Here is a 461373-nt window from a genome sequence, read left to right on the forward strand (position 1 = left end):
AAGGATCTTCCGACATTAAGAAACCGAAGCATTAAGCCAAAATATCAAAAATCTCTAATCAATGGCCAAACGGAAATATCTCTTCACAACCAATTATTGAGAACGGATGCAAAGGCAAGACAATATTAATTCATCATGGCGGTATCGTGAAAGGACCCGGAACTTAGTTTCCGGGTTTAAATTTTAAAAAAATCATTTTAGGTGTATAAAACCTTTCAATGAAGTCATAATAAATAATGATTTCACAAGGAAAAAGCGACATGAACACAGGGGGGATTACCGATGGACAAAATCGCTGAAAAAGCTAATACTGATACTCCACCGAAAAACTCTTGAAAGGTACAGCAGTAGTCCACAATTGATTATGGATGAAGCACCTTTTAGAGAGTAGTTTCATGTCGGAATTTGTGAAATTCAGTAAATGAATTCACAAGGATAAACGGCATGAACACAGGGGGGATTACCGATGGACAAAACCATTGAAAAAGCCGATTCAGAAACTCCACCTAAAACTCTTGAAGGTGAAAAAGCAGTCCATTGATCAACCAAAATAGAAAAGCTTAGCCACCTTAGAGAGTTGATTGTTTTATGTCGCCATTTGTGAAATCTGGGCCCGGATTAGTTTCCGGGTTCTATTTTTTTTTTTTGAGCGTTTTTTCTCTCAGAAAGCTTTCTCCAAAAGGAAAAATACGACCTCAGACGGATAAGATATTATTTCTCTGGCCGGTTTTATCAATGAAGGAATCTTTTTAGAATGGGGGTATATGAAAAAGGAGAAAGCCGGAATGGAGAAAGTTTATTTATTGTTTACAGATACGGGCACCCTTTTTACGAGAATCATCAAACTATATACGAAAAGAGTTTACAATCATGCTTCGATTGCATTTGATTCCGACTTTATGGAAGTATACAGTTTTGGAAGAAAATATCCGAATAATCCGTTTATCGGAGGGTTTGTAAAAGAAGATTTGCGCAATGAACTTTTTCTTAGAAGCAGAGGGGCTATTTACAGCTTTTGGGCAACCCAAGAAGAAATAGTCCGTATGAAAACCATTATTAATGCCATTGAAGCAAATCATGAAAAATATAAATACAATTTAACCGGATTAATTACATACGTTTTTAATAAACCTTTGCATAGGAAATATGCATATTTTTGCTCTCAATTTGTAGCCCACGTATTAAAAGAAGGAGCGAATGTGGATTTACCTAAGCCTATTTCCCTCATTTCTCCATATGATTTGCAGTGTTTAAGCCATTTGCAGTTAGAATACGAAGGGCCTTTATATTATTTATTAAGAGACCAATTGGACGAGTTCTGCCATTGAAATATGAGGAAAAGAATGTGTTCGCACCTTTGCATGAAATAGAAAATCTGTAGCAAACTAAGCCTAGCAAACGAATGTTTGAGAGGTGCAGCAATGGAAAACATCAATCAAATTCCAAAGGATGAAGGAATCGACCATAGTTTAACTCTGTTAAAAGAAGGTTATGAATATATTTTAAATCGAAGGAAAAATTTACAAACGGATATTTTCGAAACAAGGATTTTGGGTAGAAAAGCCATTTGTTTAGGAGGAAAAGAGGCAGCCCGATTATTTTATGATGAAACAAAATTTCAACGACAAGATGCGGTGCCAAACCGATTGATTGAAACATTGTTTGGAAAAAATAGTGTTCAGACCCTTGATGGAGAAGCCCATCAACATCGAAAGAAAATGTTTTTAAATGCCTTGACGGAAGAAAAGGTAGCTAATTTCTTAGATATTGCAAAAATTGAATGGGAAAAGGCGTTGGATAAATGGTCCAAAAAAGAGGAAATTATTTTTTATGAAGAAGTCAAAACGCTGTTGTGCAAAGCAGCTTTTAAATGGATTGGATACCCTATTTATGAAGAAAATGCAGATGTCTTTATGAATGAATTGGGAGCGATGTTTGAATCTTCGGCTGCTATTGGAATAGAGCATTGGATGGGGAGAATTAAAAGAAATCAAATGGAGAAAAAGATGGAGCAATTAGTAGAACGAATCCGCTCCAATAAAGTTCAAGTCCACCCCGATTCCATCTTGCACCAATTCGTCTTTTATAAAGACCTCGACGGAAGGCAGTTGGATGCTGAAACGGCTGCCGTTGAAATCATTAATATAGTGCAGCCTGTAGTGGCTATTTCCATCTATATTAATTTTCTTGTCATGGCATTGGCCCATTTCCCTCATGAAAGAGTAAAATTGAAACAGCATCCGGATTATGCGCATTTCTTTATTCAAGAAGTGAGACGTTTTTATCCTTTTCTCCCATTTGTTGCGGCAAGGGCAAAAAGCAGTTTCACTTGGAATGGATACGCCATTCAAGAAGGAACATTGGTGTTATTAGACATCTATGGAACGAATCATGATCCGAATCTATGGAATAATCCCGATGAATTTCAACCGGAACGTTTTGCCAAATGGAAAGATGATCGTTTCAGTTTGATTCCGCAGGGAGGGGGAAATGTCAAAACAACCCACCGTTGTCCAGGCGAGCAGCTAACTATTGAAATGATGAATTTAGCTTTGGCCTATTTGTTAAATAAAATGGATTATGAAGTGCCGGAACAGGATTTGTATATAACAAAGGATGACATTCCAAGCATTCCAAAAAGCAAAGTCATTTTGAGAAATGTCAAAAGACAAAAGGAAAGCATTCATTAAATTTCAAAGGGGCTGCCTAGAAAATGGATATAGGCAGCCTGATGTTTTTTAAGGTATTAAAAAGCCCGGCATTAAATATTTCTTGAAATAATAGCCATCCTGCAAAATTTATGCTTGTCCAAAAAGCACAGGAATATAATGAATAATATCCATCGGCGTGACTCCAAAATTGGATGTTTGTTTCCCTAATTCCTCAGCGGCAATGGCATGATAATAGCTTGCACTTAATAAGGCTTTAACGGAATCTTTTTGTTGGGAAACAAAGGATGCAATCAATCCTGTCAGCACATCTCCGCTTCCACCTTTTCCAAGTGCATCATTTCCATAGGGATTAATCCATAGTTCTCCTTGAGGCGTTGCAATAATGGAGCGATGACCCTTCAACAATAAATAAACGCCATAAGCAGTTGCAAACTGTTTTGCAACATCCAAACGATTGGCTTCAATTTCCCGGACAGTTTTTCCGGTTAAAGTGGCCATTTCCCCGGGGTGGGGCGTTAAAATGATATCTCCTTCATAATGCTGCAATTCTCCTAAATGATTTTTTAGAAAATACAATCCATCAGCATCTACAATCAATGTTTGGGTTGTAAGCTTTTCGAGCAAAGTTCGAATCATTGCATCCCCATTACATTCCCTGCCTAGTCCTGGACCAAAAACAACCGTTTTGTATTTGGAAAAGTCAATGGTTTCAAGGGCTTTGCTATCAATTGACCCTTTCACATCTGAAAGTGGGAAGAAGAGACTTTCATGGCAAGTTCCAGCAGCATGCGAATAAATGGTTTCAGGTATGGCAAGGGTGACAAGACCAATCCCCGAATGAAAAGCCGCCTTAGCAGTATAGATGGGTGCCCCGATGTAATATTTGGAACCGCCAATGACTAAACAGTGGCCGAAAGTTCCTTTATGGCCGTGTTTTTCTCGTTTTGGCAGCGAAGCCTTAGCCTTTTCTCCATCTATCAATTTAGGCAGTTGAAGTTGAAGGATTTCTACAATGGATTCGGGAACAGAAATATTTGCAACTTTCCATACCCCAATTACTTTTGGTCCATCTCCAACAAAAAATCCGATTTTTGGCATAGCAAAAGTGATGGTTTTCTTTGCTTGAATAGCTATATTTCCTATCTCCCCTGTATTGCTGTTAAGGCCAGAAGGAACATCCACGCTGATGACATCTTTATTGGACTCATTTACCGCTTCAATAATTTTGTCGAAGGGGGAACGTACACCGCCGGAAACGCCTGTCCCCAGCATGGCATCCACAATCACATCCGCTTTTTGAATATAAGCGAAAATGTCTTCTTCTCCTTCTTGATAACGGTAGAGCGGCAACTGGCGGTTTTTATACACTTGATAATGAACAAGAGCATCGCCTTTCAGCTTTTCTTCTTTTCCAATAAAGCAAAGCTTTGTTTCATATCCTAAGTCGATTAAGCGTCTTGCAATGACGAATCCATCGCCGCCGTTATTTCCTTGCCCAGAGATCACTAACACGCGAGTATGGTGAGGATAATCATTTATGATTTCTTGAACAACAGCATTCCCTGCATTTTCCATTAATACAACGCCGGGCAATCCCAGTTGTTCCATTGTATATCGATCAAGGGTTTGCATGGATTTTTGGTCGGCAACATACATAAAAACCCCTCCTTTACATAAGATATTTTTGAAAATCTTTTCCTTTACTTAATTCTACAATAATCCGTTTTGTCGCAAGTGTGAAACTTCTGGGAAAAAAAAGAAGTCTAATGTTGATAGGTTTGACTAACAGAAGGAAGAACTTCATAATGAAAGAGTTAATGTGAAATTTAAAATACATAAGGAGCAGTAAAAATGGAAACATGGATTCAGAGAATCATGGAGGATTTTGGATATATAGGCGTCTTCTTATTAATTATGTTAGAAAACTTGTTTCCTCCAATTCCCTCAGAGGTCATTTTAACCTTTGGCGGCTTTATGACGACTTTTACGGATTTAACGGTTACGGGAGTCATTATTGCTTCAACCCTTGGATCGGTGGCGGGAGGAATTATTTTATACGGCATTGGTTTGCTGTTGGATGTGGAGCGTCTTGTCAAAATCGTTGATAAATACGGGCGCATTTTAAGATTAACGAGAAAAGATGTTTATAAAGCGGATGCTTGGTTTGACCATTACGGCTTTTGGACAGTCTTTTTCGGCCGATTTGTACCGGTCATCCGCAGTTTAATCTCCATTCCGGCCGGTATGAGCAATATGAAGTTTTGGCTGTTCCTTTTATTGACGACGTTGGGAACTTTGATTTGGAATACGGTGTTGGTGCATGTTGGGGCTGCCCTTGGAGATAATTGGACAAAAATTGTAGAAGTGATGGATGTTTATTCGCATATTGCATATGTTGTGATTGTCATTGCTTTTTTACTATTTGTGATATGGTACGTCCGGAAAAAGCAGTTTTTAAAAAAATAAAGATCATGTTATAGAGGCTGGGACATAAACAAAAAATGAAAGGGGCAGTTGAAAGAGTTTTGATAAAAAATTGAACTAACGAAAAATTGATTGGCGTGACGGGGCAAGTTTCTGTCGCGCACGCTTAGTCGCAAAGCGGAGCAAGCTCAAGGAAGTAAATTCAAAGCTTTCCTGCAACAATCCCTCTCGAGACCACGAGGAGCGAAGGAATGAATCAGAGGAAGGCCTGCGGAAAGCGTCCCCGGAACGGAAATCAATTTTGATAACATATCAAAAAAGAGGCTGGGACAAAACTAGCTTCTAGATAGGAAAAAGGAGAATTTGAGCCAACTCAAATTCTCCTTTTTCCATTTATCCCCATAACAATTAATAGACTTCATTCTACGAAAACAAAAATACCAAAAAGACTTGGACATCTTGGGGGAACGGAACAGTTATTCCAAAACAGATCAAGATGCGACGTTCATGCGAATGAAAGACGACTATATGAAAAACGGTCAATTGAAAGCTGGATACAATGTACAAATCGCAACAGAAGGTCAATACGCACTAGCTTATAACAAACAATTAATAGACTTCATTCTACGAAAACAAAAATACCAAAAAGACTTGGACATCTTGGGGGAACGGAACAGTTATTCCAAAACAGATCAAGATGCGACATTCATGCGAATGAAAGACGACTATATGAAAAACGGTCAATTGAAAGCTGGATACAATGTACAAATCGCAACAGAAGGTCAATACGCACTAGCTTATAGCATAAATGAAAAGAAATCAGCGGTCGACCGTCCATGGAAACGTAAGTTTCTAGGATTTAGCTTTACCTATCATAAAGAGCCAAAGGTTCGTATCGCAAAAGAAAGCCTTAAACGAATGAAGAATAAAGTTCGTGAAATCACATCACGCAAGATGCCCTACCCGATGGAATACCGCATTCAGAAACTGAATCAATATCTAATGGGATGGTGTGGATATTTTGCGTTAGCAGACACCAAATCTATATTCCTTGAATTAGACAAATGGATTCGTAGAAGACTTCGAATGTGCCTATGGAAGAACTGGAAGAAACCGAAAACAAAGATACGCAACCTTATTCAACTTGGCGTACCACAATGGCAAGCGTATGAATGGGGAAATACTCGGAAGGGTTATTGGCGTATTTCAAATAGTCCAATATTACACAGAACCCTTGGTAACTCCTATTGGAGAAACCAAGGGCTGAAAAGTCTTGAAGCTCGTTATGAAAACTTGCGTCAATGATCTTAATTGAACCGCCGTATACGGAACCGTACGTACGGTGGTGTGAGAGGACGGGAGTTAATCGCTCCCTCCTACTCGATACATTATTTGACGTTTACAAGTTTTGTAAATTTTTCTTTATCTAATAAAGTACCTACAAGGAATTCGCCAAATTCGCCAAAGCGGGCGGAAGCTTCATCAAATCGCATTTCATATACAATTTTCTTAAATTGCAGCATATCGTCGGAGAAGAGTGTTACGCCCCATTCATGGTCGTCTAAACCAGTGGAGCCTGTAATTATTTGTTTCACTTTGCCTGCATATTTGCGGCCGATTTCGCCATGAGAGCGCATTAATTTGCGGCGTTCATCCATTGGCAACATATACCAGTTGTCATCTAATAGACGGCGTTTGTCCATTGGATAGAAACAAATATATTTTGTTCGTGGGAGTTCCGGATATAAACGGGAACGAACATATGGGTTTTGATATGGATCTTCGTCAGAATCGCCTAAATAGTTGGAAAGTTCCACAACAGAGAAATAAGTATATGTTGGAATCGTATAATCAGCAATTTTTAATTTATTAAATTCATTTTCTAATTCTTGGATTTCTTCAGGCGTTTCGCGAAGAATCATTAACATAAAGTCCGCTTTTTGTCCGATTGTAGAATAAAAAGCATGGGAGCCAGTTTTTGCTTGGTGAACTTCCTCTAATTTATCAAGGTATTCGTAGAATTCATCTAATGCTGCTTGACGTTCTTCTTCAGGGAGCAATTTCCAAGAAGTCCAGTCGATAGCGCGATAATCATGTAGGCAGTACCAGCCGTCTAAAGTAAATGCTGCTTCGCTCATTACATAAACACTCCTTCGAATTGATAATCATTCACAGTTATCATCTTAGCATAAATTATAAAATATTCCTTCGAATAATGCTTCAAAATAATGAACCTTTCATAAATTCGTCCACTTTTATTCACAATTGATTTTGTGTATCCTAAAACTATAGTTTGCACGTTAATCATTTTGTGAGGAGTATAAGGAATGCATTCAATGTTAAAGCAAAAAACGTGGCGTTTCATCGATCAATCCATGTCCTGTCATCGAACTCCCCTGGAATCTTTCGCAATGGATGATACGCTTTGTCATTTAGTCGGTCAAGGTTTGTCCGCACCTGTTGTCCGCACTTGGGTTCACCATCCATATGTTGTGTTGGGTATTCAAGATCATCGTATGCCTTTTATTCAAGAGGGTATTGAGATGTTAAAAAAAGCTCATTATGAAGCCATTGTAAGAAATTCCGGCGGGCTTGCCGTTGTGCTGGACAAAGGAATTTTAAATATTTCCATCGTACTTTCTGAAGCGCCTGGTTCTATTAGTATTCATACTGGGTATGAAGTGATGCTGCAATTTGTGAAACTCTTATTTCCAGAAGCAGCTGAAGAGATTCAAGCTTATGAGATTGTCGGTTCTTATTGCCCGGGTTCCTATGATTTGAGCATCGGAGGAAAGAAATTTGCTGGAATCTCTCAGCGCAGATTGCGAAACGGTGTGGCTGTACAGATTTATTTATGTATTGAGGGAAGTGGAAGCGAGCGGGCGGAATTAATTAAAGAATTGTATGAAACGAGTTTAAAAGGGAAAGAGACAAAATTTCAGTATCCGAAAATTCAACCGGACGTGATGGCAAGTTTAAGTGAGTTGTTAAATCGTCCGATTACCGTTCAAGAAACAGTCATTCAAGTTCAGCAACTGCTCGCTTCGCTGTCTGAAAAAGTATTGTTCCAACCGCTTGAAGGCGACGAATTAGAATTATATTCTTTTTATTTAAAAAGAGTGTTGGAGCGGAATGAAAAAATGCTTGGAAAAAATACGTAGATGAGCTTTAATTCGGCACATCTACGTTTTCTATGCTAGATTGTTGCTGCTGGGATTGGATGTGTGAGTAATCAGCAACTAAATTGCCGTTTTTCTCCATTTTAAATACTGGTGCAATGCGTGGTTCTTCATCTTCCAATGCAACTAGCCTGCGAGCGCGGTTCATAATTTGAACAAATTGCTCATAGTCTTCGCGGATTTGTTTATTTTCAGCGCGCCATTTTTCCACTTCTTTTTCTAATTCTTTTATTTTTTCAGTAGCAGAGTTGGCAATTTGGCGCCATTTTGTGGCTTCGGTGTCAGTGCCGCCTTGAGATTGCAAACGCAATAAATAAGCAATAACAATATCTAAATTCATATCAGATAAGGAAATAGGCTTTGATTCTTCGTTTGAGTTAGGAAGCAAATAAACGCCTGGAGAACGTCTTCTGCCGTTCATTCCTAATAATTTCATGCGCTCTTTGCGGATTCTTTTTGCTTCTTCTAATTCTTTTTCATAGCGTTTGCGGACAACTGCATTCCAGCGAAAACCGCAAGCTGCCGGAGTTCGATTTAATTTGTCTCCCGCTTCTTCAAAGGCATTCAGCTGAGTGCTTCCTTCTTTGACGTGTCTTAAAACCGCTTCTGCAAGCAGTTCATCATTTTCTTTTAACCATGCATCTTGTCTTAATTTTGCCATCGTGTAACCTCCTGTTATTAATGTAGTAGTTTCTTATTGTCAAAACATATCCTGTCCAACAAGTTCCAATTTTATTCATTTTTCTGAATAAATTTTTATATGAATTTATGAAAAAGAAGAAATTCAGCCCTTTGATGGATATTTGTCCTTTTCACTTGAATGCAAGTGTTGGTATAGTCTAAAATATCTTTTAGGCTAAAAAGGAAATCACAAGTTTTTTGAATTTGAATAATAGAAAGGATTGTTGACCTTATGGCGGCAAACGAATTTAGAGTTTGTGATGAATGTCAAGCCGTCAATTTAAAAACGCTCATTCCAAAATTGAAAAAATTAGATCCCGATGCAACAATTGTGATTGGTTGCCAATCTTATTGCGGACCTGGTCGCAAAAAGACTTTTACTTTTGTGAATGGAAGACCCGTCAATGCATTAACGGAAGAAGAATTAATGGAAAAAGTAAAAGCCAAATTAAAAATCGATTAAAAACAAGCTACTTTCTATCATGGTAGAAGGTAGCTTGTTTTATTTTTTAGATTTTAGGAAACTCTATTTGCAAAACTTCCGGGAATCGCGGCACCGAACAAAGAAACGTGTAAAAAAAATAAAAAATTCTTTATAATAAATAGTAAGAATTGGAAGAAACGAGGTGCAGTCTATTGAAAGAATATGCTAAGCAAAAACTGCCGGAAGAAAAAGTGTTTAAAGATCCCGTGCACCGATATGTTCATGTTCGAGATCAAGTGATTTGGGATTTAATTGGCACTAAAGAATTTCAGCGTTTACGCAGAATTCGCCAGCTAGGCACGACGTATCTTGTATTTCATGGTGCAGAACATAGCCGATTCAATCATTCATTAGGGGTATATGAAGTTGTTCGACGTATCGTTGACGATGTATTTCATGGAAGACCTGATTGGAATGAGGATGAACGTCTTCTTGTGTTATGTGCAGCCCTGCTTCATGATTTAGGCCACGGTCCATTTTCCCATGCTTTCGAAAATGTTTTTAAAACGGACCATGAATATTTTACAAGACAAATTTTATTGGGAGATACTGAAGTCAATGCGGTGTTAAAACGAGTATCAGATGATTTTCCGGAGAAAGTGGCGCAAGTGATTGAAAAAACCTATGAAAATCAACTTGTGGTAAGTCTTATTTCCAGCCAAATTGATGCGGACCGGATGGATTATTTGCAAAGAGATGCCTACTATACAGGCGTCAGCTACGGCCACTTTGATATGGAAAGAATTCTTCGCGTCATGCGTCCAAGAAAAGGCAAAGTGGTCATCAAAGCAAGCGGCATGCATGCGGTGGAAGATTATATTATGTCCCGTTATCAAATGTATTTGCAAGTTTATTTTCACCCGGTGTCTCGAAGTGCAGAAGTATTATTAAACAATATTTTGAAACGGACAAAGCATTTGTATGAGCAAGGCTATCAATTTGCAGTGGAGCCGATTCATTTTAAGTCTTTTTTTGAAAACAAGATTACAGTGGAAGATTACTTGGAGCTGGATGAGTATTTATTAGTTACCTATTTCAAAATGTGGATGAAAGAAAAAGATCCGATTTTAAGTGATTTAAGTATGAGATTCATCACTCGTAAATTGTTTAATTATATTAATCTCAACCCGGAGGAAGAGCCAGAGCGCTTTGAAAAATTAAAAGAATTATTCCAGCAAGCTGGTGTAGATACAGAATACTATATTTATCATGATTGCACATCGGACTTGCCTTATGATTACTATGAACCAGATAAAGAAACAAATCGTTTTCCAATCTTTTTAGAAATGCCTAATGGCGACATCCGCGAGCTGTCTCAAGAATCTTTTATTGTTGATGCCATTGCTGGGCGAATGAAAAAGGACCATAAAGTGTATTATCCAAAAGAACTATTAATGGAACCTGCATTAGATTCAAATATAAAACAAGAAATCGAAAAACTGTTAATATGACTGGAATGATGCAGTCTGATTCGTATTTCTTATGAGAAAAACGGATAAAGGAGAAACATTCCATATCAAATTCTTATAATATTCGGCAAAAATTATATTATAATAGACTGTGACTACTTCAGAGAAAGGAAAAGCAACATGAGGCTCTTTCTTAAACTTTGTATGCTCTTGTTTCCCCTGATTTTAATTGCCCCGACATTCGGGGAAGCAGCAAGCAGCGTTAGTTTTGCCGTTCCATTGAGCGACAACGTCAAAGTTTACGACAACCGAACCGGTTCCTTAGTGCCTGTTGCAACGATGAAAAAAAATCAGCCCCTTGTCATTGATCAAGAATATGGACAAGATTGGTTTCAGGTGAAATTCGGAAACGGCTATGGTTACATTAATAAAAACGACGTTTACCGCTCTGTAACTTGGACAGAGCGAAACGTCAATAAGAATGTCAAAAATTCCAATATGACGGTGCTTATTAATCAAGATGTGGAAGTATTTGATAATACTTCTGGAAAATTGAAACCGATGATCACCATCCATGCAGGCATTCGCTATCCAATTATTGGTGATTACAGCAAGAACTTTTGGAAAGTGGACGTTGGTGGAAGAATCGGCTATATGCCAAAATTCAAAACAAGCATTGACTATGGCATACCGATTTTAATGTACCATCATATTTTAAAGCCGGAAGAAAAGGCAAGTTCAGCTTTTGCCAATGCTAATACAACAGTGACAACGGTCGAATTTAATGCGCAAATGCAATGGCTGAAAAACAATGGATACCAAACGATTTCTCTTTACGATCTGGAAAGATATATGAAGCACCAAGTGAATCTTCCTGCAAAAGCGGTGGTGATTACTTTTGATGATGGCATCACAAGCACGAGGGAATATGCGTATCCGGTATTAAAAGAGAACGGATTTACGGCGGAGCAATTTATCATTACGAGTCGAATTCCTGCGTCAAAAGAGCCTTTCCAATGGGATACTTTAAGATTTTTAAGCAAACAAGATATGGATGAGATGAGCGATATTTTTCGCTACGGAAGCCATACCCACGACTTACATAGTTTAGTTGGGTCAAAAGCGAAGGGCTTGACGATTTCTGAATACGATTTATATAGTGATTTAGTAATGAGCAGAAATATTTTAGGAACGTATTATTTTGCGTACCCATTTGGCCAATATAATCAAAATTATATCAATGCGGTGAAAAAAGCAGGCTTCCGAATGGCCGTTTCAACAAGAGGCGGTAAAGTAAATTTAGGAGAAAATCTATACACATTAGAGCGTTTAGGCATAGAACCGGGGTTATCGTTGGATCAATTTGCAAGGAAAGTAGGGAACTATAAGTAAAGGGTGACGAATAGTCACCCTTTACTTGTGTAAAATTAGATGCATCCTTATTTATCGGAAGCACGAACACCGCCAGTGGCATAATGATTTTTTGGCATTTCTTCGATTATAATTGTAACTGCTTCCGGTTTTGCTTGAATTGTTTCAACGAGCGCTTCAGTCACTTTTTCTACCATCGCTTTTTTCTGTTCATCTGTGCGTCCTTCTAACATTTTGATTGTAACTACTGGCATGCCTGAACCTCCTAATGGATAAATTTAGAGTATAATTATTATAATAGGTTTAAATGGAGGGGATGACAATATGACAAATCAAGAAAAACCAAAACAAAAAATGTCTTTTACCATCATCAAAAACGACCCGACGGATGGTCATAAAGGTTTTGGCATTGGCACAGTTTCACTGGAGAATGTTACTCCGGTTTTCATTGACATAGAAGAAAAACAAGCTTTTATAGACATGGGGGCTATGCATGCCAAAAGCGCAGTGGAAAAGGGCGTAAAATTCACAACGAACCGGGAAGATTCTGCAGGCGGAAAAACATACTGGCTTGTATGGGTGACGGTTGATATTAAAGAAGAGGGTCCATACTATGCGGGGGTTGCGGCTTGCGAAATGGTGGTAAATAAAGAAAAGCGAAGAGGCTATAAAATTTTAGCGGACCATGTAAATAAAATGGACAAATCATTGAAACATAAAATTGTAGTAAGCCATATGGATACTGAATCGAAGAAAGTGTTGGCAGAATTCCTTCAAAACCACGATCAAGCCATGTGGGAACGAAGCAGCCAACAATTGAAAGATGAATTAACTATATATGAATAATGTGTCTATTTGTCAATGGATTTGCCGAAAAAATTGAGCATTTGTGTCAGAAATGTGACGAAAAGTTGTAATATTTATTCCTTGGTTGAAACCGTTCTAAAAAAAAAGTACACTGAAGTTATAATGATTAATAGTATAACTAGGACATTTTGTAGATAGAGTTTATGCTATGTGGTATTTGAAAAATCCCAAGCCAAATGCTTCATAAAAACTCTATTTACAAAAGCTTTCTCTTTCTAAGGGGAAGCTTTAATTTTTTGCAATAAAGAAGGTGCTGGCAAAGGCCAACACCCTTTTTATTTTATTGGAGCCATTGCTTGAATGATTCAAACGGAAATAATTCGAAGAAACCGTTCCAAGTATCTTCGTTAAAGAAGTCCAAATCTGTACATTTCTTTGTCGGAATATCTTCTTCTTTTAAATACATCAAGCGTTGTTTCGGGCATGCATCTGTCGCCAGTTTGCCCGTCTCAATATCGATGAGCACCCCTTTTACGCCATCTGGCACTTCAAAAGATTCATTCGGTTTATCTTTATGAACAGCCTCCATAAAATCAATCCACACTTGTTTATGGGCTGACATATCCGAGGAAGTGGACAGCGTTTTTCCTTGGTCATAACCGTTCCAAACGCCTGCAGTAAGCGAAGGGCTATAGCCGATGAGCCATTGATCTGAAACGGTTGTTCCTGATTTTGCGGCATACGTATGCGTCATCCGTGGACGTAAGGAAACACCAGTTGCTGGTGAATAGTCGCTGAATACCGGGTCGAAAATACCTGTCATCATTTGCGTTAAAATAAACGCATCTTGTTTCGAAACAATCTGTTCTTTCGGAGGTTCTTCGTATTCATAAACGATTTTGCCTTCCTCATCTTGTATGGACAAAATGGTCGTTGGTTTGCGGTACTCTCCTTGTGCCGCAATGATATTGAAGGCATTTGTTAAAGCATATAGCGTATTTTCCACCGTTCCGAGAGCCATGGAAGGATTATCTTTATCGGTAAAGCGCAAATTGAATCGCTTTGACATTTCCCGGAATTTATCATATCCGATTTGTTCCAGTGTTTTCACCGCATAAATGTTATCAGAGATAGCAATGGCTTGAGCCATGGACATATCCCCATCCGCAAATTTACCATTGACGTTTTGAGGTTTATACGTTGCTCGGCCATTATCATAAGTGAAAATCGTTTCGCCCACATCCAAAAAAGTAAGGGGCGTGAAACCATTTTCTAATGCTGCCGCATAAAGAAACGGCTTAATGGCAGAACCTGGCTGGCGAAAAGCTTGGGTTACACGGTTATAGGAACTTTCCCGGTAGTCGCGTCCTCCCACAAGAGCTGTTACTTGTCCAGTTTTTACATCCATGCTAACAAGCCCTATTTGCAAATCGTTATCCGGCATATTTTTCTCAATCGCTTCTTCCGCTGCTTTTTGATGGGCTGGATTTAAAGTCGTCTTAATGATCCAACCTCCTGAGCGGAAATTCAAGTTTTTCTTTTCTAAAATTTCCGCTGCTTCTTGCCAAGCTGCATCGATGAAGTACGGAGCGGCTTTTGATGCGGTCCATTGATCATTTTTCAATACAATCTTTTGAGATAAGGCCCGTTCCTTTTCTTCTTTAGAAATTTTATTTTGCTCTTCCATTAAGGACAAGATTAAATGCTTGCGATTGATGGCTTTTTCATAATTATTAATTGGTGAGTAAATGCTTGGCCCTTTCGGAATGCCCGCAAGCAATGCAGATTCCGCCAAAGTCAAGTCGCTTGCGGATTTGCCAAAGTAATATTTGCTGGCCGCTTCAACCCCGTACATGCCATGGCCGTAGTTGACGGTGTTCAAGTATGCTTCTAGTATTTCATCTTTAGAATAAAAGATTTCCAATCGATAAGCATAAAGAGCTTCTGTTAATTTTCTTGACCACGTTTTATCTAAAGTCAAATATAGATTTCTAGCGAGTTGTTGAGTGATGGTGCTGGCCCCTTGCGCTTTGCTTCGGGTTTTTAAATCGGTTAAAAGGGCGCTGGCAATCCGCGGAAAATCGAATCCGTGATGTTGATAAAAATCTTTATCTTCCACAGCAATAGTCGCTTCAATTAAATAAGGTGAAATTTCATCAAGCTCTTTCCAATAGCGGCGTTGATCTGTGAAATGGTCACCAATTTGATTGCCGTTGCGATCTAGGAAAACGGATGCTTTCGGTATCGTAAGCGGTGGAGCTCCGGCAATTTGCGCATATAATCTCAAGCTTCCCAAAGCTACAACTATTGCAAAAAGAAGGGCAATCGAATAAAAAGCGATTCGTTTTTTGCGTTTTTGCCGTCTCATTTTTCGATGAAAACTCCGTCGATCCATCCATTTCACCTCATTTCTTCCAATTACCCATAGTATGTACTGGAAATTTACTGTTTAATCGAAAATCGATATTAAAAAAACTGTTGCACTTTGTCTAAAAACGTCTATACTTTTTTTGTATGAAATTGATTCAAATGGGAAAGTTTTTTCTGTGTCAAACAGCGGTTTTGAATCTAAAAGTGTTTACGAAAATTGTCGAAAAAAGTTCCGGATTCCTTTGAATTCGAAATTTTTAGCTTTATGTATCATAACAATAGAGTAGGTGATTCGAATGCGTTTTGATGAAACATATTCAGGCAATGTGTTTATAAAAAGCCATCCAAATTACGAAGAATCCAAGGCCGTCCTTTACGGCATGCCAATGGATTGGACAGTCAGCTTCCGTCCAGGCTCCCGATTTGGCCCTGCAAGAATTCGAGAAGTGTCTGTAGGATTAGAAGAGTACAGCCCTTATTTAGACCGGGAATTGGATGATGTGAAATTTTTCGATGCCGGAGATATTCCGCTGCCATTTGGGAATGCTCAAAAATCTTTAGAGGAAATTGAAAAGTATGTAAGGAAAGTATTAGCAGATGGCAAAATTCCAGTCGGCATGGGTGGAGAACATCTAGTAACATGGGGTGTCGTAAGAGCGATTTATGAAAAATATCCGGATGTGGCAGTGCTTCACTTTGATGCCCATACGGATTTGCGCACTGATTATGAAGGGGAACCGTTAAGCCACGCAACGCCGATTCGCAAAATTGCGGAAATGATTGGGCCAAGCAATGTATATTCGTTTGGTATTCGTTCCGGCCTCAAAGAAGAGTTTGAATGGGCGAAGGAAAACGGCATGTTTATTGCGAAGTTTGAAGTGCTTGAGCCTTTAAAAGAAGTGCTTCCTACATTGAAAGGACGCAATGTTTATATTACAACAGATATCGACGTGCTCGATCCTGCCTTTGCTCCTGGCACTGGCACAGTAGATTGCGGAGGCATTACATCCAAAGAACTTCTAGCAGCCATCCATGAAATTGCAAGAAGCGAAGTAAATGTTGTTGGCTTTGATTTAGTGGAAGTGGCTCCTGTTTACGATCACTCTGAGATGACTGTAAACACCGCTTCTAAATTGCTAAGAGAAATGATTCTTGGTTGGGTTAAATAATATAAATTAAATTGAGGCTGGGACATAAACAAAAAATTAAAGGGGTAGTTGAAAGGGTTTTGATAAATATTTGATATAACTAAAAATTGATTGAAGTGACGGGGCGACTCCTGCGGGAACAGCCCGTGTCTCGAGACACCGCAGGAGCGAAGCAATGAGCTCCGAGGAGGCTCGAGCCGGGCCCGCGGAAAGCGTCCCCGGAACGGAAATCAATTTTAATAACATATCAAAAAAACATCATTTTCTCCTTGGAGAAAATGATGTTTTTTTAGATTTGTCCCAACCTCTAATTTTTTTGGTGATTGTATGTTCTTTTTGATGAAATAAGGAAATTTGTTTTCGCTGCAGTAATTTAAAATGAAACAAGAATAAAGTCGAGATGCTTCAGCAAATGAAAATATAAAAATTGAAATATACGAACCAGATTTGTGATGATGTAAAATAAATTTGATAGAAAAGGAGGAGATCTATGTCAAATAGTCAAGAAAAAACAATAAAAGAACAAGCTTTACAAATTGGGAATCGTAAAAAATTATTCTTGCGAAAGAATGGATAGATAGCAAAGAAGCCCAACAAAAAAGAAGAATAGCACAGAGAAGCATTTATTTATGTGATTTAGGAGAAAACATTGGTTCAGAACAAAATAATGAGCGTAAAAAAATAGACCTGTTTTAGTAATGTCTAACAATATTATGAATTCTGGTGATCCTAATGTTCTCATTGCTCCCTTAACTTCAAAACTTGAAGTGAAAATAAATAAACAAGACAATAAACCGATTTTAAAAAATGGACGACCCATTCCGCGCTTCAATTCTCATTATTTTCTTTTCAAACAGAAATATTCATTTTTAGACAGTGATTCAGCTGTTATGACAGAAGCGTTGAGAAGTGTTAGTAAAATAAGATTAACTAAGCGATTGGGAGAAATATCAGAAGAAGATGATAAAAAGGTTTTAGCAAAATTAAAACGGGCAACTCAATGATCTTAGTTTCTAAAATATAAAGTTGACAAGTTTGAACAAGAAAATTTAATTGTAATTAAATAAAAATTACGATGCCCTACCTTTGTCGTAGGCTTTTCACACGTTGTTTTAACGTGGTTATCGACGTCCTACCTTTATAGTAGGCATATGAAAAAGGAGAGCGTTAAAATCGTTCTCTTTTTTTGGTTTAATTCGAGTATTTTATAGAAAAATGAACATCTTATATAATACAACGTTCCGCCACGTTGCGGACATTTCGCCTTTATAGGCCTAGTAGGAAGCCATTCACTTGTGTGGATGGCTTCTTGCTTTTTTTAAAATTACCATTCCTAAACATACGCTCGTCGCTTTGATTTGTCCAAAAGTGAAACATTATTTTTCGTTATATTGCATTGTACAAAATAGATAGAAAGCAGTTTAAAATGAAGATGAAGCCTTGATATGATTGAATTTTTATTAGTTCTCTTGAAATTCTTTGCAAGGCGATAATATAATAAATAAGTTAAGTATACATAAGGAGTGCCCGCAGGAAATGAGTGTTGAAAAAAACGTAAAAATCAAAGTTATTTCGACTATCCGTCCCATTGAAGGGGAAGAGGAAACCTACGAACTGTGGCTTCAAGGAGTTTGGTTAAAAAAGAACGAGAAAATGTATTTGCGCTATGAAGAATTTTTGGAAGACCAAAGGATTCGGACAACAGTGAAAATGAACAATGACAATGCACTCATTTTGCGCAGTGGAGCTGTCAAAATGCGGCTTCCTTTTAGCTTAGAAAGCAAACAAAATGGCCATTACGACACAATTTATGGAACATTGCCTTTGCAAACGAAAACTCATCGGTTGGGGTTTGAACATACAGAAGAAAATAATATCAGTGGCAGATTTAATGTGCAGTATGATTTAATTGTTAGTGGACAATCAGTCGGACATTATACTTTGGAAATACAATACACGGAGGGACAAGCATGAATGCAGTAGAACAATTGCAGGAAAAATTGAGAAACTTGTTAAAAGCGGCTGTTGAGAAAGCTCAAATTTTAGAAGAGGGCGCAGAGTTTCAAGTGCAGATCGAAGTACCAAAAGATCAAACAAAAGGCGACTTTGCAACAAACTTGGCTATGCAGCTGACGAAACTTGCAAAAAAACCGCCTCGTCAAATTGCAGAAGCGATTGTCGAGAATCTTGAAACAGAAGGCACGGAAATTGAAAAAGTAGAAATTGCAGGACCTGGCTTTATTAACATCTTTGTGCGCAAAGATTTCCTTGCGGACATCGTAAAAGCAGTATTTGAACAAGGCGAAAATTACGGTCGCTCAAATGCTGGAGGAGGCGAAAAAATTCAAGTGGAGTTTGTTTCGGCAAATCCTACTGGTGACCTTCACTTAGGACATGCCCGCGGTGCTGCATTCGGCGACTCCCTGTGCAACATTTTAGATTTTGCAGGTTACGATGTTACTCGAGAATATTACATTAATGATGCGGGAAATCAAATTAACAACTTGGCATATTCTCTAGAAGCGCGCTACAAACAAGCATTGGGCCTAGATGCGGAAATGCCAGAAGATGGCTACTATGGCCAAGACATTATTGATATTGCCAAAACACTTGCTGACCAATACGGAGATTCTATTTTGGAAAAATCGGATGAAGAACGCTTCAACTTCTTCCGTGAAAAAGGACTCGCTTTGGAGCTTGAAAAATTGAAAAAAGACTTGGAAAACTTCCGCGTTCGCTTTGATGTATGGTACTCTGAAACGTCCTTATATAAGAGCGGAAAAATCGACAAAGCCTTAGATAAATTAAGAGCGAACGGCCACATCTATGAGAAAGACGGAGCGACTTGGTTCCGCTCTACAACATTCGGCGATGACAAAGACCGCGTGTTGATTAAATCAGATGGTTCATATACTTACTTGACACCGGACATTGCTTACCACGAAGACAAAATTCAGCGAGGCTTCGACAAACTCATCAACGTATGGGGAGCAGACCACCATGGCTACATTCCGCGCATGAAAGCGGCCATCGAAGCTCTTGGCTATGACCGCGACAAATTGGAAGTGGAAGTCATCCAAATGGTGCAGCTTTATAAAAACGGCGAAAAATACAAAATGAGCAAACGTACAGGAAATGCCGTAACGATGCGTGAACTAGTAGAAGAAGTAGGCCTTGATGCTGTGCGCTACTACTTTGTAAAAACAGCTTGCGATTCCCATATGGACTTTGACTTAGACCTTGCCGTGGCGGAGTCCAATGAAAACCCGGTATATTATGTCCAATATGCCCATGCACGTATTTGCTCCATTTTACGTGCTGCAGAAGAACAAGGTTTCCATCCATCTTTAGAAAACTTGCATTTATTAACGGATGAAAAATCTGAAGAAGTGCTGAAAAAAGTTGGCACATTCCCGCAAGTTGTGGCAGAAGCGGCAAAATATCGAACGCCTCACCGCATTGCAAATTACATTCAAGAACTGGCGGCATCGTTCCATAGCTTCTACAATGCCGAAAAAGTATTGAATCCGGACAACAAAGAATTGACAGAAGCGCGCCTTGCCTTAATTCAAGCCGTTCGAATCACCCTTGCTAATGCTTTAAGATTAATAGGCGTATCTGCACCTGAAAAAATGTAAAATTTCAGATCCACCAGCCTCATTAGTTGGGGCTGGTTTTTATATAACTCTTATTGGAATTATAAGAATTTTATTGACAAAGAAATCACGATTCAGTACAATGATAGTCAATTCCAACCTATTAAGTTGGTATTAGGTTAAAAGAAAAGGCGATTTTCCTTGCGAAAGGACAAAAATTCGTTCTTTCGCGAAAAATAATTCCCATAAATAAACTTATGTTATTGACTATTAAAGTCGAAAAATGTAGAATCATGTCATATTATAAATAGAAGTATTTTTATAGGATTAATTTTTCTTTTTGAAAGGTAGTGAAAATTTCCGTGAAAGAACTATTTATCAAAACGGAAGAACAACGGAAATGGTTGGAAAAATTGAAAACATTGGAGCTGCCTATTAAAGAACGCGCCCAAGTAAACGATGAACAATCGCTTTTCCCCCATGACGATATAAACAAATTGCGTGAAATTGGTTATACAAAAGTGACGCTCCCAAAAGAATATGGCGGTGATGGATTCAACATTTATGATGCCATCTTACTGCAAGAAACCTTGGGCAGTTATGATGGAAGCACAGCCCTTTCCATCGGTTGGACGCTGCTTACGGTTGGGGATGTTTACGAATCGAAAAGTTGGCCAAAAGAAAAACTGGATGAATTTGCGGAAGCTGTGGCAAAAGGGGCTATCATCAACAAAATTGTCAGTGAAGTCATTACAGGAAGCCCAATCCGCGGAGGACGTCCAGGAACGAGCGCTGTGAAAAAGGGCAATAAGTGGGTCATCAACGGCCGCAAAGCCTATGCCACATGTTCGCCCGAATTGGATTATTTTTTGGTCACTGCATGGATTCCTGAGATTGAAAGCACCGGAAATTTCTTAATTCATAAGGATGCGAAAGGATTATCCATCGAAGAAACATGGGATACCGTTGCCATGAAAGCGACAGGAAGCCATGATTTGGTGTTGAATAATGTGGAAGTGGCTGAATCCGACTTGGTGGAAATCCCTAATTACCAAACGGGCTTTAAATTAAACGGCTGGTTGTTGATTATTCCGGCAACCTATCTCGGAATCGCCCAGGCAGCCCGCGACTATGCGGTGGAATTTGCCAACCAACATTCGCCAAACAGCATTCAAGGAACCATTGCTACATTGCCGAATGTGCAATCACTTATCGGGGAAATTGATTTGCTTCTTGCACAAGCACGCTTCACTCTTTACGGAGCAGCCCAAAGCTATATCGAATTAATCAACAAAAGAAATCTTGATGCAAAAGAAGCCGACAACATTGTTAATGCGGTGAATGTAGCAAAATATACCGTGACGAATAACGCCCTATCCATTGTCGATAAAGCGATGAGAGTTGTAGGCGCAAAAAGCTTGCAGCGCAACAATCCGTTGCAACGTTATTATCGAGATGTTCGCGCAGGTCTTCATAATCCGCCGATGGATGATTTGACAATAAAAAAATTGGCGGAAGCAGCATTAAAATTATAAATTTATTCAAATTTAGGAGGCGTCAACAATGAAATTTAAAAAATTATTGAAATTAGGGGCTATCGGTTTACTTGCAGCTTCCCTGGCTGCTTGCGGAGGAGAAGATACTTCTACTTCAGAAAATAAAAATGCAGAAGAATCCGGCTCAGATGTAAAAAAAGTAAAAGTAGCCTATGCAATTTCCTGGAAGCCGATTACGTACCAAGATGAAAAAGGCAATCCGGCAGGTTATGAATTGGATATGTTGAGACTGGTGGATGAAAAATTAGAAGACTATGAATTTGAATATATTGGAACAACAGATGACGATCTGCTCATCGGGGTGGAACAAGGAAAATATGACTTAGGTGTAAAAAACATTTTCTATACGGATGAAAGAGCCGAAAAATACATTTTCCCTAAAGAATTTACAGGACTCAGCAGCGTTGGTTTATTGTTGAAAAAAGAAAATGCCCATATTAAAGATTTATCTGATTTTGCGGCTGCCGGGTTAGAGCTTGCGCCAATCGCTGCTAATAACGCGCAATATACAGTGGTGGCAAAATACAATGAAGAACATCCAGACAACCAAGTGAAATTGGTGGCAGGCGATACGTTTGCAGTAGATATTGTGCAATGGGTGAACGAAGGCCGTGCGGATGGAGGAATTGCTTTAGAACCAGTGATCGAAAAACAAATTAACGATCCAGAAGGTCCATACCATAATTTGAAAGATGAATTAGTTTATAACGAATTTACAGTAATTAAAACTTGGACGCTATTTAACAAAAACCAACAAGAATTGGCAGATGCTTTTGATGAGGCGGTAAAAGAAATTAAACAAACGGATGCACTCAATAAATTGATGGTAAAACATTATGGCCGTGACTTATTTGAAGTGTTGAAAAAAGTGGAAGCTGAGTCTAAATAACTCATGATGGGCTGTTGGGTAGATTACCTTACAGCCTTATTTTTTAAGTAGATAGGGGTGAAAGGATGTTTTTTGAAAAGTACTTTGATATCGATTATTTATGGGGAGCTTTTCCACAACTCTTGCCCTACTTGAAAATTACTTTTGCGGTGGCTGGGCTTGCCGTAGTATTTGGCACATTGCTCGGTTTAGTTCTGGCATTTATGAAAATGGGGAAAAGCAAAATATTGCAGATTGTTGCCCATAGTTATACAACGGTTATGCGCTGTACTCCCTCCATCGTGCTATTGTTCCTTGTTTACTACGGCGTTCCTTTCTTATCGGAAGCATTGTTTCACATTCATTTGCAGGATATCTATACAGGGGTTTTCGTTGTGATTGCGTTTTCCCTTCAATTCGCAGCAATGATGTCGGAAGTGATTCGTTCAGCCATCCAGTCCATTAATAAAGGACAGTTTGAAGCGGCAGTGAGCGTGGGATTAACGCCTTGGCAAGCGTATAGACGCATCATTTTCCCTCAAGCAATTGTTGTAGCCCTTCCAAACTTCGGGAATGGCCTCATTGCCATCTTACAAGAAGGGGCATTGGCGTATACTATCGGGTTTATCGATATTGTGGGGAAAGCGAATCTCATCATTTCCAGCAATTTCAACTCTCATGCGTTGGAAATTTATATTGCTTTAGCCATCATTTATTGGGTGATTTCAATTGTCATTGAAAGAGTGTTTGATCTTTTGGAAAAAGCGTTCAGCAAAGGTTCGCGTTCAATTAAAGCATCGTAGGAGGTGGAGAGTAGATGCTGGATATGGAATTTCTTGTCGATACATTTTTTGTTGCATTATCCGGTGTGCCTGTCGCATTGCTTGTAACCGTGGTTTCCTTATTGATTGCATTGCCGATCGGTTTCTTATTCGCATTGACAAGAATCAATAAGATTCCCGTGTTGAATCAGCTGGCTAAAATTTATGTTTCGTTCGTTCGAGGCACGCCAGTGATTATACAAATCTTTGTTTTATACAGCTTTATTCCGATTGTTTTAAATATGACCTTTGAAAAATACGACATCAATTATGAAGTGTATAAAATTCATCCAATCTGGTATGCATTTGTGATTTTTGCTTTCAATAAATCAGCGGTATTAATAGAAGTGTTCCGCTCCGCTTTATCGACGGTGGAAAAGGGGCAATTGGAAGCGGCTTATTCCGTGGGGCTCACAACTGCTCAAGCATATCGGAGAATTATCATTCCTCAGGCTCTTGTCTCTGCATTGCCGAATCTGGCGACAACCACAGTGAACTTGATTAAAGCGACATCCTTAGGGTATGCCATTTCCTTGCAAGAGATTACGTTAAAGGCAAAGGTGGCGGCCAACTTTGGCTACAACTATTTGGAAGCCTATATTGATATTTTCATGGTTTATCTAATTCTTTGTATTGCCGTTGAACAATTATTCAAGTATTTAGAGAAACGATTGAGCCGATATAAAATGGCAAGCGTTTAAAGGAGGCATAATATGCTGGAAATTAGAGGAATCCATAAATCCTTTGGAAAAAATGAGATTTTAAAAGGTGTTGATTTAACAATAAATAAAGGAGACGTGGTTGTCATCCTTGGCCCGAGCGGTTCTGGGAAAACGACGCTGCTTAGATGCATCAACTTTTTGGAACGAGCAGACCAAGGTACGGCAAGATATGGGGATTTGGAAGTGGATTTAAAACATGCGACGAAAAAAGAAGTGCAAGAGGTGCGGAAAAAAACGGCCTTTGTTTTCCAAAACTACAATTTGTTCAATAATAAAACAGCCATTGAAAATGTCATGGAAGGGTTGGTCGTTGCCCGCAAAGTGCCGAAACAAAAAGCACGGGAAATTGCGAAAAACGCCTTGGATAAAGTGGGCTTATCCGATAAATACGACTATTATCCAAGCCAGCTTTCAGGAGGGCAGCAGCAGCGGGTCGGAATCGCCCGTGCCGTTGCGTTAAACCCGGACATTATCTTATTTGACGAGCCCACTTCCGCCCTTGACCCGGAACTTGTTGGAGAGGTATTGAATACAATGAAGGAAATTGCAAAAGAAGGTACGACGATGCTTGTTGTGACTCACGAAATGGGCTTTGCCAAAGATGTGGCGAACAAGGTGATTTTCATGGACGGCGGAGTGATTGTGGAAGAAGGGTCGCCTCATGACATCTTTGTTGCGCCGAAAGAAGCTAGAACAAAACAATTCTTGCGTCGCGTATTGCCAGGTTCCTTCGATTATGAAATCTAAATGATTTAAACGCTCTCAATACAAAGTTTTGAGGGCGTTTTTTCTCTTTTTTCGCTTTCGTTCTATGTTTTATTATAGAATTCGTTATAATATAAAATATTGAACATTTTGAAACCTTATGCTGCGAGGAGGACTTCTCGCTGTCGCAGGATTTTTTATTTATTCAAGGGTTCATTGGAGGAATTATGAAAACTTTAAATAGATTGAAGCAGGCAGAGGATGTGGGATGAAGAAAAAGCTATTTCTCGCTTATAGTTCCACTTTTCTTTTCTTATTAATCAGCGTGTGGCTTGGATTATCCATTGGTTCTGTGGATATCCCATTTTCTGCATTATGGGACAAAGAAGCAAATCCAAGAGCCTACAGCATTTTATGGAATATCCGTATGCCGCGCGTGGTGCTTGCCGGGCTTGTTGGTGCGTCTCTTGCCATTGCAGGGGCGGCTTTTCAAGGGTTGTTAAGAAATCCGTTGGCGGACCCATATACGATTGGCGTTTCATCGGGCGCATCTGTCGGGGCCATCTCCACCATTTTTTTCGGCGTCTCCATTCCGATGCTTGGCTCTTATACACTTGCTATGTTTGGCATTCTCGGCGCTTTTATCACATTGATTTTCGTCCTTTCTTTTGCGCGGCTGGTGGATAAAACATTAAAAATGGAAACGCTGATTTTAACGGGCGTCATTTTCAGCGCTTTTTTATCCTCTTGCATTTCCTTGTTGACTGCATTGTCCCATGAAGAGTTAAAGGCGGTTGTCAACTGGCTTCTTGGCAGTGTGGCGATGCGTGGATGGTCCTATGTGTATGTATTGATTCCATTCTTAATCATTGGCTCATTGATTTTATGGTTTAACCGAAGAGAATTGAACGTGATGATGTATGGGGATGAACGGGCAACTTCATTAGGGGTGAATGTCGTCCGCAGAAAGTATGCCGTGTTGATTGGAGGCTCTGTGTTGACAGGAGCGGCTGTGAGCGTTTCAGGAACAATTGGGTTTGTCGGTTTAGTGGTGCCGCATATCACTCGGCTAGTTTGGGGAACGGATCACCGCCACTTGTTACCGCTGTCCTTTTTAAAAGGAGCAACTTTATTAATTATTTGCGATTTAGTATCCCGTACCATTGTGGCGCCCCAAGAATTGCCGATTGGCGTCATAACAGCGTTTATCGGTGCGCCGGTATTTGCTTATATTTTCTTTAAACAGCGTCGGAAAAAGTAAGGGGGGATGCGGGTGCTGAAAGTTGAACATATTTTTGGCGGCTATCACCAAACGCCGATTATTCATGATATTTCCTTTCAAGTGGGTAAAGGGGAATTTCTTGGCATTTTAGGTCCGAATGGGTGCGGGAAGTCCACTTTGCTTAAAATGATTAGCGGCATTTTAAATCCCACTTCAGGAACTGTTTTCATTGATGGTGTGCCGATTGAAAAACATTCGCCCAAGGAGCTGGCCAAAAAAATGACGGTGTTGCCGCAAATTCAAAGCAATGCCTTTTCCACAACCGTCCGGGAAACAGTGGAAATTGGAAGATACCCACACCAAACTGGATTTTTTTCCAGCTGGTCGGAAGAAGACGAAAAAGCGGTTGTCAAAGCGATGGAACTGACGGATGTAAGAAAATATCAAAATACCAATTTGGAGTTTTTATCAGGCGGGGAAAGGCAAAGGGTGTTCATTGCCCAAGCGTTGGCCCAATCTTCAGAGCTTCTTCTATTGGATGAGCCGACAAACCATTTAGACATTGCCCATCAAAAGCAAATATTGGATATGCTTCGCCAAGAAGTAACAGAGCATGGGATGACGGTTGTCGCAGTTTTCCATGATATTAATTTAGCATCCCTCTATTGCGATCGTTTATTGTTGATGGAAGCAGGCAGGGTGAAGGCGTATGGCGAACCCCATGAGGTGATTATTGACCGTCAAATTATGGAAGTATATGATGCGCGGATTTCCACGCAAGCCCATCCGGAGCAGCCGAAGCCGCAAATGGCCATTTTGCCGGATTTTGAGGTGCCTGAAAAGGAAACAATGGTTTCTTTATCCAATATAAAAAAAGGCGAAGATTATATCGCCTTTATAGCGGATTTTCCTTTAAAAGTGTTGTCATCTGCTGTGCACAATGCAGGGATGGGCTGGTATCGAGCATTTATCAATCGGACGGTTCCGCCAGAATATGATATAGAAAACGTTCAAAACGAATTTTTGCAATATCTTGTTCATCAAGGTTTCTCACCAACGAATACAGTAGGGATGATGACGGCGGTTGATACCAAAAAAGCAGTTATCAGGGAGTACCAAGCCTCTTTTGGAAGCCTCATTGTGATTGTAACAGCGGGCGTCGGCAATGCCATTGATGTTTCTCTTGCTTACGAACGGAAGGCTTTTCAACCCATCGGCACGATTAACACATGGGTCATCATCAATGGGAAATTGTCTGATGAAGCTTTTGTTCAAGGGATGATGACTGCAACAGAAGCTAAATCCAAAGCTCTTCAATCAGAAAATGTGATGGATAAACTAACCAATACGATTGCCACTGGAACGCCGACGGACAGCCTGCTTGTTGCTGCCACGCAACAGGGGGAATATATGCAATATGCCGGCCCAATTACGGAAGTAGGAAAAATGATTGCCAAAGGGGTTTATGAAGCAACGGTAGAAGCCATTCAAATATATAAAAGGGAGATGGAATGATGAAAATTTACACTAAAACAGGAGATCAAGGGAAAACAAGTTTAATTGGAGGCCGTGTTTCGAAAGATCATCTCCGGGTTGAAGCGTACGGCACCATTGATGAGCTGAATTCCTTTATTGGAAAAGCCGCAACGGAATTAGAGCCAAATACTTTTCAAGATATTTTAGCGGACCTTGAAAAGATTCAACATGAACTTTTTGACTGCGGCACGGATTTAGCGAATGTCATGAAAGAAAGAAAATATAAGCTGCAGGAAGCTTCTGTAGAGGCATTGGAGAAACGCATCGACGCTCTTTCTGAAGAATTGCCGCCTTTAAAGCGTTTTATTTTGCCAGGAGGATCGCCGGCTGCTGCAACCCTTCATATTGCCCGTACGATTACTAGACGGGCAGAGCGCCAAGTAGTGAAAATGATGAATGAGGAAGAAGTGCCAGGAGTCATTCAAAAATATTTAAACCGTTTATCGGATTATTTCTTTGTAGCCGCCCGCGCTGTCAACTTCCGGTTAAACGTGAAAGATGTGGAATACATTCGGGGCGGAGATGTGTTCAGATAAGTTATCAAAGAGGCTGGGACATAAACAAAAAATGATAGGGGTAGCTGAAAGAGTTTTGATAAAAAATTGATTGAAGTGACGGGGCGACTCCTGCGACGAGCCCTCTCGAGACCACAAGGAGCGAAGGAATGACTCAGAGGAGAGTCTAGCCGGGCCCGCGGAAAGCGTCCCCGGAACGGAAATCAATTTTAATAACATCATTTTCTCCTTGGAGAAAATGATGTTTTTTTAGTTTTGTCCCAATTAATCATATATAAAAAATATAAATTTTATAGTATGATAATTTTCAAACAGCAAAAAATTTAGAAATTTTCGAATCGTTGTTGACTGAATGCTCATTCATAATTTAAAATGAGCATATAAACGGAGAATGTAAGTTGGTACGTTCAAGCAAGACTAATTCTTAGGGGGAGTAGAAATGAGTGGTCTATTGCTGGTGAACTTGATACTGTTCATCGCCGTCGTTTTGTATGCTGTTTCTTTGTTTGCTTATACAGTGATAACGAGATTGGAATATATTAAACTCGGAAAAAAGGAAGACTTGAATTTAAGTTTTAAAGAACGCTTCGAAAATTTCTGGGTCAATGTGCTTGGACAAAATAAGCTGTTCAAAGATCGTAAAAGCGGTGTGATGCACCTTATTTTGTTTTATGCATTCTTTATTATTCAGTTAGGATTAATTGAATTAATTATTAAAGGCTATGTTCCAGGATATACATTTCCTTTAGGCAGTTTTCATGAGTTCTTTACTTTCATGCAAGAGTGGACAATGTTTTTGATGTTATGCGCTCTGATTTATGCTGCTTACCGCCGCTACGGCGAGAAGCTCGAACGCTTGCAATGGAAGCGGGATAAGAAAGCAGCTTTCGTCTATATTGCATTGATTACATTATGCGTTTCCATTTTCCTTGCTTTAGGTTTTGAAACAATCGCTCATGAAAATGAACCGAACTTTGTAATTGCACCGTTTTCCGGTTTTATTGCATTGATTTTCGGCGGCTTGAGCCCGGATGTAGCCAATGTGCTCTTTTATGTGTTCTGGTGGGTGCATATGCTTGCTGTATTCACATTCTTGGTATTCGTGCCGCAATCCAAACAGTTCCATGAAGTGTTCGTTACAATTGGTGCCTTCTTTAAAAGAGCTGGAAAAGCTGGACGCCTTCGCAAAATTGACTTTGATGCGGAAGAAGAAGCTGAATCTTTCGGGGTTGGAAAAATTCAAGATTTTACCCGCACTCAATTATTAGATTTATATTCTTGCGTTGAATGTGGCCGCTGTACAAATATGTGTCCAGCATCTGGTACTGGGAAAATGCTTTCCCCAATGGATTTAATCATTAAATTGCGCGATCATTTAACTTATACAGGGGCGGTAGTGACAAAGAAAAAGCCATGGGTGCCTACATTTGTTTGGAATCAAACAAAAGGAAATCAATTGGCCATGGCAGCTGGTGCAGAAGGAGCAAATATTGAGGAAATTTATTCACCTTCATTAATCGGCGATGTCATTACAGAAGAGGAAATTTGGGCTTGTACAACTTGCCGCAACTGTGAAGATCAATGCCCAGTGATGAACGAGCATGTGGATAAAATTATCGATTTGCGCCGTTATTTAACAATGACAGAAGGACGTATCAATCCAGATGCTCAACGCGCTTTAAACAATATCGAACGCCAAGGAAATCCATGGGGGCTAAACCGCAAAGAAAAAGAAAATTGGCGCGATCTTGACCCAACTGTTCATATTCCGACAGTTAAAGAAGCCACTAAATCTGGCGAAGGATTTGAATATTTATTCTGGGTTGGTTCCATGGGTTCATTTGATAACCGTTCCCAAAAAATTGCGTTATCTTTTGCTCGTTTATTGAATGCAGCAGGTGTGAAATTTGCGATTTTAGGAAATAAAGAGAAAAACTCTGGAGACACGCCGCGACGTCTTGGTAACGAGTTTTTATTCCAAGAATTGGCGCAAGAAAACATCAGTGAATTTGAAAAATATGATGTGAAAAAGATTGTCACAATCGACCCGCACGCATATAACATTTTCAAAAACGAGTACAAAGATTTCGGATGGGAAGGAGAAGTGTACCACCATACGGAATTATTGTACAAGTTGATACAAGAAGGAAGATTAGTATTGAACCATCGTGTAGATGAAACAATCGTCTTCCATGATTCCTGCTATTTAGGACGATACAATAACGTATACGATGCTCCTCGGGAAATTTTAAAATCGATTCCTGGAGTTCAGTTAGTTGAAATGGAACGCAATCGCGAAAATGCCATGTGCTGCGGTGCCGGTGGTGGACTCATGTGGATGGAAGATCGCGTGGGTACTCGTATCAACGTTGCCCGTACAGAGCAGGCTCTCGCGACAAATGCATCTATCATTTCAGCAGGTTGTCCTTACTGCTTAACAATGCTTACAGATGGTACAAAAGCAAAAGAAGTAGAAGATCAAATCAAAACATACGATGTGTGTGAATTGTTAGAACGCTCTGTTTTTGGCGAAAGAGTGAAAGAGGAAGCGGCAGAAGAAGCTGCTACAGTAGAGGAAGAAACAGTGGAATTGCAATAAATATTATTAGAGTGGATGAGGGAAATACTGAATTTTCCCATCCCCTTTTTTCTTTTGATTGAATTAGTACGAAACCTGTTCAATTTAGTTCGTTTTCTTCTTCCTTTGGTGCGTATATTACCCCAATTAGTGCGTTTGCAACTTTCTTTAGTGCGGATAAGGTACTAATTTGTTCGGATACGGATACCATTAGTGCGAATACCATCCCCTTTTGTGCGGATAAAAGGACCATTGCAAGAATATTATTCTACTATATTAAATTGTTTGAAAAATAAGAAAAATAGAATTGCTAATCTTCTATAATTTCAGTAAAATAGAATAGGAGGCAACAAAAGGAGTTCTAAATGACTCCGTTTTTTCTTATATTTATACCGAGCGAGCGTTCACTCGATTAATTGCTGAATTACCATTTTATCTTAAAGCTGGAGAAATGCACGTTTAACAAAGGGGTGGGAGTTTGAAAACAGTCATTTTAGAAGGGGCAAGAACGCCTTTTGGAAAGTTCGGAGGCGCTCTATCATCGCTTTCTGCTTCAGATCTTGGCGGCATTGCCATTAAAGAAGCGTTAAAAAGGGCAAATGTTCAACCAGATCAAGTAGATGAAGTCATTATGGGAACGGTTCTTCAAGCGGGGCAAGGGCAAATTCCTTCAAGACAGGCAGCGCATAAAGCAGGAATTCCATGGTCTGTCAAAACTGAAACAATTAACAAAGTGTGCGCTTCAGGAATGAGAAGTGTAACACTTGCAGACCAGTTAATCCGCCTTGGAGAAGAAGAAGTGATTGTTGCTGGCGGCATGGAATCTATGTCCAATGCGCCATATTACTTAACTAATGCACGATGGGGGCTCAGAATGGGCGATTCAACGGTCATTGATGGCATGATTTATGATGGATTGTCTTGTTCCTTCCATCCGGAAAAAGTGCATATGGGGACATATGGAAACGGAACAGCGAAGGAATTTAGCATTTCAAGGGAAGAGCAAGATGCTTGGGCGCTCAGAAGCCACAAGCGGGCTATTCAAGCCATTGATGAAGGTAAACTAGCTGAAGAAATTGTTCCAGTCGAAGTACGTACTCGCAAAGAGATAATCATTGTTAAAGAAGATGAAGCACCTCGCAGAGATACATCATTGGAATCGCTAGCAAAGTTGAAACCCGCTTTTGACAAGGACGGTACCATTACAGCAGGAAACGCACCTGGAGTAAATGATGGCGCTTGTGCCCTTGTTTTAATGAGCGAAAAGAGGGCAAAAGAAGAAGGACGCACGCCGCTTGCTTATGTGCTAGCTCATGCGGAAGTGGCCGTTGAACCAGAAAACTTCCCGCAAACACCGGGGCTTGTCATTCGTGAAATCTTGAACAAAGCGAACAAATCCATTGATGAAATTGACTTAATCGAAATCAATGAAGCATTTGCAGCGGTAGCCCTTGTCAGCAACCAAATTGCAGGGCTTGATTCGGAAAAAGTCAATGTCAATGGAGGAGCGGTGGCACTGGGCCATCCAATCGGCGCTTCAGGGGCGAGAATTATCTTAACCCTTTGCTATGAATTAAAGCGTCGTGGCGGCGGAATTGGAATCGCTTCCATTTGCTCCGGCGGCGGTCAAGGGGATGCCATCATGGTAGAAGTGCCAAAACAATAATCACAATAAATGGGGGATTCAAAATGGCTATTCAAAAGGTAATGGTTGTTGGTGCTGGGCAAATGGGCTCTGGCATTGCACAAGTTTGCGCGACAGCAGGTTTTGAAGTGAAACTGAACGATATTAAAGAAGAATTTTTTGAAAGAGGTCTTTCCACAGTTACAAAAAACTTGTCCCGCGATGTAGAAAAGGGGCGCAAAACGGAAGAAGAAAAAGAAGCAATTCTTAATCGCATTACAAAGTCCCTTAGTTTAGAAGATGCTCATGATGTGGACATTGTCATTGAAGCGGCGATAGAAAACATGGAAATCAAGCAATCGATTTTTAAACAGCTGGATGAAATTGCACCAGAACATGCCATCCTAGCGACGAATACTTCATCTCTTCCAATTACGGAAATTGCAGCTGTGACAAAACGCCCTGAAAAAGTCATTGGCATGCACTTCATGAACCCGGTTCCGGTTATGAAACTTGTGGAAGTCATTCGGGGTCTTGCTACAACAGATGAAGTATTTAAAACAGTAGAACAAATGGCGATTGATCTTGGCAAAACCCCAGTGGAAGTAAACGATTTCCCAGGATTTGTATCAAACCGAGTGCTCCTTCCAATGATTAACGAAGCAATATATGCGTTGTATGAAGGGGTTGCCACAAAAGAAGCCATTGATACGGTTATGAAACTTGGAATGAACCATCCAATGGGGCCGCTGCAACTTGCAGATTTCATCGGTTTAGATACATGCCTATACATTATGGAAATCTTGCATGAAGGATTAGGAGATGACAAATATCGTCCGTGCCCACTGCTTCGAAAATATGTGGCAGCTGGCTGGCTAGGCAAGAAAACAGGACGCGGCTTCTACACTTATGAATAAGGAGTGGAAGCGGATGAACTTACATTTCACCGAAGAACAACTGATGATGCGAGACATGGTGAGGGATTTTGCGCAAAAAGAAATTGCACCGTTTATTGAAAGAATGGAAGCCGGCGAGTTTCCAAGGCCTATCTTAAATAAAATGGCAGAGTTAGGACTGATGGGCATTACCGTTCCGGAAGCGTATGGAGGATCTGGAATGGATTTTACATCCTACATCATTGCCATTAACGAGCTTTCAAAAGTAAGCGCAGTCATCGGCGTCATTTTGTCAGTGCATACATCCGTCGGCACAAATCCAATTTTGTACTTTGGAACGGAAGAGCAAAAGAAAAAATACGTTCCAAAGCTGGCGAAGGGTGAATATTTAGGCGCCTTCTGCTTGACGGAACCATCGGCGGGAAGCGATGCGGCTTCTTTGAAAACAAGGGCTGTGAAAAAAGGAGACCGCTATATCATCAACGGTTCGAAAATCTTCATCACAAATGGTGGAGAAGCTGATGTTTATATCGTTTTTGCTAAAACAGACCCATCAAAAGACTCCCATGGAATTACAGCATTTATTGTGGAAAAAAATACGCCGGGCCTCATCATTGGAAAAGACGAAAAGAAAATGGGGCTGCATGGTTCGAGAACGGTGGAGATTACTTTTGAAAATATGGAAGTGCCGGAAGAAAACCGACTTGGTGAAGAGGGAGAAGGTTTTAAAATCGCAATGGCCAACTTGGATGTGGGCCGCATCGGAATTGCTGCTCAAGCCCTTGGAATTGCGGAAGGGGCTTTAGATGCTGCGGTGAAGTATGCAATTGAGCGTCATCAATTTGGAAAGCCAATTATTGCTAACCAAGGGATAGCTTTCAAACTTGCAGATATGGCGACGTCGGTGGAAGCAGCAAGACTGCTAGTTTACCGTGCTGCGGATTTGCGTTCAAGAGGGCTTTCTTGCAGCAAAGAAGCATCGATGGCGAAATTGTTCGCATCTCAAACAGCGAGGGAAGTGGCCATTGAAGCCGTGCAAGTCTTCGGGGGATATGGCTATACAAAAGACTATCCAGTAGAACGCTACTTCCGCGATGCTAAGATTACAGAAATCTATGAAGGTACAAGCGAGATCCAAAGATTGGTCATCAGCAAACATTTGTAGACACAATGAAGTAAGGAGGACTTATCATGAATTTCCAATTATCTGAAGAACATCAACAACTGCGGGAAATGGTAAGAGATTTTGCGGAAAATGAAGTAGCACCAACAGCAAAAGAACGGGATGAAGAAGCTCGTTTTGATAGAGAAATCTGGGATAAAATGGCTGAACTTGGCTTGACAGGGATTCCATGGCCAGAAGAATATGGCGGTGCAGGATTCGACTATTTAGCTTATGTCATCGCCGTAGAAGAATTATCCCGCGTATGCGCATCCACAGGTGTAACTTTATCTGCTCATACATCTCTTGCAGGCTGGCCTGTTTATAAATTCGGTACGGAAGAACAAAAACAAAAATATCTTCGCCCAATGGCTGAAGGGAAAAAAATCGGGGCTTACTGCTTAACAGAGCCTGGTTCTGGCAGTGATGCGGGCGCGATGAAAACGACAGCTGTTTTGGATGGAAATGAATACGTGATCAACGGTTCAAAAATCTTCATTACAAACGGCGGTATTGCAGACATCTATATCGTGTTTGCATTGACAAATCCGGAAGAAAAAACAAGAGGGGTTAGCGCCTTCATCGTTGAATCCAGCTTTCCAGGTTTCCAAGTAGGGAAAAAAGAAGATAAAATGGGCATCCGTTCATCACCTACTGCAGAAATTATTTTTGACAACTGCCGAGTGCCGAAAGAAAACTTGCTTGGCGAAGAAGGGCAAGGCTTTAAAATTGCCATGCAAACATTAGACGGCGGACGCAACGGAATTGCTGCCCAAGCAGTTGGTATTGCCCAAGGAGCCTTAGATGCAGCAGTCGAATACGCGAAAAACCGCGAACAATTTGGAAAACCAATTGCAGCAAATCAAGGGGTATCCTTCAAACTGGCGGATATGGCTACAGCTGTGGAAGCTTCCAGATTGCTTACTTACCAAGCGGCTTGGCTGGAATCCAATGGCTTACCTTATGGAAAAGCAAGCGCAATGGCGAAATTGATGGCGGGAGATACAGCCATGAAAGTGACGACAGATGCTGTGCAAATCTTCGGCGGATACGGCTACACGAAAGAGTATCCTGTAGAACGCTTCATGCGCGATGCTAAAATCACTCAAATCTATGAAGGAACGCAAGAGATTCAAAGAGTTGTAATCTCTCGCATGTTGTTAAAGTAGCTTATGAGCAAAAAGGAAAAAATTGTCGTACAAACTTCCGTTAAAGATGAATGCCTTATTGAATTAAGACGCCAGCAAATTATCGAGGCGAGCGTGAAATTATTAAAAGAAAAAGGCTTTCATCGCGCGACGACAAGGGAAATTGCCAAAGCTGCTGGTTTTAGTATTGGAACATTATATGAATACATTCGGACAAAAGAAGATGTGCTCTATTTAGTTTGCGACCACATATATAATAAAGTCACGGAATGTTTAGAAGAAATTTCCACAAAAAATGGAACAATTGAAGAGTTGGAAGAAGCCATCCGTCAATATTTCTTGTTGATTGACCGAATGGTGGATGAATTCACCGTCATGTATCAAGAAACGAAATCATTCCCGAAAGAAGCAATGCAATATGTTTTAAGAAAAGAGTTAGAGATGGTTTCGCTGTTTGAGGAAATTTTGCGCAATGTTGTAAAATCGGGAGAAATTCAACTGACGGATGAAGAAATTTATTTAGCAGCAAACCATCTGGTGATTCAAGGCCAAAGCTGGGCATTCCGAAAATGGGCATACCATAAGAAATATACAATTGAAGAATTTATTGCATTGCAGACGAGATTATTCTTAAAAGGCATTCTGCATTTCCGGGAAAAATAGGAAAAAACACCGCTAATTGCATACGACTATTTCGTTGCATGGCGGTGTTTTTATCACACATTTAGGGAGATGTTGTTCATTTTTCAACGGAAGGGGTAATCATATGGTTCAAGTTCGAACAGAGGAAAAACGTTCAAAGACGGAAATCAAACGTCAAAAGACAGAGGTGTATCATCCAAAAAATCACGTTCGTTTTGTGACGGCATCAAGCCTTTTTGACGGCCACGATGTTTCTATCAACATCATCCGTAGACTTCTCCAAGCAAGCGGAGCAGAAGTGATTCATCTAGGGCATAACCGTTCTGTGGAAGAAGTGGTGAATGCGGCGATTCAGGAAGATGTGCAAGCTGTTGCAGTGTCATCTTATCAAGGTGGACACATGGAATACTTCAAATATATGTATGATTTACTGAAGGAAAAAGGAGCACCCCACATTAAAATCTACGGCGGCGGTGGAGGGGTGATTTTGCCGCGGGAAATTAAAGAGCTCCATGAATACGGCATTGCGGGAATTTTCTCCCCTGAAGACGGCATGCGCCTCGGCTTGCAAGGCATGGTGAATGAAAAACTAAAGGGTGCTGACTTTTCAAGACTGACAGGAAACTATGTAGAAAAGCTGAATCAATTGTCAACAGACCGCCCGGAAATTTTAGCAAACTTAATTACGGCGGCTGAAATCGGCGGCGACCCGGAAATTGAAGAGATGTTGAAACTCGCCCGGGAAAGAAGTAAAGGCACACCGGTTGTCGGCATCACGGGTACAGGGGGAGCCGGAAAATCTTCTTTAACTGATGAATTGGTGCGCAGATTCTTGAGAGAGTTCCCTGATAAACGAATTGCTATCATTTCCGTTGACCCGACGAAACAAAAAACGGGCGGGGCGTTGCTTGGCGACCGTATCCGCATGAACGCTATTTTCGATAAAAGGGTGTACATGAGAAGCTTGGCAACACGAGGATCCCGTTCGGAACTATCTGCTGCCATTGGCGATATTTTAGATGTGGTCAAGGCGGCCGGTTTTGACTTAATCCTTGTGGAAACAAGCGGAATTGGCCAAGGGGATGCGGAAATTATAAAATATACAGACCTTTCCATGTATGTTATGACGAGCGAATTCGGAGCACCATCCCAGTTGGAAAAAATTGATATGATTGATTTTGCAGACTTAATTGCCATCAACAAATTTGAGAAAAAAGGTTCTGAAGATGCTCTTCGCCAAGTGCAAAAACAATATCAGCGGGCCCATGAATTGTTTGATCAGAAATTAGATGATATGCCTGTTTACGGCACGATTGCCAGCCAATTCAACGACAAAGGTACAAATGCTTTATTTGCCGCCCTTATCAATAAAATCAATGAAAAATTCGGCTATAATTGGAAAACTTCTTATGAAATTGTATCAAAAACAGAAAAACAAGACGTCATCATTCCAAATGACCGTCGTTTCTATCTGAGAGAAATTGTTGAAACGGTCCGCAACTACCATAAAAAAGTGGAACAGCAAGCAAAACTTGCGACAAGACTTTACCAAATTGAAGGCACAATCAACGAATTGAAAGAAAAACATCCGGATGAAGCGCTCATCAAGTCTTTGGAGGCGCTAGCTGAAGGCATCAAAAACGAACTGACGCCGGAATCAAAACGAATCTTAGAAAATTGGGAGAAATTAAAAGAAGCCTACTCTGGGGATGAAATGGTCACAAAAGTGCGGGATAAAGAAATTCGGACTTTACTGACAACGACGTCATTATCCGGAACAAAAATTCCGAAAGTGGCATTGCCGAAATTTAAAGACTACGGTGAAATTTTGCGTTGGGTATGTAAAGAAAACGTACCTGGTTATTTCCCATATACAGCAGGTGTATTCCCATTCAAACGCCAAGGGGAAGATCCGAAGCGGCAATTTGCGGGAGAAGGAACACCGGAACGCACAAACAAACGATTCCACTATTTATCCAAAGATGACCCAGCCAAACGCTTATCAACTGCTTTCGACTCTGTCACATTATACGGTGAAGATCCAAATGAGCGTCCGGACATCTTCGGGAAAATTGGCGAATCTGGTGTGAGCGTTTGCACATTAGATGATATGAAAAAACTATTTGAAGGTTTTGATTTATGCGACCCATCCACTTCCGTATCAATGACTATCAACGGCCCTGCGCCAATTCTTTTGGCGATGTTTATGAACACAGCCATCGACCAGCAAGTGAAGAAAAAAGAAAAAGAATTAGGGCGCATTTTGACAGTAGAAGAATTTACGGAAGTGAAGGAAAAAACATTGCAAGTTGTCCGCGGAACAGTGCAAGCGGATATTCTAAAAGAGGACCAAGGCCAAAACACTTGCATCTTCTCGACGGAATTTGCCCTTCGCATGATGGGAGATATTCAAGAATACTTTATTAAACATAAAGTGCGGAATTACTATTCTGTATCCATCTCCGGCTATCATATTGCAGAAGCTGGAGCCAACCCGATTACGCAACTGGCCTTTACTCTTGCGAATGGCTTTACGTATGTCGAATATTATTTAAGCCGCGGCATGCATATTGACGATTTTGCACCTAACTTGTCCTTCTTCTTCTCAAACGGCCTTGACCCTGAATATACGGTAATCGGACGGGTAGCCCGACGCATTTGGGCGATTGTGATGCGGGACAAATACGGTGCAAATGAACGCAGCCAGAAGCTTAAATACCATATTCAAACATCCGGCCGCAGCTTGCATGCCCAAGAAATTGCATTCAATGATATTCGTACAACGCTTCAAGCTTTAATGGCATTGCAAGACAACTGCAACTCGCTTCATACAAACGCTTATGATGAAGCCATTACAACGCCGACGGAAGAATCCGTAAGAAGAGCGATGGCCATCCAAATGATTATTACAAAAGAGCTGGGTTTATCGAAAAATGAAAACCCATTGCAAGGTTCTTTCATCATCGAAGAGTTGACAGATTTAGTGGAACAAAAAGTGCTGGAAGAATTTGAACGGCTCAACGACCGCGGAGGCGTTCTTGGCGCGATGGAAACGCAGTATCAGCGAGGAAAAATTCAAGAAGAATCCATGTACTATGAACAATTGAAACATTCCGGCGAACTGCCAATCATCGGTGTGAATACGTATATTAACCCAAATGCTTCCATCGAAGAGATCGATAAATTAGAAGTAGCCAGAGCAACAAATGAAGAAAAAGAGCAGCAAATTCGAAATTTACGAGCTTTCCAAGAAAAACACAAAGAGGAATGCGAAAAAGCGCTCAAACGTCTTCAAGAAGTGGCACTATCTGGCGGCAATATTTTTGAAGAGTTGATGGAAACTGTCAAAGTGGCAAGTCTAGGCCAAATTACAAAAGCTTTATATGAAGTGGGCGGCCAATATCGAAGAAATATGTAAAGTGGAAGCAGGAATTTTTTACAAAATCCAAAAGAACAATTAAAATATAAAAAGTAAAGTTTTTGTCTATAATGAAAAGAGGAACGTTCGAAAAGGCTAGGTTTCGAACGCTTCCTCTTCTTATACATATACAGGTAAAATTTTGATGAATTATCATTTTTATAAAAAAACTTTGCAAAATTCTATCATCCATGGAGGAAAATTAGCTATAATGTTTTTTACAAGAAGTGGAGGGTTGCAATTGAAACAATACACACATTATTTAGTCATTTTAGCTTGTCTCATTGCAACCTTCTTTTTGTATAATAAACAATTAGGAGCGATTCCGCTGCTAATTTTATCAGGATATTTATTTTTTTTGGCATTTAGAGAATTTTATAAAATAAAAAACAACAAATGAATCTAGCATAGTATACAATTATATGTATATAATGGATAGCATGTGTAATGTATGTAAAAGAAAGGGCGTGCACGAGTTGAAGATTCGTGAAATGACAAAAGAGCAAATAGCAGAAGAATCGTTAATTGACTTAGCTTATGCAATTTTGGAAGAGAAAAAAACAGCCGTTCCATTTTTTGATTTGCTTGAAGAAATCAAGCAGTTAAAAGGATTTTCAGAAGAAGAAGTAAAGGATGTATTAGTGCAATTCTTTACAGATTTAAATGTGGATGGCCGTTTCTTATTAAATCACGAAAATATGTGGGGGCTTCGTGAATGGTATAAAATCGAAACAGTTGAGGAAGAAACAGCTCCTACAATTAAAACGCGCAGACGCAGAACGAGACTTGCTTACTTTGATGATGAAGAAGAAATCATCGATGAAGAGGATATTGTATTTGAAGAAGAACTTGAAGAGTTCTTGGATGAAGATGAAGAAGACCTTGACTTTGATGATGAAATTGTAGATAAATTTGAGGATGATTTAGACGATATCGATGTTGACCTTCCTGAAGATATTCCAGATGTAGATGATGATTTGCTAGAAGAAGATGAGGAATTCTTAATGGACGACGATGATGTAATTGAAGTAGATGAGGAAAATGAGGAAGAAGAAGAGTAATAATTTTCTGTAAAAATGTATTTTTGTTTAAATCTCTTGACTAATTTTTCGCTTCCGTTTAATCTTTTATTTGGGCTCCTTCAAAAGGAGAATGAACGTGATAGATTCACGCTCCCCCTGCGAACGTGCAGGAGGAGCGTTTTTTATTTTTTAACCCGCAAGGAAGCTTATGTTCATTGCAACTTGTTTCTAAAATGCCATAAACTTTCTGATTCAATGTTTAGCCTTTTTCCTTTTGGGAATGTTGCTTGTAGGCAAAGATAATATAGAAAAGGATTTTGAACGAACATGCAGCAATGATTACAATGAGCTTCTTCATTTGATAAAATGTGGAAATATTTTGAGGAGGAATCTTACAAATGACAAAGTATATTTTTGTAACGGGTGGAGTAGTGTCTTCCTTGGGAAAAGGGATTGTAGCAGCATCTCTTGGACGGTTGTTAAAAAATCGCGGTTTGCAAGTAACGATTCAAAAATTTGATCCATATTTGAATATAGATCCCGGTACAATGAGCCCTTACCAGCATGGGGAAGTATTCGTAACAGATGATGGTGCTGAAGCAGACTTGGACTTAGGCCACTATGAACGATTCATCGATATTAATTTAGGAAAACATTCAACTGTAACGTCCGGAAAAATTTATCAAACAGTTCTTGCGAAAGAACGCCGCGGCGACTACAACGGAAAAACGGTGCAAGTTATTCCGCATGTGACAAATGAAATTAAAGAACGCATTCAGCGTGCTGGAAGAGAAACAAATGCCGACATCGTCATTACAGAAGTGGGCGGAACTGTAGGGGATATTGAAGGTCTTCCATTTTTAGAAGCAATTCGCCAAATGAAATCCGATTTAGGTCCAAATAATGTGATGTATATCCATTGTACGTTGATCCCTTATATCCGAGCATCAGGCGAATTAAAAACGAAGCCAACGCAACATTCTGTTAAAGAATTGCGTTCATTAGGCATTCAGCCAAATATTATCGTGGTGCGTACAGAATTGCCTGTTTTCGATGACATGAAAGAAAAATTAGCGTTGTTCTGCGATGTTTCTCCTCGCAACATCATTGAATCCCGTGATGTAGAACACTTATATGAAGTGCCATTAAATCTGCATGCACAAGATTTTGATGATATCGTACTTGAACATTTCGGCATTGAAGCTCCTGAAGCGGATATGTCTGATTGGCAAGAGCTTGTGCATAAAGTGAAAAGCTTGAAATACAAAACACGTATTGCCCTTGTTGGTAAATATGTGGAATTGCAAGATGCCTATATTTCAGTCGTTGAAGCGATGAAACATGCGGGATACGTGTATGATTCCGATATTTGCATTGATTGGATTAACGCAGAAGAAATTACAGAAGAAAATGTCCATGAAAAATTGAAAGACGCCGACGGAATTTTGGTGCCTGGCGGATTTGGAAACCGCGGTACGGAAGGAAAAATTACAGCCATTAAATATGCCCGTGAAAACGACATTCCATTCCTTGGCATTTGCTTAGGTATGCAATTGATGGCAATCGAATTTGCCCGCAATGTTCTTGGCTTAAAAGGCGCCCACACAACAGAAATTGATAAAGACACATCATATCCAATTATTGATTTACTGCCAGACCAAAAAGAAAACATGGATTTAGGCGGCACATTGCGCTTAGGATTATATCCATGCAAACTATTGGAAGGTTCTCGAGCTGAGCAAGCTTATCAAGATGAATTAATTTATGAACGCCATCGCCACCGCTATGAATTCAACAACGAATTCCGTGAAGCGATGGAAGCGGAAGGCCTTGTGTTCTCAGGGACAAGCCCTGATAACCGCTTAGTGGAAATCATCGAATTGCCGGAGAAAAAATTCTTCATCGGATGCCAATTCCATCCAGAATTTGTTTCTCGTCCGCAACGTCCACAACCGCTATTCCGAGAATTTATTGGAACAGCATTTAAATATCGTAAAAATCAATAATGTCCTAACATAAAAAAGTCCGGGCTGTCAGGAAAGGAAGCCCGGACTTTTTGTGTGCAGATGAGATAAAAAAAGAGCGAAGTTTAAACTGTTTACTCTAGGTTTGTCATAAAAATTATAATTCATCTTCCAACATTTCATCATAAACAATTTTAATGGCTTCATAAATAAATAGTGCGGCGTGGAGATGAGGCACCACAATCCGTTCACCTAATTTCGTCGGATGGGGAATCAATCCACCTCGTATTTGCATGGAAATATAAGTATAAGCCAAATTGCTCAACTCATTTTCGTCACTGGCAGCATCACTGGCCACAACAGCAAAAGGGATAAACTCATCATATAATTTTTTCGCCAGTTGAAGGGCTTCTGGATTTTGGGCGCTTTTTGTGAAGATTAAAACCCGATCGGCTTCATGAATGTCCACATCCGGCGACCATTTGGAAAGTTTCGCAAATGGCTCTTCGCTATATAAAGCATAAAATTCAACTGCCTGGAGTTCATCAAAGCATGCAAAAAAAACATTCCCTTCTCCAATACCGGCTTGTGCCAGAAGCCTTGCTGTTTGTTCAATGGAATCTTCTTCATTTTGGATAATTTTTTGATATAACCCATTTAATTGGGTTGCAAGGATTTTTGACATATTTCCACCTCAAACCAATTATAAATGGCAGCCCTTTGAAATGCAAAAATAGAGGAAAACATAAAAACTGCTTGATGGCATGATTTTTCTGCATCAGGATGTGAAATACAAAATAGAATAACGATTGCCCATATTTTACATAGAATGTAAAAAATATGTTTATTATAATGAAAATAAGGGAATTAAAATGGGGGATTGGAAAAAAGCATATTGAATTTGAGGAGAAAAATTGTGAAGAAAATACTGATTGTGGATGATCAAAAAGGAATCCGTATACTGCTCGATGAAATTTTTACATCGGAAGGAGTGAAAACGTATTTAGCATCCAATGGAAAAGAGGCGCTGAAAATTTTAGAAGAGACGAAAATGGATGGCGTGCTTCTGGACATGAAACTGCCAGGAATGGATGGAAAAGAAGTGTTAAAAAAGATGAAAGCTCTATATTCTGATATGCCGGTATTTATGATGACGGCATATGATGAAGGAGAAATGCGCGTACAAGAAAATAGCTGCCATGCAGATTATTATTTTCCAAAACCTTTTAATGTGCATGAATTAAAAAATACGGTTCTCGAATTATTAGAAAAACGACTCTGATTAATATACCGTTCCGTACTATTTGGAACGGTAATTTTATTGTTCTTATATTTTTCATAATGGAGTACAGAGAAGGAGATTCCCATTCCGCAAGTTGCATCCTTCACGAAACCAGAGTTCAAAAAAGGCCTGCCATCCGCAACTTCTTAACATTTCCCTCTATACTTGTGAGTAATTCTTGAATTTGGTACTATTATTACGGAAAAAGTTATTAAATTAACCATCCTGAGGAGGATTTGAATAATGCCATTAGTATCGATGAAAGAAATGCTGATTAAAGCGAAAGAAGGAAAATATGCGGTTGGTCAATTTAATATTAACAATTTAGAATTCACACAAGCCATTTTGCAAGCGGCTGAAGAAGAAAAATCCCCTGTCATCCTTGGTGTTTCTGAAGGCGCTGGTAAATATATGGGCGGTTTTATTGCTGTTTACCACATGGTAAAAGGTTTAATGGAAAGCTACAACATTACCGTTCCTGTTGCCATCCACTTAGACCACGGTTCCAGCTTCGAAAAATGTAAAGAAGCCGTTGACGCCGGTTTCACTTCTGTCATGATCGATGCATCCCACAAACCATTTGAAGAAAACGTAGAAATAACAAAAAAAGTAGTTGAATATGCACATGCCAAAGGGGTATCTGTTGAAGCAGAACTTGGTATTGTAGGCGGACAAGAAGACGATGTAGTAGGCCACGGCATCATTTATGCGGATCCGCAAGAATGTAAACAACTAGCTGAACTCACTGGCATTGACTGCTTAGCTCCAGCATTAGGTTCTGTTCACGGTCCTTACAAAGGTGAACCAAAACTAGGTTTTAAAGAAATGGAAGAAATCTCGAATTTAACAAACCTTCCACTTGTTCTTCACGGCGGAACAGGAATCCCAACAAAAGACATTCAACGTGCCATTTCATTAGGAACAGCAAAAATCAATGTAAACACAGAAAACCAAATTGCTGCAACAAAAGTGGTTCGTGAAATTCTTGAAAAAGATCCAACACTTTATGACCCACGTAAATATCTAGGACCTGCTCGCGAAGCAATCAAAGAAACAGTTATTGGAAAAATCCGCGAATTCGGAAGCTCCAACAAAGCCTTCGAATAATGGTTGAAATGCGCAAACCATAGCGGAAAAATAGTCCGAAATAATGGTTTATTTTTTATCTATAAATGTCTAGTATAGACTTTAAACAAACGAAAAGTTCACTTCGAAATAGTAACAAAGAGAAGTGTCGAATGTGCGACCTTCTCTTCATTTTTCATAACAATAGGGGAGGGCTATTATGAAATTTTTTATTGATACAGCAAACTTCGATGAAATTAAAGAAGCGTATTCATGGGGGATTCTTTCAGGCGTAACCACGAATCCTTCATTAGTGGCAAAAGAGGAAGGAATCTCTTTCCATGACCGTCTTCGCGAAATAGCAGAACTAGTTGACGGCTCTGTCAGCGGAGAAGTAATTTCCCTTGATGCAGAAGGAATGATTCGCGAAGGTCTTGAACTCGCACAAATTGCACCAAACATTACAATCAAATTGCCAATGACGCCAGAAGGATTAAAAGCATGCAAATATTTCTCTGAAAAAGGTATTCAAACAAACGTCACGTTAATTTTCAGCGCTAACCAAGCCCTTCTAGCAGCTCGTGCCGGCGCAACGTACGTTTCTCCCTTCGTTGGTCGATTAGATGATATCGGACAAAACGGCGTTGAATTAATTGCCCAAATTGCAGAAATCTTTGATATTCATCAAATTGAAACAGAAATTATTGCGGCATCCATTCGCCATCCGCAGCACGTGGTTGACGTTGCTTTAGCTGGTGCAGATATTGCCACAGTGCCATTTAAAGTGCTTAAACAAATGTTCCATCATCCATTAACGGATAAAGGAATCGAAACATTTTTAGCCGATTGGGAAAAACGCAAAAACCAATAAAAATAGCCAAACATGGTTTAGTTTCTTAAAAGAACTGAAAAGAATAAAGATAAGATAAGATAAATTGCTAGCAAATTTGCCGGGCAAAAATAAACTATTGTTAATGAATGTGTTTTTTGAATGCGTATTGCAGTGGAAAAATGACCATAATAAAGGAAACTTTCCAATCATGAGGGAGAACGCGTATGGATGTATATAAAATTATTGGCGGAAATCGTCTAAAAGGAACAGTCAAAGTCAGTGGAGCAAAAAATAGTGCCGTTGCGTTAATACCCGCATCCATCCTAGCAAACTCTCCAGTGACCATCGGCGGCATTCCCGAAATTTCAGACGCTTTTACGTTAAAAATATTACTTGAGGAAATCGGTGGAGAAGTCGTTTTCGAAGATGGAAAAATGACGATAGATCCAAGAAATATGACGCCGATTCCGTTGCCAAATGGCAATGTAAAAAAACTTCGTGCCTCTTATTACCTCATGGGTGCAATGCTTGGCCGATTTAAAAAGGCGGTCATTGGGCTTCCAGGGGGATGCTTTTTAGGTCCGCGCCCAATTGATCAACATATTAAAGGATTCGAAGCTTTAGGGGCAAAAGTAACAAATGAACACGGTGCTATTTATTTAAGAGCGGAAGAGTTGACCGGCGCAAAAATTTACTTGGACGTTGCGAGTGTAGGTGCAACCATCAACATCATGCTTGCGGCTGTCCGTGCAAAAGGGAAAACAATCATCGAGAATGCGGCGAAAGAACCGGAAATTATTGACGTGGCTACACTTCTCACAAATATGGGGGCGAACATTAAAGGGGCTGGAACAAGCGTTATTCGGATAGAAGGTGTTGAAGAACTTCACGGTACAAAGCATGTCATTATTCCTGATCGCATTGAAGCAGCAACGTTTATGATTTATGCAGCTGCATTAGGAGATGGCGTTACCGTAGACAACATTATTCCGCTCCATTTAGAAGCAGTAACTGCAAAATTGCGTGAAATGGGCGTTAAAGTGGAAGAAGGGGAAGAAAGTATCTTCATCCCAAAAACGGATATTTTGCAAGCGGTTGACGTGAAAACTCTGGTCTATCCAGGATTCCCCACAGATGTTCAACAACCCCTCTCCGTATTGATGACACAAGCTATTGGTGCCTCAAAAATTACGGAAACCATCTACACATCTCGCTTTAAGCATATTGACGAATTAAGGCGCATGAATGCGAATGCAAGAGTGGAAGGAAATACCGCCATCATTCAAGGTCCAACCAAGTTGCATGGCTCCAAGGTGACAGCAACCGATCTTCGGGCAGGTGCTGCGTTGGTGCTTGCTGGTCTCTTAGCTGAAGGGGAAACGGAAATTCATGATATCTATCATATTGAAAGAGGCTACAGCCACTTTGTAGAAAAATTGCAAAGTCTCGGAGCCAATATTCGAAAAGAATCGATTACAGTCAGCACGGTGGAAAGGGCTGAGTAATAGCTCATTATATGATAAAATGACATTTGGAAATTGAAGTCTCGGTAATTGTAGTAGGAGGACTAAATAAAATGGAACGTAGTTTAACGATGGAAATAGTGCGTGTAACGGAAGCAGCAGCAATCGCATCTGCCAAATGGATGGGCCGCGGTTTAAAAAATGAAGCAGACGAAGCGGCAACTTCAGCAATGAGAGCTTTATTTGATACAATCCCAATGCACGGAAGAGTGGTTATTGGCGAAGGGGAAATGGATGAGGCGCCAATGTTATATATTGGCGAAGAACTTGGCCTTCGCAATGGAGGTCCTGAAGTGGATATCGCTGTAGATCCGCTGGAAGGTACAAATATTGTGGCAAAAGGCGGCAATGGAGCCATCACTGTTGTGGCCATTGCAGACCGAGGCAATTTATTGCATGCGCCGGATATGTATATGGAAAAAATTGCAGTGGGTCCTGAAAGCAAAGGAAAAGTTGACATCAATGCATCCGTTACGGAAAATTTAAAAGCAGTAGCAAAAGCTAAAAATAAATCTGTTTCTGATGTCGTGGCAATCATTCTTGACAGACCGCGCCATCAACATATCGTGGATGAAATTCGTGCGGCAGGAGCGCGCATCAAATTCATTCAAGATGGGGACGTTAGTGCAGCAATCAGCACAGCATTTGATGAAACAGGCATCGATATCATGTTTGGTACAGGAGGCGCTCCAGAAGGGGTCATTGCCGCAGCAGCATTGAAATGTTTAGGTGGAGATTTCCAAGGAAGACTTGTTCCGCAAAACGACGAGGAATTACAACGCTGCATCAGCATGGGTCTCGATGTTTCAAAAGTATTATATTTAGATGACCTCGTCAAAGGGGACGATGCGATTTTTGCTGCAACAGCCGTAACGGATACTGAATTATTAAAAGGCGTTCAATATAAAGGAGAATACTGCTTAACCAACTCGCTTGTCATGCGTGCCAAAACAGGCACAGTCCGCTTTATCGAAGGCCGCCACAACATGGTGAAAAAACCAAATTACGTAAAATAATAAATGCTACTCATTTGAGATGTCTGATAGTATATTAAATATATATCAGGCATCTTCTTCATCCTTCTTCATTCCACCAATGACTTTCCAACAACTCGATAAAAAAATAAAAAGACTGGAGTAATGCTATGTCTCTCACGATTGCTCAATTAGAAAACATGACGTTGAAGGAATTATATAATCTTGCAAGAGAATACAAAATTTCCTACTATAGCAAATTAACAAAAAAAGAATTAATCTTTGCAATATTGAAATCACGTTCAGAATTAGAAGGCTATTTCTTTATGGAAGGGATTCTCGAAATCGTCAATTCAGAAGGTTTTGGCTTCCTTCGACCTATCAACTATTCGCCTTCCAAAGAAGACATTTATATTTCAGCTTCGCAAATTCGACGTTTTGACCTTCGAAATGGCGATAAAGTTTCTGGTAAAGTACGCCCACCAAAAGAAAATGAAAGGTATTATGGATTGCTTCAAGTAGACGCAGTAAACGGAGAAGATCCGGAAATTGCGAAAGAACGCGTTCACTTCCCAGCTTTAACTCCAATCTATCCTAATCGACAAATCAAACTTGAAACAACACCTGATAAATTATCCACAAGAATTATAGACTTAGTGGCGCCGATTGGGTTTGGACAACGTGGGTTAATTGTAGCACCGCCTAAAGCAGGTAAAACAACGTTATTAAAAGAAATTGCCAATGCTATCACAACAAATTATCCTCAAGCAGAACTCATCGTGTTATTAATTGATGAACGTCCAGAAGAAGTAACGGATATTGAACGTTCCGTGAAAGCCGATGTGGTAAGTTCTACCTTTGATGAAGTGCCTGAAAATCACGTAAAAGTGGCGGAGTTGGTATTGGAACGCGCCCGACGTCTAGTGGAACATAAACGCGATGTCATTATCTTAATGGATTCCATTACGAGACTGGCAAGGGCTTATAACTTAGTCATTCCACCAAGCGGAAGAACTCTATCCGGTGGAATTGACCCAGCGGCATTTCATCGTCCTAAACGATTCTTTGGTTCGGCTCGAAACATTGAAGAAGGCGGCAGCTTGACGATTTTAGCGACAGCGCTGATCGATACAGGTTCCCGCATGGATGAGGTTATTTATGAAGAATTTAAAGGAACGGGAAACATGGAGTTACATTTAGACCGCAACTTGGCAGAACGCCGGATTTTCCCAGCATTGGATATTCGCCGTTCTGGTACACGAAAAGAAGAATTATTAATTCCGCAAGATCAATTAGAAAAACTTTGGGCAATTCGAAAAACCTTCACTGACGCTCCTGATTTTACAGAACGTTTCTTGAAAAAACTTCGCTCAACAGAATCCAACGAAGAATTTTTTGAAATCTTAAATGAAGAAATGAAAAAAGTAAAAGGCAAAGGATTGCTTTAACGCTTCAATGATTTGCTTTATACTTTAACTTGAATGTTTAAAAATTGTATGTTATTATGATTCAGTATGTTACGTGTGCATATGTAACTGGCATATTCGGGTTATGTAAGGCACAGTACGAATAAATAACTCTGTTCCAGAAAAATGGTTCAGGGCGGGAGGTAAACGAATATGAAACAAGGAATTCATCCAGAATATCATACTGCAACAGTAACATGCTCTTGCGGTAACACATTCCAAACTGGTTCAGTGAAAAAAGACATTCGCGTTGAGGTTTGCAACGAATGTCATCCATTCTACACTGGCCGTCAAAAATTCGCGACTGCAGCTGGTCGTGTGGATCGTTTCAACAAAAAATACGGTCTCAAATAAGAAGTATGAAATGCCTGCCAACAATCTGGCAGGCATTTTTTTAAGGAAAAGAACCAATAATTAATGGCAAAAATGAGGGAGAACAATGGCTCAATTATTTTTTAAATATGGAGCAATGAACAGCGGAAAATCCTTTGAAATTTTGAAAGTTGCACATAATTATGAAGAGCAAAATAAACCAGTTTTAATGTTTACTTCCGGCATTGATGATCGAGATGAGGTCGGATATGTTTCAAGCCGCATCGGCATGCGCCGCAAAGCCATTCCTGTTTATGAGGATACGAACATTTTTGAGATCGTGAAAAATTATCCTGAACAATTGTATTGTGTACTAGTGGATGAAGTGCAATTTTTAAAAAAACATCATGTGCTGCAATTAACGCAAATTGTGGATGCATTGGACATCCCGGTAATGGGGTTTGGATTAAAAAATGATTTTCGAAACGAGCTGTTTGAAGGAAGCAAATATATGCTTCTCTATTCGGATAAAATTGAAGAAATGAAAACGATTTGCTGGTTCTGCCATAAAAAAGCAACAATGAATTTACGGATTGATGAAAACGGAAAACCAGTTTACACCGGAGAACAAATTCAAATCGGCGGAAACGATACATATTATCCCGTTTGCCGAAAATGCCACGCCAATCCTCCTTTGTGAGAGTATTAGATAGGGGAGAATCTGCACCAATGGGGAAAGCAAAAGCGAGAAATGAAGAAGTATCCGCACTAATTGGATTTGTATCCGCCCGAAATGAGGAGGCAACCGCACGAAACGTGGCAGTATCCGCACGAAATGAGGAGACAAACGCCCGAATTGGAGTGGTATCCGCACCAAATGGAGTAGTAAACGCACGAAATAGAGCAGTATCCGCCCGAAATGAGGAGGCAACCGCACGAAATAGAGCAGTATCCGCACAAAATGAGGAAGCAAACGCACAAAATGAGGAGGCAACCGCACGAAACAATGCAGTATCCGCACTAAATAAGGGAGCAAACGCACAAATGAGGTAGCATCCGCACAAAATAAATTACCATCCAGACAATTCGAGGGAAATTTTAGCCCAAGCCCAAACTAAATCAACCAGTAGCACAACCTTTTCATTTTCTTTATACTAATAAAGTCAATGAATTTACGAAACATTAAACCTTTTATATAAATCGAACTACAAACGAGGTGAACGTCATGTTTGATAAACTCCAAGCTGTAGAAGAACGCTATGAACGATTAAACGAATTGCTGAGCGATCCTGAAATCGTCAACGATGCGAAGAAACTCCGCCAATATTCAAAAGAACAGGCAGATATTCAAGAAACGGTAGAAGTATATCGGGAATACAAAAAAACAAAAGAAGAATTTGAAGATGCCAAACAAATGCTGGAGGAAAAACTGGATCCAGAAATGCATGAACTCGTAAAAGAAGAGTTCAACACATTAAAAAATAAAATTCAAGAACTGGAACAAAAACTAAAAATTCTTCTTCTTCCGAAAGATCCTAACGACGACAAAAACGTAATCATGGAAATTCGCGGTGCAGCAGGTGGGGATGAAGCCAATATTTTCGCAGGTGACCTATTCCGCATGTATACGCGCTATGCAGAATCGCAAGGATGGAAAGTGGAAGTATTGGAAGCTTCTCCAAGCTCCAGCGGCGGATACAAAGAAATTATTTTCATGATCAACGGCAATGGCGCTTATTCTAAATTCAAATTCGAAAACGGAGCTCACCGCGTACAACGGGTGCCGCAAACTGAATCCCAAGGGCGCATCCACACATCCACAGCGACAGTGGCTGTTCTTCCAGAAGTGGAAGAAGTAGAAATCGAAATTAATGAAAAAGATATCCGCGTTGATACTTTCGCTGCATCCGGAGCCGGTGGACAACACGTTAATACGACCATGTCTGCTGTCCGCATGACCCATATTCCAACGGGGATTGTCGTGTCCATGCAAGATGAACGTTCCCAAATTAAAAACCGCGAAAAAGCATTAAGAGTCCTTCGTGCGCGTGTGGCGGACCACTACAACCGCGAAAAGCAAAAAGAATTGGATGCTGCAAGAAAATCTGCTGTTGGTACAGGAGACCGTTCAGAGCGCATCCGCACCTACAACTATCCGCAAAACCGCGTCACTGACCATCGAATCGGCTTAACGATTCAAAAACTGGACCAAGTCATGGAAGGGAAGCTTGATGAAATCATCGACGCACTTATCATGGAAGATCAAGCTTCCAAATTGGCGAGATTAAATGAAGAAGCATAATACAGTGGTGGAGGCCCTCAATTGGGCTTCTTCTTTTTTAACGGAACATGGTCGTGACGCCAATGCAGCAAGAATTTTAATGCAGCATCTTTACAAAACAAACTATACAGGGTTGATGATGCACATTCATGAAGAAATGCCGGAAGAGAAGCGACTCACCTTTCAACAAATGGTAGAGGAACATGCAAAAGGCAGGCCAGTCCAGTACATTACAGGGACTGAAGAATTTTATGGAAGAACCTTTATGGTGGATGAATCCGTCCTCATTCCTCGCCCGGAAACAGAAGAATTAATTCTTGGCGCAATGACAAGAATGAAGAAATGGTTTGGTGAAAAGAAAGAGTTAAAACTCGCCGATATCGGTACAGGAAGTGGCATTATTGGGATTACGATGAAGCTGGAATGGCCAAATGCAAAAGTGGTGGCAACGGATATTTCGGAAGCGGCACTCAACATGGCAAAACGAAATGCAGAACATTTGCATGCAGACATCGATTTTCGATTAGGGGATTTAACAGATCCGATTGCAAATGAAAAATGGGATGTCATTTTATCCAATCCTCCCTATATCGCCCATCATGAGGCAAAAGAAATGTCTGATGTCGTGTTGGAACATGAACCCCATCTTGCCCTATTTGCAGAAGATGACGGATTGCAATGTTATAAACGATTGGCTCAAACTTTGCCTAACCTATTAAATCAGCCTGCGCTGATTGGCGTAGAAATCGGCTACAATCAAGGGGAAGCAGTGGCAGAACTGTTCAAATCAAGCTTTCCACAAGCGCAAATTGAAATAGTGAAAGATATAAATCAAAAAAATAGATTTGTTTTTTGTATAATCGATGTATAAAAATTTCCCTGCCTGTCCATGATGATGACAGGGAGGGAAATACAATGTTAAATGATTACGAGATTATGAGAAACGAAAAAGACCGAATTCATCCAATCATCAGCATTCTTAAATTGATTGCATCCGCTCTTGCAGTATATTGTTTTCTACTAATGGTTCCAGATTTAGTTGATCAAATCTATGAAGCTCGGGAAAAGATGGTAGATGATTCTTTAAAAATCCGTGTCATTGCAAACAGCAACACAAAAGCCGATCAAGCGTTCAAAAATGAAATGGTGGCTAGCCTTGAACCGATTTTCTCAGAAATTCAGTACAATGAAATCCATCAAGAAGAAAATGATGAAGCCTTTGCCAAATTGGCCACTTATATTGGGCAGCACTATTCTGATCGTGATGTGAAAATCAATATCGGCGAACATTTAATGCCGCCAAAATGGGATGGACACACTTTCTATCCACAAGCTTATTACCATTCGTTAGTGTTGACAATTGGCGCAGGGCGTGGGGATAACTTCTGGTGCAGCATTTTTTCCAATTTATGTGAACGTCCGAGCGACAAAAACAAAGAGAAAACGGAAAAAGAAGAGAAAGAAGAAGTGCGGTTTATCGTGTGGGAATGGTTGAAAAAATGGTTTAGTTAAAGTTATCCACTGAAATGGGTACCCATTCGAGTAAATTCTACAAATTTTCCACTATATTCAGAAAAGTTATACACATTTTGCACAAAATTATCCACAAAATGTGGATAATATTTCAGAAATTCAGTTTTATCAGGAGATGACATACATGAAAACAGTCCTACTTACTGTGGATAAAAAAGTGGATAAAGAAAAAATTTATGCACAAGCTGTGGATATTTTAAATCAAGGGGAAGTTGTTGCTTTTCCAACTGAAACGGTGTACGGATTAGGAGCAGTAGCAACAAACGAAGAAGCGGTAAAGAAAATATATAAAGCAAAGGGACGTCCTTCTGATAATCCTCTCATTGTACATATTGGAACGATGGAAGAAGTTCCGAATTATGTGGAAGAAATTCCAGAAAATGCGAAAAAATTAATGGAACGCTTTTGGCCAGGTCCCTTGACGCTCATTATGAAAGCCAAAAGGGGAGTGCTTGCAACAAGCGTCACAGCAGGTTTATCAACAGTAGGGATTCGCATGCCGGACCATGAAGTGGCGCTTGAGCTTTTAAGGGCATTGAAAAAACCGCTTGCAGCTCCCAGCGCCAATCGAAGCGGGAAGCCAAGCCCCACAAAAGCAGCCCACGTATATGAAGATTTAAAAGGACGCATTCCTTTAATATTGGATGGCGGAACAACTGGGATTGGCATCGAATCGACGGTTTTGGATGTGACGGTAAATCCCCCGGTGATTTTGCGTCCGGGCGGCATTACTAAAGAAATGTTGGAAGACGAAATCGGCGAAGTGTTGGAACCGACGCCGAAAGAACAAGAGCTGGAATCCACTCCGAAAGCCCCGGGCATGAAATACACCCATTATGCTCCAGAAGCGCCGGTGTATTTAATTGAAAAAAATCATGAGAAAATCAAACAGACAATCGCCAAGTTGAAAAAGGAAGGCCATCGGGTTGCGCTGCTTGCCCCGTCCAATTATTCTGCAACATCCGCAGATTACTTTTTCCCCTTTGGCGATGAAGAAGATCAAAAGCAAATGGCTGCCAAACTATATGATTCACTCCGCGCATGCGACAAAACCGATGCTACCATTATTTTAGCTACAACCACTTCTTCAGAAGGCGTCGGCGCAGCAATAATGAATCGTCTTTTTAAAGCGGCAGGAGGGAAATTTATAGAAGTGCCAGGTACTGAATAGTGCTGGCGCTTTCCCTCATAATATTCCGTTCTTCAAAATCATAAAATAAAGTGCCTACCTTAAAATGAAAAGAGGACGATAATTGCAAGAAATCATTTCTGGACTCATCGTGTCATTGGATGTGGCAGCACTTTATTTGTTGATTCCGAATGTAACAAGCCGCTTTTTTCTTTCCATGTGGACAGCCATTCTCCATATGATTTTTCCCATTATCGGATTTACAGTAGGCAATTGGATGCTGCATCTTTTAGCGCAATGGTCGAATATTGTATCCAGCTGCCTTTTATTTTTTATTGGATTGCAATTTATTGTATCTTCAAAAAATCCCTATTTTTCAATTCCGATTGGATTATTAGCCATTACTTCGAGTTTAGACACCTTTTCAGTAAGTATTTCTTTTGGTATGCTTAATTTACAAAAATATTATTTTATTGCAAGTGCAGGAATATGGGCTTTTATCCTATCATATACAGCATTATATTTGGCGAAATCGGGCATTTCGATAAAAAGCACGCCATTAAAATGGATTGCGGGCATATCTTTAATTACAATAAGTGTATATACTTTATGGGAACAGTAATAAGAAAGAGTGAGAGGGTATCATGAATATTTATTTTGTTTGTACTGGAAACACATGCAGAAGTCCAATGGCAGAAGCAATTTTGAAACACAAGAATATAAAAGGCATCGAAGTAAAATCAGCGGGCATTTTCGCATTAGAGGGAGGGAAAATGTCGGAACATTCAAAAACTGTCTTGGAGCAAGAAAATATTGATTTTCAACATACCACAAGACAAGTGAATGAATCGGATATTGAATGGGCGGACTTAATTTTAACTATGACAAGCGCCCATCGAGATATGATTTTACAATTATACGAAAAAGCGAAAGGAAAAACATATACGCTTAAAGAATATGTTACACCATATAGTTCATTAGACGTTTCTGACCCATATGGAGGCGATTTGAACACATATAAAAATACCTATGAAGAATTAAATAGATTAATCGATGAATTAGTTAAGAAAATCACTGGAGGTGATCCAATTAATGAAGAAAACATTTAGCATCCGAAAGAAACTTGTACTATTCGTCAGCATATTGGCAGTAATTACCTACTCTACAAGTTTCGTTTTCATTCGATTTTTGCACCCATACTTTTTCTCTAAATTTTTCCCGAATGAACTGCTCTTTGAAATTATTACATACTTGTTAGGCATTACATGGTCCGGCATTTTGGCTGCCATTTTCAGCGTTGTGCTTACAAAACCGCTTGAAAAGTTGGAAAGAACAGCAACAAGGGTGGCAGAAGGAAAGATTGGAAAAGATGTGGAAATGCCCAAAACCCATGATGAAATCCGTTCAGTGGCAGAAGCGTTTCAACTGATGCTCCAAAACTTGCGTCAAATGGTTGAGCGCATCGATGTTAACTTCCAAAAAACAAATCAAACGATTATTGAATTATCGGAGCAAACATCCAGAGCAACGAGAAAAGCAGAGGCAATTGCCCAAACCGTGGGTCAAATTTCAACGGGGGCGGAAGCATCTGCTATTGCGGTGCAAGAAACAGTGGAAGCAATTGAAGATGTGCGTCAACTAGCAGCAGAGGTAAATGAAAAAGCATTGAATTCAAGAGAAGAATCCTTGCAAATGCTTGAAAACTTAAAAGTAACCTCCAGTGCTTTTAATAACTTGATTAATAGTATTCAACAAATTACGTATGGGAATGAAAGAGCGCTGGACAGCATTCATCAATTAGAAAAAAATGCTGAGCAAATCGGAAATATTATCAGCCTTGTTGGTGACATTGCCGCCCAAACAAATTTGCTTGCATTAAACGCCTCCATCGAAGCTGCTAGAGCAGGAGAACATGGAAAAGGATTTGCAGTAGTTGCAGAAGAAGTACGCAATCTTGCCGATGAAAGTGCAAGGGCTGTACAAGGCATTACAGAATTAATCAAAACGATGCAGGAAAACGTGAATGTCGTTGTGAACCAAATGAAAGAACAAGTAGCCTTTGCGAAAAATGAATCGACGAAAATTACAGAAGCTACTGCCATTGTGGAAGAAATGGCAAGCAAAGTCCGCGGCATGGCAGATACAGTCATTCAAATTTCTCAATTGATTGAAAAGCAAATGGTCAATATTGAAACTACTGCTCATCAATCCCAAGAAGTAGCAGCGATTGCGGAAGAAACATCTGCTGGTGCAACGGAAGTAAAAGGTTCTACAGATGAACAAGCGGCAAGCTTAGAGGAAATTGAAAGACTATCAGAAGAATTAAAACATCAATCCGAGCAGCTATATAAATTCATTCAACAGTTTGATCGTTCCAACTAGTGATTTTCATTTGTCATTTCTAAAGGGGATGGAGAAATGAGAAAATACAAAGGGGTTATGGCATCCGTTTTAACTGTCGGGCTCGTGATGGGGCTCAGTGCATGCAGTGGGGATGCCGATAAAGCTGCTGATAAGAAAGAAACCCAGGAAGACACAATCAATAAAGCTTTAGCAGCAGAAGGAGAAAAAATAGCAAAATCGAGTTGCGCCGGTTGCCATGGAGTAGATTTGAAAGGAGATCTCGGACCAAATTTACATAATCTCTCCTTGTCAAGAGAAGAGATTATAGAGATTTTGATAAAAGGACGAAAAACAATGCCGCCAGGAAGTGCAAATGGCAAGGAAGAAGAAGTGGCCGAGTATTTAATGACGCTAAAGTAAAATACATAATAAACTCGAACGGAACAATGCCTCGTTCGGGTTTTTTATTTTGAAGAGAAATGGGGATTTGACAAAAAAAGTAGTACAAACCAATGACTGGTCTGTACTACTAGAGGTGGTTAGTGGGTTGGACTGGGATTATTAATTCCAATCAAAGCTTATTATTCGGTAATTTTAAACATTGCACGGATGGCAGGAATGCCTGTGCCCGGGTGATCATCTCGATACGTTAACATGGGTCTTAAATAATAAGTCGGTTGGATTTGTTGACCTTTATAAATGGAAGGATATATATCAATGAATTGGTAACCCGGTTCGCCTGTTGCTTTTAATTTTAGATGGATCATTCCTTGGCTGTTGAAACCGCAAATGTATCCGATATAGCTGTTATTGTATAAAACAGCCAATGCGTTATCGAATTCTGTCCATCCCGAACCTTTAATAGTAATGACAAATTCTGTGCCCACTGGTCCGGATGAAGGCGAAATAGATACAATCGAAGGCAAAATTCTTAAATACGTTTGCCCATAAACTTCATCTCCCACTTTTACATCGATTAAGTGAGGAAGCCCGCCTAAATCATCTGGAATAGCAAACTCATAAACTAAGTTTCCATTGTCATCTGTTGTTGCTTCACCCAAATCGAAAACCTCTGGCCCATATCCTTCCGCAGTGACGCGTGTGCCGACCATTGTATGCCAATCGAAAGTTACTTTTTCGTTTTTCGGTAAACCGGAAGCTGTTAATACAACTTTTTCGCCGACAGTGCCTTCTGAACGGTCAAGAGTTACGGTTACGCCATCTTTATTTTGCGGTTCTGGCATCTTAATTCCGCCGCCTGCTGGTTCAGGAGCTTCTTCCACATAAGACGCCGTTGTGACAGGCTCATCGGAAGTGATTTCGAATGTAAAATAATGGGTATCGATGTAGTTAATTGCGGAGCTGCTTCGGCTTAAGTATGGGAATCCCATAGCACCACTTTCAACAGTAATGCTGTGAAGTCCTTTTTTTCCTACTGCACGGAATACGGCTTCTGCTTTACCGTTTGTTGTAATCGCTGTAATCATACCTGTGTATTTATTATCCCAGTTGACATGCCATAAACTACCAAACATTTTCCAGCTTAACCCTTCACCCTTGACAGTGACTTCTGTTCCAGGAGGGCCGGATGTTGGACTCATCGTAAACACGGTTTCTACAAAGAAGTTGGCTTTTGCGACCACTTCATCTTCCTGATAAATCAGAATATCGTGGTCATCCCCAAAGCCATCTGGAATGGAAAAGGTTCCTTCCCATTTTCCGTCTCCGTCAGCTGTGCCTTCAGCAACCACTTTTTCCACTGGTTTAAAAGCTGTACCGATGAAAGAATAATTATCTTCTATTTGGTAAGAACCGATCATGTCGACCCAAACAACTTTTAATGGTTGATTCGGCTTTAAAGAATCTAAAGTTATAGTCACTTCATCGCCAATCCGTCCGCTGCTTTTACTTAGCGAAACATTGCCGATTAAATTCATTTGTTTTTCTTCTGAATTTTTTTCAGTAGTGTCTTCTGTATTTTTAGTATTTTCTTCAGTCTTTTCAGATTCTTGGCTAGAATCCGTACATCCTGCTATGAAGATTGCGGCAAAAAGTAGGAAGGTCATGAGGCGTAGGCGATGGATCATGAAGTTGTTTCCTCACCTTCGCTAGATGCGGATTCTTTGGATGCTTGTTCTTGAGCAGCTTGAGATAATCTTGCTTCTTCGCCTTTTTCAAGAATTGTCAACTTCGATAAAGAAACGTCAAATGGTTGATACGTAAATTCTTTGCCATCTACTTCTGCCACAATCTTATAATCTAATGTACCAGTAGGGAAGTCATCTGGAATTGTCCAGCTCACTGTGTAAAGCAATGTACCTTCTTCTCCGTGTGGTCCAATCTTCATTTCATATTCATCTCCAGTGGCTAAAACCACTTTCACTTTTGCATCTTCTACTGTTTGGTTCGTCTCTTGATCCACTACATTTGCTCGGAACACGATTGTATGACCCCGTTCGAAGCGACTATCTACTACGCATACAGCATCCGCTTGAAGATGGGAATTAATTGTGTCGCCCAATACAACGATAGATGCTTCTTCAGTTGCAGTTGTTGTTTCTGTGTCATCTTCCTTTGTGGAATCGTTTCCATTACAGCCCGCAACAAGCAATCCTGCAAACAACAACCCTGCCAACAAATGCCTTTTTCTTTTTTTCACCACTTATAATCCTCCTTTGTTCCTTTTACTTTCTTCCTATTAAATTTTTAAAATTTCTGAATTTACTTAATATTATAACTTTCACCAATTCAGAAAAAAAGAGTGTTTTAGAAAAAATACCTAAAACAAAAATGTTGCCGAAGTTGTGTTTTAAAGAAAATGAAAAGGAATGAAAAAATTCCGAATAATGATGCTAGAAAACGAAAAAAATATTTATCCTTCTCTCAAAATATGAACATTTTTATTAAATCCAGAAAAAATATTCGTATTTTGATAAAAAGCCGGTTTAAAAATATAGGAAAATCCGTGTTCATCTTTTATAATTAGTGGTACACTGTTGTTATCAAAATGCTTTGAGGAGGTAAACAAGTGAAAGTAGCCATTTCATCAGACCATGGCGGCAATAATTTACGTAAAGAAATCATGGCTTTGTTGGATGAATTGAATATTGAATATGAAGATTTTGGTCCGAAAACAGACGATTCCGTCGACTATCCGGACTATGCGCTTCCGGTGGCGGAAGGGGTAGCAAACGGAAAATTTGACCGCGGCATTTTAATTTGCGGAACTGGCATCGGGATGTCCATTGCAGCGAATAAAGTAAAAGGTGTTCGCTGTGCGTTGGTTCACGATGTTTTTAGTGCAAAAGCTACGAGATGTCATAACGATTCCAATGTTTTGGCAATGGGAGAGAGAGTCATTGGTCCGGGTTTAGCACGGGAAATCGTGAAAACATGGTTGAATACAGATTTTGAAGGCGGCCGCCACGAACGCCGCGTGAAAAAAATTGCGGAACTTGAAGGGTGAGTTTCTTATGGTTCTTGAAACCATTCAAAATCAATTGTCGCAGTTGCTTTCGGAATTTGAAGAACAAGTGGAGCTATTGCCGGGGCAACTTTTTGTGGTCGGCTGTTCGACATCGGAAATCAAAGGTTCAAAAATTGGAACAGCTGGTTCAATGGAGATTGCGAAAGTGTTATACGAAGAATTGAACGCCTTCGCAAAAAGGCATGGAGTGTATCTTGTTTTCCAAGGATGCGAGCATATCAACCGCGCATTGACTTTGGAACAGGAAGCAGCCGAGAAATATGGTCTTGAGCCGGTATCGGTGATTCCTGTTCAAAATGCAGGCGGTTCTATGTCTGCATATGCCTATCGAAAATTGAAAAAACCTGTGGTGGTTGAAAATATTCGGGCTCATGCGGGAATTGATATTGGACAAACGTTGATTGGCATGCATTTAAAAGAGGTGGCTGTTCCTGTCCGCACATCTGTCCGTCAAATTGGCGAAGCAATTGTATCTGCGGCAAAAACCCGACCAAAACTTATTGGAGGCAGCCGCGCAGTTTATGAACTCGAAAAAGGAACATCCTGCCAGTAATTATATACGTTAACCAGCAGAAGTTTATGCAAATTATAAGGGAATCTTTCTTACTTGAAAATATAAAAATAGTAGGAGGAACTTTGATGGCTTACGAAAAACTTGCAGCCCAAGACAAGGCTGTACTTGAAGCAATTTTAAATGAAAAGAAACGTCAACAAGAAAACATTGAATTAATTGCATCCGAAAATATCGTTTCAGAAGCGGTAATGGAAGCGCAAGGATCTGTGTTAACAAATAAATATGCAGAAGGTTACCCAGGAAAACGTTACTATGGCGGCTGTGAACACGTCGACGTAGTAGAAGAGATCGCTCGTGAACGGGCAAAAGAACTCTTTGGTGCAAAATTTGCAAATGTTCAACCGCATTCCGGCGCTCAAGCAAACATGGCGGTTTATTTCTCTGTATTGCAACCAGGAGACACAGTATTGGGAATGAATTTATCCCATGGCGGTCACTTAACCCATGGTTCGCCAGTCAACTTCTCCGGGATTCAATACAATTTCGTTGAATATGGCGTAACAAAAGATACGAATGTGATTGACTATGATGATGTTCGTGCGAAAGCATTGGAACATAAACCAAAACTAATCGTGGCAGGCGCTTCTAGTTATCCTAGAGAGATTGATTTCAAAAAATTCCGCGAAATCGCTGATGAAGTGGGCGCTTACTTCATGGTGGATATGGCGCATATCGCAGGTCTTGTGGCTGCTGGCGAACATCCATCTCCAGTTCCATATGCGCATTTCACAACAACAACGACGCACAAAACATTGCGCGGCCCTCGCGGCGGTTTAGTGCTCACTAACGACGAAGAATTGGCGAAAAAAATTGACAAATCCGTGTTCCCTGGCATTCAAGGCGGTCCATTAATGCACGTGATTGCCGCAAAAGCAGTGGCATTTGGCGAAGCATTGAAACCGGAATTCAAAGAATACGCAAAGCAAATTAAGAAAAATGCTCAAGTACTTGCGGAAACATTGATTTCTGAAGGTCTGCAAATCGTATCCGGCGGAACAGACAACCACTTATTGCTTGTAAATGTAAAATCTGTCGGCCTTACTGGAAAAGCAGCAGAAAAATTATTGGATGAAGTAAAAATCACTGTAAACAAAAACTCCATCCCATTTGATGAAGAAAAACCATTTGTGACATCCGGCATCCGCATTGGTACACCAGCCATTACAACTCGCGGCTTTAAAGAAGAAGATGCGAAAGAAGTCGGCTTAATCATTGCAAAAGTATTGAAAAATCCAGAAGATCAAGCAGTTAAAGAAGAAGCTCTTGCCCGCGTTAAAGTATTGACTGACAAATATCCGATTTATGAAGATTTAGTGGTAGGAAAATAATCGATTTGCCTCGCTCAAGTGGATTGAGCGGGGTTTTTTTATTTGGCTCAGCGGTTTAGTATGAATAATCAAATAGCAGAGATATCAGCTATTCAGAACGAAACAACAAAATGAAATAAAAATTTGAATAATTCATAAAAATATAAGCAAAATTCACGAAAAAACCTTCCCGTTCCAACTTCCGAAAAAAAGAAAATGACAACTATGTAAATGATTTGTTTATTTATTTTCTAAAGCATGGTTTTTTGTTATACTAGTTTGGATAATGTGGAACCATAATCCCACTCTAAGTCCGAATAGACATCATAATTTTAAATCGAAGTTAGGAGCGAACTACATGAGTAGAGTATATGTATTTGACCATCCATTAATCCAACATAAGTTGACGTATATCCGCGATAAAAACACAGGAACAAAAGAATTCCGTGAACTTGTTGATGAAGTGGCTACACTAATGGCCTTTGAAATTACTCGCGATTTGCCCACAGAAGAAATTGAAATCGAAACGCCGATTACTAAAGCTAAAACAAGAGTGCTTGCAGGGAAGAAAATCGCTCTTGTTCCAATTTTGCGTGCGGGAATCGGAATGGTTGACGGCGTATTAAAACTGATTCCTGCTGCGAAAGTGGGACATATCGGTTTATACCGCGATCCGGAAACATTAAAACCGGTGGAATATTATGTTAAACTTCCGCAAGACGTGCAAGAGCGTGAATTTATCGTAGTTGACCCAATGCTTGCAACAGGCGGTTCCGCAGTAGAAGCCATCAATGCATTGAAAAAACGGGGAGCAAACAACATTAAATTCATGTGCTTAATTGCAGCTCCAGAAGGCGTTGAAGTTCTGCAAAAAGCCCATCCAGATGTAGACATTTTCATCGCAGCCCTTGATGAAAAATTAAACGAACATGGCTACATCGTTCCTGGTTTAGGGGATGCAGGCGACCGCCTATTCGGCACGAAATAATATTTAGAGAAAAAGCGTCCTTCATTTTGAAGGGCGTTTTCCACTATTCAAACGTCTTATAAACTACAGCACTCATTGCCCATACAGGAAGGGAGAATCATTCATTGCAAAAAATTAAAGTGATGACTATATTTGGTACAAGACCTGAAGCGATTAAAATGGCGCCAGTTGTGTTGGAACTCCAAAAGCATCCAGACGAAATCGAATCGATTGTCACAGTCACAGCACAGCATCGCCAAATGCTTGACCAAGTTCTCGAAACATTCAATATTACGCCTGATTACGACTTAAATATTATGAAAGACCGGCAAACATTAATCGATGTAACGGTCAACGCCCTTCAAGGTTTGGACAAAGTCATGAAGGAAGCAAAGCCAGACATCGTATTGGTGCATGGCGATACAACAACGACATTTGTAGGAAGCCTTGCCGCGTTCTACAATCAAATTGCCATTGGACACGTCGAAGCGGGCTTGAGAACGCACAACAAATACTCACCTTATCCGGAAGAAATGAATCGCCAGTTGACAGGGGTTATGGCAGACCTTCACTTTGCGCCGACTGAACAATCGCGCCAAAACTTACTGAAAGAAAATAAAAATCCAGATACGATTTTTGTGACAGGCAATACAGCCATTGATGCACTAAAAACAACGGTGAAAGAACAGTATTCACACCCGATTCTAGAGAAAATCGGAAGCGACCGCATGATTCTTTTAACAGCCCATCGCCGTGAAAACTTGGGCGAACCGATGCGCCATATGTTCCGTGCCATCAAGCGTCTTTTGCAAGAACACGATGATGTACAAGTAATTTATCCAGTGCATTTAAATCCAGCAGTAAGAGAAGTAGCTAATGAAATTTTAGGAAATGATCCGAGAATTCATTTGATTGAACCGCTTGAAGTATTTGATTTCCATAATTTCGCTGCCCGATCATATATGATTTTGACAGATTCGGGAGGCGTACAGGAAGAAGCGCCGTCTTTAGGAAAACCAGTGCTTGTACTAAGGGATACAACAGAGCGGCCTGAAGGGATTGCTGCAGGTACCTTGAAACTTGCGGGAACAAACGAAGAAAACATTTATCGTTTGGCGAAGGAATTATTGGAGGACGAAGAAGCTTACAATCAAATGGCAAAAGCGTCCAATCCATATGGAGATGGTTTTGCATCAAGACGGATAGTAGATGCACTTCTTACGTATTTCTACGAAAAGAAACGTTAATCAAAATCTATTCATAATTATAGGGATATAAAAATGCAAAAAATCATTGTAACAAATATCACTGCCTGCTAAAACCAATTTTCTGTAGTAAATTTGTCGATATTTTGACAAGATAATTTCGGTGTGAAGTTTTTCACTAAAACGCATTGACATCAAAATTTCCCTATTGTATGCTTACAAAGTGTATGAATATTAAAGGGTTTCGTTCAGAAAATGATACTCAAACCCTTGTAATATCAAGTTTCTACTACCAATACGGTGGGAACGTAGAATGCAATTTTGGGAACGTGGAAGAGTCTGAATACAAGAGCTGAATTAGGGGAAAAATATATCACCGTAAAAAATTTTTGCCCTCATGTGAAAACTAAAAGTAATAACCCCATTCTACACCATGTTTCCATGGTACGGCAAATAATGGATTCAGGAGATTATACCAATGTTGGATTTGCACCGAACTTTTGATAAGCAGAAAAAAGCTTTATTTTTTTTGCTTGCCCTATGTGTATTGGGATGGTTCTTTACACCATATCCAACGATTTTTTCCGGGATAGGGATCGGTGCGATTTTTGGTACTTACAACTTTTGGATTCTTGTTCGACGAATGGACAAGTTTGACCGTTCCTATCGTGATGGAAAACGTTCAGTTTCACTTGGTTCGGGTTTGCGCTTTGCATCTGCAGTCGCTGCAGTCGCAATACCTATCTCGTTGCCCAACTACTTCAATGTTGTTAGCTCAGTTATTGGGTTAATGATACCTTATATCTTCCTCTTTATTGAGGCCTTATATAGTTTAATGAAAACTAGAAAATAGGTCCATTTGAAAGTGAGGTGAGTGCAAAAAATGGAACACGGAGCACCGGAAGTTACTCTGCATTTGGGAGATATTCCAATCACATTTAATTTAGCCACAGTTTTAACTTTATTAGTTACTGCGACAATTGTATTTATCATCGCGTTCATCTCTACAAGAAATCTACAGCTAAAACCAACAGGTATGCAAAACTTCATGGAATGGGTAATGGACTTTGTAAAGAACATTATCAAAAGCAACATGGACTGGAAAACAGGTGGGCGTTTCCACGTATTAGGTATTACGCTCATTATGTTTATCGCCGTTGCGAACATGCTAGGTTTACCATTCTCTGGCATTGTAATTCATGGAAATTTATGGTGGAAATCACCAACAGCAGATCCTGTTGTGACACTAACACTAGCTTCAATGGTAACAGTGCTTGCAACATTCTATGGCATTAAATTACATGGTACAGGACATTATTTCAAAACATTTGTCCAACCAAAATCATTCTTATTACCATTAAAAATCATAGAAGAATTCGCAAACACATTAACTCTCGGTTTGCGTCTCTATGGTAACATCTATGCAGGTGAAATTCTTTTAGGCTTGCTTGCTGGACTAGCTAGTTCATCAATCTTAGGCTTTATTGGTGCCATTATCCCAACAATGGCATGGCTAGGATTCTCAATCTTTATCGGCTTTATCCAAGCCTTTGTATTTACAATGTTAACAATGGTTTATTTATCACACAAAGTGAGCAAAGACCATTAATTTATAAATTCATAGTGTTATACACATTATGAGTATTTTTATGAAAAAAATAAAAAATTATTCCAAGGAGGAAATATAAAATGGGTCTTTTAGCAGCAGCAATTGCAATCGGTTTAGCAGCACTAGGTGCAGGTATTGGTAACGGTTTAATCGTATCTCGTACAGTAGAAGGAATTGCACGTCAACCAGAAGCACGTGGGGTTCTTCAAACTACAATGTTCATCGGGGTAGCGTTAGTTGAGGCCTTACCAATCATCGCAGTAGTTGTTGCGTTCATCGTAATGAACCGATAATTGGTTCCATGTGGCGAAGGATGATTTACATAAAAAAACTTCGCCATTCCTTTTATTTTCAATGTTTAAGGAAGACATTTTTTTAGAAGAATGACTGGTAGAAAATGAAAAGGTTTTAAATATAAATGGCTCTCTTCAAATTTCAATTAGAAATGGACTGAAGAAGGGCAAGTAAAATGGAATTTGAAGCTCTTGAAGGGAGTGAAACAATCGTGAATTTAGAATATTTAGTATTAGGTTCTACAGCAGAAGCAGTTAACCTTGGAGATATTCTTGCGACACTGGTAATCTTCCTCGTTTTAATGGCATTGTTAAAGAAATTTGCTTGGGGTCCATTAATGGGCATCATGCAACAACGCGAGGAATTAGTTGCAAGTGAAATTGAAGCGGCTGAAACTGCTCGCAAAGAAGCAGCAAAAACTTTAGAAGAGCAAAAAGCCCTTTTAAAAGAAGCTCGTACAGAAGCGCAAAAAATTATTGAAAGCGCTAAAAAACAAGCAGAAGCACAACGCGACGAAATCGTGGAAGCAGCTCGCCAAGAAGCAAATCGCTTGAAAGAATCTGCTGTTCGTGAAATCGAAACAGAAAAAGAAAAAGCGATCGCTTCATTGCGTGAAGAAGTGGTTTCCCTTTCTGTTCTTGCGGCATCCAAAGTGCTTGAAAAAGAAATTTCTGAAGAAGCTAACAGCGCATTAATTAAAGAAACGATTGCTAAGGCAGGCGAAGCGAAATGAGTAACTATTCTGTAGCGAAACGCTATGCCGAGGCATTGTTTGCTGTGGCACAAGAGCAAAATATTGTAAATCAAGTGAATCAAGAACTTCAAGAAATCGCCCAAGTGATCAAAGAAAATCGCGATTTCCTTGCATTGCTTACAAATCCGAAGTTTTCTTCAGAAAAGAAAAAAGAAATGGTTTCGGAGCTATTTAAAGAAGCCAATCCGATTTTATTAAACACACTAAAACTTTTAGTGGATAAAAAACGAATGAATGAATTAAAACATATTGCAGAAGCATTTAAAGCGTTGGCAGCAGACGCTCAAGGCACTGCGGAAGCTACAGTTTATTCAACTCGCGAATTAACGGAAGAAGAGAAAAAAGACATCTCAACTTCTTTTGCGAAACTTGTTGACAAAGAGACTCTGAACATTACAAATGTAATTGAACCATCCGTGATTGGTGGCGTTCGTGTTCAAATTGGCAACATCATTTTCGATAACACTGTAGCAAGCAAATTAGAAAGTCTCAGACGCACGTTAGTCGTTAATAATTAGAAAAGTGAGAGGTGACATTCATGAGCATCAAGGCTGAAGAAATCAGCGCTCTGTTAAGAAAGCAGATTGAAAACTACCAATCTGAATTAGAAGTTAACGAAGTTGGTACTGTAATCACTGTTGGTGACGGTATCGCACGCGCTCATGGCCTCGACAACTGTATGGCAGGAGAACTTGTTGAGTTCGAAAATGGTGTAATGGGTATGGCTCAAAACCTAGAAGAAGGCAACGTCGGTATCGTTATTCTAGGTAACTACCTTGGCATCAAAGAAGGCGATACAGTTCGTCGCACAGGTCGTATTATGGAAGTTCCAGTCGGCGAAGAATTAATTGGTCGTGTCGTAAACCCACTTGGTATGCCAGTGGATGGAAAAGGACCTATCAATACAACAAAAACTCGTCCAGTAGAAAGCCCAGCTTTCGGCGTTATGGCTCGTAAATCCGTTCATGAACCATTACAAACTGGTATCAAAGCCATTGACGCATTAGTGCCAATCGGACGTGGTCAACGTGAGTTAATCATCGGTGACCGTCAAACAGGTAAAACATCAATTGCAATCGACACAATCTTGAACCAAGCTGACCAAAATATGATTTGTATCTATGTAGCAATCGGTCAGAAAGAATCTACAGTTCGTACAGTTGTTGAAACACTTCGCAAACACGGTGCGTTAGATTACTCCATCGTTGTAACAGCATCAGCTTCTCAACCAGCACCACTATTATACTTAGCTCCATATGCTGGGGTTTCAATGGCTGAATACTTCATGTTACAAGGTAAACACGTGTTAATCGTGTACGATGATTTATCTAAACAAGCAGCAGCTTACCGTGAGCTTTCATTGCTATTACGTCGTCCACCAGGTCGTGAAGCTTACCCAGGTGACGTATTCTACTTGCACAGCCGTCTACTTGAACGCGCTGCAAAATTAAGCGACGCAATGGGTGCAGGTTCAATCACAGCACTTCCATTCGTTGAAACACAAGCAGGGGATATTTCTGCATACATCCCAACAAACGTAATCTCTATCACAGACGGACAAATCTTCTTACAATCTGACCTATTCCACTCAGGTGTACGTCCAGCGATCAACGCCGGTTTATCCGTATCCCGCGTTGGTGGTGCTGCGCAAATCAAAGCGATGAAAAAAGTTGCCGGTACACTTCGCCTTGACTTGGCTGCGTACCGTGAACTTGAAGCATTCGCTCAATTCGGTTCAGATTTGGATAAAGCAACACTTCAAAAACTTGAACGTGGTAAACGTACAGTTGAAGTATTGAAACAAGACTTGAACAAACCAATTAAAGTAGAATATCAAGTTATGATTATCTACGCTCTAACTCGCGGTTACTTAGACGATATTCCAGTAAAAGATATCCGTCGCTTCGAAAACGAGTTATACAGCTGGTTAGATGTAAACCACACTCACATTTTAGAGCATATTCGTACTACGAAAGATCTTCCATCTGACGAAGATATGCATGCAGCTCTTACTGAATTCAAAAAACAATTTGCTAAATCAGAAGAATGATTCTTTCAGCTTTGCTGCTGAAAGATCTTCTGATGATGAGTAGCACGAATGATGACTAAAATGAAAAGGTGGTGAAATACCAGTGGCAAGAAGTTTGCGCGATATTAAAAATCGAATCAACTCAACGCGTAAAACAGGGCACATTACAAAAGCGATGCAAATGGTGTCTGCTGCGAAACGGACAAAAGCGGAAGAAAACGCCAAAGCTTACGTTCCTTACATGGACAAAGTACAGGACGTGGTTGCATCCATCGCTAGCGGCTCATCTGATGTCACACATCCAATGCTAGTCGCACGCCCTGTGAAGAAGACGGGTTATATCATTATCGGTTCTGACCGCGGTTTAGCTGGACCATATAACTCAAACGTGATTCGTGAATTGGCACGTGTAGTCGAAGAACGTCATAAATCCAATGACGAGTTTGTGATTTTCACAATTGGTCGTGTACCTACAGAATACTTTAAAAAACGTGGGTATAACGTAATTGATAGCGTTGTCGGCCTTCCTGACCAACCATCATTCTCCCAAATTAAACAAATCGCTCGTAAAGCTGTTGGTATGTTCGCTGATGGTACATATGATGAACTTTATATGTACTACAACCACTATGTGAGCGTCATTTCACAAGTCGTAACAGAGAAAAAAGTATTGCCGATTACGGATTTAGCACCAGCAACTGAAGGGCTTCAAGCAACTTATGAGTTCGAACCAAATCCGGAAGCTATTTTGGAAGTTCTCTTGCCTCAATATGCTGAAAGCTTAATTTACGGTGCGTTGCTTGATGCGAAAGCAAGTGAACATGCGGCTCGTATGACAGCTATGAAAACGGCGACAGATAATGCGAATGAACTTGTTAAAACACTTACACTCGAATACAACCGTGCTCGTCAAGCATCAATCACTCAAGAAATTACAGAAATTGTCAGCGGAGCAGAAGCCATCCAATAGGCTAGCTCCTTGTTACGTATAAATGTACGATAGGAGGGTACACAGGAATGAACAAAGGACATGTTGTTCAGGTAATGGGTCCGGTTGTAGACGTACGATTCCCAAACGGCCAATTACCAAATATCTACGATGCTCTAAAAGTTAACATCAATCGTCCTGGTGAAGATACTGTTACTTTGACATTAGAAGTAGCATTACACCTTGGTGACGACACTGTCCGTACAATTGCCATGGCCTCAACAGACGGTCTTCAACGTGGCGCGGAAGTAACAAATACAGGTGCACCTATCTCTGTTCCTGTTGGTGAAGTAACACTTGGACGTGTATTTAACGTTTTAGGTGAACCAATTGACGAAAAAGATGATATCTCAGCGGAAGCTCGCCGTGATCCAATTCACCGTGAAGCACCTAAATTTGAAGAACTTTCAACAAAAGTAGAAATCCTTGAAACAGGTATCAAAGTAGTTGACTTATTAGCACCTTATATCAAAGGTGGTAAAGTAGGTCTATTCGGTGGTGCCGGAGTAGGTAAAACAGTATTAATCCAAGAATTGATTCACAACATCGCCCAAGAACACGGTGGTATTTCTGTATTCGCTGGTGTAGGTGAACGTACTCGTGAAGGTAACGACTTGTACCATGAAATGAGCGATTCCGGAGTTATCAGCAAAACTGCCATGGTATTCGGACAAATGAACGAACCACCTGGTGCTCGTATGCGCGTTGCCCTAACTGGTTTGACAATGGCAGAATATTTCCGTGATGAACAAGGACAAGACGTGCTACTATTCATCGATAACATCTTCCGCTTCACACAAGCAGGTTCGGAAGTATCAGCCCTACTTGGTCGTATGCCATCAGCCGTTGGTTACCAACCAACACTTGCTACAGAAATGGGTAACTTGCAAGAACGTATCACATCTACAAACAAAGGATCTATTACGTCTATCCAAGCGATTTACGTACCAGCCGACGACTATACTGACCCGGCTCCAGCTACAACATTTGCTCACTTAGACTCTACTACAAACCTTGAACGTAAATTATCTGAGATGGGTATTTACCCAGCGGTGGACCCACTAGCATCTACTTCTCGTGCATTAGCACCTGAAATCGTTGGTGAAGAACACTATCAAGTAGCTCGCGGCGTACAACAAACATTACAACGTTACCGTGAATTGCAAGACATCATCGCGATCTTAGGTATGGATGAATTATCTGAAGAAGATAAGAAAACAGTTGAACGTGCTCGTCGTATTCAATTCTTCTTATCTCAAAACTTCCACGTTGCGGAACAATTCACTGGTCAACCAGGTTCTTATGTTCCTGTTAAAGATACAGTACGCAGCTTTAAAGAAATTCTTGAAGGTAAATATGACCATTTACCAGAAGATGCATTCCGTCTTGTGGGAAGCATTGAAGACGTAATCGAAAAAGCTAAAGCAATGGGCGTAGAGGTATAATGTTACGGACGGAGGAGGAAAAAATATGAAGACAGTTCAAGTCAATATTGTCACTCCGGACGGCCCAGTATACGATTCAGAAATCGCAATGGTCATTGCAAAAACTGTTTCTGGAGATATCGGTATCCTTCCAGGTCATATTCCTTTAGTGGCGCCGCTTCAAATTAGTGCGGTAAAACTAAAGCTTGCAGACGGTTCGCAAAAAGTAGTAGCCGTTAGCGGTGGCTTTATTGAAGTTCGTCCAGATAAAATTTCAATTCTCGCTCCTTCTGCTGAAGTGGCTGAGAACATTGATCTCGCTCGTGCTCAAGCAGCGAAGAAAAGAGCGGAAGAACGTCTTCAAAGCAAGTCCGATGATATTGATTTCAAACGGGCTGAATTAGCTTTGAAACGTGCAATCAATCGCATCAACGTTTATGAGGGCAGAGTTTAAGAAATTAGCGGGCAGTACAACTGTCCGCTTTTTCTATCATTTATAGTGGAAGGATTTTACTAGAAATGTTTTCGAAATATTTCACATAATGGAAAGTTTGTATATTTTTTATTAAAATAAAGGAGGCGCGCATTATGGATGTTTATCAAACTATGGGTGTACAAGCTGCGATCGGGATTTTTTCACATATTCTTTTTATAGTCATTGCTTTTTATGCGCTGCAGGCTGTTCGAATAGAAGTAGTTTTTAAAAAAGGGAAAACTTTTCAAATCCAGCTCATGTATATCTTGCTAAGCATTGTTTTGGGATACACAGTATCAAATTTCTTTCTAGATTTTACAGGTTTATCTCAACGATTGCCGTATATCTTTTCAAAGTAGTTCATCGTTCTTAGGTTATGTCCATTAGCAGCAAAGAAGAATTTGTACATCACCTCAATAGTTATATGGTTTGTAAGGGCAAATGACAAATTTAGTTTCTTTTGTCGTTACAACACATATATCTTGTTATTTCCTGGGCAATCCTGTAGATATTTGCAACAATAAAGACATTGAAATATGAAAAAGTTAGTAATTTTAGACGTTTCTTTACAATTCACCATAATTCCCCATTCTGCGTAATATATAATTGTAGATGAATGTTGAAAAATATTTGAAATTAGTATTTTTAGTCACTTGTAAATTTGAGGTTAAAGCATTACTATTGATATGGTTTGCTTTTTTAGTGGCTAATTGCTGAAGACATCTTTGGATAATGGATTCGGAGGGACGATTTGTGGAGAAGATGATTGTTACAGGAGGCCGAAGATTACAAGGAAAAGTTAAAATAGAAGGGGCTAAAAATGCTGTATTACCTATTTTAACTGCTTCTTTGTTAGCTTCTAAGAATGCCAGTATAATAAAAGACGTCCCAAATTTAGCGGATGTTCATACAATAAATGCAGTATTAAAAAGTTTAAATACGGAAGTACAATATGACGTTGAAAATAAGGAAATTCGTATAAATGCGGAAAAACCTTTATTGAGTGAAGCACCCTTTGATTATGTCAGTAAAATGCGCGCCTCCATTTTAGTAATGGGATCGCTGCTGGCACGCAATGGTTATGCACGTGTTGCAATGCCGGGTGGTTGTGCAATTGGTTCTCGGCCAATTGAGCTGCATTTAAAAGGTTTTGAAGCAATGGGCGCAAAAATTTCCACTGGCCATGGATATGTGGAAGCAAAAGTCCAAGACCGTTTAAAGGGAGCAAACATCTATTTAGATTTTCCAAGCGTTGGCGCAACAGAAAATATTATGACAGCTGCAGCGCTTGCAGAAGGAACGACAGTCATTGAAAATGCAGCAAAAGAGCCGGAAATTGTAGATTTGGCGAATTTCATTAATAAAATGGGCGGTCGTGTCACGGGGGCAGGAACGGACACAATCCGCATTGATGGTGTAAAAGAATTGCATGGTGCCACACATCATGTCATACCCGACCGGATTGAAGCAGGGACATTTATGGTCGCAGCAGCAATTACACGCGGAGATGTTTTAATCGAAAATGTGATTCCGGAACATTTGACGGCATTAATGGCAAAAATGCGTGAAATGGGCGTGGAAATTACGGAAGAAGGAAATGGAATTCGAGTTCGTGCAAACGATCCATTGAAAGCTGTTGATGTGAAAACGATGCCATATCCAGGTTTCCCTACAGATATGCAGGCGCAAATGATGGCATTGATGTTGACGGCACAAGGAACGAGTATTATTACAGAAACGGTATTTGAAAATCGGTTTATGCATGCGGAAGAGTTCCGCCGCATGAATGCAGCATTGAAAATTGAAGGCCGTTCAGCGTTTGTGGAAGGACCTGTGAAATTGCAAGGTGCAGAAGTGGCAGCAACCGATTTGCGAGCAGCAGCAGCGTTAATTTTGGCTGGCTTAGCAACTGAAGGGGTCACTCGTGTAACGAAATTGCATCATCTAGATCGGGGATACGTAGACTTTGAGAAGAAATTGCGTGCACTTGGGGCGAATATTGAACGTGTTTCTAGCGATGAGGAAGTAGTTTCAGAGAAATTGAATGTTGCTAAAGAAACTACATTGAACGTGTAATAAGAGGAAATCTTGGCAACTTGATTTTTCATCAAAGTGGAATTGCTCTATTTTCTACTGTACCATATGATAGGTGCGTTTGAATTATTCATTCACAAAACGACAAAATCTTGCTTTCAGGGTTTTGTCGTTTTTTTGTGTAAGAAGAGATGGATTTAGGATCGGATGAAGGGGAAAATCGCCAACTTCGAGGATCTAATCACCAAGGCGAAAAAATTGAGATCCTCAAGCATCGATAATCGCCAGAGAGAAAGAAATAATCGCCAAAACTAGAAACATTATCGCCAGAGCCAAAAAACGCCTTCCAAGAGCATCGATAATCGCAAAGAAGCAATCATATGTGCCAATCTGAAACCTCAAAACCTCAAACTAAAAAAACGGCTCAAAAAAAGATATATTTCCCCGGTTCCAATCATAAGTAATATGTATGAAACAAATAAAAAATCACAAAAACATAGCAGCCATTTTTTCAATTACATTATTTATCTCGATTCTATTTTTCTTCCCGTTTTTCTTCAAAAATTCCGAGAAAACTTTGAAGGAAGTTTCGGGGCCATTAGTGACTATGGAAGATTGCAATATTTTCATCCGCATTACCGGCCAAGAAGATTCTATTCCTCTTGAAGAATACGTCGTTGGAGTAGTTGCCGCTGAAATGCCGGCAAGCTTTCATTTAGAAGCCTTGAAAGCTCAAGCCATTGCCGCAAGAACATACGTATTAAAATCCACCAATTATGGCCAAACGCCAATTGAACCAACTGTGTTAAGACAAGTATTTTATGATGAGGATACGCGAAAATCCAATTGGCAAGCCACCTTTGAAGAAAATGAGGGAAAAATCAGGGAAGCCGTAGAAAGTACGAAAGGAGAAGTGCTGAAATATAACGGAGAACTGATTACTGCCATGTTTCATTCCATGAGCAACGGCCGGACGGAAAGCTCCAAAAATTATAGCGGCGTCGATTTACCTTATCTCCAATCTGTTGTCAGTGCGGATTTTCAAACAGAAAATTACGTTGTGAAAAAAAAATGGACATTGGATGAATGGAACCGCCTACTCAAAGTTAATATGACGCTTGATGATATCAAAAAAATCCGTACAAAACTTAATAACACTGGGAGGGTAGAAAAAGTTAATTTTGGCACGAAAGAGTGGACAGGGCGTGAATTTCGAGATTTGCTTGATTTGCGTTCAACGGATTTTACGATTGCAGTCGTCAATAACAAAATTGAAATTACGACAGAAGGCTACGGACACGGTGTCGGGATGAGCCAATATGGAGCGGATGCAATGGCAAAGCAAGGAAGAACCGCCCATCAAATCCTTGCCCATTATTACAAAGACACAACGATTGAAAAAATGATGTGCACAAAATAATTCTTACACCACACAAATCGTACGTTTGAAAAAATATGATGCAAAAAATAGTGAAAATTTCCAAAAAAGTTGTTTAGAAATTCCAAAACTTGTTCATCCTTCATATTGAGGTGATGAACAAATGAGAGAAGACCAAAACAAACAAAATAACACTTCTCAAAAACTAAAAAAATGGCAACAACAACCTTGGTTTTGGCCGGCAATATATGGGGGCATGGCAGCAGTACTCATTGGGTTAATTGTTACTTATTCTGTAATCACAAGCGAAGATAAGAGCGAAACGGTGAATGAACCAGTAGTACAGGAAGAAGAATCTCCAATCATTGAAACCAATGCGCAAACGGAAACACTCAAATATCCATTCGCCGAAAATCAACTTGAAAATGCAAAAGTATTACAAGATTTCTATGACATCAACGCAGATGCTGAAACTCGTGAAAATGCACTTCTTGTATTCGATCAAACATTCACAACATCATCCGGAATTTCAATTTCCATCAACAACGAACCGTTTGAAGTACTCGCTGCAATGAGCGGTGAAGTAAAAGAAGTGAAACTAGATGCGTTCACTGGCAACAAGATTGTCATCGCCCACCCGAACGGAATGGAAACACACTATAGCTCCGTGGCGGACATCCTTGTCAAAGAAGGCGATAAAGTAGAACAAGGACAACCGATTGCAACATCTACAGAAAATGATTGGAATCCAACTGCCGGCATCCATCTTCACTTTGAAGTATTAGAAGACGGTAAAAACGTCAACCCAAGAAATTATTTAAGCTTCTAACAAATGAAAGCGCAGCCTGAATGGAAAAATCCCGACTTTTCAGGCTGCGCTTTTGACTTTCCTAGGAAAAAAAGTTCTGAAAATGTTGGAAGATACATATGGTGAATAAACGTTAAATCGCTGATTGCAAACGTCAATGAAATAAATGTATCAGAAAAACATCGAAATAGATTGTTTATTGTAGGCAAAACTGCACTTCTTAGATCCGAGAGAAAGGAAGAGAACGTGCACGAGCACATTAGGCACCGTTGTGTACAACTGGGAAAGCTGCTTGTGGAGACGGGCGAGACGGTTAGAGTCCTTGCGAAGATGACAGGATATTCCAAGAGTACGGTGCACAAAGACTTAACAGAGCGCTTACAATTAGTGAATGAAGAATTAGCGAAAGAAGTGAGAGAAATATTAGCCTACCACAAATCCGTTCGTCATTTGCGAGGGGGAGAGGCGACACGTAGAAAGTGGCAGTCCCAAAAAAAACAGTGAAAAGGCATTTGGTTTGGCTTTGTCCCAAAGTCAGGCTGAATGCTTTTTCATTTCCTTCCTGTGAAAAAGTTTGTGAAGCTGCCTAGAAAGTAGCAAAATCATCGATTCGTTACATTGATAGAAAGAATGTTTGAAAAATTGTCAAAGGAACATAGAAGAGGGATTTTGAATGAGTTGTAGAATAATGTTGAAAGACGCTAAAAACTCCGATAATTAAGATGTAAATAAAACTTTATTATGATAAAATATTCTAGATAAAATGTATAAATTATGAACGTAGTAGTAATGGAGTCGCAACATTTCGGAAGGAGAAATTAGATTATTATGTTTTCAAAGGATATAGGGATCGACTTAGGAACAGCTAATGTACTGATTTATGTGAAGGGAAAGGGCATTGTACTGAACGAACCTTCTGTGGTGGCAATCGACAAGAAAACGAATAAAGTGCTTGCTGTTGGCGAGGAAGCAAGACAAATGGTAGGGCGTACACCGGGAAACATTGTCGCCATTCGTCCTTTGAAGGATGGAGTCATTGCAGATTTTGATTTAACAGAAGCCATGTTAAGACACTTCCTTAACAAACTTGATGTGAAAGGGTTTTTCTCTAAACCTCGCATCTTAATTTGCTGTCCGACAAACATTACAAGCGTTGAAAAGAAAGCGATTCGCGAAGCAGCTGAAAAATCAGGAGGCAAAAAAGTCTATATTGAAGAAGAACCAAAAGTGGCTGCCATCGGTGCAGGCATGGACATTTTCCAACCAAGCGGCAACATGGTTGTCGATATCGGCGGCGGTACGACAGATATTGCAGTGCTTTCCATGGGGGATATTGTAACAAGTGAATCAATTAAAGTTGCAGGAGATACATTCGACAATGATATTCTTCAATACATTAAGAAGGAATATAAACTGCTTATTGGTGAACGTACAGCCGAAGCGATCAAAATCAATATCGGAACGGTATTCCCTGGCAGCCGGAATGAAGAAATGGAAATCCGCGGCCGCGACATGGTCACAGGGCTCCCTCGCACGATTACAATTCATTCATCCGAAATTGAAAAAGCATTGCATGAATCTGTCCATCTCATCGTTCAATCTGCGAAAAACGTATTAGAAAAAACGCCGCCAGAACTTTCTGCAGACATTATTGACCGAGGCGTCATCTTAACAGGCGGTGGCGCATTGCTTCACGGCATTGATCAGCTGCTCATGCAAGAATTAAAAGTGCCAGTCTTTATAGCTGAAAATCCAATGGACTGCGTAGCGCTTGGTACAGGCATCATGCTAGACAACATTGACCGTTCACCTGGCTCAAAATTCTAAAATGCCTTAAGTCGCCTCTAACATCATAAGAAAATTAAAAAAACGATAATCGAATTGCGACAATTTGCCGATATCAATGGAAGAGGTATTTTCCAAATTGGAGGGGGAAACGGCGTGTTTAAAGGAATTTATACAGCAGCGTCCGGCATGCTAGCTCAACAAAGAAAAACAGAAATATTGACAAACAATATGGCAAACGCCAATACACCAGGATATAAAGCAGAACAGACAACGATTCGTTCATTCCCGGAAATGCTTTTGTCTGCAATTGATGATACAAATGTTCCGACTAAAAAAGGATTAAACTTAAATCTCATTCAACCCATCGGAAATCTTTCTACAGGCATCTATTTGCAAGAAACAATGCCGAACTTCGCTCAAGGGGATATATACGAAACGGAATATACTACCAATCTTGCTTTAGTGAACGGCAATCTTCCAGCAGGCAGCAGCATCTTCTTCCGCTTGGCTCATCCGGATGGCGGTGAAGCCTATACTCGAAACGGGAATTTCACTTTAGATGGACAAGGCTATTTAGTCAATGCAGACGGTTACTATGTTTTATCTGAAACAGGCAATCGCATCCAGCTTCCAAATGAAGATTTCCAAGTTGCAGACAACGGTGCCGTATATGTCAACAATCAACAAGTGGCGACAATTGGTGTAGCTTATGCCCAAAACGCCTATCAATTAATTAAACAAGATAACGGACTGTTCCGCACGCAAGACGGTGGGGCTCTGCCATCTGCCTATGCTCAAAACGGAATCACTTTTGCAATGAAACAAAAATATTTAGAAGGCTCTAACGTGGATGCTGCCCAATCGATGACGCAATTGCTAACGGCATATCGTGCATTCGAAGCGAACCAAAAAGTGATCCAAGCCTATGATAAGAGCATGGAAAAAGCAGTAAATGAAATTGGAAAAGTATAAGAAAGGAGGGCTAATGAATGCTACGAACGATGCTCACAGCAACAAACTCATTAAACCAAATACAAAAGCAAATTGACACAATAAGCAATAACATTGCCAATGTCGATACAATCGGTTATAAAGCAAAAGAAGCCCGTTTTTCGGAAATGCTTTACCAAGAATATGTCAACACTCGAAAAGATACTGCAGCGAGGCTCACCCCTGAAGGCATCCGCTATGGCGTTGGCGCGAGAGTTTCGCAAATCCAAACAAACAATGCCCAAGGATCTTTGAAAACGACGGATCGGGATTTAGACTTTGCATTCACAAAAGAACGCCAATATTTCAATATTCTCATGCCGAATGAAAACGGCGAAATCAATATGGTCTACTCCCGCCAAGGCAACTTCTATGTATCGCCAATTAACGATGAACAAGTGATGCTTGTCACAGCGGAAGGCTATGCAGTAGCTGATAGCAACGGCAACCCAATTGTATTGAACGACAACGTAAAAAGTTTTACATTAAGAGAAAACGGCTCATTGGTTGTTAATTATAATGACGACACAGAAGAAACTTTCCAATTGGGAGTAACAGAAATCCAATTGCCGCAAGTAATGGAGGCAGTTTCTGGCCCTTATCTTGCATTACCTGCAAATTTTGATGAATTAGGTTATGATGAAAATGATATTCTAACAAACTTAGTGGGAATTGTCCGGGAAAACATTGGCCTTGAAAATCAAAAATTAGAAATGTCGAACGTGAATCTTTCTAAAGAAATGACAAACTTAATTCAAGCCCAGCGTACTTATCAATTTAATGCCCGTGCCATTACAATTGCCGATCAAATGATGGGGCTCATTAACGGAATTCGCTAATAATTGACCAAAAACTTTGGCTAACTAATGTTTTGACGTATCGACAACATTCATTCATGGCAAACAGAACAGGACCATTCGTTTACTAAAAAATCTTTGCAAACAAGGAGAACAGAAAATGGCAAACGAACTAAAAAGCGGCTCCACTCTGCCTCAAAAAAGATCAAGACGCCGAGAAAATGAGAAACAGAAGCGGTTCAAGTGGATGAATGACATACATAAAAAAGAGAGCCCACAAAATAACGACAAAGAAAGTAGAAATTTCAAAATATATCGCACCCGCAAGATTCCCATTTGGCTAAGAATCGTGATTGTGCTGATTCTAATGTTTTTTGCGTCCATATGTGGACTGATGATCGGATATGGTGTAATTGGCGAAGGCGCCCCAATGGATGCATTGAAATGGGAAACATACCAACATATTCTCGATCTCATTAACGGAAAAGAATAGCGTATGCACCACAAATTTTCGTGGAAAGATGAAAGTAATGGATTCACTCCTTCCTAAGGATGTCATATCCAAGGCTGCCGCTTTTTTCGTTTGCTTTATTTTGAAATGAGGGGGAAATATCATGTTAAATGCTGAACAAATTCAAGCCATTTTGCCGCATCGTTATCCTTTTTTGCTAGTTGACCGCATCATCGAAATCGAAGAAGGGAAAAAAGCAGTAGGCATCAAAAATGTGTCTATTAACGAACCATTCTTCAACGGCCATTTCCCAGGCTATCCAGTGATGCCGGGGGTATTAATTGTGGAAGCATTGGCGCAAGTTGGCGGAGTGGCATTATTGAATTCTGAGGAATTTAAGGGAAGATTAGCCTTTTTAACAGGAATTGACAACGCCCGCTTTAAACGTCAAGTCGTTCCAGGTGATCAGTTGAAATTGGAAGTGGAGTTTGTGAAATTGCGCGGCACGATGGGGAAAGGCCACGGCGTTGCGACAGTGAACGGCGAACTTGTCGCAGAAGCAGACATTTTATTTGCAATCGGCCCGGAAGCTCCAAAAACAAAATAGGTTTCGTTCCGTTTATGCACCTCCTTCTTCCTAGAGACGAAGCCGAAAATGAATAATTCGAACAGAACTGTATACCCTTAAATGGTAAATAGGTTTGAAAAAAGATAGTAAAAGAGATAAAATGTAACAGTTGACTTTATTATTTTTCATAGATAGAGTATAAGCACCCTTGGCTTTTTTATTATAGGAGGTTTAATAATAAAATGTATAAACAGCTATCTTCGGGCGTAAAAATCAGCATTACACGTTCCATTTCAACCGCTTTTGAAAATTATTTGGCGAGCATTGGCTGGGATGAAGATCGCTTCTCGATGGAAGAGTTTATGAAAAGATGGCAAGAATATTTCTTAGAAAATGCAGCATGGTTTGAAAAAGTGCCGCAAGAAGTGTTATTGAGCCCTGAATTCCACGAAGAAATCGCTCAAAAAATCGATGAAGTCATTGCCAAAATTTTGAATGAAAAACCGACGAAAAAACAGATTGAATCCATCGAAAAAATGCAGAAACAGCTCGGCACAAATTATACCTATGGCTGTAAGGCAGAAGCAAATTATGTTGAACAATTGTTGAAAGAGCGATTGAAAGAAAAGGAATGCTGACAGACTCGATCAAATAAATGGAAAAAGTTCTAAAATCGATAATGGATAGTTCCCTCCTTTTTCGCACAAATTAAAATCAGTCACTGACGAGGTGACGATTCGCGAAGAAAGGGGGGATTTTTTATGAAGCCGTTCTTCTATGCGTTATTGTTAGGGTCTATTTTATTAGTGGGCTGTAATAATAACGATGACGACAACGCCATTAACGATGTAGACAATGGCGTGGAAAAAGGCGTAGAAGATGTAGGTGAAGGTATTGAAGAAGGCGTGAATGATGTCGGAGAGGGCATAGACGAAGCTCTTGACAATGACGTCAATAATAACGATCGACAAAACCCAGGATTGCGTAATGATGTCATGCCAGACGATAAAGGTGTAAATGGCGATGAACGCGGCAACCAAGAAGATGTAATCGAGGACGCTAAAGACATCCGCGACGAAGATACGAAAGATGAATAATCCATTTAAGGGGCTATCTGATTTAGATAGCTCCTTTATTTAAAGGAACTCTCCTTACATACATCTGCCCTTGGAACTGGGCGAAAAATAGAGCAATTTAGTAGGTTCAAAAAACTATACTTGGAGCATTGGTTTGGGTCGAAAATTCCCCCTCGGAGCAACAGCCGCCCCCTGCAATGCTGGGTCGAAAAATTTATCCTCGGCGCATCGGTCGCCCCCTGCAAAGCTGGGTCGAAAAATTTATGCTCGGCGCATCGGTCGCCCCCTGCAATGCTAGGTCGAAAAATTTATCCTCGGCGCATCGGTCGCCCTAAGCAATGCTGGGTCGAAAAATTTATCTTCGGCGCATTCGCCCTAAGCAATGCTGGGTCGAAAAATTTATGCTCGGCGCATCGGTCGCCCTATGCAATGCCGGGTCGAAAAATTTATGCTCGGCGCATCGGTCGCCCTATGCAATTCTTGGACTAAATAAATTTATCCTCTCAAGGACGGCCGCTCCTTCATACCTTTTCGAAATTCGTGCAATAATTCCTCTTTCGTCAAATTTTTCTCAAGCAAGGATTGCAGCAACTGTTCAGCATATTTTAAACGCACCGCTCGAATATGCCCCTTTAATAAGATTGAAAGCCGATTGCCGATTTCTTCAATGGTTAGCACTTTGACTGTAAATGGGGCAGGTTCATTATCCATTGAAGTAATGGTCACTCGCACATCAAAAAACTCCTGGGTATCCAAAAAATTTTTAAAATGCTGCTTGTATTGCTGCTCCACTAGCAATTCTAATATCCAAGTTTTTTCCTTATTTTCTTGATTAATCGTAATACCGTCAATCAGAGGAACATCTACACCATCTTGTTCAATTTGAAAGGAAATCATTTTGAAGGTTTTCATGCATCTCCCTCCTAAAACGGAACTATGTTTTCAGTATAACATGAGGAATTTCTACTTCATGTATAAAAAAATTAAAAATTGCAAAATTTTTGTTTTGAGCGTTTTTGAAAAAGGCGTTCCAAAGCTGTTATCAACGTAGTTTTGCATGATTTTGGGAACATTTATTCTGTTTGAAAATATAAAAATCAAATGAAAAATAAGGGAATATCACGAATTTCCAATTTTGATAGCAACAATCAAAATAGATAAGATGTAGAAAAGGAGGTGAATGAATGAATCATGTCGGACTAGTCGGGCGATTAACAAAAGATCCGGTTCTTCGGGCGTTTGGAGATAATCGAGTTGCTACGAGCTTTATCGTAGCTGTTAATCGCAATTACCGCAATAGTCAGGGGGATGTGGATACGGATTTCGTTACATGCACAGCATGGGGGAAACTGGCAGAACGCATCGTCCAATATTGCGGCAAAGGATCACTTATCGGAATCAACGGTCGATTGCAATCCCGCTCCTATATGGCAAAAGAAAATGTGAGAGTATTTACAACGGAAGTCGTCACCGATGATGTCCGATTTTATTCACTCAAGCCACCAAGTAAGCAGGTGGAAATAGAAAAGGATTTCGTCCTTCCTGAAACAGAAGAAGGACTACCCATTGCACAAGGGTCTTCCATTTAAGAATGGCTGATGAATTTGGGAATGGTTTAGGGAAAATATGGAGGTTAGAAGAAGCAAAGGATTTCGGGTAAACATTAGTGGTTGGAAAATGTGTACGGAAGGTAAATGAAGAAAATTTGTTGGAGCATTTAAATGAAATGAATGGGGAGAATGGCTAAAAAATTGAAACAGGGGGTGAGAAGAAAACTGCTGGTTTGTGACCGCCCAGCAGTTCAGAAAAAGGATACAGAATTATTAATTGGAATACAATTGAATATCGTGAACCTACATATGAATAACTTGGTTGAAAATGAAGTGAGGCTACAAACGAATAAACGAGGAAATCAGAATACACCTATCCTAACTTCCTCCTATAGTTAGTTCTAGGCTGTCTAGAGAGCAAGGCTTTCTCGACAGCCTTTTTTTGTGGAGTGAATGAATGGATATGAGAGGGATAGACGAATAACTCGGCTGCTTCTTCTGTTGGGGATAATGCTTCATTTTGTACGTATATAACCTCAATTAGTTAGTATATTAATTTATTTAGTGCGTATGCAACTTCATTTGGTGCGGATACTGCCTCGTTTCGGGCGTTTGCTACTCCATTTGGTGCGGATACTGCCCGGTTTCGTGCGTTTGCCTCCTCCATTCGTGCGGATACTGCCACGATTCGTGCGTTTACTTCCTCATTTCGTGCGGATACTGCATGGTTTCGTGCGTTTACTTCTTCATTTCGTGCGGATACTGCATGGTTTCGTGCGTTTGCCTTCTTATTTAGTGAGGATACTGCTCGGTTTCGTGCGTTTACCTCCTTATTTCGTGCGGATACTGCATGGTTTCGTGCGTTAGCCTCCTCATTTGGTGCAGATACTGCTTGGTTTCGTGCGTTTACTTCCTCATTTCGTGCGGATACTGCCTCGTTTCGTGCGTTTACTTCCTCATTTCGTGCGGATACTGCATTGTTTCGTGCGTTTGCCTCCTCCATTCGTGCGGATACTGCATGGTTTCGTGCGTTTGCTTCCTCATTTGGTGCGGATACTGCCCCGATTCGTGCGTTTACTTCCTCATTTGGTGCGGATACTGCTCCATTTCGTGCGTTTACTTCCATATTTCGTGCGTTTACCTCCTCCATTCGTGCGGATACTGCCATGATTCGTGCGTTAGCCTCCTCATTTGGAGCTGATACTGCTCCATTTCGTGCGTTTACTGTAAATTATCACTTTATTTCGGAACAAAAGAGCCATTTTTTTGCACATTCCTTCAGAAAGCCCTCTCCCCTTTTCTGAAAGAATGTGCTAAATTTTTTGTGAATTATTTCATAGGGGGATGGAAGATCTGTGATCTTGATTCATGATTTTGGAGTCGATCTCGAAACCTATCATGAATTAGGAAAAAACAATGACTTTCCTATGGTGGAGGAGTGCCCACATTGTCATGCGAAGCATTCCCTTCATCGCCATGGTTTTTATGAACGGAATGCCATCACCGCAGAAAAGGAATATCGTCTCTTGATCTGCCGTTTTCGTTGTTCGATTTGTTTCCAAACGGTGTCCATCCTCCCTCACTTTCTTCTCCCATACTTTCAACATACGACTCGTACCATCGTTCAATGGCTCCATGATGTGCTTCATCAAACCGGCACAAATCCATCAAAAAGACAACTCATTTCTTTCTATCTCCGACGATTTATCCAAACAATTTCATGGATTTATATGTATTTTGCTTCGGTGAAGAAATCTTTCGGTTGGGAGCGAGATACCCAACAACAAGCTTGTCGATCGATCGGGAAAATCCAACAATGGGGAGAGGAACGGTTTGTCAAAGAGTCGTGGGGGTATTTGTCGACCTACTTTATGGCACATTGTTTTGGACGATAAGGAAGCGCATCTAGGTGTTGAGGTCGTCCCACATACCTTTTGCCTCGACAGGTGGAAAAGAAGAATTTATCATCAAAGGTGAAATGGATAGCCGGCTGTCCTTCGAAATGAAAAAGGAGGATGGAAACGATGGACGAACACATGAGAGAACAAATTGCCTTATTCCGATTCGGATTGATTGCCCCACTTTTGAATGAACAAGTAGATCCGAAGAGCTACCTCACTGAGATGGCTAATCGCATTCATGAAATGCCGTATTACGGAGAGAAACGGATCGCTGCGAAAACGATTCAAGACTGGTACTTGCGTTATCGGAAAATGGGATTTGAGGGATTAAAACCGAAGAAGCGCTCGGATCGTGGACATTCCCGAAAGCTGTCTCCAGAAGATGAGGATTATATTCTAGCGATGAGAAAAAAATTTCCCCAAGTGCCAGTGACGGTTTTTTACCAACAACTGGTACACCAAGGGGAAATCAACGTTGTCAATCACTTATGACAGAGATTGGTAGCACTATTGTGCGGGAAGAAGCAAAATTCATACCAGCTACCATGAAGCGTGTTCAGCATATTGAACACGCCTATGAGTGCAGGTCCTGTAAAAAAGATTTGAACAAAAACTCACAAATCAAACGCGGGAAAGCACCACAACCTGCCATTCAGCGAAGCATTGCAGGACCAACGGTCTTAGCAAAACTTATTTATGACAAGTTTGTCCTTTATTTACCCTTATATCGGCAAATAAAGGAATGGCATCGTTATGGGCTCTTGACAAATGACAAGAATCTTTCCAACTGGGTGATTCGCACAGCAGAAGATTGGCTTCTTCCATTATATAATCGGATGAAAGAAAAGCTCATGAAAAAATCCATCCTCCATGTCGATGAAACCTATGCCCAAGTTTTGAATCGCTCTGATGGGAAGCCAGCCCAGTCTAAGGCTTACAACTGGGTATTCCGTAGCGTAGGATCTCAAGGTCCAGCAATTGTTCTGTTCCATAGTGCTTTATCCCGAAGTCGGGAAATTTTGACTGACTTTATGAAAGGCTTTAAAGGGACGATTATCTGCGATGGATATTCTGCATACCATGATGTGCCAAATATTCATTTTGCCAACTGCTGGGCTCATGTTCGTCGATACTGGTTAAAAGCCGAAAGTAAAAATGGACAGATTGGTGTCGATTATTGTGATTGACTTTACCGCCTAGAACGGAAATTTAAGAAACTTCGGCCGAGCGAACGGAGAAAAGCTAGACAAAAAGAGTCCAAACCTATCGTTGAGGCATTTTTCAAATGGATTGATGAATCTCCTTTCTATGGGAAGAATGCCCTTGCCAAAGCTGCGGAATATACATTGAAGCACGCCGAAGGTTTAAAAGCTTTTCTGTATGATGGACGCATTGAAATGGACAACAACCCAGCTGAAAATGCGATTCGGCCGAATGTCATTGGACGAAAAAACTGGCTGTTTTCCGTGAGTGAATCGGGAGCCGATGCAAACGCCATCTGTTTAAGCTTGGCTGAAACGGCAAAAGCGAATGGAATTGATTTTTATCAATACTTAGTGAAAGTATTGTCGGAACTCCCAAGTTTACCAATCCATCAACAGCCAGAAATATTAGATCGCTATTTGCCATGGTCGAAAACAATTTGTGAATCATGTGCAATGGCAAAATAGCCCTTAATCCGAAAAAATATTGGATTGAAGGGCTATTCGTCGTGCGTACCAGAGGGTGCGCATTTTTTTATTTATCTCACATATTTCGGGCTTACTTGCGACGTAAGCCCGAATTCAAATGACGCATATCAATCGATCGTACCTCCCTGTAAGATAGAGTTATCGATTACAGAGGAGGTATTTTTGTTTGGCAGTTGAAAAATTAAATATCGTCCCTGTCAATTTGGAATCCGATTCTGATTCAACTCCACCCTCAACGAGTCGTGGTCCTCTCTAACCTGTATGCGTTATTCAAGCAACAAATTTTAAAATCTCCTTTTACCCCGGTGTAAAACCTCACATCATTCAAATGGTCATCAAGGAGTTTAATAGAAGTGATTCATGATTTTACTAAGTGTAAAAATATCTACATCATTTGTGGTCGTACGTATATTTTCAGCATCCGATTATACAGAGTTTTCTATTAACTATGTGGAATGTAAATCCTTATATTTTTAATATCAATGTTCGTCAGCGAACTGTTGTGTAATGCAAAATAAAAGTGCAGAGTATTGCCATACACTTGGCGTTGGGACTTTACATGGAGTGGCGAGCATGATAGCCTCGTTCAGGCAAAAGCCAGCCCTTGATATTGCTGGCTTCGAGGCTTTTTAATCATGCATGCAGAGGCTCCATGTCAAGTTGCAACACTATGCATTTGCAATTGCACAACTGTGTACTCTTTCATTGCAAAACACAACAATCAATGCCTCGCATAGGCAACTGCTGGGACAATGCTTGCATCGAGAGTTTCTTTTGCAAATTGAAAGCTGAATTACCCGCTTTTTCAGTACCAGAAACGAAAACAGAAATGATTCAAGCTGTATCAGAATATATCTTGTATTATAACGAAATTCGGCCCCAATTAAAACTAAAAATGAGTCCGATAAAATATCGCAAATTAAAAATAGCCTAGGATGAACAGAGCGTTTTTTCCCTTCCATTTTTGAAGCAACCAACCATGGAGTTTTCACTCTATATCCTGAGTAATCTGTCAAAGGCTCTTTTCACTTTGACTCATTACTTACGATATAGAATCATCCATCCATGGTGGTTGTATCAAAAAAATGTGCCTTTTTCGCACTAAAAAATAATACTGAATAGGAAAAAGAGAAAGAATGTAATTCATCAATCGAATGAAGGCAAGATTACTCAAATAAAAATGGACGCTTTTTTTATTGTCCACTTGACAGGTAATAAGTCAACCAACTTGTGCGTTTGATAACCCCTTTGGTGCGGATAGAATCCAAATTCGTGCATATAGAGACCCTTTTCGTGCAGATGGAATCCCAATTGGTGCGTATAGATCCTTTTTTTTGAGCAGAAGAAAATGATTCCCTCTTTTATGCGAATACAAGCTAATATTTGAAGAAAATCCCACACAATATTTTCATCAAATCCGCTTTCCTCTTTGGATACAAATACACATTGAATTTACATTGGAGAATGTGGTAAAATATGGTTATTAGCATCGTTATCAAAGGAGGAAAAGGGTTGGACTGGAATGATTTCATTTTAGCATTGGGAATTGCGGCAGCTGGATATTTTATTGGGGAAGGTTTAAAGAATTTCAAAAGACCCGATGTTCTGGATTCATTGGATGATGACGATTACGAACTGATCAATGAACGGGACGTGCATTATTTTATGGGGATTTCCAAAGAAGATGCAAAATCATTGATCCAGGAACATCCTGACATTCCGCATATTTTGATTAATGGCAAAGTGTATTATCCAAAGGCCCAATTGCGTGAATGGTTAATGAATCTAGGGATGGAACAACAAAAATAATTTTGAATGATTCAACCAAGCCCGGCATGATGAAAAATTTAAAATAGAAAGAAAGGCTGTATGTGCAGTGAATGATTGGATGACGAAAGTAAAGAATAAAAAATTTATCGCATCCTTCAGCGGGGGAAAGGACAGTACGCTTGCTTTATATAAAGCCATGCAAGCGGGAGAACCGGTTGGACTGATCGGGATGCTGGATGAAACGGATCACTTCTCCTACTCCCACCGATTGTCACCTGAATTTTTGGAAGCGCAAGCCCGTGCCATAGGCTGTCCCATCTTTACACGCGCCGCCAGCTGGACAACCTATGAAGAAAAGTTCATCCAGCTATTGGAGGAGGCAAAGGAAAAAGGGGCGGAAGTGCTCGTAACCGGCGATGTGGACGTACCTGACCACGGTTCCTGGCACGAAAACGTCGCGAATAAGGTGGGGCTTAATTTATGTATGCCCCTTTGGCACAGAGAGCGTCGAGAAATTGTCGAGGGATTTGTTGATTCTGGTTTTGTGGCCATGGTGACAACAGTGAATTTATCAATGGGTATGCGCATGGATGACTTGGGAAGAATATTGACCCGTGATTACATAGAGGAGCTTGTGGAACGGTCCATCGATCCATGCGGGGAAGCAGGGGAATTTCATACAACGGTGTTGGATGGTCCGATTTTTTCGGCGCCGATTCAAGTGGAAAAGTTGGACATCATTCGCAAAGATGCATATGTCTTTTTGCCGTTGAAATTGAAATAGTAATAAATATCGCATGTTTAATGCAGTTAGCAATGTCCCTGAACTTTTCGGTTATCCAAAGGGCGCTACATTTCGGTGCATCGAATTATTGCCATTTATTCACAACATAAAACCATTCCCACCTGCGGAAACGAGCATGAAAAAATATGCAAGTTACTAAATTTAATAAGATCCGATTTGCTCGTTTATGGCGAAAAATGGACATTCTCTGGTGTTTATGGGCATCGGAATAAGGGAATTTCAATAGAAAGGAAGCATTTTGCCCAAATAATCAATTGAATATTTTACCTATACTTGAGAAATCTAAGATATGTGGATGAATAACGGTTTTTATTGGAGGTAGCGCTATTGAATCTCGCAGATGTGTTGATTATTGTCGGTTCGGTAATCATATGCTTCATCTTCATAGTTTTTATCGTCAGTGGATTATATTTGTATTTTATTGACCGCAGCCAAAAGCAACATCCGGTGTTGCGCAATTATCCGGTTATCGGCAGGGCGCGGTACTTATTTGAAACAATCGGCCCCGAATTGCGCCAATATTTATTCGATCATGATACAGAAGGGAAGCCCTTTTCCCGATTTGAATATCAAACCATTGTGAAGTCTGCCAAATATAAACGGGATGTGATTGGATTTGGATCATTGCGGGATTTCGAGAAACCCGGTTTTTATATCCGCAATTCCATGTTTCCGAAACTGACGGAAGAATTGAAAATGGATGAAGAAACAACGGTGAAGACGAAAAGATACATCCTTTTGAATGAGCCGTTGTTTGGACAGCGAAAAGAAAAGTTCGAGGACCACGAATCCAAGGCCTTTCTCTTGCAAGATGAAGATGCAATCGTCATTGGGGAAAACACAAGGCATCCATTCATCGTCAAAGGGCAAATCGGCATGTCCGGTATGAGTTACGGTGCCTTGGGCAAAAATGCAATTACTGCGTTATCCGAGGGGTTGGGAATAGCAAAAGGGACATGGATGAACACCGGAGAAGGCGGGCTTTCTGAATATCATCTGAAAGGCAATGTGGATATCATTATGCAAATTGGTCCCGGTTTATTTGGCGTACGGGATAAAGAAGGGAATTTCAACTGGGATGCATTGATGGAAAAAAGCCAAATTCCGCAGATCAAAGCCTTTGAACTGAAATTGGCGCAAGGGGCGAAAACGCGCGGTGGCCACATCGATGCTGAAAAAGTGACGGAGGAAATTGCAAGAATCCGCATGGTGGAGCCGTTTACATCCATTGACAGCCCGAACCGGTTCAAAGAGTTTGATGATTTTCATTCTTTATTCAATTTTATGGAACAAATCCGGGAGAAAACGGGGAAGCCGGTTGGAATGAAGGTCGTAATTGGAAGTCCTCATGAAGCGGAAGAATTGGCAAAGGCCATGAAAGAAACTGGGAAAGGTCCAGATTTTATTACGGTTGATGGTGGGGAAGGCGGTACAGGTGCGACTTATCAAGAATTAGCTGATAGCGTTGGATTGCCAATTAAGTCTGCCTTGCCGTTATTGCATACTTCGCTAGTGAAACATGGCGTGCGGGACCAAGTGAAAATTATTGCATCAGGCAAATTGTTTTCCGCAGACCGAATTGCCATTGCTCTAGCCATGGGAGCGGATCTTGTTAATATTGCCCGCGGATTTATGATTACGGTAGGTTGCATTCAAGCATTAAAATGCCATTCCAATGCTTGCCCTGTTGGTGTTGCAACAACGGATCCGGATTTGCAAAGAGCACTGGTTATTGATGAAAAGAAATACCGCACGGCCAACTATGTTATTACATTGAGGGAAGGATTGTTTCGCATTGCTGCTGCATGCGGCATTGATTCCCCAGTTCACTTTAAACCAGAACATGTAGTTTATAAAGATGAGAAAGGAAGAGCCTTTCCATTAGAAGAGATGTATGAATCATTATTGAAAAGTTGAGTTATAAAGGGATAGATGCAATAAAGGGGCATCTATCTTTTTGTATGTATTAAGTAGATGAAGTTTAATGGATGTGGAAGGAATCTTAACAATTGGTTCGGATACAGCATCAATTCGTGCGGAAGCTACTTCAATTCGTGCGGATACCACTCCAATTTGTGCGGATACCCCCCAATTCGTTCGGATGCCACTTCAATTCGTGCGGATACCACCCTAATTCGTGCGGATATCCCCCAATTCGTGCGGATGCCCCCTCAAGTCGTGCGGAAGCTACTTCAATTCGTGCGGATACCACCCCAATTCGTGCGGATACTACCTCAATTCGAGCGGATACCCCCCCAATTCGTGCGGATGCCACCCCAATTCGTGCGGATACTACTTCAATTCGTGCGGATGCCACCCCAATTCGTGCGGATACCACCTCAATTCGTGCGGATACTACCTCAATTCGTGCGGATACTACCTCAATTCGTGCGGATACCACCTCAATTCGTGCGGATACTACCTCAATTCGTGCGGAAGCTACTTCATTTCGTGCGGATACCACCCCAATTCGTGCGGAAGCTACTTCATTTCGTGCGGATACCACTCCAATTCGTGCGGAAGCTACTTCAATTCGTGCGGATACCACCTCAATTCGTGCGGAAGCTACTTCATTTCGTGCGGATGCCCCCTCAATTCGTGCGGAAGCTACTTCAATTCGTGCGGATACCACCCCAATTCGTGCGGATACCACCCCAATTCGTGCGGATACCACCTCAATTCGTGCGGATACCACCTCAATTCGTGCGGATGCTACTTCAATTCGTGCGGATACTACCTCAATTCGTGCGGATACCCCCCCAATTCGTGCGGATACTACTTCAATTCGTGCGGATGCTACTTCAATTCGTGCGGATGCTACTTCAATTCGTGCGGATGCTACTTCAATTCGTGCGGATACCACCCCAATTCGTGCGGATGCCACTTCAATTCGTGCGGATACCACCTCAATTCGTGCGGATGCCACTTCAATTCGTGCGGATGCCACTTCAATTCGTGCGGATGCTACCTCAATTCGTGCGGATACCACCCAACTGCTGGGCTCATGTTCGTCGCTATTGGTTAAAAGCTGATAGTAAAAATGGGCGGATTGGTGTAGATTATTGTGATCGACTTTACCGCCTAGAACGGAAATTTAAGAAACTTCGACCGAGTGAACGGAGAAAAGCTAGACAAAAGGAGTCCAAACCAATTGTCGAGGCATTTTTCAAATGGATTGAAGAATCTCCTTTCTATGGGAAGAATGCCCTTGCAAAAGCTGCGGAGTATACATTGAAGCACGCCGAAGGCTTAAAAGCTTTTCTGTATGATGGACGCATTGAAATGGACAACAACCCAGCTGAAAATGCGATTCGGCCGAATGTCATCGGACGAAAAAACTGGCTGTTTTCCGTGAGTGAATCGGGAGCCGATGCAAATGCCATCTGTTTAAGCTTGGCTGAAACGGCAAAAGCTAATGGAATTGATTTTTATCAATACTTAGTGAAAGTATTGTCGGAACTCCCAAGTTTACCAATCCATCAACAGCCAGAAATATTAGATCGCTATTTGCCATGGTCGAAAACAATTCGTGAATCATGTGCAATGGCAAAATAGCCCTCAATCCGAAAAAACTTGGGATTGAAGGGCTATTCATCGTGCGTACCAGAAGGGTGCGCATTTTTTTATTTATCTCACATATTTCGGGCTTACAGCGGAAAGCGTCCCCGGAACGGAAATCAATTTTAATAACATATCAAAAAAACATCATTTTCTCCAAAGAGAAAATGATGTTTCAGCTTGTAGACAAAGTCCCTAACTAGTGGCCAAATCTACAGGCTTTTTTTGTATAATAGGGATAGAATTCTTGGTTAACGGGGGAGGGTAGTGTATTTGGGGAATGTTGGCAAGTGGTTTTTTGTTTTATAGGACCTGCATAAATTAATTGCCAAACGTTACATTTTTAGTTTGCCATAAACACTATCGGTAGGCGGGAACATATCGACATATATAATTATAACGCCAACTACTAGATTTGTAATTGGCGTTATAATTATTATGACTTTAGTTTTGCTTTTAACTCTTTTATTTTTGATTCTATTGTTGATATTACTTTTTTAAATTCCTCATCACTCTTACCTGTAGGATCATCCAACCCCCAATCTTCCCTGTGTTTACATGGAAGGTAAGGGCATTCCACATTACACCCCATTGTAATAACAATATCTACTGGAGGTATTTCATCAAGCAACTTTGAATATTGAGTTTTCTCCATATCTATATCATAAAGCTCTTTCATTAGGCGCACAGCATCTTGGTTAATTTGAGGTTTTGTTTCTGTGCCAGCAGAGTAGCTTTCAAATACATCTCCTGCAAAGTGCTTACCAAGTGCCTCGGCTATTTGGCTTCGACATGAATTATGAACACATATAAATGCGACCTTTAGTTTATTGCTCATTAAACATTACCTCCTTTCTAGCTTTTTCTGGAAACCAGTGCCTTGTATTATTCGCTATCTTTACTAATATCAACATAACAGGCACTTCTGTTAGAACCCCTACAATGGTAGCAAGTGCAACTGGGCTTTGTGTTCCAAACAATGCAATCGCAACGGCAACTGCCAGTTCAAAAAAGTTAGAGGCACCAATCATACCAGCAGGCGCTGCTATCTCATGAGGTAGTTTTATAACCTTGCTTGCTAGATATGCAATGAAAAAGATTAGGAAAGTCTGAATAATTAATGGTATAGCAATTAAAACAATATGAAGTGGATTATTCAGAATTACATCGCCCTGGAATGAAAAGATTATTATTAATGTTAGCAATAGACCTATGGTAGTGATATTCCCAAACTTCGGTATAAAACTCTTTTCAAAGTAATCGAGTCCTCGCTTTTTTGTGATGTAATTACGGGTAATTATACCACCAGCCAGCGGGATAACAACAAACAATACTACAGATAAAACAAGAGTGTCCCAGGGTATGGTTACACCGCCCACACCTAGAAGAAACGCAACTATAGGCGTGAAAGCTATGAGAATTATAAGATCATTTGTTGCCACTTGCACGACGGTATAAGCCGCGTTGCCTTTGGTCAAATAACTCCATACAAATACCATCGCTGTACACGGTGCAGCTCCAAGAAGTATTGCTCCCGCAAGATAGTCTTGTGCCAATTCTGCCGGAATTAGAGATTTGAAAATTACAAAGAAAAACAGCCATGCAATGCCGAACATAGTAAATGGCTTTATCAACCAGTTGGTTATCCATGTAACAAAAAGCCCCTTAGGATTTTTACCTACATTTCTTATGCTTTGAAAATCTACTTTTAACATCATTGGATATATCATAAGCCAGATTAAAATAGCCATAGGTATTGAAACATTTGCATATTCAAAACGCCCTAAAAACGCTGGGATTCCGGGTAAAAACTTTCCAATCAATACACCTGCAAACATACATAAAATAACCCATACAGTTAAGTACTTTTCAAAAAATCCAATTCCACTATTACGTTCCTTACTCATGTAAATCAATCCTCCTTTCTTTCTAAGCTATCGAAAAATGTAATTAAGTTTTGTGGGATTTGTTGGATAGCTTTTGGTTTTTACAATTTCACCATCTAAAAGTGTTACAGGAAGAATATCTGCTCCTTCCTTTTGTAGAATTTCACTTATAACTTTATTGGAGAAAAAATCCTGAGGTTCACTTGACAAACCATGCCTTTTTATAATAATCCTTTTTCTTTAAGCGAATTAATAACAGTTGTTACTCTTAACAGCTCTGGGTCATTAGATGGTCCACAAACTCCTGTCGAGCAACACATTGCTGGGTCAAAAATCTCAATATTTTTCATTACTAAATCCTCCTTAACAACACTGATTATCAGATTTTTTATTTTTGCTCTTTTTACAAATACAATCTTCTTTATCGTTTGTTATGCATGTAAAGAAAGCTATAACCTCATCCGTTTTTTCTCTGTTTAATGTATATCTCATCCAAGCCCCATCACGTACTGCATTTACAAGACCGCTTTCAGATAATATCTTCATATGATAACTAAGAGTGGATTGAGAAATACTGAATTCTTCTAATATATCGCATGCGCACATTTCTCCACACGATAGCATATCTATAATCTTTAACCGTGTTTCATCTGACATAGCCTTAATTGCAGGAACATAATCTGCATATGAATGTTTCATAAAATTACCTCCTATATATTCATATGTATCAATGACATCGAATATTCTCGATATCTTATAACAAGAATATCAGGCATATCGATAGTTATCAATATGGTTTTATAATAAGTTAACGACAAAAAGCGCCGACTAAGATGCCACTGCACCTCAATCGGCGGTCAAATTCGTTTTATTTTTCTATATCAATTTCTATACCAGATTTAAATTCAATAGTTAGTTTATCATCATAGACCGTTATTTTCTCTATAAGTCTCCTTACTAGTTGCTCATCATACTCCTCAAGGAGGATGGATTGTTCATTAATGAATTTTTCCATATCTTCTAGCCTTTGCTTGGAGCCCTTTTTGCCAGCTTCTTCTGCTAAAGCCTTATGCCTTTCCTCTCTGAGCCTGTAAATCTCATCGGCTATATCGTTATAATCTTCTTTGGAATTGGCCAGCCTCAAAAGGTCTTTTTGTAATTCCTCTAGCTTTTTATCTATCTCGGAAACAATATTATTGTCCGTTTCACTTATCACTGTTTCTATATTTTCCTTTAAGATAGTTAAAAAGCCATCCTTTTGCCCTATTAGTTTATTAATTGCATCAACCGTAGCAAGGCCTATCATATCCTCCAGCACGGTTCGGGAATGACAAGTTAACCCTGTATTCTCAAGTCTACTGACGCATCTCCAAACAATCGATTTTTTACCTCGGTTATTCCAATGAACTCTACGGTATATTTCGCCACACTCTCCACAGAAGATAATTTGTGAAAATACATGATTTGAACTAAAGTTTCTTTTCTTTCCGCTAGTACTTATATGTCCTCTACTTCTACGGACTAACTCTTCTTGTACCTGCATGAAAATTTCACGCGGGATAATGGCTTCATGGTTATTCTCTACATAATACTGAGGTACGATTCCGTTATTCACAACCCTCTTTTTTGTAAGAAAATCTACCGTATAAGTTTTTTGGAGCAGTGCATCACCAATGTATTTTTCATTGCTTAATATTTTCCTTATAGTACTGGTATGCCACCTTTTTTTCCCCGCTCCCGTAAGTATGCCATCAGCTTCAAGTCCTTTTTTGATTTTATCCATACTTGAGCCTTCAAGATACTCTCGGTAAATCCTTTTGACTATTTCAGCTTCCTCCGGCACAATTACTAATCGCTTATTTTCATCTTTGGTATATCCTAAAAACCTAGAACAATTGACCATTACCTCTCCCTGTTGGTATCGGTATTGATAGCCAAGTTTTACATTCTGGCTTAATGACTGGCTCTCTTGTTGCGCTAAGGATGCCATAATGGTAAGCATAATTTCACCTTTGGCATCCAGTGTATTGATATTTTCTTTCTCAAAATATACCGCAACGTTTTTATCTTTAAGTTTTCTGATGTATTGTAGACAGTCCAAGGTATTTCTAGCAAATCGGCTTATTGATTTGGTAATAACCATATCAATTTTCCCAGCCATGCACTCATCAATCATTCGATTAAATTCGTCGCGATTTTTTGTATTTGTGCCGCTGATACCATCATCAGCAAAGATCCCTGCAAATTCCCACTCTAAATCAGAAGTATTTTACTTATGACATATCTAATACTTTATTGACTTCATCTAGGATTATCTCTTGAACTGTTTTTACTCCTCCATGAATGATATTAATGTTAAGTTCTTTTAAATTATTTAGTATATTTTCTAAAAGTTTTTTACCTTTTATCCGCTTAATGTATTCTCCATATTTGAATTTAGATAGTGTTTCTAATGGAATTGTATTATACATAATATTAAAAATTATAGATTTCTCAATCATTAATTTAGTCTGAACATCATCAATAAAAGTGTCTTTTAATAATAAAAAATATCTAAACGTCACATCATGTCTAATATATGGAGTAAAACCTAATGCCAAAGAGGTTAGTAAGATTTCCAATGTTTGTGCAACATATGAATACGTTGCTATGTTAAATACATCAATATTAGATAAATCTTGAAATTGGGGATATTCTTTTTTATATCTTTCACAACGTTGTTCTAAGGTCATTTGAGAGTCTGTGGAGTCAATGTATACTAGATTGTTCAAAATAAATTCGTCGATCTTACTTTCGATGTCTGATATCGTTCTAAATTTCTCATAAAATTCCTGTTTTCCACTTACTTTAGTATTAAGTATGCTTGAAATAAAAATCCAATAAAACTTATTTATAAAATCTTCGTTTTTAGTTTCATATTTCAATAACATTGATTTAATCGGTAGAATATGGATTGTGTTTTCAATATTATTTAACAGATTTAACGTATCATGAAAAGCGGTTTTAAAAATTCTTATAGTATTTTTATCTACAAACTTATCATCTGGTATCCTAAAAAAAGGTTCCATTTTCAATATAGGGTCTGGAACTACATGGTAATCTCCAAATAATTTGAAATAATAATGTTCAAAATCATCTATATCTAAATATATAGCACCCGATAACAATAAACTTTCAATTGAATTAGGACGCCTATCATTTTCAAAAACCAACAAACTTAATCTTTTAAGCCAAAAAATTTTGACCTCATCTATTATTTTTAAAATAGTATTTGAATCTAAATCTTCTTTCAACACAAATGGCTGATACTTTATTAATAAATCACTATATTCTTTCTGAATCTTGTTTAATACAGGACTGTTAAATTCCATAGTTTAACTCCTTATATTTTTGTTTATACCAATCTGGAAAATCATATTGACTTGCTAACAATTCTATGTGCTTTCTAAAAACTTTCTCTGTATCATAAATAACGCTCGGTAACTTTTGATAATTCTCTATATCAGGTATCGAATGGTATTTATGGAGTGGGTTGTCACAAAATATCATTGAACTTTCTCGTATTGCTCCCCAAAAGCCATGAACATAGTTGTTATCATATTCATAATAAATTTCATATAATTCCTTTTCATCTACTATTTCAAACTTCTTTTTAATAGATTGTGTATCAAAGTATCGAACATCTATATCTAAAAACTCCTCAAACATAGGTTCATTTACAAGTGCATTTAATATTGGTATTTCAATATGGCTATTTTCATCAACAATTGAACTTTCTCTTGCTCTTAACAAAACATGTTTATATTTTCCTACTCCATAAAGTTGATAATCTAAAAAAATACTTGAATTTGTATTTTCATTCATTAACAAATACTTCATCATAATGTAAACTTCTAAAATAGTTCTAAAAGCATGTCGCCCTAAAATAGAGTTTTCCAATTTTTTATCAATTAGTTCTTCAAATATTTTTGTCATATATACTGTTGATCCTAGTAGTACATTAAATTTTGCATCTTCTAATAAATTTTTTTTATTCTCTAACAGTAATTGTTCTAATACTTTTTTAGTATCATCAATGAATAAATTTACATCTGAAATTTGCTCACGAAACTCTATATACATGGGTTTACAATCAGTTAGCATTCCTAACTCACTCCAAAAATAGGAAATGTAACTGTCGTTCTTTTCTTCAAAGTCTAACCCCTCTAAAGATCTTATAGATGATCTGTATAATCTCATTCTTTCATCTTCATGTTCAATTAGGCTATAATTTTTGATAGCCTCCACCCCATTAAGACCTTCGAACAAATTTATTTTCCCTATATATAATGGTAAACAAATAATAAGATATCGAAGATCAGTAGTTGTATTAGATTGTGGATTATTAAACTCTTTAACAGCCTCCCTGATTATTGATAACCTATACTCCACAGTTTGCTCTCTAACGTAAAAGTATTTGTTAAACAGTTCATACTTATCACCTCGAAATAAAATTGTGAGAGGAGATAAAACAGCTGGCTCGACAAAACGATTGATTATATCATAAATTTCCCTTTGTTCTTGTTCCTTAGCATTTGTTATTTGAGATATTTTTGGTTTATAAATATCTATATCTAATCTTGATAATAAATATAGGATTCTTTGTCCAATTTCTAATCCTTCTTTTCTACCGTAATGGAGTAGTATTAATCCCAACCATAGATACTCTGGTAATCTTTCTTTAGTCCAAGAGTTTAATGCTAATTTATCTCCAAGTATTGAATTCATAGGAGTAATAATTTTCCCTTTAATATATTTATGGTCAGACAATCTACTTCGCCCTTTTGTTTCCAACAGATTTACCTCCTGTTTCAATCTATTTTTGTATTAATAATTGTTTAACAGAACTTACTCCATTAAAGAAAGAGAGAGCAGAGTTTTGCCAACAACAAAAAAGAGAAATTGAACAACATATTATAAATTTTCTTCTAAAACGGACCAATCCCTACCTTGTGAGAGGTCAACTTGGAACTCTTCAAGGAATAGTTTTAAGACATATTCTGCATTATCTGGCCCGCCAATATACCAATGTTCAGGAGAGAGAGCAACAGTAATGACATCCCATGAATACATTTCTCTCAGGAAACGCAAGTCCCTTCGTATTTCCTCTGTATCCTTTAAAATGTAGCAAGTATGTCCAGATTCAGTTTTACTTTGGAACGCAAAGAAGTCCAAATCCAGGTCTAAGATTAAGGAATGTCCTTCTGTATATGAGTTCATGAGATTCATCTCCTTAGCAAACTCTAGCATCTCTATTGAATCCCAATGAATCCCCCAAAGTTTCTCTATCCGTTTTTTGGGGAGATGTTTTTGCAGGTAAAGTGAGTGAGACTCTTGATCGAATAACCCATCTTGATCTTCTGGAGAAACATAAACTATTGTTTGGATTGTTTCTCTTGCAAAACCAGCCCATATGAAGTTATCTATTCCTACAATTGTTTCATTCCCTAATTTACTTTCCGTTAGAGATGACAGTTCCTTTAATCCCTTAGCTTGTAACAGCCCTGGAACCATTGCTCCATCGTTTGCAGCATCGAGGTGCTGGTCAACATGAAATAGCGTTGCATTGTTTTGAATCCACCCCTTGTCACGAGCTAAATCCCATGCAACAAATGCCCAATTATGGTGTTTCATTAGAAAAATTTTTTGCTCTGGAAACACAACTTTCCATTTATCGTCCTCTCTCCAAGTCACTTTTGTTTTCACACTCCTCTTCTCCTTTAATCTTTACCTATATTATTCAGCTAAATATAAAGAAACCTTTCTTTAAATAATCTGCTCTCGTTCAACAAAGGTTTTTTTACTCCTTTTTAAACTATTTATTCCTAATCACACCGCTTGACACGCTTGTAAGTATCAATAAGAAACACCCATCAAATCAAGGAGTCCCCTATGATTCAATTCTATCTTTTTTCTTCTTCGCCATGTTCTTTAACTTCTAAATTTATTTATCTGACAAATGGATCAGACAGTTTCAATCGCCATCACCCCACACATAATTCCCCATATCTTATATTTTGTGTAACTCGCTAAATAGATGAAAGGCTTGTTAATTTCTATCTTCTTTAGTGTTTTGTTTTTCAGTTAAACACTCAATTTATTAAGTGTACTTACAATAATGCTAGTAATAAATTGTCATTTCATAAAGGTTCTTATAGAAATTTGTTGAATATTGTATATTTAATTAAATGGCCCTTTAATTGAATAAAAGAAGCGATACCTCATTAAAGCATCGTACACGTTAACCATCCTCGAAGCGAGCCTCACCACAGATCATGGAAGTTAATTAGTTCTTCACTGGGAGTTCAATAAGGAAAAGAAAATTAAGATAATACACGTTACGCTTTAAATTAGCTTTTCATTTAATGATTTTTTGAGTTTATTAATACTTCAATAGGAAGAGGTTACCTCTTAGTACATCTATACTTGAAGGGGGTGGGGCGCAAAACGTTAGTAGCCGAAGGCTTGATATATGTTACTCCCCCTCGGAATTTTTTTATAAAAAATCCCTTATATAGGGTGATTTCAAAAATTCTAAAGTATTTTTTAGAAACTTTAAGGAGTTTACTAAATGTCTTTAATCATCCTCAATATTCTTTTTATTTGATAAAAATTTCTTTTTTCTTAAGCATGTTTTCTCCGCCAGTTATAAATAGCTCTTTAATTTGGACAAATCTACTAATATTGTAAAATATTTAAATTTAATGTAAATATTTTTCCTAATTCCCACTTATTTTTTTATATCTAATAAGCAGGAAATTATGTCAAAAATACCATACAAAAAAGGAATTGCAAAAATGATGCAGAAATAAATGGAAATAAAAGGGATGAATAGTTATGAAGGTAAATGGAGTAGAGGTAATAGAAATTGTCAAAACAAAAATACCGGAAGATAAAGTCTTTAAGGTAATCTACAAAGATAAAAAGATATTAAAGAAAACTATCAAAGCTGAGTTTCGAATGGTAAACAAACATAGGAAAATATGGGCCTATATAGTAAAAGATGAAAACTTCATGGATCTTCAAGAGGATTACATAAATATATTTAGCAAAATCCATGAAAAGATATATGAATACTTAATAAGGCACCATGGATATATTATCAGTCCATTGTGTTTAGCAATTAAAAAATCCAGTGTTTTGCAAGATTTAGAAAAAATGAAAAAGCAAGTACAAACTGATAGTTCAGGATGGTATTTCCTTCTTGAATAATCCCGCTTACGTTGACGTCCCATGTATTCACAATAACAGGTGGAACTATAGGGCTAGGTGGATATACAACTCAATTCTAATGCCTAAAGTAAACCAGAATATTATGGGAAGGACTCCAATCATGGAGCCCTATATTTACAGTAATAAAGTAAGCTGTTGAGGTTGTTCCGACTCTTGTACACCCATAATTCTAGCTAATTTCTTTGCAGATATCTTTCCTAATTCTTTAGGTTCAACTTTTTTTAGTCCTCCCCCATATTCTCGTCCCGCTTTAATAAATTGCTCATGTCCAATACTTTGTAGTGCATTAAAAACAGCTTCGTACAATAATGGATCGTTATTTAGCGCCTTCTTCAAGGAACCTTTTGGATACAATAATAAGAATACGTTAGTAGCGATAGCCTGGGATTTATTCCAGATAAATCTAAATGGATTTGAATCGCCTTCTCCCCTTCCCATATAAGTACATAAGAAGGGGGCTGGTTGCCTTTTCTCTTGGCTATACCATATCTTACGCTTACTTGTTAGATAACCGTTAGCAACTCCTAATTCCTTTCCCTTTTGCAGGTACTCCCAAAAATCAGGATATCTTTCTTGTATTATCTCTTCTGGAAGGTCACAATCAATCACAACTAAATTTTCGTTAAGTAATGGATATCCGTTTTCTCCGCTTTCGATAATGTCATTTTTAAGAATTCTAGGGGGTGGGAGAATCGGACGTAAGCATTCGAATGGAATTCCCTTTTGTACGGCGTCATCTTTACTTAGGATGAAGAACTCATTGTTTCCAGTTGCGATACCTCGTTTAATATCAAAGAACTCCGATAGAATTGAATAAGTCTGGTCTTCTTTGTTGTTTTCCTCGGTGGAGTTCGGTGTTAAAAATACTGTCCACTTATCAATCTTCTTCAACTCACCAATGCTTACGGTTTTAGTAATGAGTGGTTTCTTAGGGCTTCCACCAAAGGAGAAAGTTACCATATCTAAATCACAAGGAGTTTTCTTTTGGTACACTACCACCGACGATGTCACAAGTGCATCATCAAATCGTAAGTCTTTTGGGTCGTATTTATGAATATGAGTTACTGTAACTTTTTCTGTTAGATAACTTCTTATCACTCTTCCATAATTTACATCCATAAACTCGGAAGGTATTAACCAAGCAGCAATTGAATCATTTTCCAACCATTTATGGGAGAGCAGTATAAAGTAACAGTACAAGCCTGCCAATCCGCTTATGTTTAGATCCAATTGTTCCTTAACCGCATTCTTTAATAGCTCTTTGTAATCTTTATCCAAGTGATGATGCCTTACATAAGGTGGATTTGTAATAAGTAAGTTGAATAAGTCCTTTGAATTAACCTCCTGTGTAAAATCGCCATTTCTTATGTCGAGGTTCCATCCCCTCCAAAGGTTTTGAGAATAATTTACTATTTCTTCATCTTTTTCAATTCCGAGTGCAATTTCAACTTGCTCATTATCAATCTTTTGCAACAAAGCTGAATAAAAGGAACCTGTACCAATTGCAGGTTCAAGAAATCTTATGACTTCATCTTTCTTACCCATTTTTTTTCGAATAGTTAATACAAAATCGACAATTTCAGAAGCTAATCCTGGCGGAGTGGCGTATTGACCTAGCTTGTTTCTTTCGACCATACTCTTGGATTCATCAATCTTATGTTGTACGTTTAATCTTTCCTTTTCAATGTCATAGATGTTCATTATTACTACAACCCCAATTTATCCATATCTTCAATTCGATGTTCCCAAACCCAATCCAATCCCTCAGCTGCTTCATATCCTAAATATCCTGAATCAAAATATCCACACAGAAACAATATAAGTTTAATCTCCTTACCGTATGTAGCCTGTAACTGCCGTATTTTTGTGGCTTCTTCTTTTCTCCTTTTGTTAGTATTAGTGAAGTCGCCTGCTGATTTACACTCAATAAGAATTGGATATTCAACGTCTTTAGCGTTTTTCCTCTGAATAACTACATCAATGGGAATATTAACCTTTTTATCATTATCATTCTCTAATATGACAGGTATATTCATTCTAAAACTATACGTTCCCTTTTTCATCTCTGTAATAGGTTTATCACTCGGGTGAATCAACTTAACGTAACCACGTTTCTGAAGAAAATCATCAATCAATTTAAGTTGGCGTTGTTCTTGAGCATTTTTGATAATCGGGTCAGCTACCGAACCACAAAGACGGTCAGCTACAATGCTTGAAGCACGATAGCGTTCTTCATTATTGGGTTTTTTTCCCTCTGCAAGCCATGTAAATATATCTTTATCTAGTAATTTAATTATAACACCGCAAATTGCTGTTAAATTACGTTCTAATTCCTCTTTTTTCATTCTTTTCGGTAACTTTCCTTCTTCCAAAGTCTTGACAATAGAACCGTTTGCATACGCTAATCCAGTTAATCTGTCCCTTGCAATAGGCGGTGATGTACACATTCTAAGGACAGATACTATCGAAGGATGTTGTTTAATTTTTTCTGGACTTATGTTAGTCAGGTCTTCAAGAATTTTCAATCCTTGTTCAACCTGTTTTGTTGTTTCAATTCTGGTTACTCTGTATGCTTCTGGAGCAAATTCCATAAACCATTTATTGTATAGGTCAACAGATTGCGCCACATCTTTTTTCCAAAGAAATGGTTTATCAGCATTTATCAAGGTTATCCCTCTTTTTTCTATTCATTTGATATATCTATTATACCAAGAAACTATCAATAAAGGTACTTTGCATTCAGACAAAATCCAGATAGATTCATATAAGTACTCTCCTTTCAAAACTGTATTAGTACAGGATCCTTTTCGGTGCACCTGCTTATAATGAGGACGGTCTGGTTCGTCAGGGGACAAAAGTTTTTTACTGTTCGGGGGAAACAGCTATCTATAATGCGACATGTTCATTAAATTGTATGAAATGAGTATTCCAAGAGGTATATGACTTGTATTCCCAAATAGCCTTGTAAAATGAAACGAATCACTGCAATTCACTTTGACATGTTCACCTTTTTCATTTTGCGTTCCTGTTCTTCAAGGCGTTCGATGGTCCAACCATGATTGTTCGTGTAATCCTTTTTTCTTCATCATTCATCCACTCCTTTGATTTATCTGTTTAGAAGCAGTATAGACCAAGGATAGAGGTTGATTAAAAATGTCGAAATTTCAAGCTGAATTTATATAAATAAAGAATGCTGGAGAATTCTTCGATATTTGTTAAAGGCACATTTCCTACTACCTCATGGTACACTTCCGTGCAAGATTTGAGATCCGTTCTCCACCCTGGTCTCCCCCAACAGCCGATAAGCAGGTAAAAGCCTCTATAAATAAGTTTACATGGGTTAAATTCTGAAAATAATAAATAAATCACCATTCATTTTAAAAGAGGTGAATTTTATAAATGAAATTTATAAACAACCTGAAAGGACTTATACCTATTTATGATGCATATTCAAAGAAGCATATATACAATTTCCCAAACATTGGTAATAAACTTGAATACTCACTTTGCTATAAACTAAATGATGATGAGCGTCGAAGGATACCCAATAAAACAGCTGGAATTTATTTTTTAGGACTTAATTTTACTACTAGTAATTTAGATCCTTCCTTTTCACCAGCTTATGTAGGATCATCTGTAGATATTAGAGACAGATTAAGGGATTATACTATTATTTTACGTGGGAATAACAAAGTGCTGAATAAAAGTTATGAGCTTGCCTTGGAACATATCCCACAACAATATTGGACTTTTGTTTGGACTGCTTGCCCAGATTACCAAGATGTTGAAAAATATCTAATAAAAACACTCTGTACATTTAATGGGGTGTACCTTCTTAAAATAAATTTACAGGAAGTTATTCTAATGGAAGCATCTCATTCCAAATGTGGAAAAGATTCTATCTTGATTTTTAAATCTCTATGATTATATAAACAATCTTCTAGTGGCATATTTGGACATCCTATTAAGTTGAAATGTAGTGTTTAGTTTATTTCACTTTACAATTGATTGTCTCCAACCAGTAGAATTCACCATAAAAAGTGCAAATATGACAAAACGAGCAACTACCGTTCTTCTCATATGAAAATCGACTAAGAAAAGTGTGATTTGTAAATCAATTCCGTGCTACATAAAGAAGCAATTCGAAAATTGGTTATTTCTTTGTAGAACACATTGCAAATATTTCAGAAAAACAAGCAAAAATCTTTTTCATTTTAACCATCAATCCTCTAAATAGCGGTGTTAATATACTTTGGGCATTAATACTATCTGTAATTTGTGTTGTGTTCCACTTGATTGTTTTTGAATATTTAGCTCAAAAAAAGCATTTGAACCTAATGAAAAAAGATTCATGAATAAATAGCTAGAGGTTACTTTAACACTCAGTACATCTTCTATACCCGAAGGGGGTGGGGCGCAAAACGTTAGTAGCCGAAGACTTGATAAATGTTACTCCCCCTCGGAATTTTTTTATAAAAAAACCCTTATAAAGGGTTCATTCAAAAATTCTAGAGTATTATTTAGAAACTTTAAGAAGTTTACTAAAGGTGTTTAATCATCCTCAATCTTCACTTGTTTGATATAAACTTCTAATAAGCCGAAAATTATGTCAAAAATACCATACAAAAAAGGAGTTGCAAAAAAATATGTAGAAATAAATGGAAATAAAAAGGGGGGAATAGTCATGAAGATAAATGGAGTAGAGGTAATAGAAATCGTCAAAACAAAAATACCGGAAGATAAAATCTTTAAGATTATCTACGTAAGCGCCAAATATCCCACACCTTCTAACCATTTTGATGTTTTGTGATAATGAGATCAACATCAAAAGTTAGGAGGTTTTTATTTTTATGTCCTCAGATGAACGAAAACAATTGTGGCAACAACGAATTGAATCTTATCGATCTAGTGAAGAGTCAAGTGTAAAAGCTTGGTGCAAACAAAATCAAGTAGGTCACCAAAGTATGTATAAATGGATGAAAAGACTAGAGTTAGAGACAACTGAAACTTCACGGACTTCCCCTCAATGGCTAACTGTTGAAGTATCCCATCCGTTGGATGAAAAAAACTCCCCGCTCATCGTTAACATTGGGGAATTTTCCATCGAAGTAAAAGAAGGTTTCAATCCACTCCTTTTCAACGAAGTGGTTCAGGTGCTGAAAACACATGTTAAGTAAAACACCCATTCAACATGTTTATTTAGCAGCGGGGGCAACGGATTTACGCAAGTCGATTGATGGATTAACAGCCATTATTCAAATGAGCTTTCAGTTAAATCCTTTCTCTTCTAATCTCTTTGTTTTCTGTAATCGGAAACGAGATAAATTGAAAATTCTCCATTGGGATCACAATGGGTTTTGGTTGTACTATCGTCGTTTAGAGAAAGGTCTTTCAATGGCCTGATGAAAGAACTCCCGGCCCTTTGTGCATCACTCCCCGCCAATTCAGTTGGTTGCTCGATGGTCTTTCATTTGAACAAAAACAAGCACATGAACAAGTATCAGCTAAAATCATGGTTTAAAAGGAATTTGACATTGACCTGTCAATTCCTTTCCTTTATTCTTTAACTTATGAACAAACACAAACAAACCCATGAATCAACAATTGAAGAACTGCAAGCGAGAAATGCGGAACTCAAAAAACAAAATGAAGCCTTACAGGCTAAAATCAAATGGTTGGAAGAACAATTCCGCCTTAGCCAACATAAAAAATTTGGGGCTTCCAGTGAAAAAACGAATCCGGATCAACTCGAACTTCCTCTTTTTAATGAAGCTGAAATCACAGCGGATACAGAAGTGGAAGAACCTACACTTGAAACCATTACTTATAAACGGAAGAAGTCTGTAGGACAACGCGATGCGAAACTAGAGAACTTGCCGACGGAAACGATTCACTATCGTTTAGCCGAAGAAGAGCAGGTTTGTTTGTGTTGCGGTGGAACCGTACACGAAATGAGTACGGAAATACGAAGAGAAATCAAGATTATTCCTGCTCAAGTAAAAGTCGTTGAGCATGTTCAACATATTTACAGTTGCCGTCAATGTGAACGGGAAGGAATCGAGACACCGATTGTCACAGCCAAAATGCCAACACCAATTTATCCAAAAAGTTTGGCATCTGCATCGGCTATGGCCTATATCATGAACCAAAAATACGTGGAAGGAATGCCTCTTTATCGTCAAGAAAAGCAGTTGGAACGATTCGGTGTGTATTTATCACGCCAAACGCTCGCCAACTGGATGATTTATGGTGCAACCAATTGGCTTTCCATTCTATATAAACGGATGCATGAGCTATTACTCGAAAACGATATTCTACATGCGGATGAAACTACACTTCAAGTTCTAGCAGAACCTGGACGAAAAGCGGATTCGAAGTCTTATATGTGGATGTATCGAACAGGACGAGACGTACCGCCGATCATCTTATATGATTATCAAACGACTCGTCACAGTAAACATCCGAAGGCTTTTCTAAAAGGATTTAAGGGATATCTGCATGTAGATGAATATGCAGGATATCATGAATTAAAGGATGTCGAACTGGTAGGGTGTTGGGCACATGCAAGGCGAAAATTCGATGAAGCACTGAAGGCATTACCAGCCAATGTGGATAAAACATCATCAACCGCTGCAGAAGGAATTCAATTCTGTAATCAATTATTCCAGATTGAAAGACAAATCAGTGAAAAATTTGAGAACTGTACTCCCGAACAGCGCAAAGAATACCGTCTTGAACACAGTAAACCTGTGTTAGACGCTTTTTTGGCATGGCTAAAAACAAAACGCCCTCAAGTTCCCCCAAAAAGCAAATTGGGAGAGGCAATTACATATTGTATAAATCAATGGAGTAAGCTCATAGTGTTTTTAGAAGATGGTCGACTTGAAATCGATAATAATCGTGCAGAACGATCGATTAAACCATTCGTGATGGGCCGGAAGGCATGGCTATTTGCACAATCGATGAAAGGTGCATCAGCCAGCGCTATTATTTATAGCATTGTCGAAACAGCTAAAGAGAATCAATTAAATCCATTGAACTACTTAACCTATCTTTTCGAACAATTACCATTGATAGATCACAATGATGTAGAAGCCATCGATCAACTCCTTCCTTGGTCGAAGACAATTCCAGAAGAATGTCGGTAAACCCGAATTCAAACGACGCATTTCAACCAATCGCACCTCCCTGTAAGATAGAGTTATCCATTACAGAGGAGGTGTTTTTGTTTGGCAGTTGAAAAACTAAATATCGTACCTGTCAAATTGGAATCTGATTCCGATTCAACTTCAACCTCAACGAGTCGTGGTCCTCTCAGACCTGTATGTGTTATTCAAGCAACGGATTTGAAAATCTCCTTTTACCCCGGGGTAAAACCTCACATCATCCAAACGGTCATCAAGGAGTTGAATCGCAGTGATTCATGATTTTACTAAATGTAAAAATATCTATATTATCTGTGGACGAACGGATATGAGAAAAGGAATTGATGGTTTGGCAACGTTAATCCAAGATTCTTTCGAACTTGATCCATATAGTGACGCCATTTTCTTATTTTGTGGACGGAAGAAAGACCGGTATAAATGTTTATATTTTGATGGGGATGGCTTCGCCATGTTATACAAACGAATCGATAATGGCAAACTCCAATGGCCCAGAAACGAAGATGAGGTTCGAAATCTGACTCAACAGGAGCTTAGATGGTTACTGGAAGGGCTCTCGATTCAACAACCTAAAGCCATCCAAAAATCGAAAAAAGGTATCTCAGGGAAGACTCATTTAGCCACAGGACTAGGGAGAAAAGCTTGTGAACTAGGTTATGAGGTTCGTTTTTACCGTGTTGCCCACCTAGTTGAGGAATTAGAGCAAGCTTTACGTAACAACCGTTTATCAGCATTTAGAAAACGGATGGAGAAGGTTGATTTGGTCATTTTAGATGAAATGGGATACTTACCATTTAGTAAAGAAGGAGCTGAATTATTATTCCAAATTATATCGGAGTTTTATGAACAGAAAAGCGTAATTATTACATCTAACTTAGAATTTAGTCAATGGAACCGGATCTTTACAGATTCTCGTTTAACAGCAGCGTTAGTGGACAGGCTAATTCATCACGCCCATATCATCTCTTTTCATGGCGAGAGCTATAGACTGTCCCACGCATTGTCGAAAAGGAATGAAATGGGTGGCAAACCTCTGCATTTTTAATTGCATTTCTCTGCACTTTTCTATTGCAAAATACACGAGCGCTTTCTTATTCGATGATCAGCGGAAAAAGTGTGGGAAAGAAGAAGACTTGCCCTTGCATGGTTATGTGAAACAAAATATATTTCAGGCAGGAGAAGATTTATCAATTTGTAATGGAATATTTTTTAAAATCTGTTAAACTATTGTTGCCATTCTCCTCTTCATCATAAAGGGACAATCTAATGGTCTCGAAAAAAGAGCGAATTGTGAAAACGAAGCGTTTTCCAATTTGCTCTTTCATTTTTGTTAAAATTAAGACATTTCCTAATTATGGTAAAAATATTGGCTTTTTAGTTTATCTATGCCATAATTAAAAGCATGAAAAGGAAGGTACAATTGCGTTATTGAGTAGGTGTCAAAATGAACGTGATAGCACTTTATCAACAATGGAAAAATGAAGACTTGCCGAATTATTTAAAAGAAGAACTGGAGCAAATTGCAGAAAATTTTGCTGCGATTGAGGACAGGTTTTATCAATATTTATCCTTTGGGACAGCGGGGATGCGCGGTATCCTTGGTGCAGGTACGAATCGCATGAATATCTATACAATTCGTCGAGTTGCTGAAGGGCTAGCTTGTTATATCGATTCTCAAGGGGAATCAGCAAAACGCCGGGGAGTCGTCATCGCTTATGATACTCGTCATTATTCTTATGAATTTGCGCTGGAGACGGCTTGTGTTTTAGGGGCTCATGGAATTTCTTCTTATCTATATAAGGAACCGCGGCCAACACCACAATTGTCCTTTACTGTTCGAGCGTTACATGCCTTCGCAGGTGTTGTGATTACGGCGAGCCACAATCCAAAACAGTATAATGGTTTTAAAGTGTATGGCGAAGATGGGGCGCAGTTAGTTCCGTCAGCGGCGAAAACAATAGTGGATCATATGGAAAAAATTGAGGATATATTTGCGATTGAAGTGGCGTCTGAAGATAAATTAGAGAAGCAAGGTTTATTGCATTGGATTTTAGAAGAGTATGATGAAAAGTATTTGGCAAATTTATTGACGTTAAAGAATCGACAAGACTTAGCTCTTGGGTTAAGCATCGTGTATACCCCGTTGCACGGGACAGGTTTTGTACCAGTAACAAAGGGATTAGAGGCATTTGGATTTACAAATATTCATGTAGTAGAATCCCAGGCAACTCAAGATGGTTCGTTTCCAACAATTGCTTACCCGAATCCTGAAGAACCTGCTGCTTTTAAGCTAGCGACGGAGTTGGGCGAAACAGTTGGGGCAGATTTGTTATTGGCGACCGATCCAGATGCCGATCGCCTCGGTGTTGCTGTTTGGAACGGGGAGAAGTATGAACTTTTAACAGGAAATCAGCTTGGTGCTCTATTATTCCAATATTTATTAGAGACGAAGAGAGAGCAAGGTACTTTGCCGGAAAAAGGCGCGATGGTGAAGACGATTGTAACTTCAGAAATGGGTACTGCGATTGCGAAGAAATACAATGTAAAGACTTTTGACACATTAACTGGATTTAAGTACATGGCTGAAAAAATTGCGGAGTTTGAGAAAACGGGAGAATATACATTTATATTTGGATATGAAGAAAGTTACGGTTATTTGATTAAGCCATTTGCTCGCGATAAAGATGCCGTACAAGTAGCGATTCAGGTCGCTGAAATGGCAGCTCATTATGCTACGAAAGGAAAAAAATTGTCGCAAGTGTTGGAAGAATTATATGGGGAGTTTGGTTATTATCGTGAGGCTCTAGTGTCAAAAGTGTTTGAAGGAAAAGATGGACAAGAGAAAATGAAAGCCATTTTAGATAGGTTGCGTAAGGATTTACCAAAGGAAGTTGATGGCGTGCCGGTCGTAAGGGTGGAAGATTACTGGAAGAGTTTGGCATATTTGGTGGACGGCACAACTGAGCCATTAACTTTGCCTAAGGAAAATGTATTGAAGTTTGTGTTGGCAGATGACTCCTGGGTAACAATCCGTCCATCCGGAACTGAACCAAAATGTAAATTCTACTTTGGTGTGGTGAAAGAAAGCAGAGAAGCAGCGGAAGAATCGCTGGAATCCTTAGTGAGTGCTTGGCATCACTACTTGGCGAGATGAGACAGAAAGGTGTCTGAGTAAGACCCTATCACTAAACATTTTTATAAGGATAAAAACGGCATAAATTCTGATCACACAGTTTTTTCTTATAATTGGTCTACCTTCTTTTACACTTATGAATAGAATTTCCCTAATTATGAATAAAAGAATAAATGTAGTGTTCACTTGATATACGTAAGCGCCAAATATCCCACACCTTCTAACCCTTTTGATGTTTTGTGATCATGAGATCAACATCAAAAGTTAGGAGGTTTTTATTTTTATGTCCCCAGATGAACGAAAACAATTGTGGCAACAACGAATCGAATCTTATCGATCTAGTGGAGAGTCAAGTATAAAAGTAAACGTAAAATAACGCCCACGTGTTTTTTCGTGGGCGTTATTTTGCTACAAAAGGGATCTTTACTAAAGATAAATTACCTACATTCCCTGCTTATGAGAAGGAAGTAACATTCTCTGTTCCAACAGTCGAATCAGGAAATAAAACGATGAGAGTTAACTTCTCTGAAGCGGTATCAATGTCTCCTGCGTTTGTAACAGCTGCTGGAAGCAAATTCAAAATCGATGGACAAAGCTTATTAAATGATGGTTTTGCTTCAGCAACAGTTGTAGATCCTACGAATATGAATCCATATGCTCAATCTATTGATAACATTTAATGTACTTGATGGTGTTCTAGAAGAATTAGCAATTACTCCAAATGGTACAAGTTCTTAAGCCTTTCTCTAAGATTTTGATCCAATCAGAAAATCTTTTGGTCTAGCAAAATGCTTTACACAAACTTTTATCCATCATCTTGTTAAGAGAGAGATACACAAAATTAACCTTATCTTAATAATGTCTCTCTTGAAAAACACCATGTAGACGTGATACGATGCTATCGATTTTCGATATCGAAATTCGATCATGAAGGGGATCATGATGGAAAATAAAGTGTTGCGTAAATGGCTCCTTGGTTTTATTCACATACACATTTTACATCACGCTAAAGAAAGAACCCATATTTGGTTCATGGCTGTTAGAAGAACTGAAGAAACACGGCTATCAGATGAGCGCGGGAACCTTGTATCCTTTACTGAACAAGATGGAGTTAGCGAATCTATTAGAAAGAGAAGAAAAAACTGTTGAAGGGAAGATTAGAACAGATTACAGAACAACCGAAAATGGAAATGAGGTACTTATGAAAGCGAAAGAAAAAGCTTATGCGCTATTTAAAGAAATAAAGGATTAACGCGCTTAAACTTGGTGAGTTTGTTACATGTGGTACAGTACGTCATAGCAGTAACAAGATATTATATCATTAGGAGGAATAGGCGTTGAATCAAGAAATTAAGTTGCAACAGGAACAAAGAGGTTCTGTTTGGGAAGTGTTGAAAACAGCGACCCGGTTAGGATTGACTTCTTTCGGGGGGCCTATTGCTCATTTAGGATATTTTCGCGAGGAATATGTGAACCGGCGAAAATGGTTAGATGAAAAAACATATGCTGATTTGGTCGCGCTGTGTCAATTCTTACCGGGGCCGGCGAGCAGTCAGGTTGGAATAGGGATTGGATTTATGCGAGCGGGTTTTTGGGGGGCGATAGCCGCTTGGTTTGGATTTACCCTCCCTTCTGTCATTGCGCTTGTCTTGTTTGCCTACTTTTTAAAAGGTACTTCCTTTAGTGACGCTGGCTGGCTCCATGGATTACTGGTTGTGGCAGTTGCTGTCGTCGCTCAAGCTGTGTGGGGCATGGCAAAAAACTTTGCATCCGATCGTCCACGTGCCACCATTGCCATCGCAGCAGCGATTTTGACTTTGATTATTCCGAGTGTCTTTAGTCAAGTAGGAATCATCATAGGTGCTGGAATCCTAGGATGGTTTTTGTTCCGAAGCACGCCAGATTCAAAACCAGTTCCGATTTCGATCTCGATTCATAAAAAGACAGCCAGTATCTTGCTTATTTTATTTTTTGTTTTGTTAGGGGTACTTCCTATAATCCGACAGTTTACTGACTCGAATCTGATTGCGCTCTTTGATAGCTTCTATCGCTCTGGCGCCTTGGTATTCGGTGGAGGACATGTTGTCCTTCCATTATTACAAACAGAAGTGGTTCCTACAGGTTGGCTAACAGCTGAACAATTTTTAGCCGGTTACGGAGCAGCACAAGCAGTGCCCGGACCGTTGTTTACATTCGCATCGTACTTAGGAATGGCTAGTTTCGGATGGGAAGGAGCTGTAGTGGCGACTCTTGCAATCTTTCTACCTTCTTTTCTGTTAATCCTTGGAGCCCTTCCTTTTTGGAATTGGCTTCGTCATCATCCTCGTTTTCAAGCAGCACTGTACGGCATCAATGCAGCTGTTGTGGGAATTTTACTCGCAGCACTATATCATCCTGTATGGACGAAAGCGATTAAAAGTCCGCTCGATTTTTGCCTTGCTCTAGCCGCGTTTGGCTTATTAACGGTCTGGAAGTTTCCGCCTTGGATTGTCGTTGTATTTTCCGCCGTCGCAGGAGTTTTTCTTTCCTTTATTTCATCATAATATATCCACTAGCAAAGTCGGGTTCACAGGAACTCGGCTTTTATTCTTTAGTTTAATAAAAGAGAAAAGGAGCGTACAGATTGGTCGTGTATCAGATGTGCACCCCTTATTTTTTAGGCTTTTATCATTTCGTTCCTGATAAGACCATTCTCTAAGCTTATTTTGTTTAAACTGGAATTAGTTTTGGACAGTGTGAAAATTTAGCTAACGAGGAATATTAATGGAATAAAAACAAGGGAAAAACCTATTTTATTCAACGTAAAAATGTAGCTGCTACGTTAGCGATGCAAAAGTTGCTCGAAACAGTAATGGATTCTTGTTAGTCTAAGGGAAAGAGGAGGGAAGAGAGCGTACTTTTCTTCCAGTAATCAGGAGGGCTTGACCCTTTTCCCCAAACACTGCCATCGTATGAATTTCGCCAAGATCCACACCAGCCAAATGTCCCGGCTGATAGGTTTTCGCTTTCTGGCCACTTTCATACGTAACCGCTAAATACCAACCGTTATCGTAACAACATTCGATTGCTTTAATCGTTCCTTGAGGTAAATTCGAGGCATAGACGATAATCGGCTTTTCTCTCTTCCCGTTATGGATGCCCATCGATAAGGTAATTTTCCCATTTTCATGAATCGTGAAACCGTCTTTCGCCCATTTAGCGGTGACAGTTTTCAGTTGGTTAGATGAGGCAGAAGTAGAAGAACTCAGGAACACGTTTCCGTCTCCGCATACAAAGGAAGAGGACGAGTGGTTTCAACAAGCGATAGAGTATGATATGCTTAAGAACGACCTGCATGAGCCGAATGTTGAATAAGAAAATAAAAAAGAACCTGTAACGCTCTTTACCACACCGTTCAGATGTTTCTTGTCGACAAGCATTCATATTAATGACCCATGATGTTCACATCGCTGAGACGGCGGAAGAGGGAGCAATTACTAAAATGTGTTTGGCAAACGGCAAGCACTGTAGACTTAAATCTGCAGTGCTTTTGTATTTGGTTTCTATTGAATTTATCGCTATGATAACGTAAGAATACGGAGCGGTTGTAATAATTTTACGATAAAAGTGAAATCGTCCCCAACCGTTACACTTGATTGAAATCCATAAATTCTGCAAATTTAGTTTATAAAATAAACATATCGTCCAAAGGCATAAATAGAGAGAGCGTACCAATATTTATTTGACGGAACCCATATGCCATATCGCTCGGAATCAACGAAAAAGAGATCAAAAAACAGTTTTTCCTAAACGATATGGAAGTTAATGGACTGATAAGGAAGGGACAAAAATGAGAAAAATCTCGTTTAAATTAGGACTATTCTTTTTTCTATTTGTGTTAGGAATCGAAACGGTTTTGTTTGTGTCATTATATATTACGCTTGTTCATTCTAGAATTAATGAGGAATTTGAGCAGCTGTTGGCAAGAGGAAATAATCACCGCGATGTGTTAGAAAAAAATTACGACTCTTCTACGTTGGAACATGTCACCATGATGGAGTCGGAAGCGGTGACGGACGTTGTTATTACAGATGACAAGGGGAATATATTATATTTTTCGGATCATATTTTACCATTTGCCAAAAGAATAATAAAAAACGAAGTTAAAAACATTCCCCATGATGGTATGATTGTACAAAAAAATTGGCAAAAAGAGTCGCATATTTCAACAGTAAGCCCGATTCGGGTTGACGGCAAGATAAAAGGGTATGTCTATATGTTTCAAAATACAGCTTCCATTCAAAACATGATTTATAAGTTAAAGCATCATTTTATTATCGTTGGAATTCTTTCTGTATTTTTAACGATTATAACGATTGCTTTCTTATCAAGAGTGATTACGATTCCTCTCATTCGCATGAAACAGGCGACCGAAAAATTGAGCAAAGGTGATTTTTCTGTCCGTTTACAAGTAAAAGGAGAGGATGAATTAGCGCAATTAGGAAAATCTATTCAAACATTGGCAAGGGATTTAGAATACTTAAAAAAAGAAAGAAACGAATTTCTTGCCAGTATTTCTCATGAGCTTCGTACCCCTCTCACATATGTAAAAGGATATGCGGACATCGCCAGAAGACCAAACATTAAGGAAGAAGAGAGAGAGAAATATTTGACTATTATTTATGAAGAAGCAGAGCATATGCAAAAATTAGTAAAAGAACTTTTTGAATTAGCAAAAATGGATCAGCATTCCTTTCACATTCATCAGTCATCGACCAACTTATGTTCATTTTTAAGAAAAGTATACGAGAAAATGCACCCTGCTTTTCAGGCGAAAAACATGTCTCTTATATATCACTGTGATGGAAACATTACGGTCCATATAGACCAAAAACGTTTTGAGCAAGTGATGATGAATCTGTTAGATAATGCTTTAAAATATTCTGAGCAAGGTTCTACCGTCTCTATTGATGTAAGGACGGAGAAAAAGAACATCGTGATAATTGTTTCAGACGAAGGCAGAGGAATTCCTGAAGAGGATTTGCCGCATATTTTTGAACGGTTCTACCGGGTGGATAAATCAAGATCAAGAGCCAGCGGTGGAACGGGATTGGGCTTAGCGATAGCAAAAGAAATTATTGAAGCCCATGGAGGTTCTATTTATGCGGATAGTATCTACGGAAAAGGAACGAAAATGATGATTACATTACCGAAGGAATGAGGGAGCATGTATACGATATTACTTGTTGATGATGAAAAACGAATGTTAGATTTACTTGATCTTTATCTTTCGCCTAAAGGGTACCGTTGTGTAAAGTGTGAATCCGGTTTATCAGCAATACAGTACTTAGAAAATAACAAAGCGGATTTAGTGTTATTGGATATTATGATGCCGGAGGTGGATGGTTGGGAAACTTGTAAATGTATTAGAGAATTTTCCAATGTCCCTATTATTATGGTGACCGCAAGAGATCAAACATTGGATATCGTAAAAGGACTTAATATGGGAGCTGATGACTATATCACAAAACCATTTGACGAATCCGAACTGCTTGCCCGCATAGAGGCGGTTCTGCGCCGTTCAGCAGGGAAACAACCAAAAATTGAGTTTCAAGGTTTGGTGTGGGATGAAGCTCAACATAAGGTTCAATATAATAAACATGATCTTTTTCTGACACCTAAAGAGTTTGCCATATTGGGGCTTTTTCTGAAAAACCCAGGCAGAGTGTTTAGCAGAGAACAAATTATTCTATCACTATGGGGCTATAACGCAAATACAGAAGAGCGCACTATTGATTCTCATGTGAAAAATATTAGAGAAAAGCTGAGACAAGCTGGGTTTCCAATCGATCGATTTCTGCAAACTGTTTGGGGGGTGGGGTATAAATGGAAGGGATAAGATGGGAAGAGAATGAAAGAGCAAATGATTACACTACTCAACACCTATGAAAATGCTGCTTATCTCATCAGCATTGTGATAAATATTATAATTAGTATTTTAGGACTTGTACCAAGCGTTTTTCTCACAGCTGCCAATTTGGCCGTGTTCGGGTTTTGGAAAGGTACTTTTTTATCTTTTGCAGGGGAAGCAATCGGAGCGATTATTTCTTTTGTTTTATATCGTAAAGGATTTAGGAAACTTTCGGTAACGAAGTTGTTTTCCCACCCGAAAGTCAGACGTTTGCTTGAAGCAAAAGGTTTAGAAGCCTTTTTTCTTGTTCTATCTTTGCGCCTTTTCCCTTTTGTTCCGTCAGGAGTAGTGACCTTTGTTGCGGCGATCGGAAAAACATCCTTGCTTATCTTTATGATTGCTAGCTCAATAGGGAAAATACCTGCCTTACTTTTAGAAGCCTATTCGGTTTATCAATTAATGAATTGGACATGGCAAGGGAAAGTAATATTAACATTTTTGTCTGTTTTTTTATTTCTTTTTACTTGGAAGAAAATCAATCGAAAAAAGGCTCAAACCAACAAAACTTAGAGAGTTTATGTTTATGAAGAGTGACAAATATCATATCCAAAGAAGCAAACTCCATAAATTCTGCAAATCTTTCTGCTATAAAATGTACGATCGCTATTTCATACACAAAAAGGGGTTATCAGCAATGAAAAAAATGACGAAAGCTATGATGATTACATCGGCCATTCTTCTTCTAAGCGCTTGTTCATCATCCAATGAAAAAGAACAGTCCTTTATTACGAGCAAAGAACAAGCAAAATCCAACACATCTGTTACAAATAATCCTTTCTTTAAAGAAAAGAAAGAAGGAAAGTTCGAACATTTACATGGAATTGGTTATGCAGGCAACCAAAATGCGATTTACTTTGCTACACATGAAGGTTTACTTGTTTACCAAAATAATAAGTGGTATGAAACGACTTCCAATAAACATGATTATATGGGCTTTTCTGCAACAGACGATGGGTTTTATGCATCGGGACACCCAGAAGAAGGTTCATCTTTAGGAAATCCGCTTGGTCTTGTAAAAAGTCTTGATCATGGACAAACGTTGATGAACTTAGGGTTTTATAAAGAATCTGATTTTCATTATATGGCAGTAGGCTATAAAAGCCATACGATTTATGTCGTGAACCAAGAAGAAAACAAAAAGCTAGGACAAGGGTTATTTTACAGTAAAGACGACGGCAAAACGTGGTCGCCAAGTCAATTAAACGGCCTACCGCAAACTGCTGCAGGAACGATTGCTGCCCATCCAACGGAGGAAAATATGGTCGGAATTAGTACGCCCGAAGGAATTTTCGTTTCAAAAGATAATGGAAATACCTTTGAACGGTTTACTCGAAAAATCAATACAATGGCTTTTTTCTTCCAAGAAAAATCGATTTTATTTGCTGCTGTAGAAAACAATAAGCCTGTACTTATCAAACAATCATTCGATTCAAAGCAGGAGGAAGTTCTTTCTGTTCCTGCACTCGATGAAAAAGATCATATCATGTATATGGCTTCTAATCCGAAAAATGAAAAGGAAATGGTGATGGCCACCATGAATGGCGATATTTTCGTGACAACAAATAACGGTGAAAGCTGGACTCAAATAGCAGTAAAGGGGAAACTACTATAGGCTAATGACAAGGCGTGCGATTAGCATGTCTTTGTTATTTACCACTCCATATTTCTACAAAATCCACTGCTACAATATAGACATCAGATTAGAGGGGAAGGTGAGAGGAAGGATGTATTCATTTTTCAATCAAATAAGTAACCTTTTAAGTCAACCATTTCTAAATATTGCACATGATACAACCACTATCCCCATTTTATCAGCGTTTGTTCTTGGTATAGTAGGAGCGATGGCCCCGTGTCAACTCACCGCTAACTTAGGAGTAATCACGTTATACAGTAATCAGTCCTTGCAAAAAGGAATTGCGTGGAAAGAGTTGTTTCTTTATATTTTTGGTAAAATTATTGCCTTTTCCGGTTTGGGGATGATTGTCTGGCTTTTGGGGAATGAGATTCAAAGTACACTAACATTCTATTTTCCGTGGCTAAGAAAGCTGATCGGTCCCATTCTCATTCTTGTAGGTTTATACTTGTTAGGGCTTTTTAAAATGTATTGGAACCTAACCTTGTTCAAAATACCTGAGAGATTTTTAAAGAAAGGAAAAACAGGTTCTTTTTTAATGGGGTTCAGTTTTTCGTTAGCGTTTTGTCCAACGATGTTTGTGCTGTTTTTCGTGACTTTAATGCCTCTTGTGTATTCAACGTCTTATGGAGTGATATTGCCGGGCATCTTTGCCATCGGAACCTCTGTACCTGTTATTTTCTTCATCTTCATTCTATGGTACTTAGGATTTAGCGGTACTCTAATGAAAAAAGGAAAACAAGCAGGAAGGTTCGTTCAGAAGGCAGCTGGAATCGTGATAATCTTACTTGGCATATTAGACACCATCACTTATTGGTTTTAAAATTAGGAAAAGGAGGAAAGTGAACGGTGATGTTTGGAGATTTGGCCATGATGATTGGGATGATGTTATTCTGGGTTGTATTAATCGCCATTGGTTTTTATCTCTTACATCGTTTTATCAATGACCGCAAAGAAGAGTTATCTCCGATGGAAATATTAAAAGTGCGATTAGCCAAAGGAGAGATCACTTTAGACGAATTTGAACAACTATCCAAAAAGCTATAGTAAAATCTAGCCTCTTTTATTGTATCAAGCATCAGAAATGTGATTTACAATTGTCTCCCCCTATTTCAATTTTATATAGATGAAGGAAGTTGTTGATAAGAGTATTGTCAACAACTTCTTTTGTTTTTTTAGCTTTTCTGAACATAATAATCTCTTATATTGCAGAACGGAAAAGTCGAGAAGAAAACAGTAGGTGGGGGACGTCCAACACCCGGCTACTCTCTAACGGCAACTGGCGAAAAAGTGCCAGACGAACAAATCCAAGAATGGATCTCTGAGCTTGTGATGGGAGAAGGATTTGCCTACGGATATCGCAAGCTGACCATTCAGTTAAGAAGAGACCATCAGCTTGTGATCAGTAAGAAAAAAGTATATCGATTGTGTAAAGCGATGGATTTACTACGTCCGCAGCGAGAGAAACGGATTCCATATCCGAAGAAACTCGCTCGAAATCGCATTATTACAGGCTCGAATCAGTTATGGGAAATGGATGTGAAATATGGATATATCGAAGGAGAAGAACGCTTTTTCTTTGTTTTGTCGCTCATCGATGTGTATGACCGTTCGGTAATTGATTACCATATTGGGCTGAGTTGTTCAGGAAGCGATGCCGTAAAGACGCTTCAAAGAGCGTTATTCAAGCGTCAGCAATTTGAACAGGCAAATAAACCTGTGATTCGGACAGACAACGGCCCACAATTTATTTCTCATGCCTTTGAAGCTGCCTGTGAGCGATTTGGAATCGAACATGAACGGATTCCACCACGGACGCCGAATATGAATGCGCATATTGAAGCGTTTCATCGTTTACTGGAGGAGGAATGTCTAGGAAGAATGGCGTTTGACAGCTATGAAGAAGCTTATCAAGCCGTGATGGAGTACATGAAATTTTATAACGAGCGAAGGATTCATTCGAGTATTCTCGATCTTCCACCGCATAAATTTTACAAAAAAGCGCAAACGGAATCGTTAATCATCAAAGAAGTTCGCGTATAAGGCAAGAGGATTTTGTCTTCTTGCCAAGAAAAAACGAGAAATTTTGAGAATAACCTAAAATAAGATAGGATGTGTCCAAATTTAGGGGGTCAATCCGGTGCCTTTTCGTCTATGGTGAACGATAATGATGAAAAAAATAATGAATTTGATTCTGCGGAAGTCAAAGATGTAAACACTCATTCGCAAGAACTCCTTGAACAGCTGTTGGAGAGAAGAAGCAATTAGAAAATCAACTCATTAGCATGCAGGACGAGATGAATCTTGTTTATAGGAAAGTGGCTGAATTAACCACTGAAGTTCAAAAGCTGAAGGAAGAAAATGCTTTTTTTATCGATTTATATGAGCAAATAGATGAGATGTATCAAGAATTAAAAAAGAAAAATCAACAAGAAAGTAGTAATGAAACACTAAAAACAATGGAGCGCAAATTAAAGAAAGGTATGTCTGCTGAAGATTTTAAAATGATTGTTAAAGAAGTGATCAATGAATACGAAAGTGAAACAATAAACTTCATGCAGCAAGAAGGTGAGCCAATCAACGAAATATATCCATTGTTTTTCAATAAAGATGAGGAGTTAAGAAATGAGATTATTCATGATGAAGAATATAGTTGTCCATTGACTGGAAAGAAATACAAAAATTTAAAATCCATGCTCAAAAACACTATCCGAACCAAATTAGAACAAACCCTGAATCCAATTGACGGAACATCGTTCACTAACGGCTCGAGTCGTTAATCTTTTTTCTTTTTAAACAAATAAAGATTTGGAGTTAACAAACGAACTGAAACAAAATTTGTTTGCTTGCAATCTAGATCCGGAAGCAACAATCAAAGCCTATCGAGAAAAAGTTGTGGGTCCCTATCGCAAAAAGTTACCGGATTCTGTTGTTGCCTCAATGGAGGAACAATTGTCGGGGGCTTGTACAGTAGAAATTGCTGCTTTCGATGAATTTACCAACTTGTTAACCAACCTTGATACATCGAAACGAAAGAAACATTAAAACGTTTGTTTCCAAAAGCATAGCGACTAACGATCAATTAAGAAAAGGGGAAGAGAAATATGGTGATTACTGATCAAGCGAAACAAGCACTACAAGATATTTTAAAGAAACACGGTAAAGAAGGAGTTTGTCTTTATTCTGCAAACCACAGATCGGTTGGAGATTATTAATGGTATTCGGGTAGCGATGGATGAGAAAGTGGCTTCTATCATCGAGAGAGTTACACTTGATGTGGAAGAAACGGGAAAAGGCGTTCAATTCGTCTTATTAGGCTTAAATCAATGTTGTTAAAAAGTTGAATTGCTAATAGACCAAAGTAATGAGGACAAAAAAGTTGTTTAAACATAAATTAACGAAAGTAGATTTTAATAAGCTATAAAAACTTCGAAATTCATTTGACCCTGTACTATGGTACAGGGTTTATACTTTATCTAGGGGTGATAAGATGAAATATCGTATTGGTGAACTGGCTGACAAATGTAACGTTAATAAAGAAACCATTAGATATTACGAGAGAAAAGGCTTAATCAAAGAAACTTCACGAACAGATTCAGGGTATCGAATGTACTCGGAAGAGACTGTGAAGCGCATTGGTTTTATTAAACGTATGCAGGAACTAGGGTTTTCTCTAAGTGAAATTCATAAATTACTTGGTGTTGTTGATAAGGATGAGGTTCGATGTGCGGATATGTATAGCTTTGTTTCTCAAAAAATAGGTGAGGTTCAACAACGAATTAAAGATTTAAAGCGTATCGAAAATATGTTGAATAATTTAAAAGAAAGCTGTCCGAATGAAGAGCAACTACATGAATGTCCAATTATTGAATCTCTGATTGATGATTAAAGAAATGAGATATCAATGAAAAATAAGACATTTATAGTGATCGGAACACTTGTTACATTATTACGACTTGTAGTAACGAAAATAATGTAGAAACTACAGCGAATGGAAATAATACTAAAAGTGCTACCTTTACCATTACTGAAATGGATTGTTCAAGTTGTCCTGTGTTGTCAAAAGTGCTCTTGAACGTGTAGAAGGTGTAAAAACAGTGGAAGTAACCATTACAGAAGGTTCCCAAGGAACAGCTAAAGTTGTGTTTGATGCTTCAAAAACAGATGTAAAAACTTAAAAAAATACCGTCTTAGAATTAGGATATGGTGTTAAACAATAGGAGGTGTTTCATTTGTCAATTCGTAAATATCGTTTACAAGTGGAAGGTATGACATGTACTGGGTGTGAAAGGCACGTTGAAACAGCTCTAAACAGCATAGGAGCTAAAAATGTAGATGTAAATTTTCGCCGTGGAGAAGCTGTTTTCGAATTGCCAGAACATATAGGTATCGAGAAAGCCAAAGAAGCTGTGAATAAGGTTAATTATAAGGCAGGTGAAGCTGAAGTTATTCATCAACAAAAAAGCTCCGTTGTTGGTGATGATGAAGGTGATTATGATTATGACTTTATTGTCATTGGTTCTGGGGGAGGAGCTTTTTCTGCTGCTATTAAAGCAGTGGAATATGGGGCAAAAGTGGCGATGATTGAGCGTGGTACCATCGGTGGGACTTGTGTAAATATTGGATGTGTTCCATCAAAAACATTGCTACGTTCTGGAGAAATCAATCATTTAGCAAAAAACAATCCATTCCTTGGTTTAAATACTTCAGCTGGTTCGGTAGATTTGAAAAAACTAATGGAACAAAAAGATGAACTGGTGAGAGAATTACGTCAGCAAAAGTATGTTGATTTAATTGATGAATATGGGTTTGAACTAATACAGGGAGAAGCAAAATTTGTCAATGAAAAAACAATAGAAGTAAACGGGAATAAAAGAACAGCTAAACGCTTTTTAATCGCAACAGGAGCTTCCCCATTGATTCCTAATATTCCGGGATTAAAAGATGTTGACTACTTAACAAGCACTTCTTTGTTAGAGCTTAAAGAACTGCCAAAAAGTCTTGCTGTTATTGGTTCAGGATACATCGGATTGGAGTTAGGTCAGCTTTTTCACCATTTAGGAGTGGAAGTAACGTTAATGCAGCGTAGCCAAAGAATTCTTAAAGAATATGATCCTGAAATTTCAGAAGCTGTAGAAAAAGCATTAACAGAACAAGGCATTCATGTTATTACCGGTGCTACATTTGAGCGTGTAGAACAGAATGGAGATATGAAACAAATTCATGTTACTGTTCATGGTGAAAAGAAAATCATTGAAGCTGAGCAGCTACTTGTAGCTACGGGGCGCAAGCCAAATACGGAAGCACTAAATCTTCAAGCTGCAAACGTAGAAGTGGGTTCTCGCGGTGAAGTTAAAGTTGATGACTATTTACGAACCTCCAATCCTAGAATTTATGCTGCCGGAGATGTAACAATGGGACCGCAATTTGTTTATGTTGCTGCATACCAAGGTGGAATTGCTGCCGATAATGCAATCGGTGGCTTGGAGAGAAAAGTAAATCTTGATACTGTTCTGGCTGTTATATTTACTAGTCCATCGATTGCTACGGTAGGATTAACTGAGGAGCAAGCTAAAGAAAGAGGATACGAGGTGAGAACTTCTGTTTTACCACTTGATGCAGTTCCAAGAGCGCTTGTGAATCGCGAAACGACAGGTGTATTTAAACTTGTTGCTGATGCAAAAACATTAAAAGTGCTAGGTGTTCATATTGTTGCCGAAAATGCTGGTGATGTGATTTATGCAGCCACATTAGCTGTAAAATTTGGTCTAACGGTGGAAGATTTGCGGGAATGCCTTGCACCATATTTAACGATGGCAGAGGGATTGAAATTAGTTGCCTTAACATTTGATAAAGATGTTAAAAAATTATCTTGTTGTGCTAGTTAAAGCTCCTTTTCATAAACATATAGGATTTTTGATTATTCTAACTGTACTTGAGTAAATTTACAATGAAGCAGAAAAAGAGATACGAACCGATTCCTTGGTTAGAATAGAATGTACCATCAAATTCCCCAATCAAGGACAAGGAGGGAAGATGGAAAATTGGAAGGGAATTTTTTATGGGAACAGAAGCTCTCCAACTGATTGGAGAGACGTTTACTTGATAAACACTCCAAATTAAAACATTTTCATTAGCATCATTGTCGATTTCTATTAGAATCGAAACAGTATGATGGAAATCATATGAACAAAAGGAGTATATAAACATGGATTCAACTGTTTCAAAGAAAGTAACGATGATTTCATATATCATTAGCATTACATTCATTATCGCGATGATTACGGCTTCGGTGATGTTGAAAGATCACGAAATTATTTTGCCGGAAGTTGCGGCAATGGCGATTGCCATGTGGGTGTACCGAGAAGCAGGATGGATCAGGCAACCATCGAAAATTTTTCTTGCGCCGTCCATCACGGCAGTGATCGGTTTCGCAGTGAATCAACTACACATTTCTTATTTAGGAAAAGTAAGCCTTACCCTTATACTTTTAATGCTCTTTTTACGTATCATTCAATCAAATTTGGGACCGTCCATTGCAACGGGCTTACTGCCAGTGGTGACAAATGCAAATGAATGGTCATTTATTATATCCGTTTTTATTTTTACCTTTATATTGATGCTTGGAGTTCTCAAATTTGGATTGAATAAAGGACTTGAAAAGAAAGTGAAGATACAGTACAAGTACATGCTGGTATTCTTAGTGCTGATTTTCGTGTGGATGGGTTTATGCTGGCTTGCTGGCTACCCACTGGCAGTGATCCCGCCGATTCTCGTTGTTGTGTATGAGTCACTTCAGAAGCCGATGTACAACGGAAAAATGGCTTTTAAACAAGGGCTTGTATTGACCATATCTGCGACTGTCGGAACGCTGTTGTACTTTGCTATTGATTCGTGGATATTGGTCACCCTGTTAGATATGATTTTAATGCTTATTCTGTTACGTATTGTTGGCATCCGTGTCCCGGCTGTGTACGCCTTTCCACTGCTCCCGTTTGTCTTTCCTGATCATATCGTAGCCATGTTGCCGCTAGGTTCGTTGATTACATGTGTATTCTTGTTTACTTCGGTGTTAGCATATAAAAAGATGGAGATGAAGCGAAGTAGAAAGGTAATGCAAATGTAAAGGAGATAAAAGAATTCATGTACTCGAAGAGAGGACCTATTTTCTATTCTTCGTAGGCATCTCGTTTATCCGCATAAAAAGATTTGGTGACTAGGTTATAAAGTTAAACGTCATGTTTTAGGCTATCGGAACGGAAAACCACCGATAGCCTTTCTATTAGCGTTAAAACCTATTGAATTTATATAAATTTAATCAAAAATTATTCAATAAAAAATAATTGTAATTTATGTTGATAATTTGACTGTTATTTTGTACAGAACCCGTTACTTTAAAGAACGAGTTCCTTTTGTATCGATACAGATTTAAACAGAAAATAATTGAATAGATGTACGTTACTCTGATTCAAAATAGGAATAAAAAATTACACATAGAAAATCATACATTAAGTAAGATATCATTTGCATTTTATACCCAATACCGGTATAATGTATTCGAAGACAACTGTTATAAACAAATGAGGTGGTAGCAATGAATCAATATGAAGATGACAATATAAATGCCAAAATGGTTCCGCGAACCGAAGAAGAGATCGAAAGCATCGTCAAGCGCTTGAAGCGCATTGAAGGACAAGTGCGCGGTGTGCAAAAAATGGTGGAGGACAATCGTTATTGTATTGATATTTTAGTGCAAATTTCAGCGATCACGGCAGCGTTAAATAAAGTAGGATTGAACTTGCTAGAACGTCATGTTGGCCATTGTGTGTCGAAAGCGATTCGCGAAGGAAGCGGAGAAGAATCCATTCGCGAATTAATGGATGTCATTAAACAGTTCTCAAAGTGAAAGGAGTGGGAAGCATTATGAGTGAACAAAAGCATGTCACACTTAGAGTGACCGGCATGACATGTGCCGCGTGTGCCAATCGGATTGAGAAAGTATTAAATAAGATGGATGGAGTAGAAGCCAATGTCAATTTGGCAATGGAAAAAGCAACGATTAAATATGATCCATCGAAGCAAACGATCGCCGATATCGAAACGAAAATTGAGAATTTGGGGTATGGCGTTGCGACTGAAAAGGTGACGCTGGATATTGAGGGGATGACATGTGCGGCATGTGCGACACGGATTGAAAAAGGGTTAAATCGTATGGAAGGTGTTACGAGCGCTGCTGTAAACTTGGCGACAAACAGTGCCGTTGTAGAATACAATGAAGGCATTGCATCTGTCGAAGACATTTTAGAGAAAATCAAAAAGCTTGGGTACAAGGGGCAGATCCGAAACGAAGAACAAGAGCAGGCAGGCCGGAAAGAAGAACTGCTTAAGCAAAAACAACGGCAACTCGCCATTTCCATCATTTTATCACTGCCTTTGCTTTATACGATGATTGCTCATATGCCGTTTGATATAGGCTTACCGATGCCGCACCTATTGATGAATCCGTGGTTCCAGCTTCTTTTGGCTACACCCGTTCAGTTCTACATCGGCGGTCCCTTCTATGTAGGGGCGTACCGGGCATTACGAAACAAGAGTGCGAACATGGATGTACTAGTGGCGCTTGGAACATCGGCAGCTTACTTTTACAGCTTGTACGAAGCTTTCAAAACATTAGAAAATCCCGAATATATGCCAAGATTGTATTTTGAAACGAGTGCTGTGCTGATTACGCTTGTACTTGTCGGAAAATACTTTGAATCAGTAGCGAAAGGAAGAACAACAGAAGCCATCTCTAAACTGTTGAGCCTGCAGGCAAAAGAAGCTCTTGTCATCCGCGATGGGGAAGAAATAAAAGTTCCGCTCGAGGAAGTAGTGATTGGTGATACCATTCTCGTCAAGCCAGGAGAAAAAATCCCGGTAGACGGAACGGTCATCGCCGGAGTATCCTCCGTGGATGAATCAATGATTACCGGTGAATCCATTCCGGTTGATAAGAAGGAAGGCGATTCTGTCATCGGAGCAACCATTAATAAAAATGGTGTACTCACCATTCGGGCAGAAAAGGTAGGGAAAGATACCGCACTTGCCAATATCATTAAAATCGTAGAAGAGGCTCAAGGCTCGAAAGCGCCGATTCAGCGTATGGCTGATATCATTTCGGGTATTTTCGTACCGATTGTCGTAGGCATTGCTGTTGTTGCGTTCATCATATGGTACATCTTTGTTGCTCCGGGGGACTTGCCAAAGGCGCTTGAGGTGGCTATCGCGGTTCTCGTCATTGCATGTCCTTGCGCGCTCGGTCTGGCGACACCGACATCGATTATGGTCGGTACAGGCAAAGGGGCAGAAAAAGGGATCCTCTTTAAAGGAGGTGAGTACCTGGAGGGAACACATAAAGTTAATGCCGTGCTTCTGGATAAAACAGGAACAGTGACAAAAGGAAAACCGGAAGTAACAGATGTGCTTAAGTTCCGAGAAGACATGCTCGATTATGCCGTTTCCGCCGAGAGTGCTTCGGAACATCCGCTGGCTCATGCGATTGTCGAATATGGAAAGAAACAAGCGATTTTGGTTAAGCCGTTGGAGCATTTCTCCGCCATTACTGGTCACGGAATTGAAGCAGTCATTGATGGCAAAAATGTCCTTGTTGGAACACGAAAGCTGATGAAGGAACGCTCTGTAGAGCTTTCCATGCATGAAGATAAAATGGCAGAGCTTGAAAAGCAGGGGAAAACCGCTATGCTTGTTGCCATTGATGGGCAGCTTGCCGGCATCATTGCTGTCGCTGATACGGTAAAAGAAAGCTCAAAAGAAGCGATTCAAACATTAAAACAAATGGGCATCGAAGTGTACATGGTAACGGGAGACAACAAACGGACAGCAGAAGCCATTGCTAAGCAAGTGAATGTAGATCGCGTCTATGCAGAAGTGCTTCCTGAAGAAAAAGCGAATATTGTCGAAGAGCTGCAAAAACAAGGGAAGCGGGTGGCGATGGTCGGTGATGGAATTAATGACGCTCCGGCTTTGGCAAAAGCGGATATTGGTATGGCCATCGGCACAGGAGCGGATGTTGCTATCGAAACGGCCGATGTTACCTTGGTCGGTGGAGATTTAGCCCATATCCCGAAAGCGATTGAGTTAAGCCGCAAAACAATGAAAAACATTCGGCAAAACCTGTTCTGGGCTTTGTTCTATAATACGATTGGTATTCCGGTAGCCGCCGCTGGATTATTGGAACCTTGGGTTGCCGGAGCGGCCATGGCATTCAGTTCCGTATCAGTTGTGACAAACGCGCTTCGTTTGAAACGCGTGAAAATATAAAAATATAATTTAAGGAGGAATTGATAATGACTATTACATTACATGTACAAGGCATGACTTGCGGACACTGCAAAGCGGCAGTGACGAATGCCCTTAAAGAACTGGATGGGGTAAAACGTGTAGAAGTGCATCTGCAGGAAGGTACTGTCGATGTAGATTATGATGAAACAAAAGTAAATGTAGAAAAACTTAAAGAAGCGATTGAAGAGCAAGGATACGATGTCAAGTAATAGTAAAAACATACTAACATTAGTAGTACAGACCTAGGCCAAGGTTTGTGCTACTATTTTTTTATAGTAGAAGTGAAGGAAGGTTGAACAGCTCCTGGGACCAAATAGAGTCCGTATTAAAAACAGACCAACTTCACACCCTTATTTGAATCAGTTTAGTATGTTGGGTCCATAGAGACCGTGTATAAGAAAATGGAATCGATAAGGCAATGTGAAGAACTTCTATGTTTGGCTAAAAAGGAGAGGCAGAAAATATGAAACACGTAGTGGCATTTGATGTCAGTATGGGGAAAAGTACAATGGTCATTTACGACCGTTATCGTCAATGCGAATATGAGGGTGAAATAACCCATAACCGTTACTCTTTCGAGAAATTAAACGAAACCCTTATAACTTTAACACAAAAAGATGGACAGGCCCCTGATATTGTCTTTGAAGCAACAGGCGTATATTCAAAACCACTAGAACGATTCTTAGGTGATTAAGGTTATATGTATTATCGAGTGAATCCACTCGAAGCGAATATTCAAATGGCTTCCATGAGGAGACAAAAAACAGATAAAAGCGACGCTCATGAACTTGCGAAAACTCACTTTAGAGTTGAACGTGAACAAACTTATCAAGAAGAGGATTATTATAAACAAATGCGTGCAATGACGAGATATTATGATGAATTAAGTAGTGAAATGACGCATTTATATAGTCGTTTACATGCGATTCTACAATTGAGTTTTCCCGAGTTAGAAAAGCTATTCAGTAAACGTTCTGCTTTATTTTTGAATGTCGTTCAATTATACCCTCATCCGGATCATGTGTTAGTTTGTTCAAAAACAGTGATTCGTAATCGTTTAAAAGCCAACACAAGAAAAAACTTATCATTGGCACGTGCTGAAGAAAAAGGGATCGCTTTAATCGAAGCAGCAAAAGAAGCGTATCCAGCAATTTCAAAAGATGATATTCGCTGTGAACAAGTGCGGGATTATGCCAAACGGATTGCAGACTTGAAGGAGAAAAGAGATCAACTTGTCCAAAAGATGGTTAAATTATCGAAAGATAAACAAGAGTTTCGCTGCCATGAACTTAAAGAAAATGGCAAACTGGACATGGAAAAGACCATGTCCAGCCTAAATAAGACAAGAATCTTAGAAAATGATGAGCAAAAAAAGACAAACCCCAACTCAAATGAAACATTTGAGTTGGGGTTTGTCGACAGTCTGAAAGCATGTTTATACATGCTTTTATTATTATAGGGTGGCGTTATTTTATTGCTCTTCATTGTATGAATTTGTGATGATGCAAGTATTTAGCGGTAAACCGCAAGTAATTATCAAGTGTTTGAATAAAGTTCAGTTCATTTTATCGCTCAGATTCATTTAATGAATTTAAGTATCTCCGCAAACAATAACAAGAGGAGGAGGGCAAAATGAAATCAGCGGTCTTTTTAGATCGAGATGGCGTTATTAATGAAGTGCTTACAGAGAGAGTAAAATTCGTAAATAAACCAAAAGATCTTTACTTTTTACCGGGCGTACCGGAAGCTATTCGAAAACTAAATGAACATTTTGATTATATTTTCGTGGTGACGAACCAAGGAGGCGTTGGGCTTGGATTTATGAGAGAAATCCAGCTTCAAAAGGTTCATGAGCATATGGTGAATGAATTGAAAAAACAAGGGGCAATTATACATGATGTTGTCTATTGTCCACATAAACCGAAAGCTGGATGTGCCTGTCGCAAACCAGGTTCTAAAATGATTGAAGATTTGGCTGAAAAATATAACGTGGACCTGCCCAAATCTTACATGGTGGGGGATACGGATACAGATATCCTAGCAGGGAAAAATGCAGGTACAAAGACGGTTTTTATTGGAGACGAGGAACCTTTAGCCGATGCAACCTTTCCGAATTTATTGACTGCAGTCGATTGGATAATCAAGGATTCAAAATTGCATTAATATGAGAGATGCGAATATTTTATTGAAAGCTGCAAGTAAATGGGCGCATGTCGCAAGTATTTGATTAATTGCCAAACTACCTTCGCTCGATACCGCATGAATTTGTTCATCACATATCCTAAATGCGAAGAAAGTATAAACCGCCACTTACTTGCAAAAATAAAAAAGAAAAAAGGAACGATTCAAATGCAATTAAAACCTGGATGGAATTTCCATAACAGTTATGCAACATTACCACCCATTTTCTATACACAACTAAACCCTACACCAGTAGCATTTCCCAAGCTGGTTGTTTTCAATGAATCTCTTGCTGAAGAATTGAATTTGAATAGTGATGCACTGCAGACAGAAGAAGGGGTTGCTACATTTTCGGGTAACAAAATACCGGAAGGAGCGGAACCGCTCGCTCAAGCTTATGCAGGGCATCAATTCGGTTATTTCACTATGTTGGGCGATGGACGAGCCATTCTTTTGGGAGAGCATGTGAATACTCAGAATCAGCGCTTTGATATACAGCTAAAAGGTTCGGGGAGAACGCCATATTCCCGCGGCGGTGATGGACGAGCAGCTCTTGGACCAATGCTTCGAGAGTACATTATTAGTGAAGCGATGCATGCCCTTGGGATTCCTACAACGAGAAGTTTAGCCGTTATCACAACAGGGGAAACGGTCATTCGAGAACAACTGCTTCCAGGTGCTATTTTAACAAGAGTGGCTTCAAGCCATATCCGCGTTGGAACTTTTGAATTTGCACGAAAATTTGGTTCAAAAGAAGACTTACAAGCTCTTTGCGACTATACTATTGAAAGACATTATCCTCATCTTGCAAAAGAAAAGAATCCATATCTGCAATTATTAAAAGAAGTCATCGAAAAGCAAGCAGCACTTATTGCTAAGTGGCAACTCGTCGGCTTTGTCCATGGTGTGATGAATACTGATAACATGACCGTTAGCGGGGAGACCATTGATTACGGGCCATGCGCTTTTATGGATCTTTATCATCCTGAAACAGTTTTTAGTTCGATTGATACTTACGGCCGCTATGCTTATGGAAATCAACCCAAAATTGGAGGATGGAACTTAGCAAGGTTTGCCGAGGCACTTATTCCGCTGCTTGATGAAAATAAAGAGAAGGCGGTCAGACTGGCAAAAGAAGCCATAGAAACTTACCCAGACCTTTACGTATTTTATTATCTCGACGGTATGCGTAAAAAATTAGGGCTCCTTAATGAAGAAGCGGATGATGAAGCACTCATACAAGATTTACTTCAATTAATGGAAACATATAAACAAGATTATACAAATACGTTTAGAGCGTTAACTTTGCAAAAATTCGAAGAACCATTTTTCCAAACTCCAGAATTTCAAGATTGGTACCAACGTTATCAAGCTCGCTTAAAACGCCAAAATTCTATAGATATTATGCAAATGATGAAGCAACATAACCCTTCTGTGATTCCTCGAAACCACCGGGTAGAAGAAGCAATCGAAGCAGCGGTGGAGCGAGGAGACTTCACCGTTATGAAAAAATTGCTATCGATTATCACGAATCCTTATGCATATTCAGCGGAACAAGAGGAATACTGTACATTGCCTGAATATCCAGATGAACCGTATATTACCTATTGCGGTACGTAAAACTCGCAAAGAATGGAGGAACTCAAATGGAAAAAATCGAAGTTGGCGAAGTGTTTACCATCGGGGATGACGAACAAGAAGAGGAAGTTGAAGTTGTTGCAACGCTGACAGTAGATGGACAAGATTATGTCGCAGTTGCCTTTACAGATGATTTACATGAAGAGAATGAAGAGGATATCGAAGTCTTTTTCTTGAAAGTGGATGATGAGGGAGACTTCGACGTGATTGAATCCGATGAAGAATTCGATAAAGTGTCAGAAGCCTTTGATCAAATGATGGATGAAATGGATGAAGAGTAATATGTTTACGGGAGCAAGATTGGCTCTATAATATTTGGTGTTGGTGAGTAAAAACCAGCACCAATTTTTTTGAACAAAAAAATGAGACATGTGACAAACTCTGGTAAAATGTAATCGCCAAAACACATTTTCCAAAGGAGTTGCGTCACATGTCTCACCATCATTCTATACGAAACCTACTCAATATAAAAGACAAAAATATCACATTTGATGAAAATTTTTGTGCAGAAGAACTCATTAAAGGGGTCCAATCAAAAGTCTTTTATGGACAATTCACTTACCAACCAAAAGCTTGTTATGCTTGTGGACAGGTCTTCGATGATCAAATCATTAAACACGGTTTTAAAACGTCTCTCATTAAAATGCCTAGCATTTCAGGTTTTCATACCTATTTAAAATTGCGTAAACAGCGTTATTTCTGTAAACATTGTCATGCCACGTTTACTTGAAAAACGAGCGTCGTGGCGAAAAACTGTTGCATTTCCAACAATACAAAAGTATCAATTGCTTGAAACGCCAAAGATAAAATATCCGAAAAAGATATTGCGATGAAACATAATGTTTCTCATGCCACTGTCAGTCGTGTCATTGACAGCTTTTATAGCTACTATCAACCAAATGTTCACTACCTTCCAAAGCATTTGTGTTTTGACGAGTTTAAATCAGTGAAATCCGCAGCTGGAGCGATGTCCTTTATTTTCTGCGACTCTGAAACGGGGGAGATTGTGGATATCGTGGAGGACCGGAGATTACCTGTCCTCAAAGAGTATTTCTTACGGTATTCCAAGAAGGCGAGAGATGCGGTAAAAACGATTGTCATCGATATGTATAGCCCTTATATTTCCTTAATCCAAGAAGTTTTCCCTAAAGCGGAAATCGTACTCGACAAATTCCATATCCTCCAACTATTTAGCAGAGCTTTAAACAAAACGCGCATCAACGTCATGAATCGGGATAAAAAGAATTACAATAAATTAAAAAAATACTGGAAGCTCCTTCTGAAAGATCAAACAAAACTTGATTATAAGAACTATAAATATCATCGTTGCTTTAAAAAGCATATGTGTGAGGTGGAGATTCTCCACTATCTCATTGATTTAGATTCTGAATTAAAAGCGTCCTATGAGTTATACCAATACGTTCGCCATTGCATCAAAACCAAAGACTTTGAGCTCCTAAAGAAAACATTAGAGAATAAACAAAATATCGTTTCCAGCTATATGAAAACCGCCATCAAGACAATCAACAAATACATCAATTACGTCGAGAATACGCTAAAGTACGATTATAATAACGGCATTTTAGAGGGGAGTAATAACAAAATCAAAGTGATTAAACGCATTTCTTTCGGTTATCGATCCTTCTATCACTTTAGAAACCGAATATTCATTACCCAAAACTTAGCGAAAATAAAAACCGCTTAGGGGAACCTCGAATTTCCCCTAAGCCATCCGATTACATATTACCAAATAATGTCACTAGAATTTATTCACCAACACCATTTGACAAAGAACCACTTTCACAATTATTTTTTTCTTAAGCAGATTGAAAAGTTTTCACTAATCAATTGAAGAAGCTACTGTAAAAACATACTTATGTTATATCAAGAAAATAGACATGATAAACAGAGTGAAATAGCTGAACCTATGCAGCTACTTGTTTCTGATTAGCATAGTAAGTAGAAAATTTAGTTTTTCCTAAATCGAATAGACCAGTTAATCACAAAACAGGCCTCTACAAAAATGAAAACGCCAGCTTTCTTTATGCCATCAGAATCTGACTAGCTGAGAGAACTTATTCCAACAGGTGGGTAAAATAAAAACCGCTGCTTTAGCAACGGAAAATCCCACATTACTAAACACACGCTCGCCAATTTTTTAGCCCCAAAAAAAGCCCCAATTAGTCCCATATCAGAACATGATTTTGCATTATTTTACGTTTTTCTAAAAAAGAGAAATAACTAAAACCGTTGATAGTATTGGTTTTTTACAAATTGTATGTTATCCTTTACGTTTTTATATTATAATGATTCATTATAAATAGATAAAAGGATGTAGGTTCATGAAAATCGGAATCGTAGGCAATTACGGTAATGATAATAACGGGGACGAATCGATTTTGCTCAGCATCATTATGCAGCTTGAGCAAGTTTTTCATGTTTCCCGTGAAGATATCACTGTTTTCAGCAATAATACCCAACAAACAAGCGAACAATATGGGGTTAAAAGCTATCCATTATATTATAAAAGTAAAAATTTATATAAAACATTTTATCGGACGTATAAATCAAATAAAAAGTACGTTTCTCAATTTGATTTGCTGATTATTGGCGGCGGCGGCATTTTAATGGATTTTTATCGCCGTGAAGCCCATCTTTATAGCACCTATGCCTTGATGGCGCAACATGCTAAGGTACCGTATATCGTTTATGGCTGTGGTGCTGGTCCACTCGATACGATTACAGGCCGACTAATGATACGTTTTATGTGCAAGCATGCTTCCAATATTTCAGTGAGAGATTCGGAATCAAAAGAATTATTAAAACGAATCGGCGTGAAAAAAGAAATTAAAGTCATCGGTGACCCTGCCTTTACGTTATATCATCCAAAAGAAAGTTATAATGACGCTCCAAAAGAAGTAGCGGTTTCTTGTGTGCCGATGTTTAATGCGAACTACTGGCCCTATGGCGACGTCGATAAATATGAGAATTATGTGTCTGGGATGGCAAAAAATTTAGATCATTTAATTGAAAAAGAAAATGTCAATATTACTTTTTTTGCTACGAAATATCCTCAAGATGTATATGTGACGAAGGATATTCAAAAGAAAATGAAGCATCATTCGAGGACTAAAATTATCGACGAAAACTTAAAGCCTCAAAAATTATTGGAAATCGTCAGTCGGCACGATGCGGTCATCGGAACACGATTGCATTCTTTAATTATTGCGACTTGTTCGGCAACACCTGTAATTGGCATTTCCTATCATCCGAAAGTATCCAATTTCATGAGATTAACAGGCATCGAAAATCGCTGTCTTACCCTTGAAGAGATTCAAAAGGACGAAATGATTTTATCCCGCGCCTTTTGCGAACTTCGAAAGAATTGGAAAGAAGTTATAAGCGAAACGAAAACCATTGCACAAAAGGCCTACGAAGAAGCGAGCAAAGGCAAAGAATTGATGATGAAGGCAGTGAAGGACAAATGAAAAAAGTATTTGTAATCAGCAATATGTATCCTTCAAATGAACATCCGTCATTTGGCATTTTCGTAAAAAATCAAGTGGAAGCACTGCGAAACGAGAATATGGAAGTCGTGGTCGCTGCAAATCAGGATCCAAGAACGGGCAAGAAAAATACGTTATTGAAATATAGTAAATGGGCAAAAGAGGTCCTTGCAAAAGCATGGAAATATAAAAAGGAAATTTCCGTTACCCATGCACACTATGTGTTCCCATCCGGCGTTTTTTCATTCATGATGAAGAAATGGTTCCACATTCCATATGTGGTGACTGCCCATGGAGGCGATATTGAACGGATGGCGAAGAAAAGGGCCAGCATTCGCAATTGGACGGAGAAAATTTTGCGAGAAAGTAGCTTTGTCATTGCAGTAGGTCCGGTGCTTGCGGAACAAATTGAAAAAGAATATGGTATTCCACGAGATAAAATCCTTATCTGCAGCATGGGAGTGAATCGGGAACAATTTAAGCCTGGCGATAAAGAGGCGGCGAGAAAACAATTGGGATTGGATGACGATGCATTTATTTACTTGTTTGTTGGAAATGTGATTAAGCAAAAAGGAGTAGAAGAACTGCTAATCGCATTTCAACAAGTGAAAAAACAAACAAATCAAAAGGTTAAACTTGCCATCATCGGCTCTCAGCGGGATGTGAATTTTGTCAATAGTTTAAAACCATTGACAGATGAAGATGTCATGATGGTTGGACCGATGAAGCAAAAAGAACTGGTGACATGGTATCAAGCGAGCGATGTGTTTGTACTGCCTTCCCATTTAGAAGGGTTTGGATTAGTGGCGTTAGAGGCTATTGCAACGGGACTGCCTGTGATTGCTTCGAATGTTGGGGGATTGACGTACCTTTTGAAAGATGGTGCCGGCCATTTGGTGGAACCGAAAAATTCGAAGGCGCTTGCAGAGGAAATGCTCAATGCTCTGACGACACCTAAAGAACAATATGTCAATCAAAAAGCTTGTGAAAACATTTTGCATATCCATGATGCGGATGAAATTACGAAACGTGTCATTAGGCTGTATGAATCTGCGGCGAACGGAGGTTCAAGCCTATGAATAAGTTTTTAAAAATCGTTGGAGCAGTAGCAATCATTAACATTGCAGCGCGGCTTTTCGGATTTTTAAGGGAAATGGTCATCGGCTACCAATACGGTTTTTCCTTCGCAGCCGACAGCATTTTTACTGCCTATATGGTGCCGAATTTCTTATATCTAGTTGTGGGCGGCGCTTTTACGACAGCGGTGATTTCATTATATAACCGAAAGACGACCAATCAGGCGGAATTTGTGAAGCAGTCTTTCACGATTGTATTGACGTCCGGTATCGTCATGACGGCGATTTTGGTGTTGTTTGCCGATCCAATTATTAAGATGTTATACGAGAATAACGAAAATATTACACCGGCAGCGATTGAATTGACGAAGCATTTATTTTATTGGATGATGCCTTCATCAATTTTCCTAATTCTTGCATCGTATTACAGCGGTTTATTAAATGTTCATGATAAATTCCACTTATCCAGTTTCTCGATTTTAATTTACAATGTGGCGTTTATCGTCATTGCCGTTACTTTATCTTTCGTAATGGGGCCAATCGGTTATGGGATTAGTGCTTTAGCCAGTTCCATTATCATGATTTACTTTTTAATTGCTGGCTACCGCAAATTGAACACCTATCCAATCGGCATTTCTTTTAAGCGGGATATGACGACAAGGGATTTGTGGATTATGGTGGTGCCTGTCATGATCGGCGGAGGAACAGTCCAAATCTATGCCATGCTGCAGCGTTTCTTTGCCAACCTACTGGGATTTGGGGAAAGTGCCATTTCAGTTGTCAACTATGCATCTCGTTTAACCCAATTTCCACAAACCATTTTAATTACAGCAGTAACAACGGTGATTTATCCGATTTTAAGCCGGAAAGAAGCAGAGGATGACCACGAATCCATTAAAAAATTATATACAAGAGGTTTGCGTTATTTAGTATTGCTCATGGTTCCGGTTTCCATTTTCGCGTATTTTTACGCAGAGAATATCATTCAAGTTATTTTTGAGTACGGAAACTTTACAGAAGAGGGAACAAAATTAACAACGCCTGTGATGCAAATTTTTGTATTGTCCATGTTCTTCTTGGCGGCAAATACGTATATCACGCGCTTCTATTATGCAAAAGGCGATTCCCTTGCGCCGGTGATTTTCAGTATCATCAATGTATTTATCGTCAATATTGCAGTGATGTATTTCCTTGCTGATTTAACAGGAGTTGCTTCCATTGCTTGGGGTACATTGATCAGCTCTGTGGTGAATACGTTATTATTAATTGTATATGCACATTTTAAATACGGCTTGAAAGTGACTAGTGGCCAATCCGTTAAAGCGGGCTTACAGTTGTTTATTCCGCTTGTGTTAATCGGCGTTATTACTTACTTTTCTAGCAAATATCTGGTATTTAACCATAAATGGATTACCTTTATGGTTGGTCTTGTAATCTTTGGCGCAAGTACCCTTGGATTATTTATGATTTTTAAAATCCAGGAAGTTGGAGATTATATTCAGATGATGAAAAAGAAATTCTTTGGAAATCCTAAAGCATAAAAATGTTAAATGGGCTGTCCAGAAAGTCGAACACTTTCTGAACAGCCTTACTTCTTATAGGAATATTCTCTTAAAAACTTTCCCTGCGGTGGTCACAAAACGCGCCTCCTCGTCGCAATTGATCTGCGGCAAAAACTCTAGCTAAAGCCGCAATTTATCTGCGGCGAAACTCTAGCGACAGCCGCAAAGGGGGCAGCTCAAAATAACTTTTCAGACGCCCCCCATTTTTTATTAACAAACTGCTAAATAAGAAAATGAGCAAAAATATTGAAAATAGGAGGCGAAGCGGTTTATTATATTAATATAGATAATGGGTAATTATACTCTGATTTTCACAAAATTTAATAATACTATTCGATTAATATTACCTTCCAAGAATAAGTCGTTTTTTCTATTTTTACCAAATGTTTTGATAAAAATAGAAAAGTTATGATAAAACTAATTTCTACTAAATCTATTATAATTGAGCATTTTGCATATTTTTTGACCCAAGAGCCATAAGGATTTCAAAGACATAAAAAAGGACTTCACCCCTAAAATGTAGAATTTTTGAAGTGACATAATTGAGCATTTTGCATATTTTTTGACCCAAGAGCCATAAGGATTTCAAAGACATAAAAAAGGACTTCACCCCTAAAATGTAGAATTTTTGAAGTGACGAAACCACAAAAATTCAAAAGGAGGAAGTCACTTTGTATATTCTACAAGAAAGCCTATTTTCCTTTGAAGAACTGCAAAAATTAGAGTCAAAAGAGAAATTACCTATCTTTTTTAGCTCGCTTGATTTACGCCCTTATGCTAAACAGTTGAGAAGTTCTTCACCCCGAGGGGCTGACGGTCATTCCAGAGAAGGGATTCTAAGGGCTCTCATCGCTGCCCCACTCGAAGGCATCGACACCTTTACCGCCCTTCATCATCGATTGGATAAAGACCTTCGTTTCCGTTATCAATGCGGTTTATCGATTGATCGCCCCGCACCGTCTATCTCCACTCTCAGCCGGGTTTTTGCGGCACTTACCAAAAAAAAGCTGGCTGAAAAGATCTTCCTTGACTTGGTACAGTTAGCTCAGGAGGAAGGAATAATTGACGGCAGCCACCAGGCCATCGACAGTGCCGCCATTGATGCTTACGAAAAGAAGCAGCCTAAGAAGCGAAGTGAACAAACAGGCAACGCTAATTGGGGGGCAAAGTTTGATTCCTTCGGTAATAAAATTACTTGGTTTGGCTATAAGATGCATCTTTCCGTTGACACCAAAAGTGAATTACCAATGGCAATTGAAGTAACCCCTGCTCATATCAACGATGGGGATGTCGCACCACAATTAATTAAACAAGTAAAGAGTTGTACAAACTCTAAAATTGATTTCCTGATAATGGATGGTGGGTACGACCAGCTTAAAAACTACGAATCCACCAAGAACATCGGGGCTCAAGCTATTATTCCACTCAATTTGCGTAATGAAAAGGAGCCTCCCGAAGGAATTGCCTCCAATGGAACTCCACGCTGTTCGATGGGGTACGAAATGACTTATTGGGGCGCCAATAAGGATCAGCTCAAATTCAGATGTCCACACGCAACCGGAAAAGTGGATTGCCCATTAGGAATGGCAGCCTGTTCATCCTCCAACTATGGAATGGTAGTAAAAATTAACGTGAATAAGGATCTTCGCCGGTACTCTAATCCACACCGCGATTCCAAACGTTGGAAAGAACTTTACAATGAGCGAACCAGTGTAGAACGGTGCAATTCAAGAATGAAAAGTTATCTTACAGCGAACTCCCTGCATGTGTGGGGAATCGATAAAGTAAAAACTCATATTTACTTGAACGCCATCGTATTACTGGTTTCAGCTCTCGCAATGGCAAAAGAGAGTAAAAAGCAACAAACCGCTTAAAAAATTTTTAAAGCGAAAAATTCTGCAAGTACAGCCAAAAAAGGACAAACAGAATATTTGTAAACCAAAGATACAAAATACCCCAATTTATTTGGGTTTCTTTTAAAACTCTTTTTAATAAAAATCTAATTTTGCAAAACTCTCAATTAGTAAAACTATTAAATTTTAAACAAATAGCGTGGATGATCTATTTTCCACGAATTATGAAATAAACAATAAAAATGTGTTTTTTAATTTTCGCAATGTGTCGCATTCGTATTTGGCTAAATGTAAATTGAAAAACTGGTTTGTTCATTGAAATGGAGGTAATTAATTTGCCAAGGGGCCGAAAAGTGAACTCTAGCGGAGAAAAAAGTAAAAAGTTACTGCTAGAAAAGGCTATCGAGTTATTTTCTCAACGCGGTTATCATGAAACAAAAATTAGTGATATTGTAAAAGCCGCTAATCTCACACAACCAACTTTTTATTTATATTTTACGAATAAGGAATCTTTATATACTGATTTGTTATCGCAGTTTAATAACAGTGTAATAGACATTATTCATCGTGATTTAAACGATCATCATGATGGAAATGTAATTAGAAAAGTTGAAAATTGCATTTCCAATTTATTTAAATATTTCAAGGAAAATCAAAATTTAACAAAAATGGGATTTCATTCCGAAGTTTCAGAAGAAATTAAAAATTATTTTTCACAATTGCTTGAAGAACAATTCAATTTGGTGAAAAATCAGTATGGAGTGCATATAGACTCCAAGCTAATTGCTGATAGCCTCATAGGCAGTGTTGAAAGATTAGCATTTACCGCCTTGTTGGAAGAAGAAAAACAGCCAGAAGAATTAGCTTCAACAATTATCCAAATCTTCTTCCATGAGGTGTATGTATAATCCTTCATACTATAAGAAAAAGTTAGGCTTACTAGAAAGATATCATTTTTCTAGTAAGCCTAACTTTTAATTTATGTTTCATTATTTTTCTTGAATCACTCTAGCAGTCCAACGGGATAAATCGGCGCCTTCTGCATTTACTAATTTGCTTGGGAAAATGAATGTCCAAGGTTTTGTGGAGTTTGGCTGCACCGTTAAAACTGGATCCATTTTAAAGGAGCCTTTTGCTACTTGTTTTCCGTTGGCATCAATAATTTCCAAAGGCAATTGTTCGATATTAATCGCTTTGGAGTTTCCGTTGCGAATGAAAATGGATGCATGCAAACTATTATCTTCCTGCAATTTAATTTGCAAGCCTGTAAAGTTCACTTCATTTTTGCCGAGTTTTGGCAAGTCTTTTACTATTTTTGCGAGCAGTTCTTGTTGTTCTTTTGGCAATTGTTTTTTCCAAGATTCATCTAAATCTAATTGATGTTCTCTTAAAGAAGAGAGGTTAAAGGCGATTTTCCAGCCTTCCTCTGGGAGTTCATCGGTTTCCAAGCAGTCCTTTTCAAAAGTGAAAACCCAAGGACGTGCGCTTTCTGGCGGGATTTTTCCAAGTTGTTTAAAATCGAACCATTTTGCACCAAGGCGTTTATTATCTTTGTCTAACAAAATTAACTCTACTTCGCCAAGTTCAATTGTTTGAGGCAGGGAGGAACGGAAAAAGGCTTTTACGTTCCAATCTCCTGTAAAGAAATTTCGTTCAATGTTGATGGCGGCAAGGGATAATTGGTTTGGTTTTAACGGCTCTAATTCATTGGCCAAGAAACGAAAGACATATTCTTGTTCTTGGGGCACTTTCCAATCAGGATGGATGGATAATTTCGTTTTGACAAGCCCTTTATTTTTGGATTGCTTTGTATCTTTTACAAGTTCTTTTGAATCGATTGCGCTATCGGCACCGACTTTATCTGTTTTTTTGAAAAATGAGAAGATGCTCATATTTCTTCCACCTGCTCTTTCACTGTTAATGATTTCATAAAGTTAACAATTTCTTGTACTATATTGCGGCGTAGTTCTTGATAGTTTTTCTCAAATAATTCTAATCCTTCACGCTGGTAAATGCGCATTGGGTCTTCTTGTTGATACTGGCGCAAACCAATTCCTTCTTTTAAGTGGGTCATTTGTTCAAGGTGTTTTATCCAAATACTATCGATATAATTAAGCATTACTTGTGTTGAAACTTCAATTACCCGTTCGTTTTCTTTGAAGCTTTCAATGAATTCCAATAATTCATCAAGAGAAGGCTTTATTGCCTCTAAAATGCGTTTTACTTTTGGTTCATTGCGGTCAATGGTTACAGGAGTAAGGAATAGGGAATTGATTACTCTCTCTATCTCATCGTGTTTCCATTCGCTTACATCCAACTCTTCCGGTGCGTTATCGTGAACAGCAAATTCAACTGTGTCTACAACCATTTCTTTTAATAGTTTGATTGTATTGTCGCTTTCGAGCACTTTATCGCGAAGGCTGTAAATAACGCGACGTTGATCGTTAATGACATCATCCAGTTTTAAGTTGTATTCGCGCATGGAGAAGTAGGCGCCTTCCACAATCCGTTGTGTGCGGTCGATGAGTTCGTTAATTTCTTTATTCAAGATGCGGCCTTCTTCATCAACAACCATTTTCTTTTTGAATTTTTCCACGTCTTCTTTCGCGAAACGGCGGAACATATCGTCTTCAATCGACAGAATAAATCGGCTTTCCCCTGGGTCGCCTTGCCGTCCTGAACGACCTCTTAACTGGTTGTCGATCCGGCGGCTTTCATGTTTTTCTGTACCGATGACATATAAACCGCCAAGTTCTGCAACACCTTCGCCAAGAACGATGTCGGTACCACGTCCAGCCATATTGGTTGCCACGGTGATGCGTCCCTTTTGGCCAGCTTGGGAAATTAATTCCACTTCTTGTTCCACGGTTTTTGCGTTCAGCAACTGATAAGGAAGGCCCTCTTTATCTAAATATTTAGCGACTTCTTCAGATTGAAGAATAGAAGTTGTTCCAATTAAAATGGGCTGTCCTTTTTTGTGGCGTTCTTTTACTTCTTTCACTACATATTTGTATTTAGCATCTTTAGATTCAAAAATGATGTCCGGATGGTCAACGCGGATTTTTGGGCGGTTCGTTGGAATTTGGATAACCCGCATGCCGTAAACTTCTAAAAACTCTTTTTCTTGCGTTTTTGCTGTACCAGTCATTCCGGATAGAATCGGATACATGCGGAAATAGTTTTGGATGGTGATTTGAGCTTGGGCTTTATTTTCTTCTGTGATTGGAACGCCTTCTTTTGCTTCAATGGCTTGGTGCAAACCATCTGATAAAGAACGACCTTCCATAATCCGTCCTGTGAACATATCCACAAGCTGCACTTTGCCATCTTTTATGATGTAATCGACATTTTTTTCAAACATCACATGAGCTCGAACTGCTTGAATCACATAGTGATAGAGGGTTTGGTGTTCCAGGTCGTACAAATTGTCAACACCAAAGGCTTCCTCTACTTTTTCAATTCCTCGCTCAGTAAGCGTTGTTGCTTTTGTTTCATCATCAAATTCGTAATCGACATCTTTGACGAAACGTTTTGCCAAGATGGCAGCAATTCGATGCAATTCTTCATTGGCTTTCATTTTTCCTGCAATGATGAGTGGCGTTTTTGCTTCATCAATAAGAACGGAGTCCACTTCGTCAATGATGGCGAAGTGATATGGACGCTGCACTTTATCTTCAAGGTTACGAACCATATTGTCGCGCAAATAGTCAAAGCCAAATTCCGTACCTACGCCATAGGTAATATCTGCTTGATAGGCGCGTTTTTTATCAGCCGGGTCCATCATTGGCAAATTCAATCCAACTGTTAATCCTAAAAAGCGGTGAATTTGACCGATTAATTCATAGTCCCGTTTTGCTAAATAATCGTTTACGGTAATCACGTGCACGCCTTTTCCTTCAAGAGCTCGAACATAAGAAGGAAGGGAAGCAACCAACGTTTTCCCTTCTCCAGTAGCCATTTCCGAAATATTTCCTTCCGCAATCACCAGACCACCAATTAATTGCACGTCATAGTGCCGCATATTTAACACGCGCTTTGAGGCTTCACGTACAACGGCAAAGGCATCTGGGATAATGTCGTGAATTGTTGCACCGTTTTGCAATTGTTCTTTAAATTTATTTGTCATACTTCGAAGCTCGTCGTCCGACATAGCTTCATAAGTAGCTTCCAATTGATTAATTTGATTAACGATTTTATAGTAAGGTTTTAATTCTCTTTTACTTGTTTTTTCCTTATTTTTTAAGAAAGATAACATTTTAGTGATTGCGCTCCTTTTATCCTGTCTCATCTTGTAGACTCTTCACTTATTCTATCAAACTTTTGATTGGATGACTACTTCGCACCAAGGAAAAATAATGGGGTGGTGAAAATTAACAAATTATGTTTTGGATATAGAAAAGCAGGAATTTCAGTGGAAAACTGTTACATTAAGATTATCTCGGTTAGAATATGACAATTATTAAAATTCGATTACGTTTTTGAAACGTTGTGTTAGTACGTTTGGTTTCTTAATATCAATAGGATTGGATGCATCTTCATTTGGTGCGTTTGGCTTCTTAATAGGAGCGGATGCAGCCCATTTGGTACGTTTGGCTTCTTAATAGGAGCGGATGCAGCCCATTTGGTGCGTTTGGCTTCTTAATAGGAGCGGATGCAGCCCATTTGGTGCGTTTAACTTCTCAATAGGGGCGGATGGTACTGCATTTCGTGCGGATACCTTCTCAATTGGAGCAGATCCAAGCTCATTTTTATCATCCCATTTAGTTCGAATAAATCCTAACTTATTTTCTAGCACCGTATTTTTTCTCTACAAAAAAAAATGGCATTGGCTTCATCTACCAACACCATTTTAAATAATTAATTCTCTACTGTAATGTGCAAGTAAATACCATTGATAGGAGATTTTCCTTTCGAATCTTTTAACGTTGGATGAACAATGAGCATATATTCTGCTCCGGAAGTTAGTGGTTGTTTTGGCGTTATGTATAATTCATTTCCTTCCGCATGCAAATCAACTTCTATTTGATTTCCGCCTAAAGCAACTAAATCCACGTCGTCATCCTTTACTGTGCCGATTTTTCGGTTTAATGTCACTTTAAACGTTTTTGTTGTTGGAATATTCATTAAACTTTTCAACTCTTTATAATTCGCCAGTTGTTCTTTAATAGCATCATAATGTGCTTGATAAATAGGATCAGAAGAAGTTTCTATATTAGGTTTTACTCCGATTTTATTGATGGAGTTGCCTTTTGGACTTAAAAATTCGCCGATGGTTAATTTTAAATATCCATTATCTGAAAGTCCATAAAAGCCTTGCATTGTTCCTTTGCCGTAAGTATTTTCACCATATAAAACAGCCGCATTGTAGTCTTTCAAAGCAGCAGCGGTCATTTCAGAGGCGCTGGCGCTGTAACGGTTGATGAGCAGTTTTGTATTGCTGTCAAAAATCGGTTGGATATATTTTGGCAAACCAATAAGGAGAGCCCCATTTTCTGTTAATGTATATTTATTGTCCTCGTTATCATAGTATAAATAGTAATTTGTGTTATTTTCTTTCATTTTAACTTGATAAGCATAAGAAGCATCTTTAAATAAAGCAATTACTTCTTCAGCTGCATCTACATATCCGCCGCCGTTATTTTGCAAATCTAAGATGAAAGTAGTGGCTCCTTGATTCTTAAGTTTTGTATATTCGTTTTTGATTAAATCCGCTGCATCTTCTGAAAAGGATAGAAGATATATATAGCCTACATTTCCATAAAGCAATTTGCTTGTTGCAACAGGTATGGAAAACGGTTTGCGAGTAAGAATTTTCACGACCTTTTCGCCATTTGGTTTTAAAATTTCAAGAGTAACCCTAGTATTTTCATCGCCTAAAATCAATTTTTGTCCTTCTTCAAGAGATTTTCCTTTAAGAGAAATGGAGTCAACTTTTGTAATAATATCTCCTGGTTCGATGCCATTTTCCGCTGCACTGCCTTTTTCGATGACATTGGTTACTAAAAGCCCTTCTTCATGCAGCTGAATGACAACACCGATTCCAATTTGTTTCATGTTGACTGAATCAAGAAATTCTTGAAACTCATTATTAGAAAAATAGGCGGAATAGGGGTCTAACATTTCAATCAGTTCATCTATGGTGCGGGCACTATTGATATTTCCTTTAATTTCACCCACATATTCGCTTCGAATCATTTCTTTTGCTTCTTGGAGTGGAGAAGCAGCTTGTGTATCCCATGGAATTATGAAGAAAAAGAATAAAATTAGAAAATATAAATAGATTTTTTTCATTATGTCACCTCATCTTTCAATAAATCTATTATAACAATTTTAGGAAAATTAGAGAAAGAAAAATTGATTTGGTTGCAATAGAAAGAAAAAATGGTATTCCATTGCGAAATAAAAACTAAGTAAAAATTTCAACGAAGAGTGGCAAAGTTTGAAGAATTGTATGTATATGGATGGGGAAATACAGAGGATTCTCCGTTTATATAACATATGAAGAAAAAATTTTATTTAAAACAAAAAGACCTAAGCAGATGTGGCTCAGGTCTTTTTGTTTTAATGAGTTACCGTTTTTGCGGATTTTGTCATTAAATGAATCACCCAGCCAATGAGTGCACCGACAATTGCCGGAATCAGCCAGCCAAGACTTTGGTCATGTAATGGAAGGGTACCTACGATATTGGCATACCATTTAATTTCAAATCCAGCCCCACTGATGCCGTCATATAAGCTGACGAATGCAGTTGCAGCCAGTGCAAGAGTGTAAACGATTGGCGCACGGTTCCAAGCTTTGTCCATCATCACCATAAACATTAGCACGATGGAGATTGGATAGATGAATAATAAAACAGGCAATGTAATAGAAATTAATTTCGCTAAACCAAAGTTGGAAACGATGAATGAAAAAATCGTAAATACAATAGTAAAAGTTTTGTATGAGATTTTCGGAAATAATTTTGTGAAAAATGTTGCGTTGGCTGAAATTAATCCAACAGCTGTTGTTACACAGGCAAGGATGATAACAAGTGACAAAAAAATATTTCCGGCATTGCCGTACAACACTTTTGCCGATGCAGCAATCACGCTTCCTCCATTGTCAAAATATCCAGTGACGGTAGGACTTGTTACCCCAATCCAAGATAAAGAAATATAAACGAAAGAAAGTCCAAGGGCGGCAACCACCCCTGCAAAAATCGTAATAGATACTTGTTTTGCCCGATCTATAATGCCTTTTGCTTGAATAGATTGAACAATGACAATCCCAAATACAAGGGAAGCGAGTACGTCCATTGTTAAGTAGCCTTCAATAAATCCTTTCGAAAAGGCGTTATGGATATATTCGCCTTGTGCTGCTTGAATAGCCCCCATTGGCGTAATCACACTTTTAATAGCAAGCAATAAGATGACCATTAATAATGCTGGCGTTAATACTTTCCCGATGCGGTCAACAAGTTTTGTCGGGTTGATCGCTAAATATAAACAAAATGCAAAGAAAATGAACGATGTAATCAATAACGGCACCCAACTGTCGCTATTGGATAAATACGGAGCGATGCCGATTTGATATGTCACCGCTCCGGTACGAGGAATCGCAAAGAACGGCCCAATGGATAAATAAACAATAGATGTGAAAATAATGCCAAACCATGGATGAATGCGGCTGGAGATTTGCTGCAAGTCCCCTCCGTTTTTGGCAACAGCCACGATACCCATTAATGGCAAACCAACACCCGTAATAAGGAAACCGATGATGGCTGGAATGAAGTTTTCTCCAGCCTGCTGACCTAATAACGGTGGGAAGATAATATTTCCAGCTCCTAAGAAAAGAGCAAATAGCAAAAATCCGACTGCTAAATTATCTTTTACAAATTTTCTGAAATTGTTCATCGCTGTAAAATCTCCTTTAATTCAAAAGAAATGAAATTTTCAAAAAACTTATGTTTATTGATACTGTCGAATTTTATCATATATTGTCGAAAAGGACAAATAAGATTTTTATATTTTTTTAAAATGTTCGAAATCAATTATTCGATTAAATTTGAAATCAAGTTTTATATTTTTAGATTCCCACCGAAATAATTAATAAGAGAAAGAATTCGGGAGGGATCAGTATGCCTAAAGGAAAATCAAAATTGCTGGCTTTAAGTGCGTGTGTGTGTGCAAGTTTTATTTTTGCTCCCAATGCTTTGGCAGATACAGAAAGAACGAATGCAAAAGCAGCTCTTCAAATTGACACAAAGAATATAATAGTATCAAATAATGTGGTTGTAAATGATCATCGTTCCATGACAAGGAAAGAAACTTTGTCAAAAGCGCGGATGACAAAGGCGCAACCTTTAAAACAAACTGCGAATTCCATTGTTACATATCAAGTGAAACAAGGCGATACGTTAACAATAATTTCAAAACAATACAATGTATCGATTGATGATCTCATCAAGTGGAATCAATTAGCCTCTGCTGATTTGATTTATGTTGGGCAAACATTGAAAATCTATCCTTCATCTGCTGCAGTAGTTAACGAAAATCAAGCTGTGGAAACGGAAAAAACTGCAAGCGAAGCATCTGCAACAGACAAGGTGATTGAAAAGCAATTGGCAAAGGAACGAATGATTCAATCTGGAGTGAGTGAAAAAGGACATGCAATCTATCAAAATGTTTTAAATCTTGCTTATGAATTGATTGGGACTCCTTATGTGTACGGTGGAAATACACCAGAAGGGTTTGATTGTTCAGGGTTTGTCCGCTATGTATTTTTTAATGCGGGATTAAATATTGAACGAAAAAGCAGTGAAGATTATTTTATGAAGGATACAACAATAGTGGAAAATCCGGTGCCGGGGGATGTGGTATTCTTTAAAAATACGATTAAAGAAGGCATCTCTCATATGGGGATTTACATAGGAGACGGAAAGTTTATCCATGCAGGGACCGATGGAGTTGAAATTTCTAAATTGGACTATGATTATTGGAAAACGCGATTTGTGGCGTTTAAAAGATTTAATTTAATCAAGTAAGGAAATATAGGGGAGCTGAAATTCATTTGGAGGCTCCCCTTAGTAGTTGCTGTAACTACCGCAAATGCAAAGTTAAAAGAAGTGAAGGGGCGTCTGAAAAGTCATTTTGCGACGCCCCCTTTGCGGCTGTCGCACATGCTTTCGCCGCAGATAAATTGCGGCTTTTGCTAGAGTTTTTGCCGCAGATAAATGGCGACGAGGAGGCACGTTTTGTGACCACCGCAGGGAAAGTTTTTAAGGAATATTCCTATAAGAAGTAAGGCTGTTTCCGAAAGTGTTCGACTTTCTGGACACCCCTTTTTTATTTTATGTATGACTCTTTTTGGATGGGGAACATTAAAGATAAAAGGCACGTTTATAATTGTAGATGAGAAATGACATTTTATAGGAAATACTAGGTTTTTTTTTTTATTCATGCTATAATATCTTAGGTTTATTAAAGGAATTGGAATTCATTTTCTAAGGAGGATAGACATGGTTTACGTGTCTTTAGCAGTGGCGCTAATTGCGTCCATCATACTGACTCCTATTGTTAAACGACTAGCGTTTCACATAGGTGCAGTGGACGCACCGAATTATCGCAAAGTACACCAGAAAATAATGCCCCGTTTAGGTGGATTAGCAATATTTATATCATTTTTAATAGGACTAGCAATCCTACGACCTGAGAGTCCTCCGTATGAAAGTTCATTCATGCCGTTATCGATTGTTTTAGGAGCGTTAGTAATCGTCATTACTGGCATTTTAGATGATAAGTATGAAATTAGCGCAAAGGCAAAAATGTTGGGACAAATCATCGCTGCTTTGATCGTCATCTTATTAGGCGGTGTGCAAATCGACTTCATCAACTTGCCTTTTGATAACGGAATTTTAAATTTTGGATTTTTAAGTATCCCGTTAACATTGTTGTGGATTGTTGGTATTACGAATGCAGTAAACTTAATTGATGGTTTAGATGGACTAGCTGCAGGCGTGTCGACAATAGCATTGATTACTCTTGCTACGATGGCTTTTATTATGGGCAATATGTTCGTTCTTGCTGTTGCCGCAATATTAGCATGTAGTACAATTGGATTTTTATTCTTTAACTTTCATCCAGCGAAAATTTTCATGGGCGATACAGGAGCCCTATTCTTAGGATTTATGATTGCTGTTCTTTCCATGTTAGGTTTCAAAAACTTAACGTTAGTATCGTTCATTATTCCAGTTATTTTATTAGGGGTTCCCATTTCTGATACATTCTTCGCCATTGTACGCCGCGTGCGCAATAAGCAAAAATGGTCAGATCCGGATAAATCCCACTTACATCACTGTTTGATGAGAATGGGCTTTTCCCATCGCCAAACGGTATTGATTATTTACGGAATTGCAGCGATGTTCGGCGTTGCAGCCATCATCTTCTCCATGGCTAAACTTTGGGGAGCAATTCTATTGATCACAGTGATTTTAATCGCTATCGAATTATTTGTTGAAGTGGTTGGTTTGGCTGGGAAAAACTACAGACCGCTTATTAATTTAGTAAAGATGTTAAGTAAATAATTGAATAGAGGATCCGTGTTCTGTATGGGAATGGATGAGACGTAGACTGTTGCTTCTTAGGAAGCGGCAGTTTTTTATTTTGCTGGAATTGATGATAAACGTAGCGCTATCACCATGATATGAGGCTGTATCTGCGCTAAATTGGGGGGAGCAAATGCACTAATGAAGGAGTTCTGCGACAAATTACGAGAGCAGCCATTATATTGCTTGGTAAAGGAGCAAATGCACTAATGAAGGAGTTCTGCCCCAAATGAGGAGCAAACACCCAAAAGGAAGCCGTATCCGCACGAAAGGAGGCCGTATCCGCACAAAATGGAGGAGTAAACGCACAAAAGTGGGTGGTATCCGCACAAAAAGGAGGGGTAAACGCCCAAAAGAGAGGGGTATCCGCACAAAATGGAGGGATAAACGCCCAAAAGTGGGTGGTATCCGCACAAAAGAGAGGAGTAAACGCCCAAAAGGAGGCTGTATCCGCCCAAAAGGGAGGGGTAAACGCCCAAAAGTGGGTGGTATCCGCACAAAATGGAGGGATAAACGCACAAAATGGAGGAGTAAACGCACAAAAGAGAGGGGTATCCGCACAAAATGGAGGGGTAAACGCCCAAAAGTGGGTCGTATCCGCACGAAAGGGAGGGGTAAACGCACAAAAGAGAGGGGTATCCGCACAAAATGGAGGGATAAACGCACAAAATGGAGGAGTAAACGCACAAAAGTGGGTGGTATCCGCACAAAATGGAGGAGTAAATTCCCAAACAAAGCAGTATCCACCCTAAATATGAAAACAAACGCTCTAAATAAGATCCTACCCGTACAAATATCCCTAATATTTCCAATGAATAAATTTACATACGGTGGTTCAAAATGAAAATACTACTCCCCTTTCCAAAAAAAATACACTTTCAAGTCGACCTTGAGAGTGTATTTTTCAAATCCTTATTCTAAACTTGGTGAATAGGAAACATCTGTATCTTCTTCATCGTCGCTGCTGATTTCTGAGATGTTGGACTTTATTTTGCTTGGGATGAGTCCTAAATGGCTTTTCAAAATTTGTTTCGTTTCTTCTAAAGACTCTTCATCCAGCATATAATAATAAATTCCTGTTGACATATCGCCTGCACCCTGCAAAGTTAGGGAATCGATTTGTGGCATGCCGCCTGAGAAATAATAGAAGAATGATTTCATCTCATCAAACGTTAAATTCGTTTTCATGTTGTCGCCGATTGCCATAATCACATCATCATATTTTGTGATAGAGGATACCGAAAGTGCTTTCTTGGCAATAGCTTTAATAATATCCTGTTGGCGTTCACCGCGAGCAATATCTGTATCGTGCTTGCGAGTTCGAGCAAGGGCTAAAGCTTCTCTTCCATCTAAATGATGGTACCCAGGCTCTAAATAAATGGAGTAGCGGTCATTTTCATCTTTTTCATAAAAGGCATATGGAATGTTTACTTCCAAATCAATGCCGTCCAGTGCATCCACGACATCAATAAACGCATTAAAATTCATGCGTACATAATAATCAATAGGAATATCAAAAAGTTCTTCCACTGTTTCAATCGTCGCTGGAGTGCCTCCAAATGCATGGGCGTGGGTAATTTTATCTTTATATCCGACTTCCGGGATATAAACATAAGAGTCGCGTGGGATGCTGACTAATTTCACTGTTTTTTCTTCTCGGTTCAGTGTCATTAACATCAATGCATCAGAGCGGGAATGATCGGAACCTTGAGCCCGCACTTCGCTGTCATCCACACCGATGAACAAAATGGACACATTGTCGGTGATTGCTTCCGCTTTCGTCTCTCTTTTTGGAGAAGACTGTCTATTCTCAATTTCTTCATAAGACTGTTTTGCTGCAAATTCTGCTTTTTTTGTTAAATAAATTCCATAAGCAGATGCGCAAATGAGGAATGAAGCCGCCAAAATTGCAAATACTTTTAGTGCAAGTGTTAATTTCGACGAGCGTTTTTTTCTTTTAATTTTTCTACTCATTAAAAAACTCTCCTCTATCGTACATAGGAATGCTGATATTGTTAGGTTTATTATGGCTTCTGAAATAAGATTAAACACAGGTAAATCTTATGTGAAAATCAAAAATGTTCAATCCTTTTAATTATACAATAATGTCGAAAAACAGTAAATTTCAAAATTATAACAAAGACTTTTAAACAAAAAAATACAATTTTTTCTCTCCTTTAACTAGGAGATGACTTTTTCAATAAAAATTTTGTCGATGCAAGTAATTTTCGCTTGTCCGTTGGTTAATTCTGTCATCCATTCAGTAAACGCTCGTTCATCATCTTTTAGCACATGAATCATCAAATCCACATGATCAGAATATTGCATATCGGCCAAAGTATATATCGAATTTCGAACTTCATTTTCCACTTTTCCAAGCCACGTATAATCAATGGTTACTTTCATGACATGGTGCAGTCTTCTTTCCACTACTTGAGCAGCGGCGATCCCTTCTGATGTTGCTTTGCTATATGCACGAACAAGGCCGCCAGCCCCCAACTTAATGCCTCCAAAGTAGCGTGTCACAACAACAACCGTATCTTGAAGTCCTTGTTTTTTAAGTACCTCTAACATAGGAACGCCTGCAGTGCCGCTTGGTTCCCCATCATCATTGGCTTTTTGAATTTGATTATGCTCGCCAATCATATAACATGAGCAGTTGTGAGTGGCGTTGTAATGCATCTTTTTTATTTTATTGATAAATTCAATTGCTTCTTCTTCTGTTTCCGCTCTGTCAACATAGGCGATGAAACGGGATTTGGAAATGACGATTTCTTTTTCTCCATAACCTTTTACAGTTTTATAGTCCTTTCGCATCATTAAAACTCCTTTAATTTCCAAAAAAACGATATACTTGTAATAAAATTTTTTCTTAAATCTTCTTTGAAAAATGATATAATAATGATAAAATGGTATACCCATAAATTACTAAAGAAATTTATATAACAATATTATATTATACCAATTGGGTTGGGGACAAATTATGTATTTAGATGAAAAAAACAAAATTGACTTCCAATCAATTGATTTTATTTTTAATCGAATGATTGAGAGTATTACCAGTTCGAAAAATGATATTTTTGTCATTTGCGAGCAAAGCCGCAGAACATACGAAGAAATGAAAATCGAATTGGAATCGATAAAACAAAAATTAAAAGTGATTATAAGCAACAGCGATTCTTTAGCGAGGCAAACGCAGCTAGCCAAGCATCGGCTAGTGGAAGTGAGCAAAAACTTCGAGAAATATTCAGAACAGCAAATCCGCGAAGCCTATGAAATGGCCCATAATTTACAAATGAAATTGTCGCTTTCTGAAACGGAAGAAAAAATCTTGCGGGAGAAACGCGATGACCTTGAACGTCGTCTAAAATCATTGTACGATACAATCCAACGGGCAGACCATATTGTAAATCAAGTAAATGTCGTGTTGAATTATTTAACATCTGATTTGAAAAACGTTGGGGCTGCTTTGGAAGAAGCCAAACTTAAACATGAATTTGGCATAAAAATCATTGCTGCCCAAGAAGAAGAAAGAAAAAAACTATCCCGAGAAATCCATGATGGTCCTGCCCAAATGATGGCAAATGTGTTGATGCGAGCAGATTTAATTGAAAAAATATACCGGGATCGTGGTATAGAAGAAGCGATGAAAGAAATTTCAGAGCTCAAGTCATCAGTGCGAGCAGCCTTGTCTGAGGTCCGAAGAATCATTTACGATTTGCGCCCTATGGCTTTAGATGATTTAGGAATTGTACCGACATTGAAAAAATATTTATCTACTGTCATGGATTATAATAAAGGCATAGATATACATTTTCAATCTTACAATAGTGAAACAAGATTACCTTCCAATTACGAAGTGGCTATCTTTCGCTTAGTGCAAGAATGTGTGAATAATGCTGTCAAACATGCAAACCCGACTGAAATTTGGGTAAGACTCGAGTGGAGTAAGAGCCATTTAAATGTTATTGTTAAAGATAACGGCCGCGGCTTTAACCTCGATGAAAAAAGGGAACAGTCATTTGGCATTATTGGCATGAGAGAACGAGTGGAAATTTTAGACGGTTCGATGGAGATTAAAACAAAAATTGGTAGTGGAACGATTGTTATGTTTAAAATTCCATATCCAAATAAATAAACCGAATTTAAAACAGTCAAACTGTTGAGGGGGAATGCATTGTGACAAAAATCATCATTATTGACGATCATCAATTGTTCCGTGAAGGAGTTAAGCGCATTTTGGAATTTGAAGAATCTTTTGAGGTTGTTGCTGAAGGCGACGATGGTAGCGACATCATTAGTTTATATAAAGAGCATATGCCAGATGTAGTGTTAATGGATATTAACATGCCAGGGAAAAATGGTGTAGAAGCAACAGCGGAGTTAATTAGAGAATTCCCGGATGCAAAGGTGATCATGCTTTCCATTCATGATGACGAATCCTATGTAACTCATGCATTGAAATCCGGTGCATTAGGGTACATGCTAAAAGAAATGGATGCCGATGAAATTGTAGAAGCAATCAAAGTAGTGGCTAACGGCGGTTCTTATTTGCATCCGAAAGTAACAAAAAACTTAGTGGCTGAGTTCCGCCGCTTAAGCGAACATGAAAATAAAGGAAGATTCCATCAAACAGAAATTCGCCGTCCATTCCACTTATTGACAAAACGCGAATGTGAAGTATTGCAATTGTTGACGGATGGACAATCCAACCGCGCAATTGGCGAAACATTGTTCATTTCTGAAAAAACAGTGAAAAACCACGTATCCAGCATTCTTCAAAAAATGAATGTCAACGACCGTACTCAAGCAGTTGTAACGGCCATTAAAAACGGTTGGGTCGAAGTAAGATAAGATTTTGATAGCAAACTACATAGAATGGCGTTTTCTAAACCGATTAACGATGAAAAGTCGTTAATCGGTTTTTTATGGGACATAGATTTATTGATTGCAACATTATTTGGAGATATTCGTCTTATACTCGGACTCTTCAATCTGAAGAAGATGGAGGAGCAAAAAAGAATGTAGATAGAAATGGCAATGAGACTTATGCTACAATATTGCGCGGGGAGGTAATTAGTGTAATGAAGAAATGGCTAATTCTAGTAGTAGCAGCAATATTTCTGCTAACTGCTTGTAAAGATACAGACGAATCGAAAAAAACTCCATCTGAATCTGAAGAAAATGCTGCGGAGCAATCTGATGATTCCGTAGGCTTTGAAATGGTTGGAGATCAATTTATGGAAGCAGAAAATATTCCAGCAGATGAAAAGGTGAAAATCCTCGCTGCCTTTGATGAATATATTAATTCCTTTAATGCCAGAGACATTGAACGCTACGGAAATGTCCTTTCCGAAAAAGCAACTGGTTTTGATTATGAGGAAGAAATTGAAGTAGTCAAGGAAACATTTAAAAATCATGATGTCACTTTAGTTCCGTCGGATGCAACCATTATTAAATACAGTGATAATGAAGCGCAAGTTGCTGCAAATATTGACTATCATGTAAAAGAACATGGTACCGATGCAACACTTAATCGAACAGTAAGACAAGTAACGATTTTTGTGAAAGAAAATGATGATTGGAAAATTACGCGAATTGTCGGTATGGAAAAAATGGATCAGTGATGCAAGAACGAATCATTCAATCAATGGATTGGATGATTTTTTTGTTTGTAATAGGGAGATGGGGTAGTGTTGAATAGGGAAACGAACTAAATCAGGGGGTAAACGAACTAAATGAGGAAATATCCGCACCAAAGGGAGGAGCAAACGCACCAAATGAGGTAGCATCCGCACCAAAGGGAGGAGCAAACGCACTAAATGAGGTAGTATCCGCACCAAAGGGAGGAGCAAACGCACCAAATGAGGTAGTATCCGCACCAAAGGGAGGAGCAAACGCACTAAATGAGGTAGTATCCGCACCAAAGGGAGGAGCAAACGCACCAAAGGGAGGAGTAAACGCACCAAATGAGGTAGCATCCGCACCAAAGGGAGGAGCAAACGCACCAAATGAGGTAGCATCCGCACCAAATGGAAGAGCAAACGCACCAAATGAGGTAGCATCCGCACCAAATGGAAGAGCAAACGCACCAAATGAGGTAGCATCCGCACCAAATGGAAGAGCAAACGCACCACGCACCAAAGGAGGTAGCATCCGCACCAAAGGGAGGAGCAAACGCACCAAATGAGGTAGCATCCGCACCAAAGGGAGGAGCAAACGCACCAAATGAGGTAGCATCCGCACCAAAGGGAGGAGCAAACGCACCAAAGGGAGGAGCAAACGCACCAAAGGGAGGGGTAAACGCACCAAAGGAGGTAGCATCCGCACCAAAGGAAGGGGTAAACGCACCAAATAAGGTAGCATCCGCACCAAAGGAAGGGGTAAACGCACCAAATATAAAGTCATCCACACAATGAGAATAAACAAGAATTTGATGGATTGAAGAGAACTATTTACTGGATTCTTAGAAAATTTAGTATTAACAAGTAGTAATGATTCCGGTATGATAAGAAATATAGGAGAGTGGACAAATGAGCATCGCAGTTGTAACCGATAGTACAGCTTATTTATCGCCCGAAGAACGTAAGAGGCATAATATTTATATGATTCCTTTAAGCGTCACATTGGATGACGGTGTATTTGAAGAGGAATTTGAAATTCAAGCAGAAGAATTTTATACAAAAGTGCGTGAAGCAAAAACATTTCCTAAAACTTCTCAGCCCTCCATTGGCAAATTCATCGAGTTATTTGAAATGTTAGCAAAAGACTATGATGAAGTTATTTGCATACATTTATCCAGCGGCATCAGCGGCACTTATCAAAGTGCTTTGCAAGCCGGAAACTTGGTGGAGGGTATTACGATACATGGCTTTGATAGCGAAATTTCCTGCGCACCCCAAGGATTTTATGCGTTGCAGGCAGCGAAAATGGCCAAAGAAGGAAAAACTTCTGCTGAGATTTTAGAGACTTTAGAAGAGTTAAAAAGGCAAATGAGGGCTTATTTTATTGTGGATGACTTGTCCCATTTGCAAAGAGGAGGAAGACTATCTTCAGCGGCAGCAATAGTAGGCGGATTGCTGCAAATTAAACCGATTCTTCATTTTGAAAATAAAGTCATCGTACCTTATGAAAAGATTCGCACAAAGAAAAAAGCCATGAACCGAGTGGAAGAGCTGCTCGCGCAAGATGCAGAAAAATATGAACGCATTTATGCTATGTTGATACATGCCAATCGTGAGCAGGAAGCGCGGGAATGGATGGCGAAATTGCAAGAAAAGTTTCCAAACGTGGAATTTTCTTTAAGCTATTTTGGCCCTGTGATTGGCACACATTTAGGAGAAGGTTCTTTAGGATTAGGGTGGGTGCCGGAAATCAAAAAATAAAAAACGTAGCCTCTACTGCTAGAGTAGAGGTTTTTTATTTGCATTGAAAAGGAGGCATTGTATGAAATATAAAGGAATCATCGCAGAGCCTGAAATGCGGGATTTCTTTGCCGGTAAAATATGTCCGCCAGAACACACGCCTTTTTCAAAAGAAAAAATCCATCAATATATTGAAAAATGCTTTTTGAAAATAACACCAGCCATATCAATAGAACAATCAATCTTCTCTAAGAAAAAATACATATGCAATCGATGCCTTAATGACAACCAAGAAGAATTTGTAGAATTTGACTGTGCCCGATGCGGAAAAGTCTGCGTTTATTGCAGGCATTGCATCAATATGGGGAGAATGACGAGTTGTACGGAGCTGCTTCTTTGGAATGGTCCGATGCCCAAATTTCCAAAACGCCACGATTTCAAATGGAATGGCACTTTTACAAAGCTGCAGCAAAAGGCTTCAAATGAATTGTTAGAAAGCATGAAAGAACGGAGAAACCATCTTCTTCATGCGGTGTGTGGTGCAGGAAAGACGGAGATTTTATTTCCCGCCGTTTTCCATTGTTTGCAGAAAGGTTTAAGAATTTGTATTGCCTCCCCAAGAACAGATGTTGTATTAGAGTTATTTCCCCGGTTTCAACAAGTTTTTCCGAATACTATTATTCACGCTTTGTATGGAGATGCACCAAAGCAAAAGGGACTTGCGCAGCTTGTCATCGCCACTACGCATCAGCTTTATCGCTTTGAGAAGGCCTTTGATGTTGTCATTGTGGATGAAGCCGATGCTTTTCCCTATACCTTTGATTTAACTTTGCAAAAAGCTGTTAGGAAGGCGAAAAGGCAAGGGGCTCCTGTTGCGCTTGTCACGGCCACGCCATCTGTTGCCCTTTTGTCGAAAGCGAAGAAAGAGGGATGGGGATACTCTTTTATTTCAAAAAGATATCATGGCCACCCGCTTCCTGTCCCACGCTTTGAGCCTCTTTGGTTTTACGAACGGCAAATCAACAAAGGGAGAATACCAAAAAAACTAGCCCAGTGGACGAAAATACGTATAGAGCGCAAGGAGCCGTTTTTTATTTTCTTTCCGACCGTTCAACTCATGCAACAGGCGGGACCATTATTTCAACAAATCCACCCTGATATATTAAGCGTCCATGCCAAAGATCCAGATAGAAAAGAAAAAGTCATGAAACTGCGGAATGAAGAAATACCTGGGTTATTAACAACTACAATTCTTGAGAGGGGCGTGACTATTCGAAATGTACAGGTGGCGGTTGTGGGAGCGGAGTCAAAAATCTTCACATCCAGCGCATTAATTCAAATCAGCGGGCGTGTTGGAAGAAATGCCAACTATCCAAAAGGGGATATCGTTTTTTTTCATCATGGAATCTCAGCCCAAATGGATGCGGCAAGAAATGAAATTCTAAGATTAAACTGGGAAGGAGGGCCAAATGAACCGCACGGAAATTAAAAATTGTTTGCTTTGCAATAAACCGCTGCACACTCAAATGGATTGGAAGCGGCTTTTCATCAGATCTTTTCCAAAAACCATTTGCCAAGAATGCGAAGAAAAATTTGAGCCGTATTCTCATGAACAAAAAGATGAAGTAGTTTCCTTATATCACTACAATAAGGCGATGCAAGATTTCTTGCACCGATATAAATTCATGCATGATGTGCTGCTTGCAAAAGTATTTTCTGAAAAAATCCACCATCACTTAAAAAACAGAAAAGAACTGATCGTACCTATTCCAATTCACCCGGAAAAATTAAAAGAACGCACCTTCTCCCACGTAGATGAATTGCTTAAGCAAGCGCAAATCCCTTTTGTTCATCTTCTTGAAAAAACGACGACAGAAACTCAAGGGGGAAAGACAAGGGAACAACGGCTAAAAACGCCCCAACTTTTTCGGTTAAAAGAAAATGTGCAAATCTACGGAAAAGAAATTCTTTTAGTAGATGACATTTATACAACCGGAACGACAATTCAGCATGCTAAAAAAGCGCTTATAGAAGGAGGGGCAAAATCAGTAAAAGCCTTTACCCTCATAAAAGTTGGAGGATTTCATAACTAAATTTTTTTAATATAAAATGTGAAAAATGAGTGAATATCATTTACAAAGCTAGTTACTTGATAATAGTATAACTTTATCAGAATATGACATTTTGCATCGTTCGTGTATAATCATATTAAAGTTTACGTTTTTTATTTGAGAGGGGGGCTATTTTTGGGTGAAGTCCGGACTTGTCCAAGCTGCGGCGAGTTTTTTAATTATGTCGGAGTAAGAGACGTTTGTTATAAATGCGCGCAAAAAGAAGAAGAAATGTATCAAATGGTTTATCGATTCTTAAGAAAAAGAGAAAATCGTGCGGCAACAGTGGAGCGGATTGTTGAGGCCACTGGTGTAGATAAGGAATTATTATATAAATGGGTTCGCAAAGGTCGCCTTCATCCTGCGGTTTTTCCGAACTTGGGCTACCCATGTGATAATTGCGGCCGTTTGACGACAACCGGAAAACTTTGCGAACGTTGTGCAAAAGAATTGAAAGATGATTTGCGCGCTTTTGAAGCGGCGAAAGAATTCAGGGAAAATATCCAGAAGAGCGAACGCGCTACATATTTATCGAATCAGGATAAAAAAGAGAAATGAATACACTGCAAGTTGCTCACATCACCATTGTTGGTATACGAATGATGGTGCTAAATGTGAGTTTTTTTTATTTTATTCATTTAACATTTTCTTGAACAGACCGAAATAATAGTTAGACAGGTTATGAAGGGGGCTAACTTGTGAAGATATATCCAATAAATACCAATTCGGTAAATCCGTATAACAAGACCTATCGGAACGTAAATGCTCCAAAAGCAAAGTCTTCAAATGTGGATAAAATCGAAATTTCAAATGTAGCGAAAGAGTTGCATGTAGTATCTGATTACAGCACTGAGCGCACAGAAAAAGTGCAAAGGCTAAAAAAGGAAATTCAGCTTGGCCAATATCAAGTAGATGCACGTAAAGTGGCAGAGGATATGTTGAATTTTTATCGTCTGAAATAATGGGAATCAATAAAAAGGAGTTCAAAACCATGTCCGTTCAACCGATTATATCGATTTTAGAAAAGCTTGAAAAAATGCATAAAAGTTTGCTGGAGCATGCGTATAGAAAGACGGAGCTTGTGAAAAACAATGACATGGAAGAACTGGATAAAATGTTAAAAATCGAACAATCCCATGTGGCTGCAATCGAACAATTGGAATCCCAGCGCCAACAGAAGGTCGTGGAATATTTTCAGTCAAAAGGCATCGAAGTGTCTAGTGTTCCAACGATTGCGGAGTTATTGGAAGCGGTGGAAGACGAAAAAGAGCGGCAAAAGTTAGCGGATGTTCGCAATCGATTATTGAAAGTAGTTGAAAATTTAAAAATTCAAAATGATTTGAATCAGCAGCTGATTTTCAATTCGCTGCAGCTTGTGAACATCACGCTGAATATGTTGCGCCCTCAGCCTGAAGAGTTCAATTATTCGGAGAAAACTGTACGCAGCGGTAATGTCTTGCGAAAGTCGATGTTCGATTCGCAGGTTTAGTTGATTAAAAAAATCATTCTTGCTTAGCGTGCAGTTAACAATACATAGAACATAGGAAATTATATGGAAGGTCTTGGCCCCCCTTCCTTATGATAAATCGATTTTGGGGAAGGTGTTTCATTCCTTCCTCGTTTTTTAATATCAACTTTGGATAAGGAGGAGACCCTATGCGCTCCACATTTATGGGTTTGGAAGCAAACAAAAGAGGTTTGTTCACACAACAAAGCGCTCTATATACAACGGGACATAACATAGCAAACGCCAATACGGAAGGTTACTCTAGACAAAGAGTGAATATGTCGCCAACATTAGGATATCCCGGAGCAGGCTTAAATGCGCCGATGACAGCTGGATACATTGGAACAGGTGTAAAAACGGACTCTGTGCAGCGGATTCGCAATGAATTCATCGACCGCCAATACCGCCAAGAAACAAATAAACTGGGCTATTGGGAATCAAAAGCTTCAGCAATTAATCAAATGGAAGATATCATGTTAGAACCTTCAGAATACGGGTTGGACGAAGCATTTCGCCTGTTTTGGAGCGCCCTTCAAGACGTGAGCGCCAATCCAGAAGATACAGCTGCTAGAAAAGCGGCAGTCCAACGAGCAATCCATTTAGCGGATTCATTTAACTATATTGATACGCAACTAAAACAAATTCAAGGAAACTTAGGGAACGAAATTAAAGTATCCGTTGAACAAATTAATTCATTATTAGAACAAATCGCTGACCTTAACAAAAAAATCCAAGCGGTAGAACCGAACGGCTATGTGCCAAACGATTTATACGATCAACGGGACTTATTAGTGGATCAATTAAACGAGTATTTGCCGGTTTCCATCGAACGAGTGCCATCAGGCGGAAATGCGTCGAAAGTGGCGGAGGGAAGCTACACAATTAAATTAAATCTCAATGGCCGGGAGATTGTTTTAGTTGAGGGAAGAAATCATGCTACTTTAAAAGCAATTGATGAGAAAGGTAAAGAAGTTGATGGAGATGTGGATGATATTGGTACAAATTCGTATAACCTATTCGATCACTTAGAAATAGTAGATGCAAAAGGTGACACACACAACGATATTCAACAAGATGATTTTGAAGAATTCAAAGGTAAGCTATTGTCTTTGATAGAATCGTACGGTTATAAAGACTATACAGATGGTGGAAAAGAAAAAGGTTATTATCCTGAAATGTTAAAGAACTTGGATAAATTAGCAAAAGCATTCGTAAAATCTTTTAATGCGGTTCATGAAAAAGGTTACAATCTTCATAAAGATACTAATAATACCGGAGTAAAGTTCTTTGAAGAGACTGGAATTACAGCAGCTACGATTAAAGTATGGGATGAAATAATAGCCGAACCTAGCTTAATTGCTGCCTCTGATGTCCCTAATGAAGAAGGCAACGGCAAATGGGCGCGAGTTTTGGCAAATTTACAGTCAATACCTATAGTAGATGAAGGTCCAGTTACTGGCACATCAGTAACATTGCCGGGCTCATTAGGTCTAGATGGCGCCACTTTCCAATCTTTCTACCAAGGTCTTATCAGCCAACTTGGTGTTGATGGACAGAAAGCAAACTTGCTGAAAACGAACACAGAAACAATTCGGTTAACAGTAGAAAACAATCGTGCTTCCATGAGTTCCGTATCTCTGGATGAAGAAATGACGGATATGATTCGCTTCCAGCAAGCATACAATGCCAACGCTCGCATGATTACAGTAATTGACGAAACGCTGGACAAAATTATTAACGGTATGGGTAGGGTAGGATTGTAATAGCTTGACGTCTTTCAAGGTTTGAGGAAAGGAGAAAGAATATGCGCGTAACACAATCGATGTTATCGAATAACATGCTCCGAAACTTAAGCAACAGTTATGCGAAAATCGGGAAATATCAAGACCAAATTACAACGGGCAGAAAATTTACTCGTCCATCAGAAGATCCTGTTGCAACGGTAAAAGGCATGTCCTATCGTACAGATCTAAATAAAACAGAACAATTTACCCGAAATTTGCAAACCGTCAACACTTGGTTGGATACAACAGATGATGCCCTTGATCAAGTTGGTAATGCACTTCAAAGGGTAAAGGAACTGATTGTTCAGGCTGCTAACGATACAAATACTCCAGATGATAGACAGAAAATTCAAGAAGAAATTAATCAAATTAAAAAACATTTAAGAGATTTAGCAAATACAAAAGTGTCCGATAAATATATATTTTCTGGGACAAACACTTTTACTCCTGTTTTTGATTCAAGTGGTAATGTAAATGAACATTCTGTGTCTATTGAAGTGTTTGACGGGATTACATTAAATGTAAATATCGCTGGAAAAACACTATTTGGGAATATCGATACATTTATGAATGATTTCTCAAAAACTCTTTTAGATCCAAATTCTTCAGGAGAGGACATTTCAAAAAAATTAGGGGATTTGGATAATCATATTTCAGCTGTATTAGCTGCCCGAGCTGACGTAGGTGCCCGTCAGAATCGGGTGGAGTTAATGACTAACCGATTATCCTCTCACGAAATCAATATTACAAAACGACTATCCGAAAATGAAGATGTTGATTATGCGGAAGCAATTACAAAAATGATTACATCAGAATCTATTCACCAAGCTGCTTTATCCGTAGGGGCAAAAATCATTCAACAAACGTTAGTAGATTTTATCCGATAAAAATAAACGATTAGCGTTTGAACAATCAGGTTCAAGCGCTTTTCTTGAAATGTAGGTGATTTTATGAAGTTTCCTCAAATTCAAATTCGCACATACGATATCATCATGGATTGGAAAGTTCAAGATCCTGTTCAAATCATTCAGCAGCCGAAAGCAGAACAGCATATTGAGCAGCCAGCTGCGATTGTAGAAATCCAATCGACCCCAGCGAAACTGCTTATTGATACAACTCAAGCCCGACGAGATATTGGTTTGATTGGACCGTTGGAATCGACAATGAATTATGCTCAAGAAGGAAAAAAAGCTGCACTTGAAGGCATGGCAAGACGGGCAAGTGAAGGGCGACAAATGATGGAGAATGCAGGAAAAGGTTTGGGGCGTCAAACGATTCGAAACATTGCAAAACAAAATCACGGACCAAAACTTCCGAAATACAATATTAAATTTGTTCCTTCCATCGGTTCAGTAAAAATCGATTATGTACCTGGTGATTTAAAAATAAATGCAATCCCACAAAAACCGAAAATTGACGTTCAAGTAAACAAACCAATACATGAATATACACCTGGAAAAATCACTGGAGAAGTACTACAATATCCAAGAGTGGAAATTGATGTAATTTTATAGATAGGAGATAGCTCAATGCAAATTCAAACAAAATTTTTAGGAGAAGTGGAAATCGAAGAAAAAGAAATCATTACGTTAACAAACGGACTATTAGGTTTAGAAGAATATACGAAATATGTACTCCTCCCATTAGAAAAAGATAGCCCATTGGCTTTTTTCCAATCAGTCGAAGAGCCACAAATTGGATTTGTCGTTGCCTATCCATTTGCTTTTAAAAAAGACTATGCATTTGATATTGGAGAAGATGATAAAGAGGAATTGCAAGTTGAAAAAGCAGAAGATCTCATTGCCTATTCCATTGTGACATTAAAAGAACCTTTTGAAGCGTCAACATTGAATTTGCTTGCTCCAATCGTAATCAATAGCGTAAAAAAATGCGGAAAACAAATTGTGTTGCAAGACAACGAAGCCTTTCCGCTGCGCTTCCCGATTGCTGAGCTAAAAGGAAGTGTAAAATAATGTTAGTCCTCTCAAGAAAACTCAATGAATCTATCATCATCGGCGAAAATATAGAAGTTAAAGTGCTCTCCATTGAAGGAGATCAAGTAAAATTGGGAATCGTGGCGCCCAAAAATATCAAAGTCCACCGCAGGGAAGTATATGAATCTATCCAAGAACAAAATAAAGCGGCATTAAATATTGATGCGAATTTAATTCAAAAATTAACAAAAAAGCGTTAAAAGAATTTAGGTTAAAAAATATGAGAGGAATTTTAAAAAAAATAAATAGAAAAAAGATTTAAAAAAACATATTAAACTTTTTTTCTTTCTTACGATATATAAAGTGTAAGGCTTAAGAATAAAGTGCTTGAGCCAATCCACATGGATGTGGAAAATCAAAATTTCAAGGAGGATTTCATAATGAGAATTCAACACAATATTTCAGCTTTAAACACACACCGTAACTTGTCAGCTAACAACAATGCAGCTGCAAAAAACCTTGAGAAATTATCTTCCGGTTACAAAATTAACCGCGCTGGCGATGATGCTGCAGGCTTAGCAATCTCTGAAAAAATGCGCGGACAAATCCGTGGTCTTAACATGGCATCTAAAAACGCTCAAGACGGTATTTCTTTAATCCAAACAGCTGAAGGTGCCCTAAACGAAACTCACGCTATCTTACAACGTATGCGTGAACTAGCAGTACAATCTGCAAACGACACAAATACTCAGGAAGACCGCGATCAATTACAAAAAGAAGTAGACGCTTTAATTAATGAAATTACTCGTATTTCAACTGACACTGAATTTAACACTCAAAGCTTATTAGACGGTACTTTCACTGGTAAAATTATTCACATCGGTGCTAATACTGGTCAAACATTAACTGTTACAATTGGAACAATGGGTGCGACTGCATTAGGTGTTGATGCTGTTGACATTAGTACACAAACTGGTGCTAACAGCGCTATCGCTCTTATCGATTCAGCAATCAAAGCAGTATCTAGCCAACGTGCTGACCTTGGTGCGATTCAAAACCGCCTAGAACATACAATTAACAACTTAGATACTACATCTGAAAACTTAACAGCTGCTGAATCTCGTATCCGCGATGTTGATATGGCGAAAGAAATGATGGAATTCACTAAAAACAACATCTTATTGCAAGCTGCTCAATCTATGCTTGCTCAAGCGAACCAACAACCACAAGGTGTGCTTCAATTATTACGATAATTTTTTCATTTTCATTTTATGGAAAGCAAAAAGCTGAAGCGAAATGCTTCGGCTTTTTTTTACAATGTATAGTCAATCAATTTTGTGGAAATGGTGAATGCCTTATGTATACTCTTATAAAAGAAAAAAATTCTAGAAATATTGAAGTAATCAAAATCAAAGATCATTATTCGAATCGTATGATTGCATTAAACTCTCAAGTTTCTCCTCAAAAAGAGATGGAGAAATTTGTGGGCAATTTACAAAACAATAAATGTTATTTTATAATTGGTTCCGGAAACGGTACATTATTACAATGTCTAAAGGATTTAAATTTAAAATCTAAAATCTATATATTAGAACCATTTAAAGAAATTGATTATCCTGACGATTTAAAAAAAGAGTTAGCAGAAAAAAATATTTATTTTTTTCAATTTGAAGGTATCAACTCTCTTTATATAAGTGATGCAATTAAAAATGCAATGGGAATGGAATGTGAAATCTTATTTCATCCAAATTACGATAAATTAGGAAAACAATTTTTGGAACCAATTATAAAAAAAATGGAAGAAGCTACGATAACTGCTGTCATTAATAAAAATACTGAAAAACATTTTAGATTTGATTGGTTAATTGAACCAATCTTAAATTTATCTTTAAGTAAAAATGGGAAAAATCTTTTGGAATTAAAGGAAAAATTCGAAAGTAGACCGTTTATTTTAGTAGCATCTGGTCCGTCATTAGTAGAAAACTTAAATTTTATACAAAAAAACAAAGATAAAGCCTACATAATTGCATCTGGATCAGCTGTAAATGGTTTAATCAATAATGGAATTACTCCGGATTTTGTTACGGTTATTGACTCTTCAATTATAAATTTTACTGCTCATTTTAAAAATACTAAATATTCAGGTCCAATTATTACAACCGGCACTACGAATCACTTAATTTTAAAACATCATAAAGGAGAATTATATTTTACAAATTTCAGTATTGATACAATTACATCTGAAGCAAGACCTGATTTATTATATATACCAGCAGTATCATCCGTTGCTATTTATTCCCTTTTATTAACTCATTTTTTGGGTGCAAGTGAAGTGTTTCTCGTTGGACAAGATTTAGCTTTAAAAGATGGAAAGTATTACGCTAAAGGTGTACATGAACATGAAGGAGCAAAAAACATAGGAAATATTATTGAAGTCGAGGGGAATATTAGTGGTAAAGTAAAAACTACCCTAAACCTTTCTTCAATGTTAGAAAATATTAATAATGCAGTTTCAAGTATTCAACAGAATAATAAAAATATAAAAATTTATAATTTATCAAAAATCGGAGCGAAAATTAATGGAGTTCCGTTTAAAGATAAAAATGAAATTATATTAAATGAAATAATCGATAAGTCCTGGATTCCACAAAATATCTATACAAAAGAAATTGATTATAGTTTATCTTTAGAGTACTACAATAAAATAACAAAATGTAAAGAAGAAGTGGATGATATTGCCCGTAAGATTGAAAAAATAAATAAAAAAGCTGTAACTTTAAAAGACTTGGAAAAGCTATTAAAGCTTATAAAAAAATTAAGAGAAAACGAAATGTTGGAAACGCATATTTTAAATATGATTTATTCTACTACGAAGTCCATTAACAATATGTTTGAATTTGGCTTTGAAAATAATTTTCAAACAAATGAAGAAAGAGTTGATATGTTAAATAAATTAACAACCTTTGTTAAAGTTGTTCAGCAATATTTAGAAGAGTTGATTCATCATAAAGATTGGCCAGATATGTTTAAGAAGGGTGAACAATAAATGGTAGATGTATTAGAAGTAATCGACAATTATAATGAATATTTGAAAAAAATTCCTAATGGAACCATCTATATTGCAGAATGTTTACGGGAAGAAAAGTTGCAAGAAGCATTTCAAACCATTAAAGATTTCTCTGAAGGTGTTATGTGGTTAGCTACTGTTTCAGACCTACTAAATCAAAGAAATATTGAAGTTACACTTGATATTGAACGAATTAATTCGTATTTAATAGAAGTAAACGAAGGATTAGAAAACCAAGATTATTTGCTTGTTGCAGATTTATTTGAATATGAAATAGCACCTTTTTTTGAAGAAGTACCTTTGATACAAGCAATTTCCTAATAAAAGATTTGAAGTAATGAACGGAGACTTATTATGGGTAAAAAAATTTTAGTTACTGGTGCTGATGGTTTTATCGGTTCGCATCTTACAGAGGAATTAGTAAAGAAAGGCTATAATGTTCGAGCATTTGTATATTATAACTCATTTAATTCATGGGGATGGCTTGACCATTCTCCAAAAGAAATAAAATCGCAATTAGATGTATTTGCTGGAGATATTCGTGATCCATATGGAGTAAAGGAGGCAATGAAAGGATGTACCCATGTACTTCATCTAGCCTCACTTATTGCAATTCCATATTCTTATCACTCTCCAGCTACTTATGTTGATACGAATATTAAAGGAACATTAAATGTGGTACAAGCTGCCCGGGAATTAGGTGTGGAAAAAGTTGTCCATACTTCCACAAGTGAAGTGTATGGAACCGCACAATATGTACCAATTGATGAAAATCATCCGTTGCAAGGGCAATCTCCATATTCCGCTTCAAAAATTGGGGCTGATCAAATAGCTTTATCATTTTATCGTTCCTTTGATACACCGGTTGCAGTTATTCGTCCTTTTAACACTTATGGACCGCGTCAATCAGCTCGTGCGGTAATTCCGACGATTATTACCCAATTGGCTAGTGGTAAAGATACAATAAAACTTGGCGCTATCAGCCCGACGAGAGATTTTAACTATGTAAAAGATACTGTCCAGGGATTTATTTCTATTATGAATTCACCCAATTCAATTGGCGAAGTGATTAATATTGGTTCAAACTATGAAATATCTATTGGTGAAACTGCTGAAATGATTGCCGATATAATGGGTATAGATTTAAAAATCGAAACGGATGAACAGCGTTTGCGCCCTGAAAAAAGCGAAGTAGAGCGATTATGGGCAGACAATAGGAAAGCTAAAGAATTGCTTGGCTGGGAGCCAAAATATGGCGGTAAAGAAGGCTTCCGTCGAGGATTAGAAGAAACGATTGAATGGTTTACTAATCCAAAAAACCTATCTCAATATAAGGCAGATGTTTATAATATATGAATGAACAATGGATTCAATTTGCAAATGAAATCAAAAAAATGTATGGAAAAGATGTTGTTCCTTTACATGAACCGACTTTTGATGAAAAAGAAATCGAATATGTGACAGAGTGTATTAAAACAGGTTGGGTCTCATCAGTTGGTTCTTATGTTACTCGATTTGAAGAAGAATTAGCGAAATTCGTTGGTGCAAAGCGGGCAGTTGCCGTTGTAAATGGTACTGCCGCTTTGCATATTGCGCTTAAAATTGTAGGGGTACAAGAAAATGATGAAGTCTTAATGCCATCATTGACATTTGTTGCGACTGCCAATGCAGCGTCTTATCTAGGAGCCATCCCACATTTTGTTGATGTTTCTTATGAAACTCTAGGAATGGACCCAATAAAATTGAATAAACATTTAGAAGAAATTGGTGTTTTGAGAAATGGACAACTCTACAATAAACAAACTGGCAGACGGATTGCAGCCGTTGTTCCAATGCATACCTTTGGGCATCCTGTAGATTTGGATGGACTACTCGAAGTATGCGATAAATTTAATTTAGTATTAGTAGAAGATGCGGCTGAATCATTAGGTTCTTATTATAAAGGAAAACATACAGGCACGTTTGGAAAAGTAGCCGCATTTAGTTTTAATGGGAATAAAATTGTTACAACTGGCGGTGGGGGAGCAATTGTAACCAATGATGATGCGTTGGCTGATTATGCGAAACATCTAACAACCACCGCTAAAATTCCTCATCGTTGGGAATATGTACATGACGAAATTGGCTATAACTATCGAATGCCGAATATCAATGCTGCGCTAGGATGTGCGCAACTTGAGAAAATAAAAGTTTTCTTACGAAAAAAGAAAGTATTAACAGAAAAATATGAACAATTAATATGTAATTTAGAAGGTGTACAACTTTTTAAGCAACCGTTGAACAGTGAGAGTAACTATTGGTTACAAACTTTAATTTTAGAAGATTCATTAAATCGAAATAAAGTACTCTCTTTTTTAAATGATAATGGTGTAATGAGTCGTCCCATTTGGCAGCCTCTTCATGAACTAAAAATGTATAAAAATAATCCGATGATGGAAATGAATACAACAATGCAATTAAAACAGAAAATTGTGAATATTCCAAGTGCACCAATATTATAAATACGGGAGCGAAATATGAAACGTAAAATTTGCGTAGTTACAGCTACTCGTGCTGAATATGGATTACTATGTAACTTAATGAAAAGGATACAAGAAGATGAAGAATTTGAATTACAAATAGTTGCTACCGGTATGCATTTGTCACCTGAATTTGGACTAACCTTCCATCAAATAGAAAAAGATGGGTTTTTTATTAATGAAAAAGTAGAAATTCTTATATCTTCTGATAGCCCTCAGGGAGTAGTAAAATCGATGGGCTTAGCAAATATTAGTTTTGCTGATGTGTTTGAAAGATTAAAACCGGATTTAATAATTATTTTAGGAGATCGTTTTGAAATGTTGTCGGTTGCCCAAACTGCTCTAATTATGCAAATTCCAATTGCTCATATACACGGGGGAGAATGTACATTCGGTGCTTATGATGATGCAATAAGACATTCAATAACAAAGATGGCAACATGGCATTTTACAAGTTGTGAAACCCATCGTAAACGCGTAATTCAACTTGGGGAGCATCCAAGTAGAGTTTGGAATGTAGGAGCTTTAGGTGTTGATAACATTATTAATTTAAAATTAATGAACAAAGAAGAACTTTTTTCTGAATTAAATTTAGATACGAACAAAGAACTTTTTTTAATAACCTATCATCCAGAAACGAATGGAGATATATCAGGGATTGGAGTATTACTCAAGGTGTTGGAACGTTATAAAGATAAAAATTTAGTTTTTACAAAATCCAATGCGGATAACGGGGGTAGATTTATTAATCAACAAATTTTTAAGTTTGTAGAGAAAAATAAAAATGCATATTTATTTGATTCGTTAGGGCAGCTACGTTATTTAAGTGCAATGAAATATGCAGAATTAGTGATTGGTAATTCTTCCAGTGCACTAATAGAAGCGCCATATTTACATACACCAAGTGTGAATATTGGGAATAGGCAGGCGGGAAGAGAACGTCCAAATTCTGTATTCGATTCAAAGCCGGAATATGAAATGTTACTACAAACTATAGATAAAGCATTACATTTTAAAGGACCTTATGAGCAAATATACGGTAATGGAAAAGCATCTTTAAAAATCATGGATATATTAAAAAGTATTGAAAATTTTTATATCGTTAAGGAGTTTTATGATAAATGAATAAAATTTATATTATTGCCGAAGCAGGAGTGAATCATAACGGTTCACTTGAAATTGCAAAAAAATTAGTGGATGTTGCCAAAATGGCTGGTGCAGATGCCGTAAAATTCCAAACCTTTAAAACTGAAAATCTTGTAACAAAAACCGCTCAACAAGCAAATTATCAAATTGAAAATTTAGGTGAAGCGACTTCTCAATTTGAAATGCTGAAACAATTGGAATTGAGCTTCGATGAATTTGCTCAGTTGCAAGAATATTGCAAGACTCAAAATATTGAATTTTTATCGACACCCTTTGATTTTGAGAGTGTCGATTTTCTTTTCGATGATTTGAAGATTTCAATTGCCAAAATACCTTCTGGAGAGTTAACAAATTTACCGCTTATTCATTATATTGCAACAAAGCAAAAGCCTATTATTTTATCCACCGGAATGGCGACAATAGATGAAATTCATGAAGCTTTGGCATTTATCGCATTTGGTTTTGCCAATCCAAAAGATTTTGTTTCATTGGAACGGGTCAATGAATTTTATAAAACACAAGAAGCAAAAAATATTTTGAAAACATATGTAACAATTTTGCATTGTACCACTGAATATCCAGCACCATTTGAAACTATCAATTTAAAGGCAATGGAGCAAATGGAAAAGGAATTTGAATTACCAGTGGGATTATCGGATCATTCGAAAGGAATATCGGTTCCGATTGCTGCAACAGCATTAGGTGCAAGAGTGATTGAAAAACATTTTACCCTTGATCGAACAATGGAAGGTCCAGATCATCTTGCTTCATTGGAGCCGGATGAATTAAAAGAAATGGTAAAAAGTATAAGAGAAGTAGAATTGGCATTAGGAACAGGAAAAAAAGAACCATCATTTATCGAGCTCGAAAACAGGAAAGCAGCTCGAAAAAGTTTAGTGGCTAAAAAATCAATTAAAGCTGGTGAAGTTTTTAATAAAGGCAATTTAACTATTAAACGACCTGGCAGCGGAATTCCTTCTAAATACTATTGGTCTTATATTGGAAAAGTTTCTAAAAAATCATATGAAAAGGACGATTTAATTGATGAATAAGCCCATAATCATGCTCGGAAATGGTGGTCATGCTTCTGTATTAACCGAGATATTATTAAGTCAAAATCGCAACATTATTGGTTTTACAGCCCCAAAAAAAGAAGAAAATCAGTTTGGCATACCTTATTTAGGAAACGATGAAATGATTTTAAAATATGATTCAAAAGAAGTGGAATTGGTATTAGGAATTGGCACTATTGGTGTATCTGATTTCAGACGTGAATTATTTGAATTACTTACAAATAAGCAATATACATTTGCAAGTGTTATACATCCATCTGCAATTCTTGCTCCATCCGTAAAGTTGGGACAAGGAGTGCAAATTATGGCAGGTGCAATTATTCAAACAAATACTATTATTGACGATAATACTATTGTAAACACAGGTTCAAAAATTGATCACGATTGTGAAATTGGTGCCCACGTACATTTAGCACCAGGAACGACTCTTTCTGGTGGAGTAAAAATAGGAAATGGAACCCATGTGGGAACAGGAGCTTCGATTATTCAAAATATTCGTATAGGAAATAATTGTTTGATTGGTGCTGGAGCAGTTGTTATTCATGATATTAACCATGGTGTAAAAGCGGTAGGTGTACCTGCAAAGGAAGTGAGATGAATGAAAGATTGGAAATCTATTCTTGTTCGAGAAGAAAATACATTATTAGAAACTATGCGCATTATAGATAAATCGTCTTTGCAATTCGCGGTGGTTGTGAATTCGGATGGAATGCTATTAGGAACCGTAACTGATGGTGATATACGTAGAAGTATATTAAGAGGAGATTCCTTAAATGTTAATATCACTAGAGTAATGAATCCTTCACCCATTACTGCTTTAGCTGGACAATCAAGAAATAAATATTTTCGAATAATGAAAACAAAAAAACTAAAGCAACTTCCCATCGTTGATAAAAACAATAGAATAATTGATATTTTATTCCTTGATAAAGCAGTTTCAATTAATGATAATTTAGTAGTATTGATGGTTGGCGGTTTAGGGACTAGATTAAGGCCTCTAACAAATGACATTCCTAAACCAATGTTGCAAGTTGGGGGGAAACCCATTTTAGAAACGATTATTGAGGGATTTAAACAGTATGGCTTCACTAATTTTATTTTAAGTGTCAACTATAAAAAAGAAGTGATTCAAAATTACTTTCAAAATGGTGAAGCATTCGATGTGAATATTTCATATATAGAAGAATCTAAAAGAATGGGTACTGCCGGTGCATTGTCATTATTACCTACAAAACCATTAAAACCGTTTTTTGTGATGAATGGAGATTTATTGACACAAGTAAATTTTGAACAGTTGATGCATTATCATATGGATAATCATTCTTTAGCAACGATGTGTGTGAGGGAATATGAATATCAAATTCCTTATGGGGCAATTGAAACAGACGGAGAAAAACTTGTATCTATAAAAGAAAAGCCGATACATAAAAGTTTTGTGAATGCTGGCATTTATGTTTTAAGTCCCGAAGCTTTAGATTACATACCGAAAAATCAATTTTATGATATGCCAGAGTTATTTCAAAAGTTATTGGGTGAAGAAAAGAAGACGACCGTGTTTCCAATAAGAGAATATTGGTTGGATATAGGTAAGATGGATGATTTTCGAAAGGCAGACTATGAATATAATGAGAGATTTTTAAAGGAAGAAAAAGAATGATTAAAACACTCATTGTTGGATATGGTTCAATAGGAAAAAGACATATACGAATTTTGAACGAAATGGGACATGATGTCTACATTGTATCTAGGCATTTAGAAAATAATAAAAAATGCTATAAAACAATTGAGTTAGCGTTAACTAGTCAAGAGTTTAATTATATAGTTATAGCGAATAAGACATTTGAACATTACGAGACTTTTAATAAAATCAACCAAAGTAACTTTAATGGAATATTATTAATAGAAAAGCCTATATTTTCAAAATTCTGTAATATCCAAAGACCTAAATTTACAACTTACATCGCTTATAATCTTAGGTTTCATCCTCTTATTCAGGAAACAAAAAGCTTAATTGAACATGAACAAGTTCTGAGTATTAATGCTTATGTTGGTCAATATTTGCCTTCTTGGAGGCCGGGAACAGATTATTCAAAAAGTTATTCTGCTTTTGCATCGCTCGGGGGAGGAGTTATTCGTGATTTAAGTCATGAACTCGATTATTTAAGTTATTTATTTGGTTCATGGAGAGAACTTACAGCATTTTGTGGAAAAATCAGTGATTTAAAAATTCAATCGGAAGATTATTGTCAAGTTATGTATAATACTGAAAATAATATAAAAATAACTTTAGAATTAAATTATTTAGATCGAATCGTTCAAAGATATTATACAATTCAAACGAATAATAAAACAATTAAAGTTGATTTGATTAATAATCAAATAAATATTAATGGAAATGTTATTCAATATCCGAAAATAGATAGAGATTATACATATTTAAAGCAACATGAACATATTCTTTCTAATTCGGAAATACCATGTACATTTGAAGAAGGCTTAAAAATTATTGAGATGATCGAAGCAATAGAACGCTCTTCAAAAGATAGGAAGTGGATAAAAAATGAATAGAATTTGTACAATTTGTGCTCGTGGCGGTTCAAAAGGTGTAAAAAATAAAAACCTTAGAGAATTATTAGGGAAACCATTAATCGCACATAGTATTTTACAAGCAAAAAAAAGTGGCCTATTTGATGTTATAGCTGTAAGCAGTGACGATGAACAAATTTTACAAGTATCATTAGATTATGGGGTAGATTATATCATTAAACGTCCTGAGGAATTAGCAAGTGATATAGCACCAAAATTACCAGCAATACAACATTGTGTGATGCAAGTGGAGAAGCTCAAAAATATAGAATTTGATATAATTGTTGACATTGATGCTACATCACCTTTGAGAACAATTGAAGATTTGAAAAATTCAATCGAAATGTTCGAATCTCATAAAGATGCAAAAAATTTAATAACAGCTACACCATCAAGAAGAAGTCCATATTTTAATTTAATAGAAGAAAAACAAGACGGATATGTGACTCTTTCTAAACCGCTTAAAAATAATATTGTTCGTAGGCAAGATGTTCCAAATAGCTATGATATGAATGCTTCAATTTATATTTGGAGAAGAGAAGAATTTTTTAATGCAAATTCTGTATTTACAAATAGAACAATTTTATACGTAATGCCTGAAGAACGTTCTTTTGATATTGATTCAGAACTAGATTTTGAGATAGTAAAAATGTTAGCAGAAAAAAGAGGGACGTTAGAATGAACTATTTTGAACTTTTTTCATTAAAAAATAAAAGTGCTATTGTAACTGGTGGTGCTGGGATAATCGGAAGTCATATATGCAAAGGCTTAGCGGATGCAGGCGCAAATGTTGCGATTGTAGATATTAATATTGAAAGAGCTCGTGAAATAGCAAAAGAAATAGAAAATAAATATAAAGTAAAGTCTATAGCAATTTATTGTGATATTACTTCTGAACAATCTGTAAAAGAAATGGTTCAAATTGTTGTTGAGACGTTTGGAGAAATTAATATATTACATAATAATGCAGCAGGAAAATCTAGTAATTTAGAAGCTTTTTTTGCACCTTTTGAAGAATATGAATTAAGCCAATGGAAAGAAATCATGGCTACCAATTTAGACAGTATGTTTCTTGTAGCAAAATATGTAGGAAGAGTAATGAAAGAGCAAGGTAAGGGAGGCTCTATCATTCAGACATCTTCAATTTATGGAATAAATGGTCCTGATAATAGAATATATGAGGGATCTTTTTATTTAAACAGAGAAATAAATACACCAGCAATCTATTCAGCCTCCAAAGCTGGAGTTATTGGACTAACAAAATATTTAGCTACTTATTGGGCGAAAGAGGGGATTCGCGTAAATTCAATTACTCCTGGTGGGGTTGAAAGCGGTCAAAATGAAATTTTTAAACAAAAATATTCCAATCGCATTCCATTGGGAAGAATGGCTAAAGCTGAGGAAATGGTTGGGGCTGTTATTTACTTAGCTTCTGATGCTTCAAGTTATGTTACTGGGCAGAATATTATAGTGGACGGCGGTTTAAGTGCTTGGTAATCTTATTCATAATGTGGCGAGTAGGAATGATATAAGTTACTAATAAAAACTTTATAATAACTATCTATTAGGAATTGACAAATCTAACAAAAGCGATTATACCTGTTGATTTTACCGGGCAGCCGGCAGATATGGATGCAATTATGGAGATTGCCAGAAAACATAATTTGCTTGTTATAGAAGACGGTGCCCACTCTCTTGGAGCAGAGTACAAGGGGAAAAAGGTTGGAACATTTGCTGATATGACAATGTTTAGTTTCCATCCTGTAAAGCCCATTACCACTGGAGAAGGTGGAATTATTGTCACAAACAACGAAGAATATTATGAAAAACTTTTGTTGTTTCGGAGCCACGGCATAACAAAAACACCTTACGCTTTAGAACAAGGCGATTGGTATTATGAAATGGTTGATCTTGGATTTAATTATCGAATGACGGATATTCAAGCTACTCTTGGCTTGTCTCAATTGAAAAAAATTGATGTTTTTTTAGCGCGAAGAAGAGAAATTGCGAAGATTTATAATGAAGCGTTCGCTAATGAACCTTTATTACAAATTCCTGAGCAGCTTGGAGGAACAAATTCTGGTTGGCATTTATATATGTTACAGCTTAGTGACAAACTGGATCGTAAAAAATATTCAATCAAATGCGTGAATTTAATATTGGTGTTCATGTTCATTATATTCCTGTGTATTGGCATCCGTATTATCAAAAATTAGGTTATTCAAAAGGGCTTTGCCCAGTGGCGGAAAGATGGTATGAGCATGCTTTAACGTTGCCGATTCATCCAGGTTTAGAAGATAGAGAAATTGATTTTAATTATTCATAGTTTATTGGAATTGATAAATACTTGATTTTAATGGATTTTTCGTTGTGAGTGAGAAACGATATTTAGTTTTTCAATCGTAAACAAAACACCTCCTCTGTAATCGATAACTCTATCTTACAGGGAGGTACGATCGATTGATATGCGTCATTTGAATTCGGGCTTACTTACAAGACACCACAAATTCTGTCCTAGTCCTCATAAACAAAATCCCTCCCTGTACCTTATCTACAGGGAGGGTAAATTTTTGGATTAATTAAATAAATTCAAAACCGCCCTTACCTTTTCGTTGGTGTTTTTAATTAATAATTGCTCACCTTGTTGGATGATTTGTTGTTTTACAAAATCCACCATTTCTGTTGCCATGTCAGGGTCGCGGAGTAGGGATTCGGATTTTTGAATGCTTTCTTGAACGCGACTTGCATTTTCATGTTTCATTGAAAGGCGATTGTAAGAGGCGCCTGTTTTGGCTAAATTTTTTGACACATATTCTAAGGCATTATCTATATCTTGAATGAGCTTATTTGCCTTCTCGCGGGTTTCTAAGCTGGCATTTTCAAGACCTAATTTTTTTGTACTCACATCAACTGTATCAATGGCAAGATTTTGATTGCTGTTGGCGCCTACGTGTATATAAAGCGGACGATTTTCTCCTAAAATTTTTTGCGTATTAAACTCCATATACTCAGCAGTTTTATCAATGGATTCCATTAACTGATCGACTTCTGTTTGAGCAAGGGAACGATCTTCATCCGTTAATGTATCGCTTGCAGCTTGCACTGCTAATTCTCTTGTGCGAAGCAAAATTTTATTCACACTTTGCAAGCCCTCATCCGTCACCTCTAATACCGAAAGCCCGTCCTGAATGTTTTGCTGGGCGCGAGATAATCCTCTAATTTGTGTGCGCATTGTTTCTGAAATCGAAAGCCCTGATGCATTCAATGATGCGCGAACAATTTTATCTCCACCAGAAAGTTTTTCCAATGTTTTTGTGATAGAAGATTCTGTTTTAGCAACTCGATTGCTTGCATATGTCATCCATGACTTATCTTGTATTCTCAAGCTTGTACCCTCCATCCATGAAATTTCAACTACATATTTTATATCGACAAAATCATTTTAATATTAAAATGGTTTTAAACCTTATTTATTTGGGGGTATGAGTTAATGCAAAAAAAATCAGCTCATCTTGCCTATCAAACTAGCAGTATTTCAACCCTTTCGCCAAGCGAAGTGACATTGCGATTATTGAAGCTTTGCCTGGGATGCCTGAAAGAATCCAAGCATATGATTGAAGTGAATGATATTGAAGGCCGCAACCGAAAACTAAAAAAAGCTCAAGACATTATTATGGAATTAATGAACTTGTTAGATCTCGAACAAGAGGCTTCAAAAGCATTGCTCACATTATATGAATATTTACATCATTCATTAGTAGAAGCAAATATCCATAAAGATATTTATAAAATTACTGAAGTGGAGAAACATTTGAAAAAACTTCAAAAAGCAATGGAGGAAGCAATTAAGTTAAAGCGAGCAAAAATGTCTTTCAATGACATTATTTAAACTTAATGTTTTTTGAAACTATATAAAAATTTTTTTCATTACCGATATTAACGGTAGAGTATATTTTGTGCGGTTTTTCAAAAAAGGAGGATATTTAGTCATGCGTATTTCATCTCAATCCGTCGTTGACAGTTCTTCTAGAAATGTGCCTCAAGATATATTTGTCGATAAAATGAAAAAAAATAATGAAATTGAGACCGAACAGGAAGAAAAACAAATCGAATTATCTAAATTTAACAGGGATAAGTTGAGTCAAGCTGTTGACTCATTGAATGAATTTTTGCAAATCAGTTATAAATCGTCCAAATTTGTTTTGCATGAAGAGTTGGATTGCTACTATATTCAGTTGGTCGATCAGGAAACAGATGAGGTTATAAAAGAAATTCCGCCAAAAAAACTGCTTGATGCTTTTTATGAAATGCAGAAATTAGTCGGCATGATTGTAGACGAAAAGATTTAATCTTTATAAGGAGGATTTTTACCATGGGTTCTACACTGCGTATTGGAGGATTAGCTTCAGGGTTAGATATTGATGAATTAGTTGAAAAGCTGATGTTTGCAGAACGTGCACCTTTAGATAAATTAGAACAACAAAAACAAACATATGAATGGACACGAGATGCGTATCGAAACGTGTACACGCAATTAACTACATTTGATACTTATATTGCAGATAATTTAGTTTTAAAAAGTTTTCTCACAAAAACTTCTACTTCTTCCAATTCGAGCTTGGTTGATGCAACAGCAACTGGTTCAGCATCTGGAACATTAACGATTGAAGGAGTTTCTCAATTAGCGGAAGCGGCTCGTGCTACGGGCAGTCAAGTGAATGCAATTGGTACAACTAAATTAAGAGATTTATTAGGTGAAAATATAAGTCAGAATTATATTGAAATTCGTGCGATTCAAAAAGATGGCACAATAGCTTCAACGGCTACAAAAATTGAGTTTACGCTGGATATGACGGTAGACGATTTTGTAAACAAAATTAACAAAAGCAATGCGGGCGTATCGGCTATATTTGAAAATGGTCGAATGTCCATTACTGCGAAAAATACAGGAGATGTTAAAGGCAGTGCTGAAATTGTCGTAGAATCTGGACAAGAAATTTTCCAAAAATTTGGATTTACTCTTTCGGGTACTGATTCAAAAGAGTTGGCCAATAACGGAAAAAATGCCATTTTCCAAGTGAACGGCATCGCTACAGAAAGATCATCTAATACTTTTAGTATCAATGGTTATAATGTTACTTTAAAAAGTACTTTTAACAGTATTCAAACAATTGCAGAAAAATTCAACGCAGCAAAAGCAGAATTAAATAATGCAAGAGTAAATAAAAATGATAAAGAACAACTGTACATTGACGCTCAAAATAGTTACTATAACGGAGCTGATACAACAAAAAGTTACACGGCTATACATAATACTGCATATTTAAATGCATTTGGCAATGATACTTTATCACTTTCAGAACAAGAAGTATTTAATAAACTTGGAAGTTCATTCTGGAAAACTATAACTGATGCAGAGATTAACGCCATTGTAGGTAAAACTTCTGTAGAGGAGATTAAAGATAGCGGCTTATTTGACAAATTAACTGATAAGCAAATTGAAGCTTTGATAGGTTTAGATGAAGCTACAATCAATAAATTTACTGAACATGCAAAATATCAAGTTTATGGTACAAAATTAAAGGATTTTGATGCAAATACCATTACTAAAATTAAAAGTTTTTCTTACGATAGTGACGAAGAATTAGAAGATATTCGAAAAAGAATTGATGAAGAGTTAGATGTTAGTGATGAAGTCAAAACTGCATTAAAATCTTTATCTAAAGAAGATTTGACAAATTTATTTGCAGCTTCAGAGGATACTTTATCACTTTATCAAAGAAAAGCGCAAGCGGATGATTTGAAATCAAAATATAATGCGCTTGGAGATTCATTCTTTAATGATTTAGAAAATGATGAAATTACAACAATTATCACAATTGATTTTTCACAAGAAGATGCCATTTCTTCTATTAAAGATATAGACGAAGATTTATACAATAAATTAAAAAATTTGTCTCCAAGTCAAGTTACAGCATTAGCTAGTTTATCAGAGGATAATTTGAACAAGTTTAAAAGTTTAGCTGAACAAAATATATCTAGAAGTGATTATCTAAAAGCAAAATCAGAATATGAGGCAGCGGAAACACGTTTGACAAATGCCCAAAATACTTTTAATACGGCATTAGCGGACGCGAAAAATGCGAATATTATTCTAGGAGACGGCGAAAACGCAACGATTGATACAAATTCTGATGCCTATAAAAATGCTTTAACATCTGATTCAGTGAAAATTACTTCCACAACTAATGTGGATGACATCGTTAGTAAAATTAAAGATTTTGTGAAAACCTATAATGGTTTAATTACTCAGCTCAATACGCTTTTAAAAGAAAAGAAAAACAGAGATTTTCCGCCATTAACGGATGCGCAGAAAAAAGAAATGGATGACGATGAAATTGAAAAATGGGAAGCAAAAGCAAAAACAGGCCTTTTGAGAAATGATTCGATTTTACAAAGCGCCCTCTCTAGTATGCGTGCTTTAGTATATGAAGCCAATCCTGCGGTTTCGAATTCCAAATACAATACGTTATACAGCATTGGAATCACGACTTCCAACTCTTACACTGATGGCGGTACATTGACAATCGATGAAAACAAATTACGTGCTGCGCTTGAAGACGATCCTGATGCAGTTGCAGCATTGTTTACGAATGCAGCTGGAAAAAAAGATGATACAATTATTGTAAACAATGAAGAAAAGAAAGTTGATACACGTGGATATTTAACAAAATTACGTGAAGTGTTGTCTAATACGAAGATTAAGATTGAGAAAAAAGCCGGTCGTTCTACTATGACTGAGAATTCGTATTCATTGGGTAAATCATTAATTGAGATTAAAGAGCGTATCGATGTATGGAAGAAAAAATTAGAATCAATTGAAAATCGTTATTGGAAACAATTCACGGCATTAGAAACGGCGGTAAGTAAATATAATTCTAATGCAAGTTTCTTTACACCACAAAATTAAGGAATTGATATAAAATGGATTTGACAAATGAATTATTACAAATTTCAGCAAAGCTTTATCAACTCCTGTCTTCTTCTATTCCAAAAGGTGAAGAAAGAAGTCAATATATAGATCGAATTAATTTTTTGCTAGATGAGCAGGGGAAAATCATTAATGCTCTCAAAGCGCAAAACTTTCAGTTGAACAAAGAAATCAAATCCCACGCCATGCTTATGGAGTTGAATCGAAGAATAGGGGAAAAATTGCAACTGGTAATGGAAGAAGTAAAAAAAGATCTAAGAGATATACAAAATACCAAAAAAAATGAGAAACATTATATGAATCCATATTCTAATGTTCAAGTTATGGACGGTATGTATTACGATCGAAAAAGTTAATACCTGCTTTTTAAATTCCTAAAAGGAGTGTCTATACATGACAGTGCAAAATGCGCTTAATAGTTATAAACAAAACAGCGTTACAACTGCCTCACCAGGTGAATTAACATTGATGCTATACAATGGATGTTTGAAATTTTTGGCAAAAGCTAAAAAAGCAATTGAAGAGAAAAACTTTGAAGAAAAAAATAAAAATATCCAAAAAGCACAAGCCATTATTAATGAATTAATGGTTACACTAAATATGGATTATGAAATTGCTAAACAAATGTATTCATTATATGAATATATGAATTATCGTTTAATTCAGGCAAATATTAAAAATGATATTGCCATCCTCGATGAAGTTTCAGGATTTGTAACAGAATTCCGCGATACATGGAAACAAGTAATTCAAATTAATCGACAGCAACAATATGGAAATAATCAACAATTATAAATTTGTTAGTGGTTTACCCACGAGATTTTTTAAGAATATGAACAAACTATAATATCGATAGATTAAGAAGAGGCTATTCGTCACTTTGAATATATTTAGCTATGCGCTTTGTTGTATAAAACTGAAATGATAGCTTAAAGGAAATAGTGAAACTTGAAATCGGCCACTGTGATCATCCCAGTGGCTTTTATTTTTTTAATAAAAATTTCGGAGGATTTTATGAGAATTTCACATAATATTTCAGCTTTGAATACATATAATTCACTCTCGAAAAACCAGTATTAGAAAAATTATCTTCTGGATACAAAATCAATCGAGCTGGAGATGATGCAGCAGGGATCGCCATATCCGAAAACATACGAGGGCAAATTCGCGGACTGAATATGGCAGGCAAAAATATTCAGAACGGCATTTCCCTAATTCAAACAGCTGAGAGAGCATTACAAGAGGTAAACAGCCTATTGCAGCGTCTAATGGTGCAAGCTGCAAATGATACGAATACAAATGAAGATTGCGAAATGATTCAACAAGAGGTAGAACAAATTTTAGAAGAAATTAATCGCATTTCTGATACTACACATTTTAATAATATTGCATTATTAAAAACAGATATTTTAACTGGTTATGGCAAACTAAAAATGGCAATTAATTTATGCAGGTCCTATAAAACAAAAAACCACTTGCAAAATCAACTTGAGCCGTTGCAGGTTTCGATTCTAAAGGTAACGCAGCTTCTTCAATACGGCCGACTCCATTGTCAATGCTTTATTGGAGGCCATTGAAAAGGTAACCTTGGTAAATTTCTCAATTTTAACAGAGGCCGTCATTGATCGGCTGATTCATCATTCTCATTTAATCATCTTCAATGGTGAAAGTCACCGATACAAAGACTCAATCTCTCAACGTTAACCATGGAATTTGGCAAGTGTATATATGCATTTTTAATTGCCAACTCATACACTTGCCAAAAACAAATATCGGAGTTATTTAAAAAACGTCAAACATTTTTGAAAAAAATAGTAGTTTTTTCTATTGATATTTTCTTTTTGCCAACGATATTTATAATTAAGAAAAGTTCAAGTAGATTGCTGATTGGGGGAATAATGATGATGAAATATAAACGCAACGATGCGTTTCGATTCGTTTTTAATCAACCATTAGATGCACAATTTTCTGTGCTTGTAAACGGACGTCGGATTGATAGTGAGATGCATCCATGTAAAATTATTGATATTGGTCCTCAGGGAATGAAAGTGTTTACGGACTTCGACATTTCCAAAATTTACAAACATCCCCCTGATTTATTGCAGCTCGAAATGCATTTTGTGTTGGATATTATCAAAATCCAGGCAATTGGTTACATTCGTTGGAGCCAATCTTATCGAACAGGCGTTTATTATGGGCTTCATTTTAGAAATCAACCGGCTGTCGAGGATTTGATTATCAGCGAAATGAAGCGCCGAAGAAGGAAAGAAGTAATTGATAAGAAACAAATGGAATTTTAGGGAATTTCGAAAAATTTGTCGAATTATTTAAATCATTACATAGTTTGTAGAAGGAATTTGCAAACTTATGTAGAATATAATTTACATAGGGTAAGTAAAGGAGGAGTTTACATGCTAAACTTTAACATTCGCGGTGAGAACATTGAAGTAACTCCAGCAATTCGAGAGTATGTTATCAACAAAGTTCAGAAAATTGAAAAATATTTCAATGAAGGAGTTAACGCTACTGCTAATGTAAACTTGAAAGTGTATAATGACAAAAAGTCAAAAGTGGAAGTAACGATTCCTTTAAAAAATTTAACGCTCCGTGCTGAAGAACGCCACGATGATATGTATGCAGGCATTGACTTGATTGTGGATAAACTGGAACGTCAAATCCGTAAACATAAAACAAAAGTCAACCGCAAAATTCGTGATCGTGAAGGTGTGGGTGTTTACTTCGCAAGTAGTTCAACACCAACGAACAATGAAAACAGCAAAGAAGAAGAGTTCGAAATTGTTCGTACAAAACAATTCGACTTAAAACCAATGGACGAAGATGAAGCCATTCTTCAAATGAACCTGCTCGGCCATGACTTCTACATCTATACTGATGCTGAAACAAACAGCACAAATATTGTTTATAGACGCAAAGATGGTAAGTACGGCTTAATTGAAACAAATTAATAACATCTCAAGCTCTCTGCAAGCGCATGCAGGGAGCTTTTTTAATTTTCGTGGAAGGCGAGAAAATGTAAAGAAGTTTCTAATTATCGGCTACTCGCTTTTCTTTGCTGTTCACTAAGTAAATGCTTGCACCCACCAAAAGCATGCCAAACAGCAAATTTTTCGTAATGGCTTCATCTAAAAAAATCGCACTGACGACCACTGAGATAATCGGCACTAAAAACGTATAGGAACCGACTTTGCTTGCTTCCCCTTCGTTCATCAATTTAAAATAAATCACTTGCCCCGCGGCCATCCCTGCTGTTCCGCCCCAAAGAATAGTGCTGATTAAGTCTACGTTCCATATAATCGAATGAACATCCTCCAAAAAGTACCCGGAAACAAGGAGCGTTCCCCCGCCGAGAATGAGCTGCATTACCACCATCCAATAAAAATCGATGCGGGCTTTGAGTTTTTTGACGAAAACGACTCCACTGGCCCAAGCAAGTGCTGTTGCAAGGGCAAGTATGATTCCAATGGCTGAAAGATGAATCATCAGCCCGTCAATGCTCACTAGTACAATCCCTGTAAATCCGAGTAGGAGGCCGAATATTTTGGCGATGGTCAAGTTTTCATTGAGCAGCCACCAGGATAAGATGCCAAGAATGACTGGCTGGATGTAAACAAGGACTGAAAATAATCCTCCTGGCAAGTACACCATGCCAACTGTTTGCAAGCCGAGGTAGAGAATGTTATTTAAAATCGCTGAGATAACGTAAAACTTCCAATGCTCTTTGAATCGGATGGCGTGGCGCAATTTCCATGCAAAAAGGAATAATAAGCTGCCTGCGATAAAGGAACGAATCCCTGAAAAGAGAAGTGGCGGCATAAATTGCACTCCATGTTTGTAGATAGGCCAGCTGACTCCCCAAATAATGATCAGCAATGCAAGAAGGATATAGGAAACGAGTTGTTTTTTGTTTTCCGTCAATGGGCAACCTTCTTCCACGGTAGACTAAAGTGTGCCCAATAGTATATGTGAGGATTGAGCAGGAGGTTCTTAAGCAATTGGAAGTTTGGCGCCCCCTTTTTTGGCTAGTCACTTCTTGAAAGCGGCTATGTCAACTTGGCAACCCCCTTTGCCCGCTTGTATGGCGTAACACTTCAGTGGATTGACTAATATCCTTAATCTGACCTTAAACAAATTATCTATTTTGAATATTTTCTTCCATGCCATCAACGATTTAAAATAAATTTATCATTCTACTTGGTATTCACAAAGGAGCAAGAATCATGACATTACGGAAAGCATGTACAGTAGCAGGTGCTGCTGCCCGCAGTGGTGCTGGCATTCAAGCGGATTTAAAAACCTTCCAAGAGCTTGGGGTGTACGGATTTACCGCCATCACGGCCATTAACGCAAAACATCCCAGCAAAGAACAAGGCCTCTTCATTCAACCTTTAGATGCCATTGAAGCGCAACTTCTCATCATGAACGAACAAAATGATATTGATGCGTTAAAAACAGGGATGCTTTTTTCAAAAGAAATCATTGAACTGGTGGCCAATTGGCTTGCATCCACTTCCATCCAAAACATCGTTGTCGATCCGGTGATGTTTGGAAAATTTGGCTCGCCGCTGCTTGATTTTGATGCGATGGAAACGCTCAAAACCAAACTGATTCCACAAGCAACCATTATTACACCTAACATGCCGGAAGCGACTTACTTGCTTGGAGGGCAGAAAATCAACTCCATTGAAGATTTGCAAGATGCAGCCAGAGACCTGATGCAGCTTGGTTCGAAATATGTACTTGTAAAAGGTGGACGGCTTCAAGGGCCAGCTGTTGACATATTATATGATGGAAATAAAATGTATAAATTAGAAGCCCCTCGAATTGATACTATTCACACAAATGGCGCAGGCTGCTCCTATTCAGCAGCCATCACAGCGGAATTGGCAAAAGGAAAGCCAATGGAAGAAGCGGTATTGAACGCTAAAAAATTTGTTACAGCAGGCATTAAACGCTTCATTCCATTCGAATATGCCCCTGGAATGATTGATCATCGCGCTTATAAGGTGTATGGAGAAGATGAAGTGCAATTTAACGAAATATAAATTTTAAAGGCAGTGTGTGTTGGGTTTGCCAGCATTCAACTGCTTTTCTTTTTTTAAAACCTCTCATTTTCGCCCTTCCAATTTATTGGCTTTTGCGCAATAATTAATAATGGATAATTTTGCAAATCTCCATACTCAAGGCGCTTATTTGCACCAATATTCCGCCAATGATAAAATGAAAGTTAAGACTGAATGGGAAGTGAAGATTTTCGATGGCAAATATTTTAAATAAATTTTTTGATATGAATAAAAAAGAATTGAAACGTCTAAATAAAATCGCTGATGAAGTGGATGCATTGGCTCCGCAAATGGAAAAACTTTCTGATGAAGAATTAAGAAATAAAACCGACGAATTTAGAGCCCGTTACCAAAACGGTGAAAGTTTAGATGACCTATTGCCGGAAGCGTTCGCCGTTTGTCGCGAAGCTTCACGAAGAGTGCTTGGCATGTACCCTTACCGCGTTCAAGTAATGGGGGCTGCGGTATTGCATGATGGGAACATTGCGGAAATGAAAACCGGGGAAGGGAAAACGTTGACTTCCACTATGGCTGTCTATTTGAATGCTCTTCCTGGTGAAGGGGTTCATGTAGTGACGGTCAATGAATATTTGGCGAAACGCGACGCCACTGAAATGGGCAAACTGTATGAATTTTTAGGTTTAACAGTTGGGTTGAATTTAAATAGTTTATCGAAAGAAGAAAAACGCGAAGCTTATTTAGCAGACATCACGTACAGCACGAATAATGAGCTGGGCTTTGATTATTTGCGTGACAACATGGTGCTTTATAAAGAAGATAAAGTGCAGCGTTCGCTTAACTTTGCCATTATCGACGAGGTGGACTCCATCTTAATCGATGAAGCGCGAACACCATTAATTATTTCAGGACATGCAGGGCGTTCAGCGCAACTTTATGTCCAAGCCAATGCTTTTGTCCGAACGCTTAAAAAAGATGAAGATTATACTTATGATGAAACGACAAAAACGGTTATGCTGACGGAAACCGGTATGACGAAAGCGGAAAAAGCGTTTGGCATTGACAACTTGTATGACTTGTCCCACGTGCGCCTGCTTCATGCTATCAACCAATCATTAAAAGCGCATGTTGCAATGCACCGGGATGTAGATTATGTTGTGCAAGATGGAGAAGTGATCATCGTTGACAGCTTCACAGGCCGTTTGATGAAAGGGCGGCGCTATTCCGATGGCCTCCATCAAGCAATTGAAGCAAAAGAAGGCGTGGAAATCCAAAATGAATCCATGACGCTTGCAACAATCACTTTCCAAAACTACTTCCGGATGTACAAAAAATTAGCTGGTATGACCGGTACAGCCAAAACGGAAGAAGAGGAATTCCGAAATATTTATAATATGAATGTTGTGGTCATTCCTACAAACAAACCGGTTGCCCGCATTGACAAACCGGATATCATCTATGCCACAATGAAAGGGAAATTTGAAGCGGTTGTGAAAGACATTGCGGAACGCCATGCGAAAGGACAGCCGGTGCTTGTTGGAACGGTGGCCATTGAAACGTCTGAAATCATTTCAGAGATGTTGAAGAAACATAAAATTCCGCATAATGTGTTAAATGCGAAAAACCACGAGCGTGAAGCGGAAATTATCGCCCAAGCCGGCCAAAAAGGTGCCGTAACTATTGCGACAAACATGGCTGGTCGTGGTACGGACATCAAGCTTGGCGAAGGAGTTAAAGAACTTGGGGGACTAGCGGTTATCGGTACAGAACGCCATGAATCCCGACGTATTGACAATCAGCTCCGCGGTCGTTCAGGACGCCAAGGAGACCCTGGGATTTCCCAATTCTATTTATCTCTTGAAGATGAGTTAATGCGCCGTTTCGGTTCCGACAGCATGAAAAACATGATGACTAAACTCGGCATGGACGATTCCCAGCCAATCCAGTCCCGTATGGTATCTAAAGCGGTGGAATCTGCCCAAAAACGAGTTGAAGGGAACAACTATGACGCCCGTAAACGTTTGTTGCAATATGATGAAGTATTGCGCCAACAACGGGAAGTCATTTATAAAGAACGGAATGCGGTTCTGGAATCTGAAAATATGCGCGAACTTGTGGAAACTATGATTCGCGAATCCATTGAGAATATGGTATATACCCATACTTCAGGAAATAAAGAAAATTGGAACTTCAAGGCGATGGAAGATTATATTAAAGCCAATCTCCTAGATGAAGGTGAGATTACAGCAAATGATTTACAAGGAAAATCGCCTGAAGAAATGATTGAGTTTATCTATAATAAAGTAATCGAACGCTACAACGAAAAAGAACAAGAATTGACGCCTGAACGTATGCGCGAGTTCGAAAAAGTCATCTTGCTTCGCTCCATCGATACGAAATGGATGGACCATATCGATGCGATGGATCAATTGCGCCAAGGAATTCACCTTCGCGCTTATGGCCAAACAGATCCATTGCGTGAATATGAGCAAGAAGGATTTGCCATGTTTGAAGAAATGGTTGCTGCTATCCGCGAAGATGTGACAAGATATGCAATGAAAGCCCAAATTCGTTACAATCTAGAGCGGGAAGAAGTGGCGAAAGGACAGGCAGTGAATCCGAAAGAAGACGGCGAAAAGCCAAAACGCCAGCCAATCCGCAAAAAACAAAACATTGGAAGAAATGACCCATGTCCATGCGGCAGCGGCAAGAAATATAAAAACTGCCACGGTGCAGTATCTTAAGATGTCTTGTGTTTGCATATCTTCTAGTGGGGAAGTTGTTTGCTGCGGCGGATTTCTTTCTCCCACAAGTGCTGTGCAAGATATTGTTTCCCAAAACCGTTGTCATCTCTATCGATGGCACGGTTTTGTTTCGTGATTTCTGAATGGTTGGTGAAGAATAGGGACCATTCATTCAAATCTAATGTAAATTGGAGGAGCTTTTATGGAATTATCAGATGTGAGAAATAAGTTGGAAACTACAGCCAAAAAATTGGCGGATTTTAGGGGGTCTCTTTGACTTAGAAAATAAAGAGGCTCGCATTCAAGAGTTGGAAGAAATTATGATGATGCCGGATTTCTGGGATGACCAAAATAAAGCCCAAAGCATCATTAATGAGGTCAATAGTATAAAATCTATTGTGAATGAATTAAAGGATTTAGCGGCTACCCAGGAAAACTTGGAAATGACGCTTGAGTTGCTGAAGGAAGAGCCGGATGAAGATTTGCAGGCAGAGCTAGTTCAGGAGTTAAAAGAGTTTGAAGAAAGACTTGAAAACTTTGAACTGCAGCTTTTATTAAGCGAGCCTTATGATAAAAACAACGCCATTTTAGAGCTTCACCCTGGAGCAGGCGGTACGGAATCTCAAGACTGGGCTTCCATGCTTCTTCGCATGTATACTCGTTGGGCAGATAAACACGGTTTCAAAGTGGAAACCCTTGATTATCTTCCTGGGGATGAAGCAGGGATTAAATCGGTAACATTGTTGATTAAAGGGCATAATGCATATGGCTACTTAAAGGCGGAAAAAGGGGTGCATCGTTTAGTGCGCATTTCGCCTTTTGATGCAAACGGCCGCCGCCATACTTCTTTCGTTTCTTGCGAGGTTATGCCTGAGTTTAATAATGAAATTGAAATCGAAATTCGCCAGGAAGATTTGAAAATTGATACGTACCGTTCGACAGGTGCAGGCGGCCAGCACGTAAACACAACTGATTCCGCTGTCCGCATTACGCACATTCCAACAGGCATTGTTGTTTCTTGCCAAGCGGAACGTTCGCAAATCAAAAACCGCGAAAAAGCAATGAATATGTTGAAAGCCAAATTGTATCAATTGGAAATTGAAAAGCAAGAGCAAGAACTTGCGGCTCTTCGCGGGGAGCAAAAGGAAATTGGTTGGGGCTCCCAAATCCGCTCCTATGTGTTCCATCCATATTCCATGGTAAAAGATCACCGCACCAACGTGGAAACTGGAAATGTGCAAGCGGTGATGGATGGCGAGATTGATATGTTTATTAATGCATATTTGCGTTCCCAAATTGCATCGAAAAAATAACGGATTATTGCGTGCAAAATCATGGTTGGTTTTGCACGTTTTTTTGTTTTAGGATGGGGGAGTTGGAGGTGGATGCGTAAAGGGGAAGTATCTTCGTAAGCCCGAAATATGTGAGATAAATAAAAAAATGCGCACCCTCTGGTACGCACGATGAATAGCCCTTCAATCCCAAGTTTTTTCGGATTGAGGGCTATTGTTGGAAAGAGCTTTACAACGAGAGGACAAGTGTAGAACGCTGTAATTCAAGAATGAAAAGCTACCTTACGGCGAACTCCCTACATGTATGGGGAATTGAAAAAGTAAAGACCCATATTTACCTGAACGCTATTGTATTACTTGTTTCAGCGCTAGCGATGGCAAAGGAAAATAAAGGGAAGAAAGCCGCTTAAAAAAATTCAATGTGAAAAATTCTGTAGGTATGCCCAAAAACAGGATTATTGTAATATTTTGTAAAATAACATGCTGGTAGCTATTTGTCGAGTGCTTTATTTTTTATACTTTTATCCAAAAAATCTAATTTTGCAAAATGCTCTATTGAAAAAATGAAAAACAGCCCATGAAATTTCATTCCAAAATTTCATGGGCTGTTTCCATTTTAGAGGGGGTTTTGTCCCAGCCTCACTATGACTATGGGTTCACAATCATAATATATATTTGAAATTATGTTTGGTACAGATTTAAAAAAAGAAAAGCCCTGTAGAGATTTTTCTCCACAGAGCCTTTCGAGATATTTTGATAAACTTTGGACGGTGACAGGCACCGATCCCATTTATTTTCTATTAAACTGCAATTCAATGGTTCCATCTAGTCTTCTTATGACCGTTACATTATATTCCTTGTAAAGAGCATAAACTAACAGCACTCCACCTACAGCAATCGCAGCATAAATAACACCAGTTGAAACACCAGCAGTTGCTGCGACTCCTGTTCCAGTCAAAGCAGAAACTACTAATGATCCACCGCCAGTAACTGGTGTAGTTGCTACACCAACTCCAACTGCCCCTGCTAGTGCAACTGCTGCTGTTTTACTTAACTTACTGATTTTTTCGGCTTTGTGCAACTTTTGAGCGAGTTCTCCAACAACAATAAATTCTTTAACCTTATTTTCTTTAGCTCTTTTTAATTCTTCTTTGGTTCTAACGATTAACATTCCTATCACCTATGTCCCATTAATATTACTATATAGAATAATTATACCATTTATTACATTATTTTATACTATTTAAATTATAAGGCTCTTCACCACAAAATGTACTTGACAATCAGGTTGTTTTCTGATCAAGGGTACAAAAAATGCGAAATTTCCTGTATGGTAAAGGTGACCAAACCATCAACCATGGAGGAAATTTCGCATGCAATCTCAGTTTATCAAAGATTTGATCACTTTACAAGGCTTTCTTATTCCCTCTGCTTAATTAAAAGCAAGAGGTAATTCTTTGATGCGAAGATAATTCACAAAAAACAATGGATATGAATTTCCTACTAACTTACGGATTATGAGGCGATATGGATGATCTTAGGCTAATGATGTTTTTATTTGGATAAATTTTTTTCTATACTAATCATGTCATTTTTTAGATTTTAGATTAGTAGTATCAGTATGTCTAAGTTTGATAGATCACTTACAATCAGCGTAAGGTTATTTGCCCCGGAACCTTCTCGCATGTCGTGTCCACTCATACGTACGCAAGACAGCGGCGACAGATGACGACAATCCTTAGTTAATGTTTTGCATATATGTAGGGAGAAGCCTAATTAATATGGTTATAAACTAAAAACGTCCAACAAATAACATTAACTAAAGGAGTTGAGATACATGAGTTTTTAGAACGGATGGATAAAGAATTAAAAAATTATATGGATTCTCTTATATCCATCTTGTATGAAACAAATCTAACAGCTACTGAAATAGCTAAACGTTCTGGACTTTCTACATCTCAGATTAGTCGTATATTAAGTGGTAAATGTCTCCCTAGATTTTCTTCTTTATGCAAAATATTTTCATCCCTAAATATTGATATTCGATTGTTTTTCAAGAATCCAAATTGGAGTTATTCTGAATTACTCAACGATAAGATTTCACTTATGACAGATGATGAAATTAAAAAACTGAGATGTTTGTTGTCACAAAATATTCGTTTAATTCAGTATAACAAAAAACGATTGAACCCTCATTTTACCCAAAGTCATTTATCTAAATTGATAGGGGGAGATGGTAGCACTAAATCACTTGAAAGAATTTTAAGAGGGAAGCATGATTTAAGCTTCGAGAAGTTGATTGCTATTTCCATAGCATTGAATGTAAATCCAGCGAAATTATTAACTGACACAAGGAGTGATTATAATATGATGGATATTAAAACATTCATCAAAAAATTGGAAGAAATCAAAGCAAAAGGTTACATTCGTACCTTGAGACGTGGAGATACAGGAGTAGGTCATACGTTAGAACAGGAACTTGGTTTGACTGAAAACAACATCTCTTTACCAGATTTAGGTGTAGCGGAACTTAAAGCGGCTAGACGCAACACTTCTTCAATGCTTACACTTTTCACTAAAGAACCTCTTTCTGATAAAGGTCGTAAACGTGACCGCTATTTATTAGAAACTTTTGCTTATGATAGCGATAAAGAAGACCGTATCAAAGAATTGTACACTACAATAAGCGCTTTGGATTATAATGCACAAGGTTTTAAATTAGAGGTTACAAATAAAGAAATTCGTCTCATTCATAAAGATATACCATTAGATGTTTACTGGACAGCAGAATTATTACAAAAAACATTCGAAGATAAACTTCCGGCATTAGTTTATGTTTATGCCGACCATATAGGAGAAGATGCAGACGAACATTTCCATTACACGGAAGCACGTTTACTGAAAGGATTTGATTTTAAAGGTTTTATGAAAGCTGTACAAGATGGTTATATTAAAGTCGATTTGCGTATGCACATGAAGAATAACGGCCGACCTCGAAACCATGGTACAGCTTTCAGAATCTTACGGAGTCATCTCCCGATTTGTTTTAAAGAACAGCAAATTTTAGTAAAACCATAGTCCAAACCATAGTCGTAACTTCCGCGAGTCGCTTTGCGATTGCGGAAGTTACGTGTGTTTATCCTTCTTTTCTTAGAATAAAAATCACTTCACCGTTCATTGTAGTAACTTTCTCACCGACCTTATTCGTCGGCGAATTCTCTTTAGGCATTTTTTTGTTTGGTATATTTCTTTCGAAGGTTAAGACGTGTCTCACTCCGTATTTTTGGAATAACTCAATTATTATTTGATGAGTTGGTATCTTTACTTTTTTTACTGTTCGATTACCAACTACCCAGCATTGATATGAGTTAGGTTTCATAACTCTTGCTATTTCTTTAAGTGCCTTATCCAAATCAATATAGAATTGCAGAACTTCTTTAGCACGTTTTTCATCTTCTATAGCAATTGATTCTATAGTTCTTTCTAACGTTTCAGAAGCTAAGCTATTTTTTAATTCTTTATCAACTTTTCCACCAAGAAGTAATGCATCAATTTTATTTATGTCTTTGACTAAAGATTCATCTTCCCCGATTTCATTAAAATCTAACCACTGTAAAGATAACCTTGAAAATTGCCCATAGGCAACCGTAGTCCTACTATCACCGTAAGGAGGAGATGTTATAAGTAAATCGAAACTGTTATCATCAATTCCTTCGAGATTCATGGCGTTTAAATCGAATATTTTTACCGCTGGTTGGTTTGTAGGGTTTTGTTCATTATATAATTCATAAAATTGCTGGTTCAATTCAATATTACGATTTAAAAACTTAATGAATACATCGAATACATTAGGATTCCAATCCGCTAATTTTTCTTCATCCATGCGATATAATTTAAATTCCGAATTTCTAGTGTTAGAAACATATCTCACAACTTCACTAAATACAGCCCAAAAGAATAACTTGATATCGTCATGTTGTATTTTTTTGATGTTATTTTTGATAATCTGTAGATAATCAATAACATATGGCTTAAACCAATAATCAATATTTTTAAATTCAGGTTTCTCTAAAACAAGGTCACCATTTTTATAGCTTAACTCATCATTACTTAAAGAAAAAATAAATTGTTCAGCAACTTCCGATAAATAAGTAGGGTTTAATGGAGTAGTCTTAACTTTCCCCAATAATCTAGCCAAAGGATTTAAATCCGTACCAAAAGAATCTAGACCATGTAAAACCCCTTCAACCAAAGTGGTTCCGGAACCCATAAAAGGGTCGAAAACAGATTTTATATTCGGTTGATTACTCAATATCATACGCATTAAATTTCTTGCTACTTGAGAAATCATCATGGCCGGATATGAATGATACCCGTGTGAAAATTCCTTGGTATTTTCATTTCGAAAATCCCAAAAATCCTCATCTTGTTCTAAAATATTTAAAAAGATTTGACGAATAGCTTCATCACGATTTTCTAACATGTTTCCTGTATTCATTACTTTCATAGCTTCACTCTCCATAAAAAGAAAAACTCTCTAGTTTAGAGTACCATAGTAAAGAAAAAAAGTAAAGTTTATTTTAATAAATTTAACTTTACTTTAATTTTATTCGTATATCCATATTTCTTCTATCTTTCTACCTACTGCTTTACTGATTCGGAAAGCTAAGTCTAACCTTGGTATAGATTGATTTTTAGCAATACTACTAATTGTAGGGGTTGAAACATTAACTTTTTCGGCTAGTTGCTTCTGAGTCATTCCGATTTCGTCTAATATTAGTTTTAACTGACACTTCATTTTAAACCACCTATAAACGGTAATTCATATATATGGGATATTTTTTATACACACTATCACTCTAACAGAAATTAGTGTACATAACTACATATTACTACTATCCAACACTATATTGCCATACGAATTATGATATCACAGAATGAAACAAATAAGATGCACCGCATCCCACCTCACAATCCATATCGCGCATGCCGCTACAAACACCGATAAGCAGACAATACACAAAACTTCAACGATTTAATATCCAAGTTGCGTACACGTTCCCCAACGAAAATGCTGTTCTTTTACCGCAAACTTCGACGTTGTTGCTCCTAGATGGAAACTAGCCGACCCGGTCCTGAGTTAAAGTTGATTCGCGTTGTGAGCAAATAATGAAAGTACGGATCGTACCTATATCGAAGATTTTATTAGCCGAACTAGAGGGGTGGCTGAAGTTTCGAGTAGGAATGAAAAAAAGAAACTTTATGTTGCAGCATCTCCATATGTCTTTTAAATTCTTACTAAGGGGCATTCAGCGAATGATCGAAAGCTACAGCCTGCCGAATAGAAAATTAACTCCACATATGTTCCGCCATACGTTTTGCAAGTGGATGCTAAAGGCGACGAACAACGATATCGAGAAAGTGCGGAGGCTTGCTGGTCACAGCAATATTGCCACGACGTCTCGATATTTAAAAGACAGCTATAGTGATTTGGCGGATGCTGTAGAGGCGTTGCCGAAGTTTTAATCTGAATCATTTCATTCCATAAGGGAGGAAACCGATCGATGATGGAGTCATTGCAAATCATTGACAGGTATTTTGGAGACAATGCGTTTTACATGCGTAGTATTGTCGGATCTCCATTGGCTAGCCGTTTCAAAGCCGCCGGATTGCGTTCCTTGGTACGATTTAGTTGATTGAAAATGAATCTTTTTTGTTCACTATGGGTTCAAATAACATGATCCATGTCCTCGTGGAGTTGAATCGGCGACTGAAGCAGAAACTGTTTATGATTACGGGTAATTTGGCTAGTTGAGCGTTAAGACTCAACTAGCACCACGGGTTAACGTGAATAAGGATCTTCGCCGGTACTCTAATCCACACCGCGATTCCAAACGTTGGAAAGAACTTTACAATGAGCGAACCAGTGTAGAACGGTGCAATTCAAGAATGAAAAGTTATCTTACAGCGAACTCCCTGCATGTGTGGGGAATCGATAAAGTAAAAACTCATATTTACTTGAACGCCATCGTATTACTGGTTTCAGCTCTCGCAATGGCAAAAGAGAGTAAAAAGCAACAAACCGCTTAAAAAATTTTTAAAGCGAAAAATTCTGCAAGTACGCCCAAAAAGGACAAACAGAATATTTGTAAACCAAAGATACAAAATACCCCAATTTATTTGGGTTTCTTTTAAAACTCTTTTTAATAAAAATCTAATTTTGCAAAATGCTCATACTATAAAAGTAAAATTATAGGCCTTCACCAAAATTGCGTAAGAGCCACTTTTATTTTGCCATACACAACTGCCGTCATTTGGGGTTATTTCCGATTTAATTCTGATTTTTACGCCTTTACAATTTGTAATCAACTAAGTAAGATAACTGTTATAATTGAATTCATTGTTCGAATCGCTGAATCCTTGTAAGGAGCGGGGGAACCACTTTTGTAACGTTTTGTTACTTGGGGTGAATCCTTGAAAAAGGAGGGGCTACTCTCATAGTCCTAATCCGACAGCTAACCTCGTAAGCGTTCTGGGAGGAGTGTATTTTTTTGACCACTGAGCACATCCTCAGTGGTTTTTTATGTATATCTAACTATGTATATAAAAGTACATAAAGACAGTGATGCTAAGAGGGTGGGAAAATGTAACCAGATACGTAAAGTGATGTTATCAAATTGATTTTAATAATACGTTCAAGAAGGAGTATTGAAAATGGCATATTTGAAACGGCTGTTAATCGGTTCACCAATGGAAACGAAACGGTTGAAACATGAAAAATTGCCAAAGTGGAAAGCGTTGGCGGTATTCTCTTCAGATGCCTTATCTTCCGTAGCTTATGCAACAGAAGAAATATTATTAGTACTAATGTTATTAGGAACCAGTGTCTTTTTTTATTCCTTGCCAATTGCTTTGGCGATTGTAGGACTGTTAGTCATTGTGACCTTATCATACAGACAAATCATTTATGCTTTTCCATCAGGCGGTGGAGCTTATGTAGTTGCTAGAGACCACTTAAGTACAAGAACAAGTTTAGTGGCAGGCGCAGCATTAATGATTGATTATGTTCTTACCGTTGCCGTTAGTATTAGCTCTGCGGTTGCAGCGCTTACTTCTGCCTTTCCAACCTTGCTTACTTGGAAAGTTGAAATAGCAATTGCTCTCGTATTAGTGCTTATGATTTTGAATTTACGTGGAATTACTGAATCAGCAACCGTATTTGCCTATCCAACCTATTTATTCATCATTTCCGTTCTTTTTCTTATTATTGTTGGTGGGTGGAAACTATTCAACGAAGGATGGCATGGGTTTAATTATGTCAATCATGCTTCCGCTGAGCATTTCTTCACAACGGGATACGGCGTGTTTATTTTATTGAGAGCTTTTTCGTCTGGATGTTCGGCAATGACTGGCGTAGAGGCCATTAGCAATGGAGTACCTTCGTTTAAACCTGACAGTTCCAAAAACGCTGTTATAACAATGGGATGGATGTCGTTATTGTTAGGAACGATGTTTTTAGGTATTACGATTTTAGCTGCAGGGTTCGGAGTAACTCCTTTAGAACATAAGACCGTTATTTCGCAAATTGGAAATCACGTTTTTGGCAATAGCGTGTTATTTTATATTTTCCAGATGATCACCATGTTAATTTTAGTATTGGCTGCGAATACAAGTTTTGCCGGGTTTCCACAGCTTGTTTCTATTATTGCTACTGACGGATACTTACCGAGAAGTCTAGCAGCACGTGGAGATCGTTTAGTGTTTTCAAATGGAATTATTCTTCTCAGCTTTTTAGCGATTGTTTTAATTATTGTGTTCCACGGTGAAACCCATTCGCTGATTCCGTTGTACGCAGTCGGCGTATTTCTTTCCTTTACCATCGGGCAATACGGAATGATTAAAAAAATATGGAAAGAAAAAACGAAACGTAATGTGGCCATATTATCAATCATTATAACTGGAACAACCGTTACAGGATTAGTAACGATTATTACTGTTATCGCGAAATTTACGCAAGGTGCATGGTTAGTCATCGTGGCTATTCCATTAATGGTTGTCTTGTTTTATAAAATTCATGCCCATTATGAAAAATTAGCTCAACAATTAAAATTGGATGAAAGTGATCGGACTATTAAGAAGGAACTCGTGGCTCCGAAAGTCATCATACCGATTTCAGGAGTTAGTAAAATAGTTGCCCAATCTGTTCAATATGCAAAAAGTATTTCAGATGATATCACAGCTATTACGATTGTTTTCACTGAAGAAGAGGAACATAAAATACGGGAAAAATGGCTAAAGTGGTATCCGGAAATCGAACTAAAAGTTATTTATTCGCCTTATCGGACCATTCTTTCTCCATTATTGGACTATATTAATGAAGTAGAAAAAGAAACAAAGGGAGCACCTGTTACGATACTAATGCCGCAATTTATCGTCAAAAAATGGTGGCATGCTTTACTTCATAACCAAACAGCAACCATTTTAAGATTCTTTTTAATTCTAAAAAAAGATATTGTCATCACGACACTTCCGTATCACTTAAAAGAATAACAAAACAGCTAATAGTGAATTTAACATGATCCTAAGAGAAATTCTTCCACTTTCGCCTTTAGCGCCTGTCATCAATCGAATGTTATCTAAACCGAAAATTCGTTAGGTGACAGGCACCCGTACTAAAATATAAAAGGACACTGAGGCGGAACATCCGGTTTCGGACATACTGTTAACCCTTCCAATTCGGAGCGAGGTTTACACTCTTTCCCTTCGATTTCAAGCTTCACTTTACTTACGGTTTGCACATTTTGGCATAGATCAACCAAAATTACAATGTCAATACATTTGAATCAATTTCATAAATCATAGTTTTTCTGAAGTATAGAGTACCCCTATACTAAAAACTTTGTTTTTTTTAAATTATGCAACTTGGTTTTGTTGCTGTAATAAAGCATTGATTCGATCAACTGCTAGTTTGCAGGTATTATAAATGAACGTCACCAGATTGAAATGCATTTTTGCTTTCTTTCCTGTACGATGACGGACATTGTTTAATTGAAAGTATTCCTTTAAATAAGCGTTAACGCGTTCGACTGCTGTACGTTCTTGATAAAGCTGTTTCCATCGTTCTGTCCCACGTGCTGGATAGGTAAATTTACGGATATCTATATCACATTTGATTTTGAAAACTTTTTGGCAAAGGGTGTCTTCTCGTAATGGGCAAGTTGCACATTCCTTTGGACGTGTGAATTTTAATGTATTGTACTTAGCGTCAAAGCTGTCATATTGGTAACGATGTTCACGCACACAGGTTGGACGAAAATGTTCATCGAATCCTATATATTCTCCTTCTCGGCGAACGTTGTAAGGAATCACGACTCGCATGGACTGTGATACGGCTTGACGGTAAATAGGTTCAACATCATAACCAGCATCAAATATAGCGATTGTAAATTGACCGTTTCCGAAGTGATGCGCAAAATCTAAAATAATCCGCAAAAAAATTGCACATTATTTCAGAAAACGAACCAAAATAATTTGAAAAAGTCAGCCTGAAATAATGTGAAAATTTACACGTTTACTTCCATATTTCGTGCGGATACTGCCCCGATTCGTGCGTTTACTTCCTCATTTGGTGCGGATACTGCCACGATTCGTGCGTTTGCCTCCTCCATTCGTGCGGATACTGCATGGTTTCGTGCGTTTACTTCTTCATTTCGTGCGGATACTGCATGGTTTCGTGCGTTTGCCTCCTCCATTCGTGCGGATACTGCCCCGATTCGTGCGTTTGCCTCCTCAATTGGTGCGGATACTGCCCCATTTCGTGCGTTTGCCTCCTCAATTGGTGCGGATACTGCCCCGATTCGTGCGTTTGCCTCCTCATTTGGTGCGGATACTGCATTGTTTTGTGCGTTTACTTCCTCATTTGGTGCGGATACTGCATTGTTTCGTGCGTTTACCTCCTCCATTCGTGCGGATACTGCATGGTTTCGTGCGTTTGCCTCCTCAATTCGTGCGGATACTGCCTCGTTTCGTGCGTTTGCCTCCTCCATTCGTGCGGATACTGCCACGATTCGTGCGTTTGCCTCCTCATTTGGTGCGGATACTGCATGGTTTCGTGCGTTTACCTCCTCATTTGGTGCGGATACAGCATGGATTCGTGCGTTTGCCTCCTCCATTCGTGCGGATACTGCATTGTTTCGTGCGTTTACTTCTTCATTTCGTGCGGATACTGCCCCAATTCGTGCGTTTACTTCCTCATTTGGTGCGGATACTGCTTGGTTTCGTGCGTTTGCCTCCTCCATTCGTGCGGATACTGCCCCGATTCGTGCGTTTGCCTCCTCAATTGGTGCGGATACTGCCCCGATTCGTGCGTTAGCCTCCTCAATTGGTGCGGATACTGCCCCGATTCGTGCGTTTGCCTCCTCATTTGGTGCGGATACTGCATTGTTTTGTGCGTTTACTTCCTCATTTGGTGCGGATACTGCATGGTTTCGTGCGTTAGCCTCCTTATTTAGTGAGGATACTGCTCGGTTTCGTGCGTTTACCTCCTCATTTCGTGCGGATACTAAATCAATTCGTGCGTTTACCTCCTCCATTCGTGCGGATACTGCCCCGATTCGTGCGTTTACTTCCTCATTTGGTGCGGATACTGCCGGTTTCGTGCGTTTGCTTCCTCCATTCGTGCGGATACTGCCCCGATTCGTGCGTTAGCCTCCTCAATTGGTGCGGATACTGCCGGTTTCGTGCGTTTGCTTCCTCCATTCGTGCGGATACTGCTCCATTTCGTGCGTTTGTTTCCACAATTCGTGCGGATACCTCCACCTTTCGTGCGTTTACCTCCTCAATTGGTGCGTATACGACCATATTTTGTGCGTATACCCTTCCCATTGGTGCGTATACAAACACGATTCGTGCGTTTGCTTCTACCTTCACTTTTTCCTGCTCCCTCAAATAGTAGGTTTCCCCCTCAGGATTCTTCCCAATAAGTACGTCTTCCACCACAATTGGCACAATCCCTAATTACTCCCTCATTTAAATAAAAAAAGCCCCCTGTTCCAAACAGGGTAGCTCATTATGATAAAGAAGTACCTATCTCTTAGGCACGCTCGCAGGAACATTCAATAATTCCATCAACTGTTCCTCATCCAGCTCCGTCAACCAGTTGCTCGATTGAATCAATTCTTCCGATAAAGCTGATTTCATCTCAAGCATTTGGTCCACTTTTTCTTCAATCGTGCCAATGGTGATAAACTTATGCACTTGCACAAATTGCTTTTGCCCAATGCGATAGGCTCGGTCCGTTGCCTGATTTTCCACAGCCGGATTCCACCAGCGATCTGCATGGAGCACATGACTTGCGGCCGTCAAATTCAAACCGGTTCCGCCAGCCTTCAGCGATAATAAGAACACCGGAAATTCCCCGGATTGAAAGGCTTCTACCAACTGGTCCCGCTGTTCTTTCCGCATGCTTCCTGTCAAAAATGGCACGTCCCAGCCATAAAGTTCAAAGAAGCAATGCTGCAATAATTGCCCCATCCCGATATACTGGGTGAAAATTAGACACTGCTCGCCGCCATCCACAATCTCCTTCGTAAGTTCCACAATTCGTTTCAACTTCACTGAACGCGCGAGCATACTATCTGCATCCCCAAACGGTTCCTTCAAATACAGCGCTGGATGATTGCACAACTGCTTCAACTTGCTCAGCATCTGCAAAATCTTTCCTTTCCGCTCAAAAGGAGAGAGTTTCTCCAAATCCGCCAAACTGTCTTGGATGAATCCTTCATACAGCGCGGCTTGTTCCTCCGTCAACGGGCAAAACTCTTTCGTCTCCTGCTTATCCGGCAAATTCAGCATTAAATCCGGATCATTTTTCGTTCGTCGCAGCAAAAACGGCCGGATTTTCGCCCGCAAAATCTCCTTATGCCGCTCCGAATCATCCCGTTCAATCGGTACAATAAACTCCTCTTGAAACTTCTTGAAACTTCCTAAATATCCCCGGTGGATGAAATCAAAAATCGCCCACAGCTCGGCCAATCGGTTTTCAATCGGCGTGCCTGTCAATGCAATATGATGGTCCCCTTGCAATCGGCGGATGGCCTTTGACTGCTGGGTGTGCATATTTTTAATATTTTGGGCTTCATCCAGCGTCACCACCGCCCAATCCACATCCTCTAAAAATTCCACATCCTGCGAAATCGTGCCATAAGTCGACAGCACCACTTGCGGCGCTTCCGCTTCTACGAACTGATGAAACGCTTCTCCCTTCAAACGCCCGGAAGCATAGTGGGTATGCACTTTCAAAGATGGGGCAAAGCGTTCAAGCTCCTTCTGCCAGTTCCCCAAAACGGAAGTCGGACAAACGATGAGCGACGGTTTCTTCTCTTGCCAAAACTCATACACATACAGCAAATAACTGATGAGCTGCACCGTTTTCCCAAGCCCCATATCATCGGCTAAAATCGCGCCAAAGCCTTGGGAGCGCATAAACACAAGCCACTCATAGCCTTGCTGCTGATAAGGACGCAATGTCGCTTTCAAAGATTCCGGCACTTTCACAGGAGGAAGCCCTTGCTTTTCTTGCAACTGATTTACATACGCCTGCAAAGAACGCTGCATTTCAAAGACAAAGAGCGGGTCGTCCCGTTCAGAATCCTCTTCATCCAACTCTGGTTCTAACAACTCTTCTGGAATCTCTCGGAACACGAATTCCTTTACCGTCCAATTTTCTTTTTCCGCCTTATCCATCAACGCCCGCACTTTCGCCATCCAATCGTTGTCCAAACGGAACCATTCATTACCAATCCGCACAAATTCCCGCTTCTCTTCGACGATTTTACGAAACTCTTCGGGGCTGATGGTTTCTCCCCCAATGGACAGCTCCCAGCGGAAAGATAAAATATCATCCAATCCTGCCATGGATTTGGTCGAACTGCTTTGCGCACTGACGCGGACCCGCATTTTTGATTTTTGCAATTCCTTAAGCCATGCAGGGAGAATCACTTCAAACCCTAAAGCCGTCAACTTGGCAAAGCCATCCCGCAGAAGCGTTCGTACCTCCGCATCGCTCAACGGCAAATGCAAAAACGCCTCTCCATCGACATAAAGCCCCAACAATTGCACCATTTGCTTTTGGATTTGGGCAATTTCCTCTGCATATTCCTTCCATTTTTCAGGAAGCGCCTCCTGAATAGGAAGGTTCCGCTTTCTTACGGCAGGCGTCCAATGTTTTGCAGAGGAAGGGGATAAAATCACGGTTTCCAAAAGCCATTCATCGTCAGACTCTTCCGGTTCATTCAAACGGAGGGCAACTTTCAGCCGGCCAATGGAACGCTCGTTTTGAAGGGGCCAGCCTCCTTCTTTAAAAAATGGAATCAGAGAAGATACATCGGAAATTTGCAAACCATGCTTCTTCAATTTTTGTTCAAGGGCCTTTTCCAAAAGCTCCTGCTGAAAATCGTCCTCCACCTGCACAGCTAATGTTTCATCTTCAATTTCCACTGCATCCCATAAGGAAGGGCTGTTCCACAAAGTTTGACCAGCTTTCAAACTCTCAAGAAGCTTCTGGTCTTCATCAGTCGCTCCTTCAAATTCAGCAAAAGGGTGTTTTCGCTTTGGCGATAACACTTCCAATAATTCCGCCGCAGTAACGATGAGTCCATCTCCATCTACGACTGCATGCAAGCCGAAAAAGTTGGGCTCATATTGGAAAAAGAAAATGGAAGCAAAGGTTTCAGCGGGAACCACTCTTCCATTGTTAAATGCCCGAACCGAATATAGCCCTTGCTGCAGCGGCTCAAAGACTAATTGATAAACTTGTGCAAAAGGATTCACGTGCAAATCTTTCATTGAACTAATGTTCCTTTCTTTGTTTCGAAAATTCCTTCCACCCAATAGCGCCATAAAACTTAATGGAACTATTCATTTGGAAAATACCTTCCACCCAATAGCGCCATAAAACTTAATGGAACTATTCATTTGGAAAATTCCTTCCACCCAATAGCGCCATAAAACTTAATGGAACTATTCATTTCGAAAATTCCTTCCATCCAATAGCGCCATAAAACTTAATGGAACTATTCATTTGGAAAATTCCTTCCACCCAATAGCACCATAAAACTTAATGGAACTATTCATTTGGAAAATACCTTCCACCCAATAGTGCTGTAAAACTTAATGGAACTATTCATTTGGAAAATACCTTCCACCCAATAGCGCCATAAAACTTAATGGAACTATTCATTTCGAAAATACCTTCCACCCAATAGCGCCATAAAACTTAATGGAACTATTCATTTGGAAAATACCTTCCACCCAATAGCGCCGCAAAATCTGATGGAACTATCCATTTTCAGCCAAAACAACGCCTACAAAATTTGGCAGCTATCTCTTTAGAATTTCTCCCTCAAAAATCAAATCAGCACTTATCAAATTTACGGCAGCAATTTTCCTTTCTCTATTTCTTCCTGCAAAGCGCGCAGCCGTTTAAATTGATCCCGAACTGCCGCAATATACGATTCCCAAAAACTCATTTTGCCCGCTTTTTTCGCAGCCGCTTTCATCTTTTTCCAAATGCGCACCGCCTGCTTATAGTTGTAGCGGGATTTACTTTTCACTTTCTCCATTGCATAAAAATGATAAAGGGGCAGGACGAGGTCAGGAGCTTCTTCCGCCACTTGCTTTAACCCGTTATATTCTAAATGTTCAATGGAAGTAGGGTACATTTGATGAAGCGCCACCCATTCCTCATAGCGCCCATGCTCCAATAAATAATCCGAATATTGATGAATTCCATCTTTTCCAAAAGCCGAATACAACAAAAGCTCTTCCTCTTCGGACAAAGCGGTTTGTTCATAGAATGAATGAATTAATGAAACTGCATTAGCGCGGTAAAAATGATTCACCTTTTGGATGAATTCCTTTAAATAGGGAAGAATCGCCCGCAATATCATCTCTGCTGCTTGCTCATTTTGCTTTCGGAAGGCAAACTTCACAAGGCCCAAATAAAGATACAAATGCTCAGGGCGAATCTGCTGGAGGTTTTCTTCCAAAGCAGCATCATTCTTCAAAATAATATAGAACAAATTCAAAATTTCCGGATATTTTAACTCCTGTTCCTGCAAATACACCAGTTCTTCCAAGGCCCGTTTTTTCTCCGTCAACACTTCATCCCAAAAGAGCAAATATACGTTCAATTTTTGATTGATAAACCCGTCTTGAGCAAACAGCAATTCCCGAAGCAGATGCTGCATTTTGTCCAAAAACGGATCCATTGCAAAAAGGCGGGATATGCCAAGAATGCTCTGGGTAATCTGTTGCATGGATTGAAAACGTTTATGAATAAAGTTTTCATATAAATGAGCATCCACATGATTTTGCATGAAAAACCGATGAGACAATCGGGTTAAAACGGCAAGTTCCATAAACAACTTGTAAATCGGCTGCCATTCCCGTTCAAAAGGCATTTGTTTATTTAACTTTTCCAACGCATTGTCCGCAATGTTGGAAAACAAAAAACTTGGAATTTCTACATCCTCATGAAAGTAGTATTGAAGCACTTCATCGGCCATTTTCAGCCAACTATCAGGAGTGCGGACGTTGGCGAGCGCCTCGAAATTAACGGTTTTCTTAGCCCTCCAGCTGCTCGCCCATTCTTGCACAGAATCGATATATTGATATAACGAAAGCAGCACGCTCACCTTATGACGGCACCAGCCATCCTGAGGGCATGAGCAGGAAATGGTGTCTCCTCGAAAATCCATGATCACTTCCGCTGTCCGCACATCCCTCACAGATGCGGTTAAAACGGAGAAAACTGAAACATATCGGTGGAAAACGACCGCCTGATTCCGAACAGCAAAAAGCGCCCGCCGAATAATTTCCTCATCTTCTGCTACCGATGGATGAAGTTCCCGTGCAACGATCTGTAATTTTTCGCGAATTAAGGATTCTTGTTCTCGCGCAACATTCGCAACTGATAACATGACAACATTCGCTCCTAAAAAAGTCTTATTTTTCATTATACCGCGACTCTTTATATTTGATAAGAGTGAACCTTTGAACATCTAAGAAAGAGAATTTTAAAAAACAGAACAAAATATTATGAATTTTTCGAAAAGATGTATAAAATGAAAGAAAATAGTATTAAAATTAGATGAAAGAAAAGGATGTTTCTTAAACGATTCCATTTTTTTACTTTTGTATAGAGGTTTTTCAAGACAGAAGAGGGCATATAAGGAAAGCCAAATTCGTATGATAGATTACAACCAAATAAAAATATCCGGTTCGTGAAAAATTATCTCTTTTAGGTATCAATGGCTGACTGTAAAGCATAAAATAAAAATTCCAATATGACGTCGTGAACGAATTTTTGATATTGGGAGAAGGGATATGATGGGGTCTGAAAAAAGCGAAATAGGAGGGATATCGATGATTCAAGTTCAGTATATGAAGCCGTTTTATTCAAAAGTTGCAGGTGATACACTGCGTCTCGTCTTTGCCTACCAATATTTTTCCATTATGAAAGACAATGAACTGTATCACTTTGTACCGATTGAAGGGAAAGAAATTATGGTCAACTTGAAAACAATGAAAATTGAAAATTTATCGGAAATTTTTGTCTTCCAACGGGGAAACCGTTTCCTTCGACTGCCGCTGTATCAGCTTCTCTTGATTTCGAATATTCATGAGCATTTAGCGCCGATTTTAGAGGAAGCATCCAACCGTTCGGAAATCATTAATCTCATTCCGCAAGAAGAAAATTCTGAAATTTCAGACCTTATCCGTTCATTGGAAGCGCAAAACTTAGACCGCCTCATCGATGAAGCCCTTTCCAGCCGTGATGAAGAACTGTTTTACAAATTGGCAGAAAAGAAGAAAAAAATGGAATAGAGTGCCGGTACTTTTGGTGCCAGGCACTTTTTAGGAAGTTAAAAAATAAATAATTCCCAAGGCAATCCCCGAACCAATCATCCCAAATACGACATCGCCAAAAGTCAACTCCTTTACAGCTTTCATGGCAATTCCTCCTTTTTAGAACCATCATTTCCTAAACTCTTGCTAAATAAACCATTCTATTCAATGTTGTTATTATATATTCAGATTTTTTCGGAAACATTCGCAGATATATAAATGTAAGAATAATAGATTTAGATTTTTCGAAAACTTCCGATATGAATTTTAAGGAATGAAATTTTCGTGCCCTTGAAAATAAAGAAAATCAATAGCTGTTCCCATCGGAAGGAGGGGTTGGGATTGCTTGGGCAATGGTCGGCAACCGGCATGAGGATTTTAAAAAACCTGAATCAAAACTGGATGTTGGCGAATAAGGCGTTGCTCAGAATTTCTTCTGGCTACCGCATTAACAGCGCGGCAGATGATGCGGCGGGTCTTGCCATCTCTGAAAAAATGCGGGCCCAAATTCGCGGTCTTGAAATGGCGGGGAAAAACATTCAGGATGGCATTTCCCTCGTCCAAACAGCAGAAGGGGCGCTCAATGAAACCCATGCCATCATCCAACGCATGCGGGAACTTGCCATTCAAGCGGCAAGCGATACGCTTACGGATGAGGATCGCCACTTGATCGATATGGAGTTCCAGCAGCTGAAGGAAGAAATCACAAGAATCTCTAAAGATACGGAATTCAACGCTCGCCCGCTATTGAACGGCGATTACGAAAACAATTCTTTAAGAATACAAGTAGGCGCCAATGCCGGACAATATATGGAAATCTATATTGGCAGGGCGAGCAGCGCAAGCCTTGGCATAGACGGGCTGGACATTTCAACGAGAGACAACGCGGATGCTGCAATTGGCGCATTGGATAAAGCCTTAAACCGAGTATCGACAGAACGTGCCCGCCTTGGCGCTTACCAAAACCGGATGGAACACGCCTATAACAATGTGATGAACACGGCGGAAAACTTAACGGCTGCCGAATCCCGCATTCGAGATGCAGACATCGCAAAAGAAATGATGAACTACACAAAAGCAAGCATTCTCGCCATGGCTGCCCAACACGTCCTCGCCCTTCATCTTCAACAAGCCCAATCCATCCTAATGCTGTTGAATGCGGGGAAGAAGGAGAGATATTAGGAGCAAAGTTAAGATGGGGCTGTTCAGAAAGTCGAACACTTTCTGAACAGCCTTACTTCTTATAGTAATATTCTCTTAAAAACTTTGCTCCTGCGGTGGTCACAAAACGCGCCTCCTCGTCGCAAAGGGGGCGTTTCAAAATGACTTTTCAGACGCCCCCTTTTTATTTTGATTAGAGGTGAGGCTTGTCATCTCCTGTTAACCAGCCTCTTACCCTTTTGAAAATACCGGGTTTTTCTTTTGAATCAGAGGGGAGGCTTGTTATCCCTTGTTAACCAGCCTCTTACACTTTTGAAAATACCGGGTTTTTCTTTTGAATCAGAAATGGCCATTCCTTCAAATTATTAATTTTTACCTAAAAAACCGCTCAAAAACAAAATTTCTGGAAAGCACTTCCATAAAACTGTTACATTTGCTAATTTATTTTCAGGAGGAAGAGAGGGTTATTTTACCCAGCGCACGAAATGCTGGGGTGAACGCACCAAAGAGAGGAGCAAACGCACTAAAGTGAGTAGTATCTGCACCAAATGAGATCACATCCGCACGAAATGAGGAGGCAACCGCACGAAACGAGGCAGTATCCGCACGAAAAGAGGAGGCAACCGCACGAAACGAGGCACTATCCGCACCAAATGAGAAGGCAACCGCACGAAATGGGGATGCATCCGCACGAATCGTGGCAGTAAACGCACGAAACGAGGCAGTATCCGCACGAAATGAGGAGGCAACCGCACGAATCGTGGCAGTATCCGCACGAAATGAGGAGGCAACCGCACGAAACGAGGCAGTATCCGCACGAAATGGAGTAATAAACGCACGAAATGGAGCAGTATCCGCACCAAATAAAAAACCCTCTCCACCAATTAAAAGCAACGCCCAAACTAAATTTAGAAAATTCTGACACACCGAAATAAAACCCTTCCCCAAAAACGTAGATAATGTGAAAATAATTCACAGTTTCCCACGAAAGATGTATACTAAGACACGTATGATAAATTTCAACTGAATCAACCAACGAATAAATCATCCCAAAACAATACACTCTAAAACAAAACGGGTAGTCGAGCATGGGGTGTCCACTATACTACAACCCCCACGATCTCATGACTCATACTCGTTTCGGAACAGTGAAAGGAAGTAACGATTATCATGACAAAAACAATGTGTGTGATCGGACTAGGTTATATTGGATTACCAACAGCGGTCACTTTCGCAAACCATGGGGTAAAAGTACACGGAGTAGACATCAACCCTAATGCCGTTCGAAGCATTCAAGAGAAAAAATTGCATATTGAAGAACCAGGCTTGCAAGAACGTCTGAATAAAGCAGTGGATGAAGGGTATTTAACAGCTTCTACAACACCAAAAGAAGCGGATGTATTCATTATTTCTGTACCTTCACCAATCAATCCGGACAAAACAGCCAATCTTGAATACGTTCGAGAAGCGACAAAATCCATCGTACCTTATTTAAGAAAAGGCAATCTCGTTATCTTAGAATCAACAGTACCGCCAAAAACAGTAGAACGGGTGATGATTCCGGAATTAATTCAATCAGGATTGGATATAGGAACAGAATTATTCGTAGCCCATTCACCTGAACGGGTGATTCCAGGCCGCATCTTTGAAGAATTGGTCAACAATGGCCGCATCATTGGCGGAATCAATAAAAAATCAGCAGAAATGACGAAAGAACTTTATCAACTTTTCGTGAAAGGTCCCATTCATTTAACAGATGCAACAACGGCAGAACTAGTGAAAGTCATGGAAAATACATACCGTGATGTCAACATTGCGTTCGCCAACGAGTTAGCGAAACTTGCTGAAGACCTTGATGTAAATATTTGGGAAGCGATTCATTATGCAAACTTCCACCCTCGCGTAAATATCCACTTCCCAGGTCCAGGCGTTGGTGGACACTGCATTGCCGTGGACCCATGGTTTTTAGTGGAACTTGGCGGTGAAAAGGCACAAATGATCCACCTTGCCCGAACAATCAATGACGGCATGCCGCTGTTCACAGCACAAAAAACGCAAAAAATCTTAAATGAAAATAACATTGCGGGCGGCAAAGTAGCAGTGCTCGGCCTTGCTTTCAAAGGAAACGTGGACGATATGCGCGAAAGCCCATCATTAGAAGTCATTCACGAACTTCAACAACTCGGGCTAGAAGTTGTTTCCTTCGACCCGCACATTAAAGAAAACAAACACCCGACGCAAACCCAAAACTTTGAAGAAGCTGTAAACGATGCGGATATGCTGCTTGTGTTGACAGACCATAAAGAATTTAAAGAATACAATCCACTTTCCATCACGCCGAAAAATAAAATCGTGCTGGATACGAAAAACTGCTTGGATCGCGAAAAATGGAAAGAAGCCGGATTCCAATTTTACTTGCTTGGAGATGCAAAAAATAAATAAGCATATAAAAAAAAGATGATAAAAACGGCATACTGTTTTTATCATCTTTTTTGTGTTAAATGAAGGAACGAACATACTATATGGGAAGTATCCGCACTAATTGAGGAAGCATCCGCCGAAACGAGTCAGTATCCGCACGAAATGAGGAGGCAACCGCACGAATCGTGGCAGTAAACGCACGAAATGAGGAGGTAAATGCACGAAATGGAGCAGTATCCGCACTAATTGAGGAAGCATCCGCCCGAAACGAGGCAGTATCCGCACAAAATGAGGAGATAAACGCACGAAATAGAGCAGTATCCGCCCAAAATGAGGAAGCAAACGCACGAATTGGAGCAGTATCCGCACAAAATGAGGAGGCAAACGCACGAATTGGAGCAGTATCCGCCCGAAATGAGGAGTCAACCGCACGAAATGGGGCAGTATCCGCCCGAAATGAGGAGTCAACCGCACAAAACGAGGCAGTATCCGCCCGAAATGAGGAGGTAAACGCCCGAATCGAGGCAGTATCCGCCCGAAATGAGGAGTCAACCGCACGAAATGGGGCAGTATCCGCCCGAAATGAGGAGTCAACCGCCCGAAACGAGGCAGTATCCGCACGAAATGGAGCAGTATCCGCACAAAAGGAGGAGGTAAACGCACGAAACGTGGCAGTATCCGCCCGAAATGAGGATGCATCCGCACAAAACAATGCAGTATCCGCACGAAATGAGGAGTTAAACGCACGAAATGAGGAGGCAACCGCACGAAAAGGATCAGTATCCGCCCGAAATGAGGAGTTAAACGCACGAAATGAGGCAGTATCCGCCCGAAACGAGGCAGTATCCGCCCGAAATGGGGATGCAACCGCCCGAAACGAGGCAGTATCCGCCCCAAATGAGGAGGTAAACGCACGAAACTAGGCAGTATCCGCACGAAATGGAGTAGTAAACGCACGAAATGGAGCAGTATCCGCACAAAAGGAGAAGGCAACCGCCCGAAACGAGGCAGTATCCGCCCGAAATGAGGAGATAAACGCACAAAACAATGCAGTATCCGCCCGAAATGAGGAGATAAACGCACAAAACAATGCAGTATCCGCCCGAAATGAGGAGGTAAACGCACGAATCGAGGCAGTATCCGCCCGAAATGAGGAGTCAACCGCACGAAATGGGGCAGTATCCGCCCGAAATGAGGAGTCAACCGCCCGAAACGAGGCAGTATCCGCACGAAATGAGAAGGCAAACGCCCGAAATGAGGCAGTATCCGCACAAAAGGAGAAGGCAACCGCCCGAAACGAGGCAGTATCCGCCCGAAATGAGGAGATAAACGCCCGAAACGAGGCAGTATCCGCCCGAAATGGGGATGCAACCGCCCGAAACGAGGCAGTATCCGCCCGAAATGGAGTAGTAACCGCCCGAAACGAGGCAGTACCCGCACGAAATAAAGAACCAAACGCACCAAAACAAAAAAACACTCACAATACAAATAATCCCCCTGCAAAACGGGGAGCTTTTTGATAAGATTATGAAGGGGAACCGGCCGAAGACATTTTCGTCCTTATAATAAAGTAACGCGCATGGGAAATCGCTCGTCAAAATGCCGCAAAGTAGCCATTTTGTCCTTATAATAAGCTAACTACTTTCCTTAGTTAGAAGTAAAACCACCTCCAAGTTTCATGGGGTTTCACTAACTAAAAACGTTGGACACAAAATTATATCCTTCCCCTTCCATGTCCTACATGAATGGGGTTTCGCTAACTAAAAACGTTGGACACAAAATTATATCCTTCCGCTTCCATGTCCTACATGAATGGGGGTTTCACTAACTAAAAACGTTGGACACAAAATCGCCAAGAAAATCGCACCACCCCCTTAGCGGCTGTCGCACATGCTTAGCTGCGGATAAACAACCGAGCAAGCGTTTTTTAATTCCGCAGCACAAAAGCTGTCGCACATGCTTAGCTGCGGATAAACAAAATCGCCAAGAAAATCGCAACAACCCCGATCAGAAGAACTCAATAAACTCGAAAACTTTCCTATTATAATATACAAATAATAAAATTGGATGGATGAACATGAAAGAAACAGTACTAGGCATAAAAGTAAACACTGAAAACTACGACGAACTCATTGAACAAATTTTTGAACGCATTAACACGAAACAAAAATCGCTCATTGTCGCAATCAACCCGGAAAAAATCATCAAAGCGAAAAAAGATCCGGCGCTGGCCAAACTTTTAAACGAAGCGGAATTTCAAATCCCAGATGGCATTGGAGTCATCCTTGCATCCAAAATCCAAAAAGGGCAAATCCGGTCGCGGGTGACGGGAGTAGACCTGATGATGCGCATTTGCGAAGAAGCGGCAAAACGACAAAAATCCATCTTCCTATACGGGGGAAAGCCGGGCATTGCCTTAACAGCCGCTGAAAAACTAAAACAGCTATACCCGGGCATTCAAATTGCCGGCGTGCAGCACGGCTACGAAAAAGACAACGAAAAAGTCGTTGAAAAAATCAACAACGCCAAACCGGACATTCTTTTCGTTGCCATGGGAAGCCCGAAACAAGAAAACTGGATCAACGCAAACCGCGATCGCCTTTACCCAACCATCTACCAAGGCGTGGGGGGAAGCTTTGACGTGCTTGCGGGGAACGTCAAACGGGCGCCGGTGGCTTTTCAAAAATTAGGGCTTGAATGGTTTTACCGCCTATTAAAAGAACCGAAGCGCATCAAACGCCAAATCAAATTGCCGCTGTTCCTAATCGAAGTCGCCCGCAGCACAAAACGCAAGTAGCAATACTTTCCTCCGTCGCTAGAATCTAGCCATACAAAAACATTTTGTAATCTTTGTAATAATTTTATTGTTAATTTTTTGCGAAGGTGATACACTGTAAGAGAAGAAGTAAGATTTCCTCTATTTTATATAGAGAAAAATACTTTTCCCTGCAAGAAACATGGTTGGTAGCCCAAAAAGAAGACCTCAGCAACACAATTGCTGGGGTCTTCTTTTTGCCCTCAACAAAAAACGATATAAAATTGTGAAAAAATTTCGAATTGCGTCATAAACCCTTATGCATGCCAATATACTATGTCGGAGTGAACTACCCGCCACCTACGCTTCGCTTAGAGGTGGGGGCTTCTCGGGTAATCCCATCTCATGATGGGAAATAGACCGAGCTATCCCTCTCGTTCCAAGAGTTCTTTTTACTATACTAACCCTAACAGCCGCAATCCTTCATGTTTGATATTGATAGAAGCGTTCCAATCACGGTCTGCCACAAAACCACAATCACAGCGAAATGTACGCTCAGAAAGAGATAGAGACTCCTTTACTCGACCGCAACATGAACAAGTTTTGGATGATGGAAAGCATTTATCTATTTTGATAAGCTTTTTCCCTTGCTCTTCTAACTTGTATTGGAGAAATGTTGTAAACATCCCCCATGCGTTATCAGTAACACTTTTACCAAAATGTAGGGCTTGTGACATTCCCTTCATGTTGAGGTCTTCGACAACAACACAATCGTACTTGCTTGCAAGATGATGGGACAATTTGTGTAAAAAGTCTCTTCGTTGGTTTGCAACCTTTTCATGTAAGTTCGCTACTTTCAGTCGCTGTTTGTGCCAACGATTAGAACCTTTCTTCCTGCGTGACAAAATACGTTGTTCCTTCGCTAATTTTTTCAATGTTTGTCGATAGAAACGAGGATAATTGGCTCTCTTACCCTCTTCACTATCGACATACAGACCATCCATAGCAAAATCTAATCCAACCACATGTTGAATGTTTACTGTAGTCGTTTCTTTCTCGTATTCTGTCAAAATCGAAATATCGTATTTGCCTGTCTTTGTTTTCGAAATAGTGCAAGATTTGATTTTGTAATCAGCAGGAATCTCTCTATGTTGCTTCATTTTAATCGGCTTTTTGAACTTTGGTAATTTGATATGACCATCTTCAATCTTAATATTTCCATTGACCATATTGGTTGTATAGGATTGCTTGTGTTTTTTACTTTTGAATTTAGGGAACTCTGCACGACCTTCAAAAAAGTTCTTATAAGCATTTTGTAAATGGATTTGTGCGTTGGCTAAAGCTAAAGAATCCACTTCTTTTAGGAATGGGAATTCATCTTTGTACTTTGCCGGTGTCGGAAACTTTTGTTCTTTAAGCTTCTCTTTGTCGTCTTTGAACTTTTCATATATTTCTTTACGTTCTGCCAACATCTTATTGTAGACAAAGCGAACACAACCAAACGTTTTTTCCAATAACTCTTTCTGTTCTTCATTTGGATATATGCGAAACTTGAAGGCTTTGTTTTGCTTAGTCATATCAAATCACCTTACTTTAACCACGAACACTAGTTCCCTTTTTTGTTTATTGTACCATAAGTTTTGGCTATCGCCAACCGACATTCATCTCCCACCTACTCATTGGGCTATCGCCCTTCACATTCCTTGAGGATGGGAGACTTCTGTCGGAAAAAGTTAAAAATCCATGGTCCTTCCAAAGAAAAACAACCTCCATACCAACCAACGATCTCCGCCAATTGAAGATCCTGCAACTTTTGCAAAATAGCAAAGTTGAACTTGGCGCTTCCGAGAAATATTAATAAACCTAGAAAAATTAGCATAGATTTTCTGAATATGGTTGTTTTTTGGAATCGATTTATGTAATAATATAAGAGGACTTAGTTATCCGCTGTTTACGAATGTTTCAATCTTGTAACATCGTAACTTAAATGTTACGAAAAAACGATTGACAAGCCATTCGTAGACTACTAAACTTTTACTTGTAATAGTTTAGAATGCCATATTTGGTTAGGATAACTAATTTAACTATGATTTAGAAGTAAAGAGGAGGAAATCTATTTATGGCTAACCAACCAAAGAAGTACAAAAAATTCGTAGCAACAGCTGCTACTGCTACATTGGTTGCTAGCGCAATCGTACCAGTTGCATCTGCTGCTAGCTTCTCTGATGTTGTAGTAGGTGGCTCACATTCTGAAGCAATCAACGCTTTGGCAGATCAAGGCATCATTAAAGGTTATGCAGACGGCACATTCAAACCAGGTGTGCAAATCAACCGCGGACAAACGGTTAAATTATTAGGCCGCTGGTTAGAATCACAAGGTTATGAAATCCCAGCTGATTGGAATTCTGTACAACGCTTCAGCGATGTTCCAGTAAACGCTGCTGACCAAGAATTAGTGAAATATGCTGCATTAGTTAAAGATGCTGGCGTATTCAACGGTTCTCAAGGCAAATTAAACGCTTCTCAACCAATGCAACGTCAACATATGGCAGTTGTATTAGTGCGTGCAATTAAAAACGTATTAGGCGAAGACCTTGTACAACAATACAAAGATGCTGGCTTCGTTTCTAGCATTGAAGACTTATACCAAGCATATGCAAACGAAAACCGCGAAGCAATCATCGCGTTAGAATATGCAGGTATTACAAAAGTTTCTGACGGCAACTTCCGTCCAACTCAAACAGTAACGCGCGGTCAATTCGCATCATTCTTATACCGCACAATCAACCTTGATACACTTAACGCAACAGTTGAATCAATTAAAGCAATTAACAACACAACTGTTGAAGTAGACTTCAAAGAAGCAATCGACAACGTGAACGCACTTAAATTCACAATCGATGGCTTACAAGTGAAAAACGCTGTTGTAAAACAAACTGACAAAACTGTAGTCGTATTAACAACAGCTCCACAAGAAGGCGGCAAAACTTACACAGTAAGCGAAAGCGGCAAAAAACTTGGTACATTCCAAGGTGTATCTGCTGTAATTCCTACTGGCATTTCAACAGTAGTTGCTTCTCAACAAGGTGTTATCGGTCAACAAGTAACTGTTTCGGCACAAGTAAAAGTTACTGAAGGCCAATCTAAAGCTGGAATCCCTGTAACATTTAACATTGTGAATAGTAATAGCAATGTTAACGATAAAATTGAAGTAGAAGCTTACACAGACGAAAACGGTGTAGCAACATACACTTATACTCGTTACTACAGCGGAACAGATAACGTAGTTGCATATGCAACAGATAAGTCATCCGTAAACGATAAAGCAAAAGTTTATTGGGATAATGCTCTTCAATTAACAATTTCAGATGTTACTACAGATTCTACATTAGCAAATGGTAAAAATAAAGTTTACCAAATTGAATCAAAAAATAACAAAAACGGCTATGTATTTGTTACTTTTGCAGAAAACTTAAATGTTGCACCTGATAAATTAGTGAAAACTGTAAATGCTCAAGGCGTTGCAACATATCTTCTTGACTCAAATGATAGAGTAACTGCAAATCGTGCAGACTATCCATACGAAGCAACTACTGGTGGAAAAGCAGTAATTGCAGTTAAACTTGATTCTAACGGTAAAGCTAATTTAGTTTTATCCGGAAAAAATGCTTCAGTTACACCTATCGTATTTGAAGGCGAATATGTTGGTAATAATATTACACCACAAGCTTATAAAGCTAAATACGATAAAACTGCATTACAAGCAAAAGGGTCTACTGTAACATTTGAATTAAAACATGAACTTGGTTTAACAGTAGAAGCTATTGGAAATGCTAATGCTGCAACTTATATTAACTCAACTGAAACTGGTGGACGTGACTATAAAGTTAAATATGTTGATAAAGAAGGTAAACCAGTTGCACAAGGTTCAAAAGTAAGAGTAGCAATTGATACTGAAGGAGTTACTGGTACTTTCCGTTTATTAGATGCTGATGGTAATGAAGTTACAGCATATTTAACTGATGGTAAAGTTAAATATTATGAATTAACAATTGGTAAAGATGGTGAAACTACATTTACAGTTACAAGTACACATGTAAATGATTATGTAACACCAGTTGTATTTGTAGATAATGGTAAAACAGCTCAAAAATTAGATGATCAAGATTTACAATCTAAATCTGAAACTACTTACTTTGTTGCTGATGTAACTTATAACGCAAAATTAAAAGTACTAGGTGCTGATGGCAAAGAAGCAAAACCTGTTTTGGCTAATAATAGTGACTATGTTGACTTTGTTTATGAATTAGTTGACCAAAACGGAAAACCTCGACGAGCTTCTAGTGCAACTGATGTTACATTTAATATTACTGCTGGAGCAGGAACAATTGTAACTGAAAATGGTGACGTTGCTCCTGGTAATAGTACATCAGTGACAAAAACTATTTCAGCATCATCAACAAAAGCAACAACAAGAGTTAAAGCAAAAGAAGCTTCTGTAGTTTCTGTTACAGCAACTGGTTCAACTGCTGGGGTTGTATTACCAACTACTGAACCAACATCTGCAACTGCTACATTCTTAAGCACTCAAGAGTTAGTTAATGGAACTGTTTATACAGGTACTGTTAGAGCTGTAGATAAAGCTAATAATAAAGTAACTTTATTAATTAATGGTAAAGAACATACTGTAAGTTATGAAAATGGAAATTACTACATTGGTGGAACAAATAAATCATTTGTAGATTTTGAAGAAGCATTGAGTTATGGAGATACTGTCAAATATGTACCAGGTACTACTCCGCACTTTGATATTACTGTCAATATAACTGATACTACTGCTCCTTCATTAAGTAGTGCAACTTATGCTTCAGCTCAACCAGCAAAAAGTAATAGTTATGCAACAGGAGATATTGAATTATCTGGCGGAGAAAAATTAACATTTACTGCTACTGAGTACAGTGAAGAACTTAATGGAACAAAAGTTGTGTTAGTAGATAATGTAGCTAGCTCTTCTACAACAGCTACTGTTGGCGTAGATGGTAATGGTAATACAGTAATTACAGTTGAACTTGCTGATAATGGTACTAATATAACTGCAACTTTCCAAGATGTAATCGATGCAGTAAATACAGTAACAACAATAACAAAAGTTAGTGCTTCTACATCAGATTCAACTTCAACTGTAGCAGATGTTGGAAATACTACACTTAACGGTGGTTCAGTTGCTGCTCCAGCTCAACCAGCAACAATCACTTTAGTATTTGACGAAGAAGTTGCTAATACTTCAGAAGTTGAGGCAAGTGTAACTGTTACTGGCAGTGCAACAGTACGTAGTCTTGATAACCCAACATTCAGCTGGAGTTCTGATAAGAAAACATTAACAATTATATTAGGTCCTGCTCATACTGTTCAAAAAGGTGATACAGTAACAGTAACTAATGTTAAAGATGCAGCTGGCAATGTAAAAGCAACTGATTCTCAATCTTTAAATTAATATTATTATTTAAGTATACAAAAAACCCTGTGGAGCAAGAACTCTTGGATCTATAATATTTGGTGTTGGTGAGTAAAAACCAGCACCAATTTTTGGCTCTATAATATTTGGTGTTGGTGAGTATAAACCAGCACCAATTTTTTTGAACAAAAAAAACATACTAAGATTGTAAACCCGAATTCAAACGACGCATTTCAACCAATCGCACCTCCCTGTAAGATAGAGTTATCGATTACAGAGGAGGTGTTTTGTAAGCCCGAATTCAAACGACGCATATCAATCGATCGTACCTCCCTGTAAGATAGAGTTATCGATTACAGAGGAGGTGTTTTTGTTTGGCAGTTGAAAAAAATGAGAAGGTATCCGCACTAAAGGGGGAAGTATCCGCACTAAATAGGGAAGCAAACGCACAAATAGGAGCCGTATCCGCACTAAATGAGAAGGTATCCGCACTAAAGGGGGAAGTATCCGCACTAAATAGGGAAGCAAACGCACAAATAGGAGCCGTATCCGCACCAAAGGGGGAAGTATCCGAACTAAATGAGAAGGTATCCGCACCAAAGGGGGAGGTAAACGAACTAAATGAGTAGGCAAACGCACCAAAGGAAGCCGTATTTGAACCAAATGAAGAGACACCCTACCAAATATAGCTGCATCCGCATCAAAATAAGGAGTTAAATCCACTCAATAAAGAAGCAACCACACTTATCCATACTAAAAGAAGTTACTTCACCCTGCCCGAAATTTCTTTTTATCCACAATTTGAAACCGTATTGAACCAAACGATTCTCATAATCTTTCAATAGAAAAAGGCTGTTTGAGAAATTGATAAAATTGCTCAAACAGCCATTTATTAAATTTGACACCCTCTTTTATGTACTTCATTCCTGCCCTAGCAATTGTTTAACACATCATTGCATTTTTTATAAAAGATGTTTTATAATAAGAATAGAACATTTGTTCCTATCTAAAGATTTCACTAGGAGGAATTTTTATGGCGCACATTCCGATTGAAGCTGTGCCGTATTTAGAATCAGCCATTTATTTGCCAATGCTGCTCATTGTTCTAGAAAAAGACTATGAGCTTATTGAAAAAGGGCCATTTAAGCTAAAGCGGCCATATGTCCACTTAATTGAAGAGGCAAAAAAGTTAGCTGAAAATGATTTGCAAAATACGAAATCCTATTTAAGAAAACATTCCTTGAAAGTTGTCCAAGGAGAAAGAGATGAATTATTTACTGAATATCATTTTTATTACCAGCAAATTTTTGAAGTTAGAAGATATTCCAACATCCGTTTGCGAAATCGTGTTGAAGAATTGTTGGATAGTTATTTAACAAGAGCGTTGAAAGCCCATTCAGTTTTTCAGAAACCCTAATTCCCGATGAATGGCTTCACGCTGCTTTAAAGCATATTTTAGAAGCATTGTAGCGCATACGTATTGTGTGCAAAAAGCTGTGTAATGGATTGGCAATTTGAATTCAACGTCATTTTTTAAAATGATCATCGTGCTGTCTTCGCATTTTTGGATGTTTATAATCGCATGTTGTGCAATCCAAATATTTTTGGAAGAAGAGGGTGATAAGATTGGCAAAAAGACATATGGCTGATCATAAGATAAGACGATTGGAACTTTGTGTTTCCCTTTTCCCAAAAACATTTTTGAAAAATCTGTTGCTGCTTTGTAAGAAGAGCCTAATTTTTTTAAAGTCTCATCCAAAAGTTTTAGAGGCTTTCTTTTAATGCAGAAAGTATCAAATTTGTCATAGACGCGTGAGTAAGCTTTTCCATCACACTCAATTGGTTCTATGACATATGTGTTTGGGGTAATGTAATACCAATCGAATTTCTTTAATTCATCCATAATTTTCACCCTTTCTTAAAAATTGGAAATTTAGTAGTCTTAATATCATAATAATAAGAATAAAATAGAAAATCAATACAAAATTTAGAAAATATTGAATTAACTGAAAAAAGGATTTTGAGCTCATTTTTTTGTTCAAAATCAAATTTTCAGCTCTCTTAAAACTAAATAAAGTAAAAAAATCTAAAATTATACTGCAAGAGTTTTATTTTTCTAAAAATATTGAAAATTCACCGCCGATTTTTTATAATAGAAAAAAGGAATCGGGGTGATATCGATGGATAAAAACAATTATTACGCAAACTTCTCTAGTGCGGCAGGTTCCAATCCAACAGTGAACGATTCTGAAAAATTGTTGAATGAAATTTACGTAGATTTATTCTTGAACCGATTACAAAGAATTTACCGGATTGAACAATTAAAGGATTTCATCGATCAGGCGTTGGATGAAAGAAATGAAGAAGCTTTTTATAAATATGCGAAAGAATTAAATGAATTGCAGGAGTCATTGAACTGAGCACCAATATCCATTGAGAAAAACCGCCTTTTGCACAGGTTTTATTGTGGAAAAAGGCGGTATTTTCATGTCTGGTTTCAGAATATACGTTCGCAAAATGAATGATATTTACTATTGGATATGTTAAAATATTTTTACGATATATTGGGAAAGGACGAGGAATATGGCTGATACTTTTGAATTGCATGCTCCGTATAAACCAAGCGGCGATCAGCCCAAAGCGATTGCACAACTTGTTCAAGGTATACGAGAAGGCAAAAAGCATCAAACATTGCTTGGAGCGACAGGAACAGGAAAAACATTCACCATTTCCAACGTCATTAAAGAAGTAAATAAACCGACGTTGGTCATTGCTCATAACAAGACGCTTGCTGGTCAATTATACAGCGAATTTAAACAGTTTTTTCCAAATAATGCGGTGGAATATTTTGTAAGCTATTACGATTATTATCAACCGGAAGCGTATGTGCCGCAATCGGATACATACATCGAAAAGGATGCCAGCATCAACGACGAAATCGATAAATTGCGCCACTCCGCCACAAGCGCCTTGTTTGAAAGAAGAGATGTCATCATTGTGGCATCTGTTTCCTGCATTTATGGTTTAGGGGATCCGGATGAATACCGCGAAATGGTGGTGTCTATCCGAAAAGGTATGGAAATTGAGCGAAATCAGTTGCTTCGCCGATTAGTGGACATCCAATATGAAAGAAATGATGTGAACTTCCAGCGGGGAACGTTCCGAGTGCGCGGCGATGTGGTAGAAATTTTCCCTGCTTCCCGGGATGAACATTGCATACGCGTTGAATTTTTCGGTGATGAAGTGGACCGCATTCGGGAAGTAGATGCATTGACTGGAGAAATCATTGGTGATCGAAATCATGTGGCTATTTATCCAGCTTCCCACTTCGTTACAAGAGAAGACAAAATGAAAAAAGCCATTGAAAATATCGAGAAAGAACTGGAAGAGCAGCTTGAAAAATTTCGGGCAGAAGGAAAGCTTTTGGAAGCGCAGCGGTTGGAACAGCGCACAAAGTACGACTTGGAAATGATGAGGGAAATGGGCTATTGCTCTGGCATCGAAAACTATTCCCGCCATTTGACATTGCGTGAGCCAGGGGCAACGCCTTATACATTACTTGACTATTTCCCAGATGATTTTTTAATGGTCATTGATGAAAGCCACGTTACATTGCCGCAAATTCGGGGCATGTATAACGGCGACCAAGCTCGAAAACAAGTGCTTGTGGACTATGGTTTCCGCTTGCCTTCAGCACTTGATAACCGGCCATTGAAATTTGAAGAGTTTGAACAGCATATTCATCAAGCCATCTATGTATCTGCTACACCGGGTCCATACGAGAAAGAACATTGTCCGGAAATGATTGAACAAATTATCCGCCCAACAGGACTTCTTGATCCAACAGTGGATGTGCGCCCAATTGAAGGACAAATTGATGATTTGGTGGATGCAATTCAAAAACGGACGAAGAAAAATGAACGGGTGCTTGTCACAACATTGACGAAAAAAATGGCGGAAGATCTAACGGATTATTTGAAAGAAATGGGTATTAAAGTCGCCTATCTTCACTCGGAAATTAAAACCCTTGAACGGATTGAAATCATCCGAGAATTGAGAAAGGGAACGTATGATGTGCTTGTCGGCATTAACTTGCTGCGGGAAGGACTGGATATTCCAGAAGTATCGCTCATTGCTATTTTAGATGCGGATAAAGAAGGATTTTTGCGTTCGGAAACTTCCTTAATCCAAACGATTGGACGTGCGGCCCGAAATGCGAATGGACACGTCATTATGTATGCCGACACTATCACGGAATCCATGAGAAAAGCGATTGAAGAAACGAAGCGCCGCCGCTCGATTCAAGAAGCATATAATAAAGAACATGGCATCGTGCCAAAAACAATACGAAAAGAAATTCCAGAATTAATTCGTGCAACTCATGCAGCAGAAGAGGAAGAAAAATATATCACAAAAGTAACAAAAGGCAAGAAGTTAACAAAATCTGAGTTAGAAAAATTAATTGAGTCGCTTGAAAAAGAAATGAAAGAAGCCGCCAAATCCCTCGATTTCGAAAGGGCGGCAGAGTTGAGGGATACAATATTTGAATTGAAAGCAGAGATGTGAAGGGATGATCCCGTGAATCCAAAATAGAAAGGTGACGACTGTGGAAAATAAACAAATCGTCGTGCGTGGTGCACGTTCCAATAATTTAAAGAATATTGATGTGACCATTCCCCGGGACAAGCTCGTCGTGTTGACGGGGCTTTCCGGTTCCGGGAAATCTTCTTTGGCCTTTGATACGATTTATGCGGAAGGGCAGCGGCGATATGTGGAATCTTTATCCAGCTATGCCCGCCAGTTTTTAGGGCAAATGGACAAGCCGGATGTGGATTCCATTGAAGGGTTGTCTCCTGCGATTTCCATTGACCAAAAAACGACAAGCCGCAACCCACGTTCTACTGTAGGAACAGTAACGGAAATTTACGACTATTTGCGTTTGCTGTTTGCCCGCATCGGGAAGCCGGTCTGCCCAACCCATGGAATTGAAATTACATCCCAAACCATTGAGCAAATGGTGGACCGCATTATGGAATATCCAGAGCGGACAAAAGTGCAGCTTTTAGCTCCCGTGATTTCCGGTAAGAAAGGTACCCATGTAAAGCTTTTGGAAGATTTGAAAAAACAAGGTTTTGTGCGCGTTCGCATCGATGGGGAACTGCGTGATTTGGATGACAATATTGAACTGGATAAAAATAAAAAGCACAATATCGAAGTGGTGGTAGACCGCATTATCATCAAGGAAGGCATTGAAGCACGGTTAAGCGATTCCCTTGAAACAGCGCTGAAACTGGCTGATGGACGAGCCATAGTTGATGTGATGGAGCATGAAGAATTGTTATTTAGCGAGCATCATGCTTGTCCAATTTGCGGCTTTTCCATTGGAGAACTGGAGCCGCGCATGTTCTCCTTCAACAGTCCGTTCGGGGCTTGTCCGGAGTGCGACGGCCTCGGATCCAAATTAAAAGTGGACATCGATTTAGTGATTCCTGATTGGCACAAAACTCTTGAAGAGCATGCCCTTGCCCCTTGGGAACCGACAAGCTCCCAATATTATCCACAGCTGTTGAAAGCGGTGTGCAACCATTACAATATTCCAATGGATGTGCCCGTTTCCCAATTATCGAAGGACCAATTAGACATTATTTTATATGGTTCGAAAGGAGAAAAAATTCATTTCTATTATGAAAATGAATTTGGCAGCGTCCATAATAAAGATATTGTCTTTGAAGGCGTCGTCCACAATATAGAACGCCGCTATCGGGATTCCACATCCGATTGGGTGCGGGAAACGATGGAGAAATTCATGACGGAGCAGAAATGTTCAACTTGTAAAGGGCAGCGGTTAAAACCTGAGAGTCTTGCAGTGAAGATTGATGGGAAAAATATTGCGGAAGTGACAGATTTATCCGTTGAGGAGTTATATAAATACTTTTTAAATCTTCAGTTATCAGAAAAGGACATGCAAATTGCTCGTCTAATTTTGAAAGAAATTAAAGAACGCCTTGAGTTTTTATTAAATGTCGGTTTGGAATATTTAACTTTGAGCCGAACAGCTGGAACATTATCTGGAGGAGAGGCTCAGCGCATTCGATTGGCCACCCAAATCGGCTCAAGGCTTACAGGGGTACTATATGTGCTGGATGAGCCTTCTATTGGTTTGCATCAGCGGGATAATGATAAGTTAATTCATACTTTGAAAAAAATGAGAGACATCGGCAATACATTGCTTGTTGTGGAACATGATGAAGATACGATGCTGGCGGCGGATTATTTAATCGACGTTGGTCCAGGAGCCGGTTCCCGCGGTGGAGAAATTGTGGCGGCAGGAACACCGGAAGAAGTGATGAAAAATGAAAAATCCATCACGGGGCAGTATTTGAGCGGCAAGAAATTCATTCCACTTCCACGGGAGCGACGAAACCCAGATGGTCGCAAAATTACCATAAAAGGCGCCGCAGAAAACAACTTGAAAAACATTAAAGTGGATATCCCATTAGGTATGTTTGTAGCGGTGACGGGGGTATCCGGGTCTGGAAAATCCACATTGGTCAATGAAATTTTATATAAAAAACTTGCCCATGAATTAAATGGAGCGCGAACGAAACCGGGAAAACATAAGGAAATTACAGGCCTCGAACATTTAGATAAAGTGATTGATATTGACCAATCGCCTATCGGACGCACGCCCCGCTCCAATCCAGCAACTTATACAGGGGTGTTTGATGACATTCGAGAAGTCTTTGCCCAAACGAACGAGGCGAAAGTGCGCGGCTATAAGAAAGGACGCTTCAGCTTCAACATTAAAGGCGGCCGTTGTGAAGCTTGCTCTGGTGATGGAATCATCAAAATTGAAATGCACTTTTTACCGGATGTGTACGTTCCATGTGAAGTCTGCCACGGAAAACGCTACAACCGCGAAACATTGGAAGTAAAATATAAAGGCAAAAACATTGCAGAAGTTTTGGATATGACCATTGAAGAGGCAACAGAGTTTTTCGAAAACATTCCAAAAATCCACCGAAAACTGCAAACTCTTGTGGACGTAGGGCTTGGCTATATGAAATTAGGGCAGCCTGCTACTACTTTATCCGGCGGGGAAGCGCAGCGAGTGAAGCTGGCTTCTGAGTTGCATCGCCGCTCAACAGGAAAATCCTTCTATATTTTGGACGAGCCAACGACAGGTCTCCATGTGGATGACATTGCAAGACTGCTTTCGGTGTTGCAACGCCTTGTGGATAATGGAGATACCGTATTGGTCATTGAGCATAATTTAGATGTGATTAAGACCGTAGATTATATTATCGATTTAGGCCCAGAAGGCGGAGACAAGGGAGGAACCGTCGTGGCAACCGGAACTCCTGAAGAGGTGGCCGAAAATGAAAATTCTTATACTGGCCGCTATTTGAAGCCGATTTTAGAGCGCGACCGCGAACGGATGGAAAAACTGTTGGCTCAAGCAGCAGATAAGTAAGAAAAATAGCAGCACGAATGACAGTGCTGCTTTTTTATTTTTTTTGGGCAATCTTGGCGAGAGAAAATTTCCTTTGGCGATTATTTATCCAAAATTGGCAATTATATATCAAGGTTAGGCAAATATCCATTCAGATTTGGCGATTATCACTTTTCGAAAAAATAAATTTTTAGCCATCACTTCAATAGAACAAAAAATTTCAAACTGACATGCTTTATTTTTATAAAATTGACACTTTTATAGATGTCAAGCTTCTGATAATGTTATGATAAATTTCATTACATTAAAGGGGAGACGGAATATGCAACATACACTTTCAAAGCAAAGAGCCAAAACTGTAGACTTAGTGGTTTCAGCAATGTTAATCGCACTCGTTTTTCTTTCCACCATGTTTTTAAATATAAAATTGCCTATTGCTTCAAATGGCGGTTTAGTTCATTTAGGAACGGCCATGCTATTTATTGTTTCGATTTTGTTTGGTCCAAAGAAAGGGGCTATTGCAGGAGCAGTGGGCATGGGGCTATTTGATATTGTTGGCGGGTGGCTTGTTTGGGCACCAATTACTATTATATCTAGAATTTTACAAGGATATATTGTAGGGAAAATAGCTTGGTCCAAAGGAAGCCGTGGAGAAAGTCTAGCGAAAAATATTTTTGGTATGATTGTATCCATTCCAGTGATGATTGGTGTTTATTATCTTGGGGAAGCAATCATGTTCTCAAGCTTCATCATTCCGTTAGCTTCCATACCTGGCGACCTTGTTCAAAATGTCATTGGGATGATTGTTGCTATCCCTGTGTGTCTCGTATTGAAAAAAATCCCTTACATCGCTTCATTTGCAAAATAAAAATCACTTTCCGGAAATGGTCGAAAGCTAGCCTTTCCGGATATTTTTTTATGAAATAGTCAAAAGTTGTTCATAATAAAGCGATGCAAATTTGATAAATCAGGAAACTTTTTGGGTAATTCTAACGTATATGAAGGTATAGAACATTGAGGGAGGCAGGAAATATGGATAATGAACGCAAACGAATTATTAAATTAGTCGAAGAAGGTGCCATCTCTGCAGAAGAAGCCTTAACATTACTTGAAGCATTGAATAAAAAGCAAAATTCAACTACGACTGAATTCCACTCCAATGCTGTTCCGTCGCCGCCAACGAATGAACAATCATCTCAACAAGAACAACAATCCAGTTCGAAAAAAACAACAGGCTTTGAAGATATTTTTGGGAAAAACTTCAACAGCAAAGAATTCAACAAAAAAATGGATGAATTGATGAATGAAGTAAAAGAAGATCTGACGGAATTTTCAAGAAGCATGATGGGCGTCATCGGGTCAGCTTTCAAAAAATTGAAAGAGTTTGATTTGGATTTTTCTCTCAGCAATGTAAAAGTCGAATTTGAAAAACACTATTCTTTCAACGGCGATGAAGTGAGAAGCATTCAAATTGAAATTCCAAATGGGAAAGTGGAAGCGGTGCGCTCTGACACCAATGAATTAAAAGTCGTAGCAAAAGTCAAAACAATTGCTATTGAAAATGATGAAGATAAAACGATTGCTGAATTTGAACGGGAATTTGTACGATTGAAGGATGGTAAATTAGAATTAAAATGCCCTTCTAAATTGACGCAAGTGAATGTGCAGTTATCCATTCCTGATAAGCAATATGATCTTGTCTTAATGAAGCTCCTAAACGGCGGCGTATCCATCGATGGATTGAATGCCAAACTTGTCAAACTTCGCACCTACAATGGTCCAATTAAATATGCAGTTGGCCAATTTGAAAATGCCGATGTGGAATCTGGCAATGGTCCAATTGAAATTGTGCATGTAAAAGGGGAAGATTTAGAAGTTCAAACGGTGAACGGCCGCATTTACGTTGATGGTGAACTAAGAGAAGTGGAAGCAGAATCCGCAAATGGAGCAGTGATTGTCACAACAAGTGATCAAAAGGCCCGCAAAGTGAAAGCTCAAACGGTTGCAGGAGCGGTTGAACTTTATGTGCCAAAAAATGTATCAATCAACGGTACTGCATCCACAAATGTTGGAAAAATTGATTTAGGATTGCAAGATGTGATGACTCGTAATGTGGAAGATCAATTCTTCGCTAAAACAGTGCATTTCGATAAATTTGTCGATAATGCGCCAGTCTTAAAATTAACCGGCGAATCCCGCACAGGCAGCATTATCATTCGATATACAACTTTGGGCGAGGAATCCTGATATTTTCAGGGTTCCTGGCCTTTTTTATTCATTAGCCCCAATTTTAGCCCCTCTTCTAGCTAGAAACGTAAAACGCAATGTTTCCCCAAACCAATTAACGTAATTCAAATTTGCGCTGGGTCCATTGAGGTTTAAATCTACCATTCAACACGATATTAAACTCGACTAAGAGGCTCCTCATGAAATGAATTACTTGCTTAACAAGTTATAAATTTTGCTTGCATATTAATAAAGAAAAGTAAACGGCACAATTTTTCCATAGAGTTTTGTCGCTTTTTTGCGCGAAATTATAAACAAAAAAACGACAAAAATATTTCATTTTCTAGCAGGATTTTACATATTTATCACTAATATAAAAATAGAACACGAAAGATTAGAATCTCTGTTCAAAAGAAAGAATTGCCAAAATTTTGTTTTTGGAATAATAAATAATTTACATTGTTGTAAAATTTAAGTGGGGCAATGAAAAGAAAATGTAAAATTACTAACGGTATAAAGTGCTATAATATTAATTGTTGAATTGACTATAGATAGAACTAAGGTGATTTATTTTGATACAAATGAAAGAGGTTTACAAAAAATACCCAAACGGTGTAGTGGCTGTAAACGGTATTTCTGTCGATATAAAGCAAGGTGAGTTTGTTTATGTCGTTGGACCCTCTGGAGCAGGGAAATCGACATTTATCAAATTGATGTATCGGGATGAGGTACCTACTTCAGGTGAAGTCATTATCAATGGAATCAATACTTCTAAATTAAAGAGGAAGGAAATACCTCATTTCAGAAGGACGTTAGGAGTTGTATTCCAAGATTTTAAGCTGCTTCCAAAGTTAACCGTATTTGAAAACGTTGCTTTTGCGATGGAAGTAATTGAAGAACATCCAAAAGTGATTCGTAAACGGGTGTTGGAAGTCTTAGAGTTAGTGGGATTAAAACACAAAATTCGCATGTTCCCAAATGAGTTGTCTGGGGGAGAACAGCAGCGGGTTTCGATTGCACGTTCCATTGTGAATATGCCGAAAGTGGTTATTGCGGACGAGCCAACAGGAAATTTGGACCCGGAAACTTCTTGGGAGATTATGAAAATCTTTGAAGAAATTAATGCAATGGGTACCACGGTTGTTATGGCAACTCATAACCGGGAAATTGTCAATCGAATCCGAAAACGGGTAATCACCATTGAAGGCGGCATGATTGTAAGGGATGTTTTTGGAGGTGACTATGGCTATGAAATATAGAACCCTCCAACGTCATTTTCGTGAAAGTTTAAAAAGTTTAACCCGAAACGCTTGGATGTCTTTTGCCTCTGTCAGTGCCGTGACGGTGACCCTCATATTAGTCGGCATTTTCGCACTGCTGATGATGAATTTAAATCACATTGCGGAAAATATCGAAAACGATGTAGAAATTCGCGTCTTAATCGATATTATTAATGATCCGGAAGAAATGAAAGTCGCTGAAGAAAAGCTGATGAAGCAGGTTAAAAGCTTGCCGGATGTAGCTGAAGTTAAATATTCTTCAAAAGAAGAAGAATTAAAGATTTTAATTGAAAACTATGGCGAGGATTTCAGCTTGTATGAACAAAGCAATCCTTTGAGAAATGTGTTGTATGTGAAGGCAAAAGACCCTGAGCAGACTGCGGCTTTGGCAAAGAAAATCGAGAAATTTGACAATACCTATGATGTCATTTATGGGGAAGAGAAAGTTGAAAATCTCTTTAATTTCTTAAATACGGGCCGCAATATTGGGCTGGTTTTAATTTTAGGTCTTTTATTTACAGCGATTTTCTTAATTTACAATACTATCCGCATCACCATTACTGCGCGCAAAGATGAAATTGAAATTATGAAACTCGTAGGAGCTACTAGCTCCTTTATTCGCATTCCTTTTTTATTTGAAGGTTTGTGGCTTGGGTTATTGGGGTCCATCATTCCAATGATTCTCGTTTCCGTCGTTTACTACAACGTGTACAACAAGTTGACGCCTAAAATTCAAGGAAAAATGCTGCAAATTTTAGAAGTAACCCCTCTAATCTATGAGGTGAATCTCATCATTTTAGCCCTTGGAATTTTCATTGGCGTTTGGGGCAGTTTCATGTCTGTACGTAAATTCCTTAGAGTCTATTAGAAACAAGGAGGAACCATTTGATGGGGAACTTTTTTAAGAACCACTTCAAATTGTTTTCGGCCATCGTCGCTGTACTGTTATTTATCCAAATACCAGTCACATATGCGGCGAGCTTGTCCGAATTAAAAAGTAAACAACAACAAGTGGAACAACAGAAAAAAGCAATAAATAGCCAAATCAATCAGAAAACGAATGCTATTAAAACGAATGAATCTAAACAACAGCAATTGTTGGCTCAAATTGATCAGCTCGTAAACCAAATTTCAAAAACAAACCAAGAAATCAAGCAGGTCGAAAAAGAAATTGCACAAACTAATGAAGAAATTACAGCTTTAGAAGAAAAAATTGCCGCATTGCAAAAGAAAATTGATGAGCGGAACGCATTGTTGGAAGAACGTGCGCGGGCACTTCAAGCGAATGGTTCTGTTTCGTTTTTAGATGTGTTGCTTGGTGCCAACAGTTTTGTTGACTTCATTGACCGTTTCTCTGCAGTCAATACATTAATTGAAGCGGATCGTCAAATCATTCGCGAACAAAAAGAAGACCAGCGAGTATTAGAAGAGCAGAAAGTTGAATTGGAAAATACGAAACAAAAACTAGTAGAAAAACAAAACAAACTGAAAGAATTAAAAGCGAATTTAGACGCACAGAAGCAAGAGAAAAATCGATTAATTGATGAACTGGAAAAAGAACAAGAAAAACTTTTAAGCGAGAAAAAATTATTAGAAAAACAATACTCTGAGTATCTTGAAATCAGCAAAGATTTGCAAGAACAAATTGCTGAGCTTCAAAGACAACAATTGAGCAAAGCGCAATCTGCTGGAAATTTACCAGTTTCCAATAGCGGATTTATGAAACCAACAAACGGTGTGTTAACGAGCGGCTATGGTTGGCGCAATCTCGGATATGGCCCTGAGTTTCACTATGGAATCGATTTAGCCAATAGTGTCGGAACGCCGATTGTAGCGTCTGCTGATGGTGTGGTTACATATGCTTCTTCATTAAGCACATATGGGAATGTGATTATGATTACGCATAATCTAAACGGTCAAATTTATACAACTGTATACGCCCATTTAAGTGCCTTTAATGTTGGGGTGGGCGATGTGGTTAAACAAGGCCAGCAAATTGGCGAAATGGGTATGACTGGACGGGTAACAGGTCCACACTTGCACTTTGAAGTACATATTGGTACATGGCAAGGACAAACTGCTGGTGTGCAAAACCCATTGCGTTATATTTCTTTATAATTCTGGAATGAGCTGTTTAGAAAGGATTGCTTTCTAAGCAGCTTTTTAATATGTGAAAAAATTTTTTCATACTTGCCACGGAATATCAAAATTTATTTTTTGGATTTTATGTTATTCTATGAAATAGAAGGTTTTAAAGTGGAGGGGTTAAATGAGCAGCAATACAAAAAAGGTGATGGGCGCGATTCTGGTCATTGCGTTAGTCGCAATTGCAGCAGGTTTGTTTATTCATGATCGATTGGAAGAAAATAAAAAAAATACCCTTGATGATGATATTTCAGGTTATGAAGTTGATGAAAATAGCCCTCAAAGTGTTGGATTAGGAGAGATAGCACCGGATTTTACGTTAAATACTTTAGATGGAAAAACTGTGACCCTTTCTGATTTAAGAGGAAAGAAAGTGATTTTGAATTTCTGGGCAACTTGGTGTCCGCCTTGCAAAGATGAAATGCCTCACTTCCAAGAATATTATGAGGAGTATGCAGAGGAAGATCATGTGGAAATCCTTGCGGTGAATTACACCATTAAAGATAAAATCGCCAGCGTTGAAAACTTTGTAAAAAGCTATGATTTAACGTTTCCGGTTTTATTGATGGAAGAAGAAGGAATTAATGAAACGTATAAAGTTTATACGATTCCATCCACATTTTTCATCAATACTAAGGGAAAAATTGAAAAACAAATTTTAGGGCCTTTAGATTTAGAAACATTACGGGATTATGTAACAGAATTAGAGTAAAAAAATCGCTCTTTTGCATGTGTTATTGCTCCTCTTTTCAACATACATTGAACGAAGAGGAGGATAGTGAGTGCGAAAGAGACGATTTTTTTTCATTTTAGCCATCATTTGCTTATTCCTTGCTTTCATTGTGTATTGGAAAAGCGCGATGAAACCGGAATCGGAAGTGAAAGGAAGCGATATCCCAGTTATTGACCAAACATTTCATTTGATTAAAGAAAAATCCGTTTATGATACAAAAGATGAGGAATTGATTGAAGGCGCATTAAGAGGAATGACGGAAGCGATTAAAGATCCATATAGCACCTACTATACAGAAAAAGAAGCGGCCATTCATCGTCAATCATTGGCAGGACAAAGGGTAGGGATTGGTATTGAAATAACGGAAAAGGATGGACGATTTATTGTTGTCTCCCCAGTGAAGTCTTCTCCGGCAGAAAAAGCAGGAATCCGTCCATATGATGAAATTGTGGAAGTGGATGGCGTCCGTTTAGAAGGCAAAACTCTTGGAGAATTGCTGCAATTAATCCAAGGAAACCCTGGTGAAAAAGTGACGCTGGTCATTTATCGGCCAAGCACAGACAGGCATATTAAAATCACTGTGGAACGGGCAGAAATTGATAATCAGACCGTTACAGGGAAAGTGATTCCGTTAGATGACTTGAAAATAGGCTATGTTTCCATTTCGATGTTTGGAGAGGAAACGTTGGAAGAATGGATTGAATCAACAAAACGGCTTTTATCGGAAAATGTAGATGGGATGATTATTGATTTAAGGGACAATCCTGGCGGGTATTTACATAGCGTCGCCGGTGTAGTAAGCAGCATTGGAAAAGAAGGAACGGTGTTTGCCTATATGCAAAATGCGCAAGGGATGATGGAAGCAATAAAAACGACAAAGCTGGATGTGGATGAAGAGTACGCAAAACAAATGAAAAAGATGCCGTTAGTAGTTCTTCAAAATGAGGGAAGTGCATCGGCAAGCGAAGTGATGGTAGGCGCAATGAAAAGTTGGAAACGCGCCATTGTGGTGGGAAGCAAGAGTTTTGGAAAAGGAACAGTGCAAGAAACGTACGATTTGAAAAATGGCGGAGAATTGAAATTATCTACGAATAAATGGCTCACGCCAGATCGGGAATGGATTCACGGAATAGGAATTGAATCGGATATTGAAGTAGAACAACATCCATTGTTCGCGATGGAAATTGTGCCGCTGCGGGGAGAGTTTGCAGAAGGAGACTATAGCGAAGAAATAGCTTATGTTCAGAAGGTGTTAAACGGTTTAGGATACAATTTGGAAAGAACGGATGGATTTTATGATGAAGAAACGGCAGAAGCAGTCGCCTCCTATCGAGAAAAATTTAAGTTGAAGAGGGGAAGACATATGGATGATGAATTCTTCGCAAGCATTCGCGAAAAAGTAGTTTTATTTAAAGAAGATATGGAACAGGATGTACAGCTGAAAATGGGATTAAATGTTATCATGCATAAAATTAAAGGGGACATTTAAAGAATTAAAGTAAAAAAGGCGGATGAGGAAGAGGATATTATGTTCAATTTGGGCATATATCCTCTTTTTATATTAGTTGAATAAGCCAAAGAGAAACTTCTTCAGCAATAGGGGATAATCGGGATTTGAGTCTATTGTTTTTGCGAATTTTGTTCTTTATTTAAATAAAAAACACCTACGAATACAATTAAGAAGCCGATAACTTTTATAGCTATAGTTTTAAAAGTTTTATTGAATACTGTTGTACTCATAAGCGTCCATCCTAAAGGAATGAATAAAATTCCTATGGTTGAATTTATTATTTTCATCAATTATTCACCTCAAATATAAACTCTATTAATGCATGTTCGGCAATTAGTGTTTATTTCCTTGTTAGTTCTAATCTAAAAAGTTCGTTTGGTGTATTTCTATTGAGTGTGTTTGCTTCTTCAATTCGTGCGTTTACTACTCCCTTTGGTGTGGATACTGCTCCATTTCGTGCGTTTGCTTCCTCCATTCGTGCGGATACTGCCTCGTTTCGTGCGGTTACTACTCCATTTCGTGCGGATACTGCCACGTTTCGTGCGATTGCTCCTCTCTTTTGTGCGGTTGCTTCCTCCATTCGTGCGGATACTGCATTGTTTTGTGCGTTTACCTCCTCCATTCGTGCGGATACTGCCTCGTTTCGTGCGTTTGCTTCCTCAATTCGTGCGGATACTGCCTCGTTTCGTGCGTTTGCTTCCTCAATTCGTGCGGATACTGCCTCGTTTCGTGCGTTTACTTTCTCATTTGGTGCGGATACTGCCTCGTTTCGTGCGGTTGCCTCCTCATTTGGTGCGGATACTGCATTGTTTTGTGCGTTTACCTCCTCCATTTCGTGCGGATACTGCTCCATTTCGTGCGTTTACTTTCTAATTTGGTGCGGATACAAACACGTTTCGTGCGTTTACCTCCTCATTTCGTGCGGATACTGCTCCATTTCGTGCGTTTACTTTCTCATTTGGTGCGGATACAAACACGTTTCGTGCGGTTGCCTCCTCATTTCGTGCGGATACTGCCACGTTTCGTGCGGTTACTACTCCATTTCGTGCGGATACTGCCTCGTTTCGTGCGTTTACTACTCCATTTCGTGCGGATACTGCCCCGTTTCGTGCGATTGCTCCTCTCTTTTGTGCGGTTGCTTCCTCATTTCGTGCGGATACTGCCTCATTTCGTGCGGTTGCTTCCTCATTTCGTGCGGATACTGCATTGTTTTGTGCGTTTACCTCCTCAATTCGTGCGGATACTGCCTCGTTTCGTGCGTTTATTCCTCCATTTCGTGCGGATACTACCCCGTTTCGTGCATTTGCTTCCTCATTTCGTGCGGATACTGCTCCGTTTCGTGCGTTTGCTTCCTTATTTCGTGCGGATACTGCCGCATTTATTTGTCATAATGGATTCTTTTATTGCATACATATGATAAAATAGGAAATTTTTTTAAATTCAAAGAGGTGTTTTGATGAACACATAAAATGTCCTTCCCAGATACATATTTTGCAAATGCTACAATCGAGAAGTTAGAAAATCCAAACCATGTCATCATTTCTTTGGGTAATCATGAGAATACCTTTGATTTGGATATTTCTGTTGCTATCAAATGGAGTGAATTTTGCCGTAAAGTCGACGGATGAATCATTTTTTTGATAAAATTTTTGGGAATCATTTCTGTTAATAAATTCCTAGTTTCCCTCTACGCAAATTTTTATTACTTTGCTAAAATGTACAATAGTTAGTAGGAAACGGCGGTGGGATGAGTGATAGAAGAGATTTTATTAGAATTCTTAAAAGCTATAGCTAGAATGTTTATGAACCCTCTATTGTATATGGCAATTATCATGGCAATTTTTCTTGGATATGTGCGTGTCAAAAGGGAAAGAAAGTTTTTCAAAACCCGGATTTTGTGGGGATGGACGGAATTGGTTGGGCTCATTAAAGAAGGGATTTGGTTTGCACTGATTATTTCTGTGCTCAGCCTGCTTGTTGGATTAACTCAATCTATAGAGTTGCTATTTTTCGTTGCAGCTTTTAGCATCTTTGGCTTGATTCTATATAATTTCCATCTTCTTTCCCCAATGGTCCTTATTGGGTTGAGTCTCGCATCTTTAATGGTGATGAATGAAGAGCATTGGTCATTTGAGATATTTGGATGGAAAATTCAAGGACTGGATGTGTTCGAAGGTGCGGCTGTTACATGCGCACTCATGGCTGGGATATTGCTAATTGCAGAAAGCCGTTTAATTAAAAAATATGGTGTGAATTACGCTTCGCCAATGATTGAGAAGTCTAAAAGGGGATTACATGGTGTTGCGTTTTTTACAAAGAAATTATGGCTGTTGCCCATTTTTTTCGTCGTTCCGGGACAAGCTATTGATGCGTATTTTCCTTGGTGGCCGCAATTTTCGCTAAATCATCAACAATTTGCGTTAGTTTTATTTCCATTTCTTATTGGATTTCAGCAAATAACGAGACGTTCTTTGCCGTTGGATGTGTATCCTAAGTTGTCAAGAGCGGTTTGGATTTTAGGAGGACTCGTTCTTATTGGGGGGCTGGTCGGTTATTTTTATCCAATTGCAGCGGTTGTAGCAGTATTTGCTGGAGCCATCATTCGCTTATTTATATCGTATATTTTTAAAGTGCGGGAACGACGTGATGTATATGCGGTTTCTGCTCGTCCAAATGGTGTGATGATTGCAGCGGTTTTACCAGAATCACCAGCGGAAAAAATGGGGCTGCAAGCGGGAGAAATTATCCGTAAAGTGAATGGCCGTGAAGTGCATAATGAATTGGAGTTGTATGAAGCACTTCAAATCAACGCCGCTTATTGCAAATTAGAAGTGTTGAATCATAAAAATGAAGTGCGGCTAACCCAGCATGAAGTGTATAGTAAAGACCATTACCGCATTGGATTGTTAATTATTGAGTAGAGATATGAAGGGTGCCTTTTTATAAAGTGAACATTCTTATTTAAGTAGTACGGCTTAATTCTCGGAAAGGGATTAGGCCATTTTTTTATTTTTAGAGGGAGTGGGGAGAAATAAGGATGAGGCAGTATCCGAACAAAAAAGGGAGGTAAACGCACGAAATGAGGCAAAATACACACCAATAAGGAAGAAGAGACATTAAATGAAGCCGTATCTTCCTCTCCCAATCGAATCCCATCCAAACCGCGCCAAATAAAAAGAGCGAATTTCCACCATTCGCCCTTACTATTTATCCACAATCAAAAGAAATTTCTTAAAACCGCTACCGTTAATACCCCTGCAACCACTGTTTTTGATAAACTTTTCGTCCATAGGGCAATGAAAAGAGTAGGCACGAAAGCAATCGTACTTTCCCAATGCAGCGTGACAAATTTTCCTTCCGTATTGAAAAGCGATTGAAAGACCAACGCACTCAAAATGCAAACAGGAATAAACTGAAGCCACCGCAGCACTACTTTCGGCAACTCAATATTTCGCACTAAAATAAAGGGAATGACCCGGGGAAGCCACGTAACAAATGCGCACCCTAAAATTAATAAAAACATCATGAAAGTTGTCGTCATTTTTCAGTAATCACCCCAATAGTCGCCACAATAATCGTCGTTATAAGCACCGCTAAGTGGCTAGGCATGAAATAAGAAAGAATATATAAAATTCCAAAGACACAACCAATTAATTTTATATAATGCATGAGCTTATTCTTGCTTGCATTGGCTAAATTAAGTACAAGCAGAGCAATAAACATTGCAACTAACGCATAGTCAAGCCCCCAACGTTCCGGATTTGGAATCCAGTTTCCAACGAGTCCCCCAACAACACAAGATGCAATCCATGTCAAATAGGCGGTTAAATTTAAGCCATCCATCCACCGGCCGCCCAGCTGTTTTTCTTTTCCGGCTTTTGTAACGGCAACGCCAAAAGTTTCATCCGTCAAAAGCGACCCAAATCCGACATTGCGCAATGCTGAATAGCGGGTAAAATACGGGGCCACTGTAAGGGACATAAGAAAATGCCTCAAGTTCACAATAAATGTTGTAATGATGATGACGGACATTGGCGCCCCTGCTACATACAAGCCGGCAAAAATGAATTGGGCACTTCCCGCGTACACAAGAGCCGACAGCAAAAAAATTTCCAGAATGGATAGATTCGAAGCGATTCCTACCACACCAAAGGCAAAGCCAATACTGATGTATCCCAGCAAAGTTGGAATGCAATCTTTCATTCCTTGTATAAAAGAATCTTCTGTCGCTGTTTTTGGAATATCCTTCACTTCTTTGATTTCCGTTGTCATACCATTCCCCCCCATCCCTTTGATATTGAAACTTTATGAACGTTCTTTCGTTATACTTCAATGACTAATAATTGTGTACTATAATGATGAAAAATTAGTTTAATTATTACCAATTAATGCTAATTATAGTTATAATAAAATCGTCAGAATATTCTTCTTTTGTTTAATATAGTATACATTTGTCTTTTAAAATAGACAATAGGGTGGAACAAAAATGGAACGAATGAATCGCAATATTGGTATGCAATTAAAAAAAATTCGGAAAGAGCGCAGTTTAAGTTTGGATGATGTGGCAAAAGCTACGGATGTAAGTAAGGCGCAGCTTGCCCAAATTGAAAAAGGGGAAGCGAATCCAACCGTTTCTACGCTATGGAAAATTGCAGCAGGATTAAAAATCTCCTTTTCTTCTCTTTTACAGCCGCCAAAAACCCTTTTCCAAAAATATAGCGTAGACCCTTCGACTTACGTTTCTGAAGAAGACGGAAAATATCGCGTGTACTCTATCATTCCTTATGAGCCTGAACGAGGATGGGAATTTTATAAAATCGAAATGGAACCTGGAGTCATTCATAAGAGCGAACCCCATACAGAAGGAGTAGAGGAAACCGTAACAGTAATTAAAGGAGAAGCGGTTGTTCAATGCGGTGAATTGAAAGATCATTTAGTGGAAGGCGAGACCCTTGTTTTCTCTGCCACTGAACCACATCAGTATGAAAATCCAACTGATGAAGTAACCATTTTACATTTAATTATTCAGTATCGATAGAGGTGGAACTTGTGAGCGAGTGGTTTACCGCTGAAAATATAGAAGCTTTAGAAGCGCAGTACAGAACCTTTGGACCGTTGATTGGGATCCTTTTCCCATTTTTAGAAGCATTTTTGCCGTTTCTACCTCTAGTAGTATTTGTTGTAGCAAATGCAAATTCCCATGGCTTATGGTTCGGGTTTTTATTTTCCTGGATAGGAACCGTATTAGGCTCTTATTCTGTCTTTCTGTTTGTCCGGAAATTTGGAAAAAGACCGAGAGTGCAAAAATTTATCAAATATGAGAAAATGCAAAAACTCATCCGCTGGGTGGATATGAAGGGGATAGCTCCGTTATTTATTCTGCTGTGTTTTCCATTCACTCCATCAGTGCTCGTCAATATTGTCGCAGGGCTATCCAACATAAAGAAAAAAGTGTATTTAGTTGTGTTGATGTCGGGAAAATTCGTCATGATTTTAACGATTAGCTTGCTGGGATACGATATTAGTGAGTTGATCCGAAGCCCGATTCGATTAATTTTTGCCGCTGTTGCCATCTTTTTGTTGTGGATGATTGGAAAACTGATTGAGAAATATTTAAATAATCGGGTAGAAAGGGAATTAAGAGAGGTATCTAAGTTAAGAAAACAAAAAAGGTTGAAAACAACTCATAAAAAATAATTCTGCAAAGGGGGCATCTGAAAAGTCATTCCAAGACGCCCTCTTTGCGGCTTTAGCTAGAGTTTTGCCGCAGATAAATTGCGACGAGGAGGCGCGTTTTGTGACCACCGCAGGGAAAGTGTTTAAGAGAATATTCCTATAAGAAGTAAGGTTGTTTCCGAAAGTGTTCGACTTTCTGGACAGCCTTTTTTATGTCTTCTGCGAAAAATAGATAAAAAAATATACTATAATGAAAATACGATTTTTCATTAAGAAGGAGGAGCAGTATGTCATTACGAATTATCAGCGGACGGGCAGGGACAGGGAAGACCACCTTTATCCATAAGGAAATTGTGGAGGAAGTTAAGGCTAATCCTTTTGGTTCACCTATTTTTTTAATTGTTCCCGACCAAATGTCCTTTTCAACGGAATATCAGTTAACGAATCATTATGGCATACAAGGATTAATCCGCGCGCAAGTGATGACGTTTAAACGATTGTCATGGCATATTTTGCAGGAAACTGGCGGCATTGCGAAAGATAAAGTAGATAAAATTGGATACCGGATGCTCTTAAGACGCTTGCTGGAAGAAAATAAAGATCAATTTTCTTTATTTCGCCAAGCTGCTGATAAGCGCGGATTTACAGAAGAAATTGAAAAGATGATTCGGGAATTTAATCAATTTAATATTGACAGCCAAACGTTGGAAGAAGCCATCAAAACATTTGAACAATCTGATGCTCCCCAAACGTTGATTGCCAAATCAAAAGACTTAAACATTATCCTCCAAAAGCTGGAAGAAATTTTAGGGGATCGTTATATAGAAGGAGACGGGCTTTATCCGTTTTTAATTCAGCAAATGAAAAACTCTGAAAAACTAAAAGATACCCATGTTTATATTGATGGATTTACATTTTTTACGGTACGGGAATTTGAAATTGTGAAACAGTTATTAACTTTAACAAAACGAGTAACCGTTGTTCTTCCTTTTGAAAATGAAAATGATAAAGACAATGAACAAGCGGTGTTTTATCGTGCTTCGTTGATGTACGACAAATTACGACAAGAAGCGGTAAAATTAGGAATCGAAGTGGAACCTCGGATACATATGCAAACCACATATCGCTATCAAAATTTTGATTTGCAGCATATTGAACAGGAGTTTCATCAACCGGTTCCTAAAAAGTTGAGAGCGGAAGGATTTGTTCAAATTATTGAAGGAGCCAATCGCCGCGCGGAAGTTCATGGCATTGCCCGGGAAATAAAAAGATTGGTGCAAGAAGAAGGCGTCCGCTATCGAGATATAGGAATCATGTATCGTCAAGCAGACGTATATGATCCGCTTATTTCGACGATTTTCGCGCAATATGACATTCCGGTATTTACCAATGAGAAGAAACCAATGCTTCATCATCCATTAATTGAATTCAGCCGTTCCATTTTAGAAGTGATTACTTCTAATTGGAAGTATGAACCGATTTTCCGCAGCGTCAAAACAGATTTATTTTTCCCATTGAATTCAGATGTGAAAGAAATGCGGGAGAAAGCGGATGTATTTGAAAACTTCGTCATCGCCCAAGGAATTTATGGGAATCGATGGATGCAGGATGAACGATGGATTTATAAAAAGTATCGCGGATTTGAGTTTGTGACAACGAAGCAAACGGATGAAGAACTTAAGGTGCAAGCAATTATCGATGAAATGAAAGAATATGTTCGGAAGCCTCTATTAAAATTCGAAAGAGAATTAAAGAAAGCGCGCAATGGAAAAGAAATTGCCTTCGCATTATTTTCGTGCATGGATGAATTGCAAGTGTTTGAAAAGCTGCAAGCCTTAAAAGAGAAAGAGATGGAAAAAGGACGGCTGGAAGAGGCGATGGAGCATGACCAGGCTTGGAACGAGTGGGTGAATGTTCTTGAGCAATTTGTTGTGATGTTTGGGGATCAGTCTTTACCCCTTGAGGATGCGGCAAAAATTTTAGATGAAGGGTACGATGCCCTTGCATTCTCTAAAATTCCGCCTGCCATTGATGAAGTGACGGTATCCCAATTGGAATTTTCCCGCTTTGACAATATGAAAGTGGTGTTCGTCATCGGCGTAAATGATGGCGTATATCCAATGCGGATTGACTATGAAGGGCTTATAAATGATATGGACAGGGAATGGTTTTCAAACATTGACATTGAATTGCTACCAACTTCGAAACACCGGTTAATGGAGGAAAACTTCTACATTTACCGTGCCTTTTCTTCCCCGACCCATCGATTATATGTAACCTATTCCGCCAGCGATGAGGAAAGCAAGGCGTTATTGCCATCGTTGTATGTTCAGCGATTGCACAATTTATTCGAAGTCAATGGTGAAAGCACTTTGCCTCATCATCGAATCTTTATTGACCCAATTGAAGAATGGGAGAAGTCGAAAATTTTATCTTACTTAAGACATCCAAGAACATCCCTTGCTTACTTAATGACCCAATTAAAACAGGCGGATGGCTTGAAATTGGATTCAGAATGGAAAGCGCTGAAAGCTTTTTATGAACAAAGCGGGGAATGGAAACCGGTACTTGAGCTTGTGATGAAGCCGCTTAAAGAAAAAAAACATTCTGAACCATTAAAACAGGCATTAACGGAAGAACTGTATGGGGACGAAATGACTTCCAGCGTGTCGCGGATTGAAAAATATTTCAGCTGTCCATTTGCCCATTTTGCAACCTATGGACTTCATTTGCAGGAGCGGCCGGAGTTTCGCTTAGAAACCTTTGAAATGGGAGATTTGTTCCATGAAGCGTTAAAATGGATTTCCATGGAAACGAACCGATTAAATTTGCCGTGGAATAAATTGACGAGGGAACAATGTGCGCACCTTGCCCGGGAAGCGGTGGAGCGCATTGTGCCGGCTTTTTCCCATCAAATTTTATTAAGCAGTTCCCGCTACCGCTATATACAGCGTAAACTGATGCGCATTATTGAGAGAACGATGATCGCCCTTTCCCAACATGCGAAAAGCTCCTTCTTTAAACCGATTGCGGTGGAGGCAGCTTTTGGTCCGAAAGAACAATTGCCGCCTCTCGAAATTCCTTTAAAAGGCGGCCGGAGAATGAAACTTAGAGGTCGCATTGACCGGATTGACCATGCAAAGGTGGGCGAAAAATCGTATTTGCGCGTTATTGACTATAAATCTTCTGGCAGAGATTTAGATTTGAATGAAGTATATTATGGCATTTCATTGCAATTATTGACCTATTTGGATGTGGCGGTGGAAAATTCGTTCATCTTATTGAAAGAATCCGCCTTGCCAGCGGGTGTTCTTTACGTTCATGTTCAAAATCCTCTATTAAAAGTGGAGAAAGAATTGAATGATTTAGAGTTTGAGGAAGAACGGCTGAAAATGTTCAAAATGAAAGGGTTGCTTGCAGAAGATCAAGAGGCTGTCATTGCCATGGATGAACGCTTAGAAGAAGATGGCAAGTCAATTATTATTCCTGCATCCTTTACGAAGAAGCAGGAGTTTGCCAAAACGTCAAAAGTTGTACCGCCGGATGCAATGCAAGATTTGCGCAAATTCGTCCGCAGAAAACATCAAGAAGCTGGGGAATCCATTTTAAGTGGAGATACATCTATTCGACCATTTAAATTAAAAGATAAAACAGCTTGCGATTATTGCCAGTTTAAGTCGGTTTGCCAATTTGATCCTGCAGAGGATGCGTACTTGCGTCTTGAGGTAGATAAAATGCCAAACGTGATTGAAAAAATTCGAAGGGAGTTGAAGGAAGATGAATCCGATTCCTATTAAACCAAAAGATGCCACATGGACAGACGAGCAATGGAAAGCGATTTGGGCAACAGGGCAGGATATTCTTGTTTCTGCGGCGGCTGGGTCAGGAAAAACGGCGGTGCTTATCAACCGGATGATCGAAAAGGTCATTGCGAAAGAAAATCCGATTAATGTGGACGAGCTGCTTGTGGTGACCTTTACAAACGCTGCTGCGGCAGAAATGCGCCATCGACTTGCAAAGGCACTGGAAAAGGAAATCGCAAAAGACCCGCACAATGCCCACTTGCGAAAGCAGCTGAGCCTTGTCAACAAAGCCCAAATTTCCACATTGCACTCCTTTTGCTTATCTATCGTTCGGCAATATGCCTATTTGATTGATATTGACCCGGGATTCCGCATTGCCAGTGAAGGGGAAGTTTCGCTTTTGCGGGATGATGTGTTAAAAGACGTCATGGAAGAAGCGTACAGCGCCGAAGATGAAGCAGAAGCCGCTCGCATTTACCGGTTAGTGGACAGCTTCACCTCCGACCGGGATGACCAGGAAATTGAAAAGTTGATAGAGCAATTATATGACAATGCGCGTGTTCATCCGGCACCGGAAAAATGGCTTCATTCCCTTGTGGAGCAATATCAGCTTTCTGAGGACGTAACGGTGGATGATTTACCTTTCATCAATTATGTGAAAAATTCCATTGCATTTCAGTTGGAAGAAGCTCGGTCGCACCTTTTAGCGGTGAGAAAGTATGCTTTAATGCCAGATGGGCCGCATGCCTACGGAGAAACAGTGGAATTGGATTTGGCCCTTATTCAAGAGGCATTGCGGCGCATCCGTTCTTCTTGGCAAGAAGCTTATGAATTTTTTGCTGTGTTAAAATGGGAAACCCTTGCGCGGATGCCGAAAGATTCCTGCGATGAAGAATTGAAAAAGAAAGCGCAAGAGAAACGGAATAAAGCAAAAGAAATTGTAAAAAAAATTCAAGAAACGTATTTTGTGCGGAAACCAGAGCGCCTGATTCAAGAAATCCGTCTGATGGCTCCAACGATTGAAACATTGGTGGAACTTACGCTGAAATTTGGCGAAAAGTTTAAACGGGCGAAATTGGAAAAAGGCATTTTAGATTTTTCAGACCTTGAACATTATGCCCTCGACATTTTAACGGTGGAAGAAAACGGAGAAATGAAACCCTCCCCTGTTGCTTTAGAATTCCAAGGGCGGTTTAAAGAAGTGCTTGTGGATGAATACCAAGATACGAATATGTTGCAAGAGACAATTTTACAGCTTGTAAAAAGCGGCGATGAAAGCAACGGGAATCTATTTATGGTAGGGGATGTGAAGCAGTCAATTTACCGCTTCCGTCTAGCGGAACCAATGCTCTTTTTGCATAAGTATTTAACTTTTGAAGAAGAGCCGAAAACAAGTGGGCTAAAAATTGATTTAAACGCCAATTTCCGCAGCAGGAAAGAAGTCCTTTATGGAACGAACTATATTTTCGAACAAGTGATGGGCGAAAAAGTAGGAGAAATTTCTTATGATGAGAAAGCCGCATTAAAACCGAGTGCGCCGTACAATGAATTAGATATGCCGGTGGAGTTGGCCATTATACATGAGGAACAGCCGGATGCTTCATCGGAAAATGAAGAAGATGAAGATTTCGATCAAATCATGGAAGAAGAAATGAAAAAATCTCAACAAGAAGCCCGCTTTATTATTCAACGCATCAAGGAGCTAATGGAATCGGGGGCGACTGTCTATGATACGAAACAAAAAGATCAAAAAAAGCGCATCCGTCCATTAAAGTACAGCGATATTGTCATCCTTATGCGATCTATGACATGGTCCGGCGATATTATTGAAGAATTTAAAAAGGCCAATATTCCGTTATATGCGGAAAGTTCCAAAGGCTATTTTGAAGCGTTGGAAGTCATGATCATGATGAATTTATTAAAAGTCATCGACAATCCATATCAAGACATTCCTTTGGCATCCGTTTTACGGGCTCCCTTTGTGGGACTGAAGGAAAATGAATTGGCACTCATTCGTTTAACCGACAAAAATGCGCCTTTTTATGAAGCGGTGAAAAAATTTGTGGAAAACGAGCAATCAGGGCTTGAAGCTGAAACGCAGGCAAAGCTTGAGAAGTTTTTGCAGCAGCTTGACGTATGGAGGGATTTGGCTCGCCGCGGCAGCCTTTCTGATTTAATTTGGAAAATTTATTTAGACACCCATTATTATGAAATGGTTGGAGCCATGTCAAACGGCAAACAGCGGCAAGCCAATTTGCGTGCGCTCCATGACCGGGCATTAACCTTTGAAAAATCTTCCTATCGTGGATTATTCCGATTTTTGCGTTTCATTGATCGAATGAAAGCGCGTGGGGAAGATTTAGGCGTCGCCAAGTCCATTGGGGAGAAGGATGATGTGGTGCGTTTAGTGACGATTCACTCCTCCAAAGGGCTTGAGTATCCAGTGGTGTTTGTGGCGGGACTAGGCAATCGTTTTAATTTAAGAGATTTTAATGAACCTTATTTATTTGACCAAAATTTTGGCCTTGCTGTAAAAGCCATCGATCCGGATAACCGAATCATGTACACTTCTTTGCCGTTTTTTGCCATCAAAGAAAAGAAAAAATTGGAATTAATTGCAGAGGAAATGCGGATTTTATATGTGGCGATGACTCGGGCGAAAGAACGGCTGATTCTCGTCGGTTCTGTGAAAGATTGGGAAAAAGCGATGCAAGCTTGGTGTGAAATGCAAAGTTTGCCTCCGGATGAAATGCTACCAGATTATGTGAGAGCACGGGCGAGAAGCTATCTTGATTGGATTGGTCCGGCCATCGCAAGACATAAAGTTTTTAAAGAATATAGTCATGGGGATTATGTACCGTTAGAACATCCATCCACATGGAAAATAATGGTTATTTCTAATGGGACATTCATGAAAAAATCCATTGATGAGGAAGAAACAGCAAACGAAGAAATGATGGAAGATGTGGATGAAACATTGCTGGAAGAATTGAATCGCCGCTTTACTTACGTCTATCCATTTGAACGGGCGACGAAGAAAAAATCAAAAACAAGCGTATCCGAAATGAAGCGAGTTGAAAATTTGCAGCATGAGGAAGAAGCGGAATATATAAGGATGATCATTAAAAATCGCAATAAATCCCTCGTTAAACGTCCGGCATTTATGCAGGAAAAACAAATTTCTGCAGCAGAAATCGGAACGGCGATGCATACTGTGATGCAGCATGTGCCGCAAAAAGGATTTGAAAATACAGAAGAAGCGCAGCATTTTCTTGATGAGCTTGTCGAAAAGCAATTAATCACAGAAGAAGAACGGAAAGCCATCGAACTCGAAAAACTGCTTCATTTCTTTCAAACACCGATTGGAAAACGATTTAGCAGTGCGAAACAATTGAATCGAGAACTGCCTTTTACCTTAAGTGTGAAGGATGCAGACGGCGATTCCCAAATCATTCAAGGGATTGTCGATTGCTTGATGCAAGATGAAGAAGGAAAATGGGTGCTTCTTGATTACAAAACAGATAAAATCTTGCCTTCTTTTGCGGAAGAAAAGGCATTGATTCAGGAAATGACTAAGCGCTACGGGGTGCAAATCCGCCTATATACAGAAGCGGTGGAGAAGATTTTGCAAATTCAAGTAGATGAAAAAGTTCTTTACTTGTTCGATGCAGGGAAAGCGGTGCCGTTACAGTCGTTAGGTTGAAACAAAATTTGGCGGTTTTTCTTGTAAGTACATTGGGAAAATGATAGTTTTATGGTATTTAGGAGGTCGAATGAAATGTTTCAACCAACGACTTTGAATGAAAGAATCCAAACGCTCGATATCATCCGGGGCGTGAGTTTGCTCGGCATTTTGCTTGTCAATATATTTGCCTTTTCCCTGCCCCTTCCTCATGTGCAGGATTTAAACAGTTGGTTTACGGATATTCATGACCAGTTGAATTATCAAAAGCTTGATATATATGTACAAGGCAGCTTTTATCCTTTGTTTTCAATGCTTTTTGGATATGGGTTGGCCATGCAGTACATGAAGGCACAGCAGCGAACAGGGGCGAAGTTTTATTCTTTCGCCGCAAAACGCCTTCTTATCCTCATGATGATCGGACTTATGCATGCTTTTCTTCTTTGGTGGGGCGACATCATTACACTGTACGCAGTTTTCGGATTATTTGTAATTTTATTGTTGCGGTTCTCAAGCGGCTTGCTTCTCTCCGTTGCATTGATTTTAAATGGATTTTTCCATGTCTTAATCATCTTGCTTTATGCAATGTCAGGGATTGCAACAAGTGAATATGAAACTTTTGTTGATATCAGTGCAATCGAAAATGCCATCACCGCTTACGGCGTTGGAACATGGACAGATGCATTTCTTCAACGTTTGCAAGATTTATCGGTGCAGATGTCTCCTGCCATGTGGGTGAGTGCAGTGTTTACAATCTTTCCTTATATGTTGGTTGGAGCGGCAGCGGCAAAGTGGCGTTTAGTAGAACGGGCGAAGGAATTAAAAGGGTTGTGGATTTTCCTTGCCGTATTTTGCATTGCCGTAGGGCTTTTCCTTAAAAGCTTCCCATTCCATGCAACTCGGACTTATTTATGGGAGTATATTCGTGTATATGTGGGAGGGCCGATGCTTGCTGTCGGATATGCATCCCTTATTGCCGTCCTCTGCCTCATCCCCTTTGTACCGAAATTATTAAGTCCAATTGCGAAAGCCGGCCGCATGTCTTTAACCCTATATATCATGCAGTCCATCATTTGTACGCTTTTATTTTACCATTATGGTTTTGGCCTTTACGGAAAAGTGGATGTAGTGATGGGGATTGTGATAGCCATCAGCATTTATATAGTTCAGGCCGCTTTTGCGGAAATATGGTTTATAAAGTTCCGCCAAGGTCCGCTGGAGTATATTGTCAAGCGGCTGGCTTATGGAAAAACATTAAAGAAAGTTGAGCCATAACTCTTTTTTTCATGTAATATTGTATTAATACTAGAATTACAATTTGTGAAAATGAAAAGGGGCTATTACTAATGAAAATTTTATCCTTCAAATTCAATCATCAAGTAAAATTCGGTCCAAAGGTAAAAAAAGAGGAAGCTGTTTGGGATGTGTTGGCGATTCAATCAGCTTTTCAAGTGTTCCCATCTTTCCCGCAAACGATTATTGAAGGAATTGCATTAGGGTATGATTTTGTTGAAAAGATTCGAAGATTAGTAGAAGTAGCGGAAAAATCCGATCAAGCGGAAAATTTCAAATTATCCTTTCATGAAGTAGAGTGGCTGGCACCAATTCCGAGAACGCCGAAAAATATTATTTGTGTAGCGAAAAACTATGATGAACATGCAAAGGAAATGGGAGGAGAAGCTGCGCCATCCGAATTAGTCATTTTCACAAAATCTCCGACGACAATTGCTGCTGCCAATCAAGTGCTGCCAATCCATGCAGACAAAACCAACTCCCTTGACTATGAAGGAGAACTAGCGGTTGTCATCGGGAAAACGGGAAAAAACATTCCTGTAAATTTAGCCTATGATTATATTTTCGGCTACACGATTGCCAATGATATTACAGCCCGCGATGTCCAAGATCGGCATCAGCAATATTTCTTAGGGAAAAGTTTAGATGCGACTTGCCCAATGGGACCTTATATCGTAACAAAAGACGAAATTCCAAATCCACAAAATTTAACCATTGTAACGAAAGTGAATGGGGAAGTTCGCCAAAACGGAAATACAGAAGATATGATGTTCCCGATTGACCGGTTGATTTCCATCATCTCTCATCATGTAACGTTGGAGCCTGGTGATGTGATTCTTACAGGTACGCCTAAAGGAGTTGGAAAAGGCATGAATCCTCCACAATTTTTAAAATCTGGCGATGAAGTGCGAATTTCCATTGAAGACATCGGCACATTAACAAACCGTTTTGAATAAAAATCAATAAACATGACTGATTAAGTGGACCCGCAAAAGATTTCCAAAAATGCGAAATACTTGCGGGTTCTTTTTTTTATATATTAAAATGAATTTTAAGTGATAAAAGCTACTATTATTGAATAAAAATCGATCCCATGGTAGCATGAACATTGAATATGAAGTGAGGTGGGAAATTATGGATTTTTTAACTAGTTCGACACATTTGCACATTACGGTTTGGTTGATTGGAATCATCTTATTTTTGATTGGAGCCATGAAGCCAAATAAAGGGTTACATATGGCATTGCGCTTATTTTATATCCTAATCATCATCACTGGCGGCGCTTTATTTATCGAAGCGATGGATTACGGACAAGGCATGAACTACGGTATTAAATTTTTATTGGGCCTTTTAGTTATTGGCATGATGGAAATGGTGTTAGTTAACCAATCCAAAGGAAAATCTACTACTGTTTTTTGGATTTTATTTGCCATTTTCCTATTTTTAACGCTGTTCTACGGATTCAAATTGCCAATGGGCATGAACTTCTTGGCGTAATGCAAGGATCGCAAAGTACACGGTTTTGTACTTTGCGTTTTTTATTGCATGATGGGAATAGAAATTTTTTCTGATTTCCTCTACAATGGTTTCAACTGAGAAGATGGAAAGGAAATGGGTCATGATATGGCAGTTTTTATGCTTGTCTTTGTTGGGGGATTAATGGTGCTTTTTCTTGTTTTTGCATTTTTACAAAAACCGATTCATCATTTGAAAGAGAATGAGTGGATGGATTTGGAAGAAAAGCAGGATGGGAAGGAAAAATGGTTGTAAAAGAGGGTTGTCACAATATTGTCAAAAATATTGGCGGATTTGACAAAAGTTTATTGATTTATTGATAGATGCGCCCACATTTTTGGTAAAATGTCGTTGATTGGTTCTAAAGGAGAGGGATTAATTTGAAGCTCAAAAAATGGATTCAAACAACAGCAATGGCTACATTATTATTTGCAAGCGTCATGACGCCTGTAGCAAGCGCTGAAGAATCGCGTTCAATTGCTGATGAAAGTATATACGATTTATTAGTGGACCGTTATTTTAATGGGACAAATAAAAACGATGACAGTTCCAAAACCAATCCGAAAGATTTGTCCCAATTTGCCGGTGGGGATTTCCAAGGAATAAAGGATAGATTTTCACAAATTCAAGATATGGGATTTACGATTTTATCCCTTGGCTCAATTTTTGCCACAGAAACTTATGATGGCTCTTCTGTAACAAGCTATCAAACAATTGAGCCAAACTTTGGAACGGAAGAAGAGTTTAAGGAATTAGTCGAATATGTAAAGGATCACGGCATGTCCGTGATGGTGGACTTTCCATTAACGAATGTCAGCGAAAATCACGAATGGGCAAAGGATGCATCTAAAGCTTCTTGGATTTTAAAAAGAGAAAATGGAAAAGTTCAATGGAATTTAAACAATAAAGATGTGCAACAAGCTTTAATCGATGCGGTCGTTGATTTTGTATCTGCCTATGACTTGGATGGCGTTCGTTTAACTAATATTGGTGGGGCGGATACGGAATTTTTAAATGACGTGATTGCCGCCATTAAATCCATTGATGATTCCATTTATGTCATTTCCAATAGCGAGAGCGATGCAAATTTTGATGCCAAATATTATGATGAAGTGAGCGACATTTTCCGCTATGCTTTCAAAAACGTGGATGAAGATACAGCGAATTTAATGAAATATTTTGATGCTTTTGCAAAGGGCGAAACAGATGTCCCTACACAAATTATGATTGACCATCTCAATACAGACCGATTTTTATATACAGCGGAAATTTATCCGCCAACCCGTTTGAAAATGGTGCTGGGGGCGTCTTTATTGCTTCCTGGTGTTCCGGTGATGTCATATGCAACGGAAATTGCGGTAAACGGCCAAAAAGGTCCGGAAGCCCATCAACTTTATAATTTTAAAACGGATACAGAATTGAAAGATTATATAGGAAATATTTTAACATTAAGAAACGAATCGGAAACTCTTCGCAACGGCGAGTTTAAAATGATTCAAAACGAAGATGGATTAATTGTATTCCAACGCAAATCCGATAAAGAAAATTGGATTATTATTGCCAACAATACAAGCAAACGTCAAAAAATTGAAATTCCGAAAGAACTAGTGGGAGAAAACAAAGAGATTCGCGGAACGCTGGAAGGTGAAATTTTCCGCGAAGGCGATGACGGCGTCTTCCGAATTATTCAAGACCGGGAAACTGTTGAAATGTATCAAGTCATAGATGAACAAGGCATCAACATTTCCTATATGATTGCATTGGCACTAGTGTATATTATTTTCATTGCCTTTGTTATAGCTTTAATTAAACGCGGAAAACGCAAACACAAAAATCAATCTCAATAATGGTAATGCAGCGAAACCGAATAATTAGGGTTTCGCTGTTTTTTTATTTTTCCATTTTGAATGTAAGATAGTTAATGTTTTTTATCATCCATTCATACACTTCATTAAAATCAACTGCAAGGAAAGGAGACTCTCCCAAATGGATTTGTTGACTGTTCGAAATTTGCATGTCGGATTCCGTATCAACGATGAGTTTTATGATGCAGTAGATGGAGTTTCCTTTACATTAAAAAACAATGAAATACTTGCCATTGTCGGGGAGTCAGGTTGCGGGAAAAGCACCCTTGCAACTTCTATCATCGGACTTCATCATGAGAGAAATGTGCGGGTAACGGGAGAAATCCTTTTCAAGGAGCGCAATCTTCTGGAATGTACCGAAGAGGAAATGAACGAGATTCGCGGTGCTGAAATCGCGATGATTTTCCAAGATCCTTTATCCGCCTTAAATCCTTTGATGCGGATCGGGGAACAAATTGAAGAAGCGTTGATCTATCACACTGACTTCACAAAAGAGGAGCGGGAAGAGAGAGTTTTACAGTTGCTAAAACAGGTCGGCATCTCAAGAGCTGAACAGGTGGCAAGGCAATTTCCTCATCAGTTGTCAGGGGGAATGAGGCAGCGGGTGATAATTGCCATGGCCATCTCATGCAAACCGAAAATCATTATTGCCGATGAACCGACGACTGCTTTAGATGTAACGATACAGGCGCAAATTTTAGATTTGATGAAAGAACTGCAAGCTGAAACAGGTGCAGGCATTATATTAATCACCCATGATTTAGGGGTCGTGGCAGAAATGGCCGACCGGGTATTGGTCATGTATGCAGGTGAAATCATTGAAGAAGCCCCAGTAAAAAAATTATTGAGCCAGCCAAAACATCCTTATACACGTTTATTATTCCACTCGATGCCACAACTTCACTCCACAAACGAACACCTCCATGTTATTGAAGGAATGGTTCCATCGCTGATTCATTTGCCGAGAACTGGATGCAGATTTGCCCACCGCATTCCATGGATTCCAAACGAAGCTCATGAAGAACATCCAACATTTCATCAAATTTCAAAGGACCATTTTGTCAAATGCACGTGCTGGAAATTTTTCCGGTTTCGGGAGGAAAAGGGGGAAGCAAGTTGAGCTTCATGCAAGTCGTTGATTTAAAAGTGCATTATCCGATTCGCGGGGGATTTTTTAATTCCATCATTGATTGGGTGTATGCAATAGACGGCATTGATATGGAATTAGAAAAAGGAAAAACATACGGGCTGGTGGGGGAGTCGGGCTGCGGAAAATCGACAACAGGAAAAGCAATCATTGGCCTTGAGAAAATCACATCGGGAAAAATTTTTTTTGAAGGGGAAGATGTGACAAAGGAGAGGAAATCCCGCACCTCCCATTTTCACCGGGAAGTGCAAATGATTTTCCAAGATTCCCATTCGAGCTTAAACCCGAGAAAGCAGATTCGTGATATTTTGGCAGAACCGATTCGGAATTTTTTAAATTTAACGCCGCATGAAGAACGGAAAAAGATTGATGAACTCCTTGAAATCGTCGGATTGCCGAGCGAATCGAAAGAGAAATACCCCCACGAATTTTCAGGAGGGCAAAAACAGCGGATTAATATTGCAAGAGCCCTTGCCACCAATCCAAAGCTAATCATTGCCGATGAGCCGGTTTCCGCCCTTGATTTGTCCGTACAGGCGCAAGTGCTTAACTTCATGAAGGATGTACAAAAGAAATTTGGATTAACGTATTTATTCATTTCCCACGATTTAGGCGTTGTAAAGCATATGTGCGACTATATTTACATCATGTATAAAGGAAGATTTGTAGAGTGCGGTACGAAGAAAGATATTTACGAAAATCCGAAACATCTTTATACGAAGCGACTTCTTGCATCCATTCCATCGCTAATACCGGTTGGGAGAGAAAAGCGAAAGCAGGCAAGGCAAGAGTTTGAAAAAGTATATGAACAGCATATTCATAAAGCCTTTGATGAAAATGGACGAGTGTTTGATTTAATTCCGATTTCCAACACCCATTATGTTTCGGCGGCGAGCGCAAAGGAGGTCGTGTAAATGTGGAAAACGATTGTGCGGCGTTTGCTCCTGATGATTCCTCAGTTAATGGCCCTAAGCATCATCGTGTTTGTGATGGCGAAGATGATGCCGGGGGACCCGTTTACAGGCATGATTACGCCGGAAACAGACCCTGAGCGGATAGAAGAGTTAAAAGAAGAGTTGGGATTAAATGATCCGCTGCCAGTGCAGTATGTCCAATGGGTGAAAAATGCGCTGAAAGGGGATTTTGGCATGAGCTATACCTTTCAGCGGGATGTGGCTTCCTTGATTGGGGAGCGGGCGATGAACACTTTTTGGCTGTCTTTTGTCAGCGTTATTTTGTTGTATTTGATTGCCATACCATTAGGGATTTTGGCGGGGCGATACCAACAATCGAGGTTGGATAAATTCATTGTGTTTTATAGCTTCATCACCTATGCCATTCCAACCTTTGTGCTTTCCTTATTGTTTTTATATATTTTCGGCTATACATTGCAATGGTTTCCAACAGGAGGCAGCGTTGATGTGGAAGTTGAACCAGGAACTATCCAATACATATGGAACCGATTTTACCACATCCTCCTTCCAGCCATTACCTATGCCATTTTAGGTACGACCGGAGTCATCCAATATTTGCGTTCGGAAATCATTGATGCGAAAACGATGGATTATGTAAGAACCGCCAAAAGTAAAGGCGTTCCGATGAGAAAAATTTATACGAAGCACATTTTTCGAAACTCCTTTATTCCGATTGCGGCTTTTTTAGGATTTACCATTACCGGTCTTCTTGGCGGGTCGATTTTTATTGAAACGATTTTCGGCTATCCCGGAATGGGACAATTGTTTGTTCAATCCATTGCCTCAAGGGATTACAGCGTGATTTGTGCTTTAGTCATGTTATATGGGTTTTTGACGTTGCTTGGAAGCCTTCTTTCAGACATTATTTTAAGCATTGTGGATCCTCGCATTCGCATTGAATAGAGAAGAGAGGATGGTGGAACAATGAGACGTAAGAAGAAAAGATACCGCAAAAAAGGCCGCAATGTGGTGTTCCGCGAATTTCAAAAGGATAAAATCGCCATGGTTTCCCTCATATTATTAGTAATTTTTATTTTCTTTGTTTTTATCGCTTCTCTTTTCATCGACCAAGAAGCATTGATGCGCATTAATTTATATGACCGCTATAGTCCGCCGGGGGAAAAGTATATACTTGGCGCAGACCAGGGGGGCAAAGATATTTTAGGACAATTAATTATCGGCGCGAGAAACTCCATTCTCATCGCTCTTGCCATTACCCTTTTGACCAGCTTGATTGGCATTGTGGTAGGGCTCATTTGCGGCTATTTCGGTGGATGGGTTGATCATATCATCATGAGAATCATTGATTTTTTCGTTACAATCCCATCGCTATTGTTCATTATTGTTTTTGTAACCCTTGTGCCGAAATATACAGTCACTTCTTTCATATTGACTATGAGCCTCTTTTTATGGACAGGAACGGCGCGTCTTGTTCGGTCCAAGGCTTTGTCTGAAAGCAAAAGGGATTATGTGAGCGCATCGAAAACTCTTGGTACAAGCGATTTTGTCATCATTCGGCGGGAAGTTGCGCCGAATTTAAGTTCCTTATTAATTGTCGAAATGACGTTGAATTTTGCAGGCAATGTCGGAATTGAAACGGGCTTGTCTTACTTAGGATTTGGACTGCCGCCAACGACTTCTTCATTGGGAACTTTGGTAAGTTACGCAAACAATCCAGCTGTATTGCAGCAGTATTGGTGGGTATGGCTTCCGGCATCTTTATTGATTTTATTTATGATGTTGGCCATCAATTATATCGGCCAAGCATTAAGAAGATCTGTAGATGTGAAGCAGCGGTTAGGTTAATGAAATATCGACAGCATCAAGGGAGGACATCATGAGACGAATACTTTTACTTTGCTTTGCAATCGTATTGATGACAGCACTGACTGGTTCAAATGTTTATTCCAAAAATGTGATGCTGCCAACATCTGTCACAAACGAAGGAACACCCATCAAAGGAGGCATTTTAAAAGTAGGAATTGTAAAAGACGAGCCTTTCCAGGGGGTGTTTTTGGCGGAACTTTATGAAAACCGATACGACGCGGCAATTATGAGTTATGCTTCTAATTCCATTTTTGAAATGGATGGGGATTTTTTAATTAATGATGAAGGCATTGCATCAATGGATGTGGACCAAAAGGAGAATAAGGTGACCATTACCATCCGGAAAGGTGTGCGATGGTCCGATGGAGAGCCGCTGAAAATAGAAGATTTAATTTTGCCTTATGAAATCATTGCCCATCCGGATTATACGGGCGTCCGCTACGATACGGAATTTAGAAATATCATCGGGGTGGAAGAATATCATGAAGGAAAAGCCGATACCATCTCCGGCATCCGAAAAATCGATGACCACACTTTGGAAATCCGATTCAAAAAGTTGTCGCCTGCGATATTTTCCGGCGGTGATGGATTATGGACTTATGCGGCGCCAAGTCATCAGCTGAAAGGCATTCCTGTTAAGAAGTTGATAGAATCTGACGCCGTGCGAAAAAATCCTGTGACATTGGGGCCTTTTAAATTCCATAAAATTGTTCCCGGCGAATCGGTGCAGTTTGTGAAAAATCCATACTATTGGAAAGGCGAACCGAAGTTGGACGGCGTATTTGTGGAAGTCGTTCCATCCAGCTCTGTGTCTGTTGCCATTGGCTCAGGAAAGTATGATATCGTTACAGGATTCAGTGCAACGAAATGGCCGGAAATCCAAAAGTATGACAATATTGATATTTTAGGACGTCCTGAATTATATTACTCTTATTTAGGATTCAAGCTGGGAAAATGGGATCCGAAAACTCGGGAAGTAGTGACGGATTTAAATTCGACGCCAGTGGGAGACCAAGCTTTAAGGCAGGCGATGGGGTACGCATTAGATGTGGAAGCGGTATGCGAAGTGCTCTTTTTCAATTTCCGGCAAAGAGCCAATTCTTTAATTCCACCAGCCTTTAAAACTTATCACGATGCAAGTGTTAAAGGATATACTTATGATCCGGAAAAAGCAAAGAAAATTTTAGATAAGGCCGGCTATATTGACATTGATGGAGATGGATTTAGGGAAGATCCAAAGGGAAATAAACTGGAAATTAAATTTGCTACAATGGCTGGCGATACGATACAAGATGAAATTGCCGCCTATTATTTGCAAAACTGGCGCGATGTGGGGTTAAATGTCACGCTGACGAACGGAAGACCGATTGAAGTTAATGCTTTTTATGACAAGGTGGAGGCAGATGATCCGGATATTCATGTTTTTATGGCTGCATGGGGAACAGGAACAAACCCTTCGCCTTCAGGGCTGTATGGAAAATCGGATGCCTTTAACTTTAGCCGTTATACTTCGAAGTTTTTAGAGGAAACGATTCAAAAAATTGATTCTCCGGAAGCCTTTGACCAATCCTACCGAGCGGAGCAGTTCCGCATTTGGCAGCAATACATGGCGGAAAAAGCGCCGGTGATTCCTCTTCAATTCAGCTATGAAATCGTTCCGGTAAATAAACGGGTGAAATATTACAGCATCGATTATGAAAATCCGGTCGAATTGCATGAAATTGAGTTGTTGGAAAAATAGGTGATATGTTCATAAAAACTGTCGATATTGTCACAAAACTAGGTAATATGTTCACAAAAAATGTCAATATTGACATAAATACCGAGAAAAAAGTGTTGATTTCCTGTAAATTAAAAAATTTTAAAGAGGTTGGGACAAATCTAAAAAAACATCATTTTCTCTTTGGAGAAAATGATGTTTTTTTGATATGTTATCAAAACTTTTTCAACTGGCCCTTTAATTTTTTGTTTATGTCCCAGCCCCTTTTAAATTTTTATTCTTTATAATCTTGATCCGTAAAGAAAATGGCTAATGTGCCTGGGCCGGAATGGGAGCCTATAACGGCGCCTACCATCGTTACATCAAAACCTTTTGGATGAAGTTTAGCTTCAATTAACTTTTTCAATTCTTCTACCGTTTCTAAGTCATCCCCATGGGAGATGCCGACAATTTTATTTGAAAAATCTCCGCCTCGTTCAGCCATCATTTCGACCATTCGGGCAAGAGCTTTCTTTCTTCCTCTTACTTTTTCAAGAGGAATGAGTTTTCCATCTTCCACGTGCAAAATTGGTTTAATGCTCATCAGTCCGCCGAAAAATGCGCTGGATTTGGAAATTCGTCCGCCTCTTGCTAAATAATCAAGATTTTCAACAGTGAAAATATGCTGCATATGGTTTGCATAGTTTTCCACTTTTTCTGCAAGTTCATCAAAAGGCACGCCAGCATCTCTTAATTCCACAGCTTTTTTTACCACTAGCCCTTGTCCAAGGGATGCGCATTTTGTATCAATAATGTTTAATTTAAAATCAGGATATTTTTCCCGCAGCTGCTCGGCAATCATGACCGCTGTGTTATAAGTGCCTGAAAGTTGGGAAGAAAAGCTGATATAAATCCCTTCTTCGCCTTCTTTTGCGTATTTTTCAAATGTATTGTAAAAATCTTCTGGCGATACTTGGGATGTTTTAGGTGCTGCTCCTTTTCTCATTTCATCATAAAATTCTTTTAAATCGACGCCAATGATGTCTGGATATTCCTGATTATTTAGATGGACTCTTAAAGGGAATAAAACCACATCATGCTCATCAAAAAATTTTTTTGGCAAATCGCTACCGCTATCTGTAAATAGTATCATTTTGCTCTCCTTTCCATCTTACCCTTCACAAAATTTGGTAAGAAGGGTGTGTCTTGATGATGGAATCAAATCCTCATTATGTTAATTTTAATCGTTCTATTAAGAAATTGGCAATGCCGTCTTCATTATTTGTTCCGGTTACTTCATTGGCGATGCTTTTTAATTCTTGGATGCCATTGCCCATCGCGACCCCAATGCCTGCATAATCAATCATTTCTAAATCGTTGTCTTCATCTCCAAAGGCGATGATGCGCTCCCTTGGAATTCCCAAGTATTTCGCAATTAGTGAAACGCCGATAGCTTTGTTCAATCCTTTTCTCACCACTTCAATAATGTTGAAAGGTGCACCCCAGCGCCGATGTTCAATGAGTTCCGCATGTACTTCCTGCAAATGCTGACGAATCAAGGGCACGTTCGTTTCAGCGGCATGAATCAATAAGCTCGTCGGATTTTCATTTAAGTTTCCACGCAAATTCCCGATAGTTACTTTTGGGTTTCCCATTTTAAATATATCCATCATTCGTTGGTCTTCCACATGAATATACACATCATCAATCACTTCTGCAATTAAGTTTTTGTATTGATATTTATCAACAGAGTCAATAACATTGTGCACCACTTTCATATCAATGGGGGTGTGAATGACTTGCCAAGAAGGATTTTTCGGGTGATGTATATAAGCTCCGTTGAAGTTTACAATCGGAGTCGTTAAATCTAATTCCTGATAATAAAGATTGCTTGCCCGGAATGGTCTTCCAGTGGCAATCATCACATGATGACCGGCTTCTTTCGCTTTCATCAATGTTTGTTTTGTTTTTGGAGAGATGGTCTGATTATCTGTCAGTAAAGTACCATCCAAGTCCAATACAATTAAATGTTGTTTCATCGAAAGTCCCCTTTCTGTTTTTACGATTTTATCGCGGCCTTTTGAATTCGTCAAAATTTATCATTTTTGGTAACATTACTAAAGATAGGTTTGAAGGAGTGAGGTTAATGATAGTAGATGATGAACGTTGGCAAGATATTCCCTTAATTCATGTTTATACGGAAGAAATGAATGAGCGTTCACCTGTACTTATATTTTTACACGGATTTTCCAGTGCAAAGGAGCACAATTTGCATTATGCCTATCAATTAGCGAAAAAAGGCGTTCGTGTCATTTTGCCGGATGCAAAGCTTCACGGCGATCGAGCCGATCATTGTTCCGAAGAGAAATTGAATTTGAAATTTTGGGATATTGTTGTGAATTCTATACATGAGCTTGGCAAGTTATACGATGAAATCCAGCTGCGTTTTCAGCCAGAGAAAATAGGTGTTGCCGGAACAAGCATGGGCGGAATTACTACTTGCGGCTGTTTGAAGAAATATGATTGGATTGATGCGGCTGGCGTTTGCATGGGGGCGCCTGGATACAGTGCCTTCGCGGAGTATCAAATTCAACAATTTGAACAAGCGGGTATTCCACTTCCTTTATCCGATGAGCAAATCGAACAAATACATAATGTTCTTTTTGAATATGATATAACAAAAACGCCAGAACGATTAAACAATCGACCTGTAATTTTTTGGCATGGAAAAAAAGATACAACCGTTCCAATGGACAATGCATTACATTTTTACGAAACAACACGTCCATACTATGTACATCCGGAACGTTTGCAATTTATGATCGATGAAACACAAGGGCATAAGGTGAATCGGGCTGGTATGCTTGCGGTGACGGATTTCCTTGCAAGGCATTTAAAAGACTAAATTTTTGTAATTTTATTTATTGTGTAGTATCATGGTTGAGAATAGTTATCGTTTTCGAAATGGAAGGAGCGATGAATGATGGCAATGGATGCTGATTTGAAGGAAAATATTCTTGGTGCTTTAGAAAACGTGATTGACCCTGAATTGGGGATAGATATAGTGAATTTAGGTTTAGTTTATGATGTGGACATGGATGAAGAAGGGGTTTGCAAAATTACAATGACCTTGACTTCCCTTGGTTGTCCACTTGGTCCGGTTATCGTGGATCAAATTAAAACAGTGCTAAGTGAATTGCCAGAAATCAAAGATGTGGATGTCAATATTGTATGGAATCCACCTTGGAATAAAGATATGATGTCCCGTTATGCAAAAATGGCATTAGGAATTCGCTAATGTAATGATTAAAATATGGATGGACTCATATAATTGGGATAAAATAATTAGTCCAAATTAGGCATTTCCGATACTCCCTCATTTTAATGGAGCGAATTGGTAAAACAAAAGAGTTTTGCCGATTCGCTTTTTTTGTGCTGTTACAAAATGGCCATTAGAATTTTTCATATTTTTAACATTCTCTTTCATCTTTTTTCACAACTTCTTTGTATAGTAGAAACCGTAGAGCTGATACTAGTAAAACTACGGAAGGAGAAAAATGAATGAAGAAATTTTTGACACTCGTCATGCTGCTAGCCATGTTCACATTAGCTGCTTGTGGACAATCGGACCAATCTTCCAATAATGAAGAATCAAAAAATACAACTCAAGAAGAAACAAGCACTGAACAACAAAATAAAAAAGACACAACAACAGCAGAAGTATCCAAACCTGATCCACGATTACAAGAGCCAACCGAACATACAGTTTGCGAAATGTGCAATATGAAAGTTTATGAAGCGACTGATGAATTAGGAAAATTTACTGGCCAAGCCATTAAAGAAGATGGTTCCATCGCTTTCTATGATGATATTGGCTGTTTATTGAATGCTGAACTTGCCCACAATGAAAAAAATCAAAAATATGTGCGTGATTATAATACATTGGAATGGGTGCTTGTAGATGATGCAACAATCGTTAAAACCGATTTAAAATCACCTATGAACTGGGGCTATGTATTCTTTAAAAACAAAGAAGATGCAGAAAAATTTATTGCTGAAAATAGCAGCTACAAAATTGTGGAACTAGATGTTGTGAAACAGGAAGCAAAAGAAAGACGTGAAGCGAAGTTGAAAAAACAGGCAGAACAGCAGCAGCAACAACAAAATGGAAATATGGATAGTATGTCCCATGAAGGACACAGCCATTCATAAAATATACAAGGTTAGGCCGTCTAAAGCGATTTTAGACGGCCCAATCCCATTTGAAAGTAGATGATCAAAATGCGTACTATGATTAGCTGCCTGTCTTTTCTTCTTTTCTGTTTGGCATATGTACATGAAGCGGAGGCAAAGGCCGATTTGCAATCCATCCTTGAGCATCAGGAAGAGGGAGCGACAATTTATATTCCGGCTGGTATATATGAAGGAAATTTTACTATCAGCAAGGAAGCAACCATTATAGGAGATGGAAAAGTGGTCTTAAAACCTAAAAATCCAAAAGAACCTGTTCTCACGATTGCGGAAGCTAAACATGTCTACCTTCAAAATGTACAAATAAATGCACCGGGAACAGGAATGATGATTAAAGATTCTCATCATGTTCAGCTTTCCAATCTTTCAATGAGTTCCGTTGAGAGCGGTGTGGAAATCTATCAATCCCAACATATCAGCATTGAAGAGATTTCGGTAACCGGAAATGATCGGCATTTTGCCAATAAAGGAAACGGCATTGCCGTCTTTAACAGTTCTGACATTTTCGTTAAAAACAATAAAATTGATAAAGTGCAAGATGGTATTTACATTGAAAATGTTCAAAGGATTACAGTTGTTGGAAATGAGGTAGAAAACAGCCGATATGGAACCCATTTTATGTACAGCAAAGATGCGGAAGCCTATGGAAACCAATTCCGAAAAAATGTAACGGGCTTTATGGTCATGATGACGGAAAATGTGGACTTTTCCAACAACGCAATTTCTTACCAAAATGGATTTAATGGGACGGGCATTACTTTATATGAAGTAAAAAATATTCATATTCAAAACCATGCCGTTTCAGGAAATCGGGTTGCAATCTCTATTCAAAAGTCTACAGGAGCGAATATTACCAACAATCGGTTTCAAATGAATCAAACGGCGATTGAAGCGGTTCAGTCAGATACGAATCTAGTAATGAAAAACGTCTTTGTTGGAAATTTAGTGAATGTCCGTTCCGATGTGAAGGGCATTCAGTTAAAGGAAAATTATTTTGATGATTATTCAGGAATTGATCTTAACGATGACGGCATTGGAGACGAATCCTATGCAGCATTGCAAAGCTTTGGCCAGTGGATGGTTAGAAAGCCGGTTTATCAATATTATGTGGAATCACCAAGCGTCGTCTTATTAAATCAAATCGACCAACAAACGAATAAAACGGCTAAGCAATTACTGGTCGATGAAACGCCGGCAACCAACTTTGAAAAAGACCATGCAGTTCATTTTCAATTGCATTGGCCGCAGCTCGTCGTTGGTTGGATATTAATGATTGGCTGCATCATGATTTGGAGAAGGAGTGTCATTGTATGAAATGGAAAATAATTGCGTTCACTATATTCATGTGTTTTTTACTCGTTGGTTGCACCGAACAAGCTTATGAACCGAAAGAAATGAATAAAGAGACGGATATTTGTAAAGTATGCAATATGGGGATTGCCTTTGAAGATTATGCCGGACAGCTTATTTATAAAAACGGCGATTATGAAGTGTTCGATGATTTAGGATGTTTAGTGGAGTTTTTGAAGGATGTCGATGAATCGGATGTGGGTGCCGCTTTTATTAAAAGTGCAGATGGAGAAGAATGGCTATCAGTTGAAGAGGCGACGTATGTGTATTCAAAAGATTACTGGACGCCAATGAACTATGGAGTGCTTGCTTTCCCTTCAAAAGATGCTGCGGAACAATATATGAAAGAACATGGGGAAGGCGAAGTATTATCCTATGAACAACTAGATGATTTTCAATGGGGAATTCATCACTGATGCTTGGGAAACTGATTATACTAGAATGGAAACAAATGCTCCGCAGCAGATGGATGCAGCTTGTGGCTATTCTATTCATCTTTGTTTTTGTTTCCATCGTCATGATACAGCAATTAGCTTTGCCGGATATTGAAGGTTTTACAAGGCAAACGGCTTCTTTTTTGAATTTGCTCTTATTTTTATTGCCGCTCTTTACCTTGACCATTGGTGGAATGAGCGTGGCCGGCGATGTAGAATCCGGATGGTTTTCTTTGTTAAGAACTTATCCGATGAAAATTTGGCAATATGTGTTTGGGAAGTTTTTTGCCCTTGTTTGTTCGTTTATTTTTATCGTGCTTTTAGCGCTTGGGGTCGTTTTTGCATTGGGAGGATTATTTGGCAGCGTCAAAGTGCCCTATGAATTTTTGGTGATTGCTTTCTGTTTAATATTGATTTTTTCAGCAATAGCCATCATGCTTGGAAGTTTAGCCAAAAATCGATTACATAGTTTAGCGATTTCCCTTGTTGTATGGGCATTGCTGTTGTTGCTTCTTTCGTATTTAATAATGGCGATTGGCACGGTTGTTCCCGGCCATGTGCTGCAAAAATTGACGATTATGATGCTGCATATAAACCCTGTTGATTGGCTTCGTTTTGGTTATTTCCTGCTTTCTGGCCAAACTACTGTGCTTGGACCAACCTATTATGATTTAATTTCTTTTTATGAATCTATTGCTGGCATCGCGGTGTTCACTGCATTGTCTTTGCTATGGATAATTGTTCCGTTAATCTTTGCCGCAATCAAATTAAAGAAATTAGGTGTTCAAGAATGATTGTAGAAGCAAGAAATATAAAGAAGATTTATAAAAATAATCGGGGACTTCATGAAGCGGATTTTACGATTAGAAAAGGGCGCATTGTTGCTCTGGCAGGCGGCAACGGGGCAGGGAAAAGCACGCTTATCCGTTTGTTGACAAAGCAAGAAAAGCCAACAAGCGGGGAGTTTATTTGGCATCAGGATGGACTTGTCCGATATATGCCCGATGATGTGGATTTTCCTTCTACATTGACCGCAGAAGAAGTGTTAGGATTGCTTGCTTCATTAAAAAAAGTAGACCGGTCTTTGCAAGATGAAATATTAAAGCAAGTCGGACTGTATGAAGTAAAAAAGCAGAAAGTGTCTTCCTTTTCAAAGGGAATGCGGCAGCGATTAAATTTAGCCCAAAGCCTGATTGGGGGAAACGGTTTAATTATCATGGATGAGCCGACAAATGGACTGGATCCTTATTGGATTTCCCGACTAAAAGAAATCATGATGGAAGAAAGGAATCGGGGAGCGACGGTGTTGTTTTCGACCCATATGCTCGCTTTTGCGGAACAATTGGCCGATGACGTGCTGATTTTACATGAAGGAAGAATCATTGCAGCAGGAGAGGTGGAACAATTATTGGTGGAAAGCCGCTGCCATCATTTAGAAGAACTTTGGCTGCAGAAAATTGAACTGTGAGTTATCGCCATCAAAAAACATACTAAAAAGAGCGAATTGGAATTTCTTCATCCAATCGCTCTTTTTGAATTTTCAGATTAATCGATGCGGCAAATCGTTAGCGGACAGTCTTCGCAGCAAATTTCCTTTTTCAAATAATCTAAATCATGGATGGTAATGATGCTTTTTTCAAAGGATATAATCCCTTGTTTTTTCAGGTCATTGAGCATCCGATTGACCATTTCACGGCTTGTGGAACATAGGTTGGCAAGATCCGTATTCGTTAAATTAATATTGATATGAATATCGTTATTGTCATCCAATTTTCCATACGTATTGGCAAGCCGAATTAACGTGGAATAAAGGGCGCCTTTTTTGCCATGCAGCACTATATCCCGCAAAATGCTTTGGGTTTTCATATGTTCTGTTTGAAGCCATCGAATATATTCAATCATCAATGTTGGCTGCTCCGTTAATAACATTTCTAAATTATCTTTTTTTATAGATAACAGCTCGGTATTGATAAGAGCTTTGGCAGACATGGTATGAATGACTGGAGACCCAAAAACCGCGCATTCTCCAATCAATGAGTTCGGACCGCAAATTCTTAGGGTTAATTCTTTTCCGTTTTCCGTCTCTTTATTGATTTGTACAGAGCCTTTTAAAATAAGGTAGAGCTCATTGGCATTTTCGCCTTCCTGGAAAATATGATTGCCTTTTTCGACTTTCACTTGCAAGCCATGTTTTTCAAATAAAGTCTGGAAATTCATCGGAACCTTTTCGATTAAGACCATTTAAACATCACATCCTTATAACTGATGTATAGGTTCCATGAAAACGAACATAAAACCTATATATATATTACCACATTTCACTCATGCAAATATTGAAAATTTTGAGAGCAATTATTTGCAATTATTGGTTATTAAAATTATAATCAATTTAGTCAAAAAAGGTCAAACTGTTTCAAAGAGGTGGTTGTATGCAGTTGCAACAGGAAGATAATCGCAGTGCTTTAGAAAAATACGGTCGCAACTTAAATGAAGAAGTGAAAAAAGGAAAAATTGATCCTGTCATTGGACGCGATGAAGAAATTCGAAATGTGATCCGTATTTTATCCCGAAAAACAAAAAACAATCCAGTGTTGATTGGAGAGCCTGGCGTCGGAAAAACTGCCATTGTGGAAGGGCTTGCGCAGCGAATTGTCCGGAAAGATGTGCCGGAAGGACTGAAAGACTGCATAATTTGGGAATTGGATATGAGTTCTTTAATTGCAGGGGCCAGCTTCCGAGGACAATTTGAGGAACGGTTGAAAAGCGTATTAAAAGAAATTCGTGAATCCGAAGGGCGCATGATTTTATTCATCGATGAAATTCATACAATTGTTGGAGCTGGACGGGCAGAAGGTTCAATGGATGCAGGGAATATTTTAAAACCGATGCTTGCTCGAGGAGAATTGCACTGCATTGGAGCAACAACGCTGGATGAATATCGAAAATATATTGAAAAAGATCCAGCTTTAGAACGAAGATTTCAACAAGTCATGGTGAGAGAACCTTCTGTGGAAGATACGATTTCCATTTTGCGTGGATTGAAAGAGCGTTTTGAATTGCATCATGGAGTCAGAATCCACGACCGTGCGATCATTGCAGCTGCTCAGCTGTCCAATCGCTATATTACAGACCGCTTTTTGCCGGATAAAGCCATTGATTTAATTGATGAAGCTTGTGCCATGATTCGTACGGAAATTGATTCCATGCCACAAGAATTGGACGATGTGACGCGCCGGGTTATGCAGCTGGAAATTGAAGAACAAGCTTTAGTGAAAGAAACGGATGAAGCGAGCAAAAAACGGTTGGAAGCTTTGAGGGAAGAATTGCAAGCGTTAAAAGAAGAGCAAAAAGAGCTCCAAAAGAAATGGACTTTTGAAAAAGAAGGCTTAGAGCAATTGCAAAGAAAACGGGAATTGCTCGATGAATACCGCCGTGAGTTGGAAGATGCAGAAAGCAAGTATGATTTGAATAAAGCAGCTGAACTTCGCCACGGTAAAATTCCAGCCATAGAAAAAGAAATTAAACAATTGGAAGAAACGTTGTCAACTGCTTCTGAAAACCGCATTTTGAGAGAAGAAGTGACGGCGGATGAAATTGCAGCTATCGTTTCTCGTTGGACAGGAATTCCTGTGACAAAATTAATGGAAGGCGAACGGGAAAAATTATTGCGTTTAAAAGATACGCTTCATGAAAGAGTTGTTGGCCAAGATGAAGCGGTCAAACTTGTAACAGAAGCGGTATGGCGCGCCCGTACCGGCATGAAAGACCCAAATCGCCCAATTGGTTCATTCATTTTCTTAGGTCCGACAGGCGTAGGGAAAACTGAGCTGGCCAAAGCGTTGGCAGCGCAGCTATTTGATTCAGAAGATCACTTTATCCGAATTGATATGAGCGAATATATGGAAAAACATAGCGTATCAAGACTTGTCGGAGCTCCTCCGGGATATATTGGCTATGAAGAAGGCGGTCAGTTAACGGAAGCGGTTCGCCGCAATCCATATGCTGTTGTCTTGTTGGATGAAATTGAAAAAGCTCATCCGGATGTGGCAAACATTTTACTTCAAATTTTAGATGATGGACGGATTACCGACAGCCAAGGACGGCTTGTGAACTTTACAAATACGGTCATCATTATGACTTCAAATATTGGTTCGCAATATTTATTAGAAGCTGGTTCCCACTTTGATGAAGAAGTAGAAAATGTTGTCATGGTTGAACTTCGCAAACACTTTAAGCCGGAATTGTTAAACCGCATTGATGATATTATTTTATTCCATGCGTTGACGGATGAACATTTCAATGCGATTGCTTGGAAATATATTAAACAATTGCAAGAGAGGGTGGCGGAAAATGAAATCACCCTCATTGTGGATGATGAAGTGGTGGATTGGATTGTGGAAAACGGCGTCGATCCGCAATTTGGGGCTAGACCGTTGAAACGGTTTGTGCAACGCCATGTGGAAACGGCAGTGGCCAAGGAACTTTTGAAAGGGGAAATCCTTCCAGGCAAAACAATGAGAGTTTCATTAAAAGATGGAAAATTGGTCGTTGGTAAAGCTTCAGCTTGAGTTGATTTCGGATCAGCCGTTTTTTTGGATGATGTGCTAATATTTTGGCAATTTTAACGATTAAAGTTCATAAAGAAATAAAAAAAGGGCTGTTCAGAAAGTCGAACACTTTCGGAAACAGCCCTACTTCTTATGGTAATATTCTCTTAAAAACTTTCCCTGCGGAGGTTACAAAACGCGCCTCCTTGTCGCCATTTAACTGCGGCAAAACTCTATAAAGCCGCAAAGGGGGCGTTTTGAAATGACTTTTCAGACACCCCTTTTTTACAATGTATAAGGATTAATGTTCTTCTTTAAGATCTTTTGGAGATTCGCTAGGGATAAGTGCAGCGATAATCCAAACGAGAATCATGAAGATTACAGCGATTACTAAAGCAGTTGTAAGATCGAAAGTTGTTACTCCTAAAATGGAACCAACTACGTAGCTCAACATGGAAATTAACATAATTCCCCAAATGAATGACATAATATATTGCATCTCGTTTCACCTCTATTGCTCTTTAATAACTAGTATATACCTTGTTCATCTTAATAATCATATCATAGTCTGTCAACAATAAACAATAAACTTTTCGTGAACCAAATTTTATATTGTGAAAAATAAAATTATGGTCTATAATTAAGACCAACTACTAATTGCAAGTATAAAATTGGGGGTTAAATGACCATGAATGCTGGAATTCTCGGTTTAGGTAAATATGTTCCGGAGAAAATTGTCACGAATTTGGATTTAGAAAAAATTTTAGATACGAGTGATGAATGGATTCGCACTCGGACTGGAATTCAAGAAAGAAGAATTGCCCGCGAAGATGAGCATTCTTCGGATATGGCTTATGAAGCTGCGAAACAAGCCCTTGAAAATGCTGGAGTTAAGCCGGAAGAAATCGGGTTGATTTTAGTAGCGACGATCACACCGGACCGCGCCTTTCCAAGTGTTGCATGCCAACTCCAGGAAAGACTAGGCGCTGTCAATGCGGCAGCGATGGATCTTTCAGCGGCGTGTTCAGGATTCATTTATGCTTTGGCAACGGCAAAATTATATGTTGAAAGCAACACTTATGATTATGTACTAATTGTAGGGGTAGAAAAATTATCCAAAATCACCGATTGGAACGATCGCAATACAGCTGTTTTATTTGGAGATGGAGCAAGTGCTGCGGTAATTGGAAAAGTTTCAGAAGGGCGAGGCATTTTGGCCTTTGAATTAGGCGCAGATGGAACAGGCGGAAAATACTTAAACATGAATGACGAGAACTTTATTTATATGAACGGACGTGAGGTGTTTAAATTTGCTGTGCGGCAAATGGGTGCAACGGCATTGTCTGTCCTTGAAAAAGCAGGGCTGTCCAAAGAAGATGTGGATTTTTTAGTGCCCCATCAAGCCAATATACGCATTATGGAAGCGGCTAGAGAAAGACTTGAACTTTCGGAAGACAAATTATCGAAACGCATTCACAAGTATGGCAATACTTCCTCTTCATCCATCGGCATTGCATTAAAAGATGAATTAGATGAAGGAAAAATCAAAGATGATGACATTGTTGTGTTAGTCGGATTTGGCGGAGGACTTACTTGGGGCGGCGCTGTCATTCGTTGGGGAAAATAAATAATAGATTTCTCCATTTCATTTATAGTAATTTATAATTATAGTGACTTGTAAGGGGGTAACTAGAGAGATATGAAAAGGAGAGTTGTAGTTACCGGGATTGGTGCAGTAACTCCGCTCGGTAATACAGTAGATGAAACTTGGGCAGCCATTAAAGAAGGGAAATCCGGCATTGGGCCGTTGACAAGAGTAGATGCGGACTTGTTCCCTGTAAAAGTTGCGGCTGAAGTAAAAGATTTTGATATTGAGCAGTATATAGAACGGAAAGATGCTAGAAGAATGGACCGATTCACTCATTTTGCCCTTGCTTCAGCATTGATGGCGGTGAAAGATGCTGATTTAAAAATTACCGACGAAATTGCCGACCGTGTTGGTGTATGGATTGGCTCTGGTATCGGCGGAATGGAAACTTATGAGCAACAATTTGAGACATTCCAAACGCGCGGTCCACGCAGAGTAAGCCCATTCTTTGTACCGATGATGATTCCGGATATGGCGAGCGGACAAGTCTCTATTTATTTAGGGGCAAAAGGTCCGAATGCATGTACAGTTACTGCCTGCGCTTCTGGAACAAACTCCATCGGCGACGCTTTTAAAGTTATTCAGCGCGGCGATGCAGATGTCATGATTACGGGAGGAACGGAAGCACCGATTGTCAAAATGGCTCTTGCCGGTTTCTGTTCGGCAACGGCCCTTTCACTGAACCCAGATCCAAATACCGCTTCTCGTCCATTTGATAAAGAACGCGATGGATTTGTAATAGGGGAAGGAGCAGGGATTCTCGTATTGGAAGAGTATGAATTTGCTAAAGCCCGCGGTGCAAAAATTTATGCTGAAATTATCGGTTATGGAGCAACAGGTGATGCATACCATATTACAGCTCCTGCACCAAATGGGGAAGGTGCTGCCCGCGCCATCAAACAAGCCATTCATGATGCCGGCATCGACCCTACAGAAATCGATTATATTAATGCCCATGGTACAAGTACGCCATACAATGATTTATATGAAACGATGGCGGTGAAATCAGTATTTGGAGAGCATGCGTATAAACTTGCCATGAGTTCAACAAAATCCATGACCGGACACTTGCTTGGAGCGGCAGGAGGCGTTGAAGCAATCTTTACGGTTTTAGCCATCCAAGAAGGTATTTTGCCGCCAACTATCAACTTACATAATCCAGATCCAGAATGTGATCTTGATTATGTGCCAAATGAAGCGCGCAAGGCTGAAGTGCGCTATGCTATGAGCAACTCATTGGGCTTTGGCGGACATAATGCGAGCCTTGTGTTCAAAAAACTTGATGAATAAATAAACAAAATGAAAATGCGTTTAGCTAAGTGCTAAACGCATTTTTATTTTCATTGATAAATAACAAAGGAATTAAAGGATGGTGGCATGATTTTCCGATTTATGTTGTTTTTATTCAGCTATGGCATTTGCGTCATTTCTGTAAGCAATCTTTTATTATATTTAAATTACCGAACGCTCGGCTATTCATGGCGCGCCGTCTTTTCCTTTATTTTAAGCGCACCGGAATTGTATTTAATGGGAATTTCATTAGCTGTGTTATTTATTTTGATATTCGACCTATTCCCATCGCGATTTCCATTTTCTTAACAGTTTCATTGGCAATGGCATTGGCTTTTTCAGCGCCTTCATCTAAAATTTTATCCAATTCTTCGGAGTTAATGAGTTCGTTGAAGCGTTCTTGAATTGGCGTCAAGTGTTCGATTAAGGCAGTCGCAACACCTTCTTTAAAGGCGCCGTAGCCAAGCCCTTCGTATTTTTTCACCACTTCATCAATAGATTTGTTAGTAATGGCCGCTTCAATTGTTAATAAGTTGGAGATGCCAGGTTTCTTTTCTTCATCAAAGTAAATAACACCTTCAGAATCTGTAACGGCTGATTTAATTTTTTTCATAATGTCTTTTGGCGTATCGAGCAAACGGATTGTTGCTTTAGTATTTGGGTCGGACTTAGACATTTTTTTCGTTGGTTCTTGCAATGATTTAATGCGCGCTCCTGCTTTTGGCAATTGAATTTCAGGAACTTTCAATACTTCCCCGTAGCGTTTATTGAAACGTTCTGCCAAGTCGCGCGTCAATTCGATGTGTTGTTTTTGGTCCTCTCCAACTGGAACAATGTCTGTATTATATAATAGAATATCTGCTGCCATTAATGGAGGATATGTTAAAAGACCGGCAGAAACGAATTCTTTCCCCACTTTTGCCGATTTGTCTTTAAATTGCGTCATGCGCTCTAGTTCGCCAATGGATGCAATGCATTGAAGCATCCAGCCTGCTTTTGTGTGGGCAGGGACTTCCGATTGAATAAATAATGTTGCTTTTTTAGGATCAATGCCTGTCGCAAGATATGTGGCTGCAAGAGTCCGAATGTTTTGCCGCAATTCTTGTGGTTCTTGTGGAACGGTAATAGCATGTTGGTCCACGATGCAGTAGATGGCGTTTCCTTCATCTTGCAATGCAGGGAATTGCATGAAGGCGCCGATATAGTTACCTAATGTGATGACACCTGTTGGTTGAACTCCTGAAAAGATTGTTTTCATTCATACTACCTCCTATTTTTATCCATAAAAAAACATCATACGGCCAATACTATGTATGTATTGGGACGAATGATGTGAATCCGCGGTACCACCCAGTTTGCCTAAAAAGGCCTCTTGGTTCTTCATAACGTGAAGTGTACGAGCTTTGCTACTTGCTTTCACAAAGCCAACTCGGAAGTCCATTCCATTTGCCCTGTGATCTGTTTGCACCACCCACAGACTCTCTAAACACAGACAGCAAATGTACTATTCTTCGTCATGGTTGTTCCAATATATAATCGCGATAAATTATGAATGAATTATAAAGTAATTTATAGGAAAAATCAAACGGGAAAATTTTTTCATTTTGGAATGAGACCTATAAGAATTGGGTATTACTGTTGTAAGAACAATGTAAAGTCAAATGATTTGTCAATAAATTGCGAATATTCTCGATTATTATCAGTAATTGAGAATGATGAAAAAACAAAATGAAGGAGGTATCTGAATACAAACTTTAGCAATAAAAGAATTTTTTAAAGATTTTCCGATTAAAAAGCAAATTTTTTATAAAACTCTCCATAAAACTAATTTTTTTTAAATATCCTATATTCAAAACGAAAAGATTATTGTATAATTGATACGAAGTTTAAAATAATACTAATTATAAATTAAGAAAGATTGACGCAGGTGCCTATTTTGCACATTGATGCTATATATGAAGATCAAATAGAAGGGAAGTGTAACAATGATTGTAACATTATATACATCACCAAGTTGTACATCATGCAGAAAAGCAAAAGCTTGGCTAGAAGAGCATGATATTCCTTATAGAGAAAGAAACATTTTTTCTGAACCACTTACAATCAGCGAAATTAAAGAAATTTTACGAATGACAGAGGACGGAACAGACGAAATTATTTCAACCCGCTCTAAAGTATTCCAAAAATTAAATATTGATGTAGAAAGTTTACCTTTACAAAAATTATATGAATTAATTCAAGAACATCCTGGACTTCTCCGTAGACCAATTATTTTAGATGAAAAACGTCTTCAAGTTGGTTTTAATGAAGATGAAATCCGCCGATTCTTGCCAAGAAAAGTTCGCGCTTATCAGTTGATGGAAGCACAAAAAATGGTCAATTAATCATAAAAAGTTTCCTGGAAAAGTGTAAATGCAGTCAACTTTGCTTGACTTGTTTACACTTTTTTTATTTTCTAAGAAATTTCATCTTTTTTTACTTAATACTTGATTTAATTGAGGTTGTCATCTACAATTTTCAATAATTCAAATAATTTTATTTGAAGGGGCTTTTTCCTTTTCATTTTCTATATGTCCATCATACAATAGAATCATAGAATAAGACATATAATGATATAAGCGTTTTGTTCTGTATACCGATGGAAAGAATAAGGGGAAAGGCACTTTCGAATTGGGGTGTAATTTGGCTCCGATTCAAACATACTAAATACACGCTTTCGGGTTTTCAACCAATGACTGTGAAGGGAGTTGAAGTCTCATGGACATCGAACGCGTAAATGAAAATACAATCAAGCTCTTTATCACATATCGTGATATAGAGGATCGCGGTTACAGCCGTGAAGAAATTTGGTATAACAGAGCAAAAGGCGAAGAATTGTTTTGGGATATGATTGGTGAAATCAATACAGAAGAATATTTTGATTTAGATGGGCCTATTTGGATTCACGTGAATGCCTCTGAACAAGGGCTGGAAGTGATTGTGACACGTGCCAATGCAACGGATTCCGATCCAAACTCTCTCTTCTCAAATTTTGAAGAACATGAAGCAACCATCGGAAATAAAGACCCATTCAATCCCTTCGATGAAGATGATGTGCTAAACCATGAAGGAATTACAAATATGTCTATATATAAATTCAAGGATATTGATGAAATTGTACCAGTAGCCAATCGACTAGTTGAATACGGGTTAAACAGCTCTTTATATAAATATGAAAATGATTACTACATTGCCATTGATTTTTCGGGCGTGAATGATAGTGCAACTCGCCAAAACATCCGCTCAATATTAAATGAGTTTTTAACAAGTTCCAAAATGACGATTTATCGTTTGCAAGAATATGGAACAACGATTATGGAAGAAGATTGCTTCGAAACAATCGTTCATTATTTTGATTAAATTGTGCCTAATTTAAGGCACTTTTTTTATTTTTGCCTATCTTTTTCCCCTCAAAAAAAAAACTTTCCAATCCCCTCTTGCAGCTATCAATATGGTTACATAAAATGGTAGAAAAGGGGGGGTTTTGTGCTTGTTGCATTGACGGAGAAACAAGAACTATTTGTGCTTCATTCTAATCTTTCTCATGCAGAATTAAGACGTTTGAAAGAAGAGAAAACATTTTTTTGCCCTCAATGCGGCGAACCGCTTCAAATGAAACTGGGGACCATTAAAATGCCTCATTTTGCCCACTATTCAAAAAGCCAGTGTGAATCCCGATTTTCAGAAGGAGAGACCTTCCAACATTTGCAAGGAAAACAGCAGTTATATGAGCTGTTTAAAACCCTACAACTTTTTGTTGAACTTGAGCCGTATCTAAAAGATATACAACAACGTCCCGATTTATTAATTGTGAAAAATAATACGGCTTATGCAATTGAATTCCAATGCAGCTCCATTAATGGCGAGCGTTTTATAGAACGAAATCAGGGGTATGTGCAAAAAGAAATTGTTCCCATTTGGATTCCTTTAACACCCATTCAAAAAGTACAACAATCCCGCTTTCAAAAAATCACCGTTTCCCATCAGCTCCAACTTTTCAGGAATGGTCAAAATCAGCCTAGATATATCATGACCTATCATCCTTCAACTAAACAGTTTTATTATTTCTCCAATCTCCTTCATTTAAATGGAATCAGTTTTATCTCCAAAATTAGCCAAATTCCTTTGCTTCAACAGCATTTTCCATTTTATCAACCCAAGCCTTTAACAACCGATGAATTTTCCTTTATATATAAAGCATACCATCAATTTATAAAAGAAATTTTACAAAGAAAGGTTTTACTTAGCCGCAAAGGTGTCAATGATTTATTTTTGAGAAGCCTTTATGAACTTCGCTTAAATTTTCAAGAACTACCCAATTTTCTTCGAGTTCCGGTGTTCGGCAGCGAAGTGATGAAAGAGTGCGCCGTTGAGTGGCAAACGGAACTTTTGTATTTTCTTCATTTATGCGGCATCAGAGTAAATGCGGTGAATGAACAGACGGTTGCTGAATTTCTCCGGTGGTCTAATCGAGAATGCAGCCGTGAAATCCTTCAGTTGGTCCTTCGATACGCAAACCTTCTGAAGGCATTGGGAATAGAGAATGCAAAAAGTTCAGTGCATGATAGTCATCTGAAAGATTTGCTATATAGGCAATTTCTTGCAACAGAAGTTAAATATTGAGAAAATATGGATGATAAAAAATTTATTATTACGGGGGCATTGCTATGGCAAAAAAACTAATTACACGTGAAGAAGTGCCTGTGGAACTGACATGGGATTTAACTACGATTTTCCCTTCAGACGAGGCATGGGAAGAAGAGTTTAAAGAGCTTGAACAATTAATTCAAGAAGCAGAAAAACATAAAGGGAAAGCGACAGAAAGCGCAAAAGCTTTATATGAAACATTACAATTCAGCGATAAAATTTCAGAACGCTTTGGTAAGCTTTACGTTTATAGCCATTTAAAACATGATGAAGATACAACGAAAAGCAAATATCAAGCGATGGAAAGCCGCGCGCGTTCGCTAGGTGCAAAAATCAATGCAGCATGGTCTTTTTTAACACCTGAAATTTTAACTTTATCGGAAGAACAAATTCAGCAATATTTGGATGAATATGAACCATTGCGCCTTTATACGCAAATGTTTAAAGAATTAAACTTGCAGCGTCCGCATGTGTTATCGGCGGATAAAGAAGCGATTTTAGCCCAATTTTCCGAAGTAACAAGCTCTCCAGGTACAACATTCAGCGCTTTAAACAATGCGGATTTAGAGTTTCCGGTTTTAAAAAATGATGAAGGCGAAGAAGTGCAGCTTACCCATGGAAACTACATCACATTTTTAGAAAGCGAAAACCGGGAAGTAAGAAAAAATGCCTTTAAAGCGATGTATGATACTTACGGCAAATTCATTAACACCTTTGCATCCACTTTGGCAGGCAATGTGAAAGCGCACAATGTGTATGCACGAATCCGCAACTACAATTCTGCCCGTCATCGTGCGCTTAGCAGCAATAATATTCCTGAAAAAGTGTACGATCAATTGATTGAAACGATTCATGAATATTTGCCAGCCCTTCACCGCTATGTAAAGGTTCGCAAAAAAGTGTTGGAACTTGACGAATTGCATATGTACGACCTGTTTGTTCCTCTTGTGAAAAAAGTAAAAATTGATATGCCATACGAAAAGGCAAAAGATATTATGGTAAAAAGCTTTGCTCCATTAGGTGAAGAATATCAATCGATTGTGCAGAAAGGTTTGGACAGCCGCTGGGTCGATGTGATGGAGAACAAAGGAAAACGGAGCGGCGCCTATTCTTCAGGTGCTTATGGAACGAATCCATATGTTTTAATGAACTGGCAAAACAATATCGACAACTTATTCACATTAGCCCACGAATTTGGACACAGTATGCACAGTTACTATACGCGCAAAAACCAGCCATATCCTTATGCGGATTACTCCATTTTCGTTGCGGAAGTGGCATCGACTTGCAACGAAGAATTGCTGTTTGATTATTTATTGAAAACAACCGATGATAAACAAATGAAACTTTACTTGCTCAACCATTGGCTGGACAGCTTCAGAAGCACCGTATTCCGTCAAACCATGTTTGCGGAATTTGAGCACATGATTCACGAAATGGACCGAAACGGGGAAGCCATCACAGCTGAACGGTTAACAGAAATTTATTATGATTTGAATAAACAATACTTCGGTGAAGAAATGACAGTGGATGAGGAAATCGGCTTAGAATGGGCAAGAATTCCACACTTCTATTACAATTACTACGTATATCAATATGCAACAGGGCAAAGTGCAGCGGTTGCATTAAGCCGACAAATTTTAGAAGAAGGAAAATCGGCAGTGGACCGCTATATCAACAATTTCTTAAAAGCTGGATGCTCCGACTTCCCAATTGAAGTATTGAGAAAAGCAGGGGTAGACATGGAATCAAGGGAACCAATTGCCCAAGCTTGCCAAGCGTTTGAGGAAAAATTGAATGAATTAGAGTCTCTGTTATTAAAATAGTGATTTTTCCAGATTTCACATCATGCGCTTAGTGAAAATGCTTCAAAAGGAAATGGTCTTCTCTTTTGAAGCATTTTTTTCTTTTGTTAATATTTTAAAAATATAATAATTTTAGGTTAGCGATTTTATAGATTGTGAACGAAATTTGAAGGGAATAAACTCCAAAGTATAGGTCATTTTTGCTTAATATTTCTGTATTTTTCGAAAGATGGATGAAAGTGTTTACAATATGTCGAATTTGTGAATTTCGATACATATCTATTGCACAAATTATTATTCCATGATAAATTATAAAACGTGAAATAAATCACATATCAAACATACACCCCTTTGTTTGAACGTGAACATTTCTCCCATCCCCTTTGTGTAAAGAGGCATTTGCAACTGGCAAATGCCTCTTTTACATTAGTGCGCCTGGCATGGGTGTAATCTATAGGGTGTAAGTCCTGAACTGTGAAGGCAGAAGTAACAGTTAGCTTAACGCAAGGGTGTCCGTGGTGACGCGGAATCTGAAGGAAGCGAGCGGCAAACTTCCGGTCTGAGGAACACGAACTTCATATAAGGCTAGGTATCATTGGATGAGTTTGCTAAACAAAACAAAGTCCTTTCTGCCAAAGGTGGTACAGAGTAAATGAAGCAGATAGATGGAAGGAAAGATTACATTCTTACCCGGGGAGGTCTGGCGGATAGGTGAAGTACGCTTCATAACCTACTTAGTGATAAGTAGCTGAACCGTCAGAAGTCAGCAGAGGTCATAGTATTAGTTGGTTTAGAACTACTAAGAAGGACCGAACAATTAAGAGAGAATAGCCCTTGGCATTCAGTGAGTCATGATGAACACAGAAAACGTAGTACCTCACTTGAGGAAGGAAGCGGTGAATCCCGTGGGGGACCTCTTGGAGGGTGGAGTGACCACTGGCATAAAGAGAACAGCTATTCACGGAAGGAGAATAACGATGCTTTTGAATCAAATCCTGTCACGGGAGAACATGCTTCAAGCACTAAAACGTGTAGAACAGAATAAAGGAAGCCACGGAGTAGATATGATGCCCGTACAAAACCTACGACAGCACATAGTCGAAAACTGGCTATCTATTAAGGAGGCAATTCTCAAGGGAACTTATGAACCAATGCCAGTCCGCAGAGTCGAAATCCCGAAACCTGACGGCGGTGTTCGTTTACTAGGAATCCCTACCGTAACAGACCGTTTGATTCAACAAGCAATCGCCCAAGTACTTTCAAAAGTGTATGACCCTACATTCTCTGAAAACAGCTACGGATTTAGACCAAACCGAAGTGCCCATGATGCGGTGAGGAAAGCGAAAGAATATATAAGAGATGGACATCGATGGGTTGTAGATATGGACTTGGAGAAATTCTTTGATAAGGTCAACCATGACAGATTAATGGGTACACTCGCGAAGAGAATCCAAGATAAACCATTACTGAAATTGATTCGTAAGTATTTACAATCGGGAGTCATGATTAATGGTGTGGTGTCAAGCACATTAGAAGGAACTCCACAAGGAGGACCATTAAGTCCGCTACTATCTAACATTGTACTAGATGAACTAGATAAAGAATTGGAAAGAAGAGGACACAAATTCGTTCGATATGCGGATGACTGTAACATTTACGTGAAAAGTAAACGAGCAGGACTTCGCACAATGGCAAGTATCCAGCGATTTATTGAAGGAAAACTACGACTGAAAGTAAATGAAAAGAAATCAGCGGTCGACCGTCCATGGAAACGTAAGTTTCTAGGATTTGGCAAGTATCCAGCGATTTATTGAAGGAAAACTACGACTGAAAGTAAATGAAAAGAAATCAGCGGTCGACCGTCCATGGAAACGTAAGTTTCTAGGATTTAGCTTTACCTATCATAAAGAGCCAAAGGTTCGTATCGCAAAAGAAAGCCTTAAACGAATGAAGAATAAAGTTCGTGAAATCACATCACGCAAGATGCCCTACCCGATGGAATACCGCATTCAGAAACTGAATCAATATCTAATGGGATGGTGTGGATATTTTGCGTTAGCAGACACCAAATCTATATTCCTTGAATTAGATAAATGGATTCGTAGAAGACTTCGAATGTGCCTATGGAAGAACTGGAAGAAACCGAAAACAAAGATACGCAACCTTATTCAACTTGGCGTACCACAATGGCAAGCGTATGAATGGGGAAATACTCGGAAGAGTTATTGGCGTATTTCAAATAGTCCAATATTACACAGAACCCTTGGTAACTCCTATTGGAGAAACCAAGGGCTGAAAAGTCTTGAAGCTCGTTATGAAAACTTGCGTCAATGATCTTAATTGAACCGCCGTATACGGAACCGTACGTACGGTGGTGTGAGAGGACGGGAGTTAATCGCTCCCTCCTACTCGATTTTACTTCATCGTTTAAAAGATTCTCATGATAAAAAAGGGCTATCCAGAAAGTGTTCGACTTTCTGAACAGCCTTACTTCTTATAGTAATATTCTCTTAAAAACTTTCCCTGCGGTGGTTACAAAACGCACATTCTCGACGCAAAGGGGGCGTCTTGAAATGACTTTTCAGACGCCCCCTTGGAAAGATTCTATTATTATCAAATAATGGTGAACGACTGCTAGAATGAATAGGACGATTGCTTGAGCCTCCAGAAGGTAACAGCATTGTTGGAAATGCGTTCAATTTTTTGCTGAAGCATTCGTTTTTTCAATTCTCTCTCTGCATCATTCATGGATATTGAATAAATGCTTGCCACCTCATAGGTTGTTAAACATTGAAAACGTTGGAATAGTTCTTCAAAAGTTGGCAACGGTTTGCTTACAATTTCTTCATCCAACATTTCTTGCAAGATTTGTACATAAATTTCATAGGAATACATTCCACTGACTTTTAATCCTTCATCTTCAATGCATTCATTAAAGAACACAATGCTTGGAACTTCATCAATTTCCATTTCTCTTGTAATGTAGAGATCGCATTGAAAGGCGCGCACCGCTTCTTTAGAACCGAAATCTTTAATAAATTCTTCTTGGTCTAACTTTGCTTCCTTTGCAATTTCAATTAAAGCGGTATAGGAATGAACATTTTTTGTTTCCAGTAATGCATGTTCCTGAAGCTTGCGAATGTATCGATAGGCAGCTTTTTTTCCTTGCAATTCAGCTGCTTTGATGGCAAGTGAGGGTAAGGCAGGATGAGTAATATCCACATCAGCACCTGTCAAGCACCCTTTAATGCGCCGAGTCACACAATTTAAAGTTGTTAATTGTGTGCTTAGTACATATCTCCAAGTGAAATAATGTTCATATTCCAATTGAAGCTTTTTTAACATCGACTGCAATTTGAAGGCATTTGGACAAAGCGGGTCAATAAAAATGTATAATTCAATTGGTTTTGTCGTTTTCTCGGATGCTACAGGTTCTGACAAAAGCTGGATATTATTCAATCGAATCCCCCCTCATCCTCGTTCGGAGAATTAATCATATGATGCGCTGTTAACACAAGACGTTTAAAATATTGTTCACGAAATGGTCCTTCCAGTCCAACTTCATCCATCGCTTCACTCATGCATTCCAACCAAGCCTGCGCATGATCGGGCGTAATTTTAAACCGCATATGCCTTGCTTTCATCATCGGATGACCATGTTCCTGCGTATATAAATTCGGTCCGCCTAGATATTGTGTTTGAAATTGAATTTGTTTGCGGATCGTTTCTGTTAAATCCTCAGGAAATAAAGGGCGGAGTAATGGATGTTTGTCAACCCGTTTATAAAAAGCGTGAATCAGTTCTTTTAACTTTTCAGCACCAATTTCCTCATAAGGAATCTTGTATTTTTGATTCATCGGTGTAAACTCCTTTATCCACTTTTCCGCATATGCGAAATTGTGAGCGAAATATGAAGACCTTTCTTTGATATTAAACATTCTAACAACGACAAGGCATTTTCTCAAACAAATCGCTTAAAGCAAGTAATGATAAATTAGGAGAAATCTAAAAAATAAATCAAGTTACTAAGTTTCTATAGTAATTGAGAACTTTCTTTACATAGTTTTGAGTTTCTTTAAATGGTGGAATGCCTCCATATTTTTTTACATTTCCTGGACCTGCATTATAAGCAGCTAAAGCCAATTCCACATCATCGTTAAATTGATCAAGCATTTGGCGCAAATATTTTGTCCCGCCCATAATATTTTGTTCAGGGTCTGTTAAATTGGTAACTCCTAAATATTTCGCGGTGCCAGGCATAAGCTGCATCAGCCCTGTAGCCCCAGCAGAACTTACCGCATTTGGGTTGAAATTGGACTCCTGTTTAATCACAGCAAGAATCAATTTTTCCGGAACGCCATATTTGGCAGAAGCTTTTTTTACAATATCAAGATAGTTGCTATTCGTTGAAATGGTTCCGGCGGTTTCAGCTGTGGATGAATCATTGTTAAAAAGTTTTTCGTAGGCTTTTGTTATGTAATGATTTGGATTTGATAATAAATAATTGGATAAGTAATTTTTTACGTCATCATCTAATCCGTTTGTTGTTGAAAAGTCGTCAATCGCTTCTAAAATGGCTTCTTTCGAATTGCCGCTTATTTCCGATTGGGACAAAATGTCGGTCAAAATTTCTGCAAATAAACTGTCTCCGCTTGATGAATTGACGGAAGAGCTGTCAAGAGAACGCAGCGCATCAATTTCTAAGATGGTTTTCATAATTGCAGCTTCCATTCACTGTTCCCCCTTTCTCTCTTGGAAAGCTTTCATAAAGCGTGCGATTTTTTTATCAGCCGTTTGGATGTTAATGTTTCGTTCTTTTAAGAAGGATAAAAATTGTTCTCTCCCTAGAGAGGAATCTTTTGTTTCATATTCTACCTCATAATCGTCGCAGTGCAAATAGAAGGAGTGATCAAATACAAGAATTCCATCTTGATATGGAACCTCCACCCGATCAGTCGTTAAGGTTCCAAAGAGTCTTAATTCTTCGATTGGCACCTGTAATTGGATAAGCCGCTCCTTGACGGAAGGGGCTGCAAAACCTTTTCCTGCAAGCATTTCATCCCTTTGTTGTTCCGTTAAAACATCCGTTGTTTCCAGGTGGATGTGTTCATCCCTTTGCTCCTTTAAAGTGCATACAATTTTTTGATTTTGTTGCCGTATGCGAAGAGCGCTTGATAATTTTTTTAAGTGCCATTCTTTTGTATCAAAATAATGGTTCACTTGCCTGTGGATTTGGTGGGGTTCAATATTGAATTCTTCCAATAATTGTTCATATTGTTTCTTCGTTAAAACATTTTTAAATTCAATTTCGTATTCTTGGCTCATTCGATTGTTCCTTTCATTATTGGATTTTCGAAAGCTTTTTATCGAAAAAAGTTGTTGCTATGTTAAAATATGAGAAGAAATAGTTGGAAAGGATTGTTATCAATGCGCAATGTATTTATAATCGATGATTTTCGTTTTGAAGATGGCGATCTTTATTTTAGTTTAAACGAAAGTCATGGGGAAATACAAATTCAGCCAGCTGGACAAGTGTTGACAGATTCCGATTCTATTGCATTTATCTACGTGGTGGATGAAGGCAATGAATATGGCTATTTGCAATTTCCAAAAAAAGTTTGGAGCGCCCTTGTAATGATTTTAAAAACAAAAAAGGATCCTTTATTAAGATTCAATAATGGTGAATCCATTTTATTACATAATTTCGCAAATGAATTAGAAATGCTCGTTTTTAACATTCAAGGAAACGGCAATTACGGAGAAGCCTTTGTGCAAGCTGTAGAAGAAACTTTCAAAGAAATATTGGAGCAATAAATCGTTTTGGATTGAGCATTGGGGGGGATCTTAAATGGGGCAATGGGAACGTTTTTTAGAGCCTTATAAACAAGCAGTAGACGAGTTAAAAGTAAAATTGCGCGGAATGCGGTCCCAATTTACGACAGAAGGGATGACATCACCCATTGAATTTGTCACTGGCCGGGTAAAACCGTTGGCAAGCATTTACGATAAAAGCGTTGAAAAGGGAATTCCTTTCGAGCCTTCCGATGAATTGGCAAGAGTGCTTCAAGATATCGCAGGCATCCGCATTATGTGCCAGTTTGTTGATGATATAGCCACGGTCGTTAATTTAATTCGCCAGAGGGATGATTTAAAAATCATCGAAGAAAAGGATTATATTACGAATAAAAAACCAAGCGGCTACCGCTCTTATCATATGATTGCTGAATATCCGGTGGAAACGGTAAAAGGCAAAAAAACGGTGCTTGTAGAAATTCAAATTCGTACATTGGCTATGAATTTTTGGGCATCAATCGAACATTCTTTAAATTATAAATATAAGGGCGATTTCCCAGAAGAAATAAAATTGCGTTTGAAACGCGCCGCCGAAGCTGCTTTTCAACTAGATGAAGAAATGTCATCCATCAGACATGAAATTCAGGAAGCCCAAGCTTTTTTTAGCGAAATCAAGGAAGCGCAAAATCCAAAGATCCGAGAGGAAAAGGAGCGTGAATAGTTTGAAGTTTTCCATTCAATCACGCAATGATTCACAGTCAAATGAATTAAAAGAATTGGCAACGAATTATCTGCAAGATTTTGGCTTAATTTTGGATGAAAATGAACCGGATATTGTAATATCCATTGGTGGGGATGGCACCCTTTTACATGCTTTCCACAACCATACCAATCGCTTGGATAGAGTGGCGTTTGTAGGGATTCATACAGGACATTTAGGGTTTTATGCCGACTGGAAGCCATCTGAACTGGAAAAGTTAGTGTTATGCATTGCAAAAAATCAATATCGAGTCGTTGAATATCCGCTTTTAGAAGTGACTGTGTGCAATAGCCAATCTGAAATCAGCACATATCTAGCGCTGAATGAAGCAACGATTAAATCGCCAAGTGTGACCCTTGTGATGGATGTTTATTTAAACGATCGCCATTTTGAGCGTTTCCGCGGCGACGGTTTATGCATTTCCACTCCATCGGGAAGCACCGCTTATAATAAAGCGCTGGGCGGTGCCATCATCCATCCAACTTTGCATGCAATTCAATTGACGGAAATGGCATCCATCAACAACCGGGTATTCCGTACAATCGGCTCCCCTCTCGTCTTACCTGCTCATCACACATGCAAACTGAAGCCGGTCAAACATCAAATGTTTACGATGACTGTTGACCATCTCCAATTAGATCATACGGAATTGGATCATGTCGTTTTTAAAGTGGCGAAAGAGAAAGTGCGATTTGCCAGATTCCGTCCGTTTCCGTTCTGGGAAAGGGTTCATGATTCCTTCATTGCGAGCGAGTGATGCAGATGACGTTTAAATTGCAATTTCAAGCTATGGAAGACGGAGAGTTGCTAAGAGAGGCGATTTATAAGCAGGAAATTTCCAGCAGAGCGTTAACAGACATTAAATATCGCGGCGGAAAGATTTTAGTCAATGGCGAAGAAAAAAATGTGCGGCACATCCTTTCAAAAGGAGATGAAATAACGATCATTTTTCCAGAAGAACAGGCGAGCGAACATCTTCAGCCGGAGCATGGAGAAATGAACATCGTTTATGAAGATGAGGCCTTGTTAATCATCGATAAACCGCCGTTTATGAATACTATTCCATCACGGGAACATCCGACAGGTAGCATTGCTAATTTTGTGTACGGTTATTTCAAAGAACGAGGGATTGATTCCACCATTCATGTCGTTACAAGATTAGATCGGGATACTTCCGGCCTTGTATGCATCGCCAAACACCGGCATATTCACCATCTAATGAGTTTACAGCTCGAACAAGGGCTGGTGAAAAAGGAATATGAAGCGATTGTACATGGGCATATCTCAACGGATGTTTCCATCATACTTCCTATTGCCCGCAAAAGTTCTAGCATCATTGAAAGGGAAGTAAGAGAAGATGGCCAGTTTGCTCACACGGAAGTGAAAGTGTTAAAACATTTCCTTTATCAAAAAGAGCCGCTCTCCCATGTTCGGATAAAATTGCATACAGGGAGAACCCATCAAATCCGAGTTCATATGTCCCATATCGGGCACCCGCTTATCGGCGATGATCTTTATGGAGGAAGTAAAGAATTGTACGATCGTCAAGCCCTCCATTGTGTCCGTTTGGAATTTTTCCATCCGTTCACTAGAGAAAAAATTATTTTTACAAGTGAAATAGTTGAATCAATGAAAAAAATAATCCATAATTAGATGTTCGAAGTTTTCGAGCATCTTTTAATTTTTTATAAAAAAAGATTTTCATAAAAAATTCTATTGTCGCAAGGAAAATTGCAACCTATTATTGAATTGAGGCTTGAGAGGAGGGGGACAAAATGATCGAAGAAAAAGATGAAAGACGGGATGTTTCTTTTGATGAAGATCAATTAATCCGATGGTTAATTGATGAAAATATTGATGAATTCCGTAAAGATTTTTTATCCATGCATGCGTATGATCAAGCAAAATTTTATGTAAAGGTTGGACCTGACATACGCAAGATTATGTATCATTTTTTGTCTCCCGAGGAAATGGCGGAAATTTATGAAGCCATTGAACTTGACGACGAAGAAATTGAATATTTTATTAAAGAAATGGATCCGAATTATGCAGCGAAAATGCTGTCTTATATGTATACAGATGACGTAGTGGACGTATTAACTGAGCTGGACGAAGATGATCGGGACAGTTTTCTTGAATTAATGGATGAGGAAATGGCGGAAGAAATTACCGAATTGATGGGGTATGAAAAATATACTGCCGGCTCCCTCATGACAACAGAGTATGTATCCATTCAAGAGAATTCAACGGTGCGTTCAGCCATGAATGTGCTTCGTCGAGAGGCGCCTAATGCGGAAACGATTTATTATGTTTTTGTAGTCGATGAAAACCATCGTTTAACAGGTGTCATCTCTTTAAGAGATCTGATTGTTGCCGAAGAAGATACATTAATTCGCGATATTATGAACGAAAGGGTCGTATATGCAAAGGTAACAGATGACCAAGAAAAAATCGCCCAAATTTTTAAAGACTATAATTTCTTAGCTTTTCCAGTCGTGGATGAAGACCTTGTATTGCAAGGGATTATTACAGTTGATGATATCATCGATGTTATGGATGAAGAAGCAAGCGACGACTATTCCAAATTGGCAGGGATTTCTGATATTGACGATATTGATGCTGGGCCATTTAAAGCGGCTAAGCAGCGTCTGCCTTGGCTTGTGATGTTGTTATTTTTGGGAATGATTACAGCATCACTGATGGGACAGTTTGAAGCGACGTTAGAAAAGGTTGCATTGCTTGCATTATTTATTCCTCTTATTTCTGGAACGAGCGGAAATAGCGGCACACAAGCCTTGGCGGTTGTTGTCCGAGGGATTGCAACGGGGGAAATTGATGAAAAAAGCAAATTGAAAATGATCTTCCGGGAAATGGGCACTGGTTTGATTACAGGCATTGCTTGTGGATTAATAGTGGTATTGGTTGTATTTTTATGGAAACATTCCCTTATGATAGGAATGCTTGTTGGAACTGCAATTTGCTGTTCAATATTTGTTGCAACCATTGCCGGTTCTTTCATCCCGCTTCTCATTCATAAAATAGGCATTGACCCAGCTGTTGCCTCTGGTCCATTTATTACTACATTAAACGACATTACAAGTATTTTAATTTATCTAGGACTAGCAACCATGCTGCTTGGCCAACTTTGAATAAAAAAATCTGCTCTACTTGAAACGTAGGGCAGATTTTTTTCTTAATAAAATAGTGTAGGGGAAGTGGACAAAAGGGATTATTTGAATCCTTTGTTCGCGATGGAAATGGATTCTATTTCATTGGCGTTAATGGTCGTGATTTCTTTTTCTGTACGAATTTGAATCATAATTCCATCTAATCCTTCAATAAAGCCTGTAATTACTTTTCCATTTGTCAAATGAAAAGTTAAATGGCGTTTTTTTCGTTGGGACGGTTGGGAAAAATAATGCAATTGTCTTGCGATCACTGGATTTTTAATGCGTACTGTTCGGGTTATTTCATAAACCGAAGTACTCTCATCAAGACTCTTTTCCGTATCTTCATCCGTCTCAATGTAATAAAAGGGTGGAGTCTGAATAAATAGTAATGGCTCTTCCAATGATGCACATCCTTTTTTTTCATAAAATATGCGAATTCGTTTTTTTCGTGACAGATGTCTAATTTAAAACATGTCAACTAAAAAGTTTGGGTGATGAGCCAAATAAAGCAAAAAGAAGGAGCGGGTTGCCCCTTCTAATTATTTTTTCTTATGATGAATGTTCAAATTTACATCCGCAACGCATTGAATTCCTGTAAAGCGGGACAAATCAACTGTTACGCATGTATCTGTTTTCTTGAAGTGGTAGAAGTCCATCATACCGCTTGCATCAAGTTCTCCGTCAACTACAGAAAGCGGCTCATATGCTTCGCTTGTTGGAGCAATGGCTCGGAGCGTTGCACAGCAATCGCCAAACATATCTTCTACTCTGAAGAATGGCGTTTTGTACCATCCATACTCCTTATCAAAGAACATCACTTTAAATGGAGAACCGTCTTCTGTTAGTAACATGAATACTCTAGTATCTGCATGATTGTTGCATTTTTTGTTGTTGATTCCTCCAAGCGGCTCTAAGAAGCAGCTAGTTCCGCAAGTATCATCGTCATCATCCACAATATGATTTTGAAGTTCTAAAATTGTCTCTACCACTTCGCAAATGCATCCTTCATGACGACGACCAAAAGATGAACTCTCAAAATGTTTTCTTCCGCAACCCATTATCAATTCACCTCGCTTATTTTTGTTCAATCTACAATATGAAAAAGTGAGAATGACAATCGGGCGAAAGTCTATAGGCGGATACGTTAGGCAGTTTTTCATGAATAGTTTTTTTTATGAAAACGCATAATGATATTAAAAAGGGGGATGTAATTTGAAAAAATTGGCACTTCCCATATTGCTGTTGTTTTTTTTAATGGGATGCAACGATGAAAAAACGCTTGAAGTGAATGCAACGAGCGGGCAAGAAGCGGAAGAAGTAACGACTATACTTGAAAATGAAAAAGAGATTTACAGCGGAAGGGCCATCTTTGTAGAAGATCAATTATTGGTTGCAGTGCAGGCAAAACCATGGCTCGATTATAAAAAATCAAAAATTGAAAAAACTTTAAAAAAGAAGCTGGAAGAATATTTTCCTGAATACGACATCACAGTTTCCTCGGATTACAAACTTTATTGGGAAGCCAAAAAACTTTTGGATGAAGAAAACAGTGAAAAAGTAAAGGAGAAAGTGGAAAAACTAAAAAAACTGAAGAAGGAGGAAACGTAATGAATCAGGAACAATTTGAACAAATTGAACAAGAGATTACTCCCAGCACCCCCTATGTAAAGAATGTGTTAAAGGCATTTTTTGTCGGCGGCCTTATTTGTACAATTGGACATGCTATAACGTATTTTTACATCATTTATTTTGATTTTACGGAAAAAACGGTAGGAAACCCAAGCGTTGCGACGATGATTTTTCTTTCCATGCTGCTAACAGGTTTTGGATTGTACCAAAAGCTCGGCCAATTTGCAGGAGCGGGAAGTGCAGTGCCGGTTTCAGGTTTTGGTAATGCGGTGATTTCCTCAGCCATTGAACATCGAACAGAAGGACTTGTGCTTGGAGTGGGAGGCAATATGTTTAAATTAGCAGGTTCCGTCATTTTATTTGGCGTTGCTTCGGCTTTTGTCGTTGCTTTAATTAAACTAATTCTTGTTACGATGGGTGTTAGCGAATGGTAATTATATTCCAAAGAAAACCTTCCATTATTACAAGCGCAGCTGTTGCAGGGCCGCTGGAAAGAAAGAGCGTTTTTTATTCCTATTTTGATTCAGTCGTAGAGGATGAACGATGGAATCAGGCGACGAATGAACAAGGAAATGTCAAAATGATTCAAGAAGCCTGCCAAATTATTTTGAAAAAAGCGGACTTAAATCGTTTGGATATCGATTTCTTTTTAGCAGGCGATTTAATCAATCAAATGACGCCAACGAATTTTGCAGCGAAGGAAATTGCTGCGTCATTTATTGGATTGTTCTCCGCCTGTGCAACATCCGTCTCCTCCGTCATCATTGCATGTCTATTGACTGAATTAGAAGCGTCCAAATATGCCATTGCAGGAGCGTCCAGTCAACACAATTCAACAGAAAGGCAATTTCGATATCCAATTTATTACGGGGCTCAAAAACCTGCCACCGCTCAATGGACAGTGACGGCAGCGGGATTTGCCTTGATTGGGAAACATCATCCTAAGTCTCCTTCTGTCGTCGCTGCGACTGTAGGAAAAGTGATTGACTATGGCCAAAAAAACCCGTTCCATATGGGATCTGCAATGGCGCCTGCTGCATTTGACACGATTAAAAGACATTTGGAGAAGCGGAATCAAAAGATTCAAGATTACGACATGATTATGACAGGCGACCTAGGAAAAATCGGATTGCAAATATTGAAAAGAATGTTTCAAGAAACAGGGGCAAGTGAAGCAGATTGTCAAATTTTTCGCGATGCAGGGGCAGAGTTTTATGGGGAAAATCCATCCTTTTTAGCTGGGGCAAGCGGTGCAGGTTGTTCCGCATCTGTCTATTTCAGCTATGTGCTTCAGCAATTAAAAGGTGGACGATTTAAACGGGTGCTGCTTGTTGCAACCGGCTCCCTTCATTCCCCATTGACGTTTCAGCAAGGTGAGACCATTCCTTGCACTGCCCATGCCATTGAAGTGACGATGGAGTGAGAAACAATGATATTGATGGACTTTCTTCTTGCATTTATTGTCGGTGGGATTATTTGCGCAATTGGACAAATCTTAATGGATGTAGGGAAAATGACGCCTGGCAAAACTTTGTCCATTCTTGTCGTTGCAGGTTCCATTATTTCAGGATTAGGCTGGTATCAGCCATTAATTGACTTAGCAGGCGCCGGTGCAACGATTCCTATTACTTCTTTTGGACATTCACTGACACAGGGAGCGATCGCTGAAGCTGAGAAGCATGGTTGGGTGGGCGTTTTGACCGGCATGTTTGAAGTGACGAGTTCTGGAATCAGTTCTGCCATTGTTTTTGGTTTTTTAGCTGCATTACTTTTTAAGCCAAAAGGAAAAGTGAATTAGACGAATACCCCTCCTCGCAGTTGCAGTGGTGCATACACTACAACTGTATAGAAAGGAGGGGATTTTTTATGTGGGAAAAATGCGGATGCCAACCTCAGTTTAGCCAAGTGAGCCCTATGCCAATGAACCCTATGCCAATGAACCCTGCAGACCTTTGCGGACCATCTTATGTAAGTCCTGCATATTATAAAGGAAAATGCAAATACAACGGTGATCTCTTTGTATTAATCGTTGTATTATTCATCTTATTAATTATCGTGGGCAGCTGTAGCAAGTGGTAAGGAGGGGAGTCATGAACCATTTTTTTAAACAAATCGAAAGAAAAACAGGCGTAAGTATGGAAGAAATTTTTGCATTAGCCAATGCAATACAGCATGCCGATTTTACAAATGAAAAACAAGTGCGCAAAATCGTGCGCCGGGTAAGTCAAGTTGCAAATAAACCAATTACGAAAGAATTGGAAGATCGAATTGTTCAATCCATTCTTCAAAATGGGGAAAACATTGATTTAAACAGTATTCAAAGAATGTTGGGCTAAAAACCAGGGCTGTCTTTCAAAGGAAGACAGCCCTAAATTATTTCCACGATTATAATGCTCCTGTTAATTTATAAGTTTCATATGTTGTCCAAGAACCATCTTCCAATTGATAAATCAAGTGAATGCGGTCAATTTCTTCTTTTTCATTGATGCCAATCATTCTTAGTTGCGGATAAATATCGTCATGTTCCGTTTCAGTCAAATCTCGTCCAATAGTAATATGAGGGATAAACACGTGTTTTGGTTTTCCAATGTCGATTTCATGATATAAATCATTGTGTATGTTTTGCAATTGTTCAGTCAGTTCAATTTTAAAATAGATGACGTTTGTTGTTGGGAAAAATGAACTGATTTTCGAAGCATGAATTTTAAGCGGTCCATATTTTTCTGCGATGGATTTGATTTTATTTGAAATGTCAGCTAGCTGTGATTCATCCGCTTCGAAAGCTTCTTTTAAGGTTATATATGGAGTTATTTTTGCATAGTGGGAATCATAGCGCTTTCGATACGTATTCGCCAAATCCTGCAGCTTTTTTGATGGGAATGCCACTACACTTAATTTCATCCGTCTTCCTCCCTGAAACGCAAATTTTTCTTAAGTATAACAAATTGTGCTCGAACTATGCACGAATTTTTAGATGCTGAAAGTTTTAGAAAGGGCTCTTTTTAAATCAGATTTCCAAGATTTCCAATTATGATTGCCGTCTATTTCTTCATAAAACATATGTTGATAATTTTTTGCTACGAGTAATTCATGCAATTTGCGATTCGGAGTCAGAAAATCTTTTATTTCTTTATAAAATGTAATCGCTTTCAATTCCTGCTCTCCAACAGTTTGATAAATCATCAAAGATTCACGGGTTTCAGTTTCTTCTACAATTTTTAGTACATGTTCATCCACATAAGGGGATTGTAAAATGACTTTGCCAAAAATATTCGGATATTTTAAAGCAGCAAGCAAGGAAACCGTTGCAGCCATGGAATCGCCGATTAACCCGCGGCATGAACTGAGTTCTATTGTTGAATATTCACTGTCGATAAATGGGACAAGTTCATGGGCTAAAAATTTTAAATAAGTTTCATGTTTCTCCCCTGTCGGCAAGTATTTTTTTTTGCGATCAAGCGCATCTTTGTAAGGAATACCTACAATAATCAAGTTTTCGATTTCATAATTATCAAGTAATTCATCTGCCACATGAGAAATTCCACCTAATTGGAAATAATCCTTTCCATCTGATGCGATTAAAGTGTTATATTTATTAAGCGGGGTATAATTTGCTGGAATGTAAACAAATAATTCCAAATTCTCTTCTAGGGAGGTACTGTAAAATGTAATTTTTTGAATTGTTCCTTTTTCCACCTGAATTTCCTCCTCTAAATCACTATTCATAATTGTATCATAACAAGAAAATATTATGTATTATGAAATAAACGAATATTTTTACGATGAAAATAGAAAAAAATTAGACAAAGTGAGGAATCAGCAAATGCAAGGAAAAAAACGTGTACACTCAAATGATGTGACGAAAGCAGCTAAAGAAGCATTGGCAAGAAGAGGAGTAAAAATTGAAGATATTGCTGAAATCGTTTATGAAATGCAATCACCATATAATCATGACTTGACGTTGGAGCATTGCATTCAATCCGTTGAGCGCGTCATTATGAAGAGGGAAGTTCAGCACGCGGTTTTAGTTGGGGTGGAATTGGACGAATTAGCAGAGAAAAAGATGCTTTCTCAGCCGCTGCAATCCTTAGTTGAAAATGATGAGGGATTATTTGGCGTTGATGAAACCATTGCTTTAGGTTCAGTATTAACATATGGAAGCATTGCCTTAACAACCTATGGCCATTTAGATAAAAATAAAATCGGCATAATAAAAAAATTGGATACAAAATCGGGCAAAGGCGTCCATACCTTTTTAGATGATTTAGTAGCAGGCATTGCTGCATGTGCTGCGGGCCGCATCGCCCATAAAATGCGGGACCTAGAGGAAGAAGGAGAAACATTTCGAAATTTACCTCCAAAAGAATTAGGGCCAGAAGGGGAAATGCTGGCGGTTGATGATGAGCCGTAAACATAATAATAAAGGGGGCGTCTGAAAATCATTTCAAGACGCCCCCTTTGCGGCTTTAGCTAGTGTTTCGCCGCAGATAAATTGCGGCTTTAGCTAGAGCTTTTGCCGCAGATAAATTGCGACGAGGAGGCGCGTTTTGTAACCACCGCAGGGAAAGTTTTTAAGAGAATATTACTATAAGAAGTAAGGCTGTTTCCGAAAGTGTTCGACTTTCTGGACAGCCCCTTCTTACCTCTATCTCAAAATTAATTTTCTAATTCTTTTTCTGAATGTTCTTCCTCTTCTTCTAATGGGTGTTTGAAAAATAAAAAGGATTCATCCTCTAATTGATGAATTTTTTCTTCATTGATTCCGATTGCTAATGGTCCTGAAAAAATATCTTCCCACCAGTATTTAGTCGAAATCATATCATTTGCCCCCTCTTTAATAAAATTCTTGCGAAGACTGCTTCTCTGTAAACAATTTAAATAGTAGTTCTTCAGCAAGTTGTAGTAATATTACTGTAGTTAGTATGGACTGAAAAAAATATTTTATTAATTTGGAGGGGACATAATGAAACTTCAGGCGCATGATGTTGAAATGATGATCCGTGAGCAAAAAGATTTTTTTTATACCGGTCAGACGAAAGAGATTGAATTTCGAAAAAAGCAATTGAAAAAGTTGAGAAGTGCCATCATAAAGCATGAAAAAGAAATATTAAAAGCATTAAATTTGGATTTAAGAAAAAGTGAATTTGAAGCATATTCCAATGAAGTGGGGTTTGTGTTAAACAGCATTCAATATATGCTCAAATTCATCGATGAATGGACAAAACCTTTAGAAGTAAAAACGCCCCTCCATTTTCAGCCGGCCAAAAGCTTCATCGTCCGAGAACCATATGGTGTCGTATTAATCATCGGACCATTTAACTATCCGTTTCAATTGGTGATGGAGCCGCTGATTGGGGCAATTATTGGCGGAAATACGGCCATCGTAAAACCTTCCGAATCTTCCATCCATACAACGCAAATAATTAAAAAAATCATCGAAGAAACCTTTGAACCGCAATATGTGAGAGTGGTGGAGGGAGAAAAAGAAGAAGTAAATGTCTTAATCCACGCACCTTTTGACTACATCTTCTTTACAGGTAGTGTGTCCGTTGGAAAGATTGTCATGCGCGCTGCTAGCGAGAGACTTACACCAATCACCCTGGAGCTGGGTGGAAAAAGCCCTGCGATTGTGGAGAAAAGCGCAAATCTTGAAGTTGCTGCAAAAAGAATTATTTGGGGAAAATTTAATAATGTTGGACAAACTTGTGTAGCACCGGATTATATATTAGTTCACTCCTCCGTTTATGACCGTTTTATGAAAAAATTAAAGAAAACAATAGTAGAATTTTATGGAAAAAACCCGCAAACGAGCAAAGATTATGGACGAATTATCAATGAGCGGCATTTTGATCGCTTGGCAAAACTATTGCAAGCGGAAAAAGAGAAAATCGTTTTCGGTGGAAGAGCCGATCGAAAAGATTTATATATTGAACCGACGATTTTTGAAGTGGGTTGGGATAGCCCGCTGATGGAAGATGAAATCTTTGGGCCGTTGCTGCCGGTCATTCAATATGAAAATCTTAATGCAGCCTTTGAAGAAATCCGAAAATTGCCAAAACCTTTAGCCGCTTACTTCTTTTCTGAAAATGAAAAACAAATAGAATCGTTTTTGCAGGAATTATCTTTTGGCGGCGGCTGCATCAATGATACAGTGACGCATGTGGCTAATCATTATTTGCCTTTTGGCGGGGTTGGTCCTTCTGGAGTGAACAGCTATCATGGAAAAGCAAGTTTCGAAACCTTTACCCATGCCAAATCCATCATGAAGCGTTCTTCAAAATTTGCGAATAATTTATTATATCCTCCTTATAAACAAAAGGTAAAATTGGTTCGGAAAGTGTTGAAATAAGTAAAAATGAGAAAAATATATAAAAAAATCTAAACGATTGCATCAATCAAACAATTGGGCAATGTGAAAAAATTTGTATTTTCTACAAATTCCTCTTTGTCGAATATTATCAATTTTTGTTATGATTGTTATCATTAAGAGAAATAAATCGAATGAAAATCGTTAAAATAAAAAGTTTTCATCGAAACTTACCATTGCATAATACGGAGGAAGAAAGATGATTACAGAAGAAATATTAAGTGTCATTCCATTTAAACAGGTGATTGGCCAATTGCCGAACACCATTAAAGATATTTCGGATGACTCTAGAAGTGTACAACCAAAAAGCATGTTTGTATGCATTAAAGGTTATACAGTCGATGGACATGATTTTGCCCAAGATGCGGTCAATCAAGGGGCAACGGTAGTGGTCGCAGAAAGACCGTTGCAGCTTGAAGGAAATGTGGCTCAGGTTATTGTACCGGATACCAATCGTACATTAGGGCTTATAGCTGCCAAATTTTTTGATTATCCATCAAAAGATTTGACGATGGTGGGCGTTACTGGAACAAACGGAAAAACGAGCGTGTCGAATATCATCCATCAAATGTTCGTAGGATTAGGGGAAAAATCGGCTTTATCAGGTACTATTGGCTTTAATTTAAATGGCGTGCTTTATGAAACGGAAAATACGACAAGCGATGCATTAAGCACCCAACAAATGATTTTCCGGGCGAAAATGGAAGGATGCCATTCTATGGTCATGGAAGTTTCATCTCATGGCTTATCTTTAGGAAGACTTTCTGGGGTTGATTTCGACGTTGCGGTCTTTACAAATTTAACCCATGACCATCTAGATTTCCACGGAACAATAGAAGAATATGGATACGCAAAAGGTTTATTATTTTCCCAATTAGGCCAAGATTTGACGAAAAATAAAGCGGCTGTATTGAATGCGGATGATCCTTGGTCCAAAAAATATGAAAGCATGACTCCTTATCCCGTTTGGACATATGGTTTGAAAAACGATGCCCATTTCCGGGCAGAAAATTGCCAGTTCAAGGAAGATTTCACTTCTTTTGATATGATAACGCCCGAAGGAACATTTCCGGTGACGATGCAGCTTTTAGGAGAATTTAACGTATATAATGTTTTAGCGGCTGTGGCAGTTTTATATTCACGGGGCTATCCAATCGATGCAATTGTAGAGCAGGTTGAAGATTTAATGCCAATTCGCGGGCGCATGCAAAAAATTAAAACGGACTTGCCTTTACATATTTTCATCGATTATGCCCACACGCCAGACGCTATTGAAAAAGCCATTGATGCGGCCATGCCGTATAAAAAGCCTGGAAATAAATTAATTTTCCTTGTCGGAACTGGCGGCAATCGCGATAAGTCAAAACGGCCTGCCATGGCAGAAAAAGCGTCAAGAGCTGATTATGTTGTATTAACAACTGACGACCCTCGCTTTGAAGATTACGATAGCATAACAGGGGATTTAGCAAAAGGGATGCTTCATGAACATTATGCCTGCATCGGCGACCGGGCGGAAGCCGTCCGCCATGCCGTATCTGTTGCTGAGCCAGGCGATGTCATTATCTTTGCAGGTAAAGGTCATGAAGACTATCAAATCATCGGCAATAAAAAATATCCGCACAGTGATGCCGAAATTGCCATCGAAGCGGCAAAGTTAAAATTTGTAAAAGGATGAAGATTTGCGGGAGAGCCGTCTCAAAACAAAGGGAGACGGCTAAAATTATGGTATTAACATTGTACGATGAATGAATAAAAGAATATAAATAATGAATAGAAAAATGGTTGTCGAATGATGGATGATTCTTATATTATTGTTTACGTATGAAAAAAGGAGACGTAGAACAAAATGGATTCAAAATTAAAACAAGAAATTTTATCTCGCCGCACATTTGCAATTATCTCCCACCCGGATGCGGGGAAAACAACTTTGACGGAAAAGCTTTTGCTATTTGGTGGAGCCATTCGTGCTGCCGGAACAGTCAAAGGAAAAAAGACAGGAAAATTTGCAACAAGTGACTGGATGGAGATTGAAAAACAACGGGGAATTTCCGTTACATCTTCAGTATTGCAATTTGATTATGAAGGGTATCGGGTGAATATTTTGGATACGCCAGGCCACCAAGACTTCTCTGAGGACACATACCGCACACTGATGGCGGTGGATAGTGCCGTCATGGTGATTGACGCGGCAAAGGGGATTGAATCCCAAACAATCAAATTATTTAAAGTTTGCCGCATGCGAGGGATTCCTATTTTTACGTTCATTAATAAATTGGACCGCCAAGGGAAAGAACCCCTTGAATTAATTGAAGAAATTGAAGAAGTGCTTGAAATCAAAGCCTATCCAATGAACTGGCCGATTGGGATGGGGAAAGAATTTTACGGCATTTATGATCGCTTCCATGAACGGGTAGAGCAGTTCCGAGTAGAAGACAACGACCGTTTTTTACCGTTGGACGAAAATGGCGAACTGGCGGTGGAACATCCGATGAAAGAAACTTCTTTTTACCAACAGGCAATGGATGATATTCAACTTTTAAATGAAGCGGGAAATGAATTTTCAGAAGAAGACATACGCCGCGGAGAATTGACGCCGGTATTTTTTGGTTCTGCTTTAACTAACTTTGGCGTACAAACTTTTTTAGAAACGTATTTGCAATTTGCTCCTGCTCCACAGCCGCGTTTAACAGAAGATGAACAGCTAATCGATCCATTGGAGCATGAGGAACTTTCTGGATTCATTTTTAAAATCCAAGCGAATATGAATCCAGCCCATCGCGACCGAATTGCCTTTGTGCGCATCGTTTCCGGCAAATTTGAACGGGGAATGAATGTGACTTTAGCCCGTACAGGCAAAAATTTTAAAGTAACCCAATCTACGCAATTTTTAGCGGAAACTCGCGAAACAGTAGATGAAGCAGTTGCAGGAGACATCATTGGCCTTTATGATACAGGAACGTATCAAATTGGCGATACGATTGTCGGCGGAAAGAAATTATTCCAATTTGAAAAACTGCCGCAATTTACGCCGGAACTTTTTGTGAAAGTCACTCCGAAAAATGTAATGAAATCGAAACAATTCCATAAAGGGATTTTGCAGCTTGTGCAAGAAGGAGCCATCCAATATTATAAAACCCTCCATACAGAGGAGATTATTCTTGGTGCGGTTGGCCAGCTGCAATTTGAAGTGTTCGAGCACCGGATGAAACATGAATATAATGTAGAAGTCGTGATGCAGCCAATCGGTTCTAAGATTGCTCGCTGGATCAAAAATGAAGAAGATGTCAAAGATTCAATGAATTCATCCCGTTCAATGCTTGTAAAAGATCGTTTCGATAATCTGGTCTTTTTATTTGAAAATGAATTTGCATTGCGTTGGTTCTCTGAAAAGAACGAGCACATTCAATTATATAGTTTGTTGTAATAGTTTTGGGGGCTGTCCACTTTTCAGACGCCCCCTTTTCTTTTATCATTCCATAGCAGAATTCCGTTAAAGTGTAAATATTCCAGTAAAGGGTATAGAATTAGCAAAAAGTAGGAACCTATTGCTCGACAAAAGGAAAATATGCACTTTATCAAGAATAAATAATGAATAGGAAATTGGGGATGGAGGAAAGATTTATGGCAGTACATTTTTTCACAGGTTTTCCCGGGTTTATTACAAGACAGTTAATTCGTGAAATGTTTGAAAAAAATGTGGCGGACTTTGTATATGTGCTTGTATTGAAAACAGAAAGAATGAAAGCCGAATTGGTGAAGGATAAGATATTAACAGCATTTCCTGATAAAAATATTGAAATCATTGAAGGAGATATTACGCTTCCAAATTTAAATCTTGAGGAAGATACGATAAAAAAATTAAAAAATGAAATCGACTATTTTTGGCATTTAGCAGCAATTTATGATTTAGCCGTACCGCGGGATATAGCATGGACGATTAACGTGCATGGCACTTCCCATGTCAATGAGTTTGTGAAAACTTTGCCCCATTTAAGGCGCTATATGTATTTCAGCACGGCTTATGTGGCAGGCAGAAGAGAAGGAGTGCTTCTTGAAGAGGAATTAATTCGGCCGGAATCTTTCAAAAACTATTACGAAGAAACTAAATTTGAGGCGGAACTTTTAGTAAGGAATTTAATCAATGAAGTGCCGTTAACGATCATTCGTCCCGGAATTGTGATTGGGGACTCGAAGACGGGGGAGACGAATAAATTTGACGGCCCATACTTCTTTTTAAATTTAATCGACCGCTTAAGTTTCCTTCCTTTAATTCCGTACATTGGAAAGTCTGATGCGCGGATTAACGTCGTGCCCATCGATTATATAAGAGAAGCGGTCATCTATCTTTGCCATGATGAGGAGGCAATCGGCAAGACCGTCCATTTAACCGATCCAAATCCTCATCCAGTTCAAGAAGTGTATCGGACCATGGTAAAAGAAATGACAGGGAAATTCCCGAAAAGCAGAATCCCTCTTTCTCTTGCAAAAGCCGCATTGGAATTGAAGAGTGTTCGAACAATGCTCGGGGTTGAAAAGGAAACGATTGATTACTTAACATGGAATGCAATTTTTGATTGCTCCATTGCCAAAGCACTTTTATCAAAAGCGAATATCACTTGCCCAGATTTTATAAAAACGATACCAACAATGGTTCGATTTTATAAAGAAAATAAACATAACGAACAATACCATATTCCAATCAAATAGAGGAAATCTGTTGCAAAACAAATATGCTACTGCTATACTTAGTTTACGGAAAATTTCATAACCATTGACATTGTCAAAGGGGAGTAGCTATAAGTATTTAGCTCGTCTAAATACTTACTTCATATTCGTCATTACATGGCATTTGCCATCGGATATGAAAGCAAATTCGACCATTTGCTTAGCAAGACCTTTGCCTATTAAGGGCAAAGGTCTTTTCTTTTGCTAAAAAATGGCCATTTCCTTTGATTGTAAAAAAGATTCCGGTTGGGCATACAAACATTAAGGAGGAGTTATTTGTGGAAGCAATTCTTTTAGAATATTTGTGGGTCTTAGTCGTTCTCGTTGTGTTGGAAGGATTATTGGCCGCAGATAACGCAGTTGTAATGGCGGTAATGGTTAAACATTTGCCGGTCGACCAGCAGAAAAAAGCTCTGTTTTACGGGTTGTTAGGGGCGTTAGTATTCCGCTTTACGGCGTTGTTTTTAATTACAATATTAGTAAATTATTGGGAAATTCAAGCAATCGGTGCAGCCTATTTATTGTTTATTGCTGCAAAAAACATTTACGAAAAGAAATTTAAAAAAGAAGAAGAGAAAGAAGATATTGAGGAGCACACTCAAAAAGGAAAAGGTTTGTTGGCAACGGTATTAAAAGTCGAGTTGGCGGATATCGCTTTCGCAGTGGATTCCATGCTTGCCGCTGTCGCAATTGCCGTCACATTGCCGGAAATTGGCGATTTCCATATAGGGGGCATCAATGCAGGACAATTTGCCGTGATGTTTTTCGGCGGAATTATCGGGATGATCTTAATGCGATTTGCAGCCCAAGCCTTTGTAAAATTGCTTAATCATTATCCTGAACTTGAAACGGCTGCCTTTTTAATTGTTGGATGGGTTGGCATCAAATTAGGGGTATTAACATTATCCCATGAACGAGTTGGCATCTTGCCTCATGATTTCCCACATTCAACGCCTTGGGAATTGACATTCTGGATTGTATTAGTGGCGATTGCCCTTGGTGGATGGTTTATTAGCGTAGCAAAGAAAAAAAAGGAACAAGCGAAATAGAGTAAATGAGTCAAGGAACGGCTGCAAAGGCTGTTCCTCTTTATTTTCCATAAGATTTTTCTTATACTAATAAAAAACCTATTTGGAAATAAAAAGAGGACGAAGATTATGCTGCACAAGTTCATTAAGGAAAAGCAAATAACACCGTTTCAACTGCTTGTTGCATTTTATTTTCTTGCAATATTTATATCTTTTTTATTGTTGCGGATTCCGGGAGTGTATAAAGAAGGACAAGAAGTATCGGTCCTCGACTCTCTGTTTACAGCTGTCAGTGCGGTCAGTGTGACGGGGCTTACAGTGTTTGATCTTTCGGAAACTTTATCGGATTTTGGGGTAATGATTTTAATGATTATTGTCCAATTAGGTGCTATTGGCGTAATGTCCATTGGCACTTTTATTTGGTTGCTTATTGGCAAAAAAATTGGACTAAGAGAAAGACAATTGATCATGATTGACTTTAATCAAAATCAACTTTCTGGGGTTGTAAGGCTTCTGAAAGAAATCATCAAAATCTTGTTTGTGATCGAAGCGATTGGCGCCTTCATATTAAGCGTCCATTTTATGAGATATTTTGATTCGTGGTCAGAGGCCTTTAAACACGGCTTGTTTGCTGCCATTTCCGCTACGACGAACAGCGGATTTGATATAACTGGACATAGTTTTCAGCCATTCTACTACGATTATTTTGTCCAATTCATTTCGATGATTTTAATTGTCCTTGGTGCGATTGGGTTTCCGGTGCTTGTAGAAATAAAGCATTACTTATGGATGAAAAATCCGGCTTTTCGTTTTAGTTTATTTACGAAAATCACAACCGTTACTTATGGCGTGTTGTTTCTTGTAGGAACATTAGTCATCTTATTAATTGAGTCGTTTAATACTTTAAAAGGTTTGCCTTGGTATGAAAAAATTTTTGTTTCGATGTTTCATTCGATTTCAACAAGATCAGCCGGTTTAACAACAATTGATGTGGAAAGGTTTAATGAAGCGACAAATCTATTCTTAAGTTTTTTAATGTTTGTCGGTTCTTCGCCAAGTTCAGTCGGCGGAGGAATTCGGACAACAACTTTCGCTATAGCCATGCTATTTTTAATTAACTTCGCCAATGGAAGAAAAGAAATACAAATATTTGGGCGGGAAATTTCCATGGAAGATATATTGCGCTCCTTTGCTGTCGTTATCTTGGCCTCCTTAATGGTATTAATAGCGACAATGTTGCTCTCCATTACGGAACCGGATGCAACAATTGCTGAAATTATTTTTGAAATTACATCGGCTTTCGGAACTTGTGGAATGAGTCTTGGAATTACAGAAAATTTATCGGCGGCAGGAAAAATAGTTGTTATGGCTTTAATGTTTATCGGAAGGGTAGGATTGCTTTCATTCTTATATACTTTAGGAGGAAAAGCACAAAAACCAAAGTATCGATATCCAGAGGAACGCATCATTATTGGGTAAAGATGCATTCATTGGAAAAAATAGATTGTGTTTTGAAATGCGGGTAAAAGGAATTTCAGGATTTTTTTGCAGTTTTATCTGCATCGAAAGACCTTAAATTTGTAAAGTCAATCCATTGTGTGGAAGGGGGTGCCTCTTTTTTTGACAAATGCACCTGTATATGAAGAATCGTTTAATATTGGTTGTCAAAAAATGGATAAAAATGAAAAATTTCTAGAAAAGATGAATATTCTTGTCCTTTATATCATAAGTTGTTACAAAAATACATTAATATAAATAATATTAAGTATAAAAATAGTTAATTTGTATTATTGCGATTTTGGAAATATTTCATCAATAGGTAATTTTATAATAGAGCAATTTGACTAATTGAAACAAAAAAATACCAAAAAAGATTTAAAATTAATAACATAGATTGTCTATTTTTAAAAAATTAGTATATAATGCTTATTTTAAACTCAATTGTTTTATGAAATAATTTTTACGAAAACTAATATTATGAAAATTTTGTAAAGTTTGAATTAAACGAATATATTTTAGAAATTAATTATAGATAGAAAATTTTTTGCAATAATGCTTGTGGGGAAGGATGGGTGTTAGAATATGAATAACACTACAATGGTACCTCTGTTGGAAATGGAAGAATTAATCCTATATGAAGATGAACCTGTAATCCTTTTAAATACTTCATGTAAAATTGAGTCAATCAGCAAAAAAGCCGCTCAGTTATTAAACATAGATGAAGAGATAGGGAAGCCTCTTCCGATGGACGATTTATCCCGTTCAAGATGGCATTCCTTTTTATCGAGAGTTCGCCAAGAGAATTTTTCCTTCTCTTCATTTAATGTAAAAGGCAAAGGCTTAGGATATAAAGAAATTATAGTTTTCGGAATCTTTATAAAAAAGAAGAATTTAGTATTTCTAAAAATATTGAATGAACAATCCATTTATAATCGGGTTCAATTAGATGGGAGAAGTTTTTTAAATGATTTGCCTTATGGCATCATTTTGTTCAAAGAAGATATGATTAATGAAATAAATACCAAAGCGATTGAAATGTTAAATATGGATTTAGAAAATATTTTAAACTTAACTTTTGATTCTTTTCTAACTCAATATTTCGACTTTGGATATAAAAAAATACAGTTTTTATCAGAATTAAAAACTTTTGGACATGCCACATTCGAAATTAAATGTTTGAACGATGATAACGAAATGTTTTTTACATTAGATTGTAAATATTTCTATTATCTTGATATGGTTGTCGTTTCTGTCATCGATATAACGGAAAAGATTCAGTTAAAACAAAAAGTACAAGAATTAGAACAGCTCAGTGAAATTGGCAAAATGTCAGCAACGATTACCCATGAAATTAAAAATGTTGTGACTTCATTAAAAGGCTTTATGGAACTGTTGAAGTTTAATACGACAGAAGAAGGAAAAAAATATATAAAAATTGTTGAATCTGAAATAGAAAGAATGGAATCCATTCTTTCAGAAATTCTTTATTTAGCAAAACCAAATAAACTTATAAAAGAAAAAATTTCACTTCAAGAATTAATCAATGAAGTGATTCAAGTGATGCAGCCTCAGGCATCTTTAAATAATGTAGCCATTCAATTTAACGTCCATGAAAATTGCAATTCTATGATTGTCGGGAATGCCAACCGACTAAAGCAAATGTTTATCAATTTAATCAAAAATGCCATTGAAGTGATGCATAATGGCGGAACGATTAATGTTGAATTGAAAAATATGTACAATAAAATTCAAATATATATCCAAGATCAAGGCATTGGAATTCCAGAAGAACATTTGAACAAGCTATTTACGCCATTTTTTACAACTAAGGAAGATGGAACTGGATTAGGATTATCCCTTGTAAAGAAAGTGGTAGATGAACATCAGGGGAAAATAGCTGTGGAAAGCACTATTGATGTTGGTTCTACCTTTATTTTAGAATTCCCTAACTATACAGACTATTTTACTAGGTTTTATTATGAGAAAAATCAAAAAAATGTTGGCTAGCCGCGCGATGAATTCTTTACCATTGGTATAGTACAACTTTGACAAATCTTTTCTTCTATCGCTATAATGCTTTTATAGAGATAGAAAAAAGAGGATGATTTGTCTTGTCGTCAAATGAAATCAAACAATCGCTAAAGTTGTACATTGTTTTATCAAGGGCAAATAAGGCAATTAATGAAGTGACAAATCAGTTTTTTCAGCAAAATGGCATCAATCCAACCGAATTTGCTGTGTTGGAATTGTTATATCATAAAGGTAGACAGCCCTTGCAGAAAATAGGCACAAAAATCTTGTTAGCTAGTGGTTCTATCACATATGTTGTTGATAAACTTGAAAAAAGAGGTTTAATTAAACGGGTTTCCTGTCCATCAGATCGAAGGGTAACCTATGCAGAGATTACCGAAGAAGGCGCGGCTTTTATGGAAAAAATCTTTCCCGAACATGAAAAAAATTTGCACGAGTTAATGAATGCTTTAACACCGGAAGAAAAAGATACGGCGATTGAATTGTTAAAAAAATTAGGGTTATCCATAAAAGATTTGTCATATTGAAAAAAAAGGGCTGTCCAGAAAGTCGAACACTTTCGGAAACAGCCTTACTTCTTATAGTAATATTCTCTTAAAAACATTCCCTGCGGTGGTTACAAAACGCGCCTCCTCGTCGCCATTTATCTGCGGCGAAGTATGTGCTACAGCCGCAAAGGGGGCGTCTTGAAATGACTTTTCAGACGCCTCCTTTTTTGTAATAGAAAATTATTTTTCCTGAATTGTAAGCCCCATTTGAATAAGGGCGTCTTTTAAATCATCATCTTTTTGGTCAAAAACAGTTAAACGAACGAGAAGATTGCCTTTTTCGTATACAATGCCTACAACTTCATCATTATCAATCGTTGCAATATAAGAAGCGGAATTTGTAATGTCAGAATGTTTTTTCACCGCTTCGCTAATATCAAAAGGTTCATAATCGCTGATTGTAGCCATCGTTTCTTCTGTATTTTTCACAAGATCGTCAAAGTTGGCCTCGCTTTTTGGCACCACTTCAATTCGCATGTTAATGGCATCGTTATCTTTTAAAAACAGCAATTCTTTTCCAGGTTCTTCTTTTGTGAGTTCATATCCATCTAAAACTTGAATAGTATATTGTTCTTCTTCTACAATGTTTGTATCTGCAGTATATTCTTTGTTATTAGAAGTGTATTGAATTTGATTCTCAGGTTGAACTGTATCTTCTTGCTCTGCGTTGTTTTCAGTTGCGACTTCTTCTTTTACGGTTGTTGTTTCCTCTTCTGTTTCCTTAGTAACATCATCTGAATCGATATTTTGGTCTTCGGCTGTCCCGCAAGCAGCAAGCAACAACACTAATAAAAGAGATAAAAATAAAAATGGCAGTTTCTTCATAATCCTTCCTCCTTATTGAGTAGACGTTCTCTGCTTTCTAAAGGTTTCCTTGATTTAATAATGAATGAAAGGAAAAACAATAAACAGCAGCACAATAAAGACTTCATGGGCGACAATCACTAACGGCATGCTTTTTTTCCATTCATATAAAAAACCGAAAATAAGCGAAGTGACGAATGTACAAATGACGCCCGGTATAAATCCGCTTAATGCCATTGCCAGAGCAAACAATAAGCTTGTAATGATGCAAGAAAAAATTGGTGAAACGTATTGTTTTAACGCATGTTGAACATAGCCGCGCCAAAACAATTCTTCGCCGATAACGATAATAAAAATGAGCAATAAATAATGCCAAATATTATTTGGCCCATAAGTTTCTAAAAATTTTCGAATCTGTTTGATAGAACCATGATCCAAAAATTTTAGAAAAATATAGCCAACTCTTATAATCCCATAGGTAATTGTACCAAAGCCAATTCCAAATAATATATACTTCCATGTTGGAAGCGCATCTTTGAATTTCCCAAAAAGGATGGAAATAGCGGTACCTACGAGGAGAGTAAAGGTATATAGATGCCAAAAAATATTTTTTTCTTCGAAGGTAAAGTACATGCTAATAAAAAAGAAAGCAAGAGAGAGAAGGAGTACAACCGTTTGTCTTGATAATTTCATGTTTATGCCTCCTTTGTTATCATATTAACAAAAAAAATTCCCCCTATCATCTATAACCAATGAAAAGGGGAAGGTTTTTTTATTCAGAATCATCTTTTGATTTTATAATTTTGTAACGTTTATGATTAACCACGGTTTTTTCTTCTAGATCAAGATCTCGATAGTTGGGCATAATAGTTAAATCCACAATCACTGAATTTTCATTTACTTTTTCAACTAAACCACGAAGCCCATTTTTAAATTCGATAATATCTCCCACTTCTGCGAATTTCATAGGCGCATTCCTCCCTTTTTGCTACTATGAAGTTAGTTTGAATGATTATAGAACAAAAGTAAAGGGATTTTCAAATAATTTCGGTATGAAAAAAAGGAGGCTTCCATAGATGAATAAATATAAAAAAATGATTGAAATGCTAAAAAACGGGGAAATAGAAAGTATAGAAATAACGAAAGATGAATTTTGGGAGTTTCGAGAAGTGTTAGTGAGCGATGAAAAATTTAAACATTTCCGAGGGGAAGCAAAGCAGGGTGGAAGGGTCATTTATACGTATTCCAAAGTACCTCGCGCTTAACCTTCTTCCCCCCTCGATTAATAGGGAGGGAATTTGGGATGGAGGAATTATTAATTCAGTTGGAGCACCTTCGTGAAAAAATGATACGTTCAGGACTGGAACATGGTTTGCAATCGAAGAAAACAATTCAATTAAGCAAACAACTCGACAAAATCATTGATCAATATGTTCAACAAACGCTAGTCGCCATTTCAAAAAAATAAATAATTTTTCAATTATTTGTTATAAAATGCATCGAGTTGGGAAATAGTGATTATTGAGCACAGCAACATTCTCATTTTCCCCCTTTTCAAGCAGCAATTTTGCTGCTCTTTTTTTATATAAGCAAAAGATTATTTCTTTTTTTCATATCAACAATTCCCCGTTTATATGGTACATTACAAGAAAGTAGAAATAATACATAAATTTAGTATCGATAGAGGGGTGTTGGATACCGATGAGTCAAAAAAAGATCGCATTTATCGGAACTGGCATGATGGGGTCGAGCATCGTGAAACATTTGCTGAAAGCAGGCTTTGAAGTTACGGTGTACAATCGAACAAAAGAGAAAGCGAATCCTTTGATAGAACTTGGCGCTCTCTGGGCAGATACACCTGCTCTTGCTTCAGAGAATAAGGATATCATTTTTACAATGGTCGGATTTCCTAAAGATGTGGAAGACGTATATTTTGGGGAGAAAGGGATTTTCCAAAGGGCCAAAGTAGGAGCAATTGTTGTTGACATGACAACATCTCAGCCAAGCCTTGCAAAGAAAATTTATGAGGCTGCAAAAGATAAGGGAATCAACAGTTTAGACGCACCGGTGTCCGGCGGGGATATAGGAGCAAGAAATGGCACGTTATCCATCATGGTTGGCGGAGATGAAGAAGTTTATAAAGAAATGCTTCCGATTTTTGAGTTGTTTGGTTCCAATATCGTTTACCACGGAGAGGCAGGAGCTGGCCAACATGCGAAAATGTGCAATCAACTGTTGGTAACAACCAACATAATTGGCGTTTGTGAATGCATTGCTTACGGCATGAAAGCAGGATTGGATTTAGATAAAGTATTGCAATCTGTTTCCACAGGCGCTGCAAGCTCTTGGTCATTAACAAATTTAGGGCCGCGTATATTAAAGGGTGACTTAGACCCAGGTTTTTATATCAAACATTTTATAAAAGATATGAAAATTGCTTTGGAAGAAGCGGAAAAAATGGAATTGGATTTGCCAGGTTTAAAATTGGCTAAAGAAATGTATGAGACATTGCTTGAAAAAGGGTATGGAGAATATGGCACTCAGGCATTAATCAAATATTATCATATTTAGGACTTATAGATTCATAGACTATAAGGAAGATAAAGCGATTGACTTTTTTATATCATTCTTTTGTAATGGGTGTTTCTACCCGATTTTCTTCGGTCCAAGATGCTCCAATTCTGAAAGAAAAACGAAAAAAATCAGTTTTATTAAAGGATAGAAGGAAATTGTCGATATTTTTAAGGATATGAAAAAGTGTAATACGATTTTAATGTAAAATTGGCTACTTTTCCAAATGAATTATGCACTTGCAAATAAAAAATAAGTAGTTAAGGTAGAATGGATTATATATAGAAAGGGATGAGTTCTATGGAGCAAAAAGGAATATTGCTAGAGTCTGGAACGAATGAATTGGAAATTGTTGAATTTGAAGTAGGGTATAATAAATATGGAATTAATGTCATTAAAGTGAAAGAAATTATACAGCCAATTCCAGTTACAGTTATTCCTCATGCCCATCCACATATTGAGGGAATTATTCAACTGCGCGGAGAAGTATTGCCGGTTGTAGATATGTTGAAAGTACTTGGAGTTCCAAATGGAAAATACAGCGACCAACACAAATACATTGTGGCGGATTTTAATAAATTAAGAGTTGTTTTCCATGTGGATAATGTGACGCAAATCCATCGAATTTCATGGACGCAAATTGAAAAACCTTCCGATATTTATCAAGGAACTACAAACCAAGTCATTGGTGTTGTGAAAATCGGTGAAACAATGATTTTATTATTAGATTTTGAAAAAATCATGTTAGACATTAATCCAGACTATGGAATCAGCGTGGAACCAGTGAAAAAACTTGGAAAGAGGGAACGTTCAGAGAAAAGAATTGTGGTTGCGGAAGATTCGCCGTTGTTGCGTAAATTGTTAAATGAAACATTAACAGAAGCAGGATATATGAATTTAGAGTTTTTTGAAAACGGGAAAGATGCATATAATTATCTCGAAACTTTATTAGAGAAGAAAGGCGATATCACCAAACAAGTGCAATTAGTTGTGACGGACATTGAAATGCCTCAAATGGATGGCCATCACTTAACAAAACGAATCAAAACCCATCCGGAATTGCAAAAATTGCCTGTTATTATCTTCTCAAGCTTAATTACGGATGATCTTCGCCATAAAGGGGAACAAGTAGGAGCAGATGACCAAGTGTCAAAACCTGAAATTGCGGACTTAATTTTAAAAATCGATGAATTGATTTTATAATTCAAATTTTAGGTGACCTACATACATATTAGATTGCCGGAAGCCATCAAGTGCGCCGGCATTTTCTTTTATTGTTAATTCGTTGAACCAACCAGATACATATGGCAAAATATTCATAAAATTTACCCAATCAACAAGGGAGAAGGGACTAAATTTCGTGAATACATTCAATACAGCCATTATCGATATTGGTTCAAATACAATTCGTCTAGTGATCTACAGTTACAGCAAAGAAGCAGGATTGCATGAAATTAGCAATGTAAAAAAAGTGGCAAGACTAAGGAAGCACCTTCAATCAGATGGAAATATGTCTGAAGAAGGCATAAACATATTAAAAAATACGTTGATTTCTTTTAAAAACATGATGAAAGATTTTGCCGTGGTGAATATAAAAGCCGTTGCAACGGCAGCAATACGGCAAGCTGAAAATAATGAAGAAATCCTACAACGAATGAAAGAAGAAACCGGCATTCAAATTGATTTATTATCCGGAGAAGAAGAAGCCTACTTTGGATATTTAGCAGTCGTTTACTCAATGGATATTCCTTCTGGCATCACGATTGATATTGGCGGCGGTTCAACGGAAATTACCTTATTTGAACAAAAGAAATTAAAACATTCCATCAGTTTTCCCTTTGGCACCGTTTCATTAAAACAAAGTTTTGTTTCTGGGGATAAAATCAATGTCAAAGAAAAAAATCGATTGTACCAATATGTAAAAAAACAATTTGAAAATTTGAGTTGGATTAGAGATAGTAATTTGCCAATTATAGGGATTGGAGGAAGTGCGAGAAATCTTGCACATATTTATCAGCCTATTATTGAGTATCCGATTTCTGGAATTCATCATTATGAAATGAATGGGGAGGCTTTAAATAAATTAAGTGAATATTTAGAAAGAAAATCCATCGATCAGATGCTTCAACTGGAAGGATTGTCGTCGGATCGGGCGGACATCATTGAAATAGCATTGGTAGTATTTCAAATATTGATGGAAATTGTGAATACCAATTCGTTTTTTATAAGTAAAAGTGGATTGCGGGAAGGTTTGATTATCCATCATGTGCTCGAATCCAATGAAGAAGCCTTTCATTGCGAACGTATTTTTGAACAATTTTCCAACCAACTTGCATTCAAATATGGAAGATCTGAAGAGGAAGTCGAGAATTTAGTCAGTTTAACAGAGAATTTATATTTAGATAGTTGTAAACTCCATCTATTGTCATATGATGTTGAACATCTTGAATTATTAAAAAAAGCGGCAAGGGTATTTTCGATTGGTGATTACATTGAAATCGATTCATCCAATCAGCATACATTTTATTTATTGGCCAATCAATCCATTCCAGGGCTAAATCATAAAGACCGTGTCAAAATTGCATTGCTCGCTTCCTACAAAAATAGAGACTATTTCAGACGTTTAAGCAAGCCATTTCAATCTTGGTTTACGAGAGAAGAACTGAAAATGTTACGGCAGTATGGAGCGTTAATAAAATTTGCATATTCGTTAAACATTTCCAAGAGAAATGTCGTAAAAAGTATTAAAATGGAAGTAGAGGGGGATTACCTTGTTCTCTATGTCTATGTAAAGAATAGAGCAATGGCTGAAGAATATCGGGCAGAAAATCAAAAAAAGCATATAGAAAGGCTATTTAAAAAGAAGGTCATGATTGAATTTATCAATGAGGGGTGGAATGAGTGATTAGTGCTGAGTTAGGGAGAAACTTTCCTGAAAAGGAACCAATCCAACAAGTGGAAGTAAACGTAATGGACCGTGAAAAAATATTGGAGGAAATCGCAAAACCTCAATATTACAATAACCGTGAACTTAGTTGGCTCGCTTTTAATGAGCGAGTGTTGGAAGAGGCGGAAGATGAAACAAATCCTTTATTAGAACGTTTAAAATTTCTTGCCATTTTTAGTTCCAATTTAGACGAGTTTTTCATGGTGCGGGTGGCAGGACTTCAAGATCAAGTGCGTGCAGGATTTCATAAACCGGAGAATAAAGCGGGCTTAACGCCAAAAGAACAGTTGGAAAAGATTGCTGAAAGAACACAAGCCCTTGTCCGCCGGCAAATGAAAATTTATAAACATTTAGTAAACGAGCTGTTAACAAAAGAAAAAATTCACTTAACCGATTTTAAATCATTAACTGAAAAACAGCAACATTATATTAATGAATTGTTTGAAGAAACCATTTTCCCTGTTTTAACACCGATTGCCGTGGATGCTTACCGCCCATTTCCAACGCTTCTTGGTAAGACATTGAATTTGCTTGTTATGTTGGAAGATGTAAGGGCAGCTAGAGGATTTAATGAAAAGGTTGCTATTGTACAAGTTCCGTCCGTATTAAATCGGTTTATTGAAGTGCCTGCAGAAACTGAGGAAAAAGTGTTTGTGCTGTTGGAAGATGTCATCACATCCCATGTAAATCGGTTATTTTATGGTTATAAAGTGAAATCGGTGCAGGCTTTCCGTTTGACGCGAAATGCAGATTTGACCATTCATGAAGAAGGCGCGCAAGATTTGCTTGTGGAAATTGAAAAGGAATTGAAAAAGCGCAAATGGGGAACAGGAAGCCGATTGGAAGTGCGCGATGGGGAAATGGATGACAATGTATTGGAGTATTTACTAGAAGAATTTGAAATCAGTGATTCGGATGTATTTAAAATAGATGGCCCTCTTGATTTAACCTTTTTATTTAGTTTTGTTAAAGAGTTGTCTAAAGGAAGAGAGCATTTATTGTACGAAAGCTTCATTCCTCAACGGCCCATGGATCTGGAATCTGATGAAGATATTTATGAAAAGGCGCTCGAGAAAGATTTATTCTTCCATCATCCATATGAATCCTTTGAACCAATTGTTGAATTTATTACAGAAGCAGCACATGACCCATCAGTTTTAGCTATTAAACAAACATTGTATCGGGTAAGCGGCAATTCACCGATTATCCATGCGTTGAAACAAGCGGCTGAAAACGGAAAACAAGTGACGGTCTTAGTGGAGTTGAAAGCGCGTTTTGACGAAGAAAACAATGTTCATTGGGCGAAAGAGTTGGAACAATCCGGCTGCCTTGTCATTTATGGAATGCATAATTTAAAGACCCATTCGAAAATCACCTTAGTTGTGCGGAGAAAACATGGCAAAATTGAACGCTTTGTTCATTTAGGAACTGGCAACTATAACGATGCAACGGCTAAAATCTATACCGATATGGGCATTATTACAACAAATAAAGAATTTGGCATTGATGCAACGAACTTCTTCAATTATTTAAGCGGCTATACAGAAAAGCCAAAATTCCACCATATTGTTGTTTCTCCTTATGATATTCGGGATAAATTTATTGAATTGATTGATGAAGAAATCGAATATCATAAGAAATACGGAAACGGTTTAATCCGCGCTAAAATGAATGCATTGACGGATAAGGATTTAATCATGAAACTGTATGAGGCATCTATCAATGGGGTAAAAATTGAATTGCTCATAAGAGGCATTTGTTGCTTGCGCCCAGGCATTCCTGGCATTAGTGAAAATATAACCGTTACAAGCATTGTTGGCCGTTTCTTGGAGCATTCACGCATTTATTGGTTCCATCATAATGGAGAAAATAAAATCTTTTTATCCTCTGCGGATATGATGACCCGCAATATGGTTCGCCGTGTTGAAATATTGTTCCCGATTTATTCAGAAGATATTAAAAAACGCATAATGCATATATTATCTACTCAGCTTGCGGATAATGCGAAAGCGCGGATTCAGGACAGCACTGGGAAATATCGTTATAAGGAGCGCAAGGAAGGAGAACCAATTATAAACAGCCAGGAGCAATTCATTTTGGAAGCGATGAAGACTGTTGTGGTGGAAGAATAGGAAAAAGAAAAGAGGCAAATTTTACATTCGCTCTTTTTAATCTAAGTACGGCGCCAGCTCTCGCCTCCCTTCATTATGAGAGCATAAAAAAATGAAAAAGATGCATACTTTTTGTAACTCTAAGAAGGGGGTAGAGAATGGAATGAATAATGTGTGGACGGTTTTAACCATATTTGTATCTATCATCCTTATTGCTATTTCCTATGTGACCACAGTTAGTGTCATGAAGAAAACTGAACAGCGGGCATCCACAACAGACGTTCCAATCAGCAGGCTTGTTCGCGAACATCCAATCTTAATGAACCCAATTATCCTGATGTATGTAGTGTTTCTCTTATTTTTAGGAATTCTGATTTTTTACTTGTGGGCAAAATATGGCTACTAACTAAATTCAAACCTTCGACCTAGAAAATTCATGAGCCGTTGTCATAGTCAAAATTCTGACAAATATGATATGATATTGGTAAGTGCGGTCCTCATGGAAGGGGTTGAAGGTTTTGATTTCAACAAAAACAAGGGAATTTTTGGAAACGTCGATTAGCGATTTTATCATCCCGGCGGAAAAAGTTGCCCATGTATTAGTTGGAAATAGTGCAGAACATGCGCTATTAGTTCTTACAAAGACGGGGTATTCACAAGTACCGGTGTTGGATACGAAGTTTAAGATTCAGGGATTGATTAGTTCCAAAGTGATTACTGAATCTATACTTGGGCTGGAACGCATTGAATATGAGAAATTGGCTCATATCAAAGTTGATGATTGCATGGATCGAAATGTAGCCTATTTAAAAATCGACGATACTTTTAAAAAAGCGTTAGATTTAGTCATTAACCATGCTTTTTTATGCGTTGTTGATTATGATGGCACATTTGCAGGAATTTTAACAAGAAGAGTCATTTTGAAACAATTAAAAAAATATATTTATCAAACATTAGATTAGTATGGGAAAATCATCGACAAAATCCATAAAGAAAAAGGATTTTGTCGATTTTTATTGAATTTTAAGGTATTGTAATTTTTGGAGTGATTGGATGACAACAACAGAAGCGGAAATTATTAAAATATTAGCAGAAGAAGGGAATATGAGGAAGGCGGCTGAGCGGCTATTTATTACACAGCCGGCATTATCTCAGCGGTTGCAGTCGATTGAAAAATATTGGGGAACACAGCTATTTATCCGCTCCCAAAAAGGACTGACGCCAACGCCTGCTGGAGAGTTGGTTATTCAGTATGCCATCGAAACATTGCAAAAAAAAGAGGAAGTGCTTGAAAAGATTCAGTCCCTTGATTCTAAAGTGCATGGTACATTAAAAATTGCTTGTGCATCCATTGTAGGGATCAACTGGCTGCCAAAAGTGCTGAAAGAGTTTGTCACAACATATCCGGATGTAAAAATTTCCTTAATTACCGGTTGGAGTTCAGAAATTGTAAGAGCGATTTACGATGGCGAAGCGCAAGTGGGAATCGTTCGAGGGCAATCCGAGTGGAAAGGAAAAAAAATGCACTTATTCCGGGACACGATGTATTTGGTCGATACAGAAATACAGAGATTGGAAGAAGTTTTAACAACGGAACGGCCTTTTATTCAATTCAAGAGCGATTCCAATTATTATCAGGAAATTCAAGTTTGGTGGCAGGAGCATTTCGCTTCCAGTCCAAAACGGCAAATTATTGTGGACCAAATTGAAACATGCAAGCAGATGGCGATCAATGGAATCGGTTACGCCATCTTACCTTCCATCACGTTGAACGGAGGGGAAAATGTCAATAAAATCGCCCTGACATCCGGCAATCATGATATCGGGTTGACACGGGACACTTGGCTGATTGGCTATGAATCTTCCTTCCAATTACGCCAAGTGGCAGCGTTTGTTGAAATTGTGAAAAAGCATGCCCATTCCGTCAATGAAACTTAAAGCACATCTTATCGTAAGAGCAAATCGGAAAACAAAATTTTCCGACTTGCTCTTTTTTATTTACCATTTCTTCCGGACGGCAAAAGGGAATCTTCCCTTTTATATAGAATATGGAAAGATGAAGGAGTGATTCTATTTGTGGTTTGATAATATCGTGGAGTTGATTTTTTATCTGGTTGCATTGGGGATCATCGCCTTTCTTGCGATTAGGATTTATAGAAAACAGGAAGTAAAATTGAGTAAATGGAAAGTGATTGTCGTTATCATTGTCGGGTTATTTTCTTTTTCGATTCATTTTCCAATGTTCAAAAAGACGGTTGAATTGGCCATTTTACCGCTGGGTGTATGGATTTTGTATTTCCTCTTAAGGAATCAGGGAAACAGTTGGAAAAATTATCGTCCATATGCACTTTTAGGCTTTGCCGGCAATTATATTTTCCTTGCCGCTTTTTTCATATCCATCTTCATCTATCATCTGATTTACGATGAAAATGAGTTGTCCCACTATATAAGCGACATTTCTGAAGCGGAAATCATACCAGTCCATCCCGATGGAGAAGGAAATCCGCAGTTAAGCGGGGATTTTATGGAAATCATATCGAAAATGAAACAGAAGGAATTCTTTTCTGTCGTTTCTTATGACGACATGTTTATGGTGGATGATTTCCAAAAGGAGAATGAACGCTTTCCATATTTATTGGCCAATAACAAGCCAAGATGGGGAAGCGGTGCGGATGCCGTCATTTATATCGAAAAGGATGGGAAAGGCATTTTGGTAAATACGGAAAAGAGAAGCGTTTATTTCCGCTCCAATGAAAAAGTGTTGAAGGAGAAAGATTTATGAGAAATAAGAAAATAATCCTGGGGGTTGTTGCTGTAATTTTGGTGGTGTTGGCAAACATCATTTATTTGGCGGTCAATCTTTTTCCGGATGAATTTTTATCGGAAGGGGAAGCGATAAAAAAATTGAATCAAGCAGAAAGTGCAATCGAAGTAAAAACGATTCAGGATGTTGTTTTTTTGGATAAACAGCATGTATTTATGCCTTTTATTTCAGCAGACAATGAATATGGCTTCAGCCTTTGGGAGTGGAAAAATGGAAAATGGCGCCTTTCTGAAAAAACGGTTAATAGCAGTATAAACATCGTCAAACTGGATGAAAGCGACCCTTCGACTTATTATTTTGTTTGGAACTTCCCGGAAGATGAACAAATCAAAAAAATAAATATCTACTTGATAAGGAATCGGTCTTACCGGGGGAGTGACGAGGATTTTTATTATGAACCCCGTTTGCAGATGGGGGCATCTTTTAACCGGGAAAAGTCTTATGGTGTAGTGCCCTTGAGTGGAGGAATGCTGAAGGTGTATAAAGAAATGAGCGGCATTTCGAAAGAAAACGGGGATATGTTCAGCAATGTATTTTCAACAAATAATGAGTTGTATTTTTCATGGAACATGATTGATCAAAAGGGTGAAGTTGCCTGGATTGAACAAAGAAATAGCTCTTACGGCGGCGATGCAAAAGTGATGAGTGAATCCATCTTTTTTGAAGATCAAAAGGACATCGAATTTTTGGAATGGGAAGAGGATGCAGGCAAATGGCAAAATACGAACAAAAAATGAGCGAAACGGACATGGACGTCAATGAATTCATCGAAGCCGTCGAAAGTCCAAAAAAACTGGAAAATGCCATAAGCTATTAAAGATTTTTGAAGACACGACAGGATATAAAGGGAAGATGTGGGGGCCGAGCATAATCGGATTCGGTTCTTACCATTACAAGTATGCAAGCGGACATGAAGGCGATGCGCCATTAGTAGGATTTTCCCCCAGAAAGGCAAAAATCCGTTTATATTTCACGCTGGATGAACAGGAAAGAGAGAAGTGAAAATTTGGGGAAACATACAAAAGGGAAAGCATGTGTTTCTATTAATCAATTGGAGGATATCGATATAGGGGTAACTAAAGAAACTGATACTACATTCCATTGAATATATTCAAAAAACTCATCCCCAAAGATAAAAAGGCCGGATGGAAAGCAAGCGTCCATCCGCCTATGATTTTATTCATTTGTTGTTTTCAATAATTGCGGCGCTTTTTTGACGGTCCAAAGATGGGCTATGAGGTAGCAGCCGAATAAAATCATTGCACCGAAAATAAATGGGGAAGACAGCTTCCATTCGAGGAGTACGCCGGCAAGGGCCGGGCCGATCATATTGCCCAAACTCATATAGGCATTATTCATGCCGGCTGCATATCCCTGCTCGTTTCCTGCCAGTTTTGAAATCAATGTGTTAACGGCTGGCCGGATAAAGGTAGTGGCGATTTGAAAGACTGATGCAACCAACAAAATAAGGAAGAATCCATTGACATACACCATGCCAACCATTGAAATGGCTGCAATGTTTAAATTCACTAAAATGACTTTCATTTCTCCAAAACGTTTAAATAATTGACCCACGATAAATAATTGCAAGACTACGCCAAGAAAACCGCCAATCGTCATGATTATGGCGATGTCCATCGGAGTATAATCAAACTTCTCTGTTAAAAACATGGACAAAGTAGATTGGAAATTGGCAATGCCGAAACTGAATACAAAAACAACGATTAACATGACAAAGTAAGAAGTATGTACGGAACGGGCTAATTGTTTTAATATATTTTCATTTTTTGCTGGAATTTTTTCTTCCGTTGGCTGCATTTTAATATTTGGTAATACAACAAATGAAATGAAGGCAGCGATTAAAGCAACGACGCCCACAAAATAGAAAGGGAAATGCAAATTCACTTTTGCCAGGAAGCCGCCAATTCCAGGTCCAATCATAAATCCGAAAGAAATGGCTGCACCTAAAAGCCCCATTCCTTTTCCTCGCTCTTCAATAGTTGTAATATCGGCTGCATATGCCATAACTGGCGGCATGATGAAGGCAGCTCCTGTACCGGTAAGAAAGCGTGCGAAGAACAACATGCCAATCGCCTTTGCCATTCCGAAAATAATTTGAGACAAACCAAAAATGATTAATCCGATGATGATGAAGAGTTTTCTTCCATATTGGTCCGATAAATTTCCTGCAATGGGTGAAAAAATAAATTGGGCAAAGGCAAAATCCGCAATTAAAAATCCGAGAATGGTGCCTCCAACCCCAAATAATTGCAAATAGGAAGGCAATACCGGAACAACTGTACCAACGCCTCCCATCGTGATAAATAAATTAAACATTAACATCATGATGATGAATTTTTTCTTGTTCTGTGACATACGCACACCTACCATTCAATTCAAAAACCGTTCTTTCAAAATAATGAAGTATATTTTATCATATTGCGAAGGGCAAAACATAGATGAAATTTACTTGAAATAACATTAATTTAACATATTTTTTTGTAAAATATAAACATAACGATTCCAACGGCAAGATATTAATTGGTTCAACCATTGATTATGCTGGCGGGCAAATTTTATTTTAATATTTTTTCATCAATTTATCCAAAAAAATACAAAATGCCAAAATGTTGTTTCCCGAAATTTTTGCATTTTATGAAGTGTTCACTGAACTGATGACAATGACATTGTGGAGGAACTTACATGAAAATAATAGGGCTAATCGGAGGAATGAATTGGGAATCTAAGGTTGAATACTATCGAATCATCAACGAAGAAGTGAAGAAAAGATTAGGTAGTTTGCATTCGGCAAAATGTCTTTTATACAGCGTCGATTTTGAGGAAATCGAGCGGTTCCAGTCGGAAAGTAAGTAGGAAATCTGTTAGGAAATGTGGCTTTTTCATTGGAAAAAGCAGGGGCGGATTTTATTGTCATTTGTACGAATACGATGCATAAGGTTGTAAAGTATGTGGAAGAAAAAATAAACATCCTCGTTTTACATATCGCGGATGCCACTCCAGATCAAAAGATGAAGCCTCCAGAGGGACATACACGATAAAGCAGGATTTTTATAAATCACGGATTGAATCAAACGGAATAAAAGTTTTGGTGCCGAATGAAGAAGAAAGAAAAAGGATCAATCAGATTATTTGTGAAGAATTGTGTTTAGGCAAAATCCAACCATCATCAAGAGATTATTTCAAGAACGTGATTCAAAATTTAGTTGAACAAGGTGCGGAAGGAATTATTTTGGGATGCACGGAAATTGGTTTACTAGTGAAGCAAGAGGATTCGGAAGTGCCTTTATTTGATACGGCAAAAATTCATGCAATTGAAGCGGTGAATAAAGCAATGGCCTCTCAATGAGATCATGAAGATGTTAATAAAAAAGAAAGGGTTTTACATATCGTTGTATCGACTATGTAAAACCCTTTTCATTTTTAGATGTTATTTAATGGACATTTTGAATTGCAAAAAGTATTCATTATATTTTCCGAGCCATTCCAAACCTAGATTTTCATATACTTCCAATCTGTTTTTAATTTCTTCAGGAGGATAGAAGCGCTCATCGTTGGCGATTTCCGGATCCATAATTTCTAATGCTGCTTTATTCGGTGTGGAGTATCCTACATATTCCGCATTTTGGGCAGCCACTTCCGGGTCGAGCATGAAGTTAATAAAAGCGTGGGCACCTTCGATATTTTTCGCCGTTTTCGGGATGACAAAGTTGTCAAACCACAAATTGGAACCTTCTTTCGGCACCGCATAGTCCAATTCTTCGTTTTCCGCCATCATATCTGCGGCAGAACCAGACCAAGTGAGAGCAACGGCTGCTTCATTATTCTCCATCATCGGAATAATCTCATCGCCGATAACCCCTTTAATATTTGGAGAGAGTTTAATGAGCTTATCCGTCGCTTTTTGCAATAGTTCTTCATCTTTTGCATTCAACGATTCTCCCATTGAGTTTAAGCCCATTCCCATAACTTCACGGGCGCTGTCCACCAAGAATACTTTGTTTTTCAATGAAGGATCCCATAAATCGTTCCATGATTCAAAAGTCAAAGGTTTTGAAAGCATGTTTGGATTATAAACGATGCCAACCGTACCCCAGAAATAAGGGATGGAATATTTATTGCCAGGATCAAAAGGCAAATCCAAATAATAAGGATCGATGTATTTTAAATTTGGGATTTTTGAATGATCAATCGGATAAAGCAAGTCTTTTTCAATCATCATTTCGATTGTATATTCAGACGGGACAGCGATATCGTAAGTTGTTCCGCCTTGCTCAATTTTTGTGAGCATCGCTTCATTGGAATCAAAAGTTTCATAAATGACTTTAATGCCAGTTTCTTTAGTAAATTGCTTCAATAAGTCCGGATCGATGTAGTCTCCCCAGTTATAGATTGTAATCGTATTTTTGCTTCCTTTACTTCCGGAGGCTTCCAACTGGCCAGCAACAAAATAAAGTCCGGCGCAGACGATTAAAATGGCAATGCTTAAATTGATTAATGATCTCATAATTTACCGACCCCCCCGTTAATCAATTTCGTGCGGCGGGTTACGAAATAATATCCAATGACAATCAGCACCGTCACGATAAATATAATTCCGGAAAGGGCATTTACAGTCAACGAAATTCCTACACGGGCGATGGAATAAATTTCTACAGATAATGTGGAAAATCCGTTTCCTGTAACGAAAAATGTAACGGCGAAATCATCGAGTGAATAAGTGAGCGCCATAAAGAAGCCGGCAAAAATGCCCGGTTTGATGTAAGGAATAATCACGCGATACATGACATCTCTTTTTGTAGCCCCCAAATCCTGGGCTGCATCAATTAAATTCGGATTCATTTCGGATAGTTTTGGCAGCACCATCAACACAACAATCGGTATGCTGAAGGCAATATGGGAAATTAAAACAGATGCAAATCCGAGTTTAACCCCAATCATTGTAAATAGGATTAAGAAGCTTGCTCCAATCACAACGTCCGGACTGACAATCAAAATATTATTGAGCGAAAGCAAAGTATTTCGCATTTTCCGGTTCTTGATTGATGCGATGCCAATAGCCCCTAAAGTGCCAAGAATTGTAGAAATTAAGCTTGATAATAAAGCGACGATAAGGGTATTAATTAATATCACTAACAGCCGGGAATCTTCAAAAACGGCTTCATAATGCTCCAAAGTAAAGGACTCAAAGTTGGACATGGAACCGCCGCTATTGAAGGAATAGAAAATCAAATAGAAGATAGGCGCGTATAATATAATGAATACGACAACCAGATAAATTTTTGCAGTTGTTGATAATTTATTCATTATACGCGGCCTCCTTTAGTTCTTCTAGTTCTAGCAGTAAAAATCATGCTCGCAAACATGATGATAACAAGGAATACGGCAATCGTTGAACCCATTCCCCAGTTTTGCGCCACAAGGAATTGCTGTTCAATAGCTGTACCTAATGTAATCACTTGGTTCCCTGCAATTAAGCGAGTGATCATAAAGAGCGACAGGGCGGGAATGAATGTTACTTGAATGCCTGATTTAACTCCTTCAATTGTTAGCGGCCAAATGACACGGCGGAATGTTGTAAAAGGGGAAGCCCCTAAATCCCGCGCTGCATCCACCAATGTCGGGTTTAATTTATCCAAAGAGTTGAAAATCGGAATAATCATAAATGGTATAAAGATATAGACAGCTACAAAGATAAAGCTGAAATCGGTAAATAAGATTTGCTGCGGTTCAATGCCAAAAACGCTGATGAAGGCATTAATCGGTCCATATAAACCGAAAATGCCGATAAATGCATACGTTTTTAAAAGCAAGTTGATCCATGAAGGAATAATAATAAACATCAACCAAAGATATTTATGTTTCGTTTTCGTTAAGAAATATGCCGTTGGGTAGGAAACCAACAATGTAAAGAATGTGATAACAACGGCGTAAAAAAAGCTCGTGAAGGTCATTTTTAAATAAACAGGCGAGAAGAATCGTTTATAGTTTTCCAGCGTAAAATTGCCGTTTAAATCAAGCAAGGAATAATAGATGATTAAAGCGATTGGTGCAATAACGAAAAAGATAATCCAAAGAAAGTAGGGGATAAGCGGCCCCTTAGCAACCCGGTCACGCATTTCTCTCATCATCTCCATAGGATTCCAATCGCTTATCGAATTCTTCTTCCGTCTCGTTTAAACGCATGACATGAATTGCTTCTGGTTCAAAATATAATCCGATTTCTTCGCCGACTTCTGCCTTCTTCAAAGAATGAACAAGCCATTCATTGCCATCTTTATCATAAGTTGATAATTCATAATGCACGCCGCGGAACAGTTGAGTATCCACTGTCACAACGAGTTTTCCTTTATCGACTGAAGTGATTTCCAAGTCTTCAGGGCGAATGACAATATCTACTTTTTCGTTTGGTTTCATTCCTTTATCGACGCACTCGAAAACTTTTCCTGCAAATTGCACTTTATAATCTTCCAGCATGATTCCTTCCACGATATTGGATTCACCAATGAAATCTGCGACAAATCGGTTGATTGGTTCATCATATATATCAACTGGGGAACCGGATTGTTGAATTTCTCCATCATTTAATACAAATATTTCATCGGACATCGCTAACGCTTCCTCTTGGTCGTGGGTAACAAACACAAAGGTTTTGCCAAGGCGCTGCTGCAATTCTCTCAATTCATATTGCATTTCATAACGCAATTTTAAATCGAGGGCAGATAGTGGTTCATCGAGTAAAATCACTTCCGGTTCATTGACAATTGCCCGGGCAATGGCAACCCGTTGTCGTTGCCCCCCTGACATTTCGGATATTTCCCGGTTTTCAAATCCTTCCAAGTTTACAAATTTCAGCGCTTCCCTCACACGATCTCGGATTTCTTTTTCTTTCATTTTTTTTATGCGCAAGCCGAACGCGACGTTTTCAAAAACATTCAAATGAGGAAAGAGCGCGTAGTCTTGAAACACTGTGTTTACTTGTCGTTCATGGGCTGGAACGTTGTTGATTTTTTTTCCATTAAAATAAACGTTTCCGCTAGAAGGCTCTGTAAAACCCGCGATGATTCGAAGGATGGTTGTTTTCCCGCAACCTGATGGCCCCAGTAGGGTATAAAACTTTCCTTTTTCCAGTTCAAAGTTGATGTTTTTTAATACAACTGTCCCATCATCATAGGATTTTGAAACATTTTCAAATTGAATAATCGTGTTACCCATACTCAAGCCTCCTAAACACTATAAATAAGATTCTGTTGCTACAAGAAGCAGTTGCGACTCACCATCATTGGCATTAAAAATTTGATGATTGCTTGAAGCCTCATAATAAATTGAATTTCCCTCGCTTGCGATATACTCTTCGTCTCCCAGCACTACACGAATTCGACCCTTTAATACGTAAATGAAAGTTTCTGCAAGAGACGGTTCAAATTGTTTATATTCTCCACCCTTTTGAAAGGTAATAATCACCGGCTCCATTTCTTTTTCATTGGAAGTAGGTATGAGCCATTTAATTTCGTATTTCTTTTCATCATCTCTATAGGAAGTTTGGTCTTCTTCGCTATAGACGACTTTTTGTTCTTCCATATCATCATCAAAAAATTCTTTCGGAGTGGAGCCTAAAACTTCTAAAATAGTAAAAAGCGTGTCAATGGAAGGGGAATTCAAATCGCGTTCAAGCTGAGAAATGTATCCTTTTGTCAGGTCTGTTCTTTCCCCAAGTTCTTCTTGGGTTAATCCTTTTTTAATGCGCAATGCTTTTATTTTTTTTCCAATTTGCATATAGTAAAACTCCTCTTTAGCAACAAATAGTTTATTTTCTTTAAACATTCAGTAAGAAAGTTTACTATTACAAAACTTAAAGTTTACAATTACAGATAATGATTATACAGAATTTTAGAGGGAATGCAATATTTTTTATAAAAAATTCTTTCTCATTAATGAATACCACTGGGATCAGGTTTATTTTCGCTTATTTCAGGAAAATAAAAAAATATATAACTATGATAAATAAAGGAAGAGTTTGTGAAATAAATTGAAATTAGCTCCTGTATTTGTTAATGTAAAAATTAGGAAAGAATCACCTTCACTATTCATTTAGGAGGGATTTTTCATGGCAGAACGTCTAGTAGGAAAACAGGCTCCGTTATTTGTATTGGATGCAGTAATGCCAGATAAAACCTTTGGAACCGTTTCTTTAGAACAAATCATGAATGAAGGGAAATGGACGATTTTATTTTTTTATCCAAATGATTTTACCTTTGTTTGCCCGACTGAAATTACCGCTATCAGCGACCGTTATGAGGAATTTCAGGAATTAAATGCAGAAGTAATTGGCATATCAACGGATTCTTTGTATTCCCATTATGCTTGGATTAACACAGAACGTACAAAAAATGGAATTGGTCCTTTAAATTATCCATTAGCTTCAGACCGTAACCATGTTGTTTCAAGAGAATACGGGGTTTTAATAGAAGAAAAAGGTGTGGCGATGCGCGGATTATTTATTATTCATCCATCAGGTGAAATACAATATGAAGTAGTGCATCACAATAATGTAGGCCGCGATATTGATGAAGTGCTTCGTGTTTTACAAGCCCTTCAAACTGGAGGATTATGTCCGGCAAATTGGCGGCCGGGTCAATCCACATTGTAATAAAAGGGCTTTATTAATAGATTAAGGAGGAAAATGGATGAAATTGCGTTCACCATTGCCTAATTTGGATGGTGCAACGGCATGGTTTAATGGAGAAGTAAGAAGGGAAGATTTGCTGGGGGAAAAAGCAACATTAGTTCACTTCTGGTCAGTCAGCTGTTATTTATGCAAGGAAGCAATGCCTGACTTGAATCGATTGTGCGAAAAGTATAAAGACCACTTGAATGTTGTAGCAGTGCATATGCCTCGAACGGATGAAGATCGGGATTTAATAACGGTAAAACAAATAGCAGCTGAATTGGAAATGACGCAGCCGATTTATGTGGATAATGATTATGTATTATCAGATTTATTTGGAAATGAATATGTTCCTTCTTATTATGTATTTGACCGTTCCGGTTCCTTAAGGCATTACCAGGCTGGCGGAAAAGGGATGAAAATGTTGGAGCAAAGATTGGAACGAATTATAGGCGTACAAGGCACCTCTTAATCTAGAGGTGCCTTATGTCATTGCCCGGTTGACGAAGCGGTTGATATCCACTACAGCTCCGATGACAAGCAGCACATCGCCTAAAAGAATTTTCTCATCGGCGCCAGGAGAAATAATAATTTGTTCTCCACGTTTGATGCCGATAATATTGATTCCATAATTGGCGCGAATGTCTAGGTCTTTAATGGAGTATCCGGCAATCCGATCATTAGATCTAATTTCCATAATTGAATATTCATCGGATAATTCCAAGTAATCGAGCACATTGTGGGACATGATATTGTTGGCAATGCGGATTCCCATATCCCTCTCTGGATGCACGATAAGATCGGCACCGATTTTATGCAATACTTTGGCATGATAATCATTTTGAGCTTTCGCCGTGATTTGAGGCACTCCAAATTCTTTTAAGATTAACGTCGCCAATATGCTTGCCTGAATGTCATCTCCAATTGCTACAATGACATGTTCGAAATTTTGGATGCCAAGGGATTTTAATGCCTCTTCATCGGTTGCATCTGCAATCACCGCTTGGGTAGCGATTTTTGCATAATCTTCCACCCGTTCAGGGTCAGAATCTATTGCCATCACATCTGCCCCTAATCGCACCAATTCTTCTACAATGCTTCCTCCAAATCGTCCTAGCCCGATGACTACAAATTCTTTTTTCATTAGTTACCTCCATGCTTCGTTCAAACATCGATGACAATATTTTATATCACTCCGTGGATTTCCACAAATCAGGAAAAAGAAGATATTTATTCTTTTATTCCAACCACTCGAATTCGCTTGTAGTCAGCAACCCAAACACCATTTTCAAAAAGGGAAGGTTTTAAGGCTGTTTCAACATTTGCAATGATTTCGTGTTTCAACTGTTCATTAATTCCTTCAAAAAATGAGCTTGCGAACATAGCAATCCAATTTTTTAATCCATCTTCTCCTTCAAGGGGCGTTGGACGGTCAAAATGCATCGCCAATGTAACGCGGAAACCTACTTGTTCCATTAATGCTACATATTCGCCGATGCTTGGAAAATACCAAGGGGATGCAATGTCTCTTTCAATTCCTGCTTTTTTTATTTGCATAAGCAAAGCGTCAGTAATCTTTTGAACATTTCCTTTGCCGCCAAATTCTGCAACAAATCGGCCCCCATTTTTTAGGCTGTTGAAAATATTCGTTAAGGCTTTTTCCGACGGTTTGACCCAATGCAATGTGGCGTTTGAAAAAACAGCATCAAATTCATGATGAAAATCCATTTTCGTAACGTCTTTCACTATAAATTGAATATGGGGATATTTCTCTTTTGCTTTAGCGACCATGTTTTCGCTGAAATCGATTCCCACCACATTGGCGCCGACGCTCGCGATTTTATTCGCCAAATCTCCAGTTCCGCATCCAACATCCAATATGCTTTCTCCTTTTTTTGGATCTAAATAATCGAATAATTGGTTTCCGAATTTTGAAACAAAGGCATGTTTATCATCATAAAGCAATGGATTCCAATGATCTTTCTGAATCGTATTCATCTGCATCTCTCCTTATTTTTTGTAAAATTATACAAATTTACAATAAAAGAGTAAATAATAAATTGGAATATTATGAATTTTTGAAAGAATGGTAAAAAAAGGGCTGTCCAGAAAGTCGAACACTTTCTGAACAGCCTTACTTCTAGTAAAATTCTCTTAAAAAATTTCCCTGCGGTGGTTACAAAACGCGCCTTTTTGTCGCAATTTATCTGCGGCGAAGTATGTGCTACAGCCGCAAAGGGGGCGTCTGAAAAGTCATTTTGAGACGCCCCCTTCTTTGCTTATACCTCCATAATAATCGGCAAAATCATTGGCCGGCGTTTTGTTTTTTCAAACAAATATGGAGATAAAATTTCCGTAATTTCATTTTTTAACTCTGTCCATTGGGATTTTTCCTGAATTTTTTCTGCCAAGTGTTCTGAAAGCATTTTTTGTGCTTCGCTAATTAACGTAGCCGATTCGCGCATATACACAAAGCCTCTAGAAATGATATCAGGACCTGCCACGATTTTTTGTTGTTTCATATCTACACTGACCACAACGATGACTAGCCCTTCTTCGGAAAGAATGCGGCGGTCGCGCAACACGATATTTCCGATGTCACCAATGCCGCTTCCATCAATGTAGACATCCCCAGAAGGAACGCGGCCTGCAATATAGGCTTCATCTGAACTTAATGCAAGCACATCGCCGTTTTCCATTACAAATGTATTTTCAGGTGGAATATCGCAATCGATTGCAAGTTTTGTATGCATTTTTAACATGCGATATTCACCATGGATTGGCATAAAGAATTTCGGTTTCATTAAGCGAAGCATTAGCTTTTGTTCTTCTTGGGATCCGTGTCCAGAAGTATGGATATTGTTAATAGAACCATGAATGACTTCTGCTCCTGCTTTATATAACAAGTTGATGATGCGATTGACGCTAATCGTGTTTCCAGGAATTGGAGAAGATGAGAATACAACAGTATCTCCAGGCTGAATTTGAATTTGTCGGTGAGTACCATTAGCAATTCGCGATAATGCGGCCATTGGCTCACCTTGAGATCCTGTACATAAAATCATGACTTCATTCGCAGGAAGGCGATTGATGGTTTGAGCGTCCACAAAGGTTTCTTTTGGAGCAGTAATATATCCTAGTTCCCGGCCAATGGAGATGGCGTTGTCCATTGAACGTCCAAAAACAGCAATTTTTCTTCCGTATTGAGCTGCTGCATCGGTTACTTGTTGGAGACGGTGGATATTCGAAGCAAAAGTTGCAAAAATGATGCGTCCTTCTACTTTTCGGAAAATATCGTGGATGCTTTCGCCAACTTTACGTTCGGACATTGTAAAATTAGGAACTTCAGCATTTGTACTGTCCGATAATAAACAAAGCACTCCATCGCGTCCAATTTCGGCCATCTTTGTTAAGTTTGCAGGTTCTCCAACCGGTGTAAAGTCAAACTTAAAGTCGCCCGTATGAACGATATTTCCTGGAGGCGTTTTTACAACGATTCCAAAAGCATCTGGTATGCTGTGAGTTGTTCTAAAGAAACTAACGGATGTTTTTCGGAATTTGATGACGTCGTCTTCTTTAATTTCAATTAATTTTGTTTGACGAAGCAATCCGTGCTCTTCTAATTTATTTCGCAATAGCCCGAGGGCAAGTTTTCCACCGTATACTGGAACATTCACTTTACGCAATAAGTACGGAATTCCGCCGATATGGTCTTCATGGCCATGGGTAATAAACAACCCTTTAATTTTATCTGCATTCCGAACCAAATATGTGTAGTCAGGAATTACATAATCAATTCCTAAAAGGTCGTCTTCAGGGAATTTTATGCCTGCATCAATGATGATAATTTCATCTTGAAATTGTACGCAGTAAGTATTTTTGCCGATTTCGCCCAGTCCGCCGAGAGCGAAAACGGCTGTTTGATCATTTTTTACAAATTTCATATAGTTTACGCATTCTCCAAACGGAAATTCGGGCTATTTTTTTCATATTCTAAATAATTGCCCTCTAATAATTGGATATACTCAATCAAAATGCGGCGATCCTTTAAATATTCGCGGACTTCTCGTTCTGAGTTGGCTTCTAGATATAGGCTTTTTGTATTTTCGCGAATAGGCACTTCTTCTGGATTTTCTTGATAATACACTTTGTAAATCATTTTTTCTCTCCTTCTTTGACCGAACATTTTTGCATATATTATTTTTCCACTTTTTACGAATATAATCAATTAATTATATATACTAACGCAAATGGCGCTCTTTTCTCAACCATTTGCGTGAAGTGGTGAAGATTATTCCCATCTTAATCATCAAAGATATTCACCATCATCGAAAACAAATGCATTTTCTTTTATATTATCATGGGAATCTTTTAAAATAAAGAAAAGCCCTTCATTTTTAGAGAAGGGCTCAAGCGATTGATTTTTTGCCGAGGATGCCATTGAGTCGTCTCAAAAGTTTCTTTTTGAGTCTTTTCAACATGGCGCATCACTCCTTATTAAAAGTATAAGGTAGAATGATATATATGTAAAGTATTTTTCATTTACATATAAATATGCGTTGGAAGGGTTAATGATCATGAAGAAAGTGCTGTTTTTTGACGTGGATGGAACGCTTTACAATAGCAAGAAACAATTGCCTCCGTCTGCAAAGGATGCGATCTTTCAAGCGAAGCGAAACGGTTATGAAATTGCGATTGCTACAGGCCGTGCCCCTTTTATGATTGAACCGATTTTAAAAGAGTTGGAGATTGATACATTTGTTACTTTTAATGGCCAATACGTTGTTTATAAAAATGAAGTCATTTTTATGGACAGTGTCCCAAAAGAGGAGTTGGCGGAAATTATTGAATTTGGTTCTAAGCGCAATCATCCGGTTGTCTTTATAGATGACAAGAAAATGATTGCAACAGCAGAGGGAAACGAAAAGATTGAACAAAGTTTAAAGTCGCTCCGCTATCCGTATCCGAAAATCAATCCCCATTTTTATAAAGAAAATACTGTTTATCAAACGCTGATTTTTATGGAAGAAGACGAGGAGCCTGTGTATCATCAAACATTTTCAAATGTAAAATTTGTCCGATGGCATCCGTATTCTTGCGATATTCTTCCAAAAGATGGTTCAAAGGCAAGAGGCATTCAAAAAGTGCTGGAAAAAATGAATGTGCCGATTGAAAATGCCGTTGCCTTTGGCGATGGTTTAAACGATATCGAAATGCTTAAAGCAGTCGGCATTGGCGTGGCCATGGGCAATGCAAAAGAGCAAGTAAAAGCTGTTGCCGATGTGGTTGGAGATCATGTAGATGATGATGGGCTTGCAAAAGTGATGAAAAAATTAGAGATTATCTAATATATGTATATGCGGGATACCTGTTTTAGTCTCGGCAATTCTAGTTAAAAAAACCCCAATAGCACCTTTTAACGGGCTATTGGGGGCTTTTTTATGCTTCGCTTTCCGCTTCCAATGGAAAGGCGTCTGGGATTGGGGCAAAAGGATCTTCTTTATTAATATGGTCGTAAAACATCACGCCGTTTAAATGGTCGAGTTCATGTTGGAAACAAATAGCTGGAAGGCCTTGTAGACGCATTTTTTTCTCTTCGCCATCCAAGGTGTAAAATTTCACGGTAATGCGTGCATAACGAGGCACATAACCAGGCACACTGCGGTCTACTGATAAGCAGCCTTCTCCTTGAGGCAAGTATGTTTTTTCTGCAGAATGGCTGACGATTTTTGGATTCACTGCAATAAAACTTAATGCTTCTCCGTTTTCTTGTTCTATATGAATGGCAAAGATTCTTTTTAAGAAATTGATTTGGTTTCCAGCAAGTCCAATTCCAGAGCGAAGTCCATATTTTTCTGCAATTTCAGGGTCTTGGCTATTTTTTAAAAACTGCAACATATCTTTTGCCAGTTTTCGTTCTTCATCAGTTAATGGGAATTTCACTTCTTCTGCTTTCGTTCTTAAAGCAGGGTGCCCTTCTCGGACAATGTCTTTCATTAAAATCATTTCTTACTCCCTCTCAATATCACTATCAAATTTTTCAATATAAAAATATCATAAGTTTTTTTCTTTTTCTAATAAATGGACCAATGAATATTATATGCGATACATAGGGGATACTGTATTCATATGCAAATATTTTATGAACATAACATAAAAAATGTCTAATTTTTCAAACTGTTATAACACAAGTTTTTATTGTATTATAACAGATGTGTCTTAGTTGACTGTGGATTAAAATAGAAAATATAAGATTTAAAAAGAGAAAACAATAATTGACCGATGGTGTTTAGGTGGGTTATACTGTTAACAACTAATAATTGTATCAATTTTTTCGGTTGTTTAGACTAATACAGTTAAAGGAGAGGTGTTTTATGAGTGAGAAAATTTTTGATCCTAAAGGCGTGCTGAAGGATGTAGAAAATAAATTCGAAATGTTTCAAATTCTGAATGAAAACGGGGAAATTGTGAACGAAGAATACGATCCTAAATTATCCGATGAGGATTTAGTAGAATTGATGTCTCGCATGGTTTATACGAGAATTCTAGACCAACGTTCCATCTCTTTAAACCGTCAAGGACGCCTTGGATTCTACGCACCAACTGCAGGACAAGAAGCTTCTCAAATTGCTTCCCACTATGCATTGGAAAAAGATGATTGGATTTTGCCAGGATATAGGGATGTGCCGCAAATTGTTTGGCATGGACTGCCGCTATGGAAAGCCTTTTTGTTCAGCCGCGGACATTTCATCGGAAATCAGATACCAGAAGGATTAAATATCGTCCCTCCTCAAATCATTATTGGGGCTCAATACATTCAAACGGCAGGAGTAGCTTTGGGAATTAAAAAGCGCGGCGGCAAAAATGTAGCCGTGACATATACAGGTGACGGCGGTTCATCGCAAGGAGATTTTTATGAAGGAATCAACTTTGCAGGCGCCTTTAAAGTGCCGGCCATTTTCTTCATCCAAAACAACCAATATGCGATTTCAACGCCAAGAGAAATCCAAACGGCAGCAAAAACTCTAGCACAAAAAGGAATTGCTGCAGGCATCCCATGTGTGCAAGTTGATGGAATGGATCCACTTGCAGTTTATGTGGCAACAAAAGATGCTCGAGAGCGCGCTGTGGCGGGAGAAGGGCCAACATTAATTGAAACGGTTTGCTATCGTTATGGTCCGCACACTATGTCTGGAGACGATCCAACGCGTTATCGTACGCCAGATATTGATAATGAATGGGCGAAAAAAGATCCGCTTGTGCGTTTCCGCAAATATTTGGAAGGCAAGGGATTATGGTCTGAAGAGAAAGAAACAGAAGTGATTGAAAAAGCGAAAAGCGACATTAAAGAAGCTATTAAAAAAGCGGATGAAGCTCCTAAACAAAAGGTAACAGATTTAATTTCCATCATGCACGAGGAACTTCCATCCAATCTAAAAGAGCAGTATGAAATCTATAAAGCAAAGGAGTTGAAATAACCTATGGCACAAATGACAATGATTCAAGCGATTACAGATGCGTTAAGAACAGAATTAAAAAATGATGAAAATGTATTGGTGTTCGGGGAAGACGTCGGCGTCAACGGCGGTGTGTTCCGGGCAACAGAAGGGTTACAAAAGGAATTTGGAGTGGATCGGGTTTTTGATACTCCTCTTGCTGAATCGGGAATCGGTGGGCTTGCAATAGGGTTGGCATTACAAGGCTTCCGTCCGGTTCCAGAAATTCAATTTTTCGGATTTGTCTATGAAGTAATGGATTCTATTAGCGGTCAAATGGCCCGCTATCGTTACCGTACTGGCGGAACGTATAAAATGCCAATTACGATTCGTTCACCATTTGGCGGTGGTGTGCAAACTCCTGAGATGCACTCAGATAGTTTGGAAGGATTGATGGCTCAACAACCAGGATTAAAAGTAGTCATTCCTTCAACGCCATATGATGCAAAAGGATTGTTAATTTCAGCAATCCGCGATGATGATCCGGTCATCTTTTTAGAACATTTAAAATTGTATCGCTCCTTCCGCCAAGAAGTGCCAGAGGGAGAGTATACAATTCCAATCGGCAAAGCGGACGTTAAACGAGAAGGAAAAGATTTATCTATTTTTGCCTATGGACTTATGGTGCATGAAAGTATAAAAGCGGCAGAAGAATTAGAAAAAGAAGGATACTCTGTTGAAGTGGTCGACCTTCGCACAGTGCAGCCTCTTGATATTGAAACAATCGTTGCTTCTGTTGAAAAAACAAATCGAGCTATCGTTGTTCAAGAGGCGCAAAAACAAGCTGGCATTGCGGCAAATGTTGTGGCGGAAATCATGGAAAGAGCAGTGTGGAGTTTAGAGGCACCTGTTTTAAGAGTTGCAGCACCGGATACAGTTTATCCATTCCCGCAAGCTGAAAATGTATGGCTGCCAAATTATAAAGACATTATTGAAACAGCGAAAAAAGTATTGACATTTTAAGTAGCAGAAAGGGTGATTGGTAATGGCGTTTGAGTTTCGTATGCCGGATATTGGCGAAGGAATTCATGAAGGCGAAATTGTCAAATGGTTCGTAAAACCTGGAGATGAAGTGAAAGAAGATGATATTTTATGTGAAATTCAAAACGATAAAGCAGTCGTTGAAATTCCTTCTCCAGTGGATGGGAAAGTAGAAGAAATTTTAGTGGAAGAAGGAAAAGTGGCAGTGGTTGGCGACGTGCTTATCCGCTTCGATGCACCAGGTTATGAAAATATGCAATTTAAAGGCGATGTGCATGTAGAAGAAGGAACGAAAAAAACAGAAGAACAAGTGCAAGCAACAGCGGAAGATGGAAAGGTAGAAAATGCAAAAGAAGAGACATCATTGACGGCTAAAGAAGAAGTGGCTGCCCGCGTCATTGCGATGCCTTCTGTTCGCAAATTTGCAAGAGAAAATGGTGTAGATATTCGCAAAGTGAAGGGAACTGGTAAAAACGGGCGCATTTTAAAAGAAGATGTGATTCAATACATGGAAGGCGGACAAAAAGCACAAGAAGTGCCGGAAGTGTCTTCAGAAAAAGTGGAAGCTGCGCAAGAATCACCAAAAGCTCCTATATTGGAAGGCGATTTTCCAGAAACGAGAGAAAAAATTTCCGGAATCCGCAAAACCATTGCGAAAGCTATGGTTCATTCAAAACAAACGGCACCTCATGTCACATTGATGGACGAAGTGGACGTGACAAATTTAGTGGCCCATCGCAAAAAATTCAAAGACATTGCAGCGGAGAAGGGCATCAAGTTAACTTACTTGCCATATGTAGTAAAGGCATTGGTCGCAATGCTTCGTGAATTTCCAGAATTCAATCGTTCCTTTGACGATGCAACAGAAGAAATCATTCAAAAACATTACTATAATGTAGGAATTGCTGCAGATACGGAGCGTGGACTCCTCGTTCCGGTCATCAAACATGCCGATAAAAAATCCATTTTTGCATTGGCAAAAGAAATTAATGAGTTGGCAACAAAGGCGCGCGAAGGCAAACTGGCTCCTAATGAGATGAAGGGCGGTTCCATGTCCATTACGAATATAGGATCTGCTGGAGGTCAATGGTTTACGCCGGTCATTAATTATCCGGAAATTGCAATTTTAGGGCTTGGAAGAATTTCAGAAAAGCCTATAATAAAAGAAGGTGAAATTATTGCAGCACCTATGTTAGCATTATCATTGAGCTTTGATCATCGTTTGATCGATGGCGCATTGGCTCAAAATGCGTTAAATTATCTAAAACAATTAATTAGTGATCCAGAACTTTTATTAATGGAGGCGTAACAAATGGTAGTAGGAGATTTTCCAATTGAAATCGACACACTCGTAGTCGGAGCGGGTCCTGGTGGATATGTAGCTGCGATTCGTGCGGCACAAACTGGGCAAAAAGTGACAGTTGTTGAAAAAAATGAAGTGGGCGGCGTATGCTTAAACGTTGGATGTATCCCTTCAAAAGCATTGATTTCTGTTGCTCACCGTTATGAAAATGCGAAACATTCAGAAGATATGGGCGTTATTGCATCTGATGTAAAACTTGACTTTTCAAAAGTTCAAGCATTCAAAGATAGCGTAGTGAAAAAATTAACTGGCGGGGTAGCCGGTTTATTAAAAGGAAATAATGTAGACGTTATCAAAGGTGAAGCATATTTTATTGATGCAAACACTGTTCGCGTTGTAAACGGTGACAATGCTCAAACTTACAAATTTAAAAATGCTATTCTAGCTACAGGTTCACGTCCTGTAGAAATCCCAACATTCAAATATTCTGACCGCGTATTGAACTCCACTGGCGCATTAAATCTAAAAGAATTGCCTAAAAAATTAGTGGTTATCGGCGGTGGATATATCGGTACAGAATTAGGTACTGCATATGCTAACTTCGGTACAGAAGTAACAATTCTTGAAGGTGGAAGCGACATTTTAGCCGGATTTGAAAAACAAATGACTCAAATCGTGAAAAAAGGTCTGAAGAAAAAAGGCGTGACAATTGAAGTGAACGCCCTTGCTAAAGGTGTAGAAGAAACAGAAAATGGCGTAATCGTTACTTATGAAGTAAACGGCGAAGAGAAAAAAGTAGAAGCAGATTACGTACTTGTAACAGTTGGACGCAGACCAAACACAGATGAACTTGGTCTTGAACAAATCGGCATCGAGTTTGGCGAAAGAGGATTAATTAAAGTTGATAAACAATGCCGTACAAATATTCCAAATATCTATGCAATCGGTGATATTGTTCCTGGTCCACAACTTGCTCACAAAGCTTCTTATGAAGGAAAAGTTGCTGCTGAAGCAATTGCCGGACATAAATCTGTTGTTGACTACTTAGCAATTCCAGCAGTTTGCTTCACTGATCCAGAAATGGCATCTGTTGGATATAGCGAAGAGCAAGCAAAAGCGGAAGGCATCGAAGTAACGGTTGCGAAATTCCCATTTGCTGCAAACGGCCGTGCATTAGCATTAAATCAAACAGAAGGTTTTGTGAAACTTGTTGCACGTAAAGAAGATGGCCTTATCATCGGTGGACAAATTGTAGGTGCAGGTGCTTCTGATATGATTTCTGAAATCTGCCTAGCAATCGAAGGCGGTATGACAGCTGAAGACATCGCTCTTACAATTCACCCGCATCCAACATTGGGCGAAATCACAATGGAAACTGCCGAAGTACTATTAGGCAATCCAATTCATATCATTTCAAAATAATTCATAATAAAAAAAGGAGCAATCTGTCTGGTTGCTCCTTTTTTTGGTGCGATTGGCATGTACATGAACTATGGGGTGTAAGTTCCGAACCCCGAAGACAGAGGCAGCAGAGGTCATCGTATTAGTTGGTTTAGAACTACTAAGAAGGACCGAACAATTAAGAGAGAATAGCCCTTGGCATTCAGTGGGTCATGATGAACACAGAAAACGTAGTACCTCACTTGAGGAAGGAATCGGTGAATCCCGTGGGAGACCTCTTGGAGGGTGGAGTGACCACTGGCATAAAGAGAACAGCTATTCACGGAAGTTATAAAAACTTGCGTCAATTATCTTAATTGAACCGCTGTATACTACGGTGGTGTGAGAGGAGGGGAGTTCATCGATCCCTCCTACTCGATTGAAACCGTTTGGATATTCGCTGCGTATTGTTTAATGAGAAATACAATCAATGAAAATTCTTCATATTTCTGCAGATTGGACACAAGACCAGTTAAGATGGCCAATCTAGGATTTTCTTTCTTCATTTCATCTATTAAAAGTTGAATGGATTCATCAATCAACGGGTTTTCCTTATAATGCCCATCTAATGGTTCGAGCAAAGATAAAATATGTTCTTTTGAAATCAGTTCATCGAAATTGGAAGAACCTATTAAATTCCACATTTGTTCCGTCACAAAATGAAGGTTGCTGTATTCTACAATAATATTTACTTTTTCTGCAAGGCTATTGGCTAAATGCTCTAAATTATACTTTTGTGGACGAGTCGTAATAAATTCGGTATAACTAATTAATAAACCACGAACAACTAATAATAAATCATACTTAAAATGTTCCGCTTTTTCTCCAAAAGTTTGTTGGATAATCGTCAGCAGCGATTGATCAAGAATGGAATTCAATTCTTTGATTTTTTTAATGACTTCATTGTTCATCGGTTGAAAATTTTCCCGCATGCACATGGAGATAAAGGAGTAGTGGTCTTCTAAAAGTTTAAAACTGTGAAAAAAGAACAACGTGATTTTATTTTCTTTCGGTATGCTGTCATTTAAAATTTCATTCTGTTTCGCAATGATTTTTTTAATAAAATAATTGGTAATTTCCACGAGTAAATCATCTTTTGATTTAAAGCTGAGATAAAAGGCGCCTTTCGAAATGCCGCATGCATTGGTTATATCTTGGATGGAAGTAGACTCCACACCGTTTTTCGAAAACAGTTCAATAGCCTTCTCCATAATTAGAATTTTTTTTGTCACAAAATCTCCTCCGAAATGTAAAGAAATAACTCGATTACATTGACAGTGACTGTTCAGTCAATTATTATATTGAAATGTGACCGATTAGTCAAAAAAGGTGGGTTTAACTTTGAACGGATTAGTGAATTTCGTCATAAAAAATAAGTTAGCCGTATGGTTATTAGCCATTATTTTAATGGTAACAGGAATTTATTCTACTTCCCGAATGAATAAAGAAACAATTCCTGACATCTCAATTCCTTATATTACGGTAATGACCATTTATCCAGGGGCTACTCCTGAACAAGCAATGAATGACATTTCCATTCCTTTAGAAAACGCAGTGCAAAATTTAAGGAATGTAGTAGGGGTTTATTCCACATCCTATTCCAATATGTCCAGCGTACAAGTGGAATATGAATATGGAACTGACATGATCGATGCGGAACGGGAATTGCGTTCAGTCATTGACAGCATGGAGTTTCCGGATACAGCCCAAGACCCTACAATTGCCCGGATTACAGTGAATTCTTTCCCGATTTTAGCATTAAGTGTTTCAAGCGATAAAGAAGACATTGTGGAACTGACTTCCACAGTTGAAGATGTCATTGTACCGAAATTAGAAGGGATTGAAGGCGTATCTTCCGTTTCCATTTCGGGCCAGCACGTAAATAAAGTGGAACTTGAATATGACCAAGAAAAAATGGCGTCTTTAGGCATTACGGAAGATAATGTGAAACAAATGATTCAAGCAAGCGACTTAAAAGCTCCGCTTGGGTTATATCCATTTAAAGAAAAAGAACAATCTATCGTAATAGATGGCAAATTTACAACAGTTGATGAATTGAAAAACTTGCTTATTCCAGTTACACCAACTATACAACACCCAACACCTTTTGTGACTTTAGGGGAAATTGCAAAAGTGGAATTAGTCGGGGAAGTTGAATCAGTTTCCCGTACAAATGGAAAAGAAGCAATCGGCATCCAGATTGTAAAAGGTCAAGAAGCAAATACAGTTGAAGTCGTGAATGAAGCAAAAGACATCATTAAAGAATTAGAAGACAAATATGACGGACTGCACATTGATGTAACCCTTGACCAAGGGGAGCCGATTGAAGAATCTATTTCCACAATGCTTGGGAAAGCCATTTATGGTGCAGGATTTGCGATTATTATTATCTTGCTGTTCTTGCGCGATATTAAGTCAACAATTATATCTGTTATTTCCATTCCGTTGTCTTTGTTGATTGCATTTACAATTTTGCATCAAATGGAAATTACATTAAATATCATGACTCTTGGTGCGATGACCGTTGCAATTGGACGGGTTATCGACGACTCCATCGTTGTAGTTGAAAATATTTATAGACGATTGCACTTAAAAGATGAAAAATTAAAAGGTCGTGCGTTGATTCGTTCTGCAACGATTGAAATGTTCAAACCGATTTTAGCTTCCACCCTTGTAACCATTGCCGTGTTTGCGCCGCTTGTGTTAGTTGGCGGCATGGTGGGAGAGCTATTTACACCGTTTGCATTAACGATGGCCTTTGCCTTATTGGCATCCTTGTTTGTAGCTATTACAGTTGTTCCTTCCCTATCCCATACGCTGTTTAAAAAGCAATTGTATGGTGAAAAAGCGGTCGGAAAAAATAAACATGAAAAACAAAGCGCTTTAGCTTCATGGTATAAAAAGGTATTGGCTTGGTCTTTAAATCATAAAGTAATTGCTTCTCTTATTGCGATTGCATTATTAGCTGGAAGCTTATTCTTAATTCCGGTTGTAGGTTTCAGTTTCTTATCAACTGACCAAGAAAAAGTCATGTATCTCACATATACGCCTGAACCTGGCGAATCTAAGGAAAAAACGTTGGAAAATGTGCAAGTTGTTGAAGATAAACTACTTGCAAGAGATGATGTAAAAATCGTCCAAGTTTCCATTGGCTCTAGCGGCGGTCCAATGATGGGCATGATGGGAACGGACGGAGCATTGATGTATGTTATTTTTAAAGATGACACAGAAAACTTTGATGATGTCCAAGAGGAAGTTGAAAAATATATTGAAGGCTTGGACCAATCAGGTAAATGGATCAATCAAAACTTCAGTATGTCCATGTCCAATAACGAACTAAGTTATACTGTTTATGGCGATGACATGGAGAAAATTGAAAAAACTGTATCAGACATCGAACAAATTATGAAAGAGTCTGGAAACTTAAAAGATGTAAGTACCTCTCTTTCTGAACGTTATGATGAATTCACATTAAAAGTGAACCAACAAACATTGTTGCAATATGGTTTAACAGCTGGACAGCTTGCCATGATGTTAAATCCGAACCAAAAAGATGAAGTGTTGACAACACTTAAAAAAGACGGTACGGATATCGATGTCATTGTAAAACGGAATGTTAACTTAGCTGAATCGTTTGATGATTTATTAGAACGGCCTGTGCCGACTGCAACAGGTGCGCCTGTACAGCTTAAAGACATTGTGGAAGTGGAAAAAGGTACAGTTTCCAATACGATTTCTCGCAGCAAAGGACAGTTGTATGCAAGCGTATCTGGTACAGTCACAAGCAAAGATGTAACGAAAGCTTCATCCGAGGTAGATAAAAAAATAGATAAACTTGATTTGCCAAAAGGCGTTGAAATTGGCGTTGACGGTGTTACAGCAGATATGGAAGAAGCCTTTACACAATTAGGCTTTGCGATGATTGTGGCAATTGGAATTGTTTACTTCATCCTCGTTGTAACATTTGGTGAAGGATTGGCTCCATTCGCAATCCTCTTCTCATTGCCGTTTACAGTGATCGGTTCATTAGTAGGGCTTTGGATTGCAGGAGAAACAATTTCCGTATCGGTTATGATGGGTATGCTCATGTTGATTGGTATTGTCGTAACAAATGCGGTTGTATTAGTTGACCGAATCATCAATATGGAACGTACAGGAATGCCAATGCGTGAAGCGATTCTAGAAGCAGGTGCTACTCGTCTTCGTCCAATCCTAATGACAGCCATCGCCACAATTGGTGCGTTAATTCCGCTTGCGATTGGCGCGGAAGGCAGCGGCATGATTTCAAGGGATTTAGGTATTTGTGTAATCGGCGGTTTATTCAGTTCAACGATGTTAACCTTAATTGTAGTGCCGATTGTTTATGAAATTTTATCCAAAATGTTGCGAAAAAATCGTACAGAAATTGAAGAAGATTAATTCATAAATCAAGAATTCACCCTCGATATCTACAATATCGAGGGTGAATATTTTTTATCCTTGCTGGACAATTGCCAAAAGCAGGCGTAGAATAGTGGATACAAGAAGGAGGGAAAGGTATTACAAATTACTTTTGATACCGCAGATTATGACCATTATCCGCACGATTTTACAAATACTGATTTTATATATTTTTTATTACATTGGCGTGTTGATTGTGAATGTAACCCATCTCCCTTTTCCGCCTAGTGTGATTGGTTTGCTATTATTATTTTTATGTTTGCAACGAAAATGGATTAAAGTGGGAATAATCCAGCAAGGTGCCAGCTTTTTAATAGGGTTTATGACATTATTTTTTATTCCTTCGATGCTCGGGATTGTAGAATATCCAGAATTGCTGTCGATGAAAGGGATTCTTTTAATCGTGACCGTTTTTGCAAGTACGGTGCTTACCATTTATTTGACAAGCATCTTTAGCGGAATTATCGAAAGAAAAGAGAGAGGATTGAAGGGGAAGGAGGATGGTGGAGTTGAACGCCATCATTTATATCATTAGCACGGTTCTCATCTTTTTAATCATGATGAGATTATATAAACGTTTTCCTTTTCCGTTTTTACTTCCTATTCTTACGACAACCATTGTATTAGTGGTATTGATTATATTGCTTCATATCCCTTATAACGAGTATATGGAAGGCGGAAAATGGATTCAAAATCTATTAGGGCCGGCCGTTGTTGCATTGGCTTATCCATTGTACAATCAACGTCAATTAGTAGCAAAATATAAATATACAATCATGTTAGGCATTGTTTTTGCGATGATGATTGGTTTAATCAGTGTATGTTTAGGTTTAGAAGCATTTCATGAAGAAAAAGACTTTATCTTGACGGCCTTGCCTAAATCGCTGACGACGCCAATTGCCATGCAGGTGAGCGAAACCATCGGAGGAATTCCACCGTTAACGGCCGTTTTAGTGATGGTGGCCGGTTTTACGGGGGCACTTTTTGGTCCAATGGTATATAAATTAGGCAAAATCGATTCACCGATTTCAAGAGGCATTTCGATGGGAAGCGCCAGTCATGGAGTCGGCATATCGAGATTAAAAGATTATGGAGAAGAGGATTTGTCAATCGGCTCTGTCTCCATGAGTTTAAGCGCGGTTATTGGTGCGATTCTTTGCCCGATTTTCGTATTTCTCTTTTTCTAAAAGATTTTATTAGAGCGAATGGAAGAAACCATAAGTTTCCCATTCGCTCTTTTTTGGTGTGAATTGGGTACACTTATATAATGAATCATTTTGTAAGTATAACGTAAGAATAAATGCTTCTTTATACGCATATCCCCATATAGTAGACATCGCAAGAAAAATCTATGAATTGTATCCAAATTTTAGATTCTTTTGATTTTTCAAAAATAATTAATAGACAAAAATTTGTCACAAGTTTAAAATAACGGATACAGGGGGTGAAATTTGGAAAAAGTTTGACTTTTTCCAATGGGGATATGAAAGTGATTCGAATTATTCTTCAAGTAATGCTTTTATATGTGTTCTATTACATTGGGGTGTTTGTGGTAGAAATGACGCATTTGCCATTGCCAGCCAGCATCATCGGCTTAGTGCTTTTATTTATCTGCTTGTATTTTAAATGGATTAAAGTGGATTATGTGAAAGATGGGGCAAATTTCTTAATCGGGTTTATGACGTTATTTTTCATTCCGCCCATTATCGGGATTATTGATTATCCGGAACTTCTTTCTGTATCAGGTTCATTACTGGTGGCTTCGGTCATCATCAGTACACTTTTTGTGCTGTTTACAACAAGCTTGATTTGCCAATGGATTGAGAAAAAAGAATTGGCAATGAAAGAAAAAAAAGAACTGGCAATGGAAAAGGAGGGAGAAAGGGATGTGGATCGTACGAGCGAGTGTATCCATCATTAGTACAGTTTGTGTATTCCTATTAATGAGGAAATTGTATTCCAAATATCCCACTCCATTATTAATGCCCATTTTAACATCGACGATAATTATCATTGCAGGGTTGTTGCTTTTGAATATTCCTTTTGATGTTTATATGGAAGGTGGACGTTATCTTCAACATCTATTGGGACCGGGTGTTGGCGCTTTAGCTTATCCGCTTTACAATCAATGGCAGATGGTGTTGAAGTACAAATATACAATACTATCCGGCATTGTGATTGCAATGGTGAGCGGTATAATAAGTGTTTATACACTGCTTGTCGTTTTTAAAATCGATAAAGAATACATCTTAACTGCCTTGCCTAAATCAATGACGACACCAGTTGCAATGAACGTCAGCGAAACTATTGGGGGAATTCCGCCTCTTACCGCAGTATTGGTGTTGATTGCAGGATTTACGGGAGCTCTTCTCGGCCCTCTTATGTATTCCCTTGGAAGAATTCATTCTCCTATCAGCCGGGGAGTTGCCATGGGAAGCGCAAGCCATGGGGTTGGTACGGCAAAGCTGGTTGATTATGGTGAGCTGGATTTATCCGTTGGTTCATTATCGATGGGCTTAAGTGCAGTGGTTGGAGCGATTTTATGTCCTATCTTTGTCTATATCTTTATGTAATAAAAAAGAGGCTGGGACATAAACAAAAAATTAAAGGGGCAGTTGAAAGAGTTTTGATAAAAAATTGATATAACTAAAAATTGATTGGAGTGACGGGGCGACTCCTGCGGGATCAGCCCGTGTCTCGAGACACCGCAGGAGCGAAGTAATGAGCTCCGAGGAGGCTCGAGCCGGGCCCGCGGAAAGCGTCCCCGGAACGGAAATCAATTTTAATAACATATCAAAAAAACATCATTTTCTCCTTGGAGAAAATGATGTTTTTTTAGATTTGTCCCAGCCTCTTTTTCCTTTTCGCATATTAATATATAGGTTTTCGTTCTTTAATAACCCGAATCGTTTGAAGGCTTGCATCTTCAGGCCCTTGCACCGGCAGTCCCGCTTCAATGTTCATTTGAATATATTCGATATTTTCTTGGGTAATAACTTCGCCAGGAATGAAAATAGGAATGCCAGGTGGATACACCATGATAAATTCAGCGCAAATATAGCCTGCCGAATCTTTAAATGGAATGACTTCTGTGCTGGAATAGAAAGCATCTCTTGGCGTCATCGCAAGGGCTGGAATATCCGGCACATTCACTTCCGTTTCTTTTATGCAAGCCTCCGAATCAAATGCCTGGGACATGCGTTGCAATGCATTCACAAGCAAATTGATTTCTTTTTTTGTATCCCCCAATGTAACAAGGCAAAGGATGTTGTAAAGATCTGACAACTCGACTTCGATATTCGCATTTTGCCGAAGCCATTCCTCTGCTTGATGACCTGTAATCCCCAAGTCTTTTACGCTAATTAATAGCTTTGTTGGGTCCATGTCGAAGGTTGCAGATGAGTGCAGTTTTTCTCTTCCTGCTACTTTCAAATGAGGAATTTTATTGATTCTTTTTCTTGCTTCTTTTGCTAAACGAATCGTTTTATCAATTAAATGATAACCATTGATGGCAAGCTGTCTTCTGGCGCAGTCAAGGGAAGCGAGCAATGGATATGATGTTGAAGTCGTCGTTAACATCGAAAAAACCGATTGTACACGGCTTACGCTTACCAGCCCTTCCCGCACGTTTAAAACAGAACTTTGCGTCAAAGACCCTCCCAGCTTATGTACGCTTGTTGCAGCCATATCTGCTCCAGCTTCCATCGCTGAGATTGGCAGTTCATCATGAAATTTCAAATGAATGCCATGGGCTTCATCGACAATCACCGGTATATTTGAAGCATGTGCAATGTCCACAATGCGTTTTAAATCAGCAGCAAATCCATAGTAAGTTGGATTGATGACAAGCAAAGCTTTTGCATCTGGATAAGTTTCAATAGCCTTCTCAACGGATTCTGCAGATATTCCATGGGTGATTCCATATTCTTCATCCACTTCAGGATAAATAAAAATAGGAATTGCCCCAGACAGAATAATCGCAGACATAGTTGATTTATGAACATTACGTGGTACCAAAATTTTATCTCCTGGACCAACGACAGACATAATCATCGTCATGATAGCACCACTAGTTCCTTGAACAGAAAAAAATGTATAGTCAGCACCAAAGGCTTCTGCAGCTAGTTTTTGTGCCGCTTTAATTGCACCTTTTGGCGAATGTAAATCATCTAGTGGAGCAATATTGATCAAATCAATGGATAAAACGTTGTCTCCAATGAATTCTCGAAAAGCAGGATCCATTCCTTGCCCTTTTTTATGCCCAGGGATGTGGAATTGGATTGGATGTCTGTTTCGATGTTTTAACAATGCGTCGAACAGAGGAGTTTCTAACTGTGACAACGCAGGTACCACCTCACTTTAATGAAATATTAAAAAACAATGAAATTATAGCATCTATAGACTCTAGTTGCTATAAAAATTTAAAGGAAATTTTAGATTTATTAGAGAACTCATTAATTTAATCAATATGAAATAAAGGAGTTGGGCATGATGAATTGGGAAACGAGAGTGACGAAATTATTGGGGATTCAGTATCCAATCATCCAAGGTGGGCTTGCTTACTTAGCCTATTCTGATTTAGCGGCAGCCGTATCCAATGCCGGCGGACTTGGACAAATTACAGCTTTAACTTTAGAATCCCCAGAACAATTGCGGGAAGAAATTAGAAAAACGAGGGAAAAAACCGATAAACCCTTTGGTGTGAATTTTGCATTCGGTAATTATGGCAAAGGATATGAACCAATGGTGGAAGTGGCCATTGAGGAAAAAGTTCCGGTGATTTCCATGACGGGCGGAAATCCTGCACCGATGTTTAAATTGCTTGAAGGGGTCGATGTGAAAAAGCTAGTATTAGTGGCGGCACGCCGTCAAGCACAAAAAGCGGAAGAACTAGGGGCAGATGCCGTAATGGTGGTAGGACAAGAAGGAGGAGGCCATCTAGGAAGAGATGATGTGGGAACAATGGTGCTTGTTCCGCAAGTGGTAGATAGTGTCTCCATTCCTGTCATAGCTTCTGGAGGAATTGGCGATGGCAGAGGCTTAATGGCTGCACTAGCTTTAGGAGCGGAAGGGATTGAAATGGGGACAAGATTTATTGCGACAAAAGAATGCGTCCATGCTTCCCCAGCTTATATTGATGCATTAATCAACAGTTCTGAAACGGATACAACAGTAATTAAACGTTCACTCGGGACGCCAGCACGTGCATTAAAAAATGAATTCACAGAAAAAATTTTGCAAATTGAAAAAGAAAATCCGACTTATGAAGCCTTGAAAGAGTACATTAGCGGCGAAGCAAATAAACGCTTTATTTATGACGGAGATGCAAAGAATGGCTTCGGATGGGCAGGGCAGGTGGCAGGTTTAATCAAAGATGTGCCGACAGTTAAAGAATTGTTTGAACGGATGATTCGAGAAGCGGAAGAAATTCGGCTAAAATGGGGAAGATAACAAAAAATAAAAAGTGAGGTACAGTTAATGGAATATGCTTATCCTATATTACCGGATTGGACAACAGAGGAAATTATTGCAGTTGTGAAATTTTTTGAAGGCATTGAACAAGCCTACGAAAAAGGCATTAAAAGAGAAGACATGTTGGAAAAATATCGCCGTTTTAAACAGATCGTCCCCTCAAAGGCGGAAGAAAAAACATTGTTTCGGGAATTTGAAGAGATCAGCGGATATGCAAGCTATCCAGTTGTCAAACAGGCGAGGGAATTAGAAAATGGCGCTTGGATTCATATGAGATCTTGATTTTTGCAGTTGCTTTTAACAATCTCTGGCGAAGCAAAATAAAAAGAGCGGATGGGTAAACGCCTCGTTTTCCTCCATCCGCTCTTTTTGGTGCGCCCGGCATGTACATGAACTATAGGGTGTAAGTCCCGAACCCCGAAGACAGAAGTAGAGGTTAGCCAAGAGCAAGGGTGTCCGTGGTGACGCGGAATCTGAAGGAAGCTGGAGGCAAAACACCGGTCCGAGGAACACGAACCTCATATAAGGCTAGGTATGATTGAGTGAGTTTGCCAAACAAAACAAAGCTCTTTCTGTCGAAGGTCATATCGAGTAGATGAGGCGGATAGATGGTGTGAAAGTGCATGTACTTACCCGGGGAGGTCTGGCGGATAGGTGAAGTACGCTTCATAACCTACTTAGCGATAAGTAGCTGAACCGTCAGAAGTCAGCAGAGGTCATAGTATTAGTTGGTCTAGAACAACTGAGAAGGACCGAGCAATTAAGAGAGAATAGCCCTTGGCATTCAGTGAGTCATGATGAACACAGAAAACGTAGTACCTCACTTGAGGAAGGAAGCGGTGAATCCCGTGGGAGACCTCTTGGAGGGTGGAGTGACCACTGGCATAAGAAGACAAGCTATTCACGGAAGTTATGAAAACTTGCGTCAATTATCTTAATTGAACCGCCGTATACGGAACCGTACGTACGGTGGTGTGAGAGGACGGGAGCTAATCACTCCCTCCTACTCGATTCAATGAGCATTTTATGAAAATTTGAAGTGAACAATTAGCAAATTTGATGAAAAAAAGAAAGAGAAAAATGTAATGTTTAAAGTCGTCCTAAGCATATTTATTTATACAACATAAGCCAGAAAATGAAAATTTCCCACGATGTCAAAACAACGCCACTATTATCCCCTAATTTTTCCCAACGATGACATTGTAAATTGGGAAGAGGGTTTCAAAAGTATCTTCAGCCATTTTTATAAATTCATCCGAGGATAAGTTTATGCATTGTTCCCGGGGAATATGACGACCAACTAAAAATTCACCTTTTTTGACGTCTCTCAAACGAAGGAGAAGCTTTTCCAAATCGCCATTGAACGCTGTTTTTAAAGGAATGGCATCAGGAGAAGTATGATCGCCTGAAATCACAAAATCGTCAGGCAGTTGTTTAAATACATCCAGCGCCTTAAGCAAACGATTCGCCATGTGAGATTTTTGTGGAACTTCATAAATAATTGCAACAACGATGAATAAATGGGTATTGGTTAGACCGATTTGAAAATGTGGAAGCGATTTGTAACCCCGTTTGTATGGAGCAAATGCTACCCATGAATCATTTGGGGGATTAATTGTTCTTCTGGCATGCTTTGCAATATGGGCAAAAAATTCATCACCCGTTTTAGCGCTAAAATATCCCGCAAAATATTCCCCCAGCGCTTGGAATTTTGGCCGCACAATCGTTTTCAATGCATCCATTCGAGCTTCTAAACCGTCAATTGCAAAAACATCAAAATCGGAATTTGTCCATTTGACATCGATCATGATTATTTTCCTCCTTTTTGAAACTTATGTTTATTTTCCATCTTTTTTGGGAAAAATCTTGTAACAAACGGGACTTCATCTTTTGATAAAATCATTTGGAAAGGAACGTGAGTGGCATGAGACAAACGGTTAAGATTATCCGCAAAGTCGATATCGAAAAACAGTATGAACACGTTTTACGTTTAGAATTAGATTATGAATTAGCTTCCTTATATGCCGCGATGCAAGGAAAGGATACAAAAGAAATGGAAAGATGCAAAAAACGCTTAAAAGAAATCCAGGATGAATTAAACGGTCTGCACGCTTATGCGTAATCGAGTCCCCTTCCTTTAGAATCACTTGCTTAAATGATGAGCAAGTGATTTTTTTATTTCCAAAGGATGTCATTGTCTTTTCCTGCACCTTCTAAAAAAGTATATAATAATAACGTAAAAAATAAAGATTTTGGGAAAGATTTTGCAACTTGAACAATTTAACAGTTTTTTTCAAAAAATCATGTTAAAATAATGAGGTATAGAAACTCTATACCTATTTAACCCAAGTGAAATTTCTGAATTTTAGAAATAGTTTTTTAGAGAAATAGGATTTTATTGTATTTCAAGAAGGCAGGTTTTAAACGAATGAATTTACAAAAAATAAATGAATTTGCAATAAATACAATTTTACAAGCTGGAAGACAAATTCGAGAATCCTTTTCCAAAGAGTTAATTATCGAAACAAAAGCCAATGCCAATGATTTAGTGACAAATATCGATCGTAAAATTGAACAATATTTTGTGGAAAAAATAAAAGAATTGGATCCATCCCATAAAATTTTAGGAGAAGAAGGGATGGGGGATCGAATTGCAACTTTAGATGGTCCCTTGTGGATAATTGACCCAATTGACGGCACAATGAACTTTATTAAACAAGGACGCCATTTCATGATTACAGTCGGTTTTTTTGTGGATGGAGTTGGCAAGTTAGGATATTTATACGATGTCATGCGGGATGAACTTATTTCTGCTATACAGGGAGAAGGAGCGTTTTTAAATCGCCAGCCACTCAAAAAGTTAAATCCGCTGACAATTGAAAAAGCAATCATTGGAATTAATTCTAGCTGGGTGATTCCGAATGGAAAAATTAACCATGAAAAACTTGTAAAACTCATCAAAACCGTCCGCGGAACCCGTTCATACGGCTCTGCAGCTATGGAAATTGCATTAGTGGTGACAGGAAAACTGGATGCTTATCTATCCATGAGGTTGGCTCCGTGGGATATTGCTGGGGGATTGGTCATTGCGAATGAAGTTGGGGCAGTTGCGACGAATTTGAAAGGCCAGCCGTTTAATTTATTGTCCCAAGATACTTTTTTGATTGCGAATCCATCTATCCATCAAGTATTGCTCGACCAATACATCGAGTTGATAGAAGAAAAACAGCATTCCAAGTGAGGAAAAAACAAAGAGGTTGGGACAAAACCCTCCTCTAAAAAAGATGAAAAAGAGGCTGGGACATAAACAAAAAATTAAAGGGGCAGTTGAAAGAGTTTTGATAAAAAATTGATATAACGAAAAATTGATTGGAGTGACGAGGCGACTCCTGCGACGAGCCCGTGTCTCGAGACACCGCAGGAGCGAAGTAATGAGCTCCGAGGAGGCTCGAGCCGGGCCCGCGGAAAGCGTCCCCGGAACGGAAATCAATTTTAATAACATATCAAAAAAACATCATTTTCTCCTTGGAGAAAATGATGTTTTTTTAGATTTGTCCCAGCCTCTTTTTCCTATCTTGAAGCTAGTTTTGTCCCAGCCTCTATGCTATAGAAGCCCTTTTTCACGGAATTTTCTTTTCATGCCGAATCCAATTCCCATCACAGCAATTAAAGCAACGATACTAGCAATGATTGAAACAATGCTTCCAATGGCAATGGCATAACCGATCGAAATCATTGACAGTAGTGCGGCTATGGAAAAAAGCAGCATCACAAATTTTGCTAGATTCACTAGTAAGCCCCCCTTTAGTGTTCCAACGAATAAAAATGTAACAATTTAAAAAGGACATTTACACGTTCTTGTGATATAATATCACAGTTAATCTTATGAACAAAGAAATTGGAGTGGAAAAATGACAAAATTACGTGATGATATTCGCAACATTGCTATTATTGCACACGTTGACCACGGAAAAACAACATTAGTCGATCAATTATTAAAACAATCTGGAACGTTTCGTGTAAATGAACATATTGAAGAACGAGTTATGGACTCGAATGATATAGAGCGTGAACGCGGTATTACTATTTTAGCAAAAAACACAGCTGTTCACTATAAAGGCACAAAAATTAACATTTTAGATACTCCGGGACACGCGGATTTCGGGGGCGAAGTAGAGCGGATTTTAAAAATGGTGGACGGAGTATTGCTCGTTGTAGATGCATACGAGGGATGTATGCCTCAAACGCGCTTCGTTTTAAAAAAAGCGTTGGAACAAAAATTGACGCCAATTGTTGTAGTCAATAAAATCGATAAAGACTCTGCCCGTCCTTTAGAGGTAGTCGATGAAGTATTAGATTTATTAATCGAATTAGGTGCAGACGAAAATCAATTGGATTTCCCAGTTGTCTATGCTTCGGCAGTCAATGGAACAGCAAGCCTTGATCCAGACCCAGCTAACCAAGAAGAAAATATGCAATGCTTATTTGATAGCATTATTGATCATATTCCTGCACCGGTGGATAATTCGGATGAACCTTTGCAATTCCAAGTAACAATGCTCGATTATAATGATTATGTAGGGCGAATTGGAATTGGACGAATCTTCAGAGGAAAAATTCATGTAGGCCAATCTGTAGCCTTGATGAAATTAGATGGCTCTGTCAAACAATACCGAGTGACAAAATTATTGGGCTACGCAGGTTTAAAACGGGAAGAAATTCCATCTGCAAGCGCTGGGGATATCGTAGCGGTATCTGGCATGGATGACATTAACGTAGGGGAAACCGTATGTGAGGTCGAACATCAAGAAGCATTGCCGCCTTTGCGAATCGATGAACCAACTTTGCAAATGACATTCCTTGTAAACAATTCACCTTTTGCCGGCAGAGAAGGAAAATATGTCACAGCCCGCAAATTAGAAGAACGTTTAAGACAGCAATTAGAAACCGATGTTTCATTGCGGGTGGAAGATACAGATTCACCAGATGCATGGATTGTTTCCGGCCGCGGTGAATTGCATTTATCCATTTTGATTGAAAATATGCGCCGTGAAGGATATGAATTGCAAGTATCCAAACCAAAAGTCATTATTAAAGAAATCGATGGAGTTAAATGTGAACCGGTGGAACGGGTGCAAGTAGATGTACCAGAAGAATACGTAGGCGCTGTGATTGAATCATTAGGTAATCGCAAAGGTGAAATGATGGATATGTCAAATAACGGCAATGGACAAGCCCGCCTTATTTTCATGGTGCCATCGCGCGGATTAATCGGTTATACAACAGAGTTTATGTCCATCACAAAAGGTTACGGAATTATCAACCATTCTTTTGACAGCTATCATCCGGTTATGCCAGGCCGTGTCGGCGGTCGCCATAATGGAGCGCTCGTTTCAATGGAAACAGGAAAAGCAACTACCTATGGTATGATGCAAATTGAAGATCGCGGTACTTTATTTGTAGAGCCGGGAACGGAAATTTATGAAGGTATGATTGTTGGGGAAAATAACCGCGAAAATGACCTTGCAGTGAATATTACAAAACAAAAACAAAAAACGAATGTCCGTTCCGCAACGAAAGATCAAACAGCGGTCATTAAGAAACCACGCCTATTGACATTGGAAGAAGCATTGGAATTTTTAAATGATGATGAATATTTAGAAGTAACACCACAATCTATTCGGTTAAGAAAACAAATTTTAAATAAAAGCGAAAGAGAAAAAATGGCGAAAAAGCAAAAATACGCTGAACAAGAATAATTCTCTATATGGGAATGGGAAAGGTGTGTTCGACTTGAAGCTGTTTAGTTTGATTTTGGCATCTGCACCAATCAGTGACACAGATCGTGTGTTTAACCGCATGTCAGCAGTTACTCGTTATGTATACGAAAATGCACCGAATAACCAAGTGGCAGGATATATTATCTTTTTCCTTGTTTTTATCCTTTCCGCCATCGTGTACAAGCTGGGGTTTGCTAAAAAACTCAGCGTAGGGAAAAATATAATTATTTATATTTTCCTATTTTTGGGCTGTATTCTATTAACCTTTTTTGCCTTATTCTTGCCAATGATAGAAGGTTTAATAGTGGCTGCCCTTGTACTGATTCTCTATAAAATCCGTTTATGGAGAGAGAAAAAAGAAGAAAAAGAAGCTTCGTAAGAAAAGAAAAACAGCTTTGTGATTGCCATCATCATTTTCAACTGAAAATAGAAACATAGATTTGAGGCTGGGACATAAACCAAAAATGATAGGGGCAGCTGAAAGAGTTTTAATAAAAATTTGATATAACGAAAAATTGATTGGAGTGACGGGGCGAGTTCCTGTCGCGCACGCTTAGTCATAAAGCAAATATTTTCCTGCGATGAGCCCTGTCGAGACCACGAGGAGCGAAGGAATGACTCAGAGGAGGCTAGAGCCGGGCCCCGCGGAAAGCGTTCCCGGAACGGAAATCAATTTTTAATAACCTATCAAAAAACATCATTTTCTCTTTGGAGAAAATGATGTTTTTTTAGATTTGTCCCAACCTCTTTTGTTGTTTCAGTAGGAGGAAATCAAGCAAAAGAGGAAGTTGTATCGGCAAGCACCCGTGGGCATTCACACATTATTTTCCCTTCGCATAACCTACTCTTGATAATGGATGGAACCATGAAATAAGGAGGTAAGAGGGATGAAATGGTGGAAGATTAGTCTTGTCGTTATGTTGGCAAGTATGGTGGTTCTTCTTGCTGCGTGCGGGGAGAAAGAAATGACAAAAGTAAAAGTTGGGGAAGTAACGCGCTCCATCTTCTATGCTCCTCAATATGTAGCAATTGCGAAAGGATTTTTTGAAGAAGAAGGACTTGAAATTGAACTTTCTACTATTCCAGGCGGAGATAAAACAATGACTGCCCTTCTTTCAGGCGGCATCGATATAGCCCTTGTAGGAGCAGAAACTTCCATTTATGTAACGGCCCAAGGAGCCAATGATCCAATTAAAAACTTTGCTCAATTAACACAAACAGATGGAACTTTCTTAGTTGCCCGGGAAAAAATTGACGAGTTTTCTTGGGAAATGTTGAAAGGTACTACATTCCTTGGCCAACGCAAGGGCGGAATGCCGCAGATGGTCGGTGAATTTGTATTGAAAAAACATGGAATCGATCCGCATAATGACTTGAATTTAATTCAAAACATCGAATTTGCCAATATTGCAACAGCCTTTGCATACGGGTACAAAAAACACCACAAAAGGAATCATGTAATAATTGGGTTGCAGTGTCCTTGATACAGTATTTAATGATCCATTAATGTGTGTGTAATTTTAATAAAGGATGGCAATGAATGTATTTAGTCCTTCTTGGTTACAAAGATTACGAGAGAGTGAAAATGATGCCAATCTTGTCAATTGTCATACCTGCTTATAATGAAGAAAAAATGATATTAAAGGCGGCATATACGATTTCAGAACTGCTGAATAAGGAAAAGATTTCTGCAGAAATTCTCTTTGTCAATGACGGTTCTGAGGATAATACTTGGAAAGAAATCCAGCGTGCAAGTCAAGAAATTGAGAATGTGAGAGGAATCAGCTTATCCAGAAATTTTGGTAAAGAATCTGCCATTTTGGCTGGTCTTACTCATGCCAAAGGGGATTGCTGCATTGTCATGGATTGTGATTTGCAACATCCTCCCGAAACAATCATTGAAATGTATAGGCTATGGAAAGATGGCTATGACATAGTAGAAGGATTTAAAAAATCCAGAGGCAAAGAAGGAAAAATTAAAACATTTTTTGCCAAAAGTTTTTACCGGTTAATCAATCGGGTCACAGGATTTGATATGTCAGCTTCTTCGGATTTTAAGCTTTTAGACCGGAAAGTGGTGGATGCTTATTTACAGCTGCCTGAGCGAAAAGTGTTTTTTCGCGCTTTAACCTTTTGGCTCGGCTTTAAAAGCATTGGAGTGGAATATGAGGTGCAGGAACGAACGGAAGGGAAGACGAAATGGTCTTATCTTTCCTTAATAAAATACGCCATTACAAATATTACGTCCTTTTCTACTGCTCCTATGCAAATTATAACCATCATCGGTGTGTTATTTTTTATTTTTTCCATTGTTTTAGGTGTGCAATCTCTCATCAACTTTTTCAGCGGCCGTTCCCTTGAAGGATTTACAACTGTTATTCTTCTTTTATTGGGAATTGGCAGTGTGCTTATGATGAGTTTAGGGATTATCGGTTATTATATTGCCAAAATTTATGAGGAAGTAAAACGGAGACCAAGATATATTGTTTCTGAAAAAACGAATGATAAGGATGAATAATAATTTGTGGAAGCGTATAGGCTCGGTAGTAGATGAGAAGTTTTGGAAATTTATAATTGTAGGAATCGTGAATACCATTGTAGGAACGATGATTATGTTTGGTTTGTATAATCTCGCCGGATTTTCCTATTGGCTGTCTTCATCGGCTAATTATATTTTGACTAGCATTTTAAGTTATTTTTTAAATAAATATTTTACATTTCAGCATAAAAAAGATTCGTGGAAGTCGGCATTGCGCTTTGCTTTAAATATAGCGGTTTGTTATTTGTTGGCATATGGAATTGCTAAGCAGTTGGCTCTGCTCCTTTTATCGAATGTTTCTGTCAAAGTGCAGGAGAATGTGGCAATGATTGTAGGGATGGTCTTTTTTACAATGCTCAACTATTTAGGCCAGCGTTTTTTTGCCTTTAAGGAATAATATAGTGGATTGAATTGGAAAGAAAGTAGTGGTGGAAACTATGCCGGAACAAGTGTTAAAAAGTTTAAAAGAAAAAATACAACCTGAATGGGTGCTCGCATTTTTCTCAGCAGTGATGATTGGCTTTTTAGCCCATGCTTATGTCTTTTTGCATCGTTTGCCGAATCATGATGGCATTATCAATATATATAATACGCAGGCGAAGGTTAAATCCGGGCGCTTCTTTTTAGGCCCTGCTAGTGGAATGAGTTCTTTTTTTGATCTTCCTTGGGTTATAGGGGTGCTATCCATCCTTTTCTTGGGGTTGGCTGCTGTTTGTATCATTATTTTGTTTGATGTACGAAAAAAACTAGCTATTGTGTTAATTTCAGGAATTATCGTTGTTTTTCCAAGCGTGTCTGCTACATTTGCCTATATGTTTACAGCAGATGGTTATATGCTGGGCATCTTTTTTGCCATTTTAGCCGTAGTGTTGACGAAAAAATATAAATTTGGCTTTCTGATTGGAGCCATTCTTCTTTGTTTGTCTGTAGGGATTTATCAGGCAAATTTATCCGTAGCACTTGTTTTTATCACGTTATGGATTATTCATGAGATTTTATTTTCCACGTTTTCAACGAAAGTAATCGGGCTTCATATCCTTCGTTCAGGTTTGGCTGTAGGGATTGGAATGGTGTTGTATTTGGCCATATTTAACTTTTTTACAAAGTTTTTAAATGTACAAATTACGAGCTATCAGGGACTGGATAAAGTAGGAGCTGTAACAATACATGATATTCCAAAACGGTTAGTGCAGATAAAAGAAGAGTTGTTAAGTTTTTTCTTCGATAGTTTTTACAATCATCATGATATAAGTTTACTGCCGATATTGAATGTTTTCATTTTCATCACCCTCATTGCGGCAGTTTTTACAGTGATTGTGAAAAAACATTTATATAAAAACCTTTTACATATGATCCTTTTCATAGTGCTGGTAATGAGTCTTCCGTTTAGCTATTATATTGTTTATTTTATTTCGCCGGTTGCGTTTTATCATACGTTAATGGTTTTTAGTTTAAGCAGTGTGTATATTTTCCTTGTGCTGCTGTATGATGCTGTAGAAGAAAAACGGCCATTATGGGTGGAAAAGGTCAGCTCTTGGGCAACGGTATTGTTGATGAGCGTTGCGATTTTTAATTTCGCCATCATTGCGAATATTAGTTATTTTAATATGGAATTGCGACATGAAAAAACAATGAATTTGACTAATCGAATTCTTGACCGAATTGAACAATTGGATGAATACGAAGACATTAAAAAAATGACAGTGTTCGGAAAAGTTCCCATGCATTCAGAATTGACTTCTGAAATTATTCCAAACCGTATTCCCCATATGATTGGGACAACAGGAGAAGTTTTTATTTCGGAACCATATCATTATACGGCATTGTTTGACAGTTTCTTTGGTTATTCATTGGATATTGCCACTGAAGAAGAAAGAAAAGCAATCCAACAAAGCAGGGAATTTAAAGAGATGGGCGTTTGGCCTGCCAAAGACTCCATTAAAGTATTTGATGATATTGTTGTTGTGAAATTTGAGGACATAGAATAATTTTTATAACTAGTGGTGTTGGCGTGTTATGTCAGCACTATTTTTTTTTGAAGTAATTTAAATATAAAATGAAGCTGCTAATTCCTGATTTTTTGATTAGAATTAGCAGCTTCGTTTTTTATAGATTAAAGGTGAAATACATTTTTTTATTTATTTTTTTCCATGTTTTCTGCAATCCCTTTGCTTACATCAACGCGTTTTAAAAACAATGCTAAGATTAACGCTACTCCTGTAACAACGGCTGCCACTAAGAAGGAAACTTGGACACCTTCAAGCAATGCTTGTTGCTGAATTCCGGCTATGAACATTTGGTCTTGTAATTGAGCTGGATTTGAAGCTTTTGCTGCTTCCACCAACTCTTCGCCCTTATTAGTAGCGACAGAGTTCATTAATGTTACAAATAGAGCTGTACCGATAGAACCAACTACTTGTTGGATTGTGTTGTTCACCGCTGTGCCATGCGGATTTAATTGATTTGGCAATTGGTTTAAACCGTTTGTCATAATTGGCATCATAACCATTGACATACCGAACATACGAAGCGTATACATTAAAACGATTGTCGTTTTCGTTGTTTCCAAATCCATAGTGGATAGTAAATATGTTGCGTATCCTGTAATGGCTAAACCGATTAATGCTAAGACGCGAGGTCCGAATTTGTCAAATAATTTACCGGTAATTGGCGACATAATCCCCATCACTAGTGCGCCCGGAAGCATAATTAAACCAGAATCGAGCGGTGAAATGCCGCGGACACTTTGTACATAAGCAGGAGTCAAAATCATGCCGGAGAACATGGCTGCCGTTACAACCATTGATATAATATTCGCTAGTGCAAACATTGGATATTTGTAAACACGCAAATCTAATAATGGCTGTTCTAAACGGAATTGGCGAACAACGAACAAAATGATGCCCAATGCTCCAACGATTAGTGTTGTCAATACAGTTGCGTCTGACCAGCCATCGTTCGAAGCTGTTGAACAGCCATATAATAAACATCCGAAACCAATAATGGATAACACAACAGATATATAGTCAATGGAAGTATGGCGTGTTTCCAAAATATTTTCCAATTTCCAAATAGCAAGTAAGAGGCTGAGAATGGCAAATGGCAAAATCATTTCAAATAAGATGCGCCAGTCCCAATACTCTACAATATAACCGGATAATGTTGGACCAATAGCTGGGGCAGTAATCATTACTAATCCGAAAATCCCCATGGCCGCCCCTCGTTTTTCTCGTGGGAAGCTGACGAGCATGATGTTCATAAGTAATGGACCCATGACGGAACCGCCTGCAGCTTGAAACATACGTCCAGCTAAAAGAATGCCAAAATTAGGAGCATAAGCTGCTAGTGCCGTTCCAATTGTAAAAAGGAACATCGCTGTAATAAACAAATGACGGTTTTTAAACCGCGTAATTAAAAAGGCGGATACAGGAATTAGTACACCGCTTACGAGCATATAGCCTGTAGCTAACCATTGTACCGTTGAATATTCAATTTCAAAGTCCTTCATTATCGTTGGCAATGCAACGTTTAATAAGGAGTTATTTAAGAAAGATACAAACGCACCAAAGAAAAGTATTGCGATGACTAAATATGGCGGTTTTTTCTCCTTATCGTCTAATGTCATATTTTCCCTTCCTCATTTCTCTTTTTTTTGACTTAAACATTTTATACCTGCAGTTCATTTTTGGCAACAAAAAAATACATTGGGTTCAAATTCTGTTTTTTCGTGTATAATGATAATAAGCAATAATAAATAGAGGAGTTTAAAATGAATAAAAGAAAAAAAGCAGTAGTGGATCACGCTTTACAATTATTTGTTGAAAACGGCATTGCGAAAACATCCATTCAACAAATTATTGAAAGTGCAGGCATTTCAAAAGGAACTTTTTATAATTACTTCTCTTCCAAAGCGGAATGTATTGAAGCGATTTTAGAACAGGCAAGATATGATGCTTCGCTTTTGCGCGCTGAACTGATGATTGGTAAGGACCCTACGGATATTCATGTATTTGCCAATCAGATTGCAGTACTGTGGAAGATTAATCAAGAATCGGGATTGGATGTTTTATATGAAGAAATTTTGCATTCTGGGGAAGTGGAATTAAAACAACTGGTGCTGCGCCATCGTTTATTAGAGTTTGAGTGGTTTAAATTGCGTTTATGCGAAATTTTCGGCGATGAAATCCGACCTTACGGATTTGAAGCGGCAGTTTTATTTTATGGAATGTTTCAATATTTAACCTTCACATGCAAAATTACAAATCATCAATCGGTTTCATTAGAAGAAATTGCTTCCACCTTATTAAAGTACTTAGAAAAAATCATTGATTTAATACTCAAAGAAAAAACGGCTCTTTTAAATCCTGATAAAATTAATACATTTATTGCCGTATCAAAGAAACAATATTCTTTTGATATTACAGAGATAAAATATAGACTTAAGGAATTGGCTGAACAAAATTTAACGAACTCCCAAGAGGAAATTGTCACAGCAATTATAGAGGAAATCAATCGCGAACCTCTTCGAACACGGATTCTCAACGCTCTCTTGAAAGTATTGATTGATGAATTTAAAGGCTCTGAATATGAACAAACGGTAAAAGAAATCGCGAGCCTTATTTGGTATGATGTACGGGCTAAACAATTGCAGCAAAAAAGCACCTGAAATGTAAAGGGGAATCCAATAACTTACCATCAAAAAAGAGCTATTTTAGTAGGAGGCAATCTACTAAAATAGCTTATTTTTCTGCAATTATCTTTAATAAAGTTTTCCATTCAAATAATCTGATAATGAGAGATTCAATTCAATGTCAATTTCATTTTTTCCAAAGTACACTTTATGAATTATCTTTGAAAGCATCGCTTTTATTAAATCTTCATCGGCTTCATTAAATTTTTGTTCCCAGTTTTTGAATTGATTTTCCGGCTTATCGGCATGATCCCGCTCTTTATCTAATGCTTCCTTTAAATCATTGATTTGCCTTAACTTTTCTTCAAGTTGCTTTTCGATGGCTTTCAAGGCGAGAGATAACTGTTCAGGTGTAAATGCACTTTCCCCAATTAACGCTTTCCCAATCTCCAGATTTAATTTTTCCTGCTGTTTTCTTAAATCTCCATATTCTTTTTTTAAATTTTTCAGATTTTGTTCCTTTAGCTTTAGGAATTCATCTTTTCCAGTTTGGTTTTTATTAAAGAAGGATTCTAATTCCAATTTGGATAGAATGGTTTTGAGTTGATTGATGATAAGAGTGTCATATTTTTTTCCGCCCCAAACGTTTTGTTGGTGGCTCCCGTGCAATTTGCCTTTATTCAAAGGGCATCGGTAACGGTAAATGATCGTTTTAGAAGATTCATTTTTGGAAGTTCTATAAAGATAATTTGATGTCAGTTTAGAACCGCAATATTTGCAATAGGCAAGGCCAGAGAATAGAAGCTTTCCGGTTCTTGGGATGCTTGATTTATCTTGTTTTTCAATAGAATTGTGCCGGACCTTTCGGATTCGTTCTGCTTGATAAAAGAGTTCATCAGAAATAATCTTTAGTTTTTCGTTAAAAGGCTGCGTTCCTCCTAAAGCGGATTTATATCGCTTGTATCCGATGTAAATGGGATTGGATAATATGCGCTGGATGGTGCTTACAACAAAAATGCTACCATCTCTTGTTCGGAACCCATGTTCATTTAAATAATCGGCAATTTTCCGATAGCCCATCTGTTTGTTTACATATAAATGGAAGATTAACTTTATCATTTTTGATTCCATTTCGTCTGGGACTAATTCTTTCAGTCGGCGGTCTTTGTTTTTCCAATGAGGTTGATTCGTTTCCACGATTTTGTACCCAATGGGAGCTGTACCACCTTGAAAAAAACCTTGTTCACCAAGCTGTTTTTTTGCCTCTTTTACCCGAATGGAAGTTTTTTGGCTTTCGCCGTCGGATTGCCAAAAGCTGATATAATTCAGGAGCTTATCGACATGGGATTCAATTTTCCTCTGTCCTTCTTTAACAGACCAGACTTCTATGCCATGTTGAATTAAAAAATTGACCATAACCGGCGTTTCATCTTCCCGCCGGCCTAACCGGTCGAACATGAAAACGAGCAAAACGTCAAATTTTTTCTTTAATGCGCCTTCTTTTAATGCAGCCATTTCATCCCGTTCACTAGCAGTCTTTTTCCAGCCAGATACGCCCTTTTCATATAACTCATTGGTGATGGTCCAATCGGGTTTGTTTTTGACGAATTCATGGCAGGCATTTTTTTGCATCGGAATGTCTTCATCTGCACTGACTTGTTGTTTTTTCGATACCCGATAAAGACACCAAACCCGCTTCATTCCACACCACCCGTTTCATTAGAATAATAGTTCTAAGAAAAAGGTTTTTAATGCATTTTCGGCTTCTAATCTTTTATCCTTATCTTTCGTGAATTTTAGATGAATTTTCACTTCGTTGTCTAATATCTCCGTTAAATAATCGAACCTTTCATCAGATTTGTATATATATTTTCCTCCGTCAATGACGATTTCTTTAATGCTTCGAGGAGGATTTACATGATTCAACCAGATCCCTCCAATTTTGTTGTGTTAAATTGTATTCGATTAAAAAGGATAATATTAGTCATTGTTCGGGGAATGCGCGTTTTTTGTTGGGGTGGGTTATTCTAAAAAGTTTTCTTGATGAGTTTGCAGGAAATAAAAAAGAAATTGGAACCTTTTGTCATTTTTTTCGTAAATTTAGTAAGGAAAGTTTTGGAATGAATTTGAAAAAGGTTGTGGGAATTTTCGTCGGTTATTTTTTACCTTTTCCCATGACGTTTTTATAAAGGAGTAAATAAGTGGAAACCGAATGGGTACAGAGGTGATTGGGATGAATAAAAATAAAGTTGGAAATATTTTAGGAATTAATTCAATTTTACCTGCAATCGTGAGTATGATCGTTTTTTTTATATTATCAGGACCGGATGCAGATGGTTATTTAATAGTAATAATTTTTAGTCTTTTATCAATTATCGGTGTTTTTATGGCTGTGATTGGCTTGATTTTTGACAAGAGGCGTATAACAGCCTTTATCGGATTAGTCGCTAACTTGATTGTGTTGGTTTGCACTTTTTTATTATTCTTAGCGATGCGTATAGGGGAAGTTTAATAGAAAGGTAGAGTTATTTTGTCTAAAGAGGATGGGACATAAACCAAAAATTAAAGGGGCAGTTGAAAGAGTTTTGATAAAAAATTGATATAACTAAAAATTGATTGGAGTGACGGGGCGACTCCTGCGGGAACAGCCCGTGTCTCGAGACACCGCAGGAGCGAAGGAATGAGCTCCGAGGAGGCTCGAGCCGGGCCCGCGGAAAGCGTCCCCGGAACGGAAATCAATTTTAATAACATATCAAAAAAACATCATTTTCTCCTTGGAGAAAATGATGTTTTTTTAGATTTGTCCCAGCCTCATTTAGCATTGCAAACAAATATTTTTCATTGTTCTATATTTCTTGTTAACGTTCTTTTACAGGAAACCAGCCGGGTCTATTTAAAATTTGATCCCATAAGCCATCCGGAATGATTAATTCTTCTTGTTGGTCTGTATAGATGCAAGTTGCGATTTCATTTTCTCGTCCTTCTTCAATTTTTTGCATCCAATCAGGATCTACAATCATCTCTCTTCCTATGGCAACAAGTGAAATGCCTGTGTCGAGTGCTTCTTTTGCATCATCTGCGGTAATAATGGAACCGACTCCGATAAGCGGCACACGTCCATTGATGGTTTCAAGCAAATATTCAATGCGCGTTTTTGTTAAATCTTTGACGCCGACTCTTGGGGTGGAGCGGAAATCATGCAATGAAACATGAAGATAATCAAGCCCTTTACCGGCAAGAACATCGACAAACGCAATGGTGTCTGCCATCGTAATGCCAGGTGTTTCAGGTTCTTCCGGAGAAAAACGGTATCCGACAATGAAAGGGCTTTTCGCATATTTAGCGACAACGCTTTTTACTTGATCGATAATCTCAAGCGGTAACGTCATCCGTTTTTCAAGGGTGCCGCCATATCGGTCAGTTCGGCGGTTAGAGTGAGGCGAGAAAAATTGGTGAATTAGATATCCGTTCGCCCCGTGGATTTCAACTCCGTCAAATCCTGCTTCAATTGCCCGGCGAGTTGCTTCTCCAAAGGCTTCCACAAGTTCTTTTATTTCATTTTCTGTCAATGCCCTTGGTGTTTTCATTCCGGGTTTTTCAGCAGGAACAGCACTCGCACTGACGATCTCGCCATTTGGTACAAGTTCAGGTGGACATAATCTTCCACCGTGATGGATTTGAAGAATGGCCTTTGCGCCTTGTTCTTGAATGGTTTTTGCCACTTTTCTTAAGCCAGGAATCATTTCATCGCGGTCTGCTGCAAATTGGCCGTGGAATGCTTTTCCATTAGGCAATACATAAGCGCAGGCGGTGATGACTGCACTCACGCCGGAAGATCGGCGGGCATAGTATTTCAGTTCCACTTCCGATACAGAACCGTCTGGATTGGAAGACCAGTGCGTCATTGGAGCAATGACGATGCGGTTTTTTAAAGTTACACCATTTGGAAAAGTATAAGGTGAAAATAAATCTTTATATTTGTCCTTCATTAACGGTTTCCCCCAAACTGTTAAATTGCTACTATAACGATAAGCCTTTATCAGATTCCTTTTCAAATAGATTGCTTAAAAATATCCGCAGAGTGTTTTAGGACAAATCTTTCTTTATACAATTCCGCTCAAAAAATTGAACAACAATCGTATGATAAAGGATATTTAAAAGCAGGGATGCGGGAAGGAGAAGACGATGTTTATAGAGTTGATGGTCCAGTAGACAATCCAATTGATGAAAATAAATTGGAGCTTATTGAAAGAAAGTTATATGTGTCTTCCATCATTGAAATGAGGTAGTGTTTTTTGTACCTCCATGCTTTTGCATCCGGTACTGGTGAATTTGTACAATTGTTCGAACCAACTGCAAGCGTTTTTGAAAAAGAAGGAATCGGCCATGTAGTCGCCTCATTCGGTACGGAATCCGGCCGCGTGCCTTATACAGTGTTTATGGCCAAAAAGAGCTACTTAAAGGAAAATAAGGAAGTGGCGGAGAAATTTACAAGAGCCATTAAAAAAGCGCAAGATTATGTGTATGAAGCGCCAGCAGAAGAAGTGGCAAAAACCATTCAGCCATTCTTTGAAGATACAGATGTTGAATTAATTGCGCAAGTGGTAGAACGTTATCGCCAGCAAGAATCATATGCGAAGGATCCGATTTTAGATGAAGAAGAATGGAATAACTTGCAGGATATCATGGATGAAGCAGGGGAGCTTCCGATGCGCATGGATTATTCAAAACTAGTGGATACAACATTTGCAGAGAAGGTTTCGAAGTGATATGGGCTTCTTAGTTGTTGAAAATGTCAGCCATACGTATTTTTCAAAGGATGCGGCAACGGAAGCGTTACAGGATATTCATTTAACCATTGAAGCAGGTGAATTTGTATCCTTTATCGGACCAAGTGGATGCGGAAAAACAACGCTGCTTTCAATTATTGCAGGATTGATTTCCCCGACGACAGGAAATGTATATATTGACAATCAAAAGGTATACGGAAATAAAGAACTTTCCATTGGGTATATGTTGCAGCAAGATTATTTATTCCCTTGGAAAACCATAGAGGAAAATATTATTCTTGGGTTAAAACTATTAAATAAACCATTTGATGGGAAAATTGCATCCAAACTATTGGAAGATGTGGGGTTGCCGTCCATTGAGAAAAAATATCCTCGGGAGCTTTCCGGTGGGATGAGGCAGAGAGTGGCTCTTGCCAGAACGCTTGCAGTAGACCCGAAAGTATTACTTTTGGATGAACCATTTTCCGCTCTTGACTATCAATCAAAATTGAAGCTGGAAGATTTAGTTTCAAAAATGTTAAAAGCCTATAGTAAAACAGCCATTCTTGTGACCCATGACATTGGGGAAGCCATTGCGATGAGCGACCGCATCTTCTTATTCTCAAAAAGACCTGGCCGAATTCATCAGACTTTCGAAGTGCCAGAAGAAATTAGAAACTTAACTCCATTCGAAGCAAGAAGCCATTCAAGCTACTCCCCGCTATTTCAAGAAATTTGGAAGGAGCTTGAAAGCCTTGAACATTAAAGAACTCCATCAAGCATATAAGAAAAGGCTGGCAAAGGAAAAACGCTGGATTCGATTTTATCAATTACTGATCTTAGCAGGTTTTTTCGCACTATGGGAAACCGCTTCTTCCAATCGCTGGATTGATCCGCTCATCTTTAGCGCTCCTTCAAGAATTTTTAAACTACTGCAAAGCATGATTTCAGATGGTACGATCTTTATCCACATGAACTATACATTGTTTGAAACGATTCTAGGGTTTATTTTAGGAACGCTTATTGGCACGATTCTAGCAGCCATCCTTTGGTGGTTCCCAAATCTATCAAAAATTTTGGATCCTTATTTAGTTGTGTTAAATTCCATGCCAAAAGTGGCTCTTGGACCAATCCTCATTGTCGCCCTTGGCCCAGGAATGACTTCCATTATTACAATGGGGGCTATAATTTCAGTAATCATTTCCACAATCGTCATTTACACATCCTTCCGCAATGTGGATGCCAACTATCTAAAAGTATTGCAGACCTTTAATGCGACGAAATTGCAAATGTTTAAAGAAGCCATTTTGCCTGCATCATTCCCAACGATTATCTCTACATTAAAAGTAAATGTTGGATTGTCCTGGGTAGGGGTCATTGTCGGCGAGTTTCTTGTTTCTTCCCAAGGACTTGGCTATTTAATCATTTACGGTTTTCAAGTATTTAATTTCAATCTTGTGTTGATGTCCCTTCTCATCATTGCGATTTTTGCAACAATCATGTACCAGTTGGTTGAGATGCTAGAAAAACGGTTAATCAAATATGAGTAAAAAAGACAATAATAAATGTTTATAAAAATATGAGGCTGGGACATAAACAAAAAATTATAGGGGTAGCTGAAAGAGTGTTGATAAAAAATTGATAGAACGAAAAATTGATTGGCGTGACGGGGCGACTCCTGCGACGAGCCCTCTCGAGACCACAAGGATCGAAGGAATGAATCAGAGGAGAGTCTAGCCGGGCCCGCGGAAAGCGTCCCCGGAACGGAAATCAATTTTAATAACATATCAAAAAAACATCATTTTCTCCTTGGAGAAAATGATGTTTTTTTAGATAAAGCGTCCCCGGAACGGAAATCAATTTTAATAACATATCAAAAAAACATCATTTTCTCCTTGGAGAAAATGATGTTTTTTTAGATTTGTCCCAACCTCAATTTGTTATAATTCTTCATCAATGCTGGATGAGCTGCGAAAAAATCGAAATTTTCCAGTTGCAAGTCTCTCCAATGTTTTTGTAGTAATGCGATCGTGGCATGTTTCGCACATAAAAGTATGAATCGGTCGATTTCTTAGTTTTTTAGCCAGTGGTGAGTCGTCTTCCAGTTCATGGATGGAATCACAAAGAACACATTGGACAAGCATAGGATCAAGTCCTACTCTACTCGAATGGCTGCGATGTTTTTGATTGGGTTGTCCAAGTTGGAACCATCGCCAAAAATAATATGAACAGGTCCATCCTCTGTAAGCGGCTTACCATCTTGGCTGTATTTAAAAATTAATGTGTATGCTTCATCGATGGAGAAAGCATGCTCTGTGCCATCTTTGCATTCAAAAACCACTTTCGTTGCATCTTCTTCAATTTCAGCATTGTTAAGAAAATATTTAATTTCCATACCAAACGTACCAGTTTCCATGCCTTTTCGGTCAAATTTTCTTTCCGTTTTTAAAGTAGGAGGGAATGTTGCACCTTCCATAATTTCGCGGGACCAATGTTCACCCATTTTAAATAAGTACTTTAAATCTTCATTCTCTTCTTCTTTTGGTTTTGTAAAATAGGTTTTTAAGTCGATTCTTCGGTCATCAAAAATCCAAACGGATGGATCTAAAGTTAGTTTATATTTTACTTTGCCTTTAATTGGAATGATGCTTTCCATTATCAATTCTCCCCCTTAACGATTTTACATATATCAGTATACAGGGAGATGTTCTGTTTATAAAGAAATAATCATTATAAACGTTCTATCTTGTGTTGCTACTTGCATTTTTATTTGCTAAAAGATAAACTTTATTAAGATAGAATAGAAGAAATTATATTAATGGGGGCGTCCTCATGGATAAAAAAACGCAAGCTTCCTTCCAGGAAAAAGCATTAGAATTACTGCTTGAAGATGCAGATAAAATAGCTCGTTTAATTAAAGTGCAAATGGATCATTTAACGATGCCGCAATGTCCATTGTACGAAGAAGTATTAGATACACAAATGTTTGGTTTGTCCCGGGAAATCGATTTCGCAGTGAAATTGGGATTGATTGAACGTGAGCAAGGAAGAAAGATTTTAGATACATTGGAAAAAGAATTGTCCTTGTTACATGAAGCATATACGAATGCAAACTCAAACAAGTAACAAAAGACTCAAATCAATTTGATTTGAGTTTTTTTTTAAAAAAAGAGGTCTTTGCAATGAGAAAATATCTTTCCTACTACATCAGAAATTTTGATTATGCCCTATTTTTTGATTATATTTTTCTATGCTTATTCGGTCTTGTGATGATTTACAGTTCCAGCATCATGGTGGCACTTGTCGATGGGAAAGAACCGGATTATTATTATAAAAAGCAATTATTTAATTTATTGGTTTCTTTTTTCGCTTTTGCTGTTGGGGCTTTTATTCCATATAAGCATTATAGTAGAAAAAAAATAATGGTGTTTATGGTTGGTTTAATCACCATTTTAATGTTTTGGGTATTTTTCTTTGGTTTCGGTGAAAGCGGAACAGGTTCAAAAAGCTGGATTAGTTTGTTTGGCCTGATGTCTTTCCAGCCGTCCGAACTTGCAAAACTCATTATTATTTTGTATTTTGCAGGGACTTTTTATCGCAAAACATTAAATAACCCAACAGTTGAATTGAACCCAAATAATATTATATATCCCATTATAGTATGGATTTTTATTATTTTCTTTGTGGCGCTTGAAACCGATCTTGGTGCCGTCTTGATCATTTCCGGAATTGCCATCGGTGTAGTTGCAGCAAGCGGCATACGCATCCGGACCTTCTTTAAGTTTTTTGCCGAATTAGTCGTTCTTGGAGCGGCGGTTCTCGGTTTTATATTGCTAATCAAAGGGGATAAATTTTTAACCCCTAACCGAATTGGGAGAATTAAAGCGTTCATTAATCCTTTTGAATATGAGCAAGGTTCAGGACACCAAGTCATTCAAGGGTATATTGCCATCGGTTCTGGTGGACTTGAAGGGGTTGGACTTGGACAATCTGTGCAAAAACTTGGATATTTGCCTGAACCGCAAACCGATTTTATAATGGCTGTAATTGCGGAAGAATTAGGTTTGATGGGAGTTGCTATTGTTCTTGGAGGTTTAGGATTTATCGTATTTAAAGCGCTACTAATAGCGCTGACGACGAAAGATCCTTTAGCCAGAATGATTGCAGCCGGCATTGCCAGTTGGATTGCCATCCAAACCTTTATCAATTTAGGTGGTTTATCAGGGCTTATTCCATTGACTGGGGTAACATTGCCGTTTATCAGTTATGGTGGATCATCTATTTTGGTATTATCTTTCGCAATGGGCATATTAATCAATATTTCTATGTATGAAAAACTAGAAAAAAGGAAACTAAGGGGGACAAAATGAGAAAGATTCGTAAACTTTTAGTTGCAAACAGAGGGGAAATTGCAATTCGCGTATTGCGAGCTTGCAATGAGTTGGACATTAAAACAGTTGCGATTTATTCAGAGGAAGACCGCGCTTCTCACCACCGTTATAAAGCGGATGAAGCGTATCTTGTCGGCGCTGGGAAAGGGCCGATTGATGCCTACTTAGATATTGATGGCATTATTGAAATAGCTAAGGAATCCGGCGCTGATGCCATTCATCCAGGTTATGGCTTTTTAGCGGAAAATGTTGCTTTTGCTAGACGTTGTGAGGAAGAAGGGATCATTTTCATTGGTCCATCTTCAAGACACTTAGAAATTTTTGGAGATAAAGTGAAAGCAAGAGAGCAGGCAATTCTTGCAGGAATTCCTGTCATTCCAGGAAGCGACGGCCCGGTTTCATCATATGAAGAATTGGAGCAATTTGCTGATGATGTCGGTTATCCAGTTATGATTAAAGCTGCTTTGGGTGGCGGCGGTCGCGGAATGCGATTGGTGCATTCAAAAGACGAATTAAAAAGCGCCTATGAAAGGGCAAAATCTGAAGCAAAAGCCGCTTTTGGCTCCGATGAAGTGTATGTGGAAAAAGCCATTATTAAACCAAAGCATATTGAAGTGCAAATATTAGGAGACTATGCTGGCAACATCGTTCATTTGTATGAGCGGGATTGTTCCATCCAACGCCGTCATCAAAAGGTGGTAGAAATCGCCCCATCGATTTCGCTTTCTGAAAATTTAAGAAATAGAATATGTGATGCGGCTGTAAAATTAATGAAAAATGTAGAATACGTGAATGCCGGTACGGTGGAATTTCTAGTTTCCGGAGATGAATTCTATTTCATCGAAGTGAATCCGCGCATTCAAGTGGAGCATACCATCACGGAAATGATTACAGGGATTGATATTGTCCATGCTCAAATCAAAATTGCGGAAGGATATGAATTGCATTCGGAAGAAATTGGAATTCCGGAACAAAGCGAAATTCCTTTATTTGGACATGCGATACAATCCCGCGTCACAACAGAAGATCCAGCCAACAACTTTATGCCGGATACAGGAAAAATTATGGTGTATCGTTCAAGTGGCGGATTTGGCGTGCGGCTAGATGCAGGAAACGGATTCCAAGGGGCAGTGGTAACGCCTTATTACGATTCCTTGCTTGTTAAAATTTCTACATGGGGCAGAACATTTAAAGAAGCTGCTGCAAAAATGGACCGGAATTTGCGGGAATTCCGCATCCGCGGTGTGAAAACAAACATTCCTTTCTTAACAAACGTCGTATTGCATGAGAAGTTTTTATCTGGAGATTTTGATACAAGCTTTATTGATTCTACGCCGGAACTATTTGACTTTACCGTTCGGAAAGACCGAGGTACAAAGTTGTTGAGATATATTGGAGATGTCACATTAAACGGCTTCCCGGGCATTGAGAAAAAGAATAAACCGATTTTTGTAAAGCCGAAAAAACCAAAATTGGATATTAAAAATACAGAAATTCCGAGGGGCACAAAACAAATCCTTGAGGAAGAAGGTGTGGATGGAGTTATTCGCTGGATTAAAGAACAGAATGATGTTCTGCTAACAGATACGACATTCCGCGATGCCCATCAATCGCTTCTTGCTACACGTGTCCGCAGTCAAGATATGTATCAAATTGCCGATTATAATGCGCGCATGATGCATAATTTCTTCTCCCTTGAACTTTGGGGAGGCGCAACTTTTGACGTAAGCTACCGCTTCTTAAAAGAAGACCCATGGGAAAGACTTGCAAAACTTCGGAAGCAAATACCGAATGTTTTATTCCAAATGCTTTTCCGTGGAGCCAATGCTGTAGGTTATACAAATTATCCGGATAATTTAATCCGCGAGTTTGTGCGGGAAGCCGCAAGCGCAGGCATTGATGTATTCCGGATCTTTGACAGCCTCAACTGGATTAAAGGCATGGAAATCGCCATTGATGAAGTAAGAAATTCAGGAAAAATCGCTGAAGCGGCAATTTGCTATACAGGCGATATTTTAGACCCGACTCGCACAAAATACACGGTTGAATATTTTAAAGAAATGGCGAAGGAATTGGAGCGGGCTGGAGCTCATATTTTAGCGATTAAAGATATGGCAGGATTATTGAAACCGGAAGCAGCATATGTATTAATTTCAGAATTAAAAGAAGTTACAGACATGCCAATCCATTTGCATACTCATGATACAAGCGGCAACGGTATTTACACTTATGCCAAAGCCATTGAAGCGGGAGTGGATATTGTTGATACTGCCTTAGGTTCTATGGCAGGACTCACATCCCAGCCGAGCGCTAATACGTTGTACTATGCCATGAGAGGTGCCAAACGCCAAGTGCGTGCAGATATTGAGGCCCTTGAACAACTGTCTTATTATTGGCAAGATGTGCGTGAATATTACCGCGATTTTGAAAGCGGCATGAAGAGCCCTCATTCGGAGATTTATGTACATGAAATGCCAGGCGGACAATACAGCAACTTGCAGCAACAGGCAAAAGCAGTGGGGCTTGGAGACCGCTGGGATGAAGTGAAAAAGATGTATTCCCGTGTAAATTTATTGTTTGGCGATATTGTTAAAGTAACACCATCCTCTAAAGTGGTCGGCGATATGGCACTATTTATGGTGCAAAACAATTTAGATGAAAATAATATTTTAGAAAAAGGGAAGACGATTGATTTTCCTGATTCCGTTGTCGAATTCTTCCAAGGATATTTAGGACAACCTTATGGCGGATTCCCGGAAGAACTGCAAAAAGTCATCTTAAAAGAGCGAAAACCGATTGATGTTCGTCCTGGTGAGTTGCTTGAACCTGTCGATTTCGATGCATTGAAAGCAGAATTAGAGAAAAAAGTAAATGGACAAGTAACGAAGAAAGATGTCATTTCCTATGCTTTATATCCAAAAGTGGTGGAAGAATATTTCAAAGCAGTTGAAAAATACGGCAACCTGTCTGTTCTAGATACGCCTTCATTCCTCTACGGTTTAAGAATCGGCGAGGAAATAGAAGTGGAAATTGAAAAAGGGAAAACGCTGATTATTAAATTAGTGTCAATAGGGGAAGCAGAGCACGATGGAACACGGGTAATTTACTTCGAATTTAACGGCCAGCCTCGTGAAGTGGTCGTTGAAGATAAGACGGTTGAAGCTGATGGATCCATCGCAGTGAAGGCAGATCCAAACAATCCAAATCAAATCGGTGCGACAATGCCTGGAACGGTATTGAAAGTGCTTGTTTCAAAAGGAAGCCATGTAAAACGCGGTGATCACTTGTTGATTACTGAAGCGATGAAGATGGAAACAACTGTGCAGGCGCCAAGCGATGGGGTTGTGAAAGAAATTTACGCAAAACCAGGCGATGCGATTTCAACAGGGGATTTACTAATCGAATTGGAATAACGGGCTCCCAACAAGAGAGAATGAAGTATTCAATATGTATTAGAGCGAATGAGCATTCATTCGCTTTTTTTATGTGTTTGAGGTAAGAGGATTTAGTTGGAAACTACAAAAAAGGATTGCCCTCTTCCATTAAGGTACAATCCTTCAAATGTTAATGATTTTTTTCATTATATGAGCTTCGTGCAACCAACAGAATGAAGTAACATAATAGACCAAATAGCAACGAGATGAATAAAGAATGCAATAAAGATACAATTAAATTTAAATGCGTGTAAATAATGAACGCGCCAGCAATAACTTGCAGTGAAACGAGAATAAAGGCAATAATCCAGCCCCAGTAAACGACCTTTTGTTCTTTATAATGTTTCATTGCGTGTACCATAATATAGAGAATCCAGACGAAAATTAAGAAAGCAGCGAATCGATGGCCCATGTGCACCCATTCATACATTTTCGCCGGCAGTTTAAAAGGATCGCTGTTGTCGCAAAACGGCCAGCTTGTGCATGTTAAACTTGAACCTGTATGTCGAACGAGAGCGCCAGTATACACAACTATGTATGAATATAGGGTTACACCAATGGTATGCCACTTTAATTTTTTTTGAATGTCAACCCGAACGGCATCAAATTTTTGATCGACTTCGAAAACAATCATTGCAAGCAACATGACTGCAGCAAAGGAAATCAATGAAATGCCAAAGTGCAAGGCTAAAATGAAATCACCTTGTCCCCATAGCACTTGTGCAGCACCGATTAATGCTTGCAGCACAAGGAAAAAGATTGCTAAAAAGCCTAAAAATTTTACTTCTTTAACGTGTTTTAAAGCTCTCCAAGTCCAAATCACTAATATTAATACTAGAATTGAGACTGCACCGGTAACAAACCGATGTGAAAACTCAATTAACACTTCTGTTGTGATTTCTTTCGGAATTAGTGAACCATTACAATCCGGCCAATTTCGGCCGCATCCTAAACCGCTGTCTGTTTTTGTAACGAGAGCTCCACCTAAAAGTATAAGCAACATGCCAAGGGTAGTAAGTACTGCAACCCATTTTAATAACCAATAATACCTGTGTTGCATGAATGACACCTACTTTTATATCTGTAAAGATTAAATGAAAAAAGCTATGCTTTTATGATGATAGCGAATTCGCGGGAAAAAGACAACTTCAAAGAATTCTCATGAAATAATTGTTATGATATTTCACAAACTGTTCACAAAAACGTGAAAAATATTTCACAAAACCACTATTAAAACTTCATTCCTTATAATATTCTTTTTATAAAGCTATATATTTATCAGTCGAACTTGGTGGGATTCCATAAAATTCACATAAAATCTAGAAATTTAGCACAAAGTTCGATATAGTAGAATTTAGTAAGTAAGCTTACAAAATTGAAAGAAAAAAAAGGGGGGGATATAAAGAGGCTAGATTTGGCAGGCATCGTAACTTGCCTTTGGTATATTGACATAGTAAACTCAGAGATGATGTGACTTAAACAATTAGGCTCGTGTGTCGGTTGGATTCTTAAAGTGTGTGTTTTCTGAACAGGGATGAATGAGATTTGAACATTTTTTTAAATATATAAAATGTCATTCATCAAACAAAAATTGTGTGCTAATATGGTTATTGTTTTATTTTTATGTATAAACTGTTTTTCAGTTGCTTTACACTTATTAAGATCATTTTAAGATTAGCGACGTTTATTACTAACATAGCGACGTTTAATACTAACATTATGTTGCAAACATGAGATTGGTGATATTTTTGATAATACATTCTATTCACCAATGAGTACATTTATACCCTTTGGGATTCTTTCTTCAATAAAGAATTCAAATAGATAGAATACAACGTCCAGTTAGACAAGACAATCAAAAGAAAGAGGGGTTTAATTAAGCTATGAAGAAAGGGCTTAAAAAATGGTCTCTTTTCCCGTTGTTAGCAGCAATGGCTGTGATTTTATCGGGCTGTGGTGAAGAGTATATTTCTGCGCTTCGACCAGCCGGTGCTGTCGGAAAAGAGCAATTTAATCTACTATTACTAGCTGTAAGTATCATGACGTTGGTAGTTTTAGTAGTATCAGTTCTTTATTTACTCGCTTTCGCAAAGTTTCGCCGTTCTAAACTTGGCGAAGATTACATGCCTAAGCAAGTGGAAGGTAGCCATACATTAGAGGTAATTTGGACAGTTATTCCAATCATCCTTCTATTAATTTTATCTGTTCCAACAGTATTGGCTACTTATAAATTTGCTGATGTATCCGCAATGGATGAAGTGGATGAAAATGGGGATCCAAAAGCATTAACAGTTAATGTTACTGCAAAATTGTATTGGTGGGAATTTGAATATCCACAATACGGTATTGTTACTTCTCAAGAGTTAGTTGTTCCAACAAATGAAAAGGTTTACTTTACATTAAAAGCAGGAGATGTAAAACACTCTTTCTGGATTCCTGCAATTGGTGGAAAAATGGACACTAACGTTGAAAACGTAAACAAATTCTACCTAGTATTTGATAAGGAATCTAAAGGATTAAATGGTGGAGAAGGCGTATGGTACGGAAAATGTGCTGAGCTTTGCGGTCCTTCTCACGCATTAATGGATTTCAAAGTGAAATCATTAAATCGTGATGATTTCGATGCTTGGGTAGCAGCAATGAAAGCTACTGAAGGTCAAACAGCTTCTCCAGATTCTACAGATTTAGGTGAAGCTACATTTGCTCAAAACTGCTTAGGTTGCCACGCGATTTCTGCTGTAACTCCTGCTGGTGCAGCTGGACCAAACTTAACAACATTTGGTGACCGCAACCGCGTTGCAGGTTTCTTAGAGCATAATAAAGAAAACGTAGAAGCTTGGATTAAAGATCCTGAAAAATACAAACCAGGCAACTTGATGACTGGTAAGTATAAAAATTTAACTGATGAGGAAATTAGTGCTGTAGCTGATTTCTTATTGGGCTTATCAGTTGAAAAATAATATTTTATAGTGCTAGTAGATAGAGAAAAAATTAAGGAGGTTAAAGTTGTGAGCTCAGTAGCAGTCACAAAGAAAAAGAGCGTGGGCGCAGTTATTTGGGACTATTTGACAACTGTTGACCATAAAAAACTTGCGATATTATATTTATTCTCTGGGCTATTATTCTTTGCTATCGCAGGTTTTGAAGCGCTTTTAATGCGTATTCAGTTGATGTATCCAAATAGCGACTTTATTTCAGCCGGTACATTTAACGAGTTATTAACAATGCACGGTACAACAATGCTCTTCTTAGCAGCGACACCGCTTTTATTCGGTTTTATGAACATGATTGTACCATTGCAAATTGGCGCTCGTGACGTAGCGTTTCCATTCCTTAACTCATTAGGATTCTGGTTATTCTTCTTAGGTGCTACATTCTTGCATTTATCATTCTTTATGGGTGGAGCACCAGATGCAGGTTGGACATCATATGCATCATTATCTTTATATTCACCTGGACATGGTATTGACTTCTATGTATTAGGTCTGCAAATTTCAGGTGCAGGTACATTGATTTCTGGAATTAACTTTATTGTAACAATCATTACTATGCGTGCACCTGGTATGACGTTCATGCGCATGCCTTTGTTCACATGGACTACACTTATTTCTAGTATATTGATTTTATTCGCATTCCCACCACTAACAGTAGGATTATTCTTAATGTTAGTAGACCGTATGTTCGATGCTAACTTCTTCGATCATACAATGGGTGGTAACACAATTATTTGGGAGCACTTATTCTGGATTTTCGGTCACCCTGAAGTATATATCTTAGTATTGCCAGCATTCGGTTTATTCTCTGAAATTATTCCGGTATTTGCTCGCAAACGCTTATTCGGATATTCTTCAATGGTATTCGCGACAATCCTAATCGGTTTCTTAGGATTCATGGTTTGGGCTCACCATATGTTTACTGTAGGTCTTGGTGCGACTGCAAACGCAATTTTCGCAATAGCAACAATGGCGATCGCCGTTCCAACAGGTATGAAAGTATTTAACTGGATTTTGACAATTTGGGGCGGTTCTATTAAAGTTACTGTACCAATGATTTACGCATTAGGATTCATCCCATCCTTCGTTGCTGGTGGGGTAACAGGTGTAATGCAGGCAACTGCACCACTTGACTATCAATTACACGACTCTTATTTTATCGTTGCACACTTCCACTACGTAATCGTTGGTGGTATCGTAACGGCTATCTTTGCATCATTCCATTTCTATTGGCCGTTATTATTTAACCGTGCATTAAATGAGAAATTAGGTTATTTAACATTCTGGATCTTCTTTACAGGATTCCATTTAACATTCTTTGTACAACACTTCTTAGGATTAATGGGTATGCCACGCCGTGTATTCACTTATATGGAAGGTCAAGGTTGGGATTTATTCAACTTCATTTCTTCCATTGGTGCGATCATGATGGCAATTGGTGTAGTGCTAATGGTTATTAACATGTTGTCATCTATTAAATCTAAACCATTAAACTGCCGAGATTACTGGGGAGACGGACGTTCTTTAGAATGGGCATTAAAAACGCCTATCCCATTCTATAACTTTAAACAAACTCCACTTATCCGTGGATTTGACCCATATTGGATTGAAAAACAAGAAGGCAATCCTGAAGGTATGACTTATGCTGAACCACTTGGCGACATCCATATGCCAAACAACTCAATTTTACCGCTTATTATGTCAATCGGATTATTCATTGCTGCATTTGGTGCATTATATCATCCAGATGGAGTATCTTGGTCAGTACCAGTAATGGTAATTGGAATTGGTATTACTGTGCTTGCAATGATTATTCGTTCAGTAAAAGATGATTTAGGGTATCACTTACATGCAGAAGAAATTATTGCAATTGAAAATGAGCTTTATGGAAAAGGGGGAAATAAATAATGCTAAATACTAAATTCACCCCTCAAACTTGGCCAGAACATCCGGAACAGGTAACACAAGAAGGTAAAAATAAGTACGTTGGTATTTGGATTTTTATCTGTAGCGATATCGTGCTATTTGCAAGTTTATTCGCAACTTACATCTCTTTAAGAAACAAAGGTCCAGCAGGCATGGAGTTCACATCACAAGAACTTTTTGAATTGCCGCTAGCCTTTGTGATGACGATGCTCCTTTTAACATCATCATTAACTTCTGTATATGCAATGTATCATTTGAAAAACTATAATTTCAAAGGGGTTCAACTTTGGACTGGAGTAACAGTTCTTCTTGGACTTGGCTTCCTTGCCCTTGAAATTTATGAGTTCTATCACTATGTACACATTGGTTTTGGTTATACTCAATCTGCGTTCTCTTCAGCATTCTTTACGCTTGTAGGAACACACGGTCTTCACGTGATTATCGGATTAGTTTGGATGATCTGCTTAATGGTCCGTAATGCTAGACGTGGTCTGAATCTATACAACGCACCTAAATACTATGTAGCGTCCATTTATTGGCACTTTATTGACGTTGTTTGGGTATTTATCTTTACGGTAGTATACCTCATGGGGGTGTTAGGATAATATGAGTCACGATACTGAGATTCAAGGCAGAAACCAAGCCCAATACGAATTTGATCGCAGAAAAGGTGCGCTGCAATTGCGCAAACAAGTGATTAACTTTGCGATCATGATTTTCCTAACGTTTATTGCCTTTGCAACAGTTGTTGCAGATTTTGCACCAACATTTATTAAACCAGTCATCTTATTGCTTGCTGGAATCCAAGTAATATTGCAACTTTATTCCTTCATGCATATGGATGATAAAAATGCTCCATATATTGGTGTTATCTCCACATTCGTGTGGGTAGGAGCAGTAATCGCATTTACATTCTTCTTAGCATTCAATACAATTATATGGTGGTAATAAGAAATGGCTGTCTAGATTTTTAGACAGCCTTTCTTATGTATAGAGCTTTTCAAAAATATCATATTTTCTTCATAAAGTTGCAAGAAATCTTAATATTTCATATTAAAAAAATGTTATAATATCAATAGTACTTTGCACTTTAGATTACTTCTTTGTTAAGGAGCGATATTATGCCTTTAAGTATATTTGGGTTTCAAGCGATGTGGAGCCCATATATGATCGGGACATTGGTATTTGTCATCATTGTTTATTTTTTAGTTACGATTCGTTGGAGAAACGATTTTAAAGAGAGCGAGCCTTTAAAAAAAAAGGAAGCCGTTTATTTTCTTTTAGGAATTATTTTATTATATGTGGTAAAAGGTTCTCCAATTGATTTGATGTCTAATATTACTTTTACAATGCATATGGTTCAAATGGCTTTCTATCTATTATTGCTTCCAATTTTCTTTATTAAAGGAATCCCTTGGTGGATATGGAAAGTAGTTGTGGAATTTCCGGTAGTTGATAAAATTGTGAAAGCATTAACCCATCCAGTTGTCTCCGTTCTTGGGTTTGCATTAGCTTTTTCAGTTTATCATTTACCGATTGTATTTGATAACATTAAAGTAGATGAAACATTGCATGGACTAGCCAGTCTTGCATTGTTCTTATCAGCCTTTTTTATGTATTGGCCGCTTGTCAACGAAGTGCCAGGACAGCGAAAAGTTAAAGGATTATATAAAGTAGGGTATATTATCGCGACTGCTGTTGTAATCACGCCTGCTTGTGCATTGATTATTTTTACAAAAAATCCTGCCTATGCAACATACACTGATGGAGAAGCGTGGTTGAAGGCAATGGCCCTTTGTGTGCCGGATAGAACTTTAGCAAGCATTAATACATCCGTTCAGCTATCAGGTCCGGAACTATTTACGAATCTTTCGCCATTGCGTGATCAGCAATTAGGCGGAGTGTTGATGAAAATTATTCAAGAAATCATTTTAGGTTTTATTTTATACTTTGCCTTCCGTGAATGGTGGAATGATGAGCATAGGTTGTCTGAAGAAGAAATTACAGCGAAGGCATTAAGTGACTTCCAAGAGAAAAAAAGAAACCATAAAGAATAGGGGTATGTGAAGCATGGGTGTACCAATTTTACCAACGATTAGTACAGGATTTATTGTAATTAGCGCAGTTTTAGTGGCAATCGGATGGGGACTAATCATTGCCAGAAAAATTGAGGCGCATAAGAAAGTCATGTTGGCAGCTGGTGCGAGCGCGCTAACCTTTTTCATTATATATGCTTTAAGAACATTGTTTATCGGCAATACGGCTTTTGGCGGTCCTGATAATGTTAAAGTTTATTATACATTCTTCTTAATTTTCCATATTATTTTGGCAACAGTAGGCGGCGTATTAGGACTTATCAGCATTATTACTGGTTTAAAAGATAAGCTCACAACCCACCGTCGTCTTGGACCGATTTCAAGTATAATTTGGTTCTTTACAGCCATCACAGGTGTTATTGTATATTTATTGCTTTATGTAATTTATGAAGGCGGCGAAACAACTTCTGTGATTAAAGCAATTTTAGGAATTTAATTTCTCGAGGCTACTGTTTAGCCTCTTTTTCTTTTTAAACCTAAAAAATAAAAAAAGAGGCTATTCAATTGCCTCCTTTGTAATATAAATTAAATAAAATATAAGTGCATTATGCGACGCCGATTTCAGCTAAATCTTTTTTAATGTTTTCTAAAATGGATTCACATTTTTTTACTAAATGTGCTGGAAATACTTCATCTTCACCGTATTCAACACCATGTGGGTAATAGTATTTGCCGAGAGCAGGTTTCAAGATTTTTAAAGTAGCTGTATTGTTTCCACAGTCTCCAGAAACGGCTGTGCAGAAAACGCGTAAATAGTAACGGCCTTCTTTCACATCAAAACGTTTGTCAAATGTCATACGGTCATAATCCCATCCGCCGTGGCATGTTAAACCGTTTTTTTCCATTACTTCAACAAGTACCGCTTGGTCTACGATTATATCTTCAAGCGTTTTGTTTTCAAAATACATGAATAATCCTCCTTTTGTTACATCGAACAAATTTTTACGCATAATTTTATAATAGAGCAATTTCTTAATAGTTGCAATGACAACATTGTGTCATACAAATTAAATTTAGTATAATGAGACCATTATAGCAAAGGATATGAATTGTATGAAAACGCTCTTTCGAATATTAATTGTCCTTTTTTGTATTGCTATTCTTTATTATTATACATCTGATTCAACTTATGAGCTTGAGCCATTGGAAGGCCCAAATTCGAACTCCTCTGTAATCCCTAAAACCGAAATTCCAAAAGGGGATGAGGATGCATTGCCAAGACCTGAGATGGGCATTTCTACATACATAAATCAAAAAAGCGATAGGATCGTAAAGGATTTTGGCGAGCCAAATCGAATTGACCAAAGCGCCTATGGTTATGAATGGTGGGTTTATAATAATAATCCAAAATCATTCATCATGTTTGGGGTAGAAAATGGAACGATTACTCAAGTGTATACAGCAGGTAGTCATGTGGATGCAACACCGTATAAGATAGGTGAATCGATTGATGAAATTTATCGGATGACGATTGTTAATCCGGAAATAACGGTAAATATTGGAGATAACGTTTATACATTTTCACTGTCGGAATATGATATGCATTCTCGAATTTTAGTAAAATTTGACGGCGTTTTTGCCCAATTATATATCGACCAATTCACAAATACGTTGGTGGGCATTCGATATATGAACAGTGAAACCTTGGTGAAGCATAGACCATATGAGATGAGCTTTGTAGGGGATTTAATTCGGGTGCCGAATTTAAATTCTTATATTTTACAGCAAAGCAATGAAGCCTATTCAAAACAATTATTTGATACGATCAATGTTTTCCGTAACAATAAGGATGTTCCAGTATTGGAATGGGATGTTGAGGCAAGCCTTGCTGCCATGGAACATAGTGAAGAAATGTATACAGAAGATTATTTGTCTCATGATTCGCCTAAATTTGGTTCGCTTAAAGATCGGCTGCAAATGCATTCAATTGTGTATGATGAAGCGGGAGAAAACTTGGCTACAGCTTATTATGATGCCATTGAAGCTGCCCATGGATGGTTTAATTCAGAGGAGCATCGCGATTTGATTTTAAATGAAAAATTCACTCATGTTGGTTCAGGGGTTTTCATCAATTACTATACTCAAATTTTTTTAAAGAAACCTTGATTTAGAAAAATCTTCAAAAAGCGGATTGAGAAAATGGTTGTTTTCCAATTCGCTTTTTTATTTTTTAAGAAATCCCTAACTTGTTGCCCCTGTGTCACATTTTTTTCCTGGGCATATGATATGGGAAAAGGAGTGACACAGTGCAATTAGCAGAGTTATTAAAAGATTGGCCTTGTACGGTGAAAGGCAGCTCCATCCGCATTGAAGTAACTGGTATTGAAGATCATGCCCAGCATGTGAAACCCGGCGATTTATTTATTGTCAGAAAAGGGAAAAAGTTTGATGGGTATGAGTTCATTGATTTAGCCATTCAAAATGGTGCGGTTGGAGTTGTCATTGAAGATGAAAATAAACTCGATCAATTAAAATTACCGGTGCCTCTAATTTGGGTTCCGAACTGTTTAAAGTTTATGTCCTTTAGTGCTGCAAAAATTCATCATTTTCCTGCAGAAGCGCTGCAAGTCATTGCAATAACTGGTACGAATGGAAAAACGACGGTGAGCCATTTTATTGGGCAACTGCTGCAAGCACTACATAAAAAGGTCATGGTAATTGGAACGGTTGGCGTATTTATCAATGGTGAAGAAATTGATTTAGAATACGAACATTTAACAACACTGCAGCCGAAACATTTGCATAAAATCTTGCAGTATGCGGTAAGAAATAGAATACAATATGTGGCACTGGAAGCCTCTTCTATGGGGCTTGCGACTCATCGGCTGGATGATTGCGATATTGATATAGGGGTATTTTTAAATTTAGCGGAAGATCATATTGAAGAACACGGATCCTTTGAAAAATATAAACAATCCAAACAAATTTTAGCCCAGCTGGCAAAAAAGATTATATTAAATGGTGACGATTCATTTTGTCGAACAGTAGGTCTGCAATCGAAAAAGAAAAAGACCTATTTTGGTCTCGGAAATCGCATGAATTACCAATTGCAAGTGTTGGCGGAGGGCATTCAGCATACCACTTGCTGTTTGCAGAGCGATAAAGGCCAAAAGGTGTTTACATTGCCATTTGTGGGAGAATATCAATTGCAAAATGCCATCGCTGCCATTACAACCGTCAGCGAATTAGGCTTCCCAATCGATAAGATTTGTGAAGCGGCAGAACACTTGCATTTGCCAAACGGAAGGCTTGAGCCGGTTCCAAATAATTTAAATTTGTCTATCTACATCGACTATGCCCATACGGAAGCAGCGTTGAGAGCCGTATTAAAAACATTGAAAAAAACAGTGAAAAACGAATTAATTTTAGTATTTAGCTGCGGCGGCGACAGAGATAAACATAAGCGGATAAAAATGGGGGCGGTTGCTTCCAAATATGCAGATATGATTTACTTGACAACTGATAATCCGAGAAGTGAGGATCCAACTTTGATAAATTCTCAAATTGCAGCCGGGTTCCCATCGACTCAAAAATATGAAATGATATTAGATCGGGCAGAAGCTATCGAAAAAGCTATTTTATCTGCTAAAGAAGGGGATACGATCCTTATCGCCGGAAAAGGGCATGAAACGACCCAAACCTTTAAGGACAAGGAAATTTATTTTTCCGATTATGAATGTGTTCAAGCTGTTTTGGCAAATTATCATCAAAATCAATAAAAGCTTCTTAAGGAAGGCGACTAAAGCAAGTATTGAAAATACAAACTTCGCTGAAATTTTGCTATGATAGATATACAGATTGGAGGAAAAAATGATGATGATGACATCAGAATGGGCCTTCATTTTAGATGAAGCTGACGCATTGAGCTCCATGATTCTCAATTCTGAACTCGTTCGCAATTACCGAGAAGCGCACCAAGCGGTTTACAGCGACCGATCGTTAGTTGAGAAGATTGCCGCATTTAATCGATTAAAAGAACAATATGAGGATGTACAACGTTTTGGCAAGTATCATCCTGATTATCATACAATTATGAAAGAAATTCGAAAGCAGAAAAGGGAACTGGATTTAAATGAAAAAGTTGCCAATTTAAAATTTGCTGAAAATGAACTGCAAGATTTGTTGGATGAAATTTGTCTCATTATTGGAAAATCCGTTTCGGAAGCGGTCAAAGTTCCAGTGAGCAACCCATTTTTTGAAACGTCTTGCCACTCCGGCGGCTGCGGATCCGGTGGAAATTGCTCTTGTTCTGCTTAAGAAAAAATCAAACAGGCTGTTTGGAAAGGAATTGCTTTCTGAACAGCCTTATTTCTTAATTTATTCAATATTGGAGGAAGTTATGATTTTAGTAAGTGCATGTTTAGCAGGTTTAAAAGTTCGTTATAATGGCACCGATTGTTTAGATGAAAAAATAGCGAAATTGCTTGAAGAGAAAAAAGCCGTCACGGTTTGTCCAGAAGTGCTTGGAGGATTGCCGATTCCTCGGGAGCCAGCTGAAATCATTGGGGGAGACGGTTTTGATGTGTTAGATGGGAAGGCAAAGGTTGTTTCAAAATCAGGAAAGGATGTAACAGAACATTTTTTAAAGGGAGCCTTAACTACTTTGGAAATCGCTAAGAAAGTGAATGCTACAATTGTCGTGTTGAAAGAAAACAGTCCGTCTTGTGGAAGTACGATGATTTACAATGGAGAGTTTAATGGAGAGAAAAAGGCAGGAGATGGCGTTACTTCTGCGTTGCTGAAACGAAATGGATTTAGAGTGATTTCAGAAGAGGAGTTTTTGAGGGAATTAAATTAAAAAAAGTTTGGACAAATCAAAAAACATCATTTTCTCCAAAGAGAAAATGATGTTTTTTGAGATGTTATTAAAAATTGATTTCCGTTCCGGGGACGCTTTCCGCGGGACCGGATCGAGCCTCCTCTGAGTCATCCCTTCGCTCCTCGTGGTCTCGAAAGGGCTCGTCGCAGGAAAGCTTTGAATTTACTTCCTTGAACTTGCTCCGCTTTGCGACTAAGCGTGCGAGACAAGATTCGCTCCGTCACTCCAATCAATTTTTTATCAAAACTCTTTCAGCTGCACCTATAATTTTTTGTTCATGTCCCAGCCTCTAGGATGAAAAAACTATTTTTCATTTTCATTTTTTTCTGCTTGGCTTTCTATCCAATTTCGTACAAGGGGAACTGCAATATCTGGCCGGTCGGTGATAATGCCTTGTGCACCGTTTTCCAATAATTTTTTCATTTGTTCTTCATCGTCAATTACCCAATAATGGACAGGGATGTTGAATTTGTTCAAGAAAGCAATAAATTTCGGCGAGTCGAGCGTAATTCTTCCATGTTTTTGAGGCAGTTGAAATACGTCGACTTTTGGTTGATATAGATGTCTAAATTGGCTCGTATAAGCGGCAAAGGCTTTTTTTACATCCGTTTCTCCTGCTCCTAAAGCAACTCGATTTTGGGCATATAAATTGAAACGGTCTACTTGTTCGCTATAGAAGCTCGTTACTACTACCCGATTTTCTGCGTGGTATTCTTCTATTAATCTCCATAGTTTCGAAGGCATTAAGCTTCCTTCATAGGTTTCCGGGCTATCCTTAATGTCAATATTTATATACATATTCGGGAATTTTTCAAATAATTCTCTTAACGTCACAATATCTACTTTTTCATTACGGTATGGATAATTTCCTTCTTCGTCTTTATAATGATAAGCAAAATTAAAGGTCTTTAATTCTTCTAATGTAAAGTCTCTTATAGCACCTATCCCATCTGAAGTTCGATCGATGGTCTCATCGTGAAAAGCAACGATTTCTTCGTCTTTTGTAAGGCGTATATCGATTTCAAAGCCATCTACTCCAAGTTCAAATGCTTTATCAAAAGCAATCATAGTATGCTCTGGTGCGAGTTTTGCCCCACCTCTATGAGCTAACACAACAGGAGATTTTTGTAAAACAGCTTTTCCTTCTCGTTTTTGGGGTTTTAAAAAAGCTTTGCTTCCAGCCCATGCGGCCGCACTTGCAGCAGCAATCGCCAGCGCCAATTTTGTTTTTTTTCCCATGTTTGGCCTCCTTTACGAGCTTCTATCTTCTATTTGCAATTGAAAGTCTACTTTACTTGTTTAGCAAAAATTTAGTCCCTTAAAATTGATTATAACGAAAATTGTAGCGTCATGTCACGAATGTTCAGTTGCTATTGATTTTGCGTGTATGGTATCCTTGAAATGAAGAAAAGGGGTAATAAAAATGCAAGAACGCCAAGGGCTAATTGTGTATATTTATCAGTTAAAAAACGCTAAAAGTTTGAGAAAGTTTGGACATGTGCATTATATTTCAAGAAAATTAAAATATGTTGTCCTTTATTGTAATCGAGATGAAATTTCTTATATAAAAAATAAAATACAACGCCTTCCTTTTGTGAAAGACGTTGTGGAATCTTATTTGCCGTTTGTAAAAAATGAGTTTGAAAATAGCAAATCGAAGAAAGAAAAAGAAGAATTTGATTATCGAATTGGACTTTAATTAATCGAGCGGTGGAATTAAGCGGTTCATTCGCAATACGCCGATTAAATGTTGATAGAATAAAATGGTTTCAGCATAGTAACAGGAGTGTTTTATATCCATTGGAACTGCTTCTTTGCCGATTTCTTTTAATGCTTCCTCAAATAGCTCTAGCCGCTTAGATGGTTTTTCTGGTGTGTAAGGAATTCCTTCGCGGCATATGTATATCGGCATAAAATTGCTGTCGCCAACGGGTTCAAAGGCTACTGCCGGGGAAGCGTACGCTTGATTTCCTTTATAAGATATAAATAAAAAGGCGTTATGGAATCTTTTTTTATTGGTGCGAATCAATTCACAAAGCTCATAAATATCTCCATAACCTTGTCCTAGTTCGACAAATTGTTGAGTCATTTTTTTATCATCCTTTCTTTTTCATATATTAACATGGTTAAAGGTGGTTTGCCCATGAAATATATCGTGTCTTTTTTTAGTGTGCTCGTTCTGCTGATTGGCGGCGTACTCTTTTTTCAATATCAAGTTTTTTCTAATCAAGAAGAAAGTGAATTAGAAGAGTTTACTTATAATCAAGAAATTGATGTCGTGTTAAGGGGAGATAGTTTAGATATCCGCCACCACTTAAAAAATCTACCAAATCAAACGGTTTATATCAACTGGCCCGAACAAGCCCAAAACCCTGATTGTTTTATCGAAAAAGAAAATAGCTGCAAACGGTTAAGTGACGATTATTCCAAATTTGAAAAAAGCGATATTCAAACTCAATCCATATCATACATAATCCCATTACAAGGCGGATTAAAATCCAGCCAGCTGCTGAAAAATATTTTTGTTACATTAGAAAATGGAATTGTATCTCATACAACAGTGCATGTTACAACTGACCAATCTGTGAATGGAACATGGATTACAGGATTGCCTTTAGTCGGCCAACAATCTTTATCGTTAGTCAACTATACGATGTTTAGCGGCACTGGTCCAGTCTATGAATTGTATTATCAAGCTGGAGAGCTGTATCATCGAGAAAAAGATGACTTAATTTCGATTTATTCACCAAATCCAATTCAGGATGATTTAATGAAACAATTTGATGAAATAAAATTCATGAATGATGAACATATTGCTGTTGTACTTAACTCTAGCCTTGATTCGCAAGGAAGCCGCATTTTGTTTACGAATCAGTCAACTGTTGAAGCCATGAAGGAAGATATATTTTTAACGCAATTAAACATGAAGTATCAGTTTGAAAATGTGCCAAATTGGTTAAGAGAAGTATTAGCTTCATTTTTAACTAATAGCGAAATTGGCGGAGAGAAAGCAAAAGAAATGACAGTGACGCTAAAAAATCGGATGACGGAATCCCAACTTAAACTTTGGAATGAAAAATTGCAGGAGTTGGAAGGCAAAAAAATTGATGCAGCCACTTTAGATCAACTGTTAAGCGAAGTGTTCGGCAACCATACACAATATTTTGAGGCAAATGCTTCAGCGGATGGAGTCTATCCATTATTGTTTAATGATACACGGGATGTGTATGTCAATACCAACTTAGTGAAAGATGTTGAAGTCATTTTTAAAGATGGGCAAGTGCTCTATTCGGCTGATTCATTATTAAAACATCTTGGATATGAAACGAAGATTGGAGAAAATGGCTTTTATGTGGACAATGATGCAAGACAATTCCGCTTCCCGATTGACCACGGCTTTTATGTTTATAATCAAAGACGATACAATACGGTTTCTCAACCAATAAAAATCGTTTCAGGGAAGTATTACATCGAAGAGTCTTGGCTGCAAAAATTATTCCTTGTAGAAGTGGACAAAAAGAAAGACACTATTTCCATTCATACACTTGAATTAAAATAATGAAAGAAAGATTGGTGAGAAAAATGAGGGTAGTTGCCGGAGAAAGAAAGGGGACGCCGCTTAAAGCGATTGCTGGCACTACTACAAGGCCAACTGCAGATAAAGTAAAAGAATCAATTTTTAATATGATTGGCCCTTTTTTTGAAGGAGGGATTGTATTAGATTTATTTGCAGGAAGTGGCGGTCTGGGAATCGAAGCGCTAAGCAGAGGAGCGGAAAGAGCTATCTTCATTGAAAAAGATCGAAAGGCATTTCAAATTTTAAAAGAAAATATACAAAAATGCCGTTATGAAGAGATGGCTGAATTGTATTGTACGGATGCCAATCGTGCTGTGAAGGCGCTTTTAAAAAGGGATATACAAATCGATTATTTATTTGTCGATCCACCTTATAAAAAGTTGGAATACTACAATTTTGTATCCCTTCTTGCAGAAGGCGGAAAGCTGTCTCAAGATGCCATCATCGTTTGTGAACATTCATCGGAGACTCATTTGTCACAAGAATTCGGACCATATGTCTTAGTCCGAGAAGAAACTTACGGAAATACGAATATTTCAATTTATCGAAAACATTAGGGAGAGAGAAACATTGTCTGAAAAAGTTGCAGTCGTACCTGGAAGTTTTGATCCGATTACCAATGGACATCTAGATATTATTAAACGAGCAGCAGATATATTTGATGTTGTGTATGTGGCGGCATTACAAAATTCTTCTAAAAAACCGCTATTTACGATTGATGAAAGAATTGAATTGATTAAAAAAGTAACGAAGGATATTCCGAATGTCCGTGTGGAAAGTTCTTCAGGATTATTGGTGGAATATGCTAAATCCAGAAATGCCGTTGCAATTGTGCGAGGGTTGCGGGCGGTTTCAGACTTTGAATATGAAATGCAAATTACATCGATGAATCGTTTTTTGGAAGAATCCATTGAAACATTTTTCATCATGACAAAAAATCAATATTCTTTCTTAAGTTCAAGTATTGTGAAGGAAGTTGCCCGCTATGGGGGAAGTGTCAAGGGGCTTGTGCCTTGCATAGTAGAAGAAGCATTGAAAAAAAAATTTCAACAATAATAGAAACTCGGCAGTGATGATGCCGAGTTTTTCCTTTTTCAAGTTTTATAAAAATAAGATAAAATATAACAACGGAATGATGAATGACATCAAAATTCTTATTAAAATATATGGTTTAAGCGAAATGTTTTCGCTTTTGGCAATCACTGCCACTTGCATATGAATGCTTAAACTTTGTGTAGATAAAAAAATGGTTAAAAGCAGCGGAAGCAAAATAGGTTCACTTTCAAAAAAATTATATGAAATTTGGAGTCCATTTGTCATTTCTAAAGATGCTGCTGTCAGTAGTAGCAAATATGTATGTACGTTTGGAACAATGGTTTGGATTGTATACATCACAACTGTATAAATCGTTGTGAAAAAGATGATGGTCGAACCAACGACAAGAACTGTAGGAATGCTGTCTTTGATGCTGGAAATAAACGGGTTTTCGTTTTGTTTAGGGTTGTCTAATTGAGCCATTTGATGAGGATTAGAACGGTTATAAAAGTAATATACAAGCAAAATCATGATTGAAATGGTATGATACAATATTAAATATTGCCAACTGAAACGGGTATTGTGCAATAAGTCATGTCCAACGAATCCTAATACGAATAATGGGCTTGGACTATGACAAATACTTAAAAGACCGTTTGCTTCCTGTTTAGAAATTTGCTTTGTCCTTTTTAAATAAACAATCGTCGCAGCTCCCGTAGGAAATCCGCCGAGAGCGCTAATTCCATAAGTTTTTAAATATAATTTGAATTTCGATAAGGAATTGGGCTTTTCTGGTGTCAAGCGAATAAACCATTGTGTTAAAATCAAATACGGCAATAAGTATGGGAATAAAGCTTCCAAGAAAAGTTTGAGTCCAAGATCGGCCCCTTTGTGTGCAATTCCTGGAAAGAGTAATAATAAACAAATCAGTGCGATACATACGAAAAGGTATACTAGTGGAATAAGCCATCAACTCTTTTCAACTAATGTTTTTCTATGATTCACAATGATTGAAGTGCTAAACTAATATATGCATGTTTGATTTTATTTATTTAGCTTTTTTGGCTGAACTAGGGGTGATTTAACCTTTGAAGCGTTTACTATTGATGATATTGATGATGCTGGGGACATTTTTTTTATTTTTTTATCAGTTGGATTACTATATTATGAAACCTGGAAGCGCCTATGATGTAAGCAAGTTTGTTACTGTGGAAAATGGGGATTTGGACGATGAAGGGACATTTAGTTTAATGACCGTTGCCATGAGCCAAGCCACTCCTTTAACGTATCTGATTGCAAAATTTAGCGAGCATGAAGAGCTTATGAAGAAGGAAGATATTCATCAAAAGGAAGAAGATGAACAGGAGTATAATATTCGCCAGTTGAAGCTGATGAAGGATTCACAATTTAATGCCATTTATGTTGCTTATAATAAGGCAGGGCTTCCTTATACGGTTGATTACAACGGCATCACCGTTTTAAATGTTTTAGCCGGCGGGGCAAGTGACGGAATATTGGAGCCGGGAGATAGAATTGAAGAAATCGATGGAACCGTCATTAAAAAAGCAGAGGATTTAGTGCATGTGCTAGAAACAAAAAAAGAGGATGATGTAGTTCAATTAGTAATTCAAAGGGATGAAAAATTGTTGGACCGCACCATGACATTGAAGGAAATCCCTGATAGCGGTGGGAAAATTGGTTTAGGTATTACATACGCTGAAAATAAAACGATTCAAACGGATCCAAAAATCAAAATTAACTCGAAAGATATCGGCGGTCCATCAGCGGGACTCATGTTTACCCTCGAAATTCTCAACCAGCTTTTGGATGAAGATATAACAAAAGGATATTTAGTGGCAGGCACCGGTGAAATGCATGAAGACGGCACAGTCGGCCGAATCGGGGGCATTGAAAAGAAAGTGGTGGCTGCCCATAGGGATGGAATGGAAATTTTCTTTGCACCTGATGATGAAATTTCAGAAGAAGTCAAAAAGAAAAATCCTGAAATCCTCTCCAATTATGAAGCAGCCGTGAAAACGGCGAACAAAATAAATACCGACATGAAAATCGTGCCGGTAAAAACAATTGATGATGCGTTAAATTATTTAAAGAATTTACCTGAAAAAGAAAAAACTTCATAATCGAATTGGCGGAGTTTGATAATCTCCGTCAATTTTTTTATTTGAATAATATTCAACCCCTAAAGCATATATCTCGGATGCGCGTATATCGATTTGCAGCATCGAATCTTTCGCTTGGGCAACTCGGCTGATTAGAGGCAATTCAAATTGCTTTTTGTGTTCTGATAAATAAGCTTGCCCTTTCTTTGTCATTCCTAGCAAACGAATATAGGAAGGCGTTTTGAATTGATGCAATTCTTCTTTCGTAATGCCGGTGAAGATGTGGGTAAGCATTCTTTGCAGCCTTGTCCATGTATATCGTTTTGATTTAATGCCGGACATAAATTGTGAAAAATTTTCGCTCTGTTTGGCATGTTTTATAAGGGCATATTCTATTCCTTCTGAAACGTCGGCAAAGGCTGTTAAGCTTTCTGGACGGTAGCGCATAATGGCATATCTTAAAAGCGGCCAAAATGCTTCCCAATCCACAAAATGCTTATACTGCTGTTGCCATTCTGCCAGCTCATTGAATGTGGATTGTGGAACATAAGCAGAAATTGCATGAATAGTTCCCTTTTGAAAGAGTTCTCTCCTTATGCCTGTTGCACTGGCTATGGATGAAGCCTTGTTGACGGAATCGTGATAATTGGCTTGGACTCGTTGAATGGTCACTGGCTGAATGGATAAGTTGTATTTTTTTGCGGCAGCTATATAGTGATAGCCGAGAATATTATTCGGCTTGGATAAGTCGATATAGGTTTGATGTTTTTTTTGTTTTAAATGTTCGTATGCATAATACAAACTTTGCGGATAACTGATTCCGGTTGAGACAAACTTTTTTATAAGGCCATTATATTCTTCAAAATGCTCTTCAATTAAGTTGAAAGTATTAAGAAAAGGCTCAATTTTCCCTTCTTCGCTGCCAAAAGCGAAGACGTCGCATTTCAGCGAATCAAGTAGAAAAATCGCCCCTTCTGCAAACATAGGAGCATTGGCTGTGCTGAAAACATAGGGCAATTCAACAACAAGATCCACGCCGTTTGCTAAAGCCATTTTTGTCCGATGCCATTTGGAAACGAGGGCCGGTTCTCCCCTTTGGAGAAAGGGGCCGCTCATCACCGCGATAACAACATCTGCGTTTGTAATGCTTTTTGACTGGGTAACATGATAATAATGTCCATTATGGAATGGATTATATTCCACAACGATTCCGACTGCTTTCATTGTATGCCCCTTTCCAAATATTTCAGTTCTTCATAAGTTTATACTGAATTATAGTATCGTTTTTGTAAAGTGACAAGGAAATATCTTGACATCTAATTTATCACATTATATAATCATCATTGTTGTCTTGGGGTGATTCGTGAATGAAATGGTCTATTCATCAACTATCTAAGTATCGCCATACTGGCATGCCGATTGATACAGTTGTCGAGTTGGATGACGTGAAAAAGCGAAATAGTGATATTCGCGAGATTTCACCCGTTCATATAAAAGGTCACTGTACTATCGGAAATTCACAAATGACTTGTCATTTAAACTTAACAGCGACCTTAACTCTTCCATGTGCTCGCACGTGGGAAAATGTTGAATTTCCTATTGAAGTGGATACGGTTGAAGTCTTCAATTGGGCTGATCCGGAACTTCGTGGGAATGATGATGAGGATATCCATTACACAGATGGAGAAGTCATCGATTTAACACCAGTCTTAGAAGAATTGATCCTCCTTGAGATACCGATGCAAGTATTCAAAGAAGGTACTGAAGGTACAATAAAAGGTGGAAAAGACTGGAGTTATTATACAGATGAAGAATTAAGTCAACAAAATGACGAACCAAAAGTGGATCCAAGACTTGCTGGATTAGCCAAGTTTTTTGATCAAAAAGATGAATAAACCTACAAGGAGGTGCCAATCATGGCTGTACCATTTAGAAGAACTTCTAAAACTGCAAAAAGAAAACGCCGTACTCATTTCAAATTATCAGTACCTGGTATGGTAAATTGCCCAAATTGCGGTGAACCAACTTTATCTCACCATGTTTGCAAATCTTGCGGACATTACAAAGGTAAAGAAGTAGTAAGCAAATAATAAAGCGTATATCGTTTACGCTCTGACCAAAAAGACTATTAGAGTGACCATGGCTCTCTAATAGTCTTTTTGTGCTTTTTTCACAAAAAAATGGTCATAACCAATTCTTGTCATCCGGGTATTCGTCTATTACTATGAAAACATATGGCAAACTATTGAAATCACTGTTTAAAAAGGGGATGTTGTTCATTGTCTTACAAAATTGACCTAAAAGAGGGTATTCTTACGTTTACCATTGACAGGGAAGAAAAAAGAAACGCAGTAAATGATGAGGTTATGGATGGGCTAAAAAAAGTCATTAAACATATTAAAGAAAATAAAGATGTGCGTTTCTTAGTCATTACCGGCGCCGGGGAGAAAGCTTTTTGTTCCGGCGGTGATTTATCAGAATTTCATAGTTTAAAAACGGCTGAAGAAGCTTTCGGAATGCTCAGCAAAATGGGGAATATTTTATATGAACTTGCCACACTGCATGTTCCTACCATTGCCCTCATTAATGGGACAGCCGTTGGTGGAGGCTGCGAAATTGCTACAGCCTGCGATTTCCGATTGGTGGCTAGACATGCCAAATGCGGCTTCATTCAAGGTACATTAGCCATCACGACTGGATGGGGAGGAGGAACCTATTTATTTGAACGGGGATTGCGACATGACCGCGCATTAAAAATGTTGATTGATGCAAAACCATATGATGCGCAAACATTATATGATATCGGATGGGCGATGAGAGTCTTTGACGGTCCAAAAGAAGAAGCTTTAGAAGCCTTTATTGAAGATATGAAAAAAGTGCATCCATCTGTCCATCATGCTTATAAAGAAATTGAACTCCGCAAATGGAGAGAGCGGAATGTGTATGGACGCGTAATGGAAGAAATCAGACTTTGCGCGAAGCTTTGGGAAAGCGAGGAACATGAAAAAGCCGTAGAGCGATTCTTGTCAAAATCGAGCAGCCAAAAATAAAAGCTAGATGATTTGGAGCATAGATTCATTTTTTTGAAATAGGTTGCGACAAATTTTTTCTATGTCGTAACCTATTTTTTCTATATTCTTTAATTCTATTTATTCTCTTTTTGCATATAGTAGAGTAAAAAAATGAGAGGAGATAGGTATGGAAGGGAAAAGAAGAAAAGATCAATGGACCCCTGAAGATGATGAAAAATTAGCAGAAATTGTGATTACAGCTGTACAAAACGGTAGAACTCAATTAGAAGCATTTGCAGAGGCTGCAGAAGTGCTGGGACGAACAAAGCAGGCTTGCGGTTTCCGCTGGAATAAAACATTAAGACAACAATATGGCCAAATGTTAAATAGCGTTAGAAAACGGCCAAAGCAATTAATGAGAAGCCATTTAAAACTTGCATTAAATAGTTTTGATGAATTGACGGAAGCGTATAATGAGCTGGAACTGAAGTATCGGGAGCTTCAAACCGAGCACGATAAAGTATTAAAATGGCTTCAACAAGGAGCGGTTTTTATTGAACAGCAGCAAAAGCAACAGCAGTAATAAACGGTTCCCGTTCTTCTTGATGATTCAGCGAAAAATATCGAAAACTTCAAAAATTTCCAGTATAATATGAAAAAAGGGTGTGACACTCTATCAGTCACACCTTTTTCTTGTTCGAGTTTAGTTCATCAGGAAAAGAGGTAGCGGATATGAAGATTGCGGTGATTGGAGCAGGTTCTGTCGGAATGTTGTTATCCACCTTTTTAGCAGACCGTTTAGATGTAACATGCATTGTTAGAAGAAAAGCGCAAGAGATAGCAATCGGCGAGCATGGCATAAATAGAATAAATTTAGACGGAACAGTTACAAAAACTTCTGTGAAAGCATCTAGAGATTATAACGAATTGGAGGGGGCATCTTTAGTCATTGTTGCGGTAAAATATACGCATTTGCCATTACTGTTACCAAAGCTTGCGGATTTATCGGTCGATATTCCCCTGTTGTTTGTGCAAAACGGTTTAGCTCATTATGAAAAGGCGCTACAACTTCCACAAAAGACCATTGCTTTCGGCTCTTGCCAATTTGGAGCGCAAAAAGAAAATGATTATACGGTTATCCATCGCGGCATAGGTGTGTTAAAATTAGCTGTTGAACGGGGAAATGCTGAGATTTTTCAATTGTTTCGTGAGGTTGAAAGCCCATTGTTCCCTGTCCAATTTGTGGAGCATGCGGAAAATATGCTTTTTGAGAAAGCTTTATATAATTGCTTTATCAATCCAATGACAACAGTGCTCCAAGTGAAAAATGGGGGGCTTGTTGCAAATCGCCATGCCAAAAAATTGTTGGAAGCATTGTATGAAGAATGTATGGATGCATTTCCGGAGCAACGGGAGAATATTGCTTTCAGTGATGTTGTTTCGTTATGCGAAAAAACAGCATCCAATACGTCATCGATGCTACAGGATCGGTTAATGAATCGGAAAACAGAAGTGGAATCCATTGTTGGTGCCGTAATTAAAAAAGCTGAACAAAGAGGTCGAAGTTTGCCGATATTAAATACTTTTTATCATTTGGTATTAGCGATAGAGGGTGAAAAAACGTGAAAATGGTTTTCGCTTATGTTCTCGGCACCCTAATTTTACTGCCAATCATAACGTTTTTCATTGCGTATTTGATTTTTCGGAAATTTTTAAAGAAAAAAGCCAACTATAGTTTCCGTTTAGCTGCAGATGTCACGACCTTTTTTCTATTTTTCTCCGTTGTGATTTCCATTTCAACCTTATGGGGAACCACCATCAGCATCGCTGCCATCACCATCTCATTTTTGATTGCAATCATTATGACTTTTATTGATTGGAGGACACAAAAGGAAATAAAAGTCATTCCTCTATTGAGAAGAATTTGGCGGGTGCAATTTGTATATTTATTTCTTGTGTACAATATTGTATGGATCGTAGGAATAGTTCAAAATATACTCCTTTTTATTACATAATTGGGCCGATACATATTTTGATTGAGCCATTTTCTTTTCAGACCATGGGGGAAACGTTTACAATATTACAAGTAAAAACTCATTCATAGAAATTGAACGTACAGAGATAAGTAGAGGAGAAGACATATGGAACTGGAAAGAATATCACCAGTTAACAATCAATTGTTATCTGACTATTGGGCAGGAAACGAACAGTTACTTTCTTTTTATCAATATCCGTATCATGATGAATCATTCCAAGTGCGGGCGCGTTATTTAAAAGAACAGACGTATGACAGAGAAGAATTGTGTGAAGTCATTTATCAATTTATGGAGCCCTTTGGAATTTCTGAAAAATCGTTAGAGCATTTGCGGAAGCTGGAAAAAGGAGCGCTTGCGGTTGTCGGTGGACAGCAGGCAGGACTGCTCACCGGACCCCTTTATACAGTTCATAAAGCCATCAGTGTCTTACTGCTTTCAAAAGAACAAAGTGAAAAATTAAACACAGATGTGGTGCCGATTTTCTGGATTGCAGGTGAAGATCACGATATTCTTGAGATCAATCATACGTATACTATAGTTAATGGCCTGCCGAAAAAGAAAATATACGGAGTGGATCATCGAAAAAAAACGCTTGCTTCGGAAACGCCAATTGACCATTCCCTTATGAAGCAATATATTGATGAAATTTTTAAAGACTACGGAGAAACGGAATACACTCAAGCACTCTATCAATCAGTGCTTCATCATATGAATGAAAGCGAAACTTTTACGGATTTTTTCGCTCGTTTAATGAATGATTTATTTAAAGATGAAGGGCTATTGATGATTGATTCAGCCTTTTTACCATTCCGACGTTATCAAACGTCATTTTTTCAGCGCATCATTGAAAAAAATGAAGAAATTAGTACATCCGTTGTCGAAAAGGAGCAGTTGTTAGAAAAGAGAGGTTATGGTACGCCGATTTTAGCGTCGAAAGAAAATGCAAACCTTTTTTATGTGAAGGATGGAGAACGATTTTTACTTGAAAGAAAAAACGGATATTTCATCAACTTAAGTGCCAATGTTAAATTTTCTAAGGAAGAGCTGTTGCATCTTGCCGAAGAATCGCCGGAAAAGCTAAGCAATAATGTGGTGACAAGGCCATTGATGCAAGAAATGTGCTTGCCGGTATTGGCCTTTGTTGCTGGCCCTGGGGAACTTCTGTATTGGGCGACATTAAAAGATGCTTTTGATGTTTTAAATCTGCAAATGCCGATTTTAGCACCGAGATTAAACATCACCTTCATTACCCGCCAAGTGGAGCAGCTGCTTTCTGAATACGATGTAACTTTTGAAGAGGTTATTAATGGTGAAGTGGAGCAAATTAAACACCGTTTTATTGAAAGCATTCAAGAGGCAGAAGCCAAAAATAAAATCGATCAAATTCGAAACATGCTTGAAGAAGCGTATAAAGACTTGCATTGTTATTTAGATTCGAAAGGCCTTCATTTAGAAAAAATTATGGAAAAAAATAAAAAATACCACCACATGCAATTGGATTATTTAAATCAAAAAATCGAACAGGAAGTGCTTTTAAAACACGAACATACAATTCGACGGTTAAATACCATTGCCAGTGAATTGTATCCGAATCAGAATTTCCAAGAGCGTGTATACAATCCGTATCAATATATAAACAGATATGGTCAAAGCCTCATTTCGGATTTATTAAAATTACCGCTTTCAATAAGCGAGTCCCATTATTTAGTGAAATTTTAATATTATTAAATCATTTTTTCTGTGAGCTATCTCCTATAGGGATAGTTCTTTTTTCTTGAAAAAATTTTAGTTGTTAAGTGCTATTGTCATATTTTATTAAAAGTCTATTAACTGTATGAAAAATAGGTGGTGGAAAGTGGGGGATTGTGGTAAATTATTTACTAAAGTGGGGTGAGTAGCATGTTCATGGGAGAATATCAACATTCTGTTGATGCCAAAGGACGTTTAATCATACCATCCAAATTTCGTGAAGCGTTAGGGAATACTTTTGTGATTACAAGAGGTCTTGATAACTGTCTTTTTGGCTATCCTATGAACGAATGGCGAAAACTCGAAGAAAAACTGAAAGACTTGCCAATGACGAAAAAAGATGCGAGGGCTTTTGCTAGATTCTTCTTCTCAGGGGCTACCGAAGTGGAATTAGATAAACAAGGGCGCATCAACATCCCATCGAACCTTGCTGCTTACGCCAAACTTGAAAAAGAGTGTGTCATCTTAGGGGTTTCAACCAAAATTGAAATATGGTCTAAAGCACTTTGGGAAGAGTATTTCAACAAGGCAGAGGAATCTTTCAATGATATTGCAGAAAATCTGATCGGCTTTGACTTCTAGAGAATACATCCAAGAAGGAGCAAATTCACAATGTTTAATCACACTACTGTTTTGTTAAAAGAAGCTGTTGATGGCTTGAATATTAATCCGGACGGAATCTATGTGGACTGTACGTTAGGTGGAGCTGGTCATAGCGAATATTTAGTTCAACAACTTTCTGAAAAGGGAAGATTAATTTGTTTTGACCAAGACCTAAATGCTATTGCCCATGCAAAAAAGCGTTTACAAGAGTTTGAAGGAAACATTACCTATGTCCATTCCAATTTCCGCTATCTAAAGGAACAATTAGATTTGCTAAATATTCAGAAAGTTGATGGCATCCTTTATGATTTAGGAGTTTCTTCTCCGCAGCTTGATACACCAGAACGTGGGTTCAGCTACCAACATGACGCTCCTTTAGATATGCGCATGGACCAAACGCAAGAATTAACAGCTTATCATATTGTGAATGAATGGCCATATGAAGAACTAGTTCGCATTTTTTTTCGTTATGGAGAAGAACATTTTTCAAAGCAAATTGCCCGCAAAATTGAAATGGCAAGAAAAAAAGCACCCATTGAAACAACAGGACAACTTGCAGAATTAATTAAAGAAGCGATTCCAGCTTCTCGCCGTCGTACTGGCGGACATCCAGCCAAAAGAGTTTTCCAAGCAATTCGCATCGCTGTAAATGATGAATTAGGAGCGATTGAGGAGTCGCTAACAGATGCCATTGATTTATTGCGTGTGGGGGGACGCATAAGCGTTATTACATTCCACTCATTGGAAGACCGCATCGTGAAAACAATTTTTAAAGAGGCATCTTCATTACCAGAATTACCTCCAGGGTTACCAATCATTCCAGATGAATATCAACCGGTTTTAAAATTGATTACGAAAAAGCCGATTGTTCCATCAAAGAAGGAAATATTAGCAAACCATCGTGCAAGATCGGCAAAACTGCGCATCTCTGAAAAAATTCATGAAAAAGGGCGTGGCTAAATGGCAGTTCGTGTAAGGCAACCATTATATTACCAACAGCAAGAAGCACCCTATGAACAACCCACCATCCAACCTAAGACCAAGCCGAATTCAAAGAAGCAACGAATCACTGCAAGGGAAAAGTTTCTATATATCCTATTTGTTATAATTGCTGCAACGTTAGCAATATTCATATTACATAAACAAAGCGCTATTCAAAGAACGACGATCGAAATAAAAGAGATTGAAAAAGAAATTGCAGAAATAAAAAACGAAAATGTTGATTTAAAAGTGCGAGTCAGTGAATTATCAACATACGAAAGAATCTGGGAAAAAGCGAATTCACTCGGTTTAACTCTGAAAGAAGATAATGTAAAGGTAGTGCCGGGAGAATGAAGAAAAAGAAATTTCGTTTCCAATGGGGAGCCTTTCTCATGTTTATCTTTTATGGAGGGCTCTTTTTTGCATTATTCTTGAGAATTTTATATATACAAGCGACCGGACAAGTGGAAGGGGAAGAATTAAAGGCAAGAGCGGCAGCATTGTATCAAAAAGAGGCGGTGCTTACTGCTGAGCGGGGAAAAATTCTAGATCGGAACGGCAATATCATTGCTGAAGATACTTTGAGTTACCGTTTAATTGCCGTTGTGAATCCCGCTGCAACAACGAATAAGGAAAAACCGCAGCATGTAGTGGATCCGGAAGAAACGGCAAAAGTATTAGCAAAATATATTGCCATGGATGAATCGGAAATTTATAAAATTTTAACAAAACGCAGACCAGATGGCCGCTATTATTATCAAGTGGAGTTTGGAGCGGCGGGAAGAGGCATCAGCCATGAAGTGAAAACAAAGATCGAAAACGAAAAGCTTCCGGGAATTAAATTTGTCAGCGATACGAAAAGGTATTATCCTAATGGAGTATTCGCCTCCCATTTAATTGGATTTACCCAAAGGGAAAAAAAGGGAGATGGCACATTCATTTCCGTTGGGAAAATGGGGCTTGAATTGACTTACAATAAACAATTAACTGGGCAAAACGGGAAAATTGAATATGAAAGTGATGCCTATCATTATTTAATTCCAAATCGAGAAAAAATGGTTCAGCCAGCTAAAAACGGAAACAATATTTACTTAACGATTGATAAAACGATTCAAAACTTTTTAGAAGATGCCATGACGAAGGTTCATAAAGAGTATAATCCGGAAGCGATGGTAGGCATTGTAGCCGATGCAAAAACAGGTGAAATCCTTGCAATGTCTCAAAGACCAACTTTCAATCCTGAAACGCGGGAAGGATTGGAAAACAATTGGTTAAACTATGTCATTCAAGAGGTAATTGAGCCCGGTTCCACAATGAAAACTTTCACTTTAGCAGCGGCGATTGAGTCTGGTCATTGGAATCCGAATGCAACTTATCAATCTGGCGCATACAAGGTGCTTGACCGGACGATTCGAGACCATAACACCTATGGTTGGGGGAGAATCACTTATTTAGAAGGGTTTCAGCGCTCCTCCAATACGGCAATGGCTAATTTGCTGGAAATTATGGGAAACGATACGTTTATGAAGTACTTAAATGCTTTTGGTTTCGGGCAAAAAACAGGCATTGACTTGCCGGGAGAAGTGACGGGAACGATTTTAACCCGTTATCCAATCAACTATGTAACGACTTCCTTTGGACAAGGTTCTACAGTGACGCCAATTCAGCTTGTACAAGCAATGACGGCCATCACAAATGATGGAGTTATGATGCAGCCGTATGTCATTGATAAAATTGTAGATTCCACAACAGGCAAAGTAATTGAGGAACATAAGCCAAAAGAAAAAGGCAAGCCGATATCAGCAAGCACTGCAAAACAAGTAAGAGAAATTTTGGCTTCTACTGTTACATCTGAAGTGGGGACTGCAAGAAATTATAAAATCGATGGATATGAAGTGGCAGGGAAAACAGGAACCGCCCAAATTCCAAACCCGAATGGAAAAGGGTATTTATATGGAAAAAATAATTATTTATATTCCTTCTTAGGGATGGCACCGGCTGATAATCCACGATTGATCGTTTATGTAGCGGTAAAAAGACCGAAACTGAAAGACACCGAAGTTGGCTCTGAACCGGTGGCAAAAGTATTTAACCCTGTAATGGAAAATAGTTTGAAGTATTTAAATATCGATCCGGAAGATGTAAAACCGGTGGAAACGGTGAAAATTAGAAATTATATTGGAAAAAATGCTGTAAACATCCAACATGAATTAGAGAGCCAAGGGTTGAAACCTATTGTAATCGGTGAAGGCGGTGAAATCACAGACCAATATCCGAAAGAAGGCATTGCCCTGCTAAAAAATAATCTCGTCTTTTTAAAAACAGATGGGGTTGTCACATTGCCATCTTTTGAAAACTGGTCATTAAGAAATTTACTCATCTATAAAGCGATGTCTGGTATAAATATTGAAATTGTAGGAGAAGGCTATGTTGAAAGCCAAAGTGTTACAGAAAACACAGTGATTTCCGATTCGTCACCAGTTGTTGTAAAACTTAAAACACCGGAAGAATCCTTTGTTCAGACAAGCGAAGAGACAGAGGAAGAGTTGCCTCAAGATTAATTCATCCTTTGAATAGATGAGAAGTTCGAATCATACCTTGTTAAAAACGAGGTGTGGTGTCGAATGAAGTGGATTTCCACCGTTTCAAAAAAACGGCTAAGGATTGTGATGTACGCCTTTATCCTGTTTGTGATAGCCGTCATCATCCGATTGTTTTATGTTCAAATCATCCAACACGACAAGTTAACAGAACTGGCCAAACAAAACTGGGACAGAGAAATTCCCTTCGCTTCCGAACGGGGGGAGATTGTTGACCGAAACGGTGAAGTGATTGTCACAAACAAATTGGCACCAACGCTGTACTTTATGCCAGCACAAAATGATGATATTGAACAAGCGGCAAAACAAATTGCTTCCGTAATAAAAGTGGACGAGAAAAAGCTATACGAAAAAATGAATTCAAAATCATATTTAGTCAAGCTTGCGCCAGAAGGAAAAAATATTACGTATGAACAAGCAGTGGAACTACAACGGTTAAAAATCGATGGATTATATACCGGGGTTGATTACGTTCGGCATTACCCTTATGGAACGCTGCTTTCCCGTTTGCTTGGGTTTACCGGTTATGATACCCAAGGCCTTGCTGGGATTGAATATCAATATGACAAGTACCTTACATCAAAAGATGCAGCGATTCGTTTATTTACAGACGCAAAAGGGAATTCTTTGCCGCACGTAGATGATGAATGGCGGGAAGGAAAACAAGGAGCAACGGTACAATTAACCATTGATTTAGAAGTGCAACAAGTGGTAGAAAGAGAACTGGCGCAAGCAATGGAAAAATATAATGCAGAACAAGCTTTAGCAATCGTCATGAATCCAAATACAGGAGAAATATTATCTCTTGCCTCTTACCCTACATATGATCCAAGCAAATATGAAGAGGTGAGTTCGGAAATCTATAACCGGAACTTGCCGGTTTGGATGACCTTTGAACCAGGGTCAACATTTAAAATTATTACACTTGCTGCAGCCCTTGAAGAAGGCAAAGTAGATTTGGACAAAGACACTTTTTATGATAAAGGTTACACCATTGTAGAAGATTCGAGGCTGCGTTGCTGGAAGAGGGAAGGACATGGCCTGCAAACATTTTTGCAAGTGGTGGAAAACTCTTGCAACCCAGGGTTTATTGAGCTCGGTCAGCGAGTGGGACCTGATAAATTGATGCAATATATTCGAAATTTTGGATTTGGCGAAACTACAGGATCAAACATTGCAGGTGAAGCAACAGGCATTTTATTCTCAAAAGAAGCTTTCGGTCCAGTTGAACATGCGACAACGTCCTTTGGGCAGGGGATTGCTGTTACGCCAATCCAGCAAGTTCAAGCGGTGTCCGCGGCCGTTAATGGCGGGAAACTTTATAAACCTTATGTCGTTTCAAAAATTATCGATTCTGAAACTGGAAAAACCATTCTAGAAAATAAGCCGGAATTAAAGCGGACGGTGATTAGTGAACAAACTTCCGAAAAAATCAGATATGCGTTAGAATCGGTTGTTGCCAATGGTTCCGGACGAAATGCCTATCGTGACGGAATGCGCATTGGTGGAAAAACGGGAACGGCACAAAAGGTGGAAAACGGCCGATACAAATCGGGAGACTATATCGTTTCTTTTATTGGGTTTGCACCGAGCAATAATCCGCAAGTGGTTGTTTATGTAGCTGTTGATAGTCCAAAAGGTTCAGTCGTATTCGGAAGTACCATCGCTGCTCCAATCGTTGGGCAAATCATAGAAGATATTGCGCCAATTATGGGATTGGAAGTCAACCGTGAAGGGCAGATGGAAAAGCAATACCGCTGGGGAGATCCGATAACTGAACGGGTGCCGAATTTAGTTGGAATGAAGGTAGATGAAATTATGAAATTAAATTACCCATTCAACATTGAAATGCATGGAGAAGGTGAAGTTGTAAAATCTCAACTGCCGGAACCGGATAATCTTTTAGAAGTGGATGGAACGGTTCATTTATATTTAGGAAAATAAATAAGATTGGAAAGGATTGTTCACATTTCTATGTCCTGCGGGAATTCCCCCGCAGGAAACAAAGTAAAGAAGGAAGAATGTAAAAATTTGTTAATGTACGATGTATTTTTTTATGATATTGTAGAAATCAATTTAGAAAGAAGTTTTGAGGGAGATTTAAAATGTCAATCGAAACAACTATAACCATCTTAGCCATATCCTTTCTTACTTCAGTGATATTGGGTCCGATATTCATACCAATACTAAGAAGATTAAAATTCGGCCAAAGCATTCGAACAGAAGGTCCAAAATCTCATATGAAAAAAGCAGGTACACCAACGATGGGCGGAGTGATTTTCTTAATTTCTATTATCTTCACTACCATCATCGTTGGAAAAATATTCAATTTATTTACCACTCAATCTGTTGTCTTGCTTTTAGTATTAGTGGGTTTTGGCGTGATTGGACTATTGGATGACAGTATTAAAATTGTTTTTAAAAGAAATCTAGGGCTAACTTCCTTACAAAAATTAATTGGTCAAATTGTTATATCCATCTTAGCTTTCTTGCTATTGAGATTGGGTACTTTCGATACATCCATCAGCATCCCATTTAAGGATTGGTCCATTGATTTAGGAATACTTTATGTAGCCTTTTTAATTTTTTGGCTCGTCGGTTTTTCTAATGCGGTCAATTTGACGGATGGGTTGGATGGATTGGTAGCCGGCACAGCATCCATTGCTTTTAGCGCCTTTGGAGTAATTGCGCTATTTAATGAACAAACTGATGTGGCAGTATTTACCTTTGCAGTAACAGGCGCATTATTAGGATTTTTAATCTTCAATGCAAATCCTGCAAAAGTATTTATGGGGGATACGGGATCTCTTGCATTGGGCGGTGCCCTTGGACTTGTATCCGTCATTGTGAAGGAAGAGTTGTTGCTTTTATTGATTGGGCTTGTTTTTGTGATTGAAACATTATCCGTCATTCTTCAAGTGGCAAGCTTTAAAATGCGCGGAAAACGCATATTTAAAATGGCGCCGATTCATCACCATTTTGAATTATCAGGATGGTCTGAAAGAAAAGTGGTTGGCGTATTTTGGACAATAGCTTTATTAGTTGCAATGATTGCTGTGATAGCGGAGGCATATTTATGATTTATACAACACAATTTCAACATAAAAAAATTTTGGTTTTAGGCTTAGCAAAAAGCGGAGTGGCTGCATCGCTCCTACTACATAAGCTTGGGGCATTTGTGACAGTGAATGATGCAAAACCTTTTGATGAAAATCCCGATGCTCAATCTTTGCTGAAAAAGGGGATTACTGTCATTTGCGGCCGACATCCGGAAGATTTGCTAGATGAAGGATTTGAAATGGTTGTAAAAAATCCTGGCATTCCTTACACCAATCCCATTGTAAAAGAAGCCCTCTCACGAAATTTACCAGTCATTACGGAAATTGAGTTGGCTTATTTGATCAGCGAAGCACCGATGATCGGCATTACAGGAACAAATGGTAAAACAACTACAACAACATTAATTTTTGAAATGTTAAAAAGAAGCGGCCGTCATCCAAAAATTGCGGGCAATATCGGAACGGTAGCTTGCACTGTTGCGGAAGAGGCTACAAAAGATGAAGTAATTGTAACGGAATTATCATCATTTCAATTGATGGGCATTATTCAATTTAAACCTAAAATTGCCGTGCTAACCAATTTATATGATGCTCATTTAGATTATCACGGCACTTTTGAGGAATATGCGAAAGCGAAATTTGGAATTACGAAAAATCAAACGGAAGAGGATTATTTAATCTTTAATCAAGATCAAGAGGTCGTTGTCGAATGGGCGAAAGCATCGCGGGCAAAAAAAATTCCTTTCAGCATTCAAGGCCGCATGGAAGAAGGGATTAGCGCCGATGATTCAACCATTTACTGGCAAGGTGAAACGTTTATTGACCGGGAAATAATTGCTTTGCCAGGCAAGCACAATTTGCAAAATATTTTAGCAGCCATTGCTGCTTGCCTCACATATGGATGCGACAAGTTGGCAATTGAAGAAGTATTAAAAACCTTCTCCGGCGTCCGCCATCGCACTCAATTTGTCCGTGAGTGGAAAGGAAGAAAAATTTACAACGATTCGAAGGCAACAAATTGTTTAGCAACAAAAGTAGCGCTTGAAGCATTTCAACAGCCAATCATATTAATTGCGGGGGGACTAGAACGAGGACATTCCTTCGAAGAATTGCGGGAAGCAATGAAAAATGTTAAAGCTGTTGTGGCAATGGGTGAAACGAAAAATCGTTTTATCGAATTTGCAAAGTCTTGCAATGTAAAAGAATGTGTAATTGCTGCCGATATTGCTGAGGCTGTTGAAAAGGCTGCAGAACTTTCCGAAAGCGGAGACGTTATTTTATTATCGCCGGCTTGTGCCAGCTGGGATCAATATAAAAACTTTGAAGTTCGAGGGGATTTATTTATTGAGGCGGCAATGAAACTTTCTTAATGGTGGAATGAAAAAATATTAAGAAAGGATGCCTTCACTGAAATTTACGTATAAAAGGCTGTTTATACTTTCTGCATTTACACTGTCCGTTGTCGGTATCATTTTCATTTATTCGGCGGGTACATATTGGAGTGCGATTCATTACAAAGGAGAAATTCCTTTTTACATTAAACAATCCATTTACCTTTTACTTGCGCTTATAGTCTTTTATATCGTCTCCAATATGTCCATTTTTCACCTTGAAAAAACGTGGATTAGCTTATATATATTTTCTCTGTTCTTGCTTGTCCTTGTGTTAATTCCAGGAATCGGCCTTGAGCGGAACGGCTCTCAAAGCTGGATCGGAATCGGGCCATTAACTGTACAGCCTGCCGAGTTAGTGAAAATTACGACTTTAATGGTTTTAAGCTTTTTGCTTAGCAAGGTGCTTAGCGGTGAGCGGATTGTCCGCCTCCAGCATTTCCTCATTATCATTATTCCAAGCGCTCTAATTATGTTGCAGCCTGATTTTGGTTCTGTGTTTATATTAGTTATCTCCTCATTTATTTTGTTATTTATTGCAAGATATCCAATCAAACTTTATGTGGCTATTATTGTTATTGGCGTGATTGGATTAGTCGGACTTATTGCAGCTGCACCTTATCGGTTAAAGCGGATTGAAGCCTTCATCGATCCTTGGCAAGATCCGTTAGGCAGCGGTTTCCAGGCGGTGCAGTCGCTCTTAGCCATTGGTCCTGCCGGATTGCTCGGACATGGCTTTCAGCAAAGCAGACAAAAGTTTTTATATTTACCGGAGCCGCAAAACGATTTTATCTTTTCCATTATTTTGGAGGAAATCGGATTTGTAGGCGGTTGTTTTCTCATCGCCCTGTTTTGTCTATTCATCTATTCAGGAATGGGTTTAGCTTTGCAGGCAACGAGAAGTTCGGATTTTTTCGCTATCAGCTCCCTTGTTGCTATGATCGGCTTCCAAGCAGCATTAAATATTGGCGTTGTGATTGGGCTGATTCCTGTAACAGGTGTGACGTTGCCGTTTATTAGTTATGGCGGCACATCGCTCATGATTATATGGTTTGTTGTTGGCGTCATTGTAGCTATTTCAAATCGAACCACATAATTGGAAAGGAGGAGTAAAAATGGATAAAGTCATTGATATTGAAGAACGCATTCCCACCTTAAAGAAGAAAAGAAGAAGAAGAACAAACACAAAGTTTGTCGTGATGATATCCCTATTTTTAGTCTTGTTATTTTTACTCCTTTATTTCCAATCATCTTACAGCGATATTCAAAAAATTACCGTGCATGGAGCGAAGTTGGTAAAAGAAGATTATTATATCGAAAAGTCCGGACTTCAAATAGGCGATTCAATGTGGGGATTCAAAGTTCTCGACATTGAAAAAAAATTGCAAGAGGATTGGGTTAAAGATGTGACCGTAAAAAGAAAGTGGCTTACAACTGTAGAAATACAAGTGAAAGAATACCGAAAAGTTGCCTATATATTTGAAGATCATCATTTCTACCCAATATTGGAAAATGGGGTTGTCTATAAATCATCGGAGAAAATTGACCCTACCATTGATGCACCTATTTTTTTAAACTTTGATGATGAAGAGTTGAGAAAAAAGGTTTTGAAAGAATTGGCGGAACTGGATGATGAGGTGTTGGCGCTCATTTCTCAAATCAATTTAAATGCAACAGAATCGGATCCGTATTCGATTACATTATTTATGAATGACGGGTTTGAAGTTAGAGCGGAAATCAACACCCTTGCAGAAAAAATGAAATATTACCCAGCGATTGTTGCGCAAATTGAAAATGCGGAGGAAAACGGAAAAGGTATCATTGATATTGAAGTTGGTTCTTATTTCAAACCTTATTCTGAAGTATATAAGACCATAGATATCAATGCAGAATCCGACCATGAACCGGACGAACAGGATGTGGAAGATGATGAATCAACTCCATAATCGAAAACAAAATAAATTTTCAAAAAGACGTTTTATTTTCCTGTTAGTTTGCATCGTGACCGGTTTCATCATCGGTTATGCCTATAACTTGGCAAAGGATCATAAAAAGCTGGATTCAAGCGCTTTGGATCAAGAGGATAATTACCGGACGGAACTTATTGAGCAGCAAGAGAAAACCAAAGAATTGATGGACGAGCTGAATGAATTGAAAGAACAAATTAGCAAATATGAAAAATCTTTTACAGAAAATGAAAATGATTACAAAGAACTGGCAGAAGAAGCTGAAAAATTAAGATTAATGCTCGGTGAATTGCCCGCCCATGGAGAGGGGATTAAAGTCACTTTAAAAGATGGAGCTTATAATCCGAAATCCACCAATCCGAATGATTATATTGTTCATGAAAGCCATATCTTTCTTGTCATCAATGAGTTAAAGATTTCAGGTGCAGAAGCCATTTCAATTAATGGCCATCGCTTAAAACCAAATTCTTATATCCATTGCAACGGCCCTGTCATTACAATAGATGGAAAACAATATCCTGCTCCATTTGAAATTGAAGCAATTGGAAACTCTCAAACTTTAATTTCTTCATTAAAAATTCCAGGAGGAGTTTTTGATCAATTATTAAATGATTCAATCGTAATAGCGATTCAAGCGATGGACGATATCAAAATGTAAAAGGGGGCAGGTAGGTGGAGAAAAATGTAGTCATACGAATTACCATCATTTCATTTATTGTAGGGTTCATGATTGCCATTCAATATAACACTGTAAAAAAACCTGAATTGAGAGATACAAGAGACATTTGGGAAATTCGCCAAGAATTAAGCGAAGAAAAAAAAAGGCATTCAGAACTGTTAGATGAAATTGCTTCCTTGAAAAAAATTAAATCGGAATATGAAAATAATAACAATGAAGAACTGGGAGAAGTTTTACAGTCAACGGTTGAAGATTTAAGAAAGCGAGCAGGGCTCACTAAAGTAACAGGTCCAGGAGTACATTTAAATATTCAACCTGCAGAGGAATTAATCCTCAGCGGCTATAAAGTGGAGCCAATTTCCCCAGACCTTTTAATACGACTTGTCAATGAAATTTACCGTTATAATGGCTTATACATTGAAATTGATGGACAAAGGGTTGTTCATATAACAGCTATAAGGGATATTAATGGAAAGACGACAGTCAATAGTGTGCCAATCAGCAATTCGAATGTAGATATCTATATCATTACAGAAACCTTTGAAAAAGCTGAGAAACTTCACAGCTATTTATATGCATCCACTTTTCAAGATGACTTTTATATTGATAATCTAAAACTAACTATTTCTCCAGCAAAAGAAGAGATTACAATCGACGCTTATGATGGAGAATTGACAAATACCTATTTGTTGAAAAGTGAAGGGGATTAAAAAATGTGGCTACCATTTCTAGGATTAATTTTAGGATTAACTTTAGGGCTCTTGACGGATATCCAAATTCCATCCGTATATGAAAATTACTTATCAATTGCTGTTTTGGCTGCCCTTGATACTATTGTGGGAGGAATGCGAGCCCATTTGCAGCAAGTTTATGATGATAAAGTATTTATAACTGGTTTTTTCTTTAATATTGCCCTTGCCATTGGACTTGCTTTTTTAGGTGTCCATTTAGGAGTCGACTTGTATTTGGCCGCCATTTTTGCTTTCGGTGTGAGACTTTTTCAAAATATTGCTATCATTCGACGAATTTTGATACAAAAGTGGGAAGACAGACATATAAAAAAAGATGAAAAAACTGTATAATAGCAGTAAAATTTATTATGTATAATGTTATAGAAGAATTTACTGACACATATATAATATTCTAAAATAGAATGAGTGAGTAGCATTCGAAGGAGGTGCGGTGGAATGAATCATCAAAACATATATATATCACTTGACATAGGTTCCTCTTCAATAAAAGTACTAATTGGCGATGTTACAGATGGCCAGTTGCATGTCATAGGAGTAGGAAACACAAAAACTAATGGAGTAAAAAAAGGCACAATTGTTGATATAGATGCAACCGTTCAATCCATTAAAAAAGCAGTAGAACAAGCAGAGCGAATGACAGGAATTCAAATTAGAGAAGTTGTTTTAGGCATTCCAGCAAATCAAACAGTATTGCAGCCGGTAAAAGGTGTTGTGGCTGTAAACAGCGAAAATCGTGAAATTACAGATGATGATTTAGATCGAGTGTTTGAATCTGCTCAAGTGATGTCGATACCACCGGAGAGGGAACTGGTCAACATTATACCAAAACAATTTATTGTTGATAATTTGGATGAAATTAAAGACCCTCGAGGTATGATTGGTATACGACTGGAAATGGATGCCACGATGATAACCACATCCCGCACTTTATTGCATAATGTTTTAAGATGTGTTGAACGGGCGGGGCTTAATATAAAAGAAATCTATTTGCAGCCTCTTGCAGCAGGATATTTTGCATTAACGGAAGACGAAAAAAATCAAGGCACGGCATTTATTGATATTGGCGGCGGTTCAACCACGATTGCAGTTTTTGAAGATGGCTTGTTGACGCATACCGGCGTTGTACCAGTCGGAGGAGAACATATTACAAAAGATTTGTCCATCATATTAAAAACCCCTACTGAACAAGCCGAAAAAATTAAAAGAGAGTATGGACATGCCTTTTATGAAGATGCTTCGGATGATGAAGTGTTTGAAGTCCCAGTAGTAGGGACAGATGCAACGGAAGAATACAGCCAAAAATTTATATCCGAAATTATTTGTTCTCGTTTAGAAGAAATGTTCGACCTGGTGTTGGATGAATTAGCCCGCTTAGGTGTTCGGGATTTACCGGGAGGAATTGTCATTTCAGGTGGTGTAGCTTCATTAGAAGGAATTGCACAACTTGCTCGCCAAGTCATGCAAACCCGCGTCAGAATTTATATACCGGATTATATCGGAGTCAGAGATCCGTCTTATACGACTGCTGTTGGTTTAATTCGATATGCGCATATGGAAGATGAGTTTTTTGGAAGAAGCCCAGCTTCTAAAGCACCTGTTTATCAAGCGGTAGGTTCAGTTACTACTCCTCCTAAAAAGCAATCTCATGCATCTGAAAGAACTGATAATGAATATAAAACAAGTGTTTTTGATAAAGCAAAAAGGTTATTTGATAAATTTTTTGAATAGTGGAAAAGAAAATCTAAAATTTAGACTAGTGTGGCAGGAGGAGAAAGAATGTTAGAATTTGATACGAATATTGACCAACTAGCCAAAATAAAAGTAATTGGTGTTGGCGGTGGTGGAAATAATGCGGTTAATCGAATGATTGAACACGGTGTTCAAGGTGTTGAATTTATTGCTGTCAATACAGATGCGCAAGCTTTAAATCTATCAAAAGCTGAAATAAAGTTGCAGATTGGTAGTAAACTGACACGTGGATTAGGTGCAGGGGCAAATCCAGAAATCGGAAAGAAGGCTGCAGAAGAAAGCAGAGAACAAATTGAAGAAGTTGTACGCGGAGCCGATATGGTGTTTGTCACTGCAGGAATGGGTGGAGGAACTGGAACTGGTGCCGCACCAATTATTTCACAAATTGCTAAAGATTTAGGAGCTTTAACTGTTGGGGTAGTTACACGTCCGTTTTCCTTTGAAGGAAAAAAGAGACAGACACAGGCAATCAATGGAATTGCAGCGATGAAAGAAGCAGTGGACACGTTAATTGTTATTCCGAATGATAAACTGCTGCAAATCGTTGATAAAAGCACTCCGATGCTTGAAGCTTTCCGAGAAGCGGATAACGTACTTCGCCAAGGTGTGCAAGGAATTTCTGACTTAATCGCGACGCCAGGTCTCATCAACTTAGACTTTGCAGATGTTAAAACAATTATGTCCAATAAAGGTTCAGCATTGATGGGTATCGGTATTGCTTCCGGCGAAAACCGGGCAACGGAGGCAGCGAAAAAAGCGATTTCCAGCCCGCTTCTTGAAACTTCTATTGATGGAGCAAAAGGCGTCATCATGAACATCACAGGCGGAACAAATTTAAGCTTGTTTGAAGTTCAAGAGGCTGCGGATATTGTTGCATCTGCTTCTGATGAAGAAGTTAATATGATTTTTGGTTCCGTTATTAATGAAAACTTAAATGACGAAATCATTGTAACGGTCATTGCAACTGGCTTTGATGATGCTGCACCTCAAACAATTCAAAGTGCAAGACCATCAATAAATGTGCGAAATTCACAAATGAACTCCATACCACAACAGCAACCTCCAGTGCGTGAACGAAATGTGGAACCGCAGCAGCAACAGGATTATTATCGAAACCAACAACAAGAAGATCTTTTAGATATTCCGACATTTTTAAGAAATCGTCGAAATCGAAATCAATAACATTCATCATTCAATGGAAATAGTGTTACAAAATAACAAAAAAATCGACAATTCTCAAATTTGACTTTACAATATTATGTAAAAATGACATAAAGAAACTATCTGGAATAAGAATTTATTTCTAGATAGTTTCTTTTTTATGCATAATTTCCCGCTCTATGCAATATTTTGTCAATAAAAACTCCGGTTTTGCTACGATGTTTTGACATTTTCTACATAGGGATAGTGTTAATCTATCAATAGGAGGACGCTAAAATGATTGGAGAATTACTCGTACTATACAATACGTTATTTAATTACTTACTATTAAAATTCACAAAGGAAATAACGGGATTGTATGTCAAGAAACGAAGGCTTTTGTTCAGTGCATTCGTCAGCGGACTCGTGTCATCTATTTTTTATCAAACTTTTATAGGAGCTGTACTCAGTTTCCTGCTACTAATAGGACTCGCTTTCTCCTTTCGATTTCAAACTTTGTTAAAACAAGGAACAGTGTTGCTTGTAGCTACCTTTTTTCTGGGGGGGCTACTCACCAGTTTACTTCCTTTTTTGCTTAGGCAATCCGATCTCATTTTTTTTATCTTTTGTTTAAGTCTTGCTGTTCTTAGTTTAACTTTTATTCATTCGAAGTGGAGAAATCTGACAAAGGAAAGGTTGCAACAATCTTTTGTAGTGGATTGCGAATTAGAGCTTTTTCAAAACACATATTCGTTGAAAGGATTCATTGATACGGGAAATGAATGTGTGGAGCCGATCAGCGGAAAACCTGTTCATTTCTTATCGTATCAAGCGGTAGAAGAAAAACTGCCGAAAGAATTAAAAGTTGGATTGCTTACGTGGAACGACCAGAATCCTTATCAACTAACAATGTTTCCTGACTTTATGTACCCCAAGATCAGAGTATTGAGATTGTCAACGGTTCAAAAAGAAACGTCTACCGCTTTAGCATTCCGATTTGAACGTCTGATTCTTTACGGAAACATAAAGAAGGAAATATTGGATGAATATGTTGTTTTTACAAGACACGATGCCCGTTTTCCGCAGAATGCACAAATGATTCTCCACGTTTTAGCGTTGAACTAAATCATAAAGGGGGAGAATGGTTGTTTGGAAAATTAAAAGAACTGCTCTCAAGAATATTTAGTAAGTTTCGCACTAAAAAAACATACTATATAGGAGGTCATGATTCATTGCCAGTGCCATTAACTAGAGAAGAGGAAATGTCAGTAATTGAAGCATTTATGAATGGGGATATGAAAGCACGGGATACCCTCATTGAAAGAAATTTGCGACTTGTAGTTTACATTGCACGACGATTTGATAATACAGGTACGCCAATTGAAGATTTAATCAGCATCGGTTCGATTGGATTAATTAAAGCGATTGAAACCTACAATAAAGAAAAGAATATAAAACTTGCCACATACGCTTCTCGATGCATTGAGAATGAGATTTTAATGCATTTGCGAAAGACAAGTCGTATGAAGGGCGAAGTTTCGTTGGATGAACCATTGAATTCTGATCCTGATGGTAATGAACTCCTTTTATCAGATATTTTAGGCACAGATGAAGAAATTATTATGAATGATGTAGAAAAGAAAATTGAACGTGCGTCGATGTTTGAAGCTATTAACGGATTAAGCGAGAGAGAAAGATATATTATGGAATGCCGTTTCGGATTAAACGGCAAAAAAGAAATGACTCAAAAAGAGGTAGCGGATCATTTAGGCATTTCCCAATCCTATATTTCCAGACTAGAAAAGAAAATTATTTCTGAGTTAAGAGAGTCCTTGAACCAACCAATCTCATAAAGAATTGGTTGAAATTGGACGAATTGCGCACGCATATTCTTTTCCATTTCGGACAAACTTAAAAAACAGTCCAAGAGATAAAAAGTCTGGAGGAAAAGAAGATGGTGCGTACAAAAGTCGAGCTTTGTGGTGTTGATACTGCTTCCTTGCCGGTATTAAGCCATGAAGAAATGAGAGAGTTGTTTGTTCGTCTTAAAAATGGTGATACAACGGTAAGAGAACAATTGGTCATTTGCAATTTGCGATTAGTATTGAGCATCGTTGGCCGGTTCTCTTACCGTGGGGAACAAGCAGATGATCTGTTCCAGGTAGGATGTATTGGATTATTGAAAGCCATCGATCATTTCGATTTAAAGCATAACGTAAGATTTTCCACATATGCTGTACCAATGATAATCGGAGAAATTCGCAGACACTTGCGGGACCATCATGCATTGAGAGTATCAAGATCATTGAGAGATATTGCATATAAGGCGATGCAGGCGAAAGAAAAGTTCATATCCGAAAATTTATATGAACCGACAATTGAACAAATTGCCGAAATGATTGACATGAAAAAAGAAGATGTGCTGTATGCTTTAGATGCAATTCAGGATCCCCTTTCTCTTCAGGAGCCGATTTATTCCGATGGCGGCGATGCAGTGTATATCATGGACCAATTGCGAGATGAAGGTGTATCAGAAGATCAATGGGTTGCGTATGTGAGTGTAAAAGAAAGCATTCAAAGATTGGATGAACGTCAACAATTAATACTTGCAAAGCGTTTTTACTATGGAGAAACGCAAACGGAAATTGCCAAATCCCTTGGAATATCCCAAGCCCAAATTTCTAGGCTCGAGAAAAGTGCTATAGAAACAATGCAAAAAGATTATAAATTTGGATGATGCTGATTCATATAATCCGACGCACTTTTTATAAGTGCGTTTTTATTTTTATCGGTCAAAGAGAAGGGTCAAACATAAAATAGAATTGAATGATTGTTACAGACATACGCCTTAAAGAAGAGGAGTTCATATGCATAATTTATACAAATGTTTGGTAGAAAGGAGATGCCATTGAAGTTTTCAGAAGTGCAGCAAAAAGAAATTATTGAAGCCGGCAGCGGGCGTTTTATTGGATATATTATCGATGCGGAAGTATGTGCAACAACCGGTATGATTACAGCTTTTCTTGTGGCGGAACCGAAAAAAATGTTTAACTTTTTTCATGGAGATGAATCTGTACGAAGAGTATTAATCAGCGATATTTTAGTCATCGGGAAAGATGTCATTTTAGTAAAAGATGTTTCATAATACCGCGATTTCATTGAAAAATAGAGAGTTGATTGTTAAAATGAAAGAAACTATTGTTGTAAAGATGGGATTTAGTATGTCAAGCATTCGAGAAAACTTAGAAATCATTCAGCAAAGAATCGAAGAAGCAAAAACAAGAGCTAATCGATTGAATGATGATATTAATATTATTGCAGTGACAAAACAAGTTTCTGTAGAACGCACGAAAGAAACATTGGATGCAGGGCTTGTTCATCTCGGCGAAAATCGTCCAGAAGGATTGCTTTCAAAAAAAGAAGAAATTCGAGAACAGGCAATCTGGCATTATATTGGTACCCTTCAAACAAGAAAAGTAAAAAAAGTCATTAATGAAATTGATTATCTTCATTCACTGGACCGCCTCAGTTTAGCGGAAGAAATCGAAAAACGGGCAGAAAAGCCGGTTAAATGCTTTGTGCAAGTCAATGTGTCCGGTGAAGAATCAAAACATGGATTAAGCAAAGAAGAGACCATTCCATTCATTCAGGCTTTAGAGAAATTCACTAAAATTCAAGTGGTCGGATTAATGACGATGGCGCCGTATACAGATGATAAAGAAACAATTCGAAAAGTCTTTCGAGAATTGAAAGAATTACAACAAGAGGTTGTGAAGCTAAACTTGCCGTATGCACCGTGCCAAGAATTATCTATGGGAATGTCCAACGACTATGAAATTGCAATTGAAGAAGGTGCTACATTTATAAGAATCGGAACAGCTCTTGTTGGATAGGAGGTTGAAAAATGGGCGTGTTCAGCAAAATAAAAAATTTCTTTTACTTAGAAGATGAAGATGATGAAATTCAACCACCAATCAAAGAACCAGCTGTATTGCCGCAAGAGACTGTAACAAGAAAAACGAAAAAAATTGTGAATAGCTATGGCGAAGAAAAAACGCTGAATGTCATTAATATTCAATCTGCCAATGCTTTGAAAAACACGAAAGTAATCATTGTCGAGCCAAGGGTGTATGCTGAAGCGCAAGATATTTCGGAGCATTTAAAAAATAAACGGGCCATCATTGTCAATCTTCAGCGAATTGATCGAGAGGCGGGAATGCGAATTATTGATTTTTTGAGCGGAACCGTCTATGCTTTAGGTGGAGATATTCAGCGAATTGGCGATAATATCTTTTTATGCACACCAGATAACGTGGAAGTGCAAGGTGAAATTTCAGGATATTTTTACGACGATATTTAAAAATAGAGAGGTAATAAAAAATCTATGGATATTGTAGATATTATAAATTTTGTTTTCAGAATTTATACATTAATGTTAATCGTTTATATTTTAATGTCTTGGATACCGTCCAGCAGGGATACAGCGTTCGGACGCTTTTTAGAAAAATTTTGTGAACCTTATTTAGGATTTTTCCGCAAGTTTATTCCGCCGCTTGGAATGATTGATTTTTCGCCGATTATTGCTTTACTTGTGTTGACGTTTATTGAACAAGGCATTTATAACTTGCTCTATATGTTATTTTATTAATGGGTGCGGCTCGCTGGGAGTCACATCCTTTTTTATAATGTTCGAACTTTTCTAAATTATGCATTTACTTAAATTCAATTAAGTGAGTTGACGATATGAACCATATTTTGCAGCATTTTCATAAAGATGAACATCCTTTTATAGAAAGAGTCCTTGAATGGAAAAAAGAAGTGGAGGATCGGTATGCGCCAAAATTGACCGCATTTTTAGATCCCCGAGAACAATATATTGTCCAATCTATCGTTGGGAATCAAGGCGAGCTTTCTGTATATAGCGAGGGGATTTTTCAGGAAGCGGAACGCAAAAAAGTTTATATTGCCCCATCTTATTTTGTTCCAACAATGGAAGACTACGATATCTCCATTTTAAAACTGTCATTTCCCTCTAAATTTGTTCAATTAAAACATCCGGATGTATTAGGAGCACTGCTGTCCCTCGGAATTGACCGCAAACATTTTGGCGATATTCGCATGAATGAAGAAATGATTCAGTTTGCTTGTACAAAAGAAATTGCTCTTTACGTCAAAACCAACTTGCAAAAAGTAGGGAGAGTAAATGTTCGGATTGATGAAGTAGAAAACATAAATGAGCTCATCCCTCCGCAAGAGGATTGGAAAGAGCAGCAGCTTACAGTTTCTTCGATGAGATTAGATGCAGTGATGTCGAGTTGTTTTAATATCTCAAGGCAAAAATCCCAAAATTTGATTCGTGGAGGTAAAGTAAAGGTCAACTTTACTCTTTCAGAAAAAACGGACTTTGAATTGCAAGAAGGGGATATGATTTCCTGCCGTGGATTTGGACGTTTCAAAATCAATGCCATTGAAGGACGAACAAAAAAGGAGAAAATTCGTTTAAGCATTTGTCGAATTGACAGAAAGTGAGTCGAATCAAAAAATTTACTGTAAAGAATTATCTTGATGGGTATAATAGTTATATGCTTATATTTTTGATTAAAGGAGTGCGAAACGATGCCACTATCACCTCTTGATATACATAATAAAGAATTTACAAGGGCTTTCCGCGGCTATGCGGAAGACGAGGTTAATGAATTTTTGGACCAAATTATTAAAGACTATGAGCTGTTACTCCGAGAAAAAAAAGAGCTTGAAGATAAAGTAAAACAAATGACCGAACAAATGGAACACTACAATACGATGGAAGAAACGCTGCAAAAATCCATTGTCGTTGCGCAAGAAGCTGCGGAGGAAGTGCGCAGAAATGCCCAGCAAGAGGCCAAGTTAATCATTAAAGAAGCAGAAAAAAACGCGGATCGCATCGTGAACGAAGCATTGACAAAGGCTCGTAAAATTACGATTGAAATCGACGCTTTAAAAAAGCAATCCAAGGTGTTTCGCAATCGTTTCAAAATGTTGGTGGAAGCTCAATTAGACTTATTGAATTCCGACGACTGGGATCATTTAATGGAATATGATATTGGTTTAACAGAAATCCAAGAACAATTTAGACAAGAGGACGAAGATGATTTTCTAAAAAACAGTACAAGTGAGCAAGAAAAGTATTAATAATTTTCTTACTACTTGACGGGCTCCCATGATTTTCATATACTGATACACAGAAATTTAATACATGCGGCTGACAGGTGTTGACGGAGAAAGTATTTTTTGTCCGTGGCAATTATAGCGATCCGAGGATGGTGGAAGCTCGGACAAGCGGCAAAAAAGAAAATCACTCCCGAGCCAAATCACTGAAAGAACAGTAAGTGATTTCGTCTACACGGCGTTACAGTGTCAAGAGGCAGCGTCGAAATGCTTTTCTTCGGCGTTGTAAAGAAGGGTGGTACCACGGGTAATCGTTTCTCGTCCCTATGGGATAGAGAAACTTTTTTTATTATTGGGGATTTTCTTTTTTGCCGAATAGATAGTATGAAGTCAAAAATAAACAAGGAGGAAACATAATGGTAGAGTATAAAGATACGTTGTTAATGCCGAAGACCGATTTCCCGATGCGAGGAAATCTACCGGTAAACGAACCAAAAATTCAAGCAAAATGGGAAGAAATGGATATTAATCAACTTGTATTAGAGCGTACGAAAGGCCGTCCGGAATTCGTATTGCATGATGGTCCTCCATATGCAAACGGTGATATTCATATTGGACATGCGTTAAATAAAATCATTAAAGATATGATTAACCGCCACCGTTCTATGACAGGCTATCATGTGCCATATATTCCTGGTTGGGATACTCACGGACTACCAATCGAGCATGCCTTGACGAAAAAAGGCGTGAACCGTAAAGAAATGTCGGTTGCTGAATTCCGTAAACTCTGTGAAGAGTATGCCTACGAACAAATTGAAAACCAAAAAGCGCAATTTAAGCGTTTGGGAGTTCGCGGCGATTGGAAAAATCCTTATGTCACATTAACCCCTGAATTTGAAGCCCGTCAAATTGAAGTGTTTGGCCGCATGGCAGAGAAAGGATATATATACAAAGGACTAAAACCTGTTTATTGGTCTCCATCCTCTGAATCTGCGTTGGCAGAAGCAGAAATTGAATATAAAGATGTGAAGTCTCCTTCCATTTATGTAAGTTTTGAAATCAAAGATGCAAAAGGCGTTGTACCTGAAGAGGCCAAGTTCATTATCTGGACAACAACACCTTGGACAATTCCAGCCAACCTAGGAATTTCAGTCAACCCAGAATTTACGTATGCTGTTGTGAAAGTGGATGGCAACTTATATATCATTGCAAAAGAATTGATTGAAAATGTTTCAAAAGAAATTGGATGGGAACAAGTTGAAATTGTGCAAGAAGTAAAAGGACAACAATTGGAATATATTGTAGCCAAACATCCATTCTATGACCGCGATTCTTTAGTAATGGTTGGGGAACACGTTACGCTCGATGCCGGTACTGGATGCGTTCACACAGCGCCTGGCCACGGGGAAGACGACTATATCGTCGGTAAAAAATACGGTTTAGATGTATTAAGCCCAATTGATGACCGTGGTTGCTATACAAGTGAAGCGCCAGGATTTGAGGGCATGTTCTATGATGATGCCAACAAAGTCGTGACTGAAAAATTAAAAGAAGTGGGCGCCTTATTAAAATTAGGTTTCATCACCCACTCCTATCCACATGACTGGCGCACGAAAAAACCGGTGATTTTCCGTGCTACACCGCAATGGTTCTGTTCCATCGAGCCGTTCCGCGATCAATTATTGGAAGCGATTGAAAATACAACATTTACGCCAAACTGGGGTAAAATCCGCCTTTACAATATGATTCGCGACCGCGGCGACTGGTGTATTTCCCGTCAACGGGCTTGGGGTGTGCCAATTCCAGTATTCTATGCGGAAAACGGTGAAGAAATCATTACGCCAGAAACAATCGCCCATGTGGCAAAATTATTCCGTGAACATGGTTCAAACATTTGGTTCGAAAAAGAAGCGAAAGAATTATTGCCAGAAGGATTTACTCATCCGGGAAGTCCAAACGGCAAATTTACAAAAGAAAAAGATATTATGGACGTTTGGTTTGACTCCGGTTCCACTCACCAGGGCGTGCTTGTAGAACGCGGCATGAAATATCCTGCTGACCTTTATTTGGAAGGTTCTGACCAATATCGCGGATGGTTTAACTCATCTCTCATTACATCTGTTGCCATCAACGGTTTCGCACCTTATAAAGGCATCCTGTCTCACGGTTTCGTACTGGATGGGGAAGGCCGTAAAATGAGTAAATCTCTTGGAAACGTAATTGCCCCTGAACAAGTAATGAAACAATACGGTGCGGATATTCTTCGCTTGTGGGTGGCATCTGTAGACTATACTGGCGATGTACGGATTTCCATGGATTTGTTAAAACAAATTTCCGAAGTGTATCGTAAAATCCGCAACACGCTTCGCTATTTGCACGGTAACTTATTTGATTTTGATCCGAAAAAAGACCGCGTTCCTTACGAAAACTTACGCGAAGTGGATCAATATATGTACATGCGTTTGCAGGAAGTATTAAAACAAGTGCGTGCAGCTTATGACCGCTATGATTTCTCAGCTGTATATCATGCTATCAACAACTTTGTATCCGTTGAACTGTCTGCCTTCTATTTGGATGTGGCAAAAGACGTGGTTTATATTGAAGCACCAACAAATCCTGCTCGCCGTGCAATGCAAACAGTAATGTATGACAGCTTGTTGACATTGCTAAAAATCTTAACGCCAATTATTCCGCATACAACGGATGAATTATGGTCTTACTTAAACGAAGAAGAAGTATCTGTGCAATTAACAGACTTCCCAGAAGTGGATGAGCGCGAGAACTTCAAAGAGTTGAAAGAAAAATGGGGCAAAGTGATGGATATTCGCGATGAAGTATTGAAAGCTCTTGAAGAAGCGCGAAATGAAAAAGTTATAGGTAAACCATTGGATGCAAAAGTAGTTGTTTATGCAGATGACGAAAACGTATTAGCGCTATTGAACGATGACAAAGTTGATTTCAAACAAATTACCCTTGTTTCTCAATTTGTCGTTGCCGGCAGTCGAAAAGATGCACCAGAAAATGCTATTGCATTAGAGAATACATCTATCGTTGTAGAAAAAGCGGATGGAGGAAAATGTGAACGCTGCTGGTCTTATTCAGAAACGGTTGGCCAAAATGAAACACATTCTACATTGTGCGCCCGCTGTGCAGAAATTGTAATCAATCATTACGAATAATCTTTTTCCCGCTCTTGAATATAAGATCATTCAAGAGCGGATTTTTTGTTTAGGGTGTTTGGTTTGGACATTCGAGCGGTGTTTCACATTAAACTGGTGGACAAATACACGAAAATGGAGGGTATCCGCACCAAAGAGGTTGACAAACGCACGAAAAGGAAGGATATCTGCACTAAATGGAATATCATCCGCACGAAAAAGTGGAAAGCAACGAATATGCATGGCAGATGAGAAGATTTTCTGTATTAATGGACGGAATATGTTAGAATAATGAAGATATATAGGCAAACGGGGGAAAGATTGTGTTTAAATACTACATTTTAGCACTTATCGTTATAGTGATGGACCAGCTTACAAAATGGGTGGTTGTAAGCAATATGGAAATCGGAGAACGAATTTCTGTATGGGATCCTTGGTTCGGCATTTTAAGCCATCGGAACCGGGGAGCAGCATGGGGAATGCTTCAAGGACAAATGTGGATTTTCTATCTTGTTACCATCGTTGTCGTGGCGGCAGTGATTTATTATTTCCAAAAAGAAGGGAAACACAAGCCGTTTTTAGGGGTAAGTTTAATGATTTTGTTAGGCGGCGCCATTGGCAACTTTATTGACCGCATCTTTCGTGGAGAAGTGGTAGATTTTATTGATGTATACATTCCAATTATCAATTATGATTTTCCGATTTTTAATGTGGCCGATGCTGCATTGACGATTTCTGTCATCATGCTCATACTAGCAATGTTGAAGGAAGATCAAAAAGAAAAGAAAAAGGTGAAATCATGACAGTAACAATCACGATTGAAGCAGAATATGCAGGAGAACGACTTGATAAAGCATTATCTACTATTCATGAGGATTGGTCGCGAACGCAAATCGCGGGCTGGATTGAAGAAGGGCTTGTCATGGTAAATGGCAAGGAAGTGAAGGCAAAATATAAAGTGAAAGAGGGGGATGTCGTTGAAATTGAAGTTCCAGAACCGGAAGAGCTTGAAGTCATCCCTGAAAATTTGGATTTAGATATCGTGTATGAAGATGAAGACGTTATTGTAGTGAATAAACCAAAGGGAATGGTGGTGCACCCTGCCCCTGGACATATGACTGGGACGCTCGTGAATGGACTGATGTATCATTGCAAAGATTTATCCGGCATCAATGGCGTGCTGCGTCCAGGAATTGTCCATCGCATTGATAAAGATACTTCCGGTTTGTTGATGGTTGCCAAAAATGACATGGCTCATAATGGACTTGTGGAACAACTTGTGAATAAAACGGTGACGCGGAAGTATACGGCATTGGTTCACGGCCATATTCCTCATAATAAAGGGACGATTGATGCGCCAATTGGCCGTGATCCGAAAGACCGCCAAAAACAGGCCGTTGTTGATAATGGAAAAGAAGCGATTACTCATTTCCAAGTGTTGGAACGATTTGGTGGGAAATATACATTGCTGGAATGTAAGCTAGAAACAGGACGCACCCATCAAATCCGCGTTCATATGAAATATATCGGATATCCATTAGTAGGGGATCCAAAATATGGTCCGAAGAAAACGATTGATTTTGGCGGCCAAGCATTGCATGCTGGCGTATTAGGATTTATACATCCTAGAACGAAAGAATATTTGGAATTTGAAGTACCTTTGCCTGAAGATTTTATGAATTTACTTGAACAATTAAGAAAAGAATGTTGACTTAGAGAGTAAATAGTTCTATACTTTACAACAGTAAAAATTAAATAGGGAATACCTTTAATGGCAGTCCAGAGAGGCTGAAAAGGTAAAAGCGTGTTGGTGAAGAGAAGCTGATGCCCTATCCTTATTCTCTAGCTTTTCTAATAGGGGCATAGTATATCTTCATATGGACAGAATTATTATACCAACATAGTATTTTACTGTAATTTCAACCTCTTAAGCTGACGCTTAGGAGGTTTTTTTGTGCAATCAAAATCATGATCAAAATGGAGGAATTATCAAATGGTTCAAGTGACAGAGCTGTTAGATGCCCAGGCAATGAATCGGGCGCTGACGAGAATTGCCCACGAAATCATTGAACGGAATAAAGGAATTGACAACGTGATTTTGGTGGGGATTAAAACTCGCGGTACTCATCTTGCAAGGAGGCTGGCTGAGAAGATTGAAAAAATCGAGGGAAAAAAAGTACGCACTGGGGAGTTAGACATTACATTATACCGAGATGATTTATCGACAAAATTTATCGGTGACGGGCCGAAAGTGCAACAGGTGGATATTGACTATGTTGTAAATGATCAAAAGATTGTCCTTGTAGATGATGTACTTTATACAGGAAGAACGGTGCGGGCCGCTTTGGATGCGGTTATGGATTTAGGCCGCCCTTCACAAATTCAGCTAGCGGTTTTAATCGACCGTGGACATAGGGAACTGCCGATTCGTGCAGATTACGTAGGAAAGAATATTCCGACCTCAAGTTCAGAAAGAATTGTTGTTCAAGTGGCAGAAGTAGATGGAAAAGATCAAGTTACGTTAATGAAAACAAATTAGAAAGTGATTGCGGGGAAACAATATGTCAAATCAAGTAATCGATATTCATGAAAAACCGTCAGGCGGGCAGTTGATTACATTAAGTTTTCAACATATGTTCGCAATGTTTGGATCAACGATTTTAGTGCCACAGCTTGTTGGACTAAGTCCTGCGATTGCACTGTTAACAAGTGGAATTGCAACCATCGTCTTCCTTTTAGTAACACAATTTAAAGTGCCCGCCTACTTAGGTTCATCTTTTGCTTTTATTACGCCGATGTTATTAGTATCTGGCGGGTTGGATCCAGAGGGGGCTGCCGTAAATCCTGGAAATGCAATGATTGGCGCAATGGCAGTCGGACTTGTATACGCAATTGTTTCATTATTAATTTACAAAAGCGGGTATAAGTGGATTATGAGATTATTGCCAGCTGTTGTGGTAGGGCCGGTCATCATGGTAATCGGACTTGGACTAGCTGGAACAGCAGTAGATATGGCAATGAATATTTCTGTGGAACAAGTAAATCCAAATACAGGAGAAACTGAACTGGTTAAACAATATAGCGGTTGGCATTTTTCAGCAGCATTAGTGACATTGTTTGCAGCGATTATTTTCAACGTGTACTTTAAAAATATTTTAAGCGCGATGCCAATTTTGCTTGGATTAGTGGCAGGATACATTTACTCCGCAATCATCGGCATCGTTGATTTTACGAAAGTGAAAGAAGCATCATGGTTTGCTTTGCCAGACTTTTTAATCCCTGGTGTGCATTATGAGTTTCATGTGACTACAAACATCTTGCTCGCAATGGTTCCAATCGTGATTGTAACGATTTCGGAACATATCGGACATCAATTGGTTTTAGGAAAAATCGTTGAACGAAATTACATTAAAGATCCAGGTTTGCACCGTTCAATCCTTGGGGACGGACTAGGAACATTTGTCAGTGCGTTAATCGGTGGTCCTCCAAAAACGACTTACGGTGAAAATATCGGGGTATTAGGAATTACAAGAGTATATTCTGTGTACGTGATTATGGGTGCAGCATGCATCGCCATCTTGCTTTCATTCTTCGGTAAAGCGATGGCTTTAGTGCAAACAATTCCTACTTCAGTACTTGGAGGCATTTCCATTCTGCTATTCGGAATTATCGCTTCCAGCGGTCTTCGAATGATTGTGGACAATAAAGTAGATTTTGGCAAAAACCGGAACATGGTTATAGCTTCAGTTATTTTAGTCGTTGGAATCGGCGGTGCAGCAATCCGCATTTCAGAGGCTTTTTCAATCGAAGGTATGGCACTTGCTGCAATTATTGGTGTAATTTTAAACTTAATCCTTCCTGGAAGGGATAAAAATGTAGAAGAGTTTGACGAATAAACAATTTAATCATCCTTTAAGATTTGTCCAGTGAGGCAAAAAAGGAGACGAATGGCAAGCGCATACTGCATACTTGTCATCCCTCCTAAGCCTTTTAAATAGTGATAGGAGGAAATTGACATGAAAAATTTGCTTTCAATGGAATATTTAACAAATGATGAGATAATGTCGATTATCGAGCGTGCTAGGGAATTTGAACAAGGGGCTGAACCGAAGTTGGACCGCTCCCATTATGTGGCCAATTTATTCTTTGAACCCAGCACTCGAACAAAAACGAGTTTCGAAATGGCGGAACGGAAAATCGGTTGTACAGTGATTCCTTTTGAAGCGGGATTTTCTAGCATGTTAAAAGGGGAAACATTGTACGATACGGTGAAAACTTTAGAAATGATTGGCCTCGATGCAGTGGTCATTCGGGCGAAAGAGGATGAATATTATCGCGAACTGCTTGAAGGAATTAATGTCTCTGTCATCAATGCAGGCGATGGAACAGGCCAGCATCCTTCCCAAAGTTTGCTGGATTTATACACGATTTATAAAGAATTCGAACGATTTGATGGACTGACGGTGACGATAGTTGGGGATATTGCCCATAGCCGCGTGGCAAAATCCGATGCCATTGCATTACGGAGGCTTGGTGTGAATGTCAATTTCCTTTGTCCTCCAGAGTGGGCTGGCAATTTTGAGGCGCAGTATTCTTGGGATGGGATTCTTGAAGAAAGTGATGTCATTATGCTGCTCCGCATTCAACATGAACGACATGATGTGCCGTTTTCAAAAGAACTTTATCATCAACAATATGGATTAACGGTTGAACGTGAAAAACAAATGAAAGAACATGCTATCATCATGCATCCTGCACCGGTGAACCGAGATGTGGAGATTGCTTCAGAATTAGTGGAATGCAAGCGTTCAAGAATTTTCCATCAAATACACAATGGCGTATTTGTTCGAATGGCAATTCTGGAAACAATATTGAAGGAGAGATAACAGTGGCAACATTTATCGAAAATATCAAAATGTTAAATGAACAAGGGAAATTGATTGAAACAACAATTACCATTGACGGTGGAAAAATTGCTGTCATCGGTGGATCCAAGCCAGAAGGAGCACAAGTGATTGATGGAAAAGGTAATTTCGTATCCCCAGGGTTTGTAGATGTGCATGTTCATTTACGGGAGCCGGGATTTGAGCATAAAGAAACGATTGCCACAGGAACTCGCTCTGCGGCAAGAGGCGGATTTACAACAATTTGTGCGATGCCAAATACAAAACCTGTACCAGACTCTGTGAAAAACCTTGAATATGTGAAAGGATTAATTCAAAAAAGCGCTGTTGTCCGAGTACTTCCTTATGGTTCCCTTACAATGGATGAAAAAGGAGAAAAGCGCACTAATATCGCAGAACTAAAAGCCCATGGTGCCGTTGCTTTTTCAGATGATGGGGTGGGTGTCCAACTGGCCTCAACTATGTACGAGCAAATGCTGGATGCGGCAAAGGTTGGCGCAGTCGTTGTTGCACACTGTGAAGATAATTCTTTAATTTACGGCGGCGTCATGCACGAAGGAAAACGCAATAAAGAACTTGGGCTTCCAGGCATTCCAAGCATTTGTGAATCGGTGCAAATCGCGCGGGACGTTTTGCTTGCCGAAGCTGCCGGTGCAAGATATCATGTATGCCATGTTTCCACGAAAGAATCCGTCCGTACGGTAAGGGATGCGAAAAAAGCAGGGATTCGCGTGACGGCTGAAGTTTGCCCACACCATTTGCTGCTTGAAGAAATGGATATTCCAAGCGATGATGCCAACTGGAAAATGAATCCGCCGTTGCGCTCATCAGAAGATCAAAAAGCATTAATCGAGGGATTGCTGGATGGCACAATTGATTGCATCGCCACAGACCACGCACCACATACCCAGGAAGAAAAATGCTGCGGCATGGTGGGTGCGCCGTTCGGAATTGTCGGTTTTGAGACAGCTTTTCCTCTTCTCTTTACAAAATTTGTCGAAACTGGCATCTTTACTTTAAAGCAATTAGTGGATTGGATGACGATCAAGCCGGCTGAAATCTTCAATCTTCCATATGGAAAAATTGAGGTAGGAGCTTCTGCGGATTTGACAATCATTGATTTTAATAAAGAAAAAACAATTGATGCCAATGAATTTTATTCAAAAGGCCGCAATACACCATTCAATGGCTGGAAGGCAAAAGGCTGGCCGATTATGACAATCTTTGAAGGAAATGTGGTTTATAAGGAGGAAGAATGATGAAAAAGCGTCTCTTAATTTTAGAAGATGGGACAGTATTTGAAGGAGCAGCGTTTGGAAGTGATCGAGCTAGTCAAGGAGAGGTTGTATTTACAACAGGGATGACTGGCTATGAAGAAACGCTTACAGACCCTTCTTTTTACGGTCAAATTGTAACATTCACTTATCCGCTTATCGGCAACTATGGAATTAACAGCGATGATTTTGAATCCATCGCTCCTGTTGTCCGCGGTGTGGTTGTGAGAGAATTAACGAAAATTCCTTCCAATTTCCGCTCAGAAATGACATTGGATGAATATTTAAAAAGTCATGATATTCCTGCAATTGAAGGAATCGATACACGGAAATTAACTCGCATCATCCGTTCAAAAGGTGCTGTACGTGCCATGTTGACTCAAGCGGACGAGGAAGTAAACATAGTTGAAATTGTGAAACGATTAAATGAAACGCCATATTTAAAAAATCATGTACGAGAAGTTTCTTCCAAAATGCCATTTCCAAGTCCGGGCAGAGGAAAACGGGTTGTTCTTATGGATTTTGGAATGAAAAAAGGCATTTTGCGGGAGTTAAATAATCGCCATTGCGATGTGCTTGTAGTTCCTTATAATACACCAGCTGAGAAAATTTTAAGCTTCCGTCCAGAAGGAATTTTATTGTCCAATGGACCAGGAAACCCTGCCGATGTGACAGAAGGTATTGAAACAATTAAACAATTAATCGGGAAAGTCCCAATGTTTGGCATTTGTTTAGGACATCAAATCATTGCGCTTGCTTGCGGTGCAAAAAGTTTTAAATTGCCTTTCGGACATCGAGGCGCCAACCATCCGGTGAAAAATCTTCAAACAGGCATCGTTGAAATAACTTCACAAAACCACGGCTATGCCATCGATGCAAACTCATTAGAAGGTACGGATTTAGAAATTACCCATGTTTCATTAAATGATGGTACAATTGAAGGATTAAAACATAAAAAATATCCAGTATTTTCTGTACAATTCCATCCGGAAGCATCACCAGGTCCGGAAGATTCAAACTATTTATTTGATGAATTCATTAAATTAATGGAACAAGCAGGGGAGGAAAAACAACATGCCTAAACGTACTGATATCGAAAGCATTTTAGTGATTGGTTCAGGTCCAATCGTCATTGGACAAGCAGCAGAGTTCGACTATGCCGGCACGCAAGCTTGTCTTGCTTTAAAAGAAGAAGGATATAAAGTAATTCTTATAAACTCAAACCCTGCAACGATTATGACAGATACTCAAATTGCAGACAAAGTTTATATAGAGCCAATTACTTTAGAATTTGTTTCCCGAATTTTAAGAAAAGAAAGACCAGACGCAATATTACCAACTCTCGGCGGACAAACTGGATTAAATATGGCCATTGAGCTTCAAAAATCCGGCATTTTAGATGAATTAGGAATTGAAATTTTAGGAACAAAATTGGAAGCTATCCATAAAGCGGAAGACCGTGAAATGTTCCGCCAATTAATGTATGAATTGGGTGCTCCTGTTCCGGAATCCGATATTGTGCACAGTGTGGCAGAAGCAAAAGCCTTTGTTGAAAAAATCGGCTATCCAGTGATTGTTCGACCAGCCTTTACTTTAGGGGGTACTGGAGGCGGAATTTGCAACAATGAACAAGAGTTGGAAGAAATCGTGTCAAGCGGTTTGAAATACAGCCCAGTAAAACAATGTCTACTTGAAAAATCCATTGCCGGCTATAAAGAAATTGAATTTGAGGTAATGCGCGACTCAAAAAACAATGCGATTGTTGTATGTAGCATGGAAAACGTGGACCCTGTCGGCATCCATACTGGGGATTCCATCGTTGTTGCGCCTGTCCAAACATTAACAGATCGGGAATATCAAATGCTGCGCAAGATCTCATTAGATATAATCCGCGCATTAAAAATCGAAGGTGGATGCAACGTTCAATTAGCCCTTGATCCAAACAGCTTCAACTACTATGTGATTGAAGTGAACCCGCGGGTATCCCGTTCATCTGCTTTAGCATCCAAAGCAACAGGTTACCCAATTGCAAAAATTGCGGCAAAAATTGCGGTTGGTTTAACGTTGGATGAAATTAAAAATCCTGTTACAGGTACTACATATGCAGACTTCGAACCTGCTATCGACTATGTAGTGGCAAAAATCCCGCGCTGGCCATTTGATAAATTTGAATCAGCCAAACGGAATTTAGGTACGCAAATGAAAGCGACAGGGGAAGTAATGGCTTTAGGACGCACGTTTGAAGAAGCCATTTTAAAAGCGGTGCGCTCCCTTGAAACAGGCCACATTCATATTGATTTAAAACATGCGGATGAACATGATGACAACTGGGTGGAAAAACGCATCAAAAAAGCGGGAGATGAACGATTATTCTTCATCGCTGAAGCCATGCGCCGAGGCATTTCGCCTGAACAAATCCACGAATGGTCGCGAATTGATTTATTCTTCTTGTACAAACTGAAAAATATTATCGAAATGGAATCTGAATTGCAAGAAAATAAAATGGATTTAGAAGTTTTAAGAAAAGCGAAACGCATGGGCTTTGCGGACAAGAAAATTGCTGAGCTTTGGGGTATGGACGCAAGAGAAATTTACGAATTGAGAAAAGCAAACGGCATCGTTCCAGTTTATAAAATGGTTGACACTTGCGCTGCAGAGTTTGAATCAGCAACGCCTTATTATTACGGCACGTATGAAGAAGAAAATGAATCCATCGTGAGTGAAAAACCTTCTGTCATTGTGCTTGGTTCCGGTCCAATCCGAATTGGACAAGGCATCGAGTTCGACTATGCTACAGTGCACTCTGTTTGGGCAATTCAAGAAGCAGGTTATGAGGCGATCATTATCAACTCCAACCCTGAAACGGTTTCAACAGACTTCTCGATTTCGGACAAACTTTACTTCGAACCGTTAACAATCGAAGACGTTATGAACATTATCGATTTAGAAAAACCGGTTGGCGTAGTCGTACAATTTGGTGGACAAACTGCCATTAACTTAGCGGATAAATTGGCTGCCCATGGCGTAAAAATCTTAGGTACATCCTTAGAAAACATCGACCGTGCAGAAAACCGCGATTTATTTGAACAAGCATTAAAAGAATTAGAAATTCCACAGCCTGAAGGGGATACGGCGGTTTCATTGGATGAAGCATTAACGATTGCGAAAAGAATCGGCTTCCCAGTATTAGTTCGTCCTTCTTACGTACTTGGCGGCCGTGCAATGGAAATTGTTTATAACGAAGATGAATTGAAACATTATATGGAAAATGCGGTAGAAGCTTCACCAGACCATCCAGTATTAATTGACCGCTACTTAACAGGTAAAGAAGTGGAAGTGGATGCCATTTCCGATGGCGAAAATGTGCTCATCCCTGGAATTATGGAACATATTGAACGCGCAGGGGTGCACTCCGGAGACTCCATTTCCGTATATCCGCCTCAAAGCTTAACAAAAGAACAAATCGATACGATTGTGGATTACACAACACGTTTAGCAAGAGGGTTAAATATTGTGGGATTAATGAACATTCAATACGTCATTTCCGGCGGCAATGTATATGTCATTGAGGTTAACCCACGTGCATCTAGAACAGTGCCATTTTTAAGCAAAATCACAAACATTCCAATGGCCAACGTTGCAACGAAAGTCATTTTAGGCAAATCTATTGTGGATCAATGTTATGAAACTGGCCTTGTGGAACCGAAAAAAGGTGTATATGTAAAAGTGCCGGTATTCAGCTTTGCAAAACTTCGCCGCGTAGACATCACCCTTGGACCTGAAATGAAATCAACAGGGGAAGTTATGGGTAAAGATGAAACATTAGAAAAAGCATTGTATAAAGGTTTAGTTGCTTCTGGTATGAAAATTCAGCCATATGGAACAGTGCTCTTTACGGTGGCAGATAAAGATAAAGAAGAAGCAGTAAGCCTTGCGAAACGTTTCCAAGCTGTCGGCTACCGCATTATGGCGACAGAAGGAACAGCGAAAAAATTTGAAGAGGCTGGCATCCGTACAGAAGTTGTCGAAAAAATTGGCGGCAAAGGCAAAACATTAGTGGATGTTATCCAAAACGGCGAAGCGCAAGTGGTCATCAATACATTAACAAAAGGAAAACGGCCTGCCCGCGACGGTTTCCGCATTCGTCGTGAAGCGGTTGAAAACGGCATTCCTTGCTTGACTTCATTGGATACAGCGAACGCGTTAATTACAGTGATTGAATCCATGACTTTTGCTATTCAAGAAATGCCGAAATCGGAGGTATATGCATGATTCAACAAGAACGCATGACCGTCGTTTGCCAAAGAGAGATTGCGAAAAATATTTTCGAAATGACGCTACAAGGACAAATTGTTCAGGAGATGACTCCTGGACAATTTGTTCATATACGAGTTTCAAATTTGCTCGAACCACTCCTTCGACGTCCAATCAGCATCGCAAGCATTCAAAAAGAGGCAAATGAATTTACCATTATTTATCGTGCTCAAGGAAGAGGAACTAATGTGTTATCCCAAAAACAAATTGGCGATGAAGTGGATGTATTAGGCCCCCTTGGCAATGGGTTCCCGGTTGAAGCGGTTGATAAAGGAGGAACAGCCCTTCTTGTCGGCGGTGGCATCGGTGTTCCCCCTTTATATGAATTGTCCAAACAGTTAAATGCTCGAGGCGTCCGCACCATCCACGTATTAGGCTTCCAAACAGAAGAGTTTGCCTTTTATGAAGAGGAATTTACGCAATTAGGCGAAACCTATTACGTGACGGACGACGGTTCAAAAGGATTTAAAGGATTTGTGACGGATTTATTGGATGAATTACAGCTGGATTTTGATGTCTTTTATTCTTGTGGACCGCTTCCAATGCTCAGGGCCCTTTCATCCATGTATGAAGATAAAAAAGGTTATATTTCATTGGAAGAGCGGATGGGCTGCGGCATTGGTGCATGTTTTGCGTGCATCTGTGAAACGAATGAAGGGCAGGAGAAAAATTACGTGAAAATTTGTTCGGATGGTCCGGTCTTTGAGAAAGGAGTTGTGAAAATATGAATCGTTTAGATATCCAACTCCCTGGTTTAGATTTAAAAAATCCAATTATGCCTGCTTCCGGCTGTTTTGGATTTGGACGTGAATATGCTAAGTTGTACGACCTTTCCCAGTTGGGCGCTATCATGATTAAAGCAACGACTTTAGAGCCTCGTCTTGGAAATCCGACACCTCGCGTAGCGGAAACTCCTGCTGGGATGTTAAATGCGATTGGTTTGCAAAACCCAGGGCTTGAGAAAGTGATGGCGGAAGAATTGCCTTGGCTCGAACGTTTTGATGTGCCAATCATTGCAAATGTGGCAGGTTCAACGACAGAGGATTATGTGGAAGTGGCCCGCCGCATTTCGACTGCGCCCAATGTAAAAGCGTTGGAATTAAATATTTCTTGCCCGAATGTCAAAAAAGGGGGCATTACGTTCGGAACGGATCCGGTCATTGCCCGGGAACTGGTCGAACAAGTAAAGGCCGTTTCTAAAGTGCCGGTATATGTGAAACTTTCTCCGAATGTAACAAGTATTGCAGAAATGGCTCAAGCGGTTGAAATTGCCGGTGCTGACGGCATCACGATGATTAATACCTTGCTTGGCATGCGCCTTGATGAAAAAACAGGAAAACCATTGATTTCCAATGTAACGGGAGGTTTATCTGGTCCAGCCGTTAAACCGGTTGCTTTGCGCATGGTCTATGAAGTATATAAAGCAGTGGATATTCCGATTATCGGCATGGGCGGTGTGTCTTCTGTCCAAGACGTGATTGACTTTATGTCTGTTGGTGCGTCGGCGGTGGCAGTAGGAACGATGAACTTTGTCGACCCATTCATCTGTCCAAAATTAATTGATGAACTTCCGGCGAAATTGGATGAACTTGGAGTGAAACACATGAAAGAAATTATCGGAAGGAGTCACCGCTGATGAATAAACCGATTATTGCTTTAGATTTTCCAGGGGAACAAGAGGTTTTCCAATTTTTGAACCATTTTGAAGAGAAGTTGTTTGTTAAAGTGGGCATGGAGCTGTTTTATCAAGAAGGTCCAGATATCGTTCGAAAAATTAAGGATTTAGGACATGACATTTTTCTCGATTTAAAATTACACGATATTCCGAATACGGTGAAATCCGCTATGAAGGGGCTAGCTCGGTTGGGCGTGGATTTAGTCAATGTCCATGCAGCTGGCGGCAAGCAAATGATGGAAGCAGCTCTTGAAGGGTTAGAGGCAGGAAGTGTTGGGAAAAGACCGTTGCTCATTGCAGTAACCCAGTTGACTTCTACTACGGAAGAACAAATGCAAAAAGAGCAAAAAATTCCTTTAACATTGTTGGAGTCGGTGCTGCATTATGCCCAGCTGACAAAAGAAGCCGGTTTGGATGGCGTCGTTTGTTCGGTTCATGAGGCAAAGCAGATTGCGGAACGTTGCGGGGAAGCATTCCTTCGTGTAACGCCAGGGATTAGACTTTTAGGCGGAGATGCCCATGACCAAAAACGGGTGGCAACCCCTGATTTTGCCCGGGAAAACGGTTCATCTTACATCGTAGTTGGACGGGCAGTGACGAAAGCGGAAAATGTAGTAGAGGCTTATCAAGAAGTATGTCGACTTTGGGAGGGAAAATAATGGCGATCGAAAAAGAAATTGCCCATATCATGTTAAAAGTGGGGGCTGTCGAATTGAACCCGACGGATTTATTCACATGGGCAAGTGGAATTAAATCCCCAATCTATTGCGATACACGGCTTACAATTTCGTATCCAGAAGCAAGAAAACAAATTGCAAATGGATTGGCAGAGAAAATCAAAGAACATTTCCCTGAAACGGAAGTGGTTGCAGGAACAGCCACAGCCGGCATACCCCATGCGGCATGGGTGAGCGACCTGTTGCAGCTGCCGATGGTGTACGTGCGTTCCAAACCAAAAGATCATGGCCGCGGCAATCAAATCGAAGGAAAAATTGAGCCGGGGCAAAAAGTGGTTGTGGTGGAAGATATCATTTCCACTGGCGGTTCATCCTTGACTGCGGTTGAAGCGCTGAGAGAAGCAGGTTGCGAAGTGGTTGGGGTTGTATGTGTTTATACATACAATTTGCCAAAAGCGGAAGAGACATTTGAAAAAGCCGGTGTGAAATATGTAAGCCTAACAAACTTCGATTATTTGATTGAAGCCGCAAAGGAAACCGGCGCAATCAAATCGGAAGATATCCCGTTCCTAAAAAATTGGCATGAAGATTTGAAAGCGGGCAGATTAAAATAAAAATAAAAAGACTCCTGATTCACCGAAGAAATCAGGAGTTTTTTTTGTTATAACAACCCAGGGAACAGAGATGCTATTCTTTTTGCTTCAGCTTTAATACCACTTCTTCATCCGGTGTGACGTAGAGGGTTTTTTGTTCGAAATAAATGACAAAGCCCGGTTTTGCTCCGCTTGGTTTCTTCACATGGCGGATTTGGGTGTAGTCAACGGGAACGGAAGAAGAGTTTCTGGCTTTGCTGAAATATGCGCTTAATATCGCCGCTTCTTTTAAAGTCGTATCATCGGGTTCGCTGGAATGAATCACGACATGAGAGCCAGGAATGTCTTTTGTATGAAGCCAAATATCGGATTTTTTGGCAATCTTAAAAGTTAAATAGTCGTTTTGTTTGTTGTTTTTGCCGACGGAAATCGGGATTCCGGTGGATGATACAAACTTTTCAGGAGCAGGTTTTGCCGGTTTATTTTTTTGTTTATTAGTTCTTTTTTTCAAATATCCTTGTTCCACAAGTTCTTCTCGGATTTCTTCAATATCTGTCGGGCTTGCTTGGTTGACTTGGTTTAATAGCATTTCAAAATATTCAATTTCCTCATTCGTTTTGTCGATTTGTTCCTTCACCCGAATGAGGGCATTTTTGGCTTTATTGTATTTCGTATAGTAGCTTTGGGCGTTTTCAACAGGCGTCTTTCTTTCATCCAATGGAATGGTGATTTCTTCATTATTATAGTAATTGATGACCCTTACTTCCTTCATGCCTTTTTCAAATTGATACAAATTGGCCATTAGCAATTCGCCGAATAATTGATATTGGTCGAGTTTTGATGCCTGCTCCAAATCATTATGTAATTTTTTCAATTTCGTTTTTAGCTTATTGATTTCATTTAGGATGAAGCGCTCCAAATCGCCGGCTTGCTGTTTCACCCGGTCCCTTTCAGCTCGTGCATAAAATACCCGATCGAGAAGGGAACTTAAATCTTCATAATGGGTAATTCGCCCAGATAAATGTGTAATCATGGTTGGCGAAAAATAAGGCTTTCCATCTGCTTCTAAATAAGTTGGCTTGTCGCTCGTTATGATTTCGCCAATAAAGTCGCGGAAAACTTGGGATACATTTCCGTCTTTCATCCGGTGCAATAATTCGTTTGCGTGGAAAGGCGAGAATCCGGCAAAATGCTCCACCACTTCCTGCGGTGTTCTGTCTGCTGAGAAAAATTGTTCAATTTCTTCATCCGAAACATTTTGTGGATTCACTTTTTCCTGCATAGGAGGCTGGACGTACTCAAATCCCGGAAGAACCGTACGATAACTATTGACAGAAGGCGGCAAATGCTTGAGCCCGTCAATGATTTTATTCGTTTCATCTACTAATATTAAATTGCTGTGTCTCCCCATAATTTCAATGATTAGTTTCCTAGAGACCGGATCGCCGATTTCGTTTTTGCTTTCAATATGAAAGGTAATCACCCGTTCAAACCCATCATTTTCAATCCGTGTAATAATGCCCCCTTCAATATGCTTTCGAAGGAGCATGCAAAACATCGGCGGCTCTTGTGGATTATCGATCGATTCTTTTGTTATGTGAACCCGAGCGTAGGAAGGATGGATGGAAAACAAAAGCTTTTCATTTTTGCCCATTGCCCGGATATGCAGTACCACTTCCAGCGCATTTGGTTGATGAACTTTTGAGATTCTTCCGGTTTCAAGTTTTTTCAGTTCATTGATGATTGCTACAGTAAATAATCCATCAAATGCCATACTGGTTCCTCTTTTCTGTTTCAGTGATGTACACTATTTTATCATGTTTCTATCATGCATTCATTCTATACAAATAATGATTCAGGCGTTATAATTTTCTAATCATGTGTTATAATTGGAGCATAGCTTAGGAAAGGTGTGACTAACCTTGGTGCGTAGTATGACTGGTTTTGGCAGAGGTGTCACAACCACGAATGAATATCAATTGACCGTGGAAATTCGCTCGGTCAACCATCGCTTTTTGGAGATTTATACAAAATTCCCGAAAGAATGGCTAGAGTTAGAGCTCGTTGCGAAAAAAATTATAGCCGAGTACGCGAAACGCGGGAAATTTGATTGTTTAATTAACTTAAAATTAACGGGCGAAGAAGTGAAAGATTTTAAAATTAACTGGCCTTTAATTGAAGTGTATAAAAATGCCAAAAATGAACTTCGCCAAATCATTCCAATCGATGAAACTTACTCCATGCAGGAAGTGTTATCTTTAGAAGGGGCGCTTGTTTATGAAAAAAAAGAGTTGACCCCAGATGAGATTGCTGCCAATCTGGAAATGGCGATTCGTGAAGCGATGGAAAAATTAGTCGAAATGCGTGAGCAGGAAGGGCAAGAATTAAAACAAGTATTGCTTCAATTTAACGAAGAGTTAAAAAATCAAGTAAAATTTATTCGCGAACATTCACAAGATGCAGTAAAAAAATACCGTGAAAAATTAACGGAGAGATTAGCTGAAATTGTGAATGTGGAAGAATTGGAAGATCGAATTCTTGCAGAAGTTGCCCTTTTTGCTGATCGAATAGATATATCAGAAGAATTGGATCGATTAGAAAGCCACTTCCACCAATTGGAAAAAACGTTGGAAGAGCCTCATTCCATCGGTCGAAAATTAGATTTTTTGATGCAGGAAATGTTGAGAGAAATCAATACGATTGGATCGAAAAATCAATCAGTGATTATTTCGCCTGTAGTTGTTCAATCCAAAACAATTCTAGAAAAAATGAGAGAACAAGTTCAAAATATTGAATAAAAATGGGAAAGGTAGTATTGAGGGAGAGTATGGCAATAATGGAAAAAGATCGCGGATTATTAATAGTTCTTTCCGGTCCTTCTGGTGTGGGAAAAGGAACAGTGAGAAAAGAGCTATTTAAGCAGCCAAATACCAATTATGAATATTCCATCTCCATTACCACACGGAAACCGCGGGAGGGAGAAGTAGATGGCGTCGATTATTTTTTTAGGACAAGAGAAGAATTTGAAAAATTAATTGAAGAAGGGAAATTGCTAGAATATGCGGAGTTTGTTGGCAATTATTACGGCACTCCCCTCGATTACGTCAATGAAACATTGGATGCTGGCCGTGATGTCTTTTTAGAAATCGAAGTTCAAGGTGCGGCTCAAATTCGTGAAAAAATGCCTGAAGCGCTGTTCATCTTTTTAGCGCCTCCAAGTTTATCGGAGTTGGAAAGACGATTAATAGAACGCGGTACAGAGTCGGAAGAAATCATCAAAAAGCGAATTGAAACAGCAAAAGAAGAACTGGAAATGATGAAATTGTATGATTATGTTGTAGAAAATGATGAAATTCAAAAAGCTTGTGAAAAAATCAATGCGATTATCATGGCGGAACATTGCCGCCGCGACCGCGTAGAAAAAAGATATTTATCGATGTTGAAAGGAGAATGATCCATGTTATATCCATCTATTGATTTACTAAAAGAAAAAGTGGATTCTAAATATTCATTAGTGAGCCTTGCAGCAAAACGCGCCCGTCAAATTCAAGAAATGGGAGAATTAAAATTAAGCAAATATAAATCATTAAAGCCTGTTGGGATGGCGTTGGAAGAAGTGGCTGCAGGCGCACTTCAAATGGAAATTCCTGAAAAAAATAAAGTTTATTCTGATGAACAATAAAAAATGGTTAATGAATCGATGATTAGCTCCCGGAGAAATTTTCTTTGGGAGCTTATCCTTTGAAAGGGTGAAAGTTTGATGAGCCGAAATATTTTGCTTGGAGTATCGGGAGGTATCGCAGTATATAAAGCCGTGGCATTGGTCAGCAAGTTAACGCAGGTTGGCTTTAATGTAAAAGTCATTATGACCGAGTCCGCCATGAAATTTGTGACTCCCCTCTCATTTCAAGTGATGTCCAAAAATGATGTGTATATTGATACATTTGATGAAAAAGACTCTAGTGCCATTGCCCATATCGATTTGGCCGATTGGGCGGATTTAATCATCGTTGCTCCTGCTACAGCGAATATCATTGGGAAGCTGGCAAATGGCATTGCCGATGATATGTTGACTACGACATTACTTGCTGCAACGTGTCCCGTTTGGATTGCCCCAGCGATGAATGTCCATATGTATGACCATCCTGCTGTCAAACGCAATATTGCCCAGCTCGCAAAAGATGGCTATAGCTTTATTGAACCATCGGAAGGGTACTTGGCATGTGGATACGTTGGAAAAGGCCGATTGGAAGAGCCGGAGAAAATTACGGAACTGGTCATTCAATTTTTTGAAAGCGAGTAGGGATCATGAAAATTGCAGAAGTAATTGTTGACGTATCCGCCTATCCGGTTGACCGTCCTTTTGATTATTCCATTCCAGAAGCGTTAGAGGAACTTATTGAATGCGGATGCCGGGTGCAAGTACCTTTTGGGAACCGCAACATTTTAGGGTTTGTTGTGGCCATTAAAAATGAAACGGAAGTGCCTCTTGATAAATTAAAACCCATTTCCACATTGCTCGATATTGAACCGGTATTGACGGGCGAAATGCTGGAACTAGCGAAATGGATGAAACGGGAAACCATCGCCTATGAAATTGATTGCCTGCAAGCAATGATTCCATCGGCGCTTAGGGCAAAATACGAAAAAATGGTGTTGCTTGAGACGGATGTGGAGAATTTGGAGGAAGCACTAAAACCTTTTTTTCAACACTCAACAAAAGTGCCTTATAAAGAATTTGAGAAACATAATTTGCTCATCCCTCTCAAAAAAGGGCTAAGAGAGAAGCACTTATCCATTGAAAACGTCGTCAAGCAAAAGGGGCAAATTAAAGAAATTCGCAAAGTAAAAATTTCAGAGGATCATAAGCAGCTTCAAAAGATTCATGATAACTTATCCAATCGAGCAAAAAAACAAAAACAAATGCTCCTTTGGATGCAGCAGCACGCGGGGGCTATCATAGAACCAGAAGAGATTTATAAAGAGACCGAAAGTTCGCCGCAAGTGCTGCATGCAGTGATGGAGCTGGGGGCAGCACAATTTGTTTTTGAAGAAGTGTATCGGAATCCATTTAAAAAAGAAGTTGAAAAAACCGATTTTTTAACATTGACCGATGAGCAGGAAAAAGCATTGAAAGCGGTTGTCAATGCGATGGACAGCCATTTGCCGGAAACTTTTTTATTACATGGCGTAACAGGAAGCGGAAAAACAGAAATTTATCTCCAAGCCATCCAACATTGCATCCAGCAAGGAAAAGAAGCCATTGTGCTTGTGCCGGAGATTTCCCTTACCCCTCAAATGACGAACCGCTTCCGTTCAAGATTCGGAGAGCAGGTTGCTGTGATGCACAGCGGCCTTTCCGTTGGCGAAAAATATGACGAGTGGCGGAAAGTTCACGAGAAAAAGGTGAAAGTTGTTGTCGGGGCTCGTTCTGCTGTTTTCGCCCCATTTGAAAACGTAGGGCTCATTATATTAGATGAGGAGCATGAATCTTCATATAAACAGGAGGATTCACCAAGGTACCATGCAAGAGATGTAGCGATTTGGAGAAGCAAATATCATCAATGCCCCGTTATTTTAGGAAGCGCTACGCCAAGTTTAGAATCTTATGCCCGGGCAAGAAAAAATGTTTATAAACTGCTGGCGTTAAAAGAGCGGGCCATGAAGCAGCCCCTGCCGAAAGTGGAAATTGTTGATATGCGGGAAGAATTGAAAAAAGGAAACCGTTCCATGTTTTCGGAAAAATTAGTTGAAGGCATAAAAAGCCGATTGGAAAAGAAAGAACAAACCGTCTTGTTCTTAAATCGGCGGGGTTATTCTTCCTTTGTGTTATGCCGGGATTGTGGAACGGTGATGCAATGCGAAAATTGTGATATTTCCTTAACGTACCACCGATATAATGAGCGATTAAAATGCCATTATTGCGGTTTTGAACAGCCTGTGCCAACCATTTGTCCGGAGTGCGGCAGCGACCATATCCGCTATTTTGGGACAGGGACGCAAAAAGTGGAAGAGGAATTGACGAAACTTTTTCCGGAGGCGCGCGTACTTCGCATGGATGTAGATACGACGAAGCGGAAAGGTTCCCACGAAGCGATTTTAGAAGATTTTGGAGCGGGTAAAGCCGATATATTGCTTGGAACGCAAATGATAGCGAAGGGATTGGATTTTCCGAACATCACTTTAGTCGGCGTGTTAAGTGCGGACACGTCTTTGCATTTGCCGGATTTTCGTTCTGCTGAGCGCACGTTCCAGCTGTTGACACAGGTAAGCGGCAGAGCGGGAAGGGCGGAAAAGCCGGGCGAGGTGATTATCCAAACTTATACCCCTGAACATTATGCTATTCAATTTGCAAAAGAGCAGCTATATGAACCCTTTTATGAAAGAGAAATGATGATGCGCCACGCTGCAGATTACCCGCCCTATTATTATATTGCCTTAGTTCAGGTATCCCATGAAGATTTGTTGGTTGCAGCAGATTACGCAAAAAAATGCGCCGACTATCTTCGCTCCAATCTTTCTTTCAACGCTTCGATTATTGGTCCGACGACAGCCGGCATCGTTCGCCTGCAAAATAGATATCGGTATCAATGTCTGATAAAATACAAAATAGAACCAAATTTAATTCCAACATTTTTACAATTAATGAAAATATATCGAACAGAATGGATTAAAAAGGGAATTGTTTTAACAATCGATATAAATCCATCCTTGATTTAGATAGAAAGAGGTTATCAAATGATTAGAGAAATCGTAAAACATCCAGCAGAAATCTTAACGCAAGTCTGCAAAGAAGTTACGGAAATCAATGAGGAAATCATCACATTGCTTGACGATATGTACGAAACGATGGTGGAATATGACGGCATGGGCATTGCCGCTCCGCAAGTCAACGTTCCTCTCCGCATCGCGATTGTGGAATTGGGAGAAGAGCGGACGTTGATTGAAATGATCAATCCGACGGTGATTGAAACATCCGGTTCATCTGTGGATATTGAAGGTTGTTTAAGCTTCCCGGGGCTTTATGGAGAAGTGGAAAGACCATCTTACGTGAAAATTGAAGCCCATGACCGATACGGGCAAGTGTATCAATTAGAAGCGGTGGATTATGATGCCCGTTGTATTTTACATGAAATTGACCATTTAAATGGAATCTTATTTGATTCGAAAATTACGCGGGTTTATACAGAAGAAGAATTGGAAGAAATGTTTGAGGAGGAATAATTAATGACAAAAATCGTCTTTATGGGAACTCCTGATTTTTCAGTGCCGATTTTGCGAATGCTACATGAAGAAGGCTACGAAATTTTAGCGGTGGTAACCCAACCGGACCGCCCTGTTGGACGAAAACGGGTTCTTACTCCTCCTCCTGTTAAAGAAGAAGCCCTTCGTTTAGGGTTAAAAGTGCTTCAACCAGAAAAATTAAAAGGCTCTGAAGAATTGGAAGAAATTTTGCGTTTAAATCCGGATTTAGTTGTAACCGCAGCATTTGGACAAATTTTGCCTAAAGAATTATTGGATGCCCCTCGGTTAGGATGCATCAATGTTCATGCATCCCTTCTTCCAAAATATCGAGGCGGTGCGCCAATCCATCAAGCGATTATGGATGGGGAAGAGAAAACGGGCGTAACGATTATGTATATGGCTGAAAAATTAGATGCAGGGGATATTATTTCCCAAAGAGAAATTCCGATTGAAGAAATGGATCATACAGGTATTTTGTTTGAAAAATTGAGCCTTTTAGGAAGAGACTTATTGAAGGACACTTTACCAAGCATTATTGCCGGAACAAATGCCCGTATTCCGCAGGATGAAAGCAAAGCCACTTTTGCCCACAATATTACAAGGGAACAAGAGCGCATTGATTGGTCCAAAAGCGCTCGGGAAATTTATAATCAAGTGCGCGGACTGCATCCTTGGCCAGTTGCTTATACCACTTATAAAGGAGAAAATATGAAAATATGGTGGGCGAAAATTGGGGATTCCAATGCGAAAGGCCAGCCGGGAGAAGTGGTGAAAATAGCAAAAAACTATTTTGAAGTTGCAACAGGGGAAGGAACCCTTGCAATTCTTGAGTTACAACCTGCAGGGAAAAAACGCATGTCAGCAGAAGACTTTTTGCGCGGCGTAGGTTCAAAATTGCAGATTGGAGAAGTATTTGAATGAGGAAGAAGAAAGAAAATGTCATATGGAATGGGAATGTGAGAGATGCAGCCCTTAGTATTTTGCTTGCTGTTGACAATCACCAAGCCTATTCCAATCTATTATTAAATCAAACCATCAATAAATATGAAATTAAAACAAAAGATCGGGCTTTACTCACAGAATTAACGTACGGAACGTTGCAATATAAATATACATTGGATTATTTTTTGGATCCTTTTATCCGAGGAAAGATCGATACTTGGGTTCGATGGCTTCTTAGATTATCCGTTTATCAAATGGTTTATTTATCCAAAATCCCTGAACATGCCATCGTAAATGAAGCGGTGGAAATTGCCAAAAGAAGAGGGCATAAAGGAATCGCTTCAATGGTAAATGGGATTTTGCGCTCGATTTTGCGGATGGGCATTCCTTCTCTTGAGAAAATCAAAGATTCCATTGAGCGCATCTCCATTGAAACGAGCCACCCACGATGGATAGTGGAAATATTGGTCGACTCATACGGACTTGAAACAACCGTTGAAATGTTAAAAGCCAATAATTTACCGCCAAGACAAACTGTTCGTGTAAATACTTTAAAAGCGACAGTGAAAGAAGCAATCGAACTGCTTTCCGAAGAAGGTATCGAAGCAGAGAAAAGCAAAATAATTCCGCAATGTTTAGTTCTTTTAAACGGACAAGCCTCAAGAACAAAAGCCTTTCAAAATGGTATTATCACCATTCAAGATGAAAGTTCCATGATGCCGGCAATTGTTTTAAATCCAAAGCCTGGAGAAAGAGTATTGGATATGTGTGCTGCCCCTGGAGGCAAAACAACCCATATGGCGGAAATTATGAATAATAAAGGGCAGATTCTTGCAACGGATATCCACCCTCATAAATTAGCTTTAATTGAAGAAAACTGTGAGCGGCTTGGCATCAACATCGTACAAACGGCTCCAATCGATGGAAGGAAAGCAGCGGCAACCATGCAGCCGGAATCTTTTGAAGCCATTCTTGTAGATGCCCCTTGTTCCGGCCTAGGCGTGATTCGCCGAAAACCGGATATCAAATATACGAAGCGGAAAGAGGATTTTGACCGCTTGCAGGAAATTCAATTGGAATTGTTAAATAATGCTGTCCCTTTGTTGAAGCGGGGGGGAAGACTTGTTTACAGCACTTGCACAGTTAGCAAAAAAGAAAATGAGGAAACAGTTGAAGCCTTTCTTGCGTCACATCCAGAAATGAAACTGGCGAAAATAGAACATTTGCCAGAGATACTTCTTGAAAAACAACAGGATGGTATGTTGCAAGTCTTTCCGCAAGACTTTGGAAGCGACGGTTTCTTTGTCGCTTTATTTGAAAAAGTTAAGTAAAAAGGAGAATTCTAATCAAGAATGGATAACAATATTTTTAATGAACGCATCAATGAGTTGGTTGAACAGGCAGAGAAGCCGCAGAAACGAAAGAAAAAAGAAAAGCCTAATGTGAAAGAATCCATTTATTCTTTCACATTGGATGAATTAAAAGAATGGCTGAAAGAACAGGGGGAAAAACCGTTCCGCGCTGCACAAATTTATGACTGGCTTTACAATAAGCGGGTCAAAACCTTCGAGGAAATGACCAATTTACCAAAGCCGCTTCGAGAAAAATTAAAGGAGCAATTTGTATTCACAACCCTTTCAACTATTGTGAAGCAAGAATCAAAGGACGGAACGATTAAATTCCTATTCCAATTGCAAGACAACTATTCGATAGAAACTGTCTTAATGCGCCATGATTATGGCAATTCCGTCTGCGTCACAACGCAAGTAGGATGCAGAATCGGCTGTACCTTCTGCGCTTCTACATTGGGCGGTTTAAAAAGACATTTGTTGCCTGGAGAGATCGTTGAGCAAGTAGTTAAAGTGCAGCAAGCGCTGGATGAAGAGGGAGAAAGGGTCTCCCATGTAGTGGTCATGGGAATTGGTGAACCATTCGACAATTATGATGCACTGATGAAATTTTTAACGGTAATCAACCATGAAAAGGGATTAAATATTGGAGCGCGCCATATTACAGTTTCGACTTCCGGCATCATTCCAAAAATCTATCAATTTGCCGATGAAGGGCTTCAAATTAATTTCGCCTTATCTTTACATGCGCCAAACCAAGAATTGCGTGAACGTTTGATGCCGATTGCCCGAGCTTATAAATTGGACAAATTGCTCGAAGCCATTCGTTACTATACGAAAAAAACGGGCAGGCGTGTAACTTTTGAATACGGATTATTCGGCGGTGTGAACGATACGGTGGAACATGCGGAAGAATTGGCGAAGCTTATCAAAGACATTAAATGCCATGTCAACTTAATTCCAGTCAACTATGTGCCGGAGCGGAACTATGTACGGACACCGAGAAATCAAATTTTTGCTTTTGAAAAAGCGTTGAAAAAGAATGGCATCAATGTAACCATTCGAAGAGAACATGGTTCAGACATTGATGCTGCATGTGGACAGTTGCGGGCGAAAGAGAGAGTTCACGAGACGAGGTGACCATTGTGAAATTTACTGTGGAAAGTGATGTTGGGAGAAAAAGAGTAATCAATGAAGACAGGGCTGCTTTTTTAGAGCGCCCTGATTCATTGAAAATGGCATTGCTCGCCGATGGAATGGGCGGCCACAATGCTGGCGATGTCGCAAGCGAAATGGCCATTCAAGAGATGACCAATTATTTTTTACAAGTTGAATTTCAAAATCCAAGCGTCGAAGAAAAGCGGAAATGGATGGAAGAATCCATCGCCAATATCAATAAAAAAATTTACGAATATTCACTGGAAAACGAACGCTGCAAAGGTATGGGAACGACATTTATTGCCGTGTTAATCGATAAAAACCATTGTTTAATCGGCCATATTGGCGACAGCCGAGTATACCACTTTACTTCTAATAGCGTCGACTTAATTACAAGGGACCACTCATATGTCAATATACTGGTCGACAACGGAGAAATCAGTGAAGAAGAGGCCCAAAACCATCCACAGAAAAATTTTATCGTTAAAGCTTTAGGTACGGAACCGACCATTGAGCCGGATTTTTATGAAGTAACCTTAAAAGAATATTCTTATTTGCTCATTTGTTCAGATGGTTTAAGCAATAAAATTTCGACAGACGAGATGGCGGCGATTATTACTTATCCGATGCCAATAGCAGAAAAAGGACGGAAACTTGTACAATTAGCAAATGACAGCGGTGGAGAAGACAATATATCTTTAATCCTTTTGATGATGACCGAAGAGGAGGTGTAAAGGGTGCTTGAAGGACAACGCATAAATGATCGCTACAAAGTCATTAGACTCATTGGCGGCGGCGGCATGAGCAATGTATATTTAGCCCATGATATGATTTTAAATCGGGATGTAGCAATTAAAGTATTGCGCTATGATTCCACAAATGAAGAAGAAAGCATGCGCCGTTTTCATCGGGAAGCTTTATCTGCGACAAGTTTAATGCATCCAAATATCGTCAGCATTTATGACGTTGGCGAAGACGGGGATATGCATTATATTGTCATGGAGTATGTGAAAGGAAAAACGCTGAAGCAGTACATAAAAGAAAATGCGCCACTTTCCCCTGCTCGAAGCGTTCAAATTATGAAACAATTAACGAGCGCCATCAGCCATGCCCATGAAAATCAAATTATACATCGTGACATCAAGCCGCAAAATATCCTGATGGACGAAAATGGAAATGTTAAAATTACAGACTTTGGAATCGCCACTTCTCTTGCTGCGACCAGTTATACTAAAACGAATTCCGTTATGGGGACCGTCCACTATTTGTCGCCGGAACAAGCCCGCGGAGGTGTGGCGACAAAAAAATCCGATATTTATTCGTTGGGAATTGTATTGTATGAGCTATTGACCGGAGAAGTGCCTTTTTCCGGGGAATCTCCCGTATCGATTGCATTGAAGCATCTTCAAGCGGAAACGCCTTCTGTGCGCGATTTTGACGCCTCTATTCCGCAAAGTCTAGAAAATGTTATTTTAAAGGCGACCGCCAAAAACCCTGATCACCGATATGCTTCTGTTGATGAAATGGCAGCGGACTTAGAAACGGTGTTGTCTCCTGCCCGGAGAAATGAACCGAAATTCCGTCCGCCGGTAGATAACGAAGAAACGAAAGCCATTCCAATTATTAAAGAATCTTTGCCAATCGATGATATGGTGAAAACAAAAGAAATTAAAGCTGCGACTCCGAAAAAAGAGAAAATTGTAAAAGACGGAAAAGAAGAAGTGAAAAAGAAAAAACAAAAGAAAAATCGAAAAAAACTATGGACGATCATCGGGGCAGCGGCACTTTTGCTGATTCTCGGCATCATTGTGTTCATTAATTTAATTTTGCCGGATAAAGTAGAAATTCCTGATGTTTCTAATATGGAAGTGGAAGAAGCAACGGAAGTTTTGGAAAAAGCCGGATTTGAAGTTGGCGAAATAAGGGAAAAGAATTCCGATGAAGTAGAAGAAGGCCATGTCATTGAAACGGATCCAAAAGCCGGATTGACAAGAGCTAAAGGTTCTAAAATTGATATCATTGTCTCCATTGGCAATGAAGAAATGGAAATGAAAGATTATGTAGGGAAACAGCTAAATCAAGTATTGTCCATTATCAGCGATGAATTTAAAGATGTGAAAGTGATCGAGGAATATTCCAATCAAACGGAAGGCACCATCCTCAGCCAAGATCCTTCACCGGGCGAGAAAGTAGTGCCGGAAGAAACAGTTGTTACATTAACCGTAAGCAAAGGAAAACAAATTGGCACAGTAGTTGATTTAACAGGCTACAACCAATCAGCCATGAGGGAATATGAAAAAAGTTCAGGATATAAAATTAAAATCGTTGAAGAAGTATATTCGGATGATATTCCAGCGGGCAGCGTAGTTTCGCAAAATCCGAAACCAAACACTAAATTGGAAGTAGGAGAATCGATAAACGTCGTTATTTCAAAAGGTCCAAAGAAAAAACAAGAAAAATTATACGTTAAAGATATCGTCATTCCATATGATCACGCATTGATGGGCCAAGAACAACGAGTTAAAATTTTTATACAAGATAAATCGAATACAATGGTCAAACCATTCGATGAATTCACGATTACAGAAGATACCACTTACCGCATTCAATTAACAATTGAGGAAGGTTCTACAGCGGCATACCGAATTGAAAAAGATTCAGTGGTTATCGAAGAAGAAACTATACCATTCGACAAAATAAATTAAGGAGGAATTGGATGCCTAATGGGCAAATACGCAAGGCATTAAGCGGATATTACTATGTATACGATGAAGGAAAATTATTGCAATGCCGAGGACGAGGGGTTTTCCGGAAAAGAGGGGAACAGCCTCTCGTCGGCGACTTTGTTGAATATGCCAAAGAAAACGAAGGATCTGATGGGGTCATAACAAAAATTTATCCGCGAAAAAACGCTTTAATCCGTCCGCCCATTGCCAATGTGGACCAAGCTATACTCGTTTTTTCAGTAAAAGAGCCGGATTTTAATTTAATTTTATTGGATCGGTTTTTAGTTGTTTTGGAATCTCACCGAATAACACCGATCATATGCTTAACAAAAATGGATTTGCTTTCTGAAAATGAAAAAGATGATATCCAAGCGTATATTCAAATCTATCAAGAAATTGGATATGAAGTGATAGAGACGTACAAAAATGATCCAACCCTGCTTGCAAAACTGGAACCTTTTTTAAAGGAAAAAACAACCGTATTGGCTGGACAATCCGGCGTTGGAAAATCCACTTTATTAAATACATTGATTCCTCAGTTGAATCTGAAAACAGGGGAAATATCCCAATCTCTTGGAAGAGGGAAGCATACAACAAGGCACGTGGAATTAATCGAAGTGGCAGGGGGACTTGTTGCAGATACGCCAGGATTTAGCTCCTTTGACTTTGAGCATATCGAAAAAGAGGACTTGACCGCTTGTTTTCCGGAGTTTGAACGGAAAAAAGACGAATGCAAATTCCGCGGATGCCTTCATTTGAAAGAACCTCAATGCGCCGTAAAGGCAGGAGTGGAATCTGGCGAGATTCAATCATTCCGTTATGAACATTATTTAGATTTTATGCAAGAAATCATTGATCGAAAGCCGAGGTACTAATCATGATTAAAATTGCTCCATCTATTTTATCAGCGAATTTTGCAAAATTAGGGGAAGAAGTAAAGGAAGTGGAAGCTGCAGGTGCAGACCTGATCCATATTGATGTGATGGACGGGCATTTTGTTCCGAATATTACGATGGGTCCTATTGTGGTGGAAGCATTGAGACCTGTCACAAACCTTCCTTTAGATGTACATTTAATGATTGAAAATCCTGATCAATATATTGAAGCCTTTGCAAAAGCAGGAGCGGACTGGATTTCTGTCCATGTGGAAGCTTGTCCTCATTTGCACCGTACGATACAGTTAATCCGCTCCTTTGGTGTGAAACCAGGAGTTGTATTAAATCCACACACGCCGATTGAAATGATTCAACACGTGTTGGAAGATGTTGATTTTGTTTTGTTAATGACAGTGAACCCTGGTTTTGGAGGACAAAAATTCATTGAAAATGTTGTTCCAAAAATTGAAGCATTATCCAATTTAATAAAAGAAAAAGGGTTAAACGTAGAAATCGAAGTGGACGGAGGCATTACGAAAGAAACGATTGTCCCTTGCGCCAAAGCGGGAGCGACCATCTTCGTAGCCGGTTCAGCCATTTACAATAAAGAGGATCGAAAAGCTGCATTGCAAGCAATTAAAACGAGTGGTGAGGCTGCAATTTGAAAATGGATAAAATCTTAATTTGCGCCGGCGGTCCAAAATTGGAGCTATGCTCTTTTGACAGGTTCCGAAAAGAATCGAATATCTATTATATAGGAGCGGACCGCGGCACTCTTTATTTACTTGAAGAAGGAATTGTTCCCCATGAAGCGGTAGGGGATTTTGATTCGTTGACAGAACAAGAATGGGAAGAGATTAATAGGAAAGTAAAAAAAATTGATCGACATCGTGCGGAAAAGGATGAAACCGACACGGATTTGGCGCTTTTTAAAGCCATTTCCTATAACCCGAAAGAAATTTTCATAACAGGGGTTACCGGTGGACGCTTAGATCACTTTGAAGCGGCTGTCCGTTCCCTTTATCAGATGAAATCACAATATCCCCATATTGAACATAAAATTATTAACAGACATAATGAAATCAGCATTTTGCTTCCAGGAAAGCATATTATCAGAAGAGATGAAAATTATCGGTATCTTTCATTTTTTTCTTTTCAACAAGCGGTGGAAAACGTAACGTTGCGCGGTGTGAAATATGAAACAACAAGGGAAAGAATTGAAGTGGGTTCAAGCCGATTTACGAGCAATGAGCTAGTGGATGAACAAGGGTATATCTCCTTTTCTTCGGGCATATGTTTAATGATAAGAAGCAGTGACTTATAAAGGAGGTTTCATCGTGCGAGTTTATACTTTCCAATTGCCAAAGTTTTTAAGCAATCTTACCCGTTCTTGCATTAATTTATTTTCAAGCGGCAATAAAAAGAAAAAGAAGAAAGAATAATTTCTTCTTGAATGGAAATTTGTTTGGCATTATTGTGATATTTCTTTCATGCTATAACACGCCACCCGGTTGAATGGGTGGTTTTTTTTTGCAATAAAAAAGTGTAAATAAAGTTAGCATAACCGACTTTATTTACACTTTTATATGTGTTTGATTATACACGTTCTACTTTACCAGATTTTAAAGCGCGAGTAGAAACCCAAACACGTTTTGGTTTACCATCAACTAAGATACGTACTTTTTGTAGGTTTGGTTTCCAAGTACGTTTGTTAGCGTTCATTGCGTGAGAACGTTTATTACCTGTACGAGTTTTACGCCCAGTAACTACGCATTTTTTTGGCATCAATATTCCCTCCTCAAAGATGAATCTGAAATTATTCCTCAATACGAGTATTCACATACCATAATAATGTAACATAGACATTTCATCAATGCAACTCTTTTAAAGAAGGTTTCAAGAAAAAATCCTTTACAGTGATATATAAACGGCAAAAAGGTAAATTTATTAAATCATCGATTCAAAAACCTCCAAAATAGTGATGAACTAGACGAGTTGCAACGTTATCTTTTATAATCAAATTTTGTGTAGTACAATTAATTTAGTTAAAATGAGCCAAGGGGGCAGTATCATGTCAATCGAAATTCGAAACGATTACGGCCAAATTGATATTTCCAATGACGTTATCGCTCAAATTGCCGGTGGAGCGGCAACGGAATGCTACGGTGTTGTCGGAATGGCGAGCAAACATCAAATCCGTGATGGTTTAACAGACATATTAAAAAAAGAGAATTTTGCAAAAGGCGTCATCGTTCGCCAAGAAGGGGAAAATCTCCACATCGATATGTATATTATCGTTAGCTATGGCACAAAAATTTCTGAAGTCGCATATCAAGTCCAATCTAAAGTAAAATATACCATCAACAAAACATTAGGTTTGAACGTGAAATCCGTGAATATTTTTGTTCAAGGCGTTCGAGTAATGAACGGTGAATAGAGGAGGATATTAATCAACATGAAGTTATTAGATGGAACAAAATTTGCAGAGATGGTCCAAATGGGATCGCACCATCTAACTCAAAATGCAGATTTTGTAGATTCATTAAACGTATTTCCTGTACCGGATGGCGATACAGGGACCAATATGAATTTATCAATGATTTCCGGTGCAAAAGAAACTGCAGCAAATGCTCAAAAACATATCGGCAAAACAGCTCAAAGCTTGGCAAAAGGATTATTGATGGGAGCCCGTGGAAATTCAGGGGTGATTTTATCCCAATTATTCCGTGGTTTCGGAAAATATTTGGAAAAAGAAAGCGAAATTAATGCAAAACAATTCGCACAAGCCTTTCAAGCTGGAGTGGACACGGCCTACAAAGCGGTAATGAAGCCTGTGGAAGGAACCATTTTAACTGTTGCCCGTGAAGCAGCTGCAAAAGGTATGCAAGTGGCAGAGCATGAAGAAAATATTGTGAAAGTAATGGAAGCGATTGTAGAAGAAGCGAAAAACTCCTTGCAGCGCACGCCTGATTTGCTCCCTGTGTTAAAAGAAGTAGGCGTTGTGGACAGCGGCGGTCAAGGACTTGTCATCATCTATGAAGGTTTTTTAGCATCCCTTAAAGGGGAAGCGCTGCCACAAAAATCAAAAGTCGATAGTCTTGAAGAATTGGTGAATGCAGAACACCATCGGGCCCAAGAATATATGAGCACAGAAGATATCGTGTTCGGTTATTGTACAGAAATCATGGTCCGTTTCGAATCTGGGAAAGAGCCTTTTGATGAATCGAAGTTCCGGGAAGATTTGAGCAAGTTAGGAGATTCTTTGCTCGTTGTTTCAGATGATGAAATTGTAAAAGTACATATTCATACTGAAACACCTGGAATCGTGTTAAATGAAGGGCAAAAATATGGCAGCTTAATCAAAATAAAAGTGGATAATATGCGTGAACAGCATTCAGCCATTGTAAACGCTGAAAAAACGGAAAACCAAATTAAAGAAAAACATCCTTACGCGGTTGTGACCGTAGCAATGGGTGAAGGAATCAGCGAAATGCTGAAGAGCATAGGAGCTTCTTATGTGATTGAGGGCGGCCAAACGATGAATCCTTCCACAGAAGATATTGTAAAAGCAGTTAAAGAAATAGGCGCAGAAAAGGTTTTAATTTTGCCTAACAATAAAAATATTGTCATGGCAGCTGAACAAGCGGTGGAACTTTTGGATATTGAAGCGGCAGTAGTGCCGACAAAAACAATTCCACAAGGGATGGCAGCAATTCTTGCATTCAATCCTGAAGCATCCATTGAGGAAAATAAAGAAGCCATGACCGAAGCAATGGCAGCGGTAAAAACAGGACAAATTACCTTCGCTGTAAGAGATACAACGATTGATGGCGTGGAAATCCATAAAGATGATTATATGGCGCTTGCCGACGGAAAAATCGTTGCTTCTACAACCAATATGTTAGATGCAGCTCGGCAATTGCTGACGGAGCTTATTGATGAGGAATCGGAAATTGTGACAATGATTTATGGCGAAGATGTATCGGAAGAAGAAGTCAACGAAATGGTCCAATTCATCGAGGAGCAATATCCGGATATAGAATTGGATCTCGTGGATGGAAAACAAGCTCTATATCCTTTCATCTTCTCAGTGGAATAAAAAGCGTCTCTTGTTGGGACGTTTTTTTATTTTAGCTCATTGTTTTGATACAAAATGCCAGTTCATGGTACACTGAATTCATACAAATCTAGTAAAGATTTGCTGCAATCATCATTGGAGCGTGAAAAGGCTTTGGGACAAATTGAATTTGAACCCGTTACAAATATTAAAGGTGTGGGAGCAGAAACAGCGGAAACATTGAAAGAGCTGGGCATTCATCACGTGCAGGATTTGCTCATGTATTTCCCATTTCGTTATGAAGATTTCAGATTAAAAGATATAGTGGAAACGCCCCATAATGAACAAGTCACCATCGAAGCAAGAGTGGAGAGTGTGCCCGTTGTCTTTTTTATGGGCAAAAACAAATCAAGACTTCAAGTGAGTGTGCTTACTGGCCGACATATTGTAAAAGTCGTTTTCTTTAATCAGCATTATTTGAAGGAACGGTTAACGCCAGGGACAATCATTACCGTTTCTGGAAAATGGAATCGGGCACGACAAACGATTACTGCTTCAAGCGTCAAATTTGGACCAAAAGAGCAATCCCAAGATTTTGAACCGGTGTATCGGCTAAAGGGCAATTTGCATCAGAACCGTTTTCGCAAATTTATGCGGCAAGCCCTTGATCTGGCCAAAGGAGAGCTTCCAGAAAATCTCCCAAGGGAAATAAGGGAACGATATAAATTATTATCGATTGACGAAGCCCTTGAAGGCATTCATTTTCCAAAAGATGCAAACCATTTAAAACAGGCTAGAAGGCGCTTTGTATATGAAGAATTATTAATGTTCCAACTGCGCATCCAAGCATTGCGGAAAACAAGGAAAGAAAATGAAAAAGGCATAGCCATTCAATATGACTTAAAAAAATTGAAAGAATTTATCGGTCAAATTCCTTTTGAATTGACGAATGCCCAAAAACGGGTCGTCAATGAAATTTGCCGAGATTTAAAATCCCCCTATCGCATGAATCGCCTTCTGCAAGGGGATGTGGGCTCTGGAAAAACGATTGTTGCTGCCATTGCCCTTTATGCTTGTGTGACGGCGGGATACCAAGGGGCTTTAATGGCGCCGACGGAAATTTTAGCGGAGCAGCATTTTGCATCCCTTGAAAGCCTTTTCCAACCGGCAGGGGTGAACATTGCGCTGCTTACCGGCTCTACAAAGACAAAAGAACGAAAACAAATTTTAGAGCGGTTGGAAAAGGGAGAAATTCAAGTGATTATCGGCACTCACGCCCTCATTCAGCCGGATGTTGTGTTCCATCAATTAGGCTTTGTCATTACTGATGAACAGCACCGTTTTGGGGTGGAACAGCGCAGAATATTGCGGGATAAAGGAATGCATCCGGATGTGCTCTTTATGACGGCAACACCGATTCCAAGAACATTAGCCATCACAACTTTTGGTGAAATGGATGTGTCCGTCATTGATGAATTGCCGGCAGGACGCAAACAAATTGAAACCCATTGGCTGAAAAAGGAACAGTTCCATGCTTGTCTAGCGAAGATGGAAACAGAGCTGAAAAAAGGCCGTCAAGCATATGTTATTTGCCCTTTAATTGAGGAATCGGAGAAAATCGATGTGCAAAATGCGGTGGAAGTGTATGAACAGCTAAGAGGGATGTTTCAAGGCCGATTTGAAGTAGGTCTCATGCATGGGCGCCTTCCTTCTGAGGAAAAAGATCAAGTGATGCGGGCATTTAAGGATGGAAAAATTCATGTGCTTGTTTCTACAACGGTTGTAGAAGTGGGCGTGAACGTACCAAATGCCAGCTTCATGTTAATTTATGATGCAGACCGGTTTGGCCTTGCCCAGCTCCATCAGCTGCGGGGGCGCGTTGGACGTGGTGACTATCAATCTTATTGCGTGCTTTTGGCCAATCCGAAATCGGAAGAAGGAATCGAACGGATGAAAAGCATGACGGAACTTGCAGACGGCTTCCGGTTGGCTGAAAAGGATTTGGAACTTCGGGGTCCGGGGGATTTCTTCGGAAAACGGCAAAGCGGATTACCTGAGTTTAAACTTGCAGATTTAGTCCATGATTACCGCGTGTTGGAAGTGGCGCGGGATGATGCGGCCAAACTTGTTTATGACGAAAAATTTTGGCGGGATGAAGAGTACAAGTATTTGCGTAAAATGTTGGAAGAATCAGGCGCATTAAGTGGAGAAAGAATAGATTAAGTTTGGGAGAACGTAACAATTCGCTGTTGCGTTCTTTTTTATGGAAATGTATACTGGTGTTAGTACCAAGTGCTAAATCGATTAGGAGTAAGAAGTAGGTGGCGAATGTTGAAAAGAAAATCAAAGAAAGAGCGGCAACAGTTACTTTTAGAAACGATTGAGGAAAATCCATTCGTCACGGATGAACAACTAGCTGCAAAATTTGGTGTGAGCGTTCAAACGATTCGCCTCGATCGGATGGAACTTTCGATTCCGGAACTAAGAGAACGAATTAAAGATGTCGCTGAAAGAAATCTTGAAAATGAAGTAAAATCATTGCCGATAGATGAAGTTATTGGCGAAATCATTGATATCGAATTAGATAAACGGGCTATATCCATTTTTGATGTGAAAGAAGAACATGTTTTTCAACGAAATGGCATCGCCCGCGGGCACCATCTATTTGCCCAAGCCAACTCCCTTTGCGTCGCTGTAATCGATGACGAACTTGCGTTAACGGTTCGGGCCAATGTGGTATTTATAAAATCTGTTCGTGCAGGAGACCGCGTTGTGACAAAAGCCATTGTCCGCGAAACAAATAAAGAAAAAAATCGGACGTATGTGGATGTCATTTCTACAGTCAATAATGAAATTGTGTTTAAAGGTGAATTTGAAATGTATCGCACGAAAGGTGTAGGTGAAAAAAATGAAAATCGCAATTGATGGCATGGGAGGAGATCATGCTCCCAAAGCCATTATAGAAGGTGTCAATGAAGCATTAAAGGATTTTTCGAACATCGAAATTCAACTTTATGGCAAAAAAGAAGAGTTAGAGAAATATATTATACAAAGTGAACGATTAGAAATCATTCATTGTGAAGAAGTCATTACAGGGGATGATGAACCGGTACGCTCCATCCGCCGGAAAAAAGATTCATCCATGACCCGCATGTTGGAAGCCGTTTCAGAAGGAAAAGCAGATGCTTGTATTTCTGCGGGCAACACAGGCGCCTATATGTCGGGCGGATTATTTAAAGTAGGCCGCATTGAAGGGGTGTTGAGACCTGCCCTTGCTACAACGCTTCCGACAATTGACGGCAAAGGATTTCTTATGCTAGATTTAGGCGCCAATGCGGAAGCAAAACCAGAAAATCTTGTTCAATATGCCATTATGGGTAATATTTATGCCAAAAATGTGCGAGGCATTGAGAATCCACGGGTCGGTTTGTTGAATATCGGAACGGAAGAACATAAAGGAAATGAACTGACAAAAGCAGTGTATGAAATACTGCAGCAGGCGGATTTGAATTTTATCGGCAATGTGGAAGCCCGCGATTTACTAGACGGTGTTGCGGATGTGGTTGTAACAGATGGCTTTACTGGAAATATGGTGTTAAAGTCCATTGAAGGAACAGCAGGTGCTTTAATGAAAATGATGAAAGAAGTGTTTATGACCTCTACAAAAGGAAAAATCGGCGCACTGCTTGTGAAAAATGAATTAAAATCATTAAAAAATAAATTGGACTATTCTGAGCACGGAGGCGCATTGCTTTTCGGTTTGCAGGCACCCGTTGTCAAAGCCCACGGTTCATCC

At 38.7% G+C, this 461373-nt stretch carries 443 protein-coding genes, 20 pseudogenes, 1 riboswitch and 2 other annotated features (2 of these 466 only partly in view); of the genes and pseudogenes, 368 read left to right on the plus strand and 95 right to left on the minus strand.

Annotation, left to right across the window (positions count from 1 at the left end):
- The 3 genes from DKZ56_RS04585 to cypC form a co-directional block, all read left to right on the plus strand.
- Positions 1-129 carry the 3' portion of a YpzG family protein gene (locus DKZ56_RS04585; RefSeq protein ID WP_208651586.1) on the plus strand. It extends 9 nt beyond the left edge of the window, so only the last 129 of its 138 coding nucleotides appear in the window; its start codon lies beyond the left edge, outside the window; its stop codon occupies positions 127-129.
- 656 nt (positions 130-785) lie between these two features.
- Positions 786-1328, plus strand: coding sequence for a hypothetical protein (locus DKZ56_RS04590; RefSeq protein ID WP_208651587.1), 543 nt, complete (start codon positions 786-788; stop codon positions 1326-1328).
- 93 nt (positions 1329-1421) lie between these two features.
- On the plus strand, positions 1422-2690 hold the full coding sequence (gene cypC / locus DKZ56_RS04595) for a CYP152 family fatty-acid peroxygenase CypC (protein ID WP_208651588.1): 1269 nt from the start codon (positions 1422-1424) through the stop codon (positions 2688-2690).
- Positions 2691-2798: 108 nt separating this feature from the next.
- On the opposite strand, the gene DKZ56_RS04600 is transcribed toward cypC, so the two are convergent.
- A complete protein-coding gene (locus DKZ56_RS04600; protein WP_208651589.1) occupies positions 2799-4328 on the minus strand; it encodes an NAD(P)H-hydrate dehydratase in 1530 nt (509 codons plus the stop codon).
- A gap of 195 nt (positions 4329-4523) precedes the next feature.
- Here DKZ56_RS04600 and DKZ56_RS04605 point away from each other — a divergent pair, with 195 nt between their 5' ends.
- From DKZ56_RS04605 to DKZ56_RS15520, 3 genes and pseudogenes are all read left to right on the plus strand, one after another.
- The gene (locus tag DKZ56_RS04605; protein WP_208651590.1) at positions 4524-5138 is read left to right on the plus strand and encodes a DedA family protein; all 615 of its coding nucleotides are present in this window, start codon (positions 4524-4526) and stop codon (positions 5136-5138) included.
- A gap of 375 nt (positions 5139-5513) precedes the next feature.
- Positions 5514-5883 (plus strand): annotated as a pseudogene (locus DKZ56_RS15515) (hypothetical protein); the annotation flags it as partial.
- 131 nt (positions 5884-6014) lie between these two features.
- On the plus strand, positions 6015-6401 hold the full coding sequence (locus tag DKZ56_RS15520) for a group II intron maturase-specific domain-containing protein (protein ID WP_281275700.1): 387 nt from the start codon (positions 6015-6017) through the stop codon (positions 6399-6401).
- A gap of 83 nt (positions 6402-6484) precedes the next feature.
- On the opposite strand, the gene hemQ is transcribed toward DKZ56_RS15520, so the two are convergent.
- The gene (hemQ, locus tag DKZ56_RS04615; RefSeq protein WP_208651591.1) at positions 6485-7234 is read right to left on the minus strand and encodes a hydrogen peroxide-dependent heme synthase; all 750 of its coding nucleotides are present in this window, start codon (positions 7232-7234) and stop codon (positions 6485-6487) included.
- A 189-nt stretch (positions 7235-7423) separates the two neighbouring features.
- Here hemQ and lipL point away from each other — a divergent pair, with 189 nt between their 5' ends.
- Positions 7424-8257, plus strand: a complete 834-nt coding sequence (lipL, locus tag DKZ56_RS04620) for an octanoyl-[GcvH]:protein N-octanoyltransferase (RefSeq protein ID WP_208651592.1) — start codon at positions 7424-7426, stop codon at positions 8255-8257.
- Positions 8258-8264: 7 nt separating this feature from the next.
- On the opposite strand, the gene DKZ56_RS04625 is transcribed toward lipL, so the two are convergent.
- Positions 8265-8936, minus strand: coding sequence for an RsfA family transcriptional regulator (locus DKZ56_RS04625; protein ID WP_208651593.1), 672 nt, complete (start codon positions 8934-8936; stop codon positions 8265-8267).
- 252 nt (positions 8937-9188) lie between these two features.
- Between DKZ56_RS04625 and DKZ56_RS04630 the strand changes: the two genes are divergently transcribed.
- The 3 genes from DKZ56_RS04630 to DKZ56_RS04640 all read left to right on the plus strand — a co-directional run bounded on the left by DKZ56_RS04630 (position 9189) and on the right by DKZ56_RS04640 (position 12241).
- Positions 9189-9419 (plus strand): YuzB family protein, encoded by a 231-nt coding sequence (locus tag DKZ56_RS04630; RefSeq protein WP_208651594.1) that lies wholly within the window; start codon positions 9189-9191, stop codon positions 9417-9419.
- Positions 9420-9592: 173 nt separating this feature from the next.
- Entirely contained in the window at positions 9593-10891 is a 1299-nt protein-coding gene (locus tag DKZ56_RS04635) for an HD domain-containing protein (protein ID WP_208651595.1), read from the plus strand.
- A gap of 138 nt (positions 10892-11029) precedes the next feature.
- Positions 11030-12241 (plus strand): polysaccharide deacetylase family protein, encoded by a 1212-nt coding sequence (locus tag DKZ56_RS04640; RefSeq protein ID WP_208651596.1) that lies wholly within the window; start codon positions 11030-11032, stop codon positions 12239-12241.
- 47 nt (positions 12242-12288) lie between these two features.
- Here DKZ56_RS04640 and DKZ56_RS04645 read toward each other — a convergent pair whose 3' ends face one another.
- On the minus strand, positions 12289-12474 hold the full coding sequence (locus tag DKZ56_RS04645) for a 2-hydroxymuconate tautomerase (protein ID WP_208651597.1): 186 nt from the start codon (positions 12472-12474) through the stop codon (positions 12289-12291).
- A 70-nt stretch (positions 12475-12544) separates the two neighbouring features.
- On the opposite strand from DKZ56_RS04645, the gene DKZ56_RS04650 reads away from it, so the two are divergent.
- The gene (locus DKZ56_RS04650; protein WP_208651598.1) at positions 12545-13066 is read left to right on the plus strand and encodes a YwhD family protein; all 522 of its coding nucleotides are present in this window, start codon (positions 12545-12547) and stop codon (positions 13064-13066) included.
- Between the two features lie 301 nt (positions 13067-13367).
- On the opposite strand, the gene DKZ56_RS04655 is transcribed toward DKZ56_RS04650, so the two are convergent.
- Complete coding sequence (locus DKZ56_RS04655) at positions 13368-15422, minus strand: transglycosylase domain-containing protein (protein ID WP_208651599.1); 2055 nt, start codon at positions 15420-15422, stop codon at positions 13368-13370.
- A gap of 271 nt (positions 15423-15693) precedes the next feature.
- Between DKZ56_RS04655 and speB the strand changes: the two genes are divergently transcribed.
- The 13 genes from speB to DKZ56_RS04720 all read left to right on the plus strand — a co-directional run bounded on the left by speB (position 15694) and on the right by DKZ56_RS04720 (position 30685).
- Positions 15694-16566 (plus strand): agmatinase, encoded by an 873-nt coding sequence (gene speB, locus DKZ56_RS04660; protein WP_208651600.1) that lies wholly within the window; start codon positions 15694-15696, stop codon positions 16564-16566.
- Between the two features lie 677 nt (positions 16567-17243).
- Positions 17244-17549 (plus strand): type II toxin-antitoxin system PemK/MazF family toxin, encoded by a 306-nt coding sequence (locus tag DKZ56_RS04665; RefSeq protein ID WP_208651601.1) that lies wholly within the window; start codon positions 17244-17246, stop codon positions 17547-17549.
- Positions 17550-18081: 532 nt separating this feature from the next.
- Positions 18082-18519, plus strand: coding sequence for a YwiB family protein (locus DKZ56_RS04670; protein ID WP_208651602.1), 438 nt, complete (start codon positions 18082-18084; stop codon positions 18517-18519).
- Positions 18516-20183: an arginine--tRNA ligase gene (gene argS / locus DKZ56_RS04675; protein WP_208651603.1), complete on the plus strand. Its 1668-nt coding sequence runs from the start codon at positions 18516-18518 to the stop codon at positions 20181-20183. The genes DKZ56_RS04670 and argS overlap by 4 nt, the downstream gene beginning before the upstream one ends.
- A gap of 320 nt (positions 20184-20503) precedes the next feature.
- Complete coding sequence (locus DKZ56_RS04680) at positions 20504-21676, plus strand: acyl-CoA dehydrogenase family protein (RefSeq protein WP_208651604.1); 1173 nt, start codon at positions 20504-20506, stop codon at positions 21674-21676.
- A 28-nt stretch (positions 21677-21704) separates the two neighbouring features.
- Entirely contained in the window at positions 21705-22586 is an 882-nt protein-coding gene (locus DKZ56_RS04685) for a transporter substrate-binding domain-containing protein (RefSeq protein WP_208651605.1), read from the plus strand.
- Between the two features lie 65 nt (positions 22587-22651).
- Positions 22652-23368, plus strand: coding sequence for an amino acid ABC transporter permease (locus DKZ56_RS04690; protein ID WP_208651606.1), 717 nt, complete (start codon positions 22652-22654; stop codon positions 23366-23368).
- Positions 23369-23382: 14 nt separating this feature from the next.
- A complete protein-coding gene (locus DKZ56_RS04695) occupies positions 23383-24087 on the plus strand; it encodes an amino acid ABC transporter permease (protein WP_245989597.1) in 705 nt (234 codons plus the stop codon).
- Between the two features lie 12 nt (positions 24088-24099).
- Positions 24100-24855 carry an amino acid ABC transporter ATP-binding protein gene (locus DKZ56_RS04700; protein WP_208651607.1) on the plus strand — a complete coding sequence of 252 codons (756 nt, stop codon included), beginning with the start codon at positions 24100-24102 and terminating at the stop codon, positions 24853-24855.
- Positions 24856-25081: 226 nt separating this feature from the next.
- Positions 25082-26074: a FecCD family ABC transporter permease gene (locus DKZ56_RS04705; protein ID WP_208651608.1), complete on the plus strand. Its 993-nt coding sequence runs from the start codon at positions 25082-25084 to the stop codon at positions 26072-26074.
- Between the two features lie 12 nt (positions 26075-26086).
- Positions 26087-27550 carry an adenosylcobinamide amidohydrolase gene (locus tag DKZ56_RS04710; protein ID WP_208651609.1) on the plus strand — a complete coding sequence of 488 codons (1464 nt, stop codon included), beginning with the start codon at positions 26087-26089 and terminating at the stop codon, positions 27548-27550.
- Positions 27550-28107, plus strand: a complete 558-nt coding sequence (locus DKZ56_RS04715; RefSeq protein ID WP_208651610.1) for a cob(I)yrinic acid a,c-diamide adenosyltransferase — start codon at positions 27550-27552, stop codon at positions 28105-28107. Before DKZ56_RS04710 ends, DKZ56_RS04715 begins: the two co-directional genes overlap by 1 nt.
- Before the next feature lie 418 nt (positions 28108-28525).
- On the plus strand, positions 28526-30685 hold the full coding sequence (locus DKZ56_RS04720) for a (Fe-S)-binding protein (RefSeq protein WP_208651611.1): 2160 nt from the start codon (positions 28526-28528) through the stop codon (positions 30683-30685).
- 79 nt (positions 30686-30764) lie between these two features.
- Here DKZ56_RS04720 and DKZ56_RS15710 read toward each other — a convergent pair whose 3' ends face one another.
- On the minus strand, positions 30765-30890 hold the full coding sequence (locus DKZ56_RS15710; RefSeq protein ID WP_281275686.1) for a hypothetical protein: 126 nt from the start codon (positions 30888-30890) through the stop codon (positions 30765-30767).
- 252 nt (positions 30891-31142) lie between these two features.
- Here DKZ56_RS15710 and DKZ56_RS04725 point away from each other — a divergent pair, with 252 nt between their 5' ends.
- The 9 genes from DKZ56_RS04725 (at position 31143) to DKZ56_RS04765 (ending at position 42582) form a co-directional block, all read left to right on the plus strand.
- Positions 31143-32330 carry an acetyl-CoA C-acetyltransferase gene (locus tag DKZ56_RS04725; RefSeq protein WP_208651612.1) on the plus strand — a complete coding sequence of 396 codons (1188 nt, stop codon included), beginning with the start codon at positions 31143-31145 and terminating at the stop codon, positions 32328-32330.
- Between the two features lie 23 nt (positions 32331-32353).
- The gene (locus DKZ56_RS04730) at positions 32354-33205 is read left to right on the plus strand and encodes a 3-hydroxybutyryl-CoA dehydrogenase (RefSeq protein ID WP_208651613.1); all 852 of its coding nucleotides are present in this window, start codon (positions 32354-32356) and stop codon (positions 33203-33205) included.
- A gap of 13 nt (positions 33206-33218) precedes the next feature.
- Entirely contained in the window at positions 33219-34349 is a 1131-nt protein-coding gene (locus DKZ56_RS04735; RefSeq protein WP_208651614.1) for an acyl-CoA dehydrogenase, read from the plus strand.
- Positions 34350-34375: 26 nt separating this feature from the next.
- Positions 34376-35515, plus strand: a complete 1140-nt coding sequence (locus tag DKZ56_RS04740) for an acyl-CoA dehydrogenase (protein WP_208651615.1) — start codon at positions 34376-34378, stop codon at positions 35513-35515.
- Between the two features lie 3 nt (positions 35516-35518).
- A complete protein-coding gene (locus DKZ56_RS04745; RefSeq protein ID WP_208651616.1) occupies positions 35519-36157 on the plus strand; it encodes a TetR/AcrR family transcriptional regulator in 639 nt (212 codons plus the stop codon).
- 103 nt (positions 36158-36260) lie between these two features.
- Positions 36261-39554, plus strand: coding sequence for a fused isobutyryl-CoA mutase/GTPase IcmF (gene icmF, locus DKZ56_RS04750; protein ID WP_208651617.1), 3294 nt, complete (start codon positions 36261-36263; stop codon positions 39552-39554).
- Positions 39555-39795: 241 nt separating this feature from the next.
- A complete protein-coding gene (locus DKZ56_RS04755) occupies positions 39796-39954 on the plus strand; it encodes a hypothetical protein (RefSeq protein WP_208651618.1) in 159 nt (52 codons plus the stop codon).
- 67 nt (positions 39955-40021) lie between these two features.
- The gene (gene rpoE, locus DKZ56_RS04760) at positions 40022-40615 is read left to right on the plus strand and encodes a DNA-directed RNA polymerase subunit delta (RefSeq protein ID WP_342775797.1); all 594 of its coding nucleotides are present in this window, start codon (positions 40022-40024) and stop codon (positions 40613-40615) included.
- Positions 40616-40974: 359 nt separating this feature from the next.
- A complete protein-coding gene (locus DKZ56_RS04765) occupies positions 40975-42582 on the plus strand; it encodes a CTP synthase (RefSeq protein WP_208651620.1) in 1608 nt (535 codons plus the stop codon).
- 115 nt (positions 42583-42697) lie between these two features.
- Here the strand turns inward: DKZ56_RS04765 and DKZ56_RS04770 are convergent, their stop codons facing one another.
- Positions 42698-43225, minus strand: a complete 528-nt coding sequence (locus DKZ56_RS04770) for a DUF2529 family protein (protein ID WP_208651621.1) — start codon at positions 43223-43225, stop codon at positions 42698-42700.
- Positions 43226-43456: 231 nt separating this feature from the next.
- On the opposite strand from DKZ56_RS04770, the gene DKZ56_RS04775 reads away from it, so the two are divergent.
- From DKZ56_RS04775 to DKZ56_RS04855, 17 genes are all read left to right on the plus strand, one after another.
- Entirely contained in the window at positions 43457-43822 is a 366-nt protein-coding gene (locus DKZ56_RS04775) for a response regulator (protein ID WP_208651622.1), read from the plus strand.
- 243 nt (positions 43823-44065) lie between these two features.
- Positions 44066-44929 carry a class II fructose-bisphosphate aldolase gene (locus DKZ56_RS04780; RefSeq protein ID WP_208651623.1) on the plus strand — a complete coding sequence of 288 codons (864 nt, stop codon included), beginning with the start codon at positions 44066-44068 and terminating at the stop codon, positions 44927-44929.
- 178 nt (positions 44930-45107) lie between these two features.
- Positions 45108-45758 carry a fructose-6-phosphate aldolase gene (gene fsa / locus DKZ56_RS04785; protein ID WP_208651624.1) on the plus strand — a complete coding sequence of 217 codons (651 nt, stop codon included), beginning with the start codon at positions 45108-45110 and terminating at the stop codon, positions 45756-45758.
- A 185-nt stretch (positions 45759-45943) separates the two neighbouring features.
- Positions 45944-47224: a UDP-N-acetylglucosamine 1-carboxyvinyltransferase gene (locus DKZ56_RS04790; protein WP_208651625.1), complete on the plus strand. Its 1281-nt coding sequence runs from the start codon at positions 45944-45946 to the stop codon at positions 47222-47224.
- A gap of 71 nt (positions 47225-47295) precedes the next feature.
- Positions 47296-48258 (plus strand): class II fructose-bisphosphatase, encoded by a 963-nt coding sequence (gene glpX / locus DKZ56_RS04795; RefSeq protein WP_208651626.1) that lies wholly within the window; start codon positions 47296-47298, stop codon positions 48256-48258.
- A gap of 128 nt (positions 48259-48386) precedes the next feature.
- Complete coding sequence (gene rho, locus DKZ56_RS04800; RefSeq protein ID WP_208651627.1) at positions 48387-49664, plus strand: transcription termination factor Rho; 1278 nt, start codon at positions 48387-48389, stop codon at positions 49662-49664.
- A 171-nt stretch (positions 49665-49835) separates the two neighbouring features.
- Entirely contained in the window at positions 49836-50036 is a 201-nt protein-coding gene (gene rpmE / locus DKZ56_RS04805; protein WP_208651628.1) for a 50S ribosomal protein L31, read from the plus strand.
- Positions 50037-50121: 85 nt separating this feature from the next.
- On the plus strand, positions 50122-50694 hold the full coding sequence (locus DKZ56_RS04810; RefSeq protein ID WP_208651629.1) for a thymidine kinase: 573 nt from the start codon (positions 50122-50124) through the stop codon (positions 50692-50694).
- Between the two features lie 29 nt (positions 50695-50723).
- The gene (locus tag DKZ56_RS04815) at positions 50724-51047 is read left to right on the plus strand and encodes a hypothetical protein (protein ID WP_208651630.1); all 324 of its coding nucleotides are present in this window, start codon (positions 50724-50726) and stop codon (positions 51045-51047) included.
- A 172-nt stretch (positions 51048-51219) separates the two neighbouring features.
- Positions 51220-52296: a peptide chain release factor 1 gene (gene prfA, locus DKZ56_RS04820; RefSeq protein WP_208651631.1), complete on the plus strand. Its 1077-nt coding sequence runs from the start codon at positions 51220-51222 to the stop codon at positions 52294-52296.
- Complete coding sequence (gene prmC, locus DKZ56_RS04825; protein WP_208651632.1) at positions 52283-53146, plus strand: peptide chain release factor N(5)-glutamine methyltransferase; 864 nt, start codon at positions 52283-52285, stop codon at positions 53144-53146. The genes prfA and prmC overlap by 14 nt, the downstream gene beginning before the upstream one ends.
- Before the next feature lie 44 nt (positions 53147-53190).
- The gene (locus tag DKZ56_RS04830) at positions 53191-53787 is read left to right on the plus strand and encodes a stage II sporulation protein R (protein WP_208651633.1); all 597 of its coding nucleotides are present in this window, start codon (positions 53191-53193) and stop codon (positions 53785-53787) included.
- Positions 53788-53932: 145 nt separating this feature from the next.
- Entirely contained in the window at positions 53933-54979 is a 1047-nt protein-coding gene (locus DKZ56_RS04835; protein ID WP_208651634.1) for an L-threonylcarbamoyladenylate synthase, read from the plus strand.
- Between the two features lie 82 nt (positions 54980-55061).
- A complete protein-coding gene (locus DKZ56_RS04840) occupies positions 55062-55559 on the plus strand; it encodes a manganese efflux pump MntP (protein ID WP_208651635.1) in 498 nt (165 codons plus the stop codon).
- 22 nt (positions 55560-55581) lie between these two features.
- Entirely contained in the window at positions 55582-56046 is a 465-nt protein-coding gene (locus DKZ56_RS04845; RefSeq protein WP_208651636.1) for a low molecular weight protein arginine phosphatase, read from the plus strand.
- Positions 56030-57319: a methyl-accepting chemotaxis protein gene (locus tag DKZ56_RS04850; RefSeq protein WP_208651637.1), complete on the plus strand. Its 1290-nt coding sequence runs from the start codon at positions 56030-56032 to the stop codon at positions 57317-57319. The genes DKZ56_RS04845 and DKZ56_RS04850 overlap by 17 nt, the downstream gene beginning before the upstream one ends.
- A gap of 36 nt (positions 57320-57355) precedes the next feature.
- A complete protein-coding gene (locus DKZ56_RS04855) occupies positions 57356-57700 on the plus strand; it encodes a c-type cytochrome (protein WP_208651638.1) in 345 nt (114 codons plus the stop codon).
- Between the two features lie 161 nt (positions 57701-57861).
- Here DKZ56_RS04855 and DKZ56_RS04860 read toward each other — a convergent pair whose 3' ends face one another.
- Together DKZ56_RS04860 and DKZ56_RS04865 are read right to left on the minus strand one after the other, a co-directional pair.
- Positions 57862-59367: an IPT/TIG domain-containing protein gene (locus tag DKZ56_RS04860; protein ID WP_208651639.1), complete on the minus strand. Its 1506-nt coding sequence runs from the start codon at positions 59365-59367 to the stop codon at positions 57862-57864.
- Positions 59364-59942, minus strand: coding sequence for a hypothetical protein (locus tag DKZ56_RS04865; RefSeq protein ID WP_208651640.1), 579 nt, complete (start codon positions 59940-59942; stop codon positions 59364-59366). Before DKZ56_RS04865 ends, DKZ56_RS04860 begins: the two co-directional genes overlap by 4 nt.
- A gap of 366 nt (positions 59943-60308) precedes the next feature.
- Between DKZ56_RS04865 and rpiB the strand changes: the two genes are divergently transcribed.
- From rpiB to DKZ56_RS04995, 26 genes are all read left to right on the plus strand, one after another.
- On the plus strand, positions 60309-60746 hold the full coding sequence (rpiB, locus tag DKZ56_RS04870; RefSeq protein WP_208651641.1) for a ribose 5-phosphate isomerase B: 438 nt from the start codon (positions 60309-60311) through the stop codon (positions 60744-60746).
- Positions 60747-60753: 7 nt separating this feature from the next.
- Positions 60754-61320, plus strand: a complete 567-nt coding sequence (locus DKZ56_RS04875; RefSeq protein WP_208651642.1) for a TIGR01440 family protein — start codon at positions 60754-60756, stop codon at positions 61318-61320.
- 86 nt (positions 61321-61406) lie between these two features.
- Positions 61407-62669 carry a serine hydroxymethyltransferase gene (glyA, locus tag DKZ56_RS04880; RefSeq protein WP_208651643.1) on the plus strand — a complete coding sequence of 421 codons (1263 nt, stop codon included), beginning with the start codon at positions 61407-61409 and terminating at the stop codon, positions 62667-62669.
- Between the two features lie 337 nt (positions 62670-63006).
- Positions 63007-63636 carry a uracil phosphoribosyltransferase gene (upp, locus tag DKZ56_RS04885; protein WP_208651644.1) on the plus strand — a complete coding sequence of 210 codons (630 nt, stop codon included), beginning with the start codon at positions 63007-63009 and terminating at the stop codon, positions 63634-63636.
- Between the two features lie 122 nt (positions 63637-63758).
- A complete protein-coding gene (wecB, locus tag DKZ56_RS04890; protein WP_208652168.1) occupies positions 63759-64862 on the plus strand; it encodes a non-hydrolyzing UDP-N-acetylglucosamine 2-epimerase in 1104 nt (367 codons plus the stop codon).
- A gap of 436 nt (positions 64863-65298) precedes the next feature.
- Entirely contained in the window at positions 65299-65673 is a 375-nt protein-coding gene (locus tag DKZ56_RS04895) for an ATP synthase subunit I (protein WP_208651645.1), read from the plus strand.
- A gap of 30 nt (positions 65674-65703) precedes the next feature.
- On the plus strand, positions 65704-66429 hold the full coding sequence (atpB, locus tag DKZ56_RS04900) for a F0F1 ATP synthase subunit A (protein ID WP_208651646.1): 726 nt from the start codon (positions 65704-65706) through the stop codon (positions 66427-66429).
- Between the two features lie 80 nt (positions 66430-66509).
- Positions 66510-66722, plus strand: coding sequence for a F0F1 ATP synthase subunit C (gene atpE, locus DKZ56_RS04905; RefSeq protein WP_016837239.1), 213 nt, complete (start codon positions 66510-66512; stop codon positions 66720-66722).
- Positions 66723-66934: 212 nt separating this feature from the next.
- Entirely contained in the window at positions 66935-67456 is a 522-nt protein-coding gene (gene atpF, locus DKZ56_RS04910) for a F0F1 ATP synthase subunit B (protein ID WP_208652169.1), read from the plus strand.
- Positions 67453-67995: a F0F1 ATP synthase subunit delta gene (locus DKZ56_RS04915; protein ID WP_208651647.1), complete on the plus strand. Its 543-nt coding sequence runs from the start codon at positions 67453-67455 to the stop codon at positions 67993-67995. The genes atpF and DKZ56_RS04915 overlap by 4 nt, the downstream gene beginning before the upstream one ends.
- A gap of 20 nt (positions 67996-68015) precedes the next feature.
- Entirely contained in the window at positions 68016-69527 is a 1512-nt protein-coding gene (gene atpA / locus DKZ56_RS04920; RefSeq protein WP_208651648.1) for a F0F1 ATP synthase subunit alpha, read from the plus strand.
- A gap of 82 nt (positions 69528-69609) precedes the next feature.
- On the plus strand, positions 69610-70476 hold the full coding sequence (gene atpG, locus DKZ56_RS04925; protein ID WP_208651649.1) for an ATP synthase F1 subunit gamma: 867 nt from the start codon (positions 69610-69612) through the stop codon (positions 70474-70476).
- 47 nt (positions 70477-70523) lie between these two features.
- The gene (atpD, locus tag DKZ56_RS04930; protein ID WP_208651650.1) at positions 70524-71939 is read left to right on the plus strand and encodes a F0F1 ATP synthase subunit beta; all 1416 of its coding nucleotides are present in this window, start codon (positions 70524-70526) and stop codon (positions 71937-71939) included.
- A 25-nt stretch (positions 71940-71964) separates the two neighbouring features.
- A complete protein-coding gene (locus DKZ56_RS04935) occupies positions 71965-72372 on the plus strand; it encodes a F0F1 ATP synthase subunit epsilon (RefSeq protein WP_208651651.1) in 408 nt (135 codons plus the stop codon).
- A 134-nt stretch (positions 72373-72506) separates the two neighbouring features.
- Positions 72507-72752, plus strand: coding sequence for a DUF1146 family protein (locus DKZ56_RS04940; RefSeq protein WP_208651652.1), 246 nt, complete (start codon positions 72507-72509; stop codon positions 72750-72752).
- Positions 72753-73146: 394 nt separating this feature from the next.
- Positions 73147-74469 carry a UDP-N-acetylglucosamine 1-carboxyvinyltransferase gene (murA, locus tag DKZ56_RS04945; protein ID WP_208651653.1) on the plus strand — a complete coding sequence of 441 codons (1323 nt, stop codon included), beginning with the start codon at positions 73147-73149 and terminating at the stop codon, positions 74467-74469.
- 565 nt (positions 74470-75034) lie between these two features.
- Positions 75035-75847, plus strand: coding sequence for a stage II sporulation protein D (gene spoIID, locus DKZ56_RS04950; RefSeq protein WP_245989636.1), 813 nt, complete (start codon positions 75035-75037; stop codon positions 75845-75847).
- Positions 75848-75968: 121 nt separating this feature from the next.
- Positions 75969-76634 carry a M23 family metallopeptidase gene (locus DKZ56_RS04955; protein WP_208651655.1) on the plus strand — a complete coding sequence of 222 codons (666 nt, stop codon included), beginning with the start codon at positions 75969-75971 and terminating at the stop codon, positions 76632-76634.
- 225 nt (positions 76635-76859) lie between these two features.
- Positions 76860-77117: a sporulation transcriptional regulator SpoIIID gene (locus DKZ56_RS04960; protein ID WP_208651656.1), complete on the plus strand. Its 258-nt coding sequence runs from the start codon at positions 76860-76862 to the stop codon at positions 77115-77117.
- Positions 77118-77441: 324 nt separating this feature from the next.
- The gene (gene mreB / locus DKZ56_RS04965; RefSeq protein WP_208651657.1) at positions 77442-78440 is read left to right on the plus strand and encodes a rod shape-determining protein; all 999 of its coding nucleotides are present in this window, start codon (positions 77442-77444) and stop codon (positions 78438-78440) included.
- 114 nt (positions 78441-78554) lie between these two features.
- Entirely contained in the window at positions 78555-79373 is an 819-nt protein-coding gene (locus tag DKZ56_RS04970; protein ID WP_208651658.1) for a flagellar hook-basal body protein, read from the plus strand.
- A gap of 17 nt (positions 79374-79390) precedes the next feature.
- Positions 79391-80230 carry a flagellar hook-basal body protein gene (locus DKZ56_RS04975; RefSeq protein WP_208651659.1) on the plus strand — a complete coding sequence of 280 codons (840 nt, stop codon included), beginning with the start codon at positions 79391-79393 and terminating at the stop codon, positions 80228-80230.
- 118 nt (positions 80231-80348) lie between these two features.
- A complete protein-coding gene (locus DKZ56_RS04980) occupies positions 80349-80681 on the plus strand; it encodes a DNA-directed RNA polymerase subunit beta (protein ID WP_208651660.1) in 333 nt (110 codons plus the stop codon).
- A gap of 121 nt (positions 80682-80802) precedes the next feature.
- Positions 80803-81246, plus strand: coding sequence for a 3-hydroxyacyl-ACP dehydratase FabZ (gene fabZ / locus DKZ56_RS04985; protein ID WP_208651661.1), 444 nt, complete (start codon positions 80803-80805; stop codon positions 81244-81246).
- 203 nt (positions 81247-81449) lie between these two features.
- Entirely contained in the window at positions 81450-81845 is a 396-nt protein-coding gene (locus DKZ56_RS04990) for a hypothetical protein (protein WP_208651662.1), read from the plus strand.
- A 123-nt stretch (positions 81846-81968) separates the two neighbouring features.
- The gene (locus tag DKZ56_RS04995; RefSeq protein WP_208651663.1) at positions 81969-82304 is read left to right on the plus strand and encodes a hypothetical protein; all 336 of its coding nucleotides are present in this window, start codon (positions 81969-81971) and stop codon (positions 82302-82304) included.
- Positions 82305-82778: 474 nt separating this feature from the next.
- Here the strand turns inward: DKZ56_RS04995 and DKZ56_RS05000 are convergent, their stop codons facing one another.
- Entirely contained in the window at positions 82779-83195 is a 417-nt protein-coding gene (locus DKZ56_RS05000; protein WP_208651664.1) for a YwpF family protein, read from the minus strand.
- A gap of 272 nt (positions 83196-83467) precedes the next feature.
- Between DKZ56_RS05000 and DKZ56_RS05005 the strand changes: the two genes are divergently transcribed.
- Positions 83468-83872: a single-stranded DNA-binding protein gene (locus tag DKZ56_RS05005; RefSeq protein WP_208651665.1), complete on the plus strand. Its 405-nt coding sequence runs from the start codon at positions 83468-83470 to the stop codon at positions 83870-83872.
- A gap of 505 nt (positions 83873-84377) precedes the next feature.
- On the opposite strand, the gene DKZ56_RS05010 is transcribed toward DKZ56_RS05005, so the two are convergent.
- Positions 84378-85001 carry a hypothetical protein gene (locus DKZ56_RS05010; RefSeq protein WP_208651666.1) on the minus strand — a complete coding sequence of 208 codons (624 nt, stop codon included), beginning with the start codon at positions 84999-85001 and terminating at the stop codon, positions 84378-84380.
- A 187-nt stretch (positions 85002-85188) separates the two neighbouring features.
- Here DKZ56_RS05010 and DKZ56_RS05015 point away from each other — a divergent pair, with 187 nt between their 5' ends.
- The 7 genes and pseudogenes from DKZ56_RS05015 (at position 85189) to DKZ56_RS05045 (ending at position 91917) form a co-directional block, all read left to right on the plus strand.
- Positions 85189-85728, plus strand: a complete 540-nt coding sequence (locus tag DKZ56_RS05015) for a DUF6431 domain-containing protein (RefSeq protein WP_208651667.1) — start codon at positions 85189-85191, stop codon at positions 85726-85728.
- A gap of 129 nt (positions 85729-85857) precedes the next feature.
- Positions 85858-86205, plus strand: a pseudogene (locus tag DKZ56_RS05020) (helix-turn-helix domain-containing protein); the annotation flags it as partial.
- A gap of 5 nt (positions 86206-86210) precedes the next feature.
- A pseudogene (tnpC, locus tag DKZ56_RS05025) lies at positions 86211-87404 on the plus strand (IS66 family transposase); the annotation flags it as partial.
- Positions 87405-88149: 745 nt separating this feature from the next.
- Complete coding sequence (locus DKZ56_RS15945) at positions 88150-88359, plus strand: IS3 family transposase (RefSeq protein ID WP_425471051.1); 210 nt, start codon at positions 88150-88152, stop codon at positions 88357-88359.
- A gap of 578 nt (positions 88360-88937) precedes the next feature.
- Complete coding sequence (locus tag DKZ56_RS05035) at positions 88938-89234, plus strand: DNA-binding protein (RefSeq protein WP_208651670.1); 297 nt, start codon at positions 88938-88940, stop codon at positions 89232-89234.
- 79 nt (positions 89235-89313) lie between these two features.
- Positions 89314-89979, plus strand: a complete 666-nt coding sequence (locus tag DKZ56_RS05040) for a Dph6-related ATP pyrophosphatase (RefSeq protein WP_208652170.1) — start codon at positions 89314-89316, stop codon at positions 89977-89979.
- A 348-nt stretch (positions 89980-90327) separates the two neighbouring features.
- The gene (locus DKZ56_RS05045) at positions 90328-91917 is read left to right on the plus strand and encodes an FMN-binding glutamate synthase family protein (protein ID WP_208651671.1); all 1590 of its coding nucleotides are present in this window, start codon (positions 90328-90330) and stop codon (positions 91915-91917) included.
- Between the two features lie 130 nt (positions 91918-92047).
- Here DKZ56_RS05045 and DKZ56_RS05050 read toward each other — a convergent pair whose 3' ends face one another.
- Positions 92048-92989 carry a coiled-coil domain-containing protein gene (locus DKZ56_RS05050; RefSeq protein WP_208651672.1) on the minus strand — a complete coding sequence of 314 codons (942 nt, stop codon included), beginning with the start codon at positions 92987-92989 and terminating at the stop codon, positions 92048-92050.
- A gap of 2 nt (positions 92990-92991) precedes the next feature.
- On the opposite strand from DKZ56_RS05050, the pseudogene DKZ56_RS05055 reads away from it, so the two are divergent.
- Positions 92992-93555: pseudogene (locus DKZ56_RS05055) on the plus strand (IS66 family transposase); the annotation flags it as partial.
- 439 nt (positions 93556-93994) lie between these two features.
- On the opposite strand, the gene DKZ56_RS05060 reads toward DKZ56_RS05055, so the two are convergent.
- The 9 genes and pseudogenes from DKZ56_RS05060 to DKZ56_RS05095 all read right to left on the minus strand — a co-directional run bounded on the left by DKZ56_RS05060 (position 93995) and on the right by DKZ56_RS05095 (position 101189).
- The gene (locus tag DKZ56_RS05060) at positions 93995-94396 is read right to left on the minus strand and encodes an arsenate reductase ArsC (RefSeq protein ID WP_208651673.1); all 402 of its coding nucleotides are present in this window, start codon (positions 94394-94396) and stop codon (positions 93995-93997) included.
- On the minus strand, positions 94386-95465 hold the full coding sequence (arsB, locus tag DKZ56_RS05065) for an ACR3 family arsenite efflux transporter (RefSeq protein ID WP_208651674.1): 1080 nt from the start codon (positions 95463-95465) through the stop codon (positions 94386-94388). The genes DKZ56_RS05060 and arsB overlap by 11 nt, the downstream gene beginning before the upstream one ends.
- 27 nt (positions 95466-95492) lie before the next feature.
- Positions 95493-95794: pseudogene (gene arsD, locus DKZ56_RS15950) on the minus strand (arsenite efflux transporter metallochaperone ArsD).
- 13 nt (positions 95795-95807) lie between these two features.
- The gene (locus DKZ56_RS05075) at positions 95808-96143 is read right to left on the minus strand and encodes an ArsR/SmtB family transcription factor (RefSeq protein WP_208651675.1); all 336 of its coding nucleotides are present in this window, start codon (positions 96141-96143) and stop codon (positions 95808-95810) included.
- A gap of 169 nt (positions 96144-96312) precedes the next feature.
- On the minus strand, positions 96313-97347 hold the full coding sequence (locus DKZ56_RS05080; RefSeq protein ID WP_425471052.1) for a recombinase family protein: 1035 nt from the start codon (positions 97345-97347) through the stop codon (positions 96313-96315).
- A 15-nt stretch (positions 97348-97362) separates the two neighbouring features.
- Positions 97363-97686: pseudogene (locus DKZ56_RS15955) on the minus strand (recombinase family protein); the annotation flags it as partial.
- 31 nt (positions 97687-97717) lie between these two features.
- Positions 97718-98815, minus strand: coding sequence for a hypothetical protein (locus DKZ56_RS05085; RefSeq protein ID WP_208651676.1), 1098 nt, complete (start codon positions 98813-98815; stop codon positions 97718-97720).
- Positions 98805-100277 (minus strand): DUF5677 domain-containing protein, encoded by a 1473-nt coding sequence (locus tag DKZ56_RS05090; RefSeq protein WP_208651677.1) that lies wholly within the window; start codon positions 100275-100277, stop codon positions 98805-98807. Before DKZ56_RS05090 ends, DKZ56_RS05085 begins: the two co-directional genes overlap by 11 nt.
- A 120-nt stretch (positions 100278-100397) precedes the next feature.
- The gene (locus DKZ56_RS05095) at positions 100398-101189 is read right to left on the minus strand and encodes a peptide arginase family protein (RefSeq protein ID WP_208651678.1); all 792 of its coding nucleotides are present in this window, start codon (positions 101187-101189) and stop codon (positions 100398-100400) included.
- A gap of 1131 nt (positions 101190-102320) precedes the next feature.
- On the opposite strand from DKZ56_RS05095, the gene DKZ56_RS05100 reads away from it, so the two are divergent.
- The gene (locus DKZ56_RS05100; protein WP_208651679.1) at positions 102321-102695 is read left to right on the plus strand and encodes a hypothetical protein; all 375 of its coding nucleotides are present in this window, start codon (positions 102321-102323) and stop codon (positions 102693-102695) included.
- 135 nt (positions 102696-102830) lie between these two features.
- Here the strand turns inward: DKZ56_RS05100 and DKZ56_RS05105 are convergent, their stop codons facing one another.
- Together DKZ56_RS05105 and DKZ56_RS05110 are read right to left on the minus strand one after the other, a co-directional pair.
- Complete coding sequence (locus tag DKZ56_RS05105; RefSeq protein ID WP_208651680.1) at positions 102831-104417, minus strand: Eco57I restriction-modification methylase domain-containing protein; 1587 nt, start codon at positions 104415-104417, stop codon at positions 102831-102833.
- Positions 104418-104422: 5 nt separating this feature from the next.
- Positions 104423-105382 (minus strand): XamI family restriction endonuclease, encoded by a 960-nt coding sequence (locus DKZ56_RS05110; RefSeq protein ID WP_222837143.1) that lies wholly within the window; start codon positions 105380-105382, stop codon positions 104423-104425.
- A 733-nt stretch (positions 105383-106115) separates the two neighbouring features.
- Here DKZ56_RS05110 and DKZ56_RS05115 point away from each other — a divergent pair.
- The 11 genes and pseudogenes from DKZ56_RS05115 to chrA all read left to right on the plus strand — a co-directional run bounded on the left by DKZ56_RS05115 (position 106116) and on the right by chrA (position 115555).
- Positions 106116-106640: a hypothetical protein gene (locus DKZ56_RS05115; protein ID WP_208651681.1), complete on the plus strand. Its 525-nt coding sequence runs from the start codon at positions 106116-106118 to the stop codon at positions 106638-106640.
- A gap of 760 nt (positions 106641-107400) precedes the next feature.
- Positions 107401-107526, plus strand: a complete 126-nt coding sequence (locus tag DKZ56_RS15720) for a hypothetical protein (protein ID WP_281275689.1) — start codon at positions 107401-107403, stop codon at positions 107524-107526.
- Between the two features lie 40 nt (positions 107527-107566).
- Entirely contained in the window at positions 107567-107893 is a 327-nt protein-coding gene (tnpA, locus tag DKZ56_RS05120; RefSeq protein ID WP_208651682.1) for an IS66 family insertion sequence element accessory protein TnpA, read from the plus strand.
- Positions 107883-108119 carry an IS66 family insertion sequence element accessory protein TnpB gene (gene tnpB, locus DKZ56_RS05125; RefSeq protein WP_208651683.1) on the plus strand — a complete coding sequence of 79 codons (237 nt, stop codon included), beginning with the start codon at positions 107883-107885 and terminating at the stop codon, positions 108117-108119. Before tnpA ends, tnpB (DKZ56_RS05125) begins: the two co-directional genes overlap by 11 nt.
- Positions 108120-108286: 167 nt before the next feature.
- Complete coding sequence (tnpC, locus tag DKZ56_RS05130; protein ID WP_208651684.1) at positions 108287-109864, plus strand: IS66 family transposase; 1578 nt, start codon at positions 108287-108289, stop codon at positions 109862-109864.
- A gap of 81 nt (positions 109865-109945) precedes the next feature.
- Complete coding sequence (locus DKZ56_RS05135) at positions 109946-110143, plus strand: hypothetical protein (protein WP_208651685.1); 198 nt, start codon at positions 109946-109948, stop codon at positions 110141-110143.
- A complete protein-coding gene (gene tnpB, locus DKZ56_RS05140; RefSeq protein WP_281275690.1) occupies positions 110133-110924 on the plus strand; it encodes an IS66 family insertion sequence element accessory protein TnpB in 792 nt (263 codons plus the stop codon). The genes DKZ56_RS05135 and tnpB (DKZ56_RS05140) overlap by 11 nt, the downstream gene beginning before the upstream one ends.
- 399 nt (positions 110925-111323) lie before the next feature.
- Complete coding sequence (locus tag DKZ56_RS05145) at positions 111324-113033, plus strand: phospho-sugar mutase (protein WP_208651687.1); 1710 nt, start codon at positions 111324-111326, stop codon at positions 113031-113033.
- A 362-nt stretch (positions 113034-113395) separates the two neighbouring features.
- Complete coding sequence (locus DKZ56_RS05150; RefSeq protein ID WP_208651688.1) at positions 113396-113692, plus strand: hypothetical protein; 297 nt, start codon at positions 113396-113398, stop codon at positions 113690-113692.
- A 262-nt stretch (positions 113693-113954) separates the two neighbouring features.
- A pseudogene (locus DKZ56_RS05155) lies at positions 113955-114264 on the plus strand (PadR family transcriptional regulator).
- 85 nt (positions 114265-114349) lie between these two features.
- Positions 114350-115555, plus strand: a complete 1206-nt coding sequence (gene chrA, locus DKZ56_RS05160; protein ID WP_208651689.1) for a chromate efflux transporter — start codon at positions 114350-114352, stop codon at positions 115553-115555.
- A gap of 324 nt (positions 115556-115879) precedes the next feature.
- Here chrA and DKZ56_RS05165 read toward each other — a convergent pair whose 3' ends face one another.
- Positions 115880-116266 carry a hypothetical protein gene (locus tag DKZ56_RS05165; RefSeq protein ID WP_245989599.1) on the minus strand — a complete coding sequence of 129 codons (387 nt, stop codon included), beginning with the start codon at positions 116264-116266 and terminating at the stop codon, positions 115880-115882.
- Positions 116267-116841: 575 nt separating this feature from the next.
- Here DKZ56_RS05165 and DKZ56_RS05170 point away from each other — a divergent pair.
- The 28 genes and pseudogenes from DKZ56_RS05170 (at position 116842) to DKZ56_RS05295 (ending at position 143660) form a co-directional block, all read left to right on the plus strand.
- A complete protein-coding gene (locus DKZ56_RS05170; RefSeq protein ID WP_208651690.1) occupies positions 116842-118212 on the plus strand; it encodes a sensor histidine kinase in 1371 nt (456 codons plus the stop codon).
- 6 nt (positions 118213-118218) lie between these two features.
- Entirely contained in the window at positions 118219-118890 is a 672-nt protein-coding gene (locus DKZ56_RS05175; RefSeq protein ID WP_208651691.1) for a response regulator transcription factor, read from the plus strand.
- A 12-nt stretch (positions 118891-118902) separates the two neighbouring features.
- Positions 118903-119472 carry a TVP38/TMEM64 family protein gene (locus DKZ56_RS05180; RefSeq protein WP_208651692.1) on the plus strand — a complete coding sequence of 190 codons (570 nt, stop codon included), beginning with the start codon at positions 118903-118905 and terminating at the stop codon, positions 119470-119472.
- Positions 119473-119596: 124 nt separating this feature from the next.
- Positions 119597-120574: a F510_1955 family glycosylhydrolase gene (locus tag DKZ56_RS05185; protein ID WP_208651693.1), complete on the plus strand. Its 978-nt coding sequence runs from the start codon at positions 119597-119599 to the stop codon at positions 120572-120574.
- A gap of 112 nt (positions 120575-120686) precedes the next feature.
- Complete coding sequence (locus DKZ56_RS05190) at positions 120687-121418, plus strand: urease accessory protein UreH domain-containing protein (RefSeq protein ID WP_208651694.1); 732 nt, start codon at positions 120687-120689, stop codon at positions 121416-121418.
- Between the two features lie 29 nt (positions 121419-121447).
- Positions 121448-121642, plus strand: coding sequence for an SHOCT domain-containing protein (locus DKZ56_RS05195; RefSeq protein ID WP_141103885.1), 195 nt, complete (start codon positions 121448-121450; stop codon positions 121640-121642).
- A gap of 159 nt (positions 121643-121801) precedes the next feature.
- Positions 121802-122638: an IS3 family transposase gene (locus DKZ56_RS05200; protein ID WP_208651695.1), complete on the plus strand. Its 837-nt coding sequence runs from the start codon at positions 121802-121804 to the stop codon at positions 122636-122638.
- A 254-nt stretch (positions 122639-122892) separates the two neighbouring features.
- Complete coding sequence (locus DKZ56_RS05205; RefSeq protein ID WP_208651696.1) at positions 122893-123375, plus strand: hypothetical protein; 483 nt, start codon at positions 122893-122895, stop codon at positions 123373-123375.
- 28 nt (positions 123376-123403) lie between these two features.
- Positions 123404-123637: pseudogene (locus DKZ56_RS05210) on the plus strand (arsenical pump-driving ATPase); the annotation flags it as partial.
- Positions 123638-124085: 448 nt separating this feature from the next.
- Positions 124086-124484 (plus strand): mercury resistance transcriptional regulator MerR, encoded by a 399-nt coding sequence (merR, locus tag DKZ56_RS05220; RefSeq protein ID WP_208651697.1) that lies wholly within the window; start codon positions 124086-124088, stop codon positions 124482-124484.
- A 157-nt stretch (positions 124485-124641) separates the two neighbouring features.
- The gene (locus DKZ56_RS15725) at positions 124642-124773 is read left to right on the plus strand and encodes a hypothetical protein (RefSeq protein ID WP_268753480.1); all 132 of its coding nucleotides are present in this window, start codon (positions 124642-124644) and stop codon (positions 124771-124773) included.
- 60 nt (positions 124774-124833) lie between these two features.
- On the plus strand, positions 124834-126483 hold the full coding sequence (gene merA, locus DKZ56_RS05225; RefSeq protein ID WP_208652172.1) for a mercury(II) reductase: 1650 nt from the start codon (positions 124834-124836) through the stop codon (positions 126481-126483).
- 320 nt (positions 126484-126803) lie between these two features.
- Positions 126804-127721, plus strand: coding sequence for a hypothetical protein (locus DKZ56_RS05230; protein WP_063389316.1), 918 nt, complete (start codon positions 126804-126806; stop codon positions 127719-127721).
- 468 nt (positions 127722-128189) lie between these two features.
- Entirely contained in the window at positions 128190-128501 is a 312-nt protein-coding gene (locus DKZ56_RS05235) for a metal-sensing transcriptional repressor (RefSeq protein ID WP_208651698.1), read from the plus strand.
- A 17-nt stretch (positions 128502-128518) separates the two neighbouring features.
- Complete coding sequence (locus tag DKZ56_RS05240; protein WP_208651699.1) at positions 128519-130915, plus strand: heavy metal translocating P-type ATPase; 2397 nt, start codon at positions 128519-128521, stop codon at positions 130913-130915.
- A 26-nt stretch (positions 130916-130941) separates the two neighbouring features.
- Positions 130942-131145, plus strand: a complete 204-nt coding sequence (gene copZ / locus DKZ56_RS05245) for a copper chaperone CopZ (protein WP_208651700.1) — start codon at positions 130942-130944, stop codon at positions 131143-131145.
- A gap of 254 nt (positions 131146-131399) precedes the next feature.
- Positions 131400-131630 (plus strand): hypothetical protein, encoded by a 231-nt coding sequence (locus DKZ56_RS15530; RefSeq protein WP_245989600.1) that lies wholly within the window; start codon positions 131400-131402, stop codon positions 131628-131630.
- A gap of 6 nt (positions 131631-131636) precedes the next feature.
- Positions 131637-131870 (plus strand): annotated as a pseudogene (locus tag DKZ56_RS15960) (IS110 family transposase); the annotation flags it as partial.
- Positions 131871-132568: 698 nt separating this feature from the next.
- Positions 132569-133099: a D-glycero-alpha-D-manno-heptose-1,7-bisphosphate 7-phosphatase gene (locus tag DKZ56_RS05255; RefSeq protein WP_208651701.1), complete on the plus strand. Its 531-nt coding sequence runs from the start codon at positions 132569-132571 to the stop codon at positions 133097-133099.
- Between the two features lie 186 nt (positions 133100-133285).
- Positions 133286-134737: a protein adenylyltransferase SelO gene (locus DKZ56_RS05260; RefSeq protein WP_208652173.1), complete on the plus strand. Its 1452-nt coding sequence runs from the start codon at positions 133286-133288 to the stop codon at positions 134735-134737.
- A 26-nt stretch (positions 134738-134763) separates the two neighbouring features.
- Positions 134764-135036, plus strand: coding sequence for a DUF1292 domain-containing protein (locus tag DKZ56_RS05265; protein ID WP_016837368.1), 273 nt, complete (start codon positions 134764-134766; stop codon positions 135034-135036).
- A 149-nt stretch (positions 135037-135185) separates the two neighbouring features.
- Positions 135186-135485: a transposase family protein gene (locus tag DKZ56_RS15355; protein WP_222837144.1), complete on the plus strand. Its 300-nt coding sequence runs from the start codon at positions 135186-135188 to the stop codon at positions 135483-135485.
- Between the two features lie 78 nt (positions 135486-135563).
- Entirely contained in the window at positions 135564-136460 is an 897-nt protein-coding gene (locus DKZ56_RS05270; RefSeq protein ID WP_281275702.1) for an ISL3 family transposase, read from the plus strand.
- A gap of 637 nt (positions 136461-137097) precedes the next feature.
- On the plus strand, positions 137098-138243 hold the full coding sequence (locus tag DKZ56_RS05275) for a polysaccharide pyruvyl transferase family protein (RefSeq protein WP_208651702.1): 1146 nt from the start codon (positions 137098-137100) through the stop codon (positions 138241-138243).
- Positions 138240-139340, plus strand: coding sequence for a glycosyltransferase (locus DKZ56_RS05280; RefSeq protein WP_208651703.1), 1101 nt, complete (start codon positions 138240-138242; stop codon positions 139338-139340). Before DKZ56_RS05275 ends, DKZ56_RS05280 begins: the two co-directional genes overlap by 4 nt.
- Positions 139337-140878 carry a murein biosynthesis integral membrane protein MurJ gene (gene murJ, locus DKZ56_RS05285; RefSeq protein WP_208651704.1) on the plus strand — a complete coding sequence of 514 codons (1542 nt, stop codon included), beginning with the start codon at positions 139337-139339 and terminating at the stop codon, positions 140876-140878. The genes DKZ56_RS05280 and murJ overlap by 4 nt, the downstream gene beginning before the upstream one ends.
- 692 nt (positions 140879-141570) lie before the next feature.
- Positions 141571-142773, plus strand: coding sequence for a transposase (locus DKZ56_RS05290; RefSeq protein WP_208651705.1), 1203 nt, complete (start codon positions 141571-141573; stop codon positions 142771-142773).
- A 314-nt stretch (positions 142774-143087) separates the two neighbouring features.
- Entirely contained in the window at positions 143088-143660 is a 573-nt protein-coding gene (locus DKZ56_RS05295; protein ID WP_208651706.1) for a TetR/AcrR family transcriptional regulator, read from the plus strand.
- A gap of 81 nt (positions 143661-143741) precedes the next feature.
- Here DKZ56_RS05295 and DKZ56_RS05300 read toward each other — a convergent pair whose 3' ends face one another.
- From DKZ56_RS05300 to brnQ, 5 genes are all read right to left on the minus strand, one after another.
- Entirely contained in the window at positions 143742-144644 is a 903-nt protein-coding gene (locus DKZ56_RS05300; protein ID WP_208651707.1) for an accessory Sec system S-layer assembly protein, read from the minus strand.
- Positions 144641-147007: an accessory Sec system translocase SecA2 gene (gene secA2, locus DKZ56_RS05305; RefSeq protein ID WP_208651708.1), complete on the minus strand. Its 2367-nt coding sequence runs from the start codon at positions 147005-147007 to the stop codon at positions 144641-144643. Before secA2 ends, DKZ56_RS05300 begins: the two co-directional genes overlap by 4 nt.
- Positions 147008-147349: 342 nt before the next feature.
- Positions 147350-147547 (minus strand): hypothetical protein, encoded by a 198-nt coding sequence (locus DKZ56_RS05310; RefSeq protein WP_208651709.1) that lies wholly within the window; start codon positions 147545-147547, stop codon positions 147350-147352.
- 62 nt (positions 147548-147609) lie between these two features.
- The gene (locus DKZ56_RS05315; RefSeq protein ID WP_208651710.1) at positions 147610-149043 is read right to left on the minus strand and encodes a S41 family peptidase; all 1434 of its coding nucleotides are present in this window, start codon (positions 149041-149043) and stop codon (positions 147610-147612) included.
- A gap of 270 nt (positions 149044-149313) precedes the next feature.
- A complete protein-coding gene (brnQ, locus tag DKZ56_RS05320) occupies positions 149314-150645 on the minus strand; it encodes a branched-chain amino acid transport system II carrier protein (RefSeq protein WP_208651711.1) in 1332 nt (443 codons plus the stop codon).
- Between the two features lie 224 nt (positions 150646-150869).
- Between brnQ and DKZ56_RS05325 the strand changes: the two genes are divergently transcribed.
- The 3 genes from DKZ56_RS05325 (at position 150870) to DKZ56_RS05335 (ending at position 154087) form a co-directional block, all read left to right on the plus strand.
- A complete protein-coding gene (locus DKZ56_RS05325; protein WP_208651712.1) occupies positions 150870-151775 on the plus strand; it encodes a C40 family peptidase in 906 nt (301 codons plus the stop codon).
- 474 nt (positions 151776-152249) lie between these two features.
- Entirely contained in the window at positions 152250-153314 is a 1065-nt protein-coding gene (locus DKZ56_RS05330) for a glycosyltransferase family 4 protein (RefSeq protein ID WP_208651713.1), read from the plus strand.
- A gap of 338 nt (positions 153315-153652) precedes the next feature.
- The gene (locus DKZ56_RS05335) at positions 153653-154087 is read left to right on the plus strand and encodes a hypothetical protein (protein ID WP_208651714.1); all 435 of its coding nucleotides are present in this window, start codon (positions 153653-153655) and stop codon (positions 154085-154087) included.
- A gap of 160 nt (positions 154088-154247) precedes the next feature.
- Here the strand turns inward: DKZ56_RS05335 and DKZ56_RS05340 are convergent, their stop codons facing one another.
- Together DKZ56_RS05340 and DKZ56_RS05345 are read right to left on the minus strand one after the other, a co-directional pair.
- Entirely contained in the window at positions 154248-155309 is a 1062-nt protein-coding gene (locus DKZ56_RS05340) for an LCP family protein (RefSeq protein ID WP_208651715.1), read from the minus strand.
- A 207-nt stretch (positions 155310-155516) separates the two neighbouring features.
- Positions 155517-156152: a YigZ family protein gene (locus tag DKZ56_RS05345; protein WP_208651716.1), complete on the minus strand. Its 636-nt coding sequence runs from the start codon at positions 156150-156152 to the stop codon at positions 155517-155519.
- 166 nt (positions 156153-156318) lie between these two features.
- Here DKZ56_RS05345 and DKZ56_RS05350 point away from each other — a divergent pair, with 166 nt between their 5' ends.
- The 3 genes from DKZ56_RS05350 (at position 156319) to DKZ56_RS05360 (ending at position 158962) form a co-directional block, all read left to right on the plus strand.
- The gene (locus DKZ56_RS05350) at positions 156319-157473 is read left to right on the plus strand and encodes a sensor histidine kinase (RefSeq protein ID WP_208651717.1); all 1155 of its coding nucleotides are present in this window, start codon (positions 156319-156321) and stop codon (positions 157471-157473) included.
- Between the two features lie 41 nt (positions 157474-157514).
- The gene (locus DKZ56_RS05355; RefSeq protein ID WP_208651718.1) at positions 157515-158189 is read left to right on the plus strand and encodes a response regulator transcription factor; all 675 of its coding nucleotides are present in this window, start codon (positions 157515-157517) and stop codon (positions 158187-158189) included.
- Positions 158190-158419: 230 nt separating this feature from the next.
- Positions 158420-158962, plus strand: a complete 543-nt coding sequence (locus DKZ56_RS05360; RefSeq protein WP_208651719.1) for a nuclear transport factor 2 family protein — start codon at positions 158420-158422, stop codon at positions 158960-158962.
- A gap of 91 nt (positions 158963-159053) precedes the next feature.
- Here the strand turns inward: DKZ56_RS05360 and DKZ56_RS05365 are convergent, their stop codons facing one another.
- Positions 159054-159479 (minus strand): ribosomal eL19 family protein, encoded by a 426-nt coding sequence (locus tag DKZ56_RS05365; protein ID WP_208651720.1) that lies wholly within the window; start codon positions 159477-159479, stop codon positions 159054-159056.
- Between DKZ56_RS05365 and DKZ56_RS05370 the strand changes: the two genes are divergently transcribed.
- The 25 genes and pseudogenes from DKZ56_RS05370 to DKZ56_RS05490 all read left to right on the plus strand — a co-directional run.
- Positions 159452-159754, plus strand: a complete 303-nt coding sequence (locus DKZ56_RS05370) for a ribosomal eL19 family protein (protein WP_208651721.1) — start codon at positions 159452-159454, stop codon at positions 159752-159754. The two genes, DKZ56_RS05365 and DKZ56_RS05370, sit on opposite strands and share 28 nt — an antisense overlap.
- A gap of 114 nt (positions 159755-159868) precedes the next feature.
- Entirely contained in the window at positions 159869-160720 is an 852-nt protein-coding gene (locus DKZ56_RS05375; RefSeq protein WP_208651722.1) for a DegV family protein, read from the plus strand.
- A gap of 61 nt (positions 160721-160781) precedes the next feature.
- Complete coding sequence (locus DKZ56_RS05380) at positions 160782-162188, plus strand: ATP-dependent helicase ComFA (RefSeq protein ID WP_245989602.1); 1407 nt, start codon at positions 160782-160784, stop codon at positions 162186-162188.
- Positions 162169-162792 carry a ComF family protein gene (locus tag DKZ56_RS05385; RefSeq protein ID WP_208651723.1) on the plus strand — a complete coding sequence of 208 codons (624 nt, stop codon included), beginning with the start codon at positions 162169-162171 and terminating at the stop codon, positions 162790-162792. The genes DKZ56_RS05380 and DKZ56_RS05385 overlap by 20 nt, the downstream gene beginning before the upstream one ends.
- A gap of 153 nt (positions 162793-162945) precedes the next feature.
- Entirely contained in the window at positions 162946-163368 is a 423-nt protein-coding gene (locus DKZ56_RS05390; RefSeq protein WP_208651724.1) for a TIGR03826 family flagellar region protein, read from the plus strand.
- 140 nt (positions 163369-163508) lie between these two features.
- Entirely contained in the window at positions 163509-163772 is a 264-nt protein-coding gene (gene flgM, locus DKZ56_RS05395; protein ID WP_208651725.1) for a flagellar biosynthesis anti-sigma factor FlgM, read from the plus strand.
- A 29-nt stretch (positions 163773-163801) separates the two neighbouring features.
- Complete coding sequence (locus DKZ56_RS05400) at positions 163802-164299, plus strand: flagellar protein FlgN (protein ID WP_208651726.1); 498 nt, start codon at positions 163802-163804, stop codon at positions 164297-164299.
- A gap of 167 nt (positions 164300-164466) precedes the next feature.
- Positions 164467-166080, plus strand: a complete 1614-nt coding sequence (gene flgK / locus DKZ56_RS05405; RefSeq protein WP_208651727.1) for a flagellar hook-associated protein FlgK — start codon at positions 164467-164469, stop codon at positions 166078-166080.
- Between the two features lie 41 nt (positions 166081-166121).
- Positions 166122-166988 carry a flagellar hook-associated protein FlgL gene (gene flgL / locus DKZ56_RS05410; RefSeq protein ID WP_208651728.1) on the plus strand — a complete coding sequence of 289 codons (867 nt, stop codon included), beginning with the start codon at positions 166122-166124 and terminating at the stop codon, positions 166986-166988.
- 63 nt (positions 166989-167051) lie between these two features.
- Positions 167052-167615 carry a DUF6470 family protein gene (locus DKZ56_RS05415; RefSeq protein ID WP_208651729.1) on the plus strand — a complete coding sequence of 188 codons (564 nt, stop codon included), beginning with the start codon at positions 167052-167054 and terminating at the stop codon, positions 167613-167615.
- A gap of 15 nt (positions 167616-167630) precedes the next feature.
- Entirely contained in the window at positions 167631-168074 is a 444-nt protein-coding gene (gene fliW / locus DKZ56_RS05420) for a flagellar assembly protein FliW (RefSeq protein ID WP_208651730.1), read from the plus strand.
- Positions 168074-168295: a carbon storage regulator CsrA gene (gene csrA / locus DKZ56_RS05425; RefSeq protein ID WP_208651731.1), complete on the plus strand. Its 222-nt coding sequence runs from the start codon at positions 168074-168076 to the stop codon at positions 168293-168295. Before fliW ends, csrA begins: the two co-directional genes overlap by 1 nt.
- A 180-nt stretch (positions 168296-168475) precedes the next feature.
- Positions 168476-169288, plus strand: coding sequence for a flagellin N-terminal helical domain-containing protein (locus tag DKZ56_RS05430; protein WP_208651732.1), 813 nt, complete (start codon positions 168476-168478; stop codon positions 169286-169288).
- 104 nt (positions 169289-169392) lie between these two features.
- Entirely contained in the window at positions 169393-171081 is a 1689-nt protein-coding gene (locus tag DKZ56_RS05435) for a motility associated factor glycosyltransferase family protein (RefSeq protein WP_208651733.1), read from the plus strand.
- On the plus strand, positions 171082-171423 hold the full coding sequence (locus DKZ56_RS05440) for a DUF8042 domain-containing protein (protein WP_208651734.1): 342 nt from the start codon (positions 171082-171084) through the stop codon (positions 171421-171423). It abuts the gene before it with no gap.
- Between the two features lie 33 nt (positions 171424-171456).
- A complete protein-coding gene (locus DKZ56_RS05445; protein WP_208651735.1) occupies positions 171457-172458 on the plus strand; it encodes an NAD-dependent 4,6-dehydratase LegB in 1002 nt (333 codons plus the stop codon).
- Complete coding sequence (locus DKZ56_RS05450; protein ID WP_208651736.1) at positions 172455-173603, plus strand: LegC family aminotransferase; 1149 nt, start codon at positions 172455-172457, stop codon at positions 173601-173603. Before DKZ56_RS05445 ends, DKZ56_RS05450 begins: the two co-directional genes overlap by 4 nt.
- Before the next feature lie 15 nt (positions 173604-173618).
- Positions 173619-174746 (plus strand): UDP-N-acetylglucosamine 2-epimerase, encoded by a 1128-nt coding sequence (neuC, locus tag DKZ56_RS05455; protein ID WP_208651737.1) that lies wholly within the window; start codon positions 173619-173621, stop codon positions 174744-174746.
- Complete coding sequence (gene neuB, locus DKZ56_RS05460) at positions 174743-175819, plus strand: N-acetylneuraminate synthase (protein ID WP_208651738.1); 1077 nt, start codon at positions 174743-174745, stop codon at positions 175817-175819. Before neuC ends, neuB begins: the two co-directional genes overlap by 4 nt.
- Positions 175812-176438, plus strand: coding sequence for an acetyltransferase (locus DKZ56_RS05465; RefSeq protein WP_208651739.1), 627 nt, complete (start codon positions 175812-175814; stop codon positions 176436-176438). Before neuB ends, DKZ56_RS05465 begins: the two co-directional genes overlap by 8 nt.
- Entirely contained in the window at positions 176439-177497 is a 1059-nt protein-coding gene (locus DKZ56_RS05470; protein ID WP_208651740.1) for a nucleotidyltransferase family protein, read from the plus strand.
- Positions 177494-178408 carry a Gfo/Idh/MocA family protein gene (locus DKZ56_RS05475; protein ID WP_245989603.1) on the plus strand — a complete coding sequence of 305 codons (915 nt, stop codon included), beginning with the start codon at positions 177494-177496 and terminating at the stop codon, positions 178406-178408. The genes DKZ56_RS05470 and DKZ56_RS05475 overlap by 4 nt, the downstream gene beginning before the upstream one ends.
- Positions 178401-179108 carry an acylneuraminate cytidylyltransferase family protein gene (locus tag DKZ56_RS05480; protein WP_208651741.1) on the plus strand — a complete coding sequence of 236 codons (708 nt, stop codon included), beginning with the start codon at positions 178401-178403 and terminating at the stop codon, positions 179106-179108. Before DKZ56_RS05475 ends, DKZ56_RS05480 begins: the two co-directional genes overlap by 8 nt.
- The gene (locus tag DKZ56_RS05485) at positions 179105-179923 is read left to right on the plus strand and encodes an SDR family oxidoreductase (RefSeq protein WP_208651742.1); all 819 of its coding nucleotides are present in this window, start codon (positions 179105-179107) and stop codon (positions 179921-179923) included. The genes DKZ56_RS05480 and DKZ56_RS05485 overlap by 4 nt, the downstream gene beginning before the upstream one ends.
- Positions 179924-179997: 74 nt before the next feature.
- Positions 179998-180752, plus strand: a pseudogene (locus DKZ56_RS05490) (DegT/DnrJ/EryC1/StrS family aminotransferase); the annotation flags it as partial.
- 249 nt (positions 180753-181001) lie between these two features.
- On the opposite strand, the gene DKZ56_RS05495 reads toward DKZ56_RS05490, so the two are convergent.
- Positions 181002-181811, minus strand: a complete 810-nt coding sequence (locus DKZ56_RS05495) for a flagellin (RefSeq protein ID WP_208651743.1) — start codon at positions 181809-181811, stop codon at positions 181002-181004.
- Between the two features lie 105 nt (positions 181812-181916).
- Here DKZ56_RS05495 and fliS (DKZ56_RS05500) point away from each other — a divergent pair, with 105 nt between their 5' ends.
- The 9 genes and pseudogenes from fliS (DKZ56_RS05500) (at position 181917) to hpf (ending at position 188383) form a co-directional block, all read left to right on the plus strand.
- A complete protein-coding gene (gene fliS / locus DKZ56_RS05500; RefSeq protein WP_208651744.1) occupies positions 181917-182315 on the plus strand; it encodes a flagellar export chaperone FliS in 399 nt (132 codons plus the stop codon).
- 100 nt (positions 182316-182415) lie between these two features.
- The gene (locus DKZ56_RS05505) at positions 182416-182775 is read left to right on the plus strand and encodes a flagellar protein FlaG (protein WP_208651745.1); all 360 of its coding nucleotides are present in this window, start codon (positions 182416-182418) and stop codon (positions 182773-182775) included.
- Between the two features lie 23 nt (positions 182776-182798).
- Positions 182799-185396 carry a flagellar filament capping protein FliD gene (gene fliD, locus DKZ56_RS05510; RefSeq protein WP_208651746.1) on the plus strand — a complete coding sequence of 866 codons (2598 nt, stop codon included), beginning with the start codon at positions 182799-182801 and terminating at the stop codon, positions 185394-185396.
- A 14-nt stretch (positions 185397-185410) separates the two neighbouring features.
- Positions 185411-185773: a flagellar protein FliT gene (gene fliT / locus DKZ56_RS05515; protein WP_208651747.1), complete on the plus strand. Its 363-nt coding sequence runs from the start codon at positions 185411-185413 to the stop codon at positions 185771-185773.
- 37 nt (positions 185774-185810) lie between these two features.
- A complete protein-coding gene (fliS, locus tag DKZ56_RS05520) occupies positions 185811-186212 on the plus strand; it encodes a flagellar export chaperone FliS (protein ID WP_208651748.1) in 402 nt (133 codons plus the stop codon).
- Between the two features lie 338 nt (positions 186213-186550).
- Positions 186551-186994: a flagellin N-terminal helical domain-containing protein gene (locus DKZ56_RS15810; protein ID WP_342775806.1), complete on the plus strand. Its 444-nt coding sequence runs from the start codon at positions 186551-186553 to the stop codon at positions 186992-186994.
- Positions 186995-187019: 25 nt separating this feature from the next.
- Positions 187020-187121 (plus strand): annotated as a pseudogene (locus DKZ56_RS15540) (ATP-binding protein); the annotation flags it as partial.
- Between the two features lie 197 nt (positions 187122-187318).
- A complete protein-coding gene (locus DKZ56_RS05530; RefSeq protein ID WP_208651749.1) occupies positions 187319-187717 on the plus strand; it encodes a PilZ domain-containing protein in 399 nt (132 codons plus the stop codon).
- A 111-nt stretch (positions 187718-187828) separates the two neighbouring features.
- Entirely contained in the window at positions 187829-188383 is a 555-nt protein-coding gene (hpf, locus tag DKZ56_RS05535) for a ribosome hibernation-promoting factor, HPF/YfiA family (protein WP_208651750.1), read from the plus strand.
- 79 nt (positions 188384-188462) lie between these two features.
- On the opposite strand, the gene DKZ56_RS05540 is transcribed toward hpf, so the two are convergent.
- Positions 188463-189353: a DMT family transporter gene (locus DKZ56_RS05540; protein ID WP_208651751.1), complete on the minus strand. Its 891-nt coding sequence runs from the start codon at positions 189351-189353 to the stop codon at positions 188463-188465.
- A gap of 302 nt (positions 189354-189655) precedes the next feature.
- Here DKZ56_RS05540 and thiD point away from each other — a divergent pair, with 302 nt between their 5' ends.
- The 4 genes and pseudogenes from thiD to DKZ56_RS15545 all read left to right on the plus strand — a co-directional run.
- Entirely contained in the window at positions 189656-190480 is an 825-nt protein-coding gene (gene thiD / locus DKZ56_RS05545) for a bifunctional hydroxymethylpyrimidine kinase/phosphomethylpyrimidine kinase (RefSeq protein WP_208651752.1), read from the plus strand.
- A 212-nt stretch (positions 190481-190692) separates the two neighbouring features.
- Positions 190693-193200 (plus strand): preprotein translocase subunit SecA, encoded by a 2508-nt coding sequence (gene secA, locus DKZ56_RS05550; protein WP_208651753.1) that lies wholly within the window; start codon positions 190693-190695, stop codon positions 193198-193200.
- 202 nt (positions 193201-193402) lie between these two features.
- Positions 193403-194513, plus strand: a protein-coding gene (gene prfB, locus DKZ56_RS05555; RefSeq protein ID WP_208651754.1) for a peptide chain release factor 2 whose coding sequence is annotated in 2 segments (ribosomal slippage) — positions 193403-193474 and positions 193476-194513 — 1110 coding nt in all. Because the reading frame shifts where the segments join, the coding sequence is not laid out codon by codon here.
- A gap of 197 nt (positions 194514-194710) precedes the next feature.
- Positions 194711-194902, plus strand: a pseudogene (locus DKZ56_RS15545) (transposase); the annotation flags it as partial.
- A gap of 380 nt (positions 194903-195282) precedes the next feature.
- Here DKZ56_RS15545 and DKZ56_RS05560 read toward each other — a convergent pair.
- Complete coding sequence (locus tag DKZ56_RS05560) at positions 195283-195663, minus strand: hypothetical protein (RefSeq protein WP_208651755.1); 381 nt, start codon at positions 195661-195663, stop codon at positions 195283-195285.
- Between the two features lie 683 nt (positions 195664-196346).
- Here DKZ56_RS05560 and DKZ56_RS05565 point away from each other — a divergent pair.
- Positions 196347-197570, plus strand: coding sequence for an MvaI/BcnI family restriction endonuclease (locus DKZ56_RS05565; protein ID WP_079935696.1), 1224 nt, complete (start codon positions 196347-196349; stop codon positions 197568-197570).
- 58 nt (positions 197571-197628) lie between these two features.
- Here DKZ56_RS05565 and DKZ56_RS05570 read toward each other — a convergent pair whose 3' ends face one another.
- Together DKZ56_RS05570 and DKZ56_RS05575 are read right to left on the minus strand one after the other, a co-directional pair.
- Positions 197629-198999, minus strand: a complete 1371-nt coding sequence (locus tag DKZ56_RS05570; RefSeq protein ID WP_208651756.1) for a class I SAM-dependent methyltransferase — start codon at positions 198997-198999, stop codon at positions 197629-197631.
- Between the two features lie 99 nt (positions 199000-199098).
- Positions 199099-199290: a helix-turn-helix transcriptional regulator gene (locus DKZ56_RS05575; RefSeq protein ID WP_062899126.1), complete on the minus strand. Its 192-nt coding sequence runs from the start codon at positions 199288-199290 to the stop codon at positions 199099-199101.
- A 371-nt stretch (positions 199291-199661) separates the two neighbouring features.
- Between DKZ56_RS05575 and DKZ56_RS05580 the strand changes: the two genes are divergently transcribed.
- The 3 genes and pseudogenes from DKZ56_RS05580 to DKZ56_RS05590 all read left to right on the plus strand — a co-directional run bounded on the left by DKZ56_RS05580 (position 199662) and on the right by DKZ56_RS05590 (position 203042).
- Positions 199662-200018, plus strand: coding sequence for a site-specific integrase (locus DKZ56_RS05580; RefSeq protein ID WP_208651757.1), 357 nt, complete (start codon positions 199662-199664; stop codon positions 200016-200018).
- 312 nt (positions 200019-200330) lie between these two features.
- A pseudogene (locus tag DKZ56_RS05585) lies at positions 200331-200582 on the plus strand (transposase); the annotation flags it as partial.
- A gap of 310 nt (positions 200583-200892) precedes the next feature.
- A riboswitch (cyclic di-AMP (ydaO/yuaA leader) is annotated at positions 200893-201036 on the plus strand.
- Between the two features lie 170 nt (positions 201037-201206).
- On the plus strand, positions 201207-203042 hold the full coding sequence (locus tag DKZ56_RS05590) for an APC family permease (RefSeq protein ID WP_208651758.1): 1836 nt from the start codon (positions 201207-201209) through the stop codon (positions 203040-203042).
- 363 nt (positions 203043-203405) lie between these two features.
- On the opposite strand, the pseudogene DKZ56_RS05595 reads toward DKZ56_RS05590, so the two are convergent.
- The 5 genes and pseudogenes from DKZ56_RS05595 to DKZ56_RS05615 form a co-directional block, all read right to left on the minus strand.
- Positions 203406-203936, minus strand: a pseudogene (locus tag DKZ56_RS05595) (transposase); the annotation flags it as partial.
- A 119-nt stretch (positions 203937-204055) separates the two neighbouring features.
- On the minus strand, positions 204056-205084 hold the full coding sequence (locus tag DKZ56_RS05600) for a coiled-coil domain-containing protein (protein ID WP_208651760.1): 1029 nt from the start codon (positions 205082-205084) through the stop codon (positions 204056-204058).
- Between the two features lie 37 nt (positions 205085-205121).
- Positions 205122-205499 (minus strand): hypothetical protein, encoded by a 378-nt coding sequence (locus DKZ56_RS05605; protein ID WP_208651761.1) that lies wholly within the window; start codon positions 205497-205499, stop codon positions 205122-205124.
- Between the two features lie 78 nt (positions 205500-205577).
- Positions 205578-208337: a DEAD/DEAH box helicase gene (locus DKZ56_RS05610; protein ID WP_208651762.1), complete on the minus strand. Its 2760-nt coding sequence runs from the start codon at positions 208335-208337 to the stop codon at positions 205578-205580.
- 584 nt (positions 208338-208921) lie between these two features.
- Complete coding sequence (locus DKZ56_RS05615) at positions 208922-210508, minus strand: hypothetical protein (RefSeq protein ID WP_208651763.1); 1587 nt, start codon at positions 210506-210508, stop codon at positions 208922-208924.
- 409 nt (positions 210509-210917) lie between these two features.
- Between DKZ56_RS05615 and DKZ56_RS05620 the strand changes: the two genes are divergently transcribed.
- The 5 genes from DKZ56_RS05620 (at position 210918) to DKZ56_RS05640 (ending at position 215905) form a co-directional block, all read left to right on the plus strand.
- Positions 210918-211379 carry an IDEAL domain-containing protein gene (locus DKZ56_RS05620; RefSeq protein ID WP_208651764.1) on the plus strand — a complete coding sequence of 154 codons (462 nt, stop codon included), beginning with the start codon at positions 210918-210920 and terminating at the stop codon, positions 211377-211379.
- A gap of 363 nt (positions 211380-211742) precedes the next feature.
- The gene (locus DKZ56_RS05625; RefSeq protein WP_281275691.1) at positions 211743-212582 is read left to right on the plus strand and encodes a flagellin N-terminal helical domain-containing protein; all 840 of its coding nucleotides are present in this window, start codon (positions 211743-211745) and stop codon (positions 212580-212582) included.
- Between the two features lie 676 nt (positions 212583-213258).
- Positions 213259-213483 carry a hypothetical protein gene (locus tag DKZ56_RS05630; RefSeq protein ID WP_208651765.1) on the plus strand — a complete coding sequence of 75 codons (225 nt, stop codon included), beginning with the start codon at positions 213259-213261 and terminating at the stop codon, positions 213481-213483.
- A 248-nt stretch (positions 213484-213731) separates the two neighbouring features.
- Entirely contained in the window at positions 213732-215003 is a 1272-nt protein-coding gene (locus DKZ56_RS05635; protein WP_208651766.1) for a nucleotide sugar dehydrogenase, read from the plus strand.
- 164 nt (positions 215004-215167) lie between these two features.
- Positions 215168-215905 carry a coiled-coil domain-containing protein gene (locus tag DKZ56_RS05640; RefSeq protein ID WP_208651767.1) on the plus strand — a complete coding sequence of 246 codons (738 nt, stop codon included), beginning with the start codon at positions 215168-215170 and terminating at the stop codon, positions 215903-215905.
- Here DKZ56_RS05640 and DKZ56_RS05645 read toward each other — a convergent pair.
- On the minus strand, positions 215902-216459 hold the full coding sequence (locus tag DKZ56_RS05645; protein WP_208651768.1) for a hypothetical protein: 558 nt from the start codon (positions 216457-216459) through the stop codon (positions 215902-215904). The genes DKZ56_RS05640 and DKZ56_RS05645 overlap by 4 nt on opposite strands.
- 600 nt (positions 216460-217059) lie before the next feature.
- Here DKZ56_RS05645 and DKZ56_RS05650 point away from each other — a divergent pair.
- A complete protein-coding gene (locus DKZ56_RS05650; RefSeq protein ID WP_208651769.1) occupies positions 217060-217779 on the plus strand; it encodes a WecB/TagA/CpsF family glycosyltransferase in 720 nt (239 codons plus the stop codon).
- A gap of 413 nt (positions 217780-218192) precedes the next feature.
- Here the strand turns inward: DKZ56_RS05650 and DKZ56_RS05655 are convergent, their stop codons facing one another.
- Positions 218193-219314, minus strand: coding sequence for an RNA-guided endonuclease InsQ/TnpB family protein (locus DKZ56_RS05655; protein WP_208651770.1), 1122 nt, complete (start codon positions 219312-219314; stop codon positions 218193-218195).
- A 542-nt stretch (positions 219315-219856) separates the two neighbouring features.
- Here DKZ56_RS05655 and DKZ56_RS05660 point away from each other — a divergent pair.
- The 3 genes from DKZ56_RS05660 to DKZ56_RS05670 all read left to right on the plus strand — a co-directional run bounded on the left by DKZ56_RS05660 (position 219857) and on the right by DKZ56_RS05670 (position 224609).
- Positions 219857-223231, plus strand: coding sequence for an S-layer homology domain-containing protein (locus DKZ56_RS05660; protein ID WP_208651771.1), 3375 nt, complete (start codon positions 219857-219859; stop codon positions 223229-223231).
- 335 nt (positions 223232-223566) lie between these two features.
- On the plus strand, positions 223567-223821 hold the full coding sequence (locus DKZ56_RS05665; RefSeq protein ID WP_208651772.1) for a hypothetical protein: 255 nt from the start codon (positions 223567-223569) through the stop codon (positions 223819-223821).
- Positions 223822-224225: 404 nt separating this feature from the next.
- The gene (locus DKZ56_RS05670; protein WP_208651773.1) at positions 224226-224609 is read left to right on the plus strand and encodes a YhjD family protein; all 384 of its coding nucleotides are present in this window, start codon (positions 224226-224228) and stop codon (positions 224607-224609) included.
- Here the strand turns inward: DKZ56_RS05670 and DKZ56_RS05675 are convergent.
- Entirely contained in the window at positions 224589-225095 is a 507-nt protein-coding gene (locus DKZ56_RS05675) for a competence protein ComK (protein WP_208651774.1), read from the minus strand. The genes DKZ56_RS05670 and DKZ56_RS05675 overlap by 21 nt on opposite strands.
- A gap of 277 nt (positions 225096-225372) precedes the next feature.
- On the opposite strand from DKZ56_RS05675, the gene DKZ56_RS05680 reads away from it, so the two are divergent.
- The 10 genes from DKZ56_RS05680 to DKZ56_RS05725 all read left to right on the plus strand — a co-directional run bounded on the left by DKZ56_RS05680 (position 225373) and on the right by DKZ56_RS05725 (position 238518).
- Positions 225373-225612, plus strand: a complete 240-nt coding sequence (locus DKZ56_RS05680; RefSeq protein ID WP_208651775.1) for an IDEAL domain-containing protein — start codon at positions 225373-225375, stop codon at positions 225610-225612.
- 163 nt (positions 225613-225775) lie between these two features.
- Positions 225776-227758 (plus strand): excinuclease ABC subunit UvrB, encoded by a 1983-nt coding sequence (gene uvrB / locus DKZ56_RS05685; protein WP_208651776.1) that lies wholly within the window; start codon positions 225776-225778, stop codon positions 227756-227758.
- A 40-nt stretch (positions 227759-227798) separates the two neighbouring features.
- Positions 227799-230666 (plus strand): excinuclease ABC subunit UvrA, encoded by a 2868-nt coding sequence (uvrA, locus tag DKZ56_RS05690; protein ID WP_208651777.1) that lies wholly within the window; start codon positions 227799-227801, stop codon positions 230664-230666.
- 301 nt (positions 230667-230967) lie between these two features.
- Positions 230968-231513, plus strand: coding sequence for an ECF transporter S component (locus tag DKZ56_RS05695; RefSeq protein ID WP_208651778.1), 546 nt, complete (start codon positions 230968-230970; stop codon positions 231511-231513).
- A gap of 164 nt (positions 231514-231677) precedes the next feature.
- On the plus strand, positions 231678-232892 hold the full coding sequence (locus DKZ56_RS05700; RefSeq protein WP_208651779.1) for a DUF4097 family beta strand repeat-containing protein: 1215 nt from the start codon (positions 231678-231680) through the stop codon (positions 232890-232892).
- Positions 232893-233443: 551 nt separating this feature from the next.
- Positions 233444-234130, plus strand: coding sequence for a cell division ATP-binding protein FtsE (gene ftsE / locus DKZ56_RS05705; protein ID WP_208651780.1), 687 nt, complete (start codon positions 233444-233446; stop codon positions 234128-234130).
- Positions 234120-235019: a permease-like cell division protein FtsX gene (gene ftsX, locus DKZ56_RS05710; protein ID WP_208652177.1), complete on the plus strand. Its 900-nt coding sequence runs from the start codon at positions 234120-234122 to the stop codon at positions 235017-235019. The genes ftsE and ftsX overlap by 11 nt, the downstream gene beginning before the upstream one ends.
- Positions 235020-235039: 20 nt before the next feature.
- A complete protein-coding gene (locus DKZ56_RS05715; protein ID WP_208651781.1) occupies positions 235040-236269 on the plus strand; it encodes a murein hydrolase activator EnvC family protein in 1230 nt (409 codons plus the stop codon).
- A gap of 151 nt (positions 236270-236420) precedes the next feature.
- Positions 236421-237008, plus strand: coding sequence for a peroxiredoxin family protein (locus tag DKZ56_RS05720; RefSeq protein WP_208651782.1), 588 nt, complete (start codon positions 236421-236423; stop codon positions 237006-237008).
- Between the two features lie 70 nt (positions 237009-237078).
- A complete protein-coding gene (locus tag DKZ56_RS05725; protein ID WP_208651783.1) occupies positions 237079-238518 on the plus strand; it encodes a S41 family peptidase in 1440 nt (479 codons plus the stop codon).
- Positions 238519-238879: 361 nt separating this feature from the next.
- Here DKZ56_RS05725 and DKZ56_RS05730 read toward each other — a convergent pair whose 3' ends face one another.
- The gene (locus DKZ56_RS05730) at positions 238880-239392 is read right to left on the minus strand and encodes a hypothetical protein (RefSeq protein WP_208651784.1); all 513 of its coding nucleotides are present in this window, start codon (positions 239390-239392) and stop codon (positions 238880-238882) included.
- A 16-nt stretch (positions 239393-239408) separates the two neighbouring features.
- The gene (locus DKZ56_RS05735) at positions 239409-239558 is read right to left on the minus strand and encodes a hypothetical protein (RefSeq protein WP_208651785.1); all 150 of its coding nucleotides are present in this window, start codon (positions 239556-239558) and stop codon (positions 239409-239411) included.
- 894 nt (positions 239559-240452) lie between these two features.
- Between DKZ56_RS05735 and DKZ56_RS05740 the strand changes: the two genes are divergently transcribed.
- Entirely contained in the window at positions 240453-241460 is a 1008-nt protein-coding gene (locus tag DKZ56_RS05740; protein ID WP_245989604.1) for a PDZ domain-containing protein, read from the plus strand.
- A gap of 296 nt (positions 241461-241756) precedes the next feature.
- Here the strand turns inward: DKZ56_RS05740 and DKZ56_RS05745 are convergent, their stop codons facing one another.
- Positions 241757-242080, minus strand: a complete 324-nt coding sequence (locus tag DKZ56_RS05745; RefSeq protein WP_208651787.1) for an AzlD domain-containing protein — start codon at positions 242078-242080, stop codon at positions 241757-241759.
- On the minus strand, positions 242077-242811 hold the full coding sequence (locus DKZ56_RS05750) for an AzlC family ABC transporter permease (protein ID WP_208651788.1): 735 nt from the start codon (positions 242809-242811) through the stop codon (positions 242077-242079). The genes DKZ56_RS05745 and DKZ56_RS05750 overlap by 4 nt, the downstream gene beginning before the upstream one ends.
- Positions 242812-243025: 214 nt before the next feature.
- Between DKZ56_RS05750 and DKZ56_RS05755 the strand changes: the two genes are divergently transcribed.
- The 14 genes from DKZ56_RS05755 to DKZ56_RS05820 all read left to right on the plus strand — a co-directional run bounded on the left by DKZ56_RS05755 (position 243026) and on the right by DKZ56_RS05820 (position 262062).
- Complete coding sequence (locus DKZ56_RS05755) at positions 243026-243577, plus strand: helix-turn-helix domain-containing protein (protein ID WP_208651789.1); 552 nt, start codon at positions 243026-243028, stop codon at positions 243575-243577.
- 11 nt (positions 243578-243588) lie between these two features.
- Positions 243589-244236, plus strand: coding sequence for a TVP38/TMEM64 family protein (locus tag DKZ56_RS05760; RefSeq protein WP_208651790.1), 648 nt, complete (start codon positions 243589-243591; stop codon positions 244234-244236).
- A 266-nt stretch (positions 244237-244502) separates the two neighbouring features.
- Positions 244503-248012, plus strand: a complete 3510-nt coding sequence (addB, locus tag DKZ56_RS05765; protein ID WP_208651791.1) for a helicase-exonuclease AddAB subunit AddB — start codon at positions 244503-244505, stop codon at positions 248010-248012.
- Positions 247993-251721 (plus strand): helicase-exonuclease AddAB subunit AddA, encoded by a 3729-nt coding sequence (gene addA, locus DKZ56_RS05770; protein WP_208651792.1) that lies wholly within the window; start codon positions 247993-247995, stop codon positions 251719-251721. Before addB ends, addA begins: the two co-directional genes overlap by 20 nt.
- Positions 251722-251796: 75 nt before the next feature.
- Positions 251797-252975 (plus strand): DUF418 domain-containing protein, encoded by a 1179-nt coding sequence (locus DKZ56_RS05775; protein ID WP_208651793.1) that lies wholly within the window; start codon positions 251797-251799, stop codon positions 252973-252975.
- 71 nt (positions 252976-253046) lie between these two features.
- Positions 253047-253949: a fumarylacetoacetate hydrolase family protein gene (locus tag DKZ56_RS05780; RefSeq protein WP_208651794.1), complete on the plus strand. Its 903-nt coding sequence runs from the start codon at positions 253047-253049 to the stop codon at positions 253947-253949.
- A gap of 178 nt (positions 253950-254127) precedes the next feature.
- Positions 254128-254490, plus strand: a complete 363-nt coding sequence (locus DKZ56_RS05785; RefSeq protein WP_208651795.1) for a YisL family protein — start codon at positions 254128-254130, stop codon at positions 254488-254490.
- A gap of 114 nt (positions 254491-254604) precedes the next feature.
- On the plus strand, positions 254605-254763 hold the full coding sequence (locus DKZ56_RS05790; RefSeq protein WP_208651796.1) for a hypothetical protein: 159 nt from the start codon (positions 254605-254607) through the stop codon (positions 254761-254763).
- Between the two features lie 125 nt (positions 254764-254888).
- Complete coding sequence (locus DKZ56_RS05795) at positions 254889-256355, plus strand: alpha-amylase family glycosyl hydrolase (protein WP_208651797.1); 1467 nt, start codon at positions 254889-254891, stop codon at positions 256353-256355.
- 139 nt (positions 256356-256494) lie between these two features.
- Positions 256495-257493: an ABC transporter ATP-binding protein gene (locus DKZ56_RS05800; protein WP_208651798.1), complete on the plus strand. Its 999-nt coding sequence runs from the start codon at positions 256495-256497 to the stop codon at positions 257491-257493.
- Positions 257490-258434 (plus strand): ATP-binding cassette domain-containing protein, encoded by a 945-nt coding sequence (locus tag DKZ56_RS05805; protein ID WP_208651799.1) that lies wholly within the window; start codon positions 257490-257492, stop codon positions 258432-258434. Before DKZ56_RS05800 ends, DKZ56_RS05805 begins: the two co-directional genes overlap by 4 nt.
- A complete protein-coding gene (opp4B, locus tag DKZ56_RS05810) occupies positions 258435-259397 on the plus strand; it encodes an oligopeptide ABC transporter permease (RefSeq protein ID WP_208651800.1) in 963 nt (320 codons plus the stop codon). It abuts the gene before it with no gap.
- Positions 259398-259418: 21 nt separating this feature from the next.
- Entirely contained in the window at positions 259419-260300 is an 882-nt protein-coding gene (locus DKZ56_RS05815) for an ABC transporter permease (protein WP_208651801.1), read from the plus strand.
- A gap of 31 nt (positions 260301-260331) precedes the next feature.
- Positions 260332-262062 (plus strand): oligopeptide ABC transporter substrate-binding protein, encoded by a 1731-nt coding sequence (locus DKZ56_RS05820; RefSeq protein ID WP_208651802.1) that lies wholly within the window; start codon positions 260332-260334, stop codon positions 262060-262062.
- Positions 262063-262315: 253 nt separating this feature from the next.
- Here DKZ56_RS05820 and DKZ56_RS05825 read toward each other — a convergent pair whose 3' ends face one another.
- On the minus strand, positions 262316-263173 hold the full coding sequence (locus DKZ56_RS05825) for a DegV family protein (RefSeq protein WP_208651803.1): 858 nt from the start codon (positions 263171-263173) through the stop codon (positions 262316-262318).
- Between the two features lie 76 nt (positions 263174-263249).
- Complete coding sequence (locus DKZ56_RS05830; protein WP_208651804.1) at positions 263250-264059, minus strand: Cof-type HAD-IIB family hydrolase; 810 nt, start codon at positions 264057-264059, stop codon at positions 263250-263252.
- Between the two features lie 107 nt (positions 264060-264166).
- On the opposite strand from DKZ56_RS05830, the gene DKZ56_RS05835 reads away from it, so the two are divergent.
- The 7 genes from DKZ56_RS05835 to DKZ56_RS05865 all read left to right on the plus strand — a co-directional run bounded on the left by DKZ56_RS05835 (position 264167) and on the right by DKZ56_RS05865 (position 269523).
- A complete protein-coding gene (locus DKZ56_RS05835; protein ID WP_208651805.1) occupies positions 264167-264925 on the plus strand; it encodes a serine aminopeptidase domain-containing protein in 759 nt (252 codons plus the stop codon).
- A gap of 84 nt (positions 264926-265009) precedes the next feature.
- Entirely contained in the window at positions 265010-265318 is a 309-nt protein-coding gene (locus DKZ56_RS05840; protein WP_208652178.1) for a metal-sulfur cluster assembly factor, read from the plus strand.
- 263 nt (positions 265319-265581) lie between these two features.
- Positions 265582-266232 carry a nitrous oxide reductase accessory protein NosL gene (locus DKZ56_RS05845; RefSeq protein ID WP_208651806.1) on the plus strand — a complete coding sequence of 217 codons (651 nt, stop codon included), beginning with the start codon at positions 265582-265584 and terminating at the stop codon, positions 266230-266232.
- 69 nt (positions 266233-266301) lie between these two features.
- Entirely contained in the window at positions 266302-267585 is a 1284-nt protein-coding gene (locus DKZ56_RS05850) for a right-handed parallel beta-helix repeat-containing protein (RefSeq protein ID WP_208651807.1), read from the plus strand.
- Positions 267582-268037, plus strand: coding sequence for a nitrous oxide reductase accessory protein NosL (locus DKZ56_RS05855; RefSeq protein WP_208651808.1), 456 nt, complete (start codon positions 267582-267584; stop codon positions 268035-268037). Before DKZ56_RS05850 ends, DKZ56_RS05855 begins: the two co-directional genes overlap by 4 nt.
- The gene (locus DKZ56_RS05860; protein WP_245989605.1) at positions 268019-268849 is read left to right on the plus strand and encodes an ABC transporter permease; all 831 of its coding nucleotides are present in this window, start codon (positions 268019-268021) and stop codon (positions 268847-268849) included. The genes DKZ56_RS05855 and DKZ56_RS05860 overlap by 19 nt, the downstream gene beginning before the upstream one ends.
- On the plus strand, positions 268846-269523 hold the full coding sequence (locus DKZ56_RS05865) for an ABC transporter ATP-binding protein (protein WP_208651809.1): 678 nt from the start codon (positions 268846-268848) through the stop codon (positions 269521-269523). Before DKZ56_RS05860 ends, DKZ56_RS05865 begins: the two co-directional genes overlap by 4 nt.
- A 77-nt stretch (positions 269524-269600) precedes the next feature.
- Here DKZ56_RS05865 and DKZ56_RS05870 read toward each other — a convergent pair whose 3' ends face one another.
- Entirely contained in the window at positions 269601-270296 is a 696-nt protein-coding gene (locus DKZ56_RS05870; RefSeq protein ID WP_208651810.1) for a Crp/Fnr family transcriptional regulator, read from the minus strand.
- A gap of 188 nt (positions 270297-270484) precedes the next feature.
- Between DKZ56_RS05870 and DKZ56_RS05875 the strand changes: the two genes are divergently transcribed.
- Positions 270485-272623, plus strand: coding sequence for an ATP-dependent Clp protease ATP-binding subunit (locus DKZ56_RS05875; protein ID WP_208651811.1), 2139 nt, complete (start codon positions 270485-270487; stop codon positions 272621-272623).
- A gap of 280 nt (positions 272624-272903) precedes the next feature.
- On the opposite strand, the gene DKZ56_RS05880 is transcribed toward DKZ56_RS05875, so the two are convergent.
- Positions 272904-273101 carry a DUF2929 family protein gene (locus DKZ56_RS05880; RefSeq protein ID WP_208651812.1) on the minus strand — a complete coding sequence of 66 codons (198 nt, stop codon included), beginning with the start codon at positions 273099-273101 and terminating at the stop codon, positions 272904-272906.
- A 189-nt stretch (positions 273102-273290) separates the two neighbouring features.
- On the opposite strand from DKZ56_RS05880, the gene DKZ56_RS05885 reads away from it, so the two are divergent.
- The 3 genes from DKZ56_RS05885 to DKZ56_RS16030 all read left to right on the plus strand — a co-directional run bounded on the left by DKZ56_RS05885 (position 273291) and on the right by DKZ56_RS16030 (position 275849).
- Positions 273291-274229, plus strand: a complete 939-nt coding sequence (locus DKZ56_RS05885; protein ID WP_208651813.1) for a beta-ketoacyl-ACP synthase III — start codon at positions 273291-273293, stop codon at positions 274227-274229.
- A 72-nt stretch (positions 274230-274301) separates the two neighbouring features.
- Positions 274302-275540, plus strand: coding sequence for a beta-ketoacyl-ACP synthase II (fabF, locus tag DKZ56_RS05890; RefSeq protein WP_208651814.1), 1239 nt, complete (start codon positions 274302-274304; stop codon positions 275538-275540).
- A 102-nt stretch (positions 275541-275642) separates the two neighbouring features.
- Positions 275643-275849 (plus strand): hypothetical protein, encoded by a 207-nt coding sequence (locus DKZ56_RS16030; protein WP_465270757.1) that lies wholly within the window; start codon positions 275643-275645, stop codon positions 275847-275849.
- Here the strand turns inward: DKZ56_RS16030 and trpS are convergent.
- On the minus strand, positions 275803-276798 hold the full coding sequence (gene trpS / locus DKZ56_RS05895; protein ID WP_208651815.1) for a tryptophan--tRNA ligase: 996 nt from the start codon (positions 276796-276798) through the stop codon (positions 275803-275805). The two genes, DKZ56_RS16030 and trpS, sit on opposite strands and share 47 nt — an antisense overlap.
- 58 nt (positions 276799-276856) lie before the next feature.
- Positions 276857-277067: a binding site (T-box leader), on the minus strand.
- Between the two features lie 461 nt (positions 277068-277528).
- Between trpS and spxA the strand changes: the two genes are divergently transcribed.
- From spxA to ltrA, 5 genes and pseudogenes are all read left to right on the plus strand, one after another.
- Complete coding sequence (gene spxA, locus DKZ56_RS05900; protein WP_181733193.1) at positions 277529-277924, plus strand: transcriptional regulator SpxA; 396 nt, start codon at positions 277529-277531, stop codon at positions 277922-277924.
- Positions 277925-278297: 373 nt separating this feature from the next.
- Positions 278298-278939 carry an adaptor protein MecA gene (gene mecA, locus DKZ56_RS05905; protein ID WP_208651816.1) on the plus strand — a complete coding sequence of 214 codons (642 nt, stop codon included), beginning with the start codon at positions 278298-278300 and terminating at the stop codon, positions 278937-278939.
- Positions 278940-279065: 126 nt separating this feature from the next.
- Entirely contained in the window at positions 279066-280202 is a 1137-nt protein-coding gene (locus DKZ56_RS05910; protein ID WP_208651817.1) for a competence protein CoiA, read from the plus strand.
- Between the two features lie 44 nt (positions 280203-280246).
- Positions 280247-282052: an oligoendopeptidase F gene (gene pepF / locus DKZ56_RS05915; protein ID WP_208651818.1), complete on the plus strand. Its 1806-nt coding sequence runs from the start codon at positions 280247-280249 to the stop codon at positions 282050-282052.
- A 956-nt stretch (positions 282053-283008) separates the two neighbouring features.
- Positions 283009-284365: pseudogene (gene ltrA / locus DKZ56_RS05920) on the plus strand (group II intron reverse transcriptase/maturase).
- 300 nt (positions 284366-284665) lie between these two features.
- On the opposite strand, the gene DKZ56_RS05925 reads toward ltrA, so the two are convergent.
- From DKZ56_RS05925 to DKZ56_RS05940, 4 genes are all read right to left on the minus strand, one after another.
- Positions 284666-285490, minus strand: a complete 825-nt coding sequence (locus DKZ56_RS05925; RefSeq protein ID WP_208651819.1) for a DsbA family protein — start codon at positions 285488-285490, stop codon at positions 284666-284668.
- Positions 285487-285888: a globin domain-containing protein gene (locus tag DKZ56_RS05930; protein WP_208651820.1), complete on the minus strand. Its 402-nt coding sequence runs from the start codon at positions 285886-285888 to the stop codon at positions 285487-285489. Before DKZ56_RS05930 ends, DKZ56_RS05925 begins: the two co-directional genes overlap by 4 nt.
- A 160-nt stretch (positions 285889-286048) precedes the next feature.
- Positions 286049-286762, minus strand: a complete 714-nt coding sequence (locus DKZ56_RS05935) for a lytic transglycosylase domain-containing protein (protein WP_208651821.1) — start codon at positions 286760-286762, stop codon at positions 286049-286051.
- On the minus strand, positions 286763-287356 hold the full coding sequence (locus tag DKZ56_RS05940; RefSeq protein ID WP_208651822.1) for a CYTH domain-containing protein: 594 nt from the start codon (positions 287354-287356) through the stop codon (positions 286763-286765).
- A 102-nt stretch (positions 287357-287458) separates the two neighbouring features.
- Here DKZ56_RS05940 and DKZ56_RS05945 point away from each other — a divergent pair, with 102 nt between their 5' ends.
- The 5 genes from DKZ56_RS05945 (at position 287459) to mgtE (ending at position 291733) form a co-directional block, all read left to right on the plus strand.
- On the plus strand, positions 287459-287845 hold the full coding sequence (locus DKZ56_RS05945; protein WP_208651823.1) for a UPF0738 family protein: 387 nt from the start codon (positions 287459-287461) through the stop codon (positions 287843-287845).
- Positions 287846-287879: 34 nt separating this feature from the next.
- Positions 287880-288545 carry a GTP diphosphokinase gene (yjbM, locus tag DKZ56_RS05950; RefSeq protein ID WP_208651824.1) on the plus strand — a complete coding sequence of 222 codons (666 nt, stop codon included), beginning with the start codon at positions 287880-287882 and terminating at the stop codon, positions 288543-288545.
- A gap of 1 nt (position 288546) precedes the next feature.
- Positions 288547-289341 carry an NAD kinase gene (locus tag DKZ56_RS05955; RefSeq protein ID WP_208651825.1) on the plus strand — a complete coding sequence of 265 codons (795 nt, stop codon included), beginning with the start codon at positions 288547-288549 and terminating at the stop codon, positions 289339-289341.
- Positions 289341-290237, plus strand: coding sequence for an RluA family pseudouridine synthase (locus DKZ56_RS05960; protein WP_208651826.1), 897 nt, complete (start codon positions 289341-289343; stop codon positions 290235-290237). Before DKZ56_RS05955 ends, DKZ56_RS05960 begins: the two co-directional genes overlap by 1 nt.
- 122 nt (positions 290238-290359) lie before the next feature.
- Positions 290360-291733, plus strand: coding sequence for a magnesium transporter (gene mgtE, locus DKZ56_RS05965; RefSeq protein ID WP_208651827.1), 1374 nt, complete (start codon positions 290360-290362; stop codon positions 291731-291733).
- A gap of 80 nt (positions 291734-291813) precedes the next feature.
- Here mgtE and DKZ56_RS05970 read toward each other — a convergent pair whose 3' ends face one another.
- Both DKZ56_RS05970 and DKZ56_RS05975 read right to left on the minus strand, forming a co-directional pair.
- Entirely contained in the window at positions 291814-292155 is a 342-nt protein-coding gene (locus DKZ56_RS05970; protein ID WP_208651828.1) for a 4-diphosphocytidyl-2C-methyl-D-erythritol kinase, read from the minus strand.
- 138 nt (positions 292156-292293) lie between these two features.
- A complete protein-coding gene (locus DKZ56_RS05975) occupies positions 292294-292812 on the minus strand; it encodes a CotY/CotZ family spore coat protein (protein WP_208651829.1) in 519 nt (172 codons plus the stop codon).
- Positions 292813-292966: 154 nt separating this feature from the next.
- Between DKZ56_RS05975 and DKZ56_RS05980 the strand changes: the two genes are divergently transcribed.
- The 6 genes from DKZ56_RS05980 (at position 292967) to DKZ56_RS06005 (ending at position 295719) form a co-directional block, all read left to right on the plus strand.
- Complete coding sequence (locus tag DKZ56_RS05980; RefSeq protein ID WP_208651830.1) at positions 292967-293362, plus strand: YhcN/YlaJ family sporulation lipoprotein; 396 nt, start codon at positions 292967-292969, stop codon at positions 293360-293362.
- Positions 293362-293817 (plus strand): stage V sporulation protein AC, encoded by a 456-nt coding sequence (gene spoVAC, locus DKZ56_RS05985; protein WP_208651831.1) that lies wholly within the window; start codon positions 293362-293364, stop codon positions 293815-293817. Before DKZ56_RS05980 ends, spoVAC begins: the two co-directional genes overlap by 1 nt.
- Positions 293811-294806 carry a stage V sporulation protein AD gene (locus DKZ56_RS05990; protein ID WP_208651832.1) on the plus strand — a complete coding sequence of 332 codons (996 nt, stop codon included), beginning with the start codon at positions 293811-293813 and terminating at the stop codon, positions 294804-294806. The genes spoVAC and DKZ56_RS05990 overlap by 7 nt, the downstream gene beginning before the upstream one ends.
- A gap of 15 nt (positions 294807-294821) precedes the next feature.
- On the plus strand, positions 294822-295181 hold the full coding sequence (gene spoVAE / locus DKZ56_RS05995) for a stage V sporulation protein AE (protein ID WP_390261709.1): 360 nt from the start codon (positions 294822-294824) through the stop codon (positions 295179-295181).
- Positions 295182-295318: 137 nt separating this feature from the next.
- Positions 295319-295462 carry a YjcZ family sporulation protein gene (locus tag DKZ56_RS06000; RefSeq protein ID WP_208652180.1) on the plus strand — a complete coding sequence of 48 codons (144 nt, stop codon included), beginning with the start codon at positions 295319-295321 and terminating at the stop codon, positions 295460-295462.
- 11 nt (positions 295463-295473) lie between these two features.
- Positions 295474-295719, plus strand: a complete 246-nt coding sequence (locus DKZ56_RS06005) for a stage VI sporulation protein F (protein WP_208651834.1) — start codon at positions 295474-295476, stop codon at positions 295717-295719.
- A 49-nt stretch (positions 295720-295768) separates the two neighbouring features.
- On the opposite strand, the gene DKZ56_RS06010 is transcribed toward DKZ56_RS06005, so the two are convergent.
- Positions 295769-296284, minus strand: coding sequence for a 2'-5' RNA ligase family protein (locus tag DKZ56_RS06010; RefSeq protein WP_208651835.1), 516 nt, complete (start codon positions 296282-296284; stop codon positions 295769-295771).
- Between the two features lie 69 nt (positions 296285-296353).
- Positions 296354-297079 carry an alpha/beta hydrolase gene (locus DKZ56_RS06015; RefSeq protein ID WP_208651836.1) on the minus strand — a complete coding sequence of 242 codons (726 nt, stop codon included), beginning with the start codon at positions 297077-297079 and terminating at the stop codon, positions 296354-296356.
- A gap of 127 nt (positions 297080-297206) precedes the next feature.
- Here DKZ56_RS06015 and DKZ56_RS06020 point away from each other — a divergent pair, with 127 nt between their 5' ends.
- A complete protein-coding gene (locus tag DKZ56_RS06020; RefSeq protein WP_208651837.1) occupies positions 297207-297794 on the plus strand; it encodes a phosphatidylglycerophosphatase A family protein in 588 nt (195 codons plus the stop codon).
- Between the two features lie 245 nt (positions 297795-298039).
- On the opposite strand, the gene DKZ56_RS06025 is transcribed toward DKZ56_RS06020, so the two are convergent.
- Positions 298040-298201, minus strand: coding sequence for a hypothetical protein (locus DKZ56_RS06025; protein WP_208651838.1), 162 nt, complete (start codon positions 298199-298201; stop codon positions 298040-298042).
- Between the two features lie 145 nt (positions 298202-298346).
- On the opposite strand from DKZ56_RS06025, the gene DKZ56_RS06030 reads away from it, so the two are divergent.
- From DKZ56_RS06030 to DKZ56_RS06065, 8 genes are all read left to right on the plus strand, one after another.
- Positions 298347-299732 (plus strand): aldehyde dehydrogenase, encoded by a 1386-nt coding sequence (locus tag DKZ56_RS06030; protein ID WP_208651839.1) that lies wholly within the window; start codon positions 298347-298349, stop codon positions 299730-299732.
- Positions 299733-299949: 217 nt separating this feature from the next.
- Positions 299950-301425, plus strand: coding sequence for a UDP-N-acetylmuramoyl-L-alanyl-D-glutamate--2,6-diaminopimelate ligase (locus DKZ56_RS06035; RefSeq protein ID WP_208651840.1), 1476 nt, complete (start codon positions 299950-299952; stop codon positions 301423-301425).
- 171 nt (positions 301426-301596) lie between these two features.
- Entirely contained in the window at positions 301597-303174 is a 1578-nt protein-coding gene (locus DKZ56_RS06040) for a peptide chain release factor 3 (RefSeq protein ID WP_208651841.1), read from the plus strand.
- Positions 303175-303371: 197 nt separating this feature from the next.
- Positions 303372-304457 carry an SDR family oxidoreductase gene (locus tag DKZ56_RS06045; protein WP_208651842.1) on the plus strand — a complete coding sequence of 362 codons (1086 nt, stop codon included), beginning with the start codon at positions 303372-303374 and terminating at the stop codon, positions 304455-304457.
- Positions 304458-304753: 296 nt separating this feature from the next.
- Positions 304754-305524, plus strand: coding sequence for a TerC family protein (locus DKZ56_RS06050; RefSeq protein WP_208651843.1), 771 nt, complete (start codon positions 304754-304756; stop codon positions 305522-305524).
- A gap of 108 nt (positions 305525-305632) precedes the next feature.
- Positions 305633-306982, plus strand: a complete 1350-nt coding sequence (locus DKZ56_RS06055; RefSeq protein WP_208651844.1) for a TrkH family potassium uptake protein — start codon at positions 305633-305635, stop codon at positions 306980-306982.
- A gap of 603 nt (positions 306983-307585) precedes the next feature.
- Positions 307586-309010, plus strand: a complete 1425-nt coding sequence (locus DKZ56_RS06060; protein WP_208651845.1) for an ATP-binding protein — start codon at positions 307586-307588, stop codon at positions 309008-309010.
- A 104-nt stretch (positions 309011-309114) separates the two neighbouring features.
- Positions 309115-309561, plus strand: coding sequence for a MarR family winged helix-turn-helix transcriptional regulator (locus DKZ56_RS06065; protein ID WP_208651846.1), 447 nt, complete (start codon positions 309115-309117; stop codon positions 309559-309561).
- A 201-nt stretch (positions 309562-309762) separates the two neighbouring features.
- Here the strand turns inward: DKZ56_RS06065 and DKZ56_RS06070 are convergent, their stop codons facing one another.
- The 3 genes from DKZ56_RS06070 to DKZ56_RS06080 form a co-directional block, all read right to left on the minus strand.
- On the minus strand, positions 309763-310407 hold the full coding sequence (locus tag DKZ56_RS06070) for a DUF8580 domain-containing lipoprotein (protein ID WP_208651847.1): 645 nt from the start codon (positions 310405-310407) through the stop codon (positions 309763-309765).
- A gap of 54 nt (positions 310408-310461) precedes the next feature.
- The gene (locus DKZ56_RS06075) at positions 310462-311079 is read right to left on the minus strand and encodes a CPBP family intramembrane glutamic endopeptidase (protein WP_208651848.1); all 618 of its coding nucleotides are present in this window, start codon (positions 311077-311079) and stop codon (positions 310462-310464) included.
- A 79-nt stretch (positions 311080-311158) separates the two neighbouring features.
- Positions 311159-311353, minus strand: coding sequence for a YkvS family protein (locus tag DKZ56_RS06080; RefSeq protein WP_208651849.1), 195 nt, complete (start codon positions 311351-311353; stop codon positions 311159-311161).
- Positions 311354-311462: 109 nt separating this feature from the next.
- Here DKZ56_RS06080 and DKZ56_RS06085 point away from each other — a divergent pair, with 109 nt between their 5' ends.
- The 12 genes and pseudogenes from DKZ56_RS06085 to DKZ56_RS06140 all read left to right on the plus strand — a co-directional run bounded on the left by DKZ56_RS06085 (position 311463) and on the right by DKZ56_RS06140 (position 321975).
- Positions 311463-311651, plus strand: coding sequence for a hypothetical protein (locus DKZ56_RS06085; protein ID WP_208651850.1), 189 nt, complete (start codon positions 311463-311465; stop codon positions 311649-311651).
- Between the two features lie 38 nt (positions 311652-311689).
- Positions 311690-311854: an aspartyl-phosphate phosphatase Spo0E family protein gene (locus DKZ56_RS06090; RefSeq protein ID WP_208651851.1), complete on the plus strand. Its 165-nt coding sequence runs from the start codon at positions 311690-311692 to the stop codon at positions 311852-311854.
- A 233-nt stretch (positions 311855-312087) separates the two neighbouring features.
- Positions 312088-312957, plus strand: coding sequence for an NAD(P)-dependent oxidoreductase (locus tag DKZ56_RS06095; protein ID WP_208651852.1), 870 nt, complete (start codon positions 312088-312090; stop codon positions 312955-312957).
- A gap of 300 nt (positions 312958-313257) precedes the next feature.
- The gene (locus DKZ56_RS06100; protein WP_208651853.1) at positions 313258-314160 is read left to right on the plus strand and encodes a chemotaxis protein; all 903 of its coding nucleotides are present in this window, start codon (positions 313258-313260) and stop codon (positions 314158-314160) included.
- A gap of 157 nt (positions 314161-314317) precedes the next feature.
- Entirely contained in the window at positions 314318-315862 is a 1545-nt protein-coding gene (locus DKZ56_RS06105; RefSeq protein WP_208651854.1) for a Ppx/GppA family phosphatase, read from the plus strand.
- Between the two features lie 65 nt (positions 315863-315927).
- Complete coding sequence (locus DKZ56_RS06110; RefSeq protein WP_208652181.1) at positions 315928-318036, plus strand: RNA degradosome polyphosphate kinase; 2109 nt, start codon at positions 315928-315930, stop codon at positions 318034-318036.
- 142 nt (positions 318037-318178) lie between these two features.
- The gene (locus DKZ56_RS06115; RefSeq protein ID WP_208651855.1) at positions 318179-318421 is read left to right on the plus strand and encodes a short-chain dehydrogenase; all 243 of its coding nucleotides are present in this window, start codon (positions 318179-318181) and stop codon (positions 318419-318421) included.
- 112 nt (positions 318422-318533) lie between these two features.
- A complete protein-coding gene (gene cbpB / locus DKZ56_RS06120) occupies positions 318534-318977 on the plus strand; it encodes a cyclic-di-AMP-binding protein CbpB (RefSeq protein ID WP_208651856.1) in 444 nt (147 codons plus the stop codon).
- Between the two features lie 91 nt (positions 318978-319068).
- Positions 319069-319953 carry a transcriptional regulator CcpC gene (locus tag DKZ56_RS06125; RefSeq protein WP_208651857.1) on the plus strand — a complete coding sequence of 295 codons (885 nt, stop codon included), beginning with the start codon at positions 319069-319071 and terminating at the stop codon, positions 319951-319953.
- Positions 319954-320089: 136 nt separating this feature from the next.
- Positions 320090-320797 carry a hypothetical protein gene (locus DKZ56_RS06130; RefSeq protein ID WP_208651858.1) on the plus strand — a complete coding sequence of 236 codons (708 nt, stop codon included), beginning with the start codon at positions 320090-320092 and terminating at the stop codon, positions 320795-320797.
- The gene (locus DKZ56_RS06135; protein ID WP_208651859.1) at positions 320794-321576 is read left to right on the plus strand and encodes a hypothetical protein; all 783 of its coding nucleotides are present in this window, start codon (positions 320794-320796) and stop codon (positions 321574-321576) included. Before DKZ56_RS06130 ends, DKZ56_RS06135 begins: the two co-directional genes overlap by 4 nt.
- Positions 321552-321975: pseudogene (locus DKZ56_RS06140) on the plus strand (DUF1801 domain-containing protein). Before DKZ56_RS06135 ends, DKZ56_RS06140 begins: the two are co-directional and overlap by 25 nt.
- A 40-nt stretch (positions 321976-322015) precedes the next feature.
- Here DKZ56_RS06140 and DKZ56_RS06145 read toward each other — a convergent pair.
- The gene (locus tag DKZ56_RS06145) at positions 322016-323215 is read right to left on the minus strand and encodes an MFS transporter (protein WP_208651860.1); all 1200 of its coding nucleotides are present in this window, start codon (positions 323213-323215) and stop codon (positions 322016-322018) included.
- A gap of 327 nt (positions 323216-323542) precedes the next feature.
- On the opposite strand from DKZ56_RS06145, the pseudogene DKZ56_RS06150 reads away from it, so the two are divergent.
- Positions 323543-324206 (plus strand): annotated as a pseudogene (locus DKZ56_RS06150) (aspartate/glutamate racemase family protein).
- Between the two features lie 81 nt (positions 324207-324287).
- On the opposite strand, the gene DKZ56_RS06155 reads toward DKZ56_RS06150, so the two are convergent.
- The 5 genes from DKZ56_RS06155 to DKZ56_RS06175 are packed head-to-tail and all read right to left on the minus strand — an operon-like array spanning position 324288 to position 328633.
- Entirely contained in the window at positions 324288-325364 is a 1077-nt protein-coding gene (locus tag DKZ56_RS06155) for an ABC transporter substrate-binding protein (RefSeq protein ID WP_208651861.1), read from the minus strand.
- Positions 325361-326164 carry an ABC transporter permease gene (locus DKZ56_RS06160; RefSeq protein ID WP_208651862.1) on the minus strand — a complete coding sequence of 268 codons (804 nt, stop codon included), beginning with the start codon at positions 326162-326164 and terminating at the stop codon, positions 325361-325363. Before DKZ56_RS06160 ends, DKZ56_RS06155 begins: the two co-directional genes overlap by 4 nt.
- Complete coding sequence (locus DKZ56_RS06165; RefSeq protein ID WP_208652182.1) at positions 326164-326976, minus strand: ABC transporter permease; 813 nt, start codon at positions 326974-326976, stop codon at positions 326164-326166. The genes DKZ56_RS06160 and DKZ56_RS06165 overlap by 1 nt, the downstream gene beginning before the upstream one ends.
- The gene (locus DKZ56_RS06170) at positions 326969-328072 is read right to left on the minus strand and encodes an ABC transporter ATP-binding protein (protein ID WP_208651863.1); all 1104 of its coding nucleotides are present in this window, start codon (positions 328070-328072) and stop codon (positions 326969-326971) included. The genes DKZ56_RS06165 and DKZ56_RS06170 overlap by 8 nt, the downstream gene beginning before the upstream one ends.
- Before the next feature lie 18 nt (positions 328073-328090).
- Positions 328091-328633 carry a helix-turn-helix domain-containing protein gene (locus tag DKZ56_RS06175; RefSeq protein WP_208651864.1) on the minus strand — a complete coding sequence of 181 codons (543 nt, stop codon included), beginning with the start codon at positions 328631-328633 and terminating at the stop codon, positions 328091-328093.
- Positions 328634-328964: 331 nt separating this feature from the next.
- On the opposite strand from DKZ56_RS06175, the gene DKZ56_RS06180 reads away from it, so the two are divergent.
- Together DKZ56_RS06180 and DKZ56_RS06185 are read left to right on the plus strand one after the other, a co-directional pair.
- A complete protein-coding gene (locus DKZ56_RS06180) occupies positions 328965-329507 on the plus strand; it encodes a peroxiredoxin (protein WP_208651865.1) in 543 nt (180 codons plus the stop codon).
- 37 nt (positions 329508-329544) lie between these two features.
- The gene (locus tag DKZ56_RS06185) at positions 329545-329997 is read left to right on the plus strand and encodes a TlpA family protein disulfide reductase (RefSeq protein ID WP_208651866.1); all 453 of its coding nucleotides are present in this window, start codon (positions 329545-329547) and stop codon (positions 329995-329997) included.
- A 12-nt stretch (positions 329998-330009) separates the two neighbouring features.
- On the opposite strand, the gene DKZ56_RS06190 is transcribed toward DKZ56_RS06185, so the two are convergent.
- The 4 genes from DKZ56_RS06190 to DKZ56_RS06205 all read right to left on the minus strand — a co-directional run bounded on the left by DKZ56_RS06190 (position 330010) and on the right by DKZ56_RS06205 (position 333684).
- The gene (locus tag DKZ56_RS06190; RefSeq protein ID WP_208651867.1) at positions 330010-330669 is read right to left on the minus strand and encodes a potassium channel family protein; all 660 of its coding nucleotides are present in this window, start codon (positions 330667-330669) and stop codon (positions 330010-330012) included.
- A gap of 86 nt (positions 330670-330755) precedes the next feature.
- A complete protein-coding gene (locus tag DKZ56_RS06195; RefSeq protein ID WP_208651868.1) occupies positions 330756-331529 on the minus strand; it encodes a class I SAM-dependent methyltransferase in 774 nt (257 codons plus the stop codon).
- 275 nt (positions 331530-331804) lie between these two features.
- The gene (rnjA, locus tag DKZ56_RS06200) at positions 331805-333469 is read right to left on the minus strand and encodes a ribonuclease J1 (protein ID WP_208651869.1); all 1665 of its coding nucleotides are present in this window, start codon (positions 333467-333469) and stop codon (positions 331805-331807) included.
- 5 nt (positions 333470-333474) lie between these two features.
- On the minus strand, positions 333475-333684 hold the full coding sequence (locus tag DKZ56_RS06205; protein ID WP_208651870.1) for a DNA-dependent RNA polymerase subunit epsilon: 210 nt from the start codon (positions 333682-333684) through the stop codon (positions 333475-333477).
- A 418-nt stretch (positions 333685-334102) separates the two neighbouring features.
- Between DKZ56_RS06205 and DKZ56_RS06210 the strand changes: the two genes are divergently transcribed.
- Positions 334103-334873 (plus strand): Cof-type HAD-IIB family hydrolase, encoded by a 771-nt coding sequence (locus tag DKZ56_RS06210; RefSeq protein WP_208651871.1) that lies wholly within the window; start codon positions 334103-334105, stop codon positions 334871-334873.
- 91 nt (positions 334874-334964) lie between these two features.
- On the opposite strand, the gene def (DKZ56_RS06215) is transcribed toward DKZ56_RS06210, so the two are convergent.
- A complete protein-coding gene (def, locus tag DKZ56_RS06215) occupies positions 334965-335531 on the minus strand; it encodes a peptide deformylase (protein WP_208651872.1) in 567 nt (188 codons plus the stop codon).
- 368 nt (positions 335532-335899) lie between these two features.
- On the opposite strand from def (DKZ56_RS06215), the gene pdhA reads away from it, so the two are divergent.
- The 5 genes from pdhA (at position 335900) to DKZ56_RS06240 (ending at position 341062) form a co-directional block, all read left to right on the plus strand.
- Positions 335900-337003 (plus strand): pyruvate dehydrogenase (acetyl-transferring) E1 component subunit alpha, encoded by a 1104-nt coding sequence (gene pdhA, locus DKZ56_RS06220; RefSeq protein ID WP_208651873.1) that lies wholly within the window; start codon positions 335900-335902, stop codon positions 337001-337003.
- A gap of 3 nt (positions 337004-337006) precedes the next feature.
- The gene (locus DKZ56_RS06225; RefSeq protein WP_208651874.1) at positions 337007-337984 is read left to right on the plus strand and encodes an alpha-ketoacid dehydrogenase subunit beta; all 978 of its coding nucleotides are present in this window, start codon (positions 337007-337009) and stop codon (positions 337982-337984) included.
- 22 nt (positions 337985-338006) lie between these two features.
- Positions 338007-339311, plus strand: coding sequence for a dihydrolipoamide acetyltransferase family protein (locus DKZ56_RS06230; protein ID WP_208651875.1), 1305 nt, complete (start codon positions 338007-338009; stop codon positions 339309-339311).
- A 3-nt stretch (positions 339312-339314) separates the two neighbouring features.
- Positions 339315-340727 (plus strand): dihydrolipoyl dehydrogenase, encoded by a 1413-nt coding sequence (gene lpdA / locus DKZ56_RS06235; protein WP_208651876.1) that lies wholly within the window; start codon positions 339315-339317, stop codon positions 340725-340727.
- A 194-nt stretch (positions 340728-340921) separates the two neighbouring features.
- The gene (locus DKZ56_RS06240; protein ID WP_222837146.1) at positions 340922-341062 is read left to right on the plus strand and encodes a hypothetical protein; all 141 of its coding nucleotides are present in this window, start codon (positions 340922-340924) and stop codon (positions 341060-341062) included.
- Between the two features lie 54 nt (positions 341063-341116).
- Here DKZ56_RS06240 and DKZ56_RS06245 read toward each other — a convergent pair whose 3' ends face one another.
- The gene (locus tag DKZ56_RS06245; protein WP_208651877.1) at positions 341117-341977 is read right to left on the minus strand and encodes a TetR/AcrR family transcriptional regulator; all 861 of its coding nucleotides are present in this window, start codon (positions 341975-341977) and stop codon (positions 341117-341119) included.
- A 109-nt stretch (positions 341978-342086) separates the two neighbouring features.
- Between DKZ56_RS06245 and DKZ56_RS06250 the strand changes: the two genes are divergently transcribed.
- From DKZ56_RS06250 to DKZ56_RS06270, 5 genes are all read left to right on the plus strand, one after another.
- The gene (locus DKZ56_RS06250; RefSeq protein WP_208651878.1) at positions 342087-345164 is read left to right on the plus strand and encodes an efflux RND transporter permease subunit; all 3078 of its coding nucleotides are present in this window, start codon (positions 342087-342089) and stop codon (positions 345162-345164) included.
- A 94-nt stretch (positions 345165-345258) separates the two neighbouring features.
- Positions 345259-345720, plus strand: a complete 462-nt coding sequence (locus tag DKZ56_RS06255; RefSeq protein WP_245989607.1) for a CidA/LrgA family protein — start codon at positions 345259-345261, stop codon at positions 345718-345720.
- Positions 345686-346372, plus strand: a complete 687-nt coding sequence (locus tag DKZ56_RS06260) for an LrgB family protein (protein ID WP_062678609.1) — start codon at positions 345686-345688, stop codon at positions 346370-346372. Before DKZ56_RS06255 ends, DKZ56_RS06260 begins: the two co-directional genes overlap by 35 nt.
- A gap of 296 nt (positions 346373-346668) precedes the next feature.
- The gene (locus tag DKZ56_RS06265) at positions 346669-347106 is read left to right on the plus strand and encodes a CidA/LrgA family protein (protein ID WP_208652183.1); all 438 of its coding nucleotides are present in this window, start codon (positions 346669-346671) and stop codon (positions 347104-347106) included.
- Entirely contained in the window at positions 347072-347758 is a 687-nt protein-coding gene (locus DKZ56_RS06270; RefSeq protein ID WP_208651879.1) for an LrgB family protein, read from the plus strand. The genes DKZ56_RS06265 and DKZ56_RS06270 overlap by 35 nt, the downstream gene beginning before the upstream one ends.
- 298 nt (positions 347759-348056) lie before the next feature.
- On the opposite strand, the gene DKZ56_RS06275 is transcribed toward DKZ56_RS06270, so the two are convergent.
- Positions 348057-349526, minus strand: coding sequence for an aminotransferase class I/II-fold pyridoxal phosphate-dependent enzyme (locus tag DKZ56_RS06275; RefSeq protein ID WP_208651880.1), 1470 nt, complete (start codon positions 349524-349526; stop codon positions 348057-348059).
- A 150-nt stretch (positions 349527-349676) separates the two neighbouring features.
- Here DKZ56_RS06275 and DKZ56_RS06280 point away from each other — a divergent pair, with 150 nt between their 5' ends.
- From DKZ56_RS06280 to DKZ56_RS06290, 3 genes are all read left to right on the plus strand, one after another.
- Positions 349677-350636: an NAD(P)H-dependent flavin oxidoreductase gene (locus DKZ56_RS06280; RefSeq protein WP_208652184.1), complete on the plus strand. Its 960-nt coding sequence runs from the start codon at positions 349677-349679 to the stop codon at positions 350634-350636.
- A gap of 27 nt (positions 350637-350663) precedes the next feature.
- Positions 350664-350939 (plus strand): UPF0223 family protein, encoded by a 276-nt coding sequence (locus DKZ56_RS06285; RefSeq protein WP_208651881.1) that lies wholly within the window; start codon positions 350664-350666, stop codon positions 350937-350939.
- A 512-nt stretch (positions 350940-351451) separates the two neighbouring features.
- Complete coding sequence (locus tag DKZ56_RS06290) at positions 351452-351595, plus strand: hypothetical protein (RefSeq protein ID WP_172597780.1); 144 nt, start codon at positions 351452-351454, stop codon at positions 351593-351595.
- Positions 351596-351835: 240 nt separating this feature from the next.
- On the opposite strand, the gene DKZ56_RS06295 is transcribed toward DKZ56_RS06290, so the two are convergent.
- On the minus strand, positions 351836-352465 hold the full coding sequence (locus DKZ56_RS06295) for a YktB family protein (RefSeq protein WP_208651882.1): 630 nt from the start codon (positions 352463-352465) through the stop codon (positions 351836-351838).
- Positions 352466-352581: 116 nt separating this feature from the next.
- Between DKZ56_RS06295 and DKZ56_RS06300 the strand changes: the two genes are divergently transcribed.
- Positions 352582-352779, plus strand: coding sequence for a hypothetical protein (locus DKZ56_RS06300; RefSeq protein WP_208651883.1), 198 nt, complete (start codon positions 352582-352584; stop codon positions 352777-352779).
- Positions 352780-353085: 306 nt separating this feature from the next.
- Positions 353086-353898, plus strand: a complete 813-nt coding sequence (locus DKZ56_RS06305; protein ID WP_208651884.1) for an inositol monophosphatase family protein — start codon at positions 353086-353088, stop codon at positions 353896-353898.
- A gap of 363 nt (positions 353899-354261) precedes the next feature.
- Here the strand turns inward: DKZ56_RS06305 and DKZ56_RS06310 are convergent, their stop codons facing one another.
- Positions 354262-354447 carry a DUF5325 family protein gene (locus DKZ56_RS06310; protein ID WP_208651885.1) on the minus strand — a complete coding sequence of 62 codons (186 nt, stop codon included), beginning with the start codon at positions 354445-354447 and terminating at the stop codon, positions 354262-354264.
- Between the two features lie 121 nt (positions 354448-354568).
- On the opposite strand from DKZ56_RS06310, the gene typA reads away from it, so the two are divergent.
- From typA to DKZ56_RS06340, 6 genes and pseudogenes are all read left to right on the plus strand, one after another.
- Complete coding sequence (gene typA / locus DKZ56_RS06315) at positions 354569-356416, plus strand: translational GTPase TypA (protein WP_208651886.1); 1848 nt, start codon at positions 354569-354571, stop codon at positions 356414-356416.
- 34 nt (positions 356417-356450) lie between these two features.
- Positions 356451-356816: a YlaH-like family protein gene (locus DKZ56_RS06320; protein ID WP_208651887.1), complete on the plus strand. Its 366-nt coding sequence runs from the start codon at positions 356451-356453 to the stop codon at positions 356814-356816.
- 508 nt (positions 356817-357324) lie between these two features.
- Positions 357325-357867: pseudogene (locus DKZ56_RS06325) on the plus strand (ABC transporter substrate-binding protein); the annotation flags it as partial.
- A gap of 110 nt (positions 357868-357977) precedes the next feature.
- Positions 357978-358955, plus strand: coding sequence for a glycosyltransferase family 2 protein (locus DKZ56_RS06330; protein WP_220125030.1), 978 nt, complete (start codon positions 357978-357980; stop codon positions 358953-358955).
- 4 nt (positions 358956-358959) lie between these two features.
- Complete coding sequence (locus tag DKZ56_RS06335) at positions 358960-359373, plus strand: GtrA family protein (protein ID WP_222837147.1); 414 nt, start codon at positions 358960-358962, stop codon at positions 359371-359373.
- A 40-nt stretch (positions 359374-359413) separates the two neighbouring features.
- Positions 359414-360964: a glucosyltransferase domain-containing protein gene (locus tag DKZ56_RS06340; protein WP_208651890.1), complete on the plus strand. Its 1551-nt coding sequence runs from the start codon at positions 359414-359416 to the stop codon at positions 360962-360964.
- Positions 360965-361110: 146 nt separating this feature from the next.
- Here DKZ56_RS06340 and DKZ56_RS06345 read toward each other — a convergent pair whose 3' ends face one another.
- Complete coding sequence (locus tag DKZ56_RS06345; RefSeq protein WP_208651891.1) at positions 361111-362601, minus strand: DHA2 family efflux MFS transporter permease subunit; 1491 nt, start codon at positions 362599-362601, stop codon at positions 361111-361113.
- A 144-nt stretch (positions 362602-362745) separates the two neighbouring features.
- Between DKZ56_RS06345 and DKZ56_RS06350 the strand changes: the two genes are divergently transcribed.
- A complete protein-coding gene (locus DKZ56_RS06350) occupies positions 362746-363642 on the plus strand; it encodes a TetR/AcrR family transcriptional regulator (RefSeq protein WP_208651892.1) in 897 nt (298 codons plus the stop codon).
- A gap of 93 nt (positions 363643-363735) precedes the next feature.
- Here DKZ56_RS06350 and DKZ56_RS06355 read toward each other — a convergent pair whose 3' ends face one another.
- Together DKZ56_RS06355 and DKZ56_RS06360 are read right to left on the minus strand one after the other, a co-directional pair.
- Positions 363736-365307 carry a recombinase family protein gene (locus DKZ56_RS06355; protein WP_208651893.1) on the minus strand — a complete coding sequence of 524 codons (1572 nt, stop codon included), beginning with the start codon at positions 365305-365307 and terminating at the stop codon, positions 363736-363738.
- Between the two features lie 18 nt (positions 365308-365325).
- On the minus strand, positions 365326-365532 hold the full coding sequence (locus DKZ56_RS06360; RefSeq protein ID WP_208651894.1) for a hypothetical protein: 207 nt from the start codon (positions 365530-365532) through the stop codon (positions 365326-365328).
- A 286-nt stretch (positions 365533-365818) separates the two neighbouring features.
- Here DKZ56_RS06360 and DKZ56_RS06365 point away from each other — a divergent pair, with 286 nt between their 5' ends.
- Positions 365819-366118, plus strand: coding sequence for a hypothetical protein (locus DKZ56_RS06365; protein WP_208651895.1), 300 nt, complete (start codon positions 365819-365821; stop codon positions 366116-366118).
- A 346-nt stretch (positions 366119-366464) separates the two neighbouring features.
- Here DKZ56_RS06365 and DKZ56_RS06370 read toward each other — a convergent pair whose 3' ends face one another.
- The gene (locus DKZ56_RS06370; RefSeq protein ID WP_208651896.1) at positions 366465-367595 is read right to left on the minus strand and encodes an NADH-dependent flavin oxidoreductase; all 1131 of its coding nucleotides are present in this window, start codon (positions 367593-367595) and stop codon (positions 366465-366467) included.
- A 177-nt stretch (positions 367596-367772) separates the two neighbouring features.
- Between DKZ56_RS06370 and DKZ56_RS15730 the strand changes: the two genes are divergently transcribed.
- From DKZ56_RS15730 to DKZ56_RS06385, 4 genes and pseudogenes are all read left to right on the plus strand, one after another.
- Positions 367773-367895 (plus strand): hypothetical protein, encoded by a 123-nt coding sequence (locus tag DKZ56_RS15730; RefSeq protein ID WP_281275695.1) that lies wholly within the window; start codon positions 367773-367775, stop codon positions 367893-367895.
- A 15-nt stretch (positions 367896-367910) separates the two neighbouring features.
- Positions 367911-368375: pseudogene (locus DKZ56_RS06375) on the plus strand (ABC transporter substrate-binding protein); the annotation flags it as partial.
- A 1-nt stretch (position 368376) separates the two neighbouring features.
- Complete coding sequence (locus DKZ56_RS06380; protein ID WP_208651898.1) at positions 368377-369141, plus strand: ABC transporter ATP-binding protein; 765 nt, start codon at positions 368377-368379, stop codon at positions 369139-369141.
- Entirely contained in the window at positions 369131-369925 is a 795-nt protein-coding gene (locus DKZ56_RS06385) for an ABC transporter permease (protein ID WP_208651899.1), read from the plus strand. Before DKZ56_RS06380 ends, DKZ56_RS06385 begins: the two co-directional genes overlap by 11 nt.
- Positions 369926-370315: 390 nt before the next feature.
- Here the strand turns inward: DKZ56_RS06385 and DKZ56_RS06390 are convergent, their stop codons facing one another.
- Together DKZ56_RS06390 and DKZ56_RS06395 are read right to left on the minus strand one after the other, a co-directional pair.
- Positions 370316-370519 (minus strand): YlaI family protein, encoded by a 204-nt coding sequence (locus DKZ56_RS06390; RefSeq protein ID WP_208651900.1) that lies wholly within the window; start codon positions 370517-370519, stop codon positions 370316-370318.
- Between the two features lie 11 nt (positions 370520-370530).
- Positions 370531-371031 carry a peptidyl-prolyl cis-trans isomerase gene (locus tag DKZ56_RS06395; RefSeq protein WP_208651901.1) on the minus strand — a complete coding sequence of 167 codons (501 nt, stop codon included), beginning with the start codon at positions 371029-371031 and terminating at the stop codon, positions 370531-370533.
- Positions 371032-371207: 176 nt separating this feature from the next.
- On the opposite strand from DKZ56_RS06395, the gene DKZ56_RS06400 reads away from it, so the two are divergent.
- From DKZ56_RS06400 to pyc, 3 genes are read left to right on the plus strand one after another with little or no spacing between them, the layout of a single operon-like run.
- Complete coding sequence (locus tag DKZ56_RS06400) at positions 371208-371501, plus strand: Fpa/YlaN family protein (RefSeq protein WP_208651902.1); 294 nt, start codon at positions 371208-371210, stop codon at positions 371499-371501.
- A 56-nt stretch (positions 371502-371557) separates the two neighbouring features.
- Positions 371558-372745, plus strand: a complete 1188-nt coding sequence (locus DKZ56_RS06405; protein ID WP_208651903.1) for an FtsW/RodA/SpoVE family cell cycle protein — start codon at positions 371558-371560, stop codon at positions 372743-372745.
- Positions 372742-376179: a pyruvate carboxylase gene (pyc, locus tag DKZ56_RS06410; protein WP_208651904.1), complete on the plus strand. Its 3438-nt coding sequence runs from the start codon at positions 372742-372744 to the stop codon at positions 376177-376179. Before DKZ56_RS06405 ends, pyc begins: the two co-directional genes overlap by 4 nt.
- Positions 376180-376330: 151 nt before the next feature.
- Here the strand turns inward: pyc and DKZ56_RS06415 are convergent, their stop codons facing one another.
- On the minus strand, positions 376331-377260 hold the full coding sequence (locus DKZ56_RS06415) for a COX15/CtaA family protein (RefSeq protein WP_208651905.1): 930 nt from the start codon (positions 377258-377260) through the stop codon (positions 376331-376333).
- An 823-nt stretch (positions 377261-378083) separates the two neighbouring features.
- Between DKZ56_RS06415 and coxB the strand changes: the two genes are divergently transcribed.
- The 6 genes from coxB to DKZ56_RS06445 all read left to right on the plus strand — a co-directional run bounded on the left by coxB (position 378084) and on the right by DKZ56_RS06445 (position 383651).
- On the plus strand, positions 378084-379160 hold the full coding sequence (coxB, locus tag DKZ56_RS06420; RefSeq protein ID WP_208651906.1) for a cytochrome c oxidase subunit II: 1077 nt from the start codon (positions 378084-378086) through the stop codon (positions 379158-379160).
- 48 nt (positions 379161-379208) lie between these two features.
- Positions 379209-381101 carry a cytochrome c oxidase subunit I gene (locus tag DKZ56_RS06425; protein ID WP_208651907.1) on the plus strand — a complete coding sequence of 631 codons (1893 nt, stop codon included), beginning with the start codon at positions 379209-379211 and terminating at the stop codon, positions 381099-381101.
- Entirely contained in the window at positions 381098-381724 is a 627-nt protein-coding gene (locus DKZ56_RS06430) for a cytochrome (ubi)quinol oxidase subunit III (RefSeq protein ID WP_208652185.1), read from the plus strand. Before DKZ56_RS06425 ends, DKZ56_RS06430 begins: the two co-directional genes overlap by 4 nt.
- A 1-nt stretch (position 381725) precedes the next feature.
- On the plus strand, positions 381726-382067 hold the full coding sequence (locus tag DKZ56_RS06435) for a cytochrome C oxidase subunit IV family protein (protein WP_208651908.1): 342 nt from the start codon (positions 381726-381728) through the stop codon (positions 382065-382067).
- A 173-nt stretch (positions 382068-382240) separates the two neighbouring features.
- Complete coding sequence (ctaG, locus tag DKZ56_RS06440; protein ID WP_208651909.1) at positions 382241-383176, plus strand: cytochrome c oxidase assembly factor CtaG; 936 nt, start codon at positions 382241-382243, stop codon at positions 383174-383176.
- Between the two features lie 13 nt (positions 383177-383189).
- Entirely contained in the window at positions 383190-383651 is a 462-nt protein-coding gene (locus tag DKZ56_RS06445; protein WP_208651910.1) for a DUF420 domain-containing protein, read from the plus strand.
- Between the two features lie 109 nt (positions 383652-383760).
- On the opposite strand, the gene DKZ56_RS06450 is transcribed toward DKZ56_RS06445, so the two are convergent.
- The gene (locus DKZ56_RS06450) at positions 383761-384123 is read right to left on the minus strand and encodes a YugN family protein (protein WP_208651911.1); all 363 of its coding nucleotides are present in this window, start codon (positions 384121-384123) and stop codon (positions 383761-383763) included.
- A 145-nt stretch (positions 384124-384268) separates the two neighbouring features.
- Here DKZ56_RS06450 and DKZ56_RS06455 point away from each other — a divergent pair, with 145 nt between their 5' ends.
- The 4 genes from DKZ56_RS06455 (at position 384269) to DKZ56_RS06470 (ending at position 388013) form a co-directional block, all read left to right on the plus strand.
- Positions 384269-385321, plus strand: a complete 1053-nt coding sequence (locus DKZ56_RS06455) for a CAP domain-containing protein (protein ID WP_208651912.1) — start codon at positions 384269-384271, stop codon at positions 385319-385321.
- A gap of 140 nt (positions 385322-385461) precedes the next feature.
- Positions 385462-386934 (plus strand): UDP-N-acetylmuramoyl-L-alanyl-D-glutamate--2,6-diaminopimelate ligase, encoded by a 1473-nt coding sequence (locus DKZ56_RS06460; RefSeq protein ID WP_208651913.1) that lies wholly within the window; start codon positions 385462-385464, stop codon positions 386932-386934.
- 94 nt (positions 386935-387028) lie between these two features.
- Positions 387029-387472, plus strand: coding sequence for a YlbF/YmcA family competence regulator (locus DKZ56_RS06465; protein WP_208651914.1), 444 nt, complete (start codon positions 387029-387031; stop codon positions 387470-387472).
- Positions 387473-387554: 82 nt separating this feature from the next.
- A complete protein-coding gene (locus DKZ56_RS06470) occupies positions 387555-388013 on the plus strand; it encodes a 2-thiouracil desulfurase family protein (protein ID WP_208651915.1) in 459 nt (152 codons plus the stop codon).
- Positions 388014-388337: 324 nt separating this feature from the next.
- On the opposite strand, the gene DKZ56_RS06475 is transcribed toward DKZ56_RS06470, so the two are convergent.
- Complete coding sequence (locus DKZ56_RS06475) at positions 388338-389273, minus strand: glycerophosphodiester phosphodiesterase family protein (protein WP_208651916.1); 936 nt, start codon at positions 389271-389273, stop codon at positions 388338-388340.
- Positions 389274-389457: 184 nt separating this feature from the next.
- On the opposite strand from DKZ56_RS06475, the gene DKZ56_RS06480 reads away from it, so the two are divergent.
- Positions 389458-389733, plus strand: a complete 276-nt coding sequence (locus DKZ56_RS06480; protein ID WP_208651917.1) for a YlbG family protein — start codon at positions 389458-389460, stop codon at positions 389731-389733.
- On the opposite strand, the gene DKZ56_RS06485 is transcribed toward DKZ56_RS06480, so the two are convergent.
- On the minus strand, positions 389734-390123 hold the full coding sequence (locus DKZ56_RS06485) for a DUF7147 family protein (protein WP_208651918.1): 390 nt from the start codon (positions 390121-390123) through the stop codon (positions 389734-389736).
- Between the two features lie 54 nt (positions 390124-390177).
- On the opposite strand from DKZ56_RS06485, the gene DKZ56_RS06490 reads away from it, so the two are divergent.
- The 3 genes from DKZ56_RS06490 to coaD are packed head-to-tail and all read left to right on the plus strand — an operon-like array spanning position 390178 to position 392667.
- Positions 390178-391593, plus strand: coding sequence for an RNA polymerase II (locus tag DKZ56_RS06490; RefSeq protein ID WP_208651919.1), 1416 nt, complete (start codon positions 390178-390180; stop codon positions 391591-391593).
- Positions 391593-392168 (plus strand): 16S rRNA (guanine(966)-N(2))-methyltransferase RsmD, encoded by a 576-nt coding sequence (rsmD, locus tag DKZ56_RS06495; RefSeq protein ID WP_390261016.1) that lies wholly within the window; start codon positions 391593-391595, stop codon positions 392166-392168. The genes DKZ56_RS06490 and rsmD overlap by 1 nt, the downstream gene beginning before the upstream one ends.
- Before the next feature lie 13 nt (positions 392169-392181).
- Positions 392182-392667, plus strand: a complete 486-nt coding sequence (coaD, locus tag DKZ56_RS06500) for a pantetheine-phosphate adenylyltransferase (RefSeq protein WP_208651921.1) — start codon at positions 392182-392184, stop codon at positions 392665-392667.
- Positions 392668-392712: 45 nt separating this feature from the next.
- Here the strand turns inward: coaD and DKZ56_RS06505 are convergent, their stop codons facing one another.
- Positions 392713-393507, minus strand: coding sequence for a hypothetical protein (locus DKZ56_RS06505; protein WP_208651922.1), 795 nt, complete (start codon positions 393505-393507; stop codon positions 392713-392715).
- 227 nt (positions 393508-393734) lie between these two features.
- On the opposite strand from DKZ56_RS06505, the gene DKZ56_RS06510 reads away from it, so the two are divergent.
- Positions 393735-394787 (plus strand): SepM family pheromone-processing serine protease, encoded by a 1053-nt coding sequence (locus DKZ56_RS06510; RefSeq protein WP_245989608.1) that lies wholly within the window; start codon positions 393735-393737, stop codon positions 394785-394787.
- Here DKZ56_RS06510 and DKZ56_RS06515 read toward each other — a convergent pair.
- On the minus strand, positions 394782-395990 hold the full coding sequence (locus DKZ56_RS06515; protein WP_208651923.1) for a nucleotidyltransferase: 1209 nt from the start codon (positions 395988-395990) through the stop codon (positions 394782-394784). The two genes, DKZ56_RS06510 and DKZ56_RS06515, sit on opposite strands and share 6 nt — an antisense overlap.
- Positions 395991-396133: 143 nt before the next feature.
- Between DKZ56_RS06515 and DKZ56_RS06520 the strand changes: the two genes are divergently transcribed.
- From DKZ56_RS06520 to pyrE, 44 genes are all read left to right on the plus strand, one after another.
- Positions 396134-396661, plus strand: a complete 528-nt coding sequence (locus DKZ56_RS06520; protein ID WP_208651924.1) for a YceD family protein — start codon at positions 396134-396136, stop codon at positions 396659-396661.
- Between the two features lie 21 nt (positions 396662-396682).
- On the plus strand, positions 396683-396856 hold the full coding sequence (rpmF, locus tag DKZ56_RS06525) for a 50S ribosomal protein L32 (RefSeq protein WP_208651925.1): 174 nt from the start codon (positions 396683-396685) through the stop codon (positions 396854-396856).
- Between the two features lie 189 nt (positions 396857-397045).
- Positions 397046-397816: an enoyl-CoA hydratase/isomerase family protein gene (locus tag DKZ56_RS06530; RefSeq protein ID WP_208651926.1), complete on the plus strand. Its 771-nt coding sequence runs from the start codon at positions 397046-397048 to the stop codon at positions 397814-397816.
- Positions 397817-397964: 148 nt separating this feature from the next.
- Positions 397965-398360: a Myb-like DNA-binding domain-containing protein gene (locus tag DKZ56_RS06535; RefSeq protein WP_208651927.1), complete on the plus strand. Its 396-nt coding sequence runs from the start codon at positions 397965-397967 to the stop codon at positions 398358-398360.
- 149 nt (positions 398361-398509) lie between these two features.
- A complete protein-coding gene (locus DKZ56_RS06540) occupies positions 398510-399403 on the plus strand; it encodes a ketopantoate reductase family protein (RefSeq protein WP_208651928.1) in 894 nt (297 codons plus the stop codon).
- Positions 399404-399405: 2 nt separating this feature from the next.
- On the plus strand, positions 399406-399792 hold the full coding sequence (locus DKZ56_RS06545; protein ID WP_245989639.1) for a DUF3397 domain-containing protein: 387 nt from the start codon (positions 399406-399408) through the stop codon (positions 399790-399792).
- 126 nt (positions 399793-399918) lie between these two features.
- Positions 399919-401532, plus strand: coding sequence for a bacillithiol biosynthesis cysteine-adding enzyme BshC (gene bshC, locus DKZ56_RS06550; protein WP_208651930.1), 1614 nt, complete (start codon positions 399919-399921; stop codon positions 401530-401532).
- Positions 401533-401712: 180 nt separating this feature from the next.
- Complete coding sequence (gene mraZ / locus DKZ56_RS06555; protein ID WP_208651931.1) at positions 401713-402144, plus strand: division/cell wall cluster transcriptional repressor MraZ; 432 nt, start codon at positions 401713-401715, stop codon at positions 402142-402144.
- 30 nt (positions 402145-402174) lie between these two features.
- Complete coding sequence (gene rsmH, locus DKZ56_RS06560; protein ID WP_208651932.1) at positions 402175-403125, plus strand: 16S rRNA (cytosine(1402)-N(4))-methyltransferase RsmH; 951 nt, start codon at positions 402175-402177, stop codon at positions 403123-403125.
- Entirely contained in the window at positions 403126-403500 is a 375-nt protein-coding gene (gene ftsL, locus DKZ56_RS06565; RefSeq protein WP_208651933.1) for a cell division protein FtsL, read from the plus strand. It abuts the gene before it with no gap.
- Positions 403497-405707, plus strand: a complete 2211-nt coding sequence (locus DKZ56_RS06570; RefSeq protein ID WP_208651934.1) for a penicillin-binding protein — start codon at positions 403497-403499, stop codon at positions 405705-405707. The genes ftsL and DKZ56_RS06570 overlap by 4 nt, the downstream gene beginning before the upstream one ends.
- A 63-nt stretch (positions 405708-405770) precedes the next feature.
- The gene (locus DKZ56_RS06575; RefSeq protein WP_208651935.1) at positions 405771-407690 is read left to right on the plus strand and encodes a stage V sporulation protein D; all 1920 of its coding nucleotides are present in this window, start codon (positions 405771-405773) and stop codon (positions 407688-407690) included.
- A gap of 161 nt (positions 407691-407851) precedes the next feature.
- A complete protein-coding gene (gene mraY, locus DKZ56_RS06580; RefSeq protein WP_208651936.1) occupies positions 407852-408826 on the plus strand; it encodes a phospho-N-acetylmuramoyl-pentapeptide-transferase in 975 nt (324 codons plus the stop codon).
- Positions 408823-410175: a UDP-N-acetylmuramoyl-L-alanine--D-glutamate ligase gene (gene murD / locus DKZ56_RS06585; protein WP_208651937.1), complete on the plus strand. Its 1353-nt coding sequence runs from the start codon at positions 408823-408825 to the stop codon at positions 410173-410175. Before mraY ends, murD begins: the two co-directional genes overlap by 4 nt.
- 28 nt (positions 410176-410203) lie before the next feature.
- Positions 410204-411292 carry an FtsW/RodA/SpoVE family cell cycle protein gene (locus tag DKZ56_RS06590; RefSeq protein WP_208651938.1) on the plus strand — a complete coding sequence of 363 codons (1089 nt, stop codon included), beginning with the start codon at positions 410204-410206 and terminating at the stop codon, positions 411290-411292.
- Between the two features lie 19 nt (positions 411293-411311).
- Positions 411312-412142 (plus strand): cell division protein FtsQ/DivIB, encoded by an 831-nt coding sequence (locus tag DKZ56_RS06595; protein ID WP_208651939.1) that lies wholly within the window; start codon positions 411312-411314, stop codon positions 412140-412142.
- Positions 412126-412821, plus strand: coding sequence for a DUF881 domain-containing protein (locus DKZ56_RS06600; RefSeq protein ID WP_208652187.1), 696 nt, complete (start codon positions 412126-412128; stop codon positions 412819-412821). The genes DKZ56_RS06595 and DKZ56_RS06600 overlap by 17 nt, the downstream gene beginning before the upstream one ends.
- A gap of 14 nt (positions 412822-412835) precedes the next feature.
- A complete protein-coding gene (locus tag DKZ56_RS06605) occupies positions 412836-413552 on the plus strand; it encodes a DUF881 domain-containing protein (protein WP_208651940.1) in 717 nt (238 codons plus the stop codon).
- A 3-nt stretch (positions 413553-413555) separates the two neighbouring features.
- Complete coding sequence (locus DKZ56_RS06610; RefSeq protein WP_208651941.1) at positions 413556-413924, plus strand: small basic family protein; 369 nt, start codon at positions 413556-413558, stop codon at positions 413922-413924.
- 105 nt (positions 413925-414029) lie between these two features.
- Positions 414030-415322: a cell division protein FtsA gene (ftsA, locus tag DKZ56_RS06615; RefSeq protein ID WP_208651942.1), complete on the plus strand. Its 1293-nt coding sequence runs from the start codon at positions 414030-414032 to the stop codon at positions 415320-415322.
- Positions 415323-415370: 48 nt separating this feature from the next.
- Entirely contained in the window at positions 415371-416525 is a 1155-nt protein-coding gene (gene ftsZ, locus DKZ56_RS06620; RefSeq protein WP_208651943.1) for a cell division protein FtsZ, read from the plus strand.
- Positions 416526-416780: 255 nt separating this feature from the next.
- Positions 416781-417608 (plus strand): sigma-E processing peptidase SpoIIGA, encoded by an 828-nt coding sequence (locus DKZ56_RS06625; RefSeq protein WP_208651944.1) that lies wholly within the window; start codon positions 416781-416783, stop codon positions 417606-417608.
- 20 nt (positions 417609-417628) lie between these two features.
- Positions 417629-418336: an RNA polymerase sporulation sigma factor SigE gene (sigE, locus tag DKZ56_RS06630; protein ID WP_208651945.1), complete on the plus strand. Its 708-nt coding sequence runs from the start codon at positions 417629-417631 to the stop codon at positions 418334-418336.
- A gap of 101 nt (positions 418337-418437) precedes the next feature.
- A complete protein-coding gene (gene sigG, locus DKZ56_RS06635; RefSeq protein WP_208651946.1) occupies positions 418438-419220 on the plus strand; it encodes an RNA polymerase sporulation sigma factor SigG in 783 nt (260 codons plus the stop codon).
- Positions 419221-419385: 165 nt separating this feature from the next.
- Entirely contained in the window at positions 419386-419628 is a 243-nt protein-coding gene (locus tag DKZ56_RS06640) for a YlmC/YmxH family sporulation protein (RefSeq protein ID WP_245989610.1), read from the plus strand.
- A 76-nt stretch (positions 419629-419704) separates the two neighbouring features.
- Entirely contained in the window at positions 419705-420376 is a 672-nt protein-coding gene (locus tag DKZ56_RS06645) for a YggS family pyridoxal phosphate-dependent enzyme (protein WP_208651948.1), read from the plus strand.
- An 11-nt stretch (positions 420377-420387) separates the two neighbouring features.
- Complete coding sequence (locus DKZ56_RS06650; protein ID WP_208651949.1) at positions 420388-420843, plus strand: cell division protein SepF; 456 nt, start codon at positions 420388-420390, stop codon at positions 420841-420843.
- 24 nt (positions 420844-420867) lie between these two features.
- Complete coding sequence (locus tag DKZ56_RS06655; protein WP_208651950.1) at positions 420868-421131, plus strand: YggT family protein; 264 nt, start codon at positions 420868-420870, stop codon at positions 421129-421131.
- A 95-nt stretch (positions 421132-421226) separates the two neighbouring features.
- Positions 421227-422012 carry a YlmH family RNA-binding protein gene (locus DKZ56_RS06660; protein WP_208651951.1) on the plus strand — a complete coding sequence of 262 codons (786 nt, stop codon included), beginning with the start codon at positions 421227-421229 and terminating at the stop codon, positions 422010-422012.
- A gap of 87 nt (positions 422013-422099) precedes the next feature.
- On the plus strand, positions 422100-422654 hold the full coding sequence (locus DKZ56_RS06665; RefSeq protein ID WP_208651952.1) for a DivIVA domain-containing protein: 555 nt from the start codon (positions 422100-422102) through the stop codon (positions 422652-422654).
- 71 nt (positions 422655-422725) lie between these two features.
- Positions 422726-422959: a binding site (T-box leader), on the plus strand.
- 87 nt (positions 422960-423046) lie between these two features.
- The gene (gene ileS, locus DKZ56_RS06670) at positions 423047-425809 is read left to right on the plus strand and encodes an isoleucine--tRNA ligase (protein ID WP_208651953.1); all 2763 of its coding nucleotides are present in this window, start codon (positions 423047-423049) and stop codon (positions 425807-425809) included.
- Between the two features lie 58 nt (positions 425810-425867).
- Positions 425868-426080 carry a hypothetical protein gene (locus tag DKZ56_RS06675; protein WP_208651954.1) on the plus strand — a complete coding sequence of 71 codons (213 nt, stop codon included), beginning with the start codon at positions 425868-425870 and terminating at the stop codon, positions 426078-426080.
- Positions 426081-426111: 31 nt separating this feature from the next.
- Positions 426112-426591 (plus strand): signal peptidase II, encoded by a 480-nt coding sequence (gene lspA, locus DKZ56_RS06680; RefSeq protein ID WP_208651955.1) that lies wholly within the window; start codon positions 426112-426114, stop codon positions 426589-426591.
- Entirely contained in the window at positions 426588-427499 is a 912-nt protein-coding gene (locus DKZ56_RS06685; RefSeq protein ID WP_425471041.1) for an RluA family pseudouridine synthase, read from the plus strand. Before lspA ends, DKZ56_RS06685 begins: the two co-directional genes overlap by 4 nt.
- A 282-nt stretch (positions 427500-427781) precedes the next feature.
- Complete coding sequence (gene pyrR, locus DKZ56_RS06690; RefSeq protein ID WP_208651956.1) at positions 427782-428327, plus strand: bifunctional pyr operon transcriptional regulator/uracil phosphoribosyltransferase PyrR; 546 nt, start codon at positions 427782-427784, stop codon at positions 428325-428327.
- Positions 428328-428349: 22 nt separating this feature from the next.
- A complete protein-coding gene (locus tag DKZ56_RS06695) occupies positions 428350-429684 on the plus strand; it encodes a solute carrier family 23 protein (protein WP_208651957.1) in 1335 nt (444 codons plus the stop codon).
- 120 nt (positions 429685-429804) lie between these two features.
- Positions 429805-430674, plus strand: a complete 870-nt coding sequence (locus DKZ56_RS06700; RefSeq protein ID WP_208651958.1) for an aspartate carbamoyltransferase catalytic subunit — start codon at positions 429805-429807, stop codon at positions 430672-430674.
- Positions 430675-430676: 2 nt separating this feature from the next.
- Positions 430677-431951: a dihydroorotase gene (locus DKZ56_RS06705; protein WP_208651959.1), complete on the plus strand. Its 1275-nt coding sequence runs from the start codon at positions 430677-430679 to the stop codon at positions 431949-431951.
- The gene (locus DKZ56_RS06710) at positions 431951-433048 is read left to right on the plus strand and encodes a carbamoyl phosphate synthase small subunit (protein WP_208651960.1); all 1098 of its coding nucleotides are present in this window, start codon (positions 431951-431953) and stop codon (positions 433046-433048) included. Before DKZ56_RS06705 ends, DKZ56_RS06710 begins: the two co-directional genes overlap by 1 nt.
- On the plus strand, positions 433041-436238 hold the full coding sequence (carB, locus tag DKZ56_RS06715; RefSeq protein ID WP_208651961.1) for a carbamoyl-phosphate synthase large subunit: 3198 nt from the start codon (positions 433041-433043) through the stop codon (positions 436236-436238). Before DKZ56_RS06710 ends, carB begins: the two co-directional genes overlap by 8 nt.
- The gene (locus tag DKZ56_RS06720; RefSeq protein ID WP_208651962.1) at positions 436235-437008 is read left to right on the plus strand and encodes a dihydroorotate dehydrogenase electron transfer subunit; all 774 of its coding nucleotides are present in this window, start codon (positions 436235-436237) and stop codon (positions 437006-437008) included. Before carB ends, DKZ56_RS06720 begins: the two co-directional genes overlap by 4 nt.
- Positions 437005-437916, plus strand: a complete 912-nt coding sequence (locus tag DKZ56_RS06725) for a dihydroorotate dehydrogenase (RefSeq protein WP_208651963.1) — start codon at positions 437005-437007, stop codon at positions 437914-437916. Before DKZ56_RS06720 ends, DKZ56_RS06725 begins: the two co-directional genes overlap by 4 nt.
- The gene (pyrF, locus tag DKZ56_RS06730) at positions 437913-438614 is read left to right on the plus strand and encodes an orotidine-5'-phosphate decarboxylase (protein WP_281275703.1); all 702 of its coding nucleotides are present in this window, start codon (positions 437913-437915) and stop codon (positions 438612-438614) included. The genes DKZ56_RS06725 and pyrF overlap by 4 nt, the downstream gene beginning before the upstream one ends.
- A complete protein-coding gene (pyrE, locus tag DKZ56_RS06735; RefSeq protein WP_208651965.1) occupies positions 438614-439246 on the plus strand; it encodes an orotate phosphoribosyltransferase in 633 nt (210 codons plus the stop codon). The genes pyrF and pyrE overlap by 1 nt, the downstream gene beginning before the upstream one ends.
- 73 nt (positions 439247-439319) lie before the next feature.
- On the opposite strand, the gene DKZ56_RS06740 is transcribed toward pyrE, so the two are convergent.
- Entirely contained in the window at positions 439320-440999 is a 1680-nt protein-coding gene (locus DKZ56_RS06740; RefSeq protein ID WP_208651966.1) for an Rqc2 family fibronectin-binding protein, read from the minus strand.
- A gap of 148 nt (positions 441000-441147) precedes the next feature.
- Here DKZ56_RS06740 and DKZ56_RS06745 point away from each other — a divergent pair, with 148 nt between their 5' ends.
- From DKZ56_RS06745 to spoVM, 15 genes and pseudogenes are all read left to right on the plus strand, one after another.
- Positions 441148-442023 (plus strand): YicC/YloC family endoribonuclease, encoded by an 876-nt coding sequence (locus DKZ56_RS06745; protein ID WP_208651967.1) that lies wholly within the window; start codon positions 441148-441150, stop codon positions 442021-442023.
- A gap of 38 nt (positions 442024-442061) precedes the next feature.
- Positions 442062-442679, plus strand: coding sequence for a guanylate kinase (gmk, locus tag DKZ56_RS06750; protein WP_208652189.1), 618 nt, complete (start codon positions 442062-442064; stop codon positions 442677-442679).
- 3 nt (positions 442680-442682) lie between these two features.
- The gene (rpoZ, locus tag DKZ56_RS06755; RefSeq protein WP_208651968.1) at positions 442683-442907 is read left to right on the plus strand and encodes a DNA-directed RNA polymerase subunit omega; all 225 of its coding nucleotides are present in this window, start codon (positions 442683-442685) and stop codon (positions 442905-442907) included.
- Between the two features lie 78 nt (positions 442908-442985).
- Positions 442986-443516: pseudogene (gene coaBC / locus DKZ56_RS06760) on the plus strand (bifunctional phosphopantothenoylcysteine decarboxylase/phosphopantothenate--cysteine ligase CoaBC); the annotation flags it as partial.
- Between the two features lie 17 nt (positions 443517-443533).
- Positions 443534-445945 (plus strand): primosomal protein N', encoded by a 2412-nt coding sequence (gene priA / locus DKZ56_RS06765; protein ID WP_208651970.1) that lies wholly within the window; start codon positions 443534-443536, stop codon positions 445943-445945.
- 18 nt (positions 445946-445963) lie between these two features.
- Positions 445964-446449: a peptide deformylase gene (def, locus tag DKZ56_RS06770; protein ID WP_208651971.1), complete on the plus strand. Its 486-nt coding sequence runs from the start codon at positions 445964-445966 to the stop codon at positions 446447-446449.
- Positions 446450-446452: 3 nt separating this feature from the next.
- On the plus strand, positions 446453-447391 hold the full coding sequence (fmt, locus tag DKZ56_RS06775; RefSeq protein ID WP_208651972.1) for a methionyl-tRNA formyltransferase: 939 nt from the start codon (positions 446453-446455) through the stop codon (positions 447389-447391).
- Entirely contained in the window at positions 447388-448743 is a 1356-nt protein-coding gene (gene rsmB, locus DKZ56_RS06780) for a 16S rRNA (cytosine(967)-C(5))-methyltransferase RsmB (protein ID WP_208651973.1), read from the plus strand. The genes fmt and rsmB overlap by 4 nt, the downstream gene beginning before the upstream one ends.
- Before the next feature lie 21 nt (positions 448744-448764).
- Positions 448765-449901: a dual-specificity RNA methyltransferase RlmN gene (gene rlmN, locus DKZ56_RS06785; RefSeq protein ID WP_208651974.1), complete on the plus strand. Its 1137-nt coding sequence runs from the start codon at positions 448765-448767 to the stop codon at positions 449899-449901.
- Positions 449902-449906: 5 nt separating this feature from the next.
- On the plus strand, positions 449907-450653 hold the full coding sequence (locus tag DKZ56_RS06790; RefSeq protein ID WP_208651975.1) for a Stp1/IreP family PP2C-type Ser/Thr phosphatase: 747 nt from the start codon (positions 449907-449909) through the stop codon (positions 450651-450653).
- 3 nt (positions 450654-450656) lie between these two features.
- Complete coding sequence (pknB, locus tag DKZ56_RS06795; protein ID WP_208651976.1) at positions 450657-452624, plus strand: Stk1 family PASTA domain-containing Ser/Thr kinase; 1968 nt, start codon at positions 450657-450659, stop codon at positions 452622-452624.
- Positions 452625-452635: 11 nt separating this feature from the next.
- The gene (rsgA, locus tag DKZ56_RS06800) at positions 452636-453520 is read left to right on the plus strand and encodes a ribosome small subunit-dependent GTPase A (protein ID WP_208651977.1); all 885 of its coding nucleotides are present in this window, start codon (positions 452636-452638) and stop codon (positions 453518-453520) included.
- Between the two features lie 2 nt (positions 453521-453522).
- Complete coding sequence (gene rpe / locus DKZ56_RS06805; RefSeq protein WP_208651978.1) at positions 453523-454185, plus strand: ribulose-phosphate 3-epimerase; 663 nt, start codon at positions 453523-453525, stop codon at positions 454183-454185.
- Positions 454186-454187: 2 nt separating this feature from the next.
- Entirely contained in the window at positions 454188-454844 is a 657-nt protein-coding gene (locus DKZ56_RS06810) for a thiamine diphosphokinase (protein WP_208652190.1), read from the plus strand.
- Positions 454845-454857: 13 nt separating this feature from the next.
- Positions 454858-454962 carry a stage V sporulation protein SpoVM gene (spoVM, locus tag DKZ56_RS06815; RefSeq protein WP_208651979.1) on the plus strand — a complete coding sequence of 35 codons (105 nt, stop codon included), beginning with the start codon at positions 454858-454860 and terminating at the stop codon, positions 454960-454962.
- A 154-nt stretch (positions 454963-455116) separates the two neighbouring features.
- Here spoVM and rpmB read toward each other — a convergent pair whose 3' ends face one another.
- Positions 455117-455305, minus strand: coding sequence for a 50S ribosomal protein L28 (gene rpmB / locus DKZ56_RS06820; protein ID WP_096550629.1), 189 nt, complete (start codon positions 455303-455305; stop codon positions 455117-455119).
- A 286-nt stretch (positions 455306-455591) separates the two neighbouring features.
- Between rpmB and DKZ56_RS06825 the strand changes: the two genes are divergently transcribed.
- The 5 genes from DKZ56_RS06825 to plsX all read left to right on the plus strand — a co-directional run.
- Positions 455592-455957, plus strand: coding sequence for an Asp23/Gls24 family envelope stress response protein (locus DKZ56_RS06825; protein ID WP_208651980.1), 366 nt, complete (start codon positions 455592-455594; stop codon positions 455955-455957).
- A gap of 18 nt (positions 455958-455975) precedes the next feature.
- Positions 455976-457619, plus strand: coding sequence for a DAK2 domain-containing protein (locus tag DKZ56_RS06830; protein ID WP_208651981.1), 1644 nt, complete (start codon positions 455976-455978; stop codon positions 457617-457619).
- Positions 457620-457760: 141 nt separating this feature from the next.
- Positions 457761-459800, plus strand: coding sequence for an ATP-dependent DNA helicase RecG (recG, locus tag DKZ56_RS06835; RefSeq protein ID WP_245989643.1), 2040 nt, complete (start codon positions 457761-457763; stop codon positions 459798-459800).
- 108 nt (positions 459801-459908) lie between these two features.
- The gene (gene fapR / locus DKZ56_RS06840; protein WP_425471042.1) at positions 459909-460502 is read left to right on the plus strand and encodes a transcription factor FapR; all 594 of its coding nucleotides are present in this window, start codon (positions 459909-459911) and stop codon (positions 460500-460502) included.
- Positions 460486-461373, plus strand: partial view of a phosphate acyltransferase PlsX gene (gene plsX, locus DKZ56_RS06845; protein WP_208651984.1) — the 5' portion only. Its footprint extends 111 nt past the window's final position; 888 of the gene's 999 nt are visible here — the first part of the coding sequence; it begins with the start codon at positions 460486-460488; the stop codon falls past the right edge of the window. The genes fapR and plsX overlap by 17 nt, the downstream gene beginning before the upstream one ends.

It is taken from the genome of Ureibacillus thermophilus, assembly GCF_004331915.1.
In the GTDB taxonomy this organism is placed as follows: domain Bacteria; phylum Bacillota; class Bacilli; order Bacillales_A; family Planococcaceae; genus Ureibacillus; species Ureibacillus thermophilus.

What these genes read in the sequence shown, in the direction of transcription:
- DKZ56_RS04590 (WP_208651587.1), top strand. Translation starts at nt 786, where the DNA reads ATGGAGAAAGTTTATTTATTGTTTACAGATACGGGCACCCTTTTTACG.
- cypC (WP_208651588.1), top strand. Translation starts at nt 1,422, where the DNA reads ATGGAAAACATCAATCAAATTCCAAAGGATGAAGGAATCGACCATAGT.
- DKZ56_RS04600 (WP_208651589.1), bottom strand. Translation starts at nt 4,328, where the DNA reads ATGTATGTTGCCGACCAAAAATCCATGCAAACCCTTGATCGATATACA.
- DKZ56_RS04605 (WP_208651590.1), top strand. Translation starts at nt 4,524, where the DNA reads ATGGAAACATGGATTCAGAGAATCATGGAGGATTTTGGATATATAGGC.
- DKZ56_RS15520 (WP_281275700.1), top strand. Translation starts at nt 6,015, where the DNA reads ATGAAGAATAAAGTTCGTGAAATCACATCACGCAAGATGCCCTACCCG.
- hemQ (WP_208651591.1), bottom strand. Translation starts at nt 7,234, where the DNA reads ATGAGCGAAGCAGCATTTACTTTAGACGGCTGGTACTGCCTACATGAT.
- lipL (WP_208651592.1), top strand. Translation starts at nt 7,424, where the DNA reads ATGCATTCAATGTTAAAGCAAAAAACGTGGCGTTTCATCGATCAATCC.
- DKZ56_RS04625 (WP_208651593.1), bottom strand. Translation starts at nt 8,936, where the DNA reads ATGGCAAAATTAAGACAAGATGCATGGTTAAAAGAAAATGATGAACTG.
- DKZ56_RS04630 (WP_208651594.1), top strand. Translation starts at nt 9,189, where the DNA reads ATGGCGGCAAACGAATTTAGAGTTTGTGATGAATGTCAAGCCGTCAAT.
- DKZ56_RS04640 (WP_208651596.1), top strand. Translation starts at nt 11,030, where the DNA reads ATGAGGCTCTTTCTTAAACTTTGTATGCTCTTGTTTCCCCTGATTTTA.
- DKZ56_RS04645 (WP_208651597.1), bottom strand. Translation starts at nt 12,474, where the DNA reads ATGCCAGTAGTTACAATCAAAATGTTAGAAGGACGCACAGATGAACAG.
- DKZ56_RS04650 (WP_208651598.1), top strand. Translation starts at nt 12,545, where the DNA reads ATGACAAATCAAGAAAAACCAAAACAAAAAATGTCTTTTACCATCATC.
- DKZ56_RS04655 (WP_208651599.1), bottom strand. Translation starts at nt 15,422, where the DNA reads ATGGATCGACGGAGTTTTCATCGAAAAATGAGACGGCAAAAACGCAAA.
- speB (WP_208651600.1), top strand. Translation starts at nt 15,694, where the DNA reads ATGCGTTTTGATGAAACATATTCAGGCAATGTGTTTATAAAAAGCCAT.
- DKZ56_RS04665 (WP_208651601.1), top strand. Translation starts at nt 17,244, where the DNA reads ATGTCTAACAATATTATGAATTCTGGTGATCCTAATGTTCTCATTGCT.
- DKZ56_RS04670 (WP_208651602.1), top strand. Translation starts at nt 18,082, where the DNA reads ATGAGTGTTGAAAAAAACGTAAAAATCAAAGTTATTTCGACTATCCGT.
- argS (WP_208651603.1), top strand. Translation starts at nt 18,516, where the DNA reads ATGAATGCAGTAGAACAATTGCAGGAAAAATTGAGAAACTTGTTAAAA.
- DKZ56_RS04685 (WP_208651605.1), top strand. Translation starts at nt 21,705, where the DNA reads ATGAAATTTAAAAAATTATTGAAATTAGGGGCTATCGGTTTACTTGCA.
- DKZ56_RS04690 (WP_208651606.1), top strand. Translation starts at nt 22,652, where the DNA reads ATGTTTTTTGAAAAGTACTTTGATATCGATTATTTATGGGGAGCTTTT.
- DKZ56_RS04695 (WP_245989597.1), top strand. Translation starts at nt 23,383, where the DNA reads ATGCTGGATATGGAATTTCTTGTCGATACATTTTTTGTTGCATTATCC.
- DKZ56_RS04700 (WP_208651607.1), top strand. Translation starts at nt 24,100, where the DNA reads ATGCTGGAAATTAGAGGAATCCATAAATCCTTTGGAAAAAATGAGATT.
- DKZ56_RS04705 (WP_208651608.1), top strand. Translation starts at nt 25,082, where the DNA reads ATGAAGAAAAAGCTATTTCTCGCTTATAGTTCCACTTTTCTTTTCTTA.
- DKZ56_RS04715 (WP_208651610.1), top strand. Translation starts at nt 27,550, where the DNA reads ATGAAAATTTACACTAAAACAGGAGATCAAGGGAAAACAAGTTTAATT.
- DKZ56_RS04720 (WP_208651611.1), top strand. Translation starts at nt 28,526, where the DNA reads ATGAGTGGTCTATTGCTGGTGAACTTGATACTGTTCATCGCCGTCGTT.
- DKZ56_RS15710 (WP_281275686.1), bottom strand. Translation starts at nt 30,890, where the DNA reads ATGGTATTCGCACTAATGGTATCCGTATCCGAACAAATTAGTACCTTA.
- DKZ56_RS04730 (WP_208651613.1), top strand. Translation starts at nt 32,354, where the DNA reads ATGGCTATTCAAAAGGTAATGGTTGTTGGTGCTGGGCAAATGGGCTCT.
- DKZ56_RS04735 (WP_208651614.1), top strand. Translation starts at nt 33,219, where the DNA reads ATGAACTTACATTTCACCGAAGAACAACTGATGATGCGAGACATGGTG.
- DKZ56_RS04740 (WP_208651615.1), top strand. Translation starts at nt 34,376, where the DNA reads ATGAATTTCCAATTATCTGAAGAACATCAACAACTGCGGGAAATGGTA.
- DKZ56_RS04745 (WP_208651616.1), top strand. Translation starts at nt 35,519, where the DNA reads ATGAGCAAAAAGGAAAAAATTGTCGTACAAACTTCCGTTAAAGATGAA.
- icmF (WP_208651617.1), top strand. Translation starts at nt 36,261, where the DNA reads ATGGTTCAAGTTCGAACAGAGGAAAAACGTTCAAAGACGGAAATCAAA.
- DKZ56_RS04765 (WP_208651620.1), top strand. Translation starts at nt 40,975, where the DNA reads ATGACAAAGTATATTTTTGTAACGGGTGGAGTAGTGTCTTCCTTGGGA.
- DKZ56_RS04770 (WP_208651621.1), bottom strand. Translation starts at nt 43,225, where the DNA reads ATGTCAAAAATCCTTGCAACCCAATTAAATGGGTTATATCAAAAAATT.
- DKZ56_RS04780 (WP_208651623.1), top strand. Translation starts at nt 44,066, where the DNA reads ATGCCATTAGTATCGATGAAAGAAATGCTGATTAAAGCGAAAGAAGGA.
- fsa (WP_208651624.1), top strand. Translation starts at nt 45,108, where the DNA reads ATGAAATTTTTTATTGATACAGCAAACTTCGATGAAATTAAAGAAGCG.
- DKZ56_RS04790 (WP_208651625.1), top strand. Translation starts at nt 45,944, where the DNA reads ATGGATGTATATAAAATTATTGGCGGAAATCGTCTAAAAGGAACAGTC.
- glpX (WP_208651626.1), top strand. Translation starts at nt 47,296, where the DNA reads ATGGAACGTAGTTTAACGATGGAAATAGTGCGTGTAACGGAAGCAGCA.
- rho (WP_208651627.1), top strand. Translation starts at nt 48,387, where the DNA reads ATGTCTCTCACGATTGCTCAATTAGAAAACATGACGTTGAAGGAATTA.
- rpmE (WP_208651628.1), top strand. Translation starts at nt 49,836, where the DNA reads ATGAAACAAGGAATTCATCCAGAATATCATACTGCAACAGTAACATGC.
- DKZ56_RS04810 (WP_208651629.1), top strand. Translation starts at nt 50,122, where the DNA reads ATGGCTCAATTATTTTTTAAATATGGAGCAATGAACAGCGGAAAATCC.
- DKZ56_RS04815 (WP_208651630.1), top strand. Translation starts at nt 50,724, where the DNA reads ATGGGGAAAGCAAAAGCGAGAAATGAAGAAGTATCCGCACTAATTGGA.
- prfA (WP_208651631.1), top strand. Translation starts at nt 51,220, where the DNA reads ATGTTTGATAAACTCCAAGCTGTAGAAGAACGCTATGAACGATTAAAC.
- prmC (WP_208651632.1), top strand. Translation starts at nt 52,283, where the DNA reads ATGAAGAAGCATAATACAGTGGTGGAGGCCCTCAATTGGGCTTCTTCT.
- DKZ56_RS04830 (WP_208651633.1), top strand. Translation starts at nt 53,191, where the DNA reads ATGTTAAATGATTACGAGATTATGAGAAACGAAAAAGACCGAATTCAT.
- DKZ56_RS04835 (WP_208651634.1), top strand. Translation starts at nt 53,933, where the DNA reads ATGAAAACAGTCCTACTTACTGTGGATAAAAAAGTGGATAAAGAAAAA.
- DKZ56_RS04845 (WP_208651636.1), top strand. Translation starts at nt 55,582, where the DNA reads ATGAATATTTATTTTGTTTGTACTGGAAACACATGCAGAAGTCCAATG.
- DKZ56_RS04850 (WP_208651637.1), top strand. Translation starts at nt 56,030, where the DNA reads ATGAAGAAAACATTTAGCATCCGAAAGAAACTTGTACTATTCGTCAGC.
- DKZ56_RS04855 (WP_208651638.1), top strand. Translation starts at nt 57,356, where the DNA reads ATGAGAAAATACAAAGGGGTTATGGCATCCGTTTTAACTGTCGGGCTC.
- DKZ56_RS04860 (WP_208651639.1), bottom strand. Translation starts at nt 59,367, where the DNA reads ATGATCCATCGCCTACGCCTCATGACCTTCCTACTTTTTGCCGCAATC.
- DKZ56_RS04875 (WP_208651642.1), top strand. Translation starts at nt 60,754, where the DNA reads ATGGTTCTTGAAACCATTCAAAATCAATTGTCGCAGTTGCTTTCGGAA.
- glyA (WP_208651643.1), top strand. Translation starts at nt 61,407, where the DNA reads ATGGCTTACGAAAAACTTGCAGCCCAAGACAAGGCTGTACTTGAAGCA.
- upp (WP_208651644.1), top strand. Translation starts at nt 63,007, where the DNA reads ATGAGTAGAGTATATGTATTTGACCATCCATTAATCCAACATAAGTTG.
- wecB (WP_208652168.1), top strand. Translation starts at nt 63,759, where the DNA reads ATGACTATATTTGGTACAAGACCTGAAGCGATTAAAATGGCGCCAGTT.
- DKZ56_RS04895 (WP_208651645.1), top strand. Translation starts at nt 65,299, where the DNA reads ATGTTGGATTTGCACCGAACTTTTGATAAGCAGAAAAAAGCTTTATTT.
- atpB (WP_208651646.1), top strand. Translation starts at nt 65,704, where the DNA reads ATGGAACACGGAGCACCGGAAGTTACTCTGCATTTGGGAGATATTCCA.
- atpE (WP_016837239.1), top strand. Translation starts at nt 66,510, where the DNA reads ATGGGTCTTTTAGCAGCAGCAATTGCAATCGGTTTAGCAGCACTAGGT.
- DKZ56_RS04915 (WP_208651647.1), top strand. Translation starts at nt 67,453, where the DNA reads ATGAGTAACTATTCTGTAGCGAAACGCTATGCCGAGGCATTGTTTGCT.
- atpA (WP_208651648.1), top strand. Translation starts at nt 68,016, where the DNA reads ATGAGCATCAAGGCTGAAGAAATCAGCGCTCTGTTAAGAAAGCAGATT.
- atpD (WP_208651650.1), top strand. Translation starts at nt 70,524, where the DNA reads ATGAACAAAGGACATGTTGTTCAGGTAATGGGTCCGGTTGTAGACGTA.
- DKZ56_RS04935 (WP_208651651.1), top strand. Translation starts at nt 71,965, where the DNA reads ATGAAGACAGTTCAAGTCAATATTGTCACTCCGGACGGCCCAGTATAC.
- DKZ56_RS04940 (WP_208651652.1), top strand. Translation starts at nt 72,507, where the DNA reads ATGGATGTTTATCAAACTATGGGTGTACAAGCTGCGATCGGGATTTTT.
- spoIID (WP_245989636.1), top strand. Translation starts at nt 75,035, where the DNA reads ATGGAAGATTGCAATATTTTCATCCGCATTACCGGCCAAGAAGATTCT.
- DKZ56_RS04955 (WP_208651655.1), top strand. Translation starts at nt 75,969, where the DNA reads ATGAGAGAAGACCAAAACAAACAAAATAACACTTCTCAAAAACTAAAA.
- mreB (WP_208651657.1), top strand. Translation starts at nt 77,442, where the DNA reads ATGTTTTCAAAGGATATAGGGATCGACTTAGGAACAGCTAATGTACTG.
- DKZ56_RS04975 (WP_208651659.1), top strand. Translation starts at nt 79,391, where the DNA reads ATGCTACGAACGATGCTCACAGCAACAAACTCATTAAACCAAATACAA.
- DKZ56_RS04980 (WP_208651660.1), top strand. Translation starts at nt 80,349, where the DNA reads ATGGCAAACGAACTAAAAAGCGGCTCCACTCTGCCTCAAAAAAGATCA.
- fabZ (WP_208651661.1), top strand. Translation starts at nt 80,803, where the DNA reads ATGTTAAATGCTGAACAAATTCAAGCCATTTTGCCGCATCGTTATCCT.
- DKZ56_RS04990 (WP_208651662.1), top strand. Translation starts at nt 81,450, where the DNA reads ATGTATAAACAGCTATCTTCGGGCGTAAAAATCAGCATTACACGTTCC.
- DKZ56_RS04995 (WP_208651663.1), top strand. Translation starts at nt 81,969, where the DNA reads ATGAAGCCGTTCTTCTATGCGTTATTGTTAGGGTCTATTTTATTAGTG.
- DKZ56_RS05000 (WP_208651664.1), bottom strand. Translation starts at nt 83,195, where the DNA reads ATGAAAACCTTCAAAATGATTTCCTTTCAAATTGAACAAGATGGTGTA.
- DKZ56_RS05005 (WP_208651665.1), top strand. Translation starts at nt 83,468, where the DNA reads ATGAATCATGTCGGACTAGTCGGGCGATTAACAAAAGATCCGGTTCTT.
- DKZ56_RS05010 (WP_208651666.1), bottom strand. Translation starts at nt 85,001, where the DNA reads ATGGCAGTATCCGCACGAATGGAGGAGGTAAACGCACGAAATATGGAA.
- DKZ56_RS15945 (WP_425471051.1), top strand. Translation starts at nt 88,150, where the DNA reads ATGCCTCGCATAGGCAACTGCTGGGACAATGCTTGCATCGAGAGTTTC.
- DKZ56_RS05040 (WP_208652170.1), top strand. Translation starts at nt 89,314, where the DNA reads ATGACGAAAGTAAAGAATAAAAAATTTATCGCATCCTTCAGCGGGGGA.
- DKZ56_RS05060 (WP_208651673.1), bottom strand. Translation starts at nt 94,396, where the DNA reads ATGAGCAATAAACTAAAGGTCGCATTTATATGTGTTCATAATTCATGT.
- arsB (WP_208651674.1), bottom strand. Translation starts at nt 95,465, where the DNA reads ATGAGTAAGGAACGTAATAGTGGAATTGGATTTTTTGAAAAGTACTTA.
- DKZ56_RS05075 (WP_208651675.1), bottom strand. Translation starts at nt 96,143, where the DNA reads ATGAAACATTCATATGCAGATTATGTTCCTGCAATTAAGGCTATGTCA.
- DKZ56_RS05080 (WP_425471052.1), bottom strand. Translation starts at nt 97,347, where the DNA reads ATGGTCAATTGTTCTAGGTTTTTAGGATATACCAAAGATGAAAATAAG.
- DKZ56_RS05085 (WP_208651676.1), bottom strand. Translation starts at nt 98,815, where the DNA reads ATGGAATTTAACAGTCCTGTATTAAACAAGATTCAGAAAGAATATAGT.
- DKZ56_RS05100 (WP_208651679.1), top strand. Translation starts at nt 102,321, where the DNA reads ATGAAGGTAAATGGAGTAGAGGTAATAGAAATTGTCAAAACAAAAATA.
- DKZ56_RS05105 (WP_208651680.1), bottom strand. Translation starts at nt 104,417, where the DNA reads ATGAACATCTATGACATTGAAAAGGAAAGATTAAACGTACAACATAAG.
- DKZ56_RS05115 (WP_208651681.1), top strand. Translation starts at nt 106,116, where the DNA reads ATGAAATTTATAAACAACCTGAAAGGACTTATACCTATTTATGATGCA.
- DKZ56_RS15720 (WP_281275689.1), top strand. Translation starts at nt 107,401, where the DNA reads ATGAAGATAAATGGAGTAGAGGTAATAGAAATCGTCAAAACAAAAATA.
- tnpA (WP_208651682.1), top strand. Translation starts at nt 107,567, where the DNA reads ATGTCCTCAGATGAACGAAAACAATTGTGGCAACAACGAATTGAATCT.
- tnpB (WP_208651683.1), top strand. Translation starts at nt 107,883, where the DNA reads ATGTTAAGTAAAACACCCATTCAACATGTTTATTTAGCAGCGGGGGCA.
- tnpC (WP_208651684.1), top strand. Translation starts at nt 108,287, where the DNA reads ATGAACAAACACAAACAAACCCATGAATCAACAATTGAAGAACTGCAA.
- DKZ56_RS05145 (WP_208651687.1), top strand. Translation starts at nt 111,324, where the DNA reads ATGAACGTGATAGCACTTTATCAACAATGGAAAAATGAAGACTTGCCG.
- DKZ56_RS05170 (WP_208651690.1), top strand. Translation starts at nt 116,842, where the DNA reads ATGAGAAAAATCTCGTTTAAATTAGGACTATTCTTTTTTCTATTTGTG.
- DKZ56_RS05175 (WP_208651691.1), top strand. Translation starts at nt 118,219, where the DNA reads ATGTATACGATATTACTTGTTGATGATGAAAAACGAATGTTAGATTTA.
- DKZ56_RS05180 (WP_208651692.1), top strand. Translation starts at nt 118,903, where the DNA reads ATGAAAGAGCAAATGATTACACTACTCAACACCTATGAAAATGCTGCT.
- DKZ56_RS05185 (WP_208651693.1), top strand. Translation starts at nt 119,597, where the DNA reads ATGAAAAAAATGACGAAAGCTATGATGATTACATCGGCCATTCTTCTT.
- DKZ56_RS05190 (WP_208651694.1), top strand. Translation starts at nt 120,687, where the DNA reads ATGTATTCATTTTTCAATCAAATAAGTAACCTTTTAAGTCAACCATTT.
- DKZ56_RS05195 (WP_141103885.1), top strand. Translation starts at nt 121,448, where the DNA reads ATGTTTGGAGATTTGGCCATGATGATTGGGATGATGTTATTCTGGGTT.
- DKZ56_RS05205 (WP_208651696.1), top strand. Translation starts at nt 122,893, where the DNA reads ATGAATCTTGTTTATAGGAAAGTGGCTGAATTAACCACTGAAGTTCAA.
- merR (WP_208651697.1), top strand. Translation starts at nt 124,086, where the DNA reads ATGAAATATCGTATTGGTGAACTGGCTGACAAATGTAACGTTAATAAA.
- DKZ56_RS05230 (WP_063389316.1), top strand. Translation starts at nt 126,804, where the DNA reads ATGGATTCAACTGTTTCAAAGAAAGTAACGATGATTTCATATATCATT.
- DKZ56_RS05235 (WP_208651698.1), top strand. Translation starts at nt 128,190, where the DNA reads ATGAATCAATATGAAGATGACAATATAAATGCCAAAATGGTTCCGCGA.
- DKZ56_RS05240 (WP_208651699.1), top strand. Translation starts at nt 128,519, where the DNA reads ATGAGTGAACAAAAGCATGTCACACTTAGAGTGACCGGCATGACATGT.
- copZ (WP_208651700.1), top strand. Translation starts at nt 130,942, where the DNA reads ATGACTATTACATTACATGTACAAGGCATGACTTGCGGACACTGCAAA.
- DKZ56_RS15530 (WP_245989600.1), top strand. Translation starts at nt 131,400, where the DNA reads ATGAAACACGTAGTGGCATTTGATGTCAGTATGGGGAAAAGTACAATG.
- DKZ56_RS05255 (WP_208651701.1), top strand. Translation starts at nt 132,569, where the DNA reads ATGAAATCAGCGGTCTTTTTAGATCGAGATGGCGTTATTAATGAAGTG.
- DKZ56_RS05260 (WP_208652173.1), top strand. Translation starts at nt 133,286, where the DNA reads ATGCAATTAAAACCTGGATGGAATTTCCATAACAGTTATGCAACATTA.
- DKZ56_RS05265 (WP_016837368.1), top strand. Translation starts at nt 134,764, where the DNA reads ATGGAAAAAATCGAAGTTGGCGAAGTGTTTACCATCGGGGATGACGAA.
- DKZ56_RS15355 (WP_222837144.1), top strand. Translation starts at nt 135,186, where the DNA reads ATGTCTCACCATCATTCTATACGAAACCTACTCAATATAAAAGACAAA.
- DKZ56_RS05275 (WP_208651702.1), top strand. Translation starts at nt 137,098, where the DNA reads ATGAAAATCGGAATCGTAGGCAATTACGGTAATGATAATAACGGGGAC.
- DKZ56_RS05280 (WP_208651703.1), top strand. Translation starts at nt 138,240, where the DNA reads ATGAAAAAAGTATTTGTAATCAGCAATATGTATCCTTCAAATGAACAT.
- murJ (WP_208651704.1), top strand. Translation starts at nt 139,337, where the DNA reads ATGAATAAGTTTTTAAAAATCGTTGGAGCAGTAGCAATCATTAACATT.
- DKZ56_RS05300 (WP_208651707.1), bottom strand. Translation starts at nt 144,644, where the DNA reads ATGAGCATCTTCTCATTTTTCAAAAAAACAGATAAAGTCGGTGCCGAT.
- secA2 (WP_208651708.1), bottom strand. Translation starts at nt 147,007, where the DNA reads ATGTTATCTTTCTTAAAAAATAAGGAAAAAACAAGTAAAAGAGAATTA.
- DKZ56_RS05315 (WP_208651710.1), bottom strand. Translation starts at nt 149,043, where the DNA reads ATGAAAAAAATCTATTTATATTTTCTAATTTTATTCTTTTTCTTCATA.
- brnQ (WP_208651711.1), bottom strand. Translation starts at nt 150,645, where the DNA reads ATGAACAATTTCAGAAAATTTGTAAAAGATAATTTAGCAGTCGGATTT.
- DKZ56_RS05325 (WP_208651712.1), top strand. Translation starts at nt 150,870, where the DNA reads ATGCCTAAAGGAAAATCAAAATTGCTGGCTTTAAGTGCGTGTGTGTGT.
- DKZ56_RS05330 (WP_208651713.1), top strand. Translation starts at nt 152,250, where the DNA reads ATGGTTTACGTGTCTTTAGCAGTGGCGCTAATTGCGTCCATCATACTG.
- DKZ56_RS05340 (WP_208651715.1), bottom strand. Translation starts at nt 155,309, where the DNA reads ATGAGTAGAAAAATTAAAAGAAAAAAACGCTCGTCGAAATTAACACTT.
- DKZ56_RS05345 (WP_208651716.1), bottom strand. Translation starts at nt 156,152, where the DNA reads ATGCGAAAGGACTATAAAACTGTAAAAGGTTATGGAGAAAAAGAAATC.
- DKZ56_RS05350 (WP_208651717.1), top strand. Translation starts at nt 156,319, where the DNA reads ATGTATTTAGATGAAAAAAACAAAATTGACTTCCAATCAATTGATTTT.
- DKZ56_RS05360 (WP_208651719.1), top strand. Translation starts at nt 158,420, where the DNA reads ATGAAGAAATGGCTAATTCTAGTAGTAGCAGCAATATTTCTGCTAACT.
- DKZ56_RS05370 (WP_208651721.1), top strand. Translation starts at nt 159,452, where the DNA reads ATGGAAGAGCAAACGCACCACGCACCAAAGGAGGTAGCATCCGCACCA.
- DKZ56_RS05375 (WP_208651722.1), top strand. Translation starts at nt 159,869, where the DNA reads ATGAGCATCGCAGTTGTAACCGATAGTACAGCTTATTTATCGCCCGAA.
- DKZ56_RS05380 (WP_245989602.1), top strand. Translation starts at nt 160,782, where the DNA reads ATGAAATATAAAGGAATCATCGCAGAGCCTGAAATGCGGGATTTCTTT.
- DKZ56_RS05385 (WP_208651723.1), top strand. Translation starts at nt 162,169, where the DNA reads ATGAACCGCACGGAAATTAAAAATTGTTTGCTTTGCAATAAACCGCTG.
- DKZ56_RS05400 (WP_208651726.1), top strand. Translation starts at nt 163,802, where the DNA reads ATGTCCGTTCAACCGATTATATCGATTTTAGAAAAGCTTGAAAAAATG.
- flgK (WP_208651727.1), top strand. Translation starts at nt 164,467, where the DNA reads ATGCGCTCCACATTTATGGGTTTGGAAGCAAACAAAAGAGGTTTGTTC.
- flgL (WP_208651728.1), top strand. Translation starts at nt 166,122, where the DNA reads ATGCGCGTAACACAATCGATGTTATCGAATAACATGCTCCGAAACTTA.
- DKZ56_RS05415 (WP_208651729.1), top strand. Translation starts at nt 167,052, where the DNA reads ATGAAGTTTCCTCAAATTCAAATTCGCACATACGATATCATCATGGAT.
- fliW (WP_208651730.1), top strand. Translation starts at nt 167,631, where the DNA reads ATGCAAATTCAAACAAAATTTTTAGGAGAAGTGGAAATCGAAGAAAAA.
- csrA (WP_208651731.1), top strand. Translation starts at nt 168,074, where the DNA reads ATGTTAGTCCTCTCAAGAAAACTCAATGAATCTATCATCATCGGCGAA.
- DKZ56_RS05430 (WP_208651732.1), top strand. Translation starts at nt 168,476, where the DNA reads ATGAGAATTCAACACAATATTTCAGCTTTAAACACACACCGTAACTTG.
- DKZ56_RS05435 (WP_208651733.1), top strand. Translation starts at nt 169,393, where the DNA reads ATGTATACTCTTATAAAAGAAAAAAATTCTAGAAATATTGAAGTAATC.
- DKZ56_RS05440 (WP_208651734.1), top strand. Translation starts at nt 171,082, where the DNA reads ATGGTAGATGTATTAGAAGTAATCGACAATTATAATGAATATTTGAAA.
- DKZ56_RS05445 (WP_208651735.1), top strand. Translation starts at nt 171,457, where the DNA reads ATGGGTAAAAAAATTTTAGTTACTGGTGCTGATGGTTTTATCGGTTCG.
- DKZ56_RS05450 (WP_208651736.1), top strand. Translation starts at nt 172,455, where the DNA reads ATGAATGAACAATGGATTCAATTTGCAAATGAAATCAAAAAAATGTAT.
- neuC (WP_208651737.1), top strand. Translation starts at nt 173,619, where the DNA reads ATGAAACGTAAAATTTGCGTAGTTACAGCTACTCGTGCTGAATATGGA.
- neuB (WP_208651738.1), top strand. Translation starts at nt 174,743, where the DNA reads ATGAATAAAATTTATATTATTGCCGAAGCAGGAGTGAATCATAACGGT.
- DKZ56_RS05465 (WP_208651739.1), top strand. Translation starts at nt 175,812, where the DNA reads ATGAATAAGCCCATAATCATGCTCGGAAATGGTGGTCATGCTTCTGTA.
- DKZ56_RS05470 (WP_208651740.1), top strand. Translation starts at nt 176,439, where the DNA reads ATGAAAGATTGGAAATCTATTCTTGTTCGAGAAGAAAATACATTATTA.
- DKZ56_RS05475 (WP_245989603.1), top strand. Translation starts at nt 177,494, where the DNA reads ATGATTAAAACACTCATTGTTGGATATGGTTCAATAGGAAAAAGACAT.
- DKZ56_RS05480 (WP_208651741.1), top strand. Translation starts at nt 178,401, where the DNA reads ATGAATAGAATTTGTACAATTTGTGCTCGTGGCGGTTCAAAAGGTGTA.
- DKZ56_RS05485 (WP_208651742.1), top strand. Translation starts at nt 179,105, where the DNA reads ATGAACTATTTTGAACTTTTTTCATTAAAAAATAAAAGTGCTATTGTA.
- fliS (WP_208651744.1), top strand. Translation starts at nt 181,917, where the DNA reads ATGCAAAAAAAATCAGCTCATCTTGCCTATCAAACTAGCAGTATTTCA.
- DKZ56_RS05505 (WP_208651745.1), top strand. Translation starts at nt 182,416, where the DNA reads ATGCGTATTTCATCTCAATCCGTCGTTGACAGTTCTTCTAGAAATGTG.
- fliD (WP_208651746.1), top strand. Translation starts at nt 182,799, where the DNA reads ATGGGTTCTACACTGCGTATTGGAGGATTAGCTTCAGGGTTAGATATT.
- fliT (WP_208651747.1), top strand. Translation starts at nt 185,411, where the DNA reads ATGGATTTGACAAATGAATTATTACAAATTTCAGCAAAGCTTTATCAA.
- fliS (WP_208651748.1), top strand. Translation starts at nt 185,811, where the DNA reads ATGACAGTGCAAAATGCGCTTAATAGTTATAAACAAAACAGCGTTACA.
- DKZ56_RS05530 (WP_208651749.1), top strand. Translation starts at nt 187,319, where the DNA reads ATGATGAAATATAAACGCAACGATGCGTTTCGATTCGTTTTTAATCAA.
- hpf (WP_208651750.1), top strand. Translation starts at nt 187,829, where the DNA reads ATGCTAAACTTTAACATTCGCGGTGAGAACATTGAAGTAACTCCAGCA.
- thiD (WP_208651752.1), top strand. Translation starts at nt 189,656, where the DNA reads ATGACATTACGGAAAGCATGTACAGTAGCAGGTGCTGCTGCCCGCAGT.
- secA (WP_208651753.1), top strand. Translation starts at nt 190,693, where the DNA reads ATGGCAAATATTTTAAATAAATTTTTTGATATGAATAAAAAAGAATTG.
- DKZ56_RS05560 (WP_208651755.1), bottom strand. Translation starts at nt 195,663, where the DNA reads ATGTTAATCGTTAGAACCAAAGAAGAATTAAAAAGAGCTAAAGAAAAT.
- DKZ56_RS05565 (WP_079935696.1), top strand. Translation starts at nt 196,347, where the DNA reads ATGGATAAAGAATTAAAAAATTATATGGATTCTCTTATATCCATCTTG.
- DKZ56_RS05570 (WP_208651756.1), bottom strand. Translation starts at nt 198,999, where the DNA reads ATGAAAGTAATGAATACAGGAAACATGTTAGAAAATCGTGATGAAGCT.
- DKZ56_RS05575 (WP_062899126.1), bottom strand. Translation starts at nt 199,290, where the DNA reads ATGAAGTGTCAGTTAAAACTAATATTAGACGAAATCGGAATGACTCAG.
- DKZ56_RS05580 (WP_208651757.1), top strand. Translation starts at nt 199,662, where the DNA reads ATGAAAGTACGGATCGTACCTATATCGAAGATTTTATTAGCCGAACTA.
- DKZ56_RS05590 (WP_208651758.1), top strand. Translation starts at nt 201,207, where the DNA reads ATGGCATATTTGAAACGGCTGTTAATCGGTTCACCAATGGAAACGAAA.
- DKZ56_RS05600 (WP_208651760.1), bottom strand. Translation starts at nt 205,084, where the DNA reads ATGGAGGAGGTAAACGCACGAATTGATTTAGTATCCGCACGAAATGAG.
- DKZ56_RS05610 (WP_208651762.1), bottom strand. Translation starts at nt 208,337, where the DNA reads ATGAAAGATTTGCACGTGAATCCTTTTGCACAAGTTTATCAATTAGTC.
- DKZ56_RS05615 (WP_208651763.1), bottom strand. Translation starts at nt 210,508, where the DNA reads ATGAAAAATAAGACTTTTTTAGGAGCGAATGTTGTCATGTTATCAGTT.
- DKZ56_RS05620 (WP_208651764.1), top strand. Translation starts at nt 210,918, where the DNA reads ATGATTCAAGTTCAGTATATGAAGCCGTTTTATTCAAAAGTTGCAGGT.
- DKZ56_RS05635 (WP_208651766.1), top strand. Translation starts at nt 213,732, where the DNA reads ATGACAAAAACAATGTGTGTGATCGGACTAGGTTATATTGGATTACCA.
- DKZ56_RS05650 (WP_208651769.1), top strand. Translation starts at nt 217,060, where the DNA reads ATGAAAGAAACAGTACTAGGCATAAAAGTAAACACTGAAAACTACGAC.
- DKZ56_RS05655 (WP_208651770.1), bottom strand. Translation starts at nt 219,314, where the DNA reads ATGACTAAGCAAAACAAAGCCTTCAAGTTTCGCATATATCCAAATGAA.
- DKZ56_RS05660 (WP_208651771.1), top strand. Translation starts at nt 219,857, where the DNA reads ATGGCTAACCAACCAAAGAAGTACAAAAAATTCGTAGCAACAGCTGCT.
- DKZ56_RS05670 (WP_208651773.1), top strand. Translation starts at nt 224,226, where the DNA reads ATGGCGCACATTCCGATTGAAGCTGTGCCGTATTTAGAATCAGCCATT.
- DKZ56_RS05675 (WP_208651774.1), bottom strand. Translation starts at nt 225,095, where the DNA reads ATGGATGAATTAAAGAAATTCGATTGGTATTACATTACCCCAAACACA.
- DKZ56_RS05680 (WP_208651775.1), top strand. Translation starts at nt 225,373, where the DNA reads ATGGATAAAAACAATTATTACGCAAACTTCTCTAGTGCGGCAGGTTCC.
- uvrB (WP_208651776.1), top strand. Translation starts at nt 225,776, where the DNA reads ATGGCTGATACTTTTGAATTGCATGCTCCGTATAAACCAAGCGGCGAT.
- DKZ56_RS05695 (WP_208651778.1), top strand. Translation starts at nt 230,968, where the DNA reads ATGCAACATACACTTTCAAAGCAAAGAGCCAAAACTGTAGACTTAGTG.
- DKZ56_RS05700 (WP_208651779.1), top strand. Translation starts at nt 231,678, where the DNA reads ATGGATAATGAACGCAAACGAATTATTAAATTAGTCGAAGAAGGTGCC.
- ftsX (WP_208652177.1), top strand. Translation starts at nt 234,120, where the DNA reads ATGAAATATAGAACCCTCCAACGTCATTTTCGTGAAAGTTTAAAAAGT.
- DKZ56_RS05715 (WP_208651781.1), top strand. Translation starts at nt 235,040, where the DNA reads ATGGGGAACTTTTTTAAGAACCACTTCAAATTGTTTTCGGCCATCGTC.
- DKZ56_RS05720 (WP_208651782.1), top strand. Translation starts at nt 236,421, where the DNA reads ATGAGCAGCAATACAAAAAAGGTGATGGGCGCGATTCTGGTCATTGCG.
- DKZ56_RS05730 (WP_208651784.1), bottom strand. Translation starts at nt 239,392, where the DNA reads ATGGAGCAGTATCCGCACGAAATGGAGGAGGTAAACGCACAAAACAAT.
- DKZ56_RS05745 (WP_208651787.1), bottom strand. Translation starts at nt 242,080, where the DNA reads ATGACGACAACTTTCATGATGTTTTTATTAATTTTAGGGTGCGCATTT.
- DKZ56_RS05750 (WP_208651788.1), bottom strand. Translation starts at nt 242,811, where the DNA reads ATGACAACGGAAATCAAAGAAGTGAAGGATATTCCAAAAACAGCGACA.
- DKZ56_RS05755 (WP_208651789.1), top strand. Translation starts at nt 243,026, where the DNA reads ATGGAACGAATGAATCGCAATATTGGTATGCAATTAAAAAAAATTCGG.
- addB (WP_208651791.1), top strand. Translation starts at nt 244,503, where the DNA reads ATGTCATTACGAATTATCAGCGGACGGGCAGGGACAGGGAAGACCACC.
- addA (WP_208651792.1), top strand. Translation starts at nt 247,993, where the DNA reads ATGAATCCGATTCCTATTAAACCAAAAGATGCCACATGGACAGACGAG.
- DKZ56_RS05775 (WP_208651793.1), top strand. Translation starts at nt 251,797, where the DNA reads ATGTTTCAACCAACGACTTTGAATGAAAGAATCCAAACGCTCGATATC.
- DKZ56_RS05780 (WP_208651794.1), top strand. Translation starts at nt 253,047, where the DNA reads ATGAAAATTTTATCCTTCAAATTCAATCATCAAGTAAAATTCGGTCCA.
- DKZ56_RS05785 (WP_208651795.1), top strand. Translation starts at nt 254,128, where the DNA reads ATGGATTTTTTAACTAGTTCGACACATTTGCACATTACGGTTTGGTTG.
- DKZ56_RS05790 (WP_208651796.1), top strand. Translation starts at nt 254,605, where the DNA reads ATGGGTCATGATATGGCAGTTTTTATGCTTGTCTTTGTTGGGGGATTA.
- DKZ56_RS05800 (WP_208651798.1), top strand. Translation starts at nt 256,495, where the DNA reads ATGGATTTGTTGACTGTTCGAAATTTGCATGTCGGATTCCGTATCAAC.
- opp4B (WP_208651800.1), top strand. Translation starts at nt 258,435, where the DNA reads ATGTGGAAAACGATTGTGCGGCGTTTGCTCCTGATGATTCCTCAGTTA.
- DKZ56_RS05815 (WP_208651801.1), top strand. Translation starts at nt 259,419, where the DNA reads ATGAGACGTAAGAAGAAAAGATACCGCAAAAAAGGCCGCAATGTGGTG.
- DKZ56_RS05820 (WP_208651802.1), top strand. Translation starts at nt 260,332, where the DNA reads ATGAGACGAATACTTTTACTTTGCTTTGCAATCGTATTGATGACAGCA.
- DKZ56_RS05825 (WP_208651803.1), bottom strand. Translation starts at nt 263,173, where the DNA reads ATGATACTATTTACAGATAGCGGTAGCGATTTGCCAAAAAAATTTTTT.
- DKZ56_RS05830 (WP_208651804.1), bottom strand. Translation starts at nt 264,059, where the DNA reads ATGAAACAACATTTAATTGTATTGGACTTGGATGGTACTTTACTGACA.
- DKZ56_RS05835 (WP_208651805.1), top strand. Translation starts at nt 264,167, where the DNA reads ATGATAGTAGATGATGAACGTTGGCAAGATATTCCCTTAATTCATGTT.
- DKZ56_RS05840 (WP_208652178.1), top strand. Translation starts at nt 265,010, where the DNA reads ATGGATGCTGATTTGAAGGAAAATATTCTTGGTGCTTTAGAAAACGTG.
- DKZ56_RS05845 (WP_208651806.1), top strand. Translation starts at nt 265,582, where the DNA reads ATGAAGAAATTTTTGACACTCGTCATGCTGCTAGCCATGTTCACATTA.
- DKZ56_RS05850 (WP_208651807.1), top strand. Translation starts at nt 266,302, where the DNA reads ATGCGTACTATGATTAGCTGCCTGTCTTTTCTTCTTTTCTGTTTGGCA.
- DKZ56_RS05855 (WP_208651808.1), top strand. Translation starts at nt 267,582, where the DNA reads ATGAAATGGAAAATAATTGCGTTCACTATATTCATGTGTTTTTTACTC.
- DKZ56_RS05860 (WP_245989605.1), top strand. Translation starts at nt 268,019, where the DNA reads ATGGGGAATTCATCACTGATGCTTGGGAAACTGATTATACTAGAATGG.
- DKZ56_RS05865 (WP_208651809.1), top strand. Translation starts at nt 268,846, where the DNA reads ATGATTGTAGAAGCAAGAAATATAAAGAAGATTTATAAAAATAATCGG.
- DKZ56_RS05870 (WP_208651810.1), bottom strand. Translation starts at nt 270,296, where the DNA reads ATGGTCTTAATCGAAAAGGTTCCGATGAATTTCCAGACTTTATTTGAA.
- DKZ56_RS05875 (WP_208651811.1), top strand. Translation starts at nt 270,485, where the DNA reads ATGCAGTTGCAACAGGAAGATAATCGCAGTGCTTTAGAAAAATACGGT.
- DKZ56_RS05880 (WP_208651812.1), bottom strand. Translation starts at nt 273,101, where the DNA reads ATGCAATATATTATGTCATTCATTTGGGGAATTATGTTAATTTCCATG.
- DKZ56_RS05885 (WP_208651813.1), top strand. Translation starts at nt 273,291, where the DNA reads ATGAATGCTGGAATTCTCGGTTTAGGTAAATATGTTCCGGAGAAAATT.
- fabF (WP_208651814.1), top strand. Translation starts at nt 274,302, where the DNA reads ATGAAAAGGAGAGTTGTAGTTACCGGGATTGGTGCAGTAACTCCGCTC.
- DKZ56_RS16030 (WP_465270757.1), top strand. Translation starts at nt 275,643, where the DNA reads ATGTTGTTTTTATTCAGCTATGGCATTTGCGTCATTTCTGTAAGCAAT.
- trpS (WP_208651815.1), bottom strand. Translation starts at nt 276,798, where the DNA reads ATGAAAACAATCTTTTCAGGAGTTCAACCAACAGGTGTCATCACATTA.
- mecA (WP_208651816.1), top strand. Translation starts at nt 278,298, where the DNA reads ATGGACATCGAACGCGTAAATGAAAATACAATCAAGCTCTTTATCACA.
- pepF (WP_208651818.1), top strand. Translation starts at nt 280,247, where the DNA reads ATGGCAAAAAAACTAATTACACGTGAAGAAGTGCCTGTGGAACTGACA.
- DKZ56_RS05930 (WP_208651820.1), bottom strand. Translation starts at nt 285,888, where the DNA reads ATGAATCAAAAATACAAGATTCCTTATGAGGAAATTGGTGCTGAAAAG.
- DKZ56_RS05935 (WP_208651821.1), bottom strand. Translation starts at nt 286,762, where the DNA reads ATGGAAGCTGCAATTATGAAAACCATCTTAGAAATTGATGCGCTGCGT.
- DKZ56_RS05940 (WP_208651822.1), bottom strand. Translation starts at nt 287,356, where the DNA reads ATGAGCCAAGAATACGAAATTGAATTTAAAAATGTTTTAACGAAGAAA.
- DKZ56_RS05945 (WP_208651823.1), top strand. Translation starts at nt 287,459, where the DNA reads ATGCGCAATGTATTTATAATCGATGATTTTCGTTTTGAAGATGGCGAT.
- yjbM (WP_208651824.1), top strand. Translation starts at nt 287,880, where the DNA reads ATGGGGCAATGGGAACGTTTTTTAGAGCCTTATAAACAAGCAGTAGAC.
- DKZ56_RS05960 (WP_208651826.1), top strand. Translation starts at nt 289,341, where the DNA reads ATGCAGATGACGTTTAAATTGCAATTTCAAGCTATGGAAGACGGAGAG.
- mgtE (WP_208651827.1), top strand. Translation starts at nt 290,360, where the DNA reads ATGATCGAAGAAAAAGATGAAAGACGGGATGTTTCTTTTGATGAAGAT.
- DKZ56_RS05975 (WP_208651829.1), bottom strand. Translation starts at nt 292,812, where the DNA reads ATGGGTTGCGGAAGAAAACATTTTGAGAGTTCATCTTTTGGTCGTCGT.
- spoVAC (WP_208651831.1), top strand. Translation starts at nt 293,362, where the DNA reads ATGAATCAGGAACAATTTGAACAAATTGAACAAGAGATTACTCCCAGC.
- DKZ56_RS05990 (WP_208651832.1), top strand. Translation starts at nt 293,811, where the DNA reads ATGGTAATTATATTCCAAAGAAAACCTTCCATTATTACAAGCGCAGCT.
- spoVAE (WP_390261709.1), top strand. Translation starts at nt 294,822, where the DNA reads ATGGACTTTCTTCTTGCATTTATTGTCGGTGGGATTATTTGCGCAATT.
- DKZ56_RS06000 (WP_208652180.1), top strand. Translation starts at nt 295,319, where the DNA reads ATGAACCCTGCAGACCTTTGCGGACCATCTTATGTAAGTCCTGCATAT.
- DKZ56_RS06005 (WP_208651834.1), top strand. Translation starts at nt 295,474, where the DNA reads ATGAACCATTTTTTTAAACAAATCGAAAGAAAAACAGGCGTAAGTATG.
- DKZ56_RS06010 (WP_208651835.1), bottom strand. Translation starts at nt 296,284, where the DNA reads ATGAAATTAAGTGTAGTGGCATTCCCATCAAAAAAGCTGCAGGATTTG.
- DKZ56_RS06020 (WP_208651837.1), top strand. Translation starts at nt 297,207, where the DNA reads ATGCAAGGAAAAAAACGTGTACACTCAAATGATGTGACGAAAGCAGCT.
- DKZ56_RS06025 (WP_208651838.1), bottom strand. Translation starts at nt 298,201, where the DNA reads ATGATTTCGACTAAATACTGGTGGGAAGATATTTTTTCAGGACCATTA.
- DKZ56_RS06030 (WP_208651839.1), top strand. Translation starts at nt 298,347, where the DNA reads ATGAAACTTCAGGCGCATGATGTTGAAATGATGATCCGTGAGCAAAAA.
- DKZ56_RS06035 (WP_208651840.1), top strand. Translation starts at nt 299,950, where the DNA reads ATGATTACAGAAGAAATATTAAGTGTCATTCCATTTAAACAGGTGATT.
- DKZ56_RS06040 (WP_208651841.1), top strand. Translation starts at nt 301,597, where the DNA reads ATGGATTCAAAATTAAAACAAGAAATTTTATCTCGCCGCACATTTGCA.
- DKZ56_RS06045 (WP_208651842.1), top strand. Translation starts at nt 303,372, where the DNA reads ATGGCAGTACATTTTTTCACAGGTTTTCCCGGGTTTATTACAAGACAG.
- DKZ56_RS06055 (WP_208651844.1), top strand. Translation starts at nt 305,633, where the DNA reads ATGCTGCACAAGTTCATTAAGGAAAAGCAAATAACACCGTTTCAACTG.
- DKZ56_RS06060 (WP_208651845.1), top strand. Translation starts at nt 307,586, where the DNA reads ATGAATAACACTACAATGGTACCTCTGTTGGAAATGGAAGAATTAATC.
- DKZ56_RS06070 (WP_208651847.1), bottom strand. Translation starts at nt 310,407, where the DNA reads ATGAAGAAACTGCCATTTTTATTTTTATCTCTTTTATTAGTGTTGTTG.
- DKZ56_RS06075 (WP_208651848.1), bottom strand. Translation starts at nt 311,079, where the DNA reads ATGAAATTATCAAGACAAACGGTTGTACTCCTTCTCTCTCTTGCTTTC.
- DKZ56_RS06080 (WP_208651849.1), bottom strand. Translation starts at nt 311,353, where the DNA reads ATGAAATTCGCAGAAGTGGGAGATATTATCGAATTTAAAAATGGGCTT.
- DKZ56_RS06085 (WP_208651850.1), top strand. Translation starts at nt 311,463, where the DNA reads ATGAATAAATATAAAAAAATGATTGAAATGCTAAAAAACGGGGAAATA.
- DKZ56_RS06090 (WP_208651851.1), top strand. Translation starts at nt 311,690, where the DNA reads ATGGAGGAATTATTAATTCAGTTGGAGCACCTTCGTGAAAAAATGATA.
- DKZ56_RS06095 (WP_208651852.1), top strand. Translation starts at nt 312,088, where the DNA reads ATGAGTCAAAAAAAGATCGCATTTATCGGAACTGGCATGATGGGGTCG.
- DKZ56_RS06100 (WP_208651853.1), top strand. Translation starts at nt 313,258, where the DNA reads ATGGAGCAAAAAGGAATATTGCTAGAGTCTGGAACGAATGAATTGGAA.
- DKZ56_RS06110 (WP_208652181.1), top strand. Translation starts at nt 315,928, where the DNA reads ATGGACCGTGAAAAAATATTGGAGGAAATCGCAAAACCTCAATATTAC.
- DKZ56_RS06115 (WP_208651855.1), top strand. Translation starts at nt 318,179, where the DNA reads ATGAATAATGTGTGGACGGTTTTAACCATATTTGTATCTATCATCCTT.
- DKZ56_RS06125 (WP_208651857.1), top strand. Translation starts at nt 319,069, where the DNA reads ATGACAACAACAGAAGCGGAAATTATTAAAATATTAGCAGAAGAAGGG.
- DKZ56_RS06135 (WP_208651859.1), top strand. Translation starts at nt 320,794, where the DNA reads ATGAGAAATAAGAAAATAATCCTGGGGGTTGTTGCTGTAATTTTGGTG.
- DKZ56_RS06145 (WP_208651860.1), bottom strand. Translation starts at nt 323,215, where the DNA reads ATGTCACAGAACAAGAAAAAATTCATCATCATGATGTTAATGTTTAAT.
- DKZ56_RS06155 (WP_208651861.1), bottom strand. Translation starts at nt 325,364, where the DNA reads ATGAGATCATTAATCAATTTAAGCATTGCCATTTTAATCGTCTGCGCC.
- DKZ56_RS06160 (WP_208651862.1), bottom strand. Translation starts at nt 326,164, where the DNA reads ATGAATAAATTATCAACAACTGCAAAAATTTATCTGGTTGTCGTATTC.
- DKZ56_RS06165 (WP_208652182.1), bottom strand. Translation starts at nt 326,976, where the DNA reads ATGCGTGACCGGGTTGCTAAGGGGCCGCTTATCCCCTACTTTCTTTGG.
- DKZ56_RS06170 (WP_208651863.1), bottom strand. Translation starts at nt 328,072, where the DNA reads ATGGGTAACACGATTATTCAATTTGAAAATGTTTCAAAATCCTATGAT.
- DKZ56_RS06175 (WP_208651864.1), bottom strand. Translation starts at nt 328,633, where the DNA reads ATGCAAATTGGAAAAAAAATAAAAGCATTGCGCATTAAAAAAGGATTA.
- DKZ56_RS06180 (WP_208651865.1), top strand. Translation starts at nt 328,965, where the DNA reads ATGGCAGAACGTCTAGTAGGAAAACAGGCTCCGTTATTTGTATTGGAT.
- DKZ56_RS06185 (WP_208651866.1), top strand. Translation starts at nt 329,545, where the DNA reads ATGAAATTGCGTTCACCATTGCCTAATTTGGATGGTGCAACGGCATGG.
- DKZ56_RS06190 (WP_208651867.1), bottom strand. Translation starts at nt 330,669, where the DNA reads ATGAAAAAAGAATTTGTAGTCATCGGGCTAGGACGATTTGGAGGAAGC.
- DKZ56_RS06195 (WP_208651868.1), bottom strand. Translation starts at nt 331,529, where the DNA reads ATGCAGATGAATACGATTCAGAAAGATCATTGGAATCCATTGCTTTAT.
- rnjA (WP_208651869.1), bottom strand. Translation starts at nt 333,469, where the DNA reads ATGAAATTTGTAAAAAATGATCAAACAGCCGTTTTCGCTCTCGGCGGA.
- DKZ56_RS06205 (WP_208651870.1), bottom strand. Translation starts at nt 333,684, where the DNA reads ATGATTTACAAAGTGTATTATCAAGAAAATCCAGAAGAAGTGCCTATT.
- DKZ56_RS06210 (WP_208651871.1), top strand. Translation starts at nt 334,103, where the DNA reads ATGAAGAAAGTGCTGTTTTTTGACGTGGATGGAACGCTTTACAATAGC.
- def (WP_208651872.1), bottom strand. Translation starts at nt 335,531, where the DNA reads ATGATTTTAATGAAAGACATTGTCCGAGAAGGGCACCCTGCTTTAAGA.
- pdhA (WP_208651873.1), top strand. Translation starts at nt 335,900, where the DNA reads ATGAGTGAGAAAATTTTTGATCCTAAAGGCGTGCTGAAGGATGTAGAA.
- DKZ56_RS06225 (WP_208651874.1), top strand. Translation starts at nt 337,007, where the DNA reads ATGGCACAAATGACAATGATTCAAGCGATTACAGATGCGTTAAGAACA.
- DKZ56_RS06230 (WP_208651875.1), top strand. Translation starts at nt 338,007, where the DNA reads ATGGCGTTTGAGTTTCGTATGCCGGATATTGGCGAAGGAATTCATGAA.
- lpdA (WP_208651876.1), top strand. Translation starts at nt 339,315, where the DNA reads ATGGTAGTAGGAGATTTTCCAATTGAAATCGACACACTCGTAGTCGGA.
- DKZ56_RS06240 (WP_222837146.1), top strand. Translation starts at nt 340,922, where the DNA reads ATGAACACAGAAAACGTAGTACCTCACTTGAGGAAGGAATCGGTGAAT.
- DKZ56_RS06260 (WP_062678609.1), top strand. Translation starts at nt 345,686, where the DNA reads ATGGTGGAGTTGAACGCCATCATTTATATCATTAGCACGGTTCTCATC.
- DKZ56_RS06265 (WP_208652183.1), top strand. Translation starts at nt 346,669, where the DNA reads ATGAAAGTGATTCGAATTATTCTTCAAGTAATGCTTTTATATGTGTTC.
- DKZ56_RS06270 (WP_208651879.1), top strand. Translation starts at nt 347,072, where the DNA reads ATGTGGATCGTACGAGCGAGTGTATCCATCATTAGTACAGTTTGTGTA.
- DKZ56_RS06280 (WP_208652184.1), top strand. Translation starts at nt 349,677, where the DNA reads ATGAATTGGGAAACGAGAGTGACGAAATTATTGGGGATTCAGTATCCA.
- DKZ56_RS06285 (WP_208651881.1), top strand. Translation starts at nt 350,664, where the DNA reads ATGGAATATGCTTATCCTATATTACCGGATTGGACAACAGAGGAAATT.
- DKZ56_RS06290 (WP_172597780.1), top strand. Translation starts at nt 351,452, where the DNA reads ATGATGAACACAGAAAACGTAGTACCTCACTTGAGGAAGGAAGCGGTG.
- DKZ56_RS06295 (WP_208651882.1), bottom strand. Translation starts at nt 352,465, where the DNA reads ATGATCGATGTCAAATGGACAAATTCCGATTTTGATGTTTTTGCAATT.
- DKZ56_RS06300 (WP_208651883.1), top strand. Translation starts at nt 352,582, where the DNA reads ATGAGACAAACGGTTAAGATTATCCGCAAAGTCGATATCGAAAAACAG.
- DKZ56_RS06305 (WP_208651884.1), top strand. Translation starts at nt 353,086, where the DNA reads ATGAATTTACAAAAAATAAATGAATTTGCAATAAATACAATTTTACAA.
- typA (WP_208651886.1), top strand. Translation starts at nt 354,569, where the DNA reads ATGACAAAATTACGTGATGATATTCGCAACATTGCTATTATTGCACAC.
- DKZ56_RS06330 (WP_220125030.1), top strand. Translation starts at nt 357,978, where the DNA reads ATGTATTTAGTCCTTCTTGGTTACAAAGATTACGAGAGAGTGAAAATG.
- DKZ56_RS06340 (WP_208651890.1), top strand. Translation starts at nt 359,414, where the DNA reads ATGCCGGAACAAGTGTTAAAAAGTTTAAAAGAAAAAATACAACCTGAA.
- DKZ56_RS06345 (WP_208651891.1), bottom strand. Translation starts at nt 362,601, where the DNA reads ATGACATTAGACGATAAGGAGAAAAAACCGCCATATTTAGTCATCGCA.
- DKZ56_RS06350 (WP_208651892.1), top strand. Translation starts at nt 362,746, where the DNA reads ATGAATAAAAGAAAAAAAGCAGTAGTGGATCACGCTTTACAATTATTT.
- DKZ56_RS06355 (WP_208651893.1), bottom strand. Translation starts at nt 365,307, where the DNA reads ATGAAGCGGGTTTGGTGTCTTTATCGGGTATCGAAAAAACAACAAGTC.
- DKZ56_RS06365 (WP_208651895.1), top strand. Translation starts at nt 365,819, where the DNA reads ATGGGTACAGAGGTGATTGGGATGAATAAAAATAAAGTTGGAAATATT.
- DKZ56_RS06370 (WP_208651896.1), bottom strand. Translation starts at nt 367,595, where the DNA reads ATGAAGGACAAATATAAAGATTTATTTTCACCTTATACTTTTCCAAAT.
- DKZ56_RS15730 (WP_281275695.1), top strand. Translation starts at nt 367,773, where the DNA reads ATGCGGGAAGGAGAAGACGATGTTTATAGAGTTGATGGTCCAGTAGAC.
- DKZ56_RS06380 (WP_208651898.1), top strand. Translation starts at nt 368,377, where the DNA reads ATGGGCTTCTTAGTTGTTGAAAATGTCAGCCATACGTATTTTTCAAAG.
- DKZ56_RS06390 (WP_208651900.1), bottom strand. Translation starts at nt 370,519, where the DNA reads ATGCTTGTCCAATGTGTTCTTTGTGATTCCATCCATGAACTGGAAGAC.
- DKZ56_RS06395 (WP_208651901.1), bottom strand. Translation starts at nt 371,031, where the DNA reads ATGGAAAGCATCATTCCAATTAAAGGCAAAGTAAAATATAAACTAACT.
- DKZ56_RS06400 (WP_208651902.1), top strand. Translation starts at nt 371,208, where the DNA reads ATGGATAAAAAAACGCAAGCTTCCTTCCAGGAAAAAGCATTAGAATTA.
- DKZ56_RS06405 (WP_208651903.1), top strand. Translation starts at nt 371,558, where the DNA reads ATGAGAAAATATCTTTCCTACTACATCAGAAATTTTGATTATGCCCTA.
- pyc (WP_208651904.1), top strand. Translation starts at nt 372,742, where the DNA reads ATGAGAAAGATTCGTAAACTTTTAGTTGCAAACAGAGGGGAAATTGCA.
- DKZ56_RS06415 (WP_208651905.1), bottom strand. Translation starts at nt 377,260, where the DNA reads ATGCAACACAGGTATTATTGGTTATTAAAATGGGTTGCAGTACTTACT.
- coxB (WP_208651906.1), top strand. Translation starts at nt 378,084, where the DNA reads ATGAAGAAAGGGCTTAAAAAATGGTCTCTTTTCCCGTTGTTAGCAGCA.
- DKZ56_RS06435 (WP_208651908.1), top strand. Translation starts at nt 381,726, where the DNA reads ATGAGTCACGATACTGAGATTCAAGGCAGAAACCAAGCCCAATACGAA.
- ctaG (WP_208651909.1), top strand. Translation starts at nt 382,241, where the DNA reads ATGCCTTTAAGTATATTTGGGTTTCAAGCGATGTGGAGCCCATATATG.
- DKZ56_RS06445 (WP_208651910.1), top strand. Translation starts at nt 383,190, where the DNA reads ATGGGTGTACCAATTTTACCAACGATTAGTACAGGATTTATTGTAATT.
- DKZ56_RS06450 (WP_208651911.1), bottom strand. Translation starts at nt 384,123, where the DNA reads ATGTATTTTGAAAACAAAACGCTTGAAGATATAATCGTAGACCAAGCG.
- DKZ56_RS06455 (WP_208651912.1), top strand. Translation starts at nt 384,269, where the DNA reads ATGAAAACGCTCTTTCGAATATTAATTGTCCTTTTTTGTATTGCTATT.
- DKZ56_RS06465 (WP_208651914.1), top strand. Translation starts at nt 387,029, where the DNA reads ATGATGATGACATCAGAATGGGCCTTCATTTTAGATGAAGCTGACGCA.
- DKZ56_RS06470 (WP_208651915.1), top strand. Translation starts at nt 387,555, where the DNA reads ATGATTTTAGTAAGTGCATGTTTAGCAGGTTTAAAAGTTCGTTATAAT.
- DKZ56_RS06475 (WP_208651916.1), bottom strand. Translation starts at nt 389,273, where the DNA reads ATGGGAAAAAAAACAAAATTGGCGCTGGCGATTGCTGCTGCAAGTGCG.
- DKZ56_RS06480 (WP_208651917.1), top strand. Translation starts at nt 389,458, where the DNA reads ATGCAAGAACGCCAAGGGCTAATTGTGTATATTTATCAGTTAAAAAAC.
- DKZ56_RS06485 (WP_208651918.1), bottom strand. Translation starts at nt 390,123, where the DNA reads ATGACTCAACAATTTGTCGAACTAGGACAAGGTTATGGAGATATTTAT.
- DKZ56_RS06490 (WP_208651919.1), top strand. Translation starts at nt 390,178, where the DNA reads ATGAAATATATCGTGTCTTTTTTTAGTGTGCTCGTTCTGCTGATTGGC.
- rsmD (WP_390261016.1), top strand. Translation starts at nt 391,593, where the DNA reads ATGAAAGAAAGATTGGTGAGAAAAATGAGGGTAGTTGCCGGAGAAAGA.
- DKZ56_RS06515 (WP_208651923.1), bottom strand. Translation starts at nt 395,990, where the DNA reads ATGAAAGCAGTCGGAATCGTTGTGGAATATAATCCATTCCATAATGGA.
- DKZ56_RS06520 (WP_208651924.1), top strand. Translation starts at nt 396,134, where the DNA reads ATGAAATGGTCTATTCATCAACTATCTAAGTATCGCCATACTGGCATG.
- rpmF (WP_208651925.1), top strand. Translation starts at nt 396,683, where the DNA reads ATGGCTGTACCATTTAGAAGAACTTCTAAAACTGCAAAAAGAAAACGC.
- DKZ56_RS06535 (WP_208651927.1), top strand. Translation starts at nt 397,965, where the DNA reads ATGGAAGGGAAAAGAAGAAAAGATCAATGGACCCCTGAAGATGATGAA.
- DKZ56_RS06540 (WP_208651928.1), top strand. Translation starts at nt 398,510, where the DNA reads ATGAAGATTGCGGTGATTGGAGCAGGTTCTGTCGGAATGTTGTTATCC.
- DKZ56_RS06545 (WP_245989639.1), top strand. Translation starts at nt 399,406, where the DNA reads ATGGTTTTCGCTTATGTTCTCGGCACCCTAATTTTACTGCCAATCATA.
- bshC (WP_208651930.1), top strand. Translation starts at nt 399,919, where the DNA reads ATGGAACTGGAAAGAATATCACCAGTTAACAATCAATTGTTATCTGAC.
- mraZ (WP_208651931.1), top strand. Translation starts at nt 401,713, where the DNA reads ATGTTCATGGGAGAATATCAACATTCTGTTGATGCCAAAGGACGTTTA.
- rsmH (WP_208651932.1), top strand. Translation starts at nt 402,175, where the DNA reads ATGTTTAATCACACTACTGTTTTGTTAAAAGAAGCTGTTGATGGCTTG.
- ftsL (WP_208651933.1), top strand. Translation starts at nt 403,126, where the DNA reads ATGGCAGTTCGTGTAAGGCAACCATTATATTACCAACAGCAAGAAGCA.
- DKZ56_RS06570 (WP_208651934.1), top strand. Translation starts at nt 403,497, where the DNA reads ATGAAGAAAAAGAAATTTCGTTTCCAATGGGGAGCCTTTCTCATGTTT.
- DKZ56_RS06575 (WP_208651935.1), top strand. Translation starts at nt 405,771, where the DNA reads ATGAAGTGGATTTCCACCGTTTCAAAAAAACGGCTAAGGATTGTGATG.
- mraY (WP_208651936.1), top strand. Translation starts at nt 407,852, where the DNA reads ATGTCAATCGAAACAACTATAACCATCTTAGCCATATCCTTTCTTACT.
- murD (WP_208651937.1), top strand. Translation starts at nt 408,823, where the DNA reads ATGATTTATACAACACAATTTCAACATAAAAAAATTTTGGTTTTAGGC.
- DKZ56_RS06590 (WP_208651938.1), top strand. Translation starts at nt 410,204, where the DNA reads ATGCCTTCACTGAAATTTACGTATAAAAGGCTGTTTATACTTTCTGCA.
- DKZ56_RS06595 (WP_208651939.1), top strand. Translation starts at nt 411,312, where the DNA reads ATGGATAAAGTCATTGATATTGAAGAACGCATTCCCACCTTAAAGAAG.
- DKZ56_RS06600 (WP_208652187.1), top strand. Translation starts at nt 412,126, where the DNA reads ATGAATCAACTCCATAATCGAAAACAAAATAAATTTTCAAAAAGACGT.
- DKZ56_RS06610 (WP_208651941.1), top strand. Translation starts at nt 413,556, where the DNA reads ATGTGGCTACCATTTCTAGGATTAATTTTAGGATTAACTTTAGGGCTC.
- ftsA (WP_208651942.1), top strand. Translation starts at nt 414,030, where the DNA reads ATGAATCATCAAAACATATATATATCACTTGACATAGGTTCCTCTTCA.
- ftsZ (WP_208651943.1), top strand. Translation starts at nt 415,371, where the DNA reads ATGTTAGAATTTGATACGAATATTGACCAACTAGCCAAAATAAAAGTA.
- DKZ56_RS06625 (WP_208651944.1), top strand. Translation starts at nt 416,781, where the DNA reads ATGATTGGAGAATTACTCGTACTATACAATACGTTATTTAATTACTTA.
- sigG (WP_208651946.1), top strand. Translation starts at nt 418,438, where the DNA reads ATGGTGCGTACAAAAGTCGAGCTTTGTGGTGTTGATACTGCTTCCTTG.
- DKZ56_RS06640 (WP_245989610.1), top strand. Translation starts at nt 419,386, where the DNA reads ATGCCATTGAAGTTTTCAGAAGTGCAGCAAAAAGAAATTATTGAAGCC.
- DKZ56_RS06645 (WP_208651948.1), top strand. Translation starts at nt 419,705, where the DNA reads ATGTCAAGCATTCGAGAAAACTTAGAAATCATTCAGCAAAGAATCGAA.
- DKZ56_RS06650 (WP_208651949.1), top strand. Translation starts at nt 420,388, where the DNA reads ATGGGCGTGTTCAGCAAAATAAAAAATTTCTTTTACTTAGAAGATGAA.
- DKZ56_RS06655 (WP_208651950.1), top strand. Translation starts at nt 420,868, where the DNA reads ATGGATATTGTAGATATTATAAATTTTGTTTTCAGAATTTATACATTA.
- DKZ56_RS06660 (WP_208651951.1), top strand. Translation starts at nt 421,227, where the DNA reads ATGAACCATATTTTGCAGCATTTTCATAAAGATGAACATCCTTTTATA.
- DKZ56_RS06665 (WP_208651952.1), top strand. Translation starts at nt 422,100, where the DNA reads ATGCCACTATCACCTCTTGATATACATAATAAAGAATTTACAAGGGCT.
- ileS (WP_208651953.1), top strand. Translation starts at nt 423,047, where the DNA reads ATGGTAGAGTATAAAGATACGTTGTTAATGCCGAAGACCGATTTCCCG.
- DKZ56_RS06685 (WP_425471041.1), top strand. Translation starts at nt 426,588, where the DNA reads ATGACAGTAACAATCACGATTGAAGCAGAATATGCAGGAGAACGACTT.
- pyrR (WP_208651956.1), top strand. Translation starts at nt 427,782, where the DNA reads ATGGTTCAAGTGACAGAGCTGTTAGATGCCCAGGCAATGAATCGGGCG.
- DKZ56_RS06695 (WP_208651957.1), top strand. Translation starts at nt 428,350, where the DNA reads ATGTCAAATCAAGTAATCGATATTCATGAAAAACCGTCAGGCGGGCAG.
- DKZ56_RS06700 (WP_208651958.1), top strand. Translation starts at nt 429,805, where the DNA reads ATGAAAAATTTGCTTTCAATGGAATATTTAACAAATGATGAGATAATG.
- DKZ56_RS06710 (WP_208651960.1), top strand. Translation starts at nt 431,951, where the DNA reads ATGAAAAAGCGTCTCTTAATTTTAGAAGATGGGACAGTATTTGAAGGA.
- carB (WP_208651961.1), top strand. Translation starts at nt 433,041, where the DNA reads ATGCCTAAACGTACTGATATCGAAAGCATTTTAGTGATTGGTTCAGGT.
- DKZ56_RS06720 (WP_208651962.1), top strand. Translation starts at nt 436,235, where the DNA reads ATGATTCAACAAGAACGCATGACCGTCGTTTGCCAAAGAGAGATTGCG.
- DKZ56_RS06725 (WP_208651963.1), top strand. Translation starts at nt 437,005, where the DNA reads ATGAATCGTTTAGATATCCAACTCCCTGGTTTAGATTTAAAAAATCCA.
- pyrE (WP_208651965.1), top strand. Translation starts at nt 438,614, where the DNA reads ATGGCGATCGAAAAAGAAATTGCCCATATCATGTTAAAAGTGGGGGCT.
- DKZ56_RS06740 (WP_208651966.1), bottom strand. Translation starts at nt 440,999, where the DNA reads ATGGCATTTGATGGATTATTTACTGTAGCAATCATCAATGAACTGAAA.
- gmk (WP_208652189.1), top strand. Translation starts at nt 442,062, where the DNA reads ATGGAAAAAGATCGCGGATTATTAATAGTTCTTTCCGGTCCTTCTGGT.
- rpoZ (WP_208651968.1), top strand. Translation starts at nt 442,683, where the DNA reads ATGTTATATCCATCTATTGATTTACTAAAAGAAAAAGTGGATTCTAAA.
- priA (WP_208651970.1), top strand. Translation starts at nt 443,534, where the DNA reads ATGAAAATTGCAGAAGTAATTGTTGACGTATCCGCCTATCCGGTTGAC.
- def (WP_208651971.1), top strand. Translation starts at nt 445,964, where the DNA reads ATGATTAGAGAAATCGTAAAACATCCAGCAGAAATCTTAACGCAAGTC.
- fmt (WP_208651972.1), top strand. Translation starts at nt 446,453, where the DNA reads ATGACAAAAATCGTCTTTATGGGAACTCCTGATTTTTCAGTGCCGATT.
- rsmB (WP_208651973.1), top strand. Translation starts at nt 447,388, where the DNA reads ATGAGGAAGAAGAAAGAAAATGTCATATGGAATGGGAATGTGAGAGAT.
- rlmN (WP_208651974.1), top strand. Translation starts at nt 448,765, where the DNA reads ATGGATAACAATATTTTTAATGAACGCATCAATGAGTTGGTTGAACAG.
- rsgA (WP_208651977.1), top strand. Translation starts at nt 452,636, where the DNA reads ATGCCTAATGGGCAAATACGCAAGGCATTAAGCGGATATTACTATGTA.
- rpe (WP_208651978.1), top strand. Translation starts at nt 453,523, where the DNA reads ATGATTAAAATTGCTCCATCTATTTTATCAGCGAATTTTGCAAAATTA.
- DKZ56_RS06810 (WP_208652190.1), top strand. Translation starts at nt 454,188, where the DNA reads ATGGATAAAATCTTAATTTGCGCCGGCGGTCCAAAATTGGAGCTATGC.
- rpmB (WP_096550629.1), bottom strand. Translation starts at nt 455,305, where the DNA reads ATGCCAAAAAAATGCGTAGTTACTGGGCGTAAAACTCGTACAGGTAAT.
- DKZ56_RS06825 (WP_208651980.1), top strand. Translation starts at nt 455,592, where the DNA reads ATGTCAATCGAAATTCGAAACGATTACGGCCAAATTGATATTTCCAAT.
- DKZ56_RS06830 (WP_208651981.1), top strand. Translation starts at nt 455,976, where the DNA reads ATGAAGTTATTAGATGGAACAAAATTTGCAGAGATGGTCCAAATGGGA.